The sequence below is a fragment of the Bradyrhizobium sp. 17 genome, assembly GCF_023073515.1.
Taxonomy (GTDB): Bacteria; Pseudomonadota; Alphaproteobacteria; order Rhizobiales; family Xanthobacteraceae; genus Bradyrhizobium; species Bradyrhizobium canariense_D.
Window position 1 is genome coordinate 57,141 of record NZ_JADPJQ010000130.1, and the last position, 413,929, is coordinate 471,069.

Here is a 413,929-nt window from a genome sequence, read left to right on the forward strand (position 1 = left end):
CAGTGCGATGTATGCCAACGCCGTGCCCGGCCTGGTCGATAAGACCAGGATCGCGCTGATCCAGCAGAACCTCAACTATCAGAAGGATCTCACCGAGGTCGCCGGGGTCGTCAACCAGCAGCTGGCAGGCCGCGAAAAGGAGATCGGAGAAGGCATGGCGCAGGTCTATGCCAGCGAGTTCACCGAGCAGGAGCTGAAGGATCTCGTCACCTTCTACAAGTCGCCGCTGGGCAAGAAGCTGATCGAAGCCGAGCCGCGCGCGATCGGGCTGAGCATGGCCTTCATGAACTCCTGGGCTCAGAACTTCTCCGAGACCGTGATGGGTGCCTTCCGCGCCGAGATGCGCAAGCGTGGCAAGGAGATCTGACAGTCCCTATCTGATCGGAATCCGGATCATGTTCTGAAAGAGGTCGGAGTGGACAATGGCTGAATTCGACGTCGACCTCTTTGTCATCGGTGGCGGTTCGGGCGGCGTGCGCGCCGCCCGCATCGCGGCCGGCTACGGCGCCCGCGTCATGATCGCGGAAGAGTACCGCATGGGCGGGACCTGCGTGATCCGCGGCTGTGTGCCGAAGAAGCTGTTCGTCATCGGCTCGCATTTCCGCCATGAGATCGAGGACGCCGCCGGCTTTGGCTGGACCGTTCCGTCTGCGACCTTCGACTGGCCGACGCTGATCGCCAACAAGGACAAGGAGATCGCGCGTCTGGAGGCGGCTTACACCGCCAATGTCGAGAAGTCGGGCGCGCAAATCGTCAAGAGCCGCGCGGTGATCGAGGACAAGCACACCGTCCGCCTGCTCGAGAACGACCGGAAGATCACTGCAAAATACATTTTGATCGCCACCGGCGGCGCGCCCAATCACGGCGCTCCGATTCCCGGCATCGAGCACGTGATCTCCTCCAACGAGGCGTTTCACCTGGCCAAGCTGCCGAAGCGGATCGTGATCCAGGGCGGCGGCTACATCGCGCTGGAGTTCGCCGGCATCTTCGCCGGCTTCGGCTCCGACGTCACAGTCATCTATCGCGGCGACAACATTCTTCGCGGCTTCGACGAGGATGTTCGCGCCCATGTCCGCGCCGAGATGGAGAAGCAGGGCATCACCATCCTGACCGGCTGCACGGTGACGAAGGTCGATCGGCACGGCGAGGAATTCACCACGCATCTGTCGAACGGATCGAGCCTTGCCTCCGACCAGGTGATGTTCGCGATCGGCCGCCATCCCGCGGTCGCCAATCTCGGCCTGGAGAAGGCCGGCGTCGCCATCAACCCGCGGAACGGCGGCATCGCGGTCGACCATTTCTCCAAGAGCTCGGTCGACAGCATCTACGCGATCGGCGACGTCACCCATCGCTTCAACCTGACGCCGGTCGCGATCCGCGAGGGCCATGCTTTCGCCGACAGCGTGTTCGGCAAGCGCGAGGTGCAGGTCGATCACGCCAACATCCCGACCGCCGTGTTCTCGCAGCCGGAGGTCGGCACCGTCGGCCTGACCGAGACGGAAGCCCGCGCGCAATTCAGCCATATCGACATTTACAAGACCACGTTCCGGCCCATCAAGGCGACGATGTCGGGCCGCGATACCCGCGTGCTGATGAAGCTCGTCGTCGATGGTTCAACCGACCGTGTGCTCGGCTGTCACATCGTCGGCGATGCCGCAGCCGAGATCACGCAGGCAGTCGCGATTGCGGTGAAGATGAAGGCGACCAAGGCCGATTTCGACGCGACGATCGCGCTGCATCCGACCGCGTCCGAAGAGCTCGTCACCATGCGCACCCCGACCGCTCGCCACGTCCGCCAAGCGGCGGAGTAACTCCGCTCAGCCGTACAGGTATCCGACCGGCTTGCCCTCGGTGCGCAGCGGACGGATGTCCTTCTGCGTGATGATCTGACCGGCGAGGCCGTCGATCTCGTCGCGTTGCGTCGGCGTCCAGCTGCGGAGGTCGTTCATGCCCTTGAGAAGGCCGAGCCGAAGGATCTGCGTATTCTCACCAACACCGACGAGGCTTGTGGCGTTCTTGCCCGCCGTCACCACATCGCCGGCCGCGAGCTCAAAGGTCTCGCCAGTCTTGTTCCTGAATTCGGCCGTGCCGCGGATCACGCGGTAGATCACGACCTCGCCCTTGGCGAAACATGTGGTGTCCGCCGCTGACGACGTGCTCTTGGACAAGAGCGATTGGCCGCGCGGATCGGTTGCGATGATGTGGCCGGCGACGAGGTGACCGCTCGGAGCCTCGATCCCGATATCGCGCACGTAAACCGGCATGGCCGATTTGATCGGGCTGTCGGTGAGCGGCTTGAACAGCGCATCCAGCCCCAAGGGGTCCTGGAGCCAGAAGCCTGCATCGACCGGGCGATCATGCAGAGAGTGGCTCCATGCCACCCGCGGCGTCTCGGCTTCGTTGATCTGGTCCGGACCGACGATGGTCGGGTTTGGAAACGTCGTCGGGTCAGTGATGAAGGCTTCGAGGAATTTGCCCGAATAGCCCATCGAGATTGGATCCGGCACCACCGTCTGCGGCGTCTTCAGATTCTCTTCGGTCGACAGTCCCGACCAGGTGTAGAACAGCTGTCGGTGCACGATCGCGCTTTGCAGCATCACCGCGCCGGGGCCGACATTATAGAAGCGCCCGTCATAGTCGAACGTGAACGCGCCCGACGTGACCAGCACGAGCTGAAAGCCGCCCGGCGGCAGATGAAGATGGAAGTCGGTAGGGCCGGTGTCGGGCAGATAGATCGGCAGATTGGTCGCGACCTCGTGCAGCAGGAAGGTTTCGTTGTTGGCGTGGAAACCCTCGTTGGCGCGATTGTAGAGGGCCTGCGGCCGGTACGTTGCCTCGAACTTCGCATTCCGGTCGCGATCGATCGCCACGAACTCCTGATCGTTGAGGCGAAGGGGCGCGCCGTCCGGGCGGGTGAGGCCGGTGAATTTGGGATCGCCGGTGGCATGCACGTTCATGGCATTCTCCGATCTGGCCCGCTCACCCTGTCTCGGCGCACGCATCTTGCTGAGAGCAGGGGATCAGGCCTGATGCTGCCTTGCGAATTTTAGGCCAGTCGAGGCGGTGCGCGGCACGCAAGGCTTTGCGACTCGCCGCCACGCGATGAAAATCGAGGTTGCACTTGAGGTTAGATGACACGCTTGACCAGCCTGCATGGCCATGTTCGCCCAGTCTGCAATCCTGGTGACGAGACGTGTCTTGTCTAATTTGGCGGCATTCTGGCGCGGATGCGCAGCTGCGCCGATCAGGAGAAGTCGGCGGCCGGGTGTCTGAAGCCGTTCATTCGAAAGCTCGACGGACGGTCCGCTCGGGCTTGCCGTACGGGCTGTCAGCCCACTTCGCCATGTCCACTGCACGCGCCTCGATGAGCTCGCACCAGAGGCAGCTGAGCTCCGCGCGCCCTTTGGCCGAGAGCATCGGAATGAGGCCATGGCCACAGCCAGCGCAACATTTGACGTGATTCATCGTTCTCTCCGCGACCTTACGCATTCAGGACCGACATTGTTGCTCGCGAAGCTTGCGCGGGCGCTATGAAGGCGCGGGAACGCCTGCGGCGGGGGTGCTCGTGCCCGAGATCGTCGCGTCTGCGATCCAGCGCGACACGGCGGCGATGTCTTCCGCATTGTCGCGGAAGGCGCGAAGCTGGAATTCGGCCGAGCTGCCGCGTTCGACGATGGTGCGACAGTGTTCGACCTCGGCCATGCAGTTCAGCGCGGCGGCGTCTTCGGCGATGTCCTCGATCACACGGGAGAGCAGCTCGGAGATCTCGACCGGCCCGTCCTTGGAGGCAAAGATGCAATCGGTGCCGTAGCGCTGGGCGCGCCATTTGTTTTCCACCGCAATTGCGCGTTCGACCGCGGTGACCTCTTTCGAGAGATGAGGTCGCAGGTAGAGATAGCGGGTCAGGCAGCGATAGAGCGAGGCAATGGCAACGGCGTCGTCGACGAAGGTGCAGGTATCGGGCGCACGCAGCTCGAGGGTCGGGTGCTTCATCGAGGGGCGCATGGCCCACCAGATGTGACTTTCATCGGGGATGACGCCCGAGCGCTGCAACGCGCCGACATATTCGTCGTAATCCTGCCGGCTCTCGAATAATTCGGGCAGGCCAGTGCGCGGCAGCTCGGAATAGGCGGCGAGCCGATAGCCCTTCAGTCCGGTCTTGTGTGAATTCCAGAACGGGGAGGAGGCCGACAGGGCGATGAACAAGGGCAGATGCGGCAGCATCGCTCGCATCACCGCCATGCGCTTTTCGGGATCGGGCAACTGGACGTGCACGTGCATGCCGCACATCAGGTTGCGGTGGCCGATGCTGCGCAGATCCTCAATCATCTCCTCGTAGCGTGGCTTAGGGCTCGGCTGCGACATGCGCCAGACCGCGGTCGGGTGCGTGCCGCAGGCCATGATCACGAAGCCGTATTGTGCCGCGACGTTTGCGACTTCGCGACGCAGGAAGCGAAGCTCTTCGCGCGCGTCGGCGACGTCGACATGCACGTTGGTGGCGACCTCGAGCTGCGACTGTAACATCTCCCGCATCGCCTGGCCGCCTGTCGACCAATTCGCAGATTCGAATAGCTCATTGGGGGTCTGGATCGCGACCTCCAGGCTGCGGCGATCGGCGAGGAAGTATTCCTCCTCGATACCGAACGAATATTCCGCAGCCTTGCCGCGTCCGCCGGCCGAGCGAATGACGAGGTGCTGCCTGTCCTCGGAGGAATCGAGCCGCAGCAGTTTCAAGACGTCTGACGCCAATGTCATCGTGCCACCCGGCCAAGGTATTTACCCGCGGGCGATAATCCTTCTGGCAGGAGCGGGTTCCGCGTCGACCTCACTGGAAATGGCAAGATCGAACGGAACAATTTTCGCGCTCTCGGACGCACGTGCGACCAGCGCGTGATTCGCGGGCACTTCCGTCCAGTCTGTTTCCTTGTCGAACGGCTCGGAGACGACGATGACTTGGCCGCCAGCCTCGCGGAAATAGAGCGTGTTGGCGGCATCGTTGACCGCAACCCGGAAGGCATAGAGATCCCGGCCGTTGGCGAGGGCGCTGGTGAAGCGTAGCCGCTCACGAAGCTCGCCTTCGTTGACGAGGCCGACGAGGGCTCGCAGCACGCGATGCGTTGCGCCGAGCGGATCGGCGTCGAGACCCGCGCCCATCATGGCGAGAAACACGGCTTCCGAATCGGTCGTGCCTGTCCGCGAGGGGTAGTAGGCATCGGGGATCAGCGCCTCGACCTTGCGCCGTAGGCGATTCCAGCTGCCGACGAAACCATTGTGCATGAACATCCACTGGCCGCAGGCAAAGGGATGGCAGTTCTGCCGCGTCACTGCCGTGCCGGTGGCGGCGCGCACATGGGCGAAGAACAGATGCGAGCGCAAATGGCGGCAGAGGTAGCGGAGATTTTCGTCCGACCAAGCGGGGCGTGTTTCACGATAAAGACCAGGCTCCGGATGCTCACCGTACCAGCCGAGACCAAAGCCGTCGCCATTCGAGCCCGCCGTCGACTGGAGCGAGCGGATGCTTTGCGCGATGAGCGAATGCTCGGGCTCGGTGACATAGGGCTCGAAGGACGTGGTCTCGCCCCGGTATGCGATCCAGCGGCACATAGGAATTCCGTCAGGAGATGCTTGCTGAAATGTATCAACGAACCTGACAGGACGATGGTTCCCGACAGCGAGTGTCGGGAACCAAGTGGCTACTAAACCGGAACCGGAATCAATGGCGCAACCTCGCGATCACCAGCGTTCTCGCTCGCTGCGAGACCTTGCGCGACGCCGACACGGTCAGCCTCGGGACGGTTCTGGCTCATCTTGCGCTTGCCTTCGAACCGCACGACGGGAATCCGCACGCCGACGATTCCGCGCAGCTGAGTTGCGATGAAATCTTCGGGGGCATCGGTAACGGCCCACGGCTTTGCACGCGATCCTTCATGCCTATTCGTGAGCCGCGTCACGGCGTCGAGCAGGCGCTCGGGCTCCTGGAAGAATTCGACCGGGCCGTAGGCATGCACCGCGACGTAGTTCCAGGTCGGCACGACCTTTTCGGTTTCCTGCTTGGTCGCGTACCAGGACGGCGTCACATAGGCGTCGGGACCGCTGAAGATCGCCAGCGCATCTCCGATCGGCGGCAGTTTCCATTGCGGGTTGGCTTTCGCCACATGTCCGTACAGCACGCCATGTTCGCCTTCGCTCTCGTCGAGAAGCAGCGGCAGCGGCGTGGCGACGGGGCCTTCGCTGGTGGCCGTGACCAGGCTGGCGAGGCGGGCGCCGCGAATGGTCGCTCGGATGCTCTCGATGTCGTCCTTGAAGGCGGGAGGGATGTACATGTCTATCTCCGGTGTTGCTCTGGAGATAGCCGGAATCTGGCCTGTAAGAAACTGCCAGTTATCGTCTATTTGATCAGTCCAGTTTGGCGACGGCTTGTGCGAGAAGCCTGCAGCCGCGCTCGATCTGTGCCACCTCCAATGCCGAATAGCCCATGACGAGGCCGACCGTCTTCCGCGGTCGGCGAGGTCCGACGAACAGCGCAGAGACGGAATAGATGCCGACGCCCTTTGCATGGGCCGCCTTGATCAACGCGTCCTCTCGCTTCTGCGGCAGGTCGTCGAACCACGCCACGATGTGCAGGCCGGCGGCCGTGCCCTCGATCCGGACGCGGTCCCCGAACCTGCGGCGAAGCGCGTCGAGCAGCGCCCGCTGGCGTTCGGCGTTGCGCCGGCGCACGCGCCTGATGTGGCCGTCATAGGCGCCGCTTTCCAGCATCGACGCGAGAGCGTCCTGTTCGATCAGCGGCGTGTGCCGGTCCATGATCTGCTTGGCGGCGGCGATCAGGGATCGCAGGGCGGAGGGCACCACCAGAAAGCCGATCCGCAAGGTCGGCGAGAGCGTCTTGGAGACGGTGCCGAGATAGATCACATTGCCGCCGCCTTCCAGCGCGTGCAGCGGCGGGATCGGCTTGGTATCGTAGCGATACTCGCTGTCGTAATCGTCCTCGATCACGTAGGCGTCGTTTGCCCTGGCCCAGGCGAGCAATTGGTGCCGGCGGCCGATCGGCATGACGCCGCCGAGCGGATATTGGTGCGACGGCGTGACATAGGCGAGGCGGGCTTCGACGCCATCGAGCCGCGCTGTCTCCAGTCCGTCCACGTCGACGGGAATCGGGATCGCCTCGGCGCCCGTTGCTGCGAAAGTATGCCGCGCCATCTGGTAGCCGGGATCCTCCATCACGAAGCGGTCGCCGGCATCGAGCAGCAGGCGCGCGCAGATGTCGAGGCCCTGCTGCGAGCCGTTCACGACCACGATCTGATCGACCTCGCAGCGGACGCTACGCGACCGCCACAGATAGCCTTGAAGCGCGGTCCGCAGCCGCAGCGCTCCGCAGGGATCGTCATAGGCCAGCCGTTCGGGCTTGCGCGCCATCGCAGCGGTCACGGCCTTTTTCCATGCCAGTACCGGAAATCCGACGGCGCGAGCTCGCCATAGCGGAAGTTCGCGACGAGCCCGCGCGGCGGCTCAGACCAGCGCGGCGGGTCTTGAAGCAACCGGCTCCCGAAGGCCGACAGCCGCACCTTCCGCGCCGACGGCCGCGACACTACGCGCGTGCGTCCTCGCTCGACGACGGCGCGAGCCACACGCGGTCGCGCGCCATGGCGTGTCTCGATGAAGCCTTCGGCGGCGAGCTGTTCGTAGGCGATCGTGACGGTCGAGCGCGCCACGCCCATCTCACCGGCCAGCGCGCGGGAGGACGGCAGCACCCCGTCGATCCCATACACCCTGGCCAGGATCTGATCTCTCAAAGCCTCGTAGATCTGGCGCGCGCCCATGCGGTCGGGATTGGTCTTCATCTGGATCATCCACATTCCGAACCGGCATTCGCCCGGGCGGACGATGTCGGAATGTGGTTCTAATCCCGTTCGCCGAGAGTTTCGACGTAAGCCTTGCCGTAGGGATGAAAATGCTCCCTGCGGCCCTGGTCCCACAGTGCCCTGAGGCCGGGCGCCGCGATGTCCCAATCCGGCCGGCACTTCATGCCGACTGCCCTGAGGTCCTGGCGGAGCTCTTCGACGGTTGGACGGCCGAAGAACCAGTAGCCGTTGTAGATCTTGTGAATGACGACGCCGGGCTCGAGCACGATCACGTGCGGAATCATCGGATTATGGACGGGGTCGGTGTATTCGGCGATGTCGAGATCCTTCTGAACGAGGCGCCGCGAATCCGAGAGAAAGGGCCAGTGCGCTCCGACGCCGCTGCGATATTCGCTGGTCTGGGTGATGTTGTCGGTCGTGATCGTGACCATCCGGCAATAGCCCACCTCCATCTCGCGATGGAGTTGCAGCAAGCCTTCGGCCTGGCGACGATCCTTGGGACAAAATCCGCCGCGGCCGAGCACGAGCACCATTGGATCGCCCGCCTGCAGTTCGGAGAGCTTCCGGTGCTTGCCGGTGTGGTCGCTGAGTTCGTAATCCGGGAAGGTTACTCCCGGCATCATGTCAGGTCGCATTGCGCTCTCCCACTTTTACAGATCAACCACGACGTCGTTTCGGGGTCGTGAGCAGCACATCAGGACATTGCCGTCCGCCGGCGGATCGAGCGGATCCGGCGCATAGTCAACCGTCCCCGCGATCAACCCGCTCTCGCAATTGTGGCAGACGCCGGTCCGGCACGACCAGCGCACGGGGACGTCGCACGCCTCGGCCAATTCCAGCAGGCTGGCATAGGATGGTCCCCAGCGGACATTGAGGCCACTCCGGGCGAACGAAACCATCGGGCCGGGGCCGGGGGCACCGATCGGCGGGTGCGCCCGCTTCTGCGGGGAGGACGCTATGCCGGGCGTCAAGGACGGTCCGGCGCCGAACAATTCGGTGTGAATGCGATCCGGTGCGACGCCCAACGTGGTGAGGCCAGCTTTCAGATCGTTCATGAAACCTGCCGGTCCGCACAGATAGAAATCGCCGTCACGCGGCACGCTCAGGGTCTGGAGCAGGCGTGCGTCGAGATGTCCGGCTGTGTCGAACGCCACATTGAGACGATCGTCCGGGTCAGGCGCGCTGTAGCAGACGTGGCTATGGTGACGAGAGAGCCCACCTAGCAATTCGCGCGCCTCGGCGGCGAACGCATGTTCGCGGCCATTGCGAGCGCCGTGCAGCCACCACACGTCCCGCGTCGTCGCTTCGGCGGCGAGCGCGTGAAGCATTGCGAGCAAAGGGGTGACGCCGATGCCGGCGCTCAACAGGATGACGGGGCGTGCATCTTGCCGGAGCGTGAAACTGCCGCGTGGCGCGCCTAGTTGCACGGCAGCGCCGGCCAGCAGCTCGTCGGCAATGTAACGGCTGGCGGCGCCGTGAACTTCGCGCTTGATGCTGACGCGATAGGACGCGGCATCGGCGCCGCTCGACAGCGAATAGCTGCGTGTCATCGCCTGCGCACCGGAGGGCTCGAGCTTGATGACGACGAATTGACCGGGCAGGGCGGCCGCCACGGGATGTCCGTCGGCGGGTTCGAGGATCAGCGACGTCACGTTGCCCCTTTCGGCGATCTTTCGCGCCACGCGAAAGGAGCGGAATCCGCGCCAGGCCGGAGCTGGGCTCGCCGCCGGCCCAACCCCGGCGTTTCCCGCGGTCTTGTTGTCCTTCTGCTGCTCGAGCAGCGCCTCGAAAGAACGGCGCCAGCCGCGGCTCAGCGCGGGAATCCGCAGCGCGCGCTCCAGGCGCTCGCGCGGATGAGGCGGCAGGTAAAGCAGCGCATTGATCTCGAACACGCTCATGCGCTCGGGTCCCACAGCGATCTGTGTGATCTCGTCACCGGCTTCGACGTCGCCTTCCTCGATCACACGGAAATAGAATCCGGGCCGCCCGTGCCTGACGAGCAGCGCGGCCATGTCCGGCTCGTCCATGCGAATGCCGAGACGGTAGCAGGTGACGCGCGGCTGCGTCACTTCGAACACCGCGGAGCCGATCCTGTAGCGGTCTCCGATGCACACGTTGGTGTCGGCGAGGCCCTCGACCGTAAAGTTCTCGCCGAACTGGCCATGAACGAGGTTCGATCGACCCAGATGCTCCTGCCAGTACCGATAGGATTCATCCTGATAGACGAATACGGCACGATGTTCGCCGCCATGACCGGCCGTATCGCCCTGGCCGTCGCCATCGATGTTGAGCCGGCGCACCCTGCGCGGGCCTGTGACCTGTGCCTTCCAGATGCCGGTGTGGACGGTCCGACCCTGCCAAGCGACGTCGCGCGGCAGGCCGACATTGACCGAAAGCAGACGTGCCATTGCGTGTTCCCGATCTGGCTGCGCGGTTCTGCCGTCATCATTGCATCGGATGGGGTTTTTGGCTCGTTAGTCGTTGTTAGACGTTGCGAGCAAGCCTTGCCACCGGCGGCCCTGAGGCCAATTTGAAATGCGTAACGTAAACGCAGTCGGTACAACGGGAGATCACGATGGATGATCAGGGCAAGCTGGCCGCGCTCCAGCGCCATTGGGATGCTTCGGATGCGAACGATTTCGAGGCCGAGCACGACATCTATCGCGAGGACGCGGTGCTCGACTATCCGCAGTCCGGCGAGCGCATCCGCGGTCGCAGGAAGATTCAAGAGAGCCGGTTCGTGCAGCCGAACAAGAAGCGCTTCACGGTTCGGCGGATCGTCGGCAGTAACGATCTCTGGGTGAGCGAATTCGTGCTGACCTATGACGGGGTGCCGTCTTACGTCGTGAGTATCATGGAATTCCGCGACGACCTCGTGGCGCACGAGACGCAATATTTCGGCGACAGGTTCGAGCCGTCGCCCTCGCGGGCGCATCTTGTCGAGCAGGTGGGGTAGGCTGAGTGCTCCGCACTCCGCTGTCATTCCCCGCGCAGGCGGGGAATCCAGTACGCTGCGGCTTCTCGACAAACTACGGACGTCTCGGAGTACTGGATCGCCCGCCTGCGCGGGCGATGACAGTAAAAGACATGATCGCAGGTGCGGAGCGCGCAGAACTGCTTAGCCAATGTGGAAACACGGAACCCGATGCGGCGGCTGGTCGCAGTCGCGTCGTCTTGATTTCTACAGCCCCATCTTTATGTGTGAAACGAACAAGAATCCGGGCCCCTCTGGCGAGGAAGTCGACGCTGTCGGCAAAACCTCGTGATGTCGGATGACCTGTCCCGCGCGAATGCGATGGATCGGCCGATCGTCGGGCCTTCTTGAGAGTCTCTCCGACCGAATCGTCCCCATCGCAGCTCCGTGCGGTCTTTCGCAAGATAAGGGAGCAACGATGTCCGACGCCAAGCATTCAAATCCGATCGAAATCGAGATCACCGAGCCGTCCAGCCTGAACGAGCAGGCTGCGGTGGCACTGGTGATCGTCGGCGCGCTGGTTGCCGTCGCCGACCGGCAAGTTTCGCCGGTCGAACGCGACGAGGTCGTCCGGTTCATCCGGGATCGCAAGCTGGCGCCGCATATCTCGGACGACCGGCTCTACGCGATGTTCGACGAGCTTGCTGAACGACTCGAGGAGCCGGATTTCGCCAATGTGGTGATCGAGAATTTGCGTCCGGTTTCAGACCTGCCGCTGTCGGCTCATTTGATGGAACTGTCGGAGCGCGTCGCGGCCGCAGACGAGGACGTGCATCCCCACGAAGTGCAGGCTATCAAGCTGTTGCGTCTGCTGACGCTGGTGCTGCCGCGCGCAAAGCAGGTGACGCCGGGTGCAGTGCGCGCCGAACAGCGCATCGCCGCCGAGGAGTAAGCATGAGCGTAGTTTCGGACGAGGATAAGACAGGGACTGCGGGCGCTAGCGGCCAGATGGCTGGCGGCGACCCGCGCCTCGACAAGCTTGTCCGTCGCCTGCCGCCGCGCATGGGCGACACCGTCACCTATCTGCTCAAGCCATCCAGCCGCTGGGTGAGAATCCCTTCGGGTGCGCTGCTGATTGTCGGCGGCGTGCTCTCCTTCCTGCCGGTGCTCGGCGTCTGGATGCTACCGCTCGGCCTCGCTTTGCTCGCGGAAGACGTGCCCGCGCTGCGCTCCGGGCGCGCCAAGGTTCTGGATTGGGTAGAGCGGAAGAAGCCGCACTGGCTCGATCCGTCCGCACTGAAAAATGACCAATCATGACTGAATTCATCACCACCGAAGCGCTGACCGCGCTGCTTCAGGTCGTCCTGATCGACCTCGTGCTCGCCGGCGACAACGCCGTCGTCATCGGCCTTGCCGCAGCCGGCCTCCCGGCCGATCAGCGCCGGCGCGCCATCGTCGTCGGCATCATCGCCGCCACCGCCCTGCGCATCGTCTTTGCCGGCGTCGCGACCCAGCTTCTGCAAGTGATCGGGCTATTGCTCGCCGGCGGCGTGCTGCTGCTCTGGGTGTGCTGGAAGATGTGGCGGGAGCTGCGCGAGCAGTCCGCGCATGCGAACGAGCTCGCGTTCAGCCATGGCGGCAGCAGCGCTGCGCCTGCGTCCCGAAAGACCTTCAGGCAGGCGGCGGTGCAGATCGTCGCCGCCGACGTCTCGATGTCGCTCGACAACGTGCTCGCGGTCGCGGGCGCTGCGCGCGAGCATCCCTACATCCTCGCGTTCGGCCTGCTGTTGTCGGTCGCGCTGATGGGCGTCGCCGCCGATTTGCTCGGCCGCGTGCTCCAGAAGCAGCGCTGGATCGGCTATGTCGGCCTCGCCATCATCGTTTACGTCGCCTTCGAGATGATCTATCGCGGATCGCTCGAGCTCGCGCCTGTGATCGCGAGTCTCTGAGGCAACGCGCCTGTCCATCATCCGGAGTGATCAATGACGTCGGAACCCAAAGCACCTTCGGCGGATTCCGTGCCGGCGCCGCAAATCGGCCCGTTTGCCCAACTCATCTTTGGCTCGCGCTGGCTGCAGGTCCCGCTTTATGTCGGCCTCATCGTCGCGCAGGCCGTCTATGTGCTGCTGTTCCTGAAGGAGCTCTGGCACCTGGTCGTGCACTCGTTCGACGCCAGCGAGCAGCAGATCATGCTGGTCGTGCTCGGGCTGATCGACGTCGTGATGATCTCGAACCTGCTGGTGATGGTGATCGTCGGCGGTTACGAGACCTTCGTCTCGCGCCTGAACCTCAGCGGTCATCCGGACGAGCCGGAATGGCTCAGCCACGTCAATGCCAGCGTGCTCAAGATCAAGCTTGCGATGGCGATCATCGGCATCTCCTCGATCTCGCTGCTCAGGACCTTCATCGAGGCGGGCAATCTCGGCACGACGCGGAGCAATTTCACCGAGAGCGGCGTGATGTGGCAGGTGCTGATCCACCTGACCTTCATCATCTCCGCGATCGGCATCGCCTGGGTCGACCGCCTCGGCGATAGCGGCCAGCGCAAGGGGGTCGGCCACGGCTGAACGTCAGACCGTCGGCGTTTGATCAGGCGATCTGCGGATGCGCCGCGTTTTCCCGCCGCTCGCGCTCGCCCAGTTCGCGCACCAGCTCCTGGAGGAAGGATTCCGTGTAAGCGGGGAGGGTGCGCTCGGCGCGAACGTAGATGCCGAGATCTGACCACACCGGGCTGCCGGCATTGTCGAGCGGCAGGAAGACGAGCCGGCTGTCGCGCGACAGCCTGCTGATGCCGAGCTGGGTCTGGAAGGCGACGCCGACGCCGCGCGCCGCGAGCTCGCGCATGAGGTCGATCGAGTTGGCCTGGATGGCCGGCTCCGGTGTCTCGGAGAGCTGCGCGATCAGCGGCTGGAGCAGATGATAGATCGACAGCTCCGGCAGCGCGTGGATGACGGGAAAGGCGAGACATTGGGGCAGCGTGACCGTCTTGCCGCGCGCCAGTGGATGCTCGCGCGCGACGACCGCGCCCAGGCGAAACCGTTTCAAGGCGACCTGGCGCAGGTCCGGCGGATGCCGCAGCGCCATGGCGATGCCGATGTCGGCCTCGCCGCGGCTCAGGGCCTCCAGCACGTCCGACGATCCCTTCACCTCGGTGGTGAAGCTGACGCGCCGGGCGCGGCCGCGATGGGAGGCTATCAGGTCGGGCAGCACCGACTCCGTGAGCGACTCGATGCAGGCAATGCTGACGGTGCCGTGCCAAGTCCCCGCCAGGGATGCGACGTCCGAGCGGAAGCGGTCGAGGTCCTGGAGCACGTTCATGACGTGCCGGGCCAACATCTCGCCGACCGTCGTCAGCGTCAGGCCGCGCGCATTGCGCTCGAACAAGGGTGACCCAACCTCCTGTTCAAGCTTGAGAATCTGGCGGCTTACGGCCGACGAGGCAACGTTCAGCATGCGCGCAGCGGCCCGGATCGAGCCGGTGCGGCGGACGGCGTGGAAGTACTGGATGGCTGGTGAGTGAAATCGCATGGGACCCCCGGCCGGACTATAGCCGTTGCCGAAACGGCATCAACGTGTACGAAATTCTGTGCTTTTCGAGTGCGCTCCTCCCACCTAGGTTCGCCGCCGGCTTGGCCGGTCCTGTCGGGCCGTCATGCCATGCGCAACGAGGCGCCAGGGGATCCCGGGTGGACGAGAACATTGTTTGCGAGGTCGCGCCGGACACGCGTCTGGTCGATCGCCGTCGCGCGGCGGCCTATGTCGGCGTGACCGCCGGACGCTTCGAGCAGCTGGTGCGCGACAGCGTCGTGCCACCGCCGGTCATGGTGGACAACAAGCGGCGCTGGCCGCTCGCGTTGCTCGACGTTGCGAAGGACGCGGTTGTCGCCAGCAGCATGCCGTGCCTGCCGCAGGTGATGGTCGAGATTGCGCAGGACGCGCGTCCCTGCGAACGGGCCCCCGCACCAGCCTCGCACGAACTGCCGGATAAAAACTGGTTCGAGCAGCGCGCGCGGTTCGTTCAGCGCGTGCGCCGGTCGCTGCTGTCGGGCAACGAGATACGGCTCTTGCGCGAGTTCAAGCTGCTCAGGCAGAACCAGATCAGCATGTTCGGCTATTACGGCAGTTTCGAAGCCCTGATGGTGCGCGGCTACATCGTCGAGCTCGCGCGAAAGCCGCCGTCGAGCCGTCCGCTGGTGACGTACCGGCTGACCGCGCAGGGCGAGCGGGTCATGTCGGCGCTCAAGGGCGAGCCGGCGATCTGACCGGCGCGGAAGGCGATGGCATCCTCCGGCATCATCGCACGGCGTGCATCTCCAGAAACGCCTTCACGCCGGTGACGGTGCCCGTGTCCGACGGCACATAACCGGGCAGGGTGGCGACGGCTGCGCGAAAATCGGCGCTGCGGACGATCTCCAGGATGCGTTGCATCGGCCCGGTGTCCAGGAACGCGCGCTTGCAGACGAAGAAATAATCCTCGGTCAGGAGCCGGATGAAATCGAGGCCGAAATGCCGGGCGGCGGCTTCGACGCCGAAGCTCGCATCAGCCATGCCGCTCGCGACATAGGCTGCGACCGCGGCGTGGGTGAATTCGATCTGCTGCGCGCCGTTGATCCTGCTCTCGTCGATGCCGTTTGCCGCAAGCAGTTGGTCGAACAGAAGCCGCGTGCCGGAATCGTGGTCGCGGTTGACGAAGCGGACTTTGGGTCCGGTGAGATCACCAAGCGAAGCAATGCGCAGCGGATTGCCGCGCGCGACCATCAATCCCATTTCGCGTGTGACGAAGCTGATGATGCGATCCTCGCGCGGATCGAGCAATTCGCGCGCAGCCTTGATGCCCTGGGCGCGCAGCGCGCCGTGCGGCAGATGCAGGCCGGAGAGATCGCAGGCGCCCTGCGCCAGCGAGACCAGCGAATGCTGGTTGCTGACATAGCGCAGATCGACGCCGATGCCGGGCTCGCGGTCGAGGAATTCGCGCAGTTTTGCGACCGCAAAACCGTGGCTGGCATGCACGCGGATCACCGACGGGCGCTGCTCGAGGAACGGCTTGATCTCGCTCGCCAGCTCCTGTGCCAGATTCTCAAGCTGAGGTCCGAGCCGGGCCTGCATGCGCTCGCCCGCCCACACCAGCCGCTCGCCGAACGGCGTGAGTTTCGAGCCCTTGCCGCGCTGGGTTTCCACCAGCGGCGTGCCGAAGAACTCCGACCATTGCTCGATCAGATTCCAGACATGGCGATAGGAGAGGTGCGCATCCTTGGCCGCGCTGGTGATCTTCCCGGTTCTCCTGATCTCGTTGAGGACGCCAAGCATGATGACGGCGGTGCGCGGATTGCCCTCCCGGCGAAACCGCCAGACGGCCTCGATCTCGATCTGAAGCATTGGTCCTCCCTATGAACTACATTTCATATGACCGCGGTCCATTTGCAATCCATATCATATTTACTCCCGTCCACAGGCGCCTAGTCTGGTATACCAGAACTGGAGGAATATGATGTCTGTTGCATATGACTTTGCACACTCGCCGGCCACCGAGTTCATGTCCCGGCCGCAGCATCTGCTGATCGACGGTCGCCGCGTCCCGGCGAGCTCCGGTCGCACATTCAACTCGCTCAATCCGGCCACCGGGCAGGTCATCGCCATCGTCGCCGAAGGCAACGAGGCCGATGTCGATCATGCAGTAGCGGCCGCGCGCCGGGCCTTCGAAGGCCCCTGGCGCACGATGCGGGCGTCCGAGCGCGGCCAGATCCTGCTACGCTGGGCAGACCTGCTCAAGGCTCACGCCGAGGAGATCATCGAACTCGAGTCGATCGATGCGGGCAAGCCGATCGCCGCGACATCGCGGCAGGATTTTCCGGCCGCCGTCGACACGCTGATCTACTACGCCGGTTGGGCCGACAAGATCAGCGGCGACGTCGTGCCCGTGCGCGATGATGCCCTGACCTACACCGTGCGCGAGCCGGTCGGCGTGGTCGCGGCGATCGTGCCCTGGAATTTCCCGCTGATGATCGGGATGTGGAAGCTCGCGCCGGCGCTGGCCTGCGGGTGCACCATCGTGATGAAGCCGGCCGAGCTGACCTCGCTGTCGGCGCTACGCATCGCCGAGCTCGCGCTCGAAGCCGGCCTGCCGGCGGGCGTCTTCAACGTCGTCACTGGCCCCGGCCGCGTCGTCGGCGACGCGCTGGTCAATCACCCTGACGTCGACAAGGTCACCTTCACCGGCTCTCCCGGTGTCGGGCGGGGAATCATGAAGGGCGCCGCAAGCAACTTCAAGCGCATCTCGCTCGAGCTGGGAGGCAAGTCGGCCAACGTCATTTTCGACGATGCCGATCTCGAAGCCGCATCGAAAGCTGCGGCTTCCGGCATCTTCTTCAATGCGGGCCAGGTCTGCTCGGCCGGCTCCCGCGTGCTGGTGCAGGAGAAGGCCTATGACGAGGTCGTCGAGCGGCTGGCGGCGCGCGCAAAGTTGCTCAGGATCGGCGACCCGCTCGACCGCAAGACGGTGCTCGGTCCCGTCATCTCCGAGAAGCAGATGAAGTCGGTCCTCGATTATGTCGACATCGGCCGGAAGGAGGGCGCGACCCTCGTCACCGGTGGCGAGAAGGTCGGCGATCGCGGCTACTTCATCAGCCCCGCGGTGTTCGCGAATGTCGCGCACGAGATGCGGATCTCGCAGGAAGAGATCTTTGGCCCGGTCGTCAGTGTCATCAAGTTCAAGGACGAGGCCGACGCTTTGCGGATTGCCAACGGCACGGCTTACAGTCTCGCCGCCGGCGTCTGGAGCCGCGACATCGGCAAGCTGCAGCGCTTCGCCAAGCGAGCGCGCGCGGGCACAGTCTGGATGAACACCTATGGCTATACCGACGTGCGGCTGCCCTGGGGCGGCGAGCGCGACTCCGGCCTCGGCCGCGAGCACGGCACCGCCGCGCTAGACAATTTCACCGAGCCCAAGGCGGTCTGGATGAATCTGGCCGTTTGATACCTCCCGAGCGGCCAAGCCTGGAGCCCGCCTGACCACCCGTGGAGGCGGGCTCTTTTTCGAGATCGATAAAATTGTCTGCATTCCGCTCAGCTGCGGCAAACCGTGCGGACAAGAACCGCGCGGCCTTAAACCCCGGCTTTGGAACCGGCGTGCATCCTGCCTGCAAAAGGGTGGGGCATCAGCATGTCAGTTCTCAGGGAGGTCGTCGTCGCAATCGCGGGAGTCTACGCACTTCTGTTTGCGTGCGACGCAATGTTCGGGATCGGCGAGGCGCGCTTCGACGACGTTTATTACAGCGCCAGCTTCTATGCGCCGCGGCCGAAGGAGTTTCGTTTCGCCGGCGATACGCCGCCGGCGGTCCGCGTCAGCGAGGCGTTTGCGCAATTCGCGCCGGGCGAAGCCAAGCCGAACAAGCGCTACTCGTCGCTGACCACGATCCTCCGGTAAGCACTGTCTATTCTCCCTGGATCCATTCCGCGACGCCACGCCACAATGTGTCGCGATGTTCGGGGTGGAAGAAGCCGAAATGGCCAATCGCCTTGGCGCCGACGTCGGACGGCTTCACGTTGATTACCTCCGGCTTGATTGCGGTGAATCCGCTCGCAAGCAGCTCGACCGCGGGCCGCGTCGCCCAGGGATCGTCGGAGAAGCAGAGTGTGCGCAACTCGCCCTTGAACCTGGCGAAATTCTCCAGCGCCGGCAGCTTTGAATCGAAGAGATAACGGGGGCTCGAGACCCACTCGGCCCATTGCAGGAAGACGCCCTTGGGCAGATCCTCGCCGATGCCGGCCCAGCCCGGCGCGTAACCGAGCGCGTGGACGAGCGGCACGCCGACAAAATTCATGAAGGCGAAGACGCGGTATTTTTCCGGCGACGTCATCAGCCGCCAGGTCGCCGCCTGCGAGGCCACGAACGCGGCGCGCGAGATGTCCGCGTTGTTCGCGATCAGCCCGAGCGCCTGGCCGCCAAAGGAGTGCCCGACATAGGCCAAGGGCAGAGTGTGGTAGCGCTCGCGCATCCAGTGCACTGCGGCGGTGACATCGAGCGCGGCCCAGTCCGACATCGAGGCCTTGAAGCCGACCAGCGATTTCGGTTGGTTGTAGCCAACCATCGCCGGCAGCCGGGAGTCGCCGATGCCCCGATAGTCGTAGGTCAGGACTGCGCAGCCGCGATGGGCGAGATAGGAGGCAAAGCCGCGATAGATTTTTCGCGGGACGGCAGTCGCCGAATTGACCAACACGGCATGACGTTTGGTGCCGCGGGGCAGGAATAGCGTGCCAGCCAGCGCATACCCGTCGGTCGCCGGGAAGCTGATCTCGTCGATGAAAACGTCGTCCAGTGCCGCGTCCATGGACCGAAGGTATCTGCCAGTTTCCAAGCCGTTTCCCAGCAAATGCGAATTTGGCTTTCCCCGCAAGGCTTTGCAGTGCCAGACGGATTTCAACTGGCGGCCGGTGGCCAGCCTGTGTATAAGGCGACCCTCGCAACCCACAGATCAGGTTGTGCTTTTTGCTTCACGGAGAGATTGCGATGTCCGAGCGGTGGACGCCCGAGTCCTGGCGCAGCAAGCCGGTGCTACAGGTGCCCGATTATCCCGACGCCAAGGCCCTGGCCGACGTCGAGGCGCAGCTTGCGACCTTTCCCCCGCTGGTGTTCGCGGGCGAGGCGCGCAATCTGAAGAAGGCGCTGGCGCGGGTCGCGGCCGGAGAGGCCTTCCTGCTGCAGGGCGGCGACTGCGCCGAGAGCTTTGCCGAGCACGGCGCCAACAACATCCGCGACTTCTTTCGCGTGCTGCTCCAGATGGCGGTGGTACTGACCTATGCCGGCGCCGTCCCGGTGGTGAAGGTCGGGCGCGTCGCCGGCCAGTTCGCAAAGCCGCGCTCCTCGCCGATGGAGAAGATCGACGGGGTCGAGCTGCCGAGCTATCGCGGCGACATCGTCAACGACATCGCCTTCACCAAGCAAGCGCGCGTCCCTGATCCGCAGCGCCAGCTGATGGCCTATCGCCAGTCGGCCGCGACGCTGAACCTGCTGCGTGCGTTCGCGACCGGCGGTTACGCCAATCTCGGCAGCGTGCATCAGTGGATGCTCGGCTTCCTCAAGGACAGTCCGCAGTCCCGTCGCTACAAGGAATTGGCCGACCGCATCTCCGATGCGCTCAACTTCATGCGCGCCTGCGGCCTCGATCTCGAGGCCCATCCCGAGCTGCGCGCCACTGATTTCTACACCAGCCACGAGGCCCTGCTGCTCGGCTACGAGCAGGCCATGACCCGGGTCGATTCCACCACCGGCGACTGGTACGCGACCTCGGGCCACATGATCTGGATCGGCGACCGCACCCGCCAGCTCGACCACGGCCATATCGAATATTTCCGCGGCATCAAGAATCCGATCGGGCTCAAATGCGGCCCGTCGCTCAAGCCCGACGAACTGCTGAAGCTGATCGACGTGCTCAATCCCGACAACGAACCGGGCCGGCTGACGCTGATCGGCCGCTTCGGTTCCGACAAGATCGGCGAGCATCTGCCGAACATGATCCGCGCCGTAAAGCGCGAGGGCAAAGTGGTGGTCTGGTCGTGCGATCCCATGCACGGCAACACCATCACCTCGACGTCGGGTTACAAGACGCGCCCCTTCGACCGCATCCTGTCCGAGGTGAAGTCGTTCTTCGCGATCCACGCCGCGGAAGGCACCCATGCCGGCGGCGTGCATCTGGAGATGACCGGCCAGGACGTCACCGAGTGCCTCGGCGGCGCCCGCGCGATCACTGACGAGGATCTCAACGACCGCTATCACACGGTCTGTGATCCCCGGCTCAATGCCGAGCAATCCATCGATATGGCTTTCCTGGTCGCAGAACTGCTCAAGCAGGAACGCGCCGGCAAGGTCAGGCCGATGCCGGTCGCAGCGGGGCTCTGAGACCTTGCTGCGAATCTGGAAGGCCACGATCAATTCCCGTAACGGTCTGGCCTTTGCGTTCCGCTCGGAGCAGGCCGTCCGCGAGGAAATCGTTGCGCTCCTCTTGTCGCTGCCGCTCGCGTGGTTCGTCGGCGCGACCGCGATGCGGGCGGTCGAGCTGATCTGCGCGGTCGCGTTCGTGCTGGTGGTCGAGCTGCTCAATACGGCGATCGAGAAGCTTGCCGACCGGCTGACCATGGATCACGACAAGCAGATCGGACGGGTCAAGGACATGGGCTCGGCCGCGGTCGGTGTCGCGCTGCTGATGGCCGGCGCGTTCTGGATCATCGCCATCATCGAGCGATTGGGATTTCTTTAAAGCGCGTATCGCGCTTTAAACTGTTTTTTCAGCATGCTCTTTTCGGAAAACCGCTTCACTCTTTTCCGGATCATGCTCTGATCGGAGCGCCATGACCGAACGTCTCAACGCATTCGCGGTCACGCTCGCCCAGCTCAATCCGACCATGGGCGACATCGAGGGCAATGCCGCGAAAGCGCGCGCGGCGCGCGTGCAGGCAGCCGCCGACGGTGCCGATCTCGTGCTGTTTCCGGAATTGTTCATCGCCGGCTACCCGCCGGAAGATCTCGTGCAGAAGCCTTCCTTTCAGGCGGCCTGCCGCGCTTCGATCGAAGCGCTGGCGCGCGAGACCGCCGATGGCGGGCCGGCCATGCTGGTCGGCACGCCCTGGGTCGAGGAGGGCAGGCTCTACAATGCCTGCGCGCTGCTCGATGGCGGCCGTATCGCTGGCCTGCGCTTCAAATGCAATCTGCCGAACTACGGCGTGTTCGACGAGAAGCGGCTGTTTTCGCGCGGCCCTGCCGCGGGCCCCGTCACAGTGCGCGGCGTGCGCATCGGTGTGCCGATCTGCGAGGACATCTGGCTGGAGGAGTCCGAGGACTACGAGAACGTGGTCGAGACGCTGGCCGAGACCGGCGCCGAGATCATCCTTGTGCCGAACGGATCTCCTTACGCCCGCAACAAGGCTGACGTGCGTTTGTCGGTCGCGGTCGCGCGCGTCACCGAGAGCGGTCTGCCGCTGGTCTATCTCAACCAGGTTTGCGGCCAGGACGAGCTGGTGTTCGACGGTGCTTCCTTCGCGCTCAACGGCGACCTTTCGCTCGCAGCGCAATTGCCGGCGTTCGCGGAGAGCATCACCACACTGCACTTCACGAGAAGCGGCGACGATTGGCGCTGCACCGGTCCGATCGCCGCGCAGCCCGAGGGCGACCACGCCGACTACGCGGCCTGCGTGCTGGGTCTGCGCGACTACGTCGCCAAGAATGGCTTTCCTGGTGTGCTGCTCGGCATTTCCGGCGGCATCGACTCCGCGCTGTGCGCGGCGATCGCGGTCGATGCACTCGGTTCCGATCAGGTGCACGGCGTGATGCTGCCTTATCGCTACACCGCGGCAAGCTCGATTGCGGACGCCGGCGAGCTCGCCGGCCATCTCGGCATCCGCTACGAGGTGCTGCCGATCGCGGAGGCGGTGAACGGGTTCGAGACCATCCTGTCCGGCGTCTTCAAGAATCTGCCGCCCGATGTCACCGAGGAGAATCTCCAGGCCCGCACCCGCGGCACGCTGCTGATGGCGATCTCGAACAAGACCGGCCTGATGGTGGTGACCACAGGCAACAAGTCGGAGATGTCGGTCGGCTACGCCACGCTCTATGGCGACATGAACGGCGGCTTCAATCCGATCAAGGACATCTACAAGACACAGGTGTTTCGGCTGGCAAGCTTGCGTAATTCGTGGAAGCCCGAGGGGGCGCTGGGGCCGGCCGGTGAGGTGATCCCGCCCGACATCATCACGCGTCCGCCGACCGCGGAGCTGCGCGAGAACCAGACCGACCAGGATTCGTTGCCGGCTTACGACGCGCTTGATGCCATCTTGGAGCGTCTCATCGAGCGCGAAGAGCCGCTCGATATAATCATCGCCGCGGGCTTTGACCGCGAGACGGTCACCCGCATCGACCATCTCCTCAACGTCGCCGAATACAAGCGCCGCCAGGCCGCCCCCGGCGTCAAGGTCACAGCCAGGAATTTCGGCCGCGACCGCCGCTATCCCATCACCAACCGCTTTCGCGACAAAGGCGAGCAGCTCGCCGCTCCGGATGAGACGCTGGTCTCGCGTGGGAGCAAAGCCTCGATCGACGCGTTTGAGGGGTAGGGGGTGCCAGTTCGGGTAGCTTGGAGATTGCATTCCGCTGTCGTCATCCAATGAGGTGATCCATATCTTCTGGCATCCTGCTTGGGCGATCGAATTCGACCATAGAGCATTCATAGGTGTGCTCCGGAGCTGGTGGTGGGCGAAAGCATGGCAGACGAAATCTCCCTTGACATGGATGATCTCCGAGAGGTTGCAGCCTATGCGGCGGCAAACGCCGCGGACGTGCTGGAAATATTCGAGCGGGCGCATCCAGTGGATTTCCGGCCGCGTGACGCAGTCGAAGCAGCGCGGACCTTCGCGAAGGGAGGCAAGCGGGTAAAGACCCTGCGCGATGCAGCCTGGGCAGCGCTGAAGGCAGCAAACGAATCCAAAGGTGCGGCAGCCAGCCAAGCCGCACGCGCGGCGATGAGTGCCTCATCCGCGGCGTATCTTCATCCCCTGGCTCGATCGACCCAGGTCAGGCACATTCTTGGCGCGGCGGCCCACGCCGCACGGGCCCTCGAACTCGAAACGGCTGCGAATCCCGGTGTCGGTGTAGACTATATTGAGCACGCCGCCCGGCGCGCGACGCCTAGATTTGTTCGTGTCTTGGGGCGCTACCCGACAGCGCCGCTTGGCGGCGGCCGGGTCGGGGAACTCTTGCGCGCAATTGATTGGATGATTCGCGAGGCAAACGGTCTCGCCACCCATTTCGCTGTTATCAGCCGCGAAAGCAGATGATCCAGTACGCTGCGCCGGTCGTCGTGAAAACCAGCTGATGCCAGCGTACAGGATGGCCCCCGCTTTCGCGGGGGCATGACAGCGGAGGACGTGACCTACTTCTGCTGCTGCGGCAAGAAGCTTGGTCCGACCGAACGGATCGGCTTGTTCTCGGACGAGGTCGTAGCGGTGCCGGTATCGGCAGGCGGAGTCGCGACAGGTGCAGCCGCCGTGGTCGGCGTCGCACCCTTCTTGCCATTGGCGGCAGGCGTGCCCTTGTTGAGCTGCCGCTGCTGCATTTTCTTGGCGCTCTCCTCGGTGACGATGATGTCACCTTGCTGTTCGGCCGACGCCTTGTCGTCGGCCGATTTGAGCGCGTCCGCCCAGGTCTGGCCCGCGGCCTTGCAGGAGCAGGACGGGTTGAACTCGCTGCGGAATTTGAACGCGGTCGGCAGCGCCGTGTAGGGCTGGCCGCTGGTGGAGACCGCGGAGTTCATGTCTTCACCGGGATTGCGATGGGTGTAGAGCACGGCCTCGGCGGCCGGGCACAGCGCCTTGCAGGTCTTCTCGTCGTCGGGGAAGCGCGCCGGCACGGTCGCAAACGAGACCGGGAAGTAGGCGCCGTCGCAGGTGCGCACGCACACAGTGCGATAGGTGCCTGATTGCGGGCCGAGATCGGACGGCGGCACGCCTTGCGGATTATTGGGGTTGTTGCCGCCGAACAGATTGCTCAGGAAATTGCCGCCGCCTTGCGACTGCGCCGCATTGGCATATTGCGGGCCGCAATTGTTCTGCGCCAGCGCTGCCAGCACCGAGCGGCGCTGGTTGTCACGCTCGGGGCTGAAGCCGCCGGGGCCGCCGCCGCGCAGGCGTTCGAGATTGCCGGTGATCTGGTCCAGATTGGCGCGCATCTGCTGGATCTGGGTGTTGACCGGACCGCATTGCGCCGACTGGCCGCTGAACAGCGAGAAGAAGCCGGAGGAATCGCAACCCATGCGCTTGGCCTGCATGGTGACACGATCGAGCTCGGCCTGCTGCTTGGTCTGAGATTCCTGATAGCGGCGGATCTGGTCTTCGCGCGCGGGATCACCGCCGCCGCCACGATCGAGACCGGCGAGCTGACCTTCCAGGCGCGCGCACATCGGGTTGGGTCCGAGCCCGTTCTGGCCGGGCTGAGGCGGCGGTCCCGGCGAGCCGGCCTGTGCGAACGCGTTATTGGCGAGCGCAACCGTGCTGAAGAGCACGGCACAGGCAAGGATCGAGCGAGCACGGGAGAGAGACAAAAATTCAGGCATATCCGCCATTCTAGCGAGGTCACGGCCACGCGTGATGTAGGGAGGCCGGAGCGCGCCCTCCCATAGCCGCTTCCTGCGGCATCGTCACGTCGTTTCAGAGGCCAGCGATTGGGCCTAAGGTACGCCAGTTCCGAGCGAATTCAGCGCTGGCAGGTGATTGCGACATATTCGTCGCAATGGCCATGGGAGCAGTTTGCGCCGGATTTGGGGACAGAGCCGGTAATTTCGTCGGGATCGACCCGGCGATAGGCCGAAGCCTGGGCAAAATCGCGTGACTGGCAGTAGGTGCGGGCGACCTGCGCGCCGCATTTGTCGCTCTTGGCCAGGCACTGATCGACGCCGTAGCCGTCCGCCTGGTTTGGGATGATGAAGACGCGGGTCTCCGCGAGAGCGCTGGACGCCGCAAGGATGGAGGCGCAGGACATGAGCGCGAGCAATGATCGCATGAAAACACCGGGGCAAAAAATGTGAACTGCCAGTTCCAGAATGGGCTCAAATGGTTAAGGAGATGAACCATCTGCGCGCGGCGGCTGCGCATTGCGGAGATAAGACGGCGTTTTCGCGGCTCTCTTGACGCGGGGCCGCCTCATAGCCCATATGTTCCGTCATGAACGGTCTCCTCGTCATTTGCGCCATTTGCCGCGAGATTACGAGCTAGCGATTCGCTGGCTGGAGCCGTCTTTTCTCAAAACCATTGAGAGCACTGGACGCCCGGCCAACAGCCGACGGGTATCCTTATGGAATTGCGCCTTTACGATACGCTGAGCCGGGAAAAGCGCACCTTCGTGCCGCTCGATGCCAAGAACGTCCGCATGTATGTCTGCGGACCGACGGTCTATGACTTCGCCCATATCGGCAATGCCCGGCCGGTGATCGTGTTCGACGTGCTGTTTCGGCTGCTGCGCCATCTCTACGGTGAGGCGCACGTCAAATATGTCCGCAACATCACCGACGTGGACGACAAGATCAACGACCGCGCCGCGCGGGATTTCCCCGGCCTGCCGCTGAACGAGGCGATCCGGAAAGTCACCGAGCAAACCGGCAAACAGTTTCACGCTGACGTCGACGCGCTCGGCGCGCTGCGGCCGAGCGTCGAGCCGCGCGCCACCGAGCATATCGGCGAGATGCGCGAGATCATCGAACGGCTGGTTGCCGGCGGCTTTGCCTATGTTGCCGAGGATCACGTGCTGTTCTCGCCGCAGGCGATGAACGCGGCCGATGCCGGGCTGCCGCGCTATGGCGCGCTGTCCAATCGTTCGCTGGACGAGATGGTTGCCGGCGCCCGCGTCGATGTCGCGCCCTACAAGAAAGGCAACACCGACTTCGTGCTGTGGAAGCCGTCCAAGCCCGGCGAGCCGTCATGGCCGTCACCCGCCGGCGTCGCCGCGCAGGGGCGCCCGGGCTGGCATGTCGAGTGCTCGGCCATGGCCTGGAAGCATCTCGGCGAGCACTTCGACATCCATGGCGGCGGCATCGATCTCGTGTTTCCGCATCACGAGAACGAGGTCGCGCAGACCTGCTGCGCCTTCCACCGGGAGCGCATGGCGAACTACTGGATGCATAACGGCTTCCTGCAGGTCGAAAGCGAGAAGATGTCGAAGAGCCTCGGCAACTTCGTCACTATTCACGAACTGCTCGCGGACTGGCCGGGCGAAGTGCTGCGCCTGAATATGCTCAAGACGCATTACCGCTCGCCGATCGACTGGACGATGAAGTCGCTGGAGGAGAGCGCCAGGACGCTCGACGATTGGTATCGGGTTGCGGCTGACGTCGCATCCGGCAAGCCCGCCCCCTCAGTGGTCGAGCCGCTGCTCGACGACCTCAACACGCCGCTGGCGATCGCGGCGCTGCATGGGCTGCGCGGCAGCGATGTTGGTGCCCTCGCGGGTTCGTTGCGTCTGCTCGGCTTTCTCTCCGAGAGTGCCGCGCAGTGGGAAGGACGCAAGCAGCAGGCGAGCGGCGTCGATGCCAAGGAAGTCGAGCGCCTGATCTCGGAGCGGACGGCGGCGCGTGCGCGCAAGGACTTTGCGGAGTCCGATCGTATCCGCGATCTGCTTGCCGCGATGGGCGTTGCGATCAAGGATTCCAAGGAAGGCACGACGTGGGAGGTCGCACGATGAAGCGACCCGATACGCCTTTTCCGCGGCACTGGTTCTATTACATCGCGCTGAAAATCCTGCTGCTCGGCGCTGCCGTGGCGCTGGCGCTGAAACTCTATGGGATGTGGTGAAGACGATGGCACAAGCACTCCCAAAGCCTGGCTTGCGGCCCTTCCTGCCGGAGGACGTGCCGGTTCTCGCCGCGATCTTCACCGCCAGCATCGAAGAGCTGACCGGCGAGGACTATAGCGAGGCCCAACAACAGGCCTGGATGGCGTCGGCGGAAGACGAAGAGTTCGGCAAGGGGCTCGCCTCCGACCTGACGCTGATCGCAACGCTGGAGGGGTCACCGGTGGGTTTTGCCTCACTGCAGGGCAAGGATCATATCCGCATGCTCTATGTGCATCCGGTCGTGGCCGGGCAGGGCCTCGCGACCATGCTCGTCGATGCGCTGGAAAAGCTTGCGGGCGGCCGCGGCGCCGACAAGCTGACGGTCGATGCCAGCGACAACGCGCAGGGCTTTTTCGCCAAGCGCGGCTATGTCGCCATGCAGCGCAACAGCATCACTGTCAACGACGAATGGCTGGCCAACACCACCATGCAGAAGACGCTCGGCAGTGGACCCGCGTCGGGAGCGCTGCAATGAGCAAGGAGCGCCTCTATCTGTTCGACACCACGCTGCGCGACGGCGCGCAGACCAACGGCGTCGATTTCACGCTGACCGACAAGCAAATCATCGCCCAGATGCTCGATGAACTCGGCATCGACTATGTCGAGGGCGGCTATCCCGGCGCCAATCCGACCGACACCGAGTTCTTCGGCACCAAGCCGAAGTTTTCGCATGCGCGCTTCACCGCCTTCGGCATGACGCGACGAGCGGGGCGCTCGGTTTCCAACGATCCCGGTGTGGCCGGGCTGCTGGAGGCCAAGGCCGACGTGATCTGCTTCGTGGCGAAGTCGTCGGCCTATCAGGTGCGCGTTGCCCTGGAGACGACGAAGGAGGAGAACCTCGCCTCGATCCGCGACAGCGTCGCAGCGGCGAAGGCTGCCGGCCGCGAGGTGATGCTCGACTGCGAACACTTCTTCGACGGTTACAAGGAGGATTCCGGTTTCGCGCTCGCCTGCGCGAAAGCTGCTTATGAAGCCGGCGCGCGCTGGGTGGTGCTGTGCGACACCAACGGCGGCACCATGCCCAACGAGGTCGAAGCGATCGTCGCCGAGGTGGCGAAGCACATCCCCGGCGATCATCTCGGCATTCACGCCCATAACGACACCGAGCAGGCGGTGGCGAATTCGCTCGCCGCGGTGCGCGCCGGCGCGCGGCAGATCCAGGGCACGCTGAACGGCCTCGGCGAGCGCTGCGGCAACGCCAATCTCTGCTCGCTGATTCCGACCTTGAAGCTGAAGGCCGAGTTTGCCGACGCCTTCGAGATCGGCGTCACGGCGGAGAAGCTCGCGACCCTGGTCAAGGTGTCGCGCACGCTCGACGACATGCTCAACCGCGTTCCGAACCGGCATGCGGCCTATGTCGGCGAGAGCGCGTTCGTCACCAAGACCGGCATCCATGCCTCTGCCGTGCTGAAGGATCCGCAGACCTACGAGCATGTGTTGCCGGAGCTGGTCGGCAATCACCGCAAGGTGCTGGTGTCCGATCAGGCCGGCCGCTCCAATGTCATCGCCGAGCTCGACCGCGCCGGCATCGCCTACGAGAAGAGCGATCCGAAACTGTCGCGGCTGGTCGAGGAGTTGAAGGAGCGCGAGGCGCAAGGCTACGCCTATGAATCTGCCAACGCCTCGTTCGAGCTGCTGGCGCGGCGCACGCTCGGCAAGGTGCCGCACTATTTCGAGGTCGAGCAGTTCGACGTCAATGTCGAGCAGCGTTACAATTCGCATGGCGAACGCGTCACCGTGGCGCTGGCGGTGGTCAAGGTCGACGTCGCCGGCGAGCATCTGATCTCGGCGGCCGAAGGCAACGGTCCCGTCAACGCGCTCGACGTCGCGCTGCGCAAGGATCTCGGCAAGTACCAGAAATATATCGAAGGCCTGACGCTGATCGACTATCGCGTGCGTATCCTCAACGGCGGCACCGGCGCGGTCACGCGCGTCCTGATCGAGAGCGAGGACGAGAACGGCGACAGCTGGACCACGGTCGGGGTGTCCCCCAACATCATCGACGCCTCGTTCCAGGCGCTGATGGATTCGGTGATCTACAAGCTGGTGAAGTCGGGCGCGCCGGCGTAGGGCGGCGGTGCCACAAACGGGATGACGAGCAGGAGAGGGGGCGCGACCCATGATCGATCACATCTCTGTCGGCGTCAGCGATCTCCAACGCTCGGCGACATTTTACGAGGCAACACTCGCCGCGCTCGGTCTCGCTCGCCTCGTCACGCGGCCGCGGACGATCGGCTTCGGCAAGGCCTATCCCGAATTCTGGATCAATCTGCGCGAGGGCATGCCGCACGTGCCGCCGGAGAGCGGCGTCCATATCTGCCTGCGGGCAAAGACGACCGTCGAGGTCGATGCATTTCACGCCGCAGCGCTGTCGGCCGGCGGCGCATCCGACGGCGCGCCGGGTATCCGCCCGCACGATCGCGTGCGTTATTACGCAGCCTTCGTTGTCGACCCCGATGGTAACCGGATCGAGGCGGTGACGTTTCCTGCGGACTAGAGCTTGCGCGCCATTTCCGGTGCGAGCTGCTTTTCCGCATCTTCGATCTGCGCTGCAGCCGATTTCAGCTTCGGCAAAATCTCTTCGATCCGATCGGCCTTGAGGATGTCGACCGAAAGGCCGGCGCGGATGAACTCGGTCTGGCGCATGTGCGACAGCAGCGAGAACAGCGGCTCCCAGAAATTATCGATGTTGGCCAGCAGCACCGGCTTGGCGTGACGTCCGAGCTGCTTCCAGGTCAATTGCTCGACCAACTCCTCCAGCGTGCCGACGCCGCCCGGCAGCGCCACGAAGGCGTCGGAGCGTTCGAACATCAGTCGCTTGCGCTCGTGCATGTCGGGGGTGACGATCATCTCCTGCACGCGCGTCAGCGCGTTTTCCCGCATCCGCAGGAAATCGGGGATGATGCCGGTGACAGTGCCGCCGTGATCGAGGACGGAGGTCGCCACCGAGCCCATCAGGCCGAGCGAGCCGCCGCCATAGACGAGGCGGATGTTGTTCTCGGCGAGCGCCTTGCCGAACGCCTTGGCGCCTTCGGTGAAACGGGGATTGGTTCCTGGGCCGGAGCCGCAATAGACACAGACGGTTTTGATCGTGCTCATTGGTGCCATGATGCATTGCAGCGAAGAGGCGTCAAGCCCAATCGGTGATTCGGGGCTTCCGGAAATCTACCGGTAAACCACGACGAACAATCCAAGATTCGCCATCTGGCGGGGTGCATGGGCATCGGTAAGGCTCTATATGACAAACGAAAATCCTTAATGGCAACGCAGCCCGCATTCGACGGGCTTTTCAGGCTTCTTGATGGACCAAGCTCAATCGCCCGCCGGCGCCAACGTTCCTGATCCCGCCGGGGGGCCGCTGGAGCGGGCCACGCTGATGGGCACGCTGGCGCATCTGTGGCCCTATATCTGGCCGGGCGACCGTTTCGACCTGAAGATGCGCGTGGTCTGGTCGATGGTGCTGCTGCTCGCCGCCAAGCTGATCACGCTGACGGTTCCTTTCAGCTTCAAATGGGCGACCGACGCGCTGACCGGCGCCAACAGTGCGCCAGTTCAGGCCGACAATTGGCACCTCTGGGTGATCGCCTCGCCGCTGCTGCTGACCGCCAGCTACGGCGTGATGCGCATCGTGATGGCGGTGCTGACGCAATGGCGCGACGGCATTTTCGCGCGCGTTGCCATGCACGCGGTGCGCAAGCTCGCCACCATCACTTTCATCCACATGCACGAGTTGTCACTGCGCTTCCACCTGGAGCGCAAGACCGGCGGCCTGACGCGCGTGCTCGAGCGCGGCCGCGAGGGCATCGAGGTCATCGTGCGCATGGTGATCCTGCAGCTGATCCCGACCATCGTCGAGGTCTCGCTGCTGATGGCCGTGCTGCTGTGGCAGTTCGATTGGCGCTACGTGCTTGCGACCCTCGTCACTGTCGCGGTCTACATGTACTACACCTACATCGCGACCGAGTGGCGGATCGGCATCCGCCGCAAGATGAACGATGCCGACACCGAGGCGAACACCAAGGCGATCGACTCGCTGCTCAACTACGAGACCGTCAAATATTTCAGCGCCGAGGCCCGTGAGTCACAGCGCTACGACCGGTCGGTCGCGCGTTACGAGGAGTCGAGCGTCCAGGCCTATACTTCGCTGGCCGTGCTCAACACCGGGCAGGCCGTGATCTTCACGCTGGGGCTGACCGCGACCATGCTGATGTGCGCGATCGGCGTGCGCAACGGCACCAACACGGTCGGCGATTTCGTGCTGGTCAACGCGATGATGATCCAGCTCTACCAGCCCTTGAACTTCATGGGCATGGTCTATCGCGAGATCAAGCAGGCGATCATCGACATCGAGAAGATGTTCAACGTGCTGGGGCGCGAGGCTGAGATCAAGGATGCGCCGGGCGCGAAGCCACTGGTGGTCTCCGCGGGCAATGTGCGTTTCGAGGATGTGCGCTTTGCCTATGAGCCGTCCCGTCCGATCCTCAAGGGCATCAGCTTCGAGGTGCCGGCCGGCAAGACGGTCGCGATCGTCGGCCCGTCAGGTGCGGGCAAGTCGACCATCTCGCGGCTTCTGTTTCGCCTCTACGACATCTCGGGCGGCAAGATCCTGATCGACGGCCAGGACATTCGCGAAGTCACGCAGGCGAGCTTGCGCGCGTCCATCGGCATGGTGCCGCAGGACACCGTGCTGTTCAACGACACCATCCGCTACAACATCCGCTACGGGCGTTGGGACGCCAGCGATGCCGAGGTCGAGCAGGCAGCGCAGCTGGCGCAGATCGATCATTTCATCCGCATGGCGCCGAAAGGCTACGAGACCCAGGTCGGCGAGCGCGGCCTGAAACTGTCCGGCGGCGAAAAACAACGGGTTGCGATCGCGCGCACCGTGTTGAAGGCGCCGCCGATCCTGGTGCTGGACGAGGCGACCTCCGCGCTTGACACCCACACTGAGCACGAAATCCAGGGTGCGCTCGAGCGCGTGGCGAAGAACCGCACTTCGCTGGTGATCGCCCATCGGCTCTCGACCATCGTCGGCGCCGACGAGATCATCGTGCTGGACCAGGGCCGCATCGCCGAGCGCGGCACCCACGCGAAACTGCTTGGGGAGGGGGGACTTTACGCCAGCATGTGGAACAGGCAGCGCGAGGCCGAGGCGGCGCGCGAGAAACTGGCGAGGATGGCCGATTCCGGCGAGGCGCCCAACCGGGAGCCACCGCCGGTCGCCGATGTCCTGACGGCGCCTGCGGCGGCGGAGTGACCTTGTCTCCGGTCCCAACTCTGGCCTAAACAACACCACCGCGCGGGACGACCTGCGCCATCAACCCCGAGCGGCAGATAGCGATGTCCATTCTCGATTCGATCCAGCGTCAGATCCCGCCGATCCACAAGGAGGGATATCCCTTCATCGGCGGCTTTGCGCTGGCAAGCCTCCTCCTGTTCTGGCTGTGGTCGCCGTTGGGGTGGATCGGCACCATCCTGACCGTATGGTGCGCGCTGTTCTTCCGCGACCCCGTGCGCGTGACCCCCGTGCGCGAGGGGCTCGTGGTGTCGCCCGCCGACGGCCGCGTCTCGATGATCACTATGGCGCTGCCGCCGGCCGAGCTCGGCCTCGGCGATCGGCCGCTGCCGCGCGTCTCGGTGTTCATGAGTGTGTTCAACTGCCATGTGAACCGCAGCCCGATCGCGGGCCGGGTGGACCGTATCGCCTACCGGCCCGGCCTGTTCATCAATGCCGAGCTGGACAAGGCGAGCGAGGACAATGAGCGCAACTCGCTGGTGATCACGACGCCGACGGCGCGGATCGGCGTGATCCAGATCGCGGGTCTGGTCGCCAAGCGCATCGTCTGCTTCGTCAAAGAGGGGCAGGCAATCGGCGCCGGTGAGCGCTTCGGTCTGATCCGATTCGGCTCGCGGCTCGACGTCTATCTGCCGCTGGGCACGAAGGCGCTGGTCTCGGAAGGCCAGACCGCGATTGCCGGCGAGACGATTCTGGCGGATCTTGCCGGAGACGACCCGAGCCGCGCCTACCGTGCCAATTAACCAATAAGTCGGTCCTGAGGGGCCTCCCGCCGCAATGGCGGAGGGGAACGCGGCTTGCTATATCTCGCCCCAAGGTGAGGACGAGCCATGACGCCTTATGACTTCAAAGATCCTGATGTGCGCCGCCGGCGGTTCCGCCCGATCCCGGTGCGCATGCTGGTGCCCAACGTCATCACGCTGCTGGCGATCTGCGCCGGCCTGACCTCGATCCGGCTCTCGATCGAGGGGCGGATGTCGCTCGCGGTCTACGCCATCGTGTTCGCGGCGGCACTCGACGGCATCGACGGCCGCATCGCGCGCATGATCAAGGGGCAGTCCAAGTTCGGCGCCGAGCTCGACAGCCTCGCCGACTTCGTCAATTTCGGCGTGGCGCCCGGCCTGATGCTGTATTTCTGGCAGCTGCACGAGCTCGGCAATGCCGGCTGGATCGCCGCCATGGTGTTTGCGATCTCCGGTGGCCTCCGCCTGGCGCGCTTTAATGCCACCATGGACGATCCCAACAAGCCGGCCTTTGCCGCCAACTTCTTCACCGGCGTGCCGGCGCCGGCCGGCGCGATCACGGTGCTGCTGCCGATCTATGTCGCGTTCCTCGATCTCGGCCGGCTGCCTGCGGCGGTGACGGCTGCGTATACGCTGCTGATCGCCTTCCTGATGGTGTCGCGCCTGCCGGTGTTCTCCGGCAAGACCAAGCGCATGCGCGTGCCGCCCGAGCTGGTGCTGCCGGCGTTCGTCGCGGTGGTCGTGTTCATCGCGATCCTGATCGCCTATCCCTGGCACGTGCTGTCCATCGGAACGGTGCTGTATCTGCTCGCTTTGCCGCTCGGCTACAAATCCTATCGCGACCAGGCGCGCGCGATGGAAGCCACCGCGCCGGCTGGAGGCGAGGTCTCCTCGCCGCCTTCGGCGCCGACGCTGGCAAACCTGTCGGAGCCGCCGCGCGAAGACGACCGGCCCGACCGGCTGCACTGAACGGCAAGCGCCAAGCAGCCAAGGCACTGAACAGCAAGACTTGGATATCTGCCATGAGGCGCCCTGAGTTGGGTTGAGGCCCGATCTCGGCTATATCGCCCGGTGCAGGCGGCACCGCACCAACAGCGGCCGCCAATCTGGGAGAGAACGCTGTGACGAATACTGCGACCGGGCCGCTGCCCGCTTCCGTCCTCGAAGCGCTGGGCCGCTATGACACGCCGACGATCTGCAATGCCATGGAGATCGTGGCGCCCGAGCGCCGGCTGATCGGCTACACCACCAAACCACTGGTCTGCCCATTTCCCGATCTGCCCCCGATCGTCGGCTATGCCCGCACGGTCGCGATCCGCTCGGTGCTGAAAAATTCACTACCGCCGGAAGAGCAGTCCAAGCGCCGCATCGCATATTACGAATATGTCGGTACCGGCCACGGTCCGCGCATCTCGGTGATCCAGGACATCGACGGTCCCGACGTCGGCTACGGTGCGTTTTGGGGCGAGGTGCAGAGCAACGTGCACAAGGCGCTCGGCTGCCTCGGCGTCATCACCGACGGTTCGATCCGCGACATTCCGCAATGGGCGCCGGGCTTCCAGGCGCTGGCCGGCTCGATCGGCCCGTCGCATGCGTGGGTGCATGCCGAGAGCTTTGGCGGCGAAGTGCGCGTCGCCGGCATGACCGTGAAGTCGGACGATCTGATCCATGCCGACCAGCACGGCGCTGTCGTAATTCCGCACGATATTGCCGCAAAGCTGCCCGAGGCCGCCGAACTCTGTGGCCGCCGCGAGACGCCGATCCTCGAGATCGCCCGCAGCCCCGACTTCTCGTTGGAGAAGTTGAAGGCTGCGCTGAAGCGCTCGGCGGAGATTCACTAACGGCGGGACCGCGATGATCTACGGTTGCGACGCCGCTCGCAGGCTGCCCTGTTCCGTCAGGAACAAGGCGGCCTGATCCGGCTCGCCGAGCACCGCGGCAGCGCATCCGATCAAGGTGAAGCCGCCGGCAAAATCCCACAGGGTGATATCTTCCGCATTGTCCGGCATGTGGATCAGGTGCGCTGCGATCCCGGCGAGGGCCGCCTCGGCAAAGAGCAGCACGCTGAACGCCGGCAGGACGAGCCCGGGTTCGAGCATGTGGAGCGCCAGCACTGCGGGAAGCGCGGTGAGAAGACTGAACAGCGTCACCATTGCGATGCCTTCCGCCATGAGGTGCCGGCCGGGTCCAGAATACCAATTGATCGGTCGCCCCCGATGTGGCGCAGGGCCGCAGCCGAAGGGATCGCGTGCACGGGTGACGGGTGCGCGCGACACCGTATGGTTAGCAAAATGTTGAGATCCGTGTCGGCAGTCGGCAAAAGCCGGCGCCTTTCAGCGCGCTGCGGCCGCCAGGCGCGCCGGCTCAACTTAACCTTTACGCGTCTTTAATCGCGGCTCACTAGGGTTTCCGATGCGGTTCGGGGTTGGGCCGCGCCATCGGCCAGGACGGCCGTTGTTGCGTTCGCGTTGGAGTCTCCCATGGATATCATGACGAGCATCGGGCTCGTGGCGGGCATTGTCGTCATCGCGACGATGATGCTGCTGGGCGGCGATCTCCACATGTTCGTTTCCGAGCATGCGATGATCATCATCTTCGGCGGCTCGACGGCCGCGACCATGATCCGCTTTCCGCTCTCGACGCTGATCCACGGCCTACCGCTCGGCGCCAAGTTTGCCTTCACTATGAGCCGTCTGTCGGCGCACGATCTGGTCGACGAACTCGCCCGCATCGCCGAGATCGCCCGCAAGCAAGGGCCCGTGGGTTTGGAAAAGGTCGAGACCGACGAGCCGTTCCTCGCCAAGGGCGTCCGCTACGTCGCCGACGGCTACGACCTGGACTTCATTCGCGACAATCTCGAGCGCGACCGCGATAATTTTTTGATGCATCTGGATGAAGGCAGCAAGATCTACCGCGCCATCGGCGACTGCGCCCCGGCCTTCGGCATGGTCGGCACGCTGATCGGCATGGTGCAGATGTTCGCCAACATGACCGACCCGTCAAAGCTCGGCCCGTTCATGGCGACCGCGCTGCTCGCGACTCTCTACGGCGCGCTGGTCGCCAACCTGTTTTGTACCCCGATCGCCGACAAGCTGCATGGAAAGCTCCTGGACGAAGAGACCAACCGCACGCTGATCATCGACGGCATCCTGATGATCCGCGACTCCAAGAGCCCCACGCTGGTCCGCGAAATGCTGCTGGCCTATCTGCCCGAGAAGCACCGCCACGCTGAAGGCGAGCCGGTGCCGGCCTGAGGCCGCGCGCCGGGATTTGAGATATGGCCAAGAAGAAGCGCGGCGATTCACACGGAGGCGGTCACGGCTGGTTCGTGACCTTCGCCGATCTGATGGGCCTGATGATGAGCTTCTTCGTGATGCTCGTCGCGTTCTCGACCCAGGATGCCAACAAGCTGAAGGTCGTCGCAGGCTCCATGCGCGACGCCTTCGGTGTCCAGACCGAAGCGCGCTATTCCGGCATCGTCGAGTCCGACGGGCTGCCGACCCGCCCTCGGCTGAAGAACGTCGATCACATTCAGCCCGAGGACTCCTCCAACACGCCGACGCCGGACCAGGAGGATCGTGACCGCACGTCGGGCGCCAAGATCAAGGTCGACCGCAATTTTGCGCTGGCGGCGGCCTCGCTGCGCCAAGCGTTGCAGGACATGCCGGAATTGACCGAGATGTCGAAGCACATCATGTTCGAGGAGACCAAGCAGGGCCTCAACCTCGAGATCGTGGACCAGGACGGTCGCTCGATGTTCGCCGACGGCTCCAAAGTCCCCTATGACCGCACCCGCCGCCTGATCGAGAAGCTCGCTGTCCCGCTCAAGGCGACGCCGCTGCGCGTCTCCATCGCCGGCCACACCGCGGCTGGATTCGTGCCGACCCGCAGCGACTACGGCGCCTTCGATCTGTCGGCCGACCGCGCCAATGCCGTGCGTCAGATCCTCGAACGCGAGGGCCTGCCGGCCGCCCATGTCTTCGCCGTCGCCGGCAAGGCGGATACCCAGCCGCTGTTTCCGGACGATCCCTCGCTCGCGGCCAACCGGCGGGTGACCATCACCCTGATGCGCGAAGATCCGCCGCTGCCGCCGAATCTGAAGCCGTAGGGCGCATTCGAGCGAAGTGGACCCTGTTTCGCGCGAAGAAGCGCGACAAAACAAGGATGTAGAGCCAATTCCCCTTCAATCGGGGACTGAAAGGCTCAGGGCTCTTGTGCCACCATCTTACCTGAGGCATGTCGTCGCGTGGGCAACGACCGTTGCTGCGCCGTCACAGCATCTGGCCCGGTGCCTGCTATGGTGATGTGCCGATTGACAGGGGCACCGGAACCGTCAAAAGGCGCCGGATCAATTCTCGGGCAGAAGCGTTCCAGTTTCATATGACGGCGAGCATCACATCGACCGAAGCTCCGGACGGGCCGGTCACCTCGGGTTTCTGGGGCCTGACGCTCGGGAGCATCGGCGTCGTCTTCGGCGACATCGGCACGTCGCCGCTCTACGCATTCCACGAGGCCGTCAGGGGCGCGGCCCATGGCCAGCCGGTCTCGCGGGTCATGGTGCTCGGCGTGCTCTCGCTGATCCTTTGGGCGCTGCTGATCGTCGTCACCGCCAAATACGTGCTGCTGCTGCTGCGCGCCGACAACAACGGGGAGGGCGGCACGCTTTCCCTCATGGCGCTCGGCCAGCGCGCGCTCGGGCGGCGGAGCTGGTTCCTGATGGCGCTCGGCGTCGTCGGCGCCTCCATGTTCATCGGCGATTCCATGATCACGCCGGCGATCTCGGTGTTGTCGGCGGTCGAGGGTCTGAAGCTCGCAACGCCCGCCTTCGAGCACTATGTCGTTCCCCTGACCGTTCTCATCCTGACGCTGCTGTTCGCGGTCCAGAGCAAGGGGACGGCACTGGTCGCCTCAGCCTTCGGGCCGGTGATGGTCGTCTGGTTCACCGTTCTTGCCGTGCTGGGTGCCGTTCACATCGCCGACGATCCGTCGGTGCTGGCAGCGATCAATCCCTATTACGCCCTGCAATTCCTGCTGTCGCACGGCACGATCGGCCTGGTGACACTGGGCGCGGTGTTCCTCGCGGTGACCGGCGGCGAGGCGCTCTACGCAGACCTCGGCCATTTCGGCCGCAAGCCGATCCAGTCGGCCTGGATGTTCTTCGTGCTGCCTGCGCTCCTGATCAACTATTTCGGGCAGGGCGCACTGGTGCTGTCGGATCCCAGCGCGATCGAACACTCCTTCTATCGCATGGTGCCCGAGCATTTCGTGCTGCCGCTGGTCGGACTTGCGACCGCGGCGACCGTGATCGCGAGCCAGGCGGTAATCACGGGGGCCTATTCCCTGGTCTATCAGGCAGTGCAGCTCGGCCTCCTGCCGCGCTTCGAGGTGCGCTTCACCTCGGAAACTCATGCCGGCCAGATCTATCTGCCGCGTGTAAACCGGCTGCTGCTGATCGGTGTGATGCTGCTGGTGCTGTTGTTCCACACCCCCAGCAATCTGGCTTCGGCCTACGGTATTGCGGTCTCCACCACCATGGTTGCTGACGGCATCATGGGCTTCATCGTGATCTGGAAATTGTGGAACTGGCGCGCGGCGACGGCCGCAGCGGTGATCCTGCCCTTCGTCGTGGTCGACATCAGCTTCTTCAGCGCGAATCTTCTGAAGCTGCTCGAAGGCGCCTGGGTGCCGCTGCTGTTCGGCGTGATCATGGCCGGGACAATCTGGACCTGGCGGCGAGGGTCCGGGATCCTGATCCAGAAAACGCGCCGCATCGAGGTGCCGCTGGACGATCTGATCCGGAGCCTGGAAAAGCGGCCGCCGCACATCGTCAAGGGCACCGCGGTGTTCCTGACCAGCGATCCCTCCTTCGTGCCGACCGCGCTGCTGCACAATCTCAAGCACAACAAGGTGCTACACGAGCACAACGTGGTCCTGACCATCGAGACCGCGCATACGCCGCGGGTCGATCTGTCGGAGCGGTTCCGGATGGAGAGGATCAGCGACAAGTTCTTCAAGGTCCGCCTGCGCTTCGGCTACATGGAGCAGCCGAACGTGCCCAAGGCACTCGCGATCGCGCGCAAGCAGGGCTGGCAATTCGACATCATGTCGACCTCATTCTTCGTGTCGCGGCGCTCGCTGAAGGCGTCGGCGCAGTCCGGCATGCCGCTTTGGCAGGACCATTTGTTCATCGCGCTGAGCCGGTCCGCCAACGACGCCACCGACTATTTCCAGATTCCCACCGGACGCGTGGTTGAAGTCGGAACCCAGGTCACCATCTAAACGGCGGCCGGCCAAGCCATGCAAATGTGCATGGCCAAGGTCCAAAATCTGGCTAGGCTATGCCGGCAGCGCAGGCCTATAAGCCCCGCGCCCTTCTGCCGTTGTGCAGTGAAGCATTTTTAGAGGCCACCAGGCTCTCCACCAGGCTCTCCCATGACAAGTGATATCGCGATTCCCGCCCCGGAAACGGCGGCGGCCAATGGGCATGGCGACGCCCACACCACCGCCGGCTTCGGTGCGCTGACACTCGGCAGCATCGGCGTCGTCTACGGTGATATCGGCACCAGCCCGCTCTACGCGTTCCGCGAGGCGGTGATGGCGGCTTCTGGCGCGGAGGGGGTGCCGACGCCGGCGGCCGTGCTCGGCGTGCTGTCCCTGATCCTGTGGGCGCTCATCGTCGTGGTGACGCTCAAATATGTCGTGATCCTGCTCCGTGCCGACAACAACGGCGAGGGCGGCACGTTGGCGCTGATGGCGCTGGCCCAGCGCGCAGTCGGCACCCGCGGAACAACCATCGTCCTGCTCGGCATCATTTCCGGAGCCCTGTTCTACGGCGACGCCGTGATCACGCCGGCGCTCTCGGTGCTGTCGGCGCTCGAAGGCATGAAGGACGTCACCCTGCACTTCGAGCCCTACATCGTGCCGCTGACCGTGATCATCCTGGTCGGTCTGTTTGCCGTGCAGTCCCGTGGCACCGCTCGCGTCGCCGCCTTCTTCGGCCCGATCATGTGCGTCTGGTTCGCGGTGATCGCGATCGCGGCGATCCACCCGATCATCCAGCAACCGCAGGTGCTGTTCGCGCTGAACCCGCTCTACGCCGTGTCCTTCATGATCCACCACGGCATCATCGGCTTCGTGACGCTCGGCGCGGTGTTCCTGGCGGTCACCGGTGCCGAGGCGCTCTATGCCGACCTCGGCCATTTCGGCAAGCGGCCGATCCAGACTGCCTGGCTGTTCATCGTGGTGCCGTCGCTGGCATTGAACTATCTGGGGCAGGGCGCCCTCGTGCTCGGCGACCCCGGCGCGATCGTGAGCCCGTTCTTCCAGCTCTTTCCGCAAGGTTTTTTCCGCGGCTGCATGGTGGTGCTGGCGACCGCCGCAACCGTTATCGCGAGCCAGGCGGTCATCACCGGTGCCTATTCGCTGACGCGTCAGGCGATCCAGCTCGGTCTGTTGCCGCGGTTTGAAATTCGCCATACGTCCGAAGCCCATTCCGGCCAGATCTTCATCCCGCGCATCAACCAGCTCCTGCTCGTCGCAGTGGTCCTGCTGGTGCTCTTATTCCGCTCCTCCAGCGCGCTGGCCTCGGCCTACGGCATCTCCGTCACCGGGACCATGGTGGTTACGGCGATGATGGGCTTCGTGGTGATCTGGAAGGTATGGCGGTGGTCGCCGTTCACGGCTGCCGCCCTGATCGCGCCGTTCTTGTTTCTCGACCTCACCTTCCTGGCCGCCAATCTGCTGAAGGTGTTCGAGGGCGGCTGGGTGCCGCTGGCGCTCGGCGCGCTCATGATCATCCTGATGTACACGTGGCGGCGCGGCAGCCGGCTGCTGTTCGAGAAGTCGCGCAAGCTCGAATTCCCGCTCGCCGACCTGGTGGCCATGCTGGAGAAGCGGCCGCCGCAGCGCGTGCCCGGCACCGCGGTGTTCCTGACCAGCGATCCCCTCAGCGCGCCGACCGCGCTGATGCATAGTCTGAAGCACTACAAGGTGCTGCACGAGAAGAACGTCATTCTCACCATCGAGACCGCGCAGACCCCGCGCATCGATCCGGCCGAGCGGGTGAAGCTGGAACAGATCTCGCCGACCTTCTCCAAGGTCACGCTGAAGTTCGGCTTCATGGAATCGCCCAACGTGCCGAAGGCGCTGGCGATCGCCCGCAAGCTCGGCTGGCAGTTCGACATCATGTCGACCTCGTTCTTCCTGTCGCGGAGGGCGCTCAAGCCGGCCGCCCATTCCGGCATGCCGCGCTGGCAGGACCGGCTGTTCATCTCGCTCAGCCGTTCCGCCAACGACGCCACCGATTATTTCCAGATCCCCTCCGGCCGCGTCGTCGAGGTCGGCACCCAGGTGACGATCTAGCTCCGCAGCTGTCATCGCCCGGCTGGACCGGGCGATCCAGTACCCAGAAACAGTGCGTGGATACGGGCAGGCCGCGGCGTACCGGATTCCCCGCTTTCGCGGGGAATGACACTGAGCTAGCGGTGAGGTGTGAAGCAGGAGCTTCAGGCATCGTGAAGGTCGCGCTTCAAGTCGCTGCGATTTAGCTTTAACTTGCGCAAGGCAGCTCAAGCCTTTGTAGCGCTTGATTTTCGCGGGCCGAGAGGCGAGGTTGCCGGCCGCCGGGATCGCCCCGGCAGCGGCCCGCGACGTTGGAGGATGATGTGGCAAATCAAGTACAGGATCTGACCCCGGACGAGGTCTCCAAGGGTGTTGCGGAAGGGCGCTATCTCCTCGTCGACGTGCGCGAGCCGAACGAGGTCGAGGCCGAGGCTTATCCCTACGGCGTGGTCGTGCCGCTCTCGACCTTCGATCCCAAAGCGATCCCCGATCCGGAGGGTAAGGAGGTCGTGTTCGCCTGCCGCTCGGGCAAGCGTTCGGTGACGGCCTCACTGGCGGCGCAGGCCGCGGGCCTGCCTTACGACAAACATCTGGCCGGCGGCATGCTGGGCTGGAAGGCGGCGGGTCTTCCCAGCAAGGTCGGCGGCTGACCCCGCCGATGTCAAAGAGCTCGTCCCTCAACAAGGTCTTCGCAGACCTTCCTGTCACCATCTTCGAGGCGATGTCGCAGGCCGCGCGCGACAATGCCGCCATCAATCTTGGGCAGGGCTTTCCCGACGATCCCGGGCCCGAGGACATCCGCCGCGCCGCGGCCGAGGCCTCGCTGAACGGCTACAACCAGTACCCGTCGATGATGGGCCTGCCGGAACTCCGTCAGGCGATCGCGACCCATTACGGCCACTGGCACGGCCTCGAGCTCGATCCGATGAGCGAGGTGATGGTGACCTCCGGCGGCACCGAGGCCCTGACCTCGGCCATCCTCGCCGTGGTCCAGCCCGGTGACGAGGTGGTGTGCTTCCAGCCGGTGTACGATTCCTATCTGCCGATTATCCGCCAGGCCGGCGGCATTCCGCGCCTGGTCCGGCTCGAGCCGCCGCATTGGCGGCTGAATGAGGACATGCTGAAAAGTGTCTTCAATTCAAAGACCAAGGCGGTGCTTTTCAACAACCCCCTGAATCCGTCCGCGGTGGTGTTTCCGCGGGAGGACCTCGAGCTGCTGGCGCGCTACTGCCAGGAGTTCGACGTCATCGCGATCTGCGACGAGGTCTGGGAGCACGTCACTTTCGACGAGCACAAGCACATCCCGCTGATCACCATCCCCGGCATGCGCGAGCGCACCATCAAGGTCGGCTCGGCCGGCAAGATCTTCTCGTTGACAGGCTGGAAGATCGGCTTCGTGTGCGCCGCGCCGCCGTTGCTGCGCGTTGCCGCCAAGGTGCACCAGTTCCTGACCTTCACCACCGCGCCGAACCTCCAGGCCGCCGTCGCCTACGGCCTCGGCAAGCCCGACGAGTATTTCCTGTCGATGCGCAAGGACCTGACGCGGAGCAGGGACCGCCTCGCCAAGGGCCTGGAGAGCCTCGGCTTCCCCGTGCTGAAGTCGCAGGGCACCTACTTCCTCACCGTCGACCTGTCCCCGCTCGGGCTGAACGAGAGCGACACCGAGTTCTGCTGGCGGATCGTGAAGGACTACAAGGTCGCGGCTATCCCGGTCTCGGCCTTCTACGAGCAGGACCCTGTGACCTCGGTGGTGCGCTTCTGCTTTGCCAAGAAGGACGAGACGCTCGACACCGCACTGGAGCGACTGTCGGACGCGGTGCGCGGGCGCAAGAGGTAGGGAGATGACCAACGTCAGCCGCTGTGGTTTTGGCCTTGCGATCGCCGCCGCGCTGACGTTGCTCTCCGCTCCTGCCGGGGCCGAGGAGCGGGTCGTCAACTTCTACAATTGGTCGAACTACGTGGCGCCCGACGTTCTCGAGGCCTTCACCAGGGAGACCGGCATCAAGGTGGTCTACGACACGTTTGACGCCAACGAGACGCTGGAGACGCGCCTGATGGCCGGCAAATCCGGCTATGACGTCGTGGTGCCCACCGCCTATTTCCTCCAGCGCCAGATCAAGGCCAACATCTTCCAGAAGCTCGACAAGTCGAAGCTGCCGAACCTGGCCAATGACTGGCCGGTGGTGACCGAACGTCTCGCGATCTACGACCCCGGCAACGTCTACGCCGTCAATTACATGTGGGGCACGACCGGCATCGGCTACAACGTCGCCAAGTTGAAGCAGATTCTCGGAGCGGATGCCAAGATTGACAGCTGGGACATCGTGTTCAAGCCGGAGAACCTCGCGAAATTCAAAGACTGCGGCGTCCACATGCTGGATTCCGCCGACGACATCTTTCCGGCGGCGTTGAACTATCTCGGGCTTGATCCGAACTCGACCAAGCAGGCCGACCTCGAAAAGGCCGCCGATGTCGTCACCAAGGTGCGGCCCTCCGTGCGCAAGTTTCATTCGTCCGAATATCTGAGCGCGCTCGCCACCGGCGAGATCTGCTTCGTGGTCGGCTGGTCCGGCGACATCATGCAGGCCCGCGCCCGCGCTGCCGAAGCCAAAAGCGGCATCGAGATCGGCTACGCCATCCCGAAGGAGGGCGCGCAGATGTTCTTCGATAATCTCGCGATCCCCGCGGATGCCAGGAACGTCAGCGAAGCCTACGAGCTGATCAACTATCTCTACCGTCCGGACGTGGCCGCCAGGAATACGGACTTCCTGTCCTACGCCAATGGCAACCTCGCCAGCCAGAAACTGGTCGATCCGAAAATCTTGAGCGACAAGAACATCTATCCGGACGAGGCGACGCTCGCAAAGCTGTTCGTCATCACGGCGCGTGAGCCCGCGACCCAGCGGGTCATCAATAGGCTTTGGACCAGGGTGAAGACGGGGCGGTAAGCACTACTGTCCGCTACCGCCACCTTCGGTGCAGCCACAGCCACTGCTCCGGATGCTCGCGGACCCAGCCTTCCACCACGCTCGTGATCGCCTGCGTGGTGCCCTGGATGTCGATCTTGCCGTCGGCGTCGCGCACCGGGTGGACCTCTTCGGTGATCTCGGCGGTGAAGCGGCCGCCGGGCAGGCGGATGACGCGGACGCCGTGGATCGGGCATTCGACCTGTCGTAACAGGCGCGCCAGCATCGGATTGGCGGGGGTCTTGCGGCCGAAGAAGGTGACCTCGACTCCGCCGGTCAGATACTGGTCGATCAGCATCGCGACGTGCTTGCCGTCCTTGAGCGCCTGGGCAAGCCGCAGCGGCGCGTCGCGCCCCGCCGGGATCAGCGTGCCCATGTTGACCTGTCGCATCTCCTGGATGATGCGGTCGGCGGAGGCGATATTCGGGCGGCGGTAGAGGATCGCTGCATCGAGCCCGTGTGCGACCGCGGCGAGCGCCGGTAATTCCCAATTGGCCAAATGCGCGGCGAAGATCAACGCCGGCTTGCCGTCGTCGCGGATTTGATCGAACAGCTCGATGCTGCGGCTGGGCAGTTCGATCCGACTGTTTTCTGGATGATCGCGGTCGTAATCCCAGACCTGGTCCATATGGGCGAATTCGGCGCCGACGCGACCGAGATTGTCCCAGACGCCCATCAGGATGGCTTCGATTTCCTCGGGCGACTTGTCCGGAAACGCCGCGGTGAGATTGGCGCGGCCGATGCGGTGCTCGCGCAGGCGCGGGCCGATCAGTTTGGTGACGCGTGCGAAAAAGTCCGAGGTCTTGGCTGGATCGAAATAACGCGTGGTGCGCAACATGCCGACGGTGGCAGCGCCGATCAGCCCTCCACCGATCGACTTTGCCGTCTGCCGCGCGCGGGCCTTCGTCCTCGCCGGAAGCAGCGCCATGCGTCCGGTCAGGCCGGTTCGCGGGTCAGGATCAGCGAGGCGTTCTGGCCGCCGAAGCCGAACGAGTTCGACATCACCGCGGTGACGCGGGCATCGCGTGCCTTGTTGCCGACGACGTCGAACAGGATCGTGGGATCCGGATTGTCGTAGTTGATCGTCGGCGGGATACGCTGATGCTCCAGCGTCAGCAGCGAGAAGATCGCCTCGACCGCGCCCGCGGCCGAGATGGTGTGGCCGACCATCGACTTGTTGGAGGTGACCGGAATCTTCGAGACGAGCTCGCCGAACACGGCCGATGTCGTATTGTACTCCATCTTGTCGTTCTCGGGCGTCGCGGTGCCGTGCGCGTTGATGTGGTCGATCTGGTCGGGCGTCATGCCGGCATCGGCCAGCGTCTTGTTCATGCAGCCGATGATCGGCTTGCCGTCGGGCGAGGAGCGGGTGCGATGGAAGGAATCGGTGAGCTCGCCGCAGCCGGCGATTACGCCGAGTATTTTTGCGCCGCGCGCGGTGGCGGCTTCATAGCTTTCGAGCACCAGCGCACCGGCGCCTTCGGCCATGACAAAACCGTCGCGGTTCTTGGAGAAGGGACGGGAGGCCGCCTGCGGCGGGTCGTTCTGGGTCGAAAGCGCCGAGAGCAGCGAGAAGCGCACCAGCGCCTCCGGATTCACGGTGCCGTCGGTCGCCACGCACAGCGCGGCATCGGTCTCGCCGCGGCGGATCGCCTCGACGCCGAGCTGAATCGAGGTCGCGCCCGAAGCGCAGGCCGTCGACAACGAGATCGGCGAGCCCTTGGTGCCGAAGGTCTCGGCGAGGTAGGCCGCGACCGAACCGAACATGAAGCGGTGGTGATAGGGGCTGTACTTGCCGCCACCGGAGATGCGCAGCAGATCGTCGTAATTGAAGTCGGGTTTGCCGACGGCGCGGCCGAGTTCGCGGCGCTGCGGCCATTCGACTTCGACCGGTGCCACCGCAAGAAAGAGAGGACCCGGGAAATCCGCCTTGGTGCCGATCCCGGCCTGGTCCAGCGCTTCCTGCGTCACCAGTTCGGCCATCCGTTCGGACAGGCCGGTGGAGGAGAACGGATCGACGCTGACGAAATCCACCGTGCCGGCCATCGTGGTTTTGAGGCCGTCGACCGGAAAGCGCGTGATGGTGCGGATGCCGGATTCGCCGGCGACGAGCTTCGCCCAATTGTCGGTCTTGCCGTTGCCGAGCGAGGTCATGATGCCCATGCCGGTGACGACGACGACGGGACGCCCGAGTTTGTCGCGTGGTGCAGTCATGTCGATCCCCGCTTGAGCTGGAGCATGATCCGAAAAAGCGTGACGCGGTTTTCCGAGAAGATCATACCCAAACAATAACCTGCCAAAGCGTAACGCGCTTTAGCTTACTGCCTCGACCAGCGCCATGCCTTCGCCGCGCCAGTGTCCGGCCCCCACCACCACAATCTGGGTGGGCGCTCCCTGCATTTCAATCTCGGTGCCCGTGGAATCGTTCGGCGGAAACAGCGCGCCGCGAGAGATCGACAGCGCGGCGAGCGCGATGCCGAGCGGGAATTGCGTCTCCATGGTGTGGCCGAACATCGTGCCGGTCGAGCGCACCGGGAACTCGGCGTGGCCCTTCAGGAAGGCGCGCTCTTCTGATGTCGCAGGCTCCGCGCCGGTCGCGCCGGATATGATCGCGCCCTTGCCGTCGCGCTTCGGCAACTTTGCCCAAAGCTTCTCCAGCGTCGCGGCCATGTCGCCGGGGGTCTTACGACGGGCAAGGTCGGCAACGACGCTCGACAGCTTTGCGAATGGTTTTGCGCCGCGCGCTTCCGCATGGGCCTTCGATTCCAGCACCAGGAACGCGCCAGCCGAGCCGAGCGCGAAGCCGGCGTGGTCCTTGCGCGCCCACACGGGGGCGAACTTGTCCTTCAGATTGAAGTCGCCGAATTCGTAGAGGACCATCAGGTCCTTGCGCTCGCCATTGTGCGAGCCGCCGATCAGCGCGATGTCGCTCTCGCCGGAGGCGATGCGCGACAATGCAATGCGGGCGGCATCGGCGCCGGCAACCTCTTCACCCATGAAGGTGCGCGAGGTGCCGCCAATGCCGTGCACGATGGCGATGTTGCCGGCGAGCAGGTTGGAGAGCTGGGCCAGGAACAGCGTCGGCCTGAGATCGCTCATCAGCCGCTCATTGAGGAAGCCGGGCGCGTTGGCGCCCTTGGCCTCGGCCGTGAGCACGCCGGTGTCGACGTTGAGATCGCGTTCACCGCCGCCGGCGGCGACCACCATGTCGATCTTCGACAGGATGTCCTTGTTGCCCTTGATCCCGGCGGAGTCGAGCGCAAGCCCGGCCGCATAGGTGCCGATGCGCTGCCAGGCTTCCATCTGGCGCTGGTCGCCCTTCTTGGGGATCTGGCTGTCGAAGGTGACAGGCATCAGGGGGTGCACGATGTAGGGTGCAAAGCCCTTCTCGTCGACATTGATGCGCTTCTCCTGAAGCGCGGCCCAGTTGGCGTCCAGGCCCTCGCCGAGCGAGGTGGCCAGGCCAATGCCGGTGATCCAGACTTCCGTCTGGGCAGGCTTCGAAGCAGTCTCGGTCATGGCAATACGGCCTGTTGCGGAAAGCCGACGCGTTTGGCGACCGCGTCCATGTGGGCGCGCATATCCGCATGGGGAAAGGGAATCTGCGTGAAGGTCAGCGTCGAATTCGCGCGCAGCTTGCCGCCGACCTTGATCTTGGCTTCGGTCACGGCGTAGCCTGAGCCCTGATGGGCCAGGCTCGCCTCGATGCTCATGAGATCGCCGGGGAAGACCGAGCCGCGGACCTTGGCCTCCTTGACGGCAGCCAGGATCGGCATACGCTCGAATTTGAGCACGCCAAGCTGAAGCCAGCCCGAGGCCTGCGCCATCGATTCGATCAGGAGCACGCCGGGCATCAGGGGATAGCCCGGGAAGTGCCCTTCGAAGATGGTGCTCTCCATCGGGACCTGAGCCTCGACAACAATCGTCTTCGCGTCGACGTTGAGGTCGACGACGCGATCTATCATATGGAAGTATTCGAGTTGCATGACCGCGCGCTTAGGCGCTCGCGCCCTTGGCCGCAACCAGTTCGTCGATGCGGGCGCACAGGTTTTTCAGCACGAAATACTGCTCGGTGGTCGCTTTGCCGTCGTTAACCTCCTGAGTCCACTTTTCCAGCGGCAGCTTGATACCGAACTGCTTGTCGATCGCGAACGCGATGTCCAGGAAATCGAGGCTGTCGATGCCGAGGTCATCGATGGCATGGCTATCCGGCGTGATCGTGTCGCGCGGGATGTCGCAGGTTTCAGCGATGATCGTAGCGACCTGATCGAATGTGGAGGACATCACTAAGCCTTTGATATATTGCAGATGTTTGTCAGATTTTCCAGAGTGGAACGATGGGTGAGCATCGCGCCCGATGACGCCCTCAACCCCCCTCTGGCCGGGTCGAAAGCCCGTATATCGGAGCGCCGCCCTGAGTTCAATGGAGCCGGACGGGTGTGGGGACCGGGCTGGGGACGCCCCGGCTGAGCCGTTTCGGCCGAAGGAGCGCCAGCGGGCCTACCAGACGTCTTGCTTACCAGATGTCCTGCCTAGATGTGCGGCGTCGTGATCTTGACGCAGTCGCGGCGGCCCATCAGCACGCAATCCTGGGTCCGGCGCAGGTCGGCGATGCTCACCGCGAGCCAGATCCCGATCGCGGTCAGTGCGATGGTGAAGGCCAGCGCCGCGATATTGGCGAGCATGCGACGGCGGAAATCGTCCGGTTCGGTGCGGGGCTCCTCGTAGCGCGACAGGTCGAGCCGCTCGGGCGCGACGCGCAATTGCTGCACGCTAGCGTTTCCGCGGTGGGCCGTCGGGGAAGGCGAGGTGCGCGGCCTGAACTGGAGCACCCGGTGCTCGTCATCCGAGCTTATGGGCCGCTGGGTTGTCATGGTGCAGGGATCACTCCGAAGCAGCGATTTTTAGATAGCATACGTAGTGAACGCGTTGCAGAAAATTTTCTCAACGCGCACGTGCATTGCGCGTTCGCACTATCCTGCAGGACTGCGAACGAAGGACCGTGGAACCGGGGTCGTTCCGGGCCTGCAGAGGGTGCGATGCAATAATATCCACCGAGCCGAATGCATTTGCCGGCGCGGTGCCCATGACATAGTCCAGGGAACCTGACCACGCAGCTGCAACCATGTTAGGGGCCTTTCGACCATGACCAATACGCGCGAACCGAGAGTGCATCCGGTGTCGATCCTGTCGCTGCGGCCGACGCAGATGACGGTCGGGATGCGCGAGGTCAAGGAGAAGCGCAAGCGCTGGCGCGAGCACGACAAGAAGAAGCAGGCCGATCTGCTCGGCAAGCATATGATCCCCGTCGTGCACGGCCCCGACGAGCGCTATTACGTGATCGACCATCATCATCTCGGTCGCGCGCTGCACGACGAGGGCGTCAAGGAGGTGCTGGTCACCATTGTCGGCGACCTCAGGATGGTGGAGCGCGAAGCGTTCTGGGGCGTGATGGACAACAAGCGCTGGGTTTACCCCTACGACGCCAAGGGCGAACGGCGACCATTCCGCGATTTGCCCAAATCCGTCGTCGACCTCAAGGACGATCCCTTCCGGAGCCTTGCCGGCGAGCTGCGCCGCATGGGCGGCTTCGCCAAGGACACCACGCCGTTCTCCGAATTCCTGTGGGCCGACTATCTGCGTCGAAAGCTGTCGCGCAAGACTGTGGATGCCAATTTCGACAAGGCGCTCGAGAAGGCGATGTCCTCAGCCAAGAGCAAGGATGCGATCTATCTGCCCGGCTGGTGTGGGCCAGCGGAGGATGATTAGGCGCAACGCTCGCAGCAGCAGGCATGCGGCTCCGCAAACTGGATCTGATCACAGCCTCTTGAGTGAAACCATCTCCCGTCCGCGCGAAGCAGTGCTGAAACAAAGCCGTGCCACTTGTTGGAATTGTCGAGCTCACACAGGAGGCCGAAATGCGCTGTCTGGTTTTCGCCGTTGCCCTGCTCGTGGTCGCTTCAGCCGGGATCTCGGCGTCGTTTGCCGCAGTTCACCATGCCAAGACGTTGACTTTTTCCGAGCGCTTTGCCCCGGCGCTCGAGTTGATGGCGCAGCGCTAGGACAGGTTCACGCCAGTTCAACCAGCAGCGTCGCGATCGATTTTGCGCAACCGCACAAAGGCGGCCCAGGCCCGCGGATAATCCTTGTCCGCGGGATCAATCGTAAGTAGCGCGCGGCATGCTTCCTTGATCTCCTCGGGCGAAGGACGCTTGGCCGGAACCCCGGATGATTTGGCCTCCTCCCAGCGAGCCTCGATGCCTTTCGCAAACGCCAGGGCCTCGGCGCTCGTCCGCTTCTGCGCCGATTTCGCCAGCGGATGGTCCGAGGGGAAGTTCGGCCATGCAGCCGGCGGCTGATTGACACGCCACGTCAGTTCATCTGCTTGTCGCGCCTCCACGCCCGAACCTGAATGCTGTGCTGCTGGCGCCCATCCTGCCCCTGCCGAGGCTGGGGAACCCGATGAGCCGGCTGATCTCCGCGGGACCGCCGAACCTGGCGCGACCGCCGCTGTCTGTCCGGCCAGCTGGCCAAGCTGTTGTTCCATCGTTCCGCCGCTGGACTTGGGGATGACTTTTTCGATGGTCTTGATCATCGACAGCGCGCCTGGCGATATCAGCGTGTTCTGGTCGGCAATTTTGTCGTCGGCCGCGCCTGGGCAGGGCTTGTAAGCAGAGCGCTGCGACGTCATCCGGCCGTCGTCGTCGATACGGGCAAAATCGATCGAGACGGTGTAAACGAACGCGGCCTCGACATACTGCCTCTCCTTGTCCATCGCTTTTACGGAGCCGCATACGTATCTTGCCTGGTCTGCATCGATCGTTCGCAGGCCGTTGAAGTGAGCTGAATTCGGCGCAACGAGGACGCGTAAGACGGCAGCCCGCGCCTTGCCGTGCTCCGATTCGAACATGCTCCATATCTCGTTCGCGTTGATGATCTCCGGCTGATAGTTCCATGCGTATCCGGCCGCGAAGAATGTCGTGCCAATACAGGTCGCGATAACAAATGCCCGCACGTTCATGAGAAGCCCCCCAACAGGCACGGCTCATCCGCGTCTCCGGGGACGGAAACTGCGCAAGTTGTGCCAAGGCGTTTGTGCTAGTTGAGGGTGAGATTCTTAATTAAACGTGTGCGATTGCGAAAACACAGAGTTCCCGTCAAGCGGGAACTCATCCGCTGCATTGTGGCGATGCGTTCCTTCCGCGCTCGCGGCGGTCGGTCATTTCTTCGGCAGCCGTCCCATCAGATAGAATTCGTCGTTCGGCCGCATGCCGGTGAAATTCGCCAGCCGGTTCGACAGTGCGAAGAAGGCGGAGATTGCGGCGATGTCCCAGATGTCGTCGTCGCTGAAGCCATGCGGCGCGAGCGCAGTGAAATCGTCCTCGGAAATCCGCTGCGCATCGGCCGAGACCTTCATCGCGAAGTCGAGCATCGCCTTTTGCCGCGGCGTGATGTCGGCCTTGCGGTAGTTCGTGGCGATCTGGTCGGCGATCAGCGGGTTCTTGGCACGGATACGCAGGATCGCGCCATGCGCGATCACGCAATACTGGCACTGATTGGCTGCCGAGGTCGCGACCACGATCATCTCGCGTTCGGCTTTGCTGAGGCCGCCGTCCTTCTCCATCAGTGCGTCGTGGTAGGCGAAGAAGGAGCGGAACTCGTCCGGGCGGTAGGCCAGCGTCAAAAACACGTTCGGCACGAAGCCGCTCTTCTCCTGGACGGCGAGGAGACGCGTGCGGATGTCGTCAGGGAGCGCATCGAGGGCGGGAGCGGCGAAGCGTTGCACAGGCTTTGTCATGGGCATGGATTCCGGCTTGGGGCCGGCAACCTTAGTCGATGCGGGTGCCATGCTCAACGTGACGCCAGGCTCGCAATGCCGGCGCTGGAAAACAAGCGTCGCTTTACCGCAGCGGCTTCTTCAGCAGCGAGAAGCGATCCGGATTCAACCCCATCGACGGTTGCAGCATCGGGACTTCGATGCTGGAGAGCGTCTTCGCGGGCGGCGCCGAGAACACCGGATCGTTCGGCACGTCGCGCTGCGAGGTGGCACCGCGCCAGCGCTCGAGCACGGCGCCGACGAAATGCATGTCGTGACCGGAGGTGACGGAGGGCACGCTGCTGATGGTGGCTTCGCCGCGCGGCAATTGATGCGGCGGCACCTCCTTGAAGCGCAGCCGCGTCGGCAGCGCGACACCTTCGCCGAATGCCAGCACTTCTCGGGTGCCGAGCGAGGGCACGAACGAAAGCAGGTTCGCGGCCGCATCCGACACCGCGGCGCGCAGCAGCGCCTGGTCGCGCTCGTTGGCAAGGCGCATCGTGAACAGCGTGTTGCACTGGGAGATGATGGTGGCGTCGAGCTCGGCCGGACGCTGGGTGATGAGGCCGAGATAGACGCCGTATTTGCGGCCTTCCTTGGCGATGCGCGACACCGCCTTGCGGGTCGGCCCGAAGCCGACATTGCGATCGGCCGAGGCGTAGCGGTGAGCCTCCTCACAGACGAACAGCATCGGCGAAACGCCATCGCTCCACAAGCCGAAGTCGAAGGCCATGCGGCAGAGCACCGAGACGACGGAATCGATGACCTCGGCCGGGAAGCCGGCGAGCTGCATCACCGTCATCGGTTTGCCGTTGGCCGGCAGGCGGAACAGATGACTGATCACCTCGGCCATGGTGTCACCGCCGACATTGGCGTTGTCGAACATGAAGGCGTAGCGCGGGTCGTTGCGGACCGCCTCGATGCGGGAGATCAGCTTGTGATAGATGATGCGCGAGGAGCGGTTCTCGAGCTTGCCCATGCGCTCGTCGATCAGCGACATCAGATCGACCAGGCGATAGGGCACCGGAGTATCGACGGTGTAGCCGATCTGCTTGGGATCGATGCGCTTCAAGCCGATGCGATCGGCGTTCTGGTACTGGGTATAGACGCCCTTGGCGAGCGGGATGACCTCGGCGAGGACGTCGAGCTCCTCAGGCACGCCAGCGCGGCCGCCGAACAGCACGTCGACGATTTCCTCGAAATTGAACAGCCAGAACGGCAGTTTCAGATTGCGCGGGTTGAGCACCAGCGCGCGGTCGCCGAAGCAGCGGCCATATTCGTTGTGCACATCGAGCAGGAAGATGCGCAGGTTCGGGCGTGCCTTGAGGATCTCGTTGAGCAACAGCGACACACCGGTCGATTTGCCGACGCCGGTCGATCCCAGCACTGCAAAGTGCTTGGAGAGCATTTCCTCGATGTCGACATAGGCGACGACGGAGCTGTCCTGCTGAAGGAAGCCGACATTGATCTGGTCGGAACCGGTGGGCGCGTAGATCGTGCGCAGCTCCTGGCTCGTGATCAGGTCGACCGAATCGCCGATGGTCGGATAGTTGGTGACGCCGCGCTGGAATTTGGCCTTGCCGGTCGCGTTGAGGATTTCGCCCAGCAGGTCGACCGAGGCAATGGCGATCAAATTGTCGTTGCTCGAGAGGTTCTCGCAGGACACCTCGGTGATCATGGCGACGATGACCGAGCCGGCGCAGCGGATACTGACGAAGCGGCCGACGGTGGCCCGAACTTCCGAGACCGGCATCCGGCTTTCAGCCAGCAGCCCGACCCGGGCGAGCGATCCGCGAACCGAAATCACGCGTCCAAATGATGTCACAATGAATGAACCTGGCTAGAGCAACGGGTTGTCCGGACTATGCACGGCCGTCGCTGGACAAACGGTTAAGCGGCAGGCGCCGGCGCTTCGTTAAATCCGCGACAATTCAGGTGCGAGGATTGTTCCCAATACATACTCCCTGGCAGTAGCGGCGGAAAATGCTGCTTTTTCCCGGCCGACGGGTCCGAGAGTGCTTAAGAGAGATTTTACCATTCGGGCAGTCGGTCCGCGGTTCCGGGACGGGTTGGTCATCCTGGATGGTCCGTCATCCGTTCCGGGCGGCGATGTTTGATTTGTTGACGGGACCTAATCATTTGTACATTAGTACAAATAAACCGGCGGCCTTGTGCCGCCCACCGGCGCGTGAGTGGATTGCAGCCTGTGCCAGATCGCGGGATCCGGTCCAGCGGATCGCAAGCCACGTCTTGGAGGACACCATGCAGCCCGAACCGATCCTCGATCTCGCTCATCTCGGCCACATGGAGCTGTTGACACCCAAGCCGGACGAGAGCCTGAAATTCTTCGTCGACGTGATGGGCATGACCGTCAGCGGACAAAAGGGCGAGTCGGTCTATTTGCGCGGCTGGGACGATTACGAGCGCTATTCGCTCAAACTGACGGCGTCGAAGACATCGGGCATGGAGCACATGGCGTTACGTGCGCGCAGCCAGCAGGCGCTGGAGCGTCGCGTCGCGGCGCTGAAAGGGTCCGGCTTCGACATCGGCTGGATCGACGGCGACATGGGGCAGGGGCCGACCTTCCGCTGCCGCGATCCCGATGGACACATCGTCGAGCTCTACTACGAGACCGAATGGTATCAGGCGCCGCCCGAGCTGAAGCCCGCACTGAAGAACCAGGCGCAGCGCTTTCCCGCGCGCGGCGTCAATGTCCGCCGCCTCGATCACCTCAATTGCCTCGCCGTGGACATCAAGGCCAACCGGGAGTTCTTCGAGAATTATCTCGGCTGCCGCCTCACCGAGCAGATCGTGCTGAACGACGGCCGCGAAGCGGCGATGTGGCTGACGATGTCGAACAAGAGCTACGATTTCGCCTATTCGCTCGACCATTCCGGCACGGCCGGCCGCTTCCACCATGTCACTTACGCGCTCGACAGCCGCGAAGAGATTCTGCGCGCTGCTGACATCTTCCTGGAGAACGGCATCCACATCGAGACCGGCCCGCACAAGCACGCGATCCAGCAGACCTTCTTCCTCTATGTCTACGAGCCCGGCGGCAACCGCGTCGAAGTCGCCAATGCCGGCGCGCGCCTCATCCTCGCGCCCGACTGGAAGCCGATCGTGTGGACGGAAGACGAACGCAAGAAGGGGCAGGCGTGGGGCCTCAAGACGATCGAGTCGTTTCACACGCACGGCACGCCGCCGGTGCAGCACAAGAAGTAGCGCTCAGTTCGCGGCGGCTCTCACACGCGCAATCGTCTCCTTCACACCGATCCATGCTGGCCTGTCGGGTGCGAACTGCTTGCGCAGGAAGGTGACCAGCTCCTCGACCTGCGCATCGCTCATGCTGTTCTTGAAGGCCGGCATATAGCCGAGATTGCTCGACACCGGCTCGGCGATGCCGTGCAGGATGATTTGCACGAGATTGTCCGATGTGGCGCTGTGCAGGTTGCTGTTGAGGGCGAGCGAGGGGCGGCTGCCGAACAGCGCCAGGCCGCCGACCTCGTGGCAGACGGCGCAGGCGCCCTGATAGAGGCGCGCGCCGGTTGAGGACGCCATCGTGACTTGCGTTGAAGCTTCTAGCTTCAGAGCGATCGCATCCTGCGCTTTCCTATCGGTCGCGGTGTCATAGAACGAGTTGAGATAGACGGCCATGGCGCGGATGTCCTGATCGGGCAAGGCTGTGAGATCCCTGACAACAGGCGCCATCGGTCCGGCGGCGACGCCATGATACCGCGAGTGGCCCGTGCGCAAATAGGCGAACAGCTCGTCCTCGCTCCATGGGATCGGCGCGTGCGAGAGTGAGGTCAGCGGCGGCGCCTCCCAGCCCTCGGCAAAGCCGCCGGCGAGATAGGCGCCGCGCTGCTCGGCGCCGAGCGCGTTGCGCGGCGAATGGCAGGCGCTGCAATGGCCGAGGCCCTCGACCAGATAAGCGCCGCGATTCCAGACTTCGGACTTGGCAGGATCAGGTTTGAACTCGCGCGTCTGATGGAACAGCGCATTCCATCCGGCAAGTAGCGGGCGGAGATTGAACGGGAAGGCGAGCGTATTCGCCGGCTGCGTCGCGCGCACCGCAGGCTGTGCCATTAGATAGGCATAAAGCGCCTGCATGTCGGCATCGCCAGTCTTCGAAAAGTGCGTGTAGGGGAAGGCGGGATAGAGTTGCCGTCCGTCGCGATGCAGCCCGTCGCGCATCGCGCGCTCGAATGCGGGATAGGACCAGGCGCCGATGCCGGTCTCGACGTCGGGCGTGATGTTGGTCGCGTAGATCGTGCCGAACGGCGTCTCCAGCGCGCGGCCACCGGCGTTGAGCGCACCGCCGATCATGGTGTGGCACTCCGCGCAATTGCCGAGTGCGGCCAGTTGTTGCCCGCGCGCGATCGTCGCTGCGGAATAGACCGATGGGTCTGGCCGCGCGATCGGTGCGATGGCGCGGCTGGGCAAAACAGCCGCACCGATGCCAATCGCCGCGGTGCAGACGGCCGCGACCGTCGCGAAGATGCCGGCGCGTTTGGCGAATGGATTCTCCCAGATACGGGATGGTTGTGGCGCAGCGCGAGCGGGCAGCGCCTGCGGCGTGGCCGGCCCGCCGCTGTGCAATCCATTCAGGATGCGCTCGGGCGTGAACGGCGGCTCGCGAAATCGCACGCCGGTGGCATCGAAGATCGCGTTCGCAATCGCAGCCGCACTCGGGACCGAGGCGGATTCGCCGACGCCGAGCGGCGGCTGGTCCGGCCGCGGCAGCAACAACACGTCGATCTTGGGCACGTCAGGGAAGGGGATGATCGGATAGGCGCCCCATTCCCGCGCCGCGACTGCGCCGCGCTCGAACGAGACCTCCTCCATCAGTGCGCGGCTGGTTGACTGGATGACGTTGCCATGGATCTGGTGGCGCACACCGTCCGGGTTGATCATCAATCCGGAGTCCTGCCCAGCAACCACGCGCGTCACGCTGACCTCGCCGGTCGACTTGTTCACGGCAACGTCGGTGACCCAGGCCGACCAAGCCGCGCCATAGCCGGGGAATTTGCTGTGGACGTAGAGCGCATAGGCAAAGCCGCGCCCATGCACGATCTCGCCGTCTTTCTCTTCGCGCACCGGCCGCGGCGTCCAGCCCGCCCGCTCGGCGACCGCATGGACGAGATCGACCGCGCGCTGGTCCTTCAGGTAACGCAGGCGATATTCGATCGGATCGACGCCGGCCTCGGTTGCGGCCTCGTCGATATAGGATTCATGCGCAAAGGTGTTGGGCAGGGCCGAGACGCCGCGAAACCAGGACGCGCGCACGATCGGCGCCATGTCGTGGGCTACGACGCGCATGTGGCCGTAATCGTAAGGCGGGATCGCGGTGCGGTCGCCCATCTGGAGGACGTCCGGCCTCGGCGATATCCGTCCCGTCAGCAACAGCGCCAACGTCGGCGCGGCATTCGACGGATAGCGCGTAGCGAGATCGTAGGCAGCGACGTCGCCCGCCGCATCCAGGCCGCCATTGACGTCGATGAGCTGCGCGGCGCCTTTGGGCTCCCAGGCGTGTTCCTGCTCGCGCGTCAGCTGTACGCGCACGGGCCGGCCGACCGCGCGCGAGAGCAACAAAGCGTCCGCGGTGACATCGTCGGCGCAGTTGCGGCCGTAGCATCCGGCGGCCTCCAACCTGATGACCTCGATCTCGCTCTCGGGACGCTCGATCAGCAGTGACAGGTCTGCGCGCAGCACGTGCGGGTTCTGCGTGCCCGACCAGACACGGATGTTGCCGTCCTGGAAGTCGGCGACCGCGCAGGACGGGCCGATCGAGGCATGCATCTGATATGGCCAGACGTAAGTGCGCCGCATCGGCTTGGCCGCACCGGCAATGGCAGCATCGACGTCGCCCTTGTCGATCAGCGTGCGCGGCGTCGATGGATTGGCGCGCAGCGCGGTCTCGACGTCGGCGAGATCGGTCAGATCCGGCGTCGGTCGCCAGCTCACTGCAAGCTGCTCGGCCGCACGGATCGCGTTCTCCTCGCGCTCCGCGACGATTCCGACGAAATCGCCGATGCGTACGACGGCCATGATGCCGGGAATGTCGCGCACCGAGGATTCATCGACCGAAATCAGGCTGGTGCCGACGAACGGGCCGGCGTCGACGCCGGCATAGGGCGGGCGCACCACGCGGCCGTGCAGCATGCCCGGCACACGGATGTCGTGCACGAAGGTCAGCTCGCCCGTGGCCTTGGCGGGCAGGTCGACGCGTGGCATCGATTGGCCGACAATGGCGTAATCGCCGACCGGCTTGACGGCGACGTCGTCGGCAAGCTCGAGACGAATGGTCTCTCCGCCGATCAACTCGCCATAGCTGACGCTGCGATTGTCGTGCCCGCGCACGAGGCCGTCTTCGATCCTGAGATCGGCTGCCGGCAGCTCCAGGTGCTCGGCCGCACGTGCGATCAGGAAGTGACGCGCCTGCGCGGCGGCTTTGCGCAGGGGAACGGCAGTGATCTGAATGGTCTCGCTTGCGATCGTGGCGCCCTGGTTCGGCACCGTTGCGGTGTCGCCGAGCACCACGACGAGGCGGGCAAAGGAGACGTCGAGCTCTTCAGCCACGATCTGACCAAGCGCCGTGCGGATGCCGGTGCCGAGATCGACATGACCATTGTAGGCTGTGACCGAACCGTCCGCGGTGATGCGGACGAAGGTCTCGGATGTGCACTCGTCCACCGTGCGGACGACGACGAGCGAGCCGGATTGCAGCTCAGCTCCGTTCGGATGCGGGGAGGCCATCAATCACCGGCCTCGGCAAGCTGGCCAGACGCACGCATCACGGCGCGCAGGATTTCGATATGCGTTCCGCAGCGACAGAGATTGTAGCGCAGCGCCGCCAGCGCTTCCTGTTCGGTGGGCCGCGGGTTGATCGCAAGCAGCGCCTTGGTCGTCAGGATCATGCCGTTGAGGCAATAGCCGCATTGCGCCGCCTGCTCGTCGATGAAGGCCTGCTGCACCACATCCGGATTGTCGCGGGTACCGAGCCCTTCGAGCGTCACGATGTCGCGGCCGGCGCAGCCACTGATCGGAATGACGCAGGAGCGCGCCGCCGCGCCATCGATCAGGACAGTGCAGGTGCCGCATTCACCGAGGCCGCATCCGTATTTCGGACCGTTGAGCGCGAGATCGTTGCGCAGCACGTAGAGCAGCGGCGTGTCTCGCGCCGCAGTGATCTCGTGGATTCTGCCGTTCACGGTGATGCGGATCGGTGTCTGCGTCATCCTCGTTCCCAAGTCGAGTCGTTGAGCGCCGCGGCCAAGGCTTCGCGAATTCCAAGTCCGCGCAAAATCTACGTTGCGACGATACCGTTTGTACACAAACGTGCAAGCCGGACATGCCGCAGTGCAGCGCGAGTGCCTTCTTTGTGGACAGGGCGGATAGGCAAATGAGGTTTTATGCGGCAGGCGTATGTTTTGCGCCGCACCGCCGCTTGACAGTCATCGGGAGGGCGCGCAACATCGTTCGTGTACAAATGATAACTGCACTGTCGGCTGGCTTTGACATGGTGACTGAACCTACGAGCGCCGCCATCGACAAGATCCGCTGCGATGCGTGTCCGGTGATGTGCTACATCAAGCCGGGCGCGGCGGGCGCCTGCGACCGCTATGCCAATCACGAAGGCAAGCTCGTCCGCGTCGATCCGCATGTGATCCTGGAGCGCACCGTGTCGCATGGCGGCAAGCTCGTTCCGTTCAGCCGCACCGAAGATTGGGACGGCAAGATCGTCCACGAGCCTTCCACCTTTGTAACGGCGATCGGCGCGGGGACCACCTATCCCGACTACAAGCCGGCGCCGTTCATCGTCTCGGCGGAGGTCGATGGCGTCGACATGGTGACTGTTGTCACCGAGGGCATCTTCTCCTATTGCGGCATCAAGGTGAAGATCGACACCGACCGCTATCTCGGGCCGGAGACGGCGACCGTTCGTGCACAAGGCGAGGCGGTCGGTCATGTCACCACCAGCGAATACGGTTCGCAGATGCTGTCGCTCGGCGGTGTGCACCATCTGACCGGCGGCTCCAAGAAGGAAGGCCGCGTCACCTGTGACACGCTGATGGACCTCGCAAATTGCAAGGCGGTCGAGCTCACCATCGACGGCGGGGCGAGCGTGGTGGTGCAGGCCGGCCAGGCGCCGATCGTCAACGGCATGAAAGAAGAGCGCATGCGCGTCGGCTGCGGCTCGGCGACGATCGGCATGTTCGCCAAACAATGGCACGGCAAGGTCGACGAGGTTGTCGTGGTCGACGACCATATCACCGGCGTGCTCTCGGAGCATCAGGCCGGCAAGCTGCTCGACATCGCCGATACCGGCATCAAGATGAAGGGGCGCCGCTCGACGCCCGGCCGCTATTTCCAGGTCGCCGATCCCGGCACGGGTTGGGGCGGCACCAATATCTCCGATCCGCTCGCAATCCTGGGACCGTTCGACGCGAAGGAGGCCAAGCCTGGCCTCTCGATGCTGATGGTCTCCACGACGGGCGAGCATTCGTCCTATTACGTGCTCGACGAAGCCTTGAAGCCGGTCGAGACCGAGATGCCGGATGACCTCAAGTTTTCGGTCGAGCGCATTCAGGAGAATTGCGAGCCGGCGCTGTGCACGGTGCTGTTCATGGCGGGCGCCGGTGGTTCCTTGCGGGCGGGCGTGACCGACAATCCGGTGCGGCTGACGCGCTCGGTGAAGGAGGCGCTGACGCGCGTCACCAGTGGCGGCGCGCCGGTCTATGTCTGGCCGGGCGGCGGCATCACCTACATGGTCGACGTGACGCAGATGCCGGCGGGGGCATTCGGTTACGTGCCGACGCCCGCGCTGGTGGCGCCGATCGAATTCACGATGAAGCTGTCGGACTATGCGGCGCTCGGCGGGCACATGGATTATGTGAAGCCGCTCGCCGAAGTTCAGGGCGGCGACGATGTCCGCCAATTGCCCTGGCAGAACCCGATCCCGGGCCCCCGGGCATGACAAGGCTCCCGCAAATCGCGTTGCTGTCTGACGGCCGGCGGCTGCATTTGCAGGATGGACCGATTGACCTGATCGTCGAGGCGAGGGGGGCGGCCGACGCAGTGCGCGAGGCCTATAAGGCTGCGGCCGAACGGTTCACCGGGCTTCTCGACGAGCTCTGCGCGGAACTGCCGGAACTGCGGACCGTTGTCGAGGAGCGGACCTCGTTGAGAGGCGTTGTGGCGCATCGCATGCACGCCGCGGTGGCGCCCTATGCCGGTGATGGCTTCATCACGCCGATGGCCGCTGTGGCCGGCAGCGTGGCGGAGGAGGTGTTGGGCGCAATGCTGAACGCTGCGGCGCTCGATCGGGCCTATGTCAACAATGGCGGAGACATTGCCCTGCATCTCGGCGAGGGCGAGCATTTTTCGGTCGGCCTGATGGACCGGCCCGATCGCGACGGCGTGATGCGGACAATCAGGGTGGACGCCGATGATCCCGTGCGTGGCATTGCGACCAGCGGACGGCACGGCCGCAGCTTTTCCCTCGGGATTGCCGATGCGGTGACCGTGCTGGCCGGAACGGCGTCGCAAGCCGACGCGGCCGCGACGATCGTTGCGAACGCCGTCGATCTGCCGGGGCATCCCGCCATCATCCGAAAACCTGCGAACGAACTTCAGCCCGACAGCGATCTTGGCGCGCGGCTCGTGACCCGCAACGTTGGTGGATTGTCGCAGAACGAGATCACCACCGCGCTCGAATCTGGCGCGGAATGTGCACGGCAATTATTCGATCGCGGATTGATCGAGGGTGCCGTGTTGCAGCTTTGTGGTGATATGATTGTCATCGGGACCAAGGATATTGAACGGCAACGATCGCGCCCGCTTGTACAAGAGAACGCGGTCCATGCCTGAACTGGGAAGCGGTTTGAGGAAACAATCATGAGCGCGATCATCCGCAAGATCGTCACCGTCGTCGAAGAGACGCAGATGGAGATGGGCCGCCAGGTCTCACCGCCGACGCGGCGTGCGGCGGCGATCGCCGTGATCGAGAATCCGTTTGCTGGAAAGTATGTCGAGGATCTCTCGCCGCTGATCGCGATTGGCGAGGAGCTCGGCGAGCTGCTCTCGAAGCGCGCGGTGGCGGCGCTCGGCATCGACGGGTCCAAGGCGCAGAGCTATGGCAAAGCCGCGGCCGTCGGCGAGAATGGCGAGCTGGAGCATGCAGCCGCCATCCTTCACCCGAAAATGGGCGCGCCGGTGCGTAAAGTGCTGGGCAAAGGCGCTGCGCTGATCCCGTCGTCGAAGAAGCGCAGTGGACCCGGCACGACGCTGGACGTTCCGCTGGGCCACAAGGATGCAGCCTTCGTGCGCAGTCATTTCGATGGCATGGAAGTGCAGATCAACGACGCGCCGCGCGCCAACGAGATCATGGTCGCGGTCGCCGTCACCGACAGTGGCCGTCCTTTGCCGCGCGTCGGCGGGCTGACCGTTGCGGAGATCAAGGGCGAAGACGGACTGCGTTAATCTTTTCAGAAAGTGGAGGTTGGGATGCGAGCAAAGAACTATTTTGTCGGGGCGGCGTTCGCGCTGTTGGCAAGCGGCATGGCTCATTCGGCCCTTGCGCAGGACATCAAGATCGGCGAGATCAACAGCTACTCGCTGCTGCCGGCGTTCACTGAGCCCTATCGCAAGGGCTGGCAGCTCGCGGTCGAAGAGATCAATGCGGCCGGCGGCATCAACGGCAAGAAGCTCATCGTCGTCTCCAAGGACGATGGTGGCAAGCCGGCAGATGCGCAGACCGCGGCCAACGAGCTGGTGTCGAGCGAGGGCGTGGCGATGCTGACGGGTACGTTCCTGTCGAACATCGGTCTTGCGGTCAGCGACTTCGCCAACCAGAAGAAGGTGTTCTTTCTGGCGGCCGAGCCTCTGACGGACGCCATCACCTGGTCGAAAGGCAACAAGTACACGTTCCGACTGCGTCCTTCGAACTACATGCAGGCCGCGATGCTGGTGGAAGCGGCCAGCAAGCTGCCCGCAAAGCGCTGGGCGACGATCGCGCCGAACTATGAATACGGCCAGTCCGCGGTCGCGGTGTTCAAGAAGCTGATGTCGGAGAAGCGGCCCGACATCCAGTGGGTCGATGAGCAGTGGCCGCCGCAGGGCAAGATCGACGCCGGTCCGGTAGTGCAGGCGGTTGCCGCGGCCAATCCCGAAGCGATCCTCAACGTCACCTTCGGCGCCGATCTCGTCAAGCTCGTGCGCGAAGGCAACACCCGCGGCCTGTTCAAGGGACGCGAGGTCGTCTCCTTCCTCACCGGTGAGCCGGAATATCTCGATCCACTCAAGGAGGAGACACCCGAGGGTTGGATCGTCACCGGCTATCCCTGGTACTCGATCAAGACGCCCGAGCACGACGCGTTCCTGAAGGCCTATCAGGCCAAGTACAACGACTATCCGCGCCTCGGCTCGATCGTTGGCTACCAGACCATCAAGTCGGCGGCGGCGATCCTGGCGAAGGCCAATTCGACCGATCCGGAGAAGCTGATCACTGCGGCGGAAGGACTTTCGATGCCGTCGCCGCTGGGCGAGATCACCTTCCGCAAGATCGATCACCAGTCGACGCTCGGTGCCTATGTCGGCAAGACCGCGCTGAAGGACGGTAAGGGCGTGATGGTGGACTCGTCTTACAAGAAGGGCGCGGACTATCTACCAAGTGATGCCGAAGTCGAGAAGCTGCGTCCGAAGGATTGATCCAAAGTGAGACCGGGGCCTCGTGGTTCGAGACGCGCGGCGCAGCCGCGCTCCTCACCATGAGGGTCCCGACCTCATCCTGAGGAGGCGCGTAGCGCCGCCTCGAAGGATGAAGCCTAATATTGCGACTTACGCTTAACCCGGACCGCAGATGGCCTTTTACGTCGTACAGTTTCTGACCGGTCTCGCCAGCGCAGCGTCGCTTTTCCTGGTGGCGTCGGGCCTGTCGATCATCTTTGGCGTGACGCGGATCGTGAATTTTGCGCATGGCGCCTTTTACATGATCGGCGCCTATGTCGCCTTCACACTGACGGAGCGCCTGTCAGGTGCATTCGGCTTCTGGGGCGGCATCGTGGTGGCGGCGTTCGCGGTGGCGCTGATCGGCGTCATCGTCGAGATGGTGCTGCTCCGGCGCATCTATCACGCGCCCGAGCTGTTCCAGCTGCTTGCGACCTTCGGCCTGACCTTGATGGTCGAGGACCTCGTCGTCCTGATCTGGGGCCCAGACGATCTCGTGGGGCGCCGTGCGCCCGGCTTCAAGGGGGCGATCGACTTCTTCGGCCAGAACATTCCGAGCTATGATCTGTTTCTGATCGTGCTCGGACCGGTCGTGCTCGGCATTCTCTGGCTCTTGTTCCAGCGCACGCGCTGGGGCGTTCTGGTGCGCGCAGCGACGCAGGACCGCGACATGGTCGCGGCGCTGGGCGTCAATCAGAAATGGTTGTTCACGAGCGTGTTTGCGGTCGGCGTTTTCCTCGCCGCTCTCGGCGGTGCGCTCCAGATCCCACGCGATGCCGTGCATCATGCGATGGATTTGCGCATCATCGTCGAGGTCTTCGTCGTCGTGGTGATCGGAGGCCTCGGTAGCATCATCGGCGCTTTCGTCGCGGCTGTGCTGGTCTCCGAGCTCAACGCCTTCGGCATCCTGATCTTTCCAAAAATCTCTATCATCCTGGTCTTCCTGGTGATGGCGGTGGTGCTGATCGTGCGGCCCTGGGGCTTGTTCGGCAGGCCCGAGGCGCCGGCCCGCAAGACGCCCGGTCTCACCGTCAATCCCTGGCGACCGCTGACGTCGAATGAGCGGTTGGCTGCGTTTGCAGCGCTCGTCGTCGCGGCGACACTACCGCTGTTCGCCGGCAATTATGCACTGACCGTCGGCTCGGAGATCGCGATCTCAGTGATCTTCGCCGTCAGCCTGCACTTCCTGATGTCGGTCGGCGGGCTCGCGTCCTTTGGTCACGCCGCCTATTTCGGCCTCGGCGCTTACGGCGTCGCTTTCCTCGCCAAGATGGCCGGACTGCCGATGATCGTCTGCCTGTTGCTCGGTCCGCTGCTCGGCTGCATGGGCGCTGCCGTGTTCGGCTTCTTCGCGGTGCAGCTCTCCGGCGTCTATTTTGCGATGCTGACGCTCGCCTTCGCGCAGATCGTCTGGTCGATCGCGTTCCAGTGGGTGAGCGTCACCGGCGGCGACAACGGCATCCTGGGCGTCTGGCCCTCGAGCTGGGCGGCGAGCCCATCGCATTTCTATTGGCTGTCGCTCGGTGTTGCGGCGCTCGTGACGATCGCTTTGCGGGCCATGGTGTTCTCGCCGTTCGGCTATGCGCTGAGGGCGACGCGCGACTCGCTGCTGCGCAGCGAAGCGGTCGGCATCAACACCAAGCGTATCCAGTGGACCGCCTTCGTGATCGCGGGCACGACCGCGGGCATTGGCGGCGCGCTGTTCGCCTACCTCAAGGGCAGCGTCTTTCCGGACAATCTCGGCATCTCGCTCTCGGTCGACGCCCTTGTCATGGTGCTGCTCGGCGGCGTCGAGACGGTGTCGGGCGCGGTGATCGGCGCCATCGTCTACAAGGCCTTGAACATCTGGCTGGTCAGTCAGACCGACCTGTCAAAACTCGTGCTCGGCGGTTTCATCGTTCTGATCGTCGTCGTCTTCCCCAAGGGCATCGTCGGCATGCTGGAGATGCTAGCGCAGCGCCGCAGGAAGACGTCGCCGCCGGGGTCACCCTTGCTTGCCAAGCCGATCGAGTCCGCCGAATGAGCGTCGCGCCCCCACTTCTCGCGGTCGAAGGACTGACCAAATCCTATGGCGGCGTCCATGCCGTGCGCGGCGTCTCGTTCTCGCTGCGCGCCGGTGAAATCCTGGCGCTGATCGGACCGAACGGCGCGGGCAAGAGCACCTGTTTCGACATGCTCAATGGCCAGAACAAGCCTGATACCGGCCACGTCCGCCTGCTCGGCGAGGACACAACCGGCAGGAAGCCGCGCGAGATCTGGCGGATGGGCGTGGGGCGCACTTTCCAGATCACCGCGACTTTCGCGACCATGACGGTGCGCGAGAACGTGCAGGTCGCGCTGATTTCGCACGGCAAGCAATTGTACAATCTTTGGGGCTCGGCGCCGAACTTCGACCGCGGCGAAGCCGGGCGACTGCTCGAGCTGGTCGGCATGGGCGGCTATGCGGATCGCCCCTGTGGCGAGCTTGCCTACGGCGACCTCAAGCGGCTTGAGCTCGCCGTCGCGCTCGCCAACCAGCCAAAGCTGCTGCTGATGGACGAGCCGACCGCCGGCATGGCGCCGCGCGAGCGCGTCGATTTGATGCGGCTGACCGCGCAGATCGCTCGGGAAAAATCGATCGGCGTTCTCTTCACCGAGCACGACATGGACGTGGTGTTCGAGCACGCCGACCGCATCATCGTGCTCAACCGCGGCACGCTGATCGCCGAGGGCTCGCCGGCCGAGGTCCGGGGCAATCCGCAGGTGCAGGCGGTCTACCTCGGCGAGGGCCTCCTCTACGATGCCGGGCCTCGCGAGGGAGCATCGGCATGAAGCTCACGGTGCAGGACCTCAATAGTCATTACGGCCCGGCCCATATCCTGTTCGACATCGGCTTCGAAGTCGGCGAGGGGGAAGTCGTGGCATTGCTCGGCCGCAATGGCGCCGGCAAGTCGACGACGTTTCGCTCGATCGTCGGGCTCGTCGCGCAGCGCTCAGGACGGATCATGTTCGAAGGCAAGGATGTCTCGGCGCGTCCGACACATGAGATCGTGCGGGATGGGCTTGGTTACGTGCCGGAGGAGCGGCGTATCTTCACCGATTTGACGGTGGAAGAGAATCTCGAGGTCGGCCGCCAGCCGAAGCGCCCGAACGCGCCGCACTGGACTCGCGACAAGCTGTTTTCGCTGTTCCCTAACCTCGGCGAGATGAAAAATCGCCCGGGCGGCCGCATGAGCGGCGGCGAGCAGCAGATGCTCACCATCGCGCGCACGCTGATGGGCAATCCATCGCTGGTGCTGCTGGATGAGCCCTCGGAAGGCCTGTCGCCGAAAATCGTGGAGCAGATGGTCGAGGCCATCCTGACCATGAAGAAGGAGGGCGTCAGCATCGTCGTCTCCGAGCAGAATCTGCATTTTGCGCGGCTGATCTCCGATCGCGCCTATATCATCGAGCGCGGCCGCATCTGCTTCGGCGGCACCATGGCCGAGCTCGACGCGCGTCCGGATATCCGCGACGCGCATCTGTCGTTGTGAAGGCAAAGGGCAAGGGCATCGAGCGGATGGCGAGAAGCGTCGCGGCGAAGAAAAGCGTCAAACCGGCAAAGCCGCCTTATGTGCTCGACGAGCAGGTCGGCTTCATCCTTCGCCAGGTCTGGCAGCGCCACAGCGCGATCTTCTCTCGCGAGATCGGCACCAACATTACGCCGACGCAATGGGCGGCGCTGTCGAAGCTCGCCGAGGCCGGGCCATGCTCGCAGAACCAGCTCGGGCGCCTGACGGCGATGGACGTGGCGACCATCAAGGGCGTGATCGATCGGTTGACGGCGCGCGGCCTCACCGAGACCAGCCAGGATCCGGAGGATGGACGGCGGCTTCTGGTCAGCCTGACGCGCGCGGGCCAGCAATTGGCGGAAAAGGTCGCGCCGAATGCGCTTGCGATCACACGAGAGACGCTGGCGCCGCTCGAGGCAAAGGAGCGCGAGATGCTGATGGCGCTGTTGAACAAGCTGCGGTGAGGCGCGACTAACCTCGGTGAAGGTCTTGTCGAGGTTTTTGACATGAGAGCGGCGACCCGGTTTGCTATGGCTCTGAGCATGAGTGTGATGCTGGCGGGCCAGTCTGCTCCCGCCCTGGCGGCGCAAGCCTATGAGGGGTTCTGGGCGTCAACCAAAAAGGATTGCCGCGACGAGGACAGCGCCAACCGCATGAGCATCGAGGGCGGCAACCGTCTCTATTGGTACGAGACCCGGTGCCGCGCCAGCGAGATCACTGCCGACGGGAAGCTCGCCTGGAAAATGAAGCTCGCCTGCGAAGGCGAGGGTGAGAAGTATCGCTCCAGTCCCCGGGTTTCCATTGCCGCGGACGGCAAGCTGGTGATGGACAACAGCCCGGTCGGGCCGGGCAAGCGCCAGACCTATGTGCGTTGTGAGATAGCGAAACCGCGGTGATCCTGCTACGTCTTCCCCGGCCATTTTGCGCGATAGCGGATTTCGCTGCCATCGGCGAGCCGCCGCCACGTTCCGAACTCCGGCGTATGCGGAGCCGAGGCCGTCAATCCGATCGGGTAGATTCGGCTGGGCTGTCCCTGGATGTTGACGGCGAGTTGCCGGTGCGAGGTTCGGAACGCCAGTTCGACTTCGCCTGCGATGACGGGCTGATCGCCGTCACTATGGAAGCCAGCTGCGTTCAATTCGCCCGGCATGGTGTTGAGGTCCGTCTGCAATTCGATGGTGATATCTTGCGGTGATTTCGGCACTGTTGCGCCGGCCGGAAGGCGAACCTCGAAGACGAGCAGAGGAGTGGCGCCGTTTCGGTTGAGCCAGGGCGTGGCCGTCATGTACGCGACGCCCAGGTAGGTGGCGGCGGCGGCCACGCAAAGCAGGACCACGACACCAAGCGATTTCAGGCTGTTGCGCGCGAGACCGCTATTGCCTGCATCCGTGCCGGAACGCGTCACCAGCCAGCTGGCAAGCACCACGCCAGCGATCGCTCCGATGGGTGAGTAGACGAACAGTGCCAACAGGCCAGACGTGATCGGGTCCGCCCGGTTGCCCAGATCGAGCACTGAAAACAGCACAAAGGTCGCGACATAACCTCCGACCGCACCGGCTACACCGGCGGCAATCCGCGACGAATTCTTCATGTCTCCCTCGGCGTTCCAGCAATGAACTGCCTGCGTTAGACGCAGCAGGCCGACGACTTGTTCAATGCTGTCAAGGGAGCACGGGAGCGGCGAGCCGCTCCGGCTGCGTCACTTCGCCACCACCTCGGGCACCCTGCCGGCCGGCGGGGTGTTGCGGCTGCGCTGGGTGCGCACGATACCGTCAATGATGGTCATGCCGATGCCGGGGAGGTCGCCGAGTTGGACGCTGTCCAAAATGTTCTTGCCGGCCGAGTGCTGCGCCTTGTCCATGATGACGAAATCGGCCGAGCGGCCCACTTCGATCAGGCCGCAATCCAATTCGCGCATCCGCGCCGTGTTGCCGGTGGCCAGGCAAAACGCGACCTCGGCCGGGAGGTCGCCAAGCGAGGACAGCATCGACACCATGCGGAGAATGCCGAGCGGCTGCACGCCCGAGCCGGCCGGCGCATCGGTGCCGAGGATGACGCGGTGCAGATCGCCCATCTCGCGCGCAATGCGCAACGTGAACAGCGCCGAGCGCTCGTTGCCATTGTGAACGAGCTCGAGGCCGCGCTTGCAGCCCTCGCAGATGCAGCGGATCTGGTCGTCGGGAAGCGCGGTGTGACCGCCATTGATGTGGCCAACCACGTCGGTGTCTGCCTCAAGCACCACATCCTTGTCGATCAATCCGGAGCCGGGGATCGAAGGACCGCCGGTGTGGATCGTGCTCTGGATGCCATATTTGCGAGCCCAGCCGACCATTTTTCGCGCCGTGGGGCCGTCCTTGACGCCGCCCAGGCCGACTTCGCCGAGCAGCTTGACGCCGGCTGCGGCCAACTCCTTGAAGTCCTCCTCCACCATCTCGCACTCGATCACAGGCGCGCCGGCGTGAACCTTCACGCCGCCAGGCCGCAGATTCCAGAATGCACGCTGCGCGAAGATGGCCATCGCCTTCAACCCCACGACGTCGCGCGGGCGGCCGGGCATATGCACCTCGCCGGCGGAAATCATCGTGGTGACGCCGCCATGCAAATTGCTGTCGATCCAGCCGATCTGGTTCTGGCGCGGCGTCCAGTCGCCCGCAACAGGATGGACATGGCTGTCGATCAGGCCGGGCGCCACCGTGGTGCCGTTGGCCTCGACGATGGTGGTCGCGCCTTCGGTGTTGAGGTCCTTGAAGCGGCCGATCGCGGTGATCTTGCCGTTCTCGGCGACGATGGTGTCGCCGTCCAGGATCGGCTTTTCCAGCGCGCCGGACAGGATCAGGCCGATATTGCGGATCACGAGCTTCGAGGGTCCGGTGGCCTGGGGTGCGTCATGCGCCATGGAATGGGTCCTTGTCCTTAACTGCAACGCTTCCGATCTTGGGCAGCCTTGACCGCGGGATCAAGCCGGATTATTCATTAGTACACAAATGATCGTATACAAACGACGCATAGCTGCCGCCTTGAAAACCGCCACGACGCGCCACGGAAGGGTGAGATGAGCAATTTCAATCAGGAAGCCGTTTTGAGCGTCCACCACTGGACCGACACGCTGTTCTCCTTCAAGACCACCCGCAGCCCGACCTTCCGCTTCCGCAACGGCGAATTCACCATGATCGGGCTCAAGGTCGGCGAGAAGCCGCTGCTGCGGGCCTACAGCGTCGCCAGCGCCAATTACGAGGACACGCTGGAGTTCTTCTCGATCAAGGTCGCGGACGGCCCGCTCACCTCACGGCTCCAGCATCTAAAGGAAGGCGACGAGATCATCGTCAGCCGCAAGGCCACCGGCACGCTGGTGATCGACAATCTGGAGGACGGCCGCAACCTCTACCTCATCGGCACCGGTACGGGTCTTGCGCCGTTCCTGAGCGTGATCAAGGACCCCGAAACCTACGAGCGGTTCGAGAAGGTCGTGCTGCTGCACGGTTGCCGACACGTGAAGGAGCTCGCCTATGGCGAGATGATCACCGAGACGCTGCCCAAGGACGAGCTGATCGGCGAGTACATCCGCAACCAGCTGATCTACTATCCGACCGTGACGCGCGATCCCTTCCGCAATCGCGGGCGCATCACCGATCTCATCACGTCGGGCAAGCTGTTTTCCGACATCGGCCTGCCGGCACTGGAAGCGGCCCACGATCGCGTCATGATCTGCGGCAGCCCGGCGCTGGTGGCGGATACCCGCGTGCTCCTCGGCGAGCGGGGTCTTGTCGAGGGCAATCACGGCGAGCCGGCCCAATTCGTGGTCGAAAAGGCCTTCGCCGAGCGCTGAGCCCGGAACCCCCGCGCAAGAAGACCGTATTTTCGCCGCCGCGCGCCCGTTGCGGCGTCGATTCGGCACGCGATACACTGTGGGAACGAATCAGCGGAGTTCCCACATGGTTGCGGACAGCGACAGCAATATCGCCTGGCACCGGGTTCAGTTGAAGAAGAACCGCGCCGAGTTGAAGGCGCTCGAAACCGCGCGCTTCACGATGGGCGAGATCGCGTCTTCGAAGCGGAACGGCCAGACCCAGAAGGCGCTCGGGGAACTCAAGCGCAAGATCGTGCAATCCGAGCGCGTGATCGCCGATCACGACAAGCGCACGCGCCGTCCGCTCACCACCGACCTGCGAAGCCTCAGCAACGGCAGCTGGAGCAATTGGGACGCCTACACCAACCAGCAGCAGCGCAAGATCGGCCCGCGTTCGCCGGGGCGGGGGTAGACTCGACTCTCACGCCTGCACCGAAGCCGAAGCGGAGGTTCCGGGTTCCCTTGCGCGGGCGGCGTCGTGCACCATCTTGGTGAGACCCCGTCAACCGCTTCGGTGATCACATGGCACCACGCCTCGATTTCACCAGCGAGGCCTTCTTTCGCGATCTGCCCAAGGCGATCGCAACGTTGCGCATGTCCGGTCCTGTGGTCGCGGCGCGATTTCCTCTCGTCGGCGATGTTTGGATCACCACGACCCATGAGGCCACCGCGCAGGTCCTGAAGGACGGCACCGATTTCACGCTGCGCAAGGAGGATGGGGACGTCGCGGGTTTACGCTGGTGGATGCCGAACTACGTCAGAACCATCGCCAACAACATGCTGACAATGGACGAGCCTGACCACACAAGGCTGCGCAGCATTGTTGACGAGGCCTTCCGCCGCCGCGCGATCGTCGCGATGGAGCCGCGCATCCGCGCCATCGCGGACGGGCTCGCCGACGAGCTGTTCCTGGCAGGAAGCCCGGCCGATCTCGTCCAGCGCTATGCGCGCATCCTGCCGCTCGCGGTGATCTCCGAGCTGCTCGGATTGCCATTGGCCGATCGCCCCCGCTTCATCGCCTGGGCCAATACGATGTCCTCACTTACGAACGTCGCCAGCTTCTTCCGCATGCTGTTCGCGTTCCGCAAGATGCGAGCCTACCTCGAACGGCAGCTGCAGATTGCCCGCGTGCGGGGCGGCGAAGGCCTGATCGCGGAGCTGGTTCAGGTCGAGCGCGAGGGCGGCCAGATCACGCCGGACGAAATGGTGTCGATGGTGTTCCTACTGCTCGCGGCGGGCTCCGAGACCACCACGCATCTCATCAGCGGTTCTGTCTACGAGCTCCTCAGAAATCCCGGCGTCCGCGACTGGCTGGCACAGGACTGGAGCCGCGTCGGGCTTGCGGTGGAGGAATTCCTGCGCTTCGTGTCGCCGGTGCAGTTCTCCAAGCCCCGCTATGTGAGGCGGGATATCGAGCTCGCGGGCGTGCGTCTCAAGAAGGGCGATCGCGTCATGGTGATGCTCGCCGCCGCGAACATGGACCCGGCGATGCATGAGCGCCCCGAGAGCCTCGATCCCGCGCGCAAGCCGAACCGTCACATGTCCTTCGGAACGGGCATCCATTTCTGCCTCGGCCATCAACTCGCGCGCATCGAGGCAGCGTGTGCCCTGGAAGCGTTGTTTGTGCGATGGCCGCGGCTTGGCTTTGCTGTGGACGTGTCTCAGATCCACTGGCGCAAGCGACCGGGCATGCGAGCGATCGCGAACCTCCCTGTCGTGCCCGACGGCCACGCAGCACAGGCGACAGCATCAGCTGGATCGATGTTGGTTCGTTCCCAGCCAGTGGCCTGCTGAGACTTACACCTTGCGGAAAATTTCTCTGCACTCGTCGGTAGGAACGGCATGCCGTTGCTCTAGTTGTTTTTGCGACATCGAAAGCCGCGACGAGTTCCTCCGGTCGATGTCGCAGATCAACAACAGGAGACAGCATCATGACCGGCAAGATGCCACCTGTTCCCGCCGAGAATCAAAGTCCGAAGGGAACCGGCGACAGCAAGCAAGTGTCCTCGACTGCCCCGCGCGGCCAGCAGCGTGCGCAAAATCCGGACCAGCAAGGGCAGCAGGGCAACATCAAGCAGAACACCACCAACCAAGGCTATCAGCAAGATCGCTGAGGAGCGGACCCTCATGTCGACATCCACCAAGACACCGAACAGCAACCGTCAGGGCGGACCAGGCGCATCGCATGAGAATGCGAAGGCACCGCTCGAAGTGAAGAAGCCCGCGGCGGACGACCCGCAGCGCAACCACAGCCGCGTCTCCGGCGGAGGTGGCGAGCACGATTCACACCACAGGCATGACGAGGCCGGAAAAGGCGGAGGCAGGTGAGGCATGACCAACAAGCAACCCAAACTCTACGCACCGACGGAAAAGGATATGCAAAATAACCCCATGATCGGCGGATCGAAGGGCGCAACGATGGCCGGTATCTCGCCTGAGGACCTCGAGGACGCCTTGGGCGAGAACACGATCGAAGGCGACGTCGGGAACGACGTGAACGCCGCTGGCGGCATCGACAAGGACATCGCACGCAGTGGCACGCACCGAAGAGGCCGATAGCTCCGGAGGACGAGCATGCAAGGCAAGAAGACCCACGAGCAACAGGTTCGCATCCTCGAGCGCAAGCCGGATGTTCCAGACGCGCGAGAGCTTGAGCGCGCCCTCGGCCACAATCCGGAGAATACGGCCGTTCACCGGGCGCGACCTGAGGCGCGACAGAGTGAATTCCCGGTGAGCCGAGGCGGCCTCAACCAGGAAAGCGATCACAACAAGCACAATGATTCCGGCCAAAGCGGACACAAGCCGCCGAAACCGACGCCGGCACAGCAGAAGCATTGAGCTGCACGGGCGATCAAAGCAAGAGGAGAAAAAGATGCCAGGTGGTCGTGGCAGCAAGACGCATTTCAGATCGGGCATGCATGGCAAGGGCGACGGCAGCGGCGCCATGACGGACGTGCCCAAGGAGAAGATCGGCGACAACATGGTGCTGTCAAACCGCGACAAGGCGCAGCACTCGGACATTCGCGGCATGGACGGCAAGGCGATCCAGACCGAACAATATCAGGACCACTCGGCCAACCGGCTCGACGAGGAGCCGGGCACCGACGAGACCTGAGAGCGGCGTTCCTTCCCGCTGAACTCGCGGACCGGCTTTCAGCCGGTCTGCTTTTTTGTCGACCCGAGATCACGCTCCCAGCCGAACACGGAACGGCCGTCGAGATCGGGCGAGGCCGCACGCTCTCCGGCGATATAGGATTCGACGGATGGCCCATGCGCGGTGCGCTCCAGCCGCCGCGCCTGGTCGTCGAGGCGCTTGATGGCTTGCATCTCTTCCTCGCGCCCGAGCTTTGCGTTCTGAATCGCCCCCTTCAGCACGCGAATGGTTTCGTCATAGACCTTGAGTGGAACAGGGTAGGGATGCCGGTCCTTGCCGCCGTGGGCAAGCGAGAAGCGCGCGGGATCGTTGAAGCGGTAGGGCGCGCCGTGCACGACTTCGGCGACCATCGCCAGCGAACGAACGGTGCGAGCGCCAACGCCGGGAGTCAGCAGCAGCTCCGGAAAGTCGACCGGGCCGCGCTCGGCCGCAGCAGCGAGTGTGCCGTGCAGGCGGCGCGCAAACACGTCCTTCGGCCGCACGTCGTGATGCCCGGGCATGATCAGGTGCGGCAGCGTCGCCTGTGCGGGCGCGGGCGCAGTTCCGGTGAGCCGCTCGAATTCGGAAAGGATACGATCCGGGCCGAGATCGCTCAGAAGCTCGAGCTGCGCGGTGCGCGAGATCTCGGCGCGATGGTCGGTGAGGTTGACGATCTCGCCTTGCCGCGGCCCGTCGATCGCGCTGTGCGGTGCGTCGACAAAACTCTTCAGCGCCTCGGAATGCCAGTGATAGCGGCGGGCCTGCCGCTTGTCGCCGTTCATGCCTTGCTGCACCACGGTCCATTTGGCGTCGGCGGTGACGAAGAAGCCGTGCAGGTAAAGGTCAAAGCCGTCCTGGACCGCGGCGCTGTCAACCTTCGCCACGAGGCGACTCGCACGCGTGAGCTTTGCGCCGTCGAAGCCGATTCGGTCGCCGAGCTGCATCAGCTCGTCCGGGGTCTTGCGCGAGTGCTGGCCACGCCCGCCGCAGACGTAGATTCCGAGCTCGTCCTGGAGCGGTCCCAGCCCGCGCTTCAGCGCGCCAATCACCGACGTCGTGATGCCGGAGGAGTGCCAATCCATCCCCATGACGGCGCCGAACGACTGGAACCAGAACGGGTGCGAGAGCCGCTGGAGGAATGCATCGCGTCCGTAGTGATGCACGATCGCCTGTGTGACGATCGCGCCGAGCGACGACATGCGGGTCGCCAGCCAGGGTGGAACCCGGCCGGTGTGAAGGGGAAGATCGGCGCTGCCGGTCCGTCGAGTCATGATTGACCACAAATAGCGCAGTTCGGCGATGATTGCACCAGAGGGATGCTGCATTGCACCGAGCGGGGGAGCGAACGACGCTGCAACGCGTTGAACGCAAGCGCGGATGCAATGCGGGGACATTAATGGATTGGCAGACCCTTTTGGCCGACATCGACAGGATGTTCGGGTGGATCCCGTCGTGGTTCGTCGGCCTCACTCTAGTCTTGGGCGCGATCCTGATCGCCCTGTCGATCTATCGCCTTTCGGTTTGGCTGTTCAACCGCGCCTTCGGAACCCGCCTCCCGCTCGTGAGCGTGTTCATCGCCCGCACCGCGGGCCCAACTCAGCTGGCCCTCAGTCTTGCCGCCGTAGCGTTGGTGCTGCCGCTCGCGCCGCTGGACGACGCCTTCCGCACGCCGCTGACGCGCCTGTTCGTCGTCGCCTTCATTGCGCTGATCGGCTGGATCTCGATCCGGATCGTGGATATGAGCGCGGCACGGTATCTCCAGAACTTTCGCGACGTCACCGAGAATTTTGTCGCGCGCAAGCACGTCACCCAGGTCCGCGTCTTCAAGCGCGTCACCGATATCATCATCGTCATCATCACGGTGTCGACCGCGCTGATGACATTCGACTCGGTCAGGCAATACGGCGTCAGCCTGTTCGCCTCCGCCGGTGCCGCCGGTATCATCGTTGGTCTTGCCGCCCGGCCGCTGCTGAGCAATTTGATCGCGGGCATGCAGATCGCAATCACCCAGCCGATCCGCATCGAGGATGCCGTCATCATCGAGAACGAGTGGGGCTGGGTCGAGGACATCGCCGCGACCTATGTGGTGATCCGGCTGTGGGACTGGCGCCGCATGGTGGTGCCGCTGTCTTATTTCATCGAAAAGCCATTCCAGAACTGGACCCGCGACACTGCGTCCCTGATCGGCGTGATTGCGTTTCATGTCGATTATCGTGCCGACGTGCCGCGGATCCGGCGCTGGCTGGAAGAAGCAGTGAAGGAGTCCAAGCTCTGGGACGGCGAGGTGGTCAATCTCCAGGTCGTTGACGCGGATGCTCGCACCATCGAGCTCCGCGCCCTCGTCAGCGCCAGGAACGCGCCGCAGTCCTGGGACCTGCGCTGCGAGATGAGGGAGAAGCTCATCGCCTTCATCCGGGACGAGATGCCGGAAGCGCTGCCGCGCGAGCGCGCGATCCTGATCCCGTCGGGAGGAGGCGACGATGACGCCGATTTCGTGCGGCGTCCCGCGCCGCCGGAGAAGATGCGGGCGAGCGCACGCAATTGACCTACTTGCGCGTCGGCCTTCGTGGCGCCGCACAAGCCTGCCTGGCGCTGGATCGTGTCCAGCGCGCTGGTCCTCATGCGAAGCACCTCACTGCGCGCGGATGTCGGCGGCCTTCAGCACCGGCTCCCATTTGGTCGCCTCGGCATGCATGTAGGCGCCGAAATCCCTCGACGATGAGCCGACCGGGGCCGCGCCGATCTTGCCGAGCGTCGACAGTACGTTTGGGTCCTGCAGCGCCGCCTTCAGATCGCTTTCGAGCTTCGTGACGATCTCCGGCGGCATTTTTGCGGGACCAAGAACGCCCCACCAGACGGAGACGTCGTAACCCGGCACGCCCGACTCGGCGACGGTCGGAACATTGGGCAGCGCCTTGGAGCGTTCGGCCGAGGTCACCGCGAGCGCGCGCACCGCGCCGCCTTCGATCTGGCTGATGGCTTCCGCAAGTGGATTGATGCTGAGCGGAATGTCGCCGGCGATCACGGCGGTCAGCGCGGGGGCGCCGCCCTTGTAGGGGATCGCGACGATCTTGGTGCCGGACATGTATTTCAACAGCTCACCCGCGAGGTGCGCCGAGGTGCCGTTGCCGGACATGCCGTAGGAGAGCTTATCCGGCTCCTTTTTCGCCGCGATGAGGAGATCACTGAGCGTCTTATAGGGGCTGTCCTTGGCCACGACGATCGCGAGCGGGGAGGAGGCGACTTCGCTGATCGCGGTGAAATCCTTGAACGTGTCGTAGGGCACCCTCGGATAGATGAACTGGTTGAGTGGATGGCCGCTCGCGACGAGGATCAGCGTGTAGCCGTCGGGCGCGGCCTGCGTCAGCGCTTGGGACGCGACGATTCCGCCGGCGCCGGGACGATTGTCGATCACCGGCTGCTGGCCCCAAGTCCCGGCCAGCGCCTGAGCCAAGGTGCGCGCGAGCACGTCGACGGCGCCGCCGGCCGCATAAGGCACCAGGATGTGGACCGGCTTGCTCGGATATTTGTCGGCCTGTGCGGCGGTCCCCGCGAGCAGCAGACCGGCGCCCACCATCAGACCGCTGATGGTCTTGTTGAAACCCAGCATTTCCCAGCACTCCTTTGCACCCAGCGGCGGTCTCTCGGCCTTTCCGGGTGTCATCCATGGTTTTTGTTGACGAGACCTGATCTTTTGTACGATAGTACAAATCACATGATCCGCAACCCCGCCAGCAAGGAAACGGCCCGCAAGCCGAACATGCGCGAGGCGATCCTCGCCGCGGCCGAGGAGCTGTTCGCCACCAACGGCTTCAACGCCGTGTCGGTGCGCGATATCGCACAGGCCGCCGGCGCCAATCCCGGCAGCGTCACCTATCATTTCAAGACCAAGGACGGCCTGCTGCTGGAGATCTACCGGCGCCATTGCGGGCCAATGAATTTGCGCCGTTCCGAGCTGCTCGCGGCCGCCAAGCGCGTGCGCGATCTCCAGGATCGGCTCGAAGCGGTGGTGCGGGCCTATGTCGTGCCGGCCTTCACCTCGGGCAGTGATCTTGCCGGGGGCGGGGCGCGGTTCACGCGGCTGCGCGCGGTGATGTCCGCGGAGGGCAATGAAGTCGCGCGAAAGATCATCGCACAGACTTTTGACGACACCAGCCACGCCTTCATCGATGCTGTTCACGAAAGCCTGCCGCACGTTCCGCGCACCGATATCGTCTGGCGCAGCCACTTCCTGCTTGGCGCACTCTATTATTCGCTGGTGACGCCGGATCGCGTCTCGCGCCTGTCGCGCGGCGAGGCCGACGGCAGCGATGCCGCAAGTGCCATCGAGCAATTGGTGCAAGCCACCGTGGCCGCGTTCCAGGCGCCGGCGCTGGATCAGGCGCCAGCACGGCGACGGCCGGTCGTCAGCAGCAAGACTTGAAGACACGATCTGGTTCGGCGGTTTATCTGATGGCAATGATGTACACGCCGACCATTCCGCCGCCCGATCCGGACACGCGCACGCCGAAGTTCAGACTGCCGAACCTGTCTTGCGATGCGCATTGCCACATCTTCGGGCCCGGCGCGAAATACCCTTACGCGCCGGAGCGTTCCTACACGCCGCCGGATGCGCCGCTCGAGGATTTCCGCGCGCTGCATGCCAAGCTCGGCGTTGGACGTGCCGTCATCGTCAATGCGAGTGTGCATGGCACCGACAACACGGTGGCGCTTGACGCCATCGCGCAGAGCAACGGGGCCTATCGCGCGGTTGCCAATATCGACGACACCATCACCGAGCGCGAGCTTCGCGTGCTGCATGAGGGCGGCTTCCGCGGCTGCCGCTTCAATTTCGTCCGCCATCTCGGCGGGGTCCCGGACAAGCAGGTGTTCGACCGCATCGTCGCGCTGGTCGCACCGCTCGGCTGGCATATTGATCTGCATTTCGATGCGATCGACCTGCCTGAACATGCCGACACGCTGATAAGGCTGCCGCTGAGCTACACCATCGACCATATGGGACGGGTGAAGGCGTCCGAAGGGCTCGACCAGCTGCCGTTCAAGATCCTGGTCGAGCTGATGCAGCGCGACGAGAAATGCTGGGTCAAGATCTGCGGCTCGGAGCGGGTGTCATCGGCCGGTCCGCCGTTCACCGGCGCCGTGCCGTTCGCGCGAAAAATTGTCGAGACGGCGCCCGACCGCGTCATCTGGGGCACCGATTGGCCGCATCCCAATGTCAAGGCGATGCCGAACGACGGCGATCTCGTCGACCTAATCCCGCTGTTCGCGCCGGAGCCGGAGTATCAGCAGAAGATCCTCGTCGATAATCCAGCGCGGCTGTTCGAGTTCGGCCAATGACGGCGCTAGCGATCGACAAGCCGCGCGGCCGCGCCTGGTGGAAGGAGCTCTGGATCCAGGTGCTCATCGCCATGGCGGCCGGAATCGCGCTTGGGATCGTCAATCCCGAGGGGGGCGCCAGGATGCAGCCGCTTGGCGACGCCTTCATCAAGGCGATCCGGATGCTGATCGCGCCGATCATCTTCTGCACGGTCGTCAATGGCATCGCGCATATGGCCGATATGGCCCGTGTCGGGCGCGTCGCCGTCAAGGCGATCGTCTATTTCGAGATCATGACCACGATCGCGCTGATCATCGGTCTCATTGCGGTGAACTTGCTCAAGCCCGGCGTCGGCATGAACATCGATCCCGCCAGCATCAATGCCAGCGCGATCGAGCCCTATGTCAAGCAGTCGGGCGTGATCGGCTTTGTGCCGTTCCTGATAAACATTGTGCCCGCGACGTTCGTCGGCGCCTTTGCCGAGGGCAACATCCTCCAGGTGCTCTTCATCGCCGTACTGTGCGGATTTGCGCTGGTGCAGCTCGGCGAGCGCGCCGCGCCGCTGGTCCATCTCATCGACATCGCCGCCAAGATGGTATTCACCATCTTCGGATTCGTGATGTGGGCTGCGCCGATCGGCGCCTTCGGCGCCATCGCCTTCACGGTCGGCAAGTTCGGCGTCGGCTCGCTGGCCTCGCTGGGCAAGCTCCTCGGCGGCTTTTATCTCACCTGCGTGATCTTCATCATCGTGGCGCTCGGCCCGGTCGCGCGTCTGTGTGGCTTCTCGCTGCTCAAGCTGATCCGCTACATCTGGGAAGAGCTCTTGATCTGCATCGCCACGACATCGTCCGAGACGGTGCTGCCGCGGATGCTAACCAAGCTGGAGCAGGCCGGCTGCGAGCGCAGCGTCGTTGGGCTGGTGATCCCGACCGGCTATTCCTTCAATCTCGACGGCACCTGCCTCTACCTTGCCGCCGCCTCGGTGTTCCTGGCACAGGCGACCAACACGCCGTTTGGGCTCGCCGAGCAGATCGAGCTGCTTCTGATCCTGCTCGTGACCTCCAAGGGCGCGGCGGGAATCGCGGGCGCCGCCTTCGTCGTGCTGGCGGCAACGTTGTCCGCCACCGGCAGCATTCCGGTGACGAGCGTGGCGCTCGTGCTCGGCATCCACCGCCTGATGTCGCAGGGGCTGACGCCAACTAATCTGATCGGGAACGCGGTCGCGACGATCGCGATTGCCAAATGGGAAGGCGCACTCGATGCCGACCGCCTGAGGCGCGTGCTCGACGGCGAGGAATCCGCTGTCGCGACTCGATGAACCGATGACGTTGACGAACGATAGAGGGGAGTTTGTCCCATGAAAACAGGTCTCGTGATCACGGCCCATCCGGGCGATTTCGTCTGGCGCGCCGGCGGCGCCATCGCGCTGCATGCGAAGAAGGGCTACCGCATGAAGATCGTCTGCTTGTCTTTCGGCGAGCGCGGCGAGAGCCAGTTCGCCTGGAAGGAGAAGGGTGCGACGCTGGAATCGGTCAAGGCCGGCCGCAAGGACGAGGCGGAGCGGGCGGCCAAGCTGCTCGGCGCCGAGATCGAGTTCTTCGATTGCGGCGACTATCCGCTGAAGCTCGCCGAGGCCCATTTCGACCGCATGGTCGACATCTACCGCGAGCTCAATCCGCGCTTCGTGCTGACGCACGCGCTGGAGGATCCCTATAATTTCGACCATCCGAACGCGGCGCATTTCGCGCAGGAAACCCGCGTGGTCGCGCAGGCGATGGGCCACAAGCCCGGCGCGCAGTACAAATATTCGGCCCCGCCGGTGTTTTTGTTCGAGCCGCACCAGCCGGAGCAATGCAACTACAAGCCGGACCTGCTCCTCAAGATCGACGAGGTCTGGAAGGAGAAGTACGAGGCGTTCCAGATCCTCGCCGCGCAGAAGCACCTGTGGGGATATTACGAGCGCGTCGCGCTCAACCGCGGCATCCAGGGCAGCCGCAACACCGGCGTGTCCATGACCTATGGCGAGGCCTATCAGCGGCTGTTTCCGACGGTTGCGGAGGAGCTGGCATGAAGCCGGTCGTCGTTCGCAACATCAAGCGTGCCGATCCCGCTGGGATGGCGGAGTACGGCGTCTCGACCGTGCACGAGGCCTATGATCGGCTCGGACTGATGAAGCCGTATCTGCGGCCGGTCTGGGCCGGCGCGGCGATCGCCGGCCCCGCCGTCACCGTGCTGGCGCAGCCCGGCGACAACTGGATGATTCATGTCGCGGTCGAGCAGTGCACGAAGGGCGACATCCTCGTCGTGGGCTGCACCACCGACAACACCGACGGCATGTTCGGCGAGCTGCTCGCAACCTCGCTGCAGGCGCGCGGCGTGCAGGGATTGATCATCGATGCCGGCTGCCGCGACATCAGGGCACTGCACGAGATGAACTTTCCGGTGTGGTCGCGCGCGGTCTCGGCCAAGGGCACGGTGAAGGCGACGCTCGGCTCGGTCAATGTCCCCGTGGTCTGCGCCGGCGTCAACGTCGATCCCGGCGACATCATCGTGGCCGATGACGACGGCGTCGTGGCGGTGCCGAAGCGCTACGCGGCCGAGGTCGCCGAGAAGGCGAGGTGGCGCAACGCGGACGAAGGCGGCAAACGCAAGCGGCTGGCTTCGGGCGAGCTGGGCCTCGACATGTACAGCATGCGCGAGGCCTTGGCGAAGGCCGGGCTCGTCTATGTCGACAATCCCGAGGACGTCTAAAACAATCAGCGGAGTGGGCCGATGGATCGTCTCAAGCTGAAGGCCGTGCTCGGCAGTCACCCCCATGTCCAGGCGGTGAAGAGCGGCGAGCTCCGCTCCAACCGCTTCGACCTCGACTTCATCGAATACACGCCGACCAACACTGCGTTCAAACCGATGGTGCGCGAGCAAGCGTTCGACGTCTGCGAGATGGCGATCGTCACCTATCTGATGGCAAAGGCGCAAGGCAAGCCCTTGGTGCTGCTGCCTGCCACAATGCTCGGCCGCTTCCAGCATTCCTACGCGCTCTATAGTCCTGCGCAGGGAACCCTCGGGCCGTCCGATCTCGAAGGCAAGCGCGTCGGCATCCGTTCGTTCACGACTACGACCGGCGCCTGGATCAGGGGCATCCTCGCCAACGACTACGGCGTCAACCTCGACAAGATCCGCTGGGTCACGTTCGAAGACCCGCATGTCGCCGAATATGTCGACACCACCGAGCGCGCGCCGAAGCACAAGAAGATACTTCAGATGCTGCTCGACGGCGAGCTCGACGTCGTCCTTGGTGAGGCCTCGAACGATCCCAAGCTGAGGCCGCTGTTCCCCGATCCGGCCGCGGAAGCCGCCATATGGTACGCGCGCCGCGGCGTCGTGCCGGTCAACCATCTCGTGGTCGTGACCGAGCAGCTAGCGAAATCGCGTCCTGACGTAGTTTCGGGCATTTATGATCTCCTCAAGCAAAATAAGGCGCAGGCGGGGCCTGCGGCAACGCCGGACCTGGTTCCGTTCGGAATCGAAGCGAACAGAAGGTCGCTGGAGTTGATCGTCGACTACGCGTTCCAGCAGGCGCTGATCCCGCGCCGCTATGCGGTTGAGGACCTGTTCGACGCAACAACGCGAGGACTGAACTGATGGCGGGCGATCCCAAGCGATGGCAGGTCGGGCTGGTCGGTTATGGCGAGGTCGGCAGGATTCTGGCCGAGGATTTGCGCCAGCAGGACATCAAGGTCACAGCCTTTGACATCAAGCTCGCGGGCGAGCAGGGTGGTTCGCTGCACGAGCATGCTGAAAAATTCGGTGTGGGGCGCGCAGCCTCGCACGCCGAGCTGACCGCCAAGTCCGATTTCATCATCTCCGCGGTCACCGCGAGCCAGGCCGTGCCGGTGGCAAAGGCCTGCGCGGCCGCGATCAATCAGGGCACCTGGTTCCTGGATTTCAATTCGGCGTCTCCCGCCGCCAAGCAGCGCGCTGCCGCGCTGATTGATGGCGCCGCCGGACGTTATGTCGAGGGCGCGGTTATGACGTCGGTGCCGCCTTATCGCATCAAGGTGCCGCTGCTGCTCGGCGGTCCCGGGGCCAGGGAGCTGGAGCCGCTTTTGAACGCGATGGGTTTTGCGGCCAGGGTTGCGAGCGACAAGCTCGGTGTTTCATCGGCGGTGAAGATGTGTCGCAGCATCATGATCAAGGGGCTGGAGGCCATGGTCATCGAAAGCTTCACCACCGCGCGCGCCCATGGCGTCGAGGATGCGGTGCTGGCTTCACTGGCGGAAACCTTTCCCACGATCGATTGGGAGAAGCAGGGTGCTTATTGCTTCCAGCGTGTGATCGAGCATGGCCGCCGCCGCGCCGAGGAAGTACGCGAGGTCGCCGAGACCGTGCGTGAAGCCGGGCTGACGCCGTGGTCCGCGCAGGGCACCGCCGAGCGGCAGGCCTGGGTGGCGGACCTCGCCGACGAGGGCCTGTTCGGAACGAAGGGTACCAAGGAGTTCGCCCGCAACGCTGACTGGCGCACCGAGGCGGACCGAATCCTGGCGAAGATCAATCGCGAGAAATAGGGCGGCTCTTGCTCAGGATTTTACGGTGCAACAGCCCGTGAGCTCGTCGCGGACGTGTTCGATCAACGCCATTAGGTCTTCGGACTTCCGGGCCAGCCGATCGTTCGCGACTTGGGTCCGGTATTCCGCGCGGATCACCCGAATGCACTTGTCGGCGGTGTCGAGCGTCAGGAGCATGCGCGTCAAGTCATCTTGGGTCCGGATGCTCGCCAGATCGAGGTTTGACAGGACATGCCCGATGCCGTCGAGCCGTATTATAGCGGCATCGCCGGGCGTTCTCGCTCGAATGGCGCGATGGTCGATGCTGCTGAATGCGCTGAACATGTCGATGCTTCCCCGTTGAATGCAGACTTCAGTGCAGGTTCTGCTTTGAACGGCACCGCGGGACTGGCAATACGCTCAGCTATCGGCAATCAGCGCGGATCGACTATCCGGTATTCTACCGGATTCGGAATATGAGAGCGATCGACGGTAACATCTAACGGAAATAACGCGGCAATTCGCCCCGCTTCAATGCAGATATGCGTCCAGAGCGGCTCAGGAGCCGGGGCGGAACACAGTGGGCCGTTGCCGCGCAAAAGTCTGCCGGCCGCTCTTGAAGCCCATTACGACATCCGGCAGCTCGGCGACGGCGAAGCGGCTGTCTTGCGTATCGAGCACGATGAGATCGGCGGGGTTTCCGACCTTGATGCCGTAATCCCCAAGGTTCATCAGCCGCGCCGGCAGCTCGGTCACGAGATCAAGGCAGGTATCGAAGTCGTTCACCGAGGCATGCGCGACGTTGGCGTAGAAATTCGCCATTCGCAGCAGTGAGGCATCGCCGAACGGCGTGAAGGGATTGAGCACGTTGTTGGTCGCGATCGAGCACAGCACGCCGTCGGCGGCGAGCTTGTGGGCGAGCGTCAGCCCGCGTGGCGCGTTGTGGGTCGCTTCCCGCCCCATCAGGTACAGATCGGTTGCCGGCAGCACGGTGACGGCAACGCCAGCCTTGGCCAGCTGCGCGGTGGCGGCCCTCAGCCGCTCCGGTGGCAGTGCGGAGAGTTTCGTGGCGTGGCCGATTGCCACGCGCCCCCCATAGTTGCGCCGCTCGGTCTGCCGGCAGACCTCGTCGAGGTGCCACCAGGAGGGATCGAGATCGAAATCGAGATGGAGATCGACGTCCAGGTCGAACGCCTCGGCGAGGTCGAAGATGCGTGCGAGATGGGCGTTCGGGTCGGTGTCCGTGTAGGGGCAGCCGCCGATCACCTCCCCACCATCGCGCAGCGCCTGGATCAGAAGCTCCTCGCTGCCGGGATCGTTGGTGAGGCCTTCCTGCGGAAAGACACAGAGCGACAGGTCGATCGCCCAGGCATAGTCACGCTTCAGCGCCTTCACCGCCTCGAAGCCGCGCAATCCGATGCGGGGATCGATCTCGACGTGGGTTCGCATGCGCGTGGTGCCGTGGACGATGGCACGTTCGAGTACCCGGGCGCCGCGCGCGTAGACGTCCTCGACCGAGAAACCCTTCTTCATCTCGGAGAGGGCGCGGATCGCTTCGGAGACGCTGCCGTGATCATGCCCGCAGCGGCCGAGCAGGCAGGCCTTGTCGAGATGGATGTGGCTGTCGACGAAGCCGGGCAGGGCGAGGCGTCCGCCGACATCGACTTCGGCGGCCTCGCAAGCGAGCGTCGGTTCGATGGCGGTGATCCGGCCGCGCGTGACGCCGATGTCCATCGGGTCGGCGGCACCACGCAGCAAGGCGTTGCGAAAGATGAGGTCAAAGGCGGATTGGGCGGTCATGGCTCTTGCGGAAGGAATTTAGTGCATTCGGCCGCGTTTGGCGGCTCCAGATTGTCGGCAGTGTAGCGACGGAAATGTTCAAAATATATGCACGTATTCCCCGAGAGCGGCGCTAGTATTCGCAAGCCCTGGAGAATGAGCCATGTCCGCTGCCGCAAAAGCCGAAGCCGGCCCGTCGTCCGACGCCGAGATCGTGGAAGCCTATCTCACGGCGTCGATGATCCCCGATCCGGACGCCGCGGCTGCCTATATGGCGCCGGGCACGGTGATCACCTTTACCGGTGGGCGCGAGTTCGATCATCCGCGCGGCCCGACCGCTTTCAACGCCAAGCGCTACCGCTGGGTCAAGAAGAAGATGGACCGTTTCGACGTCTGCCCCGGCGACGGCGAGACCGTGGTCTATAGCGTCGGCACGCTCTACGGCGAATGGATGGATGGGTCCGCGTTCGAGGGCAACCGCTATGTCGACCGCTTCGTGGTGCGGAATGGCCAGATCACCAAGATGGACGTCTGGAACGACAGCGCCGAGCGGATCCTGGTCCAGCGCGGCATCGACGCGTAAGCGCCATCCTGGCGCTTGAGCGCCCCGACTCCAGGGGGACAAAAGGCCGGTCCACCCTATCGCAAGCCGCGATAGCTGATAGGTGCAAGCTCGTCTGGCGGCTGCCGCGCGCCTGCGCTATCAACGGCGCGATTGCTGCGCCCGGCATGGGGGCGCAAGCCTCCTCAAGGAGTTCCCGATGCGTTTACCCACCGTTGTCCTGGCCCTCACATGCCTTGCAACTGCCGCCTCCGCCGAAGACCTGTCGGGTACGCTTCAGAAGGTCAAAGAGACCAAGAAAATCACGCTGGGCTACCAGGAGGCCTCGGTCCCGTTCAGTTATCTCGACGGCAACCAGAAGCCGGTCGGCTTTGCCATGGATATCTGCCTCAGGATCGTGGATGCCGTGAAGAAGCAGCTCGGTATACCCGACATCGCCGTCGACACCCTCGCCGTGACATCGTCGAACCGGATTCCGCTGATGGTCAACGGGACGCTCGACCTGCATTGCTCGGCGACCACCAACAATGCCGATCGCCAGAAGCAGGTCGCCTTCACCAACACGCACTTCCTCAGCGCCACGCGATTTGCGGCCAAGAAAGCCGCAAAGATCAACACCATCGACGATCTCAAGGGCAAAGCGGTGACGGCGGTGGCCGGCTCGGTCAACCTGACGCAGCTCGCCAAGGTTAACACCGAGCGCAATCTCGGCATCAATGTGATGCCGGCCAAGGACCAGGCCGAAGCTTTCCTGCTGCTGGAAACCGATCGCGCCCAAGCCTACGCGCTCGACGACGTGCAGCTCGCGGTCGCGATCGCGCGCTCGAAAGAACCACAGCTCTTCATGATTAGCGAGGAGACCTTCTCGAAGCCGGAGCCTTACGGGATCATGCTACGGCGGGAGGACGCGCCGTTCAAGGCGCTCGCCGACCGCGCGACTGCAGAGCTGTACGCGAGCCCGGAGATCGAGGCCCTCTACAAGAAGTGGCTGGAATCGCCGACGCCGCCGAACGGCCTCAATTACAACGTCCCGATGTCGGGCGCCTTGCGCAACGCCTTCAAGAAGCCGAGCTCAAGCTTCGATCCCGATGTGTACGTGGTGAATTGAGTGAGGGCGCCACGGCGCTGGTTGTAATCGGGCTGCGTGTCATCCTGCCCTCGCTCCTTGCGGGAGAGGGCAGCTCCGCTGGTTGATGCAGCTCACTGGGGTGAGGGGTTTGTCTCCGCGGAAGCAGACCCCTCATCCGGCGCTTCGCGCCACCTTCTGCCGCAAGGGGAGAAGGAAAGAGAGCGAGCCGCACGGGCGGAATGCTTGCGACGCTAGGCGTTCGAATATTTCTTCAGCTCGAACCGCGCGATCTGGTTCCTGTGGACTTCGTCCGGGCCGTCGGCGAGACGCAGCAAACGCGCGGTCGCATAGGCCTGGGTCAATCCAAAGTCGTTCGACGTGCCGCCGCCGCCATGGGCCTGGATCGCCCAGTCGATGATCTGGCAGGCCATGTTGGGCACGGCGACCTTGATCATCGCGATCTCCGCTGTCGCCACCTTGTTGCCGACGGTGTCCATCGCGTATGCGGCGTTGAGCGTCAGCAGCCGGGCCTGCTCGATCATGATGCGGGCCTCTGCGATGCGCTCCTGCGTCACCGTCTGCTCGGAAACCGGCTTGCCAAAGGCGACGCGGCTGCGCACCCTCCGGCACATCTTCTCCAGCGTGCGTTCGGAAAGCCCGATCAGCCGCATGCAATGGTGGATGCGGCCGGGGCCGAGGCGGCCCTGCGCGATCTCGAAACCGCGGCCTTCGCCCAGCAGCATGTTCTCCTTGGGGACACGCACGTTGGTGAAGACGACCTCGGAGGCACGGTCGGGCACGCCGTAGAAGCCGAACACGGGCAGGGCACGCTTGACCTCGACGCCCGCTGTGTCCATCGGCACCAGGATCATGGATTGCTGCTTGTGGCGGTCCGCATTGTCGGGATCGGTCTTGCCCATGAAGATGCAGATCTTGCAGCGCGGGTCGGTCGCGTTGGTGGTATACCATTTGCGGCCGTTGATGACGTAATGGTCGCCCTCGCGAACGATCGAGCTTTCGATGTTGGTCGCATCGGATGAGGCGACGGCAGGCTCGGTCATGGCGAAGCAGGAGCGGATTTCGCCTGCGAGCAGCGGCTTCAGCCAGCGCTCCTTGTCCTCCTTCGTGCCATAGCGCTCCAGCACCTCCATGTTGCCCGTGTCGGGCGCCGAACAGTTGAAGACTTCGGGTGCGAGATGCGAGCGGCCCATGACCTCGCAGAGCGGGGCATATTCGAGATTGGTCAGGCCGGCACCGTGGCCGGAGTCCGGCAGGAACAGATTCCAGAGGCCTTCGGCGCGCGCCAGCGGCTTCAGCTCCTCGACGACCGGATAGACTTTCCAGGGACCCAGCTCCTCCGCCTCGCGATAAAAGCGCTCCTCATTAGGATAGATGTGCCGATCCATGAAACTGTCGAGCTTGCGCTTGAGCTCGACGACTTTGGGGGACATCGGGTAGAGCATCTTTGGCCTCCTCGATCGATGGGCGGGGCGATGCGCGGTCGGCTCAAGCGACGCGATACTCTCTGAATTTCTCGCGCAGGGCCGATTTGAGCACCTTGCCGGTGCCGGTCATCGGGAATTCGTCCAGAAATTCGACGGCGTCAGGCATCCACCAGCTCGCGATTTTCGGACGCATGTGGTCGAGCAACGTCTTGCCGTCGACGGTCGCGCCCTTTTTGCGGACGACGAGGAGCAGCGGCCGCTCCTGCCATTTCTCATGGTTGATCGCGACCACGGCGGCTTGCAGCACATCGGGGTGAGACAAGGCCACGTCCTCGAGTTGGATCGAGGAGATCCATTCGCCGCCGGACTTGATCACGTCCTTGGAGCGGTCGGTCAGCGTGACGTGGCCCTGGGGGTCGATTACGGCCATGTCGCCGGTGATCAGCCAGCCGTCGCGGTCGAGGCCTTCGTCGAGTTTCATGTAGCCGGACGCAACCCACGGTCCCCGCGCGCGCAGATGGCCGACGCTCTTGCCGTCACGCGGCAGCTCGTTGCCGCCGTCGTCGACGATGCGCAAGGCGGTGCCGAAACAGGCGCGGCCGGACACCTGGCGGCGCTCGAACTTCTCCTTGTCGTCGAGATGCTCGGAGCCTGGCCGCAAGCCCGGCATCGAGCAGCCCAAGGCTTCAGTCATGCCCCAGGCCTGGACGTAGTCGATGTCATATTCGCGCTTGAGCTTCTCGACCATAGCGCGCGGCGGCGCCGAGCCCGACGACAATGTTGCACGAAGTGTCGAGAACCTGTTGCCGGTGCGCCCGAGCCAGTCGAGCAGGATCAGCCAGAAGCTCGGTACGCCCGCCGACAGCGTCACCTTCTCGCCTTCGAGCAGTTCATAAAGCTTGTCGGGCTCGTAATTGCGACCGGGCAGCACCAGCTTCGAGCCGGTATAGGGCGCGGTGAACGGCATGTTCCAGCCGTTACCGTGGAACAGCGGCGCCATCGGCATCATCACCTCGCGCACGCCTTCCAGGTGCCCGGGCAGGAAGTCGAAATTGCAGGAGACCATGGTCTGCAGGATCGCGGCGCGGTGCGAATAGATCACGCCCTTCGGATTGCCCGTCGTGCCGGAGGTGTAGCAGATGGTGGACGCCGATTTTTCGTCGAACTCCGGCCAGGCGAAGCCGGCGTCGTTCTCGTTCTCCAGCAGCTCCTCGTAGCAATGCACGTTGGCAAGCTTGGTCTGCGGCATCCGCTCGCGCGAGCACATCACGACATAGGCTTCGATCGATGTGAGCTGCGGCGCGATCGCCTCCACGATCGGCAGCGTGGCACGGTCGATGAACAGCAGCCGGTCCTCGGCATGATTGACGATGTAGACGAGTTGTTCGGGAAACAGCCGCGGGTTGATGGTGTGCAGCACATATCCCATGCCCGGCGCGGCGTAGAACATCTCGAAATGCCGGTGCGTATTCCAGGCCAGCGTGCCGACGCGGTCACCGGACATCATGCCGAGCCTCTTGAGCGCCAACGCCATGCGCTTGATGCGCGGATGTGCGTCGGCATAGGTATAGCGATGGATGTCGCCTTCGATCTCGCGAGCGACGACCTCAGCCTCGCCGTGATAGTCGGCGGCATACTGGATCAGGCCGCTGATCAGGAGCGGCATATCCATCATCAATCCCTGCATCGTCTCCTCCGGACCGCCATGTCGCTGCATGACGTACGCTTGTGATGTGCGCTTGAGGTTAGCGGAACGCCACGCGACGTTCACGCAAAAAGCGAGAGACGCGATTGCATGCGTCACTTTTTCAGGGCTAACTGATGCGAGCTGCCGGCGAAGCAGTGTCCGCCGGGGGAGGAAACGGATGTCAGCGCAAAGACACAAGACCGGCGCAGCCGGCGAATCTACAATCGACATTGCCGCACTCCGAGCGCGCTATCGCGACGAGCGCGATCGCCGTCTGCGCGCCGAAGGCAAGGCGCAATATGTCGAAGTGACCGGCGAGTTCGGGCGCTATCTCGACGATCCCTGGGCCAATTCCGGATTTGCCCGCGAGGCCGTCAGCGAACAGACCGAGGTGCTGATCGTGGGCGGCGGCTTCGGCGGCCTTCTGTGCGGCGCGCGACTGCGCGAAGCTGGCATCGATGATTTCCGGGTCGTGGAAAAGGCCGCCGATTTCGGCGGCACCTGGTACTGGAATCGCTACCCCGGTGCGGCCTGCGATACCGAGAGCTACATCTACCTGCCGTTGCTGGAAGAGACTGGCTACATGCCGGTGCGCAAATATGCGCGAGCCCCCGAGATCTACGAGCATTCGCGCCGCATCGGCCGTCATTTCGGCCTCTATGAGCGCGCGCTGTTTCAGACCGTCATCACCCACATGGAATGGCGGGAGCAGGAGGCACGCTGGCTGGTCGAGACAGATCGCGGTGATTGCATCCGCGCGCGCTTCGTCATCCTTGCTGGCGGCCCGCTGAGCCGTCCGAAGCTGCCGGGCATTCCCGGTATCGAAAGCTTCAAGGGACACAGCTTCCACACCAGCCGCTGGGATTACGCCTACACCGGCGGCACGGCCGAAGGTGATCTTAGTGGTCTTGGCGACAAACGCGTCGGTATCATCGGCACCGGGGCCACCGCCGTGCAATGTGTGCCGCATCTCGGCCGCTCGGCCAAGGAGCTCTACGTCTTCCAGCGTACGCCGTCGGCGATCGGCGTGCGCGACGACCGCCCGACGGATCAGAGCTGGGCGCAGGGGCTCAGGCCCGGCTGGCAGCGCGAACGCATGGACAATTTCACCGCCGTGATCTCGGGCGAGCCATTCGAACAGGATCTGGTGCAGGACGGCTGGACCGGCCTGCTCGGCGAGATCCTGCTGGCGCCGCGCCGCCAGCCGCAGCCGGTGACTTCGATCGAGGAGGCGCTCAAGGTCATCGAGCAGGCCGATTATCGCAAGATGGAAGAGATCCGAGCGCGCGTCGATGCGATCGTCAAGGATGAGGCGACGGCTTCGGCGTTGAAACCCTGGTACAAGGCATTCTGCAAACGGCCGTGTTTCCACGACGAATATCTCGACACCTTCAATCGTCCCAACGTGCATCTCGTCGACACCAGGGGACAGGGCGTCGAGCGCATCACCGAGAACGCGGTCGTGGTCGACGGCAGGGCTTATGAGCTCGACTGCCTGATCTATGCCAGCGGCTTCGAGGTCGGCACCGACTACGCCCGCCGCATGGGCTTTGAGGTCTACGGCCGTGACGGCGTGAGCCTGTCGGCGCGCTGGCGCGATGGCGTCAAGACGCTGCACGGCTTCTACAGTCGCGGCTTCCCGAATTGCTTCCTGATCGTCATGGTGCAGGCCGGCCAGAGCGCCAACTTCCCGCACATCATCGACGAGCAGTCGCAGCACATCGCCTATGTGATAGCCGAGGCGCGCAAGCGCAAAGCCCGGACGCTGGAGCCGACGCTCGATGCCGAGAACGCCTGGGTCGAGGAGGTGGTCAAAGCTGCGCTCGGCCGCCAGACCTATCTCGCCGAATGCACGCCCGGCTATTACAACAATGAAGGCGTGTTCGATCCGATCGCGGCGAGAAACAGCCAGTATTGGCGCGGGCCGGTGGCATTCCTGCGGCTGCTGGACAAGTGGCGCCAGGAGGGCAATTTGGATGGACTGGAACTGTCGTATGATCACGCCATGGAGTCGGCGCCTTCGTCCGGGTAAGCTCGGGCATTGGATCACCCAGGGAGAGGACGTCGGACATGATCAGGGGCAGAACTGTAGCTGCGGCGGTTTTTGGGGCGATGACGCTGCTCGGCTGCCTGGCGCCCGCCGCCCACGCCGCGCAATGCGGCAGTTCGTCGGCCGGCTTCGAGGCCTGGAAGAGCGAGTTCAGCGCGGAGGCGCAGGGCAAGGGCGTCGGCCAGACTGCGCTCTCGGCGCTGATGCAGACCAATTACGCCAGTGCCACCATCGCGGCCGACCGTGGCCAGCGCAGCTTCTCGCTGACGCTCGACCAGTTCCTCGCCAAGCGCGGCGCCACCACCATCGTTGCCAAGGGTCGCCAGCTCAAGCAGTCGCAAGCCGCCTTGTTCACCTCGATCCAGCAGCGCTATGGCGTCCCGCCGGGGCCGCTGATCGCGATCTGGGGCATGGAGACCGGGTTCGGCAGCCAGCGCGGCAACCAGAACATGCTCTCTTCGATCGCGACGCTCGCCTATGACTGCCGCCGTCCCGAATTCTTCACTGAGCAGCTCTATGCGGCGCTGAAGCTGATCGATCGGGGCACGCTGTCGGGGGCAACCCGCGGCTCGATGCACGGCGAAGTCGGTCAGACCCAGTTCATGCCCAAGAACATCCTGGCCTACGGCACCGGCAATCTCGAAGTTGCCGCCAATGCGCTGAACTCGACGGCGAATTTCCTCAAGGCCCATGGCTGGCGTGCAGGAGCGGGTTACCAGCCGGGCGAGCCGAATTTCGCTGCCATCGAAGCCTGGAATGCCGCCGGCGTTTATCAGAAAGCGATCGCCCTGATGGGACGGCAGATCGACGAGGGCGGAGGTACGGCCGCCTCGCGCTGACCAGAGCCGCGTTTCGAAGGGGCTCAAGCTTCTTGGTTTTGGCGCGTTTGCTTTATGCGAACTGGCATCCACTTCGCTTGAGAACGCTCCTGCTCAGCAAGGCGTGATGCGCCGGCAAGAGAAAGTTGTTGCCAACTGGAACCGACGGCACGAGGTTTGCTTTGATCGAACAGGGCTGGGCATGAGGAGACTCAACATGGCAACCCAGATCGTGATGGACCAGACTGGCGACACGCGCCACGAGTTTGATCCTGGCAATGCCGAAGCGCTGGCGCGAGCCGAGCGGCGCTTTCGGGAGCTGACCGGAGCGGGCTTCACCGCCGCGCTGCGAACCGGACCTGGCGAAGTCACCCGGATCCGATCGTTTGACCCGACCGCGCAGGAAACGCTGTTCTATCCCCGCCTGGTTGGCGGTTGATCTGAGCTGCTCATGATCGCGGCAGTTTGGCTCCGTGGGCCGGCGCGTGCGCGTCTGCATGCGCTCCGCGAACTCTATCGGCGCTTCTTCGGCGAGAACACGCCGGATGCTCGCGGTCGCCGGCTCCTGGCCGAATGGCTGTCACCGGCGCAGCGCGCCCAATTCGAGCAGCACCGGTATTTCGATGTCGTCGGCGGCGATACCGGCAAGACCTATCGCATCCATTATGGCACCGCCGCCAACGTCCATGAGATCGACGAGGCCGGAAATGCGACGATGGGGTGGTGCTTCGTCCCGTCAGGCTTTCTCGTTCCCGGCGACGTGATGCTCGCACAGAAGATCGCGCTCGAAACCGACGAAAGGGGAGCTCTCGCGCTCGCCAACAGGTTTCCGCCAGCGACGCATTCGGAGCACTTCTACCGGCGGCCGTTCTAGGGCGTGGGCTATCAGTAATGGGTGGAGCGATAGGCATCCACCGCGTGCGCTGCAAAGACGCCGACGCTGCAAAGCGCGAGCAAGGCCGAGATCAGCTCGATCATAGTTCGTCCTCCTGCGGCGGCAGGGCGACGAGGTGCTGACAGCAGGAATAATCCCAGATCAGGTTGAGGAAGAATTGCATGGTGGCCGTCCCTGTATGCTTTTGACAACGAGATAACCGACCATCTGTTTCAGGCGTGTTTCGTCGCATCTGGAAACGGGTTTCTTGGGGAACCCCGGGCTGGTTTGTGCGCTGCGGAGCCGCTACATCCCGCTCTTGCTCAATCCCATTAGCCGCGAGGCGGCGCATCACATTGCGAGGCGAAATCATGGCGCAGGTCGAGTGGTTCGACGATCTCACCATTGGAATGCAGTTCAAATCCCCCGAAGTTCACGTCACCGAGGCCGACATCAAGCGGTTCGCGGCCGAGTTCGATCCGCAGCCGATGCATCTCGACCACGAAGCCGCCAAGCAGACCCTGTTCAGGGGTCTCGCTGCCTCGGGATGGCACACCGCCGCGATTGCCATGAGCCTCGCGATCCAGACCCGTCCGTTCGGCCCGCATCCGCTGATCGGTGCCGGCGTCGACGGGCTGCGCTGGACCATCCCGGTGCGGCCCGGCGACCGCCTGCATCTGGTCGGGGAGGTCATGAGCCTGACGCCATCGAAGTCGAAGCCGCAGGGCATCGCACTGGTGAAATGGACGATGTTCAATCAGAACGGCGAGGAGGTTTACACCTTCACCCCGATCGCGATCGTGCCGCGGCGAACCGCCTGAAGCCCTTGCGGGTCACCAGCAGAGGTGGTCATCTCTGTCCGGGGAACACGCTGGAGGCTGACATGAAACGATATCTTCTCGCCGCCGGGCTCCTGGCAGGCGCCTTGAGCGCAGTCGCTTTGACCGCAAGACCGGTGCAGGCGCAACAATCCAAGGTCGGCGACTGGACCATCGAAAAGCGTATGCAGGACGCGCATTGCAATGCGAGCCGCGGCTACAAGGACAAGGAAGACGAGAACCGGGACTACGTCATCGTCATCACCTATTCCGAGAAGGCGATCGTGATCGTGATGATCTATGACGGTTGGGAGTGGGACAAGGTCGGCGAGATCCTCCGGGCCGATGTCGGCACCGACGACGCCGATATCATGAAGAAGGCGAAGTGGGAGGTCATGGACAAAACTACCGTGCGCGGCATCTTCGAATACGAGCAGTCCATGATGGACCGGCTGTCCAAGGCCAAGCGTCTCTCGCTCGATTTCGAGGACGATGACGACGACAGCATCGAGATGCAGGTGCCGCGTGCCGGTGAAGCGCTGGCGGCATTGAAATTCTGCGAGGAGAATCGCAAGTAAACTGCCGGAGCCGAATGCGAGGCCGGCGGGATCGGTGGCGACAGGGTTCTGCGGTGCGCGCGCTGCCTGACGCATCGCACGCGTGACTCATCGCACACAGTCCGCGCGCTGTTCGCATTTATCCTAGTCTTTGGCGAAAACGTCCAAGCCGCATCCTGCGGTTGACGTTACGCAAGGACGATGTTCGATATTCCAGCATTTCGTTGCAACGTTTTCTCCCAGTCGAAGGCGGCCATTGAACGGCCCGTCTCCTTCGCCAGTCCCCGGATCGCGATCTTTCTCGCACGCCCGAGCCATACGCAGATTGCGTCGTCCGGCCGATGACAATCCTCCACGCAAATCGATTCTCGTCCCTTGTCGGCGAGATCTACGACGCCGCGGTCGATCCCGCGCTGCGCAGCGGGGTGCTGGAACAGGTTTCGCATTTCGTCGGCGGATGTGCCGCGACCATCCTGTCCAGGGACAGAGCCAGGCTCTCGATCGAGATCCACGAGCATTTTGGCACCGAATCCCGCTTCCGCCAGCTTTATCGCGACCGATATGTGGAGCTGGACCCTCTGCTCGATCGCCATTTTACGCTCGTGGCGGAGCAGACGATCGGCGTAGCCGACATCATGCCTCAGGCGGATTTCCTGGCAACGAGCTTCTATCGCGAGTGGGTGGAACCGCAAGGAGCGATAGACTTTGCAACCGTTGCACTCGAGAAGTCGGACACGCGCACCACAATCCTGCAGGTGTTGCGCCACCGGTCGCGCGGAATGGTTGACGAGCCGATGCGTGAGCGCATGCGGCTGCTGGCTCCGCACCTTCAGCGCTCCAGGATCATGGGCCGACAGATCAGGGCACGCTCGCATACCGTGGACGACCTTGCCGAGGTCTTGGATGGGCTGAGCACGGCGATCTGCCTGCTCGACGCAGATGGCCGCGTCGTGCATGCCAACGCAGCATGCCGCGGGCTGTTCGCCGATGCCAGCCTGCTCGCAATGGTCGGCGACCGGATCGTGGCCCGCAACACCCAGACCGACAAAATATTCCGCGGCCTGAGCGAAATCGATGCAGGCAACGAAACTCGTTCCGCCGCCCGCCGTCAGATCGAGCTTGCGACATCAGTCGATGGACAGCATTATCTGCTCCACGCCTTTCCCTTGAAGCGCTATCGCACTCCATCGCGAGATGCTGCAGCCACGGTGCTGTTCGTTCAGAAGGCATCGGCGGCGACATGGCTCGCGGCTGATGCGATTGCGGCGGCCTTCAGGCTGACACCGTCCGAACTGCGTGTTTTAATGGCCATTATCGAGATTGGCGGTGTCCCCGACATTGCGGCAAAGCTCGGCATCGCCGAGACGACGGTGAAGACGCATCTCGGGCGCCTGTTCGAGAAGACCGGCGCCGGCAGGCAGGCCGACTTAGTCAAGATCGCCACCGGCTTTGCCGTTCCATTCGCGCATCGAACGAATGGCGGTGACGACGCCGTGTGATCCATTTCACAAGGCTCGCCGATACGTGCCGCGATCTCAATGCATTGTGATGAGCCCAGCTCCCGTGTCCTCCGAATGCAGGACGCGAGTCATTTGATACTTTCGTATATCGCGATCCAGAAAAGTGAAGAGCAGCAAGCGCCACGAAGAGATGCGACGACGGCGTCAAACGCGAGTGTGAGGAAACGACAGCGCACGGCCGGACCTGCTCGTCGGTTGGAGGATTGCAGTGAGCCAGTTTGATTTTTCCATTATTAATGTTTCGACGAACGAAATTCCCGAAAACGAGCGTATCCCGCTGCTTCGCGATTTCTACTGCCGCGGGGTGTTGAAGGCGGAGGTCGAGGCGAGAGAAGGAAAGCCGGCTACGGCGAGCTTCACGTCCCACGTCTTGCCGGAAGCCCAATTGCTGATCGGAGGATTGTGCGGAGCGCGCGTCAGTCGCACCAAACACCTGGTTGCCGATGGCGACGACAGCCTGGCCCTGATCGTGAATCGATCTGGCGTACTTGGAATATCCGAGCGGGGACACGATCTGAGCCTTCGTGCAGGGGAGGCGGTCCTGACCAGCGCGGAGGACGTCACGACGTTCGAGCGATTGTCGCTGGGTAGCTGCTTCTCCCTACGCGTGCCGAGACGCGTGCTGGCGCCGATGATCGTGGATGTCGATGACGCCGTAATGCGTGTCATGCCGGAGAGCTCGACAGGACTTCGATTGCTGGTCAACTATGCGGAGACACTGGTGCGGGAGAAGGCGTTCGCGACGCCAAATTTGCGCCAGCTCGGGGTCGGGCATCTGCACGATCTTCTGGCAATCGTTCTCGGTGCCACCAACGAGCCCCGGGAGCTGGCCGGGCGGCGCGGCGTGAAGGCGGCACGGCTGCAGAAGGCCAAAGTCTCCATCGCCAACAATTGCTGGCGGCAGGACCTGTCGGTGGCCACAGTCGCCCAGGAGCTCGGCGTGACGCCGCGTTATCTCCAGCGCCTGTTCGAGGCCGACGGCAAGACGTTCTCGTCCTTCGTGATCGAACAACGCGTCAAGCGCGCCCATCGCATGTTGCGGGAACCCGGATACGCCGAGCGGACGGTCAGCTCGATCGCCTACGATGTCGGCTTCGGCGATCTCTCCTATTTTAACCGCTGCTTCCGTCGAACTTATGGCGCCACGCCCAGTGACGTCAGGAGCGGCGAAATGTCGTGACCGCGCACGACTGAGTTTCAAGTCAAATGCCGCTTGGAGACGGCAGGGGCGGGCGTGCGCCGCCCCCAGTTGGAGTGTTGCATGCGCCGTTTTTTCTTTGATCTTATGATCGGCAATATCGTGAAGATCGATCCGGGCGGCATGGTGTTCGAATGCCCCGAAGCGACATTCGTGGTGGCCAACGAGATGGCAAGCCACCTGTTCGTCTGGCGCGACGATTTGCGCGACCGCGATGCCTGCATCCGGGTCAGAAACGCCGACGGGCGCGAGATCTATCGCGCCGCGGTCTGGTCGGAGAATCTGGAGAAGGTCGGCTGGGACGAGATGTGAGCATCCCGGTGCGGTATCGCGACTCTGCATCAGTAGCACCCGAAACGAATATCCGCTCGTTACCGGCCGACGCCTCATCCGATCGGAGGATGCCGCATGCTGTGGTTGTGGTATGCTTGGTGATATTGATCACCCAGGCCATTTATAGCCATGCACGGACCACGGAAACTGCCCGACCTGGTCGAGGCCATCTACGATGCCGGGCTCGATCCCTCGCTGTGGAATAACGTCGTCACCGGCATCCGCGACTTCGTCGGCGGCCAGGCCTGCGGGCTGTTTTCCAAGGACTCGATCAGCAAATTCGGCGTCACGCACTATTATTGCGGGGCGGACCCGCACTACATCCGGCTCTATTCCGAGACGCATTCGAAGTTCGATCCGCTGACGGTCCTGCCGCCGCATGGCCAGATCGTCAGCATCCCGGATCTCGTCAATTTCGATGAATATCGGCGAGGACGCTTTTACCAGGAATGGATGCGGCCGCAGGGTTGCAGCGATGCGGCTAACGTCGTGCTCGAGAATTCGAATGCGAGCTGCCCCGTGATGATGACGGTGCTGTCGGGCCGCCGGATGGTGGATCCGGTGATGAAGCAGCGCCTCTCGCTGATCTTGCCGCACGCCAGCCGAGCGTTGCTGATCAACCGCGCCATGACCTCGCAACTGACGCTGGCGACGGCGTTGGCGGAGGTCCTGGACAATTTGGCCTGTGGCATCTTCCTGCTCGATGGCTTCTGCCGGGTGGTGCACGCGAATTCCGCAGGGCACGCCTTGCTTGCGGCCGACGATCTGGTTCGGTCCGTTGCCGGGCAATTGGTGACCAGCAGTGCGGAGGCCAATCAGACACTGTGGGAAGCGTTCGCGACCCGCCATGAAATTGCGCTGCTTGCCGCAAAGGGGCACGCGTTTTCGCTGCTTTCGCCTTCGGGCGAGCGCTACGTCGCGCACATCCTGCCGCTGTCGTCCGTCCTGCGGGACGGCAGCGAGCGGGTGGTCGATGCCGTCGGTGCGCTGCTGCTGCGTAAGGTATCGCTCGGCGGACAGTCCTATGGCGAATTGATCGCGCGGACATTCGACCTTACGCCGGCCGAGCTGCGCGTGTTCCTGTCGATCGTCGAGGTTGGCGGCGTCCCGGAGACGGCGGTCGCGCTTGGTATCGCGGAAACGACGGCGAAGACGCATCTGCATCGCGTGTTCGCCAAGACGGGCGTTTCGCGTCAGGCCGATCTCGTTAAGCTCGCGGCAGGATTCTCCAATCCGCTTGTGAATTAGACTGTTGAATTTTGCCTTCACGATTGAACCTTTCGCTCCCGCGAAAGACTCACGGAAGCCGCCAGGCATGAAGAACATTTCGCCATCTCCATGTGTCACCATTGGCTCTTCCGATGCCCCGATCTCCAAAACCGTCCGAGTTGATCGAGACTATCTATGACGCGGGTCTCCACCCGGAGTTGTGGAGCGAGGTCGTTGTCAAACTCAATGCCTTCATTGGCAGCCAAGCCTGTGGTCTGATTTCGAAGGACCCGGTCAGCAAATCAGGCGCGACGCATTATTATTGCGGGGTCGATCCGTACTACATTCAGCTCTATGCGGAGACCTACTCCCGATACGACCCGCTTGCTCGGCTTCCGCGCTATGGCGAGGTGCGCAATATCCCTGATCTCGTGGATTTCGACGAATACCGCCGCGGCCGCTTCTACCAGGAATGGCTGCGCCCCCAGGGCTGCGTCGACGTCGCCAACGTGGTGCTGGAGCAGTCGAAGTCGCCATGTCCGATGCTAATGACCGTGATCCCGGGCAGGGAGATGCTCGGCGCGGAACAGCGGGCGCGAATGCAGTTCCTGGCTCCGCATGCGAGCCGGGCGCTGTTGATCAACCGGGCGATCGAGCGGAAGCAGCAGCGCGCGGTCGCGCTTGCCGACGTCGTGGACCGACTGAATGCCGGTGTCATCCTGCTCGATTCGACCTGTCATATCATCCACAGCAATCCGGCCGCGGCGATGATCCTAGACGTCGACGATGTCCTGCGGTCTGTCTCGGGCAGGTTGGTGGCAAGATCTTCCGCTGCTAATTCAGCCTTGCGCGATATTTTCCGTGACACCAGCGAGGTCGCGTTGGCGGCATCTTCGGGACGGAAAATTCCGTTGATGTCGCATGACGGTTCCTACTACGTCGCGCAAATCATCGCGCTGCCATCATTGCTGCGCGACGGGGTGGCCGAGCGCAGTTCGGCAGTGGGAGCCCTGTTCATCTGGAAAGCGGAACTCGACGGCCGCTCGTGTGCCGGGCTCATTGACCGCACCTTCGAGCTCACGCCTGCCGAACTGAGGGTCTTGCAGTCAATCGTCGATGTCGGCGGCGTGCCGGAGACGGCGGTTGCGCTCGGTATCGCCGAGACGACGGTGAAGACGCATCTGCATCGCGTGTTCGCCAAGACCGGCGTTTCTCGTCAGGCCGATCTCGTCAAGCTCGCAGCTGGATTTTCCAATCCGCTCGTGCACTGAGACGCGTTCAAAAACGCAGGCGAGTCGCCGTAGCTCGCAATAGGTTCAATCACAAGCATCATTAGAAAGTTATCGCACGTCGTTCGATCGAATGACGCGATTTTCCGCGTTGTCTTCTACTAGACGTCACACGATCTGTTGTTCGACCTACCAGACATTTTTGTGAAGCAACTCACTGCGAGCGGAAACGAATTCCGTCAATCTCTCGTGCAGGTTGAGAGGAGATTGTCATGCGGACGGCGTCACCAGTTCTGACAGGAAGATTCCGCGATATCGTCGCCCGCATGGGCGCGGTACTCCGCGCGCAGCGGGAAATCGACGCGGAGCGCGTGTTGCGGCGCTATCGCCACCTGCTGGACCAGCCGCACGAAGCGCCGTCTTTGAATGAAATTATTCCCGTTTCCCGTGAAGAGGATATCTTTGAAAATGCCAACGGAGTTGATCCGCGCGAGCGCACGAGCGACCACCCCAAATTCGAACGTGCGTAACGCCAGCATCGTCGCAATCGCGCTGACGGCAGCGCTCGTCGCTCTCCAACTGGTCGGCCTCGCGATGCTGGAGCGATCTCATGCTTACGCGCAGCCGTCGGTTCCACTCGTGCCGGCCGTTTGCACCGAGAGCGCCGATGTCCCCGTCTCGCAAATTCCCTACGATTGATCGGAGGGCAAATTGTGCCTGATGTCACGACTCTGATGCTGCTCAGCGTTGCCGTGTTCGCCGGCGCCTTTGTCTCCGGACTCTCGGGATTTGCCTTTTCCGCGGTAGCGGGCGCCATCCTGCTCCGGGTGTTTCAGCCGCTCGAAGCCGTACCGCTGATGATGGCGTGCAGCATCGGCGTGCAGGCCACCAATCTGTGGTCGCTTCGGCGCAATATCCGCTGGGAAGGCAGTCTGCTGCTGATCGTCGGCGGCTTGATCGGCGTTCCCATCGCGGTGTCGCTGCTCCAGAGCACCGATACGCATCTGCTCCGGCGCGGCTTCGGCATTATCGTTGCGCTCTATGCGGCCTACATGCTGCTGCGGCCGACGCTGGTGACGGCCGGCGAGGCGGTCGGGCGGCACTGGGTCGCGTTGATCGGGTTCGGTGGAGGACTGGTCGGCGGACTGACCGCGATGCCGGGCGCGATCCCGACGATCTGGTGCGACATGCGCGGCATGCCCAAGAGCGAGCAGCGCGGCCTGGTGCAGCCGTTCATCGCCGCGATGCAGCTGTTCGCGATCGCGCTGCTGTTCGGACATCTGGATCTGTCGTCAAAGGTCTTGGTCGATCTCGCGGTTAGCCTGCCGGCGCTGTTCGCAGGCTCCGCGCTGGGCGTGATCGCGTTCCACAGGGTCAACGAGACGGTCTTTCGCAAGACCGTGCTCGTTTTGTTGTTGCTGTCGGGGATTTCCCTGATCTAGTGCCCGACGGGTTGCACCGGCGCCGCGCTGGTGTCGCTGCCGTGATGCGTCAGCGGCTTCATGCCAGTGACGGTCCGCAGCAGCACATAGAACACCGGCGTCAGGAACAGGCCGAATACGGTGACGCCGATCATGCCGGAGAACACGGCGACGCCCATGGCGCGCCGCATCTCCGAGCCGGCCCCGGTCGAGAGCACCAGCGGCAGCACGCCCATGATGAACGCCATCGACGTCATCAGGATCGGGCGCAACCGCAGCCGGCTCGCCTCGATTGCGGCCCGGATCGGGGTGCGGCCTGCGAATTCGAGCTCGCGCGCGAATTCGACGATCAGGATCGCGTTCTTGGCCGAGAGTCCCACCAGCACGATCAAGCCGATCTGGGTGAAGACGTTGTTATCGCCCTTGGAGATCCAGACACCGAACATAGCAGCCAGCAGACCCATCGGCACGATCATGATGATCGAGAGCGGCAAGGTCAGGCTCTCATAGAGCGCGGCCAGCACCAGGAACACCAGGAGGATCGCCAGCGGAAACACCCACAGTCCGGAATTGCCGGCGATGAACTCCTGATAGGTCAGGTCGGTCCATTCGAAGGCAAAGCCGGGCGGCAGCGTCTCCGCCGCGATCCGCGTCGCGACCTCCTGCGCCTGTCCGGAGGAGAAGCCGGGAGCAGCCGCCGCGTTGATATCGGAGGACAGGAAGCCGTTGTAGCGGATCGCCCGCTCGGGTCCCGCGCTCTGGCGAACGCTCAAGAGCGCCGAGAGCGGCACCATGTCGCCCGAGGACGAGCGCACCTTCAACTGCCGGATGTCGTCGGCGCGGGCGCGGAACGGCGCGTCGGCCTGCACCCGGACCGAATAGGTGCGGCCAAACTTGTTGAAGTCGTTGACGTAGTAGGAGCCCAGGTAAATCTGCAGCGTGTTGAACACCTCCGTCACGGGCACGCCCAATTGGAGCGCCTTCGTGCGGTCGATGTCGGCGAACAGCTGGGGCACGTTGACCTGGAAGCTCGAGAACACGCCGGCGATCTCCGGCGCCTTCTGCATCGCCGCCATGAACGCCTTGGTCGCCTCGTTCAGCGCCTCATAGCCGAGACCGGCACGGTCCTCGATCTGCAGCTTGAAGCCGCCGATGGTGCCAAGGCCGTTGACCGGCGGCGGCGGGAACATGGCGATGAAGGCTTCCTGGATGCCGGCATATTTCTTGTTCAGCTCGGCCGCCAGCGCGGGGCCGCTGAGCGAAGGATCCTTGCGCTCGTCGAACGGCTTGAGCGTGGAGAACACGATGCCGGCATTGGAGGAGTTGGTGAAGCCGGCGATCGACAGGCCCGGAAAGGCGACCGAACTCTCGACACCTGGCTGGGTCAGCGCGATGTCGCTCATCTTGCGGATCACCTCTTCAGTGCGATCGAGCGCTGCGCCGTCGGGCAGCCGCGAGAAACCGACCAGATACTGTTTGTCCTGGCCCGGCACGAAGCCGCTCGGCACCTGCTGGAACAGAAGCGCGGTCACGCCGACCAACACCACATACAGTCCCATCACTGCGGCCTTGCCTGATATCACCTTGGTGACGGTGCCGCTGTAATTCTCCGACGAGCGTGTGAACACCTTGTTGAAGCCACGGAAGAACCAGCCAAGGCCCTTTTCCATGATGATCGTCAGCCGGTCCTTCGGCTGATTGTGTCCCTTGAGCAGCAGCGCCGACAACGCAGGCGACAGCGTCAGCGAATTGATGGCGGAGATCACGGTCGAGATCGCGATCGTCAGCGCGAACTGCTTGTAGAACTGCCCGGTGAGGCCGGAGATGAAGGCGAGCGGCACGAACACCGCGATCAGCACCATCGCAATCGCGATGATCGGCCCCGACACTTCGCGCATCGCCTGGTAGGTGGCGTCGCGCGGCGACAGCCCTCCCTCGATGTTGCGTTCGACGTTCTCGACTACGACGATGGCGTCGTCGACGACGATGCCGATTGCGAGCACGAGCCCGAACAGGCTGAGCGCGTTGATCGAGAAGCCGAACACGTGCATGACCGCGAATGTACCGACGATCGACACGGGCACCGCCAGCAGCGGAATGATCGAGGCGCGCCAGGTCTGCAGGAACAGGATCACCACCAGCACCACCAGCGCGATCGCCTCCAGCAGCGTGTGAATGACGGCCTCGATCGAGGAGCGCACGAACTGAGTGGGATCGTAAACGATCTGGTAGGACACGCCTTCCGGCATATTCTTCTTGATCTCGGCCATGGTGGCACGGACATGATCGGAGATCTCCAGCGCGTTGGAGCCGGGCGCCTGGAAGATCGGAATCGCCACTGCCTGCTTGTTGTCGAGTAGCGAGCGCAGGCCGTATTCGGACGCGCCGAGCTCGATGCGGGCGACGTCGCGCAAGCGCACGACTTCGCCACGCGTACCGGTCTTGACCACGATGTCGCCGAATTGCTCTTCGTTCGCAAGCCGCCCTTCCGCGTTGACGGACAGCTGCAGGTCGATGCCCTTGACATTCGGGGAGGAGCCGACCACGCCGGCAGCGGCCTCGACGTTCTGCGCCTGGATCGCCTTGACGATGTCGCTTGCGGTGAGCCCGTGTTCGGCAGCCTTCTGCGGATCGACCCAGACCCGCATCGAATAGTCGCCGGCGCCATAGAGCTGGACGTCGCCGACGCCGTCGATCCGTGCAAGACGGTCCTTGACATTGAGCACGGCGTAATTGCGCAAATACGTCATGTCGTAGCGGCCGGTGGGCGACAACAGATGCACGACCATGGTGAGGTCGGGCGACGACTTCTTGGTGATGATGCCGAGCTGCCGCACCACGGCGGGCAGGCGCGGCTCGGCCTGCTGCACACGGTTCTGCACCAGCTGCGTCGCCTTGTCAGGATCGGTGCCGAGCCGGAATGTCACCGTCAGCGTCATCGCGCCATCGGTGGTCGCCTGGCTTGACATGTACAGCATGCCTTCGACGCCGTTGATCTGCTCTTCGATGGGAGTCGCCACCGTCTCGGCGATCACCTTGGGATTGGCCCCGGGATAGGTCGCGCGCACGAGGACGGAGGGCGGCACGACATCGGGATATTCCGAGATCGGCATCGCGAACAGCGAGATCAGGCCGGCGAGGAAGATCAGGACCGAGAGCACACCGGCAAAAATCGGACGATCGATGAAGAACTTCGAGAGATTCATGGCTTTGCCCCTGCGCGAGAGACGACCCTCCCGCCATTCCCGGGCGCGGGAAAAGCCCGCAAATCCGGAAATCCAGAAGTGATGTCTTGGTAGTTCAACAAATTCGACATTCCGGCTCGCGCTGCCCGCGCGCTCCGGAAGCGGAGAATGCTAGCGTTGCACCACCTCCTGTTTGCTGTGGTTGGAGGCCTGCTGCGGCCCGCGCGCGCCCATCGACGCGATCTCCGTCTTGAGCAGGGCGCCGGGACGCACGCGCTGGATGCCGTTGACGATAATGCGATCGCCGGTCTTCAGTCCCGCCGTCACGATACGCAACCCGTCGACCGAGCCGCCGAGGGTGATCGGCCGGTAGACCGCGCGGCTGTCGTCGCCGACCGCCATCACGAACTTCTTGTCCTGGTCGGTACCGATCGCGCGCTCGTCGATCATGACCAGCGATTGCTGCTTGGGCTGGCCCATGCGCACGCGGGCGAACTGGCCGGGGATGAGACGCCCGTCCTCGTTTCTGAACACCGCGCGGACACGGATGGTGCCGCTCTGGCCGTTGACCTGGTTGTCGATGAGCTGGATGTGGCCCTTGGCCGAGAGGCCGCCTGAGGTCGTCATCTCCACCGGGATCTGGTCCAAATTGCCGCGCTTGCCGGAGACATCTGCGATCGAGTTCAGCGCCCGCAGCACCACCTCCTCATCCGCATCGAACGACGCGTAGATCGGATTGACCGAGACCAGCGAGGTCAGCACGGGGGAGGCGGTGCCGGCGGCGACGAGATTGCCGACGGTGATTTCGATCTTGCCGACGCGGCCGTCCACGGGTGCACGTACCTCGGTGTAGTCGAGATTAAGCTTTGCGGTCTGGAGCGTCGCCTCGGCTGCCTTCACGTTGGCGATGGCCTCGCGGTTGGCGTTGTCGCGCTGGTCGTAGTCGCGCCGCGTCACCACGGCGTTGCCGACCAGCTGCGCGCCGCGCTCAAGTTCATTCTGCGTGAACACGACGCGCGCTTTCGCAGCTTCGAGCTGGGCCGCGGCCTTGTCGACCTCGGCTGCGTAGGGCGCCGGGTCGATCTTGAACAGGATGTCACCAGCCTTCACCAGCGCGCCTTCGATGAAGTTGGCCGACAGGATCGCGCCGGCCACGCGCGGGCGAAGCTCGACGCGTTGAATGGCCTCGAGCCGACCGGAGAAATCGTCCCACAGCACGGTCTGCTTTGGTTCGATCAGCGCGACCGTGACAGGGACGGCTTGCTCGGCCGCGGCGGTCGCGGTCGCCTGCGCGGCACGAAAGTAATGGCCGGTCGCGATCGAGCCGGCTACGGCGAGAGCGCCCACGATGGCGACGCCGCCCAGAAGGCGGCGGACATGGCCGGGGCGAGAGGTATTTTGGGAGGGGGGCATTTGCGCTCCAGATATGTAGTGTTCACTACAGATGTGGAGCTGGATACCGCAGCGCAAGATACTTATGTACCATTCGCTAAGAAAATTGTAGCGGTTTACCGCAAGAATTGGCAAGTGGAAGAGAAAATAAAGCGAGAACAAAGAGATAGGGTCCGGCGTTAGGGTCAGGGACGACGCCGATTTCGAGGAGAACAGGCAAATGGGCATGGGACGCCCCCGCGAATTCGACGCCGAAACGGCGTTGGACCAGGCGATGGAAGTGTTTTGGCGCCATGGCTATGAGGGTGCCACGATCGCTCAGTTGACCGAAGCCATGGGGATCAATCCGCCCAGCCTCTATGCCTGTTTCGGCAACAAGGAAGGGCTGCTGAAGGCCGCGCTCGACCGCTATACCAAACTGCGCACCGTCTGGATGGACGAGGTCGTGGCGGCACCCACCGCCCGCGACGTCGCCGAACGGATGCTGATGGGCATCGCCGACAAGCAGACCGATCCCGCCAACCCGCCCGGTTGCCTGCTCGTGCAGGGCGGCATTGCATGCGGCACCGGATCAGAAAGCGTCCCCTTCGAACTCGCCGCCCGGCGCGCCCAGAACGAGGACCAGCTTCGCGATCGTTTTGTTCGCGCCAAGGCCGAAGGCGATCTCAAGCCGACCTCGGATCCCGCGGCACTCGCGCGCTACGTTTCGGCCGTCTCGGTCGGCATGGGCGTGATGGCGTCCTCAGGCTCCGACCGCGAGGCATTGCAGCAGGTCGCGAGCGTGGCGGTGCAGGCGGTCGAGGCGCAGTCGACTGCAAGAACATGACGAGCGTTGTCGTCTTCGCCTCTATCATCTCACCGATTGCGTGGCAGACAGCGACGGCGGCGGGACGAAGCCGCCGAACGCGCGTTCGATCAGTCCGGCGAGCGCAATCGGTGTGCGGTCCTCGAGATAAGGCCCGATGATCTGGACGCCGATCGGCAGGCCCGATGGCGTGCGCTCGATCGGAACGGCCGTTGCAGGCAGTCCGCAGGTCGAAGCGGGGTCTGCCCAGATGAAGCACGCATCGGCATAGGGATAGAGCTGTCCATCGATATCGAGTTGCCGCGCGTCGAACGGCTCGGACTGGTCCTGGGGAAAGGCCGGTACGGCGGCGGCCGGGTAGATTACTGCGTCGAACTCGCGGAACAGCTCCTGCCATCGTTGTTGCAGCCGCAGGCGCGCCGCGTCGGTCGCCAGCCATTCGCGATGGACCATCGCCCAGCCGCGCGCGCGCTCGGCCTGCAGGCTGCGGTCGTCGGGCGAGAGTTCTGCGGCAACTCCTTGCGCCTCTGCGAGGGCGGCCGGTGTCAGGCGTGGACTTCGCGCTGCGTTCAACAGCTTCATGTAAAGGCGGGCGGATTCGGCGAGATCGGGCAGAGACGCACTCGAGCGCGCGACGCGTGCGCCTGATCGTTCGAGCCGTTCCGACAACCGCCCGATGGCGGAACGCACGGCATCGCCTGTCGGCATCAACGGATGCGTATCGATCACGAGAATCCTGAAACCCCTGAGCTGGTCGTGTCGTGAGGCCGGCAACGCAAGACGATAGCCGATCCCGTCGCGCGTCTCGTCGGGGCCGGCGATCACGTCGAGCGCGAGTGCGAGATCCGAGGCAGTGCGCGTCATTGGTCCAACGACGGCGAGATCACCCTGGCCGGCAACGGGCGGTGCCGGCGGAAGGCTGTATCCGCGCAGCGGGACGAGGCCGAGGCTCGGCTTGTGTCCGAACACACCGCAGAAATGCGCGGGCACCCGGATCGAGCCGCCAATATCCGAGCCGATCGACGGCGGTCCGAATCCCGAAGCCAGCGCCGCGCCTGATCCGCCTGAAGAGCCGCCGGGCGATCGGCCGAGATCCCACGGATTGTTCGTCGTACCGTAGATGTCATTGTAGCTCTGGAAATCTCTGAGGCCGATCGGGATATTGGTCTTGCCGATGATGACAGCACCCGCCGCCTTCAACCGCGAGACGACAAGGGCGTCCTCCGCGGGTTGGAAATCTTTGAAATGCGGAAAGCCCCACGTCGTCGGCAGGCCGGCGACGTTGAACGGTTCTTTCAACGTCACGGGGATGCCGAGCAATGGCTGCCGCTCGCCGCGACCAAGTGCGGTATCGGCGGCGCGCGCGGCGTCTCGTGCGCGATCGAAATCGCGAACGATGACGGCATTGATCTGCCCGTCCAGCGCCTCGATGCGCGCGATCGTATGCTCGATCAACTCGGACGCAGAAAGCTTGCGCGCGTGCAGGGCGCTCAGCAATGTGCTGATCGAGCCGTAGTCCCAGTCAGTGGCGGTCAATCCGGGCGGCATCACGATCTCCATTGTCTTGCATCGCCGCGTCGATGTCGCTCGGCTGCAAATCGATCCGAGTATCGAGCATGCAATTTGGCGGATGGTATGAGGAGGCCACGCAACGGGAACCAGATCTGTCCGCCGGTCGGGGGCCGGAGGCGGCGCCTGGCCATCAGATCGCGGGATACCCACTGCTTGCCGCGGTCTATGCGCGATCGAGGGCTCTGTACGGGCTGCTGCTCACGTGGCATTGGGGGCGGCGAAGCCTGGATACTGACGACCATGTTCGCCCTGACATTCCTTGGGACCTCCGCCAGCGTTCCGTCGGCGGAGCGCAACCATCCGGCTCTCCTGGTGGAGGCCACGGGCAAGCGCGTCCTCATCGATTGCGGCGAGGGCACGCAGCGCCAGTTGCTGCGCAGCGGCGCGGGCTTTCGACGGCTTGACCGCATTCTGCTGACGCATGCCCATCTCGATCACGTGCTCGGTATCCCCGGTCTCTTCTCGACGCTGGGGTTGCGTCAGCAATCGGACGCGATGACCGTCTATGGAGGCCAGGGCACGCTCGACATCGTCATCCGCATGCTTGCCGGCCTGTGGGGCGCGGGCAGGGCGCCGATCCCGGTGGAGTTCGCACCGCTGACCGAAGGACAGGTTATCGACGCCGGCGACTTCACCATCGATTGCTTTCCGGTCCGTCACCGCGACACCGACAGCTTTGGTTTTTGCTTCCAGAGTCCGGCACGCCGCCATCTTGAGCGGGAGCGCCTCGCCGAGCTCGGTGTTCCCGATGGGCCGCTGCGCGGAGAACTGGCCGCGGCACGACCAGTCGTGATCGCCGGCCGCACGATCTATCCCGAAGACGTCATGGGGCCGCCGAGCGGCGGCAGGAAGCTTGTGGTCATCGGCGACACCGAAACCACTGACGGGCTGTCCAGGCATGTCGCCGACGCCGATCTGCTGGTGATCGAGGCGACCTTCCTCGATCGCGACGCCGCGACCGCCCGGGACTATGGTCATCTCACCGCGCGCGAGGCGGCTTCATTTGCCGCCGCGAACAACGTCAGGCAACTCGTGCTGAATCACATGTCGGGGCGTTATCGCGACGAAGAGATTCTGGCCGAAGCGACAGCGATTTTTCCAAACACGCGGATCGCCGCCGACTTCGATCGCGTCGTGATTTAGCGGCACCGCTCAAAGAGAGCGCAACCTCTGACGGTCTGTTTGTGAGCTGCTTAACCTGCGGTGGCTGGGGAACTAGGATTCGAACCTAGACAAACAGAGTCAGAGTCTTCTATGGGGCGTTGATAATGTTGATTAAAATGGGCCGATGTTGCGCCTTTGTTGCGCCTCATGTACACTCAAGCGCAATCGAACAATGGAGGGGGCGGATGTCAGTCCGAAAGCGCACATGGACGACTTCGTCCGGCGAGGCGCGCGAAGCTTACGTCGTGCAGTACAGCGTTCCCGAGTTGGATGCCCGCGGCAAGCGCAAGCGGATCATCAAGACGTTCGATCGCAAGAAGGATGCGGACGCGTTCCAGGCTCAGGTCCGCGTCGACCTCGGCAAAGGCACGCATGTCCCGGCTTCCAAGAGCCCTACCGTCGCGGAAGCCGGCCGCAACTGGATCGACGCTTGCGCGGATCTCGAACGCACCACGCGAGACGGCTATGAGCAGCATTTGCGCGACCACATCAATCCCTACCTCGGGGGCTTGAAGCTCTCCGCCTTGACGATCGGCGTCGTGAGAGATTGGCAAGACCGCCTCCGGAAAGGAACCCCGGCCCCTGGCCAACCTGAAACCTCGCCGCGGTCTGCGGACATGGTGAAGCGGGTCACCGGGTCGCTCGGCTCGCTGCTCGCCGATGCCCAAGAGCGTGGGCACGTCGGCCAAAACGTAGTGCGTAGCCTCAAAGCAAACAGGAAGCGCGGCAAAGAGCGCCGAGCCGAACGTCGGGCCAAGGGTAAGCTGAAGATCGGTGCCGACATTCCCAACCCTGCGGAGATCGAAGCGGTGTTGGGGGTTGCAGAAAGTCGGTGGCGGCCTTTTCTGCTCGTGGCGATCCGGTGTGGTTTGCGCGCCTCCGAACTACGTGGCCTTCGTTGGCAAGACGTCGACTTGAAGAAAGGCGAGTTGCACGTGCACCAGCGGGCCGACGCCTACAACGAGATCGGCCGGCCCAAGTCCGAAGCCGGCGAGCGCTCCGTTCCCATTCCGCCCACCACCCTGAAGGCGCTGAAAGAATGGAAATTGAAATGTCCGCGTGCCGGCGATGGAGCGCAGCATTTCGTGTTTCCCAACGGGTCGGGCAAGGTCGAATCGCATGCCAACATCATCACGCGCGGCCTGATCCCCACAATGGTCTCGGCCGGCGTGACTGCGGCGGCCTTGGATAAAGACGGAAAACCGATGCGCGGCGAGGATGGCAAGCCGATGCTCACCGCAAAATATACAGGCCTTCATGCGCTCCGCCATTTCTTCGCAAGCTGGTGCATAAATCGCAAGGTCGACGGCGGCTTAGAGCTGCCGCTTAAGGTCGTGAGTGAACGGCTGGGGCACTCCAATATCGCCATCACGGCCGATCTGTACGGTCACTTGTTTCCCCGAGCGGACGACTCCGTTGAATTGGCGGCTGCCGAGGGCAAATCTGGCTAGGTAACTTTTGATTAAGCTTTGGCATGCATCATTTGACTAGATAGAGTTTAGTTCGAGACAAGTAGTCTCCGTGTCGGCACCGGGATGGTGCCGTGGGGCGAGAAGCCCTGGCCGGAACAGCGAACGTCGAGCGGCAAGCGTGACGCGCGCCGAGAACAGCACAAGCCAATGTGCTCGTCTCAGGCGCTTTTTCTTTGCCCTGTTGCGAGCCTCTGCGGAGCCTCGCTGTGAAAATCGGAACCCCCAAACCAATCGCAAACCCCGACGAGTTCGTCTGGGGCGCCGCTGATATCGGCAAATACCTCGGACGCTCCAAAGAAGCGACTTGGTTCATGCTCGAACAAGACCGCGTGCCTGGCGCGAAGAAGATCGCCGGCCGATGGGGCATGCACGTTCCTAACTTCCTCGCCAGTTTCCAACCCACCACAACGCCGCGCGAAAGCGTCGCTGCGTAAATTGCAGGTCATACCCAAAATGAACGAACGCTATTTTGCTACCATCGACCCGAACTCAGGAGGACTTCACGCCAGCCTATTGGGACGACATCAACAGTTGGTTCGAGAACGGCGGCAACGAGGCCGTGGCGCACTACCTGGCCAATCTGAACCTTGTCGCATTCAATGCAAAGGCACCCCCACCGAAGACGGCTGCATGGCACATGGTCGTCGCGGCCGGCGTGGCCCCCGAAAGCGGCGACCTGACCGACGTGATCGAAAGCATGGGCAAGCCCCGAGCGCTGACGCTTCAGATGGTGAAGGCCCGCACACCCGGTGACAGTCAACTGCGGTTGCTGTTTGAAGACGCCAAGCTTCGCCGGGCGATCCCGAAGCGGCTGGCGGAATGCGGCTATGTGGCCGTCACGAACCCCGAGGCGCGCGATAGCGGCGGGCGCTGGCGCATGCCTGGTTGCAAAACAACGATCTATGCGCGGCAGGAATTAACCGAGGACGGGCGCTTGGCTGCTGCTCGGTTGCTCAGTGCGACTGCAGAAGTCCCGCCGCCGATGCCGCTGAGACAATAAGGCTGGGCGGGTTGGGCGCGGTGGGCACGGTTTTTTATGTTGTCAGAATCTGAGTTCACTAATGTGTAGACAGGGAAGAAAGATAGAAAATAGAGCACAAGAGAAACCGTGCCCACCGCGCCCAACTGCCCGGGGTACGGCGACGGTGGTAAATGGTAAGGGCGGGGCTATAACGCGACAAACAGAAAGAAATCGCTGCGCCGCCGACGTAGGCTTCACAATCGTTATCGCCGGGGCCAGCCTACCAAGAAGCCAGTGGCCTTGTTTCTGAAGGCGGAAAGGGTAGGAGCAGCGAGCACACCCCGAAGCGGATCCATAATCGCGATGTAGTCGGTATTGTCCCGCTGAATCCCATAAGCGACGACTACATGAGCTGGGTTTTTCCCTTCCATTACTATGTAGAGATGGTTCCCGGACGTCCCCACCAGAGGAAACATCTTTTCGTATACATAGTCGAACGTGAGGTCGGCTCTGTCGATTTCCTCGTAATCCATGTTGATCGAGAGGCTGTTTGCAATCTCACCGAAGTACGCAAGATCGAGCGCATTTCCATTGCAGTACATCTGAAACATTTGGATGATTGAGCTATATGACCAACTGACGCCGCGAGTGGCTTCAAGCCAGGAGCTAAGGGCGCAAGCCCAACATACGGGCAGTGAAACTTCGTCGTCGCCAGTTCCTACCGATGGTTGCTTCACAATTCGGGGTTTCGATAGACGATACGTGACCATCTGATACCCCTCGTTTCGGACAGCATGATCAAAGCCCGTAATAGTGTGTCTTCATTGTTGCCGCTAAGTTCAAGCGCCCGCAAGAATTGTATTGCGGCCAACCGAAGCCGTTCTTCAATGGCGTAGTGAACCTCAATTCGCGCCGCATCTTCAACCTTGTCGCACGTGCTTCGCTCGTATCGGTCGTAAGAATTTGCGATTAACGGATTTTATATCTTCTACTCGCATCTTAAGGCGCTGAAATAACTACATTCTCCATATCATGATGCGCCTATGTTGCGCGTTCGGCCGGTGATGCGGGTCGATGGCGCAATTCGCGGTGCCAAATCGCAGGTGAGTTCAGTCATGGGCAAGACCGGCCCAACGTGTTCAATTTGCAAGCACAAATCCCGACATCAGATCGAGATTGGCCTTGCGCATGGCATCGCGCACAACGCGCTCGCTCGCCGCTTCAACGTTAGCGCCGACGCCGTAGGCCGCCACGCTGCAAACCACGTCAGCCCCGCCATGCGCGCGGCGATCCTGACCGCGCAGAAGCCCACCGAGATCGACCTTGAGGCGTTGCAGGCCAGCGAGCAGGAAGGCTTGCTGTCGCAATTGGTGCACCAGCGTGCCCGCCTGCAACAGCACGTGGCCACCGCCATAGACTTCGCCGACATCAAAGCCGCGATCGGTGCGGAGGGTGCCATTACGGCAAACCTGGCCTTGGTGGGCAAGCTGCTTGGCATGATCGTGCAGCGGCACGACGTGCGGTCGACGTCGCTCCTGATCAGTGCCGACTACCTCGCGGTGCGCCAGGCGATCGTCAACGCCCTGCGGCCGTTCCCTGAGGCAGCGCGGGCCGTCGGCGCGGCCCTGCATCGATTGGAAAGCGACGCTGCCCACGACATCACGCGGCGCGCCGGCAAGCCAGCACCCGTCCTTATCGACGTCACGCCAGCGACGCCCCCGCCATGTCCAGTCCCGGCGCCGCCATGCTGATGGCCACGGACTTCGCTCGCGCCTTGGATCCTGCGTTGCTGGCACGGGACGCGGATATTGATCTGGACCAGTGGCAGGCCGACTTTGTGCGCTCCAATGCGCCTCAGGTAGCTATGCTCATCCCCCGGCAGCACGGCAAAACCGAGGCGGCCGTGATGAAGGCGCTTTCGGTGGCCACGGCAGAGCCGGACAGCTTGGTGCTGATCGTATCGCCTGCGCAGCGGCTGTCCGACGAGTTCGTGCGCCGCGCGCGCTCCGCTTACGGCCGCGTCGAAAATGCCCCGAAGCTGATCGGCGACGCCGCGCGCCGGATCGAACTCGAGAACAAAAGCCGCATTCTGGCGCTGCCTGGCGACAATGACGGCGATACGCTGCGCGGCCTGGCGAACGTGCGCCTCGCGATCATCGACGAAACGTCCCGTTGCTCGGATGCTTTGATCACCGCCGTGCGGCCGATGCTCGCCACGAACACCCGCGGCCATCTGGAGCGCTTGCCGCTAGGCATGCCGTATCCGCAGCAAATCGAGCACGTGGCGAACCTGCTCGGACGTGAACCGCTGGTCGGCGCGACGTTCGCGCTCGACTTCACCGGCTGCGGCCGACCTGTCGCAGATCAATTCGAGCGGGCGGGACTGCGTCCGCAAAAGGTTCTGATCACCTCGGGAAACGAAGCGACCTTGCACGATGGCAATACGCACCATGTGCCCAAGGGATTTCTTGTCTCTGGGCTGGAGGCGCGGATGCACAGTGGTGAACTCAAGATCGCCGCTGATCTGATGGAGTCGACGGCGCTCAAAGAGGAACTGCGCGACTTCGGTCGCAAGGTCTCAGAAAGCGGACGCGTGACCTACAACGCGCGATCGGGCGCGCATGACGACTTGATCTTGGCAATCTGCATTGCGCTGTTCATTGCGACGAACAGGCCGACGACGATACGTCAAGCGTTGGTGATTTAAGCTTCAGCATCGCCATAAAGCTGATTCGTTCGAATTGCAGCCAGTTGTTTGCGCACCGTTTTGTCTAACACGACCTTAAAGACCTTGCCCTCATCTGTGAAAATAATTGCCGATAGAAAGCGTCCCATAATTCGGCTCCAAATCGAGCTGCCAACAAAATGTTGTCGACTGTATTGCCGAAACGTCTCAAGGTCCGACAAAAAGAAACGGTCAGACGTCCGCGGCTTAATTTCGATCGGATACTTCCTTTGTGGTGCCCACTCATCACCGGCTGCAATATCCAGAGGTAAAACTTCGTATAGTTGCCGCTGGAAAGGCACTTTCCAGTGAAAAAACCCGGCGCCAATGTGCACAGGCATGACACCCAAATTACGGATGGAGATCACTAGATATCTAGGCAACTCAGTGCCCTTGATTGAATCGTGATAGACAACGTTGATCGATGCCCAGGCGTGTAGGTTGGTGCGAGATGCCCTAGCTGTCATGTACGAGTTAACCAGAGCTACGGTGACGGCAGCGAAGGTGCCCAGAACGCCTAGAGCAGCTATCGTGAACTGGTGTGCCTTTAATATTTCTTCCAAAGACATTTGAATGTTTCCGTGCGCGGATCAACGTTTGACCTTTACGAGGGCCGACCCTAGGCACCCAAATGCTTGTCGAACTGGACCAGCCAACGCACGAAGCCCGCTCCTGCGCTGACTATCTCAATGGCCAAGTCCAACGGAGGTTGCGAGGGTTCTTCGACGCCGTGCTCGTGACGATAGTTGTGGCAAGCATCGACCCAATCGGCGAAAGAACCGACCATCTTGCTGGCGGCTCGCTGGGCAACTGCATCGGATGCGTACAGGGATTGCGATGCGGATCCGAGGTTCTTGATGATGTCGGCGGACGTTAACTTCACCGCCTTGGGGAACATCAGCTTAAAGATGCTTTCAGCGGCGCCAAAAACTCCCCTTATCGCTTCCTTTCCGTCTGGATTGCCAGCCGAAATTGCGGCCATTCCTTCTCGAATTCTGTTCGTGCGTTCGCGTAGCGTGGACCTGCGATTGCAGCGATCGATGCGTTGTTGCTCGCGGCGAATTCCGGGTCCACTTGGAAATGAACTCCGCCGTGTTCATCGATGGCGTATGACAAAGCCTCTTCCGCAAAGATGCGTCGAGACACGTGTAAAAATGTTTCCCCCGCATTTGGGTCGCGCATTCCTCGCGGGCTTCGGCGCAGTTGATTGAAATAACGGTATGTCAGAGTGATGGTATCTAGAAAGTCTACTTTGCTGAATTTGCGCAGCGTTTCTGCCCAGAGGACGCCGGTCACACCGTAGGCGACGTCGATCCCCATCTCACCAACTAAAAAAGCGCCGAGTTCTTCGGTGTCCTTAAGGGGGTCGAGCCAAGCCGCGATACGTCGTCGCGCGCGCGGACTATCTTGCAGCAGCTCCTCGCGCCGCAAGTAAACGTGCGAGAACCGCTGGCCCGTGGGGACTTCTGACATGCAATGGCTCCTGCACTGACGAATCAACGGTCGATAGTGACACGGACGCAGCGCACGCAACGCGTCCTCATCGTGCTATCCGACCTATTCACTGCGTGTCGCGCCCTCTGTCGCGCCGAGCCGCCTTGAGTGCACTTGAGTACTTGAATTTGCACATTATTTTGGTGCAACAGGCGCAACACAAAAGCAGCCGAAACCGAAGCGATCTCAGGCCAGATTATCCAATAATATCAGTAATTTACGTAATGGCTGGGGAGCTAGGATTCGAACCTAGACAAACAGAGTCAGAGTCTGTTGTGCTACCGTTACACCATTCCCCAACGGAATAGCCGAACAAATTCAATGGCTTGTTGATTTGTCCGGCTGTGGCCGATGGCACTTATCGCGCAAATCACGGCTCAGGCGTGGAGGGTTTCTACCCGCTCGGCTGTGGGCTGGCAAGCGCTGCGACGCAGGGATGTTTTGCGGTCCACATGGGACGTGCGGGCCGTGGCATCGTGGGCTCCGGCGGAGCGCCGCGGCGGCGCGCGACCGTTTGCCTCATCCGAAAATCACGGTTCCTGGTCGGATCGTCACGCACCGCATCGTCCTTCGGACACACAACCCAAGGAGATCCGTGATGCCCTATGTCGATGGTTTCGTGCTGGCCGTGCCGAAGGACAACATCGAGGCTTACAAGGCGCTGGCGCAAACGGCCTGCGCGATTTGGATGGAGCACGGTGCGCTCGATTATGTCGAATGCATCGGCGACGACGTGCCCTACGGCGAGCTGACTTCGTTTCCGCGCGCGGTGATGGCGAAGGAGGACGAGATCGTGGTGTTCGCCTGGATCGTCTATCGCGACCGGGAGACCCGCGACACCGTCAACAAGAAGGTGATGGCGGACCCGCGGCTGAAGTTGGATGGTATGCCGTTCGACGGCAAGCGCATGATCTACGGCGGTTTCACGACGCTGCTGCGGGCGAGCGACGTGATGGGGTAAGGGCGCTGACCCGGCCCACACGTCGGTGCTTGTCCATGCAGCGTCGTGGCAAGCCGTTTTACTTGCCGGTACGGGGCCAGCATGCCATCCTCTCATCGCCAGGCATAAACAACCGGAAGCGGGCGCTTAGCCGAGCTTCCAAAAAAACTGGTTGGGGAAACCCTTGGGAGGTTTGATTTCATGAGATTGAAGCACGTCACCGGGCTGCTTTGCGCGGCCGCGATGTCCCTTGCGCTCGCTTCAGCCGCGCAGGCCCAGGACAAGGTCGTCAAGATCGGCGCGATCCTGCCGATGTCCGGCGGCACCGCCTCGATCGGGGCGCACGCCAAGGCGGCGCTCGAGGTCGCAATGGACATCATCAACAACGCTCATCCCGAGCTCGGCACTCTGCCGCTTGCCAAGAACGCAGGCCTTGCGGGCCTCGGCGGCGCCAAGATCGAGATCGTGTTCGCCGACAACCAGGGCAACCCGGCGACAGGCCAGAACCAGGCGCTGCGCCTGATCACGGAAGACAAGGTAGCCGCCGTGTTCGGCTCGTATCAGTCCGGCGTCACGCTGACCTCGAGCGCCATCGCCGAAAAATACGGCATTCCCTTTCTGAACTCCGAGTCGGTCGCCGCCAATCTCACCGAGCGCGGCTTCAAATGGTTCTTCCGCACCACGCCGATCGCCACCGACTTCGCCAAGGCCTATGTCGATTTCCTCGCCGACATCAAGGCGCAGGGCGCCAAGACCGATGCAATCGCGCTGGTTCACGACAACACCGAATATGGCACCTCGGTCGCCAACACGATCAGCGCCGCCTTCAAGGAGAAGGGCCAAGCCATCGCAGTTGACGTCGCCTATCCCGTCAATGCGACCGACGTTCAGGGCCAGGTGCTCCAGCTCAAGGAGAAGAAGCCCGACGTGATCATCATGATCAGCTACACGTCGGATGCGATCCTGTTCGCCAAGACCATGCAGTCGCTTGACTACAAGCCGGCGGTTCTTTTGGCCGATGACGCCGGCTATTCCGATCCCTCCTTCATCAAGGCGGTCGGCAAGATATCGCAAGGCGTCTTCAACCGTTCGTCATGGTCGGTGGGGCCGGCCGGCTCACCATCGGCCATCATCGCCGACATGTACAAGAAGAAGAGCGGCGAGGAGATGGACGACACCGTCGGCCGTCAGATGCAGGGCTTCTTCGTGCTGGCCGACGCGATCGACCGCGCCGGCTCGACCGACCCGGCAAAGATTCAGGCCGCGTTGAAGACGACCGATCTGAAGCCCGAGCAATTGATGATGGGTTACAAGGGCGTGAAGTTTGACGACAAGGGCCAGAATATCCTCGCCTCCGGGCTCATCATCCAGCTCCAGGATGGCGAGAACTACACCGCGGTATGGCCGAAGGCCAACGCCGCGAAGGCGCCGGTGCTGCCCTACAAGGGCTGGTGAGATTTGAAGGCGGGGCTGCGCGCCCCGCCATTTTCGAAATGATTTGATCAGAGCAACGCTGGCTCATGTCCTTTGTACTCGTGCAGGTGATCGTCGGCGGACTTCTGCTTGGCGCTGTCTATGCCCTGTTTTCCTCAGGCCTCACGCTGGTGTGGGGCATGATGAACATCGTCAATTTCGCGCATGGCGATTTTGTCATGCTCGGCATGTACGTCGCCTATGTCGTCTACACGCTGTTGGGAGGAGGGCCGATCCTCGGCGCGCCGCTGGCAACCCTGGTGCTCGCGACCGTCGGCGTCGTCGTCTATTTCGCCCTGATCCGCGATATCATGAAGGGACCGATGCTGGCGCAGATCCTCGGCACTTTCGGGCTTGCGCTATTGCTGCGTTATTCCGTGTTCTGGTGGTTCGGGGCCAACTTCCTGTCGATGCCTCCGGACATCGTGGGCGGCACTTATGCGTTCGCGGGCCTGCGCATCGAGGCCTCGCGGCTGCTTGCCGGCGTGGTCGCGCTGCTGGTCACGCTCGGGCTGCATCTGCTGCTCACGCGGACCTCGCTCGGCTCGAAAATGCTGGCGGTGGCGGAGGATCAAACAGCGGCCCAGCTCATGGGCATCCGTCCCGATACCATGCAGGCGATCGCCTGGGCGATTGCGGCCGGTGCCACCGGGCTTGCCGGCGCGCTGATTGCGAACTTCTTCTACATCGTGCCGACCGTCGGCGAGACGCTTGGCATCGTCGCCTTCGTCACGGTGTCGCTCGGCGGTTTTGGCAGTGTGCCGGGCGCCCTTGTCGCAGGCCTGCTGATCGGCATGATCGAATCACTGTCGGGCTATCTGATCGGCGCGATCTACAAGGACATCGTCGTCTATGTCCTGTTCCTGCTCTTCCTCTGGTTCCGGCCGCAAGGCCTGATGGGCAAGACCTGATGGGAAGGCTGTGATGCGGCGCTTGATCTGGCTCTCGGTCGTCGCAGCGTTCGCGATCTGCTATCCGCTGCTGCTGTCCTCGCCGTTCCAGCAGCGTCTGGGCGCGCTGGTGCTGCTTTATGCGATTGCAGCGTCCGCGTGGAATATCGTCGGCGGCTATGCCGGCCAGGTCTCGGTCGGCCACGTCGTCTTTTTCGGCTGCGGTGCTTATGCCGCGATGGGATCCTACGCAAAGTTCGGCCTGTCGCCCCTGTTCGGCATCCCCGGCGGGATCGTGCTCGCCGTGGGCTTGGCCGCGATCATCGGCGTGCCGACGCTGCGTCTGTCGGGCCATTATTTCAGTATGGCGACCATCGCGGTCGCCGAGACGATGCGGCTGATCGTGACCAACACCGAATGGCTCGGTGCGGCCGTCGGGCTCTCAGGGCCGACCGTGCCGCGCAACATCTTCGATCTCTCGTTCCTGTCGTCGCTGCCGTATTATTATCTCTTCCTCGCAATCCTCGTGATCACGCTGTTGATCACCTGGTGGATGACCAACAGCCGCATGGGATTTTACCTGCGCGCGATCAAGGACTCCGAGCGCGCGGCGCGCTCGCTCGGCGCACCCGCCAGTCGCACCAAGCTCTACGCCTACATGCTGAGCGCGGCGCTGACGAGCGTCGCCGGCGCGCTCTATGCCATGATGTTCGGCTTCGTCGACCCCGAGTCCGGGTTCGGGATCCTGATTTCGGTGAAAATCCTGATCATGGCGGCGCTGGGCGGGGCAGGGCTGTTGTTCGGGCCCCTGGTCGGTGCCGCGATCCTGGTGCCGCTGGAGGAGATCTCGAACAGCTGGCTCGGCGGCAAGGGCGCCGGGCTCACCTTCGTGCTCTATGGCGCGATCATCGTGGTGATCGCGCGCTTCCAGCCCGGCGGTCTGCTCAGCCTGTTCACTCGGCGCAGCAAGCCGACGAAGGACACGGGAGCTGGCCATGCTCCTTGAGGCACGCGAAATTACGAAGGCGTTCGGAAGCTTCAAGGCGGTGGACGATGCCTCCGTGACCTTGGAGCAAGGCGACATCCTCGGCCTGATCGGCCCGAATGGCGCGGGCAAGTCCACCTTCTTCAATTGCCTGACTGGCGATCTCAAGACCACTTCGGGCTGCGTCCTGTTCGAGGGCCGTGACATCACGGACTTCGCGCCGGAGCTGCGCGCCGGGCTTGGGCTCGCTCGTACCTTCCAGGTGCCGCAGACATTTGAGGGCATGACGGTGCTGGAGAACGTCATGATCGGCGCGTTCCTGCGCACCTCGCATCGCAAGGACGCCGAGACCAGGGCGCGCGCGGTGCTCGAGCGCGTCGGCATGATCAGGCTTGCGGATGCGCCGGCGCGCTCGCTCGGCACCCCCGGTCGCAAGCGGCTGGAGATCGCGCGGGCGCTGGCAACCGAACCGAAGGTGCTTCTGCTCGACGAAGCCATGGCCGGCCTCAACGCCCATGAGGTGAGGCTCGCCATCGACCTCGTGCGCGACATCCATCGTTCCGGCATCACCCTTGTGATCGTCGAGCACATCATGGAAGTGATCATGTCACTCGCCAGCCGCGTGATGGTGTTCCACCAGGGCAAGGAGATCGCCCGCGGATCGCCGCGCGAGGTCACATCCAACCCGGCGGTGATCGAGGCCTATCTCGGCAAGCGTGCAGCCAAGGCAGCGGCCGGCCACACGCCGGTCGAACTGATGGGCGGGCCCGACCTATGAGCGGGCCGTTGCTGCGGATCGAGCACCTCGAGGTGCGCTACGGCGATCTCATCGGCGTGTCCGACGTCTCGCTGGAGGTTCCTGAAGGCAGCGTCGTGGCGCTACTCGGCTCCAATGGCGGCGGCAAGACCACGACGCTGAACGCGATCGCCGGCCTTATTCCCGTGCATTCCGGATCGATCCGCTTTCGCGGCGAGGATATCGCCGGCGAAAGAGCCTTTGCGATCGTGCGCAAGGGGCTGGCGCTGTCGCCAGAAGGCTGGCGGCTGTTCGTGCAGCAGAGCGTCGAGAACAATTTGATGCTTGGCGCAACGCCGCTGCGCGACAAGTCGCGCCAGGCCACGCTGCTCGAACGTGTCTACGAGATCTTTCCGCGCCTCAAGGAACGCCGCAACCAGCGTGCCGGCACCATGTCCGGTGGCGAACGGCAGATGCTCGCGGTCGGGCGCGCGCTGATGAGCGAGCCGAAGCTGTTGATGCTGGATGAACCTTCGCTCGGTCTCGCGCCGGCGGTGGTCGAGTCCATGTACGAGACCTTCGGCCGCCTGCATCGCGAGGGCCTGACCATTCTGCTCGCCGAGCAGTCGATCGAGCTCGCACTGGAGGTCTCGGATTTCGCCACGGTGCTCCAGGTCGGCAAGAGCGTGCTATCAGGCACGGCGGCGGCGCTCGCGGAGGATCCGCAGGTGCAGAAGGCTTATCTGGGCGTGGACTGACCGATTTCCGCCTGGAGGCGCCCGGTATCGGGGGCGTTGGGCTGCAATATGGATATGCAACAGTAACGGCGAGGCGTCGCTACTTGATCTTGTCGTAGGCCGCCGCGAAATCGCCGAGCGGCATCGGGATCGCGATCGTTTCCTTCGCCATGTTCTGGAAGGAGACCTTGAGCTGCTTGCCCGACCGCAAAGTCGCAAGCAGGTCCGGCGCGATCGGCGAGGAGGCGTAGCAGCCGCGGTTCTCGCAGGTCTGGATCTGGAGATCGACCGTCTTGCCCTCGTCAACCTGGAGCTTGGCGCCGATGGGAAGGTTGAGGCCAAGCGGCAATTGCAGCAGCGCCACCGGTGTGCGGGTGTCGGGCGCGATGCGGATGTTGATCAGAACGATGGTCTGGCCGGTCTTGGTCAGCACCGCGTTCTGCTCCATCGCGCATTCGAGCGGTGCGTCGCGGCTGACGCTGGTGCAGCGCACGACCCAGCCGGGCTGCTGCGCCGCAGCGCCGTCAGCCTGCGGCTGCGTCGGAGCCGGTGCGGGCTGTGCCGCCGGGGCAGACGGAGCTGCGTTCTTCTTGGCGCCTTGCTGGGCATGCGCGGCACCCGCCGACACCAGGAGAGCGGCTGCTAAGGCGACAAGTCTGGATTGCAAGGGCATGGCAAGACCGCGTTGACGTGAACCGAAGGCCTCGCTGTAACGTCGTGAGGCGCGCGGTGCAAGCTGCTACTCGGCAGCTTCCTTAACGGTGCCGTGCTCGACCGTCTCGTCGCCTTCGCCGCCACCCTTGCGGCCCCAGCCCGAGAACCAGTTGTTGAGCTCGTCGAGATAGAGATAGACGACCGGGGTGGTGAACAGCGTCAGCGCCTGGCTGACGATCAGACCGCCGACCATGGCGTAGCCGAGCGGCTGGCGAATCTCGGCGCCGGTGCCGTGGCCGAGCATCAGCGGCACGCCGCCGAGCAGGGCAGCCATCGTCGTCATCATGATCGGACGGAAGCGCAACAGCGCTGCCTGCCGGATCGATTCCGCCGGCGTCTTGTGCTCGTCGCGCTCCGCGGCGATGGCGAAGTCCACCATCATGATGCCGTTCTTCTTCACGATGCCGATCAGCAGAATGACTCCAATCAAAGCAATGAGGCTGAACTCGAAGCCCGCCGCCATCAGGATCGCGAGCGCGCCGACGCCGGCCGAGGGCAGAGTCGACAGAATCGTGATCGGATGGATGTAGCTCTCGTAGAGGATGCCGAGGATCAGATAGACCACGACCAGCGCGGCGAGGATGAGGAGCGGCACGGTGCCGAGCGACTGCTGGAACGCCTGTGCCGTGCCCTGGAAGCTCGAATTGAGCGTCGGCGGCGCGCCGAGGTCCGCCATCGCCTTCTGCACGGCCTCCGTAGCCTGGCCGAGCGCGACGCCCTGGGCGAGGTTGAAGCTGATCGTGATCGCCGGGAACTGGCCCTGGTGGCTGATCGAGAGCGGGCGAACCGGATCGGTGCTCCAGGTCGCGAAGGTCGACAGCGGCACCTGGTCGCCGGTTAGCGGAGACTTCAGGTAGAGCTTGTTCAGGCTCTCGAGGCTGCCCTGCATCTCCGGCAGGATCTCGAGAATCACCTTGTAGGTGTTGAGCTGGGTGAAATACTGCGTGACTTGGCGCTGTCCGAAGGCGTCGTACAGCGTGTCGTCGATCAGCTGCGGCTGGATGCCGTAACGCGCAGCCGTATCGCGGTTGATCTTGAGCTGAACCGTGGTGCCCTGGGTCTGCTGGTCGGTCGCGACGTCGCGCAGTTGCGGCAAGGTCTGCATCTTGGCGAGAATCTTCGGCGCCCAGTCATTGAGCTCGGCGAGATCGGCGTCCTGCAGGGTGAACTCGAACTGCGTACGCGTCGGCCGGCCGCCGAGCCGGACGTCCTGGGCCGCCTGCATGTAGAGGCGGGCGCCGGACACCTTCTCGAGCTTGGGACGCAGCCGCGCGATGATCTGCTGCGCCGAGGCATTGCGGACGCTGAGCGGCTTCAGCGTGATGAACATGTTGCCGTTGTTGCCGGCGCGGCCACTGCCGCCGATGTTCATCGCGATCGTTGCGACGTCGGGGTCGTCCATTACGATTTTGCCGAGCTCGACCTGGCGGCGCTGCATCTCCGCGAACGAGATGTCCTGGGAGGCTTCCGAGGTCGCCGTGATCAGGCCGACGTCCTGTTGCGGGAAGAAGCCTTTCGGGATCAGCACGAACAGATAGACCGACAGGGCAAGGGTGGCGAAGAAGATCGTGAGCGTGGTGCGGCGCCAGCTCAGGGCATGGTCGAGCACCCATTCGTAGCCGCGCAACATTGCATCGAAGCCGCGCTCGCTCCATTGGTAGAACTTGCCGTGGGTGACCTCGCCATGGGCGCGCAGGAAGCGCGAGGCCATCATCGGCGTCAGGGTCAGCGACACGAACATCGAGACGAAGATTGTCATCGCCAGCACGACGGCGAATTCGCGGAACAGGCGTCCGATGATGCCGCCCATCAGCAGCAGTGGAATCAGCACTGCGACCAGCGAGATGCTGATCGACACGATGGTGAAGCCGATTTCCTTGGAGCCCTTGAAGGCCGCCGCCATCGGCGATTCGCCTTCTTCGATGTAGCGCGTAATGTTCTCGAGCATCACGATAGCGTCGTCGACGACGAATCCGACCGCGATGGTGAGCGCCATCAGCGATAGATTGTCGAGCGAATAGCCGACGACCCACATCAAGGCGCACGCGCCCAGCAGCGCCAGCGGCACTGTGATTGTGGGAATGACAGTCGCCCAAAAACTGCGCAGGAAAATGAAGATGACCATGACCACCAGCGCTATGGTCAGCAGCAGCGTGAACTGGACGTCCTCGACCGCGGCGCGGATCGTCGTGGTGCGGTCGCTGATGAGCTCGATCTTGATCGCGGGCGGGATCGCGGCGACGAGGCGAGGCAGGGTGGCCTTGATCCGGTCGACGGTTTCGATAACGTTGGCGCCCGGCTGCTTGAAGATCACCAGGAACACGCCGCGCTTGCCGTTGGCCCAGGCCGCCTGCTTGGCGTCCTCGGCGCCGCTGACCGCTTGGCCGACATCGCGGATTCGCAAGGGACCGCCATTGCGATAAGCGATGATGACGTCGTTCCAGTCCTTGGCCTGCGTGAGCTGGTCGTTGGCGTAGATCGTGTAGGCGCGCTTCGGGCCGTCGATGTTGCCCTTGGGGCTGTCGACCGTGGTGATCGCGATCTGGCTGCGCACGTCCTCCATCGACAGGCCCTTGGCGACGAGTTTGGCCGGGTCGATCTGGATGCGGATAGACGGTTTCTGCTGGCCCCCGATGAAGACCTGCGCGACGCCGGAGAGCTGGCTGATCTGCTGGGCGAGCTGGGCGTCGACCGCGTCGCTGACGCTGGTCAGCGGCAATGTGTCTGAGGTTGCCGACAGCAGCAGGATCGGCGCGTCGGCCGGGTTGACCTTGCGGTAGGTCGGCGGCGACGGCAGGTTCTTCGGCAGCTGACCGCTCGCGGCGTTGATGGCGCCCTGCACGTCGTTGGCGGCGCCGTCGATGCTGCGGTTGAGGTCGAACTGGATGGTGATCGACGCGGTGCCCAGATAGCTCGTCGAGGTCATCTGGGCGATGCCCGGGATCTGGGCGAATTGCCGTTCGAGCGGCTGGGCCACCGACGAAGCCATGGTCTCTGGGCTGCCGCCCGGCAGATTGGCTGTGATCTGGATGGTCGGGAAGTCTACCTGCGGCAGTGGCGCGACCGGCAGCAGGGGATAGGCGACGAGACCGACGAAGAGAATGCCGGCCATCAGCAGCGAGGTGCCGATGGGATAACGGATGAAAGGTGCCGAAATCCCGCCCGCGTTCATTCCTGTCGGACCTTGTTCTGGGCCGGATCCGTACTCGCCACGGCCGTGGAGACGAGGCTCCCGGGCTGGACCTTGAATTGGCCGCCGGTGATCACTTGCTGCCCGGGCGTCAGCCCTTCGTCGACGACGGAACGTCCGTCGATGCTGTAGCTGACCTTGATCTTGTGCACCTCGGCCTTGTTGTCCTGATTGACAGAATAGGCGTAGAGGCCGTTGGTGGAGTGCTGGACCGCATCATCCGGGACAACGGTCGCATCCTTGAGGGTGCGCACCAGCAGGCGCGTTGACACCGACTGCCCGGGCCACAGCGCGTGGTCCTTGTTGTCGAACACCGCCTTGAGCCGGATCGTGCCGCTGCTGGTGTCGACCTGGTTGTTGATGACCGCGAGTTTGCCCTCGGCCAGCGTCTTCTTGCCGTCGGTGGTGAAGGCGATCACCCTGAGCGCGCCGGCCTTCTGGCCCTCGCTGATATAGGGCAGCTGATCCTCTGGCGCGGTGAAGATCACCGAGATCGGCTCGACCTGCGAGATCGTGACGATGCCGGTCTGCGTCGAGGCGTTGACGATGTTGCCGATGTCGACCTGGCGCAGGCCCGCGACGCCGGTGATCGGCGCCTTGACCTGGGTGTAGTCGAGCTGGGTCTGCGCGTTGGAGATCGCAGCATCATCGGCGGCGATCTGTGCGGTGAGCTGGGCGACCGTGGAGCGCTGGGTGTCGACCCGCTGGGCGGTGGCGAATTCGCCGAGCTTCATGGCGCGCTGGAGCTCGAGATTGGCGTTGGCCAGATTTGCCTCGTCCTGGGCCTTCTTGGCCTTGGCCTGGTCGAGCGTGGCTTGATAGGGACGGGGATCGATCGAGGCGAGAAGCTGGCCCTCCTTGACGATCTGGCCTTCGGTGAAGGCGATCTTGTCGATCTGGCCATCCACCCTGGTCCGGACTTGGACGGTGTTGAAGCCCGCAACCGTGCCCAGACCGGTCAGGTAAACCGGAAAGTCCACCTTCTGAACTGGCGAAACGCTCACGGGGACGGCGGACGGGCGCTGCGGCCCCTTTTGTGCGGTCTGGGTTTTTCCGGCGTCGGGCGAGCCGAATTTCTGCCAACCATAGTAACCTGCGGAGGCCACGGCCGCGATGATCAGAATCCAGAGGATCGGCCGGGACTTTTTCATATCGTCTCGTGTCGGCTCTTATGCCCTAAGCTACGAATTATGAGGCAATCATAGGGTTCCAGGAGGCTTGTATAATACACGCCAAGTTCCAGTGTAAACAGCACTATCGGTTGAGAATCCTAAACAATTGGAAAGCTTTGCACGGGTTAGGCAGCTCCGTGTCACTACGGTGTGCCGTGCTGCATTCCCCCCTCAGGAACGATCAGCGTGCAAAGTTTGTGCAATGCTCGAAAGCGGTGTGCTCTGGACTGAGCGGCGCCGCGCCTAGGCCGCAAGGCGACGGCTGGCAGGAACGGTTCTAATCGTGCAGTTTCGGTTGTCAGGGAAATCGGCATCGGTCATATCGACGCGCCACAACGGGAGCGCAGCATGGACGAACTGAACGGCAAGCTGATCGCGTGTCAGATCCTGATCACGGGACTGATCGCACGCGTCGCCAACGAGCAGCGTGATCCCTTGCGCTTTCTCACCGAGTTCCGCGACGAGATCAGAGCCGTCGTCAACGGCGTCAACATCGCAGGCATGGACAACAGCGACCGCGTGCGCGCGGTGGCGCGGAAGACCGTCGATGAATTGTTCTCGTTGATGAAGCCGCCAAGCAGCGATTGACCATGCGCCCGCGACCGCCGATTTAGCAGCATTTTCACGCGCTCTTTAGAACGACTCCAATCTCGATTTAGAACGATTTCAAACGGCAGTTTAGAATCGCTTTGATCTGGACTTATTCAAGCGTTCTCGCGGCTTACTCGCATTGACCCGCAATTTTGCGGCCGATACCAACACTCCAATCGCTCATCGAAGTGAATGGGCGAACTGGAATATGGGGCGTGTTTGGTAATGGGGCAGGTGGTCGCACCGAAGTCGTTGCGTTCGGTCGCAGCATTCGATGAAAAGTTCACGAGCGTTTCCGGCAAGAAGGTCTCCGCTGTCGCGGGCCTGATCGCAGCAGCATCGGTGTCGAGCGGCGCGGAGGCGCAGCAGTCGAACCTGCCGCCGGTGACGGTCGATGCGCCGGTCGCGCGTCCGCGCCCGGTGGCTTCGAAGCCGACGGCGGATCAGGTCCGCGCGCGCAATGCGCTTCGCCGCGCCGCGCAGCGGCAGCAGGCGGCGCAGCAGACCGCTCCCACCACGCCGTCCGGCGAGGTTGACCGCAATCCGTATTCGGATCCGGCGGCGCCATACAAGGTCGACCACGTCCAGGCCTCCGGCAAGTTTCCCGAGCCGATGCTGAACACGCCGAAGACCATCACCGTGCTCAGCAAGGAAGTTCTCGAGGACAAGAACGCCACGACGCTGAAGGAGATCGGGCGGTCGACCGCCGGCGTGACGCTGGGTTCGGGGGAGGGGGGCAACGCGTTCGGCGACCGCTTCTTCATCCGCGGCTTCGATGCGCGCAACGACGTCTTCATCGACGGTATCCGCGATCCCGCGGTCTCAATCCGCGAAAACTTCTTCACCGAGCAGATCGAGATCCTGCGGGGCCCCGCCTCGTCCTACGCCGGCCGCGGCACCGCTGGCGGTGCCATCAACATCGTCACCAAGCAGGCGGGCGACGTCAATTTCAAGCGGATGGATACCGAGTTCGGCACCGACAGAACCAAGCGCGTCACGCTCGACGTCAACCAGGTCGTCGATCCGACCTTCTCCGTGCGCGTGGGCGGCCTGTTCCAGGACGCCAACGTCGCCGGCCGCAACTATATCACCGACGATCGCTGGGGTTCTTTCATCTCGACCAAGTACACCCCGACCAACGACATCAAGATCACGACGAACTATGTCCACACCGATCTCAGCGGCTACCCGGATTTCGGCGTGCCCTTCTACAGGCAGGGCAATGTCCCCGTGACGTCGGCGGGCATTCCGCGCGGAAACTGGTACGGCTTTCTCAACCGCGACTTCCAGACGGCGCGGCAGGATTTCGGCACCGGCACGATCGAGTACAAGGTCAACGATGCCATCACGCTGACCAGCAAGGTGCGCGGCGAGCACTCGCTGCTGAATTATATCGGCACGCTTCCGCAGAACCCGATCACGACCAGCCCCAATCCGCTGCTCTGGACCACGACGGCCAGTGCGCAGAGCCGCTACCAGAACGTGGATGTATGGGCCAACCAGAACGAGGCCACATTCAAGCTCAACACCGGCGGGGTCAAGCACACCGCAGTGTTCGGCGTCGAATATGCCAACGAAAACATCTCGATCGACCGTTACACCGGCCTCTCGTCCGAACTGTTCGGCGGCGGCTCGACCAGCAACGGAGCGGTCACGGGGGTCAATCTCTACTCGCCGCAGTACACCTACATTCCCTTCAGCAACACGCCGTCGCTGGTTGGAAATCCGACGCGCTACGGTGTCAACACCAGCAGCGTCTACGTCATGGACACCGCGAACTGGCAGGACACCATCATTGTGAACGGCGGCGTGCGCTACGACGGCTACAGCCAGAGTTCGTCGACCAACGCGGCCTATTTGAAGCAGAATGCCGATCTCGTGAATTACAACGTCGGCGCGGTCTACAAGCCGATGTCGATCGGCAGCCTGTATGCAGCCTATGCGACCTCGGCCAATCCGTTCGGGTCGGAACTTGATGCGACCGCGACCGATTACGGTGGTGTTCCGCCCAACACGGCCGTTTTGCTCGGACCCGAGCGTAACAAGGCGATCGAACTCGGCACCAAATGGGAGCTCGCCGACCGTCACCTGTTGGTAACCGGTGCGCTGTTCCAGACGACCAAGGACAACGCGCGCGAGACCGTCAACAATCTGCTGACCTCGGGCGCTGCCTACAGGATCCAAGGCATCGACATCGAGGCCGAGGGCAAGCTCACCGACCGCTGGAGCATTTTTGGCGGTCTGGTGCTGATGCAGTCGAAGGTCACGCAGAGCGGCGTTGCCTCCAACATCGGTCTGCAGCTCGCCAACATTGCCCACCAGTCGTTCAGCATGCTGACCAAGTACAAGTTCGACGGCGGCTGGGAACTCGGCGGCCAGGCGGTGTACCGCTCGAAGGTCTATGGCGGCACGTTCGCGGCCAACACCAACGAGTTGCCGAGCTACTGGCGTTTCGACGCATTCCTCGAGAAGAAGATCGACCAGAACTGGACCATGAAGTTCTACGCCCAGAACCTGACGAACAAGCTCTATTACGACTCGTTCTATCGCAGTGCCGTGCCCTTCGTGGCGGTCGCGCCAGGGCGGGCATTCTACCTCGTGACGACAGCGAAGTTCTGATCATGCTGACGTGCCTTCCTGGCGTTCTGAGCAAGGATGATGTGGCGGATTTCCGCCGCATCATGGACGTCAGCGAATGGGAGGACGGGCGCTCCACCGCCGGCTCGCAGTCGGCGATGGTCAAGCGCAACGAGCAATTGGCGCCGGACAGCGAGGTCGCGCGCAAGCTCGGCAACCGCATCATTTCGGCGCTGACGTCGAACCCGCGCTTTATCGCGGCCGCGATCCCCCTCCAGATATTCCCGCCGCTGTTCAACCGCTATGCGGCCAGCAGCGGCCACCATTTCGGCCTGCACGTCGACAATGCGATCCGCGGCGACCGCCTGACCGGCCTTCGCATCCGCACAGACCTCTCGGTCACGCTGTTCCTGGCCGAGCCGGAGGAGTACGACGGTGGCGAACTTGTGATCGAGGACAGCTACGGCTCGCACGAAGTCAAGTTGCAAGCCGGGGACTGCGTGCTCTATCCCTCGACCAGCCTCCATCTCGTGACGCCGGTGACCAGGGGAACGCGGGTTGCGTCTTTCTTCTGGCTTCAGAGCATGATACGGGACGATCAAGCCCGGAGCATGATCTTTGACCTCGACACCGCGATACAGGCGCTGGTGGAACGGCTCGGGCGTGACGATCCCGAAACGGTCAAATTGACGGGTATCTATCACAACCTCATTCGCTACTGGGCCGAAGTATGAAGATCATGTCCTTCCAAGCAAGCCTTGCCGCAGCTCTGGTGCTGGCGGCCGCCTGGCTTGCATCCCCCGTTTCTGCCCAGACACAGGCCGCCCCCGCGGCACCCGTCCAGTCGACGGCTCAGCCGTCCGCGGTCAGTCCAGCCCCGGTTGTTGCTCCGCCTATGACGCCCCAAGCTGCCGCGCCCGCGGCTGCAAAGTCCGATACGGCAGCCGGCATCGCGCCCGCCATGAAGGAACTGTCGCCCTGGGTGATGTTCATGTCGGCGGACATCATCGTGAAGGCGGTGATGATCGGGCTCGCCTTTGCATCGCTGATGACCTGGACGGTGCTGATCGCCAAGTCGATCGAATTGTCGATCGCCGCGACCAAGCTTCGCTCGGCGCTGAAGAAGATCGCAGAGGCGCGCTCGCTCGCGGAAGCGCAGATGGCGCTCGGGGCCAAGGAGGGCATCCTGCCGTCCTTCCTGGCGGCGGCGCTGCGGGAGGCGCGGATGTCGGCCGGCCTCTCCAGCGACACCGGCATCAAGGAGCGGGCGGCTTCGAGCTTCTCCGAGATCATGCGTGCGGAGGCGCGGCGCATCCGCGTCGGCATGGGCGTGCTCGCGACCATCGGCTCGACCTCGCCCTTCGTCGGCCTGTTCGGCACGGTGTGGGGCATCATGAACAGCTTCATCGGCATCTCGAAGTCGCAAACCACGAACCTCGCCGTCGTCGCGCCCGGCATCGCCGAGGCGCTGCTCGCCACCGCGATCGGCCTGGTCGCCGCCATTCCCGCGGTCATCATCTACAACTACTTCTCGCGCGTGACGAAGAGCTATCTCGAACTCGTCAGCCGTGCCTCGGGCGCTGCGGGGCGGTTACTCTCGCGCGATCTCGACCGCAGCCACGGCAGCGTGCATTCGCGCGCGGCGGAGTGACCCATGGGCGTCTCGCTCGCAGACAATGATGACGATGACGATTTCGGCGAAACGCATGAAATCAACGTCACGCCGTTCATCGACGTCATCCTGGTGCTGCTGATCATCTTCATGGTGGCAGCGCCGCTGTCGACCGTCGACCTGCCGATCGATCTGCCGACGTCGAGCGCGACACCGCAGAAGAAGCCGGACAAGCCGACCTATCTCAGCATCCAGCCCGATTTGACGCTTGCCATCGGAGAGAACCCGGTCCACCGCGCCGAGTTGATCGGCACCCTCGACGGGCTGTCCGACATGAGCAAGGACAAGTACGTGTTCCTGCGCGCCGATCGCTCGGTGCCGTATGGCGAGTTGATGGGCGTCATGGAGCTGTTGCGCTCAGGCGGCTATTCGCGGGTGAAGCTGGTTGCGCTGGAAGGCGCTCCGGGGGCGCCCGCGGCAGGCGCCGCTCAGCCTTAGAGGCCCGCTATGTCGGACGAGTCCAGACCAGCCCGGACGCTTTGGATTTTGGCAGCGATGGCGGCGCTCGCGCTCCATCTGGGCGGGGCCGCGCTCGCGTTGGCGCACCTGTGGGCCGATGACGCCGATGACGGCCTCGGCGCGGCCGGCGCGGAGTTCGCTGTCGAGATGGCCTCGCCGAAGGCGCCTGACACCGACCTTCCGCCGGGACCGGATAGTGAAGCGATGCAGGAGCAGCAGGCGCTTCCCGAGCAAAAGGCCGAGACCAAGGAAACCGAGCTTCCAAAGGATCAGTCGCAACAGGTCGACGATCCCGATCGGGTCGTCACCGAGAACATTTCGAAGAAGCCGCAGGACGAGGATCCGAAGATTGCGGCGGTCGAAACGCCCGCTGCGGAGGCCTCGCCGAAGTCCGTTGCGACGGCGCGGCAGACGCTCGACGAGGACGCGCGCGAGGCCGAGAAGGCACTGGCGCCCGTGCTGGGCATCGGCAAGGACATTCTAAAGCTCACGGCAGACTGGAATCGCAAGATTAGCGCGCACCTTACGGCCCACAAGGTCAATCCGGAAGGCAAGGAGCCCAACAATCAGAAAGTCAAGGTCAGCTTCGCGATCAACCGACGGGGCAACGTGCTTTCAGTCGACGTTGTCGAGTCGTCCGGGGATGCAGCTTACGATGCGGCCGCGATCTCGATTGTCCGCAAATCCGATCCCATCCCGCAGCCGCCTGCCAGCCTGACCGACGACCGGTTCGAGCGCACCGTCGACATCATCTTCACGCCGCCGGACGCAAGGAAAAAGAAGAAGACGGCTCAGCGCCAGTAGAGCCTGATCCCGACATAGACCACGACCAGGCAGGCGAAGATCAGGGCCACCGGGAGCGGCCGCTTCTGGGTTGCGCCCGCGGTCGCTGCCCGGAAGAAACTGGCCTTCTTCGGCTTCGGTTCGGGGCGGCGGAAAGCGGTAACATTGTCCGCCGCCGGTTCAGCCGCCCGGGGGCGGACGTCAGGTGGAGTTCCCGCGCCGCCCATCTCGGCATAGTAGGCCTTGTAGATGGCGCCGATGGTGGCCTCGGTAGCCTCACCCTCGTTCATCTGCGCCCGCAGGTTCTTGTAGCTCAGGAGGAACTCCTGCGCCTCCGGAGGCAGCGCGGACGACCCGTTGAGCTTGGCCATCATCTTCCAGGTGGCAAAATCGGCGCGAGCGCGGGTATCAGCGCGTCGCGCGATCAGCATATCGGCAGCTTTGACCAAGTCGGCCTCGAGCCCTTCGGCTTGTGTTCGGGTGTGCTGTTCAACTACGTATTGCCGGTCAGAATGAGAACAGCCTGAATCACATAACCGGTCAACGTTCGCAGTATTGCTGAAATAACATCAAGATTTAGACCGAACTGCGAGCCTGCCAGCGGTAGCAGGATCAGCAAGCCGATCAGAATCAGCATCCCGAACGGCTCGAGCCGCGCCAGCGGGAGGGCGAGCGGCCGGGGCAGCAGCCCTACCGCGACGCGCCCGCCGTCGAGCGGCGGGATCGGCATCATGTTGAACACCGCCAGCACCGCGTTGATCAGCAGTGCGTTCTTGAGATTGTCAAAGATCCATTGCGCCGAGTTCGCTGGGGCCCAGGGCAGGGCGTGCAGGGCAAGAGCTGCGGACAGCGCCAGCAGGATGTTGGTGGCGGGCCCGGCCAGCGCCACCCAGACCATGCCGAGTCTGGGGTCGTTGAGCTTGCGGAAATTCACCGGCACAGGCTTGGCATAGCCGAACAGGAATGGCGAATGCGCGAACAGCAGCATCGCCGGCAATATCAGCGTGCCGAACGGGTCGATGTGGCGGAGCGGGTTGAAGCTGACACGGCCGAGCTGCCATGCGGTATCATCACCGAGACGATGTGCGACGAAGGCGTGGGCAGCCTCGTGGAAGGTGATGGCGAGCACCAGCGGCAGCACCCACACCGAGAGGTCATACAAGGAAATGTTCACGGCTCGTCCGTCCCGGTTTGCCTGCGGTCTTGCAGCCGACCCAGCCAACCGGTGGTGCAGCAACGCGTCACCCCAACATAGGGTGGGCGGTCCCGAAATGCCACGCCGCAAATGATCGGCGAGACCAGCGGCCGTGACGTGGAGCCTTGGCGCCGGATGAGCTACGTCGGGATCGTCCCGTCATATCGGATCATGCCGTCCTCGATCGTCACCCAGCCCATCTTTTCGCTGACCCAGATGTGCTCGGTGGGCACAAACGCGTTGCGATCGTCGAAGGTCGCCAGCGCAACGCCAGCCAGCGTGCCGTTGCGCCGCCAGGCGAACAGGCGCGTGCCGCAGCGCTTACAGAACACGCGGTCGATGTTCTCGGACGACGCATAGCGCTCGGTGTCGCCCTCGACAGTCAGTGCGCGCTGGTCGAATTGCGCGCGGGCGAAGTAGGGCGAGCCCATCGCCTTCTGACAGATGCGACAATGGCAGATGCGGACGTTGAGCGGCTCGCCCTCCGCCTTGAACCGCACCGCGCCGCACAGACATCCGCCTTCTCGGATCATGGCTGCCTCAATAGGTTGCCCGCCCACCCGAGATGTCGAACACGGCGCCGGTCGAGAACGCGCAGTCCTCGGATGCGAGCCAGCTCACCATCGCGGCTAGCTCTTCCACCAGCACAAAGCGCGCTTTCGGGATTTTCGACAGCATGAAGTCGATATGCTGCTGCGTCATCTGGTCGAAGATCGCCGTCTTCGCAGCCGCGGGAGTCACCGCATTGACGAGAATGTCGTGTGCGGCCAATTCCTTGCCGAGCGACTTGGTCAGCGCGATCAGGCCGGCCTTGGACGCCGAATAATGCGAGGCGTTGGGATTGCCTTCCTTGCCGGCGATCGAGGCGATGTTGACGATGCGCCCGTACTTCTGCTTGAGCATCCAAGGCACGATCGCCTTGCAGACGATGAAAGGGCCGTCGAGGTTGATGCGCAGAACTTTCCGCCATTCCTCGAGATCGGTCTCCCAGACCGGCTTGTTGACGCCGGCGATGCCGGCATTGTTGACGAGGATGTCGATCTTGCCGAAGGCGGCCAGCGTCGCGTCGCGGGCCTGCTCGACGGCCGCGGTATCGGTGACGTCGACCTTGAAGACGCAGGTGTTATCGCCGATTTCCTTTGCCGTCTTCTCGGCCAGGGCTGCATCAAAATCCCAGATCGCGACCTTGGCGCCGGAGGCGACGAAGCGCTGAACAATGGCGCGGCCAAAGCCCTGCGCGCCGCCGGTGACGATGGCGACACGGCCGTTGAGATCGATCTTGTTCATGCCGGGCCTCTGGCGTCAGAGCATGTAGCCGCCGTCGACCACGAGGTCGACACCGGTGGTGAAGGCGCTCTCGTCGCTGCCGAGATAGACCGCCATGGATGCGATCTCGTCGGCGGTGCCGAGCCGGCCCATCTTCTGGCGGGAGACGAACATCTCCTTGCCCTGCGGCCCTTGCGCTGCGGCACGGTCGAGCATCGAAGGCGTCTCGACGGTGCCCGGGCAGATGCTGTTGCAGCGGATGCCCTTGGTGATGAAGTCGAGCGCGACCGCGCGCGTCAGCAGCGACACCGCTGCCTTCGAAGCGCTGTAGACGTAACGGTTGGCCGGCGGCCGCAGCGCCGCGCAGGAGGAGATGTTGACGATGCTGCCGCCGCCGCCCGCGAGCATGTCCGGCAGGAAGGCCCTGATGGTCCGGTGCATCGACTTGACGTTGAGGTCGAACGAGAAATCAAAATCCTCTTCCGAACACTCCAGGATGGTGCCGTGGTGCACGAAGCCCGCCGCGTTGAGCAGGATGTCGACCTTGCCGACGCGCTTGGCGAAGGCGTTAACGTCGGCGGTGCTGCGCACGTCGAGCTTCGCAGTCTCGGCAATACCTTCCTTAGCCAGGCTCGCGATGCCGCTCTCATTGATGTCGGTGGCGATGACGGTTGCGCCTTCACGCGCGAATGCAATGGCGCATGCGCGCCCGATGCCTGCCGCTGCGGCCGTGATGACGGCGCGCTTTCCCTTGAGGCGGTCTGCCATTGTATTCTCCTCGATTTTCTCAGTGCCGTAGCCCGGATGAGCGCGCGAGCGCGATATCTGGGAGCGGATGTCCCGGGTGTCGCTCCGCTCACCCGGGCTACGTGTTCCTAACTCAGTGATTATCCCGCGCTACGCCAAATGTGCCGGCGACGTTCTGATAGCGCGTAGCGAGCTCCATGCAGGCACCGGTCGACTGCTGGCCGACGGTGTTGCGATAAAGCTCCTGCCACGGCGTCTGGTTCGGCGGATGCTTGAAGCCGCCATTCGCCGCCAGCTCGGCGTGGCGCTTCTTCACCTCGTCGTCGGAGATGAGAATGTTGGCACTGCCCTTGTTCAGATCGACGCGTACCTTGTCGCCGTTTCTGAGGATCGCGAGCCCGCCATTGGCGGCGGCTTCCGGCGAAGCATTGAGGATCGAAGGGGAGCCCGAGGTGCCCGACTGGCGGCCGTCGCCGATGCAGGGCAGGGACATGATGCCGCGCTTGATCAGCGCCGCAGGGGGCTGCATGTTCACGACCTCGGCGCCGCCGGGATAGCCGATCGGGCCGGTGCCGCGGATGAACAGCACGCAGCGCTCGTCGATCTCGAGTGAGGGATCGTCGATCCGCTCGTGATAGTCCTCGGGACCCTCGAACACGATGGCGCGGCCCTCGAATGCATTGAGATCGGTCGGGTTGCTGAGGTAGCGATCGCGGAACTCCTTGGAGATCACGCTGGTCTTCATGATCGCGGAATCGAACAGATTGCCCTTCAGCACCAGGAAGCCGGCGTCCTTCACCAGCGGCTTGTCGTAAGACCAGATCACGTCGTTGTCGGGTTTTGGCGCATTGGCGCAGTTCTCGCCGATGCCGCGGCCGTTGACCGTGACCGCGTCCTCGTGGATGCGCTTGTGCTTCATCAGTTCGCGCACCACGGCCGGCACGCCGCCGGCGCGGTGGAATTCCTCGCCGAGATAGAAGCCGGCCGGCTGCATGTTCACCAGCAGCGGCACGTCGTGGCCGACCTTCTGCCAGTCGTCGATGGAGAGCTCGACGCCGATGTGGCGCGCCAGCGCGTTAATGTGGATCGGTGCGTTGGTCGAGCCGCCGATCGCCGAATTGATCACGATGCAGTTCTCGAACGCCTTGCGGGTCAGGATGTCCGAAGGCTTGAGGTCTTCCCAGACCATGTCGACGATGCGTTTTCCCGTCTCGTAGGCGATCTGGCCGCGCTCGCGATAGGGGGCGGGGATCGCCGCACAGCCCGGCAGCGAGAAGCCGAGCGCTTCCGCGAGCCCGTTCATGGTCGAAGCGGTGCCCATGGTGTTGCAATGGCCGACCGAGGGCGCCGATGACGCCACGATCTCCATGAATTCTTCATAGTCAATCTCGCCGGCGGCGAGGCGCTCGCGCGATTTCCAGACGATGGTGCCGGAGCCGGTGCGCTCGCCATTGTGCCAGCCGTTCAGCATCGGCCCGCCCGACAGCACGATCGCGGGCAGGTTGACGGTCGCCGCCGCCATCATGCAGGCCGGCGTGGTCTTGTCGCAGCCCGTGGTCAGCACCACGCCGTCGAGCGGATAGCCGTAGAGGATTTCGACGAGGCCGAGATAAGCGAGGTTGCGGTCGAGCGCCGCGGTCGGGCGCTTGCCGGTCTCCTGGATCGGATGGGTCGGGAATTCCATCGCAATGCCGCCGGCCTCGCGGATGCCTTCGCGGACGCGATGGGCAAGCTCGATATGGTGGCGGTTGCAGGGGGAGAGGTCGTTGCCGGTCTGCGCGATGCCGATGATCGGTTTGCCGGACTGGAGCTCGGCGCGGGTGAGACCGTAGTTCAAATAGCGCTCCATATAGAGCGCGGTCATGCCCGGATTATGCGGATTGTTGAACCATTCCTGCGAGCGGAGGTGGCGGCGAGCGCCCTTGCCGGCGGGGGCATGCCCATTGGTTGGTTTTTTTGTCATTGGTTTCTCCTGCAATGCAAACGCACTGGCGTCCGTTTTATGGTTTCGGCTTGTGCGATGCCCAACGGCGCGAGCGACGATTTGCCTGCCCGCTGGCGGGTCGTTTCCTCACAAATCCGATACTAGTCATGGCCACTTGGTAACGCTACCATTTTGTTCGCGACGCCCCCGCCTGAAACGGCTGGCCGGTTGTCGGAACGCCGGGCCGACGAGCTTTGCCGCTCGATCACCTTGAAGCCGAGATCGAGCACCGGGTGCTCCGGGCGCCGTCCGTCGATCGCCTCGATCAACATGCTGGCGGCCGTGTTGCCCATCTCGTAGCGGTTGGTGCGCACGCTCGTCAAAGTCGGGACGGCGGAGGCCATGAATTCGAGATCGTTGAAGCCTACGATCGCGATCTGTTCGGGGATCGCGATCTCGCGGCGCCTGCATTCGAACAGCACACCCAGCGCGAGGTCGTCATTGGCGCAGAACACCGCGTCCATGCCGGGCTCCCGCGCCAGGAGATCGGTGAACAGGGCGCCTCCGAGCGTTACCGAGGTCGGAGTCGCCGTGGTGACGACGAGGCGTTGGTCGAACAGTCCGGCGTCTTTCATGGCCGAGACGTATCCGTCGAGCCGGCGCTGCACCCGCGGATCCATCCGTGCGCCGACGAAACCGATCTTGCGGTGACCTTGCGCGAACAGATGCGCAACCGCCGCACGGGCTGCGTCATAGTGCGAAAAGCCGATCATCATGTCGATCGGATTGGGTCCGATCTCCATGATCTGCACGATCGGGCAGTCGGCGGCATCGAGCATTGCGCGCGATTCCGTGGTCTGGTCGATGCCGGTGACGATCAGCCCGGCCGGCTTCTGCGCAAGAAACAGCCGCAGCAGCTTCTCCTCCTGGAGAATACTGTAGCGTGTGTTGGACAACTGGATCGAGTAACGGCTGTTTTCGGAGGCGTCGTAGATGCCGCGTAGCACGTCGGAGAACACGTTATTGGTCAGCGACGGAATCAAGACACCGATCACCTCGGTGCGCTGCGAGGCCAACGCGCGCGCCGCCAGGTTCGGCACATAGCCAAGCTCCCTGGCCGCGCTTTCGACCCGGGTCCGTTTGGCCACCGACAGCGCCTCGGGATTGCGGAAGAAGCGGGACGCTGTGATCGGGCTTACGCCGGCGAGCTCGGCGACTTCCGCCAGCCGGATTTTGCCTGACTTGGTGCGGTTTCGACCCATTTGCTGCTCTTAACACACTCACTGTCGCAAACAAAGGAACGTTGACAGCGCTACCAGCACGGACTAACCAAAGACAAATTGCCAAAACCGCGCAAACTGCCGACAATGTCGCCCGCTAAGGTTGGGCTTCGTTCGGTGAAGTCTGAAAAAACAAGACGGTCGCGGCGCGAGATGCGTCGTGGACTTTCGAGGAGGGAGCTAGATGTCGTCTGTGCAAATCCGCGACGTGCGGAAATCGTTCGGCAATTTTGAAGTCCTGCACGGCGTTTCGATTCCGATCGAGGACGGCCAGTTCGTTGTCCTGGTTGGCCCCTCCGGCTGCGGCAAGTCGACGCTTCTGCGCATGCTCGCCGGTCTCGAGAACATCACCTCAGGCACGATCTCGATCGGCGACCGCGTCGTCAACAATGTCCAGCCCAAGGAGCGGGACATTGCGATGGTGTTCCAGAACTACGCGCTCTATCCGCACATGACGGTCGGCGAGAACATGGGCTTCTCGATGAAGCTGCGGGGCGAGAGCACCGAGGAGATCAACAAGCGCGTCAAGCGCGCCGCCGAGATCCTGGCACTGTCGCCGCTGCTCGAACGCTATCCGCGCCAGCTCTCCGGCGGCCAGCGCCAGCGCGTCGCCATGGGCCGCGCCATCGTGCGCGATCCGCAGGTGTTCCTGTTCGACGAGCCCTTGTCGAACCTCGACGCCAAGCTGCGCGTCGCGATGCGCACCGAGATCAAGGAGCTGCACCAGCGGCTGAAGACCACGACGGTCTACGTCACCCACGATCAGATCGAGGCCATGACCATGGCCGATAAAATCGTGGTCATGCATGACGGCATCGTCGAGCAGATGGGTACGCCGCTCGAGCTCTACGACAAGCCCGAGAACCAGTTCGTCGCCGGCTTTATCGGCTCGCCGTCCATGAACTTCCTGAAGGGTCATGTGCGGGTCAACGGCGTTGCGACCTTCGAGGGGCCGAATGGCGTCAAGCTGCCGCTCAGGAACGCGCCGGCGGCGTCCGACGGGCGTCCTGTCGTTTACGGCGTGCGTCCCGAGCATTTCACCATCGCTGACGACGGCGCCGATGCCGAGATCGTCGTGGTCGAGCCGACCGGCTCGGAAACGCAGGTGTTTGCGAAGCTCGGTGGTGAGCAGGTCGTCGCGGTCTTCCGCGAACGTCACCAGTTCAACCCGGGTGACAAGGTCAAGCTGAAGCCCGATCCCTCCGTGATTCATCTGTTCGACGAGGCGACGGGCAAACGCGTATAGCGACGCCAAAGAACTGCCAAGCAGAACTGCCCCAATACAAGACGACCCAATACAAATATAAAATTTAGGGAGAGAACGATGAGCGATTTCGACAGGCGAAGTGTGCTTAAAGTCGGTCTGGGCGGCGCGGCGCTGCTGGCCGGCCCGGGCATTGTCCCGGTACGCGCGGCGGAGTGGACCAACACGCCCGAGCCGAACGCTTCCATCCGCGTCTTGCGCTGGAAGCAGTTCATTCAGGCCGAGTTCGACAAATTCGCCGAGCAGACCAAGGCGTTCTCCGAGAAGACCGGCGTCAAGATCAAACTCGAGGCCGAGAGCTGGGAGGACATCCGCCCCAAAGCCGCGGTCGCCGCCAATGTCGGCGCCGGTCCCGACCTGATCATCGGAACGCTCGATGATCCCCACAAATTCCCGGAAAAGCTGATCGACATGACTGACGTCGCCGACTATCTCGGCGCGCAGTATGGCGGCTGGTACCCGGTTGCCGAACGCTACGGCAAGAAGGGCAACAGCTGGATCGCCATTCCGCAGGGCGCGACCGGCGGCTGCCTGAACTATCGCGTTAGCCACGTGAAGGCCGCCGGCTTCGATGAATTTCCCAAGGACACTGCCGGCTTCCTCAAGCTCTGCCAGGCGCTGAAGAAGAACAACACGCCGGCCGGCTTCGCGCTCGGCCACGCCACGGGTGACGCCAACGGCTGGTGCCAGTGGGCGCTGTGGGCCTTCGGCGGCAAAGTCGTCAATGAAAAGAACGAGGTCGTGATCGACTCGCCGGAGACGATCGCCGCGCTCGAATACGTCAAGCAGCTCTACGAGACCTTCATCCCCGGCGTGCTGTCGTGGAACGACTCGAACAACAACAAGGCGTTCCTCAACGGCGAGCTCAGCCTGACGCTGAACGGCATCTCGATCTGGACCGTCGGAAAGAACTCGACCGATCCGAAGCAGCAGGAGATCGCCAAGGACATGAACCACGCGCCGATGCCGATCGGTCCGGTCGGCGTGTCGACCGAGCAGCAGAACGTGCTGGTTTATTACGGCTACAAGCACTCGAAGTATCCGAAGGCGGTCAAGGAATACATCAAGTTCATGATGGACAAGGCGAACTACGACGCCTGGGAGGTCTCCTCCAACGGCTACGTCTCACCGCCGCTTCCGGCCTACAACGACAACCCGGTGTGGACGTCGGATCCGAAGATCACGCCGTATCGCGACTGCCTGAAGCGCTGCCGCGACAACGGCTATGCCGGCGATCTCGGCTATGCCTCGGCCGCGGTGATGGGCGACTTCGTCGTCGTCGACATGTTCGCCGAGGCGGCGTCGGGCTCGGTGACGCCGAAGGCGGCAGCCGCACGCGCAGCCGAGCGCGCCAAGCGCTACTATCAGGTCTGATCAGCTCCAATCTACGCGGCGTCCGGTTCGCCGGACGCCGCGACTTTTCGTCGAGGGGAATCCGACATGGCAGTTATGGCCGAGTCCACTGTCGCGCAGGCCAAGCGCAGCAGCTTGTGGACCAGAGCATTCGAGAGCCGGCATTTCCTCGGCGCGATGTTCATGGTGCCGGCAATCGCCATCCTCATCCTGTTTCTGGCTTACCCGCTGGCGCTGGGCTTCTGGCTCGGCATGACCGACACCAAGATCGGCGGCGCCGGGCGCTACATCGGCTTCCAGAATTTCGTCTCGCTGGCGAAGGACTCAGTGTTCTGGCTTTCGGTGTTCAACACCATCTTCTACACGGTCGCCGCCAGCGCGGTGAAATTCGCCATCGGCCTTTACCTGGCGCTGCTGCTCAACGAGCGGCTGCCGATGAAGTCGATGATCCGGGCGATCGTGCTGTTGCCCTTCGTCGTGCCCACGGTGCTCTCTGCGATCGCGTTCTGGTGGATTTATGACAGCCAGTTCTCGATCATCTCCTGGGTGTTGATCAAGGCCGGCCTGATCACGCGCTATATCGATTTCCTTGGCGATCCCTGGAATGCGCGCTGGTCGGTCGTCGCCGCCAATATCTGGCGCGGCGTTCCTTTCGTGGCGATCACGCTGCTGGCGGGATTACAGACCATCTCGCCCTCGCTCTATGAGGCCGCCAATCTCGACGGCGCCACCAATCTGCAGCGCTTCCGCCACATCACGCTGCCGATGCTGTCGCCGATCATCGCGGTCGTGATGACGTTCTCGGTGCTGATGACCTTCACCGACTTTCAGCTCATCTACACCATCACGCGGGGTGGACCGATCAACTCCACCCATCTGATGGCGACGCTGTCGTTCCAGCGCGCCATCACCGGCGGCAATCTCGGCGAGGGGGCGGCGATCTCGAACGCGATGATTCCGTTCCTGGTCGCGGCGATCCTGCTCAGCTTTTTCGGGCTTCAGCGTTCCCGCTGGCAGCAGGGCGGGAGGGACTGACCATGACCACGGCAGACGACCAAAGCGTCGGAATGGACTATCTCGAGAGCTTCCCGCGGAAGTTTTTTCGGGTCTACCTTCCGCTCGGCCTGATCATCTTCTTCCTGCTGTTCCCGTTCTACTGGATGGCGGTCGCGACGTTCAAGCCGGACGCGGAGATGTACGACTACGAAAAGTACAATCCGTTCTGGATCGTGCATCCGACGCTTGAGCACATCAAGAAGCTGTTCTTCGATACCGACTATCCGCTCTGGATGTGGAACACCGTGATCGTCTCGGTGTCCTCGACCTTCATCTCGCTGTTCGCCAGCGTCTGCGCCGCGTACGCCATCGAGCGCCTGCGCTACAAGGGCTCGCGCTATGTCGGCCTTGCGATCTTCCTCGGCTATCTGGTGCCGCCATCGATCCTGTTCATTCCGCTGGCGGCGATCGTGTTTCAGCTCGGGCTGTTCGACGGCAATTTGGCGCTGATCCTGACCTATCCGACCTTCCTGATCCCGTTCTGCACCTGGCTCCTGATGGGCTATTTCCGCACCATCCCCTATGAGCTGGAGGAGTGTGCGCTGATCGATGGGGCGACGCGGCTGCAGATTCTGATGAAGATCACGCTGCCGCTTTCGCTGCCGGGCGTGATCTCGGCGGGCATCTTCGCCTTCACGTTGTCCTGGAACGAGTTCATCTACGCGCTGACCTTCATCTCCTCGTCCGAAAACAAGACGATCCCCGTCGGCGCGATCACTGAGCTCGTCAATGGCGACGTCTATCATTGGGGTGCGCTGATGGCGGCGGCTCTGACCGGCTCGGTTCCCGTAGTTATCCTTTATTCCTTCTTCGTGGAGTATTATGTGTCGGCGATGACCGGCGCCGTGAAGGAATGATCGCGGGGCCTGCCTCGAGAGCGCGCCGGGACGAATCGCCGAAATCGGCGCGTTCCGGCCAATAAAAAGGAGTAGGCTCTTGCACATTCTGGTTCTGGGCGCCGCCGGCATGGTCGGCCGCAAATTGTGCGAACGGTTGTCGCGCGACGGCCGGCTCGGCAAGAGCGACATCACCAAGCTGACCATGCATGACGTGGTCGAGCCGAAGGCGCCCGAAAGAGCCGGTTTTGCCGTCGAGACCGTGTCGAGCGATTTCGCCGTGCCGGGTGCGGCCGAAAAGCTGATCGCCGGCCGTCCGGACGTGATCTTTCATCTCGCCGCGATCGTCTCGGGCGAAGCCGAGCTCGATTTCGACAAGGGCTACCGCATCAATCTCGACGGCACGCGAATGCTGCTCGATGCCGTCAGGCTTGCAGGCGGCGGCTACAAGCCGCGCGTGGTCTTCACGTCCTCGATCGCGGTGTTCGGCGCGCCGTTCCCCGATGCGATCGGCGACGAGTTCTTCCACACGCCGCTTCTGAGCTACGGTACGCAGAAGGCGATCGGCGAATTACTGCTGGCCGACTATTCCCGCCGCGGCTTCTTCGATGGCATCGGCATCCGCCTGCCGACCATCTGCATCAGGCCCGGCCTGCCCAACAAGGCGGCATCGGGCTTCTTCTCCAACATCCTGCGCGAGCCGCTGGCCGGCAAGGAAGCGGTTCTTCCCGTGTCCGAGGACGTCCGCCACTGGCATGCCACGCCGCGCTCCGCCGTCGGCTTCCTGCTGCATGCCGGCACCATGGACCTCGCCGCGGTGGGGCCGCGCCGTAATTTGACCATGCCGGGTCTGTCGGCGACGGTTGGCGAGCAGATCGCTGCGCTGAAGCGCGTCGCCGGCGACAAGGTCGCCGCCCGCATCAAGCGGGAGCCCGATCCCTTTATCGTCAGCATCGTCGGCGGCTGGCCGCGCAACTTCAATGCAAAGCGGTCGCTCGAGCTCGGCTTCACCACTGCCGAGAAGACTTTCGACGACATCATCCGCATTCACATCGAAGACGAGCTCGGCGGCAATTTCGTCGCCTGATCTCTGACTGAGCGGGTAAAGTGATGGCGAGCGTTGCTTGCATCGGCGAATGCATGGTCGAGCTCCGGCAGGCCCAGGGTGGACAATCCGCCGGACCTTCCAGCGGGCAGGGCGGGGGCCTCTACTCGCGTGGATTCGGCGGCGACACCCTCAACACGGCCGTTTACCTCGCGCGGCTCGAGGTCAAGGTCGATTATTTCACCGCGCTTGGCGACGATGCCCTGAGCGATGAGATGATCGCGGCCTGGACTGCGGAGGGCGTCGGCACGAGGCGCGTCGCGCGGCTGCCGGGCAAGCTGCCCGGCCTCTACATGATCCAGCTGGATGCGAAGGGAGAGCGCCAGTTCTTCCACTGGCGCGACAGTGCGGCGGCGCGCCAGCTGATGAACCTGCCGGAGACGGACGATCTCCTCAACTCGCTGATGAGCTACGACATCGTCTATCTCTCTGCGATCACGCTCTCGATCTACGACGCGGCCGGGCGCGAGCGCCTGTTCGCGGCGATCAAGCGCGCGCGTCTGCTTGGCACCCGCTTCGTGTTCGACACCAATTTTCGCGCGCGGGGATGGCCGGATCGTGAGGTCGCGCGCGAGGTGTTTTCATCGGCCTTCGCGGCAGCCGACATCGTGCTGACCTCGACCGAGGATCTGCTCGCTCTCTATCCCGGCGAAAGCCACGAGCAGTTGATGGCGCGCATCCCAAGCCCCGAGCTGGTGTTCCGGCTCGCCGAGCCGGTCAGCCTGCTGCGCTTTCCCGGGGGGCCCTACGAGGTCCGCGCAGAGCCCATGACCAAGCCCGTGGTCGACACCACCGCGGCCGGCGACAGCTTTGCGGCGGCCTATATCGCGGCACGGCTCGCCGGTTCCGACCCGGTCGAGGCCGCGCAGGCCGGGCACCGCCTCGCCAGCCTCGTCATCTGCTATTCCGGCGCCATCATTCCGGGTTATGCCATGCCGCCGAAGAAACGGCATCGGCCGGCGACCACGCGTCAAGCGACCAAGTGAAACGAAAGCCAAGATGACCACGACTGCCCAACAGAACCACCTCGCCGCGCTGTTCAAGGCCGCGACTGTCATTCCCGTCCTCACCATCGAGCGTATCCAGGATGCGGTGCCGCTGGCGCGTGCGCTGGTGGCCGGCGGCGTCCGCACGCTGGAGGTGACCATGCGTACCCCTGTTGCGATCGAGGCGGCGAGGGCGATGATGGCCGAGGTGCCCGAGGCGGTGGTCGGCATCGGCACGATTCTCAATCCGGCCGACTTTACCCGTGTCGAGAAGCTCGGCGTTGCGTTCGGCATCAGCCCGGGCTTGACCCCGGACCTCTTGAAGGCCGCCACCCATAGCTCCTTGCCGTTTGCGCCGGGTATCGCCACGGCCTCCGAGCTGATGATGGCGCTGTCCTACGGCTTCGACATTGCAAAATTTTTCCCGGCCGAGCAGGCCGGCGGCATCAAGGGGCTGCGCTCGCTGGGTGGGCCGTTCCCGAACGTGCGGTTCTGCCCGACCGGCGGGGTCGGCGAGGCCAATGCGGCAACCTGGCTCGCGGAGCCCAATGTGGTCGCGGTCGGCGGTTCCTGGCTGTGCCCGACGGCGGAGATCAGGGCCGGGAACTGGGCCGGCATAACTGCCATCTGCCAGCGCACCCTCGAGGCCCTTAAACCCGCGTGAAGTCTTGCCATCCCTGAGCTAAGACTTAGGTCAGCAAGAGAGCGCCAGGGAGAATGACCATGACCGCCAGCATCGTCGGATGGGCGCATACGCCGTTCGGCAAGTTCGACACCGAGACCGTGGAAAGCCTTGTGGTGAAGGTAGCCAATGAGGCGCTGGCGGATGCCGGCATTTCGGCCGGCGATGTCGACGAGATCGTGCTCGGCCATTTCAACGCCGGCTTCTCGCCCCAGGATTTTACCGCCTCGCTGGTGCTCCAGGCCGACCCGAAGCTGCGCTTCAAGCCGGCGACCCGGGTCGAGAACGCCTGCGCCACCGGCTCCGCCGCCGTCCATCAGGGCGTGCGCGCGATCGCGGCCGGCGCGGCCAGGATTGTCCTCGTTGTCGGGGTCGAACAGATGACGCGCACGCCGGGCCCGGAGATCGGCAAGAACCTGCTCAAGGCGTCCTATCTGCCCGAGGACGGCGACACTGTCGGCGGCTTCGCCGGCGTGTTCGGCAAGATCGCCAGCTCCTATTTCCAGAAATACGGCGACCAGTCCGATGCACTGGCGCTGATCGCGGCCAAGAACCATAAGAACGGCGTCGCCAATCCCTTCGCCCAGATGCGCAAGGACTTTGGCTTCGACTTCTGCCGCGCCGAGAGCGAGAAGAACCCCTACGTCGCCGGCCCCCTGAAGCGCACCGACTGCTCGCTGGTCTCGGACGGTGCCGCTGCCCTGGTGCTGGCCGACGCGGAAACCGCCAAGGGCATGAGCAAGTCGATCGGCTTCCGCGCCACCGCGCACGCCCAGGATTTCCTGCCGATGTCCAAGCGCGACATCCTCCAGTTCGAGGGCTGCACGGTCGCTTGGCAGCGCGCACTGGAGAAGGCGGGCGTTACACTTTCCGATCTCTCCTTCGTCGAGACCCATGACTGCTTCACCGTCGCCGAGCTGATCGAGTACGAAGCGATGGGCTTGACGCCGCGGGGGCAGGGTGCCCGTGCCATCAAGGAAGGCTGGACGCTCAAGGACGGCAAGCTGCCGGTCAATCCGTCCGGTGGCCTGAAAGCCAAGGGCCATCCGATCGGCGCCACCGGCGTCTCCATGCACGTGATGACCGCGATGCAGCTCGCCGGCCAAGCGCCCGAGGGCATGCAGCTCAAGAATGCAAAGCTCGGCGGCATTTTCAACATGGGCGGTGCGGCGGTTGCCAACTACGTCTCCGTGCTGGAGCCGCTGAAGTAAGGCTGCTGCACGGTAGGCAAGGCGTGAAGCGCCGTGCCCACCTTCTTATCTTGCGCTAGATCATGGTGGGCCCGCTGGGGGCCCTTAAAGCTCTTGATCGATTTGCAGGGGATGCATCATGAGCAATGACTACGAAGATTCGCTGTCGATGGACGCACTCAACGATCGCATCGCGATTCTCGAGGACAATATCCGCCAGCTCATCGAGCAGGCCGCGGCCGCCTCGGGTGAGCAGAACGAGTCGCGGATCGCTGACCGCATCAACCAGCAGAATGATGAGCTCGACCGCCTCCTCAAGATTCGCGATTCCCGTCAGAAGAAATAGCCGCCTTTCGCCGCCGGCGCATGCGGCCATACGCCGGCGGCTCTTGCGCATGCGCCGCCACTGCCGTTAGCTGGACCGAAATCGCAGGCCTCACTTGAGGCCGCGCAATCGGGAGCGAACGATGGGGCCGCTGAAGGGCATCAAGGTCGTCGACATGACCACCGTGCTGATGGGCCCCTATGCGACCCAGATGCTCGGCGATTACGGCGCAGACGTCATCAAGGTGGAGTCTCTGGACGGCGACGTCACCCGCCTGATCGGCCCGATGCGGCACGCAGGCATGGGCCCGGTGTTTCTCAACACCAACCGTAGCAAGCGCTCGATCTGCCTTGACCTGAAGAAGCCCGCCGGCCGCGAGGCCGTGCTCCGCTTGCTGAAAGACGCCGACGTTCTCGTCTACAACGTCCGCCCGCAGGCGATGGCGCGGCTTCAACTCGGCTATGACGTTGTTTCCAAAATCAATCCGCGGCTGGTCTATGCCGGCGTGTTCGGCTTCGGCCAGGACGGGCCCTATGCTGCAAAACCGGCCTATGACGATCTGATCCAGGGCGCCACCGCGCTGCCCGCCTTGATGGCGCAGACCGGTGACGGTGTGCCGCGCTATGTGCCGAACGCACTGGTCGATCGCATCGTAGGCTTGACTGCCGTGGGCGCGATCTGCGCCAGCCTCGTGCACCGCGACCGCACCGGCCGCGGCCAGCGCGTCGACATCCCGATGTTCGAGACCATGGCCGGCTTCGTCATGGGCGACCACATGGGCGGATTGACCTATGAGCCCCCGCTCGACAAGGGCGGTTACGCCCGCCACCTCTCGCGCGACCGCCGGCCCTACAAGACATCGGACGGTTATCTCAGCGTCATCGTCTACAACGACAAGCAGTGGGAGAACTTCTTTAAGGCGACGGGACGCGACGACCTGCGCGCCGACGCGATGTTCGCGACATTCGCCGGCCGCGCCGCCAATATCGACGTCGTCTATGCCGAGCTCGCGCGCATCTTCGAGACGCGCAGCACCGCGGAATGGATCGACCTGCTCACCAAGGCCGACGTGCCGGTGATGCCCATGCACGACCTCGCGTCGATGCTGCACGATGAGCATCTGGAGGCGACCGGCTTTTTCCCAGTGGTGAACCATCCAACTGAAGGGCCGATCCGGAGCATGAGGGTGACGGCCACCTGGTCCGAAACCGAAGCCGAACCGGTGCGGCTCGCGCCGCAGCTCAACGAGCACGGCGCGGAAATCCTGCGCGAGATCGGCTATTCCGCCGACGAGATCGACGCCATGGTCCGCGATGGCGTCACCCGTTCGCCGCCCCGGAATGACGATGCACTGGTGCGCCCATGAGCTTCATCACCGGCGTCGGTCTCACGCCTTTCGGCAAGCACGAAGACTCGTCCTCGCTGGAGCTGATGAGCAAGGCCGCGCAGGCTGCGCTCGACGATGCCGGGCTCAAGCGTGCCGAGATCGACGGCATCCTCTGCGGCTACTCCACCGTCTCGCCGCACATCATGTTGGCGACCGTTTTTGCCGAGCATTTTGGCATCCGCCCCAGTTACGCCCATGCCGTCCAGGTCGGTGGCGCGACCGGGCTCGCGATGACCATGCTCGCCCATCATCTCGTCGAAGCGGGCGTCGCCCGCAATGTGCTCGTCGTGGCCGGCGAGAACCGCCTCACTGGACAGAGCCGCGACGCCTCGATCCAAGCGCTGGCGCAGGTCGGCCATCCCGACTACGAACTGCCGCTCGGCCCGACCATCCCCGCCTATTACGGCCTCGTCGCTAACAGATACATGCACGAGTACGGCGTGACGGAAGAAGACCTCGCCGAATTCGCGGTGCTGATGCGCACCCACGCCTGCACTCATCCTGGTGCGCAATTCCAGGATCCCATCGAGGTCGCCGACGTCATGGGCTCTAAGCCGGTGGCGATGCCGCTGAAGCTGCTCGATTGCTGCCCGGTGTCCGACGGCGGTGCCGCCTTCGTCGTCAGCCGCGAGCGGACGGGAGAGGCCGGCGTGCGCATTCGCGGGTGTGCCCAGGCTCATACCCATCAGCACGTCACTGCAGCGCCCGCCCTGAGCGAACTCGGCGCCGAGATCTCCGTCGCCCGCGCCAGGGAGGCCACCGGCCTCGCGATTTCCGACGTGCGCTACGCGGCGATCTACGACAGCTTTACGATCACGCTCGCGATGCTGCTGGAAGATCTTGGCCTTGCTGGCCGGGGCGAGGCAGCCGCACGCGTGCGCGCCGGCCATTTCAGCCGCGACGGCGCGATGCCGCTGAACACCCATGGCGGCCTGCTCAGCTACGGTCATTGCGGCGTCGGTGGCGCCATGGCGCATCTGGTGGAAACGCATCTGCAGATGACGGGGCGAGCGGCGAATCGTCAGGTGCGCGACGCCTCGATCGCGCTGCTGCACGGCGATGGCGGCGTGCTGTCGTCCCACGTCAGCATGTTCCTGGAGCGGGTGCGATGAGCAAGCGTCTTGGCGACTGGACCAATGGCGAACAGGCCGTCACCTATCAGACCTGCACCGCATGCGGCCATGTGCAGTATTTTCGTCGCGCCTTCTGCGTGGCCTGCGGCGCGTCCGATCTGCGGGAGCAGCGCGCCAGCGGCAAAGGCAGGGTCTATGCGACGTCGCTGGTCTGCCGCGCCGCCACGCCTGAGACAGGGTCGCACGTGCCCTACAACATCGTGCTGGTCGATTGCGCCGAGGGTTTTCGCATGATGGCGCATGGTGAGAATGATCTCGCCATCGGCGATGAGGTCAATGCGAGCTTCAAGCCATTCGCCGGCAAGCTGGTGCCGTTCTTCGCCAAAGACAGATAGTGAAATTTAGTTGCTCGATGCAGCCCGGATGGAGCGGACCGAAATCCGGGGTTTTCGCCTCACCGATAGACTTTCCCGGCTCGCGCTTCGCTCCATCCGGGCTCCTGCAGCAAAGCGAGCGGTGGGATCCGTCATTCGGGGGCGGTCCTGAGAGACCGAGCCTGGAACGGGAATTCTGGGCCTGGCCTGTGCGAGGGCCACCCCGGAATGACGAAAGCTCTCACCCGACTCTTAACTAGCGCCCGTAGAACAGGATGCTGGCGATGACGAGCATCGCCATCACCGCTAGCATATGCGCGAACGCTTCCGAGGCCGCCCCCTTGGTGGCTTCCTTCATTCCATTTTCTCCCTAGACTTGGGCGTGACTCATCGATGCGCGGTTAGCGCCCAACGGCCAATTGTTTTTACTCGGAACACCCCTTGCGAGTATCCGCCGCGATCAAGTCCCCACGCGGCGAATATCGACTGTCCCAAGGTCGTTCAGCAATGCGGCGGCATTTTGACTCGATGTTGTTGCTCCTGCGGACGCGCAAGAATACAGTTTCGTGGAAATTTCGCCGCTAACGACAAAAAGCATCAAAGGCTTAGGGAAAAACTTCAGGAAAATCATGGCCCGCATCAACTACAGCGACCCGTCCAAGGCATCCGACCGCACCCGGGAGATCCTCGACAAGAACCGCAATGCCAACATCTTCCGGATGATGTCGCATTCGCCGAGCTATTTCGAGCAGTACTGCCGGCTCGGCGGCGCCATCCGCCACAAGGGCGAGCTCGATCCGATCGTGCGCGAACTCGCGATCACCCGCACCGGCATTTTGTGCGAGGCGCCGTATGAGATCGTCGCGCACAAGCGCATCGGCAAGAATGTCGGCGTCACCGACGAGCAGAACGAGGCGCTCGAGAACTGGCAGGCCGCGAACTGTTTCAATGAAGTGCAGCGCGCCGCGCTAGCCTTCACCGACGAGATCGTCAAGCTGAACAAGCCGACGGATGCGACCTTCAAGGCGATCTCATCGAAGCTGACGCCGGCCGCACTGGTTGAACTGCAGCTCTCGGTGGGATTCTACATCATGACGTCAAAGTTTCTGGAGACCTTCGAGATCGACCTTCAGCCGGTCACCGAAGTGGTCGGCTGATCGAGCAATTGCTGTGAGGGATGCTCATGACGATCGATGAATATGCCGCCTGGGCTGCAACGATTGCGAAAGTCGATGAGCGTCCGTCGAACGAACGGCTGTCCTATCTCGGGCTCGGCCTCGCCGGCGAGTCCGGCGAAGTCGCCGACCATATCAAGAAGCTGCTCCGCGATGACTGGCTCGACCAGGCGGGCCTCGTCGAAGAGCTCGGCGATGTCATCTATTACTGGGCCTGCCTCTGCGTGGCGACCGGCCAGCAGCCATCGGAGCTGCTCAAGACCAGTGCCGCCAAGATCAAGCGGCGGATCAGCGAGGCGGCGAGCCGCTAGGCCGCTCAGGTGGAGGTCAAGATATCCACTTTGGCGTTGGCGACGATCAGGCGCTCGGCCAGAAGCTGCGCAAGATTGCGCATGATGCGTTCGCTGGCGTGCGGGTGCTGCTTGCGGAAGCGCTCGAACGCTTTCAGAGGCGCCTCGAACGCGGTCGCAGCCATATCCGCGAACACGTCCGCGGAGCGGGTGGTCTCGATCAGGGCCATCTCGCCGAACGCCATGCCGGCGGTGAGTGTTGCGAGCCGCACTCCGTCGGGCAGGGTGACATGCACCGCGCCGCTGCGCAGGAAGAACAGGGAATCGGCTGCGGCGCCAGTGGTGAGGATTTTCGCGCCAGACTGATAGATCCGGATCGTGCAGATCGAGGCGAGGTCGGTCAGCTCTTCCGCGCTGAGGCCTGCGAGCAGCGGCTGCTCGGAAAGCTCGGTGGTCTCGTGAAAATCGATCGAGCCGCCATAGCGGTAGACGATCTGGTCTTCGGCCCATTCGATCGCGGTGTCGAGCACATAGAAGTCGCGGACGTTCTTCAGCTCCGCGGTCCACTCCCGCAGGCTGTCCCATTCTTTGGAGGCGCGCCTGACGCCTGACAGGACGACGGTCACATTCAGCGCCGCCAGCTCCTCGAACGCTTCAGCCACCAGCCGCGCCCCGGCGCGTGTGGTGGAGGTGACGCGGTGGAGATCGAAAATCACGAATTGCGGCCGCGGCCGGCCCGCAAGCCGGCGTGAGACATAGTCGACCGCCGACAGCGACAGCGTGCCGACCAGCTCGATGATCCGCACCTCCTGCTCGTGGGCTGCGAGAATATCGCGCTCCTGCGGGCGGCGCACGCGCCGCGACGGGCTCTTGCCGATGTCGTAATCGGCGATGACGGCGTTGCGTGCGTCGTCGCTGCGGTTGAGCATATGCAGATCGTAATGCGAGGACAGCGCCTCGCAGACCTTGATGCCGCGCACGCTGTTGCCGTGCTTGTCGAGCCTTGGCGAATAGCTGCCGAGCCCGAGGCGGGCGGGGAGTGCGGCGAGAATTCCGCCGCCGACGCCACTCTTGGCGGGGATGCCGATCCGGTAGATCCATTCGCCGGCATAGTCGTACATGCCCGACGACGTCATCACCGACAGCGTGCGCGAGATCGCGTAAGGCGTCAGCACCTGCTCGCCGGTAACCGGGTTGACGCCACGGTTGGCGAGCGTTGCCGCCATCACGGCGATGTCGCGCGCGGTGACCAGCACCGCGCATTGCCGGAAATAGACGTCGAGTACGGCCGCGACATTGTCCGAGATCACCGCATTGGTCTTGAGGAGATAGCCGATGGCGCGGTTGCGGTCGCCGGTCTGGCTTTCGGAAGCGTAGACGGCCTCCTCGACGGCGAGGTCGCGGCCGGCAAAACGACTGAGCGCGAGGCGAATTTGCTCGAAGGCGTCCGGACCCTTGCTGTCGTGGATCAGCCCGGTGCAGGCGATCGCGCCGGCATTGACCATCGGGTTGAATGGATGATTCTCCGAGTTGAGCCGGATCGAGTTGAAAGGATCGCCGGAGGGCTCGACGCCGATTGCGCTCTCCACCCTGTTTGCGCCGAGCAGGTCCAGCGCCAGCGCGAACACGAACGGCTTTGACATCGACTGGATGGTGAAGGGCGCCCTGGAGTCGCCGACCTCGTAGACATGACCGTCCAGGGTCGCGAGGCTGATTCCGAAACAGGCAGGATCGGCCTTGCCGAGCTCGGGAATGTAGTCGGCGACCGCGCCCGAGGTCTCTGCCGAGAATTCGTTGAGGCAATTGTCCAGAAACCGCAGCAAAGGCGGCTTCGAGCGGGTCCAGGCGGTAGCGAGAGGCGAAAGCGGTTTCATTGCCTCTCTTTGTGCAACGCAATCAGGGCACGCGCAACCCGTCCGGCACCACGGTCTGCCGCCGGACCAGCAGCAGGGCGAGCAAAATCGTGGGGATCAGGATGGCGAGGCCGAGCAGCGTCACCTGCATCTGCGACAGCGGCATGATGCCGCCGCCGGGGGTGGCCACCACGAAACCGCCGATCACCAGCAGCACGCGGATGGGCCACTCCAGCGCACCGGCGCCGCGGAGATCGCCGACGAAGGGCTGGTAGCCCTGGATGCCGCCGCAGATGAACAGCGTGCCGAACGCCGCGAGCGCCATCAAGCCGAGACCGGCCAGATAGGGGCTCGGCCCCTGCAGCACCAGCGCGGGATTGAGCACGAAGAAGAACGGGATGAAATAGATGATGCTGCCGACCCACATCGATTCCCAGCCCGTCTTCATCGCCGGCGAGCCGGCAATACCTGCCGCTGCGAATGATGCAATCGCGACCGGCGGGGTGATCGACGACAGCATGCCCCAGTAGAAAATGAACATGTGCACGGCCATCTTGTTCAGCCCGAGCTTCTCCAGCGCGGGTGCGACCAGGATGGCGAGGAAGATGTAGCAGGCCGTCGTGGTCAGGCCGAGCCCGAGAATCAGGCTGGTCAGGGCGCACATGCCGAGCAGCAGGAACGGATTGTCGCCGGCGATATGCAGCAGGTCGTTGGCGAGGCTCGACACCACGCCGGTCATCGAGAAGGCGCCGATCAGCAGGCCGCACCCGGCGAGGATGCCGACAAGCTCGACGAAGGTGCGGCCGTTGACCTCGAGGAATTTGCCGATGGTCGCGACAGTCCAGCGCGTGTCCTTCGAGAACAGCTGGTTGAGCACAAGAAGCAATGCGGTGGCGTAGAATGGCGCATGGCTCTCGCGCTTGAAGTAGAGCAGCATCACGATCAGAAGGGCGATGACGAAGACGTAGTACCAGCCATCCTTGATCGTATCCATGACCCGCGGCAGCTCCGCGCGCGGAATGCCCTTCAGCCCGTGTCGTGCGGCGTAGGAATCGACCTGCATGAACAGGCCGATATAATAGAGCGCGGCGGGAATGACGGCCGCGATCGCGACATCGGCGTAGCTGACATTGAGGAACTGCGCGATTACGAAGGCGGTCGCGCCCATCACCGGCGGCGCCAGCACCGCGCCGGTCGAGGCACAAGCCTCGATCGCGCCCGCATAGGAGGCGCGAAAGCCGCTCTTCTTCATCACCGGAATGGTCATGGTGCCGGCGGTCAGCACGTTGGAGATGATCGAGCCTGACATCATGCCGAGCAGGCCGCTGGCGAAGATGCACACCTTGGCCGCGCCGCCGCGGAACGTGCCACACAGCGCGAAGGCGAGATTGATGAAGAACTTTCCGGCGCCGGTCATCATCAACGCGGTGCCGAACACCAGGAAGCCGATCACGGTGTCGGCAAACGCCTGGATGGGAATGCCGAGCAGGCTCTCGCCCGACAGCACGTGATAGGCGGTCGCCTGCTCCAGCGTCGACTGCGTGCCGCGGAACGGCCCGAGCCAGCTGGATTCCGCGAACAGCGGATAGACGGTGAAGGGAAGCACGCTCAGTAGCAGGCTCCAGCCGCCGGTGCGGCGCAGCGCCTCCATCAACATCACCCACATCACGAGACCGGCTGCGATCACGCTGTTCGGCGCGCCGCCGAATTCCCAGCCGGCCTCGGCGGCCTTGCGGACGTTCGACATCAACAGCAGCGCGGCGGCAAAGGTCACGACGAAGCAGAGAAGGTCATACCAGGGAATGCGATCGAGCGGCGCGCGCGGGGTCCCCGGGAAGATCAGGAACGTGAACGGCAGCATCAGGGCGATCAGGAGGTAGAAGTATTCCGTGTTGAGCTGGGTGTAGCCGACGAAGAAGCGCAGCGAGAATTGCTGGTTGATGCAGAGCAGGATGGTCGCGGCGGTCGCGAGGACGAGTAGCCAGCGCCAGGCGCCACGCAAGCTTCGCACGCGCGTAACTTCCGCTTCCTGCATGTTGGCGGCGGCGCCATGCGGATCGTCGAACACGATCCGCTTGGCCTCGTCCTGGGAGGGGGTGGAGACTGAAGCAGACGACATGATCGACCCCGGGCGTGGACAATTAACGCTGTGAACTAATCCTCGAACCCGTTCGGCATGTCGGCCTTCGCAAGCGCCGCGGCACGCGCCTTCATCCAGGCGTCGAGGAACGCCTTATCATCCGCAGGCGGATTGGATTTTCCGTAGTCGGTCCACGCGGCGCCAAGCACCTCTTGCCGCTTGATCAGTCCGTTGTTGTGCGCCTCCTGTGCGTCGTTCCATTGCCCGGCCTCCTTCAAAGCCTTCACCGCGCCGGGATGCACCGGCACCACCCAGTTCTTGGTCTGGCGATCGGCCGCAAGCCCGCCGGCGCCGGGCGCGGAGTCCTTGTAGGAATCGTAGTTCACGATCATCGCCTTGGTGATCGCATAGACCTGCTCGGGGGCTTGCGAGGCGTAGGCGACGAAGATCGGATAGGGATAGTTGCCGAGCTCGATCGGCTTGTCCGGCGAGATACCGGCGCCGCAGGTCGCGGTCTGCGGGAAGAAGAACGAGCCGACCTTCTGCATCCGTGCCCAACCTTCCTTGTCCTTGGCGGGCAGCGGCGGCCAGACCAGCCCGCGCGGCGAAGTCTCGGCTTCCTTGGCGGGACCGGTGATGGTGGTGCCGAAGGCCGCATCGGTGTCGTTGTTGATCAAGCCCTTCCACATCGCGCCGTAGCTTGCGAACTCGACGATCTTGACGTCCTTCTGCGTCAGGCCGGCGAAGGCGAGCACCGCGAGCGAGTTCTGGTTCAGTGCCGGCGAGCCGACGACGAAGCCGACGCGCTTTCCCTTGAGGTCCTTCAGCTCCTTCACCCCCGTATCCGCGGCCACGCCGAGCGAACCGCAATTGCAATCAACGCTCGAGAGCAGGATCTGGAGCGGCTGCGGGCCCCATTCCCTGGAGCCAAACTCGAACACGCCCTCCTGCGCGAAATATGTCCCCGATCCCATCGCCGCGGAGACCGCGCGCTTGGCGCGCAGCGGCGCCAGACGCGCGACATCGTTGCCTGCGGGGAGCACGCGCACGTCGGTCGAGTATTTGTCCTTCATCATCTTGCCGACGCCGACCGCGATGTTGAAGCCGGCGGTACCGGTGTCATAGGCGGTGAACGTCAATGTTGCCGGCAGCTTGATGTCGTCGGCGAATGCATAGCGTGTAGACACAAAAGAAAGGCCTGCCACCACGGCAGGCGCGAGCATGATCAGCCCACGACGCATGTTTCCCTCCAATGATCCTCGCGTTTGCCGCGACGATTTCTTTCTTTGTTTGAAACAGGTTTTGTTTGAGAGATCATGTCATCGCGGTCAGGCGATGGCAACGCCGTACCGCGAACGCAGCAATGAGGCTGACAGAATGTCGCGGAAAACGACGGAGAATGCAGTCAGCTTGCGACGATTGCGATCGCCTGTCCTTCGGTAACGACGTCGTCGAGCTTCACCAGAAGCGATGTGATCTCGCCGCTCACAGGCGAAAGCACCGGTATCTCCATCTTCATCGCTTCGACCACCACAATCTCATCGCCATCTGCAACGGTTCCTCCAACTTGCACGGGAGTTGCGCAGACGCGTCCGGCGATCTCCGTGACGATCTTAATTTCTGGCATGCCATCGCCTTTTTGTTGTGGTCGCAAAATGCCTGAGGTAGTTTCTTCTGCAAGCGGAATTTAATTCCGCACAGCGGAACAAGCGGTAGGGATCATGGGACGACGTTCGGAGCGGTTGAGTAGACAAGGTGCGCTCGCTGGCGAAGCCGGTGAGGGTGATGTCATCCAGGTGGTGTCGCGCGCGTTCGACGTGTTGCGGTGCTTCGAAGGCCACGAGGCCAGGCTTGGCAATCTCGAAATTTCAAATCGCTGCGGCCTGCCGCGCTCCACGGTGTCGCGGTTGACGCACACGCTGACGCGGATGGGGCAACTGGTTTATCTGCCGCGCGATCAGAAATATCGCATCGGGCCGAGCGCGGTGGCGATGAGCGCCTCGATGATGAAGGGCGCGCAGCTGCGCAGCATGATCCGCCAGCGGCTCCAGGAAGTCGCCGAGCAACTGCCGGGCACCGTCGGCTTCGTGGTCCCCGATCGCTTCCATCTGGTCTATCTCCAGTTCGCGCGTTCGGCCTCGGCACTCGGGCTGCACGAGGGCACCGGCAGCCGCATCTCGATGGCCTCGACCGCTGCAGGCGCAGCCTACACCGCGGCATTGGCGCCCGAGGTCGGCGATGCCTTCATCGCGGACATGGAGCGGGAAGCTCCCGAGGCTGCGAAAATCCTGCGGCCCCGCATCGAGGCCAACCGGCAGTCGCTGCATGAGCGCGGCTATGTCGTGGCCTGCGGCCTGTGGAGCCCGCATATCAACGGGCTCGCGGTGCCGATCTGGTCGCCGCAATACCAGACCTTCGTCGTCATCACGATCGGTCTTCTGTCGGCGATGTACGACGAAGAGCGCCTGCATGCCGAAGTCGCGCCGCTGATGCTCGCGCTCGGCCGTTCGCTCGGCAGCCTGATGGAGGGCGCGGAAGGCGACGTCTTCAACGCCCGCATCCCGCGTAAACCGGTCGCCATGGCCGTGCACAACAATAACAAGCCGATCAATTCGGAGGGAGTGAATGAACTGGAAGCCGGAACTCGACGAGCTCGCCCGGCGCGAAGCCTTCGCGCGGGAGATGGGCGGCGTTGACAAGGTCAAGCGTCAGCATGACCAGGGCCGACTGACTGTTCGGGAGCGTATCGACAGACTGACCGACAAGGGCAGCTTTCACGAGATCGGCGCCGTCTCCGGCGTCGGTGAATACGATTCCAACGGCGAGTTGCAGAAATTGACGCCGGCGAACTGCGTGTTCGGCCGCGCGCGCATCGAAGGCCGCACCGTCGTCGTGGTCGGCGACGATTTCACCGTGCGCGGCGGCTCGGCGGACGCGTCCATCTCCGCAAAACCGCTGATGGCGGAGGAGATGGCGCATGATCTCCGCCTGCCCATCGTCCGCATCATCGAAGGCTCCGGCGGCGGCGGCTCGGTCAAGACTATCGAGACCAAGGGCGCGGCGAACTTGCCGGGCGGCATCGGCGGCACACGCTGGTATCGCTTCACCACCGACAATTTGTCGCGCGTGCCCGTGGTCGCGCTCGGCCTCGGCTCGGTCGCAGGGCTCGGTGCCGCGCGTCTTGCCGCCAGCCACTATTCCATCATGACCCGGAAGTCCGCGATGTTCGTCGCAGGTCCGCCGGTGGTGAAGGCGCTGGGGCAGGACCTCTCGAAGGAAGAGCTCGGAGGCGCCGACATCCAGACCCGCGCCGGCGCGGTCGATCATGCCGTCGACACGGAGGAGGACGCCTTCGCCTGTGCGCGGCGATTCCTGTCCTATCTGCCGTCGTCGGTTTACGAGCTGCCGCCGACCTTGCCCTGCACCGACAATCCGGAGCGTACCGAAGAGACGCTGATGAGCGCGGTGCCACGCAACCGCAAGCAGGTCTACAAGATACGGCCGATCGTCGAACAGGTCGTGGACAAGGGCTCGTTCTTCGAGGTCGCCAAGAATTTCGGCAAGCCGATCATTGTCGGCCTCGCGCGGCTCGAGGGCAGGGCGGTGATGGTGCTCGCCAGCGACAGCTTTCACTATGGCGGCTCCTGGACGGCGGATGCCTGCCAGAAGGTCGTGCGCTGGGTCGACTTCGCCGAGACCTTCCATCTGCCGATCGTCTATCTCATGGACTGCCCCGGCTTCATGATCGGGCTCGATGCGGAGAAGGCGGGCACCATCCGCCATGGCGTTCGCGCTATGGCCGCGGTCAACCAGGCCACGGTGCCCTGGTGCACGGTGATCCTGCGCAACGCCTTCGGCGTCGCCGGCGTGGTGCATCAGCCCGCCGACCGCTTCTCGATCCGCTACGCCTGGCCGTCGGCCTATTGGGGCTCGCTCCCGCTCGAAGGCGGCATCGAAGCCGCCTACCGCGCGGACATCGACGCGGCCGAGGACAAGGCGGAGAAACTGAAAGAGATCGAGGACCGCCTCAACAAGCTGCGCTCGCCGTTCCGCTCCGCCGAAAAATTCTGGGTGGAGGAGATCATCGATCCCAGGAAGACGCGGTCGCTGCTGTGCGAGTTCGCGCGGCTGTCGGAGCCATTGCGAAAGCCAGGGCCGCCGGGGAATTTTTCGATCAGGCCGTAGCTTCAGCCGTCACTGCGAGCAGCTGTTGCCGATCTCAGCCTAATTGCAGTTCGGCAAAATTGATCTATCGCAACACGTCGCGTCCGATTGTCTGCAAGCGTCTCGTTTGAAACGAGGGAGAGACGTCATGACAAATGCGGGTAACGCGCTGCTTTGGACGGCCATATTTTTCTGCCTGTCGTTCGCTTCGATTTTTGTAGTCTGGTTTGCCGAGCGGTTGCGCGCGGGCTTCGTGAGGAAGCCGTAAAGCCTCCTCGGTTCGCTCCCTCGTCACCTGCTGACCGGACGGCGGATGCCAGCCGCCGGGCGGTGCCCTTGGCGTCGACGGCCTTGTGCTCGCGCTTTGCGCGGCAGCGATGACGTGACCTCAAAACAATAACGCGCTACGCTTCCCGGGCAAGAACAAGAGGAAGCGCCAATCGTGTATGACTTCATTATCGTGGGCGGCGGCTCGGCGGGGTCCGTGCTGGCCCACCGGCTCTCCGCGAGGAGCGCCAACAAGGTCCTGCTCTGCGAGGCCGGACAGGACACACCGCCCGGAGACGAGCCGGCCGAGATCAAGGACAGCTATCCGGGTACGGCCTATTTCGATCCGCGCTTCCACTGGACCGAGCTCAAGGTCACGACCCAGATCGTCAGCCACAACAATCCGGATGAAGGGCGCGCACCCCTGCGCAAATACGAGCAGGCTCGCGTGCTCGGCGGCGGCTCCTCGATCAACGGCCAGATGGCCAACCGCGGCGCGCCGACCGATTACGACGAATGGGAAGCGCGCGGCGCTGCGGGGTGGAGCTGGAATGATGTGCTGCCCTTCTTCAAGAAGGTCGAGCGCGACCTCGATTTCGACGGTCCCTACCACGGCAAGGACGGCCGCATCCCGGTCCGCCGAATCCCCAGGGAGCACTGGACGCGGCATTCGCAGGCGTTCGCGCAGGCCTTCCAGCAGGCCGGACATCAGTTCCTGCCGGACCAGAATGGCGAGTTCGTCGACGGGTTTTTCCCGGTGACGCACTCGAACCAGGCCGAGCAACGCGTCTCGGCTGCCATGGGCTATCTCGATCGCGACACGCGCAAGCGCGCCAACCTCACGATCTCCACCAACACGCAAGTCAGGGAATTGCTGTTCGAAGGCACGCGGTGCGTCGGGGTGAAGGCGGTGGTCGACGGGCGGGAGCAGGAATTCCGCGCCCGCGAGATCATTCTCTCCAGCGGCGCCATCCATTCGCCGGCGCATCTGTTGCGCGCCGGCATCGGCCCGGTCGGTCACCTCAGGGATATGGGCATTCCCGTGTTGATGGGGCTGCAGGGCGTCGGCCAACGCCTGATGGATCATCCCTCGATCTCGCTGTCGTCCTTTGTCCGCCGCGGCGCGCGGATGAACGAGCACACCAGGCGCCACATGCAGCTTGGCCTGCGTTACTCGTCCGGGCTCGAAGGCGTACCGAAAGGCGACATGTTCGTCGTGCTGCTCAGCAAATCGGCCTGGCACGCCGTCGGTGAGCAAATCGGATCGCTCCTGACATTCGTCAACAAGACCTATTCGGAGACCGGACAGGTCAAGCTTGCCTCGCGCGACCCGGCAGTCGAGCCGATCGTCGAATTCAACCTGTTGTCCGACCGGCGCGACCTTGATCGCCTGATGAGCGGTTTCCGCAAGATGGCGGCCGTGCAGATGAGCGACGTGGTCAGGGCCGTGACGGACAAGCCGTTCCCGGCCTCCTATACCGACCGTGTGCGCAAGATCGGCGTGGTCAACACCAAGAATCGGATTCTGACCAAGATCGCCGCGGCCCTGATGGACGGGCCGGCGGCGCTGCGCCACTACATGATCGACAATTTCGTGGTCGAGGGCTTCACCTTCGACGACGTCATCAACGATGACGAGGCGCTGGAAGCCTTCGTGCGCAAGGCCACGATCGGCGTGTGGCACGCCTCCTGCTCGTGCCGCATGGGCCGGACCGATGATCCGATGGCGGTCGTCGATCCAGAGGGGCGCGTCAAGGGCGTGCAGGGCCTGCGCGTCGTCGATGCCTCGATCTTCCCGGTGGTGCCGTGCGCCAACACCAATTTTCCGGTCCTGATGTCGGCGGAGAAGATCGCGGCCGCGATGATGCAGTGAGCCGGCGCGGCTTTTCGGGCTGGCGAACCGCCTTGTCGACGCTGACCGTCCAGGACCGCTAGTGATACCGCAAAAGCTGAAATGGTGGGCGAGAACGGTTCCGCGGCCGACGGTCTGGCGGACATGCGTGCTTAGGCGGAACTTGGAACCCGGCTTCGGCGTTCTTTGCCAGATTTCGCCTTACGACTGAGACGGGCCGCTGACCGCGCGTCCCATCTCGGGGCCGGAGCGCACTGTCGGCGATGGAGCTTCACGGGGGTTCAATGATCAATTCATCAAGCCGGGCGCAAACCAGCGATCCCGGAGAGTTGCCTAGGATTTCGACCGGCAGTGACGGTCTCGACGATATCCTCTACGGCGGGCTCGATCCCAATCGCATGTACCTCTACGAGGGCCGGCCCGGCTCGGGCAAGACCACGATGGCGCTGCAATTCCTTCTCGAGGGCGCCCGTTGCGGTGAACGCGTGCTCTATATCTCCTTGTCGGAGACCAAGCGTGAGCTGACGCTGGTTGCACAGCGGCACGGCTGGTCGCTGGAAGGGGTCGACATCTTCGAACTGGTGCCGCCCGAGACGACGCTCGATCCGGAGCGCGAGCTCACCGTCTTTCACCCCGCCGAAATGGAGCTGAGCGAAACCACGGGCCTGATATTCAAGGAGGTCGAACGGATCAATCCCGCGCGCGTGGTGCTGGACAGCCTGTCCGAGCTCCGCCTCCTTGCGCAGAACCCGCTGCGGTACCGGCGCCAGGTTCTGGCCCTGAAGCACTTTTTCACCAACCGCAACTGCACGGTCATCCTCCTCGACGATCTCTCGTCCTCCCAGGACGACCTGCAACTCCATTCGATCGCGCATGGCGTCGTGATGCTCGAACAGCTCGCCATTGATTATGGGGCAGAGCGCCGGCGGCTTCGCGTGATTAAGATGCGCGGCATTCGATTTCGCGGCGGTTTCCACGATTTCACGATCGAAGCGGGAGGGGTGCGGATATTCCCCCGTCTGGTGGCGGCGGAACATCACACCTCGTTTATCGGTGAATTGACGCCCAGCGGCAATGCACAACTCGACCAGCTCCTGGGAGGAGGGCTCGAGCGCGGCACCAGTGCGCTGCTCTTGGGCGCCGCCGGTGTCGGCAAGTCGTCTCTCGCGCTGACCTATGCGATCGCGGCGGCAGATCGCGGTGAGCATGCGGTGTTCTTTGCCTTCGATGAAGGTCGCGGTACAGTGGAGGCCCGGGCTCGAACGCTGGGCCTGCCGCTTGAAAGCCATCTGCAATCGGGACTCATCCGATTTAAACAGATCGATCCCGCCGAAATGTCCCCCGGCGAATTCGCCGCCAATGTGCGCAACAGCGTCGAAAAGGACAACGCCCGAATTGTTGTCATCGACAGTCTGAACGGCTACCTCAACGCAATGCCGGATGAGCGATTTCTCATCCTCCAGATGCACGAGCTCCTGAGCTATCTCGGGCAGAAAGGCGTGCTGACCGTCCTGATCCTCGCTCAGCACGGGCTGGTCGGTCCGATGGAAACGGCTCTCGATATCAGCTATTTGAGCGATGCCGTGCTCATGCTGCGCTATTTCGAGGTCGGCGGAACGGTGCGGCGCGCCCTCTCGGTCGTGAAGAAGCGCAGCGGCAATCATGAAAATTCCATCCGCGAGTTTCGTCTTGGCAGTGCCGGCATTACGGTCGGTCCTCCGCTGACCGGATTCAGCGGCATCTTTTCCGGGAATCCGCGTTACTCGGGCACGGAGATACCGGAGGGGCTGTCGGAATGAGCGCCGACCGCGATCATTGCGTCCTCGTGTTTGCTCCGATTGGCCGCGATGGACCGGCATCGGTCGAGCTTCTCCGCAGTTCGAATCTCGTGGCAATCAATTGTCGAGGTCTGCCTGAACTGGTCAACGAGATGTCGGCTGGCGTGGGCGCGGTGCTTCTCGCCGAGGAGGGCTTGTTCGGAAAGGATACCCAGCCGCTGGCACATTGGATCGAGCGGCAGCCGCCCTGGTCCGACCTGCCCTTTGTCATTCTTACCAGCCACCGGGAGCAGCCGGCGGTGGTTGCCTGGCGCCGCAGCATCGTCGATACACTCCGCAACGTTTCGCTGCTCGAGCGCCCGGTTCAGCCGATCACGCTGACGAGCGCAATTCAATCCGCAATGCGGGCCCGCCGGCGGCAATATGAGATTCGGACCTTGCTGCAGGCGCGCGAGCGGACGGCCCAGGAGCTCGAGAAGCTCGTGGTCGAGCGCACCCGTGCCCTCGAGGAGGCCAACAAGCATCTGCGGGCCGAAATGGAAGAGCGCGCCCGCGTCGAGGAGACCCTTCGTCAGGCCCAGAAGATCGAGGCCATTGGGCAATTGACCGGCGGAGTAGCTCACGATTTCAATAATCTGCTGATGGTGATCTCCGGTGGATTGGACATGCTCGACCGACAGACCGATCCTGATCGGCGGCGTCGGCTGTTGGAAGGAATGGTTCAGGCGGCGCAGCGTGGTGCGGGCCTGACCAGGCAGCTTCTGGCTTTTTCACGGCGGCAGAAGCTCCGGCCCGAGGCCGTCGACATCCCCGCGCAGATCGGCGGCATGCGCGAATTGCTCGATCGGAGCCTGAGAGGCGACGTTCACGTCGAGTTCGATTTTCCGGAGGGGCTTTGGCCGGTTGAGGTCGATCCGGGAGAGCTCGAACTGGTCATTCTCAATCTGGCGGTCAACGCCCGCGATGCGATGCCGAACGGCGGTACGATCGTTGTCCGTGGCGAGAACCTGGCCGGCCTGAACGAGAACGAGATCGCGGGCGATTACGTTCGCCTATCCGTGGTCGACAGGGGTGTTGGAATGAGCCCCGAGATCCTGGCGCGGGTCTTCGAACCGTTCTTCACGACCAAGGATGTGGGGAAAGGCTCGGGCCTGGGGCTTGCTCAGGTCCACGGATTTGCGACGCAATCACGCGGGATGGTTCGAATAAAATCGATCGTCGACGAGGGCACCAGCATCGAGCTCTATTTGCCGCGATCCAGGAATATCCCTTCGGGTGAACGGCACCTCATCGACCTGAACAGGGCTCGGCCCAAGAAGGCCAATCAGGGCCGAATCCTCCTCGTCGAAGACGACGACGAGGTCGCCGCGCTCGTCAGCGAGATGCTTGCGCAACTCGGTTACCAGGTCACGCGCGCGGCCAGCGCTGCGGCGGCTCTCGGTGCCCTAGCGGACGGCCGCTCCGTCGATCTGGTGTTTTCCGATATCATGATGCCGGGCGGCATGAACGGTGTCGAACTCGCGCGCGAGATCAGAAGAAGGCGAAGCGACATTCCGGTCCTGCTGACGAGCGGATACGCCGAAGCCGCGGTTCACGACGCCGAGCAGGCTGGGATCCGGATCCTGTCGAAACCCTACCACATCGACGAGCTCGCCGCAGCGCTCGGCGCTGCAAAATCGGACTTTGCGATAGCCACAGGAGCGGGGTTGGCGACGACTCGGGGCTGACCAAGCGCGCAACAATCACTGCCCGGGTTTATGGCTCGAGGGGCACCCTGCGCAATTGCGCGCTCGGGCCGGTCGACGCCCGTCGCTGAGCGGCGCGTGCACATGCGATCGCATTTCGGTTGCGACGACACGCGTTCGTTCTCTGCGAATATCTATCTCCGCCGCTACGTCTGGGCTATGAGGACTGCAGAAATCGGCCCGCTAATGAAGCCACTTTTGGCCGTTCTTTTAGCCGATTTCAGCCAAACTGTTATTGGTTTCTCATGCCGGGGCAGGGATCTTCAATTTGGAGCCCTGCAATGTTCAAGGCGGTTCTTTCTGCGTGTCTCTTGGTTGCCCTCAGCTCCGTCGCTTCCGAAGCACGGACTTATCGCATTCATCAAGTACCTGAATGCAACGTCACGATGCCCTGCGACTTCTCATATGCGCAACCGCGCCGTGAGCGGACTTCCCGGTCCCCACTGAATCCCAGGTCCTCGCTACAAGCCTATCGCGCGACGCAATTGACAGTGACCGACGCGGGCGGCGCCCCGACGACGAGCATCTCCAGCGCCCGCATCGTCGGCAGTCGTCCGGCAGGGTGTCCTTCCTCCTTCTGCGGCTGCGGCGCGGCTCTGCGCGTGTTCGGCCGTATCGTGCCGGAATTGAATCTTGCGGCCAATTGGCTGCGCTTCCCGCGGACATCACCCGCACCGGGAATGGTCGCAGCGCGACGTGGACATGTATTCGTCCTCGAGCAGCATTTGGAAGGGGACACCTGGATGGCGTACGACGCCAACTCGGGCGGACACGCGACGCGAATGCATGCGCGTTCATTGCGTGGCTATACGATCGTCAACCCGCGCGGGGGGTCCCTCGCCTGAGCGGCCAGCCGACATAATTGCGACGCATGAACATCCGCAAGGCGTCTGTTGACGGTTACGGCAGGTTCGCCTTGCTGATTTTCGATCTGCGACGGCTGGTCGCGCTTTATTTCAGGTACGTCTTCCGCAATCGAGCGGCACCCCGAACCCGGACGACCCGCCTCGTGTCGGGCGGATCGGTGACGCCGCATTTTACGGCGTCACCGGCACCATCAGATACTAAGCCATCGCCGCTTGCGGCTTCGGCTTCGGTTGTCGCGACAGCGTCAGCACGATCAGCGAGGCGAACACGCAGAGCGCGCCGGCGATGAAGAAGGCGGGCAGGTAGCTCTGATAGACCGTCCGCGAGAGACCGGCGCCGAAGGCAGCGGTGCCCGCGCCGAGCTGGTGGCCTGCAAAGATCCAGCCGAACACCAGATTGGCGCGCTCAGGTCCGAATTTCTGCGCGGTCAGGCGCACCGTGGGCGGCACAGTTGCAATCCAGTCGAGCCCGTAGAACATCGCGAAGATCGAGAGCCCATAGAACGAGAAATCGCTGAAGGGGAGGAAGATCAGCGAGAGCCCGCGCAGGCCGTAATACCAGAACAGCAAATAGCGGTTGTCGTAGCGGTCCGAAAGCCATCCCGACATGATGGTGCCGAAGAAGTCGAAGATGCCCATTGCAGCCAGCAAGCCCGCGGCCTGCACCTGCGGGATGCCGAAATCGAGGCACATCGGAATCAGATGCACCTGCACGAGGCCGTTTGTGGATGCGCCGCAGACGAAGAACGTCGCAAACAGGACCCAGAACGCGCTGCTCTTCGAGGCCTCGCGCAGCGTGCCGAGTGCGACGCCGGTGATCGAGCCATGGCTGATGGGCGGCGCTGGCAGGGGTGTGGTGCCTTCGTCGCCGAACGGGCGCAGGCCCAAATCGCTCGGACGGTCGCGCATCGCGAGCAGGACCGCGAGGGCGGAAACACCAAGTGCGATGCAGACGAAGCCGAGCGCAAGCCGCCAGCCGAAGCGTTCGGTGAGGCTTGCCAGCAGCGGCAGGAACACGAGCTGACCGGTGGCGACGCTCGCGGTCATGATGCCGACGACGAGGCCGCGCCGCGCCGCGAACCAGCGCGTCGCGATGGTAGCGCCCAGCACCAGCGCGGTCATGCCGGTGCCGATCCCGATCACGACGCCCCACAGCGCGACGAGCTGCCAGACCTCCGTCATGCCGAGCGAGAGCACCAGCGCCGAGACCACGATGAGCTGCGCGGTCAGCGTGACATTTCGCAGGCCGTAGCGGTTGAGCAGGGCCGCCGCGAACGGCGCCATCAGCCCGAACAGGATGAAGCGAATCGACAACGCCGACGAGATCTCCGCCGTGCTCCAGCCGAATTCCTTCTGAAGCGGAACAATGAAAACGCCGGGCGCGCCGACCGTGCCGGCGCTGATCAGCGCGGTGAGGAAGGTCACGCCGACCATCACCCAGCCGTAGTGGATATTGCGGCGGCCGAGTGTTGCCGCGAGCCAGTTCGAGATCATTGGGCCTCAATCTTGATGGGCAGGCGAGAGCCTGCGCAAGTTTTCAGAATGGCACGGGACGCGTCTGTCGGAAATGACGGAGTTCCCTCATTTCCGGACGTTCTCGTCAGTGCGTCAGGCGCTCTACCGCGATCGCAGTAGCTTCGCCGCCGCCGATGCAGAGCGCGGCGACGCCACGCTTGAGGTTTCGCGCCTCGAGCGCATGCAGCAGCGTCACGATCAGCCGTGCGCCGGTGGCGCCGATGGGATGGCCGAGCGCGCAGGCGCCGCCGTTGATGTTGAGCTTGTCGCGGGGAATGCCGAGATCGCGCTGGGCCGCCATCGCCACCACGGCGAAGGCTTCGTTGATCTCGAACAGATCGACATCGCCGGCATTCCAGCCGACTTTGTCCAAGAGCTTGCGGATCGCCGGGATCGGGGCCGTAGTGAACCATTGCGGCTCCTGGCTGTGGGTGGTGTGGCCTTTGATCACGGCGAGAGCCGGCAGGCCGCTGCGATCGGCGAGCGAGCGCTTCGTCAGAACCAGCGCAGCGGCGCCGTCGGCGTTGGCGGAGGAGGCCGCCGGCGTGATGGTGCCGTTGGCGCGGAACGCCGGCTTCAGCCCGGGGATCTTTGCGGGATCGACCTTGAGCGGATGTTCGTCATTGGCGACGATGCGGGGGCCGGCCTTCTCACTCAGCGTGATCGGCGCGATCTCGGCCTTGAACGCACCGCCCTCGACCGCCTTGCGTGCGCGGCTGAGCGTTTCCATCGCAAAGGCGTCCTGGTCCTTGCGGGTGAACTGATAGGCTTCTGCGGTGGCCTCGCCGAAATCGCCCATGGAGCGGCCGGTCTCGTAGGCGTCTTCGAGGCCGTCCATCATCATATGGTCGATGATGCGATCATGGCCGGCGCGATAGCCGCCACGCGCCTTGGCGAGCAGATACGGCGCGTTGCTCATGCTTTCCATGCCGCCGGAGACGACGATCTCGGCCGAGCCGGCGCAAATGATGTCGTGCGCCAGCATGGTCGCTTTCATGCCGGAGCCGCAGACCTTGTTGACAGTAGTCGCGCCGGTGGCATCGGGTAGGCCGGCGGCCCGCGCCGCCTGGCGCGCGGGGGCCTGGCCCTGGCCGGCGGGAAGGACGCAGCCCATGAAAACCTCGTCGATTTTCTCCGGCGCAAGCTTGGCACGCTCCAGTGCCGCGCCGATCACGTGCGATCCGAGCTTGTGCGCGGCCAGCGGCGAAAGCTCGCCCATGAAGCGGCCGAGCGGTGTCCGGACGGCGGAGACGATGACGACGGGATCGGCGGCTTCGGCCATGGGTGAGACTCCGTGAGAGCCAACTATGTAAGATTACGGTCATCATATGATGCGGCGCAAAAAATGCAACTGCGCGGGGCATGAGAAATTGTCGTAGGTCGGATGAGATTTGCTCGTTCGATCGGACGAGGTGGAGAGCGCCTACCGCTTCCGATTCACAAACGCGCCCATCAGCCGCGTCGGCTCGTCCGTCAGGAACGACTCGCCGAAGACTTTGACGCTCAAATTTACCGACTCGGTCAGCGGCAGCTCCTCCCATTGCCGCAGCAATGCCTTCTGCGACCGCAGCGCCTCGGGGCCGCATTCGAGCAGGGCCTTCACGAGGTGCTCGACCTCGGCATCGAGCCCACCCTCCGGCGCGACCTTGTCGACCAACCCCCAGGCCAGCGCCGTCGGCGCGTCGATGTTCTCAGCGGTCATCACCAGCCAGCGCGCGCGGGCCCACCCGATCAGGCGCGGCAGCAGCGCGGCATGGATCACCGAGGGAATGCCGACCCGCACCTCCGGCATGCCGAAATGCGCATCACGGGCGGCGATCCGGAAATCGCAGGCCGCGGCGACTTCGAGCCCGCCGCCGAGGCACCAGCCGGGCATGCGCGCGATCATAGGGGCCGGGAAGGCGCGCACGGCCTCGCAGAGGTCGCGCAGGCGGCTGATGAAGGCCTCGGCGGACTTCTGGTCGAGCTTGGCCATCTCCTTGATGTCGGCGCCGCCGATCATGCTCTTCTCGCTCTGGCCGCGCAGCACCACGACCCGGATGCTGCGGTCGGACGAGAGCTGCTGCAGGCCTTCGCGCACCGCATCGGTGACGGGCGAGCTCAAAATGTTCAGCGAGCCGGCATTGCAGATCGCGACATGAACGACGCCGCGCGCATCGCGCGTCACCCCGCAGTGGTTGTTGAGCATTTCCATGAGAGGATCTCTGAGCTTCGTAGACGTGCGAATACGCCGGTCAGGTCACACTTCCGGGCCGAAACGCATTGCTTGTCAAGCCGGCGGGGAGGGAGTTGCCAGCGCTAAGTCCGCAGCATAGTATGATGAAAATCATACAAAAGAGGCCGCGATGACCGACATCGATCAACTCGACCTGTTTTCGCCTGCGGGCCGGCGCGAGCGGGTGGTTGAATGGCAGGTGCCTGCGCCGGTTGCGAAAGTGGCGATGGGCCTGTCAGGCATGGATGCGATGCTGGGCATCCGCGACGGAAGGCTGCCGCCGCCACCCTTTGCCAAGCTGATCGGCTTCATCATGGCCGTGGTCGAGCCGGGCCGGATCGTCATGGAACTCGAGCCGCGCGAGGATCTCGAAAACACCATAGGCCTCCTGCACGGGGCCACAGCCGCCGCGCTGCTCGACACCGCCATGGGGTGTGCGATCTCGACCCGGCTGGAGCCCGGGCAGGGCTCCGTCACCCTCGATCTGAAAATGACCTTCCTGCGTCCGCTCTCGGTCCGGTCCGGGTTGATCTCCGCCGAAGGCAAGGTGATCAAGCTGGGACGCCAGACCAGCTACGCCGAGGGATTTGTCCGCGACGGTAAGGGGGCGCTTGCGGTGCACGCAACGGCGACCTTTTCCATGATCGGCAACAATTTTACCGGGAATTAATGCGCCGTCCGGCCGATATCCGTGTTATTAGATGACCCCCGACATCCAATGAGATCCGCATGCGCTATTCCCGGGAACACAAGCAGGAAACCCACGACCGCATCGTGAAGAAGGCTTCCGTGCGGCTGCGCGAAAAGGGCGCCCACGGCATCGGTGTCGCCGACCTCATGAAGGAAGCGGGCCTGACCCATGGCGGCTTCTACGCCCATTTCGATTCCCGCGAGGCGCTGGTGATCGAGGCGTTTGGCTACGCTATGGATCGCTCGATGGAGCACTGGCGCAAGCAATCCGATCAGGTCACGCCGGAGAAGCAGCTCAGTCAGATCGTTGAGACCTATCTCTCCGCGGTGCATCGCGACAACCCCGGTCACGGCTGCTCGATCCCCGCGCTCGGCGCCGAGATCGCCCGAGAGAGCCCGAAGACGCGAAAGGCCTTTGCCGGCAAGCTCGACGAGATGATCGAGATGATCACGGACTTCATCCCGAATCTGCCGCGCAAGGCCGCGCGCAAGCAGGCGATCGCGACGCTGGCGACCATGGCCGGCACCATGTTGCTCGCGCGCATTGCCGGCTCGAGCGAGCTGTCGGATGAGGTGCTGAAGACGGGCAAGGACAGCGCGCTGGACGGCGCGCGGCGTGAGCCGAAGGCTGCGGCGGCGAAAAAGGCGAAGCAGAGCTAGGCTTCAGAGCCCCGCAAACAACGCCCGCTCGCGCTCCACAATCTCGGAAATATAATCCGCCACCGCGCGGATGCGTGCGAGGTCCTTGCTGTCAGCGTGCATCAGCATCCAGAAGGTGCGGGTGATCGAGACCTCTTCCGCCAGCACCGCAATCAGCTGCGGATAGTCGGCCGCCATGAAGTGTGGCAGCACGGCGATACCGAAGCCGGCGAGCGTGGCGTTGAGTTGCGCGATCAGATTGGCGCTGCGCAAGCGTGCGGAGATCTTCGGCGACACCTGCGGCAGATAGTCGAGCTCGGGCGTGAACAAGAGCTCCTCGATATAGCCGACAAAGCGATGCTGCGGCAGCACCTCGCGCGAGGTGATTTTCGGGAAGCGTTCGAGATAGGCGGGCGCGGCATAAAGTCCGAGGCGGTAGTCGAGCAGTTTGCGGCCGACGATGCGGCCTTCCTTCGGCATGGTCAGGCTGATGGCGATATCGGCCTCGCGCTTGGAGAGGCTGAACAGCCGCGCGGTGGCCACCAGTTGCAGGTCGAGATCGGGATACCGGTCGGCGAACTGAGCGAGCCGGGGCGCCAGGAAGGCGGTGCCAAATCCGTCTGGCGCGCCGATCCGCACCGTGCCGGTCAGCCGCGCCACGGAGCCACCGACCTGCTCCTGGTTGGCGACGATGGTCGATTCCATCGCTTCCGCGCTGTCGGCGACGCGCTGGCCGGCCTCTGTCAGCAGGTAGCCGGTCTTGCGCCGGTCAAACAGCTTGGCCGAGAGGTGCTTCTCCAGCCGGTCGACGCGGCGGATCACGGTGGCATGGTCGACGCCGAGCTGTTTTGCCGCAGCCGAAACCGAGCCGCCCCGCACGATGGACAGCACGAAGCGGAAGTCGTCCCAGTCGATAGCGCCTTGATCCAGCATTTTCGCACATCTATGGTGCATTATCTCAGACTTGAATCCTATAAAATGCAGGTCGATAGGATTTGTCAAAGCGTTCAAGCTCGCCTCAAGGAGACCATTCCATGCGTTCAGTCGGACATTTCATTGGTGGCAAGGAGGTCAAGGGCACCTCGGGCCGCACCGCCGACGTTTTCGAGCCGATGACCGGTGACGTTCAGGCCAAGGTGGCGCTGGCGTCCAAGGCCGAGGTTCGCGCCGCCGTGGAAAACGCCCGCGCCGCGCAGCCGGAATGGGCCGCGACCAACCCGCAGCGCCGCGCTCGCGTCATGATGAAGTTCGTCGAGCTGGTGCAGCGCGACTACGACAAGCTGGCCGAACTGCTTGCCCGCGAGCATGGCAAGACCGTTCCTGACGCCAAGGGTGACATCCAGCGCGGCCTCGAGGTCGCGGAGTTCGCCTGCGGCATTCCGCATCTGATGAAGGGCGAGTACACCGAAGGCGCCGGCCCCGGCATCGACATCTATTCGATGCGCCAGGCGCTCGGCGTCGTCGCCGGCATCACGCCGTTCAATTTCCCGGCGATGATTCCGATGTGGAAGTTCGCTCCTGCGATTGCCTGCGGCAACGCCTTCATCCTGAAGCCGTCGGAGCGCGATCCCGGCGTGCCGATGATGCTTGCCGAACTGATGATCGAGGCGGGCCTGCCGCCCGGCATCCTCAATGTCGTCAACGGCGACAAGGAAGCGGTCGACGCCATCCTCGACGATCCCGACATCAAGGCCGTCGGCTTCGTCGGCTCCACCCCGATCGCGCAATACATCTACGAGCGCGCCGCCCAGACCGGCAAGCGCTGCCAATGTTTTGGCGGCGCCAAGAACCACGCCATCATCATGCCGGATGCCGACATGGACCAGGCAGTCGACGCACTGATCGGCGCCGGCTACGGTTCGGCCGGCGAACGCTGCATGGCCGTGTCAGTCGCGGTTCCGGTCGGCAAGGCCACTGCCGACCGCCTGATGGAAAAGCTGGTCCCGCGCGTCGAGAGTCTCAAGATCGGCACCTCGATCGATCCCTCCGCCGATTACGGTCCGCTGGTGACGCGCGAGGCGGTCGAGAAGGTCAAGGGCTATATCGACATCGGCATCAAGGAAGGCGCGACGCTCGCCGTCGACGGCCGCGGCTTCAAGATGCAGGGCTACGAGAACGGCTTCTATCTCGGCGGTTCGCTGTTCGACAACGTCACCAAGGACATGCGGATCTACAAGGAAGAGATTTTTGGCCCCGTGCTCTCGGTCGTGCGCGCGCACGATTACAAGGAAGCGCTGGCGCTGCCGTCGGAGCATGATTACGGCAACGGCGTTGCGATCTTCACCCGCGACGGCGACGCCGCGCGCGACTTCGCGGCCAAGGTCAACGTCGGCATGGTCGGGATCAACGTGCCGATCCCGGTGCCGATTGCGTATTACACCTTCGGCGGCTGGAAGAAGTCGGGCTTCGGCGATCTCAACCAGCACGGCCCGGATTCGGTCCGCTTCTACACCAAGACCAAGACGGTGACCTCGCGCTGGCCGTCCGGCGTCAAGGAAGGCGCGGAGTTCTCGATCCCGCTGATGAAGTAACCGTCGTTGGAGCGAAGCTAACAGATGCAGTTCGCTCTGAACGAGGATCAGATCGCGGTTCGCGACATGGCGTTGGCGTTTGCGGCGGAAAAGATCGCGCCGCACGCGCTGCGCTGGGACGAGGAGAAGCATTTTCCCGTCGAGGTGATGCGCGAGGCCGCCACGCTCGGCATGGGCGGCATCTACATCCGCGAGGATGTGGGTGGCTCCGCCATGACACGGTTCGACGCGGCGCTGATCTTCGAAGCGCTGGCGACGGGCTGTCCGACCACCTCGGCCTTCATCTCCATCCACAATATGGCGTCGTGGATGATCGATGCCTACGGCAGCGACACCCAGCGCCACAAATGGCTGCCCAAGCTCTGCACCATGGAGCTGATCGCGAGCTACTGCCTGACCGAGCCCGGCGCCGGCTCGGACGCGGCAGTGCTCCGCACCCGTGCCGTGCGCGACGGCGATCATTACGTTCTCAACGGCCAGAAGCAGTTCATCTCCGGCGCCGGCGGGACCGATCTCCTGGTCGCGATGGTGCGCACCGGCGGCGATGGCCCCGGCGGCATCTCGACGCTGGTCATCGACGGCAACACGCCGGGCGTCTCGTTCGGCGCCAACGAGCGCAAGATGGGCTGGAACGCGCAGCCGACCCGCGCCGTGATCTTCGAGAACGCCCGCGTGCCGGTCGCCAACCGGCTGAGCGAGGAGGGCGTCGGTTTCAAGATCGCGATGGCAGGCCTCGACGGCGGGCGTCTCAACATCACAGCGTGCTCACTAGGCGGCGCGCAGACCGCGCTCGACAAGGCGCGTTCCTACATGAAAGAGCGCAAGGCTTTTGGAAAACGCCTCGACGAATTCCAGGCATTGCAGTTCCGTCTCGCCGACATGGCGATCGAGCTCGAGGCCGCGCGTACGTTCCTGTGGCGCGCAGCGGCGGCGCTAGACCGCAAGGATCCCGACGCCACGATGCTCTGCGCGATGGCCAAACGCTTTGGCACCGATGCCGGCTTCGAGGTCGCCAACCAGGCGCTTCAGCTGCACGGCGGCTACGGCTATCTCAGCGAATACGGCATCGAGAAGATCGTGCGCGATTTGCGCGTGCACCAGATTCTCGAAGGCACCAACGAAATCATGCGGCTGATCGTGGCGCGCAAATTGATCGAGGGCGCCCGATGAGTGGAGCGGAGGAGGGCGATCTGGTCGCATGGGTCGAAGGCTCGGCCGGATTTATCAGGCTCAACCGCCCCAAGGCGATCAATGCCGTGACGCTGGAGATGTTTCGCGACATCGACAAGGCGCTCGACCGTTTTGAGGCCGATCCCGCCGTTGCCGTGATCGTGCTGGAAGGTGCCGGCGAGCGTGGCTTGTGTGCCGGCGGCGACATCCGTGCGCTCTGGGAAAGTTCGAAGGTCAATGGTGACCTCGGCAAGATCCTGTGGCGGGAAGAGTACATCCTCAACGCCCGGATCAAGAAATTCCCGAAACCTTATGTCGCCTTCATGGACGGCATTGTGATGGGCGGCGGCGTCGGACTCTCGGCGCATGCGAGCCATCGAATCGTGACTGACCGTACGAGGCTTGCGATGCCCGAGGTCGGGCTCGGTTTCTTTCCCGACGTCGGCGGCACTTGGCTGTTGTCACGCTCGCCGGGCGAGATCGGCACTTATTTCGGCCTGACCGGCCAGACCATGAACGGCCCCGATGCGATCCATGCCAGGTTTGCCGACGCGGTGGTATCGGCGGCCAAATGGCCCGAGTTGCGCGACGCGCTGACCAAAGTTCGCCAGGGCGTCACCGCGGCCGATGTCAGCAAGCTCATCAACGGTTTTGCGACCAGGGAGATCGCGGGGCCGGTCGCCGCAAAGGAGCCGGCGATCGACGCACTGTTCGGCTTCGACCGCATGCAAGACATTTTTGCCGCGCTCAAGCGCGACGGTTCCGAGTTCGCGCTGGCGACGTTGAAGACGCTCAACGAAAAATCGCCGCGCGGCATGGTGGTGACGCTCAAGCTGCTGCGGCTCGCGCGCACCGCGTCGAGCCTGGAAGAATGCCTGGTGCGCGAATATCGGGCTGCGCTGGAAGTCTTCCGCAGCGACGACTTTCGCGAAGGCGTGCGCGCCGCCGTGATCGACAAGGACCGCAATCCGACCTGGTCGCCGTCGCGAATCGAGGACGTCACGCCGGACATGCTTGCGCACTATCTCGCCGAGATCGGCGCCGACGAATTGAAGTTCAACTAACAACGTCTTTCAAGCGGAGGAAACCAAGATGGCCACGATCGCATTCATCGGTCTCGGCAACATGGGCGGCCCCATGGCCGCCAATCTGGTCAAGGCCGGCCACAAGGTCGTCGCTTTCGACCTCGCCGAGGCCTCCCGCAACCAGGCCAAGGCCGACGGTGCCGGCATCGCAGAGAGCGCTGCGGGCGCCGTGAAAGGTGCCGATGTGGTCGTCACCATGCTGCCGGCCGGCAAGCATGTGCTCGGCGTGTGGGGCGAGGTCGTTCCCGCGATGACCAAGGGCGCGTTGATCATCGACTCCTCCACCATAGACGTCGAGAGCGCGCGGCAGGCGCATGCGCTCGCGGCCAAGCACGGCGTGCTTTCGGTCGACGCGCCGGTGTCCGGCGGCACCGGCGGAGCCAAGGGTGCGACGCTCACCTTCATGTGCGGCGGCGAGGACAACGCGTTTGCAGCGGCAAAGCCCGTGCTGGAGAACATGGGCAAGAAGATCGTGCATTGCGGCGGTGCCGGCGCGGGCCAGGCGGCAAAAATCTGCAACAACATGATCCTCGGCATTTCCATGATCGCCGTGAGTGAGGCGTTCGCGCTGGCCGAGAAGCTCGGGCTCTCGCACCAGGCGCTGTTCGACGTCGCCTCGACCTCGTCGGGCCAGTGCTGGTCGCTGACGACCTATTGTCCGGTGCCCGGGCCGGTGCCGACCTCGCCCGCCAACAACGACTACAAGCCGGGCTTTGCCTCGGCACTGATGGTGAAGGATCTGACACTGGCGCAGGACGCCGCCAAGGCCGCCGGCGCGGCGACGCCGCTCGGCAAGCATGCGCAGGAAATCTATCAGGCCTTTGACGCAGCCGGCCAGGGCGGGGTGGATTTTTCCGGAATTATCGAGCACGTTAGGGGGCTGGCCGGGAAAGCCTAATGACGATATTTCAGGAAGCGCGCGCGTTTCTGCTTCACAACCGCACGGACTATGAGACAGCGGTCAAGGGCTTCCGCTGGCCGGATCCGATTCCCTTCAACTGGGCGCTCGACTGGTTCGATGCCGAGCTAGCGGCGAATGCGGACAGCAAGGATCGTCCTGCGCTCTGGATCGTCGATGCCGCGCAGGATCGGCAGACCAAGCTCTCGTTCGGGGCGTTGTCGCGCCGCTCCAACCAGGTCGCCAACTTCCTCCGCGCGCAAGGCTTGAAGCGCGGCGATCATCTCCTGCTGCTGCTCGGCAATGTCGTTCCGCTGTGGGAGACGATGCTGGCCGCGATCAAGCTCGGCGTCGTCGTGATTCCCGCGACGACGCTGCTCACCGCCGACGAGCTGCGCGACCGGCTCGATCGCGGCAAGGCAAAGGCGGTGGTGGCCGCGCAGGACCAGGTTGCGAAGTTCGCAAGTCTTGGCGCTGATAATATCGTCCGCATCGTCGTGGGCGAGGCCTCCGATGGCTGGCTTTCCTATGATGACGCCGCAAGGGCGTCGGAGAGCTTTGCAGCCGACGGCCCGACCAACGCTGACGACCCGATGCTGCTCTATTTCACCTCGGGCACCACGGCAAAGCCGAAGCTGGTGCGGCACAGCCAGCGCAGTTATCCCGTCGGCCATCTCTCGACCATGTATTGGATCGGGTTGAAGCCCGGCGACGTCCATCTCAACATCTCCTCGCCCGGTTGGGCCAAGCACGCCTGGAGCTGTTTCTTTGCGCCGTGGAATGCGGGCGCGACCGTCTTTGTGGTCAACCAGCCGCGCTTCGACGCCAAGGGGCTGCTTGCCACCATTGGCCGCTGCGGCGTCACCACGCTGTGCGCGCCGCCGACGGTGTGGCGGCTGTTCATCCAGGAGAATCTTGCGTCGTTCAAGGTGGCCTTGCGCGAGGTCTGCGGCGCCGGCGAGCCCCTCAATCCTGAAGTGATCGAGCAGGTGCAGGCCGCCTGGGGCCTCACCATCCGCGACGGGTACGGCCAGACCGAAACCACGGCGCTGGCCGGCAACTCGCCGGGGCAAAAGATCAAGGTCGGCTCGATGGGCCGGCCGCTGCCGGGCTATCGCGTGCAGGTCAGCGACGCCGATGGTCATCCGGCCAAAGAGGGCGAGGTGGCTCTAGTGCTCGGCGAAAACCGCCCCGCCGGCCTGATGCAGGGCTATCAGGGCGACGACGGTGGGCTGTCCGGCGCCGAAGGCGAGCTTTATCGCAGCGGTGACGTCGTGTTCGAGGATGACGATGGCTATCTCACTTTCGTCGGCCGCTCCGACGACGTATTCAAATCCTCCGACTATCGCATCAGCCCGTTCGAACTCGAGAGCGTGTTGCTCGAGCACGAGCTCGTCGCGGAAGCTGCCGTGGTGCCGAGCCCGGACCCGATCCGGCTCGCGATCCCCAAGGCCTATGTGCTGCTGACATCCGGTGCGGAGCGTTCGCCGGAGACGGCGCTCTCCATCTTCAGGCATCTGCACACGCGCCTTGCACCGTTCAAGCGCATCCGGCGCCTCGAGATCGTCACGGAGCTGCCGAAGACGATCTCGGGAAAGATCCGCCGCGTTCAGCTGAGACGGCTGGAGCGTGACGACGACCGCAATGATGCCCTGCGCGGCCGGGAATTCCGCGAAGAGGACTTTCCGGAGCTGCCGAAAACACGGAGTGAGACCTAAGTGAACGAAGTCTGGAAGAAGCCGCCGATTTCCTTGGACGCCTATCAGGCCATGGTTGGCAAGGAGATCGGCGTGTCGTCGTGGCACCTGGTCGATCAGCCCCGCATCGACACCTATGCCGACGTGATCGAGGATCACCAGTTCATTCACGTCGACCCGGAGCGTGCGAAGAACGAGACGGCGTTCGGCACCACCATCGCGCACGGCTTCCTGACGATGTCGCTGCTGTCGATTATGTCCTACGAGGTGATGCCCGTCATCGCGGGCACCACGATGGGGGTCAATTACGGTTTTGACAAGCTGCGTTTCATCTCGCCGGTGCGCTCGGGCAAGCGCGTTCGGGGCCGTTTCGTGCTGGCGGAAGCCAAGCTGCGCAAGCCGAATGAATTGCAGTCGCGCACCAACGTCACCGTGGAAATCGAAGGCGAGGACAAGCCCGCGCTGGTCGCGGACTGGCTCGGGTTGATCTATTTCGCCTGAGTGGGCCGTCGCTGCCGGGCTTGACCCGGCAGCCCATCGCTGCTCAAAAGTTGTCCAAATCGGTGCGCTCGAACCCTCTCCCTCGCGAGAGAGGGTGGCGAAATCGAGCGGAGCGAGATGAAGCCGGGTGAGGGGTATCTCTCCACACGCTCATCTGCCGAGACAGATCCCTCATCCGGCGCTTCGCGCCACCTTCTCCCACAAGGGGAGAAAGTCAATTCCATACAGCTCCACACAGCTCCACGCAACTCCGCTAACCGATTGTGATTGCTGATCTTATCTCTATTGCGCTACAATGGGCTCCATACTCCTGCACCCCCATTTTGGGGACATTTCGAGGGACACCATGGCCCGCCGCATCCGCTCTTCATTTCTGGAGAACCGTACTGCGCGCTTGAAACTCGCGACACGTAAGAAGCCATACACCGCGCTGATCGCGCCCGGCATCTTTCTCGCATATCGTCGCAACACTGGTCCCGGCACGTGGTCGGTGAAGTGCCATGGCTGGCTCAAGCGGTTCGGTCTCGCCGATGACCACGAAGACGCCAACGGCGAAAGCGTCATGTCATATTGGCAAGCGCTGGAGCACGCCAAGATGTTGGCGCGAGCCGGCGAAGGCAACACCGAGCAGCCGATCAGTGTCGCCGAGACCATCAATGCATATGAAGCCGATCTCGAAACTCGCGGCGGGCGCAAATACAACGCCACCCAGCTCCGCCTGCATCTGACCGACGCCTTGAAGAGCAAGGCGGTCGCACTGCTGACCGAGCGGGAGCTGCGCGACTGGCGCGCCGGCCTGGTCAAGGCCGGCCTGAAGCCCTCATCCGCCGATCGCATCGGGCGTTCGCTGAAAGCCGCGCTGGCGCTGGCTGCCAGGAACGACAAGCGCGTCACCAATGCCGCCGCATGGAAGAATGGGCTCAGGAAGCTGCCCGACAGCGAGATCGCTCGCAACGCGATCCTGCCCGATCAAACCGTCGCCGCGCTGGTTACCGGGTCGTATGATGAGGATCGTGGCTTCGGCTTGCTGATCGACGTTCTGGCCGAGACCGGCGCTCGTGAAAGTCAGGTGTTCAAGCTGACCCCGGCCGATTTGCAAGACCATCTGACCGCGCCGCGCTTGATGGTGCCAACCAGCAGGAAGGGCAAGAACCGCAAGATCGAATATCGGCCTTTGCCGATCTCTCCGCGATTGGCAAAGGCTCTTCGGACGCAGGCTGAAGGCCGGTCTCCGCATGCAGCGCTGTTCGACAAGATGTGGAACCTTGCCACGCTGTTCAGCCCGGTAGTCGAACGTCTCGAACTCGGAACCGAGGTGACGCCGTATGCGCTGAGGCATTCATCGATCGTTCGGCAGTTGCTCAAGGGCGTGCCCACCCGCGTGGTCGCCGCTCATCATGACACGTCGGTTGCGATGATCGAGAAAAACTATAGCCGGCACATCATCGGCGATCCGAGCGAGGCGCTGACGCGGGCGACGCTGCTCGACTTCGCGGCGCCGACAAGCTCGGCAGATGTCGTTCCACTCGAACGGTGGGCGTCGTGAAGTTCGCCGCCTGAGCAACACAGAAAAAATAGTTCTCGAATAGCCGGTGGACGATAAGCGATCCAAATCAAGCATTTGCCGAGCCAAATGCAACCAGCATAGGCGGGAACTATTTCCTCTAGTTTTAGTGGGCTAGACTCCGCTCTCGTCTTAAGCATTCTCAGACAGCCGCTCCAGCACCTGACGCCCAAATTCCCCTGTCAGAACCAAAAGGATTTCGGCGCATGTCAAAAATGAAGGCCCCGCCATCTGGCGTGGTTGCTGACCTCGCTGCGAGGCCGGGGGAGTTCGAACGCTGGTCCACCAAGGCGATCGCTGCCGTCAGAGAACGATTAGCCCGCGCCGACTATAACTTCGGGGCCAAGCCAGCCCGGAACTTCGGGGCCAAGCCAGCCCGGCAGACGCAACAAACGCGAATTCGGGACCTGCTGCCCATCGCGTTTCCGCCGGATGGTCGTCCGCCGAGCGACCTCAGTCTTAAGGCCATCAAAGCCGCTCTGAAGCCGGTATTTGAAAAGAACGGATTGAAAGAACCATCAACCGACAGCATTGCACGCGCGCTCGGCCGTCGGAGCAGTTGAAGACAACACGCAAATACGCATGCGTGTTTGCGTGCTGGCCTAGAACTGCACCCCGCTCCACAGTCCTCCTCATCGCTTATCAAACAGGGAGGACATCATGGCAGCGATTGCCATTGGCAACACGGAGCCGGTCTCGCGCGCAGCTTATTCAATCCCGGAATTTTGCAAGGCGCACCGCATCTGCGAAGCCTTTTACTACAAGCTCCGCAACGCCGGTCTCGGCCCGCGCGAGATGCGGGCCTTTCGCAGGGTGACCATCAGCATCGAAGCGGCGACCGATTGGCGCCGGGCGCGCGAGCATGCGCCCCAGGCGACCGAAAACTCGCCGGCCTAGCCATAGAAAAGCGGCCCGCCACAGGCCGCCTCCCCATCATCCTCTCACGGATTTTTGGAATGTACCTCACTGATACAACGGCGCCCGCGTGTGCGCAAGCCAGCAGCACGAACCCGAAGGCCATCGGCCCGATCGACTTCCTCAAGGCATTCTTCGCCTACGCGGTCGAGCCGATTTACATCTGCTCATTTTCGAATGAGCGGAACGACGAGACGCAACCCGGCGAGCGCCACGTCAGCACGCGTGCGCCGGCGCGTATCAAGTCGTTCATCGACAATTGGGACAAACCGGCTCGCGGCGGGTTCTTCTGTGTCGGCACGGTGAAGGCCGGCACCAAGCGCAACAAGACCAACGTTGTCGAGACAATCGGCCTGCACGCCGACATCGACTTCAAGAATGTCGATCTGCTCGGCGCCGACCCGCTCAGTGATGTGCTGCGCCACCTTGCGCGACTGCGCATCCTGCCGAGCATCACCGTGTCGTCGGGTAACGGCGTTCACGCCTACTGGTTGCTGACGGAGCCGGTGGATACGCAACAGCATATCGAGCGTATCGAGGCCGTGCTGCGCCAGCTCGCGGACATCGTTGCCGGCGATCTCACGGTGTGTGAGGTCTCGCGCGTGATGCGCCTCCCGGGATCCCACAACACCAAGGAAAGAGCCTGGAAGGAAGTTCAAGTCAAAGACTTCCATCCCGATCGCCGCTACGAATTCGATGACATTGAGGAGTGGCTGAGTGAGCAGTCGCCGGTCATGCTGCGCCGTAGCCGCGAGCACGCAAAGCCGGCTGACGAGTATATGGCTGCCCAGGAGCCCTCGCCGGCCCGCGAACTCGATTTTTTTGCTGAGTATGCCAAGCGCGTCGGTTTCAAGCCGCGTGTCGATGTCGAGCAGCGTCTGCGTGCCATGATGTACATGGCTGGTGGCGAGAATGCGATCCACACCACGCAGCTCTCGGTCACGGCATCGCTCCTGAATGCCGGCGTGCCGATCGAGGAGGTTGTCTAGCGTGTGCTGATCGCCACGCGGGCCGGGGCGGGCGAATACGGCGCGCGCTGGAACTGGCGTCGTGAGGAGCGCAAGGTTCGTAGCATGTGCACGACTTGGCTGAAGAAGCATCCACGGCGCAACCGCAAGCCGGAGGCGCGCTGATGAGCAGCACAACCGACAAAGGCAACGTCGTGGAGTTCCCGCGCGCTGTTGGCGTCCCCAAGGGCGAGCTTCACGCCTTCGTGGGAAATGCCGTACTCGACTATATGCACTCGCAGGGCGAGACCTTGATCAACGGAAAGGACGGCGCATGGCTCTATTCGCGCGGTGTTTGGGAGCTGCGTACCGACATCGACGCATGGCTCGGCATGCGCGTCGAAAAGGTGTGTGAAGGCTTAGATATCACCAACACGAACAAGTTGACCGGAGAGGTTCGCAATCGGATTTTGCGTAGCCCCGAGCTGTGGCGTGAGGGCAAGATGCCGTGGGACCAGCACGGCAAAATCCCGACGCGCTCCGGCCTGATCGATCCCAAGACCGGCGAACTGGAGCCGGCGCGCCCGGATCACTTCTGTACGTGGCGCGTCGAGGTCGACTACCAGCCCGGCGAGAAGTGTCCGTGGTGGGAGAGGATGATCGCCGATATGTTCGGCGACCGCGATGAGACCGAGCAGCGCGCGCTTGTTGGCGTCGTGCAGGAGTGCATGGGCGCCGCCCTGATCGACAAGAAGCCGCGCGCTCTCTCGAAGGCGTGCGTGTTTTGGGGCATCCAGAACCGGGCCAAGTCCGGCTTGCTCGATGTCGTGACGGGCTTATTCGGCGGCAATCCCATCAGCGCAGGCATCGGCACCATCGAGGGCACGCACGGCCTGATGCCGTTCCAACGCCGGGCGCCGTGGATTCTGCACGAGGCATTCGGCGGCCAGTGGCATTTCTCGTCAATGGTCAAAGCGATCATCACCCAGGAGCCGGTGACTATCAACGTGAAGAACGGTCCGGTGTTGAGCCGGATCGTGCGCGCGCCGATCTTCTGGGCGACCAACTTCCAGCCGCAGTTCAAGGAGTCGACCAGGGCGATCGTCGACCGCATGATCGTCATCGAGGTCACTCGGGCGTTCGTCGAGAGCCAACCCATCGGCGCCGCCGCCGAAGCCATCAAGCGTGGCTTCAGCAAGCCCGGCGAGTTCGTCATCGCGACCGAGCTGCCGGGCGTGTTGAACTGGGCCATGGCAGGCCTGCGGAGGGCGCTGGAGCGGGGTTCGATCGAGCTGACTTCCGGCATCAAGAAGACCGCTGACGCGATCCATCGCGACAGCAACCTCGTCGCCGGCTTCTTGGATGAGTGCATCGGCTATGACCGGAACGCCCGAATTCGGACGACCGACTTCTGTTTGGCCCACTCGGCCTGGTTCCTGGAGATGAAGGGCGAAGACCGTCGTCTCCCGAGCAATGACAGCATCGGCAAGGCCCTGAGAGCCATTGGCGATCCTCGTATCGGCATGGATGTCGAGGAGATGCGGGACAACACCAGCCGGTTCTACTGCGGCATCGCGCTGAACAAGGCCGGGCTCCAGTATCACCTCACGGCGTTCGAGAGCCGGCTGTTTGAGGGGAAGGTCGCCACCGCCACGGCGCCGGATCGCGAGGTCAACTCGCTGATCCCGCCGTCCTGGAACGTCAAGAAGAGCGTCATCGGGATGCGTGAACATCATCGCGACAGTGACGCGAAGGAAGAGATCGATGACGAGTGAATTCAAATCGGTGAAATGCAGCTCCACGTGTCACGACGACGTGTCACTTTACGCTGCCGTGTCACTCGACCGCGATGACACGTGACACGAGAGGACGATCGCAGAGGTCGAGTGTCACGAGGCGTGTCACGACCGAAGCGACTTAAGACGTTGGAGTTTTCGCGATCAGTGACACTAGTGACACTAGGAGGATCAATAGAAGGGAGAGCTGTGAAGAGGTCGGAAACAGGTGGGTTACAAGCAATCTGGAGGGAAAGAGAATTTCCGGTGTCACTCGCGTCACGTGTCACTGGCGTGGTCGGAGAAGCGGCTGCGGCCAGCGTCGAGGCGTCGGCCGTCGGCGGCACGCGGCAAAAGGTTCTTCCTGGATGCCGGCGCCATGCGGGTCGCGCGGCCGCGCCCGGGTTGGCTTGGTGAGATCGCCGATGAACTCGAACAGACGCCCAAGGAGCTGGACGCGAAACGCGAGCTGATCGAGGTGCAGCCCACGCTTGACGCCAAGCAACCGTATTCGCGGACTGCCTTTGAACGGCTGCGTGATCTGTACGGCCTCGCGCGGGGCGCAGCGGAACGAAAGCCGGTGACACCGGGGGGTATGTTCAAACATGGCCCAGCAAGGCCCCAGAACCGCACCGGCTGGGGCGCTTGCACTGGGACCAAATTCCTAAACGGGGGTTCCATCTGGCACGGCATTTTAGAGCACCCACAGGTTCAAAAGTGAGAACCAAGCCGAACACTCGTGCACCTACGGCAGCCGCCCAGCGCATGCGGGAACACCGCTCACGCCAGGCGATCGGTGCCGTGCGCATCGCGATCGATCTCGACGGGAACGACGTGGATTGGCTTCGCAGCCAGGGCGGGCTGCTGGAATGGGATGAGGGAGATCGGAATGAACTCTCAAAAGCTTTGAAGCGAGCACTGCAGAAACTGCACCGCAAGTTACAGCGTAACGAAGGTTGAGGTCGCGATCTGCTATTTGAAGGTCGACTTCGAAATAATGAGGAGACGACAATGGTCGTCAAGTTATCAGCGACGGACCTAGAAACTGGCCGCCGTTTGGCTGCCCGCAAGAGGGGTCGTTCGGTGGTTCGCATTTTGCCGGAAGCCGATGATTTGGTTGCCATCAATCGGATAACCAAGCAAATCCGCGAACTGCTCTGGCGCCGCGATAATCCTGGCACCATGCGCGCGTGTCGCACGCTGGTCCGCGAGCAAGCTCGGCTGTCGCTTGCGTATGAGCGACGCCATGGGAAGGCCCCCAACATCAAGCACGTGTAAATGACGAACGTCCCAACTCTCGAAGAGCGCCGTGCGATCGAAGCGCAGGTTTCGCCCCAGCGGCGAGCCGAGATCGAAGGCCTCGTCAAATCGCTGGCACCAGTGATCGGCGATTTCGTGCTGAAAGCAACCGCGCCGTTGAAAAACCGGATCAAGGAACTCGAGTCGCGCGCGACGCTGCGCTACTTGGGCATTTGGGATGCATCGCGGACATATCCGCCGGGGTCCTTCGTCACACATGCGGGCTCGATTTGGCATACCGACGCGCAAAACTCCGGCATTCGGCCGGGTGAAGGCGGAAATTTTTGGCGACTGGCTGTGAAGCGCGGAGGCTCGAAATGACGTTCGAAGAGGCACAGCAATTGTTTATCGATCGTCGGAACGAGGCATTGGTCAAGCATGGAAATTACCTGCTGCTCGACAAAGGCATGAGCGTTGATGATGCGGCATTTCGCAAATCGATGCTGCGCTATGCCGGTGATCTCGAAGAGTGGCGCATGTGGGCAACGCAGGAGGTCGCCATCCGCGCGTTCGGTGCGACGACGGCGCAATCGACGGAACGACACTAGATGCATCCCTCGCACGTCTTCAGGAACGGCAGCAAAAGCAACCGAATGGATGGCGACAGTGGCGGCGGCGTCATCGGTTGTTGCGGCGGCTCTGACTCAGTGGCTTGTCCGGATAGCCAAATGGGATCGGGCTTTTGCTTGCTGTTCGCGGAAAGCAACGGCGAAAACACGCAGCCCTGGCACGGAAAGTTGGTTGTTTTCGTCTACAAAGCCACGGCGTCGAAGACCCTCAACAACCACCGGATCATCGTATCGCGTTGAGCCGCCGCCGAACAACTTGATCAGCAGCCTTTGTTCAAACCTATCCAAGTCGTCCCAGTTCGCATCGGCCATAGTAGTCCGCCCTGTCTGTTGGGCTATCCACGCTGCGCGCGAGTCAATGCTTAGTAACGGGACGTGATTCGGGCGGCTTGGTGGCGGGGGCATCGTTTGTCCATTGGTCAACGACGCACCGACCGCATGGGGAGGCCCGTATAGAGATCAAAAAACCGAAAAAGTGGCATCGATGTAGGTGTCGCCTTGTCCCGCGTGCGGTCCTGGCGGTCGGCGTTAGCGATTGATGCAATCTGCGGTACTTTCTTAACCTGGATCAATGGGCTCGCGCTTAACTAACCAAAGCGACTGAAGTCGCAGGACCGGTTTCATTCCTGATAAGTTATTGTCTATGCCCGGCAGATACCATTGGGCGCCGGCGCTGAGAGTTCAAGCGACTCCCGCCTATCAGGCCGGAGTGGCTGTCGTCATTCAGGTCGCATGAGGGTGATCCGATGCCGGCAAATCTTGCGTCAGCGCTCATTACGAAACTCGCTGTATCGAACCACCTGGATGGCGAAGACATCCGCGCCATTCAGAGCCTGCGGATTCGTGAGCGGCATCTTGGCGCCCGTGAAATCATCGTGGCGGACGGCAGTCGTCCCGGCGAGTGCTGTCTGATCGTTGAGGGATTTGCCTCGCGGTCGAAAACCACGGCCGACGGAGAGCGACAGGTCCTGTCCTTGCATATTCCCGGCGACATACCTGACCTTCAAAGCCTTCACCTCGGGATCATGGACCATGATCTGGTCAGCCTCTCGCCTTGCACGCTTGGGTTCATTTCGCATGCCGAACTGACGGAGGTGACGGCACGACAGCCGAAGCTGGCCGCTGCCTTGTGGCGAGAGACCTTGATCGATGGTTCTATCTTCCGCGAATGGATCGTGAATGTGGGGCGGCGAGCCGCGCTGCAGAGAATGGCTCACCTGTTGATCGAAGTGCACGAGCGACTTGAAGCAATCGGACGCACTCGCGGCGGGGAGTTTAGCTTGCCCATCACTCAAATTGATCTTGGCGATTGTTTGGGACTTTCAGTGGTCCATACGAACCGTACCCTTCAAGCTCTGCGTGGTGAACGGTTGGTGGAAACGGACAAGTCCGGCTTCAACTTGCTCGACCAGGAACGCTTGAAAGAGCTGGCAGGATTCGATCGGACCTATCTACATCTGACGCCAAGCAGTTAAAAATCAAAGCCTGCGGATAAGTTCCGGGTAGATCGAGAAGCGCATATCTTTTGATACAACTTGGTGGTTGGTGGTCGGCTAGGCTCGCGCCCATGTGCCAACATTCACTTTGCACGGAAACCCCAAATTGCCCATCCTGCGATGTCGCAATGCGATGGTTCAGGTCCGAACTGGTTCGTTACCCGACAGGATCGGTAATGGTCCACGAGTTTATATGCGCGAGTTGCGGCCACGCGGAATACGCCGACCGCTACCTTCTCACCAGGCGTGGCGCCCTCGGCCGTCTTAGCAAGCCGCCCAAGATCAGTTGACGCTATGCCCCTGCGGCTTAGTTTCAGGCGCGGAACTTATGTGCACTTGGGAGCAGTAGTGCGGTCGGAGGCAAGGGTAAGTGGAAAATACTCTATTGCTGATCCTTGTGGTTGAGGACGAGCGATTGATTCAAGAGTTGGTTGAAGCCGCCCTTACGGAAGGTGGATTTGAAACGGAGATTGTTGGCTCCGGCGAGGAAGCGATCACGCTGCTTCAAGACGATGCGGCGAACTATCGCGCGCTGCTTACCGACATTCACTTGAAAGGCACGCTCACCGGCTGGGAAGTTGCCAAGCGAGCCAGAGAGATCAATCCAGAGATGCCCGTGGTCTACATGACTGGGGCTGCAGCTGATCAGTGGCCGTCTCACGGCGTACCGAACAGCGTTCTCTTGAACAAGCCGTTCGCGCCCGCGCAGGTGGTTACGGCAGTGTCTCAACTGCTCAACCAAATCCCGCCTTCGCACTCATAGCGGACCTGGAAAGCCCCCGCGCCCCTGAAGGGAGTGGACCGTTAGGTCCGGTGGCCCATCGCTATCGTTGGGGCGGTGCCGCTACATGTCGGCTCAGAGCGGTAGACCGGAAGTTTGCAGTTGAGCACTAGACCGACGCTTTTGACCCACAGCAGTCGCTTGCGGTGCTCATTCACTTGGGATTTCAGCTCTTCGCCCATGCGGACACCCGCGCCCTTGTTCGGTCGGCTGCAATCGCAGCGTCTAAACCTTCGTATGTAGTTCTTTAGTCGGATTTGACGTGCACTGAGAAATCCAAATCGGTAAGCATGCGCTCGGGACATGTGGGCGGGTGTGGATGATCAGGGCAGCACGGCAAAGCTCTGAAGAGTGCCGCAAACTCGCGGCTGAATATCGAGCACTCGCCAACATTGAAGGTACGACAAAGCGGGTCGCCAACCTGCTTTTAAACGTGTCCCGAACCTACGCTGGCCTTGCCACTACCCTCGATTTGCTTGAACAGGTCCAGAACGAGGAGGCACAACGGCTCTCGCACCAGCGTAGGTCAGAGCCACCGGAACCATAGGTGTGCTTTGTTCCGCATCAGCCGGTAAGCCGCGTGGCCGCTCCGTCTATTCCAGCACATCCGCCCTCGGCCTAGGATGCACCCGCGCATCGACCAAGACCTCAGTGATAGCATCTCGGAGGCTGTCGCGATCGAGGATGCGGAGCAGCCGGTCGACGGTGGTCCCGGCATCGCAGTCGCGCGTGAGATAGTCGGCCAGCGCGATCATGGCGTCGTCATAGCTCTGCTCGATCTTCTCGGCGGGGGTCAGGCACGCCATGCTCAAGCAACTCCACGTAGTGGAAGCGCCAGTTGGACCGCAAAGGGCCGGCTAGCATTCGCTTCGATGAAGGCCCTCTGTGAGGGCCATCCTTGATGCGACCTCAGCTTGTCGCAAATAGTATTCCGCTGACGGCACGCCGCTATCTCCCAGGCCCGAATGCGGAATGACTCGCGAGAGCGGTATCCGTTCCGTATTTTGTGCAAAAAGGCACACAGCGGGTTGGTTCCGCGCAGCAGAAGCCGAACTGGGCACGGCCACTTTTTGCAGCAAACCGTGAGGCAACGAATATCCGCTCGCCTCGTTGGAGGTGATCCAGATAGGAGATCACTATGCGCAAACTCGCCGCAGCCGCCTTGGCCTCGATCTTGTTGGCTCCGCCATTCGCCTATGCTGATCAGCCTGGGCCAGATTGGATGCCGATGGACCAGGTCATGGCGAAAGTTAAGCAATCTGGCTATTCGCAGGTCACGAAGCTGGAAGCCGATGATGGCCGATGGGAGGGTGAAGGCATCAAGGACGGCAAGAAGATGGATTTCCATGCCGATCCAAGGACTGGTCAGATCACCTCAGAGAAACAGGACGATTGACGCCGTGACAGGCCGCCAACTCACGGGGCCTTACTCTCTTCGTGCGGGCAGCACGCCAGCGGCTACGGTGGGCTCGCTTCCGGGCCTGACGGCGCCGCGCTTGCCCGCATGCCTTGCAGACGAAGCGCGGCTCAAGATCGCAGAGCCTGACTTCGTCTGGCCACTGGCCAGACCGTTCGCAGCGTAAGTCCGCTTGCGCCGGCCTTTGCGCATAGGCATCGCGAATTAGGGCGGCGGAAATCAGTTCGGAACGGCGCCGAGCTACTGCTGGTCCTGGGTGTGGACAGAGGCCGCCAACTGAGGCGGCCTTAATTCATCTTGTGGCGGAGTTTCTGCTGTAGCCCTTCGCATATTCCTCAGCGACTAGCCGAGCTTCGGCCGTGCGTCCGATTTGCTCAGCGCTTCGCGCGAGGTCGTCGTAGTTCTTGGCAACACTGCGAAGCGCATCTCGCGTTTCGGGGTACTCGCAGTTGTCTGCCTTGGCGCGAAACTCCTCCGCGCGAGCCCGCCAGTATTTCGCCGAGTGCATGCGCTCGATGCCCATGGCCAATCCCCTGATATGGTCCTTCCTTGGGTAACGGGTTGTAGCGGTCCCGGCCCACTGATGCGGTCTTACTACTCGATGCGGTTTCGATCCCAGACGTCCCTGATCTCATAGACGACAATCATCAAGGTCGTGAGCACCACGACAGGCGCGGCTAACGTTGCCATGATCGTAAGCATCTCTGCAGGTTCCCCAGCAACAATGCTCGAAACACGCAGACCGTCCTTTTGTTCCAAAAATGAAACCCGGTCCCTGCGATCAACCGGCCTGCTAGTTCGGAAACAGGCCAGCCGCCCCGTGCCATGAGAACGGAAGCCGAATTGGGCACGAAGGGTCTCCGCCAAGGGCGACAATTCTCCGGGGCGGCACTGAGCCCACAGCAGTCGGATTTGCGCGCAACCGAACCTTACTTGCGCAGCGCCAAGCAAGTGTAGAGACGCGATCACTTGTTCTGACCGGCTGGCCCGAACGCGCCTCCTTGCAGAAGATCAAAACTAGGGTCGATGACTATGCCTCGACTGGATATTGTAGCCGAACGACCTTCTGTCGGGCTGCTGAGGTTATGAGGCTTGCGGCGGCATGTCCGTCGGGGCCTCACCCAAGCTGCGAGCGGATCGGCTCCGCTCCTATTCCCGTGCGCAGACAACTTACGTTTCTCGCGGTCTAGCGGCGGCTCGCGCCGACATAGTGACGCGGCGCTCAGGCTTGTGCGCGAGATCAGCCGCGCGTTTGGCGCGTAGGCCGGCATTGCATCGCGGAAGCGCTCGCCCGCTTGTTCTCCAACCTTGCGGGCGTGGTCACCGCCGGACTGCGGTCTCCACAAACTCCTGCACAGAACTTGGCACGTCATCGTACTCGACAAAACGGCGACGCAGCTCGTCGGCAATATCTACCGTCACGTCGCGCGACCAGCCCTCGGCGGTATTGAACGCGACGATCCGCACCGGATGACTATATTGGTCTTCCAAAAGGCGGCGGAGAAGCGATGCGCGGTCACTGTCTTTTTCGTCAGCCTCGCACCAGGCGCGCCCGAAGCTGCCAAAATCGTTCAGCACAAGATAGGTGTCGTGATCGACATGCGGCACGATGGAGGGGGAGCGAGGCATACACAGCAACTCCTGTTGGAGCGAAGAGGAACTTTACCGTGTTCCGGCCTTCCTGCGTAGGGGCGCACTCGGAAATTTAGAGGTATATCAAGCGGATAAGCCCCGACAGGCCCAAGCTGCTGCTTGGCGGTAATATCTTCCGGAACAAGTGTTCACTTTGTAACTTAAGCTAAGGGTTTCAGGGGAAGTTAGGTGTGAAAGAGTTGCTGCCGGTCGTTCTCGTCGTCGAAGACGAGCACGCTGTTCAAGGGTTCATCGAGGACGCACTCAGCGAGGCCGGCTTTGGCGCCGTATCCTTGTCATCAGGCGAAGAGGCGCTGACGATACTCAGCGCCGACAAAGACAAGTTTCGCGCTCTGCTGACGGATGTCAATCTGGCGGGTCGATTGAGCGGTTGGAAGGTCGGCAAGCGCGTGCGCGAGATCAAGCCCGACATGCCGGTGATCTACATGACTGGTGTCTCGGGCGACGAGTGGCCTTCTCACGGCGTGCCGGGCAGCATCCTTCTCACCAAACCGTTCGCACCAGTTCAGGTCGTCACCGCCGTCGCTCAGCTTCTGAACGCTGCCTCGACAAAACCATAGGCCCGTATTCCCGCCTATTGGCGAGAAGCAATTGTTCGAAATCGTCGTCGTCGTCGTTCATTCTGGTTTGTCATCAGCGCGAGCGCTAGCAATTAGTTCCTTGGGTTCCGTCAAATCCAAGGTAACGGTTGGGGCTACTAGAGCCAGTCCCGCTTGATACGTCTTTACAAGCTGCTTCCTCTCTTTGTCGAACGAGATAGAGCCAATCAGAACCGCGTCGGCAACTTTGGGCTGGCGTTCAACCAAGGCAAGGTAGTTCTTGCGCGCAAAAGAGATGACGACTCGCCGCAATGGATATGCACGGCCATCCTGCCTGACGATGATTGCGGGTAACGCGCGTAGGTCTGAGCCAGCCTTGCCATTTCATCCCCGAGGCCGAAGCATCGATTTCGCACGGCGGAGGGAACCACGCGCAAGGGACACCATGCGGACGCCGCTCTTGGTTTCCCTCGTGCGATCAAATAGTTAGCTAAGGGCTCGTTCTCCCACAAGGGGAGAAGGGAAGACAGCACAAGGAAGCACAATGGCAATCAGGTTCGACGGACGCGTCGCCATCGTCACCGGCGCGGGCAATGGTTTGGGGCGCGCGCATGCGCTGGGATTGGCAAGCCGCGGCGCGAAAGTCGTGGTCAACGATTTCGGCGGCGCGCGCGACGGCAGCGGCGGCTCGCTGTCGCCGGCGGAGACCGTTGTCGAGGAGATCCGCAAAGCGGGCGGCACCGCCATGGCCGACGGCGCCGACGTCTCGAATTTCGAGCAGGTCACCGCGATGGTCGAGCGCGCCACCAAGGAGTGGGGCAGCGTGGACCTCTTGTGTGCCAATGCCGGCATTTTGCGCGACAAGTCGTTCGGCAAGATGGAAGCGGCCGATTTCCAGAAGGTGCTCGACGTGCACCTCGTCGGCACCTTCTATTGCTGCAAGGCGGCCTGGGCCGGCATGCGCGATCGCAACTATGGCCGCATCGTCCTGACGACGTCGTCCTCCGGCCTCTACGGCAATTTCGGCCAGGCCAATTACGGAGCGGCCAAGTCCGGCATGGTCGGCCTGATGAACGTGCTGGCGGAAGAAGGCCGCAAGAGCGACATCCGCGTCAACATCATCTCGCCGACGGCAGCGACCCGCATGACGGAAGAGCTGCTGCCGCCGCAGGCGCTGCAGTTGATGAAGCCGAACGCGATCACGCCCGCGGTCGAGTACATGCTGAGCGAGGACGCGCCGACCCGCACCATCATGGGCGCCGGCGCCGGCTCGTTCGCGGTGATCAAGATCGTCGAGAGCGAAGGCATCAACCTGCCGGAGTCCGAGTGGACCCCGGATGCGGTCGCGGCGCATTTCGCCGAGATCAGCGACATGTCAAAAGCGAAGGCGCTGCAGGGAGCTTTCGAGCAGACGCAGAAATACGTGGCGCAAGCCGCTGCGCGCGCCGGGGTAAAACTCTGACAGCGGTCGCCGTCATCGGCGCCGGCCCTGCCGGTCTGATGGCGGCCGAAGTGCTCGTGCAGGGTGGTGCTCGCGTCACCGTCTACGATTCGATGCCGTCCGCTGGCCGCAAATTCCTGATGGCCGGCCGCGGCGGGCTCAATCTCACCCACAGCGAACCGCTGCCTCAGTTCATCACGCGCTACCGCGAGGCGGCGCAGAGGTTGCAGGCTGCGATCGAAGCGTTTCCGCCTGACGCGCTGCGCGCCTGGAGCGAGGCGCTGGGCGAGCCGACTTTTGTCGGCTCCAGCGGGCGTGTGTTTCCGAAGGCCTTCAAGGCCTCGCCCTTGCTGCGGGCCTGGCTGCGACGCCTCGATGCCGCCGGCGTGCACTTTGCGTTTCGCCAGCGCTGGATGGGCTGGGACGGGGACGGACGACTGGTCTTTGACCCACCCGGCGGCGGAGACGGCATCGCCGCGGACGCGATAGTGCTGGCACTCGGCGGCGCCAGCTGGCCGCGACTGGGCTGCGATGGCGGCTGGACGACGATCCTGGCCGACAAAGGCGTTGCGATCTCGCCGCTGCGGCCGGCGAACTCCGGCTTCACCGTCGCATGGTCCGAAATCTTCCGCACGCGCTTCGAGGGCCAGCCGCTCAAGGGCATCACGCTCTCCTTCGGCCCACACCGCGCCCGCGGCGAGGCCATGATCACAAGCGGCGGGATCGAGGGCGGGACGATCTATGCGTTGTCGGCCGAGCTGCGCGAGGCGATCGCAGCGAACGGCGCAGCGGTCCTGCACGTCGCGTTGCGGCCGGATGTCGATCATGGCGAACTCGTCAAGCGCCTGTCCGCCTCGCGCGGCAAGCAATCCTTCTCCAACTTCCTGCGCAAGGCTGCGCAGCTGTCGCCGGTCGCGGTCGGGCTGCTGCAGGAGGCCACCATCGGTGCTGGCCAGTCGTTGTCGGCAATATCGGCCGAGCGATTGGCGGAGCTCATCAACGCCGTGCCGGTCAAGCTCACACGCGTCGCGCCGATCGCGCGCGCGATCTCCAGCGCCGGCGGGATTTCCTTCGATGAACTCGACTCGGACTTCATGATCCGCAAACTGCCGGGCGTGTTCGCGGCCGGTGAGATGCTGGACTGGGAGGCGCCGACCGGTGGCTATTTGCTCCAGGCCTCGTTCGCGACGGGAGCTGCGGCGGGCAGGGGTGTGTTGCGACGGCTCGTCCAACTGTCGTCCTGACCATCCGCATCATGACGTCCCGGTCCGGGTTGCGAGATCCGTGAGGAGGCCGAGCACGCCGAAGCTTGCCGCCACCGCGCAGACCATCGTCCAGCCGCCAAAACTCCAGGCCAGCGATGCCGCCGCCGCGCCGATGCCACCGCCAACGAAGAACAGCGCGACGAACAGGCCGTTCATGCGACCGCGGGCCTCGGGGCGCAACAGGTTGATGGCGCGGCGGCCCAGCGTCTGATCGGTGGTGATGCCGACGTCGAGCAGGATCGTGCCGAGGCTGAGTACCAGCAGACCGGTGATCTGGGATTCAAGCACGCTCGCCCAGGCACAGAGCGCAAGCGAGCCGATGATGAGCAGATGGGCGGCAAAGAACATCGGGCGCGCCCGGCCCTTGTCGCCCCAGCGTCCCGCGATCGGTGTCGCCGCGGCGCCCGCCACACCGATCAGCGCGAAAGCCGCAATTCCCTTGGCGTCGAGGTCGAACGGCGCATCCGGCAGCCGCAGCGCGACCGCCGACCAGAACGCCGTGAAGGAGGCCATGACAAGCGAGGCGGTCCAGGCCCGCACGCGCAGCACCGGCTCTTCGCGCAGCAGTCTTGGAAAGGACAGCAGTAAATCGGCGTAACTCGCGCGTGCCGACGGTCGAAGGGTTGGAAGGTAACGGGCGAGTGCGCCGGCAAGCAGGGCCATCAGAGCGGCCGAAACGACATAGTAGGCGCGCCAGCTCCAGAGATCGGCGATCATGCTCGCCGCAGGTCGTGACAAGAGGATGCCGATCATCAATCCGCCCATCACCTCGCCGATGGCCTGACCGCGGCGATCCGGCGCCACCATAGATGCGACCAGCGGAACCATCATCTGGATCGCCGCGCAACAGGCGCCAAGGATGAAGGTGGCGAGCAGCAGGAGCGAGGGCGTCGGCGCGAGCGCCGTCGCGAGAGCGGCGAGGATCGCGCAGCCGAGTGTGCGGAGGATGACAAGCCGGTTCTCGACCAGATCGACCAGAGGTACGAGCAGCAGCAGGCCGAGTGCGTAGCCCAGCAAGGTCAGCGTGCTGATCAGCCCCGCCTGCCACGCCGGCATGGACATTGACCGGCCGATCAGGCCGAGCAGGATCTGCGGCGCGAACAGATTGGTGACGACGACACCGGCGGTGATCGCGCCGAGCCAGATCAGGGGCCGCTCGGCGAGCTGGTTTCGGGACGCGGGCCTGGCGGTTTCGGAGATAGTCATGGGACCTCGCAGCTGTGGCGCGGGACCCTTTAAGCGGAGCGAGCAATATGCTACAATTCAAATAAGCCGATAAAGAATATGCGGGTTTGTTATGAATACCCATGACCTCGTCGCTTTCGTCGCCGTAGTCGAGACCGGATCGATTGTCGCAGCTTCGGCGCGTCTCAATCTCACCCAGCCTGGCGTGACCCGACGCATCCAGAATCTCGAGGAGATGTTGGGGGCGCAGCTTCTGGATCGGCTCTCGAAGCCCCTGAAGCCGACGGCAGCGGGGCATGAGGCCTACGAGCAGGGCAGGCGCCTGCTCAGGATGCTGGACGACCTCAAGTCGGGCGTTGCCAGCGACGGAATGGTCCGCGGCGAGTTCAGGCTCGGCCTGACGCCGTTTCTCTCGGAAGCGGGCTTGACCGCACCACTCGATGCGGTGCGCGCCGAATTTCCCGCGCTGGCGGTGCGGGTGGTCTCCGGTTGGTCGCCGAACCAGCTCGAGCGTGTCTGCCGCAACGAGCTCGATGCAGCCGCGATTTGTCTCCCCGACGGTGCAGTGCCGCCCGCCGATCTGGCGGCCGACGATCTCGGCGCGCAGCCCGTCGTCTTCGTCGTCGCACGCGAGATGAAGATCCCGCGCACCGTCGACCTGGAACGGCTGTCCCAACTGTCGTGGGTGATCAACCAGGACGGCTGTGGATTTCGCGATACGCTGAAGCGAAAATTCGATGCCTCGCATCTTCCGTTCAACATCGCCGTCGAGGCGCTGGACAGTGAGCTCCGCCTGTCGCTGGTGTCGCGCGGCCTCGGCGTCGGGCTGGTCACCCCGATCGCCCTCAAGCGTAGCCCATTTCGCGACAGGCTCAAGCCGGTCGCTGCGCGCGACTTCAAACCCGCCGTGCGCGCATGGGTGGTGCATCGCGCCCCCGCCGGTCGGCTGGAGCGGCCGATCAAACTCTTTCGCGATGGATTGGTCCGGGAACTCGAGGCACTGATCGGGGGCTAGCTATCGCAGCTTCCCCCGTGCCGCCACCGGCAGCGTGCCGATGATCTCCTCGCCGCGCACCATCACCACTTCGTCCATCATGTTGACGACGACGCAGACATGATTTGGCACGACCCGCACGACGTCGCCGACGTTAGGCCGGGTGTTGCTGCGGGAGAGGTCGAGGAAGCCGTGCTCCTCGGCGAAGCGTGCGATCTTCGCTTCGGGGTGCTCCAGGATGAGGCCGTGGCCGTCGAGGCCGCCGGTATCCGTCGTCAGAGTCTTTGAGCCGGCGTCCAGAATCCCGCGCTCAGGCGCGGCGCGGCTGACCACGGTCGAATAGATGTGCAGCGCGCAGTCGTCCCAGGTGGCGACGCCGGCCGCGACCTGCATGCGGTCGTTATAGATGTAGGTGCCGAAGCGATGCTCGGTGCCGCCCTTGAGCTTGCCGAGGTTCTTCAGGTTCGGCGTGCCGCCGGTCGAGACGATTTTTGCATCCAGCCCGTGTGCGCGCACGCCGGCCAGAGCTTCGTCATAGAATTTTTGGGTGTCCGCCCAACCAGTCTCGGTCGGATACAGCATGAAGCCGGCGAATTGCAGGCCCTTGGATGCGGCAATCTCCTGCGCCAGTGCAATCGCCTCGGCGGGCGTCTCGACGCCGGCGCGCTGGCGGCCGGTATCGCATTCGACCACGACCGATAGCGGTCGACCTGAGGCTGCGGCGGCCTTGGGCAGGCCGGCGACGACGGTCGAATTGTCAGCGGCGACCGTCATGTTGGCCTTCGCCTGCAGCGCCCCTAACCGCGCCATCTTCTCTTCGCCGAGCAGGTTGTAGCTGATCAGGATATCGTCGATGCCGGCATTGGCCATGATCTCGGCTTCACCGAGCTTCTGGCACGTGATGCCCTTGGCACCGGCCGCGATCTGCATCTTCGCGATGGTGGGGTTCTTGTGCGTCTTGACGTGGGGACGGTTGGCGATCCCGGCGTCGTCGCAAGCCTTCTGAATCCGCGCGATGTTGCGCTCTACCTTGTCCATGTCGATAACGGCGCAGGGCGTGCCGTATTCGCGGGCGATCTTGGCGGCAAGGGTCGTTGTCATGGAAGTCTCTGAGTTGGCGCGCATCCCGTTTGCAAAAGCGGTGCCCACTTTTGCGGAATGCACGCTAGGCCTGTTCAATCTCTTCGCGCCGCACTTCGAGCTCCAGCCATTTGTCCTCGGCCTCGGCCAGTTCCTTTTGCGCCTTCGTCAGAGCGTCGGAGGCCTGGTCGAAGCGCTTGCGATCCTTGCGAAAGAGATCGCGGTCGTCAAGGAAGCGCTGCTGCTTGGCGATCTCGGCCTGCAGCTTGGCGATGGTCTTGGGCAGCGTCTCCAGCGCGTGTTGCTCGTTGAAGGTCAAGCGTCGTCTCGCGACGCCGGACGGCACGGCTGATCGCTGCTCTCTCGTCTCTTCGACGGCCTTCGCGGTCGCGCGCTTCACGTCGGCGCCGCGCTGGGCCAGCATGTCGGTATAGCCGCCGGCATATTCGAGCCAGCGTCCGTTGCCCTCGGGCACGATCACGGACGTCACCACGCGGTCGAGAAAATCGCGATCGTGGCTGATCAGAATCACGGTGCCCTCGTAATCGCTGAGCATCTCCTCGAGGACGTCGAGGGTCTCCAGGTCGAGGTCGTTGGTCGGCTCGTCCAGCACCAGGAGGTTGGAGGGTTTTGCCAGCGCGCGTGCCAGCATCAGCCGGCCGCGCTCACCGCCCGACAGCACCTCCAGCGGCGTGCGCATCTGTTCCTGGGCGAACAGGAAGTCCTTCATGTAACTGACGACATGCTTCGGCTTGCCGCCAACCATGACATGGTCGCCGCGGCCGCCGGTCAGCGCCTCGGCCAGCGTCGTCTTCGGATCGAGACTTTCACGATGCTGGTCGAGCGTCGCCATCTCGATGTTGGCGCCGAGCCGTATGCTGCCGCTGTCCGGTGCGCTGCCGCCGGTCAGCATCTCGATCAGCGTGGTCTTGCCGGCGCCGTTCGGGCCGACGATGCCGATGCGATCGCCGCGCTGGACGCGGATCGAGAAGCCGTCGACGATCTTTCGCTCGCCATAGGACCGGCTGATATTCTTGGCCTCGATGACGAGCTTGCCGGACTTGTCGGCCTCGGCAGCCGCGAGGTTGGCGTTGCCCGTCGCGCCGCGATGGGTGCGGCGCTGGTCGCGCAGCGCGTGGAGATTGCCGAGTCGCTTGACGTTGCGCTTGCGGCGGCCCGAGACGCCGTAACGCAGCCAGTGCTCCTCGTTGACGATCTTGCGGTCGAGCTTGTGCTGGTCGCGCTCTTCCTCCGCGAGCACCTCGTCGCGCCAAGCCTCGAAGGCACTGAAGCCGCGGTCGATCTGCCGGATCTGGCCGCGGTCGAGCCAGGCGGTGCTGCGCGAGAGATTGCCGAGGAAGCGCCGATCGTGGCTGATGATCACCAGCGCGCAGCGGCGGCTCTCCAGTTCACTCTCCAGCCATTCGATGGTCGGAAGATCCAGATGGTTGGTCGGCTCATCCAGCAGCAGGATGTCGGGCGAGGGCGCCAGCACGCGTGCCAGCGCGGCGCGGCGCGCTTCGCCGCCGGAGACATGCGCCGGATCTTCTTCGCCGCTGAGACCGAGCTGCTCGACCAGATAGCGCGCCTGATAGTGGTCGTCGCCAGCATTGAGGCCGGCCTCGACATAAGCGAGCGTGGTGGAGAAACCGGAAAAATCCGGCTCCTGCGGCAGGTAGCGAATGGTGGCGCCGGGCTGCACGAAACGGCTGCCGCCATCCGGTTCGACCAGGCCGGCGGCGATCTTGAGCAGCGTCGATTTGCCGGAACCGTTGCGGCCGATCAGGCAGACGCGCTCGCCGGTCGAAACCGACAGTTCGACGCCCGCCAGGAGCGGCGTGCCGCCAAAGGTCAGCTTGATATCGCGCAGTTGAATCAGCGGTGGCGCCATGCGGTGTCTCAGTCCTGTCTTGTTGCGGCCTGGTCGGCGCGGCGGCGCTGAATGCGGCGGATGGTCTGGTCGAGCGTCGACAGAAACGTCGAGCGGTCGCGCGGTGAATACGATTTCGGACCGCCGGTGACTTCGCCGGCCGAGCGCAAATCGGTCATCAGGTTGCGGACCGCGAGCGTCATCCCGATCGATTCCTCGGTGAACGCCTTGCCGTTGGACGCGATCACATCGGCGCCGGCCTTCACGCAGCGGCTTGCGAGCGGAATATCCGAGGTAATGACGATGTCGCCGGGCCCGGCGCGTTCCGCGATCCAGTCATCGGCTGCGTCCATGCTGGCACCAGCGGCGATCCGCTCGATGAGTGGATCCTGGGGCACGCGGATGAAATTGCCCGCGACCACGCTCACGGGCAGGCCGTGCCTGCCGGCGACGCGATAGATCTCGTCCTTCACCGGACAGGCGTCGGCGTCGACATAGATACGGGTGGTGTTTTGAGGGTTCGTCATGGTCCGTAGATGGGGCTTGCGAAGCGGTTCCGCAGCAGCCGCGTGGTACCCCATTCGGGCCGCAAAGGCGAGGGGATTGACCCCGGTTCCTCAGGGCCTACGATCGGGCCGAAACAACAAGAAATTGGGGAAAGCCAAGCCATGCCGAACCGGCTCGAAACCTATCGCGTCCAGGCCTACAACACGGCCAAGCAATCCGAAAACAAGATGCATGACGATGCAGTGGCGCGCCGTTTCGGGTTTTCCGGTGGGCTGGTCCCCGGCGTCGACGTCTTCGCCTACATGATGCATGTGCCGGTGGCGCGCTGGGGCCGCGATTTCCTGTCGCGCGGGCTGATCGAGGCGCGTTTCATCAAGCCGGTCTATGACGGCGAGACCGCCGACGTCGATGCGACCGAGCACAACGGCCTGCTCACCATCGAGGTGTTCAGCCGCACCGAGCTGTGTGCCACCGGCACGGCGTCGCTGCCGGCGATTGCGACTGCGGTATGGTTGAGCGACTATGTCGAGGTCCCCGCGATTGCCGAGCGCAAACCGGTCAGCCCGGCAACATTCGAGACCGGCAAATGGCTGGGCACGACACCGCGCCGCTGGGCCGGGCAGGATGCCGCCGACTATCTCGCCGACATCCGTGAAACCGATCCGATCTTCGCGGGCGGGGGGCTCGGCCATCCCGGCCTGATTCAGCGCGTCATGAACCGCGTGCTGGTGGACAACACGATCCTCGGCCCCTGGATCCATGTCGGCAGCCGCATGCAATTGCTGTCAGCCGCGCGCGCCGGCGACGAGATCACCGCGCGGGCAAAAGTCACCGCGAACTACGAGAAGAAGGGCCACCGCTTCGTCGAGCTCGACGCGCTGGTGGTCGCCAACGGCACGACGCCGCTGGCGCACTGCCAGCACATCGCGATCTACCAGCCGCGCGAGCAGGCGGCGGCTTAGGCGGCATGTAAGGGGCGCAGCGCGTCCTCACCCTCGCTGTCATTCCCCGCGAAGGCGGGGAATCCAGTACGCCGCAGCCTATCGGTCAATCGCTTCCGTCTCGGAGTACTGGATCGCCCGGTCGAGCCGGGCGATGACAGTCTGCTTGTGGAGGCAGAAGGGCAGCCCTACGCCGCTTTCCCCTTCGCATCCTGGATCGCGCGCCACACGCGTTCCGGCGTCAGCGGCATGTCGATGTGCTTGATGCCGTAGTCGGAGAGCGCGTCGATCACCGCGTTCACGACCGTCGACAGGCTGCCGGCGCAGCCGGCTTCGCCGCAGCCTTTGCTGCCGAGCGGATTGGCCGTGGCCGCCACCGGGTGGTCGCCGACCGTCATGTTCGGAACGTCCTCGGCGCGCGGCAGAGCGTAGTCCATCAGCGAGCCCGTGATCGGCTGGCCGCTCTCGTCGTAGCGGACGTGCTCCATGAGAGCTTGGCCAATGCCCTGGACGACGCCGCCATGGAGCTGGCCTGCGACCAGCAGCGGGTTGATCACCGTGCCGAAATCGTTGACCGCGCTGTAGCGCACGATCTGCACGACGCCGGTCTCAGGGTCGATCTCGACCTCGGCGACATGGCAGCCGTTCGGGAAGGCTGACGGCACCGGTTCGCTGGTGTGATCGACGTCGAGGCTGTCGGGCACGCCCTCCGGCATCTTGCCGTCGTGCAGGCGCTTGGCGAGCTCCATGATGTCGATGCTGCGGTCGGTGCCGGCGATCGTAAAACTGCCGCCTTCGAATTCGATGTCGGCTTCGGATGCCTCCAGCATGTGCGCGGCGGCGCGCTTGCCCTTTTCGATCACGAGCTTGGCGGCGCCCACGATCGCCATGCCGGTCGCGGTGATCGAGCGCGAGCCACCGGTGCCGTTGCCGGTGTGGACGATGTCGCTGTCGCCCTGCACCAGCTTGACGCTGTCGAAGGGAACGCCGAGCTGCTGGCAGAGGACCTGCGCGAATGCGGATGCGTGGCCCTGACCGTAATCGAGCGTCCCGGTGATGAGCTGCACCGAGCCATCGGGATCGAACACGATCTTGCCGAGCTCGACGCCGGGAGGTGCGGTCACCTCCAGATAGGAGCCGACGGCGATGCCACGCAGCTTGCCGGACTTCTTGCTCTCCTTCTTGCGCTTGGCAAAATTCTCGTGGTCGGAGATTTCGAGGGCCTTGTTGAAGACGGCCTGGAAGTCGCCGCTGTCATAGGTGACGCCGGAGGACGCGGCGAACGGCATCTGGTTCTGCTTGATGAAGTTGCGCTTCCGCAGGGTCAGCCGGTTGATGCCCATCTCGTCCGCGGCGCGGTCGATTAGCCGCTCCATGTAGTAGTTGGCCTCGGGCCGGCCGGCGCCGCGATAGGCGCCCATCAACGTGGTGTTGGTCAGCACCGTCTTGATGTCGACGGCCATCAGCGGCGTGCGATAGACGCTGGAAAAGTTCTTGCTGGTGTTGAGCGAGAGCGGGCTGGGCGCAACGCCGGTGATGTAGGCACCGAGATTGCCGTAGCCCGAGAGCTTGGCGGCGAGGAAATGCCCCTCGGCATCCAGCGCGAGTTCGGCGTGAATTTTCTGCGCACGGCCGTGGCTGTCGGACAAGAAGCTGGTCGAGCGTTCGTCCAGCCATTTCACCGGCCGTCCCAGCGTCTTTGCCGCGTACAGGATGCACATGTATTCGGGGTAATTGATGTTCTTCATGCCGAAGGAGCCGCCGACATTGGCGGTGAGAATGCGCACATTTTCGTTCGGCACTTTCAGGTTCTTGGCGAGATTGGCACGGTTGCCTGCCACCCCCTGCGTGGGCACCTGAAGAGTGTAGCGCTCGGTCTTCTTGTCATAGGAGGCAAGGCCAACGCGTGGCTCCATCGAGACCACGGCGACGCGGGTGTTCTCGATGTCGACCTTGGTCACGTGAGCAGCACTGGCGAAGGCCGCGTTGACCTTGTCGGTGTCGCCATAGTGGTAGTCGAGCGCGACATTGTTCGGGATGTGGTCGTAGAGCTGCGGCGCGCCGGGTTTTGCGGCTTCCTCGGGATCGGTCACCGCCGGCAGCGGCTCGATGTCGAGTTCGACCGCCTCGGCCGCGTCGCGCGCCTGGGCCAGCGTCTCCGCCACCACGAAGGCGACGGGATCGCCGACGAAGCGGACCTTGTCGGTTGCGAGCGGCTGGCGGTTGGTCTGGAGCAGGGGCGAGCCGTCACGGCTCTTCAGCGGCAGGCCGCAGGTGAAGGGGCCGTAGCCGGCCGCATCGAGGTCTTTGCCGGTCCACACCCCGAGCACGCCCGGCATTGCTCTGGCTGCATCGATGTTGATGCCGCGAATGACGCCATGGGCATGGGTCGAGCGAACGATCACGGCATGGGCCTGGCCGGGCAGGTTGAAATCGTCGGTGTAGCGGCCCTTGCCGCGCACCAGGGTATCGTCCTCCTTGCGGCGGACCGGCTGCCCGACGCCATATTTTTGCAGTGCAATAGCGTTTTCGAGCGTGGAGGATTTGGTGTGTTCTTGCATGGAATTGACCTGAAAAGCCGGCAAATGCGCGGTTTGGGGGGCGCCTGGGGTCCGGACCCCTCAAAAATAACCCACCGGCCCGCTCACGACAACGCACGAATGGGCATGGTCCCATGTGATGCGTTGTTGCGCAGGATTGGTGCGCTGCTAATGTTTCAGGCGAAAAAGCAATTCCAGATCGGCCTAACCGGCCGCGGAAAGACAGTTTGTATGAATGACCACACGCGGCTCCGCGACGGCCTTGCGCCGCACGGTGAGCTGGGGTCGATGGCGGCGGCGTTCGCCACTGAACCGGCCGTCGGCGCGCAAGCGCCGGGAACCGGCGTCTACGCGGCGCTCGACCTCGGCACCAACAATTGCAGGCTCCTGATCGCCTGTCCGACCCACGACGGCTTTCGCGTGGTCGATTCCTTCTCGCGCATCATCCGGCTCGGCGAGGGCGTCTCGGCAACCGGGTGCATCAGCGAGGCCGCGATCGAACGCGCCATCGTGGCGCTTGGCATCTGCCGCGACAAGATCAACCTGCGCAAAGCGCGGCGGCTGCGGCTGATCGCCACCGAAGCGTGCCGCGCCGCCTCGAATGCCGAAGGCTTTCGCAGCCGCGTCGCTGCCGAGACCGGGATCGAGCTCGAGGTAATCGACCGCGAGACCGAGGCGGCGCTTGCCGTGCTCGGCTGCTCGCCGCTGGTCGATCCCAGGGGGCGCGGCGCAATCCTGTTCGACATCGGCGGCGGCTCGACTGAGCTGGTACGGATCGAGCGCGACGCCGCAAATCCGGAGCCGCGCATCAAAGCCTGGATGTCGATCCCGTTCGGTGTGGTCACGCTTGCCGAGCAGTTCGGGGGCCGCGACGTGACGCCCGAGATCTACGCCGCGATGGAGCGCGAGGTCGCCCATCACATCGCGCCGTTCGCCGAACAGCATGGCGGCGATCTCACTGATATGCATCTGCTCGGCACGTCAGGCACTGTGACGACGCTCGCCGGCATCCATCTCAACCTCGCGCGCTACGACCGCCGCCGCATCGACAGCGTCTGGATGAACGATACCGACGTCACCGCGACCATTAACAAGCTGCTTGGCATGAGCTACGAGGAGCGCGCCGCGAACAGCTGCATTAGCGTTGAGCGCGCCGATCTCGTCCTGGCCGGCTGCGCCATCCTCGACGCGATCCGCCGCGCCTTTCCGCTGCCACGCCTGCGCGTCGCCGACCGGGGCTTGCGCGAAGGCATGCTGGTCGAGATGATGCGCGAAGACGGCGCGCTCAGGAGCTGGTGAGATGGTCAAGGACACCACCGGCCGTTTGCACGTCCAGGTCAAGACCCACGGCAAGCGCAAATTGTCGTCGAAGCTCTGGCTGGAGCGGCAGCTCAACGATCCCTATGTGGTGAAGGCGAAGGCGCTGGGCTATCGCTCGCGCGCCGCGTTCAAGCTGCTCGAGATCGATGACAAATACCGGCTGCTGAAGCACGGCATGGCTGTGGTCGATCTCGGCGCCGCGCCGGGCGGCTGGAGCCAGATTGCCGCCAAGCGCGTCGGCTCGGTCGACGGCAAGGGCAAGGTCATCGCGATCGACCTGCTCGAAATCCCCGAGATTGCCGGCGTCGAGTTCGCGCAGCTCGACTTCATGGACAATGACGCGCCGGACAAGCTCAAGGCCATGCTCGACGGCGGCGCCGACATTGTCATGTCCGACATGGCTGCCAACACCACCGGTCATCGCAAGACCGACCAGCTTCGCATCGTCGGCCTGATCGAGACCGCTGCCGCGTTCGCCTGCGATGTGCTGAGGCCGGGCGGGACCTTCCTGGCGAAGGCGTTCCAGAGTGGCGCCGACGCCGAACTGCTCGCCCAGCTCAAGCGCGATTTCGCCACGGTGCGTCACGTCAAGCCGGCCGCAAGCCGTGCGGATTCCTCGGAGCGCTACGTTCTCGCGACGGGATTTCGGGGGGCTCGCAACGACGAGGTGGAGCACTAGCCCAGCCGCTGATCCCGCACATCCTGCGTATCCTCGGTCGCCGCCTTGACGGCCGCCTTGGCCGCGCCCTTGCCGGCACCTTTGCGGCTCGCGATCTCCACCGCTTTGCGGCCGGAAACTTCGTGGCCGGCATCGGCGGGCATCTGCCAGAAGAACCAGCTCGACGCCGCCGAAGTCAGGGCGATCACGAGAAAGGCCGGCGCAAACACGGTGGCGTCGAGCTCGCTGACGTGGCTGAACCACATTGTCGTCTCCACGGAGGCGGCGCCGACCGCGACGCCGGCCGAGACCGCGAGCTGCTGGTTGACGCTGACGAGCGTGGTGGCGCGGCTCATCTGCGCCTGCTCGACCTCGGCATAGGCCACCGTGTTGATCGCGGTGAACTCGAGCGAACGGAAGAAGCCGCCGACCACCAGGATGATCATGATGATCAGCAGGGGCGTCGTCACGGTGAAGAGGGCACAGGCGGCCAGGAAAACCGCACTGATGATCGCGTTCACCGTCATCAGGTTGCGGAAGCCGAAGGCGCGGATGATGCGCGCGGCCAGCGCCTTCATGCCCATGGCGCCGAGCGAGGAGCCAAACGTGACGAGGCCGGACTTGAACGGCGAGAGGCCGAATCCGATCTGCATCAGCAGTGGCAGCAGGAACGGTAGCGCGCCGATGCCGAGCCGAAACATGAAGCCGCCGAGAACGGCCGCGCGCAGTGTCGGCAGCCTCAGCAGCGTAAAGTCCAGCACCGGCGACCCCGTTCGCCGCGCGTGAAGGACATACAGCGACATCGAGATCGATCCGCCGACGACCAGGGCAGCAACCGTGCTCCATGGCAGCAGATTGAGTCCGGCGACCGACAGCCCGAAGGCGATGCCGGCGAGCCCGAGGCCCGCGAGCACCATGCCGTAGAGGTCGAACGGCTCTCGTTCCTCGCTTTTGATGGGATCGATGAAGCGCAAGGCCATGAAGATGCCGAGCAGCCCGATCGGGATGTTGATCAGGAAGATCCAGTGCCATGACGCGTAGGTGGTGATGAAGCCGCCGAGCGGCGGCCCGATCACGGGGCCGATCAGGGCAGGGACCGTCACCCACGCCATCGCGTTGACCAGCGCGCTCTTGTCGACCGACCGCAGCAGCACGAGGCGCCCGACCGGCGTCATCATTGCCCCGCCCATGCCTTGGAGGATGCGCGCGAACACGAAATCGGTGACCGATGTCGAGAGCGCGCAGCCGACCGAGCCGACCATGAACACGCCGACGGCAATCGCAAACACCAGGCGCGCGCCGAACCGGTCGGCGGTCCAGCCGCTCGCCGGGATGAAGACCGCAAGCGACAGCAGATAGGAAGTGATCGCGAGCTTGAGCGTCAGTGGGCTGGTGCCGATGTCGGCCGCAATCGCGGGCAGCGACGTGGCGATCACCGTCGAGTCCATGTTCTCCATGAAGAGAGCAGTGGCTACGATCAGCGGAATGATGCGTTGCTTGTCGACCATGACGGATTGGTAATGGACATCGGGAACGAAGGGCGAGAATTGCGGCTTATCACCGCCACTGGGCCGCGACCATTGCGGATCGACGCATAGCACCTAAATCCCGCGTGACCCCAAGCGGGTGCGCCCTGCGCCGGAGATCGATGATCTGCCGTTCGCCAGTACGTGCCGCCGCGAAGGCTATCCGCCGCCGAACTTGCCCAAAAAAGCCTGTGCATGGCTGGCCGGCGGTCCGAATTGCTTTGATTCGTCGCCCGCCCGTGCTATCGACCCGCGTCAACCCCACCGATGGGCTCCGATTCTCCGGCGTTGCCGCAAGGTACGCCGAGGGCGGCGCTCATCCATAGCTATTTGCGGCAGGGCCGCGGAAGGAGTTGGCACATGGCCACGGTGCAACAAGGCATTCGCGAAGCCCTCACGTTCGACGACGTGCTGCTGAAGCCGGGCCTGTCGGACGTCATGCCGGGCGAGGTCGACATCCGCTCCCGCGTCACCCGCGCCATTCCGCTCAACATCCCGATCATGGCCTCCGCCATGGACACGGTCACCGAAGCCCGCATGGCGATCGCCATGGCGCAGGCCGGCGGCATCGGCGTCATCCATCGCAATTTCGATCCCGAAGGGCAGGCTGCCCAGGTGCGGCAGGTCAAGCGCTACGAGTCGGGCATGGTGGTGAACCCGCTCACGATCAGCCCGGACGCCACGCTGGACGACGCGCTCAAGCTGATGAGCGATCACGGCATCTCCGGCATTCCCGTCGTCACCGGTGCGGGCAAGTCCACGCCGGGCAAGCTGGTCGGCATTCTCACCAACCGCGACGTCCGCTTCGCCACCGACCGCCAGCAAAAAATCTCCGAGCTGATGACCCATGAAGGTCTCGTCACGGTGCGCGAGAATGTCAGCCAGGACGAGGCGCGGCGGATGCTGCATCAGCATCGCATCGAGAAGCTGCTTGTGGTCGACGAGCAGTATCGCTGCGTCGGCCTGGTCACCGTGAAGGACATGGAGAAGGCGGTCGCCCATCCGCTGGCCTGCAAGGACGCGCAGGGCCGCCTCCGCGTCGCCGCCGCCACCACGGTCGGCGATAGCGGCTTCGAGCGCACCGAGCGGCTGATCGATGCCGGCGTCGATCTCGTCGTGGTCGACACCGCGCACGGCCATTCCCGTCACGTGCTCCATGCGGTCAACCGCATCAAGCGCCTGTCCAATTCCGTGCAGGTCGTTGCCGGCAACGTCGCGACCTCGGAGGGTGCGCAGGCGCTGATCGATGCGGGCGCGGACTGCATCAAGGTCGGCATCGGCCCGGGCTCGATCTGCACCACTCGCATCGTCGCCGGCGTCGGCGTTCCCCAGCTCACCGCGATCATGGATGCGGTCGAGGCGGCGAAGAAGTCGGACATCCCCGTCATTGCCGACGGCGGCATCAAGTTTTCCGGAGACCTTGCCAAAGCGCTCGCTGCCGGTGCCGACATCGCGATGGTCGGCTCGCTGCTCGCCGGCACCGACGAGACGCCCGGTGAAGTGTTCTTGTGGCAGGGCCGCTCCTACAAGGCCTATCGCGGCATGGGCTCGGTCGGCGCGATGGCGCGCGGCTCGGCCGACCGCTACTTCCAGCAGGACATCAAGGACACGCTCAAGCTCGTGCCCGAAGGCATCGAGGGCCAGGTGCCCTACAAGGGCCCGGTCGGCAACGTCATGCACCAGCTCGCCGGCGGCCTGCGCGCCGCGATGGGCTATGTCGGTGCAAAGGACATGAAGGACCTGCACGACAAGGCCCAGTTCGTCCGCATCACCGGCGCGGGCCTGCGCGAAAGCCACGTCCACGACGTCACCATCACGCGCGAGGCGCCGAACTATCCGGGCGGGGGTTAGGCTCGCGGCTGCGCGTTGGAATTGCCCAAATGACGGTGTCATGCCCCGCGAAGGCGGGGCATCCACTACGCCGCGGCCTTTCGGCTCTACCACGACCCTCTCGGATTACTGGATCGCCCGCGGGCGATGACAGCGAGAGTGTGCTTTTGTGTTGACGTGCTCCGCTCCCTCCGCTTCCGTTCGCGCCGAAGCATAATCAGGAGGAAGCCATCATGTCCCAAGGCAAACGCATCGTTCTCGCCGCGCGTCCCGTCGGGGAGCCAAAGCCGTCCGATTTCCGCATCGAGGAATTCGCGGTTCCTACGCCTGCCGCAGGCGAAGTCCTGCTGCGCACGATCTGGCTCTCGCTCGATCCCTATATGCGCGGGCGCATGAGCGACGGTCCGTCCTACGCGACGCCGGTGCCCGTCGGTGGTGTGATGGAAGCCGGTACGGTCTGCGAGGTCGCAGCCTCCAACAATCCAAACTTTGCCAAGGGTGACATCGTGCTCTCGCGCGCGGGCTGGCAGACGCACGCGATCTCCGACGGCAAGGGGCTGAACAAGATCGACCCGAAGCTCGCGCCGATCTCGACGGCCGTCGGCGTGCTGGGCATGCCCGGCATGACCGCCTACACGGGCCTGCTCGATATCGGCAAGCCGCAGCAAGGCGAGACCGTCGTCGTCGCCGGCGCCTCCGGCGCGGTCGGCTCGGCCGTGGGACAGATCGCGAAGATCAAGGGCGCACGCGCGGTTGGAATCGCCGGCGGCAAGGACAAATGCGATTACGTCGTGAAGGAGCTCGGCTTCGATGCCTGCATCGATCACCGCGATCCCGATCTGGCCGCGAAGCTGAAGGACGCCTGCCCGAAGGGCATCGACGTCTATTTCGAGAATGTCGGCGGCGCCGTGTTCGAGGCGGTGTTCCCGCTGCTCAATGCGTTTGCGCGCGTACCCGTCTGCGGCCTCATCGCCCACTACAATGACACTGAAGCGAAGCCGCCGAAATGGGCCGCCAGCATGATGCGCGCGACCCTGACCAAGCGGCTGACCTTCCGCGGCTTCATCGTCTCCGACTTCGCCTCCCGCCATGGCGACTTCCTGCGCGACATGTCCGGCTGGGTCCGCGAGGGCAAGGTCAAGTACAAGGAGTTCGTCACCGAGGGCCTGGAGAGCGCGCCCGAAGCCTTCATGGGGCTTCTCAAGGGGGCCAATTTCGGCAAGCAGCTGGTGCGGGTCGGGCCGGACAAAGCTTGATCGGCCGCTCTCGCCCCCTCGGGGGCCGGGTATGGTTAACAAAGAGTGACTGATCGGCCACACCCGCCCGTAAAAGCCGCAGGTGTGACCGTCGGTTCATTGACGGGCTCGCGAAGGCATTGAATCATTGCGCATATTTCAGGTGCGATGATGTTAGAGCTTGTTGTTTTCTGCGTAATCCTGCTGGCTGCCGGTTATTGGGCGACCATGTTTGTCATGGGCCGTCGCGACGACGTCATCCATGGCAAGTTCGTCCATACCGAGGACGTGTTCGCGCAATCCGCGATGCCCACACCCACGCCGCCATTCCCCAAGCGCCCGGTCAATGCCGCGCGGCCTGCCAATGTTCTGCCCGCCAATACCGGGGCCAAACCGGTGAACAGCGACGCGCTGCAGTCCTTGCTTGCCGCGATCCAGCAGGATCTCAAAAGCGTCGCTTGAGCCGCGACTGGCGGCGCTAATGCGCACCGCCCATCTGGGCGAGCAGCTCCTCGATATCGATATCGACCTGGCCCGCGGCCCTGACGTGGCGAACCTCGAAGCCGTCGGGCTGGAAGCGGTACTCCACGAGCCCGACCTCCTTGATCGCGATCCGGTCCTGGCGCGCATCGTTGATCTTGAAGCCGGCCGACGGCGCCCAGACGTGGCGGGTGTGGCGCCAGGTAAAGTCGCGCCGCTGGTGCACGTGACCGCTGGCGATGAGGCGCAGGTCGACATGTGCAAACATCTCGATCAGCCGCGCGCGGGCCGGCTGCGGCACATAGCGGATCGACGTCTCCGGCGTCTCGGGGTCGTCGGGCCCGTTGAGAAATACCGGCTTGTGTACGAACAGCGCGACCGGCTTGCCGTTCGTGCGCGAAACTTCCGAAGCAAGCCAATCGAACTGCTCGGCCTCGAAGGCGAGCCCTGAGTTCATCACCAGCGAGTTGAGGCCGAGGAAGCACCAGCCCGCGGCCTCGAACGACCAATGGTCCTCGCCGATGATCTCGCGGAATTGCTGACGATGCGCTTCCGCGACCGGCGGCTTCGGCGCAGGGCCGATCGCGGTCGGATTGTCGCCAATGTCGTGATTGCCGGGGATGTAGCGGCAGGCGACGGGCAGGGCATCGTGCAGGCCCTTGGCGAATTCGACATCGTCGCGGCTGGTCGGCCCGTCGAACGAGACGTCGCCGGTGTTGACAACGAGATCGGGCCTATCGGTGTCGATATGCTCGCTGAGCGCCTGGAAGTTGGCGATCAGGCCAGGGAAGCGCCGGCCAAGATGGGCGTCGGAGATCTGTGTCAGGCGAAATTCGGACATGGATCGATCATAGGCCACGCCCGACGTCGGAACGATGACGGCGCGTCCGCGGTCAGCGATCGAACAAAGTTTAAAGCACGCGATAGCGGATTGTGTAGGCGTCCTGCGGCGCGACCGGGCTTGCCAGCGGCGAGGCGATGCGGTCGGCGAGGTGCCAAGGGCCGAACTGAGGGCCGAACTGAGGGCCGAACTGAGCGCCGGACTGTTCGGAGCGATGCGGCTCGGCCGGCAGGCGGAGGCGGAATTCGAAGGTGCCCTTGCCGGGCAGGTTCACGACCAGCACGCGGTCCGCAGTGCGGTGGTTGAGCGGTACCGCGCCACGCAGCACGGAGCGGCCATCACCGAGCTCCCGCACGCCCTCGACCAGTGCCAGCGTCTGGTTGCGCTCGGTATGCAGCTCGATCTGGGTGTCGGACACCGCCGCCAAGGTCTCCTTGGGCATGCGGATCTCGAACTCGACCGCGGGTTTCGAGGGATTGAGGCCGAGATAGGCCAGCGCGGCATGGCGCATGTCGTAGGCGGCAAACGCAAACAGAGCGAGGAGGGCGAGCGCAGCGAGGCCATGCCTGAGGACATCGCGCCAGGTCCGATAGCTCATTCGGAAGTAGACCGTCATCGCCAGCGCCACCGCAAGCGCGGTCGCGATGCCTGCCAGCGCCGACATCAGGATGCCGAACTGCCCGTCGGCTGACTCGGTCAAAGTGCCGGTCAGGCTGCCGATCTGGCTGAAGAGGGTGTTCATGGCGGTATCTCGCCTTGCGCCCCGAGGGGCCAAAATCGCTTTAACTGTCGACAGTTGGTCGCCTCATCGGGAACGCCGGTTCAACTCGTTGATTGTCAGGACCAGCGGTGACCGCTAATGGACGCTAGCTGTGCCTTCCGCCGGATGGGAAAATCCCGAGAAATTTCGATGTCCATTCAAATGGTTTTGCTGCCGGTCTTCGTGCAGGTCGGTCTCACCTTCGCGCTCCTGATCGCCATGGCGCTGGGACGCCGGCGCGCGCTCGTCTCCGGCGAGACCAAGAGCCGTGACATTGCGCTCGGCGAGCCCAACTGGCCCAAGGGCGCCACACAAATCGCCAATTGCTACCGCAACCAGTTCGAATTGCCGGTGCTGTTCTACGCCCTGATCGCGCTGGCGCTCCCGTTGCGCCATGCCGATCTCTTCATCGTGCTGATGTCCTGGGTGTTCGTGGTGACGCGCTTCGTCCATGCCGGAATCTTCGTCTCCTCCAACAATCTCGGGCGCCGCTCCACGATCTGGCTCGCCGGCGTGCTCGTGCTGCTCGCGATGTGGATCTACTTCGCACTGAAGATGCTCTTGTTGATCTGACGGTTAGCCGTCGGATTTGATCTGAAAGATTCAAATGACTCCCGCTGCCCGGCTGTCCGCAGCCATCGAACTGATCGACACCATCGAGAAAGACCGCGTGCCCGCGGCCAAGGCGCTGAAAGAATGGGGCACCGCGCACCGCTTCGCCGGATCCGGCGACCGCGCCGCCATTGCCGGCCTCGTCTGGGACGTGCTGCGCCGCTATGCTTCGAGCGCCTACCTGATGGATTCGGACACCGCGCGTGCTCGGCTGATCGGCATGCTCCGCCTCGAGCGCAACATGGACGCGGCGACCATGGCCGCGCTGTTCGACGGCAGCCGCTTTGCCCCCGCGCCGTTGACCGAGGCCGAGCAGGCCGCGCTCGCCTCGCGGTCGCTTGAAGGTGCCCCGGCCGCGATCGCCGGTGACTATCCGGAATGGCTGGATCCGTATTTGGCAAAAGCGTTCGGCGACGAACGCGTCGCGGAGGCGGCCGCGATGGCGAGCCGGGCGCCGCTCGACCTGCGCGTCAACACGTTAAAATCCAATCGCGACAAGACGCTGGGGGCGCTTGCTCACCTTCATGCGAAACCGACGCGTTGGTCCGCAACCGGCCTGCGCATCGAGCTTTCGGCCGATGCGCGCAACCCCGGCATCCAGGCCGAAGAGGATTTCATCAAGGGCGCCATTGAAGTGCAGGATGAGGGGTCACAGCTTGCGGCTGCCTTGACCGCGGCAAAACCCGGCGAGCAGGTGATCGATCTCTGTGCGGGGGCCGGCGGCAAGACGCTGGCGCTCGCCGCGATGATGCAGGGCAAGGGCCGGCTGATCGCGACCGACAGCGACAAGCGGCAACTTGCGCCCATTCACGAACGCCTGTCGCGCGCCGGCGTCCACAATGCCGATGTGCGCACGCCCAAGGGCGAGGCCGATCCGCTGGCGGAGATCAGCGCGACCGCCGACCTCGTCGTGATCGACGCGCCCTGCACGGGAACCGGAACCTGGCGCCGCAATCCGGATGCCAAATGGCGCATGCGTCCGGGCGCGCTGGAGATTCGCTTGCGGGACCAGACCGCGGTGCTCGATCGCGCGGTTCCGCTGCTCAAGGCCGGCGGCCGCATCGCCTACATCACCTGCTCGGTGCTCTCAGAGGAGAACGGCGAACAGGTGAGGGCGTTCACCGCCCGCCATCCCGAGTTCGCTGTGGTGCCGCCCGAGCAGACCGCGAGCGTGCTCTGGGACAAGGCCGAGGAGTTTGCGCAAGCCGCGCTGCAATCGCCGGAAGGCTGGCTGATGACGCCGCGGCGGACGGGGACGGACGGGTTCTTCGTCTCGGTCTTGAAGAAGGCATAGCCCACCCCACGACATCGCGGATGACGCGACGCCTGTCTCACCAAACAAGAACCCCGCGAACCGGAACCCGGTCGCGGGGTTTTCTAACTCGACGTTCTGCCGGTACGTCCGTGGTCAGAACGGTGCGCGGGCTTTAGCCGACGCGGAGATTGTCAGCCGAGGACTTGCCGCTGCGACGATCGGCGACGATGTCGAACGAGACCTTCTGACCTTCGTTGAGGGTCGAGAGGCCAGCGCGCTCGACGGCGCTGATGTGCACGAACACGTCCTTGTCGCCGTCATCCGGCTGAATGAAACCAAAACCCTTTTGATTGTTGAACCACTTCACGGTGCCCATAGCCATGGGAATTTCCTTTGCTTAAGAAGTTAACACGCGGACCGGTACGCACTATTGCGCCCATAGTCCTGATCAGTCGATGTTGGAGAAATCATCTGAAGCGTGCGCGCCCGTCAGCAACGAAGCGAAGCGGCCCAGTCGTTCGGCCAAGTATCGATGATCACAATATAGCGAGATTTTGGGGCCACTTCAAGGCACCACCCGCCGCTCGGGATGTCGCCGAATTTTGCTATTTTGCGGTGCAAATTAACCCTTCCGGGGCGCCTCAATCGACGATAAACAGCGTCGCCCCCGTCGTCGTCGAGGATCGGTGCGCTGCATCGCCGAAATCCGAGACCTGGTAGCTCATCCCCGCCGTGAGCTTGAACTTGCGGCCGTCGCGCAGCTCGCTGTCGAGCTCGCCCTGCAGCACGTACAGCACGTGGCCGCGGTCGCACCAATGGTCGGCGAGATAGCCCGGCGAATATTCGACCATCCGCACCCGGAGATCGCCGATGTCGAGCGTACGCCACTTGGCTTGCCCGGTCTCGCCGGGATGGACGGTCGGCTCGACCTTGCTCCAGTCGGTGACGGTGAAAGGGGAGGTGGGGAGCTTCATGATGGTGATCCTGAGGCGGCGACGGCAGTGCCGTTACTATCGGATGCTTTCGCGGTAGTCCTCATTTTTACAGTTCTTATTGTTTTCGGCCCTTATTTTTGCCCATGCATCAGCGCGCAATCTGCCGTCACCGGCATCCTGCTTGCGATGATGACCCAGACCAGCAGCGCGGCGGCACTGATTCCCGCGCCGAGCACGCAGACGCCGGACCAGCCGGCCATCGCGTACACCATCGTCGACGCGATCGCGCCAATCGCGCTTCCGACCGAGTAGAACACCATGTAACCGCCCACCAGTCGGCTCGCCGCATCGGGCCGCACGGCGATGATCAGGCTCTGGCTCGTCACGTGCACGGCCTGGAGTCCCAGATCCAGCACGATCACGCCGGCGACGACCAGCCAGAGCGAGCTTTGCAGGCAGGCGATCGGAGCCCAGGCAGCCAGCATCAGCAGCAGTGACAGCCCGGTGGTCCGCTGGGCCCATCCGAGATCGGCAAGCCGCCCGGCATTGCGCGCCGCGAGCGCTCCGGCGAACCCGGCGACGCCGAGCAATCCGATGGTGGTATGCGACAGCGCGAAGGGAGGCGCCGAGAGCGGCAGCACGATCGACGTCCAGAACACGTTGAGATTGGCGAAGATCAGAAACGCAAACAACGCGCGCTCGCGCAGTATCGGCTCCTCGACAAACAGCGAGGCGGTTGAGCGCAACAGCGACAGATAAGAGGATCGGGCCAGCGCCGGCTGCCGGCCGCGCGGCAGCACGCGCAGGAGCAGCGCCGCCATGGCCAGCATGAGGCCGGCCGAGACCAGGTAGACCATTCGCCAGCCGCCGAAATCGGCCAGCGCGCCCGAGGCGAACCGCGCCAGCAGGATGCCGGCGACGATGCCGCTCGTGACGGTGCCGATCGCGCGGCCGCGCCCGTCCGGTCTGGCCAGCGTCGCGGCAAAGGCGACGAGGACCTGGACGACGACGGCGAGCATGCCGACTAGCGCCATTCCCACAAGCAGCACGGCGGCATGCGCCGCCGTGCCGACGATGACGAGGCCGATCGCCGACAGCACGGTCTGGCCGACGATCAGGCGGCGGCGATCCCAGAGGTCGCCGAGCGGCACGATCAGGATCAGGCCGAACGCGTAGCCGATTTGGGTGAAGGTCACCACCATCCCGATCGCGGCGGGGTCGATGCCGAGATCGCGCGCCATGGCATCGAGCAGCGGCTGCGCGAAGTAGATATTGGCGACGCTCAGGCCGCAGGTCAGCGCCAGCAGCATCGCCATCCCGCGCGAGAGCCCGCGCCCGGCGGTGTCGTCGGCCTTTTCGTCGGCGTTGGTCGGTCCGGCTGTGGCGGCATCGTGGATTGTCATTGTCGTCTCCGGCACGTTCTATCTAGTCTTAAAATAAGACCAGTTGCACACCGCGCTGTCCAGTCCTATTTTAAGACCAATTTGGAGGCGGCGAATGAAGCGGACCGGTTTTGCCGAGGCTGACTGCCCGGTGGCGCGTGCACTGGACGCAGTTGGGGACATTTGGTCGCTTCTGATCGTGCGCGATGCCTTCGACGGGCTGCGTCGATTTGGCGATTTCCAGAAGAACCTCGGCATCGCCAAGGGCATGCTCACTGCGCGGCTGCACAGGCTGGTGGAGCTTGGCGTGCTCGAACTGATTCCGGCCTCCGACGGCAGCGCCTATCGGGAATATGCGCTGACCAAGAGGGGGCGCGAGCTGTTTCCAGTCGTGGTCAGCTTGCGCCAATGGGGCGAAGCGAATCTCTACGCGCGCGGCGAAGTCCATTCGGACCTGGTGGACGAGACGGGCCAGCCGGTCGGGAAGCTCGTGCTTCCGTCGCGGGCCGGCCGTCCACTGGCATGGTCCGATACCAGGGTGAGAAAGGCCGGTCTGCGCAAGCGCTGATTCGCGTCGGCCTTGGTGCGTCCTCGAGCTAGAAGCGCGACTCAGGGCACCGGATGATTCGCCGATCCCTGCACGATCTTTCCGGCCGCGTTCACCCGCAGATATTCGCAGATCCGCTTTCCCCGCTCGTTCTCGTAGAACACCACCACGCTATCAGGGCTGACGAACAATTCGATCAGCGAGAAATGCAGATTCGGCAACAGGGCGAGCGCCTTGCCCCAATAGGCGCGCAACGCATCCTTTCCGCGCACGGTGCCGCTTTCATCGAATCCCATCGCGGGGATGCGGTCCGAGGTCATCACGGTTTCCTCGTCATAGAGCGTGAGCACGCGTTCGAGCTCGCGCGCGTTCCAGGCCTCGACCCAGGTGCGGCCGAGCTCTGCAAGCGATGACGGCTGATGATGGTTTGGCATGGCGTTCTCCCTGATCGGCCCTTGGTGAGTGGCGGGCCATATAGGTCAATAATACTTACCTATATCAATTTGTCCATACCCCAAAGAAGAATGTGGGCGCGCGGCCCGCGCGGTTGCGGGAAAAGCCCCCGTCGCGTATCTGCTTGCCATGACAGCAGCACAGACCGACCGCTCCGCGTCGACGCCCTCGGTGGCCTCGGCGCATGACAAGATTCTCATCGTCGACTTCGGCAGCCAGGTGACGCAGCTCATTGCGCGTCGCGTGCGCGAGGACGGCGTCTATTGCGAAATCGTCCCGTTCAACAAGGCCGAACAAGCCTTCAACGAGATGAAGCCGAAGGCGGTGGTTCTCTCCGGCGGCCCTGAATCGGTACATGAGGCGGGATCGCCCCGGGCGCCGCAAGCGATCTTCGATTCCGGCGTGCCGGTAATGGGCATCTGCTACGGCCAGATGGCCATGGCGGAGCAGCTCGGCGGCACCGTCGAGGGCGGCCATCACCGCGAATTCGGCCGCGCCGATGTGGAGGTGAAGGCGCCGAGCAAGCTGTTCGAGGACGTCTGGTCGGCAGGCGGCAAGAACCAGGTCTGGATGAGCCATGGCGACCGCATCACCAAGATGCCGCCGGGCTTCTCGGTCGCCGGCACCTCGCCGAACGCGCCGTTCGCGATCATACAGGACGAGACGCGCAAATATTACGGCCTGATGTTCCACCCGGAAGTGGTGCACACGCCCGACGGCGCCAAACTGATCCGAAATTTCGTCCGCAAGATCGCAGGCCTTTCCGGCGACTGGACCATGCGCGCCTTCCGCGAGGAGGAGATCGCGAAGATCCGCGCCCAGGTCGGCACGGGCAGGGTGCTCTGCGGCCTGTCCGGCGGAGTCGATTCCGCGGTCGCGGCCGTGCTGATCCACGAAGCGATCGGCGAGCAGCTCACCTGCGTTTTCGTCGATCACGGCATGCTGCGCCTTGACGAAGCGAAGACGGTCGTCGACCTGTTCCGCCACCACTACAACATCCCGCTCGTGCACGTGGATGCCTCGAAGCAGTTTTTGGGCGAGCTCGAAGGCGTCACCGACCCGGAAGTGAAGCGCAAGACCATCGGTCGCCTCTTCATCGAGGTGTTCGAGGCGGAGGCCAAGAAGATCGGCGGCGCTGACTTCCTGGCGCAAGGCACGCTCTATCCTGACGTGATCGAGAGCGTCTCCTTCACCGGCGGCCCGTCGGTGACGATCAAGTCGCACCACAATGTCGGCGGGCTCCCCGAGCGCATGAACATGAAGCTGGTCGAGCCCCTGCGCGAGCTGTTCAAGGACGAGGTGCGCAAGCTCGGCCGCGAGCTCGGCCTGCCCGAAATCTTCGTCGGCCGCCACCCGTTCCCGGGCCCCGGCCTCGCCATCCGCTGCCCCGGCGAGATCACCCGCGACAAGCTCGAGATCCTGCGCAAGGCGGACGCGGTCTACATCGACCAGATCAGGAAGCACGGTCTCTACGACGACATCTGGCAGGCCTTTGCCGTGCTGCTTCCTGTGAAGACCGTGGGCGTCATGGGCGACGGCCGCACCTACGACTTCGTCGTCGGCCTGCGCGCCGTCACCTCCACCGACGGCATGACCGCGGACTTCTACCAGTTCGACATGAAGTTCTTGGGCGAGACCGCGACGCGCATCATCAACGAGGTGAAGGGCGTGAACCGGGTGGTGTATGACGTGACCAGCAAGCCGCCTGGGACGATTGAGTGGGAGTAGTTTTTAGAGACCGAGGCATGCTGATGCGCGCCGCGTTGAAAGTGGTGATGGCCGCAATATTTGCCATGCCGGCTGCGGTGGCTCTGGCGAAGTCTCCGGACTGCGCGAGTTGGCCCAATAACATGGCCCTCGTGCACCTCAAGAACGCCGGCCTGATTGATATCCCATCAGTGATCGAGGCGCAGACCAAGGCCGTTCGTCTCGCATCCGAAAAGATCGGCAAAGACCTCTACCAGCAGGTTTACGACATCACGTTTCACACCAAGGATGGCAAGACGATCGAGGTCATCACGAAAAGCCAAGCATCAAGCGAGGAATGCTCGATGAGCGGCGTCGACATCTACGTGGTCTCGAACAAAATCGGGGGGTCGGCGGAGCTGCCATCTGACGGCAGGACTAAAAAGTGATCCGGTTGCATCGAAAGCTCAAGAACCGAAATTGACCTGCAGCGGATGCGTAGGGCGGATTAGCCGCAAATCCGGCCTCTCTCGCCGAGTCGCGCGCAAGATGGCAGATTACGCTTCGCTAATCCGCCCTACGATCTCTGTCACGGCTTCACGAACCGATACACGAAGCGATCGGTTTTGCCCTTGATGGCGGGATCGAACACCTTGATCGTGTGCGGATCGTCCTTGTTCGCGAGCAGGGTGCTTTCCGCGTCCAGCACGAAGCCGGCCGCCTCCACCTCCTTGCGAACGGATGCAGGCTCAATCCGATGCAGCGATTGGGCCTCGCTCGTGCCCGCCCCGAGCGCGGCGGCGTGGTCGACGATGACGTAGCACCCGCCGGGCTTCAGCCGCTCGTAGACGGCGCGATTGAAGTCGGCCGCCGTCGCGCCCCTGGCCTGGATCAGCGCGGTGTGGAGGTCGTGATAGAACAGGTGCAGCCACAGGACATCCGCTGGTCGCGTGACCTGCGGCATCGCCACGAGGTCCGCTGACACGGCTTCGACGTTGTCTCGGCCCGGCTCCTTCGCAAGCCTCCGCATAAGGCCGAGCGGATCGTTCTTGAAGTGCGCGACTTCGGCCGGCACGAAGCTGTCAACCCGTCCTTCGGGTCCCACGATCTCGGAGAAGACACGGGTCCAGTCGCCGTCGCCTGGGTAAACGTCGATCACGGTGGCGCCCGCATCGATACGTGCGAACCGGATCAACTCGGACAGCTTGGATTGGTCGTACATCTGGATTTCCTTTAGGCTTGGGCATTCGACACGCGCGCGGCTCGTGCCAGTGCCTGCGTGTCGACGTACTCCCGGATGTTCGTCAGTTTGCCGTTGCGAACGGCGATGGCGAAGACCCAGTCGTCCCTAAACGTCTTGTTCGTGGCTTTGATCTTTCCCTTTGCGAATCCGACGACCAGGACCCGGTCTCCTTGCGCCACGAACTCGCGGGGTTCGGTGGACGTTTCGATCGACTTGGATGCCGTCTCGAGCAAATCCGCCACCCCGTCGTGCCCGCGATGCGTTCCGGCCAGCGGCCAGTCCTCGCCGGGGATGATCCACTCGATGTCCTCGCTGACCAGCGCCAGCAGAGCCTCGCTGTCGCCGCGGCCGATCGCGGCGAAGAAGTCCTTCACGGTCTGGATGTTCTTGTCGGTGCTCATAGTCATTTCTCCATGTCACTCGGATCGGATCGCGCGCGATCCGATCCCGTGTGTCGTATCCCCCAGGGTGGGAACCTCGTGTTCGTCAGTCGAACTTGACCAGATCCTTGAAGATCAGTTGACCCCAGCTGTTTCCACGCGCCTGCAGGAGCAGTCCGCCTTCCGAAAGCCCGCCAAGCTTGATCGGCGCGAAGCCGAGAGTTTCCGCAAGCGTGCCAATCTCCACTGTGGCGTCGTGATCGTCGCTCGCCAGGAACACGACTCTCCTGCCACCATGGAGGGCCGGATCCTGGGCAAGGACGGCAGCACCCAAATGGTTGAAGCCCTTGACCAGTCGACCGCCGGTGAAGGCTTGCGCGAGGGCCTTGGACGAAGGTTGTCCCCCCAGTCTCTCAGGCGGCACGCCGTAGGCGTTGGTCACATCGACGATCGTCTTGCCCTGCCAGGTGGGCAGCGCTTTCGCGACATCCTGGTGCGACTCGAAACGGACCGCCAAAAAGACGATGTCCGCCTTGACGGCGTCCGCCAGCTTTTTGGGAATGATCGAGGGTCCGATCACGGCCGCGGCGGATGTAAAGCTTTCCGGGTCGCGCGTGGTTGCAACGGAGACTTCGATGCCGTTGCGGGCAAACGCGCTGGCCAGGGCTTGGCCGATAGGGCCGAAGCCGATGATTGCGTAGCTCATGATGTTTCTCCGAATTTGTGTCGATGGCGCGGTCAGACCTGGGCCATGCCGCCATCGACGGCGAGATCCACGCCGGTGATGTAAGAACTTTCATCGGAGGCGAGGAACGTGACGGCAGCCGCGATTTCCTCCGGCTTGCCCCTGCGACCCATCGGGACCTGTGAAGCAAATTGGCTGGCCGCTTGCTCGGCTTGCTCGCGGGTCAAGCCCGTCGTCGTCTCCAGGGCGGGAGTCTCCGTTGGCCCGGGGCTCATCGTATTGACGCGGATTTTGCGGTCCTTCAGCTCCAGCGTCCAAGCGCGCGAGAAGCTGCGCACCGCCGCCTTGCTCGCGGCGTAGACGCTGAACCCCGGCAACCCCTTCACGTTCGACACCGAAGAGTTCAGGATGATCGAACCGCCGTCCTTAAAGAGGGGGAGGGCTTTCTGCACCGTAAAGAACAGGCCTTTCACGTTCACATCGAAGGTCTGGTCGAAATGGGCCTTGGTCGCTAGCGCGAGCGGCGCGATTGTCCCCGCGCCTGCGTTCGCGAAGAGAATGTCGATGTGACCATGTTTCTCCTTCACGACGGCATAGAGCCGGTCCAGATCTTCCAGGCGCGACACGTCGCTCACGACCGTCGTCACGTTTCTCTCGATGAAGGCTGCGGCCTCCTTCAGCTCTTTCTCGCGTCGCCCGGTGATCACCACGTGCGCACCTTCGTCCACGAAGCGCTTGGCCGTGGCCAATCCAATGCCGCTGCTGCCGCCGGTGATGACGGCGATCTTGCCTTCTAGTTTTTTCATGATGTTTATCTTTCATTGTGTGTGGGCCAGGCGCGGGACCGCGCCGGGATCAGAGTTGCGCCAGGCCGCCGTCGACGGCGACTTCGCTGGCGGTCATGAAGCTGCTGTCCGAGGAGGCGAGAAAGGCAGCCACCGCCCCGATCTCCGCCGGATCGGCCATGCGCTGCAGCGGAGTCATCGCGGCGAACACCTTCTGTCCCTCTTCGCCCAGCGCTTCCTTCGCGAGTTCGGTCGCGGTCGCTCCGGGCGACAGCACGTTGACCCGGATGCCGCTGCCTTTCAGGTCCTCCGCCCAGGTCCGCGCGAGGTTTCGCACGGCCGCCTTGCTCGCGCTGTAGGCGCTCATGGCCGGGGCGCCCGTCGTGCCGGCGCTCGATCCCGTCAGGATGATCGAACCGCCCCGGCGCATCAGCGGCAGCGCCTTCTGCACCGTGAAAATCGTACCCTTCACATTGGTGTCGAAGGCCTCATCGATGTGCGCGGCGGTGATCTTGCCGAGCGCAAGCTGACTTCCCGCGCCGGCATTGGCGAAGACGATGTCGAGGGTTCCGCGCTCGGCCTTCACCGCCGCGTAGAGGCGGTCGAGGTCGGCTTCATCCGAGACCGAGCCCTTCACCGCGCGGGCATTGGGCCCGAGGGCGGCGACAGCAGCGTCGAGGGCTTGCTGTCGGCGGCCGAAGATGAAGACGAAAGCGCCATCCTCGATGAAGCGCTTTGCCGCGGCGCGGCCGATGCCGGTCGCGCCACCCGTGATGACTGCAACCTTGCCGTCAAGCTTTCCCATAATGTCTCCTGTCGTGGTGTCGGGGCAGCATCTGCCCCCGAGGACCCCGACATAGGTCCGCCGGCCCTAAGCGTTGAGTGCGGAAGCGCGCACATCGGTGGTGCGAAATCGATCCGGCCGGACGACTAACGCCGACGGCGACGATCGGTGTCCGTCGCTCAGAAAGGGCCCTGCTGGCCGGAACCGGCTATGATCACTGCCCATACTGCTGTAGGAGGCATCAGATACGGCTTGAAAGGCGCACCGCGCGGTGCGGGATTGCACCATGATCGACTGGGACGATGTTCGCTATTTTCTAGCCGTCGCGCGGGGAGGCTCGGTGCGGGCGGCCGCCGAGCACCTCGGCGTGAACCACGCGACCGTGCTGCGACGCATCGCCCAGCTCGAGGAACGCCTTGGGGTCCAGATGTTCGAAAAGCTGCCTTCGGGCTACCGGCTGACGGCTGCGGGCGAGGAGGTCCTCGAATTCGCCGACCAGATGGAAGCCTCGTCACACCAGCTGGAGACGCGCGTGTTCGGGCGCGATCAGAGCGTGCGCGGGCGTCTGCGGGTGACGCTGGCGCCGCCGATGGCGACACATTTGCTGATGCCTGATTTCGCCGATTTCGCGCGTCTGCATCCCGATATCGAGATGGATGTCCTGTCGTTCGGCGAACTGGCAAATCTGACCAACCGTGAGGCCGACGTCGCGATCCGCGTCGTCTACGAGCGCAAAACCCTGCCGCAAAATCTTCATGGCATGAAGGGACCGGAGCTGTTCGGCGCCGTCTACATGTCCAGGGATCGACTGGCCGCGTGGCGTGCGGGCGCGCCGGATCCCTTCCGCTGGATCGTCATCAGCATGCACGGCATCCCGGATTGGGCCAGCGCGGGCGAGGTTCGCACCACGGACGTTCCATTCAGGACCAGTGACGCCGGAGCGCAGATCGCTGCTGTCCGGCAAGGGCTGGGGATCACGACACTGCCGTGCTTCGTCGGCGATGCCGACCCGCTGCTGGTGCGGGTGCCGGGGACCGACCTGCACATGTACGGAACGGTCTGGCTCCTCACGCAGGGAGAGACGCGCAAGACCAAGCGCGTGCGGCTGTTCACGGAGTTCGTATCACGCAGGCTCGCCGCGTACGCGCCGCTGCTGGCGGGGCTGTCGGTGGCGCGCGAGTGACGCGGGGCGGGTCGTGGGCGGAAAGCTTGGCCTCGACAGATCAAGGCGTTATCGTGCTTCCGAAACAATCGAGTGGGAGTAGGGTTGTGACTGCTATTGATCCAGCATCGCTGGGTGTTGTTTCCTGGAGAGGCAGCGCCGCTTAGGTCATGGGGTTTGGGGTATTCATCCATCGATTGGACTCGATCTACGACGACAGCCCCGCTGAGCAGTACCAATTTCCCAGTCAATATCTTCATCGCGTTGAAGCCTGCATCGGCGATTGGATAGTATATTACGAACCGAGCAAGGTTGCTGAAACGCGCGGTTACTTTGCAATTGCTCGGGTTCAGCAGGTTCTTCCCGATCCCGGTACTTCCGGGATGTATCTCGCTTTAATGGAACCGGGAAGCTATCTCGATTTTGCCAATTCAGTCCCATTCAACGGACCGACGGGTCCAGTAGAGCGCGGTGTTCTTAACGAACAGGGGCGGATTTCAGGACGCGCTCAGTCCGCAGTCCGCCCAATCTCTCCCGACGATTTCAATAGAATATGCGAGCTTGGTTTCGCGGAGAACGCGCCGCTGCTGCCGCGGCGCGACGGCGACCTTCCATCGCTCGATCTTAATGACCAGCCGCAGGTGCCATTCGCGGTTGAGCAGCAGCGCGACCGTGTTAGCGTAACGATCTCGAAAGTCCTGCGTGATCGAGTTTTCCGCCGCATCGTGCTGCGTGCCTATGAAGAGCGTTGCGCCATCACCGGCCTCAAGCTCATCAATGGAATGGGGCGCGCGGAGGTCGCGGCGGCTCACATACGCTCCGTCGAGGCAAACGGGCCGGACATCATCAGCAATGGCGTTGCTCTTTCGGGCACCGCACATTGGATGTTTGATCGTGGTCTCATCAGCTTCGCGGACGATCTGGAGATATTGATCTCGCGCCAGACAAACGATCTGGAGGGAGTGCAATCGATCATCAACAAGACGGAGCGCGCTCTTGCGCCGCGTCGTGCGTCAGATCGGCCACATCCGCACTTCTTAAAGTGGCACCGCGAGCATTGTTTCAAGCAATAAGCAAAACCATACGGCTCATGCGTTCGTACCCGCCCGCCGCTGAGCCGCAATCAGCATCTCCACAAACGCGGTCACCTTCGGCGGGCGGAAGCGGGCTGCGGGGTAGACCGTGTGGATGCCGCCGGATGGCAGTTGCCATTGCGGCAGGATGTGGATGAGGCGGCCCGCCGCGAGATCGTCGGCCACCAGGAAATCCGGCAGCACCGAAAGGCCGCCGCCGGCGAGCACCGCTGCGAGCACCCCCGGCGTCGTGTCGATGGCGATGCTCGCCTGCAGGCGCACGGCGCATCGATCGAGATCACCGCGCGAGAACTGCCACAGCAACGGCTCGCGCAGCGCCATGTTGGCGATGAACGGTAGCGTCACCAATTCGTCGGGATCGCGCGCGGCGGCGATCCGATCCGCGAATGCGGGAGCGCCGACCAGACATTGCCGGAACGATCCGATCTTGCGCGCCTGCAGGCTGGAATCGACCAGCCACCCCACACGGATCGCCATGTCGATGTGGCCTGAGGCGAGGTCGACCGTCTGATCTTCGAGCGTCAACTCCACGCGGCAGTGGGGATAGCGTGCCGCGTAGGCCGTGACGACGGCGATGACGACGGCGGTGCCGTAGTCGTTGGGCGCCGTGATCCGCAAGGTGCCGGTCGGCGCGGCGGCTGCCTGAGCGAGCTCGTCGAAGGCATCCTCCGCTTCGCGCAGGATCATGACGCAGCGCGAATGAAACATGCGGCCCGCCTCGGTCGGATGAACCCGGCGCGTCGTGCGCACGAGCAGGCTGGTGCCGAGATCGCGCTCCAGCTGCGCCACCTGCTGACTCACCACGGCCTTGGTGATGCCGAGCCGCTCGGCGGCCCGGGTGAAGGATCCGGTGTCCACGACGGCTGCGAAATAGGCGAGGCGGTTCAGGTTCATGGGCTCAGTCGGGTGCTATCCAACTGTCAGCCTATCACATACATTCTGTATGTTTTGTTGATATTTTTCTATCAATATGCCCGTGCCACATTGCTGTCCAAGGAGATCGCCATGTCCGCGCCCATTCAAATCACCTACCTGTTCGATCCGCTCTGCGGCTGGTGCTACGGCGCCTCAACGCTGCTCGAACAGCTCGTCGCCCGAACGGATTTCGCTGTCGAACTCGCGCCGACAGGCCTGTTCGCCGGCGAGGGCGCCCGTCCGATGGACGATGGTTTTGCGGCCTACGCCTGGAGCAACGACCAGCGGATCTCGCGCTTGAGCGGCCAGCCCTTCAGCGAAGCCTATCGCCGCGACGTGCTGGGCGACCGCACGCGCCTGTTCGATTCCGGCCCGGCAACATTGGCGCTCACGGCCGTTGCGCTCATGGCGCCTGATCGGGAGTTCGCGGCACTGAAAGCCTTGCAGCTCGTCCGCTATGTCGAGGGACGCGACAGCACGGACATCGCCGTTCTCTCGGATGTGCTGCGCGCGATGAATTTGCCGGAGGTCGCCGCGCGTCTGGCGAGCCCGGACGTCGCACTGATCACCGCATACCGCGCGCGCCTCGAGGCTGCGCGTGCCGAGATGCGCCGATTCGGCGCCAACGGCGTCCCGGCCCTGATCGTCGGGACGGGCCATGATCGCCGCCTCGTGCAAGCAAGCGCCCTGTTCGGCAGCCTGGACGTCCTCGTCGACGGACTGAAGGCGGCCTGAGCGCAGCGATCAACAGAGGCCGGACCATCCAGCTTTCATTTCGCAATCGTAGACAAGCACCAGGAGACCAACATGCCGACAAGGAGAACCATCATGAAAACCACTCTCGCCGCGGGCGCCGCCGCCGTCTTCGCACCCGCAGGCCTCGGCCATGCCGCGGGCGGGCTCGCCTGGAAGCATTTTCCGGCCGGACAGAACGGCTTCTTCCGGGCGCCCGTTCTGGTGTCCGGGCCAAGCGAAGCCGTGCTGATCGATGGCGGCTTCACGCTGTCCGATGGCAAGGCGGTCGCCGACGCCATCAAGGCCACCGGCAAGAAGCTCACCACCATCTATATCAGCCAGTCGGACCCGGATTATTATTTCAGCCTCGGCGCGATCAAGGCTGTCTTCCCCGAGGCCCGCGTGCTCGCGTCGCCAGCGACATTGGCGGCCATTCACGCCAGCGTCGAAAAGAAGCTTGCCGTCTGGGGGCCGCAACTCAAGGCGAACGGCCCGCAGGTGCTGGCCGATGTGGTCATCCCCGAAGCGTTCGACGGCAAGACGCTCAGCGTCGACGGCGAGACCATCGAGATCGTCAGCGCCGACGGCCTGGCCAACCGGCGCTATCTGTTCGTACCCTCGCTCAACGCGGTGTTCGGCGGCGTGCTGATCTTCTCCGGCGTCCATGTCTGGACCGCCGACACGCCGACCAGGGAGCAGCGCGCCGCCTGGATCGCCAATCTCGAAAAGATCGCGGCGCGCAAGCCGGCGATCGTCGTGCCCGGCCATTTGTCGGCGGATGCGAAGACCGACCTGTCCGGTGTCGAGCACACCATCGCCTACCTCAAGGCGTTCGACGAAGAGTTGGCCAAAACCAAGGATTCGGCGGCGCTCAAGGCGGCGATGGAAGCGCGCTTCCCCGGCCTCGGCATGGGCGTTGCGCTCGACATCGGCGCCAAGGTCGCCACCGGCGAGATGAAGTGGGGTTGAGATGGGGGCGAACCTCGACCTGATCCGCGCCACCTATGAGGGATCATCGTCGGAAGAGAACGGCCGCAACTTGCTGGCCGCTCTCGCTCCCGATGCCGCATGGACCGAAGCGGAAGGGTTTCCATACGCGGGCACCTATGTCGGGGCCGAGGCGATCATATCAGGCGTGTTCCGGCGTCTCGCCATCGAATGGACCGGCTACCGCGCCGATGTTCACACCTATCTCGAAGACGGCGACCGCGTCGCCGCCTTCGGCGTCTACTCCGGGACCTACAAGGCGACGGGCAAGTCCATGCGCGCCAATTTCGCGCATCTCTATCTGGTGAAGGACGGCAAGATCGCCAGCATGACCCAATATGTCGACACCGCGATGGTGCAAAAGGCATTGGAGCCTGCCGGCCGGTAACAGCCGCATCACGTCGGAATGCAGGAGGGGGAGCCCGCGACATGCGGGCTCCCCTTTTTCGTTCCGGCGTCTGCTAGATCTTGATGGAATTGTGCCTGGCCGAGGAAGTCCACCGCGCGCCAGAACGTGGTCATGGATATGACCGCCGGCCCCGTCTATACCGAGGTCCCACGACAGGCCAGAGCGGCGATCGTATGCTCGCAGTCATGGTGTTGAAGATATGACTGCCGACGACCTTGGATTTTTGACGTGAGGAGCCATGGCGGTTTCGGAAGACAACAAATCTCTCGCCCGCTATCTGAGAGATGTTACGCAGGGTTCACCGACGGTTACGAAATATTGGGATGACGCCCACGTCAGTGACGTCGACATCATGATCATCAAGGACGTGCCGGCAGGAGGCGTTTCCACTTATGCCAGCCTCGCGCTCTCTGACGCAAAAACCGGCCTGACGTCTGGCGGCAAGGCCCTGGGCGTCGAGATTCTGCTGGCTCTGGCGACGGCCGAGGGCGCCAACATGATCGCGACTTGCGCTTTCAGCATCAAGAAGGGCGAGATCACACCCTTGCCCGGCGTCGTCATTCCGCGAGCCCTGGAACTGTATGGCGAAGGGCGCGAGATGAAGCACGCCATGCTCATCTCTCCGTTCGTGTGGGACCTGGAAACACAGTCCTTCTCGGCCAAGTCCGTCGCCTGGCTGCAGGTACTGCCTATTTCCGACGCCGAGCGGGACTACGCGCTGGCGAACGGGCCCGAAGCGCTGGAGGATCTGCTCCAGGACCGACAGATCGACGTGTTTGACATCGATCGTCCCAGCGCTCTTTGATACCCTGACCGCCGCTATCTTCGTGGACGCCTGCGCTTCGCCTGGAGGATGCTGATGGCATTCGGCCCGATGGGTATCGCTTCGCGTCTCCCTACCGCGGCGCCAGCCCCGCACCGTTTTGAAATGCCAACAGCCCAATGCAGAAAATCGCTGCGCCAACCCACAGCACCACCGGGACCAGGTACGGCGACGAAATGACTTCGAGCACCGGGAACGCTTTGTCTGAAACAAACCTTCTGTGTGCCACCCATGCGGTTGCGACGAGGGGTGTAAAGGTGACAACGAAGTAGAGCGCCCCCAAAACCCAGCCAAAGGCGGTCAAATCCCTGGATCGCGTGACCTCTCCCGCGAAGCCAAGCGCGGCAATTGATACGAACGCGCCCAACGCGCTGATGAGGAGCTCGGCAGCCAGGACGACGATGGATAGAGTTGCAGTCATGCTTGGATTCCGTTTGCGAATGAGATTTCCCTGAAGCCGCAGCCCGATGGCCGGTGACCGCATCAGCCACGATTGAAGTCCTCGAGATCGCGGATGAAGCGTTCGAAGTCGGGCGCCAGTTCGTGCAGAGGAAGGCAGTTCATCCGTACTGACATCTTGAAGGGGAACGCCCACTTTGTGGGTGAAGGGGGGCCGACAGTCTAACGCGTAGAGGAAGGTGCTTGCAATCGGTGTGGTCTTCCCTGAGGAAACCAGTTGCCGGACGTAGCTCCATCCGGGCTAGCGATCCGTGCCAAACCGCAAGATCGGTCGAGCGTGTCATGGCCGTCAGCGACTAGATGGCGCCGCCACGGAGGAGGGACGATGAAGGCGGCGCTGCAAAACTATCAGGACCGCATGCGACGGGTGCTGGACCATATCGACCGGCATCTCGACGGAGATCTGGACCTGGACGGCTTAAGCGCTGTTGCCGCCTTCTCGAAATTTCATTTCCACCGGCAGTTCTCGGCAACCTTCGGATTATCTGTGCATCGCTATGTCCAGCTGGCCCGCATGAAGCGCGCTTCGCACCAGCTGGCCTATATGGACGCCCTTGATGTCACGGATGTTGCGATGGATGCCGGTTACGACGCACCGGATGCCTTCGCCCGCGCCTTTCGGCAACGGTTCGGGCAATCTCCGTCGTCGTTCCGGAAGTCTCCCGACTGGGAGCCGTGGCTTGCGGCCTTAGGGCCTCTCGACAATGCGAGGAGCAAGCTCATGCAGAAGACCCTTACCACTGACGACGTGACGATCCGCGATGTGCCCCCGACACCGGTGGCGATCATGGAGCATCGCGGCGACCCGGCGACGCTTCCCGCCACAATCCAGCGCTTCATCGCGTGGCGCAAGGCGGCTCACCTGCACCCCAGCACAAGTCCGACCTTCAATGTCTGGCGTTCCGAGCGGCGGCTTGCATCACCCGCCGATTACAGCGTGGACCTTTGCGTCGGGACCGCACAAGCGATCGTGGCGAACGGCGAAGAAATCAAGGCCAGCGAGATCCCCGGCGGACGCTGCGCGGTGCTGCGCGTCGTCGGCTACACCGACAATCTCGAGCCGGCCGCGCTCTTCCTTTATCGCGACTGGCTTCCCGCCAGCGGCGAAGAAGCGCGCGACTTCCCGATCTATTGCCAGCGGCTGAGCCTGTTCCCGGAGGTGCCGGAGCACGAGACGGTCGCGGACGTTTTCTTGCCGCTGAAGTAGCGTCTGCTGACGGCGGCCTGTCACTCCGATCGCGGAGACCGGCAGGCCGCCATTCGCGGATCAATACCGCCACGATGTGATCCCGCGTTCAACTCGGGAAACGGGTGGCAGCTCGCCGGTGCCTGATGTCTTGTTCGGCTCCTTTTTGACATCAGGAGAGTCTCGCGGTGGAACTGGCAAACAAGACGATCATCGTAACCGGCGCCAGCAGCGGTATCGGTGCTGCCGCAGCATCGTTGTTCGCGTCCGAAGGCGCCGATGTGGTGCTCGGGGCGCGTCGCGGCCCCGAGCTGCAGGCCGTTGTTGCAAGCATCAAGAGCGCCGGAGGGCGCGCGACGTTTCTCGCCGGGGATGTTCGGGACACCGGCTATGCAGCCCGCCTTGTCGAGCACGCCGTCAAGACTTTCGGAAAGCTCGACGGCGCTTTCAACAATGCCGGCATTGTCGGCGAGATGACGCCAGTCCCCGAGATGAGCGTCGAAAACTGGACCGATGTGCTTGCGGTGAATCTCACCTCGGCGTTCCTCAGCGCGAAGGCGCAGATCCCGGCACTGCGCAAGCAGGGCGGCGGTTCGATCGTTTTCACCTCGTCCTTCGTTGGCTTCAGCAACGGGGGCCTGCCGGGAATGGCGGCGTACGCAGCCTCAAAGGCAGGACTGATCGGCCTGGCTCAATCGCTGGGCGCCGAGCATGCGGCCGAAGGCATTCGCGTCAACGCGCTTCTGCCTGGAGGGACCATCACCCCGGCGGCGGGCGAGGGAAATCCCGACGCCCTGAATTTCATCGCCGGGCTCCACCCGATGAAGCGGATGGCCAGTCCCAAGGAGATCGCGCAGGCGGCGGTTTTTCTCCTGAGCGACCGGGCATCGTTCATGACGGGCAGCCCCATGACGGTTGACGGCGGCATGTCGGTCCGCCTGACCTGACCACGAATCCGCTCGGGCCCGATCGACGGGGCTCTGCGCCGTCGATCGAGCCAATTGATAGCGGGGCGCGCAGTGCGCGAAGGCCTGCTTCACCCGTGCGCCTCCTGCCAGTGCGGATAGGTGACATAGGCGGTGACGGCGCCTTGCTCATGCGAGCGAATGGTGACCTGCGTGCCCTTGGGCATGTGGACGGTCTCGCCCGGACCGGCGGTCATGGTGCCGGCGTTGCTCGACACCGAGAGCTTCCCTTCGAGCACGATCATGACGTCGTCGACAGCGATTGTCTCGTCGAGGATCTGGTTCGGCGCGTAGCGGCCGTAGCCGATGGTGATCGGCGCGCCGTGACGCTGGTCGATCACGTTGCCGACGAATATGTCGCCATCCTGGCCGGGCGAACGCTCGAGCGTTGCGTCCGAGATGGCAAACTTGCGAACTTGCATGAGATGTCTTCCGTCTTTTCAAAGTGGGCGGGTTGAGGACGATAGAAGCCTCAGGCAAGTGTTTTGTTCAGCGCGCCTTGCGGGACCGTTTGACGCAGATTGCGCGACGATGGCTGGCGCGCAGGAGACGATTGGTGCCCAGCCCACGGCGACGGTCGCCTCGGCGCAAACACTGGATGTTCGCCACGCATCTCCATGATACGAAACCCCCGTCGTTCGCTTCCGGAGCCAATGTTCATGTCTGCCACCGCGCCGAGTCAGTCGCCCGCAACCGCCGCCGAAACTGATCCCGAAACACTCGGCTGGATGAAAGGCTTCCCGCCGTCTCCGGACCGCACCATCAGCTTCCAGGATGGTTCGTTCCGCAGCTTCCCCGAGCTACGCTGGGCATGGAGCAACATCCGCCAGCTGGTGCCGACCGTGAATGTCTGGCGCGGCGCGGGGCCTGCATCGGTGTTGCCGCGGGAAGGCCACGACATCGATGCGTCGGCCTCGACCACCATGGACAGGCGGCCCATGACGTTCGCGAAGATGCTCGAGGAAACCTACACCGACGGCATCGCCGTGCTGCATCGGGGCAAGCTGATCTATGAGCGCTATTTCGGTGCGTTGAAGCCGCACAAGCCGCATATCGCGATGTCGGTGACGAAGTCGTTCACCGGCGTGCTCGCCGGCATTCTGGTCGCCGAGGGCAAGATCGATCCGCAGGCGCCCGTCACGGACTATGTGCCGGAGCTGAAGGCGAGCGCGTTCGGCGACGCGCGCGTGCACGAGGTCATGGATATGACCACCGGGCTCGAATACACCGAAGTCTACACCGACAAGAACTCGCATGTGTGGGGACTGCGGCGCGCCAACGGCATGGCGCCGATTCCACCCGACTATGACGGTGCGACCACCATCTTCGATTTCCTGGTCGGGCAAAAGAAGCAGGGCGAGCACGGCAAGGTCTTTGCCTACAAGACCGTCAACACAGACGTGCTGGCCTGGATCATCCGGCGCGTCAGCGGCATGACGTTGTCCGATCTGCTCTCCGAGCGCATCTGGCAGCCGATGGGCGCGGAGGAAGACGCGCATTACCACGTCGATCGCATCGGCACCGAAAGCGGCGGCGGCGGCCTGTCGACCTGCTTGCGCGATCTCGCCCGATTCGGCGAGACCATGCGCAATCACGGCCGCTCCACCGGCCGGCAGATCGTGCCTTCATCTGTCGTCGAGGACATCGCGCGCGGTGGCGATCCCGAGAAATTCAAGCCCGCCGGTTACACCACGCTACCCGGCGCCTCCTATCGCAATCAATGGTGGGTCACGCACAATGCCCACGGCGCATATATGGCGCGTGGCGTTCACGGCCAGGGCATCTATATCGATCCCAAGGCCGAGATGGTGATCGCGCGCTACGCCTCGCACCCCGCAGCGGGCAACGCCGCCAACGACCCCGTGACGCTGCCGGCCTACATGGCGCTGGCGAAGGAGCTGATGGCGGGCGAGTGAGGTCCGCCTACGGCAGCTCCCGCCAGCGCATCGGCAAAATGCCGTCCTGCCTGAAACTGGCGAGGAAGCGGAAGCGGGCGGCTTGCGGATTGGGGCGGGCTTCGATCGGCGTGCCCAGGATCTGCACAACGTCCGTCTCGTCATAGGCGGGCCAGGGTGGCAGACCCGATCCGTTCGGGTCCCCGTGCGCAGCGAAATTCACCCAATAGCTCATCATGATCCGCGCCAGAGCGCGGTCCTGTTCGGCCGGCGGTGCTGAGCTGCCGATCACCTGTTGCGGTGTCAGTGTGCCGAACACGAACGGAATTTCAGTGACGTGCGAGGCGATCGGCGTGTAGTGCGAGGTATAGCTGAAGTGATAGCCGTAGACTGGCGCGCGTCCCCCGCGCCAATGCAATCGCAGCCACTGCCAGCATTGCTCGCCGACCACGATGTCGCCCGTGAGCGCCGCCGCAGAAGTCCTGGCCTCCGCATCGGTCGCCGCGGGATAGACCTTCAGGAAATCGGCCATGCGCTCCTTGCCGAACATCGCCTCGGCCGCGGCGAGAAAGGCTTGCGCTGATTCGTCGGGGAGTGACTGCGAACGGAAAGGAAATTCCTCGGCCGCATTCCAGCCCGCCAGCAGCGGGATGTACATCTGTTCGCCGCGCCGGAAGCGCCGCGCGGGCACATCAGGAACGACAAGACCATCGATACTCGGCGAGAAGGCCGTCACGACCGGGCTGGTCCTGAAACTCCACGGCGCGGCTGCATTCAACGAATCGGCCGGCATGCTGCGCAAAGCTGCGATCGACGCGTTGTCCTGCTGCCGGGCAAAAGCGAGACCACGCGCGCGGGCTTCTTCAAAGCCCTGAAGCGGGCCGTGTTTGCCATCCCAGAACGCGCCGCTCTGTCCTATGGCCTTGTGAAACAGTCCGTGCGCGAGCGGCGAGGCGATCAGGATTCCGACGGCCATGGCGCCGGCGGATTCGCCGAACACGGTGACGTTCTCGGGGTCGCCTCCGAAGCCGGCGATGTTGGCCTTGACCCAGCGCAGCGCCGCCAGTTGATCCTGCAGGCCGTAATTGCCTGAAGGCGCCTCCGCGTCGAGATCGGGGTGGGCGAAGAAGCCTAAGATGCCGAGGCGGTAGTTGAAGCTGACGACGACGACACCTTTCGCTGCTAGCGCGTTGCCATCGGTTGCGGGATTCGCCGAGGAGCCGAACTGAAAGCCGCCGCCGTGAATCCAGACCATCACGGGCCGCTTCTCATCCGCGTGCTTCGCCGCGGTCCAGATGTTGAGATAGAGGCAATCCTCGTCGCGCGGTCCCGGCCGCGGGTCGTTTTCGAGCGCCGATAGACACCCCGCGCCGAACACAAGCGCATCGCGCACGCCATCCCAGGACTCCGGGGGCTGCGGAGCGCACCAACGCAGAGGCCCGACCGGCGGTGCTGCGTAGGGAATGCCTTTGAACGCGATCACGCCGCTTGCATCGCGCGGGCCGCCACGCACGGCCCCCGCTTGCGTGCGGACCACGCGTTGCAGCCCGGCTGCTGTCGTACTCGTGAAACCATGCATGGCCGTTTCTTTCGATAGCGTGGGCGGCGCCCGGACGCCCCCGGGCAGGTTCAGGCGGCACCCTATCGACATTCCTCTTCGCTCGATTTAGATGTTCTACCAATCAATTTCTAAAAACCGGCAACATGCGGCAGCCGCTCCGTTTTCCATGGCCTGATCTTGATGTGGATGATGTCTCCGCGCCCGTTATCGCCGTGCGCGTCGACGTGATCGGGACCAAGGACGAGGTGCCCGATCACAGGCACCGCAAGGGGCAACTTGTCTTTGCGCTGGGCGGCGCCGTGACGTGCCGCGTTCCCACCGGTCTGTGGATGGTGCCGCCGCATTGCGCGGTGTGGATTCCAGGAGGCATGCAGCACAGCAACCTCGCGACGGAAAACGCCCGGCTGGTTTTCGTCTACATCGAGCCTGAGGTCGTGGACCTGCCGGATCGGTGCTGCACGCTTTCGATCTCCCCACTGCTGCGTGAAGTGATCGTCGAGCTGGCCAATCAGATCGCGGATGACGAGGCGAGGGTGGAGCTTCTGGCGAGCGTCCTGCTGCGCGAGCTTCCCCGCATGCCGGTTCAGCAGCTGCATCTGCCGCTCTCGCCCGAGCCGCGGTTGAAGAAGATTGCCGCGGCGCTGGCGAAAAACCTTCCGATCGCAGGACGCTGGCCGAATGGGCCGATCGCGTCGCGCTGAGCGAGAGCAGCCTCGCGCGTCTCGTGGTCAGGGAGACGGGCTTAAGCTTCGGGCGGTGGCGCCAGCAATTGCACCTGATCGTCGCCTTGCGGGAGCTGACGTCCGGCGCGAGCGTGCAGCAGGTGTCCGCCGATCTCGGCTACGACTCCGTCGCGGCCTTCATCACCATGTTCAAGAAGGCGCTCGGGAAACCACCAGGGAAATATCTGAGCGGTATTTTCCCTGAATATAAGAATTGACTTATATTAGCGTCGACCGATATTAATCCTGGCACGAAACGACAAGGAGGAGCGCCATGGAGATCGACGTCGTCAGGGTATTAGGGCTGGTTACGCGTTCGGTGAGGAATTTCGAGAAGGACGGGAAGGCAGCCAGTGCGGTGACACTGACGCGGCTTTACGAGACCAGCGTCGACGATCTCTGGGACGCAGTGACCAGCGAGCAACGCATTCCGCGCTGGTTCTTTCCGGTCGGGGGAGATCTCCGGCTCGGCGGAAAATACCAGCTCAAGGGGAATGCAGGCGGGACCATCACGGCATGTACGCCGCCGACCCATTTTGCGGCGACCTGGGAATTCGGCGGCGCGATGAGCTGGATCGACGTCAAGCTGACCGCAGAACGAAGCCAGGCGCGGCTGACGCTCGAGCACACCGCGATGATCGAGGATCATTGGAATCAGTTCGGTCCAGGGGCAGTCGGGATCGGCTGGGATCTCGCCATTGCCGGGCTGGAGCGATATGTTGCGACCGGGGCATCGGTCGACCATGAGACGGCCGAGGCATGGATGGGCTCTCCCGCGGGCAAGGAATTCATGACGAGCAGCGGCGAGTATTGGCGCGCAGCGCATGTCGCAAGCGGCGTGGATCCTGCGTCCGCGAAACAGCGGTCGGACCGTACCATCGCTTTCTATCGCGGCGAGACGCCGCCCGACGTGGCGCATCCGGGCACAGGAAGCTGATGCAAATCTTCGAGGTCCTTGCCGACCCCGTCCGCCGTCGCATCCTCGAGCTGCTTGCGCCCGGCGAGATGGCGTCCGGCGAGGTCGTCGAAGTGATCGGAGCGGAGTTCGGGATCACGCAGGCCGCCGTGTCGCAGCACCTCAAGGTGCTGCGCGAGAGCGGCTTCGCGACGGTTCGGGCGGAGGCGCAAAGACGGCTCTATTCGGTCGATGCTGCGGGCCTCCAAGCGGTGGATGCATGGATCGGTCAGTTCCGCAATTTCTGGGAGCCGAAGCTGGATGCGCTGGCGACGGAAATCGCGCGCGGCAAACGCGAGCGTCGTAACGCGCCAATGAGCAAGCGGAGCGGGAAGCGGGCGTGAAGGCATCGCGGCCACGCCTCATGGAGACGTTTCCGTTCTTTGCCCGGCGGGGGATGGGCTTGAGCGGCGGCATCTCGGTGTCGCCCGGGCTGGCGGCCCATCTGAGGCCGTACTGCAGGTTCGCGGCCTGCGCGGCGGCGACGAGCTGTACAAAGCCCCAGACGATTGCGGCGGGCAGCATCGATAGCTCGAAGCTCATCGCCATTGGCTGTCCCCCAATCTGCAAGAAATCAGCGCGATCCCGGGTGCCATCCGGGAGTTTGGGAATCTCGGGATCGAGGTGATCCCAGGCATATCCGCGCGAGCAGAACAGCACGACGGACGGTTTGAACGTGCTGGCATCGTCCAGCGTGCCGACATAGATGCCGGTTAAGTCCGGCTTCTCGTCCGGCTTGTTGTAGATAGGCGAGCCGCAGTTCGGACAGAACCCTTTGCGCTTGACCGCGCCGCTGACGGCAGTGCGCTCGATTTCGCGCACCTCGCCTGTCACCGCGACTGCGCTGCGCGCGAACACGAAGATGGAGCTGTGGCCGCTGCCGGTATCGCGCTGACAGTCGCTGCACTGGCATTGGAAGCCGCGGATCGGCGCGGACGCAATGGTGTAACAAACCGCGCCGCAGGCACAACGACCTGAATATGTCATTCGTCTCCCTCCCAACGGGCCGGCGCGATTTCACACAAGCCGGATATTTGCCGGCCCGCTCACTCGCGCGACATCTTCTCGAACCTCTTCACCAGCCGCTCCCGCTTCAGCCGCGACAGGCGCTGGATCCAGAACATGCCGTCGAGCTGGTCGATCTCGTGCTGGTGGCAGACAGCACGCAAGGCTTCCGACTCCTCTTTGTGCATGCTGCCGTCGAGATCCCGATAGCTGATCCGCACGCGGGCGTGGCGCTGGACCTCGTCGTTGACGCCGGGCATCGAGACGCTGCCTTCGCGATGCAGGATCATCTCGGGTGAGGCCCATTCGATCTCCGGATTGACATAGGTCTGTGCACCGTCCCTGGCGTCGAGCTCGAGCACGACGACGCGCAAGGGCACGCCGACATGCGGCGCCGTGATGCCGATGCCGGGCGCGGCGCGCATGGTCTCGAGCAGATCATTTGCAAGCTCGCGGAGCGCATCGTCGAACGCGGTGACGGGGTGAGCCGGCATCGCGAGCCGGCGGTCGGGATAGCGGACGATCGGGCGAATGGTCATGCAAGCTCCTAGCACTCACGGATGGTTGAAGCATCCCGTTCTTGACGCCCTACCAACTGGAAGGTAGCTAGGGACCATGACCAACGTTTCCTCGACAGCCGACGACATCCTGGCCTGCGCGCGCAGCTTGATCATCGCGGGCGGCTACAATGGTTTCAGCTACGCCGACGTGGCCGAGGTGGTCGGTATTCGCAAGCCGAGCATCCACCATCATTTCGCCAGCAAGGTCGATCTGGTCCGCACGCTCGTGTCGCGCTACCGCGCCGAAGCCGAGGCGGGACTGTCCGCGCTCGAGCGCAATGTCCCTGATCCGCGCGACCAGCTCGAAAACTATGTCGCGTACTGGAAGGCGTGCATCAATGATGCGACAGCGCCGTTCTGCGTGTGCGCGCTGCTGGCCAGCGAGCTTCCGATCCTGCCGGAGGAGGTTGCGCTCGAAGTCCGTGCGCACTTCCGCTCCTTGGCTTCCTGGCTGACGGCCGTCATGGAGCGTGGCAAGCGGAAAGGGCAACTCAAACTCTCCGGCACAGCCCGCGTCGAGGCCGAAGGATTCATGGCGACCATTCACGGCGCCATGCTGTCGGCGCGTGCCTATGGCGATCCAAAGATGTTCGGTGTGATTACCACCCCGCTGCTGGACCGGCTGTCCAACAAGCACTGAGAGACATCGGCGAGACGATGACGATAGCCAGCAAGTGGGCTGGATCGAAGACGGTTTCGTTGTGTGTAAGAAAACTACCAACTAGTAGGTATAGGAGAGACTGCGATGGCGCGATATCAATTGAATCCGGTTCATTGCGACCGCGAGCGATGGCTGAAGCAATATTACTTCGTGCGAGCGGCGTTCTCGGTTGCCTGGGTCGCTGCTGCGTTTGCCGCCGGGGCTTCTTCTCCAGTGATCGCCGGCGCCTTGCTCGTCCTCTATCCCGCATGGGACGCCGCTGCCAACTTCGCGGACGCGGTTCGCAGCGGCGGACTCGCTCAAAGCCGCCCGCAGGCTCTGAACGTTGTGGTCAGCCTGGCGACCACCGTCGCGGTGCTTGTGACCTTGCAGATGAGCATGAACCGGGTGCTCGGAATCTTCGGGGCATGGGCGATCCTGTCGGGATTGCTCCAACTCGGAACGGCCATCCAGCGCTGGCGGAGTTTTGGCGCGCAATGGGCCATGGTGCTCAGCGGGGGCCAGTCGGCTCTCGCAGGCGGCTTCTTCATCTTTCAGGCCACGATGCCCGCGATTCCCTCGATCGCGAATGTCGCGGGCTATGCTGCAGTCGGTGCGCTCTACTTCCTGGTCTCGGCGGTCTGGCTCACGGTCGGCGAGTGGCGGCGTAGCGCGGCTGTTTGAAGCCTTGCCATTCAAGCCTTGTCGCGGACGCTCACCCGTCCGGATAGGGCGTGCCGTCCCTGTGCACGAATCGGCCGTCGGAGTTGGCGCTCATCATGTCGATGTCGGAGCAAATCGTGAGATCGTCGGGCGAGCGAGAGCCGACTTCGAGATAGAGGGCGATGGCGCTCGAACGGTTGATCAAGTGATGGCCGTTGCCGCTGTTTTTCGCGAAGGCGGCGCAGTCACCGGCGCGGAGCACGATCTCGCATTTGTCCTCGATCAGCGTCACTTCGCCTTCGAGGACATAGACGAATTCGTCCTCATGCGAGTGCCAATGCCGCTGGCTCGACCAGTTGCCGGGCGGCAAGCGCATCAGGTTGACGCCGAAATCGGACAAGCCTCCGGCATTGCCGAGCCGCTGCCGGACCCGATCGGCGCAAGGTGCATCGAAGGGCGCGGGGTAGCCGGCGCCCTTGCGGGCGGGTACGGCAGCGATGTCGATTTTCGGCATAAGCATTTCCCTGCAGTTCTCTAGCGTTGCGTGGCCTGGCACATCGCGGAGCGCCAGGCGCGTCGTCGAACCCGGTCACGGATTTCGCCGCATCCGCACGGCCAGTTCCGCACGGCAAGGCCGGATGGCGCGCGAGGAGGCGGACGATCGCGTTTGCGACGGGACGAATTCAATAGCGGCGGGATGATGCCATCATGCAGGTGTTTTGCCCGACGAGTCAAACGGCGGGTCTTCCTTCGCACTGCAAAGAGCTGCGCTGTAAGTCCTTGATCCGACAGCGCCCCGCTACTGTGCATGGGGTTGTTTTCGCGTTTTTTGTTTGGCAGGTCACAAAAGCGTGCCGCAAAAACTTGCGTCGGCCTGTCGGCCCACCATGTTCCCATTCGTCTTCCACCCAGACAGATCTGACGGGAGACCAAAATGAACGCTTCCTCCTATCGCTGGGTGATCGTCGCCGCGGGCGGCTTGCTCGGCTGCGTCGCCATCGGCGGCATGTTTTCGCTGCCGGTATTCCTGCAGCCGATCGCAAAGGACACCGGCTGGTCCGTGACCGGCATCTCCAGCGCCATGACGATCGGCTTTCTGGCAATGGCCTGCACCAGCATGGTCTGGGGCACGTTGACGGACCGGTTCGGGCCGCGGCTGGTGGTGCTGACGGGATCGACGGTGCTGACCGTGAGCCTGTTCGCGGCGAGTCACGCCACCTCGCTGCTGGCGTTTCAGTTCGTCTTCGGGCTTCTGGTCGGAGCGTCCTGTGCGGCGATCTTCGCGCCGATGATGGCGACCGTGACCGGCTGGTTCGACACCCATCGCAGCCTCGCGGTCTCGCTGGTGTCGGCCGGCATGGGCATGGCGCCGATGACGATGGCGCCGCTCGCGGCCTGGCTCGTCTCCGGCCATGACTGGCGCACCTCGATGCAGATCGTGGCGCTGGTGGTCGGCGCCATCATGATCCCGGTCTCGTTCCTGGTGCGCCGCCCGCCGGCGCTCGCGCACGCCGTGGCCGCGCCTGCGGGCGAGGGCGCCGTGCAAGGTGAGATGTCGATGGGAGAGGCGCTGCGCTCGCCGCAATTCCTGATCCTGCTCGCGACCAATTTCTTCTGCTGCGCCACCCATTCCGGCCCGATCATCCACACCGTCTCCTATGCCGTGAGCTGCGGCATCCCGCTGGTCGCGGCGGTGACGATCTACAGCATCGAAGGCTCTGCCGGCCTTGGCGGACGCATTGCCTTCGGCCTGATGGGTGACCGCTTCGGCGCCAAGCGCGTGCTCGTCTCGGGCCTGCTGTTGCAGGCGTTCGGCGCACTCGCCTATGTCTTCGCGCACCAGCTTGCGACGTTCTACGCCGTCGGGGCCGTCTTCGGCTTCATTTATGCCGGCACCATGCCGCTCTACGCGGTGCTGATCCGCGAAAATTTCCCGCTCAAGATGATGGGCACGGTGATCGGCGGCACCGCCATGGCCGGCAGTCTCGGCATGGCCACGGGCCCGCTCGCCGGCGGCCTGATCTACGATGCGTTCTCGAGCTACGCTTGGCTCTATATCGCCTCCTGGGCGATGGGCCTCGGCGCCTTCCTGATGGCGATGAATTTCAAGCCGTTCCCGAAGCCGCGCGCGGATTTGGCGCCGGCGGCAGCGTAAGCAAGTTCATCGAGGCACAGCGCTAGAGCTGCGCCTCGATCGCGGGCTTGTCGATGATGGACCACACGTGCCGTATTTTTCCGTCGTGAAATTGATAGAACACGTTTTCACAGAAGGACATGCGCCTGCCGTTCACATCCAGCCCCAGAAACGTTCCAGCCGGTGTGCAATCGAACTTCAGCCGGGCGGCGATATGGGGCGGATCGCAGACCAGCAGCTCGATGTTGAAATGCAGATCCGGAATTGTGCGAAAATCCTGCTCCAGCATGGCACGATAGCCGGACAGTCCGAACGGTCGCGCATTGTGGGCGACATCATCGTGGACGAACTGTCCGAGGGCGGGCCAATCCTGCCGGTTCAGGCAGGCGATGTAGTCGCGGTAGATGTCGGCGAGGTCGGACCTGGTCATGGCGTGCTCCTGCGGCTCCGGCCCTAACGCGGCAACGAGAGAAAAGGCGCAGGCGCTCACAGACGTTTTTCGAAGAACAGGTCCGGGTAGGGATCGTCATTGAAGCGGGGGATCTCGCTCCAGCCGCTTCGTCGGTAGAGCTGGCCGGCTTCCGCCAAGGCGCTGTTGGTGTCGAGCCGCAATAGCTTGATGCCGAGCCCGCGCGCGGCGTTCTCGGTCATGTCCATCAGGCGCCGGCCGAGCCGCAATCCGCGCGCCGCCGGTGCGACCCACAGCCGCTTGATCTCGGCATAGCCGTGATCGGTGCCCTTGAGCCCGACGCAGCCGACCGGTAGCGTGTCCGACATCGCGACGATGAACGTGCCGCGCGGGCGGCGCATATCCTTGGCGTCGGGATCGCGCGACAGCGAGACGTCGAACCCCTGCTTGAAGCGGCGGCCGAGCTCGCCATAATATTCGCCGAGGCAATAGCGCGCCTGTTCGCTCCGCGGGTCCATCTCGTCCAGCGTGACGCGCTCGCGCGTCAGCGCGGAAGCAACCAAATCCATCGCCGCCAGCAGCGCCTCGCGTTGCGCATGTTGGGCGAGGAAGCCCTCGGCCTGCGTATTCGACAGCGCCTCGTAGGCCGCGAACTCGCGCCGGCCCGCACGCGTCAACGTCGCGACGCGACGGCGCGCATCGTCCTCATGCGCATTGGTCTCGACCAGCCCTTCGTCCTCGAGGCAGCGGAGGAGGCGGCTCATCAGGCCGGAATCGAGGCCGAGATAGTCGCGAATCTCGGCCACGTCCGAACGTCCATGCCCGATCGCGTTGAGCACGCGCGCCGCCCCCAGTGGCCGCCCGCGTCCCAGGAATGACGTGTCGAGCGCGCCGACAGCGGACGTGACGGCACGATTGAAGCGGCGGACGCGGGAAACAGGGTCGAGCATGATATATCTGACTTTAGTCAGACATATCATCGAAGTCAATCAGTGCACGTTTTCGCTTCACCAGCGAACTGCGCTTCAATCCAGGCCCAGGACCTTGCGGGATTTCCGCGTGAGTTTCGCCGCGATCAGCGCGTGCGCCTGCGCCAGATAGGCCGTGAGCTCGGCGTCCGGCAGCGCGTTGTTGCCGACGAGTTGCACCCATTTGGCGCGCGCCAGATAGGGCGCCGGCCGCGCAAGGCCGTGCTCGATCAGCATGGCATAGGCCATGTTCGAGACCTTGAACATGTAGCCGCCGGAGCGCGCGGCAAAGCCGCCGCCGAGTGCGAACATCTTGCCGCCGACCTTGAACACGGAGGTACCCTCCCACTGCACCACCTTGGTGACGGCGGGCAGGCGCAGGCAGCGGGTTTCGAAAGTTTTGGGAGTCATCGCCTAAGCGATAGCACAGCGTACGCGGCTTGCAACGCCGCAACGATGGAGCGCCTCTGCGTGCCGCACCGCGTCCGCGATACGAGAGGAACGACCCCACTTGTATCGTGCCGTCCGATCCCCCACACTCCACATCACTCAATCAGTCACAGGAATAAGGTCATGGCTCGCATTCGCTGTATCACCGAGATGGGGATGGGCGTCGACGTGCACGGCAGGGACGCCACCAAGGCGGCGAAGCGTGCCGTTTCTGATGCCATCAGGCATTCGAGCCTCGGCTTCTTCCGGATGATCGACAAGACTGCGAACGACATGTTCGTCGACGTCACGATCGCGGTGCCGAATCCCGAAGCCGTCGACAAGGACGCGGTCGCGAAGGAACTGCCTTACGGCACCGTCACCGTCAACGCGGTGAAGGGCGGGCTGGAGATTCCCTCGGCTGCGGAGCAGGGCAACGACCCCATCCTCATCGCCAATGCCGCCGTCATCGTCAGCTTCGATAAGGACTAGGCCGGTGTCCGACGGTGACGTGACCCTACTGGATCGCCCGATCTGGAGCGCGCTGACGACCAGCCACAAACATCTGGCCGAGGGTGGCCCGGGAGCGCTGCGCTATCCGGTGGACGTGACGCCTTTTGCCGACATGGTCGACATGTCCGAGACGAGCTTTGCCGAGCTCGGCAATCTCCTGTCGGGCTCGCAGGTCGCCGCGCTGTTCACACCCGAGGCCGTCGACGTTCCCGCCGGTTTCAAGGTCGTGCTGGCCGGACCCTGCGAGCAGATGATCGGCTCCCCGGCCGATAGCCCGCTTCGCGATGCCGAGATCGTCCGGCTGGGTGCAGCCGACGTTCCCGCCATGATGGCATTGACGGAGTTGACGAAGCCCGGTCCATTCGCGCGGCGCACGCACGAACTCGGGACGTTTCTTGGCATCCGCGCCGGCGGCGAATTGGTCGCGATGGCCGGCGAGCGCATGAAGCCGGGCAATTTCGTCGAGATGACGGCCGTCTGCGTCCACCCTGATCATCGGGGGCGGGGCTACGCGCAGGCGCTGCTGGCGGCGGTCGCGCGGCAGATCGAGGCGCGCAGCGAAATTCCGTTCCTGCACGTGTTCTCGAGCAACTCGTCGGCCATCGCGCTGTACCAGCGGCAGGGGATGCGGACTCGGCGCCGCCTGCACGTGACTGCGTTCATGAAGCAGAGATGAGCCGCGCCGTCCGGTCAGGCTTCATATCTGGCGAATTCACGCTATATCGATCCCAACCATCATTGGGGAAACACATGGACGCCAGAACACCTGATTTTTCCGCCATGCGGACAGCAATGCAGAGTTACGTCGATCAGGAGATCATTCCGGGTGCATCCTGGGCGGTGCTGCGGGGCCGCGAGGTCGTCGATCAGCAGTGCGTCGGTTTCGCCGATCGCGAGACCAGCACCGCGCTGCGGCCCGATCACATTTTTCGCGCCTTCTCCAATACCAAGATCTTCGTCACCTGCGCGATCATGCTGTTGGCCGAGGAAGGCCGCATCGGGCTCGATGACGTTGTCGAGAAATTCCTGCCGCAACTCGGCAATCGCAAGGTTCTGAAGCCGGGCGCTTTGAGCCTTGCCGACGTCGAACCGGCGAAGAGCCCGATCACGATCCGGCAGCTTCTGACCCATACCTCCGGCCTCAGCTACGGCATCTTCGATCCCGGCACGGTGCTGTTCAAAAGCTATAACGAGGCACGCGTTCTCAATCCGTTGACGCCGCTGACTGACATGATCGACCGGCTCGCCGATCTGCCGCTGTCCTTTCATCCCGGCGCGTCCTGGGAATATTCGGTTGCGACCGACGTCCTCGGGCGCGTCGTGGAGGTCGTCTCCGGCAAGCCGCTCGACGCCGTGCTCAAGGCGCGCATTTTCGAGCCGCTCGGCATGACCGACACCGGCTTCCACGTGCCGGACGCGCAGCAGGGCAGGCTGGTCGCGCTCTACAACGGCACGGATGCCCTCGATCCCATGAAGCCCGGCCTCACCCGGGCCGACGACCTGCCTTATCCGCAGGCCTATCGGCGGCAGTTCCCGCGGCTGTCGGGCGGCGGCGGACTGGTCTCGACCTTGCCCGACATGCTCGCTTTGATACAGGCGCTGCTTCCCGGCTCGGATGCTCTGCTGAAGCCGGAGACGCTGCGGCAGATGACGACGAACCAGCTGCCCGCCGGCGAGAACATTCGCTTCGCCAATCTCGGCCCGATCCCCGGCAAGGGCTTTGGCCTCGGCGGCGCGGTCACCTTCGCGCCGATGCCGTTCGATCCCCCGAATTCGACCGGCGAATTCCAGTGGGGCGGCCTCGCCGGCACCCATTGGTGGATCTGCCCGCAGGCCAATACCGCCGGTGTGCTGATGACGCAGCGCTACATGGGCTTCTGGAATCCGTTCTTCTTCGAGTTCAAGCGTCTGGCCTATCAGGCCGTCGGAGGCTGATCGCGAAAAAAATTGCAGGTTGCCGCGAATCCTTTCCGGTCGTCGCGCCCTCTCTTGACGGTCGAGGCATTTTGCTTCGGCTTATCTCGGAGAATGTGATGGCATTTTACAGAAAGAACATCGGCGGCCTGCATCAGGCCGTGCGGATCGCCTTTGGCGTCGCGGTGGCGGTCGCGGCGGTCGTGTATCTCACCGGCGCTGCGGCGTGGCTGGTTGCACTTGGCGGTGCCGGCTTCGCGCTGACCGGCCTCGTCGGCTATTGTCCGATGTGCGCGATGGCCGGCATCGGAAGAGGAGGCGCGTCGTGAGCGCGGCTGGGATCTCGCCGGACCTGTTCGAGGCCGCGCGCCTCGGCGATCCCCAGGCGATCGCGTCTCTGCTCGAGACGGCGCAACCGAACATCCGCCGCTACGCCCGCGCCACCTGTCGCAGCTCGGCGGACGCCGAGGATGCGACGCAGGAGGCGCTGTGGATCCTGTTTCGCCATGTCGGCACGATCCGCTCGTGGCTGGCGTTTTCGGCCTGGCTGTTCAGTGTGGTCCGCCGCGAATGCCTGCGGCTTGCCCGCAAGGCAGGCCTCGCGCCGGCGATCGACGACGGAGAGGCGGAGGCGCTGCTGCTGTCGCGTCCTGAGGCCGATTTGCGGATCGACATCGCGGCGGCCTTCGAGGCGCTGCCGCCGCACTACCGCGACGTCGCGCTGATGCGCGACGTCAAGGAAATGACCATCGATGAGATCGCCGTCGCGCTCGGCGCGACCCGGCAGACCGTGAAGGCACGTCTGCATCGCGCCCGCGCCCTGATGCGCGAATATCTGACGAGATGAGCCATGACCGATTATCAAAGACGTGACGACCTGAAATCTATCCCGGCCTTCGTGGCGCTCGCGCCGGTCGAGGCCAACGCGTTCCTTGCGTTCAACCACGCGGTCGAGCGCAAGGACGGATTGATTCCGCCAAAATATCGCGAGCTGATCTCGCTCGCGGTCGCGCTCACCACGCAATGCGCCTATTGCCTCGACGTGCACACTGCGCAGGCGGCGAAGGCCGGTGCAACGCGAGAAGAAGTCGCGGAAGCCGCGTTGATTGCGGCCGCGGTTCGCGCCGGCGGCACGCTCGGCCATGCGTTGTTGGCGCAGCGCCTGTTCGAGCGACATCGGGGCGAGGAACTGGGATAGAGGAGCGGGCGGATGTCCCGCAGAGATCAGGAACTTGCCAAACTATCTCGGCCTCGACGGATTTCGCTTCGGCTGGGTCGTCGCCTGGATCGACCAGCGCGGCGATCACGGCTTTGATTATTCGCCGGGTCTTGCGCGGCTGCTCGCGCTGCCGCATGCCGGGGCGATGATCGACATGCCGATCGGATTGAAATGGAGTGGTTATCGCATCTGCGATTTGCGCGCACGCGAGCTGGTCGGTCCCGCCGTGTTTCTCGGCGCCCGCCGCGATCTCTGGACGTTCGCCGATATGGCGGCAGCCAATCGCCACTACTGGGAGCGCGAGGGCAAGGGCAGGGGCGTATCGGCGCAGCTCTGGAACATCAGGGACAAGATCAGGGACGTCGACGCGATCATGACGCCGGCGCGGCAGGCGACCATCGGCGAAGCGCATCCGGAATTGATTTTTTGGAATTTGGCTGGGCGGGTCCGGCTTGCAAAGAAGACATCGGCGGAGGGCCGCGGGCAGCGCATCGCACTCCTGCAGCAGCGCGGCTTCGGGCGCTTGCCGACATGGCTGACTCAACGACATGGCACCGGCATCGGCGGTGACGATCTGATCGACGCCTGTGCCTGCGCGATCGCGGCACGCGACAGCACGCAGCGGTTCGGCGGGGAGGAGACCGATCCGCGGGGCTTGCGGATGGAGATCAATTATTGAGGCCGTCGGGGTGCGAGGAGCCGGGAAAAAGCTGCAATTTATTTGAAGCTTGCAGGAACAGACGACGGCTGGCCCGCGTTCCTCGTGCGAACCGAACACGGAGAAGCTCGTCCGATGAGGGATGTCAGTCAGTTCGCGACCGCGATGCTTGCGCTCGTCTTCACCGGAGCACTGCTCGTCACCGGCCAGCTCTTCATCGAGCAACGCGCACAGCGCGATGTGATGCACGCCACCAACCATTTGCTGCGGCCATTGTGACCTGTACGGGAAAATGACCTGACTACTCGACCTTGCGTCGTTCGTCCGCTCGCCTAGACTAGGCGGCATCTCATGAACGAAGCCGGGGTCCTGATGTCCGATCTGTCCGCCTTTCCCATCACCAAGCGCTGGCCGGCCAAGCACCCGGAGCTGCTCCAGCTTTATTCGCTACCGACGCCGAACGGCGTCAAGGTCTCGATCATGCTGGAAGAGATCGGGCTTCCCTACGAAGTCCATCTCGTCGATTTCGGCAAGGATGACCAGAAGACGCCGGAATTCCTCTCGCTCAATCCGAACGGCAAGATCCCGGCGATCCTCGATCCCGATGGTCCCGGCGGCAGGCCGCTGCCGCTGTTCGAGTCCGGGGCGATCCTGCAATACCTCGCGGAGAAGACCGGCAAGCTGCTGCCGCAGGACGCCGCGCGCCGTTATCAGACCATCCAGTGGCTGCATTTCCAGATGGGCGGCATCGGGCCGATGTTCGGCCAGGTCGGCTTTTTCCACAAATTCGCCGGCAAGGACTTCGAGGACAAGCGGCCGCTCGAGCGCTACGTGGGCGAAGCCAAGCGGCTGCTCGGGGTGATGGAGATGCATCTTGCCGGCCGGCAATGGTTCATGGACGACGATTACACCATCGCGGACATCTCCATGCTCGGCTGGGTGCGCAACCTCATCGGGTTCTACGGCGCCCGCGATCTCGTCGAGTTCAGCCAGTTCAAATCCGTCGCCGCCTGGCTCGACCGCGGGCTGGCGCGTCCGGCGGTCGAGCGCGGGCTGAACATTCCGAAGCGGCCGTGAGATCAGGTTAGCGCCTTTTGGGTCATGTAGAGCGCCATCAGCAAGATGAGGGCGATCAAGACCCGGCGCAGCACCGATTTGCTGACGCCATTAGCCGCGCGTGCGCCGAGATCGGTGCCGACCCAGAGGCCGGCAAGGATGCCGATGATGGCAGGCCAGCCGACCATGAGGCCCTTGCTCCAGTAGATCCAGGCCGCCGGAATATTGGTCGGGATGACCGAGAAGACGAGGCTGACGAGCTGGGCCTGATGCTGCGGCACCCGCAGGCCCGCCGCGAGCCCGACGGTGATCGCGAGCCCACCGCCGATGCCCATGAAGCCGGAGGAAAATCCGGCAAGCATGCCGATGAGGAGCAGCGGCAGCCAAGGCAGCTTGTCTCGGTCGCAGGTCTCATTGCTTTTCTCCTCGCGGTCGCTGCGCAGGATCAGGAGAGCGATCAGCGCGACGAGATAGACGACGTAGGTCCATTGCAACACCGAGTCGGAGACTGCGGCCGCAGCGTAGCCGCCGCCGGCACCGCCGAAGAGAAACCCGATGCCGATCCAGACGATCCACAGCAACGGGCTGCGATTGCCGCTCTGCCAGTAGCGGCGAACGCCCGCGAGTCCCGTCGGTGGAACCTGCGTGATCAGCGATGTCCCCTGGGCGACGTGTTGCTCGGCGCCCAGTAGCAGTACGCTGAAAATCACGAGGCCGCCTCCGGGACTCGTGCCCATGAAGCCCGATGTCAGCCCGCCGATGAGGCCGACCCCAATGCCTGCGAGCAGGTCATGGACCCACGACATCGCTCAGCTCCTGGTCCGTCGCTTGACGTCGGCCTTTGTGGTGCGAAATCCATCGATCACGCTGGTCACGGCCGCCATGCAGGCCTCGATGTCAAAATCCTGGCCCCAGCATTTTTGCAGCACAAAACCCTGGAAGATCGCGATCAGCACGCGCGCGATCGCTTCCGCACCGAGATCGCGTTTGATGAGGCCGCCATGCTGGCCCCGCTCGACCAGGGCGACGATCAGGGCGCGGGGTATGTCGATGCCTTCCACGACGCTGGTGCGGACGCGGCGGTTGCGTAGGGCTTCGGCCCAGCCATGGATGCCGACACGGCGGCGCGCTTCGCCGGCGGAGTCGGTGAGCCATTGCGCGTAGACGCCGACCAGCGCGTGAAGTCCTTCGATCGGATCGCCGGATCCTTGCGCGACCGAATTGAGCACGGCCTCGCGCCGATGCCGGTCGTCGGCGAGTGCCTCGATCAGATCGTCCTTGCTCTGGAAGTAGAGATAGACCGCACCGTGGCTCAGCCCCGACCGTTTGACGATGTCGGCCATCCCGGTCTGGTGAAAACCGTCCTCGGCGAAGCAGGCAAGGGCGGCTTCGAGAATCTGCTGCCGCCGGCCTTCACGTTGCTTGTCGCTGATTTTCGGCATTCGGCCATCCACAAAAAACTGACAGATCAATCGTTTAGTCGTTCTGCAGGACAAGCGGTTCCGTAGCACTGGATAAAATAAAAAACGATCAGTCAGTCATTTTTGGCTCAAAGAGTATCGTGGTCAAGCCCGAGGAACCGGGGGCCGGGAACGAGGAGGTGAACCTTAAAGGGCGCCCCCGGCGGCCAGGAACCGCCCCTTGAGCGCGCGGTGCTAGAACAGCCGTCCGCCGTTCGGCACGGGCTTGCTCGGCTGCACCAGCACGACCTTGCCGTCGGCATCGGGGAAACCGAGGGTCAGCACCTCCGAGACAACGGGGCCGATCTGGCGCGGCGGGAAATTCACGACCGCAGCCACCTGTTGGCCCACTAGCGTTTCAAGCGGATGATTTTCGGTGATCTGCGCCGAGCTCTTGCGCACGCCGATCGCGGGACCGAAGTCGATCCACAGCCGCCAGGCCGGCTTGCGCGCCTCGGGGAACGGCCTTGCATCGACGATGGTGCCGACGCGGATATCGACCGCGAGAAAAGTGTCGAAGTCGATGGTCGGCGATGCGGTCGCGGCTGGATCGTGGGTGACGTGCATGGAGTGTCCGTTCGAAGAGCTGGCATCGTTTTCGCAATATTGTCGCGCGAACCGGAGTTGCGTACAACGCCTTGGGATCACGATACGACGCATGCGCGAGGAACGCTTTGCCCAACATCATCTACGGCATCAAGAACTGCGACACCATGAAGAAGGCGCGCGCCTGGCTCGACAGCCATGGCGTCGCCTACGCGTTTCACGACTACAAGACGGCGGGCGTGGAGAAGGACAAGCTCAAGCAGTGGAGCGAGAAGGTCGGTTGGGAGACGCTGCTCAACCGCGCCGGCACGACTTTCAAGAAGCTGCCCGATGCCGACAAGGAAGGCCTCTCCGAGAAAAAGGCGCTGGCGTTGATGCTAGCGCAACCATCGATGATCAAGCGGCCGGTGCTTGAAGTCGGCGGCAAGCTGCTGGTCGGCTTCAAGCCGGAGATCTATGCCAAGGAAGTCACGACCAAGGAAGCCGCCGCCAAATCGCGCTGACCGCTAGTTCAGCTCGATGATCTCGGTGGGAACACCTGAGCCCTGCTGGTCCGCGAACTCGACCAGTTCGGCCGGCGCGATGCGGCCCGGGGTGCGATGGAACAGGTCGTGGTCGATCACCGCGCGCAATCTCGGGCGCGGCAGCGCGTCATTTCCGCGCATCAGATTCTTGATCTCGAAGCCGCCGTCCTCGCAGAAGGTCTTGAGCGACGCGATGATGTGACAGACCTTGCCGTCGCTCTGGAACGGCAGCAGCAGGCGCTCATAGGCGACGATACGGCCGTAGATGTCATCGACGTCGGCAACGCTGTAGACAGGCAGCCCACGCGCCACGCATTCATGATAGACCGGCATCACCAGGGGCGCGAGACGCGGCCCGATATAGTCGTCGAGCAGAACGCCCTTGCCGGTGTGTCCATAGGCGCGCGAGATGCGCGTGCCTTCGCTCTGGATGGTCAGACGCGGTGTCGGCATCGACGCATCCACCGTATAATAGATCAGATCGGAGAGCTCTTCCTCGAGCCGCGCAGGCTGGTACTCCCAGATCGCCGGGGCCGTCTGCTCGCGCGCATAGAGCCGCAGCCACGTGTTCAGGAGATCACGCTGCCTGATCGACTTGACCACGGAAGGAGCCGCGCTTGCAAAATCCAAGACAATATTCCCGGCGAATAGAAATTCCGGACGCATGAAACGCGCGCATGATCCTCGCTGCGGGAAAATTTTCTATGAAGGCTGGCGCATGGAACGAAAGACCGTTAACGACGGCTTGATGACCGGCGCTTTGCGAACCGGGAAGCCGGGCAGGCGCGACATCAAAACATGTCCGACTAAGGGAGCATAAGTCTCCCGGCCGGAGGCCTGACCTGCTCAGCTTTCCGCCTTGCCTAACCCCCGTCACCTCCGGCATATTCCGCGCCCGGAGGCGGCGTTCCGGATGGGCTCCAGGGAGTGGCTCCAAGGGCCTCCGGAAAGCCGAAGCAACAAGGATAGCCACGCGCGTTGTGCGGGCAGGGGGAAAACTGTTTGGCCGATGAGTTCATTCTCGAAACGGAAGGCTTGACCAAGGAGTTCGCGGGCTTCTTCGCCGTCCGCGACGTTGCGCTCAAGGTTCGCCGTGGGAGCATTCACGCGTTGATCGGCCCGAACGGCGCCGGCAAGACGACGTGCTTCAATCTTTTGACCAAGTTCCTCAAACCGTCTGCCGGAAAAATCCTGTACAAGGGGCAGGACATCACCGCGATGGCGCCCGCCGACGTGGCTCGCCTGGGGCTGGTTCGCTCGTTCCAGATCTCGGCGGTATTTCCCCATCTCACCGCGCTCGAAAACGTGCGCGTCGCGCTTCAGCGCCAGCACGGCAGCTCCTTCGATTTCTGGCGCTCCAAGTCCGTCCTCAACCAATTCAACGATCGCGCGCGCGAGCTGTTGAACGATGTCGGCCTCAGCGAGTTTTCCAATACGCCCGCGGTCGAGATGCCCTACGGGCGCAAGCGCGCACTGGAGATCGCAACCACGCTCGCGCTCGACCCGGAGATGATGCTGCTGGACGAGCCGATGGCCGGCATGGGCCACGAGGACATCGACAAGATCGCGGCGTTGATCAAGCGCATCTCCGCGAAATACACCATCCTGATGGTCGAGCATAATCTGAGCGTCGTTGCCAATCTCTCCGACATCATCACCGTGTTGACGCGCGGCCAGGTGCTGGCGCAAGGCCATTACAGCGAGCTCACCAAGGACGAACGCGTCAAGGAAGCCTATTTGGGAGCCGGTCATGGCTGAGACTGCAACGGCGGAAGCTCCCGCAAAGGCCGCGAGCGGCGGCAACCTCCTCCAGGTCCGCAACCTCGAAGCTTGGTACGGCGAGTCCCACATCCTGCACGGGATCAACTTCGACGTGAACGCGGGCGAGGTCGTCACCCTGCTCGGGCGCAACGGCGCCGGCAAGACCACCACGCTGAAGTCGATCATGGGCATCATCGGCAAGCGCACCGGCTCGGTGAAGTTCAATAACCAGGACATCATCCGCACGACCTCGGACAAGATCGCGCGGATGGGAATCGCGTTCTGCCCGGAAGAGCGGGGAATTTTCGCCAGCCTCGATGTCCGCGAGAACCTGCTGCTGCCACCGGTGGTGCGTCCCGGCGGATTGCCGCTCGAGCAGATCTTCGATCTGTTTCCGAACCTGAAGGAACGGCTCAACAGCCAGGGAACCAAACTCTCCGGCGGCGAGCAGCAGATGCTCGCGATCGCGCGCATCCTGCGCACCGGCGCGAACTTCCTGATGCTGGACGAGCCGACGGAGGGTCTCGCGCCCGTCATCATCCAGCAGATCGGCCACACCATTGCGCGGCTCAAGAAGGAGGGTTTTACGATCCTCCTGGTCGAGCAGAACTTCCGGTTCGCATCCACTGTCGCTGACCGCTATTACGTGGTCGAGCACGGCAAGATCATTGACGGATTTTCCAATGCGGAGCTCGCCGCCAACATGGACAAGCTCCACACCTATCTCGGTGTCTAGAACTGCCAACAAGAAGATTCATAGGGAAGTAGCATGATGACAAAGTCGATTGCGTCGTTTCTGCTCGGCACGGCGCTGGCCGTGACCACCGCGGGCGTAGCCTTCGCGCAGGACAAGACCGTCAAGATCGGCGCGTTGTCCGATCAGTCCGGGCTCTATGCCGATCTTGGCGGGCCGGGCTCGACGCTCGCCGCGCAGATGGCCATTGAAGATTCCGGTCTGGCTGCGAAGGGCTGGAAGATCGACATCATCTCGGGTGATCACCAGAACAAGCCCGACATCGGCACCGCGATCGCGCGGCAATGGTTCGACGTCGACAAGGTCGACCTCATCGTCGACGTGCCGAATTCCGGCGTGGCGCTCGCGGTCAACAACGTCATCAAGGAAAAGAACGGCGTCTATATCAACTCGGGCGCGGCGACCTCGGATTTGACCAACGCGCAGTGCTCGCCCAACACGGTGCACTGGACCTACGACACCTACATGCTTGCCCACACCACCGGCCAGGCGCTGGTGAAGGCCGGCGGCGACACGTGGTTCTTCCTGACCGCGGACTACGCCTTTGGCGCGGCGCTGGAGCGCGACACCACCGCTGTCGTTACCGCAAATGGCGGCAAGGTGGTCGGCGGCGTCAAGCACCCGCTGAACACGCCGGACTTCTCGTCCTTCCTGCTGCAGGCGCAGGCTTCCAAGGCCAAGATCATCGGCCTTGCCAATGCCGGCGGCGATACCACCAACACGATCAAGCAGGCGGCCGAGTTCGGCATCGTCAAGGGCGGCCAGAAGCTCGCGGCGCTGCTGCTGTTCCTCACCGACGTCAAGGCGATCGGGCTCGAGACCGCACAGGGCCTCAACTTCACCGAGACCTTCTACTGGGACATGAACGACCAGACCCGGGCGTTCTCGAAGCGCTTCGCCGAGAAGATGAAGAACAACGCGCCGCCGACCATGGTGCAGGCCGGCGTCTATGCGGGCGTGCGTCACTATTTCAAGGCACTGGAAGCGCTCGGCGGCAACCCGCATGACGGCGTCAAGGTCGTCGAGAAGATGAAGTCGATGCCGACGGAAGACGATCTGTTCGGCAAGGGCGAGATCCAGCCCAACGGCCGCACCATCCACAATGCCTATCTGTTCGAGGTGAAGAAGCCCTCCGAGTCCAAGGGACCGTGGGACTTCTACAAGCTGGTCGGCACGGTGCCGGGCGACCAGGCCTTCACGCCGCTGTCCGAGAGCAAGTGCGCGCTCTTGAAGAAGTAAGCTAACCGCCCGCAGGCCATCAGGCCTGCGGGCGACTTTCAGGGAACGCCGAAGGGACCAGGTGCGGGATCGATGCAGGCTCTTTACGCTCAGCTACTGGTAGGACTGATCAACGGCTCGTTCTACGCGCTGCTCAGTCTCGGGCTTGCCGTGATCTTCGGCATGCTCAACATCATCAATTTCGCCCATGGCGCGCTCTACATGATGGGCGCGTTCGTCGCCTACTTCCTGCTGAACCTCGGCGGCATCAACTACTGGTGGGCGTTGCTGCTTGCGCCTGTTATCGTCGGCATCTTCGGCATGATCCTGGAACGGACCATGCTGCAATGGCTGACCGGGCTGGATCATCTCTACGGCCTGCTGCTGACCTTCGGCATTGCGCTAATCGTGCAGGGCGTGTTTCAGAACTACTTCGGCTCCTCCGGCCTGCCTTACGCCATTCCGGACCAGCTCAAGGGCGGCATGAATCTCGGCTTCATGTTCCTGCCGGTCTATCGCGGCTGGGTCGTCATCTTCTCGCTGGTGGTCTGCATCGCGACCTGGTTCCTGATCGAGAAGACGCGGCTCGGCGCCTATTTGCGCGCCGCCACCGAAAACCCGACGCTCGTGCGCGCCTTCGGCGTCAACGTGCCGCGCATGATCACGCTGACCTACGGCCTCGGTGTCGGCCTTGCAGCACTCGCCGGCGTGCTGTCGGCGCCGATCAACCAGGTGCGGCCGTTGATGGGCGCCGACCTCATCATCGTGGTGTTCGCGGTGGTCGTGATCGGCGGCATGGGATCGATCATGGGCTCCATCATCACCGGCTTCGCGCTCGGTGTGATCGAAGGCCTGACCAAATATTTCTACCCCGAGGCCTCCAACACCGTCGTGTTCGTGCTGATGGTGCTGGTGCTCTTGGTGAAGCCAACGGGATTGACGGGAAGGGCGGCCTGATATGACAGCCTTGACGGACGACACGCTGCCGGTAACCCCGCGCGCGATCCGCGACGAGATGATCGTGTTCGTGGTGATGGCGCTGCTGCTGGCTTCGGTGCCATTCACGGGGGTCTACCCGTTCTTCGTGATGCAGGCGCTGTGCTTCGCGCTGCTCGCCTGCGCCTTCAACCTGCTGATCGGCTACGGCGGTTTACTGTCCTTCGGCCATGCGATGTTCCTGGGCACGGCCGGCTATTGCAGCGCGCATGCGCTGAAAGTATGGGCGCTGCCGCCGGAACTCGGCATCCTCGTCGGGGTCGCCGGTGCCTTCGTGCTCTCGCTCATCACGGGCTATATCTCGATCCGCCGCCAGGGCATCTATTTCTCGATGATCACGCTGGCGCTGTCGCAGCTCTTGTACTTCATCTACCTCCAGGCGCCGTTCACCCATGGCGAAGACGGTATCCAGGGCATTCCGCAGGGACGCATGTTCGGCGTCTTCGATCTGACCAAGCCCACCGTGCTCTACTACGTGGTGCTGGTCGGTTTCCTCGCCGGCTTCCTGCTGATCTTCCGCATCATCAACTCGCCGTTCGGCGAAGTCCTCAAGGCGATCCGCGAGAACGAGCCGCGCGCGATCTCGCTGGGTTACCGCACCGATCAGTACAAGTTCCTGGCTTTCGTCCTGTCGGGCACGCTGGCCGGCTTTGCCGGTGCGCTGAAAGTCTTCGTGGCGCAGAATGCCTCGCTCACCGACGTGCACTGGTCGATGTCGGGCGAAGTCGTGCTGATGACGCTGGTCGGCGGACTCGGAACCGTCTTCGGTCCCGTGGTCGGTGCCTTCGTGATCATCGCCATGCAGCAATATCTGGCGGGGTTCGGCCAATGGGTGACCGTGATCCAGGGCTCGATCTTCGTGATCTGCGTGCTCACCTTCCGCCGTGGCGTCATCGGCGAAATCGCGCATTACTTCCGGCGGTCGCTGTAAGTCGTTGATATAATAGAAGATGTGTTGACGCGCGAAAGCGGTGGATGATCCGGCTCCACGGGCGTGAGGTGGCACGCGCGTGGATCGAAAATAGTCTATGACAGTTTCATGACGGCCCGCTTGGGCCAGGCCATCATCCAACCGGTAGTCTCTCTCCCATGATGCGATTGTTTCGCGCTTTCCTGCCGAAGGAAGAACGGTTCTTCGACCTGTTCGACCGCCACGCCCAGACCGTGATCCAGGGCTCGATCGCGCTCCAGAGCATGCTCAACGGGGGCGAGGAGACGCCGGTCTATTGCCAGCGCGTCAACCAGTTCGAGAACGATGCCGACAACATCACCCGTGAGGTGCTGACCGCGGTGCGCCGCACCTTCATCACCCCGTTCGACCGCGGCGACATCAAGAACCTGATCACCTCGATGGACGACGCCATCGACCAGATGCAGCAGACCGCAAAGGCCGTGATGCTGTTCGAGGTCCGCAGCTTCGAGCCGCCGATGCGGGAGATCGGCGGGCTTCTGATCGAATGCGCCAATCTGGTCGGCCGCGCGCTGCCGCTGATGCAGAAGATCGGTCAGAACGTGGCCATGCTGACCGCGATCACGGAAGAGCTTGGCAAGCTGGAAGGCCGCGTCGACGATCTCCATGATATCGGGCTGAAGGAACTGTTCCTCAAGCATCGCGGCGGCAACGCGATGGATTTCATCGTCGGCGCAGAGATCTACGACCATCTCGAGAAAGTCGCCGACCGCTTCGACGACGTCGCGAACGAGATCAACAGCATCGTCATCGAGCAAGTTTAGGGCAGGGGCCACGCCGTGGATGTTGCGTTGGGTCTTCCCGTCCTTGTCGGATTGATCGCCGTCGCGCTGCTGTTCGACTTCCTGAACGGCCTGCACGACGCCGCCAATTCGATCGCGACCATCGTCTCGACCCGCGTGCTGCGGCCGCAATACGCGGTGTTCTGGGCCGCGTTCTTCAACTTCGTCGCCTTCATGGTGTTCGGGCTGCACGTTGCCCAGACTATCGGCACCGGCATCATCGATCCCGCGATCGTGGATGCTCAGGTGATCTTCGCCGCGCTGGTCGGCGCCATCGTCTGGAACCTGGTGACATGGGCGCTCGGCATCCCATCGTCCTCGTCTCATGCATTGATCGGCGGCTTGTTTGGTGCCGGCGTGGCCAAAGCCGGCCTTTCAGCGGCGGTCTGGAGCGGGTTGTCCAAGACGGTGATCGCCATCGTGCTGTCTCCGCTGGTCGGCTTCCTGCTCGCGATGGTGCTGGTCGCGATCGTCTCCTGGGCCTCGGTGCGCTCCACGCCCTTTGCCGTGGATCGCGCCTTCCGCATCCTGCAATTCGCCTCCGCCTCGCTCTATTCGCTCGGCCATGGTGGTAACGACGCTCAGAAGACCATGGGCATCATCGCCGTGCTGCTCTATTCGCAGGGCCAGCTCGGCGGCGAATTCTTCGTACCCTTCTGGGTGGTGCTCTCGTGCCAGGCCGCGATGGCGATGGGGACGCTGATGGGCGGCTGGCGCATCGTCCGCACCATGGGCCTGCGCATCACCAGGCTGACCCCGATGCAGGGCTTTTGCGCCGAGACCGGCGGTGCCGCGACCCTGTTCATGGCGACCTTTCTCGGTGTTCCGGTCTCGACCACCCACACCATCACCGGCGCCATCGTCGGCGTCGGCGCGGCCCGCCGCCTCTCGGCGGTGCGCTGGAACGTCGCCAGCTCGATCGTCTATGCCTGGGTGATCACGATGCCGGCCTCGGCCATCGTCGCCGCGCTGAGCTGGTGGGCGGTCAAGATCTTCGTCAGGTAACCAGCTTCAGTCCGACAATGCCGGCGACGATCAGCCCGATGCTGGCGAGGCGGAACGCGGTGGCCGGCTCGCCGAACAGGACGATGCCGAGCGTCGCGGTGCCGACCGCACCGATGCCGGTCCAGACCGCATAAGCGGTTCCAATCGGCAGCGATTTGAGAGCGAGCCCGAGCAGGATGATGCTGCCGGCCATGGCGCCGAGCGTGAGGATTGACGGAACGAGCCTGGTGAACCCCTCGGTATATTTGAGGCCGATGGCCCAGGAGATCTCCAGCAGACCGGCGACGAACAGGATGCTCCAGGCCATGACGACCCTCCATTCAAGGCAGGGTCGTCCCCGCGACTGGTGTGCTGATAGCAAGGGAAGGCCGTCCCTCCCAACCCAAGCCCGATATGGGGCTGGCCGGAAGCCTCCGCAATCACCAGATCAGGCTTGATCAGGCTCATTTTCCCTGCCAAACGCTGCCGCAATGTCCGACATCGCCACCACAGCCGAATCGACGGCCCGTTCCTCGCTTGCCGCTGAAGTGTCGCGGCGGCGTACCTTTGCGATCATCTCGCATCCGGACGCCGGCAAGACCACGCTGACCGAAAAGCTGCTGCTGTTCGGTGGCGCCATCAATCTGGCCGGCCAGGTCAAGGCCAAGGGCGAGCGGCGCAACACGCGTTCGGACTGGATGAAGATCGAGCGCGAGCGCGGCATCTCGGTCGTGACCTCGGTCATGACCTTCGAGTTCGAGGGCCTCGTGTTCAACCTGCTGGACACGCCGGGCCACGAGGACTTTTCGGAAGACACCTATCGCACGCTCACGGCGGTCGATTCCGCCGTCATGGTGATCGACGCCGCCAAGGGCATCGAGGCGCGCACCCGAAAGCTGTTCGAGGTGTGTCGTCTTCGGGATATCCCGATCATCACCTTCATCAACAAGATGGACCGCGAGAGCCGCGACGTCTTCGAGCTTCTCGACGAGATCGAGAAGACGCTGGCGCTCGATACCACGCCGATGACCTGGCCTGTCGGCCGCGGCCGCGAGTTCCTCGGCACCTATGACGTCGTCAATGGCGGCGTGCGCCTGCTCGAAGGCGGTGGCGCCAAAACTGGCGCGGCGCAGCAGATCGAGATCGCCGAGCTCGCCAAGCTCAATGCCAATCTCGACGTGTCGGCGGTCAAGGACGAGCTCGAACTCGTCACCGCGGCTTCAAAACCGTTCGAGCTCGAAGCGTTTCGCGAGGGTCATCTGACGCCGGTTTATTTCGGCAGCGCGCTGCGCAATTTCGGCGTCGGTGACCTGCTGCAAGGACTCGGCAAGTTCGCGCCCGAGCCGCGCGCGCAGGAGAGCGACCAGCGCAAGGTCGAAGCCACCGACCCGCGCATGAGCGCCTTCGTGTTCAAGATCCAGGCCAACATGGATCCCAACCACCGCGACCGCATCGCTTTCGCCCGCCTCTGCTCCGGCAAGCTGAGCCGCGGCATGAAGGCGAAGCTCGTGCGCACCGGCAAGAGCATGCCGCTGTCCAGCCCGCAATTCTTCTTCGCGCAGGACCGTTCGGTTGCGGACGAGGCTTATGCCGGCGACGTCGTCGGCATTCCCAATCACGGCACGCTGCGCATCGGCGACACGCTGACCGACGGTGAGGATTTCAACTTCGTGGGCGTGCCGAGCTTTGCGCCGGAAATCGTCCGCCGCGTGCGTCTCACCGATGCCATGAAAGCGAAGAAGCTGAAGGAAGCGCTTCAGCAGATGTCGGAAGAGGGCGTGGTGCAGGTATTCCGCCCGCGCGACGGCGCACCGGCGTTGGTTGGCGTCGTTGGCGCACTCCAGCTCGACGTGCTGAAGGCCCGGCTGGATGCGGAATATTCCCTCCCAGTCGAATTCGAGGTCAGCGAGTTCCAGCTCGCGCGCTGGGTCTCTTCGGACGACCGCAAGAAGCTCGATACCTTCATCGCTGCCAACACCTCCAGCATCGCCGACGATGTCGACGGGGATCCCGTCTATCTGGCGCGGAACGAGTTCTATCTCGGCTACACAAGGGAACGTGCCGAGGGCATCGAGTTCACCAACGTCAAGGACGTCAAGAAGAAGGGCTAGGGCGTAGCTCCGTCCGCTCCTCACCCTCCGCTGTCATGCCCCGGCTTGACCGGGGCATCCAGTACGCCGCGGCTTCCCGGCTCAATCACAGACGTCCCGGAGTACTGGGTCGCCCGGTCAAGCCGGGCGACGACACCGAGGTTGAACGCGAGCACGTGAACGCCGGCGATCTTGACGTTGTCGGAGGTAATGCCACGTTTTACTCTTGCGGTATTGTGAGATCGCATGATGTGGCGCGGCATCCTTGTTTTTCTCCTGCTGGCGATCTCGATCGTTGCCGCCGACGCGCGGCCGCGACAGATCAACCCAATTCCGTTTTCGCACGAGCCATGCAGTGTGCTCGACGGCCGGCCCTGCACGCCGTCCTATTGCAGCCCGCTTGAGCCTGGTCCCTGTATTCCCGAGATCGACTATCCCTATGGGCAGAACCTCCAGCTCACGATCCAAAGCGTGCCAGCGGACGCCGATCGCGCCAAATATCAGAAGCCCGATCACGATCTCGATACGATCGGCGATCTCTTCGCCGAGCTGCGCACCTGCTGGTCACCGCCATCGGACAATGCGCGCGCGGGCATGCAGATCGCCGTGCGTTTCAGCTTCAACAAATCGGGCGGCCTGATCGGCCCGCCGCGCCTGACCTATGCGACCGCAGGCGTCCCCGCCGAGACGAGAACCTCCTACCTCAATGCGATCAATTCATCGTTGAACGCCTGCCTGCCGCTGAAATTCACCGGCGGCCTTGGCGGTGCCATCGCCGGGCGGCCGATCGCGATCCGGTATGTCGACAATCGCGAGATCGGCAAGTAGCGCATCAGTTGCGACCGGCGGCCAATCGATGATACGCCATGGGCTGAGGCGCTGGTTGAGGGGAGAATCTCGTGGGTCTGCTGGTTATGATCCTGGGGCTTGCGCTGTTTTTTGCGGCGCATGTGTTCACGACGAAACGCGATGCACGCGCGCAGGCCATCGCGAGACTGGGCGAGGGGACCTACAAGATCCTCTATTCGCTTGCCTCGCTTGCGGGGCTCGCACTGATCATCTGGGGCTTCGCGCATTATCGCGCGACGGGCTGGATCGACGTCTGGTATCCGCCGAAAGCGCTGAAGCACATCACGCTCGCACTGATGCTGCCCGCGGTCATCCTGGTGGTTGCGTCCTATCTGCGCGGCCGCATTTACGCGACACTGAAGCATCCGATGCTGGCCGGCATCAAGCTGTGGGCGGCGGCGCATCTTCTGGCCAATGGCGATCTCGGCTCCATCATCCTGTTCGGGTCCTTTCTGGGCTGGGCGGTGTATGACCGCATCACGCTGAAGCGTCGCACCGATGGCGGCGGTCCGCCGATTCCGGTCGGCGGCGTCACCAACGATCTGATCGCGGTCGTGGTTGGAATCGTCGCTTATCTGGCGCTGGCTTTTGCGTTCCATCCCGTCGTCATCGGCGTTCCCGTGATGGGCGGCTAGCCGATCAGCACAAGACAGGACCGCATGCCCGTGCGCGGAAGGTAACGAAAGTAACAAGCCAAGGGCAATCCGATGGACTGGTCGCATTCTCAGATCCCGCCAATGCGGTTCGAGGCGCGCTTCGGCGATCGGGTGGTACCGGCATTTTGCGATCGGCCGTCGAGCCTGTGGGCGATGATTGCGGACGCCTGCGCCCGCAATCCCGACGGCGAAGCGCTGATCTCAGGCGATGTCCGGCTGAGCTGGCGGCAGGCCGTTGAGCAGGCTGCGCGGATCGCGGCGGGATTTCGCAAGCTCGGATTGCAGCGCGGCGATCGTGTCGCGATCCTGCTCGGCAACCGCGTCGAATTCCCGCTGCTGCTGTTTGCTGCCGCGCATGAGGGGCTTGTCACGGTGCTGCTCAGCACGCGGCAGCAGAAGCCGGAAATCGCCTATGTGCTCGCCGACTGCGGCGCCAAGATCCTGATCCACGAGGCGGCACTTGCGGAGCGGCTGCCGGACGCACTGGACGTGCCCGATGTGATCGACCGCATCGCCATCGACCACGATCCGGCTCTGTCGGATTTCGCGGTGCTCGTCGACAACGCCCCGGCCGCGGCGCCGGTCGAGACGAGCGAGGAGGACACCGCGATGATCCTCTACACCTCGGGCACGACAGGCAAGCCGAAGGGCGCGATGCTGGCCCATTGCAACATCGTCCATTCCTCGATGATCTTCATGTCCTGCCTGCAATTGACGGCGGCCGACCGTTCGATCGCGGCAGTGCCGCTCGGCCATGTCACCGGCGTGGTCGCCAACATCACGACGATGATCTGCTGCGGTGGCGCGTTGATCATCATGCCGGAGTTCAAAGCCGGCGAATATCTCAAGCTCGCCGCGCGCGAGCGCGTCACCTACACGGTGATGGTGCCGGCGATGTACAATCTGTGCCTGCTCCAGCCCGATATCGAGAGCTACGATCTGTCGAGCTGGCGCATCGGCGGCTTTGGCGGCGCACCGATGCCGGTTGCCACCATCGAGAAGCTCAAGGCGATCATTCCCGGCCTCGCGCTGGCGAATTGCTACGGTGCGACCGAGACCACGTCGCCGTCCACGATCATGCCGGGCGAGTTGACGGAAAGCCATATCGACAGCGTCGGACTGCCGTGTCCGGGTGCACGCATCCTGGCGATGGACGCGGACGGGCGTGAGCTGCCGCCTGGGGAAATCGGCGAGCTCTGGATCCAGAGTGCCTCCGTCATCAAGGGCTATTGGAACAATCCGAAAGCCACGGCCGAAAGCTTCACCAGCGGGTTCTGGCATTCCGGCGATCTCGGCTCGGTCGACGCGGAGGGATTTGTCCGGGTGTTCGACCGGCAGAAGGACATGATCAACCGCGGCGGCCTGAAGATCTATTCGGCCGAGGTCGAGTCCGTGCTGGCCGGCCACCCGGCCGTGGTTGAGAGCGCGATCGTCGCCAAGACGTGCCCGGTGCTGGGCGAACGCGTCCACGCCGTGGTGGTGGCGCGTGCGCCGGTGGACAGCGAGGCCTTGCGCGCCTGGTGCGCGGAGCGGCTGTCGGACTACAAGGTCCCGGAAACCATGGTGATCACCACGGAGCCCTTGCCGCGCAATGCCAATGGCAAGGTGCTGAAGCGGCAGCTGCGGGAGCTGTTGGGAACCTGACCCGGGGAGGCGTCTCTCCGGGCTGTCCCGGGTGGTTAACGCCTTGATCGGGCTCGCTTTGCCTTGCCACCGCCATATCGTTAGGGTACCCCGCCGCCACGTGGGGACGGGATTCCTGACGCGAACGCTTTGGCGCGCGCACCCGGACGGGCATGGGATTAGCATAAGTGTCTGAATTATTTGACGAAGTCGATGAGGAAGTACGTCGCGAACAGCTCAAGAAGCTGTGGGATAAGTATTCGATTTTGTTCATCGCCCTGATGGTGCTGATCGTCGCCGCCGTGGGTGGCTGGCGCGGTTACCAATATCTTGAAGCCAAGAAGGCTGCCGAGGCCGGTGCTGCCTTCGAGAAGGCCGCTGAGCTGTCCGAGCAGGACAAGCATGCGGAGGCCGAGGCGGCCTTCACCGAGCTCGCAGCCAAGGCTCCATCGGGCTATCGCACCCTGGCGCGGCTGCGTGCTGCGGCCGAGGCGGCGTCCCGCGATCCGAAGGCAGGCGCCAAGTTGTATGACGACATTGCCGCCGACCGCAGCGTAGGCGGCGAGTGGCAGGATCTGGCGAAGATCCGCGCCGCCGGTCTCCTGCTCGACAGCGCCGGCTATGCCGACATGCAGCAGCGGCTGGAAGCCTCCACCGCGCCTAAATCGACCTTCCGTCACACCGCCCGCGAAATGCTGGCGCTGTCGGCCTGGCGCAACAACGATGTGACTGCCGCCCGCAAATGGCTCGACGCGATTGCCGAGGACGGCGAAACGCCGCCCGGCCTGCGCTCACGCGCCGAGGCGCTGCAGGCCCTGCTGCCGCCCGTAGCGAAGAGCTGAGCCGAGAGCTGAGACGAGATACCGACATGCGCCGCACGCCACGCTTGATCGCAACCGCCGTCCTGATCGCCTTCACGGGCGTGCTGGGCGGTTGCTCCAGCTTCGATCCGAGCGACATGCTCGACTTCCTCGACACCAAGAAGAAGCTGCCGGGCGACCGCAAGCCGGTGTTCCCGGAAGGCGTGCCCGGCCTCGAGCAAGGCGTTCCGAAGGATATGTACAAGGGCGCCCAGCAACAGCCCGATCCGAACGGACCCGCCGTTGCGGCTCTGCCCACCGAGCCTGCGCCCGAGCCGAAGCCGGCGAAGGGTGCCAAAGCGAAAAAGACCAGGCAGCCGGCCACCGCAGCCGTCGCGCCGGCTGAGGCGCCCGCCGGCGAAGTCGACGGCGAGGCCGCGCCGCCCGCGGCCACGCCGCCGCCCAGGCAGAAGATCGTGCGCAAGCGCACCACCGCGCCGCCGCCCGATCAATCCGTCCAGCAGGCGCAACCGACCCAGACCACCCAGCAGCAAACGCAGGGCGCCTTCCCGGCGCCCATGCCGAGCGGCAGCTTCTCGCGCTGATTTTTTCATTTCATTGACAGGCGCGGCTCCGGCAGCGCACGAATGACGCATGTCCTTTAAGATTGCCATTATCGGCCGACCCAATGTCGGCAAGTCGACGCTGTTCAACCGTCTGGTCGGGCAGAAGCTCGCGCTTGTCGATGACCTCCCCGGCGTCACCCGCGACCGCCGCGAGGGCGAGGCCAGGCTCGGCGATCTCGACTTCACGATCATCGACACCGCCGGCCTCGATGAGGGTGCCAAGGGCTCGCTGACCGCCCGCATGCAGGAGCAGACGGAGGCCGCGATCGCACAGGCCGACGCGCTGTTCTTCGTGATTGATGCCCGCATGGGCCTCACGCCCAACGATCGCGCCTTCGCCGATTTCGCCCGCAAGGCCAACAAGCCGGTGATGCTCGTCGCCAACAAGAGCGAAGGCAAGCACGGCGATGCCGGCGCGATGGAGGCTTTCGCGCTCGGCCTCGGCGATCCCATCCAGATCTCGGCCGAGCATGGCGAGGGCCTGGGTGAGCTCTATGACGCCTTGAGAGAGCTGATGCCGGAGCCCGTCGAGGAGGAAGAGGTCGAGGACGACGAGCCGCTGACGGAGGAAGAGGCGGCCACGCGTCCGATCCGGGTCGCGATCGTCGGCCGGCCCAACGCCGGCAAGTCGACGATGATCAATCATCTGCTCGGCGAGGAGCGCCTGCTGACGAGCCCGGAGGCGGGTACCACGCGCGATTCCATCGCGGTCGAGATCAACTGGAAGGGGCGCGAGTTTCGGGTGTTCGACACCGCAGGTCTGCGCCGGCGCTCGCGGATCGAGGAGAAGCTCGAGAAGCTCTCGGTCGCCGACGCACTGCGCGCGGTGCGCTTTGCCGAAGTCGTCGTGATGATGATGGATGCGCAGAACCGCTTCGAGGAGCAGGATCTTCGCATCGCTGACCTGATCGAGCGCGAGGGTCGCGCCGTCGTGCTCGCTGTCAACAAATGGGACCTGATGGAGAGCAAGGGCGGCGGCGCGATCTCGAACCTGCGCCGCGATGCCGATCACTTGCTGCCGCAGATCAAGGGCGTGCCGATCGTCGCCGTCTCCGGCTTGATGGGCGAGGGCATCGATCGATTGATGCAGGCGATCCAGGATGCCTATGCGCTTTGGAACAGGCGTGTGTCGACCGCGGCGCTGAACCGCTGGTTCGAGGAGGCGGTCCAAGCCAATCCGCCGCCGGCCGTGTCCGGACGACGACTCAAGCTGAACTACATCACGCAGACCAAGGCCCGCCCGCCAAGCTTCGTGTTGTTCTGCTCGCGTGCGGACGCGGTACCGCAGTCGTATCTGCGATATCTCACCAATTCGCTGCGTGAGGCCTTCGAGCTGCCGGGCACGCCGGTGCGCATCACCTTGCGCGAGAAGGCCAATCCGTTCGCCCACAAGCGCAAGCGGCCGTCGTGAGCAACGACGCCGGCGAGGCGATGGCGCAGGGCGCAGCGCCAGTCCGGCGCGGTGCGGTCGCCTTCATCTTCGTCACCATCCTGCTCGACATGCTCGCGCTCGGCGTGATCATGCCGATCCTGCCAAAACTGATCGAGAGCTTCGTCGACAACGACACGGCCCATGCGGCCCGCATCTTCGGCCTGTTCGGCACCGCCTGGGCGCTGATGCAGTTCGTATTCTCGCCGGTGCTCGGCGCGCTGTCGGACCGCTTCGGGCGGCGGCCGGTGGTGCTGCTGTCGAATTTCGGGCTCGCGGCAGACTATGTGCTGATGGCGCTGGCGCCGTCGCTGGTCTGGCTGTTCGTCGGCCGCGTCATCTCGGGCATCACCTCGGCCAGCATCTCGACCGCCTTTGCCTATATCGCCGACATCACGCCGCCGGAGCGGCGCGCAGCGGTGTTCGGCAGGATTGGCGCTGCATTCGGCGCCGGCTTCGTGCTGGGCCCGGCGCTGGGCGGCCTGCTCGGCGATATCGATCCGCGCCTGCCGTTCTGGGCCTCGGCGGCCTTGAGCTTCGCCAATGCGCTCTATGGGCTCTTCGTCCTGCCGGAATCGTTGGCGCCGGACAAGCGCGCGCCGTTCCGCTGGAGGAGCGCCAATCCGCTCGGAGCGCTCCGCCTGCTGCGTTCCAACGCGGTGCTCGCCGCGCTGTCCGTCGTCAATTTCATCGCGCAGGTCGCGCATGTCGTGTTGCCCTCGACCTTCGTGCTCTACGCCACTTATCGCTACGGCTGGGATTCGAAAACCGTGGGGCTGACGCTGGCGATGGTCGGCATCTGCGCGATGGTGGTGCAGGGGCTCGCGATCGGCCCGATCGTGCGTGTGCTCGGCGAGCGGAACGCCTTGTTGCTCGGCCTGTGCTGTGGCGCGATTGGCTTCGTGATCTTCGGCGCGGCGCCGACCGGGCCGCTGTTCTGGATCGGCATTCCCGTGATGTCGCTGTGGGGCATTTCGGGCGCCGCCATGCAATCGCTGATGACGCGGCTGGTCGCGCCCGATCAGCAGGGCCAGTTGCAGGGCGCGACCGCGAGCGTGCAGAGCGTGTCGCAGCTCGTCGGCCCGTTCCTGTTCACGCTGACCTTTTCATATTTCATCGGCGCCAGCGCGCCGTGGCAGCTGCCCGGCGCGCCGTTCCTGCTCGCGGCGGTGCTGATGGTGGTGTGCGTGGCGATCGCGGTGCGGGCGCTGGCTGTCGCCAAGGCGCCTTGAAGAGGGCCGTCATGGCCGGGCTTGTCCCGGCCATCCACGTTCTTCGTCCGGTCCAGAACGTAGATGCCCGGGACAAGCCCGGGCATGACGTCGTGGAGGCAGTTGCGCAAGCTACGCCCTTACTTCTTCACCAGCGGGCACTCGCTGTCCTTGAGCGGCTTGGCGGCGTCTTCCGCCGCGATCGTGGCGATCTGCTTGTAGTAATCCCACGGTCCCTTCGATTCTTCGGGCTTCTTCACCTCGAACAGATAGGCCGGGATGAGACGACGCCCGTCCTCGCGCAGCGGGCCCTTGCCGAACAGCGGATCGTCGGTCGGAAGCTCCTTCATCTTGGCGACGACCTTGGCGCCGTCATGCGGATTGCTGCCGAGCGCGTCCATCGCCTTGAGATAATGCAGCACCATCGCGTAATTGCCGGCCTGCGTCATGGAGGGCATCGCATTCTTGTTGGCCAGCGCCGAGAATCGCTTCGACCAGGCGCGGGTCTGCTCGTTCATGTCCCAGTAGAAAGATTCCGTGAAGGTCAGGCCCTGGGCGGTCTTCAGACCTAGTGAATGCACGTCGTTGATGAACAGCAGCAGCGCCGCGAGCTTCTGCCCGCCCTGCACAATGCCGAACTCGGCGGCCTGCTTGATCGAGTTCGTGGTGTCGCCGCCGGCATTGGCAAGGCCCACCACCTTGGCCTTGGACGATTGCGCCTGCAGCAGGAAGGACGAGAAGTCCGCGGTATTGATCGGATGCTTGACGCTGCCGAGCACCTTGCCGCCGTTCGCAGTCACGACCGCGGTGGTGTCGCGTTCGAGCGCATGGCCGAAGGCATAATCTGCGGTCAGGAAAAACCAGCTGTCGCCGCCGGCCTTGGTCAGCGCCTTGCCGGTGCCGTTGGCCAACATGTAGGTGTCGTAGGTATAGGAGACCGTGTTCGGCGTGCAGGCCTTGCCGGTCAGGTCGGCGGAGGCCGCGCCGGAATTGAGCAGCACCGAGTTCTTTTCCTTGACCAGGTTGCTGACCGCCAGGGCGACACCGGAATTCGGCGTGTCGGCGATCGCATCGACCTTGTCGTTGTCGATCCATTGCCGGGCAATGTTGACGCCGACGTCAGGCTTGTTCTGATGGTCGCCGCTGATGACGTCGATCTTCCAGCCCTTCTTGAGCAGGCCGGAATCCTCGACCGCCATCTTGATCGCGACCACGGAGTTCGGGCCACCGATGTCGGCATAGAGGCTCGACATGTCGTTGAGCACGCCGATCTTGACAGTCTTGTCCTGAGCGAAGGCGGATGTGGCAAAACCGAAGGCGGCACAGGCCAGAAGGGCCGCAGAGCGGCGCGCTAACGTCGTCGTCATAAAAGGTTTCCTCCATTGTCAAACATGCGGACGGCTCTCTTGAACGGAGCCTTGTTCCGGCTGATGGCTCTACCGTGTCCCACGGCCGGCGGCAATGCGCCTAAAGCCGGATGACGCTGCGTCGCAGCGTCATCCCTCCGTTAACTTTTGGGCAAAATGCGTCGAGAGGCTATTTCAGCGCGTCCGATGTCAGCTTGAATTTCTGGATCCGCTTTCCGGTGTCGACCTCGGCGGTATAGACGTTACCCTTGGCGTCGATCGCCATGGCATGCACCCAGTGGAATTGTCCGGCATTGCGGCCATTGTGCCCGAAGCTGCCGACCACGCTGCCGTCCTCGCGCCTGATCACCCTGATCTCGTTGTTCTCACCGTCGGCGCTGAGCAGCCAGGTCTGCTTCGGATCGGGCCAGATCGCGATGTCCCACACCGCGCCGTTGCCGAGCGTGTTCTTCTCGAAGAAGAACTCCTTCACGAAGGTGCCGTCCGTCTTGAAGACCTGGATGCGGTTGTTGATGCGGTCGCAGACGTAGACAAGCCCGTCATTGGCGAGCTTCACGCAGTGGACCGGATTGCCGAATTGCTGCGCAACCGGCGCCTTGGGATCGTAAGGAGCCTGCTTGGTATCGTCGGGCTTGTTGCCGTAGGCGCCCCAGTGCCGCTTGTAGGCGAGCGTGGTCGCGTCGAACACGATGACGCGGCGATTGCCGTAGCCGTCGGCGACGTAGATTTCGTTGGCGGCCTTGTCGATCGCGGTCTCGGCGGGCTTGCCGAGCTGGGTCGTGTCGTTGCTGCCGAGGCTCGGCGCGATCTTGCCGATCTGCGCGACGAACTTGCCGTCGAGCGTGAATTTCAGGATCGCGTTGTCATTGTCGGCATTGCCGCCGACCCAGACGAAGCCGCGCTCGTCGACTTCGATGCCGTGCTCGCGGCCAACCCATTCATAGCCTTCGCCCGCGCCGCCCCACGATCGCAGCAGATTGCCATCCGTGTCGAATTCGAGCACGGGCGGCGCCGAGACGCAGCATTTCGAGCGCGGCGGAGTGAGGCTCGCGCCTTTCTCGTCGTCGGTGAGCGAGCGGGGACGATGGATCACCCAGATGTGGCCCTGCCAGTCGACGGTAATGCCGCCGACCTGGCCGAGGATCCAGTTGTTCGGCAACGGCTTTGGCCAGGAAGCATCGACCGCGAAGGTCGGGACATCGCCGGCGGTCGCCGCGCCCGGAAGCGCAAACGCGACGGCCACGATCAGAACGGAGAGGACGCGAGAGACATTTGCGAGCGCACGCTTAAAGCCTGCGCGATTCCGCCATGGCGCCATGGCAACCTCCCTTTATTGGCTTGCGGCTTGCTGCCGCTTGAGCGCGGGCAGTCAATCGCGGGGAGGCCGTCAAGTCAATCAGGCCGGCGAGCGGAAGCTCATCAGGCTGCGGGTCTTGTAGTCGTAGAACTTGCCGGTCTCGGTCCAATCAGGCGCGCACATCGGCACGATGAATTCGGCGACCTGCTCGGCTGTATCGAGCGTCGTTGGGTCTTCGCCCGGCATCAGCGTCGCGCGCATCCGGGTGCGGACGGGGCCCGGATTGAACAGATTGACGCGCAGCTTGGTGTTCGCGGTCTCCTGCGCCCAGGCGCGCGCCAGCGTTTCCAGCGCCGCCTTGGAGGCGGCGTAGGGGCTGACATAGCCGGTCGCCTTGTTGGCCGCGCCGGAAGTGACGAACACCGCGCGGCCGGCGTCCGACTGCTTGAGCAGCGGCTCCATGCAGCGGATCAACTGGAAATTCGCGGAGACATTGACCGCCATCACGTCGGTGAAGGCCTTCAGCTCGATATGGCCGATCGGCGAGGAGGGGCCGAGCACGCCGGCATTGCCGACCAGGATGTCGAGCTTGCCGTAGCGTTCGTGCAGGCCGGCGCCGAGCCGCGCGATGCCGTCGGAATCGGTGAGGTTGAGCGGCACCAGCGTGGCGCTGCCGCCGTCCTTGCGGATCTCGTCGTCGAGCTCTTCCAGCCCGCCCTGCGTGCGCGCGACCGCAACGATATGCGCGCCGGCCCTGGCCAGCGCTTTTGCCGTGGCGAAGCCGATGCCGCGCGAGGCGCCGGTGACGAGAGCGATGCGGTTGGCGAGGGGATTTGTCATTGAAAGGTTCTATCCAGCGTCGTCCTGGCGAAAGCCAGGACCCATACGCCGTGACGTTTATGGCTAGGGAAGATGATTGTCACACCTTCTTCGAACCAGAAAGGCCTGTGGTAATGGGTCCTGGCTTTCGCCAGGACGACGAGCCTAGCTCGCCTCCGCCAGCAACGACAATTGCCGCGGCTGCTGCTCGGTCTGGGTCTGGTCGGTGAGGTGGGTCGGATAAGCCCCGGTGAAGCAATGATCCGAGAATTTCGGATTGGCGGGGTCACGGCCGGGCTCGCCCATGGCGCGGTACATGCCGTCGATCGACAGGAAGGCGAGCGAGTCGGCGCCGATGATCTCGCGCATCTCTTCCAGCGAATGTGTCGCCGCAAGAAGACCACCACGGTCCGGCAGATCGATACCGTAATAGTCGGGATAGAGGATCGGCGGCGAGGCGAGGCGGAAATGCACTTCCTTGGCGCCGGCATCGCGCATCATGCGGACGATCTTCTTCGAGGTGGTGCCGCGTACCAGCGAATCGTCGATCAGGATGATGCGCTTGCCTTCGATCGCGGCGCGGTTGGCCGAATGCTTCATGCGCACACCGGATTCGCGGATCGCCTGCGTCGGCTGGATGAAGGTGCGGCCGACATAGTGGTTGCGGATGATGCCGAGTTCGAACGGGATGCCGGAATGCTGGCTGTAGCCAACCGCCGCGGGCACGCCGGAATCCGGCACCGGCACCACGACATCGACCGGCACGTGGCTCTCGCGCGCAAGCTGGGCACCAAAGGCCTTGCGCACCTCGTAGACCGAGCGGCCGTGGACGATGGAATCCGGACGGGAGAAGTAGATGTACTCGAAGATGCAGGGACGCGGCGCGATCGGCGGGAACGGCTTGTGGATGTCCTGCCCGTTCTCGTCGAACACGATGACCTCGCCGGGCTCGATGTCGCGGACGAAGCGTGCGCCGATGATGTCGAGTGCGCAGGTCTCGGAGGTCAGGATCGGACAACCATCGAGTTCGCCGAGCACCAGCGGACGGATGCCGCGCGGATCGCGCGCGCCGACCAGCTTCTTGTTGGTCAGCGACACCAGCGCATAGGCGCCCTCGATCTCGCGCAGCGCGTCGATATAGCGCTCGATGAAGCGGCTGCGCCTGGAGCGCGCGACCAGGTGCAGGATCACCTCGGTGTCGGTGGTCGACTGCATCATCGCGCCGTTCCTCACGAGCTCGCGGCGCAGCGTCAGGCCGTTGGTGAGATTGCCGTTGTGGGCGACCGCAAGGCCGCCGGCATTCAGTTCGGCGAACAGCGGTTGCACGTTGCGCAGGATGGTCGCGCCGGTGGTGGAATAGCGGACATGGCCGACTGCCATTGTGCCGGGCAGGCGGTCGATCACCTCTCGGCGGGAGAAGGTGTCGCCGACGAGGCCGAGGCGGCGTTCGGAATGAAAGCGGCCGCCGTCATAGGAGACGATGCCGGCTGCTTCCTGGCCGCGGTGCTGAAGGGCATGGAGGCCGAGCGCCGTGATGGCGGCGGCATCGGGGTGGCCGTAGATGCCGAAGACGCCGCATTCCTCGCGCAGCGTATCCCCCTCCAGATCGTCTTGAAGTTCCAGCGCGGCCGGGCCGAGATCAAGTAGGGCGTCCTGGTCAGGATTTCGCATCTCGTCCGAGCCTCTCGTTAGGGCTTAATCAACGCGCCGCGGGTTTCTCGATCAGCTTTTTAAGGCTGTCACGAGCCGGTTTGCTGTATCCGTCGCCACTGCCCGAAGGCTGCTGCTCGGAATCAGTTTGCTCTTCATCTGGTTTGTTTTTCTTGAATCTCTTCAAGATGGTGTTCTCGGGGTCGTCAGGCAAGAGGGCCATCAGCCAATCCCCGGTTCCCTGCAGCACCACGCGGGATTTGGCCCCCGTGACCCAATCCGGGCGCTGCTTGTCCGGCACGAGCCAGGTGAAGAACAGGAAGGCGACCACGACGATCAAAAGTCCGCGCGCCAGCCCGAACAGAAAGCCGAGGGTGCGGTCCAGTGCGCCGATGCGCGAATCCAGGATCATGTCGGAGATCCGGACCGTGATCACGGAAACCACGACCAAAGTGCCCACGAACACGCCGGCAACCACGACCACGCTCGCGACGGTATCGTTGTTGAAATAGGTCTTTGCGGTCGGCAGCAGCTTCGAGAATGAATAAAGCGTGACAATCGCCGCCGTGCCCCAGGCCGCGATCGACAGGATCTCGCGCATGAAGCCGCGAACCATGGCGAGCAGGCCCGAAATCAGCATCACACCGAGCAGGATCAGGTCGAGGATGGTTACTGGCATCGGCTGGTCTGGTCCGCTCGTACTTCAAGGTGCTCAGCGAATCGGTGCTTGGCCGCCGCCCTAAGTGAGGGCCAGACGACGTTCCCGGCAAGGCCGCAACCACGCAATCCCATGCTGCTTTTGTGACGGCTGTATAGCGGCGAGGGCGGGGGACGTCACCACCGGCTAACCCTCTCCACGGCGGAATCTTGCTGGTGTGGCATTTTTCTCTGCCGGTGCGCTCGAGTCGCCCCGCCGGGAGCCGCGTGCGGCGATCTCGGCGACCAATGTCGTCAGGCTGTTGATCGCGTTCAGCGACAAGCCGGCATCGCCGCCGGCTTCGCCCCGGGCCGATTCGGGCAGAACGGCACGCTGGAAGCCGAGTTTTGCCGCTTCTTTCAGCCGGGCCGGGGTCTGCGCTACCGGGCGCACCACGCCGGACAGCGAGATCTCGCCGAAATAGACCGCATCGGAGGGCAACTGCGCATTAACCAGCGAGGACACCAGCGCCGCCGCGGCGGCCAGATCAGCCGCGGGCTCGTGGATGCGCAGGCCGCCCGCGACGTTCAGATAGACGTCGTGGCCGGACAGCTTCACCCCGCAATGGGCTTCCAGCACCGCCAGCACCATCGATAGCCGGCTCGGATCCCAGCCCACCACGGCCCGGCGCGGGGTGCCGAGCGAGGTCGGCGCCACCAGTGCCTGCAATTCGACCAGAACGGGTCTTGTACCCTCGATACCCGCGAAGACTGCGGTGCCGGGCGTGCCGAGATCGCGCTCCGACAAAAACAGCTCGGAAGGATTGGTGACTTCGCGCAGGCCAAGCCCGGTCATCTCGAACACGCCGATCTCGTCGGTCGGCCCGAAACGATTCTTCACGGCGCGCAGGATGCGGAATTGCTGCGAGCCTTCGCCCTCGAACGACAGCACCGCATCGACCATGTGCTCGACCACGCGAGGGCCGGCGATCTGTCCGTCCTTGGTTACATGGCCGACCAGGATGATGGCCGCGCCGGTCCTTTTGGCAAAACGGATCAGGGCCTGCGCCGAGGCGCGCACCTGCGTCACCGTGCCGGGTGCCGATTCCACCGTGTCGGTCCACATGGTCTGAATCGAATCGATCACGATCAGCCGCGGCACCGCGCCCTCAGACAGCGTCGAGACAATGTCCTCGACCGACGTTTCGGCGGCGAGCTGCACCGGCGCATCCGACAGCCCGAGCCGTTCGGCGCGCAACCGCACCTGCGCGACCGCCTCTTCGCCCGAGATGTAGACGACGCGGTGTCCGGCGCGCGCGAGCAGGCTTGTGGCCTGCGTCAGCAGCGTCGACTTGCCGATGCCGGGATCGCCGCCGACCAGCAGCACCGAGCCGCGGACAAAGCCGCCGCCGGTCACGCGATCGAGCTCCGTCATGCCGGAGGACAGGCGCGGGGCGTCCTGGGTTTTTCCGGACAGGCTCTCGAGCGCGAAGGTCCGCCCCTTGCGCTTGGAGCGGATCGACACCGGCACGCTGCCGGTCGTGTCCTCCTCCGCGAGCGTATTCCACTCGCCACAGGACTCGCATTTGCCCTGCCAGCGGTTATAGGCCGCGCCGCAGTTCTGGCAGACGAAGGAAAGTGTGTTCTTGGCCATGGGGACAGCGAGTCCGGGGACAGCGAGTCGGGGGTTTCAGGTTTGCTGATAGCACGGAATGACGGGTCGAGAGAGTGAGCCCCGGCGCCCCCCCGAAGCCCGGCTACGGCTGCGCCGCGTTCCAGAGCATGGAGAGGCCGGCCGCGATCATGATTGCGTCCATCACCAAGCGGAACATCTCCGGCTTCAAGCGCAGCACGAAGCGTTTGGCGATGAAGGCGCCGGCCATCAACGACGATCCTGCGACCAGGCCTTTGACGAACACATCGCCAGTCAGCGCGCCGAAACGTTCGAAAGTCACGGATTTCGCAACATAGAGCCCGAGCGAAGATGCCGCTTCGGTGGCGAGGAAAGCGCCGCGGGACAAGCCGTAGAACAGGAATAGCGGCACGCTGAGCGGGCCGGTGGAGACGACGATGCCGGTGAGATAGCCGATGACGGCCCCGCCGATCGCCAGATGCCAGAGATTGGCCTTGAGATCGTGCCGCGCCAACCAGTGCCGAACCGGCACCATCGCGATCAGGAAGACGCCGATGGCGAGATCGACGGCGTGCGAGGGCAGGGCCAGCAGCGTCCGCGCGCCGAGCACGGCGGCTGGAATGCCTGTCACCGAATAAGCCGTGCAGGCCCGCCAGTCGACCTCGCGCCACCAGGCCAGGATTCGTGACAAGTTGGCCATGACGGCGGCCAATGCCATGATCGGCACCGCCTCCTTTGGCCCATAGGCATAGACCAGCACCGGCATCAGCATGATCGACGAGCCCGTGCCGACGATGCCGGAAATGGTGCCTGCGACGAGGCCGACGATCAGGACGAACAAGAAAGCCAAACCAGTCTCCACGAATCGGGAGAGTTTAGCCGCGGCCAGCGGCGCGGGCGATCCGCGAGGCGAGAGAACCTTATCTTGCCGAGAGCCCGGCGTTAACCATCGCCGACGGTTCCAGTCTGAGCGAAATCGCTTCGAAGTTTCTTAAATCTTACTGGGTACCTCTCTTGGGCATAGTGACCTGGGGGAAGAAGAGTATGGGTAAGCGAGCCAAACGCGGAAAGGCGCAGACGTTCGCAATCCCGATGGCCGCGAGAGTTGCAGTTGGCGCCGTCGCCGTCGCAGCGTTGGGGTACGGCTTGCTGTCCCGACCGGCGAACGTGCAACCGGCACGAAAGCCGTCCGCGCACGAAGCCCAAGCGTCATCAACTCCGGTTTACGTCTCAACGCCTGTTCATGCATCAGCTCCGACGCCGGCTTCGGCTCCGCTTACGGCCCCGGCGCCTCTGGTCGAACCGCCCAAAGCGGCTGACGTTCCCGGAGCATTCGTGCGGCAGGTGGTTGACTACGCCAGCCGCCAGACGCCGGGCACCGTGATCATCGATACCAAGAACACATTCCTCTATCTCGTTCTGAACGACGCGCAGGCACTGCGCTACGGCATCGGTGTTGGCCGCGAAGGTTTCACATGGTCCGGTGAGCAGACTGTGGCTCGTAAGGCAGAATGGCCGGATTGGCATCCGCCTGCGGAGATGGTCTCGCGTCAGCCTTATCTGCCGCGGTTCATGGCAGGAGGTCCTGGCAACCCGCTCGGCGCTCGGGCGATGTATCTGGGCGACACCGAATATCGAATTCACGGCACCAACAAGCCCGATACGATCGGGAAGCGGGTCTCGTCCGGCTGTATCCGACTGACCAATGAGGACGTCGTTGACCTCTATGATCGCGTGAAAGTCGGCGCGAAAGTGATCGTGCTTCCGACGACCGTTGCCCGCCGAGCACCCCAGGGAGCGCCAGCCGACGCCGCTTTCCGATTACCGGACCCGGCATCACCGCCGAACCGGCCCTCGGCAACTCACGCGCAGATGCCGTCATCTGGAGCGAAGATCGCCGAGGCGCAGTAATTCGTCCTCCGTCCTCATCCTGCAACGGAGGACAAGGAGGCAATTCAAGTCGCCTACGAGGTCATCCGGTCGGAAGCTTGTGACAGGCACAAACAATTTATGGCTTGTAGGGCGGAGGACAGACCACCACCTCGCCCGAAGAACTTCTCCGGCACGGCTCAGTCACCCCGATTGCGGTATGAGTATAAGCGTAGCTCAGAGCTGCGCCGGTTAGAGCAGCACCAAGGATTGCAATTTGCCATCGCAATTTCATGCCGTCGACGTCCCCGAAGAGGGGCGTCGACGGGCTGCCCCTTCATATCGAAGCCCGAGCTGTCTCCCGTAGGCCCTTCGCATCGCATGACGCGCTGCTGCGATGAAGTCCACGCTCCACCGTGTCGACGACCGCTTCTGAAAACATCCCGCCAGTGTTTGCCCGACGCGTCAAATCAGTGTTTCGGAGCATGCGTAACCCATTGATTTGCCAGCCATCGGCTACTGTGCATGGGGTTGTTTTTCATGTTTTTGTTGAGTTGGCGCGGCAAGTCGGTGCTCGCAGCACATGGGGCAAGTCCGGCTGCGCGCTGCTGACAGCATGTTGGCAGCAGGGTCCGGCTACGACCATCTCCTGACAAAACAAAGAGTGGGTCATGCGGGTCGAGGGAAGCTGTCATTGCGGTGAGACGGTGTTCGAGGTGACGGAGGCGCCCGCGAGCGTCACCCGTTGCACCTGTTCGCTCTGCGCCAAGCGCGGCGCGTTGTGGGCCTATTACACGCCGGCGCAGTTTCGGCTGCTGTCGCCCGCGGAGAACCTCGCGACCTATCTCTGGGGCAGCCGAACGGTCAAACACCATTTCTGCGCAAGCTGCGGCTGCGGTACCTATTCGGAGTCGCCGGACTGGTCGACCGGCAAGCCCGATTTCGACAATCCGAGGGTCGCCGTCAACGCGCGCCTGTTCGACGAGTTCGATCTCGAGACCGTGCCGGTGACCATGATCGATGGCAAGAATTTATGGTGAGCATGCGCTCTCGCGCATGTCTGCTGCTCGTCCGTGCTCTTGAGGCCCTCTTGAAAAGCTGATCTGTTTCCGGCCCGACAGAAAAAGGGGAGGAAGCCGATGATGCGTCTTTTCGCGCGAGTGATGCTCGCGATGTGTCTGGCCGTTGTAGCCGGCTTCAATGCGCAGGCGCAGACCAGGCCCAAGGTCACGACATCAGGACCGGATTTCCCCAAGGCCGCGCTGTTCGTCGGCAACAGCTTCTTCTATTACAACAACGGCATGCCCGGGCATCTCTCCTTCATGGAGCGGGCTGCGGACCCTGAAAACAAGACGGCCTATCGCAACACCATGGCGACGATCGGCGGTTCCGGCCTCGATTGGCATGACATGGACAACCTGCTGCGGCCGGGTGGCCTCGGCGCCTATTCGTTCGACGAGCAGAACAACGTCGTCTTCAACAAGCCGGGCAGGCAGTACGACGCCGTCGTGATGATGGATTGCAGCCAGTGCCCCATCCATCCGCAATTGAAGGACGCGTTCACGACCTTCGTAAAGAAGGACAGCGAGATCGTCCGCGCCAACGGCATGCGGCCGGTCTTGTTCATGTCCTGGGCTTACGCCGACAAGCCTGAGATGACGGAAGCGTTGGCCGAGGCCTACACAATCGCAGGCAATGCCAATGATGCGCTGGTGATCCCCGCAGGTTTTGCCTTCGCGCGCGTGCGCAAGCTGCAGCCCGAGCTCAATCTGTATGCGCCGGACAAGCGGCACCCGAGCCCCGCAGGCACATATCTGGCGACCTGCGTGACGTTCGCCGCGCTGACCGGCCGCTCGCCGGTCGGCAATTCCTACACGATGGGACTGGACGGCCCGACGGTGGAGCTGCTGCAGAAAGCAGCGTGGGACACGGTGCAGGAGTATTACGGGCGTTGACCTAGCGCAGCACGACCCACGCCGGTGCGTGGTCGCTCGCGCCTTCTTCGCCGCGAACCTTCTTGTCCACGCCGGCTTTTGCCAGGCGTGAGACGAGGGCAGGGCTGAGCAGGAGATGGTCGAGCCGCAGGCCCGCATCTCGCGGCCAGCGGTTTCGCTTGTAATCCCAGAAGGTGTAGATGCGCTGCTCGGGGTGCAGTTCGCGGATCGCGTCACACCAGCCTTGTGCCAGCAGCGAGGCAAAGGCCGCACGGCTCTTCGGTTGGATCAAGGCATCCTTGTCCCACGAGCGCGTCGGATAGATGTCGAGCTCATCAGGTGCAACGTTGTAGTCGCCGGCGAGCACCACGGGCAGCTCCTGCTTGAGCAAGGTTCTGGCATGGCGCTTGAGCCGCGCGAACCAGTCGAGCTTGTAGTCGAATTTCGGTCCCGGCTGCGGATTGCCGTTCGGCAGGTAGATGCTGGTGACGATGACACCGCGTACCGCGGCCTCGATGTAGCGGGCTTCGTGATCGGCAGGTTTTCCCGGCAAGCGATCGCGGGTGAGAATGGGCTCGGCATTGCGGGCCAGGATGGCGACGCCGTTCCAGGTCTTCTGTCCACACCACACTGCGCCGTAACCGGCCTTTTCGATCGCGGTCGCCGGAAATTCGCCATCACTTGCCTTCAACTCCTGAAGTGCGACGACATCTGGCTTCGCCGTTCGCATCCATGCCAACAGATTGGGCAGGCGGCGATTGATGTTGTTGATGTTGAATGTCGCGATCTTCATGTAGAGCTACCGGCTCCTGCCTTCCGCTACCGGAGAAACAATGTCCAAGTTGAGCTTTGCCGTCATCGCCGTCGCCGTTGCGTTCTCCGGGGTTGCCTCGGCACAATCATCCGATCCGCGCGGCGCGTGCAAGGCCGACTACGACAAATTCTGCGCCGGCATTGCGCCGGGCGGCGGCATCCTCGCCTGCCTCAACGCCAAGCGCGACAAGCTCAGCGCAACCTGCAAGACGGCGCTGGACAGCAGGAAAAAGAAGTAGGCGGCAAGTCGCTCAGCCCGGCAGCGGCGGCGCGCTTGCGGGCTGTTCGATCGATGGCGGAGCGGGCGTCTGCTGCTCGACCGCCTGCGCGGAAGCAGGCTTGGCCAGCGGCTCCACCACATTTCCGCCCTTGTAGATGCGGGCGTAGCGGCGGCCGAGGCTGGTCAGCACCTCGTAGCCGATCGTTCCGAAATGATGCGCGAGCTCGTCGACGGTGATGCCCTCGCCGAGCAGCGTCACCATGTGGCCGCGCCGCGCCGCATTCGGCGGCAGATCGGTGATATCGATCGCGATCAGGTCCATCGAAACGCGGCCGGCGACCGGACAGCGCTTGCCGGCGACGATGACCTCGGCGCCGCGGGTGCCGTCATTGGAGCTTGCGGCGCGGAAATAGCCGTCGGCATAACCGACCGCGATGATCGCGAGTTTCGTCGGTCGCCGTGCCGTCCAGGTGCCGCCATAGCCGACGCTCTCGCCGCGCTCGACATTGCGGATCTGCACAATGCGGGCCTTGAGATCGACCACCGGCTGCATCGGATTGTCAGCCTCCGGCGTCGGGTTGACGCCGTAAAGCGCGGCGCCCGGCCGCACCATGTCGAACTGGAAGGGCGCGCCGAGGAAGACGCCGGACGAATTGGCGAGCGCCGCCGGCACGCCGGAGAATTCGCTGGCGATGCCGCGGAAGGCCGCGAGTTGCTTGGCATTCACCGGGTTGTTGAGCTGCTCGGCCGAAACCAGATGGCTCATCACCAGCGTAATGCCGTGATCGCCGGCGTTGATGCGGGGGATAATGGCCTGCGCTTCCGCGAGCGTCAGGCCGAGCCGATTCATGCCGGTGTCGATGTGGATGGCGGCGCCACCGGTCCAGCCGGTGCGGCGGCAGAACACGTCCCATTCGGCGAGCTCGTTGAGATCGCCGATCACGGGGCGGCAGTTGATCTGGGCGTAGTGCTCGCCGGTGTTCTGGAAATAGCCGCCGAGCACGTAGATCGCAGGCTCCGGCACCGCCGCGCGCACCTTGCGCGCTTCCCCGATGGTGGCGACGAAGAAGGTCTTGCAGCCGGCCTTGTTCAGGGCACGCGCGACTTGCTCGGCGCCGCAGCCATAGGCGTCTGCCTTGATCACCGCCGAGCATTCGGCCGGCACCGCCGTCTTCTCGAGCTTGCGCCAATTGGCGATGATGGCATCGAGATCGACGGTGAGCACGCCGCCGAAGGTCGCGAGCGCGGCAGCCTGATTGGCCTCCGCGGAGAGAAGGCCGGATTGCGGGATCATTTTCGGGTCGGACGCCATTGTCATGGCGCCGTTTTACGCAAGAGGCCGGTCAGGTTCAACCCAGGGAACTCAGTAGTCGCCGCCGCCGCGGTCCGGCACCTGGCTGTCCGGCGCAAGGTCGCCGAACCGGGTGACCGACGCTTCGAAGGCCAGATCGACGGTGCCGGTCGGGCCGTGGCGCTGCTTGCCGATGATGACTTCGGCCTTGCCGTGCGCAAGATCCATGTCCAGGCGCCATTTTTCGTGCTCGGGTGTGCCCGGGCGCGGCTCCTTGTTTCCGAGGTAATATTCCTCGCGATAGACGAACAGCACGACGTCGGCGTCCTGCTCGATCGAGCCGGATTCGCGCAAATCCGAGAGCTGTGGCCGCTTGTCGTCGCGCGATTCGACCTGGCGCGAGAGCTGCGAAAGCGCAATCACGGGCACGCTGAGTTCCTTGGCGAGCGCCTTCAGACTGGTCGTGATCTCGGTGATTTCCTGCACGCGGTTTTCGCTGCGCTTGCCCGAACCCGACAAGAGCTGGATGTAGTCGATGACGATGAGGTCGAGGCCCTTCTGCCGCTTCAGCCGGCGGGCGCGCGCCATGAGCTGCGCAATCGAGAGACCGCCGGTCTCGTCGACATAGAAGGGCAGCGACTGCAGCTCGATCGAGACCTCGCGGATCTTCTCGAAATCGGCCTCCGAGATGCCGCCGCGGCGGATCGAGGAGGAAGGGATGCCGGTGCGCTCGGCCACAATACGCGTGGCGAGCTGGTCGGCCGACATTTCGCAGGAGAAGAAGCCGATGACGCCGCCATGGGCAGCCTTCATGGTGCCGTCGGCCTGGAGTTCTGGAACATAGGCCCGGGCGACGTTGTAGGCGATGTTGGTCGCTAGCGACGTCTTGCCCATGCCGGGGCGGCCGGCGACGATGATGAGGTCGGAGTGCTGCAACCCGCCCATTTTGGTGTCGAGGTCGCGCAGGCCCGTCGAGATGCCCGACAGCTTTCCGTCGCGCTGGAACGCTTTCGCGGCCAGATCGACCGCAAGCGTCAGCGCCTGCGAGAATTTCTGGAAGCCTCCGTCATAGCGGCCGGATTCGGCGAGTTCGTAGAGGCGGCGCTCGGCGTCCTCGATCTGCGCCCGCGGTGCGAAGTCGACCGGGGCGTCATAGGCGACATTGACCATGTCCTCGCCGATGCCGATCAGGTCGCGTCGCAATGCCAGATCGTAGATGGTGCGCCCATAATCCTGCGCATTGATGATGGTCGTCGCTTCGGCGGCGAGGCGCGCCAGATATTGCCCGATGGTCATGCCGCCGATGTCGGTGTCGGCGGGCAGGAAGGTCTTCAGGGTGACGGGCGTCGCGATCTTGCCCATCCGGATCAGGCTGCTGGCGGTCTCGAAGATGGTCTGGTGCAGCGGCTCGAAATAATGCTTCGGCTCCAGAAAATCGGAGACGCGGTAAAACGCGTCGTTGTTGACCAGGATCGCGCCCAGAAGGCTCTGTTCCGCCTCGATGTTATGCGGCGCGCTCCGATAGGCCGGGGTTCCGGCTTCGGGCGCGAGTTTGAGAACGTTCGAATCAGTCAGGGCCATGGTCGAGCGATAGCAATTTTCTGGGGCGGATGCGGGGCCGGGATAAAGCGCCGCCTCAGCCCAAAGCGGAAGCAAAAGCTCGCCGCTATCAACCGATCATTAAAATGGTGGATGATTGACCGCCGCAGCACGCGCCGCGCTTGACGGATTTCGTGGAACCAGGTCGCGGCCTAGATGCGGTCGTTACGCACCCCGGAAAACGCCGGATGAAGTGAACCTGATGGGGTGCCGGGCAGACACATCGAGACGCGCGGGAATGACCCACGGCCAGGCGCTTTTGGCTCGGTTCAGACCAGCAGGAGGTAGACCAGTGCAACCAGGGCCGCCCCGACGCCGGTAGCGATCAGGGCGTAATCGGTGCGGAGGTCGTCCTGCACGTCGAATGAGGTTTTGGTCTCGTTGCTCATGGCGACGGTCTAAGCCAGGGCTGACGAGACTTATGTGAAGCAGATCACATCTCCCCGGATTCTTTCGGGGGTACAGCCGGAACAGGTTAGCGGGCGGGGGGTTGTCTCCTGATCTGCCACCAGGGAACGAGGCAAGCGATGCGGCCAGAACGGCAGCCCCGGAATTGGCGAAGCGAAGCAGGCAGCCGACTTTGGCTGTCGGGGCTGATCGCGGCCATGGAGCACGCTGAGCGGCCGGAAGTGCGTCGGGAACCGGTCGCCCCTGAAATCCTGAAAGCGCTGCGGATGCAATTGGCCTTAACGGCCGGTTCCACGTCCGCTCCGGTTTCGACCCTGCGCCACTAGGACTCATTCACCAGCCAGCTTCAGCCTCGGCGTGGCGCCGGCTTCGACGGCCCGCAGTCGGGCTTCTTCACGCGCGATGTAGTTGCGCGTCATCGGCACGACGCCCTGACGGCGGGTGAGTTGAATCTGGAAGTTCATCATATGCTGCTTGCGGAACGTCATCTCGCTGGCTGCTAGATAAAATTCCCACATCAGCGCGAAGCGCTCGTCATACAGCTGCACGGCTTCTTCGCGTCGCGCCATGAAGCGCTCGCGCCATGCCTTCAGGGTTTCGGCGTAATGAAGGCGCAAAATCTCGATGTCGCAGACCAGCAAGCCCGCCCGCTCGATCGCCGGCAGCACCTCCGAGAGGGCGGGGATGTAGCCGCCGGGAAAGATGTATTTGGCGATCCAGGGATTGGTGGAGTCCGGGCCCTGCGAACGGCCGATCGAGTGCAGCAACATGACGCCGTCCTTATCCAGCAGCTCGGCGCAGCGCCGGAAGTAGGTGTCGTAGAAGCGGGCGCCGACATGCTCCAGCATGCCGACTGAGACGATGCGGTCGAACGGACCGGCGATGTCGCGATAGTCCTGAAGCAGGAATTTGGCCGATCCGGTCAGGCCCTTTTCGGCTGCGCGCGCATTGGCGATCTGCAACTGCTCGGTCGACAACGTTATGCCGGTGACGTCAGCACCTGCGATCTCGGCGAGATAGAGCCCAAGTCCGCCCCAGCCCGAACCGATGTCGAGGACGCGCTGGCCGCTCTTGACGAGCAGCTTTGCGGCGACGTGCCGTTTCTTGGCAAGCTGTGCATCGTCGAGTGTGCTCTCCGGCGTCTCGAAATAGGCGCAGCTATATTGCTTGTCGGCGTCGAGGAAGAGCGAATAGAGCCTCGCATCGAGATCGTAATGATGTGCGACGTTGCGGCGGGATCGCGGGCGCGGATTGAACTGCTTCAGGTGCCGCACCAGATAGCGCAGGTGCCACCAGGGTTTTGCCCAGTGCGGCAACAGGTCGGGTTGACCGAGCAGGATCGCGAGAGCATCAGCTATGGTGCCATGCTCGACAATGAACTCGCCGTCCATATAGGCCTCGCCAAGCCCGAGCTCGGGATTGACGAGGATCTTCCGCTCTGCGTCCGCGGTGACGAAGCGGACTGCGACCGGTTCGCCCGAGCCGTCGCCGACGGTGAACTTCGAGCCCTTCGCCGTGGTCACCGTCATCGACCCGCGGCGGATGAATTGAGACAGGAATTGACGCAACAATCGGTCCATCGGCACCCATCCTCTCGAGCGAACCTGAAGAGATGCGACTAACCCGGCCTTTCACACCCTACGCCCGGGCATCTCAGCGGTTCCTATGCGCTTGCATCTAGATCTAGGGAGGTGTCCCGGGCCCGCTATTGCGCTGTGCTCAAAGCGGATATTCCAAAACCGCTTAATCACATCCTTGCGCGCGGTGCCTGCTTCCATTCGCGGCTCAATCGGATAAAAGGTGACCCGCCGCGGCGCCGCCTGCCGGCTGCACCTCTCGGAATTCAATGGAGATGATGGGAATGTCGAGCCGAGCGCTCAGCCTCGCGACGATCTTGCTTCTGATCGGCTTCGGCGCGACCGATACCGTTTTCGCGCAGGCGACGAACCTCGAGGCCGGCAAGGCCCCATCCCAGCTTTTCGCGCAGACCTGTAATGCATGTCACAAGAGCCCGCGCGGCCTTTTGAAAACAGTGGCGCCGGGCTCCTTGCCGGCCTTCCTGCGCCAGCATTACACGACCAGCCCCGACATGGCCGGCGTGCTTGCCTCCTACCTCGTCTCCAACGGGGCCACCGACACCCGCTTCCAGGCGAAGGACGGCCATAAGGACGGCAAGGACAAGAAGGACGGCGCCAAGGATAAGGACAAGGAAGCCAATACCAATCCCGCGCAGTCTCCTGAACATCAGGGCCGCCGGCAACGTTCCCAGGAGTCCGCCAAGCCGGAAGGCGAGGGTGCCGCTCCCGCGGCCGAGGGCGCGCGTCAGAAGCGCGCCGCGCGGCCGGCCGAAGAAGGAACGAAGGAAGGTGCGAAGCCAGAGGGCCAGGCTGTCCCCGAAGGGCGCAAGGCCAAGCGTCTCGGCAAGCGCGGCAAGCCGGGAAGTGATGAGGCGCCGAAGGTCGATGCCGCGGCGCCGACGGCAGACGACAAGAAGAGCGAGCCGAAGGTCGAGTCCAAGCCTGAGACAAAGCCCGAGACTGCGAAGGTGGATTCCGGCGAAGCTAAATCCGAAGGCAGCAAACCCGAAGGCAGCAAACCCGAAGGCAGCAAGCCGTCCGACAAGCCCGCCGAGGCCAAGCCGGAAAGCGCCAAGGTGGAGCCGCGCGGCAGCGAAGCTCCGGCGTTGCGGCCCGATCCGGTGCCGCAGGTGACGCCGGCCGCACCGTCCGCCGCGAAGCCTCCCGAGCCAGCTGCGCCCAAGGCGGCGGAAGAGGCTGCTCCCAAGCCCGCCGCGAGCGCCGAACCGCCAGCGAAGTCGCAGGAACCGGCGCCGCCCGCGACCGCTGCGACTCCACCGGCGCCAGCCGAATCGTCCGGTCCGCCGACGCCGCCGATTTCGCGATAGGCGACCACATTTTTAGACATGCGAAGGCCGCGCTCTCGCGCGGCCTTCGTCGTTTCGGCTACAAGCTCAATCTGTTGTCGCCCGCGGTCGGCGAGAAGCGGATCTGCCGGGCGAGGGTGATCAAGTCGGGCCGTCAGGTCTCCGTCGCCGCAGCCGGCGTTTTCTGCGTCAGCGCCGGGGTCGAGACCATACGGCGACGGCGCTCGCGTCGATCGCGATGCTGAGCGAGGATTGTGCCGCCACAACGAAAAACCCGGCCGCCTGAGGCGACCGGGCTTCGAAAGCCTGCGCGAACGCGAGGCTTACTTCTCGGTCTCTTCCGCGGCCGGCGCCGGCTCGGCGTCGTCCTGCAGGGCTTCCGGGTCGAAGAACTCGCCGGCGGCTGCGATCGCTTCGGCCGCAGCATCCCGGTCTTCGTTCCGGCTCGAGATGTCCTCGCCGCGGTTGATGCGCTCGGCCTCGTCCTGGCTGCGCGCCACGGTGACACTGATCTCGACCTCGACCTCGGGGTGGATGGCGACCGTGATGGTGTGCTTGCCGATGGTCTTGATCGGCGCATCGAGCTGAACCTGCGGGCGGGACAGCGAAACCCCGTCGGCTTCGAACGCCACGACGATGTCGCGCACGTTGACCGAGCCGAACAGTTGACCGGCTTCCGAAGCTTGACGGATCACGATGATGTTCTTGCCCTGGATCTTCTCGGCGACCTTGGACGCCTCGCCCTTGGACTCAAGGTTGCGAGCCTCGAGCTCGGCCTTCATGCCGTCGTACTTGGCACGGTTGTCGGCGGTGGCGCGCAGCGCCTTGCCGCGCTTGAGCAGGAAATTGCGGGCATAGCCGTCGCGAACCTTCACGACTTCGCCCATGTGACCGAGCTTGTTGACGCGTTCCAGCAAAATGACTTCCATATTAGTTCTCCTTTGATGTGTTGAGTGAGGTGGAATTTCGAACTTGAACTTTCGGACTTGAACTCAAGAGGTCGGCAGCGGCGGTGGCTGGCGCGTGCGAAGGAAGCGTTCGCGGAGGCCGAACACGGCATCGGCGAGGCCGAGGATCACCATCGCGATGACGGGCCATCCGAACACGACGACGACGGCGTAGGTCGAGCCGAGCCAGAAGGTGCGGCTCTTCAGCGCCAGCGTCAGCGTATGCAGCACGGCAAAGCCGGTCAGCGCGTACCCCATCATCAGCGCAGCCGTCGCGATTTGCGCCGCGATCGCAAGCAGTCCGCCGGTGAAGCAGAAGGCGAGCGCGACGCAGAGCGCCACGAGCGTCATCGGCGGCAGCTCCGCGGTCATCAGGTCCGGCCAGGGGCGCCGCAACCGGCCCGACGTCGCCGTCACCTTGGTGCTGAGCCAGAGGTTGAGGGTCAGCGTCATCATCGCAACGATGGTGGCACCCGCCGGCAAGATACGCACCAGTGCGCCGACGAATTGGTCGGTCTCGCCGGAGCTCTGCGGGTCGGCGGCGCGGAGGAGGCGCATCAAGCCACGGCGCAGCGTGCCGGTGATGGTCTCCGCGTCGGTGCCGATCGTGAGCAGCGCGGCGATCGTGGTCAGTGTGGCGAAGCCCGCGATCCACAGCAGGATACGGCCGACCGGATACCACTCCAGCGCAGGCTCGGTGGGCGGCTCGGCGGCGGGCTCCGGCGCGGCGGCTCCGACCGGCCGGCTGAGCAGGACGAGATGGCCGAGCCACCAGGCCGGCAATGCGACGGTGAGGGCGAAGGCGATGCAATAGGGCAGGCCGAACAGGGCGCCGAGGCCAAGCGCGGCGGCGATGCCGCCCAGGCTCGCGCAAAGCGGTCCCCAGCCGATCGAAGCGACCATCAGCGGCAGCGGTGCGAGATAGAACAGGACGAGCGAGATCAGCGCGCCCGAAATGATCGAGGCGAACATCAGGGCCGACGCAGCGCCGGCGATCAGGGCTATCAGTCCAAAGGCCATCATCAGCTGTCCCGCTCCCTTCGAGCGGTTAGAGGCATCTCGCCCCAACCATCGGCGACCGGACGACCCGGAAGCCTTATGAGAAACTAGGTCGTACGGCCGGCGGCGATGTCGCCGCCGGCCGAATTCGTTTTAGCGAATGACGTAGGGCAACAGGCCCAGGAACCGCGCGCGCTTGATGGCGCGGGCAAGCTCACGCTGCTTCTTCGCGGAAACCGCGGTGATGCGGCTCGGCACGATCTTGCCGCGCTCGGAGACGTAACGCATCAGCAGCTTGGAGTCCTTGTAGTCGATCTTCGGAGCATTCGCGCCCGTGAACGGGCAGCTCTTGCGGCGACGGAAAAACGGGCGGCGTGCACCAGCTTCAGCCATTGTTCTTACTCCCCATCCGTCGTGGTGGTGGTGGTGGTTTCAGCGTCTTCACGCGGACGGCGCGGACCGCGGTCACCGCGGAAGCCGCCGCCTTCACGATCGCCACCACGGAAGCCACCGCCTTCGCGATCGCCACGGAAGCCGCCGCCACGGTCGTCACGCTCGCGGTCACGGTCGGCCTTGCGCATCATCGCGGACGGGCCTTCCTCGAGCTCCTCGACGCGGACGCTGAGATAGCGGATCACGTCTTCGCTGATGCGCTCCTGGCGCTCGATCTCGGCGATCGCCGCGGACGGCGCGTCGATGTTGAGCAGCACGAAATGCGCCTTGCGGTTCTTGTTCATGCGGTAGGTGAGGGAGCGTACGCCCCAATTCTCGGTCTTGGTGACCTTGCCGCCGAGACCTTCGACGATGCCGGTCATCTGCGCAGTCAGCTCTTCGACCTGCTGCGTGCTCGCGTCTTGGCGCGCGAGAAAAACATGCTCATAGAGAGCCATGGAAGTCCTTTCCTCATGTTGGCGCATCGCCCGGCGTCAAGCCCTTAAGAGGCCTTCGGAAAGGACTCTGGGATTAAGCTCAGAAGGCGGAAACACGGGACGACGGGCCGACTGGCCCTGCCACACCAAAATCACAAATGATTTGCTGAGACCGTCCGTTCAGCTCCCGGCCGGGGTCTGCGGATGGGCGCCTTATACGGATTTCGGCTGACTTGGCAAGGTTGCAGGCGCCGTTTCGGCGCGGGGATCGCAATGCGGGCGGCCGGATCCGCCGCCGACCATCATACCGGCTTGATTTGTTTGTTTGTATATCATACAAATAAATCAACCGGAGCGAACTCCAATGGCAGATAAGCCGGCCCACGAGCCCCTCAAGGAGGCAGGCGATCCCAAACACGCCGCCCGCGCCACGCGGTCGGCCGGCCGCAAAATGCGCTCGCTGCTGCTTGATGCCGCGAGCCCGCTGTTTCGGGAGCGGGGGCTGTCGGGTACGGCGATCACCGACATCGCGGCCGCTGCGAACGCGTTCCCGAGCCAGATCACCTATTATTTCCGTACCAAGGAGGCGCTGTTCGTCGAATGCGCCTGCCGCGAGCTGCTGTATCTGGCGCGGGCGACCGAGCAGGCGGCGCTGAAGGCGCGCGCGCCGCGGGATTATACCCACGCGCTGGCCGAGACCGTGACGACGAGCGATTCGGTGGCCTTCTTCGCCGAGGCGCTGACGCTGACGCGGCGGCGCCAGGATCTCGCGCCGCTGGTCGAGCGCACCATCGAGCGCCTGCACAGTGAAGGTGCGCGGGCCTATGCGAGCCAGGTCGCGCGGCACGGCTGGCGCTCCCTGCGCGCGCCCGACGAGAGTTCGCGGCGGTTCTGGGCCGTCGCCATCGGCGTCATCCTTGAGGGCTACGCCATGGGCCGTTCGCCCGAGGCGCTGTGCGCCGAGATGCTGCGCGTGCTGGGCGAACAGGCGAAATCCTCTGATGACACTGCGCGGCTGCGCCTCGTCGACGCGCGCGACGCATCGAGCAATTCGAATGAGGAGGATTAGGCCATGACTGCGCTTCGCATGCGTGCCCGCGATTTCCTGACCGACGAGCAACTTGCCGACGTGCGCCGGCGCGTGACCTGGAAAGGCGTCGCGCTGATCGCGCACGCCTGGGCGCTCATCATCGCGGCAATCGCCTTGGTCGCGTGGTGGCCCAATCCGATCACTTATGTGCTCGCCCTTGCCATCATCGGCTCGCGCCAGCTCGGGCTCGCGATCCTCATGCATGACGGCGCGCATGGCTGCCTGTCCCCCGACGAGAAGACCAATCTGACCCTAAGCCAGTGGTTCTGCGCCTATCCTCTGTTTGCGGAGACGCGCAGCTATCGGCGCTATCACCTTCAGCACCATGCGCGCACCCAGCAGGAGGACGATCCCGATCTCGTGCTATCGGCGCCGTTTCCGATCACGAAGCTGAGCTATCGCCGCAAGTTCATTCGCGACCTCACCGGGCAGACCGGCTACCAGCAGCGCAAGGCGCAATTGCTCAACGCGCTCGGGCCGAAGGACTGGCCATCGCGGCAGCGCGCGGCGCATTTGTGGGAGAAGCTTGGCCCGCAATGTCTGGTCAATGGCGCGATGTTCGCAGCGCTCACGGCGGCCGGCGTGTGGTGGGCCTATCCGCTGCTATGGCTGGTGCCGCTCCTGACCTGGATGATGGTCATCACCCGCATCCGCAACATCGCAGAGCACGCGGTCGTACCTGACAGCAACGATCCCCTGCGCAATACCCGCACCACCTATGCCAATTTCCTCGAGCGCTTGTTCATCGCGCCGTACTACGTGAACTACCACCTCGAACATCATCTCTTGTTCTACGTGCCCTGCTACAATCTGCCGAAGGTGCACCGCTTGCTGAGTGAGAGCCGGCATGCGGGCCGGATGGAGGTGCAACCGAGTTATGCCGCCGTGCTGCGGCTTGCGACCGCGAAGCCGAACCGCGATGACCGGCCGGGGCAATTGGTCAACAGCGCGCGCCGTGCGCAGGCGGGGTCCGAGGTCGATGCCAACCAGACGGCTGGCGGATTTTAGGAACCCGTCACTCCGGTTGAAGGCTGCCAGTCGAAGGCTGATCGAAGTTCCCATCTTGGCTTGACATTCCGGCCCCGGACAGTGTCTACGGCCCCCTTTGGAGCTTGATCCGGAACCATGGCCTAAGGCCGCGCGTCATCGGCTGCCGGTTCTCGCAGGGATCACGCCCGACAAGCAGGGAGCGCCGATGACGGCAGCATTCACATTTCCGGGGCAGGGTTCCCAGGCGGTCGGCATGGGCAAGGCCCTGGCCGATGCCTTTCCGGTGGCGCGCGCCGTGTTCGACGAGGTCGATGCCGCGCTGGGGGAGAAGCTGACGGCGACCATCTGGGATGGTCCGGCTGAAACCCTCCAGCTCACCCAAAACGCCCAGCCGGCCCTGATGGCGGTGTCTATCGCCACCCTGCGGGTGCTGGAGGCCGAAGCCGGGTTTTCCGTGCGGCGGGATGCGGCCTTCGTCGCCGGCCACTCGCTCGGCGAATATTCGGCGCTGGCCGCGGCCGACAGCCTGACGATTTCCGACACGGCGCGGCTGCTTCGCATCCGCGGTCTCGCAATGCAAAAAGCTGTGCCGGTCGGCGTCGGTGCGATGGCCGCTCTGCTCGGCCTCGACTACGAGGCCGCCGTGGCGGTGGCGGAGGAGGCCGCTCAGGGAGAGGTCTGCCAAGCCGCCAACGACAATGGCGGCGGGCAAGTGGTCGTCTCCGGCGACAAGGCTGCGGTCGATCGCGCCGTCGAGATCGCCAAAACCAAGGGCGCTAAGCGAGCAATGCTGCTGCCGGTGTCCGCACCGTTCCATTGCAAACTGATGCAGCCGGCTGCCGACGCAATGGCGGAGGCGCTGGCCGGGGTCACGATCAAGGCGCCGGCCGCCCCGCTGGTGTCGAATGTGCTGGCGAGCGCGATCACCGATCCCGACGAGATCCGCCGGCGCCTGGTCGAGCAGGTCACCGGCACTGTGCGGTGGCGCGAGTCGGTTGCCTATATGGCGGGGCAGGGCGTCACCCGTTTCTTTGAGATCGGTGCCGGCAAGGTGCTGACGGGCCTGGTCAAGCGTATCGCAGACGGTGCCGTCGGCGTTGCGGTCGGTGGTCCCAACGACATTGCTGCTGCCAAAGATGCATTGGCTGCTGCCAAGCAGGCCTGAAGCGCGATAATTCGTCGTCGCGCGCGAGTTCTACAGTTGACGCACGACCCTTTCGGAAAACCGCTGCGCGCGTTTCCGGATCGTGCCTTGGAGGAGTTATCGATGTTCGATCTGACTGGCAAAAAGGCGCTCGTCACCGGCGCAACTGGCGGCATCGGCGGCGCGATCGCGCAGGCGCTGCACGCGCAGGGCGCCACCGTCGCGATATCGGGGACGCGCAAGGAAGTGCTGGATGAGCTTGCAGGCAAGCTCGGCGAGCGCAACCATGTGCTGCCCTGCAATCTCTCCAAAGTCGAGGAGGTCGAAGGGCTGGTGCCCGCTGCGGAGGCGGCGATGGGACAGGTCGACATCCTCGTCGCCAATGCCGGCATCACGCGCGACAATCTCTTCGTGCAGCTCCGTGACGAGGACTGGGAGGAGGTCATCAACATCAATTTGACCTCGACCTTCCGCCTTGCCCGCGCCGCAACCAAATTGATGATGCGCAAGCGCTTCGGCCGCATCATCGCCATCACTTCGGTGGTCGGCGTCACCGGCAACCCGGGGCAGGGCAATTATACTGCGTCGAAGGCAGGCCTGATCGGGATGATCAAGACGCTGGGTGCCGAATACGCCAAGCGCGGCGTCACCGCGAACTGCATCGCTCCCGGCTTCATCAAGACCCCGATGACCGATGCGCTCAACGACAAGCAGCGCGAAACGATTCTGACCAAGGTTCCGGCCAATCGCCTGGGGACGCCAGAGGACATCGCGGCGGCCGCCGTCTACCTGAGTTCGAACGAAGCGGCCTATGTCACCGGCCAAACCATCCACGTCAACGGCGGCATGGCCATGATCTGACGCCTCATGCCGCACCGCCCCTTGGGCAGCCGAATGCGGCAAACGGCCGTTTCCGGAGCGAAATGAGGCTTGTAGTCAACGCAATTGAAGTATGATAACCGGACCTTCAACGGATGGGCAAAGAACGCCATTGCAGGTTTTTGAAACCCTGTATATTGGCGATGCGGAGCCTTGGCCGTCATTCGCCGGGCCTGCATCGGTTAGGATGGGGCCAGATCAAAGTTCGTAAGCGAAGGCAGTCAACGACCACGACGGCTCGTATCGTCCCGGGGGGTCGGGTCTACAGGGAACAACACGAGGTTATGCAATGAGTGAGATTGGCGAGCGGGTTAAGAAGATCGTGGTCGAACACCTTGGTGTTGAACCCGAGAAGGTTGTCGACGCTGCGAGCTTCATCGACGACCTCGGCGCCGACAGTCTGGACACCGTCGAGCTGGTGATGGCGTTCGAAGAGGAATTCGGTTGCGAGATTCCGGACGATGCCGCGGAAACGATTCTCACCGTCGGCGACGCCACCAAGTTTCTCGAGAAGAACGCGAAGAGCTAACGCTCTTCATTTCGCGGGGACAACATTGAAACCGGACGGACCGCCCAACAGCGGTCAGCCGGTTTCTTGTTATTGGCCGTGAATCTTTCGATGCGGAGTTTTCGGACATGAGGCGGGTTGTCGTTACGGGTCTTGGCATGGTTTCGCCACTCGGCTGCGGAGTCGAGCCGACCTGGAAGCGCATCCTCGACGGCGAAAGCGGCGCACGCAAAATCGAGAGCTTCGATGTCTCCGATCTTCAGACCAAGATCGGCTGCACGGTCGTGCGCGGCGACGGCACCAACGACACTTTCAATCCCGACATCTGGATGGAGCCGAAGGACCAGCGCAAGGTCGACGACTTCATCATCTTCGGCATGGCCGCAGCCGGCCAGGCGCTCGACGATGCCAACTGGCATCCCGAGACCGAAGAGGATAAATGCGCCACCGGCACCATGATTGGATCCGGCATCGGCGGCCTCAACGGTATCGCCGAGACTGCGGTCCTGCTGAAGGAACGCGGGCCGCGCCGGGTCTCGCCGTTCTTCATTCCGGGCCGCCTGATCAATCTCGCCTCCGGTTATGTCTCGATCAAGCATGGGCTGAAGGGGCCGAACCATTCGGTGGTCACGGCCTGCTCGACCGGCGCTCACGCGGTCGGCGATGCCGCCCGCCTGATCGCGCTCGGCGATGCCGACGTCATGGTTGCGGGCGGCGCGGAATCGCCGATCGGCCGCATCGGCATTGCCGGCTTCAACGCCGCGCGTGCGCTCTCGACAGCCTTCAACGAAACGCCTGAGAAGGCCTCGCGTCCTTACGACAAGGACCGGGACGGCTTCGTGATGGGCGAGGGCGCCGGCGTTCTGGTCCTGGAAGAGCTCGAACACGCCGAGCGCCGCGGCGCGAAGATCTATGCCGAGGTGATCGGCTACGGTCTCTCGGGCGATGCCTACCACATCACCTCGCCGTCACCCGACGGCGACGGTGGCTTCCGCAGCATGACGGCAGCGCTCAAGCGCGCCGGCCTCACCGCGTCCGATCTCGACTACATCAATGCGCACGGCACCTCGACACCGCTCGGTGACGAGATCGAGCTCGGTGCGGTCGAACGTCTGCTCGGCAATGCCGCTTCCAAGGTCGCGATGTCCTCGACCAAATCGTCGACCGGTCACCTTCTGGGTGCGGCTGGCGCGATCGAGGCGATCTTCGCCATTCTCGCGATTCGCGATAATGTCGTGCCACCGACCATCAACTTGGACAATCCATCGGTCGAGACTGCGATCGATCTCGTGCCGCACAAGGCGAAGAAGCGCGAGGTCAACGTCGCGTTGTCGAATTCTTTCGGTTTTGGCGGTACCAACGCGTCGGTGATCTTCCGGCGTCCGGTCCAATAGTTTGTGTTTGCGACGAATCCACCGTTTTGCCGTATTCGGCGATAGTCATACAAGTGGGCGCGTGTACTTGGCCAGACAAGCGATTGTCGGGTCGCATTTGAACCGGCAGGATTCAGGTTGCTTCGATGAGTGAAAGGCCGCCCATTTCGCCCCGGAGCCCGCGGGCAGCGCTCGAGCCCGAGCAGGTCCCGCCGCCGCCGAAGCGATCGGACCGCGCGCGCAATCCGTTCGTGATCGTCGGCAACGCCATCATCACCCTGCTGCTGATTGCAATGATCGGTGCGGGCGGCGTGTACTATTACGGCCGGCAGGTGCTCGAGGCGCCGGGACCGCTGAAGGAAGACAAGATCGTCAATATCCCGCAGCGCGCCGGCAAGCGCGACATCGCCGAGACGCTGAACCGGGAACGCGTGACCGACGTCAATCCGTGGGCGTTCATTGCCAGCGTCGCTGCGTTGAAGGCGAGCTCGGACCTCAAGCCCGGTGAATACTCGTTCCAGAAGAACGCGTCCTTGCGCGACGTCATTGCCACAATCGTCGAGGGCAAGGTGGTGCAGCATGCCGTGACGATTCCGGAGGGCCTCACCTCCGAGCAGATCGTGGCGCGCCTGTCCGACAACGACATCTTCACCGGCAGCGTGCGTGAGCTGCCGCGCGAAGGCACGCTGCTGCCCGAGACCTACAAGTTCCCGCGCGGCACCCCGCGCGATCAGGTGATCCAGCGCATGCAGCAGGCGCACAAGCGCGTGCTGACCGAGATCTGGGAGCGCCGCAATCAGGACATTCCGGTCAAGAGTCCGGAGCAACTGGTGACGCTGGCCTCGATCGTCGAGAAAGAGACCGGCAAGCCTGACGAGCGCAGCCGTGTCGCCGCGGTGTTCGTCAATCGCCTGAAGCAGAGGATCAAGCTGCAGTCCGATCCCACGATCATCTATGGCCTCGTCGGCGGCAAGGGCACGCTCGGCCGTCCGATCAAGCGCAGCGAGATCACGCAGCCTTCGCCCTACAACACCTATGTCATCGAGGGCCTGCCGCCGGGCCCGATCTCCAACCCCGGCCGCGCCTCGCTCGAGGCTGCCGCCAACCCGGCCCGTACCCGCGACCTCTATTTCGTCGCGGATGGTACCGGCGGGCATTCCTTTACCGAGACCTACGACGCGCACCAGAAGAACGTCGCCAAGCTGCGCGCCATGGAAAAGCAGATCCAGAACGACACGGTCGAGCCGGCCGAGGACGCGCAGCCGCCGGCCGGCGCCGCGCCCGGCGCCGCCGATACGCCGACGGCGACGACGCCGGCACGCCCCAGCCAGCAGAAGAAGCCGCCGGCCGCTCGCCCCGCGGGTCCGCCGCCGGCCCGACAAGGCGCGGTGCAGGCCTCGCCCCCGGTGGTGCAGCGCTAGGCCTGCGCGTAGACCTGCCCCGCGGGACTTTGCGGATTACATTTTCCTGCAAAATAGTCTTAAGATTCGCGTGGCTTGATGGCCGCGCGAATCCCGTGCTTCTGGAGAAATTGACCTGATGGCGTTGTCGTCCATGACCGGCTTTGCCCGAAGCCACGGCGCGAGTGGGCCGTATACGTTCGAATGGGAATTGAAGTCGGTCAATGCCAAGGGCTTTGACTTGCGGGTGCGGCTGCCGCAGGGGTTCGACGAGCTTGAGGCTCATGCCAAGAAGCGCGCCGCCGAGCTGCTCTCACGAGGCACCGTCTACGCCAATCTGACCGTCAAGCGGGCCAATGCAGCCACCAGCGTCCGCGTCAACGAGGACGTGCTCAACGCCGTCCTCAAGGCCGCCGCCGTGATCGCCGGCAAGGTCGATGCGGTCGCGCCGAGCGTCGACGGGCTTTTGGCCATCAAGGGGGTCATTGAGGTCGCCGAGCCCGAGGGCGACGAGGAGGAGGACAAGGCCGCGCGCGCCGCCGCCGCGGATGCCTTCGACAAGGCGCTCGCCGAACTCGTCGAGATGCGCAAGCGTGAGGGGACCTCGCTCGGGCAGATCCTGATCCAGCGCGTCGACGAGGTCGAGCAGCTGGCGAAGAAGGCGGAGGCCGCGCCCGGTCGCAAGCCCGAGGCGGTCAAGGCCAGGCTCGCCGAGCAGATCGCGAGCCTCCTCGACACCTCCGACCGTTTTGATTCCGACCGCCTGATGCAGGAAGCGATCCTGATTGCGACCAGGGCCGACATCCGCGAGGAGCTCGATCGGATCGCCTCGCACATCGCGCAGGCGCGCGAGCTGATCGGCAAGGGCGGCCCGGTCGGGCGCAAGCTCGACTTCCTGGCGCAGGAGTTTCACCGCGAAGTCAACACCTGCTGCTCGAAGTCGAACGACATCGAGCTGACCAATACGGGGCTCGCCATGAAGAACGTGGTCGAGCAGTTCCGCGAGCAGGTCCAGAATCTGGAGTGATCGATGACGATTGGCGGTCACGGAACTGATGGTGTCGAGCGGCGCGGATTGATGTTCGTGCTGTCCTCGCCGTCGGGCGCGGGCAAGACGACGCTGTCGCGCATGTTGATCGACCGTATGCCCGGCCTTCGAATGTCGGTGTCGGCGACCACGCGGGCGATGCGGCCGGGCGAGGTCGACGGCAGGGATTATTCGTTCGTCGACAAGGCTACCTTCGGCGCGATGGTGAAAGCCGACCAGCTGCTGGAATGGGCGACCGTGTTCGACAACAGTTACGGCACGCCGCGTGCGCCGGTCGAGGCGGCGCTGTCAGCCGGGCAGGACGTGCTGTTCGACATCGACTGGCAGGGCACGCAGCAGCTCCGAGAGAAGGCGCGCGCCGACGTCGTCAGCGTGTTCATCCTGCCGCCCTCGGCTGCCGATCTCGAGAAGCGGCTGCATTCGCGCGCGCAGGATTCCGACGAGGTGATCCGCAAGCGCATGAGCCGCGCCAGCCACGAGATGAGCCACTGGGCCGAGTACGACTACATCGTCATCAACCACGACGTTGACGAGGCCTTCGCCGAGGTGCAGTCGATCCTGAAGGCCGAACGCCTCAAGCGCGAGCGGCAGACCGGCCTCGTGGGCTTCGTGCGAGGTCTGCAAGGTCAACTTCAAGGCTAGTAGGCTGCGTCAGCCGCGGCCCGTCCTTCGCCAACCGTTCCAGCATCGTCGTGATCACGTCGATGTCGATGGCGTTCTCGACTCCCGCGTCGTCATGGCCGGCCGGCTCTTCGTCATTCACGTCGTTGGCCGCGAGCTGCGGTGCGGCCTCGATCTGGAATTCTCCGTTGAAGATATCGGCCTCGTCGAGCTCTGCGGCCTCGACGTGGACTTGGTCTTGCGCTTGCGGGGCGAGCTCGTCGATCACATCGATCTCGCGATCGATCGCGGCGAGCTGCGCGGTCTTGAGCTGGGTTGACTGCGGACGCAGGGCATCGAAATCCACCGGGCGGGGCTGCCGAGCGTGCGGCGCGCCGGCGGGCGCAGCGTTGAGCCAGGGTGCACGGCCATCGTCGTGATCGTGCGGCTCAAAATTGTCCCAGTTGACGCGGCGCTGGTCGGCGGCCTGGACGCGCATGCGTCCACCGGCGAAGCGGTAGATGACGCTGGCGAGGATGCCGGCAAGCGCCAGCGCGCCGCCGATCACGAGCAGCAGCATCTGGAGCGAGCCGGTCTGCTTGTCGGCGGTGCTGTCTGCCGCGGCCAGAGCCATCGGAGCAGGGGACTTCGCCGGCTTCGCGGTCGGCTGCGCGGCGGCCGCGACAGGTGCAGGCGACGGCTGCTCTGTGGGCGCGGCGGACGCCGTGGAGGCGTCGGGCCAGCGCCCGGCGACGGCGGGCTGCTGTGCGTTGGCGTCAGCGGAGGGGTTCGCAGCTTGCTGCGTCGGCGCCGGTCCCGCCTGTGCAGGCGTCTTCACGGCGGCGATGCTCTGCGGCGTCAGATATTCGGCGCGCGCGTCCTCGACCGAGTGCTGCTGCGGCACGGCTGAATCCGCTGCAGGCGTATCGGGCGCAGTCTGTGCGGTTTGGGTGGCCTTGCCGCCTTCGGCGCGCAGATACCAGCACTGCCGCTTGGTCGCGCGCTCGAGGCGATAATGCCAATGCTGGCCCTGCGGCGCGGCGCCCTTTGGCGAGCCAAGGCAGTCGCTCGCGGCATTTGCCGTGCTCGGTGGCGTCGATGCATTCTGCGACACGGCGGCAAGTGGCGCGCCGGCAATGATGCTGCCTACGAGGGCAGATAAGAATTTTGCGGTGCGGTTGCCCATCCTGGTCTCCCGATTACGCATGACGCAACTCGTTACCTTCCCTTTGTCGTCAAAGACTTGGGTGGCAATGAGCCGCAAATCCGGAGAGGATGTGGCCTGAATCGGGCTTGCGCGGCGTTCGTTCCCCCGCGAAACCAGACTTTTTCGCTGCTATTGCTTGGTCGAAGTCCAGGTTCCGCCGCAGCCGTCCGAGCGGCGGAAGGAACCGGAGCCGCTGCGGGCAGCGAGGCGGCCCGAGCCGGTAAAGGTCACGCCATCACCTTGACCGAACGTGCTGACCGCGCCGCTCGCGCTGACGGTACCCGTGACGCCTTGGCCTATGACCTTGCCCGAGGAGACCACGACCGCGCCGGACGTGGTGCCGCCGCAGCCGACGCTGACGACCATCCAGGCGCCGTCGAAACTCCCGCCACCGCCTCCACCACCGCGTCGCGAGGAGCTGCGCGGCTCCTCGGCGGGCTTGCTGCGACGCGCCGAGGGGGCCGGCTCGGCGGAACGATCCGACCGCGAGCCGGACAGCGATTTCTCGTCATTGCCGATCGAGCCGCCGGCGCTGCCGGACTGCGCAACGGCGGACGGTGGAGCGCCGACGGCGGACAGGAAGACGGTCAGGGCAATCGCAGGGATGATGGCGCGCATGAGTAAAAATCCAGAATGAAAAATCGTATCAGCGGCCGGAGCCGTCGGCACAGACGGAACCGATAATGCGGCAAGCTTTGCCAGCCTTGCCGCATTCGTCAAGCGCGGCATCTTTCGCGCGCTGCACGCTGTCGCGCTGGACCAGCGACCAGGATTTGTCGGAGATCGCGAACGCGCCGCAGCGGTTGCCATAGAAAGACAGCTCGATCGGACATTTGGCGCCGGCGCAATTGCCGCGCGCATCCGCCACCGCCGCGCGCCGCGAGGCGTGGTTCCAGGAGATGCCCCATTTGCTGCCGTCGGGGCCGTAGACGATCGAGCCCCATGGCTTCAGGTCCTCCATCTTGCGCATCCGCAACAGCAGGCCTTCGGTGGCTTCGCCCGTCGGCGCCATGGAAATCCGCTGCTGGAGTTTCGTGATCGCGCGGGTCAGTCCATCAGGGCTGTCAGGATCGAAATTGAGCTCGTAGAGCCGCTCGCTGAGTTCGCTCAGCAGGGCGGCATCGCGCAAGGGGACGCGGTCCGGATCGGCGCGCAGCCGATCCGCCGGCGGCGGATCGGGCTGCATCGCTGCGACCTGCGGCGGCGCGGTTTGCGTGGGGGCGACGAAATAGAAGGTGCCGTCGATCGGCGAGGACGACACCCAGGGCTGCTGCGCGCCGGACGTGGCGCGCTTCACCGCGAGGCCGACCTGGTTGAAGGTCTGGAACACGTCGAGGCCCGCGGTCCGGACCGTCGCGGCCAAGGCCTTGGTGTAGGGGCTGTGGCCGTCGCTGCCGTCCTGGGCGACGTTGCCGGGTTGGGTTGCGTAGGAGATCAGCGTGCCCTCGGGCGCGCGCATCTGCGCGAGGCCGCCATCGGAGGCGCGCAGGCCGCGTGAGCCGAAGGGGTTGTTGCGGCAGGCGTCCAGGATCACGAGGTTGAGGCGCGTGCCCGATCCCTGCATCTGGCGCAGCACGAGGTTGACATCGGTCATCTGGAAGTCGACGTCGGCCTCGCGGGTCGGATTGGCGCCGACCGGCACGAGATAGTTGGCGCCCGAGACCTGCACGCCGTGGCCGGCATAATAGAACAGCGCGACGTCGGCGCCCTGCACCTGCCGGCCAAAGCTCTGCACCGCCAGATCCATCGCGCCCTTGTCAAGATCGAGCTGGGCGCGGCCTCCGACCAGCGTAAAGCCGAGCAGGCCAAGCGTGTCCGCCATCAGGCTCGCGTCCTTGGATGGATTGTCGAGCGGCGTGATGTTCTTGTAGGCGGAGTTGCCGACCACGAGCGCGATGCGCTTCTCGGCCGATGCCGGGTGCGTTGCGACGACGAGCAGGGCTGCGACCAGCATCGCCAGCCCCGGGACGCGATTGAAAATCCTCGCGCGCATCAAAATTCCCCAAACAATATCGCCATTCTACCAGCTCGAGGCGCGGGCGAAAAGCGGTGCGACAGTGTGTACAGCGTTGGCCGGTCGCGCCGGGGAGGGCGCACGCTTGCGCGTTCCCGCGGCAGATTCTGCCCGAACCTTGCTGCCGTTCATCGCCCAACTGGAGGCCAAAGGGCGCAGGGAAGGTCGGGCGCCGGCGGCACCCGTTGGTCCGTGCGCTACAGGAATGCACACGGGGTGGACCGATAGGGTGGCCGATCGCCCGGCCTTCCCTGCGCGGATGGTTTTAACGGTGTCCTTCGTGCTCTCCCCGGGGAGCGATGCACTATTGCCCCCGTCGCCTGGCCGATCGATGATGCGCGCGCCCGGTCGGGCCGCCACATCACCGCGAGGCTTGACGCACAGACCCCGGGCGTCAGGACCACACGACTTCTCCATCCGCGGACGGTCCGGCCGAAATCATCGAGGGCTTGCGTGTGCTCACCCCCGATGACCGACAAGCCCGCTCTCCAGCGCCGTGTCGTACGCGTCGCGCGAGGACTCACGGTTGCCCGCCCTGTCGTCACGCCGCCCGCGCCGTCGCTGCCGCGTCCACCGCCACCCGGCCCGCATGTCGTGACGGTCGCGAACGCCCCTTTGGCAGGGCCAGGATGACGGGCGTATGCCACAAATCCGAAATTCGGAAAAGCGAAATATTTTTGCGCGGAGGCCTTGACGGGGGTGTTTTGCCCGACGCGTCAGCGCCGGTGGCGAACGACCCAAATCGGGCTTGGAGCCACCTGAAACGCTTGTCATCCGCTGGCAAGAACAATGTCGAAATGCGCGATCAACGCATGCCTCTCAAGGCGTGATGGCGAATTTTGCAGAGTAACGATTAACCTTTCCGGATGCGGGGCCGCATTGAGCCAGCGGTCGGTCACGTTTTCTTCTTCGCCAGCGAAATACAACTGGGTCACCAGGCAATCGAACCGCCCCTCAACGGTGAGATGAATGTGCGGCGGCCTGACCTCGCCCTCTGCTGTCGGATAGCGGCCCGGTTTGACGGTACGAAAGCTGTAGTGCCCGGCCGCATCCGTTGTGAGACGCGCGAAGCCTTTGAAATTGGGATCGAGCGGCGCCGGATTGATATCACTCGGATGACGATATTTCCCCGCCGCGTTGGCTTGCCAGATGTCAATGCGTGCATGCGGCACCGGCGCTCCCGAACGCGTGAGCACGCGTCCGCTGAGATGGATGAGCTGGCCCAGCGCCTCAGCGGTGCTGCCGCTTGGACGCGCCAGATCGGTTGCCAGATCGGGGTGCTCCGAGACCGGGTAGAACGGGCCGACAATCTGCGGCGGCGTGATCGCCAATGCTGCTGCATCGCGGCCACTCGTCTGGGCTTTGGATGGGGTCTGGCTCATCAAGGCAGCTTGATATCCGCATCCTTGACGACCTTGGCCCAGTGGGCGATGTCACTCCGGATTCCCTCACCAAATTCTGCGGCGGTGCCACCCACGGCTACGGCTCCTATCTTGTCGAGGGAAGCGCGGATCTTCGGCTCGAGAAGTACCTTGTTAATTGCCTTGTTGAGCTGCGACGTTACTTCCGCAGCCGTTCCACGCTTCGCTGCAAAGCCGATCCAATCGGCTGTCACCAGATCGGGAAAGCCTGCCTCGATCACAGTGGGAATGTCTCCCAGGGCAGCAATCCTGGTGGGGGCGGTGACGGCAAGCGCTCGCAACTTGCCGGTCGCAATGAGGTCAATAACCGGAAGCGTGGTGACAAACATGTATTGGACGTTGCCGCTGATCAGATCGGTGATTGCTTGGGAAAACTGCTGGTAGGGCACGTGGGTGGCGCGCACGCCCGCCTGCAATGCAAACATTTCGCCGATCAGGTGCGAGGGGGTGCCGAAGCCCGCGGAAGAGAAGTTGAGCTTCCCTGGCTTGCTCTTGAGCAACGCCACCAGACCGGCTAACGAGTCGACCGGCAAGGAAGGCGTTGTAACGAGCACGGTGTAGGATTTCGATATCTTGATCACCGGATCGAAATCCACATCCGCCCGTGTCTCCGCCTTCGGAAGCAGGGCCGGGGTGACCGTCATCGGAAGGCTCATGGTCAGCAGTGTATAGCCGTCCGCCGGACGACCGCTCACGTCGTTCATGGCAATGGTCTGCAGCGCACCGGGGCGATCTTCCACCACAAGTCGCCAGCCTTCATTGGCGGCGAGCTCGTCGGCGATCATGCGGCTGATGATGTCGGGCGGTGTCCCCGCGCCGGCAGGGACGACAACACGTATGAGATTGGACGGATAAGGCTGCGCGGCGACCTTGCCGGGCAGCAACAATCCCGCGAGGCTTCCGAGCAGGAAGGTGCGACGGGGTACGTGAATGTTCGACATGGCTGCTCCAATCCTTGGCGGTGGAGGGTAACGCGAATTGCAGCTTGTCCCGCGGACCTATATAAGAAAAGTTCTATTTCTCGATAGTTCTATTCCATTTCGGAAAGGGTCGCATGCTCGATGCATCCCAGATCAGCCGTCGGATCAAGCTGCGGCAACTGAACGTGTTTATCGCCGTCGTGGAATACGGGAGCATGGCGAAGGCGGCCGAGCACCTAGCAATTTCTCAGCCTGTCATATCCAAGATGATCGCAAGCCTGGAGCAAACGATCGGCCTTCCGCTTCTGGAGCGCAGCCGGCTCGGCGTTGAGCCCACGCTTTACGGCAAGGCCTTGCTCAAGCGCAGCATTGCTTTGTGCAACGATTTGCGGAGTGGCGTCGACGAGCTGCAATCGCTCGCTGATCCCGCGGTGGGTGAATTGCGCATTGGCAGCACCGAGCCCGTGATGGCCGGACTACTGCCGGCCATCATTGACCGGCTATCCCGGCAATATCCGAGGCTCGCGCTTCACATCATCGAGGGCGAACCGCCGGAGCTTCAGGATCGTCATCTGCGCAATCACGACATCGACCTCATGATAGGGCGCCTGCCGAGCCCGACACCGGCTGCCGATACTGATGTCGAAGTGCTGTTGCACGAAAGCGGTGTCGTTGTCGCAGGCTTGCACAGTCCGTGGGTGGGGCGGCGCAAGATCCGCCTCGACGAGCTGGTCAACGAGCGTTGGTGCCTGCCGCCGCGCGAAAGCTTTCCGGGCGGCTGGATTGCCAACGCATTTCACGCCTCCGGGCTGGAGGTGCCACGTGCCAGCGTAACCGTGTATTCGATCCTTATGCAGTCGGCGTTGCTCTCGTCGGAACGATTCCTGAGTTTCCTTCCGGCATCGATGTTGCACTTCAGCGCGAAGCGGCTGTCGATGAAGGTTTTACCGGTGGAAATGCCTATTCAGATGTGGCCGATCGGGATCATTGCGATGAAGGGCAGAACGCCAAACCCTGCTCAGCGGCTGCTCGTCGAGTGCGCCCGGGAGGTCGCAAAGCCGCTCGCAGGTAAGCGAAACGCGCGTCGTTCCGCTCCTGCGCGGCCATCGTCGGCTACCCCGGGGTAAGGCGCTGGCCGGGCGAGCGCAGGAGCATTCCGGAGTGCTGCCGCGGAACGATTTCTGGAAGGCTTGTCTTCGCCGGAAATGACGCCGAGGAGATGGCGGTCCAACCGGATCACCTCGGGAAACTTATGCTTCCGGCCGTCGTTTAATTGCGGCTGAGGAGACGCCATGCCGATCAAGGACCAGATCAAAAATCTCGCCAAGAAGTTCGTTGAGGATCACCCCGACGCGGCAACGCTGCGGGCGCTCGTGCGGGCTCGGAAGCCGACAGCCATCCGTTTCCAGGACGATGGCATCGTGCCGAATAACCCGCATTTTCCCGTCTTGCTCTATCGCGGCGCGGTGAACCTGAAGACCCGGCGTTTTGCTCCAGAGGTCATCATCGACACGCTGTTCGATCGTCACGGCTGGGGCCGCTCTTGGCGCGATACGGTTTATGACTTTGTCCACTATCATTCGCAGATCCACGAAGTGATGGGCGTGGCACGCGGCACGGCCAGGATCGAGTGCGGCGGGATCAAGGGGCGAATCCTGAGCGTGAAGGCCGGAGATGTTCTGGTCCTTCCCGCAGGCACCGGACACCGACTGATCGAGTCCAGCCGGGACTTCCTGGTCGTCGGAGCGTATCCGCAGGAGGGGACGTATGACGAGTGCACCGACACGCGAGAGCGTCCTGACGCCAGCAAACGCGTCGCCAAGGTCCGCAAGCCGAAGACCGATCCCGTGCTGGGTGCCGGCGGCCCGTTGCTCAAATCATGGCGGATAAAGCCATCGCGATCGTGAGGCGGGGGATCGCTTTTGCTGTGCCGGTTCGAATGTCGTTCGTTGGGACGCCGCCCGTCTTTGTCAGGTCAGATAATCCGGCGTGAAATCCGCGAGCGCGCGGAGCTCGTCGGGTTGCAACAGCTCGATCTCGCTTCCCTCCCAGGCAATCAATCGGCGCCCTCTCAGCTCCTGGATGGTGCGATTGACGTGGACGATCGACAGTCCGCAGGCATCGGCGACGTGCCGCTGCGTCATCGGCATCTGGAAGCGGCCGTTCTTGACGAGGCCCACGACCTCCAGCCTTGCGGCGAGCTCGCAGATCAGATGGGCCACCTTCGGCAGTGCCGCCTGTGCGCCGAGGCGCGCGATCCATTGTCGCGAGATCGCCGCATCGATCAGCGTCTCGCGCCAGAACGCGCGGGTCAGGTGAATGGAGCCGTCGAGCAGCTGCTTGAGTTGGCTGTGTGCGACGTAGCCGACGAGGGAAGGGCCAAGACCGACGAGGTCCGCATCCATCGGCGAGACCAGCAGCGTGTGGAGGCACGGCATGTCGCCGGGAACGTGGAAGGCGAGGATCTGGCTGCGATCGCCGACGATGCGCGCCTGATAGAGGAAGCCGCTGACGACGAAAACGCAGCGAGAGGTATCTTCACCCTGGCGCAGCAGGGTCTCGCCGTCGGAGACCTGGCGCAGCGTGGACGGCAGAGCCGCGATCTGGCGGCGTTCGTCGTCGGAGAGGCCTTCAATCGCCTGGAGATGTGCGATGAACTTGGGGTGCGGCATGGAGAGGAGGAGGTGTTTCAGTCGTCACCCGGCATCGCCGGCTCGAGCAGGCATCGTGAGAGTTTCGCGATGGTCCAATCGGACACGGGAACCGCCTGGAACTCGCGGATGGTGCGCGCAAGCTCCTGATCCGACATCGGCCGCGCCGGCTCCTTCAGCGTGCCTCGCTGGAAGGCAGCGCTGATACTGTCCAGGTGCTCGCCCGACTCCGATGCGAACAGGTGGCGAATGCGCTTCAGGATCGTCGTAGAGCTCATGCGAATGGCGGGCGCAGTCAGCGATCGAGGGACGGTGGGCTGCGACCAAGTAATGTCGCAGACCGGTAGCAACCTGTGCTTCCGACCCGCGTTCTAGTCCGCTGGATACGGGCCAGATGTATCATTTGATCGAACCGGCAGGATTTTTGGCGGGACCTATGGAAAAAGCGCATGACGTGCTGATCCGGAATTTGGGCGAGCACACCGCACTCGCCCAGGAGGATGTCGCCGAAATTCGCGGGCTGACCTTTGTGCAGCGCGAGTTCGCGCCGAACGAGGATTTCATCCGTCAGGGCGACGAACCCGAGCATTCGGCGCTGGTCGTCTCCGGCATGATCGCGCGCTACCATTTGCTCGACAGCGGCCGGCGGCAATACCTCGCGTTCCATCTGTCCGGCGACCTGCCGGACTCCCAGGGCTTGTTCATCGACCAGATGGACCATGGCCTCTGCGCCCTCGGGCCTGCCTCGGTGGCCTTCATCCCGCATCGCGAATTGTTCATTGCCTTCCGGCGACGACCGACCTTCGCGCTGTCGGTTTGGCGCGAGACCCTGCTCGATGCCGCGATCTTTCGCGAGGCCATCACCAACAACAGCGCCCGGCCGATGCACGCGCGCATGGCACACCTGTTCTGCGAGCTGTTCTACCGCGCCCGCGCAGCGCAGCTCGTCCGCGGCAATCGCTGCCGCCTGCCGCTCAGCCTGGCGCAGCTCGGCGAGACCTTGGGTATGGCGATCGCGACGGTGAACCGGACGCTCGCCGACCTCAGGCGGAGCGGGACCATGGACATGCACGACGGCGAGCTCATCGTCATGAAATGGCGCGAATTGCAGCGGCTCGGAGGCTTCAGTCCGACCTATCTGCACTTGAAGCGCCAATCGCCGCCGCATGCGTGAGACCTAAAGCTAACCGTCCGCGGCCGTGCGTCCCATCACCTCGTCAAAGTGCTTCTTCACCCAGTCGTTGCAGGAGCAGGCTCTGGCTTCGAGCGCCGGCGCATCTAGGATCAGGATGGCGCCGCGGCGTGTCGCGAGGATCCGCCTGGCCTTGAACATCTGGATGACGCGGCTGGCATAGCTGCGGGACACGCCGAGCATGCCGGCCAGCTGCTCATGGGTGAGGGGGATCTCGGGGCCGCCGACGTGCTCCTGCGCGGAGATGATCCACTTGGCGGCGCGCTGCTCGATCGAATGCGCGGCATTGCAGGCCGCGGTCTGGAGCAGCTGCGCGAACTGGCAGTCGGCGTAGCGAGAGAAGATTTGCAGAAGCGTGGCCGACCTCTGTTGGGCCTGCTCGAGCACGCGCGGCGGCAGCCGCAGCAGGGTGCCGCCCAGCTTCACGACGATGCGCGAATAGGCCAGCGAGGCGCTGCGGCCGGCGGCAATGCCCACCGCGCCCTCGCGCCCGACCAGCAGGCTTTCGACCTCGCGATCGTCCTCGACCGGCACGGCGAACGACACGAGCGTGGAACGGCAGGGAAAATGGACCGCCGCCACCTCGTCGCCGGCATGATAAAGGATGTGGCTCGCCTCGAGTTCGACCGGCTGGAGGTGCGGCGCGAGCAGTTCGAAATCCGGGCGGCTGAGCTGCTGGAGAAGATCGTTCTGGGGCCGACCGGTCACATGTCTTGCTCTGGCCGGGAATCGGCACCGGCCAGAACCCTACGTTTCCGTGACGGAGCCGACGGTTCCAAAGTGCACACAAGGCGTTTTTCAGCCGTTGAAAAATGGCCTCCGGCTTGCGGAATTCCAGAAAGTTTTGGCGAAGCATGGGACGAGGCAATGGCGCAGCCGAACCCAGCGGCCTTCAACATTGCGAGCTCTGTGCAGGAGTGCACACAGCAGGGCGCGGCTCCAGCGTAGCGCGCTCGTCGCGGAGCGCCGCAGCCCGTGCGCTCTGCCCGACGGACCGCCGGCCTATACCTCAACGCCGCCGGGCCGGCGGGCCCGAGGGCGGCCGGGATGTTCATCACCCGAAGTTCGTCACCCGAAGCGTGCTTCGCAATCGTGCGCGGGCCGGCCTTTTTCCGCGTGGGCGCGATAGGCATCGATCGCCCTGTTGGCGAGCATCAGTTGCCGGCGCTCGCCGGTCCTGAGCTGGGCCTCAATGGCGTCGAGCAGGACGTTCGCCGTCTCGTCCGGGGAGCCGAGCTCTCCGCTCCGCTCCAGGAAACTCCAGGCGATGAAGAATGCGTTCTCGACGGTGCAGCGAATGGACATGGCTGCCAACGCGGCGCGGCCGTTGCCGTTCCGCGGGACAGACGAATGCTTTGAATTGGCGCGCGTGCCCGCTACTTCAGCGAGCTGCCGATCGAGGTGAACTTCTTGTTCAGCGTCGCGCCGAGATTGTTGACGACGGCGATGATCGCAAGCGCAATGCCGGCGGCGATCAGGCCGTACTCGATCGCTGTGGCGCCGGACTCGTCGGCGAGGAAGCGGCGGATCGTCTGCATGGTTGCCAGAAATCCAAAAAGAGAGCTGGCGGGGACCGTATCTGCAGAGAGCGGGTTCCCCAATTTGGAACACGGGTCTGCGTCAGTTTCTAGTTCTTGAGCACGATGCGGCCGACGACCTTGCCGGCGCGAAGCTCGTCGATCCATGTTTGGACGTCGGCCATCGGCTCCTCGCGCATCGGCGTCGGCTTGATCTTGCCGGCGCGGGCGAGCGCCATCAGCTCGTGAGCCTCGGTGAGTGTGCCGACCATGAAGCCCTCGATGGTCATGCGCTTGTAGACCCATTGCACCATCGGCAACGTGAACTGGCCCCCCATCAGGCCGGAGACCACGATCTTGCCGCCGCGCGCGGCGACGGCGACCGCGAAAGCCATGGACTTCTCGTTGCCCGCGAAGTCGACGATCTCGTCGAAGCCGCCATCGGTTTCCTTGAGGATGCGCTTGACCACGTCGGGCTCGGCCGGATCGTAGGCCACCGCCGCGCCGTTCTTCAGCGCGGTTTCGCGCGCGGCACCGCTGAGGTCGGCGACCGTGATCGGCTGCTTGAACATGGCCGCCGCGAAGGAAAGGCCCATCATGCCGACACCGCCGAGGCCGATCAGCAGGAGGTTGCGCTGGCGCGGCCGGTCGACCAGGCGCTTGAGCGCGCCGTAGGCGGTGACGCCGGAGCACATCAGCGTCGCGGCCTGGTTGACGGGCAGGGGATCGTAGTCGAGCAGATATTTCGCGTCGGGCACCAGCACGTGGGTGGCGAAGCCGCCGTCGATGGAGACGCCGAGAAAGCGCTGTCTGGCGCAGAGATTCTCGTCGCCATTGGCGCAGTCGCGACACTGGCCGCAACCGATCCACGGAAACACCGCCTTCTTGCTGCCGACGAGACCGGCGAATACCTCGGGGCCGACTTCGTCGACCACGCCCGCGATCTCGTGGCCGAGCGTGAAGGGCAGCGTCATGCCGCGCGTGGTGTCGAGCTTCTTGCCGCCGCCGAGATCGGCGTAGCCGTCCTGGATGTGCAGATCGGAGTGGCAGAGGCCGCAACGCTCGATCCGCACCAGCACCTCTCGACCTTGCGGCTTCGGCGTCTCGACGATGGTCTCGCACAGCGGCGCATCGAACTTGACGAGGGACTGCCGACGCATCAACGCCATATTTCTTCCTCCGAAATTATCTCTCTGTTTCGCTGCGTATATTGGCCAATTCACGGGCCATGGCAACAAAGCCGGAAATCGGAACGGTCTCCGCGCGCCGCGTCGCATCCACGCCGGCAGCTGCGGCGAGCCGCGCGGGATCGGCGCCGAGCGCCTTCAGGCTTTGCCGCAGCATCTTGCGGCGCTGGCCGAAGGCGGCGGCCGCGACCTGTTCGAGCAGCTTGCGATCGCAGGCGAGAGGCGTTTCGCGCGGGATCAGTCGCACAACGGAAGACGTAACCTTCGGCGGCGGCACGAAGGCGGACGGCGCGATGTCGAACAGGATCTTGGTCTCGCAGCGCCAATTGGCGAGCACGCCGAGTCGGCCGAAGGCCTCTTCGTCCTCGCGCGCCACGATGCGCTCGCCGACCTCGCGCTGGAACATCAGGACCATCATTTCGTACCAGGGCGGCCAGGGTTCGGTGGTGAGCCAGCCGACGAGGAGGTGGGTCGCGATGTTGTAGGGCAGGTTGGCGACGATTTTTGCTCTTTCGCCTGATAGCAGCGGGCGCGGGTCGAAGGTCATGGCGTCGCCATGGACGATCTCGAGTCGGCCGGGATAGCGCGCAGCAATATCCTGCAAGGCAGGGATCGCGCGCTCGTCATGCTCGATGGCGATGACGCGTCTGGCGCCGAGCGCGAGCAGGGCGCGCGTCAGCCCGCCCGGGCCGGGGCCGATCTCGATGATGGTGGAATCCTCGAGTGGAGCCGCCGCACGCGCGATGCGCGCGGTGAGATTGAGGTCGAGGAGGAAGTTCTGGCCGAGCGATTTGCGCGCCGACAAGGCGTGCTGGCGAATGACCTCGCTAAGCGGCGGGAGGTCATCGATCGTGCTCATCGGGTTTTCGCAGCCGCCATCCGGCTCGCAAGCCTCAACGCAGCGATCAGGCTTGCCGGATTGGCCTTGCCGGTGCCGGCGATGTCGAAGGCGGTGCCGTGGTCGGGCGAGGTGCGGATGAAGGGCAGTCCGAGCGTGACGTTGACCGCGTCATCGAAGGCCACAGTCTTGATCGGGATCAGCGCCTGGTCGTGGTACATGCAGACGGCGCAGTCATAGCTGTTTCGCGCGGCTTCGTGGAACATGGTGTCGGCGGGGAGCGGTCCCTTCGCCTCGATACCGTCGCCCCGCAACGTCTTGATCGCCGGCGCGATCACGGTCTGCTCCTCGTGGCCGAGCGAGCCGTCCTCGCCCGCGTGCGGATTGAGGCCGGAAATCGCGATGCGCGGATTCGCGATGTCGAAGCGGGATTTGAGTTCGGTCGCGACGATGCGCACGGTCGAGATGATCAGCTCGCTGGTGAGCTGGGCCAGTGCATCGCGCAAGGAGACGTGGATGGTCACGGGCACTACGGCGAGCCGCGGCGACCACAGCATCATCACCGGCTGCGGCGTGGGGCCGTCTTCCGCGGCGAGCTCTGCGAGGAATTCGGTATGGCCGGGATGGCGGAAGCCGGCACTATAGAGCACGCTCTTGGCAATCGGATTGGTGACAACGGCGCCGGCGCGGCCCTCGCGGACATCCGTGACCGCCTGGCGGATCGAGGCGAGCGCGGCCGGCGCGCTCGATGCGTCGGGCTTGCCGGGCGCGGCGCTCGCGGGCTCGCCGGACGCAACCACGGGCAGGGCCTCGGGGAAGGCGGCCTCGGCCTCGCCGGTGGTCACCGAAGCGATCCTGACGGCAGCGCCGAGCGCCTTGGCGCGGCGGGCGATCAGCGCCTCGTCGCCGAGCAGATAGAAGGCGGGCAGGTCCAGTTCGCGGCGCTTGAGCCAGGCTGCGATGGTGATGTCGGGGCCGATGCCGGCAGGCTCTCCCAGCGTCAGGGCGAGGGGCTTGGCAGGCTGCTTGGCCATCAGCGGTTGCGATACTCGATCATCGCCGCCTTGCGGAGCTCCTCGAGATAGGTCTTCTGGGTCTTCTCGTACTTCTCCTGATACATCTTCTCGCGGACCTCGCGCTTCTTCGGCGTGTCGATCATGGTCGGCTTGCGCGAGCACAGCACCACCATCTCGATGCCTGCCTTGGTCGTCTCGGGCGCGGTCAGGTGGCCGATCGGCGTGTCGTCGAGCACCTTACGCAGCGCCTCGGGTAATTCAGCGGTGGTCTTGGTGACGACGTCGCGGATGGTGGCGTTCGGCGTGGAGCGGAACAGCGAATTGGCTTCTTCGCAGCTTCCGACGCGCGAGCGATACTGCTCGGCTTCCTTATGCCGCGTCTCCAGGAACGCCGGCGACGAGCCCCGTGGCACGATCAGCACGATCGGCTGCATCTTGTATTCGGTGCCCTCGATCTGCAGCTTGTCGCCGGTCTGGGCCTGCACGGCCTGCGCGACGTCCTTCTCGCCGACCAGCAGCTTCTCCTTGAAGCGGCCGCGCACGAGGCTGGTCCAGACCATCTCGGCCTTCATGCGGCTCTTCAGGGTTTCGGGGCGGACGCCCTTGACCTCGAGCGACTTGGTGAGCTGGTCCGGCGAGATGCGCATGCGCTGCGCCATGCCCTCGTAGGACTGGTTGATGTCGGAGACGCCGGGGTCGACACCATATTTCTTGCCTTCCTTCATCTTCACCCGGTCGTCGATCAGCTCGTTGATGACGTCCTGGCGGGCCGGTGTCTTCTGCGTCGTCAGCTGGTCGAGCTTGGAGCGCTGCTCGATGTCGAAGTCGGTGATGGGATCGCCGTTGACCATCAAGACGATGTTCTGCGCACGCAACGGCGCGCCGGCCAGCAGCAGGGCGGCGAGGATGAGGAAGAGGCGGAAGACAGGCAATGGGATCGTCATATTTGTCGCTCGCATGTCAGCCGAGGTGAACCTGCGATCGGGAACACGCGGCCGGCACCTTCAAACCGTTCACTGGAGTCCGCCGCCGGAACTGCTGGTGGTCGCTGTGTTCGCCAGCGTGCGCAGGCCGATCTGGAACATGATCGCGTGGTTCAGCACGGGCGGGGTCGAGCCTGCGGAATAGCTATACGCCGTTACATAGTTCAAGCCGAGCACAAAACAATCGTCGACGTAGCCGGCACCGAGCACATACTGGTTGATCTTGTTGGCCTCAAGGTCCCAGCGCGCCGAGCCCGTGACCACCCAATTGGCCGCGAGCTTGATCGAGCCTGACGTCAGGATGCCCTCGCGGCGGGTTAGATAGCCGAGTTCCGGCTGCGCCGCGTAATTGCCGTACAGCATGCTGACTGACCAGCGGTTGAAGTTGGCGCGGCCTTCCGCCTCGAAGCGCTGCACGTTCCAGGTCTGCTCGTCCATGCGCGAGCGAACGCTGAACGTATAGGTGCTGTTGGGCGAATAGGCGGCGCTCGCCACATAGTCGGAGCGCGGCCTTTGCAGGCCGGAATCCACGCCGGTATTGATGGAGTCCTGGACCGCGAAGGAGTTCATGCCGAACAGCTGGTAGGACTGGCCGAACAGCGTCTTGATGGCTCCGCCCCTGTCGAACTGCGTGGTGGACTGCACGCCGACATTGGCGCGGCCGCCGCCCTCGACACGGTCGTAGCCGGAGAACTTGTCGACGCTGAACAGGTTCGAGGCGTCGAACACCATGCTCTGCGCGTCCTCGTTGGGGAGCTTGCCGGCATAGGTCTCGTTCGGCCGGATGATGATCTGCGCGATCGGCTCGATGGTGGTCGAACCCCAGGGCTGAACGTTGATGAAGGGGTAGCGGTATTCGAGGCCCACGGTCGGCATCAGGCGGAGCGCCTGGGTGTCGCCAACGGGCAAATAATTCGACACGCCCGGCTGGTTGGAGACCGAGGAGTTGATCGCGTCGGCGCGGAGAATGGCGAACGGCGTCCAGATTTCACCGAACGGATCGGTGAAGGACTTGCGCCACTGCGCTTCCGCCGTTAGGCGGGTGTAGGTACCCGGGAAGCCGCGCAGCAGGCACTGCGACGGCGTCCGCGCGAGCGGATCGGCCGACACCGTCGTGCACAGGCTGTTGGTGTTGGCGAGCGTCGTGATCGGATCGAACACCGCGGTGTCACGCGACAGGTTCACGAAATTGGTCTTGTAGCTGAACTCGCCGCCGAAGACCGGATAGTTCAGCACGTTCGAGTAGTCGATCACGGGGTAGACGACCGGCACCTGGTTCTGGTTGCCCGAGTAACTCAGCCAGTACATCGTGCGCGCGTCGAAGAAGCTGCGATTGCCGACACCGGTCAGGTAAAGCTGCGAGAGTGCATCCGTCGGCAGATACAGGAACGAGCCCAGCGGATCGCGATATTGCGACAACCGATAGTCCGAGAAGAAATAATAGTCGGACATCAGGACACCGTCCCAACCCCAGACCCATTTGTCGTTCAGCGCGAACTGACCCTTGGTGTCGACGGCGCCGCGGAACTGCTTGTCGCCGGGCTGGCCCGCGAGCGCGCTCCGATCGAGCTGGTCGATGCCGTAGACGCGGATCTGATAGGCGCCGTCCATCAGGCGCTGGCGGAATTCGGCCTGGAACAGCACGCCCTGCCTGGACGTGATGCGCGGGTTGAAGGTGGCGTCCATGTCGGGCGCGATCGCCCAGTAGAACGGAACCTCGACGCCGTAGCCGAACGGCGTATTCGACGTGAAGCCCGGCATCAGGAAGCCGGTCTTGCGCTTCACGGTCGGGTCGGGCGTCGAGAAATAGGGCATATAGGCGATCGGCACGCCGAAGAATTCGAGCTGCGCCGTCTCGAAATACAGCATCTTCTCCTGCTGGTCGTGGATGATGCGCGCACCCTTGACCTGCCAGAGCGGCGGCTTCTTCGGATCGTCCTTGCACGGCGCGCAGGCCGTGTAGACGCCGTTCTCGAACACCGTGTAGTTGCCGCTGGAGCGATCGGAGCGGCTCGCCGCCATGCGGGTCTGGTCGGCCGTATCAACGCGCAGCGAATCGACGAAGCCGTCACGGTAGTCGTCGGACAGGTCCAGGATCTCGGCATAGGTGATCTTGCCGTCGGCATCCGTCATACGGATGTTGCCTTCGGCATGGAGCCGCTTGGTCTTCTGGTCGTAGATGACCTTGTCGGCCTCGACGCTGGTGCCGTTGTAGAACAGCTGGACGTTACCGACCGCGGAGACGCGCGAATTGTTGTAGTCGTAATCGACCTCGGTCGCCTGAACCAGCATCTGGTTGTCGTTGACGGCCTTCGGCGGCTTCGCACGCGGCGGCAGCGGATTGTAGGTGAAGCTCTGGGCGGAGGCCGGCGTCACGGCGGCAACGTCCATCACGCCACCGAGCGATGCCACGGCGGCGACAGCAAGCAGGAATCTGCGAATGGACAAGCCACACCCGTTCGCGCGCACCAATGTGCGCCGCGTCAAACGAGACACGGGCCCTCGGTGGACGGCCGTCACTATCCGTCCTCCTGATACAGCAAGGCCAAAAAGCCGGTGAGGCCGCCCACCACCACGGGCAACCACGCCGCAGCGATCGGATGCATCAACTCAGCCTTGCTCAAATCTTCAGTCACTTTCGACAGAACGTAGAGCAGAAAGCCTGCGCCCACGCCACTCAAAACCATCTTCTGCACGCCGCCCATCCGGAAGAAGCGCAACGACACGGAGGCCGCGAGCATCACCATGGCTGCAAGCAAAAACGGCTGTGCCAGAAGCTTCTGATACTGGAGTCGGTATCCGGCTGTCGCGAAGCCCGAGCTTTCGGATGAGCGGATGTAGCTCGGTAGTTGCCAAAAGGACACAGTCTCGGGTGTGGAAAAGCTGTTGCGGACCTGGGCCTCGGTCAGCGTGGTCGGAATCTCCAGGCTGGCCTGATCGACCGGCGGCGAATCCAGCGAGAAGCGGCGGACGCCCTTGAACAGCCAACGGCCGGCCTCGAGCGTCGCCTCGCGCGCCTCGACCCGTTCCTTGAAGTGCTGCTCTGTGTCAAACCGGAACAGCGTGAGTCCGGTGAGCCGGATACCCTGCTGCTCGCTGCGCGCCGCATTGATGATCGTCTCGCCGTCGCTGGTCTTCTGGTTGAGCCAGAAGCCGGAGGCGTCCTGAATGCCGCCGCCGGGCGCCGAGCCGAACAGCTCGGCTTCCATGCGCTTGGACAGCTCGCGCAGATTGGCCGACATCGGATTGTAGGCGACGGTGGCGATCACGCCGATCAGGAGCGCGCTGCCGAGCGCCGGCGAGATGAATTGCCATGCGGAGACGCCGGCGGCGCGCGCGACGACGAGCTCGAGCCGGCGGGAGAGGGCGAGATAGCAGGTCATGGCGCCGATCAGCATGCAGAACGGCGTCAGCTTCTCCAAAAGCTGCGGCACGCGGAACAGCGAGGTCTCGGCCACCATGACTGCGGAGGCGGATGCGAGCCCTGAGGTCTTGCGCACCATCTCGATGTAATCGACCAGCACCAGCAGCAGGAAAATGCCGGCGAACACGCCGAGCGCCGCGACCACGAAACGGCCGGCGAAATAGCGCCCGAGTGTGTTGGTGAGCATGCTCATGCGGTGGCCGGCCGTCCGAACAGCCGCGCGATGCGCGCGTTCGACCTGTTGATGGCCTCCATGAGGCGCGGCGGCGGTTCGACCACAAGGCCGCCAATGATGATCGCCAGCCCGACGCCGATGGCACCAATGACCATGGCATATTGGACCAGCACCGCGCCCGGCGATTTCACCGCCATCACCGAGCAGGCGAAGCCGGCCATGCGCAGGCCGAACACGGCAAGGATCGAGGAGCCGATCGAGAAATTGCGGCTCTGGCGCGTGGTGCGAGGCGCACCCAGAAACGCAAAGGTCAGCACGGCAAAGGCGAAGGGATAGATCGGCGCCAGCAGGCTGTCATGCAGGGCCGAGCGGAACTGGCCGGGAATCTGCTTGTAGACGGGATCGTCCTCGGACGGCGAGAGCAACTCCCAGAGATAACGCTCGCGGATGCCGAGGGTGACGTCGCGGCCCTGGCCCGAGAACTTGGACATGTCGAAGCCGTAGCGGCCGAACGCCACCAGCGCGGGATCGCGCTTGCCGGCCTCGAAACGCTGGAGATTGCCGGTCTCCAGCACCAGGAACGATCCGGTCTCGTTCTTCACGACTTCGCCGTGCTCGGCGACGATCGAGACCCGCTCGTTCGGATCGCGGCGGTCGTCGATGAAGATGCCGGCGAGGATGCCGCCGGGCTGGCGTTCGCGAATCCGGATCGTCAGGTTCTTGTCGAGCTGGGCGAAGCGGCCGGGCTGCAGGATGTTGGTGAGCACGTCGGCGGTGATCTCGGCGTCCCACTGCTTGATCCGCCGCATGCCGTCGGGAGCGAGATAGGCCGCGATGAAGGCGACCAGCAGCGCCACCACGCAGGTGGCGTAGAAGAACGGATAGAACAGCCGGAATGGCGAGAAGCCGGCGGCATTCATCACGATGATCTCGGAATCGGTCGCGAGCTTGTTCAGCGTATGCGAGATCGCGATCATCAGCGCGATCGGCGAGATGATCAGGACCAGCGCGGGCACGACGAGGCTGGTGATCCCGAGGAAGGTCAGGATGGTCTGACCCTGGCTCGTCATCAGGTCGATGCCGCGCAACGCTTGCGTAATCCAGATCACGCCCGTGAGGCTGACCAGGACCAGCGCAAACGACGCGAGCGTCGTGCGGAAGATATACCTATCGATTGACCCCATGCGCTACCGCACGAATCCCACCAAGTCCCCAATGCCGGCCGGAATTCCGGCTGTCCAACCAATCCCCGCAAGGGGATCCCCAAGGTCGGCCAACCATCTCATCCGCCGGCTTACTCTCTCAGTACCATCCCTTTGATCCGTCAACAAAATGGCTGCCCCGTGGCACCCTCAATATATGGTTAATATTTCCCTCGTTGTGGCCCCTCGGCCACGGGGGGTGCTTGGCATCTGCCGGGCCGGTGGCCCATAGTGCGGGACGCTCAGTGAATCGCCGTTCAGCTCCGGCCCGTGGCCGGGACCGCCGATCGGTAAAAAGCGCAATGTTTTTGAGGAGTTACTCATGTCCGATGCCATTAAGGTCGGCTTCGTTCCATTGTCTGCCGCCGCCCGTGGCATCATGGTCGTGTTCTGCGACGACAGCCTGAAGCTCGGCCCGGCGACCGCCAAGGCGCTCGGCGGGGCCACCGAACTCGTGAAGCGGGCGGCCACCGCCGCCGCCTTCAAGGGCAAAAGCGGCGCGGCGCTCGACATCCTTGCGCCCGAAGGCGTGAAGGCCACCCGCCTGATCGTGATCGGCGCCGGCCAGGCGACCGGTCTGAAGGCGAACGACTTCCTCAAATTCGGCGGCGTGGCGGCGAGCAAGCTTCCGGCCGGGGCGGCGGCCATGACTATCATGGCGGAACTTCCAAACGGCGCCATGACCAGCGAGCAGGCGGTCGCGATCGCCTCGGGCCTGCGGCTGCGCACCTACAACTTCGACCGTTACAAGACCAGGAAGAAGGATGGCGAGGAGGGCGGCACGCGCGCCGACGTCTCGTTTGCGGTCGGCGACGTGGTCGCCGCGAAGAAGGCGTTTACATCGGCGGCTGCGATCGTGGACGGCGTGATCATTGCGCGCGACCTCGTCAACGAGCCGCCGAACGTGCTTTTTCCCGAGGAGTTCGCGCGCCGCGCAGGCCTGCTCCGCAAGCTCGGCGTCAAGATCGAGGTCCTCGACGTCAAGGCCATGGACAAGCTCGGCATGGGCGCTCTGCTCGGCGTCGGCCAGGGCTCGGCGCGGCCGAGCCGCACCGTGATCATGCGTTGGGACGGCGGCAAGAAAGGTGAGGCGCCGGTTGCCTTCGTCGGCAAGGGCGTCTGCTTCGACACCGGCGGCATTTCGATCAAGCCGGCCGGCAGCATGGAGGACATGAAGGGCGACATGGGAGGCGCTGCCTGCGTCGTCGGCCTGATGCATGCGCTCGCGGCCCGCAAGGCCAAGGTCAACGTCGTCGGCGCCATCGGCCTGGTCGAGAACATGCCGGACGGCAACGCGCAGCGCCCAGGCGACATCGTCACCTCGATGTCGGGCCAGACCATCGAGATCATCAACACCGACGCGGAAGGCCGCCTGGTGCTTGCCGATGTGCTCTGGTACGTCGCCAAGAAAACCAAGCCGAAATTCATGGTGGATCTGGCGACGTTGACCGGCGCCATCGTGGTCGCGCTCGGCACCGAGCATGCCGGCATGTTCTCCAACAATGACGAGCTTGCCGAGCGGCTGCTGGCGGCCGGCATCGAGAGCGGCGAGAAGGTCTGGCGCCTGCCGCTTGGCCCTGAATACGACAAGCTGATCGATTCCCAGTTCGCCGACATGAAGAACACCGGCGGCCGCCATGGCGGCTCGATCACCGCGGCGCAGTTCCTCCAGCGCTTCGTGGATGGCACGCCCTGGGCGCATCTCGACATCGCTGGGACCGCCATGGGCGCGCCGAAGACCGACATCAACCAGAGCTGGGGAAGCGGCTATGGCGTTCGCTTGCTCGACCGTCTGGTCGCAGATCACTACGAGCGCAAATGACCCGAGATGACTGAAGTCCTCTTCTACCATCTGCAAAACATGACGGTGGAGAACGTGTTGCCGCCGCTTCTCGAGAAATCGCTCGAGCGCGGCTGGCGCGTCGTTGTGCAGTCGAATTCGCCGGAGCGCGCCGATGCGCTCGACGCCCATTTGTGGACCTATCGCGACGATTCCTTCCTGCCGCACGCGACATGGCGGGTGAGCGACGCTGCCGATCAGCCGATCGTGCTGGCGGTCGAGGAGGACAATCCGAACGGTGCCAATGTCCGCTTCCTCGTCGACAACGCCGCGCTGCCGCAGGACGCGCAGGCCTATGAGCGCATGGTGCTGCTGTTCGACGGCGACGATCCGGACGCGCTTGCGTTCGCCCGCAGCGCCTGGACGGATTGCAAGGCGCGGGGATTTGATGTCACTTATTGGCAGGCTGACGAGCGGGGCCGGTGGCAGAAGCGGAATTAGCGGTCGCTCGCAATTAATGATAATTTGCACTTTTCGGGTGATGATGGCTTTTGTCACCTTCGTGCCGCAAAGTGATGTTGCTACAATTGCTTAGGGCCGATCCTTCACTCGGGGATTTTAGTTTATCGTGCGACATCAAAAGCTTCCCAGCTCGCTCATAATTGCGTTGGCGGCCGTAGCCCCGCTGGTTGCGGGCTGTTCGGGCGGGACCGATCTGTTGTCCAGGGATGCCCAGTGGTTCAACACGCCCAGCCGCCTGTTCATCAAAAGCATCTCGATTGAGTCGCCGCCGCTGACCCCCGACAAGCCGGTTGGGGCCGAGGATCTGGTCAGCGCCGACGGGGCTTGTGCCGGCATGGCGCCGCCGCCCGGGCCGGCTGATGCGAATGCGTCGACGACCGCGCCGGCTCCCATGGGCGGCACCGTCGCGCTCGGCCACACCGAATGCGATGTGGTGCGCGGCATCGGCGCGCCCTCGAGCGTCAACCTCTCCGGTGATGCCGCCGGCAGGCGCGTTGCGGTCGTGACCTGGACGACCGGTCCGCGCGCTGGCATCTATACCTTCACGGCCGGTCGCCTGTCCTCGATCGAGGGCACGCCGGAGGCGCCGGTCATGCCGAAGGCGACCAAGCCGAAGCCGAAGAAGAAGTCGGCGTAACACGGGTCGACCTTTTGGCCTGAAGCTGGTTGCGGCTGTCGATGCGATCAGCCGCGCACTCCTATCCCCATCATCAAGCGGCTTTGCATTCCTTGATCGCGGTGGCCGAGGCGTGAACCGTGATCTCTCCCGTTCGCGCTCGCCGGCGATCTTGTTCGCGAGTTTCGACATCGCGGATGCCGACCTTCGCCCAAAGTGCCTTCATTGCCTCGAGCTGCGTTCTTCCGCGCGCGTTGAAAATCACGGGGGCGTTACGCGTGATCCGTGATCAGGCGGTTCGTGATGAGCAAGCCTTCGCATCCGCTGTCGGAAACTGCCCCGAAGCAAAACTGGAGGAAATCTCCAGAATAATCACGCGCGTCTCAAGCAACGGTTCAAGAATGTCATGTGCGCGAATGCTACGCGTCGAAGGGAGGGGCTAGGTCGGAAGGATCATTTGGATGTCCATTACCTCTGTGTTTTCCCCGGTTACGGGGCAACTCATCATTTTCGCCGACAGCGCGAATAACGGCCTCGTGATAAGTCGCGACAAGTCGGGCCGCATCCTGGTTGATAACGGGCACGTGAAAACGGTTGGTGGCGAACCCACGGTCGACAACACCACCGCGATCGACATCTTCGGTCAAGGCGGTGACGACACGATCACCGTCGACGAATGCCACGGACCGATGCCGGCGGTGCACATCTTCGGCGGCGACGGCAATGACAGGATCACGGGCGGCTCGGGAGCCGACCTCCTGTTTGGTCAGGCCGGCAACGATTTGATCAAGGGCGGCGGCGGCAACGATCTGCTGTTCGGCGGAGCGGGTAACGACGTCCTGGACGGCGGCAGCGGCGACAACCAGCTGTTCGGCGAGGCCGGCGACGACGTCATGATCTGGAATCCCGGCGGCGGCACCAACCTGTTCGAAGGTGGTGAGGGCAACGATACGGCTCAGGTCAACGGAAACAACGCCGCCGAGACGTTCACAATCACGGCGAACGGCACCCGCGTGCGGCTCGACGGGACGGGCGCGGCGCCGTTTTCGCTCGACATCGGCACGACTGAAAATCTCGTCTTGCACAGCGGCGGCGGCGACGATGTCATCACCGCGGGCAATGGGCTCGGCAGCCTGATCTCGCTGACGCTCGATGGCGGCGCCGGCAACGACCGGATCATCGGCGGCGACGGCAACGACCTCATCATCGGCGGCAGCGGCGACGACATCGTCAATGGCGGACGCGGCAACGACGTCGCCCAGCTCGGGAGTGGCGACGACACTTTCATCTGGAATCCCGGTGACGGCAGCGACACGGTCGAGGGCGGCTCGGGCAGCGACAAGCTGCTTTTCAATGGCGCTAACATCAACGAGACCATCAACATCTCGGCCAATGGCGGCCGGGTGCGCTTCACCCGCGATGTCGCCAACATCACGATGGATCTCAACAGCGTCGAGCAGATCGAATTCGATGCGCGTGGCGGCGCCGACAACATCACCGTCGGCGACCTCACCCGGACCGGCGTCAAGCAGGTGCTGGTTGATCTCGGAGCCGTTCCGGGAGGGACGCAAGGCGACGGCGCTGCTGATACGGTGACCGTCAACGGCAGCAACGGCAATCAGCACATCGAGGTCACAGCCGCGGGCACAACGGTCACGGTCACGGGGCTGCCGGAGGTCGTGACGATCGCAAATGCAGAGGCCGGCAACGACCGGCTGGTCGTGCAGGCGCTCGGCGGCAACGACGTGATCGATGCATCCACGCTCGGCGCGGCGATCGGGCTGACCATCGACGGCGGTGCGGGCAACGACACCATCACCGGCAGCCAGGGAGCCGACACCCTGATCGGCGGCGACGGCAACGACAAGGTCATCGGCGGCCGCGGCAATGACGTCGCGCTTCTCGGCGCAGGCGACGACATCTTCACGTGGAATCCCGGTGACGGCAGCGACACTGTCGAAGGCGGCACGGGAACCGATACGCTGGTGTTCAACGGCGCCAATGTGGCCGAGACCATGTCGATCTCGGCGAACGGAAGCCGTGCGCTACTCACCCGTGACGTCGGTGCTATCGTCATGGACCTCGCCGGCGTCGAGCACGTGCAGATCGCGGCGGCAGGCGGCGCCGACAACATCACCGTCAACGATCTGACCGGGACAGGAATCACGCAGGTTGCCATCGACCTCAGTGCCGGCCCCGGCAGCCAGAGCGGCGATGCCGCGGCGGACCGCGTGACCGCGAACGGCACGACCGGTGACGACAACATATCGGTCGTGACCGCCGGCGGATCGATCGTGGTCAACGGCCTCGCTGCGCAGGTGACGATTGCGCATGCGGACGCCGGTGATGTGCTCGGCATCAACGGCGGCCAAGGCAATGATGTCATCGATGCGTCTTCCATCAAGGCGGGACAGTTGTTCAGCCTCAACATCAATGGCGGCGACGGCAACGACACCATCACAGGCAGTGCCGGCAATGACATTGTGAACGGCGGACGCGGCAACGATTTCGCCAATCTCGGTGCGGGCGACGACACCTTCGTCTGGAACCCCGGCGACGGCAGCGATACCGTCGAAGGCGGGAAGGGCACCGACACTCTGGCATTCAACGGCGCCAATATCAGCGAGAACATCAACATCTCGGCCAATGGCGGCCGGGTGCTGTTCACGCGAGATGTTGCCGCCATTGCGGTGGACCTGAACGGGGTCGAACATGTCGACTTCAATGCTCTCGGCGGTGCCGACAACATTACGGTCGGTGACCTCTCCGGCACCGGCGTCAGCCAGGTCGACCTCGATCTCGGCGCCAATGACGGCGCCGCGGATACCGTGACCATCAACGCAACCGGCGGCAACGACGTCATCACGGTGACCGAGCACGACGGCATCATCACGGTGTCGGGGCTTGGCCAGGACATCAACATTACCGATGCCGGCGCGGGCGACAGGATCGTCATCAACGGTCTCGATGGCGACGACGTCATCACGGCCTCCGGTCTGCACGGCGGCATCCAGCTCGTTGCCAATGGCGGCAACGGCGACGACGTGCTGATCGGCAGCCCCGGCAACGACACGCTGGCAGGTGGTGCCGGTGATGACGTGCTGATCGGCGGCGGGGGCCTCGACGTCCTCGACGGCGGCACCGGCAACAACGTCGTCATCCAGGGCGGTGCGTTCGCGGCCGCGATGCTGCTCAACCAGGCCATGGCGGCCAGCTTCGTCCCGGCAGGTGAGGGGAACGGCGAGATGCCGCTGCCCGATCCGCACGCGATGCAGAACCAGGTGCTCGCACCGCCGCAGCACGCCTGAAGCCGACTGCATCGGCCCGGAGAACGCTCATGACGACGAACGCGGTCTCCACCGATACGGGGCTCGATGCATTGCTGACACTGCTGCATCTGCAAGGTGTTGCGGCCGATCGCGAGCAGCTCAGGCACCGGCTGGGCGCGGCAAGCTTCGGCGCAGCGGATATCGTCCGCTGCGCCAGGTCTCTCGGACTTAAAGCGCGAACCTATCGAACGCAGTGGAGCCGTCTGTCGGACACCCCGCTGCCTGCGATCGCAATGCTGCGGGACGGCGGCTTCATGGTCATCGCAAAGGCCTCCGCCGATAAGGTGCTGGTGCAGTCCCCGGAGGCGCCGCGTCCGGTACTGATGGATCGCGACGAGCTGTGCGCGATCTGGGACGGCGGCTTGATCCTGATGGTTCGGCGCGCCGGCCTGTCCGACCTCGGGCGGCACTTCGATATCACCTGGTTCATCGGCGCGATCGGCAAATACCGGCGGCTGCTGGGCGAGGTGCTGGCGGCTTCGTTCTTCCTCCAGCTTTTTGCGCTGGTCTCGCCGTTGTTCTTCCAGGTCGTGATCGACAAGGTGCTGGTGCACCGCTCGCTGTCCACGCTCGACGTCCTCGTCATTGGCCTCGTCGTCGTCTCCCTGTTCGACACCGTGCTCGGGATCCTGCGCAATTACCTGTTTGCGCACACCACCAACCGCATTGACGTCGAGCTCGGGGCACGCCTGTTCCACCACCTGCTGGCGCTGCCGATGGCGTGGTTTCAGGCCAGGCGCGTCGGAGATTCCGTGGCCCGGGTCCGTGAGCTCGAGAACATCCGCAATTTCATCACCAGCTCGTCGCTGACGCTTCTCATCGACCTGGTCTTCACCTCGGTGTTCTTGGCGGTGATGTTCGCCTATTCGGCGCAGATGAGCTTCATCGTGCTGGCATCGTTCCCGTTCTACATCGCGATCTCGGCCGTGGCGACGCCGCTGTTTCGCCGCAGGCTGGACGAGAAATTCCGCCGCGGCGCCGAGAACCAGGCCTTCCTGGTCGAGAGCGTCAGCGGCATCGAAACGCTGAAGGCGATGGCGGTCGAGCCGCAGATGCAGCGCCGCTGGGAAGAGCAGCTCGCAGGCTATGTCTCCGCGAGCTTCGGTGTCACCAGCCTCGGCAACACGGCTAGCCAGCTGGTGCAGCTCGTCAGCAAGGTCGTCACCGCCGCCATTCTCTATGTCGGCGCCAGACTGGTGATCGGTGACGCATTGACCGTCGGCGAGCTCGTTGCCTTCAACATCTTCGCAGGGCGGGTGTCGGCCCCGGTGCTGCGGCTCGCGCAGGTCTGGCAGGATTTTCATCAGGCGCGACTGTCGATCGCCCGGCTCGGCGACATCCTCAACAGCGCGGCGGAGCCTGCTTACTCCGCGGCCCGCGCGGGGCTGCCGCCGATCCGGGGCAACATCCGCTTCGAGCACGTCTCTTTCCGCTACCGGCCCGATGGGCCGGAGATCCTGCACGATGTCTCATTCGACATTCCAGCCGGACAAACCGTCGGCATCGTCGGATCGTCCGGTTCGGGCAAAAGCACCTTCGCCAAGCTGGTGCAGCGTCTCTATGTACCGCAAGGCGGCCGCGTGCTGGTCGACGGAATGGATCTGATGACGACCGACCCGGCCGGACTCCGTCGGCAGATCGGAATCGTGCTCCAGGACAACATGCTGTTCAACCGGTCGGTGCGCGACAACATCGCGCTGGCCGATCCAAGCCTGCCGATGGATCGCATCATCGATGCGGCGAAGCTGGCGGGCGCGCATGATTTCATTCTGGAGCTCCCCGAGGGCTACGATACGGTGGTCGGCGAGCGCGGCTCGACGCTCTCAGGCGGGCAGCGCCAGCGCATCGCGATTGCCCGCGCACTGGTGGGCAATCCCCGGATCCTGATCTTCGACGAAGCCACCAGCGCGCTCGACTATGAAAGCGAGCGGATCATCCATGACAACATGAAGGAGATCGCGAAAGGCCGCACCGTCCTGATCATCGCGCACCGTCTGTCCACCGTCCGCGGCGCCGATCGCATCTTCACCCTGGAACGCGGCCGTCTGGTCGAGGACGGCACGCATGATGCGCTGATCAAGACCGGCGGCCGCTATGCCGCCCTGCATCGTCTCCAGGGAGGCATTTATGAGGTCGGCTAACACTGTGCCGGCCGCTCGTCCGGAGCAGACCGTGATCCCGTTCCGGAATGGAAAGGGCCGGCGCGCCGAGGAAGTCGCCTTCCTGCCGGCGGCGCTGGAAATCACGGAAACACCGCCATCGCCGATCGGCCGCGCCATCGCCCTGGCCCTCATGCTGCTTGTCTGCGCGGCGCTGGCCTGGTCGGCTTGGGGCACGATCGACATCGTGGCCTCCGCAACCGGCAAGGTCGTGTCGAGCGGGCGAAGCAAGGTGGTCCAGCCGTTCGAGACCGGCGTGGTGCGCGCCATTCACGTGCAGGACGGGCAATCGGTCAAGGCGGGCGACCTGCTGATCGAGCTCGATCCGACGGTGAACGCCGCAGAGCGCGATCGTCTGCATGACGATCTCATGGCCGAGCGGCTCAACGTCGCGCGCCTCCGCGCCGCATTGGCGGGCGGCGAAGGGGTATCCGCTGATCTCGTCGTACCAGAGGATGCCGATCCCATGCTGGTTGCGACGCAACGGCAGCTCCTCGCCAATCAGGTCAGCGAGAACAGGGCCAAGCTCGCGGCGCTGGCACGTCAGGAAGCGCAGAAGGAGGCCGAACATCAGACGATTGCGGCGACGATTCACAAGCTTGATGCGTTGCTGCCGATCACCCAGCAGCGTGTCGAGATCCGCAAGACGCTGATGGAGAAGGAGATCGGCTCGAAGCTGACCTACTATGAGACCCTCCAGCTCCAGATCGAGCAGCAGGAGGAGCTTCGCGTCCAGAGCAGCCGCTTGAAGGAGGCCGAGGCGGCCGTCGCCGCGATCGGGGAGACCCGCATCCAGGCCCTGGCCGAGTACAGGAAGAGTCTCTCCGACGAGCTGGCTAAGAGCGAACAGAAAGCCAATGGCGTCGCACGCGATCTGATCAAGGCGCAGCAGAGGACGAGGCTTCAGCAACTGACGTCGCCGGTCGACGGCGTCGTGCAGCAGCTTGCGGTCCACACCGTGGGCGGCGTGGTCACGCCCGCGCAGTCGCTGCTGGTAATCGTGCCGACCGATACGCGGCTCGAGATCGAGGCGATGATCTCCAATCGCGATATCGGATTTGTCGAGGCCGGGCAGGGTGCTGCCATCAAAATCGACACTTTCAATTTCACCCGCTACGGGCTTCTCGCAGGCCAGGTCGTGAGCGTCTCGCAGGACGCCATCATCCGCGACCGGCCGCAGGAGCGCGGGAGCGACCGTCCGCTCGCGACACAACGCGACAGCAGCGAGCCCAGCGGGCAGGAGTTGAGCTACAGCGCCCGCATCTCGCTAGATCGCACCCAGATGCAGGTGGACGACCGCCTCGTCAGCCTGTCGCCGGGAATGGCGGTGACCGTCGAGATCAGGACCGGTTCGCGCACCATCCTGAGCTACCTGCTATCGCCGCTGCAGCGCTACCGGCACGAGATCATGCGCGAGCGCTAGTTCCCGCATGATGCCGACGAAGCTTCGCGAGACGCGCTGAGAACCAATCGGGCTTTTCGGCAGCTACACCATGCCGCGGGCGCGCCACTCCTGATGAAGTCATTTTGGTGTGGCCCCGCAGCCCGGAATGCGTACATAGGAGCAAGCAAAAAAATTTGGAGGAAAGCATGCGGCTCATTGCCCTCGTATCGGCTCTGGTCCTGCCGTTTGGCGCGGCGCTCGCCCAGGACTATCCGATCAGGCCCGTCACCATGCTGGTGCCGTTCGCCGCCGGCGGACCTACGGACACGATTGCTCGCCTGACCGCGGCCGGCATGGCGAAATCGCTTGGCCAACAGGTCGTCGTCGAGAACGCGCCCGGCGCCGGTGGTACCATCGCCACGACCCGCGCCTCGCGAGCCCAGCCCGACGGATACACGCTGCTGATCCATCATGTCGGCCTCTCGACGGCCGCCACACTGTACCGCAACCTCAGCTATGACACGAAGACGGCCTTTGCGCCGATCGGGCTTGTGACCAATGCGCCGATGACCATCATCGCGCGTCCGGATTTTCCGGCCGACACGCTGAAGGAATTGATCGCCTACGCCCAACAGCAGGGCGACAAGCTGACCTATGCCAATGCCGGACTCGGCGCGGCGTCGCATCTCTGCGGCATGCTGTTCATGACAGCGATCCAGAAGCAGCTCACCGCGGTGCCCTACAAGGGCAACGGCCCCATCATGAACGACCTTCTCGGCCGGCAGATCGATCTTACCTGCGACCAGGCGACGAATACCACCGGCCCGATCATGTCGAAGCAGGTCAAGGCCTATGCGATCACCACCAAGGAGCGGCTGAAGAGCCTGCCCGATCTGCCGACCGCCGACGAGGCCGGCCTCAAAGGGTTCGAACTTGGTGTCTGGCACGGCATCTATGCCCCCAAGGGAACACCACCGGCGGTCGTTCAGAAGCTGACCGCGGCGCTCCAGTCCGCCCTTAGGGATTCCACGCTGATCGCCCGGTTCAACGACATCAACACGGAGCCGGTCCCGCAGGAGAAGGCGACGCCGGAGGCGCTGGCCGCGATGCTCGCGAGCGAAGTCGACCGTTGGGCTCCGATGATCAAGGCAGCGGGCCAATTCGCGGACTGAGCCATTCCTGCTCAATTCGTGCCGACATCGCTGCGTGAGCGGGCTAAGTCACCACGGTAAAAAACAGTCCATTCAACAGCCAATCACCGGGTAGCAAAATACCGGTACTGTGCATGGGGTTGTTTTTGCGATTTTAATGTCGGGCCGGTCGCGGAGGCGTCAGCCCGCCGCCTCGTCGAACTGCGTGCTCGCCTCGAGCCACTGCTCCTCGGCGCGCGCCAGCGCGTCGGCCGCATTGGCGCGCGCTTTCGACAGTTGCGCGGCCTGCTTGGGATCGCGGGTGAAGATGTCGGGCAGGGCCAGCGCAGTGTCGATCTTGCTGATGATCGCGCTGACGCGGGCGATCTCGGTCTCAGCTTCCGCGATACGTTTCTTCAGCGAGCCGCGATTGTCCGATCTCGGACGCTGCGGCTTCTCGCTCGGCGCGTTGCGCTCGCGCGGGGCGGGCTCGCCATTGCGCGCGGACAGCACCAGGCGGCGATATTCGTCGAGGTCGCCGTCGTAATTAGTCACGGTGCGGTCGGCGACGATCCAGAGTTGATCGGCGCAGGACTCGATCAGATAGCGATCATGCGAAACCATGATGACGGCGCCGGGGAATTCGTTGATGGCTTCCGCAAGCGCGGCGCGGCTGTCGATGTCGAGATGGTTGGTCGGCTCGTCCAGGATGATCATGTTGGGGCCGAAGAAGGTCGCCAGTCCCAGCAGGAGCCGCGCCTTCTCGCCGCCCGACAATTTTCCGACCTTGGTATCGGCCGCCTTGCCGGAAAAGCCGATCGCACCGGCGCGGGCGCGTACTTTGGCTTCCGGCGCCTCGCCCATCAGCTTGCGGACGTGGTCGTAGGTCGAGGCATCCTCGTTCAATTCGTCGAGCTGGTGCTGGGCGAAATAGGCAATCGAGAGCTTGTCGGCGCGGGTCACCTTGCCCGAGAACGGCGCGAGGCGGCCGGCGAGCAGCTTCACGAGAGTCGACTTGCCGTTGCCATTTGAGCCGAGCAGCGCGATGCGGTCGTCATTATCGACGCGCAAGGTGACGCGGTTCAGCACCGGCGTGGTCGGATCGTAGCCGACCACGACGTTGTCGGCGGCGATGATCGGCGGCGACAGGATTTTCTCGGGCGCGGGAAAGCTGATCTCGCGTACGTCCTGGGTGACCAGCGCCGTGATCGGCTTCAGCCGCTCCAGCATTTTCACACGGGACTGCGCCTGGCGGGCTTTCGAGGCCTTGGCCTTGAAACGGTCGACGAAGGCTTGCAGGCGGGCGCGTTCGGCTTCCTGGCGCTTGACCGCTTTGGCATCGAGCATCTCGCGCATGGCGCGCTGCTCCTCGAAGGAGGAGTAGGTGCCCTTGTAAAGGGTGAGCTTGCTGCGATCCAGATGCAGGATCTGGTCGACCGAGCTTTCCAGCAGGTCGCGATCATGGCTGATCACGATAACGGTGCGCGGATAATGCGCGAGGTGATCCTCGAGCCACAGCGTGCCTTCGAGGTCGAGATAGTTGGTGGGCTCGTCGAGCAGCAACAGGTCGGGAGCCGCAAACAGCGTTGCGGCGAGCGCAACGCGCATGCGCCAGCCGCCGGAGAATTCGGCGCAGGGGCGGAGCTGGTCGGCGGCGGAGAAGCCGAGACCGGAAAGGATGGCTGCGGCGCGGCTCGGCGCCGAATGCGCGTCGATGTCGACCAGCCGGGTCTGGATCTCGGCGATCTGGTGCGGGTCGGTCGCGCTCTCGGCCTCGGTGAGCAGTGCGTCGCGTTCGAGGTCGGCCTTGAGCACGACCGAGATCAGGCTCTCGGGGCCGTTCGGCGCTTCCTGCGCCAGGCTGCCGACGCGCCAGCGGGGCGGCAGGCTCACCGTGCCGTGCTCGGCGGCGAGCTCGCCGCGGATCACCTTGAACAGGGTCGATTTGCCGGTGCCGTTGCGACCGACCATGCCCACGCGGGATCCGGGCGTGATCTGCACGGAACTCTGGTCAATCAGAAGGCGTCCGGCGAGGCGGATGGAGAGGTCGGTGATGGAGAACATGCGGCCTTGTCACCGCACCCGCGATCAAACGCAACCCGTTTTTCTGTGTTTGCAAGCCGGTGCTTGTCAACTCAGTGCGAATCGCGCTCGCGCTGCTTCAGCTCATTGAGGAGTTGCTCGAGGTGCGTCGGCAGCCTGGCTTCGGGCCGCAGGCTCTGCTGGAGCCGTTCGCCCACCGCATCGCGGATCGAGCGGCTGGTGCGCCGGTCGATTTGCTCGCTATCGTCGGCGAAAAGGCTAACCATCGCAGAGTTCCGTGTTCTCAAAGAAGCGACACGGTACCAAGTCCTTGGCCCCCAAATGGTTTCGCCACTCGCGGCGATTGCGCGGCATTCTAGCAAAAATTGTGTGAAGCCGCGCAATATCCTCCGAATACAAAGCCCCGGCGCTCGGGGACGCCGGGGAAGGTACCTTGGGGGCTCAGGTATCTTTGGAAAGGTGCTGTCGGGCTCAGTAGCAGCGGTTGATCATCCGCCAGCGGGGTCCCCAGGGAGTCGGGACCAGCCGGCGCACATAGCAGCCGCCATAGCCGTAGGAGACGGGAGCATAGAAGCGCGGTCCACCCCAGCCGTGGCCGTTGTGCCAGCCACCGCCGCCGTGCCAGCCGCCGCCGCCACCATGCCAGTGCGCGGAGGCGGAGGTCGGCGCCAGCGCGGCACCAAGCGCAACCGCGGCGACGGCGGCGAGGGAAAGTTTCCTCAACATGGTGATCTCCTCAAATCTGTTGGCGCGGGGCTATCGCGTCGATGGAAAGGCCGCCGAAACGGTCTGCCTCTGAAAGAGGCTTTGGTTTCGATGGCCCGAGGTTATCCGAGCGAGGCTGAACCAAACCCTGACGAGGCCTTCAGAATGGGTTCATCTGGGTGAAATCATTGTAATCCACGTTGGACTTCCAACCCTGAAAGGGGGACCCACCACGCGTCCGCAATGGATGGGAAGGAGACCACGGAAGCTAAGCTTCGCGTCTGCCTTGAGTGCTACGGTCATATAGAGTCTGCCATGGTCGATCCTCAGTCACACCAGGAAGGGGCCTTCGCGTGATCACCGTTTGGGGCGGACAGACCTCGCGATCGATCCGGGTCGTATGGGTGCTGGAGGAGATGGGCCTTCCCTACCGCGTGCGGCAGGTGGACATGCTGGCCGCCAAGCAGGACCCCGAGTTCCTGGCGGTCAACCCCGCTGACTACATCCCGGCGATCCAGGACGGCGACGTCGTCATGGTGGAGTCGATCGCGATCATGGAGTACCTGATGGCCCGCTACGGGCCGACGCCGCTGGCGCCCGCGCCGCAGGATCCCACGTTCCCCGCCTACCAGCAATTTCTGCATCTGGGCGAAGCCGGTCTCGCGACCCTGATGATGCCCGTCGTCGTCAGCCGCTTCATCGCGCCCGATGCCGAACGGGAGAACTGGGGCGCGACCTGGTGCCTGCAGTCGTTCCAGAAGCGGCTAAAGCTTGTCAGCCAACGGCTTGCCGACTCGTCCTACCTTGCCGGCGAGGCTTTCACAGCAGCCGACATCTCGGTGACCTACGCCCTGAACCTGGGCCAACGGAACTGCGGGATCACCCTCGGCGACGCCGAACAGGCCTATCTCGCCCGCACCACCGGCCGCGACGCCTACAAGCGTGCCATGGAGCGTTCGCACGAAGGGGTGAACACCTGATTCCCGTTTCGTCCGCGAATCGAGACACGAGAGGTCAGCACTCAACGTCATGGGGTCGAAAGCGGCCCTAAGCCCGACGCCGACGTTCGGACGCCCAGATCGCCGCCATCTACAAGTATCGGTTCAGGTGAACACTCGCCCTCGGCCTGCGGCGAAGCGCCCGCGAGCCCGTTTGGGCGGTCGCTTGCCGTATCGCGAAGGCGCCGATATAAGCCCGGCAACTCCGAACCACTGTTTTCTCTTCAAGGACAACATCATGGCCATCGAACGCACCTTCTCGATCATCAAGCCCGACGCCACCGCGCGCAATCTCACCGGTGCGGTTAACGCCGTGATCGAGAAGGCGGGCCTGCGCATCGTCGCGCAGAAGCGTATCCGCATGACCAAGGAACAGGCCGAGACCTTCTATGCGGTCCACAAGGCGCGCCCCTTCTTCGGTGAGCTCGTGGAGTTCATGACGTCGGGCCCCGTGGTCGTCCAGGTGCTGGAAGGCGAGGGTGCCGTCGCCAAGTATCGCGACGTGATGGGCGCGACCGATCCGTCCAAGGCGGCTGACGGCACCATCCGCAAGCTCTACGCAAAGTCGATCGGCGAGAACTCCGCGCACGGCTCGGATGCGCCGGAGACCGCCGCGATCGAGATCGCGCAGTTCTTCTCGGGCAACGAGATCGTCGGCTGATCCGTCAGCCGATAAGGTAACGAGACGCGGCGAAAGGACGTAGTGTGAACTGGCTCTGGCAGATCTTCGATCCCGCTACGATCGGGGCATTCTTCACCCAGTTCCGCGTTGAGATGGCCGAACCGACCTTTTGGGTCGCGGTCGGCAAGATCATCTGGATCAACATCCTCTTGTCCGGCGACAATGCGCTGGTGATCGCGCTTGCCTGTCGCGGCCTCAAGCCGCGGCATCGGCTGTGGGGCATGATCCTCGGTGCGGGCGCCGCGGTGCTGCTGCGGATCATCTTCACGGGGATCGTCGCGAGCCTGATGGAGTTGCCGTACCTCAAGCTGGTGGGCGGCCTCGCGCTGATCGTGATTGCGGCCAAGCTGCTGGTGCCGGAGCAAGAGGACGAGGACGGCGTCGAGTCGGCGTCGCATCTGTGGCAGGCCGTGCAGATCGTCGTCGTTGCCGACATCGTCATGAGCCTGGACAACGTCATTGCGGTGGCCGCGGCCGCCAATGGCAGCGTGCCCTTGCTGGTGCTCGGTCTTGCCATCAGCGTGCCCTTGATCGTCGCCGGCGCGGCGCTGATCATGGCGCTGCTCGCAAAGCTGCCGGTTCTGGTGTGGGCCGGCGCGGCGCTGCTCGGCTGGATCGCGGGCGAAGTGATCGCGACCGATCCCGGCATCGCGCCGAGGCTGCATGCGCTGTTCGACGGTCCGTTCGGCGCTTCGCTCGACAACATGCTCGGCGCCTTGCGCATCCCGCCGCAATTCGCCCATGGCGGCGGAGGCGGCGAATATCTCTGCGCAGCTCTCGGCGTCGTTGTCGTGCTGGTCGTCGGCTCCATCTGGCGCCGCCGCAGCATGAGCGCGGCCGCGCTGGAGTCCTCCGAACGCCACGTCAAGGCCTCGGCGGAGTAGATCTATCTTTTGAGCATGATCTCTTGGGAAAAGCGCTAGCGTCGGACGATCGAGCCGGCGCGGTTGATCAGGCGGGCGAGCGCGCGGAAGCGGCTGCCGACTCGATCCGCGACGAGATCGCCGAGGCGGTGCTCGAACACCAGCAACAGCTTGCGGCCCATGCTGCGGAAATGCGTCGCGGGCAAGACGCCCGGACGCGCCGCCGAGATCAGATGTGCGACGCGGAAGGCCGCGCCCAGCAGGCGGGCGCGTTCGAGCTGCGCCGGCGTCAGCAGCTCCTGCATGGCGACCGGCGGCTGGTTCTCCTCGCTGAGGCCCGCATAGCGATAGAACACGGACAACCCGACGAAGGCGCGCTCGGTGTGGGTGATCGCGCCGAAATTACCGTTGACGACGAGGCTCAGCGTCTGCTCGCCGCGATGGTCGGGATGCACGCGCCACCCGATGTCGGACAGCAGGCACGCGGCGTGGCGCAGGCGGCGGTCTTCTTCGGTCTCGCGCAGCTTCACCACGCGCGCGAGGCGGTCGGTCCAGGCGATCAGCTCGCGGGCGTGCTTTGCCGAACGCGACAGCAGCTGGTTCAGCTCCTCGGCCGCGCAGATCAGTCCGTCCTTGTTGCGCTCGGACTCCGGCAGCTTCTCGTGCAGCAGGCCCTCGCGCACGCCGAAGGTCGAGAACACGATGGTCTTCGGCTTCGCCACCCGGATGATGTGCTCGAGCACCAGCGCCGCATAGGTGAGGAGCGGACGCCGGGCATCGGCGACGATCTCGATGTCGGCGAGCATGCCGGCGGCCGCAAGCCGGCGGAGACGACGCGAGAAATCGAGCGCCTCGGCCGCCGAAATCGAATAGCCGTGCATCACCTGCAGCGGATAGCCGCTCTGGATGATGTGGATGCGCGCAAGCGCGCGCCAGGTGCCGCCGACCGCGTAGAAGCTGCGGCTGCTCCCCGCCTTGAGCTGCGGCACCCCATCGAGCGCTTCGCGCACGATGCGGTCGGCGCGTTTCAGGGATTTATGCGCGAGGTCCTGCAGCGCGAGGCCGCCGAGCGGCAGCGTCACGCCGCTGCGCACGGTGTTTTTGCGCACGTCGATCAGTTCGAGCGAGCCGCCGCCGAGGTCGCCGACGATGCCGTCAGGATGATGGATGCCGGAGATCACGCCAAGCGCCGACAGCCGCGCCTCGCGCGGGCCCGACAGGATCTCGATCTTCACCGCGCAGATGCGCTCGGCTTTCGCGATGAAGTCGGCGCCGTTGGAGGCATCACGGCAGGCGGCGGTCGCAATCGCAAACACCCGCCCGACCTGCATGACCCGGCACAGCGCATGGAAGCGCTTGAGCGAGGTCAGCGCCTTGTCGACGGCGTCGGGCGCAAGCAGTCCCGTGCTCTGCACTTCGCGCCCGAGGCCGCACAGCGTCTTCTCGTTGAAGATGGGAATGAGGCTCCGCGTCAGTCCCTCGTAGACGACGAGACGGACCGAGTTGGAGCCGATGTCGATGACCGCGACGCTCGAGCCGCGCTTGCGCGGCCGCTTCACGTCGACGATCCCGGATCAGGATTGATGACGTTCATTACGGCGCGTGAGGCGGCGCGGCGAGGATTCCTTGAGCGACTTACCACGGCCAGACAGACTCGGATTTGTCATGAAGTAGTTGTGGACGTTGAAAGGCTCCTCGCCCTTCGCGGTCTTCATACGCGTTGAGGACCCGTCCGGCAACAATTGCCAGCTCTGTTCATTGTCCTTGAGATTCGCGACCATGATCTGTTCGAGAACCTGCTGATGCACCGTGGGATTCTGCAGCGGACACAGCACCTCGACGCGGCGGTCGAGGTTGCGCGGCATCATGTCGGCTGAGGAGATATACACAGCCGCTTTCGCGCTCGGCAGGCCCTGGCCCATGCCGAAGCAGTAAATTCGGCCGTGTTCGAGGAATCGTCCGATGATCGACTTGACGCGGATGTTCTCCGACAAGCCGGGAATGCCGGGACGCAGGCAGCAGATACCGCGCACCACGAGTTCGACCTGCACGCCGGCCTGTGAGGCCTCGTAGAGCGCGTCGATGATGTCGGGGTCGACCAGCGCGTTCATTTTCATCCAGATCGCAGCAGGCCGGCCGTGCCGCGCATGCGCGGTCTCGCCCTGGATGTGCTCGATGATGCGCTTGCGCAGGGTCAGCGGAGACACCGCCATCTTTTCCAGATCGCTCGGCGCAGCGTAGCCGGTGATGAAGTTGAACACGCGCGCGGCGTCGCGGCCGATGGTCGGCTCCGAGGTGAAGTAGGAGAGGTCGGTGTAGATGCGCGCGGTCACCGGGTGGTAATTGCCGGTGCCGGTGTGGACGTAGGTCGTGAGGCTGCCGCCCTCGCGCCGCACCACCATCGAGAGTTTCGCGTGGGTCTTCAGTTCGAGGAAGCCGTAGACGACCTGCACGCCGGCGCGTTCGAGGTCGCGCGCCCAGCGGATGTTGGCCTCCTCGTCGAAGCGGGCCTTCAGCTCGATCAGCGCGGTGACGGATTTGCCGGCTTCGGCGGCTTCCACGAGCGCGCGCACGATCGGCGAGTTGCTGGAGGTGCGGTAGAGCGTCTGCTTGATGGCGACGACGTCGGGGTCGCGCGTCGCCTGCTGGAGAAACTGCACCACGACGTCGAAGGATTCGTAGGGGTGATGGACGACGAGGTCCTTCTGCCGGATCGCAGCGAAGATGTCGCCGCCTTGCTCGCGCACGCGCTCGGGATGGCGCGGCACGTAAGGGGTGAATTCGAGATCGGGCCGGTCAAGGCGGGTGAGCTGCGAGAGCTCGTTCATGGCGAGCACGCCATCGACCAGGAACACCTCGTCGTCGGCGGTCGACAGCGCGTGCTGCACGAAACTGCGCAGCTGCTCCGGCATCTTGGCGTCGATCTCGAGTCGGATCACCGAACCGCGGCGGCGGCGCTTCAGCGCGGTCTCGAACAGGCGGACGAGATCCTCGGCCTCTTCCTCGATTTCGAGTTCGGAGTCGCGGAGGACGCGGAAGGCGCCCTGGCCGTGAAGATTGTAGCCGGGGAACAGGCGGTTGATGAACAGCGCGGTGGCCTGCTCCAGCGAGATCAGCCGGACGACCTTGCCGTCAGCCGGCAGACGGATGAAGCGGTCGATCTTGCCGGGCATGCGGATCAGCGCGTTCATCTGCTTGCCGTCGGCGGCGCGCGTGAGCTGGAGCGCGATGGTGAAGCCGAGGCTCGGAATGAACGGGAAGGGGTGGGCCGGGTCGATCGCGAGCGGCGTCAGCAGCGGGAACACGTTGCTGAGGAAGTAGTCCTCGACCCAGGTTCGTTCCGCCTTGGTGACCTCCTTGCCCTCGACCAGCACGATACCCTCGTCGGCGAGCGTGCCGCGCAGGTCGCGCCAGATTGCCTGCTGGTCGGAGGCAAGCTGCGAGACGGTCCGGTTGATGAGCGCGAGCTGCTCGGACGGGGTCAGACCGTCGGGGCTGCGCTCAGCAATACCCTCGCGCACCTGGGCCTTGATGCCGGCGACGCGGACCATGAAGAACTCGTCGAGGTTATTCGCTGAAATCGACAGGAATCGCACCCTCTCCAGCATGGGGTGGCTGGGATTGACCGATTCCTCCAGGACGCGGCGGTTGAAGTGCAGCCAGGAAAGCTCGCGATTGATGAACCGCTCGGGGCTCGATGCGATCGCCGGCGGGCCTTCGGCTTCCGGGGCTTTTTCTTTAACTTCAACAGCTTGCGCAGAATCCATCAGAAGTCGGTCCATCCAGTTCGCCCCAATTTGCGACTTACGCGCAAAACCCGCGGGAGCATGTGTTAGAGCGATGACGTTTCGATGACATTGATGTTCCGCCGCCCGGCCGCGTCAACCCGCCTTGGTCAGACATCCCGGAGCAGCTCGGCCGCCAGGGCCCGGGTGACGGGGCGGCCGAGGCGCAAGGCCTCGCTGTCCAGCAGGTCCACAGCCCGTCGGGCGGCGGCCGAGGACCGCTCCAGGCGAGTGGCGAGGTAGCTGACCACGCTCTCGTCCACCGCGAGCTGGCGGTCGGCGCAGAACTTGACGATCAGGCCGCGGAAGAGCTGGTCGTCGGGCGGCAGCAGCGAGACAACGGGGACGGCGCGGAGCCGCGAGCGCAGGTCGGCGAGCTCGATCTCGAGAGACGCGGGCACCTCGCGTCCGGTGAAGAGGACGTAGGCGCCGTCCTCGCGGGCCAGATTCATCAGATGGAACAGGGCGCGCTCGTCGAATTCCCTGGCTTTGGGATCCTCGACCACCAGCGCGCCGGTGGCGAGCGCAGCCGGGACGGCCTCGGCGGTCAGCCCATTGGCCGTGGTCGAGCGGGCGCCTGAAGCCTCGGCCCAGATCGCGGCGAGATGGCTCTTGCCGCTTCCTTCCGGGCCGGCCAGCCACATGATTCGGTTCGGCCATTCCGGCCAGGCGTCGATGAGGGCAAGACCGGCGGCGTTGACGGGGCCTTCGAGGAAATTGTCCCGGCTCAGGCTCTCCGCATGCGGAAGCGAAAACGCCAACTGTCGGGGATGAACGCGGCCTGGCACGCTTGCTTTGCTCCGTGCCGGCGTGCCGGCTTCGTTTGACGAGATGCGACCTAATCGAGCGGGAGTTGGCCTTTTACGGGGCCGCTCCCAACTCACTTGGCCTCGATCGTGCTCATGTGCCGCAACCATTCGACAAGATAGAGCGACACGGAGGAGAGCGTGAAGACCGTGACGAGGCCCATCAGGATTATATCATAAGGACCGGGTTTGAAGCCGAAGGCGAGGGCGGCCAGCACCAGCGCCGCGAACGCCACCTGGGCCACAGTGTTGAGCTTGGATACCTTTGAGGGCTTCATCTCCACAGGTCGGTCGAACAGCCACGATATGATCACGGCGGCGACGATCATGATGTCGCGCGAGACCACCAGGATGACGATCCAGCGCGGAATCGCGCCCCAGATGCCGAGCGCCATGTAGATCGAGACCAGCAGCGCCTTGTCGGCGAGCGGGTCGAGCAAGGCGCCGAGCTCGCTCGTCATGTTGAAGCGCTTGGCAAGGAAGCCGTCGACCGCGTCGCTGATACCGGCGATCAGGAATACGGCGAACGCCACCTCCATTTGGCTCGACACGATGGCCCAGACGATGATCGGGACCAGCATGATGCGGCCCAAAGTAATGATGTTCGGTATACTCACACGGCGCTTCCCGGCACCCGGCCTGACCTCGAATTCGGCCCTTTGGAGGCTGAACCGGTTGATATCTCTACATAGTATACGGCGGCGCGCCATGCGAGCCATTGCGCGTCCCCGGAATTCGACGTAACCAGCCGCAAACCCACTGGAAATCGGGCATGACCGACCGCAAAAACGGCCTCACTTACGCCGATTCAGGCGTCGATATCGATGCGGGCAACCGCTTGGTCGACCTGATCAAGCCGATGGTGCGCGCCACCGCACGGCCCGGCGCCGACGCCGAAATCGGCGGATTCGGCGGCCTGTTCGATCTCAAGGCGGCCGGTTTCAAGGATCCCATCCTGGTGGCCGCGACCGATGGCGTCGGCACCAAGGTCAAGATCGCGATCGAGACCGGCCTGCATGGCGGGATCGGCATCGACCTCGTCGCCATGAGTGTCAACGACCTCGTGGTGCAGGGCGCCGAGCCGCTGTTCTTCCTCGACTATTTTGCCTGCGGGAAGCTCGATCCGGAGGCGACCGCGTCGATCGTCGCCGGTGTCGCCGAAGGCTGCCGCGAATCCGGCTGCGCCCTGATCGGTGGCGAGACGGCCGAGATGCCCGGCCTCTACAAAGACGGCGACTACGACCTCGGCGGCTTTGCCGTCGGCGCCGCGGAGCGGGGCACGCTCTTGCCGCGCAAGGACATCGCCGCCGGCGATGCCGTGATCGGGCTCGCTTCGTCGGGCGTGCACTCCAACGGTTTCTCGCTGGTGCGCAAGATCGTGGAACAATCCGGCCTCGGCTTCGGGGCGCAGGCGCCGTTTGCGCCCGTCATGACGCTCGGCGGCGCGTTGCTGACGCCGACGCGTCTCTACGTCAAATCCTGCCTGCGCGCGATCCGCGAGACCGGCGCGGTGAAGGGGCTTGCCCACATCACCGGCGGCGGCTTCACCGACAACATTCCGCGCGTGCTGCCGAAGCATCTCGGCGTCGGTATCGATCTGGCGCGCCTGCCAGTGCTGCCGGTGTTCAAATGGCTGGCCGCGCAGGCCGGCATCGCCGAGCTCGAAATGCTGCGGACCTTCAATTGTGGGATCGGCATGATCGCGATTGTCGAGCCGGACAAGGTCGAAGAGGTCGTGGAGATCTTCACTGACGCCGGTGAGACCGTGGCACAGCTCGGCAGCGTGATCCCGGCCGAGGGCGAGCACCGCGTCGTCTATAACGGCCATCTCGACCTGGCGCTGTAATGACCGGCGCTGTAATGAAACGCCGCGTCGCCATCCTGATTTCCGGCCGTGGCTCCAACATGGCTGCGCTGATCAAGGGCGCGGCCGCGCCGGATTTTCCGGCGGAGATTTCGCTCGTCATCTCGAACAAGGCCGATGCGCTGGGGCTGGAAAGGGCCAAAGCGAGCGGCGTGAAGACGCTGGTGATCGAAAGCAAGCCGTTCGGCAAGGACCGCGCCGGCTTCGAGAAGGTGCTGCAAGCAGCACTCGATCAGCACGGCATCGAGCTGATTTGCCTCGGCGGCTTCATGCGCCTGTTCACGGCCGAATTCACCAAGGCGTGGTACGGGCGGATGCTCAACATTCATCCCTCGCTGCTGCCGTCCTTCCCCGGTCTCGACCCGCACGGCCAGGCCTTGCGCGCCGGCGTCAAGCTGTCCGGCGCGACGGTGCACTTCGTGATCCCCGAGACCGACGCCGGCCCAATCGTGATGCAGGGCGCGGTTCCCGTCAGCGACGACGACACGGCGGACACGCTGTCGGAGCGTATCCTTGAAGTCGAGCACCGCATCTATCCCGCAGCACTGAGCCTGCTCGCGACCGGCAAGGTCCAGATCGAGGGCGATGTGTGCAAGACCGCGGGCAGCGGGCCGTCGGAGAATTTTCTGGTTTCGCCGTTGGTGCGGTGAAGCGCCGTCGCACTCGGAATACTTCTCATTCCACAAAAACCCCCGGCAGAGCCGGGGGCAACGTCATGATCTCTTGCGCAGACCGCGAGAGAAATCAGGAAACCTTGAGGTTCTCCGCGGATGCCTTGCCGCGGTTCTCCACGAGATCGTATTCAACCACCTGATTTTCATTGAGGGTCGAGAGTCCGGCGCGCTCGACGGCGGAGATGTGGACGAAGACGTCCTTGTCACTGCCGTTCGGCTTGATGAACCCATAGCCCTTGGTCGGGTTGAACCATTTGACGGTGCCCTTTTGCGGCATCCTCAGTCTCCTCCGCTAGATACAAAAACGACGCGGCCGCTTTTCGCGTGCCACGCCACAAACGGGCTTCCGGTAGTCTGTTCGAGTCTTGAGTCTCAAAGTCGCGAAACGCACAGTCGAGCGGCCAATTCCGATTGTGTCCGATATTGCAACATGAAAATCGCCCGTTAGCAAGCCGCGCGCGAATTTCAAGACTTCGACCCGAGTGCCCGTCCGCAATTTGCGACCTGTGGCCGCGGAACCACAATCGGAAGCAATGCCTTTGCCGGGACGCGCCAGCCGGTTGACCCTCAGTAACAGTTCGGAACAAATCGCGGCACGCGTGCGCCGCTCCTGTTGCTTTTTTGCGCGCCGCCCTTTGCTTCAGGATTTGTCGCCATGTGCTGCATTTCGCAGCCCTCAGAGACACGGCAGGCGATCAGGCTGAACCGCGTCCGCTGGATCGCGGCTGCCGTGGCGTTTGCTCTCATCATGGTACTGTCGACGACATCAGGCTTTGCGCAGAGTCCCACGCCCACGCCGACCCCGACACCCACGCCGTCACCGACGCCGATTCCGATGCCAATTCCGATGCCGACCGCGACCAATTACGACCAGTCGGCCGGCAACAGCTCGCTCAATCTCGGCTCGAATTTCCTGGAGCGGCTCGGAAACCAGGCATCTGGCGGCGTCAACCGGGCGTTTCGGACCAATCCCGGCGGCGGCGGCGCGTCGGCGAGCACGGAAGACCCGCGCTACCGCACCTGGTTCGAGGGTTATGGCATCTCGGTCCGGACGGATGCGCAAGGAGACTTTGTCGGCGACAAGCGCAAGACGTTTGGCGGTGTCGCAGGCTTTGGCGCGCGGCTCGCGCCGGGTGTCAATCTCGGCTTCTCCGTCGACCAGAGCCACACCGATATCGACGTGCCGCTCGCACTTCAGTCCGCCACGCTGGATCTGACGCAACTCGGCTTCAGCGGCTCGGTCGACAAGGGCCCCTGGACCTGGGCCTTCGCGGTGGTGCACGGCTTCGGCAAGGTCCGCTCCAGCCGGGATACTGGCCTGGGACTTGCGACCGCGGGTTATCGCGCCGCAATCGACGGCGCGCTGACCGAGATCAGCTATTACTGGACCAAGGACCACATGCGCATCGTGCCCAAGGGCGCACTGGAATATGTCCGCGCCACCAGCGTCGCGTTCCAGGAGGTTGGCGGCCTCGATCCACTCAATGTCGGCTCGACGGCGCTCTCGCGCGCGCGCGTCATGATCGGAGCCGAGATCGGGCGCTACTTCATCTTCGACCAGAAGATCCTGGACCTGTCCGCCTACGGCAAGTTCGTCGACAATTTCTATCAGAACCTGGGATCGGTGCAGGTCAGCCTCGGGACCCAGAGCATCGTCGTGCCCGGCATCGGCGAGAGCCGCTACGGTACGGATGCAGGCGCCTCGGCCTCGCTCAGCCTGACCAACACGGCGCGGCTCTACGTCAACTACGACGGCAAGTTCCGCAACGAGCTGACGTCGCACCAGGGCACGGTCGGCTTCGAATATCGGTGGTGAAGCGAAGCCTGCCCGCGTCGGCCCAGAGGAGGATCCCGGAAAACTGCGAAGCGGTTTTACGAAAGCATCATGCTCGAGCTTTAAGTCGGCATTGCCGCGACATAACCCGTCAATCCAAAGGCCGCGCGCGCGGCCGTCATCATCGGCGCCAGCGCGTTCGGGTGGATGAACTCGTCGCGGAAACAGGGATGGATCTTGGGATCGAAGATTTTCTTCAGCCAATCGACCACGATCTTGTGGCGCTCGGAGGCGCGGAACTCCTTATGATAGGTGAGCCAGAGATCGGCGTGGTGGCTGACGCCGAGATCGACGGCAACCAGCGGGGCGCCGAGCGCGATCGAAACCGTCGGCAGGAATCCGATGCCGGCGCCGCGCTCCACCGCATAGAGCACGCCGACCGAGGAGTTGGTCTTGATCCCGACGATGCCCTCGAGCGACTTCAGTCCGAGCACGCGGGCGTAGGCGCCGTCGTCGACCTGCGGGGCGCTCTGCTTGATGATGCGGTGGTTCTTCAGCTCGGCCAGGGTCGCGGGCACGCCGTAGAGGTTTTCGTACTCCTTGGAGACGAAGGGATAGATGTGCAGGCGGCCGAGCTTGGCGACGATCAGATCGGGATTGGTCGGCGGCTCGAGCTGGATCGCGATATCGGATTCGAGCCGCGCGACGTCGGCCTGTTCCATCGCGCAGCGCAGGTCGACGGTGATCTTGCGATAGGTTTTCTGGAAATCGATCAGTCGCGGCAGAATCCAGAAATTGCCGGGGCCTTCCGTCACCGCGACGCGCACGGTGCCTGACATATCGTTCGACGATCGCGAAGCACGCCGGAACACATTGAAGGCATGACGCTCCATGTGCGCGACGTCGGCGATCATCGCGCTGCCTTCGTCGCTGAGCGTGAGCCCGCTCTGGTCGCGCAGGAACAGCTTGCAGTCGATGCTCTCTTCGAGCCGGTCGATCCTGCGCATCAGGGTGGTGGAGGTGAGCCCGAGCTCCTCGGCGGCGTTGCGGAAGCTTTTATATTTTGCGCAAGCTAAAAACAGTTTCAAATCGTCCCAGGACATGTCCAGGGTTTCTTCACGGTGCTGCATCACCGCAGCACCCCGGTGCAATAACTGCTGCATACGCCTGATCCCCAGCCGCTAAGCTCATCGCCATAGCGGGGCACGAAAGCCGCGAACGATAGAGGGGCGACATGAGTATGGAAAGGGGCTCGTTTGCCGCAAGGCATGATTTCGACGCGCTGCCGCTCAGTCCGGATGTCGACGTCCGTCGCGCCAAATTTTCCGAAATCGCCGCGCTTTCGCAGTTGGCGCACCGGCTGGTGCCGGGCGTTCGGATCGGGGCGACTGAGCTTGCAAAATATTTCGCCTTCGATCCCGAGAGCATCCTGACTTTCAGCCGGAAGGGCAACCTTGTCGGCGGCATGGCCTTCCTGTTTCTCAACGATCGCGGGCATGATGCGTTGCTGCTCGACGAGATCTGCCTCACCGCGCCGGAGACGCGCTATCTCGCGTCCGCGAAGGAAGACGTTTCCGCTATCTACATCTGGGCGATCGCGGCGACGGGGCGCGGCGTCGCCGGTCTCGGCAAGGCCGCGGCTCATCTTAGACAGCTAAGGTTTCGCAACGCGGATTGCTATGCGCAGCCGTCAACCGTGGCCGGCCGCGACATCATGAAAGCGACAGGCTTCGAGCCTGTTCCAAGCTTCCAACCCGACCTCTGGTGCTACGAGCGGCCCTGGCATCGGCAGCCGATGCGCATGCCGAGCGCGATCATCCAAGCAAGGAGTTTTGCAGATGCACGGTACTAGGATTCCTCTCGCCAAGCCCGATTCCCGCGCCATCACCATTCGCCTCGCGCGCGATCTCACCGATCTCATGCTGGTCACCTCGATCCGCTCAGCCGTCTATCTCGCCGAGCAGGATTGCCCGTTCGATGAAGAGTTCGACGGCAACGACATGGTTGCCGCGCATTTCATCGGCTATGTCGGCAACGAGCCTGCGGGCTGTCTGCGGGTGCGGTTCTTCGGCGATTTCGCCAAGGTGGAACGGCTTGCGGTGCGGCACCAATACCGGCGGTCGCGCGTCTCGTTCAAGCTGGTACAGGCGAGCGTCGACTATGTGAAGCGCAAGGGCTTTCGCAAGATCTACGGCCAGGCGCAGGACCGGCTGGTCGATTTCTGGGCCCATTTCGGCGCCAAGCCGCTTGGTCACAATCGCAAGATCACATTTTCCGGCTTCTCCTACACAGAAATGCTGCTGGAGATCGAACCGGGTCCGGATGCCATTACGCTGGACAGCGATCCTTACGTGATCATCCGCCCCGAGGGCGATTGGGACCGGCCGGGCGTGCTCGACGCCTCGGCAGGACGGGCTGTGACGTCGCCGCTGCGGGACGTCGCGCTCGCTGGTCGTTGAAACTGGTGCAGCTGCGCGCAAAACCATGCTGGTTTCCATCACAGACGATCCGCCGATCCTGGTCTGCACGGATCTCCAGGTCGAATATCTGACCCCCGGACGTCGCCACGTCATCCTCGACGGCGATGCCGCAACGGCGCGCTGCGTGGAACTGCTGACGTTCTGGCGCGACAATCTCTGGCCGGTGATGCATCTGAAGCGCATCGCGCAGGCGGCCTGGTTCAATCCGGCATCCAAGCTGACCGATTGGATCGCGGAGGCGAAGCCGCGGCCGGGAGAAATGACCTTCGAGCACCCGCTGCCGTCGGCCTACAGTTCGGCGCGGTTTGTGGACTACATGTCCAATATCCGCAATGTCCGTTGCGTGCTCGCGGGCTTTTCCCTGGACGAAACCGTCCTGGCCACCGCTATTGACGGGTTTCACCGCAGTCACCGCTTCCAGGTGGTGGCCGACGCGGTGGCCTGCCGGCAGCCGGGGACTGGCGATGCTGCCGCCTACAAGCATGCGGTAGTGAATGTGATCGGGAATTTTGCTACAATCCAGTCCAGCGCCGAACTGATCAGAACCAGCGGCGCCGTTGCGGTGTAGGCGGCCGCGATCGACGGATGGAGTGGGACATTGTCACGGGGAGATCAGCTCGAGGAGCTGGCAAGCGACCTGTCGCGTGCCGCCGAGGCGGCACGCCGTCTTGGTCTGCCAACGACGGTGTATCTGCTCTCGATGGCGCTGGTGGAGGTGCGGGAGGCCGCTGCCGCCGATAGCGATGGGAATGACGACGGTGCGGCGTGACAGCTGCCCGATGTGCGGCTTTGTGCAACGCAGCTGAGCGCTTCCTGCCGACGAATTGACGTTGCAAGTTTTGCGCGGTGGCAATAGCCAAGGAGCTGGATCATCGAGTGATGACGCTGGCCGCGCCGGCGACGTGACGCTTTCAAGGATTCCTGCAAATGTCCATGCTGCCCAATTCGCAAGAGGCCCGGGATGTGGCCTACCAGCTCCATCCCTACACCAACGCGCGCGCCCATCAGCAGGCCGGTCCCCTGGTGATCGAACGCGGCGAGGGGCCTTACGTGTTCGATGCGTCAGGCAAGCGCTATTTCGAGGCGATGGCAGGCCTGTGGAGCGTCGGACTCGGCTTCAACGAGAAGCGGCTGGTCGACGCCGCGCACAAGCAGATGCTGGCGCTGCCGTTCTATCACACGTTCTCCGCCAAATCGCACGGGCCCTCGATCGATCTCGCCGAGAAGCTGGTCGCGCTCGCGCCTGTTACGATGAGCAAGGTGTTCTTCACCAATTCCGGCTCGGAGGCCAACGACACTGTTCTGAAGTTGATTGCCTATCGTTCCAATGCGCTCGGCCAGCCACAGCGCAAGAAGGTGATCAGCCGGATGCGCGCCTATCACGGCGTCACCATCGCGTCCGCCAGCCTCACCGGGCTGCCGAACAACCACCGCTCTTTCGACTTGCCGCTCCCGAACATCCTGCACACGGGCTCGCCGCATTTCTACAAGGATGGCGCGCCCGGGGAGAGCGAGGAAGCGTTCGCGACGCGGCGGGCCGAGGAACTCGATGCGCTGATCCAGAAGGAAGGCCCGGACACGATCGCTGCGTTCTTCGGCGAGCCGGTGATGGGCGCGGGCGGCGTCATCGTGCCGCCGGCGACCTATTGGGACAAGATCCAGAAGGTGCTGAACAAGTACGACATCCTGTTGGTCGCCGACGAGGTCATCTGCGGCTTCGGCCGCACCGGCAAGATGTTCGGCTGCGAAACCTACGGCATCAAGCCCGACGCCATCGTGGTCTCCAAGCAGATCACCTCGAGCTATTTCCCGCTGTCGGCCATCATGATGAACGATCGCATGTTCGAACCGATCGCCGACGAGAGCAACAAGATCGGCGTGCTCGGCCACGGCTTCACCGCGGGCGGCCATCCGGTCGGCTCGGCGATTGCGCTCGAGAATTTGAAGATCATCGAGGAGCGGGGCCTGGTTGCGCACGCCGCCGAGCTCGGTGGCTACATGCAAGGCAAGCTGCGTGAACTCACCAGCCATCCACTGGTGGGCGAGGTCCGCGGTGTCGGCATGATCGCTGCGATCGAACTGGTGCTGGACAAGGCGCGCAAGACCGCAGCGGCAACGCCGGGCGCCGTCGGCGGCATGGCCAGCCGCATGCTGCAGGAGCGCGGCGTTATCTCGCGCAACATGCTCGATGCCATTGCCATCTGCCCGCCGCTGATCGTCACCAAGACTCAGATCGACGAGCTGGTCGCGGCGATTTCAGGTGTGCTGGACGACATGAAGCCGGAAGTGGCGAAGCTGACGCCGGCGTAGGGACGGCGCTTCACGCGTGAGCGTAGCGCTCTATCACACCCCCGGTGTCGTCCTGGCCTAGTGCGCAATTGCGCACTAGGCCAGGACGACATCGGGAGGCATCGGGGCTATTCCGCTCGCTGAACCCCGATCACGCGGCCTTTCTCGACCGCCAGCGCCAGCTCGCCGCGCTTCAGTTTCAGGGCGGCCTCGCCGAACAGCTCGCGGCGCCAGCCGCGTAGCGCCGGCACGTCGGCCTCGTCGTCGGCCGCAATCTCCTCGAGATCGTCGACGGTCGCAATCACCTTGCTGGCGACCGCATGGCGCTCCGCGGTCATGCGCAGCAACACCTTCAACAGTTCGACGATCGCGGCGCCATTGTTATTGTTGCGCGGCTTTTCCAGCTTCGGCAGCGTGGCGTGATCGCGCGCCAGCCCGCGCTCGACAGCGGCGACGATGTCGGCGCCCCATTTGGATTTCTCAAAACCCTTCGGCACGGAGCGCAGGTTTGCGAGCTTCTCGATCGTGTTCGGCGCATGGGTCGCGATGTCGCTGACGGCCTCGTCGCGCAGCACGCGGCCTCGCGGCACGTCGCGGCTCTGCGCCTCCTGCTCGCGCCAGGCGGCGACCTCCATTAGGACCGCAAGGTCCTTGGGCTTGCGCACCCGCGTCTTGAGCCGTTCCCAGGCGCGCTCGGGATGGAAGTCGTAGGTCTTGGGCGAGGTCAGGACTTCCATCTCGATCGAGACCCATTCGCTGCGCCGGCGCTTTTTAAGGTCGGCATCGAGCGCTGCGAACACGTCGCGCAGATGCGTGACGTCGGACACGGCGTAGTGCATCTGCTCCTTGGTCAGCGGCCGGCGCGACCAGTCGGTGAAGCGGTGGGTCTTGTCCGGGCGGTGTCCGGTGACCTTCTCGACCAGGGCGTCGTAGGCGATGCTGTCGCCGTAGCCGAGCACCATGGCCGCGACCTGGGTATCGAACACCGGGTGCGGGATGATACCCGCCTGGTGCCAGATGATCTCGATGTCCTGGCGGGCGGCGTGGAACACCTTCAACACGCCCTCGTTGCCCATCAGCTCGAAGAACGGCTTGAGGTCGATGCCCTCGGCCAGGGTGTCGATGACGATTGCTTCCTCGGCGCTGGCCATCTGCACCACGCACAGCAGCGGGTAATAGGTGGTCTCGCGCAGGAACTCGGTATCGACGGTAATGACGGGGTGCTTGGCCAGCCGGCTGCAGGCAGCCGCAAGGTCAGCGGTGGTGGTAATCAAATCCATGAACGGCCCATGACAAGTCCATCAGCCGTTCTGCCGAAAGCGCTGTGATGTCAAGGGGCTCGAAGCGAATTCGAGCCTTGCATTTGGACCGGAATCGCATTTTCCGACGAAAATCCTATTCGTAGCGGACCCGCCGGGAGGGTTTGCGCGCGCAGGGCAGTGCCACCACGACCACGCACATGGCGACCAGCGCCAGCCCCAGGAACTCGAAAACCAACAGATCCACGGCAAAATCCCCCAGCAACATTGCTAAACTTGTCGGGGGCGAATTGAGGGTCTGTTAATTCTCGTGGTTACCGGCGGCGGGTCGGGCCGGATGGTGGACGGGGGGTTAACGGCCGCGGCATGCTATGCAGGCGTCACGGCATCAGGCGTCAGGTCATGAGCTTCGGCAGGGCGGCCGCCAAGGCGTCCACGGCGGCGCGAACTTTCGGCGGCATCCGGGGCGAGCGTGGCCAGAGCGCGTGGCAGTCGTAGAGAAATCCCGGCTGACCGCTCAACAGAGTGACGAGTGTACCGGCGCGTAGGCGTTCGCGGACTAGCCAGTATGGCAGCCAGGCCAGTCCCATCCCCTGTGACGCGGCGTCCGCGATCGCGTCGAGATCGTCGAGCCTGAGCCTTCCCGCCGGCACGATTTCGCTCGGAGGCTGGCCCTCGCGGGGAAACAGCCACGGCCGGACGCGTCCGGAGCGGCGATAGATGATCGCCTGATGCTGGGCAAGATCGTCGAGCGATTTCGGCTTGCCGTTGGCGCGCAAGTACGAGCGCGTGCCGCACACCACCATGCGCTGGCTTGCGATGCGCCGCGTCATCAGGCCGGATTGATCGTGTAGATCGCCGGTCCGGATCGCAAGATCGTAGCGGCCCTCGATGATGTCAGCGATCGGGTCGCCGAACGAGAGATCGAGCTCCAGATGGGGATATCGTCGCGCGAGCTTCATCAGCAAGGGGGCGATGCAGTGCCGGCCCAGCAGGGCAGGCATGGTCACGCGGAGCCGGCCACGCGGCTCGGACAATTCGTCGGAAGCGACGGCGTCGGCGGCCACGGCTTCAGCGAGCACAGTGCGGCAGCGCTCGTAGTAGGCTTGGCCTGTCTCGGTCAGGCTCTGGCGCCGTGTGGTGCGGTTGAGGAGGCGGACGCCGAGGCGCTCCTCGAGGAAACGAACGTGCTTGCCGACCATTGGCGCCGACATTTCGAGCGCATCGGCGGCAGCGGCGAACGAGCCTACATCAACCGCCTTGACGAAGACGGCCATGCTGGTCAGGCGGTCCATGATTGCAAACTCCTGGTTTCGACTGTTCACCCCTCTGCACGCTTTATCCGGCGCCGCCCGGTTGGCATAGCTCCATTGAATTCAATTGTTTTGGATGTGTTCATGGCGCGCGTCGTTCGCTTCCACAGACATGGTGGCCCCGAGGTGCTGCGCATCGAGACCGTCGACGTCGCGCCGCCAGGGAGGCGCGAGGTGCAGATCAGGGTCAAGGCGCTCGGGCTCAATCGCGCGGAAGCGCTCTTGCGGAAGGGGACCTATATCGAGACCGCGACCTTTCCGTCCGGCCTCGGTCTCGAGGCCGCCGGCATCGTCGAGGCGATCGGCGAAGGCGTGAGCGGCTTCTCGCCGGGCGAGGTCGTCAGCATCGTGCCGCCCGTGTCGATGGTGCGATGGCCGGCTTATGGCGAGCTCGTCACGTTTCCGGCGGAGTTCGTCGTGAAGCACCCGCCCGAGCTCGGCTTCGACGCCGCGGCCGCGGTATGGATGCAATATCTGACGGCGTTCGGCGCTCTGGTCGATATTGCTGGGCTGGAGCGAGGGGAGTCCGTAGTCATCACCGCGGCGTCGAGTAGCGTCGGGCTTGCAGCGATTCAGATCGCGAACCGGATCGGTGCGATCCCGATTGCAGTGACGCGAACCTCGATCAAGCTGCAGGCCCTGCGCGATGCTGGCGCCGCCGACGTTATCGCCTCCGTGGAAGAGGACATCCGGTCACGGCTGCAGGACATTGTTGGCTCAAACGGCGTTCGCGTGGTGTTCGACGCGGTCGGCGGTCCCATATTTGGGCCGCTCACCGCCGCGATGTCGCCGGGTGGCGTTCTCATCGAATATGGCGGCCTGAGCCCAGAGCCAACGCCGTTTCCGCTGGTCAACGTACTGACCAAGAGCCTGACGCTGCGCGGCTATCTCGTGCACGAGATCATCCGCGACCCCGCGCGGCTTGCTAAGGCGAAGACCTTCATCCTCGACGGGCTGCGGGACGGCGCATTGCAACCGATCATCGCCAAAACGTTTCAGTTTGAGGAGATCGGCGAAGCGCATCGCTTTCTGGAGTCAAACGAGCAGTTCGGCAAGATCGTGGTAACGATCTGAGCGAATGATCGTCTTGAACAAACGATTTCGGCACCCCCGCATCTGGATTAGGCCTTCGGCTCGTCCACGTGCGCACCGAGCTTGCCTCACGTCCCGCAGAACGTCTGCAGCACCCGCTGCTCCGGCAGCGGCGGATCGGCGTAGGCTGCATAGTCCGGCTGGCCCTCGAACGGTTTAGCCAGCACCTTCACGAATTCCTCAAACGGCGTGTAGTCGTCATCGTTGACCGCGGCCTGGATCACGGCCTCGACGCGGTGGTTGCGCGGGATGAACATCGGGTTGACGGCGTGCATGGCGGCTTGCCGTTCGGCTGCGGTTTGCGGCTCCAGCGCCGTGCGCTCGTGCCAGCGCCTGGCCCACTCGTCGAACGCCGCGGGGTCCATGAATTGCGCGCGTGCATCGTCAGCAGCCGGATCGCCAGCGGCGTCGCCGAGTTTGCGGAAGGTGAGGGTGAAGTCGGCCTGGTTCTTGGCCATGGCGTCCAGCAGGTCCTGGATCAGCGCGTCGTCGCCGTCGCGCTCCGTGAACAGGCCGATTTTCTTGCGCAGGCCCGCCTGATAGGCGTCGCTGAACGTGTCGGAGAAGGCGCCAAGAATGTCCTGGGCCTCGGCGACCGCCTTTTCCTGATCCTCGGAAAACAGCGGCAGCAGGCATTCGGCAAGCCGGGTCAGATTCCACAGCGCGATGCGCGGCTGGTTGGCATAGGCGTAACGGCCCATCTCGTCGATCGAGGAAAACACTTGCGACGGATTGTAGGCGTCCATGAAGGCGCACGGACCGTAATCGATGGTCTCGCCTGATATCGATGAGTTGTCGGTGTTCATCACGCCGTGGATGAAGCCGACCAGCAGCCAGCGTGCGACCAGATCGGCCTGGCGTGCGACGACGCCACCGAGCAGCGCGTGATAGGGCCGCTCGGCGCCGAGCAGCTCCGGATAGTGCCTGGCGATGACGTGGTCGGCGAGCCGGCGAATGGCATCGGTGTCGCGGCGGACGGCGAAGAACTGGAAGGTGCCGACGCGGATATGGCTCGAGGCGACGCGGGTGAGCACCGCGCCGGGCAGCGCGGTCTCGCGGATGACGTGCTCGCCGGTGACGACGGTAGCGAGTGAGCGCGTGGTGGGAATGCCCAATGCGAACATCGCCTCGCTGACGATGTATTCGCGCAGCACCGGCCCGAGCGCGGCACGGCCGTCGCCGCGGCGGGAGAATGGGGTGGGACCGGAGCCCTTGAGCTGGATGTCGCGGCGGATGCCGTCCTTGTCGATGACCTCGCCGAGCAGGACCGCCCGTCCGTCGCCCAGCTGCGGAACGAATTGCCCGAACTGGTGGCCGGCATAGGCCATGGCGATCGGATCGGCGCCGGCGGGAACCGTCTTGCCGGCCAGGATTTCGGCGCCCTCAGGGGTTTCCAGCACATCAGGATCCAGCCCGAGCTGGACCGCCAGCGGCCGGTTCAGCTTGATCAGCCGGGGCGCTGCCACCGGCGTCGGTGCGACCCGGGCGAAAAAGCTGTCCGGCAGCGCCGAATAGGAGTTCTGGAACGGGAAATGGACTGTCATGGCCTCAAGATAGGCGTGGAACGCCTGATGGCAAAGGCTTGAGCCGAGATTGGGCAAAAATGGCCACTTCCAGCCGAAAACGGGCCGTTCCCTTGGTTGCCGCCCCCGTCCTGCCGAGGTAAACCCTGCCGCAACTTTGAACCTGCCGTTTCGGCGGTTCGATTCGATCCTCCGACATTGAATTTGGGACGACCATGCATCGCTACCGGTCACATACATGCGGCGCGCTCCGCGAGAGCAACATCGGGGAGACGGTCCGCCTTTCAGGCTGGGTCCATCGCGTTCGCGACCATGGCGGCGTGCTGTTCATCGACCTGCGCGACCATTACGGCCTGACCCAGTGCGTAGTCGATCCGGACTCGCCGGCGTTCTCGCAGGCCGAAAAGCTGCGTTCGGAATTCGTGGTGCGGATGGACGGTAAGGCCCGTCGCCGCCCCGAAGGCACCGACAATGACGATCTGCCGACTGGCAAGATCGAGATCTATGTCAGCGAGATCGAGGTGCTGGGCCCGGCCGGCGACCTGCCGCTGCCGGTGTTCGGCGACCAGGAATATCCTGAAGACATCCGCCTGAAGTACCGCTTCCTCGATCTGCGTCGCGAGAAGCTGCACCAGAACATCATGACGCGCGTCGAAATCATCAAGTCGATGCGTCGGCGCATGGAGGGGCAGGGCTTCTTCGAGTTCAACACGCCGATCCTGACCGCGTCCTCGCCGGAGGGCGCGCGCGACTTCCTGGTGCCGTCGCGCATTCATCCCGGCAAGTTCTATGCCCTGCCGCAGGCGCCGCAGCAGTACAAGCAGCTCTTGATGATGTCGGGCTTCGATCGCTACTTCCAGATCGCGCCCTGCTTCCGCGACGAGGATCCACGCGCGGATCGTCTGCCGGGCGAGTTCTACCAGCTCGACGTCGAGATGAGCTTTGTCACGCAGGACGATGTCTTCGCCGCGATGGAGCCTGTCATCACGGGTGTGTTCGAGGAGTTTGCCAAGGGCAAGCCGGTGACCAAGGGCTGGCGCCGGATTCCGTTCGCGGAAGCCTTGCGCAAATACGGCAGCGACAAGCCGGACCTGCGCAACCCGATCGAGATGCAGGACGTCTCCGAACACTTCCGCGGCTCCGGCTTCAAGGTGTTCGCGCGCATGTTGGAGGACCCCAAGAACCAGGTCTGGGCGATCCCGGCGCCGGGTGGCGGCTCGCGCGCCTTCTGCGACCGCATGAACTCCTGGGCGCAGGGCGAAGGTCAGCCCGGCCTCGGCTACATCATGTGGCGCGAGGGCGGCGAAGGTGCCGGTCCGCTTGCCAACAACATCGGTGCTGAGCGCACCGCCGCGATCCGCGCGCAGATCGGCGTGAAGGAAGGCGACGCCGCCTTCTTCGTCGCCGGCGATCCCGACAAGTTCTGGAAATTTTCAGGGTTGGCCCGCAACAAGGTCGGCGAGGAGTTGAACCTCACCGACAAGGAGCGGTTCGAGCTGGCCTGGATCGTCGACTTCCCGATGTACGAGTACAACGACGAGGACAAGAAGGTCGACTTCTCGCACAACCCGTTCTCGATGCCGCAGGGCGGTCTCGATACCTTGAAGGGCCAGGACCCGCTGACCATCAAGGCGTTCCAGTACGACATCACCTGCAACGGCTACGAGATCGCCTCGGGTGGCATCCGCAACCACGTGCCGGAAGCGATGGTGAAGGCGTTCGAGATCGCGGGCTATGGCGAGCAGGAAGTCGTCGATCGCTTCGGCGGCATGTACCGCGCCTTCCAGTACGGCGCCCCGCCGCATGGCGGCATGGCCGCCGGTGTCGACCGCATCGTCATGCTCTTGTGCGGCACCAACAATCTGCGCGAGGTCTCGCTGTTCCCGATGAACCAGCAGGCCATGGACCTCCTGATGGGCGCACCGTCGGAGCCCAGCCCCAAGCAGCTCCGCGAGCTGCACGTGAAGGTGAGCCTGCCGCAGAAGTGAGGCTGTCTCCACCGCGTCATTGCGAGCGAAGCGAAGCAATCCAGAATCTTTCCGCGGAGTGACTCTGGATTGCTTCGCTTCGCTCGCAATGACGGGGAGGGATTTTCGCCGGTCCAACTGCCATCCCCGCGCGCAGCGTCGTTCCCTACAGCCCCGTCGACGCCTCGATCCTGAACTGCGCAAGCGCGCTCTGTGGGTCGGTTTGCAAGAGCTGCATCAATTGCATCAGCGGTGCCTTGGCGCGCGGGGACAGCTTGATGGAAAGCGTCTGGCCCGGCGTCTCGACGAAGCGGGCGATCGCGTCCACGGCCGCGTTCGCATCCGGATTGGCGGAAGCAACTTGCTCGCGTTTAGCCTTGATGCTCTCGACGAGCGCCTGGCGTGCGGTATCACGGCTGACATTCTGCATGCGCGCGAACTGCGCCGCGACGAGATCGATGACGCCGCTGTCGCGCAATGAGAATTCGAGCGTGCCCGCCTCGATCCGGGCCGCCTGGCCCATGAGCTGGGCCGGATCGGCCGAAAACACCTCGCGTGGTACGTTGCCGAGCGCCATACGCAGTTGCGCTCTTGCGATGCCTCCGATGTCGAGGGTCGCGGGCGTCAGAGCGAAGCTGTTGGACTGTTCGGTCCAGGCAGCGCCGAGATCGAGGTCGATAGCGAGCTTGTCGATCCCGCTGGCAATCAATGGAAGCTGTTTTGGACCGGATGGATCGGCTGGCGTGACAAATTTGGCAACCACATGCGCCTTGCTCGGGATCGAGCCGACCAGCTGCCCCCAGTCCAGGCTCAGTGTGTCGATCATGACCAGCTTATTGGTGGTCTTGAACGGCGCCGTCACGCCCTTGATCTCCGCGCCTGCGAGCACGCCGAACAGCCCGAGCATCTGATCCGGCGAGGGCGCCCGCCCGGCAGTGGTGAGGCTTGCTGCCCAGCGCATCAAACTCGCCGTGCTGAAGGACTTCAGCGCAAAGCGCTCCATCTTGAACTGTCCCTGCGGAGACGGCGCGTCGACGCCTTCGACCGCGAACTCGCCGTCGCGAAATCAGATGGCACCAACCGTGGCCGTTCCTTGCGTGCCGACCGACATCTTGCCGATTTCGGCCTTACCGATGCGAAGACCCTCATAAACTCCGGCGAGCTTCTCCAGCAGCTCGCGTGCCTGCGCCGGAGTCGGCGGGGCCGATTGATCCCGTGGCAGCGCGGCAAATATCTCGGCCAGCCGGAATTTCGACGGCTGGACGGCGATGTCTTCCATGGTGAACCCGTCGACATCCACTCGCATCCCCTGTGCCGATTTGAGCGCATAGGGGCCGTCGAGACCTGCCGATAGACCCGGCGATAGCTGTCGTCGCTGGCCGTCTGCGGATCGAGCGCGGCGATGATCGCGGTCGCGTCGAAATCGTTGACGATGATGTTCGACGATTCACCCGTCAGCTTGTCCGTCTTGCCGGGTTGCTTCACGTCGACCGAGATCACGGCGCGGTCCGACTTCATCCCGTCGATCTTGCCGTGCTTTAGGTTCTGGATCGCCAGTTCGGAATAGGTGACCTCGCCGCTGCCGGCGGCGCGGGAATCGAAGCTGATCGTGAGGGTCGGAGCCGTGAGCGACGATGCAGCGACACTCGCATATTGGCCGAGCACGTAGCGGTACATATCGACCAGCGAGCTGTCCGCCGGCACCTGACCCGCCTGAACAGGACCGGCATAGTCGCGCATGACCAGGTGCGGGATCTTGTACGCGACCTTCAGCTTGGCAGCGCCGATCTGGTCCAGCGTAACCTCGAGCCCGGTGATGTCGACGGCGTCGGCCGAGATCCTTGTTTCGTCGATCTGGCGAACGCCCGTGCCCTTGATGGCGGCGATCCTGATCTGCGCCTGCGGTGCCTTGCCCGGCGTAACCGCGATGTCCTCGATCGTGAGGGTGCGCGTGGGCAGATCGAAGGCGATCTTGCCGTAGCTAGCCTTGCCGCCTTGCTTGCGGATTTGCTCGAACGCGGTCTCAACCTCGGCGGTGACGCGATGTTTTGCGTAGAAGCTGAAGCCCAACCATCCGCCCGCGCCCACCACGGCCACGACGATGAAGCCGATCAGGATTCACTTCATTCCCAGCTCCAGTTGCTCGCGTTGCAGCACGCAACCTGCCATATTCGCAAAGCAACGCGCGGTCCAGGGAAAGCGAGCGCTATCAGATATTTGACCGCGCGCCCTGTTGATGGGGCCGCAATCGGATGTTGCCACCGGGCCGCCCGACGTGCTTCATCCCGTTTCCATGACCCGGAAATACCACCCGAAGGCGGGCCGGTCAGGACAACGTAGTTTGAGGCCGGTAACGCGAGGCAAGACACCGCATGTCGTCCTATTCTGATGATCTCCACCAGGCGGCGCTGGCCTATCATCGGCTGCCGCGCCCCGGAAAGCTCGAGATCCAGGCGAGCAAGCCGCTCGCCAACCAGCGCGACCTCGCGCTGGCCTATTCCCCCGGCGTCGCCGCCGCCTGCATGGAGATCGCCAAGAACCCCGCGGAAGCGGCGACGCTGACGATACGCTCCAACCTGGTTGCCGTGGTTTCGAACGGCACCGCCGTGCTCGGCCTCGGCAATATCGGCCCGCTGGCCTCGAAGCCGGTGATGGAGGGCAAGGCGGTCCTGTTCAAGAAATTCGCCGGCATTGACGTGTTCGACATCGAGATCGCGGCCGACACCATCGAACGCGTGGTCGAGACCGTGGCCGCGCTCGAGCCGACCTTCGGCGGCATCAATCTCGAGGACATCCGCGGACCGGAATGCTTCGAGATCGAGGCGCAGCTCAAGGAGCGCATGAAGATCCCGGTCTTTCACGACGACCAGCACGGCACCGCGATCATCGTCGCCGCCGCGATCACCAACGGTCTGCGCCTGAACGGCAAGAACCTGTCGGACGTCAAGATCGTGGCATCGGGGGCAGGGGCCGCAGCGCTTGCGACACTGAACCTGCTGGTGTCGATGGGGGCGCAGCGCAAGAACATCTGGGTCTGCGACATCGACGGCCTTGTTCACGAAGGCCGCAACACCACGATGGACCGCTGGAAGGCGGTCTATGCGCAGAAGACCGACAAGCGCACGCTCGCCGACGTCATCGGCGGCGCCGACATCTTTATCGGCCTCTCCGCACCGGGCGTGCTCAAGCCCGAGATGGCCAAGGCGATGGGCGACAAGCCGCTCATCATGGCGCTCGCGAATCCGACGCCGGAGATCATGCCGGAGGAGGCGCGCAAAGCCCGTCCCGACGCCATGATCTGCACTGGCCGCTCCGACTATCCGAACCAGGTCAACAACGTCCTGTGCTTTCCCTTCATCTTCCGTGGCGCGCTCGATGTCGGCGCCACCGCGATCAACGAGGAGATGAAGCACGCCGCCGTCGAGGCCATCGCGCAGCTCGCGCGCGAGGCGCCGTCCGATGCGGTCGCGCAAGGCTTCGATACCGGCGAGACGCAAGGGTTTGGCCCGGGCTCGCTGATCCCGAGTCCCTTTGATCCGAGATTGATCCTGCGCATCGCGCCGGCGGTGGCGAAGGCCGCGATGGAATCGGGCGTTGCGACCCGGCCCATCACCAATTTCGACGAGTACACCGCGTTGCTCGAGCGCTTCGCCTTCCGCTCCGGCCTCGTCATGAAGCCGATGTTCGCCAAGGCCAAGACCCAACCGGTGCGCGTGATCTACGCCGAAGGCGAGGATGAGCGCGTGCTGCGCGCCACCCAGGTGGTGCTGGAAGAGAAGCTGGCGATGCCGATCCTGGTCGGACGTCCGTCGGTGGTCGAGGCCCGCATCGAGCGCTTCGGCCTGTCTATCAAGGCCGGCAGGGACTTCGACCTGGTCAATCCCGAGGACGATCCGCGCTACCGCTCCTACGTGCAGTCCTATGGCGAGGTCGCCGGCCGCCGCGGCGTGACGCCGGATGCGGCGCGCACGGTGGTGCGCACCAACAACACCGTCATCGCGGCGCTCGCGGTGGTGCGCGGAGAGGCGGACGCCATGCTCTGCGGCGTCGAGGGCCGCTACATGAGCCATCTGCGCCATGTTCGCGAGATCGTCGGGTTCACCCCGGGAATCAGCGACTATGCGGCGCTGGCGCTGCTGATCACGAGCAAGGGCGCCTTCTTCATCGCCGACACCCAGGTGCGGCCCAATCCGAGCGCCGAAGAGCTCGCCGAGATCGCCTCGCTCGCGGCGGTCCACGTCCAACGCTTCAACATCAAGCCGAAGATCGCCTTCGTCTCGCATTCGGATTTCGGCAGCTACGACACGGAATCCTCGCGCAAGATGCGCCGGGCAACCCAGCTCCTGAAGGAGAAGCATCCGGAACTCGAGGCCGACGGCGAGATGCAAGGCGACACCGCGCTCTCGGCCGCCGCGCGCAAGATGGTGCTGCCGCACTCCAAGCTCGAGGGCGAAGCCAACATCATGATCATGCCAAGCCTCGACACCGCCAACGTCGCCTATCAGATGATCAAGTCGCTGGCGGACGCGCTCCCCGTCGGGCCGATCCTGATCGGCCCGGCGCGCCCGGCTCACATCCTCACCCCGTCGGTAACGGCGCGCGGCATCCTCAACATGACCGCAGTGGCTGTGGTGGAAGCGCAGGAGCGCGCGTCGCGGCAGCAGCCGACGTTGTTTACGTAGGGCGTGCGTGGCCTTCCCCTCTCCCCTTGTGAGAGAGGGTGGCTCGCCGCGGAGCGGCGAGACGGGTGAGGGGTTGCTTCCGCGCGCACATTTCTCACGGTTGAATTTGCAGAGCGAGACCCCTCATCCGGCACTGCACCTTCTCCCACAAGGTAAGAAGGTGCAGTGCCGGGCCACCAACTTTGAATTGCTCGCAGTTAGCCATTTCCCCGTTTGTAAACCGGCGAATGTATCTTCATAATCGCGAAGTGCTTTCGCGAGAATTCAAAAGCCTGAGCAAAGAGGCCGATCATGCCAGCGTTCGTGACTTTCGGGCGGATCCTGTTCGCCGTGCTGTTCATCTACACGGGTGCGGCAAGACTGTTTGCCATGCAGGCGACCGTTGATTTCATCGCCGCCAAGGTCGTGATGCCCGACATGATCGCGCCTTACGCCAAGCAGATCGAGACGGCGACGGCCATGACCACGCCGCAACTGCTGGCGATCGCAGTCGGCGTGCTCGAGATCATCGCAGGCGTGATGATCGCGCTGAATTTCGGCGCGCGCTTCTTCGCGATGCTGATGATTATCTATGTCGCGGTCGCGACCTTCCTGTTCTACGACTTCTGGAACCAGGTGCCGCCTGACAACGGCAAGATGCTGGTCGACGCGCTCAAGAACCTGTCGATCATCGGCGCCCTGTTCATGATCATGGGCTACGGGCGCGCCACGCGTCCGGCCGAGGCGGCCTACGGGGACGTATAAAGGTTAAGCCACTACGTCCTGCGCCATGGCGTCACCGTCACGTCATGCGCGGCGTCGAGCAGATACGGCGCGCCCGGCTTCATCCCGTGTGAGGCCAGCACCTCCTGAGGCGTGCGCCCCGGTACTTCGACAAAACAGCCCTCGCCGCCGGGCAGCCGAAGGTGCGGGGCTTCCGACAGCCAGAACGTATCGTAGCGATCCATGAACATGTCGAACACGACGGGGCCGCCGATGATTGCGATGGTGCCGGAAGCGACATCGGCGAACGCACAGGCGTCCTCAAAGCTGGCGTGAGCCGGATTCCACAAGGTCGCGTTCGGCATCTCGGGATCGACGGTCAGAGTCTGGATCTTGCGGGTCAGGATCAGGCGCTTGCGCTTGGGTGAATTCGGCTGCTGCTCATGCGAGTGACGGCCGTGCACGATCAGCGCGGCGCGATCGAGCGCCTGCTCGAAGAACAGCTTGTCGCCTTCGAACTTCAGGCTGTCGGGCATGACATGCTCCGCGTCGGCGAGCATGCCGTCCGCGGAGACGATGACGTAGCCTTCGATGCGAAAGGACAAGGGCGCGGCTATTCGGAGACCGTCGTCACGACGCTGTTGACTGGCCGGTTGCTCACCGTCGGCAGCTTGACGTCCTTGAGCAGATCCTGGTCGTATTCCGGCAGCGTCGAGGCCGGGAACTTGGCGCGCATCGCCACCACCTTGTAACCGCCAGCCTTCAGGCGCTTGAGCAATTCGGGAAGGGCTTCCGCAGTGTGCTTCTGGAAGTCGTGCATCAGGATGATGCCCTTGCCCTTGCTGTCGAGCTTCTTCATGACGGTCTCGACCACCTTCTCGGGCTTCGAGGCCTTGAAGTCGAAGGAGTCGATGTCGCAGGAGAAAATCGCCGTGTTGCGGTTGCCGAGATAGGTGACCATCTCCGGCGGATGCTGGAGCGCCGGGAAGCGGAAGAAAGGCGAGGGCGAAATGCCGCCGAGCGCCCATTTCACCGCGGAAAGACCCTTCTCGATCTCTTCCTTGCGCTGCGCTTCCGTGAGCTTCTTGTTGTTGAGGTTGGCGTGCGACCAGGTGTGGGTGCCCACGGTATGGCCGGCCGCGTAGACCTGCTTCAGGATCTCCGGCTCGTAGGTCGCGTGCTTGCCGATCGAGAAGAAGATGCCGGTGGTGCACTCGTCGGCGAGCGCCTTCAGCACCGCGGGCGTGTTCTTGGGCCAGGGGCCGTCGTCGAAGGTCAGCACTACCTCGTGGTCGCGCAGGAAATCGAGCTCCTTGAAATGCTCGAAGCCGAAGCCAGGACCGCCCGTGGTGTCGATCTCGACGGTGCGGGCGACCCCAAGCGCGCCCGGCGTGTTGCAGGCTGCGCGGGCGGGCTGCGGCGCCTGCTTAGGCGGCGGAGGATTGACGAAGCCCGCCGGCGCGGCGGCTGCTGCAGGAGCGGGTGCGGGAGCTGCAGCGGGCGCAGCCGCAGCCGGTGTTGCCGCCGGTGCGGCCTGCGTCGCGGCGGCGGGCTTTGCAGCCGGGGTCTGCGACCATGCCGCGCCCGTCATCGCCAGAGACATCGCGCTTGCCAATATCAGTCCTGCCGCCACACGCATGGTGTTGTCCTCGAGATTGATCCCGTTGTTCCGCCGCGGCTTTTCGCCTTCGGCAAAACCATCCTGCCCATAACAATCCTAGCCTAGATGGTGGGCCCTCGCCATTGCAACGGCTGTTTGGCGCGCCAGCCCAATTGTGCCCAACCGGGTTGGGGACGCGTGGCGTCAAGTGTCGGCCAGCGCCTTGGCGATCGCCGTCTTGATCCGCGTGTCGGCCGGTTCGACCGCGGATGCAAAGACATCGGCGATATAGCCGTCCCGGCCGATCAGATATTTGTGGAAGTTCCAGCGCGGAACTTCTCGCGGGCGCGCCTCTGCCGCCCATTTGTAGAATGGATGCGCCTTTGCACCGACCACGACGGCCTTGGCCGCGATGGGGAAGGTCACGCCGTATTGGTGGTGGGCGGTTTCCGAGATCTCACTGGTGCCGCCGGGCTCCTGTCCGCCGAAATCGTTGGAGGGCACGCCAATGACGGTGAGGCCGCGTTCGCGAAACTCGCCCCAGATGTCTTGCAGGCCGGCATATTGCGGCGTGTAACCGCAGAGCGAAGCGGTGTTCACCACCAGCAGCGGCCTGCCAGTGAAGGCCGCAAGGCGGATGTCGTCGCCTGACAATGCCGGGAAAGAGAAGGCGTAGGCGGAAATTCGGCTCATGCCGCCATCCGCCAGTGCACGCGTCGCCGGCGCCAGCGTGCCTGCAAAGGCGGCGATGAGTATGGTCCTGCGGTTCATCATAACGGCGTCCCCCGAAATGATCCGGGGCGCATGTTACCCCGTCGGTGCGAGCGGCGTCGTCAACACGGCGTTATCTGCCGCGATGAGGCGCGTTAGTACAGGCGGACGATGAAATCGGTGCCTTCGCCAGTCTCGCCCTGGTTGATGCCCTGGTCGGAGACGATGATCGAGCCGCCCGATGTCAGCATTTCGTTGATCCTCGCGATCGTGTCGGCCGGGATCGAGACGCGGTCCAGGGCCTCGGCTGGACTGTCCGGCGGGACCACAGGCTTTACGGCGACGGGAATCACCGCCGCGCCACGTTGGCGGCCTGTCACGCGGCCGTCATCTTCGCGCGCGGCAGAACGGACCGACACTGGCAAGGACACCACCGACCAATGCAGCGCATTGGAATCGGCCTTGTCGATTTCGGCGGTAAAGACATGCGTGCCGAGCGGCCGATCACTCGCGGCGATTGTGACAGGCACCTCGAACAGCGGCGCAAAGTTCTGCCGCACGTAGAGCTTGGAATCCTTGCGGCTGATGAAGACCGCGATCTGGCCCGCTCGCTTGGGCGCTTCAGGTTTTGCCACGGGCGCCGGATCGGCAACGCGGGTTTCGCCCTTCTTGACGTCGGTCGTGGCCGCCTGCGCTGGCGCCGCGGCCGGTGCATCGGATGTCTTCGCGAGTTCGGACTTCGGCGTCTCCGCGGCGTCGACAGGCTTCGCTTCAGTGTTCGCGGGCTGCGCGGCGTCTCCGGCCTCTGGCTTGGCCGCGTCCGCCGCCTCAGCGGGCTTGGTCTCGGGCTTTGCCGTTGTCTCGGTGTTGTCGGCCGATGCCGGGGCCTCCTCGCGGGCTGGGGCATATCCGGTGGTCACGTCCGACATCACGGTGTGGCCGACCGACGAGCGCAGCTCGGGCACGCCGTCGGCGCTGGCGGTTTTCGTTTCAACCGGCTTTGCTTCGGTGGCCGCGGTATTGGCCGTGCCCTTGTCGGCCTTGTCGCCGGCATTGGTCTGCGGCTCGAGGCTGGCCGCGGGTTGCGGTGGCACGCGCAGCGAGGCAAGCAGCGGATGTGAGAACTTCTGCGGCGACATCTGACCGGGCGAAACGATCACGCGCGCGCCCATCCTGGTCCAGTTCCACATCTTCACCGCGAACGCCATCGGCATGCGGATGCAGCCGTGCGAGGCCGGATAGCCCGGCAGCACGCCGGCATGCATGGCAACGCCCGACCAGGTGATCCGCTGCATGTACGGCATCGGCGCGCCGCTATAGATGTTGGAGTGGTGGAATTTGTGCTTCTGGATGACGCTGAACACACCCATCGGCGTCGAATGGCCCTTCATGCCCGTCGAAACCGGGGATTCCGCGAACACGCCTTTGCTGTCGTAGACCGTGACCTTCTGCCGGTCGATCGAGACGACGATGACGAGAGGACCTTGCGGTTTGGTGCCGGCTTCTTTTTCGGCAACAAGGTCTTTTTTGCCGACCGCACCGCGCTTCTGCGGTTTCTGGCGCGGGACGTCGAGATGGCGCTCCTGGCGCCCGTAGGACCCGTCGGAATAGTCCGTCCAGTAATAAAACGCTGCGTCCGCCTGGCTTGCCGTGCCGATCGCACCCGCCGCCGCCAAAATGGCGACCTGCCAAAGCCGCGTCGGCTTGGCAGAAAAACCGGCCCCGTTCACGCTGTTCATCCTCGAATCCATAATCCAAATCAGATGTTAGTCTCTCAGAGGGGATACGCGTTCACCAGCATGGCGGTTCTGCCATCAGCTACATTTGTCCAAAGCGTAGCAAAAAAGCCTCACGGAGCGGTAAACGGCGGCCGTGTCGGCTTGCCGGTCGTCTTCCTGATCGGTCGCCTCATCCCTACATTGCTGGAAGTTGTTACCGGAGAGGTTCATGTCATCTCGTTTCCCCAGTCTTTCCAGCATCCGCTTGAAAGGCCTCGCTTTATTCCTCATGGCGTTGACCGTGCCGGCAGCGTCCGCCTTCGCCGCCGACGAGCCGGATCTGATCTTTCGCCGCTCGACCGTGTTCAAATGGATGAGCCCGAACGACAAGCTTGCGACCTACGGCCTCGACGATCCTGAAGTCGAGGGCGTGGCCTGTCATTTTACGGTGCCGGAGAAGGGCGGCTTCAAGGGCTGGCTGGGCCTTGCCGAGGAAGTCTCGGACATTTCGCTCGCCTGCCGTCAGGTCGGCCCGATCAAGTTCAAGAACAAGATGGAGCAGGGCGACGACATGTTCCGCCAGCGCCGCTCGCTGTTCTTCAAGAAGATGCAGATCGTGCGCGGCTGTGACGCGAAGCGCAACGTGCTGGTCTACATGGTCTATTCGGACAGGCTGATCGAGGGTTCGCCGAAGAACTCGACCTCGACCGTGCCGGTCATGCCGTGGGGACCGGCGGACGCCAACGTCCAGAAGTGCGGAGAGTTCTTCACTCAGTGACGCTCTTGCGTTCACTCAGTGACGCTCTCGCGTGCACTCAGTGAGGGGTTTGCGTTCACTCGATGATGTCAGCGCGGATGGCGCGCGGTTTTGCAAGATGCGAGCCGGTCAGCCGCACGAATGACTGCGGCGTGGCCTCAAAGCCCCGGCTCGATTGCAGCGCCATTTCGCCAGGCGAATGGGCACTGCTGTGAACAGGTCGTTGCTCCCGGCGGTCCGTTCGTTGGTCCGCATCGCGCGTCGTTGCGCGATTCTGCGCGGTCATGATGGCTGTTCCTCACATGAACGCGCTCGGCGATGCTCGGGCGTCCTCGGTCTCGATAGCTTGGGTCGCAGTCGAAGCGCCCCCGGTTCGACAGGACCCAGCCTTCGTTCGGCTTCTCTTCAGCAGAAAAACGTAAAACGCATGTGAAGGGTGTGAGGCGGGATCATGACGGCGCCGGCGTTCCGCGGCGCATCCGAGCTCGCCGGAACCTGCCAGGCTACATTGGGTGACCGCACGACCCATCTGAAAAGATTGAGATTTTCATGGAATATGTCGTCGCCTCGAGCGGGACGAAACAATTCTCACGGAGACGAAACCATTTTCCGGCTTTGGCGCATCACGCGCGAAACCGCCCATGGTTATCAATCTCACAACGACGACGACGCACGCCGGCCACCGAATTCGGAGAGAACTTCATGCGCACGCTCAGCCTCATCCTTGCTTTCGGTTTCGTGCTCGCCGGCTCCTCGTTCGCAGGCTCGCCGGACGGCAATGTCCCGGGTATCGGTACTTTCCAGTACAGCGGCTCGCCGATCATGACCCCGGCACCGCAGCCGATCGTGGTTGCCGCGCGCTTCTGATCGCCAACAAGAAAAATCAGCCAATAAAGGCCATCATGCTTGCTCGTTCCTGCGCCGCGGCGTTCATATCCCTTCTGACGATCAGTGCCGTTCAGGCGCAAGTGCGCTCTCCCTCCAGATTACCCGATCCCCGTACCGAGTTCGTGAGGCAATGCGCGCCGCGCATGCTCGGGCGATGGGAGCATCCGGAAGAGGTCTGCGGCTGCCTGCACGATCATGCTGCCGCCGTCGTCGAGGATCGAGATCTTCGCGAGGCCCTGCTGCGCGGCATCAGCGAGACCGGGGTGCCGACGATCGAGACCGACTGGGTGCCGGCCGCAAAGCAGACCGAAATCGGCCCGACCTTCACCAAGATCGCCAAGCCGACCCTGCAATGTATGTTCGATCCGGCGAAGTAGCGCTCATCGCTTTGATTTCGGACCAAACCGCGACACGCAGGTGCTCGTCCGTGCGACGCCCTTGTCGGTCATCTTGGCGCCGCGCACTTCCTTGACCTGTCCGGCGGGGCAGGTTCCGTCGTCCACTTGCACGCGCTGGCCGAGCTTGAGATCGACGATGTCCTGCTCGCGTCCGACCGTGCCTGCGCGCGCGGTCGCGGCGAGTGCGATGAAGATCAGGAGCGAGAGGCAAGTCGCGCGGCGTAGCGGCATGGTGTGAGCTCCCGGCATCGATGCCGCAATGTAGGGAGCGGCAGCCGATTCTCATAGTGAACGTTCATCATGCCCGCCGGGCCGGCGTGCGCCTCGCTCGCAAGGCCACTCGCGATTCCCGCGCGAGTCGTTCGGCGGAGGCCACGAGCTTCGAAACCGCGTGGCCGGAAAATCCCAGCACGAAACCGGGCTGTGGGCGCGCGCGTGAATAGGTGTCGGCCAACAGCCAGCCTTCGGCGCCCGCGGCCTGCTTGGCTTTCGCCGCCACGAGCGGATCGACCGAGGGATCGAACCGGGCGACTAGATGCAGACCCTGTGATGGGACCGGCACCGACAGCACGCCATCGGATGCGGCTTCGAGCCTCCCGGCCAGCGCGTCGCGCGCCTCGCGGTAAAGCTTGCGCACGCGCTTCAGGTTCGCCGCGAACGCGCCGGAATTGAGCATGTCGGCCACCGCACCCTCCATCAGCGTGCCGGGAAAGCGGTCGAGCGCAGCCCGCGCCGCGGTCACATCCGCAATCAAGCGCTCGGGCAGGGCGCAATAGCCGATGCGCAGGCCCGGAAACAACGTCTTGGCGAACGTACCCATGTAAATCACGCGCTGGAGATGATCGATGCCGGCCAGCGACATCAGCGGCGCGCCGTCGTAACGGAATTCGCTGTCGTAATCGTCTTCCAGCACGAAGGCGCCGGCCTGCCTGGCCCAGTCCAGCAGCTCGAGCCGCCGCGGCATCGACATCTGCACACCCAGCGGAAACTGGTGCGACGGCGTCACATAGGCTGCGCGCGCGGACGGCGCCGCTGCGCGGCCTTTGGCGACCCGCATGCCGTGCGCGTCGACGGGAACGGAGACGGCACGATAGCCGCAATGCGCGATAGTCTTGCGCGCGGCGGGGTAACCCGGGTCCTCGCACCAGACCTGGTCGTTGGGCTTCAGGATTGCGCTCAGCACGATGCGCAGCGCGTGCAGCGTGCCTGACGTCAGCATGATCTGATCGGGATCGCAGCGCAGGCCCCGCGCCGACAACAGATGATCGGCGATCGCCGCACGCAGTTCGCGGCTGCCACGGGGATCGCCATAGTGCAGATGCTCCGCGCCGAAGGCGCGCATGCGACGGCCGACAAAGGCCCGGAAATGCTGCACGGCACGCGCGTCGATATGGGTGCAGCCGAGTGAAAACGCGCCTTGCCCCGGCGTTTCGACGCTGATCTTGGGCCGCTTCGGCTCGGCCGCGCGCGCGGGGATGCGCGCGGCCACGAAGGTGCCGGAGCCGACGGTTGCGTCGGCAAAGCCGTCGGCGATCAGCCGCTCATAGGCGGTGACGACGGCATTGCGCCGAAAGCCGGTCTGTTTGGCCAGCGTGCGCGACGGCGGCAGCGGCTCGCCGGGTTTCACCAGACCTCCGACGATCATCTCGCACAGCGCCTGATACAGCCGGTGCGCCGACGAGGCGCCAGCCGTGATGTGCGGGCCTGCGAGGTCGAGCGGCAGCTCGGCCTTGGCGGGCGACGGGACGGAATTGGTCGGAATTTTTCGCATGGAATTGGCACTATCGCAGACCAAATCCGCGCCTACAACTGTTCTGGCATTGTTCAAATCCGACAGGAGCGGCCGTGAGCCAGACCGAGAACCAGAATTCCTATCCGATATCCACGCGCAACCAGGTGAAGCGCCGTCATGACCGCGGCTTCTACGATCACGACACCGTTCATCGCATCCTGGATTCCTCGATGCTCTGCCACGTCTCCTACGCGATCGACGGCCAGCCCTATTGCACGCCGACCTTCTTCTGGCGCGAAGGGACGAAGCTGTACTGGCACGGCTCAAGCGCCAGCCGCATGCTGCGCAACCAGACCAGGGGCGAGCGTGTGTGCCTGACGGTCGCCCATCTCGACAGCCTGGTGCTGGCGCGCTGCGGATTCAATCACTCGGCCGACTACCGCGCCGTGATGGCATTCGGCACCGCCTATCTCGTCACCGATCCCGACGAGAAAGAGCGCGCGGTCATCGCGATGGTCGACCGCTTCTTCCCCGATCGCACCGCGAGCCTGCGGGCGAGCAACACCCAGGAGATCAAGGCGACCTCCTTTATCGCGATGGAGATCGAGGAGGCCTCCGCGAAAATCCGGGCCAAGGGTGTCGCCGACGACGACGAGGACTATGAATTGCCGATCTATGCCGAGCGCATCCCGGTGCGCACGGTGCTCGGCGCGCCGGAGCCTTGCCCGCGGCTGCTCGACGGCGTGCGCCGGCCGGCGACACTGAATGGCTATTCGGAGGGCCGGCTGCTCGAAGATGCATTGCGGGATGCCTATTTTGCAGAGTACCGGAACGGCTGAAATCGGTTAGCTTGCGCTCCATCGATGATCTCAATGCCCGATTGGAGTTGCCGGATGAATGCCGAAACGCAGCAGAGGATTCTTGACGCCGTCGATGCCGGCTTCGAAGCCCAGCTCGCGACCACACGCGATTTCGTCGCGATCCCCTCGACGCGCGGTGCGGAGGGGCCATGCCAGGACATGATCGGCGACCTCCTGCGCGCGCGCGGATACGAGGTCGACGACTGGCACATCAATGTCGACGACCTCAAGGATCTGCGCGGCTTCGGGCCCATCGAGCACGATTTTTCGAAGGCCCGCACTGTGGTCGGCACGTACCGGCCCAAAACCGAGGCGGGCAAATCGCTGATCCTCCAGGGCCATTGCGACGTGGTGCCCGCGGGGCCGCTGGAATTGTGGGACACCCCGCCGTTCTCGCCCGTCATCAAGGACGGCAAGATGTTCGGTCGCGGTGCCTGCGACATGAAGTCGGGCACCATCGCAGCGCTCTCCGCGCTCGATGCGATCAGGGCCGCCGGCCTGAGGCCGACGGCGCGGATTCACTTCCAGTCTGTGATCGAGGAGGAGAGCACCGGCGTCGGGGCGCTCTCGACGCTTCAACGAGGCTATCGTGCGGATGCCTGCTTCATTCCTGAGCCGACCGGCGGCAAGATGGTGCGCTCGCAGGTGGGCGTGATCTGGTTCCGCCTGCGCGTGAAGGGCCATCCGACCCATGTCGCCTTCGCCGGCTCCGGCGCGAATGCAATCATGGCGGCCTATCATTTGATCCAGGCGCTGCAAAAACTCGAGATCGAGTGGAACGAGCGCGCGAAAGCCGATCGTCACTTCAAGACGCTGAACCATCCCATCAACTTCAACCCCGGCATCATCAAGGGCGGCGACTGGGCCTCCAGCGTGCCGGCCTGGTGCGACGTCGATTGCCGGATTGCCGTGTTGCCGGGCTGGTCGATCGCCGATCACCAGAAGGAGATTCTTGCGCGTGTCGCCGCCGCCGCACGCAACCACCGCTTCCTCGCCAACAATCCGCCGGAGATCGAATGGTCGGGCTTTTTGTCGGAAGGCTATGAGCTGACCAATGCCACCGCGCCTGAGGCGGCGTTCGGCAAGGCCTTCAGCACCGTCTATGGCGGCCAAATCGAAGACCTCGTCTTCACCGCGCTTACCGACACCCGCTTCTACGGCCTCAATCACGGCATCCCGAGCCTGTGCTTCGGCGCGAGTGGCGGCGAGATGCACGGCTTCAATGAATATGTCGATCTGGACTCGCTGAAAAAGACGACCAAGGCAATGGCGCTGTTCATCGCGGATTGGTGCGGGGTGGAGCAGGGGTAGCCCTCGTGTCCCGGACAGAGCCAGGACCCACGTCACCGCACATTTGGACCGCGGTTCAGCAGCGCATCGTTTCACGCTGCGCTGCGCCCTGGGGAACGAACCATCTTCCGGCTGCCCAATCCCCCGGCGCCCAAATCCTTTAAGCTTAAAGAAAGACTAGGATGCCGCCCGCGCTGGTGGCAGACTGGCGCCTGGTCCACAAGGCCTTGAGTCCGTCGAGGAAGCACGATGCGCGATTGGGATGACGCCTACGCCAATTCGGCCCATATCCCGGGCTCGGACAAGATACCGGCGCTGTGGGCGGAGCGGGCGGCGGCTTATCGCGCCGGGCTGAAGGAGTTTCGCGCTGACATCGCCTATGGCCCCGGTGAGCGCCAGCGCCTCGATCTGATCTTGCCCGACGGCGACAGCAAGGGCCTCGTCGTGTTCGTCCACGGCGGCTACTGGATGCGCTTCGACAAGTCGACATGGACTGATCTCGCCGAAGGCGCGCGCCATCACGGCTGGACGGTGGCACTGCCAAGCTACACGCTGACGCCGGCCGCGCGCATCTCCGACATTACGGCGGAAATCACCACAGCGATTGCCAAGGCGGCCTCGCTGGTCGCGGGCCCGATCCGGCTCGCCGGCCATTCCGCCGGCGGGCATCTCGTTACGCGTATGCTGTGCGACGACAGCCGGCTGGAGCCCGCCGTCTACAACCGCGTCGCCGGCACGCTGTCCATCAGCGGCCTGCATGATCTGCGTCCGCTGCTCAAGACCAGGATGAACGACACCCTGCGCATGACGATGGAGGAGGCGACGCTGGAAAGCGCGGCGCTGCATCTGCCGCGCGGGCCTTCGCCGGTGACCGCCTGGGTCGGTGGCAACGAGCGGCCCGAATTCATCCGCCAGTCCGATCTGATGGCCAATGTCTGGACTGGTTTCGATGTGCCGACGCGTCTTGTCGTCGATCCCGGGCTGAACCATTTCACCGTGATCGACGCCCTCAAGGACCCGTCGTCGCCCATCACCGCGCGCCTGATCGGCCTCGACTGACGAGGCCTTGAAGATCGATCGAAAGGGCCTGCCATGACGTCCAGCCAATACGATCCCGCAAGCGAAGGCGCTGAGACCGATTTCGCCCGGCGCATGTCCTATGGACACTATCTGGCGCTGGACGCGATCCTCGGCGCGCAGCATCCCCTGTCGGAAGCCCATGACGAGATGCTGTTCATCATCCAGCATCAGACCACCGAGCTGTGGATGCGGCTCGCCATCCACGAGCTCAGCTCCGCACGCCGTTCGATCGCGAAGGATGAGGTGCAGCCTGCAATGAAGATGCTGGCACGGATGTCGCGCATCTTCGAGCAGCTCAACGGCGCCTGGGACGTGCTGCGCACCATGACGCCCAGCGAGTATACGCGCTTCCGCTCGCAGCTTGGCCAGTCCTCAGGCTTCCAGTCGCGGCAATACCGGCAGATCGAATTCCTGCTCGGCAACCGCAACCACGCCATGCTCAAGCCGCACGCGCACGATCTGGAAACAACGCAGCTGCTCGAAGCCGAGCTCGCAACGCCAAGCCTCTATGACGAGGTGCTGCGGCTCGCCGACCGCAACGGGCTCAAGATGCCTGCGGCCGTGCTGGCGCGCGATGTTCGCGAGACTCATAGCTTCAATGAAGGTGTGCTGCAGGCTTGGCGTATCGTCTACGAGGCGCCGGAAACGCACTGGATGCTCTACGAGCTCGCCGAGAAGCTGGTCGATTTCGAGGACTATTTCCGGCGCTGGCGCTTCAACCATGTGACGACGGTCGAGCGCGTCATCGGCTTCAAGCGCGGCACCGGTGGCACCGGCGGCGTCAGCTACCTCAAGCGCATGCTGGAGGTCGAGCTGTTTCCGGAACTCTGGCGCGTGCGCACGATCCTGTAGAGAATTCCATGACCAAGCTTCGCGTCTACGACGACACCAAAGCGCTGTTCCATATGCCGGACGGTGTGATCTATCTCGACGGCAATTCGCTCGGCGCGTTGCCGCTTGGCGTTGCCGAGCGCGTCAGCCGCGTCATCACCGCCGAGTGGGGCGATGACTTGATCCGCGCCTGGAATACGGCTGGCTGGTATGCCCAGCCGCGCCATGTCGGCGATCGCATCGCGCGCCTGATCGGTGCGGAAGCCGGCTCCGTCATGGTCGGAGATACGCTGTCGCTCAAGGTCTATCAGGCGCTCGCCGCCGCGCTCGACATGAACGCGTCGCGCAAGGTCGTTCTATCGGACACCGGCAACTTTCCGACCGACCTCTACATGGCCGAAGGCCTGATCGCGACCCTTGACCGTGGCCATCAATTGCGCCTGGTGGCGCCGGAGGAGATCGAGGCTTCGTTGTCGGAGGAGATCGCGGTGCTCTACATCACCGAGGTCGATTACCGCACCGGACGGTGCCACGACATGGCGAAGCTGACTGCAAGAGCGCATGGGCTCGGCATCGTCACGGTCTGGGACCTCGCGCATTCGGCCGGCGCGCTGCCGGTTGACCTTGCAGGCACCGGCGCGGATTTCGCCGCTGGATGCACCTACAAATACATCAACGCCGGCCCCGGCGCGCCGGCCTTCCTCTACGTTGCGCCGCGCCACGCCGACAGCGTGCGCGCCGCTTTGTCGGGGTGGATGGGACACGCAAAGCCGTTCGCGTTCGAGCTTGCCTATGCGGCCGCAGGTGGCGTTGAGCGCATGCGCGTGGGAACGCCGCCGGTGCTGGCAATGGCGGCATTGGAAGCTTCGCTCGACATCTGGGACCGCGTCGATATCGCCGAGGTCCGGGCCCGCTCGCTGGCCCTCGGCGATCTCCTGATTGCCGAGGTCGAACGCCGCTGTCCGTCCTTGAAGCTTGTTACGCCGCGCACGCATGAGCGCCGCGGCTCTCAGGTCTCCTTCGCCTTCGACGGCGGCTATGCCGCGATGCAAGCCCTCATCGCCGGTGGCGTGATCGGCGATTTCCGCGCGCCTGACATCATGAGGTTTGGCATCACGCCGCTGTATATCGGCGAGGGCGAGATCGTGCGGGCAGCCGAGTTCATCGAGGAGGTGATCGCGGGCGAAATTTGGCGGCGGCCGGAGTATCAGGTGGTGAATGCGGTGACGTGAGGTACGAACGCTGTCTCCCCGTCATTGCGAGCGCAGCGAAGCAATCCAGAAATGTATCCGCAGAAAAATTCTGGATTGCTTCGCTGCGCTCGCAATGACGACCTCGGACGTCATTGCTTTGCCGCGAAGAGCAATTCACCCTGTGAGCAGAATGATTTGGGAGGAGATCCGATGACGCCGCTCGAGAAAATTAAAGCAATGAAGATGCCGTTTGCCGAACTCAAGGGCGTCGAGTTCGTCGAGGCCGGGAAAGATCGCGTGGTGGCGCGGATGACGGTCAGGCCTGATCTCTGCACGCTTCATCACACCATCCACGGTGGCGCCGTGATGGCGCTGGCAGATTCCGTCGGCGCAGCGGCCACCGTGATCAATCTGCCGGAGGACGCCAAGGGCACAACCACGCTCGAGAGCAAGACCAATTTCATCGGCGGGGCCAAGGAGGGAACAACGGTGATCGCGACCGCCACCCCAGTCCACAGAGGCCGGCGGACCCAGGTCTGGACCACCCGGCTGGAGACCGAGGACGGCAAGCTGGTTGCCGTGGTGACGCAGACCCAGCTGGTCCTCGTGTGAATACGGGGGCTTGATTCCATTAACGAATTAGTCGCCCCCGTGCCCGAAACTTGGGCAGGTTCCGGTCTTGAAAAGTTTGTTGCGATGCACAATATTGGAGGCCTAGGGATTCGAACGCCTCCTCGAGGGACACCAAGAGGAGTTTTGACTTGTCACTCGCAGCAGATTTTGGACTTGAAGTAACCAACCGCCCGAAGTCCGTTCAGGGCTACGTGCGGACCTTGAGCCAGCAGGAAGAATTGCCGCTTTTGCGCGATCACCTGCTGAGGCTCGATGCCGAAAGCCGGCACGACCGCTTCAACGGTTTTCTCGACGACGGTTTTATCGAGCGTTACGCCGCCCGCTGTGCCGAGGACGGCACCGTTATTGTCGCCTATATCGTCGATGGCGTGGTCCGCGGTGCGGCCGAGCTGCATCCGCCCGAGGGCGATTCGCTGCCCGAGGTCGCCTTCAGCGTGGAAGCTTCGGCGCGGCGCCAGAACGTCGGCACCGTGCTGTTCAGCCGCCTGATCGCGGAAGCGCGCTGGAAAGGCTACAAGTGCCTGCGCATCACCACCGGCGCCGAGAATCACCCGATGCGCGCGCTCGCCAGGAAGTTCGGGGCGCATCTGCAATTCCGTCATGGCGAATCGACCGGCACGATCGATCTCGCCAAGGCGCCTGAGGACGAACTCGCTGATCTCGCGGCCTCGCCATTCACGGCCGGCCGCGCTCTTCTCAGCTTCAACTCGACCTGCTGGAAGATCATCTCCAGCATCTACGGCAATCGCGCCGCCTGACCTGAAAAGCCGACTGGAATCAAAAAAAGCGGACCGGTAAAACCGGTCCGCTTTGTACTGGATATAGGGGAACTAAGCGCTCAGGTGCCGGTGCGCTTGTCGTTGCCGAAGCGGCGCACGACACGGCGTTCGACCACCACCGAGCGCTGCGCACCCTGTTCGCCGGCGATCACGCGGGTCGAGGTGATGCGGCTGTTGGTGCGAACCTGTTTCTTGACCTCGGCCTGGACGACATCGAGCGGCATGCCCATCAGGGCTGCGGCGATCTCGGCCTGCTGCTCCTGATCATCGGTGATGCCGACGGCGGCGAAGATCGCCTCGTCTAAGGTCGGCGGATCGTGGCGCACGCGCCGCGTGCCATATTTGGTATTCCAGTCTGCGTTCATAACGGCCTCGTTTCGATGCCGGGATACCTAGTGCCGTCTATGTTGCATTGCAATATGAAATCGGTGTGGCATCTCAGCTATGCACCGGTTGGGTGTCAGGGTGGTGACGGGAGACCGGCAACATCCGCAACCCGCTGTTGTGGCCAGCGTTTCAGCGCCGCCTGGCCAGCTTCCGTCAGCCCGTAGATTCCCCGCTCGGTGCGTTCGAACCAGCCATACACATTGTTAAGCATGATCTTGCCGGCATCGGGACAGCGCCGGCGCAATTCGCTCACCCGCCGCGGGCCTGCCGCGAGCTCCGAGGCGCAGGCCAGTGCCTGCTGCCGATAGGCCGTCATGATCGGCGCGCGCGTGCTGCCGCCCAGCGCCGGATCGCCCTGGCGGCGCTGATGCTCTGCGACCAGGCGCGAACGGACCTTCGGCTCCCGGCGTGGGGCTGCCGTCGGCGGCTTCACCAGCACCTCGACCTGACCGCGGTCGGTCACCCCGAGCATGCCGAAGCCGAGGCGGCGACAGAGATTGCGATAGCGTGCGTCGGTCTCGCGTCCCTTGCCGCGCGCTGACATCTTTGCGGCAATCCAGACCTCGTCGCCGGCCGGTGCACGATCGACCGCCTGAAGGATCAGCTCGAGATTGAAGGTCAGCTTGAGCTCGCCGATCACCACCACCGGAGGATCGCCGGCGCTGAGGCCCACGAGATCGCAGCCGCCGATCTCGCCCTTGACCGTGAAGCCGAGCTCTTCGAGGAAGCGTTTGACAGGCAGATAGAGCGTGGTTTCCAAAGGAAGCTTCCGAATGTCACGTTCGATCGGAGAATCAGTCTGCGTCAGTTTAGCCCCGGAATGGACTTAGAGCTCTGCGCCATTTGATCGGGAACAGATGATCCGGCTATCCTGCGGGTGGGACAATCGGGCGCTTCACGAAGATGACCATCAGGAATGGGCTCTATCATATCCGCATCGAAATGCTGGATGCCGTCCAGGGCGGCAACCAAGGCGTCATGGTGATGCGCGACGGCACCATGCGGGGCGGGGACTCATTCTTCTTCGCCTACGGCAGCTACACCTCGGCCAACGGCAAGTGGAAGGGCGAGCTGACCAACGAGGAGCATTCCCCCTCGTTCGACGAGCGCCCGGTGTGGGGCCGCAAGGTCGTGACCATCGGCTTCAGTGGCACTTACAATGGCGAGACCGCGTACGGCGAGGGCATCGCGCTCGCCGGCAAGCAGAGCATCCGTTTCAGAGGCAATCTCCGGCTCTTGGTGCCGGATTGATTACACCCGCCCGCCAACCGGGATCAGCGCGCCGGTGACGCCGCTGGCGGCATCGCTGGCGAGGAACAGAATGACTTCGGCGAGTTCCTGCGGTGTCACCCATTTGGCGAAGTCGGCCTTCGGCATGTCGGCGCGGTTGGCCTTGGTGTCGATGATCGAGGGCAGCACCGCGTTCACGGTCACCTTGCCTTTCCACTCGCTCGCCAGCGCCTCGGTGAGCCGGTGGACGCCGGCTTTCGACGCCGCATAGGGGCCCATGCCGGAGCCGGCCTGAAGCGCGCCCATGGCCCCGATATTGACGATGCGGCCGGCCTTGGACGCGGCCAGATGCGGCAGGGCCGCCTGCGAGGCGTTGAGTGCCGTCAGCACGTTGAGCGCATGCATGCGCTGCCATGTCTTGACGTCGCCGTCGCCGACGGTCTCGAAGGCGAAGCCACCGGCGATGTTGACCAACGCGTCGAGCCCGCCAAAGTGTCTCGCCGCTGCCTCGACCGCCGTCTTTGCTTGTGCTGCGTCGGACAGATCGACGCCGCCGATCTCGATGCGCTCAGGCATCGCGGAGATTTGCGATGGCGCATGGTCGATGCCGGCCACGCGCGCGCCGCGTGCCAGCGCGGTCTCGGCGACCACCTTGCCGAGCGCGCCGAGTGCGCCGGTCACGATCAGAACCTTGCCTTGCATCATTGTTCTCCCGGCACGGCCGCTTAAGATTTACGGCCGCCTACGATTGCAGATAGCGCGCCTTCAGTGCGATCCGCTCCGGTGTGCCGAGCTCGAGACCGTCGCGCAAGTAGGTTTCGAGATCGCCATACTCGCTACCGACGGCCTCGAAAGCAGCCGCAAGATACGAGGCCTCGACGTTGCCGATCGCGTCGAGAACATCGGCGGGAAGATCGGAGACGTTTGATGCGTCGCGCTTGTAGTGCTGGTTGGTCAGCAGATAATCTTCGGCAATGACGTCATCAGATACGCCGAGCGCATGCAGGATCAGCGCGCTGGCAAAGCCGGTGCGGTCCTTGCCGGCGGTGCAGTGGATCACGAGCGGCGCGCGGTCCTCCAGGAGATGCCCGAACAGGTTGCGGAAACTGGCCGTGTTGTGGCGTACATAGTTGCGATAGGATTCGCGCATGAGTTCGAGCGCGACCGGCGCGGTCAACCTGCCCCTGCCGAGCTCGGCGCGCAGCGCAGCCACGACTGTCGGCTCGATCGGCAGCGAATGCACGGCGATCTCGTTGACCACGCAGACACCCGCCGCGCGTTCCTCGACGCCGCGAAAATCGAAGGCGCTGCGCACGCCCAACGCGCGGACGATCTCGATATCGGCAGCAGTGAGCTGGCCGAGATGGTTGGAGCGGAAGATCTGCCGCCATCGCGTGATACGGCCATCTGCGGTCGGATAGCCGCCGAGGTCGCGAAAATTGCTGGCGCCTTGCAGGGCGAGATGGCGGGTAGGGGAGTCTTTCATGGAGGTGTCTTGTCACGCATCTGAAGCGGTCGGTGAACGCCTGTGCGACCATATGATCCCGCAATCAGGTCCGGAATCAAAAAGGGCCGAAACACCGTTGTTTCGACCCTTTTTCGAACTGACGCCGGGCATCGAGAGACCGCGGCGGTATTGAACCGAACGCAGGCATCAGCGATCCCATTTCGGCTTGGCTTCATCGACTGCTTCCTGATGGTACCAGCTGCCGCTGCAAATCGTCTCGTTCACGGGGAGCGAGGCGTGGTTGGCGGGAAGGCGGGTCTCACCGTTGCGGCGCCCCCCGAGAGCCGAGCGGCCCCCGACAGGGAATTGGTAGATCTGTGCAGATCCGTGACTCAGTCCATTGTTCATCATTGCGGTATCTCCCGAGATCGCAGCGCTGGCCTCCATGGTGCGCCCGACTCGTTGGCTTGTGGTTACTGGAATCCCCATATCGGCCGTGCATTCCGAAATGCAAAGTGCTGAAAAGGAAATCACCCTTGGCCTATTTTGTAGGCAGACTGCATTCTGCTTCCTCTAAGGCAGCGCTCGGGTGGCTAACGCGTGGGCCGTTGCGAAGGTTGCGGGCGACGGTCGCAGTCTTGGCGAATATTGCCCGACGTTGATGCGCGTTTAGCCGGCAACCTTAGACCCGGGCCGGCCTGCTTCAAAATCGGGCGATTTCCGCGGGATTTTTGCGATGCAGCTTCACGCAAAGGTGCGCCGCTATGACGCACGGCGCACTGGCCGATCCGCCGGGAGGGAAGAGGGGGCCGGCGGCGGTGGAAAACCTCCCGCGCTGCGGCCTTTTGGCACGTTAAATGCTTGGAAAGGGTCGGCCGATGTTGGCCGGGTAAACAATCGTGCGGGGGCCTGCGGCCCCCACCTTTCGCATCATCTACAGAGAGGCTCAATGACCAAGTATAAGCTCGAGTACATCTGGCTCGACGGATATACGCCGACTCCGAACTTGCGCGGCAAAACTCAGATCAAGGAATTCGCGTCGTTCCCGACGCTCGAGCAGCTTCCGCTCTGGGGCTTCGATGGCTCCTCCACCCTGCAGGCTGAAGGCCACAGCTCCGATTGCGTGCTGAAGCCGGTCGCGGTGTTCCCGGATGGCGCCCGCACCAACGGCGTGCTCGTGATGTGCGAAGTCATGATGCCCGACGGCAAGACCCCGCACCCGACCAACAAGCGCGCCACCATCCTTGACGATTCCGGCGCCTGGTTCGGTTTCGAGCAGGAATACTTCTTCTATAAGGACGGCCGTCCGCTCGGCTTCCCGGCCTCGGGGTATCCGGCGCCCCAAGGTCCGTACTACACCGGCGTCGGCTTCTCGAACGTCGGCGACGTCGCCCGCAAGATCGTCGAAGAGCATCTCGACCTCTGCCTGGCTGCCGGCATCAACCATGAAGGCATCAACGCGGAAGTCGCGAAGGGCCAGTGGGAATTCCAGATCTTCGGCAAAGGCTCCAAGAAGGCCGCTGACGAAATGTGGATGGCCCGCTACCTGATGCTGCGCCTGACCGAGAAGTACGGCATCGACATCGAGTTCCACTGCAAGCCGCTCGGCGACACCGACTGGAACGGCTCCGGCATGCACGCCAACTTCTCGACCGAGTACATGCGTACGGTCGGCGGCAAGGAGTACTTCGAGGCGCTGATGGCGGCCTTCGACAAGAACCTGATGGACCACATCGCCGTCTACGGCCCGGACAACGACAAGCGTCTGACCGGCAAGCACGAGACCGCGCCCTGGAACAAGTTCAGCTACGGCATTGCCGATCGCGGTGCTTCGATCCGCGTGCCGCACTCCTTCGTCAACAATGGTTACAAGGGCTATCTGGAAGACCGTCGTCCGAATTCGCAGGGCGACCCATACCAGATCGCTTCGCAGATCCTGAAGACGATCGCCTCCGTGCCGGCCGACAAGAAGGCCGCCGCCTAAGATCCTCCCGGCCCGGGCTGGGGGGCTGGCCCGGGTTGGACTTCGATCCGCCGAAGCCGAAAGGCTTCGGCGGATTTTTCATTTTGCTGACAGCCGTTGCGGAGACTCATCGGACCTCATGGCCGGAAACTTGTCCATCGCCGCCGAAAGCGGGATAGAGTGCGTCTGGGTGCGCGCAGGGCCGGGGACGGCTGGTGTTTGAAGGCTTCTACAAGGTGAGATTTCAGCTCGGCGACCGGGTCGGCCGGAGCGTGATGCATGCCGGCAACGGCAAGATGCTCGGCGGCAATTCGGCCTTCGCCCATATCGGCACCTACGTGAAGACCGAAGCCGGCGTCGACGTCGTGATCAACACCGTCCGCCACAACCCCGATCCGAACTATCGCGCCATGGCGGGCACGGACGATGCGACGTTGCTTGCCAAGGGCTGGGCCGACGGCGATCTCTATCGCTTCAAGGGCGAGCTCAAGGAGCTGCCCGGCGTACCCTTTCAGTCGTTGATGACACCGATCACCGAAGACGAGATGCCGATCGCCGGCGGTGTCGGCGAGGCCGGTATCGCCGACGGGCTCTACTCGGTGCATCTGCGCATGCTCGATGGCGTCGACGGCGGTCTCACCGGCGTGATGCTGCTCAACAAGGGCCGCATCCTCGGCGGCGATGCATCGTTCTATTATCTCGGCAGCTACACCGCCGCCAACGGGCGCTGGAAGGGCCAGATCCTCAATCAGGAGCACACGCCGGCCAAGGACGATCCGATCTTCGGCGGCCACGAGGTCGGCATCGGCTTCTCCGGCACCTATGATGCCGAAGAGGCGGTGGTGGAGGCAACGGCGCTCGCCGGCAAGCGCAGCCTGCGCCTGACCGCCGCGCTCAAGCTGATGCACCGCGCCTGATCGTCACGGGAATCGCTGATGGAAACAATTCGCATGCTCTCGACGCTCGGCCTGATGGGCGCGATGCGCAGCCTCTCCTCCGCGTACGAGACCGCGACCGGCGTCCACATCGATGCCGATTTCGCGCCGACGCTGGCGCTGCTCAAACGGTTGCGCGACGGCGAGGCCGCCGATCTCGTCATCGTCACCCGCGAAGGGCTCGACGAGATGATCGGCGAGGGCCGTGTGATCGCCGAGAGCGCTGCCGATCTCGCGCGCTCCTTCGTCGGCATCGCGGTGCGGGCAGGGCAGGCACATCCCGACATCGCCACGGCATCCGCACTGCGCAACACGCTGCTCGCGGCGCGGTCGGTGGCCTATTCGCGACTGGGGGCGAGCGGGGTCTATTTCGCCCGGTTGATCGCGCAGATGGGGATCGCGGAAGAGATCAACGCCAAGGCCACCATCGTCGAGCAGGGCTTTACCGCGGAGCGGCTCGTGAGCGGCGAGGCCGACCTCGCGGTGCAGCAGATCAGCGAGCTGAAGCAGGTCGAAGGCATCGAGGTGGTCGGCCCGATCCCGCACGATCTGCAAACGCCGGCCGTGTTCTCCGCCGGTCGGATGACAAACGCCGAGAACGCCGACGCCGCTGACCGGCTACTGCGCTATCTGGCATCGCCCGAGGTGGTCCCCGTGCTGCGCCAATCGGGACTCGAGCCTTGAATTTGCCGAGACTGCGACGCAACCTGGCGTCCATGCGGACTTTCCTCGTTGCCATCCTTCTCACGCTTGCGGTGCCGTTGTCGGCGCATGGGCAATCGGCCGACCTCGTGCTGTGCGACCGGGTCGCGGCCGATCCCAGCGATCCCGACAAGCCGGCCGACGTCAGGGGCGCGACCGAGATTGCGGCCTCCGACGTTGCGACCGCCATCAAGTTCTGCAAGCAGGCCGCGTCGTCGTCGCGGCGCGCGATGTTCGCGCTCGGCCGCGCCTATGCGGCCAACCGGCAACCGGCGGACGCGATGGCAGCCTGGCGCAAAGCTGCCGACAAGGGATCGAGTGCGGCGATGGTCGAGCTCGGCGTGGCCTACGGTACCGGCTCCGGCGTCGCCAGGGACGAAGCGCAGGCGCGGAAATTGTTCGAGAAGGCGGCGCAGGCCGGCAATCCCCGCGGCATCAGCAATCTCGCCGCGCTCGGCGGCAGCGGCGGTGCCGCGCCGGCCGATCCCGCACAGGCGCGCGCATTGCTGGGCAAGGCCGCCGAGACCAACGCGGAGGCGCAGTACCAGCTCGGCATGATGCTCTCCGAAGGCACGGGCGGGGCGAAGGACGACGCCGCGGCGCGCGCGCTGTTCGAAAAGGCTGCCGGGCAAAACCATCCCGGCGCGCTGGAGCGGATGGGCGCCTTCGCGCAGGAGGGCCGCGGCGGGCCAAAGGACAAGGACGCCGCGAAATCCTACTACGAGCGCGCCGCAGCGCTCGGCGACGAGGATGCCAAGCAGGCGCTGGAGCGGCTGCGCTGTCCCTATGCGATCAAGGACAAGCAGGGCAAGCTCGTCACCACGCTGTGCTTCTAAAGCCCGATGAACGCGCTGTAGATTTATTTGTGAGCATGATCTTTTCGGGAAACCGCTGCGCATTTTTCCGGATCATGCCGTAGCGCCTCGGCCGGCGGGTTCGAAGCCGGCTTTGGTGAGTGCGCAAGGACCGTTCGCGACCGGCCAAACAAAAAAACTCGAAAAACAACCCCATGCACAGTAGCCAAGTGGTTGAAATCACAGGCCTGCAAATGGTGTGAAATCGCCATATGCGGAATTGCCGAAATTGCTTGCGCCGTCGGGCAAAACAGGCGCATGATGGCATCATGGCAGGCGTGGCTTCGCGAATGGCCCTGCGCGAAAAAGCCCGATGGTCTTGATGCGATGGCAGTGCTAGGTAGCGCGTGCTTTCCTTATGATTTTGCGGGTCACTTGCGTTGCTGGACGGGCTCTACAAGGTTGAATACGGCGTCAACGATGCCTTCGGCCGCAGCATCATGTGCATGCATGATGGCAAGCTGCTGGGCGGAAATTCGGCCTTCGCGCATCTCGGAAGCTATTTCGAGCGCGACGGCGAGATCATCGCCGAAGTCATCACCGAACGGCACAACGACGATCCCAACTACAAGCCGCTGATGGGGGCTGATGTCGCCGCGATCGGCGCGCGCGGCCGACTCGTCGGCAACCAGATCCGTCTCGCGGGCAGCGCGGACACGATGCCGGGCGCCGGTTTCTGGGCCAATCTCACGCGGCTCGATGACGAGGGGTTGCCGCCGCAGGGGACGATCGGTCCAGGCGGGGTGGTGAACGGGCTCTATGCGATCCATCTGCGCGCGCTCGACGGCGTCGATGCCGGGCTCTCCGGCGTCATGCTGCTGATGGACGGCCGCATCCTCGGCGGAGATGCGTTCTTCTACTATCTCGGCTCCTATTCCTCGGCTGACGGCCGCTGGAAGGGCGAGATCCTCAACCAGGAGCATACGCCGGCAAAAGGCGAGAACCCCGTGTTCGGCGGCTATGAGGTCGGGATCGGCTTCTCCGGAACCTGCACGGCGGACAGCGGCGAACTCGAAGGCATCGCGCTCGCCGGCAAGCGCAGCCTGCGGCTCGCGGCCTCGCTCAAGCTGATGCGGCGGGCGTAGGGCGGTTACTCAAAGATTTGGGATCTCCGCTCGAGAGGCTGAACAGGCCTGACGTCCGAGCCGCGGCAATGTCGGCAAGTGACCCCCAAGCGGACATATCGAAATCAGGACAGATCGAAACGGCCGAGACGAGAAGCACTGCGGCTCAGCTAGGGAAGTCCTTTTGTCATCGTAAAGGGATTGAACCCACGTTCCGCAAGGGCAGCCCACGAAGCTGCGCCAAGATGTGACAATCGGAAATAGTTTCGCGGCTTGGTCGGGTCGGTGTCCAACACGAACCCCGTCGGTAACGCGCGGACAGTCGTGGCATAGAACCCACCATCGGGCGACCTCTGGGATTCGATGACAGCGATCAGCGATTCTGCCCTCTTCGTCTTGCCGAGCAATTTCATCAAGAGAGCCATTTGGCTCGTACCTTCGGTCCACACACCGTCTCGGTCTTCACCGTAAGAAAAGCCTCCGCCGACACTCATTCGCTGTTCGGCGGTCGTCATTGCCGATGCAAATTTCCCGGCCGCTCCGTGAAGCGCTGTTAAAGGCCAGATCTGGGCATCCAGAGCCAAAATCGGATTATGCGTGACACCGTCTTCAGCGGTTCCTGCGGCGAAACAGACGCACCCCGGATCCCACATCGTATTTACAAAGTACTCGGCAACCGTTGCCTTATCGCGCCAGCGCGAATCGCCTGTGCGGATCGCAAGAAGGCCAAACGCGGCGGCGAGGTCAGTATTATGTTCAGTCGATTTCCACGTCCGCACTTCCGGCGTCGGTTCGTGCCCAAACGTACCTCCCGTGAAACCGCCAGTACCGCGCGTATCGGCCCATTGCGCGACCCAAGCGCCAAGCCGCGCTGCACCATCGTGAAACGGGGAGCCGGTGTTCACATCATCAATCGACAGCAACGCCAACATGGCCCATGCCATGTTACCAACATCGCTTCCCACCTGATATCGATCCTCCAACCATTCGTTCCGATTATTGTCCCACCAACCCGGAAGTTTGGCGGAGCCATTCGCCACCACACCCGCGGCGTAAGCGTTTCGGAGCCGTCCATCATGCCAGGTCCGGTCATTATCGACGGCCCAGAGGATCGCCGCGCCCATCCGACTTGCTTTGTCTCGCTCACCGCAACCGACCAACGCGATGACGGCCACCGCATTGTCATAGAGGTATGCGGCGCCATGGAGAGGCCCCGATTCCACGGTCGGATAGCTGGGCAAAAACAACGGCCCTGGCTGCGCCTTATCAATTTGACTAGCGAGGTACCCGCATGCAGACGCTTCCGGTGTTGCCAAAGCCCGTAGTGGAGCGGTGGCTAAAATGATTATGAAGGTCGTTACGATCCATACGAAGGTTTCTATTCGGGCCACTTCGCCGTTCTCCAGGGTGGACGATGATTCTATATACCCATCGGCGAAGTCTGGAAGTGGCCCCATCGCAATCGCGCTTGCGGTGCCCGCTCATGTCCGAAGTTGAGGGTAGACCGCCCGCCCTGACTGCCCACGGCTATTGACCCACCGCGGAGTCCGACGCATCGAGCTCCCCCCGAGGGAGTGGACGGTCGGGTTCCGATACTCGGAACTCATCGGGATCGCAACGGGATTCACATGCCTTAATGAAGCCGCGCACGACCGCTGCTTCGCGGTCCGGTAGCGAATTTGAGTAATGGGGGCGATCATGCAGGACTTTCAAGCTGAGCTGGCCTCTCGGCTCAACGACCTCTATTGCCGGCTCTCAGAACTGGAAAATCTTCGACTTCAGATCGAAGATGCGGAGCGATGCCATCGGGCTGTGATTGCACCGCCGCCCCTCGCAACTATTTCGCCGTCAAGCTCGAAAAGAGCCTGCACTTCGCTGAGGGAGCGGACGCGCTTTTGACCACCCGTGGCGGACATCGCTGTGTTGAGCTATAAGCGCAGGAGCGAACGTCCTTTTGGCATCATCTGATGGAGCAGCAAGGTCAGTGGCAGGTCGCTGGTAGTGCGCCCGAAGTGTACGAACGGGAGTTGGTCCCGGCTGTGTTTGGCCCATGGGCCCCCGTCCTGATAGACCTCGCTCGGCCGAAGCTGGGCGAACGCGTAGTCGATATTGCTTGCGGCACTGGAATAGTGGCGCGCCTCGCGGCGGTGAAGGTGGGCCCTACCGGGATCGTGACGGGCATCGATCTCAATCCTGGCATGTTGAACGTGGCACGATCGCTCGGGATGGCCGATGACGCTGCCTCGGTTCAATGGCAGGAGGCCAGTGCAGACAAACTGCCGTCCGCTGACAGCGCGTTTGATATTGCGTACTGCCAACTCGGCCTCCAGTTCTTCGCCGACAGACCAGCTGCTTTGCGCGAAATGCGCAGAGTTCTATCTTCAAGGGGAAGGCTCGCCCTCATGGTGTGGTGCGGCATCGATCAAAGTCCCGGGTTTTAATCTTTAGCCAAAATACTGGAGCGCCACATCGGTCCAGCGGCGGCCACAATCATGCGAGCTCCATTTGGACTCGCCGATGCCGATGAGCTGAGCCGACTTGTCGCTGCTGCGAACTTTCAGGATATCACGGTTCAACGGAGGGTCGGTGCCATCGAGTTTCCATCCGTCGAACGATTTGTACCTAGCTATGTTGCGGGTTCGCCACTGGCCAGTCATGTATCGCAAGCAAGCGAGGTGGCTCGCGAACACCTGGCCGAAGATACCAAGTTGGAGTTGGGAAAATACGTGGGTAGTAGCGGGTTATCGTTCCCGATAGCGGCTCACCTACTCACCGCAACTGCTTGATACGTCCGCTGACGGCATGGCCCTTAGCGGACCGCTGGCCTAGCCGCGCGGCCCCCGAGGGAGTGGATGATCCGCCGGTTTGCACGGGACTTTTGAGCACTTTTGCACTTATCAGTCCTGCCGCGATGGTCGCGCTAATCAAGCGCTCCATCGAACTCCTCCAAGCATCAGCTCCTAAAGTTCAAAGCCGAATGCCATCCGGTCGTCGACCTCCGAGCGATGCACCGTCCTGAGGGGAGTGAACTTCATCCATCCTTGCACGATGAGGCTTGAGCGGGGGGCTCATTTGGCGATGCCCGCTTCTGGCCCGTGGCTGACCTCAGCCCAGAGCGCGGCGATGTCCGCTTCGTGCAAGTGACCCGACCAAGGTTATGCTGGCTGAAGAGGGCAGCCTTTGACCCCTGGCAGACCTCGGCTGGGCGCTTGCTCGAGCTGGTCAGACGATCATGAGACATCGGCTGCAGTATGCCGTACATCAGTGTCCGCCATAACCATTCGACCGGGCCGTACCTGTACCGGTCTAACCACCAACCGCTGACAAATACCTGGCAGACGTAGACGAAAAGCCCGATAGCAGTGCTTCGGCCGCCCCGAGCTGCCCAAATAGCCCGAGGCCGTATCCGTAGAAAATCCAGCCAAAGATCATGGACTGAGCGAGGTAATTCGTGAATGCCATGCGCCCTAGCGGCGCAGCCCAGCCCAGCAATCGCTTGCCGTTCGCCAGATCGGCGACGGCGATGATCATTGCACCGTAGCCGAAAGCCAGCAGGATCGTGCCGGTGGGAGTGGCCAGTGCGCGGAGACCGACGCCCGCTACGACGCCGCTTACTCTTAGGAGGATCAAGACTGCGCCTAGCCCAGTACAGCTGATTGCTGTCAAGAACAGGAGTGGACGATCTCGCTTCCTCAAGGCATTGCTGCGCCAGACGAGGGCACCAATCGAAAATAGCCCTATCGTCCGCGGGAATACGTAGATGTGGAGAGGAACGATCACGGGGATTTCGCTGACCCGGAACGCCAGCACCTGCCCGAAGCTGCCCCCTGCATAGACCTGATTGGCTTCAAGCACATGGCGTTGCAACGAAGCCAAGCTGGGAAACAATCCAGGAGGGGACCACACCTGCATGGCCAAATACAGCGCCAGGAATGTCGCCGCGCCGCATGAAAGCAGCCAGCGGGGGCCAAACAGGAATGGTAGGACGACTAACCCTGCGATCGCATATTCGGTAAGAATGTCACCATTCCAGATCAGGAAAAGGTGAATCAGTCCAAACGTCAGCAAGGCGATCAGACGGCGAAACAACAGAAGCGCGCGATGCGGGTTCGTCGAGAGGTGCTCATATTGAATGGCAAGTCCAACTCCGAATAACAGTGAGTACAGGGCAAATGCCTTCATATCGACCGCGAGCATCAAGACTGTCTCGACCGCGCGGTCAAACGGAGGTGCCGGTCGCCCGGCGGGTAAGAACTGCTCGAAGATTGAGACGCGGAATTCAGTGACGACGTTAATAGCAAGGACGCCGAGCAACGCCAGGCCGCGAAGCACATCGATAGTTTCGATTGGGTTTACAGGGCCGGAGCGGCTCTCACAGCTTATGGCGACCATTGCACGAGCACTATAGGTTGGGGCAGGAGATTGGGCCAGTTCAGTTCTGGTATTGGCCTGCAGCGGACTTCGGTGCATCGGTACTAGAGAGCCTATGGTCGTGGATTCCGGGAGGAGAGCTTGAAGAACATTCAGATTATAGATCGCGCGGTCAACCCGACGTTCAGCTTGTTTCAAGCGACCGATGATGAGTTCGCTGCTATCTTTCCCGGCCCGGGCCAAGACATGGAGTTGATTGAGGACTTTACCGAACGCGCTGGGGAAGAGCAGGCTTTGCGAATATTGTCGCCCGTATGGGAGCGCCCCATTTTGAAGCGCGATGCGCAAGGTGTCCACGGGACGCTGTACTTCGAGTATGCCGACCGGAGGCAATCTCTTCCGGAATCTAAGAGAGAGGTCGATTGGCCCGATTCTTACGTTAATCTTGCGCAGCGCAAGCTGTTTGCCAGCAAACGTTAGGGCCTGTATCTGGCCCTGCGACTCGCGGCGATGTCGGCTTGTAACCCGTTGCAGACGTTCGGACGACCAGCCAGATTATAATTGTGAACAACGTCACAGAGCCGAAGCTTGCCTTTTGGCAAGCTCTACCTACGCTGCGCACATGTTGTTCGGGGCTGCGATGGGCGCGTTTCCCTGCGTTTTATTGGTCTTTTCATCTTGCTTGCTTGCGGCTCAGCGGGAGGCGGACCGACGTGCAAGCTGCGCGAGGCTGGTAGCGGCAGTCAATGCGGCACAGTTCGGCCAAGTTTGATCCGAGAGTTCGCTGGCGAATGGGGGCACTGATGGCCAAACTGTATTGGATCTGTGCTGCCGTACTCGGCTGCTTGATGTCGCCTGTGCAAGCTGCCGGTGTTCAGCTTCTGGATACCGATCCAAATCTGGCTGGCGCTATATGGTACCCTTGCGCAGCAGCGGCGCAACGAGTGCCCCTCGGCAAACTCACTGTCCAATTCATTGAATCGATTGAAGGTACGAAGGACTGTCCCGTCACAGGAACGAACTTGCCACTCGTGATCGTCTCGCACGGACGCGGCGGTTGGTTCGGACAACACGATGACACGGTGCAGGCCCTGGCAAACGCTGGATTTGTCGTCGCCTCGATCAACCTTCCGGGTGACAATGGAAACGATTCCTCGCAACGAGACAGCCTTTCCATTCTGGCAACCCGGCCCGCCAGCATTATCCGATTGCTTGATTTCATCTTGAATGACTGGAAAGACCGGGCTGCGATTGATTCCTCCAGGATCGGCTTCTTTGGGTTTTCGCTCGGCGCCTATACCGGATTGGTGTTGGCGGGCGGCAATCCCGATCTCCGGAGATTTGCGCTCTACTGCTCGGACGCGAACCGAACGCGGGCATGCGAGCAACTCCGTAGCGGCGACATACCAAGCAGCTTGCCTCACGAACCTCGTATCCGAGCCGCAGTGCTCGCCGATACGGCAATTAACTTTGCCTTTCCCGCCGACCGCTTGGCAGACATCACAATCCCGCTGCTGATCTGGCGATCAGAGTTTGGCGGCGCAGGCGTAGACCCGAAAAACTCAGCGCTCGTTGCTCAGTCGCTGCCCGGCAAAAAGGAAGTGCGCGTGGTGCCTGCCGGTCATTTTGCTTTCCTGTCGCCATGCACAGCAGAGTTCGCGGAGAAGCTTCCTCGCTTCTGTACTGACCCGCCGGGTTTCGACAGGACGGCATTCCATCGCGAGTTCAACGCCAGCATCATCAATTTCTTTCGAGAGACTCTCGTTCGCCAGGGCGAGAGCCGTTAGCAGCCGATCTATGCGCGATGGACGGCCGCATCCTGGGCGGCGATGCGTTCTTCTACTATCTCGCGGCGAGCTCGAAGGCATCGCACTCGCTGGGAAGCGCAGCCTGCGATTGGCGGCATCGCTCAAGCTGATGAGGCGGGCCCAGAACGGTTACTCAGAGATCTCGGATGTCTGCCGAGAGGGTAACGCAGGCCTGACGTGCGACCGCGGCGAGGTCGGCAAGTGAGCCCAAGCTGACGTCTGGCCCAATATCATCACGTTTGACGAGATCATTAGTTTATGCTTATCATTAGTTATGGCTAATGATAGATCCGCTACCGTAACGGCAACCCTTCGGCGAAGCATGGCGAAAGACAGCGTGCAACTGGCCGCTCTGGGCGATTCGACCCGCAGACGAATATTCGCATTGCTGGGCGCGCGGCCGCGCACTGTCGTTGAACTCACCCGTGAACTGACTGTCTCCCAGTCAGCCGTCTCTCAGCATCTGAAGGTGCTGCGCGAATCTCATTTGGTTCGTGCCGAGTCGAAGGGAGCCAGCAACATTTATCACATCGATCCAGCGGGGCTCAGCCAGATGCGCGCCTGGCTTGACCGGTTCTGGAGCAGCACACTGGCTGCGTACAAAGTGGCCGTAGAAAAATCAGTGGAGGACCAGAAATGAGCATCCGTGTATCGGCGGCACCCATCAAACAATCGATCGTGGTTGAGGCGCCTATCGAGCGCGCGTTTAAGGTCTTTACGGAAGACTTCGGCAGCTTCAAACCACGCGAGCACAATCTGCTCTCCGTGCCCATCGCAGAGACCGTGTTCGAGCCCCGGGTCGGCGGTCACATCTATGATCGAGGTGTCGACGGCAGCGAATGCCGCTGGGCGCGTGTGTTGGCTTTTGAGCCGCCGAATCGCGTGCTTCTAAGCTGGGACATCAGCCCGCGCTGGCAAATCGAAACCGATCCAGACAAGACCAGTGAATGGGAGGTGCGGTTCATTGCCGAGACGCCAAGCCGGACTCGATTGGAACTTGAGCACCGTCACCTCGAACGTCATGGCCAAGGTTGGGAAGGCGTGAGCGAAGGCGTTGAAGGCGATCAGGGTTGGCCGCTCTACCTGAAACGGTTCGCCGAGCGGATAGCCCGCGAGACATGATATCCGCGTAACCTATGCGACGTGATCGCATTTGCGGAGGTCCTTATGACAGCCTACTGGCTTAGCATTGTCGGGGTGCTTGCCCTTTGCCTCCTGTCAATTTTGCTGGCGGTCTATTCAGGATTCTCCAAAGGCAGGGCCGGGGCACTCTCCGGACCTGTCTTGCCGTTGGATGACGATAACCTGCTGTACCGGATCGATCGCGTCCACATGAACGCAGTGGAGGCGCTGCCGCCTTTTGTCGTCCCGACAGTCCTGGCTACGTTGGTAGGGGTAAGACCCGTCACGCTTGCAACGCTTGTATGGGTCTATGTCGCAATTCGTCTGATCCACGTTGCGGTCTATTTGCGCGGCGGTAACGCGGCCAAAGGCGGCAGCGTCAGAACCATTCTCTATGTTTCAGGTGCCCTCGTAACGGTCATCCTCATTGTCGTAACCGCCCTGGCAGCCATCCACTAGGGTATCAACGCTGGCCGCCTGACGACAGCGGCTTTTGGCCCGAAGCGAGTGATCTGTGCAATTCGCAAGTTGTGGCCCTGCAGACGTGGGCTGCAGCGTGAAATTCAGCATGATCTGATGAAGCTGCTGAACTGGAAATTCTGTACCGATTGCCACGGCGTCGCGTGCTTATGACGCCGATGATCCGTCAATGTGAAGCCGGCGCCGAGCAGTGCGGTGATGCTGTCAGCGGTGTGACGTGTCACGGGCAAGCCGCTGCATTTCTCCGGACCATCGATTGCGAATGTGCCGATGATGACATGACCGCCAATTTTTACGGTTCTTCGGACGCACGCGACATAAGCCGCTTGTTCTTCCGGCGCGGTGAGAAAATGGAACGCTGCACGGTCGTGCCAGATGTCATGATGGCGCGCTGGCTGCCATGTCGTCACATCGGCGACGATCCAATGCACGGCGTCGCCAGCGGCACCGAGCCGTGCACGCGAGGCCGCGAGCGCCGCGTCGGACAGATCAAGGACGGTCAGATCTGCATATCCAGCCGCCAGCAGCGCATCGACCAGCCGAGCCGCCCCACCGCCGATGTCAACAATCGGTGAGGTAAGCTCTGCGGCGGCCAGTGCGATCAATTCGAGCGAAGGCGACGGGCTCTCCTGGAACCAGCTTAACTCGCGTTCGCCCTTGCTCTCGTATACGTTCTCCCAATGGGCCGCCCGGCCTGAAATCGTCATGAAACCCGATCCCTTCCATGCTGACCCCGCCAATACTCGACCGCAAGCATTACTCCATCCCTTCAGTGTTCTCGCCCTCGGCGCTCCTGCGTGAAGCGCGGCGACAGCGCGGCCTGCCACGGCAGGATGTCCGGAGGTCTGCATTCTAGACCCGGACGGCGATCTCGTCAGGTGACCAAGGCGGACCATGACCTGCAAATTCCGAGCTGGCGATCACTTCTAAGATTGCTTCGTTGAGCCGGTTTCCCACGCTACCGGCCCAAGTTGATTAAGAAGTGGCCCAAATTCGTTCCTGTATCTGGAACTGAGTATCTGGTTTAGAGTCTCGTGATCGCCGCCCGGTCCTTGGCTTTTATCGGTGACAGAGAGTCCTGCACGCTCCCGCCTTTGACAATCGCGGTGAGCTAGGTGTGAGAAATGTGACGAGATCGACCAGCGCATTGCGCGGTACAAGTACATAGCATCACGTATCACCGACCGAATTACGCTCGATGGCATAACCGAATTAATCGAAGCTGCGCCTGCCAAGAAGGCCGCTTTCCATTGCAAACCCGAGCAACAGTGAGGCCGCGTTGAACCTAAACGCCGGCGGTCCGACCAATGTCTACTGGAGGATTGCGGTTTCCAGTTCCAACGTGGCGCCACTGAGCATTATTGGGCTTGGTGGCGTTTTCGTTTAGGGGGAATTTCGAAACTCAGAGCGGCCTATTTCGACCTCGATAGGGGCGCTGGCCTGTTTCCCACCTCAGTGGCCCGGTTTGATTTTAGCCCCGTCCTGCCTTTCTTTGTCGCAATCGCTCAGCTTGTCCAAGGCATCAGTGGCTTAACCCACATATAGGGCGTAGACTCAGCCGATCACCGCCCCGCCATCGGCATGTATCGGTGACTGAGAGTATCGCGCTCCCGCCTCCTACCCGGAGAGCACTATGCGCACCAAAGCCGTACAACCCACATTGTCGTTGCAGAATAGGCTTATGCTCGAGGCTAACCGCCTCGAAGGCGATGCAAACAGGCTGCCCCCATGGCCCCCTTCGGGAAGCCATGATCCGCGCAGCGGGACTAACCGAAAGTGCGCATCGAATCGAGAATTGGCTGTCCTCGGCAACGTTTACGAGCGCCAACGTGACCAACGATCGCTGTCGTATTCATCTTCCTGCATCTCAGCGAGGTCCGAGACGAGCCAGAAAGGGAAGGGCATCCAGGGCGGCCCTGCGGCTTCAGCCGTTATCGCAGCCTGCCGAGCCACAGCGCGGCGAGGGACTGGCGACTGCGCACGGCGAACTTGGCGTAGATCGACTTGACGTGGAAATGCGTGGTGTTCGGACTTTGCTCGAGCTTCTGCGCGATCTGCCTTTCCGTGTCCCCGGCGAGCAGTCCGAGCAACACGCGGCGTTCAGCGGGTGTGAGGGGCGCGTTGGCGATGAGCAGTCCGTGGCTGAGCAATTGTTGACGGTGAAACCATCTCAAGGCGCGCATCACGAAGCCCAGACGCTGGCCGTCCTGTGCCGTAAAGCGGGGTTGCTGCGCATCACGAAATACGAACAGGCGAATCCTCAAATCGTCATTGAGCGCAATGCGCACGGAGATGCTGTCGGCGAAGCCGACGTCCAGATAGTGGCGCCGATAGTGCTTGCCCTTGAACCATTCCGGCGGCAGCGTTTCGAACAGCAGGCGGACGCGGAACGGCTCGTCGCCCAACATTGACAAGATCTGGGACAGGTCGACGTCGTCGGACCAGAGCGTATCGTACTGCTTCTGCACGGATGCCGCCACCGCCGGTATCGGGTCCAGCACCCTGACGAGACGCGGACGCCAGCCGAGCAGGGGATCGGTCCGCTTCGGCGAAGGCAATCGCACGACCACGCCCCACAGCACATTGCGTGCCGACAACATGGTGCGCAGTGCGGACAGCAGGTGGGTCAGCGCGGCGTCACTGTCGGCGACCGAGAAGTCGGCCAGCTGATCCCAGAGCGCATAGACGTCTTGATTTAGCGGATCGATGGGATCCGTGGAGAGATGCATGTCATTTCCAGATTGTGCCGGTCGCCGAGCTCAGAGGCGACCCCAGAGGCCTTCGATCTCCGCGAGCATACATAAAGTACAGCGAACCACCTTTCCAGGTAGTTCTCAGATGCACCAAATGGCGCGATATCGGCACGGTTACCGGGAATACAGATTCTCTCAGCGTAACGACATTGGGAGATCGACGATGCGTACGACGACGGGCGCGCGCCGGCCTCAAAGGCCTGGCGAAGGCCGGACGGAGAGGCGATGGCGGCGCGGTTTTTTCCTCGCCCTGTCATCCGCGGTGCTGATTACACTCTCAGCCTTTGCGCAGCAGCCACCGGCAAGGGTGTCGATCCGCCCCGGGCGTTAGCGTTCCCTGATCAAGCCGCTTTTGCACGCGTTTCCGTCGCTCTCGGAAGTTGATTGGCATGGAAATCTCATGATCCGGCCAGCCTGCCGGGTTTCTGATCGGCTCGTCGAGCCAGAAGAGCACGGCATCGTCGCTTTCATCATCTCGGCACTGCATGCGTCGCGGCGCCGCCTGGCGAGCCGCGTCATACGCCAATGTGAGCATTTGCTCGGAAACGAAGCCCAAAAAACGTCCGGAGAACAAGAATGGTGACGAGCAGAGTGACGCAAACAAGATTGGCGGCCCGATCCCATGCCCACAATGAAACGGGCTGGCTGCTGGCAGTCGCCGCCGCATTCCTCATCGTGCACGCCGCCGCCTGGATCATCTGCGGACATGTTTCGAGCAACGAGGGCGCGCATTCCCAACCTGAGCCGATATGCCTGTCGTGCGATTGACGGCGCTCCTGGATTGCAAACCGATCCGCGGAGTCGATGCGCCGGCGCTCATAAATCGCAGCGAACCAACTTTCTAGGTAGTTCTCAGACCCCTCGTGTGACGCGATATTCGGCGCGGTGACTGGGAAGACGGAATCTCTCTGCGTAACGACATAGTTGAGCGGGCCTCCGCAGAACTTAAGCGCGTGCAGAACACGTTGCCGATATACACCCCGCCTCGCAATCGTCGCGCCGTGACGATTGTTTGCCGTTTTCAAGGATCCAGCCATGCAACGCTTTTCTGTTTCGTGCTCCGGTCGCGAGACATTCCCGGTCGTCGACACGGCAAACAAGAGCGTTTCTGGAGTTACGTCATGAAGGTCAAGCTCGGTTCGACGACGCGGCTGCAAAACAGCAGCAGCATTCACAACAAGATGTCAGGTGGGGCAATGTCGGGCTTTGGACGGTTTTCGAACGGACGGGCCGCGCTGCTGGCTTTGGCATCAACCGGATTGGTCGGGATCGCGGTCCCGGCGTTGGGACAGGATGCGACCTGGCTGGCCAACCCTGGCACTGCCGACTACAACACCGCCGCAAACTGGGCCCCGGCGACGGTGCCAGTCGGCACCGCATTGTTTGGCAGCTCGAACACGACCGCGCTGACGCTCTCGGCCGACACCACGGTCGGCGGTTGGACCTTCAGTCCAGGCGCCTCGAACTATGTTCTCGACAACCACAACTTCCTTCAAACTCTCACTTTCAGCGGTGCCGGCATTAGCGTTCAGGGCGGCAGCGCCACGATCACCAACAGCGGCTTCCGGAGCTCCATCGCTTTCAACGGCAGCAGCTCGGCGGGCGGCGCCACCATCACTAACACTGCAAACGGCATCACGATCGGTTTCAACGACAGCAGCACGGCCGGCAGCGCCACCATCACCAACAGCTTCAGCAGCACCATCAGTTTCGCTAACAGCAGCACGGCCGGCAGCGCCACGATCATCAACCGCAATGGCTCGCTCGTTTTCAGCGACGGCAGCTCGGCAGGCAGCGCCGCCATCACCAGCATCGTCGGCGGCTCCGTTGCCTTCAACGGCACCAGCTCGGCGGGCAGCGCCACCATCAACGGGGCAGCCGGTAGCGTCGTCATTTTCCGCAACAGCAGCACGGCCGGCAGCGCAGCCATCAGCGCTAGCGGGGTACTGCAATTCCGCGACAGCAGCACGGCCGGCAGCGCCGGCATCACCAATAGCAATCTACTGCAATTCCGCGACACCAGCACCGCCGGCAGCGCCATCATCGCCAGCAGCAACGGCCTTACATTTGCCATGAGCAGCACGGCGGGCAACGCAACTATCGCTATCAGTGCCGGGTCGTTGGTGTTCTCGAACACCAGCACGGCCGGCAGCGCCGCCATTACCAACGGTGGCGGGTTCGACTTCCTGGACGCCAGCACCGCCGGCAGCGCCACCATCATCAACAACAACGGGCTGCAATTCGCTGACACCAGCACAGGCGGCAGCGCCACCATCATCAACAACGGCAGCCTGGAATTCGCTAACTTCGCGACGGGCGGCAACGCCGCCATCACCAACGGCGCTTCGAGCGTTACGGATTTCAGCGACTCGACAGGGCCCAACAATGATCACAAGCTCAGCGCCGGCTCGATCAATGGCGCCGGGCTCTTCAGCCTTGGTCAGAACGAATTGACGGTCGGCGGCAACAACCTCTCCACCAACGTCACCGGTGTCATTGCCGACGGTGGCGCTGTCGGCGGCACCGGCGCCTCACTCGTCAAGGTTGGTACCGGCACGATGACGCTGTCCGCTATCAACACATACACCGGCGCGACCACCGTGAACGGCGGCACGCTGGCGGTCAACGGCGATATCACCTCGGCAAGCGGCGTCACCGTGAATCCCGGCGGCACGCTCGGCGGCAGCGGCATCGTCGGCAACACCAACGTCAACGGCGGCACGCTGGCGCCGGGCAATTCGATCGGCACGCTGACGGTGAGCGGCAGCCTGACATTGACGGCGGCATCGACCTATCTGGTGCAGATATCGGGCGCATCGAGCGACATGACGGTTGTGACCGGCACCGCCAACCTTGCGGGCAAGGTCACGGTCGATCCGCTGGCGCGCATCAGCGCAACCACCACCTACACCATCATGATCGCGGGCACCGTCAACGGCACCTTCGACACGGCGGGCGTTCTCGCCGGCAACAGTTTCGCCCGCAATGCGCGGGTGAGTTATGTCGGCAACGAGGTATTACTGACGGTCGATCCCGGCCTGCTGTCGCCGAACCTGCCCGCCAATGCCAATATCAACCAGAAGAACGTCGCGGCCGGAATCGACAATGCGCTCCTGGCCGGCGCCAACATGCCGGCGGGCTTCAACGCGCTGTTCGCTCTGACCGGCTCCGGTCTCGCCACCGCCCTGACGCAGGTCTCCGGCGAAACCGCGACCGGGTCGCAGCAGTCCACCTTCAATGCGATGAACCAGTTCATGGGGGTGATGACCGATCCGTTCGTCGCCGGACGCGGTGACGGTGCAACCGCCGGCGGCAACGCAACCGGTTACGCCGACGAGCAAGCGCTCGCCTATGCCGCGAGGAAGCGCAGCCCGAACGACGCGCTGGCGGCGATCTATACCAAGGCACCAGCTGCGGTGCCGTTCCAGCAGCGCTGGAGCGTGTGGGCGGCCGGCTTCGGCGGCTCGCAGAAAACCGACGGCAACTCGATCGCCGGCTCGAACAACACCAGCAGCAGCCTCTATGGCACCGCTGTCGGCGCCGACTATCGCATCTCGCGCGACACGCTGGTCGGCTTTGCACTTGCCGGCGGCGGCACCAATTTCAGCGTCGTCAACGGTGGCGGCGGACGCTCCGACCTGTTCCAGGCCGGTGCCTTCGTGCGCCATACGGTGGGAGCCGCTTATCTCTCCGGCGCGCTCGCCTATGGCTGGCAGGACGTCACCACCGATCGCACCGTGACGATTGCCGGCATCGATCGCCTGCGCGCGCAGTTCAATGCCAATGCCTGGTCCGGCCGTGTCGAGAGCGGCTACCGCTTCGTGGTGCCCGTGATCGGCGGGATTGGCTTCACGCCGTATGCGGCAGGCCAGTTCACCACCTTCGACCTGCCGGCCTATGCGGAAGGTGTCGTCTCGGGCGCCAACACCTTTGCACTCGCTTATAATGCGAAGAGCGTGACCGACACCCGCAGCGAACTCGGTCTGCGCGCCGACAAATCCTTTGCCATGCAGAGCGCGATGCTGACGCTGCGCGGCCGCGTGGCCTGGGCGCATGATTTCAATCCCGAGCGCGGCATTGGTGCGACGTTCCAGACGCTGCCGGGCGCCAGCTTCTTCGTCAACGGCGCGGCGCAGGCTTCCGAGTCCGCGCTGGTCACGGCATCCGCCGAAACCAGATGGATGAACGGCTGGTCGACCGCCGCGACATTCGAAGGCGAGTTCTCCAGCGTGACGCGCAGCTACGCCGGCAAGGGCGTGGTGCGATATGCGTGGTGAACCCCTCGGGGGCAGCGGTGCCGTCGGAGATGGTCAAGCAGCGCCATGACATGATGACGCTCGGCATGAACTACAAATTCGACTGAACTCCGTTCGCGGAACGGACCGCTTCGACGTCGTCACCGCGCCGGACACGCCGCTCCGGTCTTCACCCAGGCCTCCACCAGCGCGCCGGCCTGCTGTTGCGTGCCCGGCACGGGCGAGCGGCCGAAGCCGGGCTTCCAGGCCCAGCCGACGAGGGTGTCCTTGCCGATATGGTCGATCAGGTCTTCCACCTTGCGCCCGCCATTGCGCGCCGGATCCCTGATCTGCTCGCAGATCTCGCCGACGGTCTTGCCCTCCCAGGCCATCTCGCGCGGGGCGAGATGCCATTCGGGATGGCCGGGCATGCGGCCAGGCTCGAAATTGGCCTTCTGGTGGCAGGTGTTGCAGCGCATCCCCTCGAGCCCATGGCCGTCTGCGCCGCGCGTCACCGGCGGCTGATGCAAGCGGACATTGTCGCCCTGGTGCGGCCTGTCGCCGGCCGGATGGCAATTGGTGCAACGCGGATGCGTCAGCACCTTGCCGAGCTCGGTGAGGATTGCGGCCGAGCGCTTCTCTGTGTCGCCGATCGAGGCAAAGCTCTCGGGCGAGGCGAGGGCGTGACCTGCCGTCTCCGACGCCGCGTAGCCCGCACCGAAACTGCCGGCGAGGGCGGCGACCACGGCAATCATCTTGAACCGCACGTCGGAGATCATGATGCGCGTCACTTGGTGGCCATGAGGTAGCGCTTCGAGTCGGCGAGGATCACGTCGCGCACCGCCTCGTGATATTTGACGTAGCCGGTGCAGCGACAGAGATGACCGTCGAGCGCATCCGCGATGGTCTGCTCCAGCGCCTCGCGCGCGACCGGTGTCCGCGACAGGCGCTCCAGCAGGACCTGGCTCTCATTGAGGAAGCCGGCGGTGCAATAGCCGCACTGAAAGGCGAAATGCTCGATGAAGGCCTTTTGCAGGGTCGAGAGCTCGCCGTCCCGCGCGTGCCCCTCGACGGTGCGGATCGACTTGCCGTCGAAATTCACGGCCGGCGCGACGCAGGTCGGGCTGGTGGTGCTGGTGCCGTCGGGCGCATCGATGATGACGGCGCAGCTCAGGCATTGCGCGGCGCCGCAGCCGAACTTGGTGCCGGTCATGCCCAGCATCTCGCGCAGAAAATCGTTCATCGAGAGATCGTCGCGGACGTCCATCGGGCCGTGCTTCTGGCCGTTGATGGTGAGGCTGAGGGTCGTCACGCGAGCACTCCCTTCAATAGGCTTGCGGTGACCGGCAGCGCACGGAAGCGATGGCCGGTGGCGTCGTGGATGGCGTTGATCAGCGCCGGCACGATCGGGATCATCACGACCTCCGCCATGCCCTTCGGCGCTTCGTCTGGTACTAGCGGCTTCAGCATCTCGATCTCGAGATCGCGGAGCGGCAGGTCGGAGCCGCGTGCGACCAGATAGCGCCCGAGATTCCATTCGCCGTTGCCGGGGCCGCCCTCGAACGGTGGGAGGGTTTCGAGCAGCGCGTAGCCGACGCCCATGGCGAAGCCGCCCTGGGCCTGGCCCATCACGACCTCGGGCACGAGCGCGGTGCCGCATTCGAACACACTGTAGGCCTTGGCGATGCGCAAGCTCCCGGTTGCGCGCTCGATCTCGACGCGGACGACCGTGCCGCACATCGAGGTGTAGGCGGTGCCAATCCGGTTGTTGTCGGTCGGCGGAAACTTGACGCTGGTGCGGTTGATCCGCTCGAACTTGCCGTTGCCTTTGCGGATCGCCAGCGCATCGATCTCGGCGCGGTATTGCTCGCCGGACACCGGGAAGCGTGCCCGCGACCACGCCCAGCGCGAGAAGCTGTGCGCAACCGCACCGGTGACGAAGCCGCGCGCGTGAGCTGTTGCGGCCAGTACCGGCAGCGCCAGCGGTTCGAGGCCGGGCATGGTGAGCTGGCCGTTCTGCCAGCTTGCGGCGTCCCATTGCCCCGCGCGCCGATCGGTCTTTGCGACGCGCCACAGCTCAAGCGCTGCGGGCCACAGGCCGAAGCGGAAAATCACGCGGGCGGCTTCCGCGGCCGAATGCGTGCCGACATGCGCGCCGATCGAGGAGCTCGTCGGCGAGCTGATCGCGGGCACCCAGCGCGGGTTTTTCTCCGCGGCATCCTGGGTCTTCTGGTCCATGGTTGAGGGATCGCCTGACGTGACCAGCCCGAGCACGTCATAGCTGTCGACGCGGGCGACCGAGACCTCGTCGGCGATGGCGCCGAGATGGCCGGCGACCCGGTTGGCCAGCGCCGTCCCGATGCCGTTGCCCATCTCGACATGATCGCAATAGATAACGATCCTGCCGTCAGGGGCGAGCTCGACACGGCCGAGCGAGCCGTCCGCGCCGGAGCCATAGTCTTTCGTCACGCAGGCGACGCCTGTGCCGACCAGTCGATCCGACGAGGTCTGCTTGAACTGTGCCCGCTGCTGCCAGATCGGGTGCTTCTCGAGTTTGTCGAGGATTTCGGGTGTGCGCACCGAGACGATGTAGGGATTGCCCGTCATGGTCCGACCGTTCTGCGGCAGAGCGTTACGCCGCCGGAATTCAATCGGATCGCGCTTGAGCTCGGAGGCGGCTTCGTCGATCAGGACCTCCAGCGCCGTCATGGCTTGCAGGATGCCGTAGCCGCGCATCGAGCCCGCGCTCACGCCACGCGAGTGCACCGCGACGGTTCTGACGTCGACCTTCGGAATGTCGTAGATGCCGATCGCGCCGGTGGCCGCGACGACGGCGACGCTGGCCGAGAAATGGGCGAGCCCGCCGCCGTCGAGCACGTGATCGGCGGCGAACCCCTTGATCTTGCCGGTCGCGCGATCGATGCCGATGCGCGAGCGCATCTTGATCGCGTGGCGCTTGATGCCGGCCTGAAATTGCTGGTAGCGGTCATGCGCCAGCCGCACCGGCTTGCCGGGAAAGCAGACCGCCGCGAGCGCAACATAGAGAATGAAAGGCGTGTGATCGCGGCCACCAAAGCCGCCGCCGACATGGGCGAACTGCGCGTTGATGTGTGCCGGCTTGTAGGGCGCGCGGGCCTTGCCGAAGAGATGCGCGATCGACTCCGCCGCTTCGTAGGGCGACTGGACGCCGAGCAGCAGTTCGAGATTGCCGCCCTTGCCGTCGTACCAGGCGAGCCCGCATTCCGGCTCCAGGAACATCGGGTCGACCGATTGCGTCTCGAACTCGCGGTCGAGCACCAGCATGGATGGGTCATCCGCTGCAAGCTCGGCGCGGATCTGCTCGCCATATTTCGCCGCCTTGGCGTAATCCGCCGGCGTGTCCTTCGCGAGCGGCGACCACACCGGCAGCGCCGCGCTCTGCACCTTCTTGGGCGAGACCCAGCCGGCTTGGAGCGGCGAATAGACGTCCGGTTGGTCAGGCGAGGGACCTGCCACGCGGGTGAAGCGGAAGGCCCCGTAATCGGGCACCACGACAGGCCCGGTCTCCTCGCCGAATTGGACGAACGTGCCGTCGCGCAGCGCGAGACGCGCCTGGTCGAAGGCATCGAACTTTTCGAAGATCAAAAGCGCGACCGGCTGCCCGAGATAAAGCGGCGTCTTGCCGATCGGACAGAACAGGTCGCCCGCATAGAATTCCGGCACCTGCGTCCCGATCCGATCGAGATCGGCGGCTGTCACCACCACCGACGGCTTGAGCGCGCCGCCGAGGCGGCCGAGGTCCAGCCCGGTATAGACATGCGTGGCGTCATTGGCGCGGACCAGGATGGCGTGCGAGGTGGCTTGCGGCCAGCCCGGCAGGTCGTTGGCGCGGAAGTCGGACGCGTAAAGCTTCGCACCGGTGACCTTGGCGACGCCGTCGACACGGCCGGCGCCCGTTGTCGCGGGATTGAACTTGCCGCGTCCAGGCAGCGTTTCGTGCGCTGCGAAGGGAACGCCCGCCGCGAACGCCAGATGTGACAGGCTGACCGAGATGCCTCCCGCCGATAACCACTTCACGAACTCACGTCGCGAAGGCGTCATGATCAGATCCTTGGACAGAGTTTCGAGAACATCGGGATGCTGGCAGCATTCGATGTACGCAGGCCACGGACCAGCGCGAGCGCCGAATCCGTTACGATTCATTGACGATAGAACGGGCGAGGAGGTTTACAACCAATGAATGTGATACGCTTACGGCTCGAATTGCGGTTTCGAGCTTGCTTTAAAATCGAATCGAACGGAAGACCGTCAGGCAACAGGGGGCGAAACGCAAATGCAGCACGATTCGAACGGTGCAGCTTCAGAAACCAGCGTGACAGGGACTAGGACATTGTCGCGCCGCCAGTTGCTCGATTGCGGTCTCAAAGCCGGCGCGTTGTCGCTGTTCGCAGGTGCCGCGAACGCCCAGCACGCCGTGCACGACCATGCTGGCATGTCCCACACCGCGGACATGTCGCCGACCATGGGGATGGTCGCTGAAACGCCCGTTCCTGCCATGGACCAGGCGCTGGTCGAGCCCGAGGTGCGGCGGTCCGTCAATGGCGTGCTGAGCACGACGTTGCGGGTCGGCTACGCCTATCGCCAGATCGGCGGCGTCCGGCTCTATGTCAGATCCTATGACGGCGGCAGCCCCGGCCCGACCTTGCGCATGAAGCCCGGCGAAACCCTGCGCATCAAGATGATCAACGATCTGCCGCCGAACCGCGACGGATTGCCGGCCGACATCAGCCATCCGCACCAGTTCAACAACACCAATTTTCATTTCCACGGCGCGCATACCAGCCCGAGCGGGATTTCCGACAACGTCATGCGCTCGATGGCGCCGGGCCGCAGCTACAACATCGAAATCGCCCTGCCGGCCGACCACACCAGGGGCACCTACTGGTATCACCCGCATCACCACGGCAGCGCCGACATCCAGATGTCCTCCGGCATGGTCGGCGCCATCGTCATCGAGGGCGATTTCGCCGACGTCCCCGAGATCGCGACAGCCCGCGAACGCCTCATGGTGCTGACCCAGGTGGTCTACGATGCCAACGGCATGGTCGAAAATTTCGAGACGCTGTTTCCCGAGACTGCGACGCGCTTTCTCGCCATCAACGGCCAGCGCCGGCCAATGATCGAGATGCGGCCCGGCGAGGTGCAGCGTTGGCGCATCCTCAACGCCGCCTATCAGGACGACATGCTGCTCGACCTCGAAAAGCACGATCTGCATGCGATCGCCTATGACGGCATCCAGCTCGGTGCCATGCAGCCGCTCAAGCAGGTCCTGATCGCGCCGGGGCAGCGCGCCGATATTCTGGTGAAAGCAGGCAGCCCCGGCACCTACGCCTTCAACGCGGCGCCCTACGACCAGGGGCATCCTTCGCCGGTGGGGCCTCTGGCGCGGGTCGTGGTGTCAGGCGCGCCGATGGACATGCAGCTGCCGCGCGCCCTGCCACCAGCGCCGCTCGCGACCATCAAGGACTCCGAGATCACCAACCGCCGCAAGGTGGTGCTGTCGGCCACCGCGCCGGAGGCCGATGCCGCCGGCCATTGGCAGGAATTCGAGTTCTTCGTCGACGGCAAGAAGTTCGACCCCGGCCGCATCGATCAGCGGGTCAAGCTGGGCGCGGTCGAGGAGTGGACCATCGTCAATACGCATGAGCATGACGACCACGTCTTCCACATCCACACCAACCCGTTCCAGGTGATCTCGGCCAACGGCAAGGCGCTGGCGGTGCCGGAATGGCGGGATTCCGTGATCGTGGAGCGCAAGGGCGGCGTGGTCGTGTTCCGCTCGCGCTTTATCGATTTCACCGGTGTCTACATGCTCCACTGCCACATGATGAACCACGAGGAGATGGGCATGATGCAGACGGTCGAGGTCTATAAGCCGTAAGCTTCTGGGAGGACGCCTCTCACCAGGCGTATCTGACCACGCCCTTGCCGGCGTAGGAGCGCGTGACGTCGGAGAACTCGCCCTCGAAGGTGCCGGCCGCAGACCAGCCGTTCATCCATTTCATTTCGAGGGACGCCGTCGTCAGCGCGGACTCGCTGGCCTGTCTTGCACCGTTGACAGTGAAGCTGGCGCCGGGCAGCGCCTGGAAGGCGGAGTTGATGGCGTGGTCCGGGTTGAAGTCGTGCGCCCAGGCCGCACGGCCGCGCAGCGTGAGGCTCGCGTTCGGCATCGCCCAGGATTTGTCGGCGCGGATGCCGAGTTCGCTCCTGCTGTCCGTGACGCTCTTGGAGCCATAGGCCAGCGCAAAGGTGTTGGTGCCGGAGACGACGGACTCGGCATAGGCAGGCAGGTCGAACGTTGTGAACTGCCCGGCCGCATAGGGCGTGAGGCCGATGCCGCCGATCCACGGCGTCACGATGCGATAGCCGCCTTCGAGGCGACCGGAATAGGCGTTCGCATTGAACTGCGCGCGCAAGCGATCGACGCCGGCAATCGTCACGGTGCGGTCGGTGGTGACGTCCTGCCAGCCATAGGCCAGCGCGCCGGAGACATAGGCAGCGCCAACATTGTGGCGCACGAAGGCGCCGGCCTGGAACAGGTCGGAGCGACCGCTGCCGCCATTGACGACGTTGAAACTGCTGCCGCCACCGGCGAGCGCAAAGCCTGCGACGGTGTTGGGTGAAAGGATATAGTCGGCACCGGCCGCCATGCCGAAGATGCGGCTGGTGCTGGTGTTGGAGCCTGCCGCGAGGTTGCCATCGGTGGTTTGCGCGCCGCCGAAGCCGGCCGCCCACACGCTCCAGCGCGGATCGTAATTGCTCCGCAGCGGCGCCTTGCTGTAGATCGCGGCATAAGCGTCGCGCTCGTTCTTGCTGCGCGGCTTGCCTGACGAGGCGTAGGCGTTGGCGGCAACATTATCCTCGGCATAGGCCGGCGCATGGACGCCGTCGCCGCGTCCGGGCGTGAACGGATCGGTCATGATGCTCATGAACTGGGTCATGGCGTTGAAAGTGGTCTGCTGCGACCCCGTCGCGGTCTCGCCCGAGGCCTGGGTCAGGCCGGCCGGTGTCAGCCCGCTATAGACCAGCGGAATGCCGCCATTGGTGTTGAAGTAGCCGACGATGGCATTGCCGACGCCGTTCTGGTTGCCTCTCAATCCGCCGCCTGGCGGGACAAAGTTCAGGACCAGGTTCAGATAGGCGTGGGTGGGATCATAGCTCAGCGTCGTATGGAAGTTCGTGGGCAGGTTGGTGTCGACCACCGATCCGAAGGTGCCGCTGACGCTGCCTGCTGTCACGATCGTGTACTGCTTGGCGACGTAGCTGCCATTCGCGTAGATCGCCTTGACGGTTGTTCCGCCCAGCGTGGCCGTTCCCGTCACCTCGGTGAAGCTCGACGTTGCGGGGTTGATCTGCACCATGTAGATGGCGCCGGATTGAAAGGCGAGACTGCCGGTTACGTTCAGCGACGTACCTGCGAAGCCGTCACCCGCCGCCAGCGTGCCGCCGCTGTTGATAACCGTATTGCCGGCGGTGCCGATTCCCGACAGCGTGGCGCCGCTGCTGACGGCGGTCAGCACCGACGATGCGATCGAGCCGTTCACCACAAGCACGCCTGCGTTGACAGTCGTGCCGCCGGTGTAGGTGTTTGTGCCCGACAGCGTCAGCGTGCCGGTGCCCTGCTTGGAGACCAATCCGCTGCCGCCGATGGCGTTGCCAAAGGTGACCGCATCCGAGCGGTTGAAAATTAGCGCCGCGTTGTTGGTGATGTTGCCGAGGACCGAGCCGGTGGTGCCGCCATCGCCGATCTGCAAGGTTCCTGCGGAAATCGTGGTGCCGCCAGCGTAGGTGTTTGTGCCCGACAGCGTCAGCATGCCGGTGCCGGTCTTGACCAGCGCACCGCCGATTCCTTCGATCGTACCAGCAACTGTGGTCGACTGGTTGTTGCCGCCAACCGTGATCGTTTTCGTGCCAAAGTTGAACGTGCCCGTGCCACTGATCGAGCCGGCAGTCGTCCCCGCGGATGTTAGGGTCGAGAAATCAACGACACCGCCCGCAAAAGTCCTCAGAGTTGCATTGCCGCCACTGCTCGTGTCGAAAAACTGGACCAATTGCAGGGTGACATCGGCGCTGCTGGCTGTGCTGTTATTGAAGAATTGCAGAACGCCACTGCCGTTGAATGCTGCGCTGCCGGCGCTGCTCGCGTTGCTGAACGTGGCGGTGCTGTTCACCAAGATCCTTGCAGTGCCGGCTGAGCTGGTGTCCTTGAACACCACAGCGGGGCTGCCGCTGAAGGCGTTGATTTGCGCGTTCCCGGCCGTGCTAGAATTGTTGAAATAGATCCTGTTGGCAGCGCCACCGCCGCCTAAGCTAATGCGGGAATTACCGGCCGTGCTGGTGTCGTAAAAGTTGACGCTGCCGCCGTTCTGGATGTCAAATTGAGTTGCAGGAGCAGCTCCTGCGCCGGCCGTGCTGCTGTTGTAGAAATTCAGAGCATTTGTGTCGTTGCGTATAAAGGCTTGGCCGCCCTGGGCATTGATACCAGCGTCGATGAAGGAAAGAGACCGGCTATTGGTGAAGTGGTAAGTCGACGCGCCGCTGTTGAAGGTCCAGCCGCCGAAGCTGGCGTCGGCCGAGAATGAAACTGCCGTCGTGCTGGAGGTGCCAAAGAACGCGGTGCCAGTTGGCACCACGGCCGGGCTCCAATTGGCGGCGGTGTTGAAGTCGCCCGTGCCTGGGCTGGTCGACCAGGTCGAATCTGCGGCCTGCGCCGCCGCCGTACCGGCCAGCGTCGCCGCCAAGGCAGTCGAAGCCAGCCACGCTGCCCGCTTGGTTGAAATCCGCCGAAATCCCGACACTTGCCCACCTGACGTCTTGTTGACTGCCAGGCCATTGGCGGCACGACATGGCGACGCTATCGGAGTGGAACCCCTGGAACAATGAACCGTTGTTCGCAGCCGAGGCCATTGCTGGCGGCGTGCGTCATTTCAGCCACAGGCAGCAACTTCGGCGTGCGGCCAAGGTCTCTCCGAGCAGACAACACGGGCTCGGCCGGGCTTCCCCTGGCGGCCTGCATGGCCTATGACGCTGCAACGCAACAATCCCCCAAAAAGACCTCATGATCCGCCTCGACAACGTCAGCAAGCAAGCCGGCCACCAGATCCTGTTCATCGAAGCGTCCGCCGCCCTCAACAAGGGCGAGAAGATCGGGCTCGTCGGCCCGAACGGCGCGGGCAAGACCACGCTGTTCCGGATGATCGCCGGCGAGGAACTGCCCGATGAGGGGCAGGTCTCGACCGATCGCGGCATCACCATCGGCTATTTCAACCAGGATGTCGGCGAGATGGCCGGCCGCAGCGCCGTGGCCGAGGTCATGGACGGGGCGGGACCGGTGAGTGCGGTGGCCGCCGAGCTGCGCGAGCTCGAGACCGCGATGGCCGATCCCGACAAGGCCGACCAGATGGACGAGATCATCGCGCGGTACGGCGAGGTGCAGCACGCGTTCGAGGAGCTCGACGGCTACGCGCTCGACGGCCGTGCGCGCGAGGCGCTATCCGGCCTCGGCTTCAGCCAGGAGATGATGGACGGCGACGTCGGAAAACTCTCCGGCGGCTGGAAGATGCGCGTGGCGCTGGCGCGTATTCTCTTGATGCGTCCCGACGTCATGCTGCTCGACGAACCCAGCAACCATCTCGATCTAGAAAGCCTGATCTGGCTGGAGAAGTTCTTGCACGATTACGAAGGCACCCTGCTGATGACCTCGCACGATCGCGAGTTCATCAACCGCGTGATCTCGAAAGTGGTCGAGATCGATTCCGGCTCGCTTACGACCTACGCCGGCAATTACGAATTCTACGAGCAGCAGCGGGCGTTGAGCGAGAAGCAGCAACAGGCGCAGTTCGAGCGCCAGCAGGCCATGCTCGCCAAGGAGATCAAATTCATCGAGCGGTTCAAGGCGCGCGCATCTCATGCGGCGCAGGTTCAGAGCCGGGTGAAGAAGCTCGACAAGATCGAGCGGGTGGAGCCGCCGCGCCGCCGCCAGACGGTGGCGTTCGACTTCCCACCGGCGCCGCGCTCGGGCGAGGACGTCGTTGCGCTCAAAAAGGTCTTCAAGGGCTACGGCAGCAAGCGGATCTATGACGGGCTCGATTTCATGATCCGCCGCAGGGAGCGCTGGTGCGTGATGGGCGTCAACGGCGCCGGCAAATCGACGCTACTCAAGCTCGTCGCCGGTGCGAGCGAGCCGGACGAGGGCACCGTTGCAGTCGGCGGCAGCGTCAAAATGGGCTATTTCGCGCAGCACGCGATGGATTTGCTCGACGGCGAGCAGACGGTGTTCGAGTCACTCGAATATGCGTTTCCGACCGCGGGGCAGGGCTCCCTGCGCGCGCTCGCCGGCTGCTTCGGCTTCTCCGGCGACGACGTCGAGAAGCGCTGCCGCGTGCTCTCGGGCGGCGAGAAGGCGCGCCTGGTGATGGCCAAGATGCTGTTCGATCCCCCGAACTTCCTGGTGCTGGACGAGCCGACCAACCATCTCGACCTCGCCACCAAGGAGATGCTGATTACGGCGCTGTCGGATTTCGAGGGCACCATGCTGTTCGTCTCGCATGACCGGCATTTTCTCAGCGTCCTGTCGAACCGCGTGCTGGAGCTGACGCCCGAAGGCATCCACCAGTTCGGCGGCGGCTACACCGAATATGTCGCGCGCACGGGGCAGGAAGCGCCGGGGTTGCGGTCGTAGTGATCGGCGGTAGCCCGGATGGAGCGAAGCGTAATCCGGGTTTCGTGCCGCGTGGCTAGTCGTGCGCTGCGGATGGTCCGGCCCCGGATGTCGCTTCGCTCATCCGGGCGACAGGAGTCCGTGGAAATCTCGTAGCCCGGATGGAGCGTAAGCGTAATCCGGGTCAGTCTTCGCGTTCGCCGAAGCTACCAACTATCTCTCCAGCTCCTCCCCAATCGGGCGGAAGCACGCCTTCGCGGACGTAGCGGTGAAGCGATGAATGCGGCCAGTCTGCCGGCGAAGAGACATACCCGTGCTTGGCCGGGTTAAAGTGGATGTAGTCGGCGCAGCGTTCGAAATCGGCGTCGTCACGAATCGTGTGCTCCCAAAACCGCCTTTGCCACAGAGAGAACTCCCCCCGACGATTGCGGGAGATGGGGGCACCTGAAACAGCCAGTTGATGCGTGAAGGAGCTCTTGATCCGCCGCCATCGGCCGGAAAAATCAGCGTCATTGTCCGGCAGCGTCATGATGACGTGCAGATGATCAGGGAGGACCACGATTGCTTCGATCGTGAATGGCCTTTCAGCGCGCGCCACCCGGAATGCGTGGCGCAGCTTGTCCACATGATCGACCAACACGGATGATCTTCGATCATCCAGCGTCACGGTGAAAAAGAAGGTCCCACCAGGGAGAAGATTGCGCCGATAGCGAACCACGCGAGCACCTTCCCGGATTACGCTTCGCTCCATCCGGGCTACAACCAGATCGAGAGATTTGCAATCCATTCGCTTGCTTGCACGTTTCAGGGGCTCTCGCTACGCTGTTTCAAAAAAGCGGAGCGAAATAGCCATGAAGCAACTCCGGATCGGCGACATCACCATCGATGCGGTGATCGAGCGGGAGGGGCCGTGGCGGCGGCCGCAGGATTTTTTCCCGGCTTATGACGAGGGTGTGTTCAGGCACCATCTGCCGACCATGGAGCCGGAGGTGTTCGATGCCGCGCGCGGCATGATGGTCATCACCTATCAGACCTTCGTGGTGCGCACGCCGCGCTATACCATCCTGGTCGACACCTGCACCGGCGAGGACAAGGGCCATCCGCCGCCGTTCGATTTTCCCGGCAAGGAACGCTGGCGCAACGAGCTGTTCGCGCTCGGCATCGGCTTCGAGCAGATCGACTACGTGTTCTGCACGCATCTTCATATCGACCACACCGGCTGGAACACGACCTTGCGCGATGGCCGTTGGGTGCCGACGTTTCCGAATGCGAAATACGTCTTCCACAAGGGTGAATATGCGGCCTGGGAGGCCGAGCATGCCAAGGGCCGCAACCCGCCCGGCACCGTGTTTCGCGACAATTGCCTGCCGATCGTCGAGGCAGGCCAAGCGCTGCTGGTCGATGACGATTACGCGCTCGACGACACCGTCACGCTAACGCCGACGCCGGGGCATTCGCCCTGCCATTGCTGCGTGAACATCTTTTCGAAGGGGCGCCGCGCGGTGGTCGCCGGCGACCTCATGCATCATCAGATCCAGTGCCGCGAGCCGGACTGGTCGGCCAAGCCGGATTGGGATGCGAAGCAGTCCGCGGTGTCGCGGCGAAAGTTTTTTGCTTCCGTCGCCGACACCGACACGCTGATCCTGCCGATTCATTTCCCGGCGCCGACGGTCGGGCTGATCAAGCCGTTCGGCGCCGCCTTTGATTATCGTTTCAAGCGGGATTGACCACTGGGTCGCCGTCATGGCCGGGCTTGTCCCGGCCATCC

General features: G+C 63.7%; 418 protein-coding genes, 1 tRNA gene and 7 pseudogenes (1 of these 426 running past the window's edge). 260 read left to right on the forward strand and 166 right to left on the reverse strand.

All coding sequences use genetic code 11. The features are described 5' to 3' along the window. Positions 1 to 367 carry the 3' portion of a DUF2059 domain-containing protein gene (locus tag IVB13_RS36375; RefSeq protein WP_085352730.1) on the forward strand. It extends 152 nt beyond the left edge of the window, so 367 of the gene's 519 nt are visible here — the last part of the coding sequence; its start codon lies beyond the left edge, outside the window; its stop codon occupies positions 365 to 367. Between the two features lie 55 nt (positions 368 to 422). Further along, on the forward strand, positions 423 to 1,811 hold the full coding sequence (gene gor / locus IVB13_RS36380; RefSeq protein WP_018459374.1) for a glutathione-disulfide reductase: 1,389 nt from the start codon (positions 423 to 425) through the stop codon (positions 1,809 to 1,811). A 6-nt stretch (positions 1,812 to 1,817) separates the two neighbouring features. On the opposite strand, the gene IVB13_RS36385 is transcribed toward gor, so the two are convergent. The 7 genes and pseudogenes from IVB13_RS36385 to IVB13_RS36415 all read right to left on the reverse strand — a co-directional run bounded on the left by IVB13_RS36385 (position 1,818) and on the right by IVB13_RS36415 (position 10,270). After that, a complete protein-coding gene (locus IVB13_RS36385) occupies positions 1,818 to 2,957 on the reverse strand; it encodes a glucuronate isomerase (protein ID WP_247492408.1) in 1,140 nt (379 codons plus the stop codon). 571 nt (positions 2,958 to 3,528) lie between these two features. After that, positions 3,529 to 4,755 (reverse strand): carboxylate-amine ligase, encoded by a 1,227-nt coding sequence (locus tag IVB13_RS36390; RefSeq protein ID WP_026233789.1) that lies wholly within the window; start codon positions 4,753 to 4,755, stop codon positions 3,529 to 3,531. A 21-nt stretch (positions 4,756 to 4,776) separates the two neighbouring features. After that, positions 4,777 to 5,604: a class II glutamine amidotransferase gene (locus tag IVB13_RS36395; RefSeq protein ID WP_085352733.1), complete on the reverse strand. Its 828-nt coding sequence runs from the start codon at positions 5,602 to 5,604 to the stop codon at positions 4,777 to 4,779. A 92-nt stretch (positions 5,605 to 5,696) separates the two neighbouring features. Beyond that, a complete protein-coding gene (locus tag IVB13_RS36400; protein ID WP_018459369.1) occupies positions 5,697 to 6,323 on the reverse strand; it encodes an FMN-binding negative transcriptional regulator in 627 nt (208 codons plus the stop codon). A gap of 73 nt (positions 6,324 to 6,396) precedes the next feature. Beyond that, a pseudogene (locus tag IVB13_RS36405) lies at positions 6,397 to 7,850 on the reverse strand (PLP-dependent aminotransferase family protein). Positions 7,851 to 7,900: 50 nt separating this feature from the next. Beyond that, entirely contained in the window at positions 7,901 to 8,497 is a 597-nt protein-coding gene (locus IVB13_RS36410) for a redoxin domain-containing protein (RefSeq protein WP_247406577.1), read from the reverse strand. Between the two features lie 15 nt (positions 8,498 to 8,512). Beyond that, positions 8,513 to 10,270 carry an MOSC and FAD-binding oxidoreductase domain-containing protein gene (locus tag IVB13_RS36415; RefSeq protein WP_247492410.1) on the reverse strand — a complete coding sequence of 586 codons (1,758 nt, stop codon included), beginning with the start codon at positions 10,268 to 10,270 and terminating at the stop codon, positions 8,513 to 8,515. A gap of 167 nt (positions 10,271 to 10,437) precedes the next feature. On the opposite strand from IVB13_RS36415, the gene IVB13_RS36420 reads away from it, so the two are divergent. The 5 genes from IVB13_RS36420 to IVB13_RS36440 all read left to right on the forward strand — a co-directional run bounded on the left by IVB13_RS36420 (position 10,438) and on the right by IVB13_RS36440 (position 13,343). Beyond that, a complete protein-coding gene (locus tag IVB13_RS36420; protein WP_204510894.1) occupies positions 10,438 to 10,818 on the forward strand; it encodes a nuclear transport factor 2 family protein in 381 nt (126 codons plus the stop codon). A 436-nt stretch (positions 10,819 to 11,254) separates the two neighbouring features. Continuing rightward, positions 11,255 to 11,728 (forward strand): tellurite resistance TerB family protein, encoded by a 474-nt coding sequence (locus IVB13_RS36425; RefSeq protein ID WP_247406567.1) that lies wholly within the window; start codon positions 11,255 to 11,257, stop codon positions 11,726 to 11,728. Between the two features lie 2 nt (positions 11,729 to 11,730). Continuing rightward, complete coding sequence (locus IVB13_RS36430; protein WP_247492412.1) at positions 11,731 to 12,093, forward strand: hypothetical protein; 363 nt, start codon at positions 11,731 to 11,733, stop codon at positions 12,091 to 12,093. Beyond that, a complete protein-coding gene (locus tag IVB13_RS36435; RefSeq protein ID WP_018459362.1) occupies positions 12,090 to 12,725 on the forward strand; it encodes a TerC family protein in 636 nt (211 codons plus the stop codon). Before IVB13_RS36430 ends, IVB13_RS36435 begins: the two co-directional genes overlap by 4 nt. A gap of 33 nt (positions 12,726 to 12,758) precedes the next feature. Next, complete coding sequence (locus IVB13_RS36440; RefSeq protein WP_085352737.1) at positions 12,759 to 13,343, forward strand: TIGR00645 family protein; 585 nt, start codon at positions 12,759 to 12,761, stop codon at positions 13,341 to 13,343. Between the two features lie 22 nt (positions 13,344 to 13,365). Here IVB13_RS36440 and IVB13_RS36445 read toward each other — a convergent pair whose 3' ends face one another. Next, on the reverse strand, positions 13,366 to 14,304 hold the full coding sequence (locus IVB13_RS36445) for a LysR family transcriptional regulator (protein WP_085362156.1): 939 nt from the start codon (positions 14,302 to 14,304) through the stop codon (positions 13,366 to 13,368). 158 nt (positions 14,305 to 14,462) lie between these two features. On the opposite strand from IVB13_RS36445, the gene IVB13_RS36450 reads away from it, so the two are divergent. Beyond that, the gene (locus IVB13_RS36450) at positions 14,463 to 15,038 is read left to right on the forward strand and encodes a hypothetical protein (protein WP_247398332.1); all 576 of its coding nucleotides are present in this window, start codon (positions 14,463 to 14,465) and stop codon (positions 15,036 to 15,038) included. A 31-nt stretch (positions 15,039 to 15,069) separates the two neighbouring features. On the opposite strand, the gene IVB13_RS36455 is transcribed toward IVB13_RS36450, so the two are convergent. Next, positions 15,070 to 16,152, reverse strand: coding sequence for a substrate-binding domain-containing protein (locus IVB13_RS36455; RefSeq protein ID WP_247492414.1), 1,083 nt, complete (start codon positions 16,150 to 16,152; stop codon positions 15,070 to 15,072). A 112-nt stretch (positions 16,153 to 16,264) separates the two neighbouring features. Between IVB13_RS36455 and IVB13_RS36460 the strand changes: the two genes are divergently transcribed. Both IVB13_RS36460 and IVB13_RS36465 read left to right on the forward strand, forming a co-directional pair. After that, positions 16,265 to 17,749 carry an aldehyde dehydrogenase family protein gene (locus IVB13_RS36460; protein ID WP_247492417.1) on the forward strand — a complete coding sequence of 495 codons (1,485 nt, stop codon included), beginning with the start codon at positions 16,265 to 16,267 and terminating at the stop codon, positions 17,747 to 17,749. Between the two features lie 186 nt (positions 17,750 to 17,935). Then, positions 17,936 to 18,199, forward strand: a complete 264-nt coding sequence (locus IVB13_RS36465; protein ID WP_085352740.1) for a hypothetical protein — start codon at positions 17,936 to 17,938, stop codon at positions 18,197 to 18,199. A 7-nt stretch (positions 18,200 to 18,206) separates the two neighbouring features. Here the strand turns inward: IVB13_RS36465 and IVB13_RS36470 are convergent, their stop codons facing one another. After that, positions 18,207 to 19,103, reverse strand: a complete 897-nt coding sequence (locus IVB13_RS36470) for an alpha/beta fold hydrolase (protein ID WP_247492419.1) — start codon at positions 19,101 to 19,103, stop codon at positions 18,207 to 18,209. 179 nt (positions 19,104 to 19,282) lie between these two features. On the opposite strand from IVB13_RS36470, the gene IVB13_RS36475 reads away from it, so the two are divergent. The 4 genes from IVB13_RS36475 (at position 19,283) to IVB13_RS36490 (ending at position 23,598) form a co-directional block, all read left to right on the forward strand. Continuing rightward, positions 19,283 to 20,671 (forward strand): 3-deoxy-7-phosphoheptulonate synthase class II, encoded by a 1,389-nt coding sequence (locus tag IVB13_RS36475; RefSeq protein WP_085395858.1) that lies wholly within the window; start codon positions 19,283 to 19,285, stop codon positions 20,669 to 20,671. Positions 20,672 to 20,675: 4 nt separating this feature from the next. Next, complete coding sequence (locus IVB13_RS36480; RefSeq protein WP_018459355.1) at positions 20,676 to 21,029, forward strand: diacylglycerol kinase; 354 nt, start codon at positions 20,676 to 20,678, stop codon at positions 21,027 to 21,029. Between the two features lie 91 nt (positions 21,030 to 21,120). Continuing rightward, positions 21,121 to 22,878, forward strand: coding sequence for an NAD+ synthase (locus tag IVB13_RS36485; protein ID WP_247406553.1), 1,758 nt, complete (start codon positions 21,121 to 21,123; stop codon positions 22,876 to 22,878). Positions 22,879 to 23,025: 147 nt separating this feature from the next. Further along, entirely contained in the window at positions 23,026 to 23,598 is a 573-nt protein-coding gene (locus tag IVB13_RS36490; protein WP_204510900.1) for a putative immunity protein, read from the forward strand. Positions 23,599 to 23,693: 95 nt separating this feature from the next. Here IVB13_RS36490 and IVB13_RS36495 read toward each other — a convergent pair whose 3' ends face one another. Both IVB13_RS36495 and IVB13_RS36500 read right to left on the reverse strand, forming a co-directional pair. Then, on the reverse strand, positions 23,694 to 24,881 hold the full coding sequence (locus IVB13_RS36495) for a DUF2865 domain-containing protein (RefSeq protein ID WP_247406550.1): 1,188 nt from the start codon (positions 24,879 to 24,881) through the stop codon (positions 23,694 to 23,696). A gap of 131 nt (positions 24,882 to 25,012) precedes the next feature. After that, positions 25,013 to 25,318, reverse strand: coding sequence for a hypothetical protein (locus IVB13_RS36500; RefSeq protein ID WP_026233782.1), 306 nt, complete (start codon positions 25,316 to 25,318; stop codon positions 25,013 to 25,015). A 291-nt stretch (positions 25,319 to 25,609) separates the two neighbouring features. Here IVB13_RS36500 and cysS point away from each other — a divergent pair, with 291 nt between their 5' ends. The 4 genes from cysS to IVB13_RS36520 all read left to right on the forward strand — a co-directional run bounded on the left by cysS (position 25,610) and on the right by IVB13_RS36520 (position 29,639). After that, a complete protein-coding gene (gene cysS / locus IVB13_RS36505; RefSeq protein WP_018459351.1) occupies positions 25,610 to 26,992 on the forward strand; it encodes a cysteine--tRNA ligase in 1,383 nt (460 codons plus the stop codon). A 115-nt stretch (positions 26,993 to 27,107) separates the two neighbouring features. Further along, positions 27,108 to 27,617, forward strand: a complete 510-nt coding sequence (locus tag IVB13_RS36510; protein WP_247492421.1) for a GNAT family N-acetyltransferase — start codon at positions 27,108 to 27,110, stop codon at positions 27,615 to 27,617. Then, entirely contained in the window at positions 27,614 to 29,212 is a 1,599-nt protein-coding gene (gene cimA / locus IVB13_RS36515) for a citramalate synthase (protein ID WP_085395863.1), read from the forward strand. The genes IVB13_RS36510 and cimA overlap by 4 nt, the downstream gene beginning before the upstream one ends. Before the next feature lie 49 nt (positions 29,213 to 29,261). Next, positions 29,262 to 29,639: a VOC family protein gene (locus IVB13_RS36520; RefSeq protein ID WP_018459348.1), complete on the forward strand. Its 378-nt coding sequence runs from the start codon at positions 29,262 to 29,264 to the stop codon at positions 29,637 to 29,639. Here the strand turns inward: IVB13_RS36520 and IVB13_RS36525 are convergent. After that, positions 29,636 to 30,241 carry a TIGR00730 family Rossman fold protein gene (locus tag IVB13_RS36525; protein ID WP_018459347.1) on the reverse strand — a complete coding sequence of 202 codons (606 nt, stop codon included), beginning with the start codon at positions 30,239 to 30,241 and terminating at the stop codon, positions 29,636 to 29,638. The two genes, IVB13_RS36520 and IVB13_RS36525, sit on opposite strands and share 4 nt — an antisense overlap. A gap of 202 nt (positions 30,242 to 30,443) precedes the next feature. Between IVB13_RS36525 and IVB13_RS36530 the strand changes: the two genes are divergently transcribed. The 4 genes from IVB13_RS36530 (at position 30,444) to IVB13_RS36545 (ending at position 35,022) form a co-directional block, all read left to right on the forward strand. Then, positions 30,444 to 32,399: an ABC transporter ATP-binding protein/permease gene (locus tag IVB13_RS36530; RefSeq protein WP_018459346.1), complete on the forward strand. Its 1,956-nt coding sequence runs from the start codon at positions 30,444 to 30,446 to the stop codon at positions 32,397 to 32,399. Positions 32,400 to 32,476: 77 nt separating this feature from the next. Beyond that, a complete protein-coding gene (locus IVB13_RS36535) occupies positions 32,477 to 33,181 on the forward strand; it encodes a phosphatidylserine decarboxylase (RefSeq protein ID WP_256374445.1) in 705 nt (234 codons plus the stop codon). 87 nt (positions 33,182 to 33,268) lie between these two features. Continuing rightward, positions 33,269 to 34,150, forward strand: coding sequence for a phosphatidylcholine/phosphatidylserine synthase (locus IVB13_RS36540; RefSeq protein ID WP_018459344.1), 882 nt, complete (start codon positions 33,269 to 33,271; stop codon positions 34,148 to 34,150). Between the two features lie 152 nt (positions 34,151 to 34,302). Beyond that, the gene (locus IVB13_RS36545; protein ID WP_018459343.1) at positions 34,303 to 35,022 is read left to right on the forward strand and encodes an RraA family protein; all 720 of its coding nucleotides are present in this window, start codon (positions 34,303 to 34,305) and stop codon (positions 35,020 to 35,022) included. A gap of 18 nt (positions 35,023 to 35,040) precedes the next feature. On the opposite strand, the gene IVB13_RS36550 is transcribed toward IVB13_RS36545, so the two are convergent. Continuing rightward, positions 35,041 to 35,334 (reverse strand): hypothetical protein, encoded by a 294-nt coding sequence (locus IVB13_RS36550; RefSeq protein WP_085353034.1) that lies wholly within the window; start codon positions 35,332 to 35,334, stop codon positions 35,041 to 35,043. 327 nt (positions 35,335 to 35,661) lie between these two features. Here IVB13_RS36550 and IVB13_RS36555 point away from each other — a divergent pair, with 327 nt between their 5' ends. The 7 genes from IVB13_RS36555 to IVB13_RS36585 all read left to right on the forward strand — a co-directional run bounded on the left by IVB13_RS36555 (position 35,662) and on the right by IVB13_RS36585 (position 44,469). Further along, the gene (locus IVB13_RS36555; RefSeq protein ID WP_247492423.1) at positions 35,662 to 36,435 is read left to right on the forward strand and encodes a MotA/TolQ/ExbB proton channel family protein; all 774 of its coding nucleotides are present in this window, start codon (positions 35,662 to 35,664) and stop codon (positions 36,433 to 36,435) included. 23 nt (positions 36,436 to 36,458) lie between these two features. Then, positions 36,459 to 37,289, forward strand: coding sequence for a flagellar motor protein MotB (locus tag IVB13_RS36560; protein WP_007592497.1), 831 nt, complete (start codon positions 36,459 to 36,461; stop codon positions 37,287 to 37,289). 272 nt (positions 37,290 to 37,561) lie between these two features. After that, positions 37,562 to 39,460: a potassium transporter Kup gene (locus IVB13_RS36565; protein WP_085385797.1), complete on the forward strand. Its 1,899-nt coding sequence runs from the start codon at positions 37,562 to 37,564 to the stop codon at positions 39,458 to 39,460. A gap of 153 nt (positions 39,461 to 39,613) precedes the next feature. Then, positions 39,614 to 41,542 (forward strand): potassium transporter Kup, encoded by a 1,929-nt coding sequence (locus tag IVB13_RS36570; RefSeq protein ID WP_085352750.1) that lies wholly within the window; start codon positions 39,614 to 39,616, stop codon positions 41,540 to 41,542. Between the two features lie 302 nt (positions 41,543 to 41,844). Beyond that, positions 41,845 to 42,171 (forward strand): rhodanese-like domain-containing protein, encoded by a 327-nt coding sequence (locus IVB13_RS36575; protein WP_063996571.1) that lies wholly within the window; start codon positions 41,845 to 41,847, stop codon positions 42,169 to 42,171. Between the two features lie 8 nt (positions 42,172 to 42,179). Continuing rightward, positions 42,180 to 43,358 (forward strand): aminotransferase, encoded by a 1,179-nt coding sequence (locus tag IVB13_RS36580; RefSeq protein WP_247492425.1) that lies wholly within the window; start codon positions 42,180 to 42,182, stop codon positions 43,356 to 43,358. 4 nt (positions 43,359 to 43,362) lie between these two features. Then, positions 43,363 to 44,469, forward strand: coding sequence for a polyamine ABC transporter substrate-binding protein (locus IVB13_RS36585; RefSeq protein ID WP_247391227.1), 1,107 nt, complete (start codon positions 43,363 to 43,365; stop codon positions 44,467 to 44,469). A gap of 13 nt (positions 44,470 to 44,482) precedes the next feature. On the opposite strand, the gene IVB13_RS36590 is transcribed toward IVB13_RS36585, so the two are convergent. The 6 genes from IVB13_RS36590 to IVB13_RS36615 form a co-directional block, all read right to left on the reverse strand. Beyond that, positions 44,483 to 45,415 (reverse strand): lipid A biosynthesis lauroyl acyltransferase, encoded by a 933-nt coding sequence (locus IVB13_RS36590; RefSeq protein ID WP_247492427.1) that lies wholly within the window; start codon positions 45,413 to 45,415, stop codon positions 44,483 to 44,485. A gap of 8 nt (positions 45,416 to 45,423) precedes the next feature. Next, positions 45,424 to 46,701 carry a beta-ketoacyl-ACP synthase gene (locus IVB13_RS36595; protein ID WP_247492429.1) on the reverse strand — a complete coding sequence of 426 codons (1,278 nt, stop codon included), beginning with the start codon at positions 46,699 to 46,701 and terminating at the stop codon, positions 45,424 to 45,426. Between the two features lie 99 nt (positions 46,702 to 46,800). Then, positions 46,801 to 48,006, reverse strand: coding sequence for a beta-ketoacyl-ACP synthase (locus IVB13_RS36600; RefSeq protein WP_018459332.1), 1,206 nt, complete (start codon positions 48,004 to 48,006; stop codon positions 46,801 to 46,803). Beyond that, entirely contained in the window at positions 48,003 to 48,473 is a 471-nt protein-coding gene (locus IVB13_RS36605) for a 3-hydroxyacyl-ACP dehydratase FabZ family protein (protein WP_085352753.1), read from the reverse strand. Before IVB13_RS36605 ends, IVB13_RS36600 begins: the two co-directional genes overlap by 4 nt. A 10-nt stretch (positions 48,474 to 48,483) precedes the next feature. Next, on the reverse strand, positions 48,484 to 48,771 hold the full coding sequence (locus IVB13_RS36610; RefSeq protein ID WP_007592476.1) for an acyl carrier protein: 288 nt from the start codon (positions 48,769 to 48,771) through the stop codon (positions 48,484 to 48,486). A gap of 248 nt (positions 48,772 to 49,019) precedes the next feature. Further along, on the reverse strand, positions 49,020 to 49,361 hold the full coding sequence (locus tag IVB13_RS36615) for a hypothetical protein (RefSeq protein ID WP_085352754.1): 342 nt from the start codon (positions 49,359 to 49,361) through the stop codon (positions 49,020 to 49,022). A gap of 271 nt (positions 49,362 to 49,632) precedes the next feature. Here IVB13_RS36615 and IVB13_RS36620 point away from each other — a divergent pair, with 271 nt between their 5' ends. Together IVB13_RS36620 and IVB13_RS36625 are read left to right on the forward strand one after the other, a co-directional pair. Beyond that, positions 49,633 to 50,256, forward strand: a complete 624-nt coding sequence (locus IVB13_RS36620) for a ParB-like protein (RefSeq protein ID WP_018459329.1) — start codon at positions 49,633 to 49,635, stop codon at positions 50,254 to 50,256. 149 nt (positions 50,257 to 50,405) lie between these two features. After that, the gene (locus IVB13_RS36625; protein WP_247398308.1) at positions 50,406 to 50,549 is read left to right on the forward strand and encodes a hypothetical protein; all 144 of its coding nucleotides are present in this window, start codon (positions 50,406 to 50,408) and stop codon (positions 50,547 to 50,549) included. A gap of 17 nt (positions 50,550 to 50,566) precedes the next feature. On the opposite strand, the gene IVB13_RS36630 is transcribed toward IVB13_RS36625, so the two are convergent. The 3 genes from IVB13_RS36630 to IVB13_RS36640 all read right to left on the reverse strand — a co-directional run bounded on the left by IVB13_RS36630 (position 50,567) and on the right by IVB13_RS36640 (position 54,128). Further along, the gene (locus IVB13_RS36630) at positions 50,567 to 51,508 is read right to left on the reverse strand and encodes a hypothetical protein (protein WP_247398305.1); all 942 of its coding nucleotides are present in this window, start codon (positions 51,506 to 51,508) and stop codon (positions 50,567 to 50,569) included. 198 nt (positions 51,509 to 51,706) lie between these two features. Beyond that, the gene (locus IVB13_RS36635) at positions 51,707 to 52,285 is read right to left on the reverse strand and encodes a peroxidase-related enzyme (protein ID WP_247492431.1); all 579 of its coding nucleotides are present in this window, start codon (positions 52,283 to 52,285) and stop codon (positions 51,707 to 51,709) included. Between the two features lie 103 nt (positions 52,286 to 52,388). After that, positions 52,389 to 54,128, reverse strand: a complete 1,740-nt coding sequence (locus IVB13_RS36640; protein WP_247492433.1) for an ATP-binding protein — start codon at positions 54,126 to 54,128, stop codon at positions 52,389 to 52,391. A 437-nt stretch (positions 54,129 to 54,565) separates the two neighbouring features. Between IVB13_RS36640 and IVB13_RS36645 the strand changes: the two genes are divergently transcribed. Beyond that, positions 54,566 to 55,528, forward strand: coding sequence for a catechol 2,3-dioxygenase (locus IVB13_RS36645; protein ID WP_085353038.1), 963 nt, complete (start codon positions 54,566 to 54,568; stop codon positions 55,526 to 55,528). A gap of 3 nt (positions 55,529 to 55,531) precedes the next feature. Here the strand turns inward: IVB13_RS36645 and IVB13_RS36650 are convergent, their stop codons facing one another. Both IVB13_RS36650 and IVB13_RS36655 read right to left on the reverse strand, forming a co-directional pair. Beyond that, positions 55,532 to 59,062 (reverse strand): molybdopterin cofactor-binding domain-containing protein, encoded by a 3,531-nt coding sequence (locus IVB13_RS36650; RefSeq protein ID WP_247492434.1) that lies wholly within the window; start codon positions 59,060 to 59,062, stop codon positions 55,532 to 55,534. Beyond that, on the reverse strand, positions 59,062 to 59,544 hold the full coding sequence (locus IVB13_RS36655; RefSeq protein WP_018459322.1) for a (2Fe-2S)-binding protein: 483 nt from the start codon (positions 59,542 to 59,544) through the stop codon (positions 59,062 to 59,064). Before IVB13_RS36655 ends, IVB13_RS36650 begins: the two co-directional genes overlap by 1 nt. A gap of 281 nt (positions 59,545 to 59,825) precedes the next feature. Between IVB13_RS36655 and IVB13_RS36660 the strand changes: the two genes are divergently transcribed. From IVB13_RS36660 to IVB13_RS36700, 9 genes are all read left to right on the forward strand, one after another. Further along, positions 59,826 to 61,283: a 6-hydroxynicotinate reductase gene (locus IVB13_RS36660; protein ID WP_247369168.1), complete on the forward strand. Its 1,458-nt coding sequence runs from the start codon at positions 59,826 to 59,828 to the stop codon at positions 61,281 to 61,283. Beyond that, positions 61,280 to 62,176, forward strand: a complete 897-nt coding sequence (locus tag IVB13_RS36665; RefSeq protein ID WP_018459320.1) for a UPF0280 family protein — start codon at positions 61,280 to 61,282, stop codon at positions 62,174 to 62,176. The genes IVB13_RS36660 and IVB13_RS36665 overlap by 4 nt, the downstream gene beginning before the upstream one ends. Before the next feature lie 27 nt (positions 62,177 to 62,203). Next, complete coding sequence (locus IVB13_RS36670; protein WP_085352760.1) at positions 62,204 to 62,788, forward strand: amino acid synthesis family protein; 585 nt, start codon at positions 62,204 to 62,206, stop codon at positions 62,786 to 62,788. A 24-nt stretch (positions 62,789 to 62,812) separates the two neighbouring features. Next, the gene (locus tag IVB13_RS36675; RefSeq protein ID WP_018459318.1) at positions 62,813 to 64,015 is read left to right on the forward strand and encodes an ABC transporter substrate-binding protein; all 1,203 of its coding nucleotides are present in this window, start codon (positions 62,813 to 62,815) and stop codon (positions 64,013 to 64,015) included. Between the two features lie 151 nt (positions 64,016 to 64,166). Beyond that, entirely contained in the window at positions 64,167 to 66,056 is a 1,890-nt protein-coding gene (locus IVB13_RS36680; RefSeq protein WP_085352762.1) for an ABC transporter permease, read from the forward strand. Next, positions 66,053 to 66,844, forward strand: coding sequence for an ABC transporter ATP-binding protein (locus IVB13_RS36685; RefSeq protein WP_085352763.1), 792 nt, complete (start codon positions 66,053 to 66,055; stop codon positions 66,842 to 66,844). The genes IVB13_RS36680 and IVB13_RS36685 overlap by 4 nt, the downstream gene beginning before the upstream one ends. Beyond that, positions 66,841 to 67,545 carry an ABC transporter ATP-binding protein gene (locus IVB13_RS36690; RefSeq protein WP_007592446.1) on the forward strand — a complete coding sequence of 235 codons (705 nt, stop codon included), beginning with the start codon at positions 66,841 to 66,843 and terminating at the stop codon, positions 67,543 to 67,545. Before IVB13_RS36685 ends, IVB13_RS36690 begins: the two co-directional genes overlap by 4 nt. A 26-nt stretch (positions 67,546 to 67,571) precedes the next feature. Then, on the forward strand, positions 67,572 to 68,027 hold the full coding sequence (locus IVB13_RS36695; RefSeq protein ID WP_007592445.1) for a MarR family transcriptional regulator: 456 nt from the start codon (positions 67,572 to 67,574) through the stop codon (positions 68,025 to 68,027). A gap of 42 nt (positions 68,028 to 68,069) precedes the next feature. Beyond that, positions 68,070 to 68,459 carry a hypothetical protein gene (locus IVB13_RS36700; RefSeq protein ID WP_018459313.1) on the forward strand — a complete coding sequence of 130 codons (390 nt, stop codon included), beginning with the start codon at positions 68,070 to 68,072 and terminating at the stop codon, positions 68,457 to 68,459. Positions 68,460 to 68,464: 5 nt separating this feature from the next. On the opposite strand, the gene IVB13_RS36705 is transcribed toward IVB13_RS36700, so the two are convergent. Beyond that, positions 68,465 to 69,154 (reverse strand): hypothetical protein, encoded by a 690-nt coding sequence (locus IVB13_RS36705; RefSeq protein ID WP_085352764.1) that lies wholly within the window; start codon positions 69,152 to 69,154, stop codon positions 68,465 to 68,467. A gap of 108 nt (positions 69,155 to 69,262) precedes the next feature. Beyond that, complete coding sequence (locus IVB13_RS36710) at positions 69,263 to 70,459, reverse strand: amidohydrolase family protein (RefSeq protein WP_018459312.1); 1,197 nt, start codon at positions 70,457 to 70,459, stop codon at positions 69,263 to 69,265. 156 nt (positions 70,460 to 70,615) lie between these two features. On the opposite strand from IVB13_RS36710, the gene IVB13_RS36715 reads away from it, so the two are divergent. The 8 genes from IVB13_RS36715 (at position 70,616) to IVB13_RS36750 (ending at position 74,525) form a co-directional block, all read left to right on the forward strand. Then, a complete protein-coding gene (locus tag IVB13_RS36715; protein ID WP_018459311.1) occupies positions 70,616 to 71,389 on the forward strand; it encodes a ferredoxin--NADP reductase in 774 nt (257 codons plus the stop codon). A gap of 106 nt (positions 71,390 to 71,495) precedes the next feature. Continuing rightward, the gene (locus IVB13_RS36720) at positions 71,496 to 71,822 is read left to right on the forward strand and encodes a hypothetical protein (protein WP_018459310.1); all 327 of its coding nucleotides are present in this window, start codon (positions 71,496 to 71,498) and stop codon (positions 71,820 to 71,822) included. A gap of 110 nt (positions 71,823 to 71,932) precedes the next feature. After that, positions 71,933 to 73,204, forward strand: a complete 1,272-nt coding sequence (locus IVB13_RS36725) for a cytochrome P450 (RefSeq protein WP_018459309.1) — start codon at positions 71,933 to 71,935, stop codon at positions 73,202 to 73,204. A 137-nt stretch (positions 73,205 to 73,341) separates the two neighbouring features. Next, positions 73,342 to 73,524: a hypothetical protein gene (locus IVB13_RS36730; RefSeq protein ID WP_018459308.1), complete on the forward strand. Its 183-nt coding sequence runs from the start codon at positions 73,342 to 73,344 to the stop codon at positions 73,522 to 73,524. A gap of 13 nt (positions 73,525 to 73,537) precedes the next feature. Next, the gene (locus IVB13_RS36735) at positions 73,538 to 73,738 is read left to right on the forward strand and encodes a hypothetical protein (protein ID WP_018459307.1); all 201 of its coding nucleotides are present in this window, start codon (positions 73,538 to 73,540) and stop codon (positions 73,736 to 73,738) included. A 3-nt stretch (positions 73,739 to 73,741) separates the two neighbouring features. Beyond that, positions 73,742 to 73,969, forward strand: coding sequence for a hypothetical protein (locus IVB13_RS36740; RefSeq protein WP_247492437.1), 228 nt, complete (start codon positions 73,742 to 73,744; stop codon positions 73,967 to 73,969). A gap of 15 nt (positions 73,970 to 73,984) precedes the next feature. Continuing rightward, positions 73,985 to 74,248 (forward strand): hypothetical protein, encoded by a 264-nt coding sequence (locus tag IVB13_RS36745; RefSeq protein WP_018459305.1) that lies wholly within the window; start codon positions 73,985 to 73,987, stop codon positions 74,246 to 74,248. A gap of 34 nt (positions 74,249 to 74,282) precedes the next feature. After that, entirely contained in the window at positions 74,283 to 74,525 is a 243-nt protein-coding gene (locus IVB13_RS36750; RefSeq protein WP_026233777.1) for a hypothetical protein, read from the forward strand. Positions 74,526 to 74,563: 38 nt separating this feature from the next. Here IVB13_RS36750 and IVB13_RS36755 read toward each other — a convergent pair whose 3' ends face one another. Further along, positions 74,564 to 75,814 carry a DUF763 domain-containing protein gene (locus IVB13_RS36755; protein ID WP_026233776.1) on the reverse strand — a complete coding sequence of 417 codons (1,251 nt, stop codon included), beginning with the start codon at positions 75,812 to 75,814 and terminating at the stop codon, positions 74,564 to 74,566. A gap of 125 nt (positions 75,815 to 75,939) precedes the next feature. On the opposite strand from IVB13_RS36755, the gene IVB13_RS36760 reads away from it, so the two are divergent. Then, positions 75,940 to 77,088, forward strand: coding sequence for a mechanosensitive ion channel domain-containing protein (locus IVB13_RS36760; protein WP_018459302.1), 1,149 nt, complete (start codon positions 75,940 to 75,942; stop codon positions 77,086 to 77,088). 87 nt (positions 77,089 to 77,175) lie between these two features. Here the strand turns inward: IVB13_RS36760 and IVB13_RS36765 are convergent, their stop codons facing one another. Further along, on the reverse strand, positions 77,176 to 78,153 hold the full coding sequence (locus IVB13_RS36765) for a tripartite tricarboxylate transporter substrate binding protein (protein ID WP_085353040.1): 978 nt from the start codon (positions 78,151 to 78,153) through the stop codon (positions 77,176 to 77,178). A gap of 105 nt (positions 78,154 to 78,258) precedes the next feature. Between IVB13_RS36765 and IVB13_RS36770 the strand changes: the two genes are divergently transcribed. From IVB13_RS36770 to IVB13_RS36800, 7 genes are read left to right on the forward strand one after another with little or no spacing between them, the layout of a single operon-like run. Beyond that, the gene (locus tag IVB13_RS36770) at positions 78,259 to 78,966 is read left to right on the forward strand and encodes a TetR family transcriptional regulator (protein WP_085385611.1); all 708 of its coding nucleotides are present in this window, start codon (positions 78,259 to 78,261) and stop codon (positions 78,964 to 78,966) included. 29 nt (positions 78,967 to 78,995) lie between these two features. Beyond that, a complete protein-coding gene (locus IVB13_RS36775) occupies positions 78,996 to 79,880 on the forward strand; it encodes an amidohydrolase family protein (RefSeq protein WP_247492761.1) in 885 nt (294 codons plus the stop codon). Continuing rightward, complete coding sequence (gene dctA, locus IVB13_RS36780) at positions 79,877 to 81,178, forward strand: C4-dicarboxylate transporter DctA (protein WP_247492440.1); 1,302 nt, start codon at positions 79,877 to 79,879, stop codon at positions 81,176 to 81,178. The genes IVB13_RS36775 and dctA overlap by 4 nt, the downstream gene beginning before the upstream one ends. 39 nt (positions 81,179 to 81,217) lie before the next feature. Then, on the forward strand, positions 81,218 to 81,931 hold the full coding sequence (locus tag IVB13_RS36785; protein ID WP_018459297.1) for a PIG-L deacetylase family protein: 714 nt from the start codon (positions 81,218 to 81,220) through the stop codon (positions 81,929 to 81,931). Further along, positions 81,928 to 82,611 (forward strand): 4-carboxy-4-hydroxy-2-oxoadipate aldolase/oxaloacetate decarboxylase, encoded by a 684-nt coding sequence (locus tag IVB13_RS36790; protein ID WP_247492442.1) that lies wholly within the window; start codon positions 81,928 to 81,930, stop codon positions 82,609 to 82,611. Before IVB13_RS36785 ends, IVB13_RS36790 begins: the two co-directional genes overlap by 4 nt. 21 nt (positions 82,612 to 82,632) lie before the next feature. Continuing rightward, positions 82,633 to 83,502, forward strand: a complete 870-nt coding sequence (locus IVB13_RS36795; protein ID WP_018459295.1) for an ABC transporter substrate-binding protein — start codon at positions 82,633 to 82,635, stop codon at positions 83,500 to 83,502. Beyond that, positions 83,502 to 84,425: an NAD(P)-dependent oxidoreductase gene (locus IVB13_RS36800; RefSeq protein ID WP_018459294.1), complete on the forward strand. Its 924-nt coding sequence runs from the start codon at positions 83,502 to 83,504 to the stop codon at positions 84,423 to 84,425. The genes IVB13_RS36795 and IVB13_RS36800 overlap by 1 nt, the downstream gene beginning before the upstream one ends. A 12-nt stretch (positions 84,426 to 84,437) precedes the next feature. On the opposite strand, the gene IVB13_RS36805 is transcribed toward IVB13_RS36800, so the two are convergent. Together IVB13_RS36805 and IVB13_RS36810 are read right to left on the reverse strand one after the other, a co-directional pair. Further along, complete coding sequence (locus tag IVB13_RS36805; RefSeq protein ID WP_018459293.1) at positions 84,438 to 84,749, reverse strand: hypothetical protein; 312 nt, start codon at positions 84,747 to 84,749, stop codon at positions 84,438 to 84,440. Positions 84,750 to 84,962: 213 nt separating this feature from the next. After that, entirely contained in the window at positions 84,963 to 86,204 is a 1,242-nt protein-coding gene (locus IVB13_RS36810; RefSeq protein ID WP_018459292.1) for an amidohydrolase family protein, read from the reverse strand. Positions 86,205 to 86,346: 142 nt separating this feature from the next. Between IVB13_RS36810 and IVB13_RS36815 the strand changes: the two genes are divergently transcribed. Both IVB13_RS36815 and IVB13_RS36820 read left to right on the forward strand, forming a co-directional pair. After that, on the forward strand, positions 86,347 to 86,766 hold the full coding sequence (locus tag IVB13_RS36815) for a nuclear transport factor 2 family protein (RefSeq protein WP_018459291.1): 420 nt from the start codon (positions 86,347 to 86,349) through the stop codon (positions 86,764 to 86,766). Positions 86,767 to 86,944: 178 nt separating this feature from the next. Continuing rightward, positions 86,945 to 87,853 (forward strand): amino acid ABC transporter substrate-binding protein, encoded by a 909-nt coding sequence (locus IVB13_RS36820; RefSeq protein WP_247398259.1) that lies wholly within the window; start codon positions 86,945 to 86,947, stop codon positions 87,851 to 87,853. 212 nt (positions 87,854 to 88,065) lie between these two features. On the opposite strand, the gene IVB13_RS36825 is transcribed toward IVB13_RS36820, so the two are convergent. Both IVB13_RS36825 and IVB13_RS36830 read right to left on the reverse strand, forming a co-directional pair. After that, positions 88,066 to 89,277 (reverse strand): acyl-CoA dehydrogenase family protein, encoded by a 1,212-nt coding sequence (locus IVB13_RS36825; protein WP_018459289.1) that lies wholly within the window; start codon positions 89,275 to 89,277, stop codon positions 88,066 to 88,068. Between the two features lie 43 nt (positions 89,278 to 89,320). Next, entirely contained in the window at positions 89,321 to 90,946 is a 1,626-nt protein-coding gene (locus IVB13_RS36830) for a long-chain fatty acid--CoA ligase (RefSeq protein ID WP_026233773.1), read from the reverse strand. A gap of 178 nt (positions 90,947 to 91,124) precedes the next feature. Between IVB13_RS36830 and IVB13_RS36835 the strand changes: the two genes are divergently transcribed. From IVB13_RS36835 to IVB13_RS36900, 14 genes are all read left to right on the forward strand, one after another. After that, positions 91,125 to 92,978 carry an NAD(P)/FAD-dependent oxidoreductase gene (locus IVB13_RS36835; RefSeq protein ID WP_018459287.1) on the forward strand — a complete coding sequence of 618 codons (1,854 nt, stop codon included), beginning with the start codon at positions 91,125 to 91,127 and terminating at the stop codon, positions 92,976 to 92,978. A 38-nt stretch (positions 92,979 to 93,016) separates the two neighbouring features. After that, the gene (locus tag IVB13_RS36840; protein WP_026233772.1) at positions 93,017 to 93,835 is read left to right on the forward strand and encodes a lytic murein transglycosylase; all 819 of its coding nucleotides are present in this window, start codon (positions 93,017 to 93,019) and stop codon (positions 93,833 to 93,835) included. Between the two features lie 196 nt (positions 93,836 to 94,031). After that, a complete protein-coding gene (locus tag IVB13_RS36845) occupies positions 94,032 to 94,253 on the forward strand; it encodes a hypothetical protein (protein WP_007592399.1) in 222 nt (73 codons plus the stop codon). A 12-nt stretch (positions 94,254 to 94,265) separates the two neighbouring features. Further along, on the forward strand, positions 94,266 to 94,688 hold the full coding sequence (locus IVB13_RS36850; protein WP_018459285.1) for a hypothetical protein: 423 nt from the start codon (positions 94,266 to 94,268) through the stop codon (positions 94,686 to 94,688). Between the two features lie 371 nt (positions 94,689 to 95,059). Then, positions 95,060 to 95,509: a MaoC family dehydratase gene (locus tag IVB13_RS36855; protein ID WP_018459282.1), complete on the forward strand. Its 450-nt coding sequence runs from the start codon at positions 95,060 to 95,062 to the stop codon at positions 95,507 to 95,509. Positions 95,510 to 95,571: 62 nt separating this feature from the next. Then, entirely contained in the window at positions 95,572 to 96,084 is a 513-nt protein-coding gene (locus IVB13_RS36860; RefSeq protein ID WP_018459281.1) for a hypothetical protein, read from the forward strand. 320 nt (positions 96,085 to 96,404) lie between these two features. Further along, positions 96,405 to 97,562 (forward strand): LuxR C-terminal-related transcriptional regulator, encoded by a 1,158-nt coding sequence (locus IVB13_RS36865; RefSeq protein ID WP_018459280.1) that lies wholly within the window; start codon positions 96,405 to 96,407, stop codon positions 97,560 to 97,562. Positions 97,563 to 97,791: 229 nt separating this feature from the next. Then, positions 97,792 to 98,763: an AraC family transcriptional regulator gene (locus IVB13_RS36870; protein ID WP_018459279.1), complete on the forward strand. Its 972-nt coding sequence runs from the start codon at positions 97,792 to 97,794 to the stop codon at positions 98,761 to 98,763. An 81-nt stretch (positions 98,764 to 98,844) separates the two neighbouring features. Beyond that, on the forward strand, positions 98,845 to 99,093 hold the full coding sequence (locus tag IVB13_RS36875; protein WP_204510928.1) for a hypothetical protein: 249 nt from the start codon (positions 98,845 to 98,847) through the stop codon (positions 99,091 to 99,093). A gap of 150 nt (positions 99,094 to 99,243) precedes the next feature. Further along, positions 99,244 to 100,362 carry a helix-turn-helix transcriptional regulator gene (locus IVB13_RS36880; RefSeq protein WP_018459277.1) on the forward strand — a complete coding sequence of 373 codons (1,119 nt, stop codon included), beginning with the start codon at positions 99,244 to 99,246 and terminating at the stop codon, positions 100,360 to 100,362. A 113-nt stretch (positions 100,363 to 100,475) separates the two neighbouring features. After that, positions 100,476 to 101,594 carry a helix-turn-helix transcriptional regulator gene (locus IVB13_RS36885; protein WP_247492444.1) on the forward strand — a complete coding sequence of 373 codons (1,119 nt, stop codon included), beginning with the start codon at positions 100,476 to 100,478 and terminating at the stop codon, positions 101,592 to 101,594. 230 nt (positions 101,595 to 101,824) lie between these two features. Beyond that, complete coding sequence (locus IVB13_RS36890) at positions 101,825 to 102,082, forward strand: hypothetical protein (protein WP_026233769.1); 258 nt, start codon at positions 101,825 to 101,827, stop codon at positions 102,080 to 102,082. Then, positions 102,075 to 102,251, forward strand: coding sequence for a hypothetical protein (locus tag IVB13_RS36895; RefSeq protein WP_018459274.1), 177 nt, complete (start codon positions 102,075 to 102,077; stop codon positions 102,249 to 102,251). The genes IVB13_RS36890 and IVB13_RS36895 overlap by 8 nt, the downstream gene beginning before the upstream one ends. Positions 102,252 to 102,265: 14 nt before the next feature. Next, the gene (locus IVB13_RS36900; protein WP_026233767.1) at positions 102,266 to 102,994 is read left to right on the forward strand and encodes a sulfite exporter TauE/SafE family protein; all 729 of its coding nucleotides are present in this window, start codon (positions 102,266 to 102,268) and stop codon (positions 102,992 to 102,994) included. Here the strand turns inward: IVB13_RS36900 and IVB13_RS36905 are convergent. Both IVB13_RS36905 and IVB13_RS36910 read right to left on the reverse strand, forming a co-directional pair. Beyond that, positions 102,991 to 106,179 (reverse strand): multidrug efflux RND transporter permease subunit, encoded by a 3,189-nt coding sequence (locus IVB13_RS36905; protein WP_247492446.1) that lies wholly within the window; start codon positions 106,177 to 106,179, stop codon positions 102,991 to 102,993. The two genes, IVB13_RS36900 and IVB13_RS36905, sit on opposite strands and share 4 nt — an antisense overlap. 150 nt (positions 106,180 to 106,329) lie before the next feature. After that, a complete protein-coding gene (locus tag IVB13_RS36910; protein ID WP_026233766.1) occupies positions 106,330 to 107,571 on the reverse strand; it encodes an efflux RND transporter periplasmic adaptor subunit in 1,242 nt (413 codons plus the stop codon). A gap of 199 nt (positions 107,572 to 107,770) precedes the next feature. Between IVB13_RS36910 and IVB13_RS36915 the strand changes: the two genes are divergently transcribed. Continuing rightward, positions 107,771 to 108,376 (forward strand): TetR/AcrR family transcriptional regulator, encoded by a 606-nt coding sequence (locus tag IVB13_RS36915; protein WP_018459270.1) that lies wholly within the window; start codon positions 107,771 to 107,773, stop codon positions 108,374 to 108,376. Positions 108,377 to 108,400: 24 nt separating this feature from the next. On the opposite strand, the gene IVB13_RS36920 is transcribed toward IVB13_RS36915, so the two are convergent. After that, on the reverse strand, positions 108,401 to 109,903 hold the full coding sequence (locus tag IVB13_RS36920) for an amidase (RefSeq protein WP_247492448.1): 1,503 nt from the start codon (positions 109,901 to 109,903) through the stop codon (positions 108,401 to 108,403). A gap of 264 nt (positions 109,904 to 110,167) precedes the next feature. Here IVB13_RS36920 and rnz point away from each other — a divergent pair, with 264 nt between their 5' ends. From rnz to IVB13_RS36940, 4 genes are all read left to right on the forward strand, one after another. Then, entirely contained in the window at positions 110,168 to 111,070 is a 903-nt protein-coding gene (gene rnz / locus IVB13_RS36925) for a ribonuclease Z (RefSeq protein ID WP_018459268.1), read from the forward strand. Between the two features lie 206 nt (positions 111,071 to 111,276). After that, entirely contained in the window at positions 111,277 to 112,542 is a 1,266-nt protein-coding gene (locus tag IVB13_RS36930) for a site-specific integrase (RefSeq protein WP_247492451.1), read from the forward strand. A 227-nt stretch (positions 112,543 to 112,769) separates the two neighbouring features. Beyond that, complete coding sequence (locus IVB13_RS36935) at positions 112,770 to 112,997, forward strand: hypothetical protein (RefSeq protein ID WP_247492453.1); 228 nt, start codon at positions 112,770 to 112,772, stop codon at positions 112,995 to 112,997. A gap of 35 nt (positions 112,998 to 113,032) precedes the next feature. Continuing rightward, a complete protein-coding gene (locus IVB13_RS36940; RefSeq protein ID WP_247492457.1) occupies positions 113,033 to 113,563 on the forward strand; it encodes a hypothetical protein in 531 nt (176 codons plus the stop codon). Positions 113,564 to 113,787: 224 nt separating this feature from the next. Here IVB13_RS36940 and IVB13_RS36945 read toward each other — a convergent pair whose 3' ends face one another. Then, entirely contained in the window at positions 113,788 to 114,294 is a 507-nt protein-coding gene (locus IVB13_RS36945) for a hypothetical protein (protein WP_247492459.1), read from the reverse strand. A gap of 345 nt (positions 114,295 to 114,639) precedes the next feature. Here IVB13_RS36945 and IVB13_RS36950 point away from each other — a divergent pair, with 345 nt between their 5' ends. Both IVB13_RS36950 and IVB13_RS36955 read left to right on the forward strand, forming a co-directional pair. Next, on the forward strand, positions 114,640 to 115,275 hold the full coding sequence (locus IVB13_RS36950; RefSeq protein ID WP_247492461.1) for a hypothetical protein: 636 nt from the start codon (positions 114,640 to 114,642) through the stop codon (positions 115,273 to 115,275). Then, on the forward strand, positions 115,248 to 116,231 hold the full coding sequence (locus IVB13_RS36955; protein WP_247492463.1) for a hypothetical protein: 984 nt from the start codon (positions 115,248 to 115,250) through the stop codon (positions 116,229 to 116,231). The genes IVB13_RS36950 and IVB13_RS36955 overlap by 28 nt, the downstream gene beginning before the upstream one ends. Here IVB13_RS36955 and IVB13_RS36960 read toward each other — a convergent pair. The 4 genes from IVB13_RS36960 to IVB13_RS36975 all read right to left on the reverse strand — a co-directional run bounded on the left by IVB13_RS36960 (position 116,228) and on the right by IVB13_RS36975 (position 118,042). Beyond that, entirely contained in the window at positions 116,228 to 116,818 is a 591-nt protein-coding gene (locus tag IVB13_RS36960; protein ID WP_247492472.1) for a hypothetical protein, read from the reverse strand. The genes IVB13_RS36955 and IVB13_RS36960 overlap by 4 nt on opposite strands. 50 nt (positions 116,819 to 116,868) lie before the next feature. Further along, a complete protein-coding gene (locus IVB13_RS36965; protein ID WP_247492483.1) occupies positions 116,869 to 117,231 on the reverse strand; it encodes a hypothetical protein in 363 nt (120 codons plus the stop codon). Continuing rightward, on the reverse strand, positions 117,186 to 117,722 hold the full coding sequence (locus IVB13_RS36970; protein WP_247492485.1) for a hypothetical protein: 537 nt from the start codon (positions 117,720 to 117,722) through the stop codon (positions 117,186 to 117,188). The genes IVB13_RS36965 and IVB13_RS36970 overlap by 46 nt, the downstream gene beginning before the upstream one ends. Before the next feature lie 246 nt (positions 117,723 to 117,968). After that, a tRNA-Gln gene (locus IVB13_RS36975) sits at positions 117,969 to 118,042 on the reverse strand. A gap of 299 nt (positions 118,043 to 118,341) precedes the next feature. On the opposite strand from IVB13_RS36975, the gene IVB13_RS36980 reads away from it, so the two are divergent. From IVB13_RS36980 to IVB13_RS37005, 6 genes are all read left to right on the forward strand, one after another. Then, positions 118,342 to 118,704, forward strand: a complete 363-nt coding sequence (locus IVB13_RS36980) for a DUF1428 family protein (RefSeq protein WP_018459267.1) — start codon at positions 118,342 to 118,344, stop codon at positions 118,702 to 118,704. A gap of 180 nt (positions 118,705 to 118,884) precedes the next feature. After that, positions 118,885 to 120,138, forward strand: coding sequence for an ABC transporter substrate-binding protein (locus IVB13_RS36985; protein ID WP_018459266.1), 1,254 nt, complete (start codon positions 118,885 to 118,887; stop codon positions 120,136 to 120,138). A gap of 65 nt (positions 120,139 to 120,203) precedes the next feature. After that, positions 120,204 to 121,067, forward strand: coding sequence for a branched-chain amino acid ABC transporter permease (locus IVB13_RS36990; RefSeq protein ID WP_018459265.1), 864 nt, complete (start codon positions 120,204 to 120,206; stop codon positions 121,065 to 121,067). Positions 121,068 to 121,080: 13 nt separating this feature from the next. Next, a complete protein-coding gene (locus IVB13_RS36995; protein ID WP_018459264.1) occupies positions 121,081 to 122,052 on the forward strand; it encodes a branched-chain amino acid ABC transporter permease in 972 nt (323 codons plus the stop codon). After that, entirely contained in the window at positions 122,042 to 122,809 is a 768-nt protein-coding gene (locus IVB13_RS37000) for an ABC transporter ATP-binding protein (RefSeq protein WP_018459263.1), read from the forward strand. The genes IVB13_RS36995 and IVB13_RS37000 overlap by 11 nt, the downstream gene beginning before the upstream one ends. Beyond that, positions 122,806 to 123,525: an ATP-binding cassette domain-containing protein gene (locus IVB13_RS37005; protein ID WP_018459262.1), complete on the forward strand. Its 720-nt coding sequence runs from the start codon at positions 122,806 to 122,808 to the stop codon at positions 123,523 to 123,525. The genes IVB13_RS37000 and IVB13_RS37005 overlap by 4 nt, the downstream gene beginning before the upstream one ends. A gap of 79 nt (positions 123,526 to 123,604) precedes the next feature. Here the strand turns inward: IVB13_RS37005 and IVB13_RS37010 are convergent, their stop codons facing one another. The 3 genes from IVB13_RS37010 to IVB13_RS37020 all read right to left on the reverse strand — a co-directional run bounded on the left by IVB13_RS37010 (position 123,605) and on the right by IVB13_RS37020 (position 128,559). Then, on the reverse strand, positions 123,605 to 124,177 hold the full coding sequence (locus tag IVB13_RS37010; protein ID WP_085385622.1) for an invasion associated locus B family protein: 573 nt from the start codon (positions 124,175 to 124,177) through the stop codon (positions 123,605 to 123,607). A gap of 66 nt (positions 124,178 to 124,243) precedes the next feature. Further along, positions 124,244 to 127,390: an efflux RND transporter permease subunit gene (locus IVB13_RS37015; RefSeq protein ID WP_018459260.1), complete on the reverse strand. Its 3,147-nt coding sequence runs from the start codon at positions 127,388 to 127,390 to the stop codon at positions 124,244 to 124,246. Further along, positions 127,387 to 128,559 carry an efflux RND transporter periplasmic adaptor subunit gene (locus tag IVB13_RS37020; protein WP_018459259.1) on the reverse strand — a complete coding sequence of 391 codons (1,173 nt, stop codon included), beginning with the start codon at positions 128,557 to 128,559 and terminating at the stop codon, positions 127,387 to 127,389. Before IVB13_RS37020 ends, IVB13_RS37015 begins: the two co-directional genes overlap by 4 nt. Positions 128,560 to 128,928: 369 nt before the next feature. Between IVB13_RS37020 and IVB13_RS37025 the strand changes: the two genes are divergently transcribed. The 6 genes from IVB13_RS37025 to IVB13_RS37050 all read left to right on the forward strand — a co-directional run bounded on the left by IVB13_RS37025 (position 128,929) and on the right by IVB13_RS37050 (position 134,683). Then, positions 128,929 to 129,168, forward strand: a complete 240-nt coding sequence (locus IVB13_RS37025) for a hypothetical protein (protein ID WP_085352792.1) — start codon at positions 128,929 to 128,931, stop codon at positions 129,166 to 129,168. Positions 129,169 to 129,396: 228 nt separating this feature from the next. After that, positions 129,397 to 131,790, forward strand: coding sequence for a TonB-dependent receptor (locus tag IVB13_RS37030; protein WP_085362163.1), 2,394 nt, complete (start codon positions 129,397 to 129,399; stop codon positions 131,788 to 131,790). A 2-nt stretch (positions 131,791 to 131,792) separates the two neighbouring features. Further along, positions 131,793 to 132,482: a Fe2+-dependent dioxygenase gene (locus IVB13_RS37035; protein WP_085352794.1), complete on the forward strand. Its 690-nt coding sequence runs from the start codon at positions 131,793 to 131,795 to the stop codon at positions 132,480 to 132,482. Beyond that, positions 132,479 to 133,399, forward strand: coding sequence for a tonB-system energizer ExbB (gene exbB / locus IVB13_RS37040; protein ID WP_085352795.1), 921 nt, complete (start codon positions 132,479 to 132,481; stop codon positions 133,397 to 133,399). Before IVB13_RS37035 ends, exbB begins: the two co-directional genes overlap by 4 nt. Before the next feature lie 3 nt (positions 133,400 to 133,402). After that, entirely contained in the window at positions 133,403 to 133,858 is a 456-nt protein-coding gene (gene exbD / locus IVB13_RS37045) for a TonB system transport protein ExbD (RefSeq protein WP_247455837.1), read from the forward strand. A 9-nt stretch (positions 133,859 to 133,867) separates the two neighbouring features. After that, positions 133,868 to 134,683: a TonB family protein gene (locus tag IVB13_RS37050; RefSeq protein ID WP_247492496.1), complete on the forward strand. Its 816-nt coding sequence runs from the start codon at positions 133,868 to 133,870 to the stop codon at positions 134,681 to 134,683. On the opposite strand, the gene IVB13_RS37055 is transcribed toward IVB13_RS37050, so the two are convergent. The 7 genes from IVB13_RS37055 to IVB13_RS37085 all read right to left on the reverse strand — a co-directional run bounded on the left by IVB13_RS37055 (position 134,671) and on the right by IVB13_RS37085 (position 141,056). Then, positions 134,671 to 135,093 (reverse strand): hypothetical protein, encoded by a 423-nt coding sequence (locus IVB13_RS37055; RefSeq protein WP_085352797.1) that lies wholly within the window; start codon positions 135,091 to 135,093, stop codon positions 134,671 to 134,673. The genes IVB13_RS37050 and IVB13_RS37055 overlap by 13 nt on opposite strands. 62 nt (positions 135,094 to 135,155) lie before the next feature. Then, positions 135,156 to 135,836, reverse strand: coding sequence for a site-2 protease family protein (locus IVB13_RS37060; RefSeq protein ID WP_026233763.1), 681 nt, complete (start codon positions 135,834 to 135,836; stop codon positions 135,156 to 135,158). Between the two features lie 161 nt (positions 135,837 to 135,997). Then, positions 135,998 to 136,390, reverse strand: coding sequence for a GFA family protein (locus IVB13_RS37065; RefSeq protein WP_085362164.1), 393 nt, complete (start codon positions 136,388 to 136,390; stop codon positions 135,998 to 136,000). Positions 136,391 to 136,397: 7 nt separating this feature from the next. Next, complete coding sequence (locus IVB13_RS37070; RefSeq protein WP_018459249.1) at positions 136,398 to 137,144, reverse strand: SDR family NAD(P)-dependent oxidoreductase; 747 nt, start codon at positions 137,142 to 137,144, stop codon at positions 136,398 to 136,400. Positions 137,145 to 137,159: 15 nt separating this feature from the next. Next, positions 137,160 to 137,891, reverse strand: a complete 732-nt coding sequence (locus tag IVB13_RS37075; protein ID WP_018459248.1) for an SDR family oxidoreductase — start codon at positions 137,889 to 137,891, stop codon at positions 137,160 to 137,162. A 112-nt stretch (positions 137,892 to 138,003) separates the two neighbouring features. Further along, positions 138,004 to 139,833 (reverse strand): IlvD/Edd family dehydratase, encoded by a 1,830-nt coding sequence (locus IVB13_RS37080; protein WP_247369212.1) that lies wholly within the window; start codon positions 139,831 to 139,833, stop codon positions 138,004 to 138,006. Between the two features lie 122 nt (positions 139,834 to 139,955). Beyond that, entirely contained in the window at positions 139,956 to 141,056 is a 1,101-nt protein-coding gene (locus tag IVB13_RS37085; protein ID WP_247297558.1) for a LacI family DNA-binding transcriptional regulator, read from the reverse strand. Positions 141,057 to 141,258: 202 nt separating this feature from the next. Here IVB13_RS37085 and ugpC point away from each other — a divergent pair, with 202 nt between their 5' ends. The 12 genes from ugpC (at position 141,259) to IVB13_RS37145 (ending at position 152,726) form a co-directional block, all read left to right on the forward strand. Then, positions 141,259 to 142,320: a sn-glycerol-3-phosphate ABC transporter ATP-binding protein UgpC gene (gene ugpC, locus IVB13_RS37090; RefSeq protein ID WP_007592328.1), complete on the forward strand. Its 1,062-nt coding sequence runs from the start codon at positions 141,259 to 141,261 to the stop codon at positions 142,318 to 142,320. Between the two features lie 78 nt (positions 142,321 to 142,398). Next, positions 142,399 to 143,712 (forward strand): ABC transporter substrate-binding protein, encoded by a 1,314-nt coding sequence (locus IVB13_RS37095; RefSeq protein WP_018459245.1) that lies wholly within the window; start codon positions 142,399 to 142,401, stop codon positions 143,710 to 143,712. A 66-nt stretch (positions 143,713 to 143,778) separates the two neighbouring features. Then, positions 143,779 to 144,726 carry a sugar ABC transporter permease gene (locus IVB13_RS37100; protein WP_007592324.1) on the forward strand — a complete coding sequence of 316 codons (948 nt, stop codon included), beginning with the start codon at positions 143,779 to 143,781 and terminating at the stop codon, positions 144,724 to 144,726. A 2-nt stretch (positions 144,727 to 144,728) separates the two neighbouring features. After that, entirely contained in the window at positions 144,729 to 145,604 is an 876-nt protein-coding gene (locus IVB13_RS37105; RefSeq protein WP_007592322.1) for a carbohydrate ABC transporter permease, read from the forward strand. Between the two features lie 79 nt (positions 145,605 to 145,683). Then, positions 145,684 to 146,670 (forward strand): D-erythronate dehydrogenase, encoded by a 987-nt coding sequence (gene denD / locus IVB13_RS37110; protein ID WP_247492509.1) that lies wholly within the window; start codon positions 145,684 to 145,686, stop codon positions 146,668 to 146,670. Between the two features lie 23 nt (positions 146,671 to 146,693). Beyond that, positions 146,694 to 147,674 carry a sugar kinase gene (locus IVB13_RS37115; RefSeq protein WP_247369216.1) on the forward strand — a complete coding sequence of 327 codons (981 nt, stop codon included), beginning with the start codon at positions 146,694 to 146,696 and terminating at the stop codon, positions 147,672 to 147,674. Between the two features lie 13 nt (positions 147,675 to 147,687). Further along, positions 147,688 to 148,338 (forward strand): bifunctional 4-hydroxy-2-oxoglutarate aldolase/2-dehydro-3-deoxy-phosphogluconate aldolase, encoded by a 651-nt coding sequence (gene eda / locus IVB13_RS37120; RefSeq protein WP_018459241.1) that lies wholly within the window; start codon positions 147,688 to 147,690, stop codon positions 148,336 to 148,338. Between the two features lie 59 nt (positions 148,339 to 148,397). Next, complete coding sequence (locus IVB13_RS37125; RefSeq protein ID WP_007609038.1) at positions 148,398 to 149,567, forward strand: acetyl-CoA acetyltransferase; 1,170 nt, start codon at positions 148,398 to 148,400, stop codon at positions 149,565 to 149,567. A gap of 118 nt (positions 149,568 to 149,685) precedes the next feature. Further along, positions 149,686 to 149,892 (forward strand): hypothetical protein, encoded by a 207-nt coding sequence (locus IVB13_RS37130; protein WP_018459240.1) that lies wholly within the window; start codon positions 149,686 to 149,688, stop codon positions 149,890 to 149,892. A gap of 121 nt (positions 149,893 to 150,013) precedes the next feature. Further along, entirely contained in the window at positions 150,014 to 151,237 is a 1,224-nt protein-coding gene (locus IVB13_RS37135) for a CoA transferase (protein WP_247297549.1), read from the forward strand. Then, positions 151,234 to 152,370, forward strand: a complete 1,137-nt coding sequence (locus tag IVB13_RS37140; protein WP_247455841.1) for a thiolase family protein — start codon at positions 151,234 to 151,236, stop codon at positions 152,368 to 152,370. The genes IVB13_RS37135 and IVB13_RS37140 overlap by 4 nt, the downstream gene beginning before the upstream one ends. Beyond that, positions 152,367 to 152,726, forward strand: coding sequence for an OB-fold domain-containing protein (locus tag IVB13_RS37145; protein WP_085395909.1), 360 nt, complete (start codon positions 152,367 to 152,369; stop codon positions 152,724 to 152,726). The genes IVB13_RS37140 and IVB13_RS37145 overlap by 4 nt, the downstream gene beginning before the upstream one ends. Positions 152,727 to 153,165: 439 nt before the next feature. Here the strand turns inward: IVB13_RS37145 and IVB13_RS37150 are convergent, their stop codons facing one another. Beyond that, complete coding sequence (locus IVB13_RS37150; RefSeq protein ID WP_158091581.1) at positions 153,166 to 153,336, reverse strand: hypothetical protein; 171 nt, start codon at positions 153,334 to 153,336, stop codon at positions 153,166 to 153,168. Here IVB13_RS37150 and IVB13_RS37155 point away from each other — a divergent pair. Both IVB13_RS37155 and IVB13_RS37160 read left to right on the forward strand, forming a co-directional pair. Continuing rightward, entirely contained in the window at positions 153,335 to 153,862 is a 528-nt protein-coding gene (locus tag IVB13_RS37155) for a carboxymuconolactone decarboxylase family protein (RefSeq protein ID WP_085352807.1), read from the forward strand. The genes IVB13_RS37150 and IVB13_RS37155 overlap by 2 nt on opposite strands. 26 nt (positions 153,863 to 153,888) lie before the next feature. Further along, the gene (locus tag IVB13_RS37160; RefSeq protein WP_026233761.1) at positions 153,889 to 154,191 is read left to right on the forward strand and encodes a nucleoside triphosphate pyrophosphohydrolase family protein; all 303 of its coding nucleotides are present in this window, start codon (positions 153,889 to 153,891) and stop codon (positions 154,189 to 154,191) included. 5 nt (positions 154,192 to 154,196) lie between these two features. On the opposite strand, the gene glsA is transcribed toward IVB13_RS37160, so the two are convergent. From glsA to IVB13_RS37180, 4 genes are all read right to left on the reverse strand, one after another. After that, positions 154,197 to 156,044, reverse strand: coding sequence for a glutaminase A (gene glsA / locus IVB13_RS37165; RefSeq protein ID WP_247369223.1), 1,848 nt, complete (start codon positions 156,042 to 156,044; stop codon positions 154,197 to 154,199). 22 nt (positions 156,045 to 156,066) lie between these two features. Continuing rightward, positions 156,067 to 158,142, reverse strand: coding sequence for a TRAP transporter permease (locus IVB13_RS37170; RefSeq protein WP_085352809.1), 2,076 nt, complete (start codon positions 158,140 to 158,142; stop codon positions 156,067 to 156,069). Between the two features lie 35 nt (positions 158,143 to 158,177). Then, complete coding sequence (locus IVB13_RS37175; protein WP_018459232.1) at positions 158,178 to 159,344, reverse strand: TAXI family TRAP transporter solute-binding subunit; 1,167 nt, start codon at positions 159,342 to 159,344, stop codon at positions 158,178 to 158,180. A gap of 164 nt (positions 159,345 to 159,508) precedes the next feature. Further along, positions 159,509 to 159,730 (reverse strand): acetyl-CoA carboxylase biotin carboxyl carrier protein subunit, encoded by a 222-nt coding sequence (locus tag IVB13_RS37180; RefSeq protein ID WP_018459231.1) that lies wholly within the window; start codon positions 159,728 to 159,730, stop codon positions 159,509 to 159,511. A 94-nt stretch (positions 159,731 to 159,824) separates the two neighbouring features. On the opposite strand from IVB13_RS37180, the gene IVB13_RS37185 reads away from it, so the two are divergent. The 6 genes from IVB13_RS37185 to IVB13_RS37210 all read left to right on the forward strand — a co-directional run bounded on the left by IVB13_RS37185 (position 159,825) and on the right by IVB13_RS37210 (position 168,754). After that, the gene (locus tag IVB13_RS37185; RefSeq protein WP_085352811.1) at positions 159,825 to 160,799 is read left to right on the forward strand and encodes a helix-turn-helix domain-containing protein; all 975 of its coding nucleotides are present in this window, start codon (positions 159,825 to 159,827) and stop codon (positions 160,797 to 160,799) included. Then, a complete protein-coding gene (locus IVB13_RS37190) occupies positions 160,729 to 162,288 on the forward strand; it encodes a carboxyl transferase domain-containing protein (RefSeq protein WP_085352812.1) in 1,560 nt (519 codons plus the stop codon). The genes IVB13_RS37185 and IVB13_RS37190 overlap by 71 nt, the downstream gene beginning before the upstream one ends. A 421-nt stretch (positions 162,289 to 162,709) precedes the next feature. Continuing rightward, positions 162,710 to 164,407: a GMC oxidoreductase gene (locus tag IVB13_RS37195; protein ID WP_247455844.1), complete on the forward strand. Its 1,698-nt coding sequence runs from the start codon at positions 162,710 to 162,712 to the stop codon at positions 164,405 to 164,407. A 263-nt stretch (positions 164,408 to 164,670) separates the two neighbouring features. Continuing rightward, positions 164,671 to 166,185 (forward strand): ATPase domain-containing protein, encoded by a 1,515-nt coding sequence (locus IVB13_RS37200; protein ID WP_085352814.1) that lies wholly within the window; start codon positions 164,671 to 164,673, stop codon positions 166,183 to 166,185. Beyond that, positions 166,182 to 167,891, forward strand: a complete 1,710-nt coding sequence (locus IVB13_RS37205; RefSeq protein WP_085352815.1) for a response regulator — start codon at positions 166,182 to 166,184, stop codon at positions 167,889 to 167,891. The genes IVB13_RS37200 and IVB13_RS37205 overlap by 4 nt, the downstream gene beginning before the upstream one ends. A gap of 299 nt (positions 167,892 to 168,190) precedes the next feature. Then, a complete protein-coding gene (locus IVB13_RS37210; protein ID WP_162847295.1) occupies positions 168,191 to 168,754 on the forward strand; it encodes a hypothetical protein in 564 nt (187 codons plus the stop codon). Positions 168,755 to 168,973: 219 nt separating this feature from the next. On the opposite strand, the gene IVB13_RS37215 is transcribed toward IVB13_RS37210, so the two are convergent. From IVB13_RS37215 to IVB13_RS37225, 3 genes are all read right to left on the reverse strand, one after another. Then, the gene (locus IVB13_RS37215; RefSeq protein ID WP_085352817.1) at positions 168,974 to 170,269 is read right to left on the reverse strand and encodes an MFS transporter; all 1,296 of its coding nucleotides are present in this window, start codon (positions 170,267 to 170,269) and stop codon (positions 168,974 to 168,976) included. Positions 170,270 to 170,375: 106 nt separating this feature from the next. Continuing rightward, positions 170,376 to 171,572: an acetyl-CoA C-acyltransferase gene (locus IVB13_RS37220; RefSeq protein WP_085352818.1), complete on the reverse strand. Its 1,197-nt coding sequence runs from the start codon at positions 171,570 to 171,572 to the stop codon at positions 170,376 to 170,378. 141 nt (positions 171,573 to 171,713) lie between these two features. Next, positions 171,714 to 172,484: an enoyl-CoA hydratase gene (locus tag IVB13_RS37225; RefSeq protein WP_018459221.1), complete on the reverse strand. Its 771-nt coding sequence runs from the start codon at positions 172,482 to 172,484 to the stop codon at positions 171,714 to 171,716. A 151-nt stretch (positions 172,485 to 172,635) separates the two neighbouring features. Here IVB13_RS37225 and IVB13_RS37230 point away from each other — a divergent pair, with 151 nt between their 5' ends. After that, positions 172,636 to 173,175: a PaaI family thioesterase gene (locus IVB13_RS37230; protein ID WP_018459220.1), complete on the forward strand. Its 540-nt coding sequence runs from the start codon at positions 172,636 to 172,638 to the stop codon at positions 173,173 to 173,175. Between the two features lie 59 nt (positions 173,176 to 173,234). After that, positions 173,235 to 173,855 (forward strand): TetR/AcrR family transcriptional regulator, encoded by a 621-nt coding sequence (locus IVB13_RS37235; protein WP_018459219.1) that lies wholly within the window; start codon positions 173,235 to 173,237, stop codon positions 173,853 to 173,855. 3 nt (positions 173,856 to 173,858) lie between these two features. Here the strand turns inward: IVB13_RS37235 and IVB13_RS37240 are convergent, their stop codons facing one another. Continuing rightward, positions 173,859 to 174,767, reverse strand: a complete 909-nt coding sequence (locus IVB13_RS37240; RefSeq protein ID WP_085352820.1) for a LysR family transcriptional regulator — start codon at positions 174,765 to 174,767, stop codon at positions 173,859 to 173,861. A 101-nt stretch (positions 174,768 to 174,868) separates the two neighbouring features. Between IVB13_RS37240 and IVB13_RS37245 the strand changes: the two genes are divergently transcribed. The 17 genes and pseudogenes from IVB13_RS37245 (at position 174,869) to IVB13_RS37325 (ending at position 188,764) form a co-directional block, all read left to right on the forward strand. Next, positions 174,869 to 176,365 (forward strand): CoA-acylating methylmalonate-semialdehyde dehydrogenase, encoded by a 1,497-nt coding sequence (locus IVB13_RS37245; protein ID WP_085395918.1) that lies wholly within the window; start codon positions 174,869 to 174,871, stop codon positions 176,363 to 176,365. A gap of 24 nt (positions 176,366 to 176,389) precedes the next feature. Then, positions 176,390 to 177,535, forward strand: a complete 1,146-nt coding sequence (locus IVB13_RS37250; protein WP_247492511.1) for an isobutyryl-CoA dehydrogenase — start codon at positions 176,390 to 176,392, stop codon at positions 177,533 to 177,535. Next, complete coding sequence (locus IVB13_RS37255) at positions 177,532 to 178,599, forward strand: enoyl-CoA hydratase/isomerase family protein (protein ID WP_247369230.1); 1,068 nt, start codon at positions 177,532 to 177,534, stop codon at positions 178,597 to 178,599. The genes IVB13_RS37250 and IVB13_RS37255 overlap by 4 nt, the downstream gene beginning before the upstream one ends. Before the next feature lie 13 nt (positions 178,600 to 178,612). Beyond that, positions 178,613 to 179,518: pseudogene (mmsB, locus tag IVB13_RS37260) on the forward strand (3-hydroxyisobutyrate dehydrogenase); the annotation flags it as partial. Then, complete coding sequence (locus tag IVB13_RS37265; RefSeq protein WP_247369233.1) at positions 179,518 to 181,236, forward strand: AMP-binding protein; 1,719 nt, start codon at positions 179,518 to 179,520, stop codon at positions 181,234 to 181,236. The pseudogene mmsB and the gene IVB13_RS37265, both read left to right, overlap by 1 nt. Further along, complete coding sequence (locus IVB13_RS37270; RefSeq protein ID WP_018459212.1) at positions 181,237 to 181,716, forward strand: MaoC family dehydratase; 480 nt, start codon at positions 181,237 to 181,239, stop codon at positions 181,714 to 181,716. It begins immediately after the preceding gene. 346 nt (positions 181,717 to 182,062) lie between these two features. Beyond that, entirely contained in the window at positions 182,063 to 183,262 is a 1,200-nt protein-coding gene (locus IVB13_RS37275) for a site-specific integrase (protein ID WP_247455971.1), read from the forward strand. 224 nt (positions 183,263 to 183,486) lie between these two features. Next, positions 183,487 to 183,843 (forward strand): hypothetical protein, encoded by a 357-nt coding sequence (locus tag IVB13_RS37280; RefSeq protein ID WP_247492519.1) that lies wholly within the window; start codon positions 183,487 to 183,489, stop codon positions 183,841 to 183,843. Positions 183,844 to 183,940: 97 nt separating this feature from the next. Continuing rightward, complete coding sequence (locus IVB13_RS37285; protein WP_247492521.1) at positions 183,941 to 184,177, forward strand: hypothetical protein; 237 nt, start codon at positions 183,941 to 183,943, stop codon at positions 184,175 to 184,177. Next, positions 184,123 to 185,184, forward strand: coding sequence for a DNA-primase RepB domain-containing protein (locus tag IVB13_RS37290; RefSeq protein WP_247492523.1), 1,062 nt, complete (start codon positions 184,123 to 184,125; stop codon positions 185,182 to 185,184). Before IVB13_RS37285 ends, IVB13_RS37290 begins: the two co-directional genes overlap by 55 nt. 3 nt (positions 185,185 to 185,187) lie before the next feature. Then, positions 185,188 to 185,328 carry a hypothetical protein gene (locus tag IVB13_RS37295; RefSeq protein ID WP_247492533.1) on the forward strand — a complete coding sequence of 47 codons (141 nt, stop codon included), beginning with the start codon at positions 185,188 to 185,190 and terminating at the stop codon, positions 185,326 to 185,328. After that, on the forward strand, positions 185,328 to 186,917 hold the full coding sequence (locus IVB13_RS37300; RefSeq protein WP_247492535.1) for a hypothetical protein: 1,590 nt from the start codon (positions 185,328 to 185,330) through the stop codon (positions 186,915 to 186,917). The genes IVB13_RS37295 and IVB13_RS37300 overlap by 1 nt, the downstream gene beginning before the upstream one ends. Positions 186,918 to 187,296: 379 nt before the next feature. Then, positions 187,297 to 187,638, forward strand: coding sequence for a hypothetical protein (locus tag IVB13_RS37305; RefSeq protein ID WP_247492545.1), 342 nt, complete (start codon positions 187,297 to 187,299; stop codon positions 187,636 to 187,638). Positions 187,639 to 187,718: 80 nt separating this feature from the next. Beyond that, positions 187,719 to 187,877 carry a hypothetical protein gene (locus IVB13_RS37310; RefSeq protein WP_247492547.1) on the forward strand — a complete coding sequence of 53 codons (159 nt, stop codon included), beginning with the start codon at positions 187,719 to 187,721 and terminating at the stop codon, positions 187,875 to 187,877. A gap of 51 nt (positions 187,878 to 187,928) precedes the next feature. Further along, positions 187,929 to 188,195, forward strand: a complete 267-nt coding sequence (locus tag IVB13_RS37315) for a hypothetical protein (protein ID WP_247455973.1) — start codon at positions 187,929 to 187,931, stop codon at positions 188,193 to 188,195. Further along, on the forward strand, positions 188,196 to 188,537 hold the full coding sequence (locus IVB13_RS37320) for a hypothetical protein (protein WP_247455974.1): 342 nt from the start codon (positions 188,196 to 188,198) through the stop codon (positions 188,535 to 188,537). Then, entirely contained in the window at positions 188,534 to 188,764 is a 231-nt protein-coding gene (locus IVB13_RS37325) for a hypothetical protein (RefSeq protein WP_219683869.1), read from the forward strand. Before IVB13_RS37320 ends, IVB13_RS37325 begins: the two co-directional genes overlap by 4 nt. Positions 188,765 to 188,860: 96 nt before the next feature. On the opposite strand, the gene IVB13_RS37330 is transcribed toward IVB13_RS37325, so the two are convergent. Then, on the reverse strand, positions 188,861 to 189,097 hold the full coding sequence (locus IVB13_RS37330) for a hypothetical protein (RefSeq protein ID WP_247455975.1): 237 nt from the start codon (positions 189,095 to 189,097) through the stop codon (positions 188,861 to 188,863). A 434-nt stretch (positions 189,098 to 189,531) separates the two neighbouring features. Between IVB13_RS37330 and IVB13_RS37335 the strand changes: the two genes are divergently transcribed. Together IVB13_RS37335 and IVB13_RS37340 are read left to right on the forward strand one after the other, a co-directional pair. Then, positions 189,532 to 190,260, forward strand: coding sequence for a Crp/Fnr family transcriptional regulator (locus IVB13_RS37335; protein WP_247455976.1), 729 nt, complete (start codon positions 189,532 to 189,534; stop codon positions 190,258 to 190,260). A 391-nt stretch (positions 190,261 to 190,651) separates the two neighbouring features. Further along, positions 190,652 to 191,044, forward strand: coding sequence for a response regulator (locus tag IVB13_RS37340; protein WP_247455977.1), 393 nt, complete (start codon positions 190,652 to 190,654; stop codon positions 191,042 to 191,044). A 611-nt stretch (positions 191,045 to 191,655) separates the two neighbouring features. Here IVB13_RS37340 and IVB13_RS37345 read toward each other — a convergent pair. Next, complete coding sequence (locus IVB13_RS37345) at positions 191,656 to 191,868, reverse strand: hypothetical protein (protein ID WP_247492549.1); 213 nt, start codon at positions 191,866 to 191,868, stop codon at positions 191,656 to 191,658. A 332-nt stretch (positions 191,869 to 192,200) separates the two neighbouring features. Between IVB13_RS37345 and IVB13_RS37350 the strand changes: the two genes are divergently transcribed. Then, a complete protein-coding gene (locus tag IVB13_RS37350) occupies positions 192,201 to 192,458 on the forward strand; it encodes a PepSY domain-containing protein (RefSeq protein ID WP_247294906.1) in 258 nt (85 codons plus the stop codon). Positions 192,459 to 192,771: 313 nt separating this feature from the next. Here IVB13_RS37350 and IVB13_RS37355 read toward each other — a convergent pair whose 3' ends face one another. Together IVB13_RS37355 and IVB13_RS37360 are read right to left on the reverse strand one after the other, a co-directional pair. Further along, a complete protein-coding gene (locus IVB13_RS37355) occupies positions 192,772 to 193,002 on the reverse strand; it encodes a hypothetical protein (RefSeq protein ID WP_247455815.1) in 231 nt (76 codons plus the stop codon). A gap of 797 nt (positions 193,003 to 193,799) precedes the next feature. Then, on the reverse strand, positions 193,800 to 194,108 hold the full coding sequence (locus tag IVB13_RS37360) for a hypothetical protein (protein ID WP_247455814.1): 309 nt from the start codon (positions 194,106 to 194,108) through the stop codon (positions 193,800 to 193,802). A gap of 194 nt (positions 194,109 to 194,302) precedes the next feature. Between IVB13_RS37360 and IVB13_RS37365 the strand changes: the two genes are divergently transcribed. The 3 genes from IVB13_RS37365 to IVB13_RS37375 all read left to right on the forward strand — a co-directional run bounded on the left by IVB13_RS37365 (position 194,303) and on the right by IVB13_RS37375 (position 197,356). Then, positions 194,303 to 194,692, forward strand: a complete 390-nt coding sequence (locus IVB13_RS37365; RefSeq protein ID WP_247455813.1) for a response regulator — start codon at positions 194,303 to 194,305, stop codon at positions 194,690 to 194,692. Between the two features lie 523 nt (positions 194,693 to 195,215). Then, positions 195,216 to 196,133 carry an SDR family NAD(P)-dependent oxidoreductase gene (locus IVB13_RS37370; protein ID WP_018459211.1) on the forward strand — a complete coding sequence of 306 codons (918 nt, stop codon included), beginning with the start codon at positions 195,216 to 195,218 and terminating at the stop codon, positions 196,131 to 196,133. After that, complete coding sequence (locus IVB13_RS37375) at positions 196,130 to 197,356, forward strand: TIGR03862 family flavoprotein (RefSeq protein WP_256465007.1); 1,227 nt, start codon at positions 196,130 to 196,132, stop codon at positions 197,354 to 197,356. Before IVB13_RS37370 ends, IVB13_RS37375 begins: the two co-directional genes overlap by 4 nt. Before the next feature lie 9 nt (positions 197,357 to 197,365). On the opposite strand, the gene IVB13_RS37380 is transcribed toward IVB13_RS37375, so the two are convergent. Continuing rightward, positions 197,366 to 198,583, reverse strand: a complete 1,218-nt coding sequence (locus IVB13_RS37380; RefSeq protein WP_247369237.1) for an MFS transporter — start codon at positions 198,581 to 198,583, stop codon at positions 197,366 to 197,368. A gap of 91 nt (positions 198,584 to 198,674) precedes the next feature. On the opposite strand from IVB13_RS37380, the gene IVB13_RS37385 reads away from it, so the two are divergent. Next, positions 198,675 to 199,577: a LysR family transcriptional regulator gene (locus IVB13_RS37385; protein WP_247369239.1), complete on the forward strand. Its 903-nt coding sequence runs from the start codon at positions 198,675 to 198,677 to the stop codon at positions 199,575 to 199,577. Here the strand turns inward: IVB13_RS37385 and IVB13_RS37390 are convergent, their stop codons facing one another. From IVB13_RS37390 to IVB13_RS37400, 3 genes are all read right to left on the reverse strand, one after another. Continuing rightward, complete coding sequence (locus IVB13_RS37390) at positions 199,578 to 200,657, reverse strand: alanine racemase (protein ID WP_247492551.1); 1,080 nt, start codon at positions 200,655 to 200,657, stop codon at positions 199,578 to 199,580. It abuts the gene before it with no gap. Between the two features lie 64 nt (positions 200,658 to 200,721). Further along, the gene (locus IVB13_RS37395; protein WP_247369245.1) at positions 200,722 to 202,527 is read right to left on the reverse strand and encodes an ATP-binding cassette domain-containing protein; all 1,806 of its coding nucleotides are present in this window, start codon (positions 202,525 to 202,527) and stop codon (positions 200,722 to 200,724) included. 8 nt (positions 202,528 to 202,535) lie between these two features. After that, a complete protein-coding gene (locus IVB13_RS37400; RefSeq protein WP_018459205.1) occupies positions 202,536 to 203,033 on the reverse strand; it encodes a YaiI/YqxD family protein in 498 nt (165 codons plus the stop codon). A 141-nt stretch (positions 203,034 to 203,174) separates the two neighbouring features. Between IVB13_RS37400 and IVB13_RS37405 the strand changes: the two genes are divergently transcribed. Beyond that, positions 203,175 to 203,975, forward strand: a complete 801-nt coding sequence (locus tag IVB13_RS37405) for a hypothetical protein (RefSeq protein ID WP_247492553.1) — start codon at positions 203,175 to 203,177, stop codon at positions 203,973 to 203,975. Between the two features lie 167 nt (positions 203,976 to 204,142). Here IVB13_RS37405 and IVB13_RS37410 read toward each other — a convergent pair whose 3' ends face one another. After that, complete coding sequence (locus tag IVB13_RS37410; RefSeq protein ID WP_247492555.1) at positions 204,143 to 206,515, reverse strand: xanthine dehydrogenase family protein molybdopterin-binding subunit; 2,373 nt, start codon at positions 206,513 to 206,515, stop codon at positions 204,143 to 204,145. 210 nt (positions 206,516 to 206,725) lie between these two features. Between IVB13_RS37410 and IVB13_RS37415 the strand changes: the two genes are divergently transcribed. Together IVB13_RS37415 and IVB13_RS37420 are read left to right on the forward strand one after the other, a co-directional pair. Further along, a complete protein-coding gene (locus tag IVB13_RS37415) occupies positions 206,726 to 207,793 on the forward strand; it encodes a Ppx/GppA phosphatase family protein (protein WP_026233757.1) in 1,068 nt (355 codons plus the stop codon). 1 nt (position 207,794) lies between these two features. Further along, positions 207,795 to 208,493 carry an RlmE family RNA methyltransferase gene (locus IVB13_RS37420; protein WP_018459201.1) on the forward strand — a complete coding sequence of 233 codons (699 nt, stop codon included), beginning with the start codon at positions 207,795 to 207,797 and terminating at the stop codon, positions 208,491 to 208,493. Here the strand turns inward: IVB13_RS37420 and IVB13_RS37425 are convergent. After that, entirely contained in the window at positions 208,490 to 209,980 is a 1,491-nt protein-coding gene (locus tag IVB13_RS37425; protein ID WP_085362189.1) for an MFS transporter, read from the reverse strand. The genes IVB13_RS37420 and IVB13_RS37425 overlap by 4 nt on opposite strands. Positions 209,981 to 210,358: 378 nt before the next feature. On the opposite strand from IVB13_RS37425, the gene guaB reads away from it, so the two are divergent. The 3 genes from guaB to IVB13_RS37440 all read left to right on the forward strand — a co-directional run bounded on the left by guaB (position 210,359) and on the right by IVB13_RS37440 (position 213,525). Continuing rightward, entirely contained in the window at positions 210,359 to 211,849 is a 1,491-nt protein-coding gene (gene guaB, locus IVB13_RS37430) for an IMP dehydrogenase (protein WP_007609139.1), read from the forward strand. A gap of 212 nt (positions 211,850 to 212,061) precedes the next feature. After that, positions 212,062 to 213,084: an NADP-dependent oxidoreductase gene (locus tag IVB13_RS37435; protein ID WP_085352852.1), complete on the forward strand. Its 1,023-nt coding sequence runs from the start codon at positions 212,062 to 212,064 to the stop codon at positions 213,082 to 213,084. Positions 213,085 to 213,234: 150 nt separating this feature from the next. Next, the gene (locus IVB13_RS37440; protein ID WP_026233756.1) at positions 213,235 to 213,525 is read left to right on the forward strand and encodes a hypothetical protein; all 291 of its coding nucleotides are present in this window, start codon (positions 213,235 to 213,237) and stop codon (positions 213,523 to 213,525) included. A gap of 16 nt (positions 213,526 to 213,541) precedes the next feature. On the opposite strand, the gene IVB13_RS37445 is transcribed toward IVB13_RS37440, so the two are convergent. Further along, positions 213,542 to 214,384 carry a metallophosphoesterase gene (locus IVB13_RS37445; protein ID WP_085352853.1) on the reverse strand — a complete coding sequence of 281 codons (843 nt, stop codon included), beginning with the start codon at positions 214,382 to 214,384 and terminating at the stop codon, positions 213,542 to 213,544. A 70-nt stretch (positions 214,385 to 214,454) separates the two neighbouring features. Continuing rightward, positions 214,455 to 215,126, reverse strand: coding sequence for an acriflavin resistance protein (locus IVB13_RS37450; protein ID WP_085352854.1), 672 nt, complete (start codon positions 215,124 to 215,126; stop codon positions 214,455 to 214,457). Positions 215,127 to 215,294: 168 nt separating this feature from the next. Here IVB13_RS37450 and IVB13_RS37455 point away from each other — a divergent pair, with 168 nt between their 5' ends. Together IVB13_RS37455 and IVB13_RS37460 are read left to right on the forward strand one after the other, a co-directional pair. Beyond that, the gene (locus IVB13_RS37455) at positions 215,295 to 215,717 is read left to right on the forward strand and encodes an MAPEG family protein (RefSeq protein ID WP_026233755.1); all 423 of its coding nucleotides are present in this window, start codon (positions 215,295 to 215,297) and stop codon (positions 215,715 to 215,717) included. A 34-nt stretch (positions 215,718 to 215,751) separates the two neighbouring features. After that, a complete protein-coding gene (locus IVB13_RS37460) occupies positions 215,752 to 217,050 on the forward strand; it encodes an RsmB/NOP family class I SAM-dependent RNA methyltransferase (protein ID WP_247406367.1) in 1,299 nt (432 codons plus the stop codon). A 133-nt stretch (positions 217,051 to 217,183) separates the two neighbouring features. Here the strand turns inward: IVB13_RS37460 and IVB13_RS37465 are convergent, their stop codons facing one another. The 3 genes from IVB13_RS37465 to IVB13_RS37475 all read right to left on the reverse strand — a co-directional run bounded on the left by IVB13_RS37465 (position 217,184) and on the right by IVB13_RS37475 (position 219,262). Continuing rightward, positions 217,184 to 217,393, reverse strand: coding sequence for a cold-shock protein (locus IVB13_RS37465; protein WP_007592195.1), 210 nt, complete (start codon positions 217,391 to 217,393; stop codon positions 217,184 to 217,186). 259 nt (positions 217,394 to 217,652) lie between these two features. Beyond that, positions 217,653 to 217,985, reverse strand: a complete 333-nt coding sequence (locus IVB13_RS37470; RefSeq protein ID WP_085362172.1) for a DHCW motif cupin fold protein — start codon at positions 217,983 to 217,985, stop codon at positions 217,653 to 217,655. A 92-nt stretch (positions 217,986 to 218,077) separates the two neighbouring features. Next, on the reverse strand, positions 218,078 to 219,262 hold the full coding sequence (locus IVB13_RS37475; RefSeq protein ID WP_247492762.1) for an MFS transporter: 1,185 nt from the start codon (positions 219,260 to 219,262) through the stop codon (positions 218,078 to 218,080). Between the two features lie 181 nt (positions 219,263 to 219,443). On the opposite strand from IVB13_RS37475, the gene IVB13_RS37480 reads away from it, so the two are divergent. After that, a complete protein-coding gene (locus tag IVB13_RS37480; RefSeq protein WP_018459192.1) occupies positions 219,444 to 219,896 on the forward strand; it encodes a helix-turn-helix domain-containing protein in 453 nt (150 codons plus the stop codon). Positions 219,897 to 219,937: 41 nt separating this feature from the next. Here IVB13_RS37480 and IVB13_RS37485 read toward each other — a convergent pair whose 3' ends face one another. Next, on the reverse strand, positions 219,938 to 220,309 hold the full coding sequence (locus tag IVB13_RS37485) for a nuclear transport factor 2 family protein (RefSeq protein WP_085352858.1): 372 nt from the start codon (positions 220,307 to 220,309) through the stop codon (positions 219,938 to 219,940). Positions 220,310 to 220,457: 148 nt separating this feature from the next. Between IVB13_RS37485 and guaA the strand changes: the two genes are divergently transcribed. Together guaA and IVB13_RS37495 are read left to right on the forward strand one after the other, a co-directional pair. Beyond that, positions 220,458 to 222,056 carry a glutamine-hydrolyzing GMP synthase gene (guaA, locus tag IVB13_RS37490; protein ID WP_247492563.1) on the forward strand — a complete coding sequence of 533 codons (1,599 nt, stop codon included), beginning with the start codon at positions 220,458 to 220,460 and terminating at the stop codon, positions 222,054 to 222,056. 17 nt (positions 222,057 to 222,073) lie between these two features. Then, a complete protein-coding gene (locus IVB13_RS37495) occupies positions 222,074 to 222,463 on the forward strand; it encodes a hypothetical protein (RefSeq protein WP_018459189.1) in 390 nt (129 codons plus the stop codon). A gap of 140 nt (positions 222,464 to 222,603) precedes the next feature. Here IVB13_RS37495 and IVB13_RS37500 read toward each other — a convergent pair whose 3' ends face one another. From IVB13_RS37500 to IVB13_RS37520, 5 genes are all read right to left on the reverse strand, one after another. After that, positions 222,604 to 223,236 (reverse strand): class I SAM-dependent methyltransferase, encoded by a 633-nt coding sequence (locus IVB13_RS37500; RefSeq protein ID WP_085352860.1) that lies wholly within the window; start codon positions 223,234 to 223,236, stop codon positions 222,604 to 222,606. Between the two features lie 11 nt (positions 223,237 to 223,247). Further along, positions 223,248 to 223,658, reverse strand: a complete 411-nt coding sequence (locus IVB13_RS37505) for a nuclear transport factor 2 family protein (protein ID WP_085352861.1) — start codon at positions 223,656 to 223,658, stop codon at positions 223,248 to 223,250. 85 nt (positions 223,659 to 223,743) lie between these two features. After that, the gene (locus IVB13_RS37510) at positions 223,744 to 224,343 is read right to left on the reverse strand and encodes an NADPH-dependent F420 reductase (RefSeq protein WP_085352862.1); all 600 of its coding nucleotides are present in this window, start codon (positions 224,341 to 224,343) and stop codon (positions 223,744 to 223,746) included. Positions 224,344 to 224,375: 32 nt separating this feature from the next. Continuing rightward, on the reverse strand, positions 224,376 to 225,128 hold the full coding sequence (locus IVB13_RS37515; RefSeq protein WP_247455685.1) for a glucose 1-dehydrogenase: 753 nt from the start codon (positions 225,126 to 225,128) through the stop codon (positions 224,376 to 224,378). A gap of 49 nt (positions 225,129 to 225,177) precedes the next feature. Next, entirely contained in the window at positions 225,178 to 225,912 is a 735-nt protein-coding gene (locus tag IVB13_RS37520) for an SDR family oxidoreductase (RefSeq protein ID WP_085352864.1), read from the reverse strand. A gap of 265 nt (positions 225,913 to 226,177) precedes the next feature. Here IVB13_RS37520 and IVB13_RS37525 point away from each other — a divergent pair, with 265 nt between their 5' ends. Continuing rightward, positions 226,178 to 227,074, forward strand: a complete 897-nt coding sequence (locus tag IVB13_RS37525) for a LysR family transcriptional regulator (protein WP_018459184.1) — start codon at positions 226,178 to 226,180, stop codon at positions 227,072 to 227,074. Positions 227,075 to 227,223: 149 nt separating this feature from the next. Further along, positions 227,224 to 228,126: an HNH endonuclease gene (locus tag IVB13_RS37530; protein ID WP_085352865.1), complete on the forward strand. Its 903-nt coding sequence runs from the start codon at positions 227,224 to 227,226 to the stop codon at positions 228,124 to 228,126. A gap of 15 nt (positions 228,127 to 228,141) precedes the next feature. Here the strand turns inward: IVB13_RS37530 and IVB13_RS37535 are convergent, their stop codons facing one another. Beyond that, positions 228,142 to 229,041, reverse strand: a complete 900-nt coding sequence (locus IVB13_RS37535) for a LysR family transcriptional regulator (protein WP_085352866.1) — start codon at positions 229,039 to 229,041, stop codon at positions 228,142 to 228,144. A gap of 111 nt (positions 229,042 to 229,152) precedes the next feature. On the opposite strand from IVB13_RS37535, the gene IVB13_RS37540 reads away from it, so the two are divergent. From IVB13_RS37540 to IVB13_RS37555, 4 genes are all read left to right on the forward strand, one after another. Continuing rightward, positions 229,153 to 229,797, forward strand: a complete 645-nt coding sequence (locus IVB13_RS37540) for a DsbA family protein (RefSeq protein WP_085353049.1) — start codon at positions 229,153 to 229,155, stop codon at positions 229,795 to 229,797. A gap of 72 nt (positions 229,798 to 229,869) precedes the next feature. After that, entirely contained in the window at positions 229,870 to 230,766 is an 897-nt protein-coding gene (locus IVB13_RS37545; RefSeq protein WP_026233752.1) for an MBL fold metallo-hydrolase, read from the forward strand. A gap of 1 nt (position 230,767) precedes the next feature. Beyond that, a complete protein-coding gene (locus IVB13_RS37550; RefSeq protein ID WP_204510960.1) occupies positions 230,768 to 231,172 on the forward strand; it encodes a nuclear transport factor 2 family protein in 405 nt (134 codons plus the stop codon). Positions 231,173 to 231,431: 259 nt separating this feature from the next. After that, the gene (locus tag IVB13_RS37555; protein ID WP_085352868.1) at positions 231,432 to 231,998 is read left to right on the forward strand and encodes a suppressor of fused domain protein; all 567 of its coding nucleotides are present in this window, start codon (positions 231,432 to 231,434) and stop codon (positions 231,996 to 231,998) included. A 91-nt stretch (positions 231,999 to 232,089) separates the two neighbouring features. On the opposite strand, the gene IVB13_RS37560 is transcribed toward IVB13_RS37555, so the two are convergent. Next, positions 232,090 to 232,437: a hypothetical protein gene (locus IVB13_RS37560; protein WP_085352869.1), complete on the reverse strand. Its 348-nt coding sequence runs from the start codon at positions 232,435 to 232,437 to the stop codon at positions 232,090 to 232,092. Between the two features lie 363 nt (positions 232,438 to 232,800). Here IVB13_RS37560 and IVB13_RS37565 point away from each other — a divergent pair, with 363 nt between their 5' ends. Beyond that, positions 232,801 to 233,682, forward strand: a complete 882-nt coding sequence (locus tag IVB13_RS37565) for an AraC family transcriptional regulator (protein WP_247455688.1) — start codon at positions 232,801 to 232,803, stop codon at positions 233,680 to 233,682. Positions 233,683 to 233,849: 167 nt separating this feature from the next. Beyond that, positions 233,850 to 234,608: an SDR family oxidoreductase gene (locus tag IVB13_RS37570; protein ID WP_085395942.1), complete on the forward strand. Its 759-nt coding sequence runs from the start codon at positions 233,850 to 233,852 to the stop codon at positions 234,606 to 234,608. Positions 234,609 to 234,697: 89 nt separating this feature from the next. Here the strand turns inward: IVB13_RS37570 and IVB13_RS37575 are convergent, their stop codons facing one another. Next, complete coding sequence (locus tag IVB13_RS37575) at positions 234,698 to 235,048, reverse strand: ethanolamine utilization protein (RefSeq protein WP_247338078.1); 351 nt, start codon at positions 235,046 to 235,048, stop codon at positions 234,698 to 234,700. 237 nt (positions 235,049 to 235,285) lie between these two features. Here IVB13_RS37575 and IVB13_RS37580 point away from each other — a divergent pair, with 237 nt between their 5' ends. Continuing rightward, positions 235,286 to 236,542 carry a serine hydrolase gene (locus tag IVB13_RS37580; protein WP_247492565.1) on the forward strand — a complete coding sequence of 419 codons (1,257 nt, stop codon included), beginning with the start codon at positions 235,286 to 235,288 and terminating at the stop codon, positions 236,540 to 236,542. 7 nt (positions 236,543 to 236,549) lie between these two features. On the opposite strand, the gene IVB13_RS37585 is transcribed toward IVB13_RS37580, so the two are convergent. Beyond that, a complete protein-coding gene (locus IVB13_RS37585; RefSeq protein WP_247368805.1) occupies positions 236,550 to 238,100 on the reverse strand; it encodes a carboxylesterase family protein in 1,551 nt (516 codons plus the stop codon). A gap of 125 nt (positions 238,101 to 238,225) precedes the next feature. Here IVB13_RS37585 and IVB13_RS37590 point away from each other — a divergent pair. The 3 genes and pseudogenes from IVB13_RS37590 to IVB13_RS37600 all read left to right on the forward strand — a co-directional run bounded on the left by IVB13_RS37590 (position 238,226) and on the right by IVB13_RS37600 (position 240,103). Beyond that, positions 238,226 to 239,022: pseudogene (locus tag IVB13_RS37590) on the forward strand (helix-turn-helix transcriptional regulator). Positions 239,023 to 239,078: 56 nt separating this feature from the next. Beyond that, positions 239,079 to 239,741 (forward strand): SRPBCC family protein, encoded by a 663-nt coding sequence (locus tag IVB13_RS37595; protein ID WP_247368455.1) that lies wholly within the window; start codon positions 239,079 to 239,081, stop codon positions 239,739 to 239,741. Continuing rightward, positions 239,741 to 240,103, forward strand: a complete 363-nt coding sequence (locus tag IVB13_RS37600; protein ID WP_018459176.1) for a metalloregulator ArsR/SmtB family transcription factor — start codon at positions 239,741 to 239,743, stop codon at positions 240,101 to 240,103. The genes IVB13_RS37595 and IVB13_RS37600 overlap by 1 nt, the downstream gene beginning before the upstream one ends. Positions 240,104 to 240,464: 361 nt before the next feature. On the opposite strand, the pseudogene IVB13_RS37605 reads toward IVB13_RS37600, so the two are convergent. Both IVB13_RS37605 and IVB13_RS37610 read right to left on the reverse strand, forming a co-directional pair. After that, positions 240,465 to 240,746 (reverse strand): annotated as a pseudogene (locus tag IVB13_RS37605) (GFA family protein); the annotation flags it as partial. A gap of 59 nt (positions 240,747 to 240,805) precedes the next feature. After that, a complete protein-coding gene (locus IVB13_RS37610) occupies positions 240,806 to 241,303 on the reverse strand; it encodes a peptide deformylase (protein ID WP_085395946.1) in 498 nt (165 codons plus the stop codon). 76 nt (positions 241,304 to 241,379) lie between these two features. Between IVB13_RS37610 and IVB13_RS37615 the strand changes: the two genes are divergently transcribed. Beyond that, entirely contained in the window at positions 241,380 to 241,964 is a 585-nt protein-coding gene (locus IVB13_RS37615) for a TetR/AcrR family transcriptional regulator (protein WP_247297494.1), read from the forward strand. Between the two features lie 105 nt (positions 241,965 to 242,069). Next, positions 242,070 to 242,648, forward strand: coding sequence for a membrane protein (locus tag IVB13_RS37620; protein ID WP_018459172.1), 579 nt, complete (start codon positions 242,070 to 242,072; stop codon positions 242,646 to 242,648). A gap of 31 nt (positions 242,649 to 242,679) precedes the next feature. On the opposite strand, the gene IVB13_RS37625 is transcribed toward IVB13_RS37620, so the two are convergent. Next, positions 242,680 to 243,141: a cupin domain-containing protein gene (locus tag IVB13_RS37625; protein ID WP_247492566.1), complete on the reverse strand. Its 462-nt coding sequence runs from the start codon at positions 243,139 to 243,141 to the stop codon at positions 242,680 to 242,682. 420 nt (positions 243,142 to 243,561) lie between these two features. On the opposite strand from IVB13_RS37625, the gene IVB13_RS37630 reads away from it, so the two are divergent. After that, the gene (locus IVB13_RS37630) at positions 243,562 to 244,782 is read left to right on the forward strand and encodes an MFS transporter (RefSeq protein WP_247403135.1); all 1,221 of its coding nucleotides are present in this window, start codon (positions 243,562 to 243,564) and stop codon (positions 244,780 to 244,782) included. 22 nt (positions 244,783 to 244,804) lie between these two features. On the opposite strand, the gene IVB13_RS37635 is transcribed toward IVB13_RS37630, so the two are convergent. The 3 genes from IVB13_RS37635 to IVB13_RS37645 form a co-directional block, all read right to left on the reverse strand. Continuing rightward, a complete protein-coding gene (locus IVB13_RS37635) occupies positions 244,805 to 245,191 on the reverse strand; it encodes an ester cyclase (protein ID WP_247297491.1) in 387 nt (128 codons plus the stop codon). 56 nt (positions 245,192 to 245,247) lie between these two features. After that, a complete protein-coding gene (locus IVB13_RS37640; protein ID WP_204510969.1) occupies positions 245,248 to 246,120 on the reverse strand; it encodes a bifunctional helix-turn-helix transcriptional regulator/GNAT family N-acetyltransferase in 873 nt (290 codons plus the stop codon). A 75-nt stretch (positions 246,121 to 246,195) separates the two neighbouring features. Then, the gene (locus IVB13_RS37645; protein WP_085352880.1) at positions 246,196 to 246,549 is read right to left on the reverse strand and encodes an MmcQ/YjbR family DNA-binding protein; all 354 of its coding nucleotides are present in this window, start codon (positions 246,547 to 246,549) and stop codon (positions 246,196 to 246,198) included. 162 nt (positions 246,550 to 246,711) lie between these two features. Here IVB13_RS37645 and IVB13_RS37650 point away from each other — a divergent pair, with 162 nt between their 5' ends. The 9 genes from IVB13_RS37650 to IVB13_RS37690 all read left to right on the forward strand — a co-directional run bounded on the left by IVB13_RS37650 (position 246,712) and on the right by IVB13_RS37690 (position 251,948). Next, positions 246,712 to 247,059, forward strand: coding sequence for a Lin0512 family protein (locus IVB13_RS37650; protein ID WP_026233749.1), 348 nt, complete (start codon positions 246,712 to 246,714; stop codon positions 247,057 to 247,059). A gap of 4 nt (positions 247,060 to 247,063) precedes the next feature. Further along, positions 247,064 to 247,756, forward strand: coding sequence for a GNAT family N-acetyltransferase (locus IVB13_RS37655; RefSeq protein ID WP_085384875.1), 693 nt, complete (start codon positions 247,064 to 247,066; stop codon positions 247,754 to 247,756). 74 nt (positions 247,757 to 247,830) lie between these two features. Then, positions 247,831 to 249,015 (forward strand): serine hydrolase domain-containing protein, encoded by a 1,185-nt coding sequence (locus tag IVB13_RS37660; protein ID WP_247403132.1) that lies wholly within the window; start codon positions 247,831 to 247,833, stop codon positions 249,013 to 249,015. 98 nt (positions 249,016 to 249,113) lie between these two features. After that, complete coding sequence (locus IVB13_RS37665; RefSeq protein WP_247368788.1) at positions 249,114 to 249,323, forward strand: DUF2892 domain-containing protein; 210 nt, start codon at positions 249,114 to 249,116, stop codon at positions 249,321 to 249,323. Beyond that, positions 249,320 to 249,841: a sigma-70 family RNA polymerase sigma factor gene (locus tag IVB13_RS37670; RefSeq protein WP_085352883.1), complete on the forward strand. Its 522-nt coding sequence runs from the start codon at positions 249,320 to 249,322 to the stop codon at positions 249,839 to 249,841. The genes IVB13_RS37665 and IVB13_RS37670 overlap by 4 nt, the downstream gene beginning before the upstream one ends. A gap of 3 nt (positions 249,842 to 249,844) precedes the next feature. Beyond that, positions 249,845 to 250,192 (forward strand): carboxymuconolactone decarboxylase family protein, encoded by a 348-nt coding sequence (locus IVB13_RS37675; RefSeq protein WP_247368785.1) that lies wholly within the window; start codon positions 249,845 to 249,847, stop codon positions 250,190 to 250,192. A 34-nt stretch (positions 250,193 to 250,226) separates the two neighbouring features. Beyond that, positions 250,227 to 250,892, forward strand: a complete 666-nt coding sequence (locus IVB13_RS37680) for a DUF429 domain-containing protein (RefSeq protein WP_247368782.1) — start codon at positions 250,227 to 250,229, stop codon at positions 250,890 to 250,892. Between the two features lie 114 nt (positions 250,893 to 251,006). Further along, positions 251,007 to 251,150: a hypothetical protein gene (locus IVB13_RS37685; protein WP_162847292.1), complete on the forward strand. Its 144-nt coding sequence runs from the start codon at positions 251,007 to 251,009 to the stop codon at positions 251,148 to 251,150. Between the two features lie 93 nt (positions 251,151 to 251,243). Beyond that, entirely contained in the window at positions 251,244 to 251,948 is a 705-nt protein-coding gene (locus IVB13_RS37690; RefSeq protein ID WP_247297681.1) for a glutathione S-transferase N-terminal domain-containing protein, read from the forward strand. Between the two features lie 2 nt (positions 251,949 to 251,950). On the opposite strand, the gene IVB13_RS37695 is transcribed toward IVB13_RS37690, so the two are convergent. The 3 genes from IVB13_RS37695 to IVB13_RS37705 form a co-directional block, all read right to left on the reverse strand. Next, positions 251,951 to 252,733, reverse strand: a complete 783-nt coding sequence (locus IVB13_RS37695; RefSeq protein WP_247403129.1) for a sulfite exporter TauE/SafE family protein — start codon at positions 252,731 to 252,733, stop codon at positions 251,951 to 251,953. Positions 252,734 to 252,736: 3 nt separating this feature from the next. Continuing rightward, positions 252,737 to 253,369, reverse strand: coding sequence for a TetR/AcrR family transcriptional regulator (locus IVB13_RS37700; RefSeq protein ID WP_018459157.1), 633 nt, complete (start codon positions 253,367 to 253,369; stop codon positions 252,737 to 252,739). Positions 253,370 to 253,582: 213 nt separating this feature from the next. Next, complete coding sequence (locus IVB13_RS37705; protein ID WP_247492568.1) at positions 253,583 to 253,954, reverse strand: tRNA-binding protein; 372 nt, start codon at positions 253,952 to 253,954, stop codon at positions 253,583 to 253,585. A 107-nt stretch (positions 253,955 to 254,061) separates the two neighbouring features. Here IVB13_RS37705 and IVB13_RS37710 point away from each other — a divergent pair, with 107 nt between their 5' ends. Next, a complete protein-coding gene (locus IVB13_RS37710) occupies positions 254,062 to 254,436 on the forward strand; it encodes an ArsC family reductase (protein ID WP_018459155.1) in 375 nt (124 codons plus the stop codon). A 3-nt stretch (positions 254,437 to 254,439) separates the two neighbouring features. On the opposite strand, the gene IVB13_RS37715 is transcribed toward IVB13_RS37710, so the two are convergent. Further along, positions 254,440 to 255,123, reverse strand: a complete 684-nt coding sequence (locus IVB13_RS37715) for a PAS domain-containing protein (protein WP_018459154.1) — start codon at positions 255,121 to 255,123, stop codon at positions 254,440 to 254,442. A 336-nt stretch (positions 255,124 to 255,459) separates the two neighbouring features. Between IVB13_RS37715 and IVB13_RS37720 the strand changes: the two genes are divergently transcribed. The 7 genes from IVB13_RS37720 to IVB13_RS37750 all read left to right on the forward strand — a co-directional run bounded on the left by IVB13_RS37720 (position 255,460) and on the right by IVB13_RS37750 (position 261,943). Next, complete coding sequence (locus tag IVB13_RS37720) at positions 255,460 to 256,215, forward strand: ABC transporter ATP-binding protein (protein WP_018459153.1); 756 nt, start codon at positions 255,460 to 255,462, stop codon at positions 256,213 to 256,215. Then, positions 256,208 to 256,954 (forward strand): ABC transporter ATP-binding protein, encoded by a 747-nt coding sequence (locus IVB13_RS37725; protein WP_007609233.1) that lies wholly within the window; start codon positions 256,208 to 256,210, stop codon positions 256,952 to 256,954. The genes IVB13_RS37720 and IVB13_RS37725 overlap by 8 nt, the downstream gene beginning before the upstream one ends. Before the next feature lie 33 nt (positions 256,955 to 256,987). Beyond that, entirely contained in the window at positions 256,988 to 258,211 is a 1,224-nt protein-coding gene (locus IVB13_RS37730; protein WP_018459152.1) for an ABC transporter substrate-binding protein, read from the forward strand. Between the two features lie 72 nt (positions 258,212 to 258,283). Continuing rightward, positions 258,284 to 259,147, forward strand: a complete 864-nt coding sequence (locus tag IVB13_RS37735) for a branched-chain amino acid ABC transporter permease (protein ID WP_018459151.1) — start codon at positions 258,284 to 258,286, stop codon at positions 259,145 to 259,147. 1 nt (position 259,148) lies between these two features. Beyond that, entirely contained in the window at positions 259,149 to 260,117 is a 969-nt protein-coding gene (locus IVB13_RS37740; RefSeq protein WP_007592084.1) for a branched-chain amino acid ABC transporter permease, read from the forward strand. 158 nt (positions 260,118 to 260,275) lie between these two features. Then, a complete protein-coding gene (locus IVB13_RS37745) occupies positions 260,276 to 260,920 on the forward strand; it encodes a DUF47 domain-containing protein (protein ID WP_018459150.1) in 645 nt (214 codons plus the stop codon). 15 nt (positions 260,921 to 260,935) lie between these two features. Then, positions 260,936 to 261,943 carry an inorganic phosphate transporter gene (locus tag IVB13_RS37750; RefSeq protein WP_026233745.1) on the forward strand — a complete coding sequence of 336 codons (1,008 nt, stop codon included), beginning with the start codon at positions 260,936 to 260,938 and terminating at the stop codon, positions 261,941 to 261,943. On the opposite strand, the gene sugE is transcribed toward IVB13_RS37750, so the two are convergent. Beyond that, entirely contained in the window at positions 261,936 to 262,250 is a 315-nt protein-coding gene (sugE, locus tag IVB13_RS37755; protein ID WP_018459148.1) for a quaternary ammonium compound efflux SMR transporter SugE, read from the reverse strand. The two genes, IVB13_RS37750 and sugE, sit on opposite strands and share 8 nt — an antisense overlap. Positions 262,251 to 262,413: 163 nt before the next feature. Between sugE and IVB13_RS37760 the strand changes: the two genes are divergently transcribed. Continuing rightward, the gene (locus IVB13_RS37760; protein WP_085352891.1) at positions 262,414 to 264,033 is read left to right on the forward strand and encodes a peptide chain release factor 3; all 1,620 of its coding nucleotides are present in this window, start codon (positions 262,414 to 262,416) and stop codon (positions 264,031 to 264,033) included. Positions 264,034 to 264,053: 20 nt separating this feature from the next. On the opposite strand, the gene IVB13_RS37765 is transcribed toward IVB13_RS37760, so the two are convergent. After that, positions 264,054 to 264,275 carry a hypothetical protein gene (locus IVB13_RS37765; RefSeq protein ID WP_157643098.1) on the reverse strand — a complete coding sequence of 74 codons (222 nt, stop codon included), beginning with the start codon at positions 264,273 to 264,275 and terminating at the stop codon, positions 264,054 to 264,056. Between IVB13_RS37765 and IVB13_RS37770 the strand changes: the two genes are divergently transcribed. From IVB13_RS37770 to IVB13_RS37800, 7 genes are all read left to right on the forward strand, one after another. Further along, positions 264,262 to 264,840, forward strand: a complete 579-nt coding sequence (locus tag IVB13_RS37770) for a hypothetical protein (RefSeq protein ID WP_026233744.1) — start codon at positions 264,262 to 264,264, stop codon at positions 264,838 to 264,840. The two genes, IVB13_RS37765 and IVB13_RS37770, sit on opposite strands and share 14 nt — an antisense overlap. Before the next feature lie 71 nt (positions 264,841 to 264,911). Beyond that, the gene (locus IVB13_RS37775; protein ID WP_247368777.1) at positions 264,912 to 265,496 is read left to right on the forward strand and encodes an NnrU family protein; all 585 of its coding nucleotides are present in this window, start codon (positions 264,912 to 264,914) and stop codon (positions 265,494 to 265,496) included. Between the two features lie 72 nt (positions 265,497 to 265,568). Next, complete coding sequence (locus IVB13_RS37780; RefSeq protein WP_247368776.1) at positions 265,569 to 267,161, forward strand: class I adenylate-forming enzyme family protein; 1,593 nt, start codon at positions 265,569 to 265,571, stop codon at positions 267,159 to 267,161. A gap of 167 nt (positions 267,162 to 267,328) precedes the next feature. After that, the gene (locus tag IVB13_RS37785) at positions 267,329 to 267,982 is read left to right on the forward strand and encodes a tetratricopeptide repeat protein (protein WP_085395965.1); all 654 of its coding nucleotides are present in this window, start codon (positions 267,329 to 267,331) and stop codon (positions 267,980 to 267,982) included. Between the two features lie 26 nt (positions 267,983 to 268,008). Continuing rightward, positions 268,009 to 268,545, forward strand: coding sequence for a hypothetical protein (locus IVB13_RS37790; RefSeq protein WP_247368774.1), 537 nt, complete (start codon positions 268,009 to 268,011; stop codon positions 268,543 to 268,545). 49 nt (positions 268,546 to 268,594) lie between these two features. After that, positions 268,595 to 269,977 (forward strand): ribosome biogenesis GTPase Der, encoded by a 1,383-nt coding sequence (der, locus tag IVB13_RS37795; protein ID WP_247368773.1) that lies wholly within the window; start codon positions 268,595 to 268,597, stop codon positions 269,975 to 269,977. Then, on the forward strand, positions 269,974 to 271,227 hold the full coding sequence (locus tag IVB13_RS37800) for a TCR/Tet family MFS transporter (RefSeq protein ID WP_247338069.1): 1,254 nt from the start codon (positions 269,974 to 269,976) through the stop codon (positions 271,225 to 271,227). The genes der and IVB13_RS37800 overlap by 4 nt, the downstream gene beginning before the upstream one ends. 119 nt (positions 271,228 to 271,346) lie before the next feature. Here IVB13_RS37800 and IVB13_RS37805 read toward each other — a convergent pair whose 3' ends face one another. From IVB13_RS37805 to IVB13_RS37835, 7 genes are all read right to left on the reverse strand, one after another. Then, positions 271,347 to 272,573: an ABC transporter substrate-binding protein gene (locus IVB13_RS37805; protein WP_247368771.1), complete on the reverse strand. Its 1,227-nt coding sequence runs from the start codon at positions 272,571 to 272,573 to the stop codon at positions 271,347 to 271,349. Between the two features lie 169 nt (positions 272,574 to 272,742). After that, positions 272,743 to 273,891: a hypothetical protein gene (locus IVB13_RS37810; protein ID WP_085352898.1), complete on the reverse strand. Its 1,149-nt coding sequence runs from the start codon at positions 273,889 to 273,891 to the stop codon at positions 272,743 to 272,745. 78 nt (positions 273,892 to 273,969) lie between these two features. Continuing rightward, positions 273,970 to 274,710 (reverse strand): SDR family NAD(P)-dependent oxidoreductase, encoded by a 741-nt coding sequence (locus IVB13_RS37815; RefSeq protein WP_085352899.1) that lies wholly within the window; start codon positions 274,708 to 274,710, stop codon positions 273,970 to 273,972. A 144-nt stretch (positions 274,711 to 274,854) separates the two neighbouring features. Then, positions 274,855 to 276,360, reverse strand: coding sequence for an amidophosphoribosyltransferase (gene purF / locus IVB13_RS37820; RefSeq protein WP_018459135.1), 1,506 nt, complete (start codon positions 276,358 to 276,360; stop codon positions 274,855 to 274,857). A 28-nt stretch (positions 276,361 to 276,388) separates the two neighbouring features. Further along, a complete protein-coding gene (locus IVB13_RS37825) occupies positions 276,389 to 277,018 on the reverse strand; it encodes a CvpA family protein (RefSeq protein ID WP_007592055.1) in 630 nt (209 codons plus the stop codon). Positions 277,019 to 277,183: 165 nt separating this feature from the next. After that, the gene (gene radA / locus IVB13_RS37830) at positions 277,184 to 278,629 is read right to left on the reverse strand and encodes a DNA repair protein RadA (RefSeq protein WP_018459134.1); all 1,446 of its coding nucleotides are present in this window, start codon (positions 278,627 to 278,629) and stop codon (positions 277,184 to 277,186) included. Positions 278,630 to 278,732: 103 nt separating this feature from the next. After that, positions 278,733 to 279,458, reverse strand: coding sequence for a sulfite exporter TauE/SafE family protein (locus IVB13_RS37835; protein WP_018459133.1), 726 nt, complete (start codon positions 279,456 to 279,458; stop codon positions 278,733 to 278,735). Positions 279,459 to 279,652: 194 nt separating this feature from the next. Between IVB13_RS37835 and IVB13_RS37840 the strand changes: the two genes are divergently transcribed. The 3 genes from IVB13_RS37840 to IVB13_RS37850 all read left to right on the forward strand — a co-directional run bounded on the left by IVB13_RS37840 (position 279,653) and on the right by IVB13_RS37850 (position 282,432). Then, positions 279,653 to 280,519: a L,D-transpeptidase gene (locus IVB13_RS37840; RefSeq protein ID WP_085352901.1), complete on the forward strand. Its 867-nt coding sequence runs from the start codon at positions 279,653 to 279,655 to the stop codon at positions 280,517 to 280,519. 629 nt (positions 280,520 to 281,148) lie between these two features. Beyond that, the gene (locus tag IVB13_RS37845; RefSeq protein WP_018459131.1) at positions 281,149 to 281,517 is read left to right on the forward strand and encodes a GFA family protein; all 369 of its coding nucleotides are present in this window, start codon (positions 281,149 to 281,151) and stop codon (positions 281,515 to 281,517) included. Between the two features lie 99 nt (positions 281,518 to 281,616). Beyond that, on the forward strand, positions 281,617 to 282,432 hold the full coding sequence (locus tag IVB13_RS37850; protein ID WP_018459130.1) for a hypothetical protein: 816 nt from the start codon (positions 281,617 to 281,619) through the stop codon (positions 282,430 to 282,432). Position 282,433: 1 nt separating this feature from the next. Here the strand turns inward: IVB13_RS37850 and IVB13_RS37855 are convergent, their stop codons facing one another. Further along, on the reverse strand, positions 282,434 to 283,204 hold the full coding sequence (locus IVB13_RS37855) for an exodeoxyribonuclease III (protein WP_204510983.1): 771 nt from the start codon (positions 283,202 to 283,204) through the stop codon (positions 282,434 to 282,436). A gap of 40 nt (positions 283,205 to 283,244) precedes the next feature. Between IVB13_RS37855 and IVB13_RS37860 the strand changes: the two genes are divergently transcribed. Continuing rightward, positions 283,245 to 283,463, forward strand: coding sequence for a cysteine rich repeat-containing protein (locus IVB13_RS37860; protein WP_247368767.1), 219 nt, complete (start codon positions 283,245 to 283,247; stop codon positions 283,461 to 283,463). Positions 283,464 to 283,475: 12 nt separating this feature from the next. Here the strand turns inward: IVB13_RS37860 and alr are convergent, their stop codons facing one another. The 3 genes from alr to IVB13_RS37875 form a co-directional block, all read right to left on the reverse strand. Then, positions 283,476 to 284,756 carry an alanine racemase gene (gene alr / locus IVB13_RS37865; RefSeq protein WP_018459127.1) on the reverse strand — a complete coding sequence of 427 codons (1,281 nt, stop codon included), beginning with the start codon at positions 284,754 to 284,756 and terminating at the stop codon, positions 283,476 to 283,478. Positions 284,757 to 284,807: 51 nt separating this feature from the next. Next, positions 284,808 to 286,316, reverse strand: coding sequence for a replicative DNA helicase (locus tag IVB13_RS37870; protein WP_018459126.1), 1,509 nt, complete (start codon positions 286,314 to 286,316; stop codon positions 284,808 to 284,810). A 755-nt stretch (positions 286,317 to 287,071) separates the two neighbouring features. Beyond that, entirely contained in the window at positions 287,072 to 288,322 is a 1,251-nt protein-coding gene (locus IVB13_RS37875; protein WP_018459125.1) for a cyclopropane-fatty-acyl-phospholipid synthase family protein, read from the reverse strand. Positions 288,323 to 288,603: 281 nt separating this feature from the next. On the opposite strand from IVB13_RS37875, the gene IVB13_RS37880 reads away from it, so the two are divergent. Together IVB13_RS37880 and IVB13_RS37885 are read left to right on the forward strand one after the other, a co-directional pair. Beyond that, on the forward strand, positions 288,604 to 289,647 hold the full coding sequence (locus IVB13_RS37880; RefSeq protein ID WP_247492571.1) for a hypothetical protein: 1,044 nt from the start codon (positions 288,604 to 288,606) through the stop codon (positions 289,645 to 289,647). 59 nt (positions 289,648 to 289,706) lie between these two features. Further along, positions 289,707 to 289,912 (forward strand): annotated as a pseudogene (locus IVB13_RS37885) (PaaI family thioesterase); the annotation flags it as partial. 37 nt (positions 289,913 to 289,949) lie between these two features. Here the strand turns inward: IVB13_RS37885 and rplI are convergent. The 4 genes from rplI to rpsF all read right to left on the reverse strand — a co-directional run bounded on the left by rplI (position 289,950) and on the right by rpsF (position 292,462). Then, positions 289,950 to 290,555 carry a 50S ribosomal protein L9 gene (gene rplI / locus IVB13_RS37890; protein WP_007609316.1) on the reverse strand — a complete coding sequence of 202 codons (606 nt, stop codon included), beginning with the start codon at positions 290,553 to 290,555 and terminating at the stop codon, positions 289,950 to 289,952. A 63-nt stretch (positions 290,556 to 290,618) separates the two neighbouring features. Beyond that, on the reverse strand, positions 290,619 to 291,596 hold the full coding sequence (locus tag IVB13_RS37895; RefSeq protein ID WP_204510986.1) for a hypothetical protein: 978 nt from the start codon (positions 291,594 to 291,596) through the stop codon (positions 290,619 to 290,621). A gap of 129 nt (positions 291,597 to 291,725) precedes the next feature. Continuing rightward, entirely contained in the window at positions 291,726 to 291,965 is a 240-nt protein-coding gene (gene rpsR, locus IVB13_RS37900) for a 30S ribosomal protein S18 (protein WP_007592020.1), read from the reverse strand. Between the two features lie 5 nt (positions 291,966 to 291,970). Next, on the reverse strand, positions 291,971 to 292,462 hold the full coding sequence (gene rpsF, locus IVB13_RS37905) for a 30S ribosomal protein S6 (protein WP_247368761.1): 492 nt from the start codon (positions 292,460 to 292,462) through the stop codon (positions 291,971 to 291,973). 343 nt (positions 292,463 to 292,805) lie between these two features. Between rpsF and IVB13_RS37910 the strand changes: the two genes are divergently transcribed. The 9 genes from IVB13_RS37910 (at position 292,806) to gmk (ending at position 301,515) form a co-directional block, all read left to right on the forward strand. After that, a complete protein-coding gene (locus IVB13_RS37910) occupies positions 292,806 to 293,510 on the forward strand; it encodes a TetR/AcrR family transcriptional regulator C-terminal domain-containing protein (RefSeq protein ID WP_247368759.1) in 705 nt (234 codons plus the stop codon). Positions 293,511 to 293,513: 3 nt separating this feature from the next. After that, positions 293,514 to 294,539: a fatty acid desaturase family protein gene (locus IVB13_RS37915; RefSeq protein WP_247368756.1), complete on the forward strand. Its 1,026-nt coding sequence runs from the start codon at positions 293,514 to 293,516 to the stop codon at positions 294,537 to 294,539. A 187-nt stretch (positions 294,540 to 294,726) separates the two neighbouring features. After that, positions 294,727 to 295,686, forward strand: a complete 960-nt coding sequence (fabD, locus tag IVB13_RS37920; protein WP_026233738.1) for an ACP S-malonyltransferase — start codon at positions 294,727 to 294,729, stop codon at positions 295,684 to 295,686. A gap of 102 nt (positions 295,687 to 295,788) precedes the next feature. Next, positions 295,789 to 296,526 (forward strand): 3-oxoacyl-[acyl-carrier-protein] reductase, encoded by a 738-nt coding sequence (gene fabG, locus IVB13_RS37925; RefSeq protein WP_247368753.1) that lies wholly within the window; start codon positions 295,789 to 295,791, stop codon positions 296,524 to 296,526. Between the two features lie 307 nt (positions 296,527 to 296,833). After that, positions 296,834 to 297,073, forward strand: a complete 240-nt coding sequence (locus IVB13_RS37930) for an acyl carrier protein (protein WP_006020277.1) — start codon at positions 296,834 to 296,836, stop codon at positions 297,071 to 297,073. A gap of 107 nt (positions 297,074 to 297,180) precedes the next feature. Beyond that, positions 297,181 to 298,446 carry a beta-ketoacyl-ACP synthase II gene (gene fabF / locus IVB13_RS37935; RefSeq protein ID WP_247368751.1) on the forward strand — a complete coding sequence of 422 codons (1,266 nt, stop codon included), beginning with the start codon at positions 297,181 to 297,183 and terminating at the stop codon, positions 298,444 to 298,446. A gap of 125 nt (positions 298,447 to 298,571) precedes the next feature. After that, positions 298,572 to 299,846: an endolytic transglycosylase MltG gene (gene mltG / locus IVB13_RS37940; protein ID WP_247492573.1), complete on the forward strand. Its 1,275-nt coding sequence runs from the start codon at positions 298,572 to 298,574 to the stop codon at positions 299,844 to 299,846. A 118-nt stretch (positions 299,847 to 299,964) separates the two neighbouring features. Continuing rightward, the gene (locus tag IVB13_RS37945) at positions 299,965 to 300,852 is read left to right on the forward strand and encodes a YicC/YloC family endoribonuclease (protein WP_018459114.1); all 888 of its coding nucleotides are present in this window, start codon (positions 299,965 to 299,967) and stop codon (positions 300,850 to 300,852) included. A 3-nt stretch (positions 300,853 to 300,855) separates the two neighbouring features. Further along, the gene (gmk, locus tag IVB13_RS37950; RefSeq protein WP_018459113.1) at positions 300,856 to 301,515 is read left to right on the forward strand and encodes a guanylate kinase; all 660 of its coding nucleotides are present in this window, start codon (positions 300,856 to 300,858) and stop codon (positions 301,513 to 301,515) included. Here gmk and IVB13_RS37955 read toward each other — a convergent pair. The 5 genes from IVB13_RS37955 to IVB13_RS37975 all read right to left on the reverse strand — a co-directional run bounded on the left by IVB13_RS37955 (position 301,448) and on the right by IVB13_RS37975 (position 307,056). Further along, the gene (locus IVB13_RS37955; RefSeq protein WP_018459112.1) at positions 301,448 to 302,659 is read right to left on the reverse strand and encodes a hypothetical protein; all 1,212 of its coding nucleotides are present in this window, start codon (positions 302,657 to 302,659) and stop codon (positions 301,448 to 301,450) included. The two genes, gmk and IVB13_RS37955, sit on opposite strands and share 68 nt — an antisense overlap. Before the next feature lie 150 nt (positions 302,660 to 302,809). After that, positions 302,810 to 303,298, reverse strand: coding sequence for a hypothetical protein (locus IVB13_RS37960; protein ID WP_204510992.1), 489 nt, complete (start codon positions 303,296 to 303,298; stop codon positions 302,810 to 302,812). 28 nt (positions 303,299 to 303,326) lie between these two features. Next, positions 303,327 to 304,673 (reverse strand): caspase family protein, encoded by a 1,347-nt coding sequence (locus tag IVB13_RS37965; protein ID WP_247368749.1) that lies wholly within the window; start codon positions 304,671 to 304,673, stop codon positions 303,327 to 303,329. A 791-nt stretch (positions 304,674 to 305,464) separates the two neighbouring features. Continuing rightward, positions 305,465 to 306,076: a protocatechuate 3,4-dioxygenase gene (locus IVB13_RS37970; RefSeq protein WP_026233735.1), complete on the reverse strand. Its 612-nt coding sequence runs from the start codon at positions 306,074 to 306,076 to the stop codon at positions 305,465 to 305,467. Next, a complete protein-coding gene (locus tag IVB13_RS37975; RefSeq protein WP_085395982.1) occupies positions 306,076 to 307,056 on the reverse strand; it encodes a tripartite tricarboxylate transporter substrate-binding protein in 981 nt (326 codons plus the stop codon). The genes IVB13_RS37970 and IVB13_RS37975 overlap by 1 nt, the downstream gene beginning before the upstream one ends. Positions 307,057 to 307,169: 113 nt before the next feature. On the opposite strand from IVB13_RS37975, the gene IVB13_RS37980 reads away from it, so the two are divergent. Then, the gene (locus IVB13_RS37980) at positions 307,170 to 308,162 is read left to right on the forward strand and encodes a LysR family transcriptional regulator (RefSeq protein ID WP_018459107.1); all 993 of its coding nucleotides are present in this window, start codon (positions 307,170 to 307,172) and stop codon (positions 308,160 to 308,162) included. A gap of 165 nt (positions 308,163 to 308,327) precedes the next feature. After that, positions 308,328 to 308,942, forward strand: coding sequence for a hypothetical protein (locus IVB13_RS37985; protein ID WP_018459106.1), 615 nt, complete (start codon positions 308,328 to 308,330; stop codon positions 308,940 to 308,942). Positions 308,943 to 309,005: 63 nt separating this feature from the next. Here IVB13_RS37985 and IVB13_RS37990 read toward each other — a convergent pair whose 3' ends face one another. Further along, a complete protein-coding gene (locus IVB13_RS37990) occupies positions 309,006 to 309,707 on the reverse strand; it encodes a Crp/Fnr family transcriptional regulator (protein ID WP_018459105.1) in 702 nt (233 codons plus the stop codon). Positions 309,708 to 309,724: 17 nt separating this feature from the next. Next, positions 309,725 to 309,964 (reverse strand): hypothetical protein, encoded by a 240-nt coding sequence (locus tag IVB13_RS37995; protein WP_247492583.1) that lies wholly within the window; start codon positions 309,962 to 309,964, stop codon positions 309,725 to 309,727. A 158-nt stretch (positions 309,965 to 310,122) separates the two neighbouring features. Here IVB13_RS37995 and IVB13_RS38000 point away from each other — a divergent pair, with 158 nt between their 5' ends. After that, entirely contained in the window at positions 310,123 to 310,860 is a 738-nt protein-coding gene (locus IVB13_RS38000; RefSeq protein ID WP_018459103.1) for a Crp/Fnr family transcriptional regulator, read from the forward strand. Between the two features lie 9 nt (positions 310,861 to 310,869). Here the strand turns inward: IVB13_RS38000 and IVB13_RS38005 are convergent, their stop codons facing one another. The 10 genes from IVB13_RS38005 to lptF all read right to left on the reverse strand — a co-directional run bounded on the left by IVB13_RS38005 (position 310,870) and on the right by lptF (position 321,202). Next, entirely contained in the window at positions 310,870 to 311,586 is a 717-nt protein-coding gene (locus IVB13_RS38005) for a Crp/Fnr family transcriptional regulator (RefSeq protein ID WP_085352920.1), read from the reverse strand. A gap of 360 nt (positions 311,587 to 311,946) precedes the next feature. Next, positions 311,947 to 312,183 (reverse strand): hypothetical protein, encoded by a 237-nt coding sequence (locus tag IVB13_RS38010; RefSeq protein ID WP_247368743.1) that lies wholly within the window; start codon positions 312,181 to 312,183, stop codon positions 311,947 to 311,949. 71 nt (positions 312,184 to 312,254) lie between these two features. After that, the gene (locus IVB13_RS38015; protein ID WP_018459100.1) at positions 312,255 to 312,416 is read right to left on the reverse strand and encodes a Flp family type IVb pilin; all 162 of its coding nucleotides are present in this window, start codon (positions 312,414 to 312,416) and stop codon (positions 312,255 to 312,257) included. Positions 312,417 to 312,505: 89 nt separating this feature from the next. Next, on the reverse strand, positions 312,506 to 313,564 hold the full coding sequence (locus tag IVB13_RS38020) for an alcohol dehydrogenase (RefSeq protein WP_018459099.1): 1,059 nt from the start codon (positions 313,562 to 313,564) through the stop codon (positions 312,506 to 312,508). Positions 313,565 to 313,580: 16 nt separating this feature from the next. Further along, positions 313,581 to 314,441: a 16S rRNA (adenine(1518)-N(6)/adenine(1519)-N(6))-dimethyltransferase RsmA gene (gene rsmA / locus IVB13_RS38025; protein WP_247368741.1), complete on the reverse strand. Its 861-nt coding sequence runs from the start codon at positions 314,439 to 314,441 to the stop codon at positions 313,581 to 313,583. Continuing rightward, positions 314,438 to 315,454: a 4-hydroxythreonine-4-phosphate dehydrogenase PdxA gene (pdxA, locus tag IVB13_RS38030; RefSeq protein ID WP_247368737.1), complete on the reverse strand. Its 1,017-nt coding sequence runs from the start codon at positions 315,452 to 315,454 to the stop codon at positions 314,438 to 314,440. Before pdxA ends, rsmA begins: the two co-directional genes overlap by 4 nt. Then, complete coding sequence (locus tag IVB13_RS38035) at positions 315,454 to 316,380, reverse strand: SurA N- domain family protein (protein ID WP_026233734.1); 927 nt, start codon at positions 316,378 to 316,380, stop codon at positions 315,454 to 315,456. The genes pdxA and IVB13_RS38035 overlap by 1 nt, the downstream gene beginning before the upstream one ends. 69 nt (positions 316,381 to 316,449) lie before the next feature. After that, positions 316,450 to 318,939 (reverse strand): LPS-assembly protein LptD, encoded by a 2,490-nt coding sequence (locus IVB13_RS38040; RefSeq protein WP_026233733.1) that lies wholly within the window; start codon positions 318,937 to 318,939, stop codon positions 316,450 to 316,452. Beyond that, complete coding sequence (gene lptG, locus IVB13_RS38045; RefSeq protein WP_018459094.1) at positions 318,939 to 320,036, reverse strand: LPS export ABC transporter permease LptG; 1,098 nt, start codon at positions 320,034 to 320,036, stop codon at positions 318,939 to 318,941. The genes IVB13_RS38040 and lptG overlap by 1 nt, the downstream gene beginning before the upstream one ends. Then, positions 320,033 to 321,202, reverse strand: a complete 1,170-nt coding sequence (lptF, locus tag IVB13_RS38050; RefSeq protein ID WP_018459093.1) for an LPS export ABC transporter permease LptF — start codon at positions 321,200 to 321,202, stop codon at positions 320,033 to 320,035. The genes lptG and lptF overlap by 4 nt, the downstream gene beginning before the upstream one ends. Before the next feature lie 340 nt (positions 321,203 to 321,542). On the opposite strand from lptF, the gene IVB13_RS38055 reads away from it, so the two are divergent. The 7 genes from IVB13_RS38055 (at position 321,543) to IVB13_RS38085 (ending at position 332,182) form a co-directional block, all read left to right on the forward strand. Further along, on the forward strand, positions 321,543 to 323,042 hold the full coding sequence (locus tag IVB13_RS38055) for a leucyl aminopeptidase (protein WP_247492586.1): 1,500 nt from the start codon (positions 321,543 to 321,545) through the stop codon (positions 323,040 to 323,042). 6 nt (positions 323,043 to 323,048) lie between these two features. Beyond that, positions 323,049 to 323,501 (forward strand): DNA polymerase III subunit chi, encoded by a 453-nt coding sequence (locus tag IVB13_RS38060; protein WP_204510997.1) that lies wholly within the window; start codon positions 323,049 to 323,051, stop codon positions 323,499 to 323,501. Positions 323,502 to 323,667: 166 nt separating this feature from the next. Continuing rightward, positions 323,668 to 324,159 carry a hypothetical protein gene (locus tag IVB13_RS38065; protein ID WP_018459090.1) on the forward strand — a complete coding sequence of 164 codons (492 nt, stop codon included), beginning with the start codon at positions 323,668 to 323,670 and terminating at the stop codon, positions 324,157 to 324,159. A 440-nt stretch (positions 324,160 to 324,599) separates the two neighbouring features. Next, positions 324,600 to 327,446 carry a calcium-binding protein gene (locus IVB13_RS38070; RefSeq protein WP_247453846.1) on the forward strand — a complete coding sequence of 949 codons (2,847 nt, stop codon included), beginning with the start codon at positions 324,600 to 324,602 and terminating at the stop codon, positions 327,444 to 327,446. Positions 327,447 to 327,475: 29 nt separating this feature from the next. Then, positions 327,476 to 329,608, forward strand: a complete 2,133-nt coding sequence (locus tag IVB13_RS38075; RefSeq protein WP_247368731.1) for a type I secretion system permease/ATPase — start codon at positions 327,476 to 327,478, stop codon at positions 329,606 to 329,608. Beyond that, complete coding sequence (locus IVB13_RS38080; RefSeq protein ID WP_247368728.1) at positions 329,595 to 331,049, forward strand: HlyD family type I secretion periplasmic adaptor subunit; 1,455 nt, start codon at positions 329,595 to 329,597, stop codon at positions 331,047 to 331,049. The genes IVB13_RS38075 and IVB13_RS38080 overlap by 14 nt, the downstream gene beginning before the upstream one ends. 167 nt (positions 331,050 to 331,216) lie before the next feature. Then, positions 331,217 to 332,182: a tripartite tricarboxylate transporter substrate-binding protein gene (locus IVB13_RS38085; RefSeq protein WP_204511001.1), complete on the forward strand. Its 966-nt coding sequence runs from the start codon at positions 331,217 to 331,219 to the stop codon at positions 332,180 to 332,182. Between the two features lie 159 nt (positions 332,183 to 332,341). Here IVB13_RS38085 and IVB13_RS38090 read toward each other — a convergent pair whose 3' ends face one another. The 3 genes from IVB13_RS38090 to IVB13_RS38100 all read right to left on the reverse strand — a co-directional run bounded on the left by IVB13_RS38090 (position 332,342) and on the right by IVB13_RS38100 (position 334,909). Continuing rightward, on the reverse strand, positions 332,342 to 334,204 hold the full coding sequence (locus IVB13_RS38090) for an ABC-F family ATP-binding cassette domain-containing protein (protein WP_247492588.1): 1,863 nt from the start codon (positions 334,202 to 334,204) through the stop codon (positions 332,342 to 332,344). Between the two features lie 71 nt (positions 334,205 to 334,275). Then, positions 334,276 to 334,449 carry a hypothetical protein gene (locus IVB13_RS38095; protein WP_007609361.1) on the reverse strand — a complete coding sequence of 58 codons (174 nt, stop codon included), beginning with the start codon at positions 334,447 to 334,449 and terminating at the stop codon, positions 334,276 to 334,278. A gap of 205 nt (positions 334,450 to 334,654) precedes the next feature. Continuing rightward, positions 334,655 to 334,909, reverse strand: a complete 255-nt coding sequence (locus IVB13_RS38100) for a sulfur globule protein precursor (protein ID WP_247368370.1) — start codon at positions 334,907 to 334,909, stop codon at positions 334,655 to 334,657. A 332-nt stretch (positions 334,910 to 335,241) separates the two neighbouring features. Between IVB13_RS38100 and IVB13_RS38105 the strand changes: the two genes are divergently transcribed. The 3 genes from IVB13_RS38105 (at position 335,242) to IVB13_RS38115 (ending at position 337,452) form a co-directional block, all read left to right on the forward strand. Next, positions 335,242 to 335,868, forward strand: a complete 627-nt coding sequence (locus IVB13_RS38105; protein ID WP_085352938.1) for a glutathione S-transferase family protein — start codon at positions 335,242 to 335,244, stop codon at positions 335,866 to 335,868. Positions 335,869 to 336,124: 256 nt separating this feature from the next. Beyond that, positions 336,125 to 336,547, forward strand: coding sequence for a nucleoside-diphosphate kinase (gene ndk / locus IVB13_RS38110; protein ID WP_018456271.1), 423 nt, complete (start codon positions 336,125 to 336,127; stop codon positions 336,545 to 336,547). Between the two features lie 44 nt (positions 336,548 to 336,591). Next, positions 336,592 to 337,452: a TerC family protein gene (locus tag IVB13_RS38115; protein WP_085352939.1), complete on the forward strand. Its 861-nt coding sequence runs from the start codon at positions 336,592 to 336,594 to the stop codon at positions 337,450 to 337,452. A gap of 35 nt (positions 337,453 to 337,487) precedes the next feature. Here the strand turns inward: IVB13_RS38115 and ppx are convergent, their stop codons facing one another. The 4 genes from ppx to IVB13_RS38135 form a co-directional block, all read right to left on the reverse strand. Continuing rightward, on the reverse strand, positions 337,488 to 338,990 hold the full coding sequence (gene ppx / locus IVB13_RS38120) for an exopolyphosphatase (protein ID WP_018456273.1): 1,503 nt from the start codon (positions 338,988 to 338,990) through the stop codon (positions 337,488 to 337,490). Between the two features lie 15 nt (positions 338,991 to 339,005). Beyond that, positions 339,006 to 341,198, reverse strand: coding sequence for an RNA degradosome polyphosphate kinase (locus tag IVB13_RS38125; protein ID WP_026233127.1), 2,193 nt, complete (start codon positions 341,196 to 341,198; stop codon positions 339,006 to 339,008). A gap of 128 nt (positions 341,199 to 341,326) precedes the next feature. Beyond that, a complete protein-coding gene (locus tag IVB13_RS38130; RefSeq protein WP_085352943.1) occupies positions 341,327 to 342,004 on the reverse strand; it encodes a DnaA/Hda family protein in 678 nt (225 codons plus the stop codon). A gap of 92 nt (positions 342,005 to 342,096) precedes the next feature. Further along, on the reverse strand, positions 342,097 to 342,639 hold the full coding sequence (locus tag IVB13_RS38135; protein ID WP_026233129.1) for a CDP-alcohol phosphatidyltransferase family protein: 543 nt from the start codon (positions 342,637 to 342,639) through the stop codon (positions 342,097 to 342,099). Positions 342,640 to 342,794: 155 nt separating this feature from the next. On the opposite strand from IVB13_RS38135, the gene purM reads away from it, so the two are divergent. After that, positions 342,795 to 343,868 (forward strand): phosphoribosylformylglycinamidine cyclo-ligase, encoded by a 1,074-nt coding sequence (gene purM, locus IVB13_RS38140; RefSeq protein WP_085352944.1) that lies wholly within the window; start codon positions 342,795 to 342,797, stop codon positions 343,866 to 343,868. Positions 343,869 to 343,882: 14 nt separating this feature from the next. Beyond that, positions 343,883 to 344,536, forward strand: coding sequence for a phosphoribosylglycinamide formyltransferase (purN, locus tag IVB13_RS38145; RefSeq protein ID WP_085352946.1), 654 nt, complete (start codon positions 343,883 to 343,885; stop codon positions 344,534 to 344,536). 94 nt (positions 344,537 to 344,630) lie between these two features. On the opposite strand, the gene IVB13_RS38150 is transcribed toward purN, so the two are convergent. Then, entirely contained in the window at positions 344,631 to 344,837 is a 207-nt protein-coding gene (locus tag IVB13_RS38150) for a cold-shock protein (protein ID WP_007591938.1), read from the reverse strand. A gap of 378 nt (positions 344,838 to 345,215) precedes the next feature. On the opposite strand from IVB13_RS38150, the gene IVB13_RS38155 reads away from it, so the two are divergent. Then, positions 345,216 to 346,376 carry an autotransporter outer membrane beta-barrel domain-containing protein gene (locus tag IVB13_RS38155; RefSeq protein WP_085352948.1) on the forward strand — a complete coding sequence of 387 codons (1,161 nt, stop codon included), beginning with the start codon at positions 345,216 to 345,218 and terminating at the stop codon, positions 346,374 to 346,376. Between the two features lie 80 nt (positions 346,377 to 346,456). Here IVB13_RS38155 and IVB13_RS38160 read toward each other — a convergent pair whose 3' ends face one another. Beyond that, a complete protein-coding gene (locus tag IVB13_RS38160) occupies positions 346,457 to 347,497 on the reverse strand; it encodes a LysR family transcriptional regulator (RefSeq protein WP_018456281.1) in 1,041 nt (346 codons plus the stop codon). 71 nt (positions 347,498 to 347,568) lie between these two features. Between IVB13_RS38160 and IVB13_RS38165 the strand changes: the two genes are divergently transcribed. The 5 genes from IVB13_RS38165 to IVB13_RS38185 all read left to right on the forward strand — a co-directional run bounded on the left by IVB13_RS38165 (position 347,569) and on the right by IVB13_RS38185 (position 351,124). Further along, positions 347,569 to 348,186: a hypothetical protein gene (locus IVB13_RS38165; protein WP_026233132.1), complete on the forward strand. Its 618-nt coding sequence runs from the start codon at positions 347,569 to 347,571 to the stop codon at positions 348,184 to 348,186. Then, positions 348,173 to 348,793 carry a GNAT family N-acetyltransferase gene (locus IVB13_RS38170; protein WP_247492591.1) on the forward strand — a complete coding sequence of 207 codons (621 nt, stop codon included), beginning with the start codon at positions 348,173 to 348,175 and terminating at the stop codon, positions 348,791 to 348,793. The genes IVB13_RS38165 and IVB13_RS38170 overlap by 14 nt, the downstream gene beginning before the upstream one ends. Before the next feature lie 25 nt (positions 348,794 to 348,818). Next, positions 348,819 to 349,382, forward strand: coding sequence for an isochorismatase family protein (locus IVB13_RS38175; RefSeq protein WP_085352950.1), 564 nt, complete (start codon positions 348,819 to 348,821; stop codon positions 349,380 to 349,382). Between the two features lie 30 nt (positions 349,383 to 349,412). Continuing rightward, positions 349,413 to 349,583 carry a hypothetical protein gene (locus IVB13_RS38180; protein WP_007609402.1) on the forward strand — a complete coding sequence of 57 codons (171 nt, stop codon included), beginning with the start codon at positions 349,413 to 349,415 and terminating at the stop codon, positions 349,581 to 349,583. A gap of 158 nt (positions 349,584 to 349,741) precedes the next feature. Further along, positions 349,742 to 351,124 carry an aspartate aminotransferase family protein gene (locus IVB13_RS38185; protein ID WP_018456285.1) on the forward strand — a complete coding sequence of 461 codons (1,383 nt, stop codon included), beginning with the start codon at positions 349,742 to 349,744 and terminating at the stop codon, positions 351,122 to 351,124. A 107-nt stretch (positions 351,125 to 351,231) separates the two neighbouring features. On the opposite strand, the gene rnd is transcribed toward IVB13_RS38185, so the two are convergent. Together rnd and IVB13_RS38195 are read right to left on the reverse strand one after the other, a co-directional pair. Further along, positions 351,232 to 352,383, reverse strand: coding sequence for a ribonuclease D (gene rnd / locus IVB13_RS38190; protein ID WP_018456286.1), 1,152 nt, complete (start codon positions 352,381 to 352,383; stop codon positions 351,232 to 351,234). Between the two features lie 374 nt (positions 352,384 to 352,757). Beyond that, the gene (locus IVB13_RS38195; RefSeq protein WP_085352952.1) at positions 352,758 to 353,657 is read right to left on the reverse strand and encodes a LysR family transcriptional regulator; all 900 of its coding nucleotides are present in this window, start codon (positions 353,655 to 353,657) and stop codon (positions 352,758 to 352,760) included. Between the two features lie 102 nt (positions 353,658 to 353,759). Here IVB13_RS38195 and IVB13_RS38200 point away from each other — a divergent pair, with 102 nt between their 5' ends. Beyond that, positions 353,760 to 354,749: a zinc-dependent alcohol dehydrogenase family protein gene (locus tag IVB13_RS38200; RefSeq protein ID WP_247368347.1), complete on the forward strand. Its 990-nt coding sequence runs from the start codon at positions 353,760 to 353,762 to the stop codon at positions 354,747 to 354,749. Between the two features lie 86 nt (positions 354,750 to 354,835). Here the strand turns inward: IVB13_RS38200 and IVB13_RS38205 are convergent, their stop codons facing one another. After that, positions 354,836 to 356,311, reverse strand: a complete 1,476-nt coding sequence (locus tag IVB13_RS38205) for a protein adenylyltransferase SelO (RefSeq protein ID WP_247368344.1) — start codon at positions 356,309 to 356,311, stop codon at positions 354,836 to 354,838. A 194-nt stretch (positions 356,312 to 356,505) separates the two neighbouring features. Here IVB13_RS38205 and aspS point away from each other — a divergent pair, with 194 nt between their 5' ends. Then, positions 356,506 to 358,278 (forward strand): aspartate--tRNA ligase, encoded by a 1,773-nt coding sequence (gene aspS, locus IVB13_RS38210; RefSeq protein ID WP_247368723.1) that lies wholly within the window; start codon positions 356,506 to 356,508, stop codon positions 358,276 to 358,278. Between the two features lie 145 nt (positions 358,279 to 358,423). On the opposite strand, the gene IVB13_RS40550 is transcribed toward aspS, so the two are convergent. Both IVB13_RS40550 and IVB13_RS40555 read right to left on the reverse strand, forming a co-directional pair. Then, positions 358,424 to 359,119 (reverse strand): hypothetical protein, encoded by a 696-nt coding sequence (locus IVB13_RS40550; RefSeq protein ID WP_345956930.1) that lies wholly within the window; start codon positions 359,117 to 359,119, stop codon positions 358,424 to 358,426. A 122-nt stretch (positions 359,120 to 359,241) separates the two neighbouring features. Further along, the gene (locus IVB13_RS40555; protein WP_346731726.1) at positions 359,242 to 360,354 is read right to left on the reverse strand and encodes a hypothetical protein; all 1,113 of its coding nucleotides are present in this window, start codon (positions 360,352 to 360,354) and stop codon (positions 359,242 to 359,244) included. A gap of 275 nt (positions 360,355 to 360,629) precedes the next feature. On the opposite strand from IVB13_RS40555, the gene IVB13_RS38220 reads away from it, so the two are divergent. Next, positions 360,630 to 362,939 (forward strand): NADP-dependent malic enzyme, encoded by a 2,310-nt coding sequence (locus IVB13_RS38220; protein WP_018456292.1) that lies wholly within the window; start codon positions 360,630 to 360,632, stop codon positions 362,937 to 362,939. A 291-nt stretch (positions 362,940 to 363,230) separates the two neighbouring features. After that, positions 363,231 to 363,683: a DoxX family membrane protein gene (locus IVB13_RS38225; RefSeq protein WP_018456294.1), complete on the forward strand. Its 453-nt coding sequence runs from the start codon at positions 363,231 to 363,233 to the stop codon at positions 363,681 to 363,683. An 11-nt stretch (positions 363,684 to 363,694) separates the two neighbouring features. Here the strand turns inward: IVB13_RS38225 and IVB13_RS38230 are convergent, their stop codons facing one another. The 4 genes from IVB13_RS38230 to IVB13_RS38245 all read right to left on the reverse strand — a co-directional run bounded on the left by IVB13_RS38230 (position 363,695) and on the right by IVB13_RS38245 (position 367,691). Further along, positions 363,695 to 364,246, reverse strand: a complete 552-nt coding sequence (locus IVB13_RS38230) for a dihydrofolate reductase (protein ID WP_247396261.1) — start codon at positions 364,244 to 364,246, stop codon at positions 363,695 to 363,697. 8 nt (positions 364,247 to 364,254) lie between these two features. Further along, complete coding sequence (locus IVB13_RS38235; RefSeq protein WP_247453836.1) at positions 364,255 to 365,280, reverse strand: polysaccharide deacetylase family protein; 1,026 nt, start codon at positions 365,278 to 365,280, stop codon at positions 364,255 to 364,257. 165 nt (positions 365,281 to 365,445) lie between these two features. Continuing rightward, on the reverse strand, positions 365,446 to 366,015 hold the full coding sequence (locus tag IVB13_RS38240; RefSeq protein ID WP_247368717.1) for a glutathione peroxidase: 570 nt from the start codon (positions 366,013 to 366,015) through the stop codon (positions 365,446 to 365,448). A 92-nt stretch (positions 366,016 to 366,107) separates the two neighbouring features. Further along, positions 366,108 to 367,691, reverse strand: coding sequence for a L,D-transpeptidase (locus tag IVB13_RS38245; RefSeq protein ID WP_247492603.1), 1,584 nt, complete (start codon positions 367,689 to 367,691; stop codon positions 366,108 to 366,110). Between the two features lie 208 nt (positions 367,692 to 367,899). Here IVB13_RS38245 and IVB13_RS38250 point away from each other — a divergent pair, with 208 nt between their 5' ends. Then, positions 367,900 to 368,448, forward strand: a complete 549-nt coding sequence (locus IVB13_RS38250; RefSeq protein WP_085352963.1) for a CreA family protein — start codon at positions 367,900 to 367,902, stop codon at positions 368,446 to 368,448. Between the two features lie 55 nt (positions 368,449 to 368,503). On the opposite strand, the gene IVB13_RS38255 is transcribed toward IVB13_RS38250, so the two are convergent. After that, a complete protein-coding gene (locus IVB13_RS38255) occupies positions 368,504 to 368,713 on the reverse strand; it encodes a hypothetical protein (RefSeq protein WP_204511014.1) in 210 nt (69 codons plus the stop codon). 416 nt (positions 368,714 to 369,129) lie between these two features. On the opposite strand from IVB13_RS38255, the gene IVB13_RS38260 reads away from it, so the two are divergent. Both IVB13_RS38260 and IVB13_RS38265 read left to right on the forward strand, forming a co-directional pair. After that, on the forward strand, positions 369,130 to 369,294 hold the full coding sequence (locus IVB13_RS38260) for a hypothetical protein (RefSeq protein ID WP_167552240.1): 165 nt from the start codon (positions 369,130 to 369,132) through the stop codon (positions 369,292 to 369,294). A 35-nt stretch (positions 369,295 to 369,329) separates the two neighbouring features. Further along, positions 369,330 to 369,692: a hypothetical protein gene (locus tag IVB13_RS38265; protein WP_085352965.1), complete on the forward strand. Its 363-nt coding sequence runs from the start codon at positions 369,330 to 369,332 to the stop codon at positions 369,690 to 369,692. A 3-nt stretch (positions 369,693 to 369,695) separates the two neighbouring features. Here the strand turns inward: IVB13_RS38265 and IVB13_RS38270 are convergent, their stop codons facing one another. Together IVB13_RS38270 and IVB13_RS38275 are read right to left on the reverse strand one after the other, a co-directional pair. Then, complete coding sequence (locus IVB13_RS38270) at positions 369,696 to 369,944, reverse strand: DUF6719 family protein (protein WP_247368715.1); 249 nt, start codon at positions 369,942 to 369,944, stop codon at positions 369,696 to 369,698. 67 nt (positions 369,945 to 370,011) lie between these two features. Continuing rightward, on the reverse strand, positions 370,012 to 371,484 hold the full coding sequence (locus IVB13_RS38275; protein WP_247368712.1) for a PLP-dependent aminotransferase family protein: 1,473 nt from the start codon (positions 371,482 to 371,484) through the stop codon (positions 370,012 to 370,014). A 74-nt stretch (positions 371,485 to 371,558) separates the two neighbouring features. Here IVB13_RS38275 and IVB13_RS38280 point away from each other — a divergent pair, with 74 nt between their 5' ends. The 7 genes from IVB13_RS38280 (at position 371,559) to IVB13_RS38310 (ending at position 378,090) form a co-directional block, all read left to right on the forward strand. Beyond that, entirely contained in the window at positions 371,559 to 372,284 is a 726-nt protein-coding gene (locus IVB13_RS38280; protein WP_247368329.1) for a pyridoxamine 5'-phosphate oxidase family protein, read from the forward strand. Between the two features lie 54 nt (positions 372,285 to 372,338). Then, a complete protein-coding gene (locus IVB13_RS38285) occupies positions 372,339 to 373,616 on the forward strand; it encodes an ArgE/DapE family deacylase (RefSeq protein ID WP_247368709.1) in 1,278 nt (425 codons plus the stop codon). Positions 373,617 to 373,844: 228 nt separating this feature from the next. Continuing rightward, on the forward strand, positions 373,845 to 374,654 hold the full coding sequence (locus IVB13_RS38290; protein ID WP_247368708.1) for an alpha/beta hydrolase: 810 nt from the start codon (positions 373,845 to 373,847) through the stop codon (positions 374,652 to 374,654). 33 nt (positions 374,655 to 374,687) lie between these two features. Further along, the gene (kynA, locus tag IVB13_RS38295; protein WP_247368706.1) at positions 374,688 to 375,527 is read left to right on the forward strand and encodes a tryptophan 2,3-dioxygenase; all 840 of its coding nucleotides are present in this window, start codon (positions 374,688 to 374,690) and stop codon (positions 375,525 to 375,527) included. An 8-nt stretch (positions 375,528 to 375,535) separates the two neighbouring features. Beyond that, complete coding sequence (gene kynU / locus IVB13_RS38300) at positions 375,536 to 376,738, forward strand: kynureninase (protein ID WP_247368703.1); 1,203 nt, start codon at positions 375,536 to 375,538, stop codon at positions 376,736 to 376,738. A gap of 171 nt (positions 376,739 to 376,909) precedes the next feature. Beyond that, positions 376,910 to 377,311, forward strand: coding sequence for a PaaI family thioesterase (locus tag IVB13_RS38305; RefSeq protein ID WP_085352975.1), 402 nt, complete (start codon positions 376,910 to 376,912; stop codon positions 377,309 to 377,311). Positions 377,312 to 377,460: 149 nt separating this feature from the next. Next, positions 377,461 to 378,090, forward strand: coding sequence for a GNAT family N-acetyltransferase (locus IVB13_RS38310; protein WP_247368702.1), 630 nt, complete (start codon positions 377,461 to 377,463; stop codon positions 378,088 to 378,090). Positions 378,091 to 378,170: 80 nt separating this feature from the next. On the opposite strand, the gene IVB13_RS38315 is transcribed toward IVB13_RS38310, so the two are convergent. Beyond that, on the reverse strand, positions 378,171 to 378,476 hold the full coding sequence (locus IVB13_RS38315) for a hypothetical protein (protein WP_007591844.1): 306 nt from the start codon (positions 378,474 to 378,476) through the stop codon (positions 378,171 to 378,173). Positions 378,477 to 378,571: 95 nt separating this feature from the next. Then, the gene (locus tag IVB13_RS38320) at positions 378,572 to 379,258 is read right to left on the reverse strand and encodes a DUF2161 family putative PD-(D/E)XK-type phosphodiesterase (RefSeq protein ID WP_247368700.1); all 687 of its coding nucleotides are present in this window, start codon (positions 379,256 to 379,258) and stop codon (positions 378,572 to 378,574) included. Between the two features lie 143 nt (positions 379,259 to 379,401). Between IVB13_RS38320 and IVB13_RS38325 the strand changes: the two genes are divergently transcribed. Then, positions 379,402 to 379,749 carry a GrlR family regulatory protein gene (locus tag IVB13_RS38325; protein WP_018456317.1) on the forward strand — a complete coding sequence of 116 codons (348 nt, stop codon included), beginning with the start codon at positions 379,402 to 379,404 and terminating at the stop codon, positions 379,747 to 379,749. Here the strand turns inward: IVB13_RS38325 and IVB13_RS38330 are convergent, their stop codons facing one another. The 3 genes from IVB13_RS38330 to IVB13_RS38340 form a co-directional block, all read right to left on the reverse strand. Next, positions 379,750 to 380,430: an SDR family oxidoreductase gene (locus IVB13_RS38330; RefSeq protein ID WP_085353066.1), complete on the reverse strand. Its 681-nt coding sequence runs from the start codon at positions 380,428 to 380,430 to the stop codon at positions 379,750 to 379,752. It abuts the gene before it with no gap. Positions 380,431 to 380,470: 40 nt separating this feature from the next. Then, the gene (locus IVB13_RS38335) at positions 380,471 to 381,214 is read right to left on the reverse strand and encodes a tyrosine-protein phosphatase (RefSeq protein ID WP_085352978.1); all 744 of its coding nucleotides are present in this window, start codon (positions 381,212 to 381,214) and stop codon (positions 380,471 to 380,473) included. Positions 381,215 to 381,382: 168 nt separating this feature from the next. After that, positions 381,383 to 381,586, reverse strand: coding sequence for a DUF2735 domain-containing protein (locus IVB13_RS38340; protein ID WP_007591835.1), 204 nt, complete (start codon positions 381,584 to 381,586; stop codon positions 381,383 to 381,385). 538 nt (positions 381,587 to 382,124) lie between these two features. On the opposite strand from IVB13_RS38340, the gene IVB13_RS38345 reads away from it, so the two are divergent. The 5 genes from IVB13_RS38345 (at position 382,125) to IVB13_RS38365 (ending at position 386,714) form a co-directional block, all read left to right on the forward strand. Next, entirely contained in the window at positions 382,125 to 383,159 is a 1,035-nt protein-coding gene (locus tag IVB13_RS38345) for a glutamine synthetase beta-grasp domain-containing protein (RefSeq protein WP_247368695.1), read from the forward strand. A 194-nt stretch (positions 383,160 to 383,353) separates the two neighbouring features. Beyond that, positions 383,354 to 384,055: a GrlR family regulatory protein gene (locus tag IVB13_RS38350; RefSeq protein WP_085352980.1), complete on the forward strand. Its 702-nt coding sequence runs from the start codon at positions 383,354 to 383,356 to the stop codon at positions 384,053 to 384,055. 18 nt (positions 384,056 to 384,073) lie between these two features. Then, positions 384,074 to 384,757: a substrate-binding domain-containing protein gene (locus IVB13_RS38355; RefSeq protein ID WP_247368692.1), complete on the forward strand. Its 684-nt coding sequence runs from the start codon at positions 384,074 to 384,076 to the stop codon at positions 384,755 to 384,757. A 32-nt stretch (positions 384,758 to 384,789) separates the two neighbouring features. Further along, entirely contained in the window at positions 384,790 to 385,611 is an 822-nt protein-coding gene (locus tag IVB13_RS38360) for a tetratricopeptide repeat protein (protein ID WP_247368689.1), read from the forward strand. Between the two features lie 398 nt (positions 385,612 to 386,009). Next, positions 386,010 to 386,714, forward strand: coding sequence for a GrlR family regulatory protein (locus IVB13_RS38365; protein WP_018456325.1), 705 nt, complete (start codon positions 386,010 to 386,012; stop codon positions 386,712 to 386,714). A 149-nt stretch (positions 386,715 to 386,863) separates the two neighbouring features. On the opposite strand, the gene IVB13_RS38370 is transcribed toward IVB13_RS38365, so the two are convergent. Beyond that, positions 386,864 to 388,150, reverse strand: a complete 1,287-nt coding sequence (locus tag IVB13_RS38370) for a hypothetical protein (RefSeq protein WP_247492605.1) — start codon at positions 388,148 to 388,150, stop codon at positions 386,864 to 386,866. Between the two features lie 510 nt (positions 388,151 to 388,660). On the opposite strand from IVB13_RS38370, the gene IVB13_RS38375 reads away from it, so the two are divergent. Further along, entirely contained in the window at positions 388,661 to 389,134 is a 474-nt protein-coding gene (locus IVB13_RS38375; RefSeq protein WP_247492607.1) for a methyltransferase domain-containing protein, read from the forward strand. Positions 389,135 to 389,724: 590 nt separating this feature from the next. On the opposite strand, the gene IVB13_RS38380 is transcribed toward IVB13_RS38375, so the two are convergent. Together IVB13_RS38380 and IVB13_RS38385 are read right to left on the reverse strand one after the other, a co-directional pair. After that, positions 389,725 to 390,114 carry a DUF418 domain-containing protein gene (locus IVB13_RS38380; RefSeq protein ID WP_249804230.1) on the reverse strand — a complete coding sequence of 130 codons (390 nt, stop codon included), beginning with the start codon at positions 390,112 to 390,114 and terminating at the stop codon, positions 389,725 to 389,727. Further along, the gene (locus IVB13_RS38385; RefSeq protein WP_247492764.1) at positions 390,000 to 390,890 is read right to left on the reverse strand and encodes a DUF418 domain-containing protein; all 891 of its coding nucleotides are present in this window, start codon (positions 390,888 to 390,890) and stop codon (positions 390,000 to 390,002) included. Before IVB13_RS38385 ends, IVB13_RS38380 begins: the two co-directional genes overlap by 115 nt. Before the next feature lie 315 nt (positions 390,891 to 391,205). On the opposite strand from IVB13_RS38385, the gene IVB13_RS38390 reads away from it, so the two are divergent. The 6 genes and pseudogenes from IVB13_RS38390 (at position 391,206) to IVB13_RS38410 (ending at position 394,453) form a co-directional block, all read left to right on the forward strand. Continuing rightward, positions 391,206 to 391,544 carry a hypothetical protein gene (locus IVB13_RS38390; RefSeq protein WP_247492608.1) on the forward strand — a complete coding sequence of 113 codons (339 nt, stop codon included), beginning with the start codon at positions 391,206 to 391,208 and terminating at the stop codon, positions 391,542 to 391,544. A 323-nt stretch (positions 391,545 to 391,867) separates the two neighbouring features. Further along, positions 391,868 to 392,851 (forward strand): dienelactone hydrolase family protein, encoded by a 984-nt coding sequence (locus tag IVB13_RS38395; RefSeq protein WP_026233144.1) that lies wholly within the window; start codon positions 391,868 to 391,870, stop codon positions 392,849 to 392,851. 17 nt (positions 392,852 to 392,868) lie between these two features. Continuing rightward, a pseudogene (locus tag IVB13_RS40560) lies at positions 392,869 to 392,993 on the forward strand (GrlR family regulatory protein); the annotation flags it as partial. 201 nt (positions 392,994 to 393,194) lie between these two features. Beyond that, complete coding sequence (locus tag IVB13_RS38400) at positions 393,195 to 393,512, forward strand: metalloregulator ArsR/SmtB family transcription factor (protein WP_247492611.1); 318 nt, start codon at positions 393,195 to 393,197, stop codon at positions 393,510 to 393,512. Further along, entirely contained in the window at positions 393,509 to 393,994 is a 486-nt protein-coding gene (locus IVB13_RS38405) for an SRPBCC family protein (RefSeq protein ID WP_247368678.1), read from the forward strand. The genes IVB13_RS38400 and IVB13_RS38405 overlap by 4 nt, the downstream gene beginning before the upstream one ends. 45 nt (positions 393,995 to 394,039) lie before the next feature. Beyond that, positions 394,040 to 394,453, forward strand: a complete 414-nt coding sequence (locus IVB13_RS38410; RefSeq protein ID WP_247368676.1) for an MAPEG family protein — start codon at positions 394,040 to 394,042, stop codon at positions 394,451 to 394,453. Positions 394,454 to 394,557: 104 nt separating this feature from the next. On the opposite strand, the gene IVB13_RS38415 is transcribed toward IVB13_RS38410, so the two are convergent. After that, the gene (locus IVB13_RS38415) at positions 394,558 to 395,181 is read right to left on the reverse strand and encodes a class I SAM-dependent methyltransferase (protein WP_018456335.1); all 624 of its coding nucleotides are present in this window, start codon (positions 395,179 to 395,181) and stop codon (positions 394,558 to 394,560) included. A gap of 17 nt (positions 395,182 to 395,198) precedes the next feature. Between IVB13_RS38415 and IVB13_RS38420 the strand changes: the two are divergent. Beyond that, a pseudogene (locus IVB13_RS38420) lies at positions 395,199 to 395,353 on the forward strand (uridine phosphorylase); the annotation flags it as partial. Positions 395,354 to 396,405: 1,052 nt separating this feature from the next. Here the strand turns inward: IVB13_RS38420 and IVB13_RS38425 are convergent. Further along, positions 396,406 to 397,203, reverse strand: a complete 798-nt coding sequence (locus tag IVB13_RS38425; protein WP_247368673.1) for a helix-turn-helix transcriptional regulator — start codon at positions 397,201 to 397,203, stop codon at positions 396,406 to 396,408. 424 nt (positions 397,204 to 397,627) lie between these two features. Between IVB13_RS38425 and IVB13_RS38430 the strand changes: the two genes are divergently transcribed. Next, positions 397,628 to 397,810: a hypothetical protein gene (locus tag IVB13_RS38430; RefSeq protein WP_247368670.1), complete on the forward strand. Its 183-nt coding sequence runs from the start codon at positions 397,628 to 397,630 to the stop codon at positions 397,808 to 397,810. 945 nt (positions 397,811 to 398,755) lie between these two features. On the opposite strand, the gene IVB13_RS38435 is transcribed toward IVB13_RS38430, so the two are convergent. Continuing rightward, positions 398,756 to 399,370 (reverse strand): hypothetical protein, encoded by a 615-nt coding sequence (locus tag IVB13_RS38435; RefSeq protein WP_157642964.1) that lies wholly within the window; start codon positions 399,368 to 399,370, stop codon positions 398,756 to 398,758. Between IVB13_RS38435 and IVB13_RS38440 the strand changes: the two genes are divergently transcribed. After that, positions 399,351 to 401,504 carry an autotransporter domain-containing protein gene (locus IVB13_RS38440; RefSeq protein WP_247368669.1) on the forward strand — a complete coding sequence of 718 codons (2,154 nt, stop codon included), beginning with the start codon at positions 399,351 to 399,353 and terminating at the stop codon, positions 401,502 to 401,504. The genes IVB13_RS38435 and IVB13_RS38440 overlap by 20 nt on opposite strands. 119 nt (positions 401,505 to 401,623) lie before the next feature. Here the strand turns inward: IVB13_RS38440 and IVB13_RS38445 are convergent, their stop codons facing one another. The 3 genes from IVB13_RS38445 to IVB13_RS38455 are packed head-to-tail and all read right to left on the reverse strand — an operon-like array spanning position 401,624 to position 405,542. Continuing rightward, the gene (locus tag IVB13_RS38445) at positions 401,624 to 402,241 is read right to left on the reverse strand and encodes an Isoquinoline 1-oxidoreductase subunit (RefSeq protein WP_247338114.1); all 618 of its coding nucleotides are present in this window, start codon (positions 402,239 to 402,241) and stop codon (positions 401,624 to 401,626) included. Positions 402,242 to 402,249: 8 nt separating this feature from the next. Beyond that, positions 402,250 to 402,774: a (2Fe-2S)-binding protein gene (locus IVB13_RS38450; protein ID WP_247368667.1), complete on the reverse strand. Its 525-nt coding sequence runs from the start codon at positions 402,772 to 402,774 to the stop codon at positions 402,250 to 402,252. After that, on the reverse strand, positions 402,771 to 405,542 hold the full coding sequence (locus IVB13_RS38455; protein ID WP_247368666.1) for a molybdopterin cofactor-binding domain-containing protein: 2,772 nt from the start codon (positions 405,540 to 405,542) through the stop codon (positions 402,771 to 402,773). Before IVB13_RS38455 ends, IVB13_RS38450 begins: the two co-directional genes overlap by 4 nt. Positions 405,543 to 405,813: 271 nt before the next feature. Between IVB13_RS38455 and IVB13_RS38460 the strand changes: the two genes are divergently transcribed. Beyond that, complete coding sequence (locus IVB13_RS38460) at positions 405,814 to 407,382, forward strand: multicopper oxidase family protein (RefSeq protein WP_247368665.1); 1,569 nt, start codon at positions 405,814 to 405,816, stop codon at positions 407,380 to 407,382. A gap of 19 nt (positions 407,383 to 407,401) precedes the next feature. On the opposite strand, the gene IVB13_RS38465 is transcribed toward IVB13_RS38460, so the two are convergent. Next, the gene (locus tag IVB13_RS38465; RefSeq protein WP_247492614.1) at positions 407,402 to 409,315 is read right to left on the reverse strand and encodes an autotransporter outer membrane beta-barrel domain-containing protein; all 1,914 of its coding nucleotides are present in this window, start codon (positions 409,313 to 409,315) and stop codon (positions 407,402 to 407,404) included. Between the two features lie 13 nt (positions 409,316 to 409,328). Between IVB13_RS38465 and IVB13_RS38470 the strand changes: the two genes are divergently transcribed. The 3 genes from IVB13_RS38470 (at position 409,329) to IVB13_RS38480 (ending at position 412,182) form a co-directional block, all read left to right on the forward strand. Further along, complete coding sequence (locus IVB13_RS38470) at positions 409,329 to 409,781, forward strand: hypothetical protein (protein ID WP_247492615.1); 453 nt, start codon at positions 409,329 to 409,331, stop codon at positions 409,779 to 409,781. 261 nt (positions 409,782 to 410,042) lie between these two features. Further along, positions 410,043 to 410,384 carry a hypothetical protein gene (locus IVB13_RS38475; protein WP_157642967.1) on the forward strand — a complete coding sequence of 114 codons (342 nt, stop codon included), beginning with the start codon at positions 410,043 to 410,045 and terminating at the stop codon, positions 410,382 to 410,384. A 175-nt stretch (positions 410,385 to 410,559) separates the two neighbouring features. Further along, positions 410,560 to 412,182, forward strand: coding sequence for an ABC-F family ATP-binding cassette domain-containing protein (locus IVB13_RS38480; RefSeq protein ID WP_204511036.1), 1,623 nt, complete (start codon positions 410,560 to 410,562; stop codon positions 412,180 to 412,182). Between the two features lie 163 nt (positions 412,183 to 412,345). Here IVB13_RS38480 and IVB13_RS38485 read toward each other — a convergent pair whose 3' ends face one another. Continuing rightward, complete coding sequence (locus tag IVB13_RS38485) at positions 412,346 to 412,879, reverse strand: transposase (RefSeq protein ID WP_026233149.1); 534 nt, start codon at positions 412,877 to 412,879, stop codon at positions 412,346 to 412,348. 133 nt (positions 412,880 to 413,012) lie between these two features. On the opposite strand from IVB13_RS38485, the gene IVB13_RS38490 reads away from it, so the two are divergent. Further along, positions 413,013 to 413,888 (forward strand): MBL fold metallo-hydrolase, encoded by an 876-nt coding sequence (locus tag IVB13_RS38490; protein WP_247368659.1) that lies wholly within the window; start codon positions 413,013 to 413,015, stop codon positions 413,886 to 413,888. Positions 413,889 to 413,929: the final 41 nt, after the last annotated feature.

Bases quoted from the DNA above. Each gene is read 5' to 3' on its own strand.
- gor (WP_018459374.1), top strand. From the start codon at position 423: ATGGCTGAATTCGACGTCGACCTCTTTGTCATCGGTGGCGGTTCGGGC.
- IVB13_RS36385 (WP_247492408.1), bottom strand. From the start codon at position 2,957: ATGAACGTGCATGCCACCGGCGATCCCAAATTCACCGGCCTCACCCGC.
- IVB13_RS36390 (WP_026233789.1), bottom strand. From the start codon at position 4,755: ATGACATTGGCGTCAGACGTCTTGAAACTGCTGCGGCTCGATTCCTCC.
- IVB13_RS36395 (WP_085352733.1), bottom strand. From the start codon at position 5,604: ATGTGCCGCTGGATCGCATACCGGGGCGAGACCACGTCCTTCGAGCCC.
- IVB13_RS36400 (WP_018459369.1), bottom strand. From the start codon at position 6,323: ATGTACATCCCTCCCGCCTTCAAGGACGACATCGAGAGCATCCGAGCG.
- IVB13_RS36410 (WP_247406577.1), bottom strand. From the start codon at position 8,497: ATGCGACCTGACATGATGCCGGGAGTAACCTTCCCGGATTACGAACTC.
- IVB13_RS36415 (WP_247492410.1), bottom strand. From the start codon at position 10,270: ATGGCACGTCTGCTTTCGGTCAATGTCGGCCTGCCGCGCGACGTCGCT.
- IVB13_RS36420 (WP_204510894.1), top strand. From the start codon at position 10,438: ATGGATGATCAGGGCAAGCTGGCCGCGCTCCAGCGCCATTGGGATGCT.
- IVB13_RS36425 (WP_247406567.1), top strand. From the start codon at position 11,255: ATGTCCGACGCCAAGCATTCAAATCCGATCGAAATCGAGATCACCGAG.
- IVB13_RS36430 (WP_247492412.1), top strand. From the start codon at position 11,731: ATGAGCGTAGTTTCGGACGAGGATAAGACAGGGACTGCGGGCGCTAGC.
- IVB13_RS36435 (WP_018459362.1), top strand. From the start codon at position 12,090: ATGACTGAATTCATCACCACCGAAGCGCTGACCGCGCTGCTTCAGGTC.
- IVB13_RS36440 (WP_085352737.1), top strand. From the start codon at position 12,759: ATGACGTCGGAACCCAAAGCACCTTCGGCGGATTCCGTGCCGGCGCCG.
- IVB13_RS36445 (WP_085362156.1), bottom strand. From the start codon at position 14,304: ATGCGATTTCACTCACCAGCCATCCAGTACTTCCACGCCGTCCGCCGC.
- IVB13_RS36455 (WP_247492414.1), bottom strand. From the start codon at position 16,152: ATGCTTCAGATCGAGATCGAGGCCGTCTGGCGGTTTCGCCGGGAGGGC.
- IVB13_RS36460 (WP_247492417.1), top strand. From the start codon at position 16,265: ATGTCTGTTGCATATGACTTTGCACACTCGCCGGCCACCGAGTTCATG.
- IVB13_RS36465 (WP_085352740.1), top strand. From the start codon at position 17,936: ATGTCAGTTCTCAGGGAGGTCGTCGTCGCAATCGCGGGAGTCTACGCA.
- IVB13_RS36470 (WP_247492419.1), bottom strand. From the start codon at position 19,103: ATGGACGCGGCACTGGACGACGTTTTCATCGACGAGATCAGCTTCCCG.
- IVB13_RS36475 (WP_085395858.1), top strand. From the start codon at position 19,283: ATGTCCGAGCGGTGGACGCCCGAGTCCTGGCGCAGCAAGCCGGTGCTA.
- IVB13_RS36485 (WP_247406553.1), top strand. From the start codon at position 21,121: ATGACCGAACGTCTCAACGCATTCGCGGTCACGCTCGCCCAGCTCAAT.
- IVB13_RS36490 (WP_204510900.1), top strand. From the start codon at position 23,026: ATGGCAGACGAAATCTCCCTTGACATGGATGATCTCCGAGAGGTTGCA.
- IVB13_RS36495 (WP_247406550.1), bottom strand. From the start codon at position 24,881: ATGGCGGATATGCCTGAATTTTTGTCTCTCTCCCGTGCTCGCTCGATC.
- IVB13_RS36500 (WP_026233782.1), bottom strand. From the start codon at position 25,318: ATGCGATCATTGCTCGCGCTCATGTCCTGCGCCTCCATCCTTGCGGCG.
- cysS (WP_018459351.1), top strand. From the start codon at position 25,610: ATGGAATTGCGCCTTTACGATACGCTGAGCCGGGAAAAGCGCACCTTC.
- IVB13_RS36510 (WP_247492421.1), top strand. From the start codon at position 27,108: ATGGCACAAGCACTCCCAAAGCCTGGCTTGCGGCCCTTCCTGCCGGAG.
- cimA (WP_085395863.1), top strand. From the start codon at position 27,614: ATGAGCAAGGAGCGCCTCTATCTGTTCGACACCACGCTGCGCGACGGC.
- IVB13_RS36520 (WP_018459348.1), top strand. From the start codon at position 29,262: ATGATCGATCACATCTCTGTCGGCGTCAGCGATCTCCAACGCTCGGCG.
- IVB13_RS36525 (WP_018459347.1), bottom strand. From the start codon at position 30,241: ATGAGCACGATCAAAACCGTCTGTGTCTATTGCGGCTCCGGCCCAGGA.
- IVB13_RS36530 (WP_018459346.1), top strand. From the start codon at position 30,444: ATGGACCAAGCTCAATCGCCCGCCGGCGCCAACGTTCCTGATCCCGCC.
- IVB13_RS36540 (WP_018459344.1), top strand. From the start codon at position 33,269: ATGACGCCTTATGACTTCAAAGATCCTGATGTGCGCCGCCGGCGGTTC.
- IVB13_RS36550 (WP_085353034.1), bottom strand. From the start codon at position 35,334: ATGGTGACGCTGTTCAGTCTTCTCACCGCGCTTCCCGCAGTGCTGGCG.
- IVB13_RS36555 (WP_247492423.1), top strand. From the start codon at position 35,662: ATGGATATCATGACGAGCATCGGGCTCGTGGCGGGCATTGTCGTCATC.
- IVB13_RS36560 (WP_007592497.1), top strand. From the start codon at position 36,459: ATGGCCAAGAAGAAGCGCGGCGATTCACACGGAGGCGGTCACGGCTGG.
- IVB13_RS36565 (WP_085385797.1), top strand. From the start codon at position 37,562: ATGACGGCGAGCATCACATCGACCGAAGCTCCGGACGGGCCGGTCACC.
- IVB13_RS36570 (WP_085352750.1), top strand. From the start codon at position 39,614: ATGACAAGTGATATCGCGATTCCCGCCCCGGAAACGGCGGCGGCCAAT.
- IVB13_RS36580 (WP_247492425.1), top strand. From the start codon at position 42,180: ATGTCAAAGAGCTCGTCCCTCAACAAGGTCTTCGCAGACCTTCCTGTC.
- IVB13_RS36585 (WP_247391227.1), top strand. From the start codon at position 43,363: ATGACCAACGTCAGCCGCTGTGGTTTTGGCCTTGCGATCGCCGCCGCG.
- IVB13_RS36590 (WP_247492427.1), bottom strand. From the start codon at position 45,415: ATGGCGCTGCTTCCGGCGAGGACGAAGGCCCGCGCGCGGCAGACGGCA.
- IVB13_RS36595 (WP_247492429.1), bottom strand. From the start codon at position 46,701: ATGACTGCACCACGCGACAAACTCGGGCGTCCCGTCGTCGTCGTCACC.
- IVB13_RS36600 (WP_018459332.1), bottom strand. From the start codon at position 48,006: ATGACCGAGACTGCTTCGAAGCCTGCCCAGACGGAAGTCTGGATCACC.
- IVB13_RS36605 (WP_085352753.1), bottom strand. From the start codon at position 48,473: ATGCAACTCGAATACTTCCATATGATAGATCGCGTCGTCGACCTCAAC.
- IVB13_RS36610 (WP_007592476.1), bottom strand. From the start codon at position 48,771: ATGTCCTCCACATTCGATCAGGTCGCTACGATCATCGCTGAAACCTGC.
- IVB13_RS36615 (WP_085352754.1), bottom strand. From the start codon at position 49,361: ATGACAACCCAGCGGCCCATAAGCTCGGATGACGAGCACCGGGTGCTC.
- IVB13_RS36620 (WP_018459329.1), top strand. From the start codon at position 49,633: ATGACCAATACGCGCGAACCGAGAGTGCATCCGGTGTCGATCCTGTCG.
- IVB13_RS36625 (WP_247398308.1), top strand. From the start codon at position 50,406: ATGCGCTGTCTGGTTTTCGCCGTTGCCCTGCTCGTGGTCGCTTCAGCC.
- IVB13_RS36630 (WP_247398305.1), bottom strand. From the start codon at position 51,508: ATGAACGTGCGGGCATTTGTTATCGCGACCTGTATTGGCACGACATTC.
- IVB13_RS36635 (WP_247492431.1), bottom strand. From the start codon at position 52,285: ATGACAAAGCCTGTGCAACGCTTCGCCGCTCCCGCCCTCGATGCGCTC.
- IVB13_RS36645 (WP_085353038.1), top strand. From the start codon at position 54,566: ATGCAGCCCGAACCGATCCTCGATCTCGCTCATCTCGGCCACATGGAG.
- IVB13_RS36650 (WP_247492434.1), bottom strand. From the start codon at position 59,062: ATGGCCTCCCCGCATCCGAACGGAGCTGAGCTGCAATCCGGCTCGCTC.
- IVB13_RS36655 (WP_018459322.1), bottom strand. From the start codon at position 59,544: ATGACGCAGACACCGATCCGCATCACCGTGAACGGCAGAATCCACGAG.
- IVB13_RS36660 (WP_247369168.1), top strand. From the start codon at position 59,826: ATGGTGACTGAACCTACGAGCGCCGCCATCGACAAGATCCGCTGCGAT.
- IVB13_RS36665 (WP_018459320.1), top strand. From the start codon at position 61,280: ATGACAAGGCTCCCGCAAATCGCGTTGCTGTCTGACGGCCGGCGGCTG.
- IVB13_RS36670 (WP_085352760.1), top strand. From the start codon at position 62,204: ATGAGCGCGATCATCCGCAAGATCGTCACCGTCGTCGAAGAGACGCAG.
- IVB13_RS36675 (WP_018459318.1), top strand. From the start codon at position 62,813: ATGCGAGCAAAGAACTATTTTGTCGGGGCGGCGTTCGCGCTGTTGGCA.
- IVB13_RS36680 (WP_085352762.1), top strand. From the start codon at position 64,167: ATGGCCTTTTACGTCGTACAGTTTCTGACCGGTCTCGCCAGCGCAGCG.
- IVB13_RS36685 (WP_085352763.1), top strand. From the start codon at position 66,053: ATGAGCGTCGCGCCCCCACTTCTCGCGGTCGAAGGACTGACCAAATCC.
- IVB13_RS36690 (WP_007592446.1), top strand. From the start codon at position 66,841: ATGAAGCTCACGGTGCAGGACCTCAATAGTCATTACGGCCCGGCCCAT.
- IVB13_RS36695 (WP_007592445.1), top strand. From the start codon at position 67,572: ATGGCGAGAAGCGTCGCGGCGAAGAAAAGCGTCAAACCGGCAAAGCCG.
- IVB13_RS36700 (WP_018459313.1), top strand. From the start codon at position 68,070: ATGAGAGCGGCGACCCGGTTTGCTATGGCTCTGAGCATGAGTGTGATG.
- IVB13_RS36705 (WP_085352764.1), bottom strand. From the start codon at position 69,154: ATGAAGAATTCGTCGCGGATTGCCGCCGGTGTAGCCGGTGCGGTCGGA.
- IVB13_RS36710 (WP_018459312.1), bottom strand. From the start codon at position 70,459: ATGGCGCATGACGCACCCCAGGCCACCGGACCCTCGAAGCTCGTGATC.
- IVB13_RS36715 (WP_018459311.1), top strand. From the start codon at position 70,616: ATGAGCAATTTCAATCAGGAAGCCGTTTTGAGCGTCCACCACTGGACC.
- IVB13_RS36720 (WP_018459310.1), top strand. From the start codon at position 71,496: ATGGTTGCGGACAGCGACAGCAATATCGCCTGGCACCGGGTTCAGTTG.
- IVB13_RS36725 (WP_018459309.1), top strand. From the start codon at position 71,933: ATGGCACCACGCCTCGATTTCACCAGCGAGGCCTTCTTTCGCGATCTG.
- IVB13_RS36730 (WP_018459308.1), top strand. From the start codon at position 73,342: ATGACCGGCAAGATGCCACCTGTTCCCGCCGAGAATCAAAGTCCGAAG.
- IVB13_RS36735 (WP_018459307.1), top strand. From the start codon at position 73,538: ATGTCGACATCCACCAAGACACCGAACAGCAACCGTCAGGGCGGACCA.
- IVB13_RS36740 (WP_247492437.1), top strand. From the start codon at position 73,742: ATGACCAACAAGCAACCCAAACTCTACGCACCGACGGAAAAGGATATG.
- IVB13_RS36745 (WP_018459305.1), top strand. From the start codon at position 73,985: ATGCAAGGCAAGAAGACCCACGAGCAACAGGTTCGCATCCTCGAGCGC.
- IVB13_RS36750 (WP_026233777.1), top strand. From the start codon at position 74,283: ATGCCAGGTGGTCGTGGCAGCAAGACGCATTTCAGATCGGGCATGCAT.
- IVB13_RS36755 (WP_026233776.1), bottom strand. From the start codon at position 75,814: ATGACTCGACGGACCGGCAGCGCCGATCTTCCCCTTCACACCGGCCGG.
- IVB13_RS36760 (WP_018459302.1), top strand. From the start codon at position 75,940: ATGGATTGGCAGACCCTTTTGGCCGACATCGACAGGATGTTCGGGTGG.
- IVB13_RS36765 (WP_085353040.1), bottom strand. From the start codon at position 78,153: ATGCTGGGTTTCAACAAGACCATCAGCGGTCTGATGGTGGGCGCCGGT.
- IVB13_RS36770 (WP_085385611.1), top strand. From the start codon at position 78,259: ATGATCCGCAACCCCGCCAGCAAGGAAACGGCCCGCAAGCCGAACATG.
- IVB13_RS36775 (WP_247492761.1), top strand. From the start codon at position 78,996: ATGGCAATGATGTACACGCCGACCATTCCGCCGCCCGATCCGGACACG.
- dctA (WP_247492440.1), top strand. From the start codon at position 79,877: ATGACGGCGCTAGCGATCGACAAGCCGCGCGGCCGCGCCTGGTGGAAG.
- IVB13_RS36785 (WP_018459297.1), top strand. From the start codon at position 81,218: ATGAAAACAGGTCTCGTGATCACGGCCCATCCGGGCGATTTCGTCTGG.
- IVB13_RS36790 (WP_247492442.1), top strand. From the start codon at position 81,928: ATGAAGCCGGTCGTCGTTCGCAACATCAAGCGTGCCGATCCCGCTGGG.
- IVB13_RS36795 (WP_018459295.1), top strand. From the start codon at position 82,633: ATGGATCGTCTCAAGCTGAAGGCCGTGCTCGGCAGTCACCCCCATGTC.
- IVB13_RS36800 (WP_018459294.1), top strand. From the start codon at position 83,502: ATGGCGGGCGATCCCAAGCGATGGCAGGTCGGGCTGGTCGGTTATGGC.
- IVB13_RS36805 (WP_018459293.1), bottom strand. From the start codon at position 84,749: ATGTTCAGCGCATTCAGCAGCATCGACCATCGCGCCATTCGAGCGAGA.
- IVB13_RS36810 (WP_018459292.1), bottom strand. From the start codon at position 86,204: ATGACCGCCCAATCCGCCTTTGACCTCATCTTTCGCAACGCCTTGCTG.
- IVB13_RS36815 (WP_018459291.1), top strand. From the start codon at position 86,347: ATGTCCGCTGCCGCAAAAGCCGAAGCCGGCCCGTCGTCCGACGCCGAG.
- IVB13_RS36820 (WP_247398259.1), top strand. From the start codon at position 86,945: ATGCGTTTACCCACCGTTGTCCTGGCCCTCACATGCCTTGCAACTGCC.
- IVB13_RS36825 (WP_018459289.1), bottom strand. From the start codon at position 89,277: ATGCTCTACCCGATGTCCCCCAAAGTCGTCGAGCTCAAGCGCAAGCTC.
- IVB13_RS36830 (WP_026233773.1), bottom strand. From the start codon at position 90,946: ATGCAGGGATTGATGATGGATATGCCGCTCCTGATCAGCGGCCTGATC.
- IVB13_RS36835 (WP_018459287.1), top strand. From the start codon at position 91,125: ATGTCAGCGCAAAGACACAAGACCGGCGCAGCCGGCGAATCTACAATC.
- IVB13_RS36840 (WP_026233772.1), top strand. From the start codon at position 93,017: ATGATCAGGGGCAGAACTGTAGCTGCGGCGGTTTTTGGGGCGATGACG.
- IVB13_RS36845 (WP_007592399.1), top strand. From the start codon at position 94,032: ATGGCAACCCAGATCGTGATGGACCAGACTGGCGACACGCGCCACGAG.
- IVB13_RS36850 (WP_018459285.1), top strand. From the start codon at position 94,266: ATGATCGCGGCAGTTTGGCTCCGTGGGCCGGCGCGTGCGCGTCTGCAT.
- IVB13_RS36855 (WP_018459282.1), top strand. From the start codon at position 95,060: ATGGCGCAGGTCGAGTGGTTCGACGATCTCACCATTGGAATGCAGTTC.
- IVB13_RS36860 (WP_018459281.1), top strand. From the start codon at position 95,572: ATGAAACGATATCTTCTCGCCGCCGGGCTCCTGGCAGGCGCCTTGAGC.
- IVB13_RS36865 (WP_018459280.1), top strand. From the start codon at position 96,405: ATGACAATCCTCCACGCAAATCGATTCTCGTCCCTTGTCGGCGAGATC.
- IVB13_RS36875 (WP_204510928.1), top strand. From the start codon at position 98,845: ATGCGCCGTTTTTTCTTTGATCTTATGATCGGCAATATCGTGAAGATC.
- IVB13_RS36880 (WP_018459277.1), top strand. From the start codon at position 99,244: ATGCACGGACCACGGAAACTGCCCGACCTGGTCGAGGCCATCTACGAT.
- IVB13_RS36885 (WP_247492444.1), top strand. From the start codon at position 100,476: ATGCCCCGATCTCCAAAACCGTCCGAGTTGATCGAGACTATCTATGAC.
- IVB13_RS36890 (WP_026233769.1), top strand. From the start codon at position 101,825: ATGCGGACGGCGTCACCAGTTCTGACAGGAAGATTCCGCGATATCGTC.
- IVB13_RS36905 (WP_247492446.1), bottom strand. From the start codon at position 106,179: ATGAATCTCTCGAAGTTCTTCATCGATCGTCCGATTTTTGCCGGTGTG.
- IVB13_RS36910 (WP_026233766.1), bottom strand. From the start codon at position 107,571: ATGCCCCCCTCCCAAAATACCTCTCGCCCCGGCCATGTCCGCCGCCTT.
- IVB13_RS36915 (WP_018459270.1), top strand. From the start codon at position 107,771: ATGGGCATGGGACGCCCCCGCGAATTCGACGCCGAAACGGCGTTGGAC.
- IVB13_RS36920 (WP_247492448.1), bottom strand. From the start codon at position 109,903: ATGCCGCCCGGATTGACCGCCACTGACTGGGACTACGGCTCGATCAGC.
- rnz (WP_018459268.1), top strand. From the start codon at position 110,168: ATGTTCGCCCTGACATTCCTTGGGACCTCCGCCAGCGTTCCGTCGGCG.
- IVB13_RS36930 (WP_247492451.1), top strand. From the start codon at position 111,277: ATGTCAGTCCGAAAGCGCACATGGACGACTTCGTCCGGCGAGGCGCGC.
- IVB13_RS36945 (WP_247492459.1), bottom strand. From the start codon at position 114,294: ATGGTCACGTATCGTCTATCGAAACCCCGAATTGTGAAGCAACCATCG.
- IVB13_RS36950 (WP_247492461.1), top strand. From the start codon at position 114,640: ATGGGCAAGACCGGCCCAACGTGTTCAATTTGCAAGCACAAATCCCGA.
- IVB13_RS36955 (WP_247492463.1), top strand. From the start codon at position 115,248: ATGTCCAGTCCCGGCGCCGCCATGCTGATGGCCACGGACTTCGCTCGC.
- IVB13_RS36960 (WP_247492472.1), bottom strand. From the start codon at position 116,818: ATGTCTTTGGAAGAAATATTAAAGGCACACCAGTTCACGATAGCTGCT.
- IVB13_RS36965 (WP_247492483.1), bottom strand. From the start codon at position 117,231: ATGGCCGCAATTTCGGCTGGCAATCCAGACGGAAAGGAAGCGATAAGG.
- IVB13_RS36970 (WP_247492485.1), bottom strand. From the start codon at position 117,722: ATGTCAGAAGTCCCCACGGGCCAGCGGTTCTCGCACGTTTACTTGCGG.
- IVB13_RS36980 (WP_018459267.1), top strand. From the start codon at position 118,342: ATGCCCTATGTCGATGGTTTCGTGCTGGCCGTGCCGAAGGACAACATC.
- IVB13_RS36985 (WP_018459266.1), top strand. From the start codon at position 118,885: ATGAGATTGAAGCACGTCACCGGGCTGCTTTGCGCGGCCGCGATGTCC.
- IVB13_RS36990 (WP_018459265.1), top strand. From the start codon at position 120,204: ATGTCCTTTGTACTCGTGCAGGTGATCGTCGGCGGACTTCTGCTTGGC.
- IVB13_RS36995 (WP_018459264.1), top strand. From the start codon at position 121,081: ATGCGGCGCTTGATCTGGCTCTCGGTCGTCGCAGCGTTCGCGATCTGC.
- IVB13_RS37000 (WP_018459263.1), top strand. From the start codon at position 122,042: ATGCTCCTTGAGGCACGCGAAATTACGAAGGCGTTCGGAAGCTTCAAG.
- IVB13_RS37005 (WP_018459262.1), top strand. From the start codon at position 122,806: ATGAGCGGGCCGTTGCTGCGGATCGAGCACCTCGAGGTGCGCTACGGC.
- IVB13_RS37010 (WP_085385622.1), bottom strand. From the start codon at position 124,177: ATGCCCTTGCAATCCAGACTTGTCGCCTTAGCAGCCGCTCTCCTGGTG.
- IVB13_RS37015 (WP_018459260.1), bottom strand. From the start codon at position 127,390: ATGAACGCGGGCGGGATTTCGGCACCTTTCATCCGTTATCCCATCGGC.
- IVB13_RS37020 (WP_018459259.1), bottom strand. From the start codon at position 128,559: ATGAAAAAGTCCCGGCCGATCCTCTGGATTCTGATCATCGCGGCCGTG.
- IVB13_RS37025 (WP_085352792.1), top strand. From the start codon at position 128,929: ATGGACGAACTGAACGGCAAGCTGATCGCGTGTCAGATCCTGATCACG.
- IVB13_RS37030 (WP_085362163.1), top strand. From the start codon at position 129,397: ATGGGGCAGGTGGTCGCACCGAAGTCGTTGCGTTCGGTCGCAGCATTC.
- IVB13_RS37035 (WP_085352794.1), top strand. From the start codon at position 131,793: ATGCTGACGTGCCTTCCTGGCGTTCTGAGCAAGGATGATGTGGCGGAT.
- exbB (WP_085352795.1), top strand. From the start codon at position 132,479: ATGAAGATCATGTCCTTCCAAGCAAGCCTTGCCGCAGCTCTGGTGCTG.
- exbD (WP_247455837.1), top strand. From the start codon at position 133,403: ATGGGCGTCTCGCTCGCAGACAATGATGACGATGACGATTTCGGCGAA.
- IVB13_RS37050 (WP_247492496.1), top strand. From the start codon at position 133,868: ATGTCGGACGAGTCCAGACCAGCCCGGACGCTTTGGATTTTGGCAGCG.
- IVB13_RS37055 (WP_085352797.1), bottom strand. From the start codon at position 135,093: ATGCTGATCGCGCGACGCGCTGATACCCGCGCTCGCGCCGATTTTGCC.
- IVB13_RS37065 (WP_085362164.1), bottom strand. From the start codon at position 136,390: ATGATCCGAGAAGGCGGATGTCTGTGCGGCGCGGTGCGGTTCAAGGCG.
- IVB13_RS37070 (WP_018459249.1), bottom strand. From the start codon at position 137,144: ATGAACAAGATCGATCTCAACGGCCGTGTCGCCATCGTCACCGGCGGC.
- IVB13_RS37075 (WP_018459248.1), bottom strand. From the start codon at position 137,891: ATGGCAGACCGCCTCAAGGGAAAGCGCGCCGTCATCACGGCCGCAGCG.
- IVB13_RS37080 (WP_247369212.1), bottom strand. From the start codon at position 139,833: ATGACAAAAAAACCAACCAATGGGCATGCCCCCGCCGGCAAGGGCGCT.
- IVB13_RS37085 (WP_247297558.1), bottom strand. From the start codon at position 141,056: ATGGGTCGAAACCGCACCAAGTCAGGCAAAATCCGGCTGGCGGAAGTC.
- ugpC (WP_007592328.1), top strand. From the start codon at position 141,259: ATGTCGTCTGTGCAAATCCGCGACGTGCGGAAATCGTTCGGCAATTTT.
- IVB13_RS37095 (WP_018459245.1), top strand. From the start codon at position 142,399: ATGAGCGATTTCGACAGGCGAAGTGTGCTTAAAGTCGGTCTGGGCGGC.
- IVB13_RS37100 (WP_007592324.1), top strand. From the start codon at position 143,779: ATGGCAGTTATGGCCGAGTCCACTGTCGCGCAGGCCAAGCGCAGCAGC.
- IVB13_RS37105 (WP_007592322.1), top strand. From the start codon at position 144,729: ATGACCACGGCAGACGACCAAAGCGTCGGAATGGACTATCTCGAGAGC.
- IVB13_RS37115 (WP_247369216.1), top strand. From the start codon at position 146,694: ATGGCGAGCGTTGCTTGCATCGGCGAATGCATGGTCGAGCTCCGGCAG.
- eda (WP_018459241.1), top strand. From the start codon at position 147,688: ATGACCACGACTGCCCAACAGAACCACCTCGCCGCGCTGTTCAAGGCC.
- IVB13_RS37125 (WP_007609038.1), top strand. From the start codon at position 148,398: ATGACCGCCAGCATCGTCGGATGGGCGCATACGCCGTTCGGCAAGTTC.
- IVB13_RS37130 (WP_018459240.1), top strand. From the start codon at position 149,686: ATGAGCAATGACTACGAAGATTCGCTGTCGATGGACGCACTCAACGAT.
- IVB13_RS37135 (WP_247297549.1), top strand. From the start codon at position 150,014: ATGGGGCCGCTGAAGGGCATCAAGGTCGTCGACATGACCACCGTGCTG.
- IVB13_RS37140 (WP_247455841.1), top strand. From the start codon at position 151,234: ATGAGCTTCATCACCGGCGTCGGTCTCACGCCTTTCGGCAAGCACGAA.
- IVB13_RS37145 (WP_085395909.1), top strand. From the start codon at position 152,367: ATGAGCAAGCGTCTTGGCGACTGGACCAATGGCGAACAGGCCGTCACC.
- IVB13_RS37155 (WP_085352807.1), top strand. From the start codon at position 153,335: ATGGCCCGCATCAACTACAGCGACCCGTCCAAGGCATCCGACCGCACC.
- IVB13_RS37150 (WP_158091581.1), bottom strand. From the start codon at position 153,336: ATGATTTTCCTGAAGTTTTTCCCTAAGCCTTTGATGCTTTTTGTCGTT.
- IVB13_RS37160 (WP_026233761.1), top strand. From the start codon at position 153,889: ATGACGATCGATGAATATGCCGCCTGGGCTGCAACGATTGCGAAAGTC.
- glsA (WP_247369223.1), bottom strand. From the start codon at position 156,044: ATGAAACCGCTTTCGCCTCTCGCTACCGCCTGGACCCGCTCGAAGCCG.
- IVB13_RS37170 (WP_085352809.1), bottom strand. From the start codon at position 158,142: ATGTCGTCTGCTTCAGTCTCCACCCCCTCCCAGGACGAGGCCAAGCGG.
- IVB13_RS37175 (WP_018459232.1), bottom strand. From the start codon at position 159,344: ATGCGTCGTGGGCTGATCATGCTCGCGCCTGCCGTGGTGGCAGGCCTT.
- IVB13_RS37180 (WP_018459231.1), bottom strand. From the start codon at position 159,730: ATGCCAGAAATTAAGATCGTCACGGAGATCGCCGGACGCGTCTGCGCA.
- IVB13_RS37185 (WP_085352811.1), top strand. From the start codon at position 159,825: ATGGGACGACGTTCGGAGCGGTTGAGTAGACAAGGTGCGCTCGCTGGC.
- IVB13_RS37190 (WP_085352812.1), top strand. From the start codon at position 160,729: ATGAACTGGAAGCCGGAACTCGACGAGCTCGCCCGGCGCGAAGCCTTC.
- IVB13_RS37200 (WP_085352814.1), top strand. From the start codon at position 164,671: ATGATCAATTCATCAAGCCGGGCGCAAACCAGCGATCCCGGAGAGTTG.
- IVB13_RS37205 (WP_085352815.1), top strand. From the start codon at position 166,182: ATGAGCGCCGACCGCGATCATTGCGTCCTCGTGTTTGCTCCGATTGGC.
- IVB13_RS37210 (WP_162847295.1), top strand. From the start codon at position 168,191: ATGTTCAAGGCGGTTCTTTCTGCGTGTCTCTTGGTTGCCCTCAGCTCC.
- IVB13_RS37215 (WP_085352817.1), bottom strand. From the start codon at position 170,269: ATGATCTCGAACTGGCTCGCGGCAACACTCGGCCGCCGCAATATCCAC.
- IVB13_RS37220 (WP_085352818.1), bottom strand. From the start codon at position 171,572: ATGGCCGAAGCCGCCGATCCCGTCGTCATCGTCTCCGCCGTCCGGACA.
- IVB13_RS37225 (WP_018459221.1), bottom strand. From the start codon at position 172,484: ATGGAAATGCTCAACAACCACTGCGGGGTGACGCGCGATGCGCGCGGC.
- IVB13_RS37230 (WP_018459220.1), top strand. From the start codon at position 172,636: ATGACCGACATCGATCAACTCGACCTGTTTTCGCCTGCGGGCCGGCGC.
- IVB13_RS37235 (WP_018459219.1), top strand. From the start codon at position 173,235: ATGCGCTATTCCCGGGAACACAAGCAGGAAACCCACGACCGCATCGTG.
- IVB13_RS37240 (WP_085352820.1), bottom strand. From the start codon at position 174,767: ATGCTGGATCAAGGCGCTATCGACTGGGACGACTTCCGCTTCGTGCTG.
- IVB13_RS37245 (WP_085395918.1), top strand. From the start codon at position 174,869: ATGCGTTCAGTCGGACATTTCATTGGTGGCAAGGAGGTCAAGGGCACC.
- IVB13_RS37250 (WP_247492511.1), top strand. From the start codon at position 176,390: ATGCAGTTCGCTCTGAACGAGGATCAGATCGCGGTTCGCGACATGGCG.
- IVB13_RS37255 (WP_247369230.1), top strand. From the start codon at position 177,532: ATGAGTGGAGCGGAGGAGGGCGATCTGGTCGCATGGGTCGAAGGCTCG.
- IVB13_RS37265 (WP_247369233.1), top strand. From the start codon at position 179,518: ATGACGATATTTCAGGAAGCGCGCGCGTTTCTGCTTCACAACCGCACG.
- IVB13_RS37275 (WP_247455971.1), top strand. From the start codon at position 182,063: ATGGCCCGCCGCATCCGCTCTTCATTTCTGGAGAACCGTACTGCGCGC.
- IVB13_RS37280 (WP_247492519.1), top strand. From the start codon at position 183,487: ATGTCAAAAATGAAGGCCCCGCCATCTGGCGTGGTTGCTGACCTCGCT.
- IVB13_RS37285 (WP_247492521.1), top strand. From the start codon at position 183,941: ATGGCAGCGATTGCCATTGGCAACACGGAGCCGGTCTCGCGCGCAGCT.
- IVB13_RS37300 (WP_247492535.1), top strand. From the start codon at position 185,328: ATGAGCAGCACAACCGACAAAGGCAACGTCGTGGAGTTCCCGCGCGCT.
- IVB13_RS37305 (WP_247492545.1), top strand. From the start codon at position 187,297: ATGCGGGTCGCGCGGCCGCGCCCGGGTTGGCTTGGTGAGATCGCCGAT.
- IVB13_RS37315 (WP_247455973.1), top strand. From the start codon at position 187,929: ATGGTCGTCAAGTTATCAGCGACGGACCTAGAAACTGGCCGCCGTTTG.
- IVB13_RS37320 (WP_247455974.1), top strand. From the start codon at position 188,196: ATGACGAACGTCCCAACTCTCGAAGAGCGCCGTGCGATCGAAGCGCAG.
- IVB13_RS37325 (WP_219683869.1), top strand. From the start codon at position 188,534: ATGACGTTCGAAGAGGCACAGCAATTGTTTATCGATCGTCGGAACGAG.
- IVB13_RS37330 (WP_247455975.1), bottom strand. From the start codon at position 189,097: ATGGCCGATGCGAACTGGGACGACTTGGATAGGTTTGAACAAAGGCTG.
- IVB13_RS37335 (WP_247455976.1), top strand. From the start codon at position 189,532: ATGCCGGCAAATCTTGCGTCAGCGCTCATTACGAAACTCGCTGTATCG.
- IVB13_RS37345 (WP_247492549.1), bottom strand. From the start codon at position 191,868: ATGGCGTGCCTGACCCCCGCCGAGAAGATCGAGCAGAGCTATGACGAC.
- IVB13_RS37350 (WP_247294906.1), top strand. From the start codon at position 192,201: ATGCGCAAACTCGCCGCAGCCGCCTTGGCCTCGATCTTGTTGGCTCCG.
- IVB13_RS37355 (WP_247455815.1), bottom strand. From the start codon at position 193,002: ATGGGCATCGAGCGCATGCACTCGGCGAAATACTGGCGGGCTCGCGCG.
- IVB13_RS37360 (WP_247455814.1), bottom strand. From the start codon at position 194,108: ATGCCTCGCTCCCCCTCCATCGTGCCGCATGTCGATCACGACACCTAT.
- IVB13_RS37370 (WP_018459211.1), top strand. From the start codon at position 195,216: ATGGCAATCAGGTTCGACGGACGCGTCGCCATCGTCACCGGCGCGGGC.
- IVB13_RS37380 (WP_247369237.1), bottom strand. From the start codon at position 198,583: ATGACTATCTCCGAAACCGCCAGGCCCGCGTCCCGAAACCAGCTCGCC.
- IVB13_RS37385 (WP_247369239.1), top strand. From the start codon at position 198,675: ATGAATACCCATGACCTCGTCGCTTTCGTCGCCGTAGTCGAGACCGGA.
- IVB13_RS37390 (WP_247492551.1), bottom strand. From the start codon at position 200,657: ATGACAACGACCCTTGCCGCCAAGATCGCCCGCGAATACGGCACGCCC.
- IVB13_RS37395 (WP_247369245.1), bottom strand. From the start codon at position 202,527: ATGGCGCCACCGCTGATTCAACTGCGCGATATCAAGCTGACCTTTGGC.
- IVB13_RS37400 (WP_018459205.1), bottom strand. From the start codon at position 203,033: ATGACGAACCCTCAAAACACCACCCGTATCTATGTCGACGCCGACGCC.
- IVB13_RS37405 (WP_247492553.1), top strand. From the start codon at position 203,175: ATGCCGAACCGGCTCGAAACCTATCGCGTCCAGGCCTACAACACGGCC.
- IVB13_RS37410 (WP_247492555.1), bottom strand. From the start codon at position 206,515: ATGCAAGAACACACCAAATCCTCCACGCTCGAAAACGCTATTGCACTG.
- IVB13_RS37415 (WP_026233757.1), top strand. From the start codon at position 206,726: ATGAATGACCACACGCGGCTCCGCGACGGCCTTGCGCCGCACGGTGAG.
- IVB13_RS37420 (WP_018459201.1), top strand. From the start codon at position 207,795: ATGGTCAAGGACACCACCGGCCGTTTGCACGTCCAGGTCAAGACCCAC.
- IVB13_RS37425 (WP_085362189.1), bottom strand. From the start codon at position 209,980: ATGGTCGACAAGCAACGCATCATTCCGCTGATCGTAGCCACTGCTCTC.
- guaB (WP_007609139.1), top strand. From the start codon at position 210,359: ATGGCCACGGTGCAACAAGGCATTCGCGAAGCCCTCACGTTCGACGAC.
- IVB13_RS37435 (WP_085352852.1), top strand. From the start codon at position 212,062: ATGTCCCAAGGCAAACGCATCGTTCTCGCCGCGCGTCCCGTCGGGGAG.
- IVB13_RS37440 (WP_026233756.1), top strand. From the start codon at position 213,235: ATGTTAGAGCTTGTTGTTTTCTGCGTAATCCTGCTGGCTGCCGGTTAT.
- IVB13_RS37445 (WP_085352853.1), bottom strand. From the start codon at position 214,384: ATGTCCGAATTTCGCCTGACACAGATCTCCGACGCCCATCTTGGCCGG.
- IVB13_RS37450 (WP_085352854.1), bottom strand. From the start codon at position 215,126: ATGAACACCCTCTTCAGCCAGATCGGCAGCCTGACCGGCACTTTGACC.
- IVB13_RS37455 (WP_026233755.1), top strand. From the start codon at position 215,295: ATGTCCATTCAAATGGTTTTGCTGCCGGTCTTCGTGCAGGTCGGTCTC.
- IVB13_RS37460 (WP_247406367.1), top strand. From the start codon at position 215,752: ATGACTCCCGCTGCCCGGCTGTCCGCAGCCATCGAACTGATCGACACC.
- IVB13_RS37465 (WP_007592195.1), bottom strand. From the start codon at position 217,393: ATGGCTATGGGCACCGTGAAGTGGTTCAACAATCAAAAGGGTTTTGGT.
- IVB13_RS37470 (WP_085362172.1), bottom strand. From the start codon at position 217,985: ATGAAGCTCCCCACCTCCCCTTTCACCGTCACCGACTGGAGCAAGGTC.
- IVB13_RS37475 (WP_247492762.1), bottom strand. From the start codon at position 219,262: ATGGCGATGCTGCTGGCGCTGACCTGCGGCCTGAGCGTCGCCAATATC.
- IVB13_RS37480 (WP_018459192.1), top strand. From the start codon at position 219,444: ATGAAGCGGACCGGTTTTGCCGAGGCTGACTGCCCGGTGGCGCGTGCA.
- IVB13_RS37485 (WP_085352858.1), bottom strand. From the start codon at position 220,309: ATGCCAAACCATCATCAGCCGTCATCGCTTGCAGAGCTCGGCCGCACC.
- guaA (WP_247492563.1), top strand. From the start codon at position 220,458: ATGACAGCAGCACAGACCGACCGCTCCGCGTCGACGCCCTCGGTGGCC.
- IVB13_RS37495 (WP_018459189.1), top strand. From the start codon at position 222,074: ATGCTGATGCGCGCCGCGTTGAAAGTGGTGATGGCCGCAATATTTGCC.
- IVB13_RS37500 (WP_085352860.1), bottom strand. From the start codon at position 223,236: ATGTACGACCAATCCAAGCTGTCCGAGTTGATCCGGTTCGCACGTATC.
- IVB13_RS37505 (WP_085352861.1), bottom strand. From the start codon at position 223,658: ATGAGCACCGACAAGAACATCCAGACCGTGAAGGACTTCTTCGCCGCG.
- IVB13_RS37510 (WP_085352862.1), bottom strand. From the start codon at position 224,343: ATGAGCTACGCAATCATCGGCTTCGGCCCTATCGGCCAAGCCCTGGCC.
- IVB13_RS37515 (WP_247455685.1), bottom strand. From the start codon at position 225,128: ATGAAAAAACTAGAAGGCAAGATCGCCGTCATCACCGGCGGCAGCAGC.
- IVB13_RS37520 (WP_085352864.1), bottom strand. From the start codon at position 225,912: ATGGGAAAGCTTGACGGCAAGGTTGCAGTCATCACGGGTGGCGCGACC.
- IVB13_RS37525 (WP_018459184.1), top strand. From the start codon at position 226,178: ATGATCGACTGGGACGATGTTCGCTATTTTCTAGCCGTCGCGCGGGGA.
- IVB13_RS37530 (WP_085352865.1), top strand. From the start codon at position 227,224: ATGGGGTTTGGGGTATTCATCCATCGATTGGACTCGATCTACGACGAC.
- IVB13_RS37535 (WP_085352866.1), bottom strand. From the start codon at position 229,041: ATGAACCTGAACCGCCTCGCCTATTTCGCAGCCGTCGTGGACACCGGA.
- IVB13_RS37540 (WP_085353049.1), top strand. From the start codon at position 229,153: ATGTCCGCGCCCATTCAAATCACCTACCTGTTCGATCCGCTCTGCGGC.
- IVB13_RS37545 (WP_026233752.1), top strand. From the start codon at position 229,870: ATGCCGACAAGGAGAACCATCATGAAAACCACTCTCGCCGCGGGCGCC.
- IVB13_RS37550 (WP_204510960.1), top strand. From the start codon at position 230,768: ATGGGGGCGAACCTCGACCTGATCCGCGCCACCTATGAGGGATCATCG.
- IVB13_RS37555 (WP_085352868.1), top strand. From the start codon at position 231,432: ATGGCGGTTTCGGAAGACAACAAATCTCTCGCCCGCTATCTGAGAGAT.
- IVB13_RS37560 (WP_085352869.1), bottom strand. From the start codon at position 232,437: ATGACTGCAACTCTATCCATCGTCGTCCTGGCTGCCGAGCTCCTCATC.
- IVB13_RS37565 (WP_247455688.1), top strand. From the start codon at position 232,801: ATGAAGGCGGCGCTGCAAAACTATCAGGACCGCATGCGACGGGTGCTG.
- IVB13_RS37575 (WP_247338078.1), bottom strand. From the start codon at position 235,048: ATGCAAGTTCGCAAGTTTGCCATCTCGGACGCAACGCTCGAGCGTTCG.
- IVB13_RS37580 (WP_247492565.1), top strand. From the start codon at position 235,286: ATGTCTGCCACCGCGCCGAGTCAGTCGCCCGCAACCGCCGCCGAAACT.
- IVB13_RS37585 (WP_247368805.1), bottom strand. From the start codon at position 238,100: ATGCATGGTTTCACGAGTACGACAGCAGCCGGGCTGCAACGCGTGGTC.
- IVB13_RS37595 (WP_247368455.1), top strand. From the start codon at position 239,079: ATGGAGATCGACGTCGTCAGGGTATTAGGGCTGGTTACGCGTTCGGTG.
- IVB13_RS37600 (WP_018459176.1), top strand. From the start codon at position 239,741: ATGCAAATCTTCGAGGTCCTTGCCGACCCCGTCCGCCGTCGCATCCTC.
- IVB13_RS37610 (WP_085395946.1), bottom strand. From the start codon at position 241,303: ATGACCATTCGCCCGATCGTCCGCTATCCCGACCGCCGGCTCGCGATG.
- IVB13_RS37615 (WP_247297494.1), top strand. From the start codon at position 241,380: ATGACCAACGTTTCCTCGACAGCCGACGACATCCTGGCCTGCGCGCGC.
- IVB13_RS37620 (WP_018459172.1), top strand. From the start codon at position 242,070: ATGGCGCGATATCAATTGAATCCGGTTCATTGCGACCGCGAGCGATGG.
- IVB13_RS37625 (WP_247492566.1), bottom strand. From the start codon at position 243,141: ATGCCGAAAATCGACATCGCTGCCGTACCCGCCCGCAAGGGCGCCGGC.
- IVB13_RS37630 (WP_247403135.1), top strand. From the start codon at position 243,562: ATGAACGCTTCCTCCTATCGCTGGGTGATCGTCGCCGCGGGCGGCTTG.
- IVB13_RS37635 (WP_247297491.1), bottom strand. From the start codon at position 245,191: ATGACCAGGTCCGACCTCGCCGACATCTACCGCGACTACATCGCCTGC.
- IVB13_RS37640 (WP_204510969.1), bottom strand. From the start codon at position 246,120: ATGCTCGACCCTGTTTCCCGCGTCCGCCGCTTCAATCGTGCCGTCACG.
- IVB13_RS37645 (WP_085352880.1), bottom strand. From the start codon at position 246,549: ATGACTCCCAAAACTTTCGAAACCCGCTGCCTGCGCCTGCCCGCCGTC.
- IVB13_RS37650 (WP_026233749.1), top strand. From the start codon at position 246,712: ATGGCTCGCATTCGCTGTATCACCGAGATGGGGATGGGCGTCGACGTG.
- IVB13_RS37660 (WP_247403132.1), top strand. From the start codon at position 247,831: ATGGACGCCAGAACACCTGATTTTTCCGCCATGCGGACAGCAATGCAG.
- IVB13_RS37665 (WP_247368788.1), top strand. From the start codon at position 249,114: ATGGCATTTTACAGAAAGAACATCGGCGGCCTGCATCAGGCCGTGCGG.
- IVB13_RS37675 (WP_247368785.1), top strand. From the start codon at position 249,845: ATGACCGATTATCAAAGACGTGACGACCTGAAATCTATCCCGGCCTTC.
- IVB13_RS37685 (WP_162847292.1), top strand. From the start codon at position 251,007: ATGAGGGATGTCAGTCAGTTCGCGACCGCGATGCTTGCGCTCGTCTTC.
- IVB13_RS37690 (WP_247297681.1), top strand. From the start codon at position 251,244: ATGTCCGATCTGTCCGCCTTTCCCATCACCAAGCGCTGGCCGGCCAAG.
- IVB13_RS37695 (WP_247403129.1), bottom strand. From the start codon at position 252,733: ATGTCGTGGGTCCATGACCTGCTCGCAGGCATTGGGGTCGGCCTCATC.
- IVB13_RS37700 (WP_018459157.1), bottom strand. From the start codon at position 253,369: ATGCCGAAAATCAGCGACAAGCAACGTGAAGGCCGGCGGCAGCAGATT.
- IVB13_RS37705 (WP_247492568.1), bottom strand. From the start codon at position 253,954: ATGCACGTCACCCACGATCCAGCCGCGACCGCATCGCCGACCATCGAC.
- IVB13_RS37715 (WP_018459154.1), bottom strand. From the start codon at position 255,123: ATGCGTCCGGAATTTCTATTCGCCGGGAATATTGTCTTGGATTTTGCA.
- IVB13_RS37725 (WP_007609233.1), top strand. From the start codon at position 256,208: ATGGCTGAGACTGCAACGGCGGAAGCTCCCGCAAAGGCCGCGAGCGGC.
- IVB13_RS37730 (WP_018459152.1), top strand. From the start codon at position 256,988: ATGATGACAAAGTCGATTGCGTCGTTTCTGCTCGGCACGGCGCTGGCC.
- IVB13_RS37735 (WP_018459151.1), top strand. From the start codon at position 258,284: ATGCAGGCTCTTTACGCTCAGCTACTGGTAGGACTGATCAACGGCTCG.
- IVB13_RS37740 (WP_007592084.1), top strand. From the start codon at position 259,149: ATGACAGCCTTGACGGACGACACGCTGCCGGTAACCCCGCGCGCGATC.
- IVB13_RS37745 (WP_018459150.1), top strand. From the start codon at position 260,276: ATGATGCGATTGTTTCGCGCTTTCCTGCCGAAGGAAGAACGGTTCTTC.
- sugE (WP_018459148.1), bottom strand. From the start codon at position 262,250: ATGGCCTGGAGCATCCTGTTCGTCGCCGGTCTGCTGGAGATCTCCTGG.
- IVB13_RS37760 (WP_085352891.1), top strand. From the start codon at position 262,414: ATGTCCGACATCGCCACCACAGCCGAATCGACGGCCCGTTCCTCGCTT.
- IVB13_RS37770 (WP_026233744.1), top strand. From the start codon at position 264,262: ATGTGGCGCGGCATCCTTGTTTTTCTCCTGCTGGCGATCTCGATCGTT.
- IVB13_RS37765 (WP_157643098.1), bottom strand. From the start codon at position 264,275: ATGCCGCGCCACATCATGCGATCTCACAATACCGCAAGAGTAAAACGT.
- IVB13_RS37780 (WP_247368776.1), top strand. From the start codon at position 265,569: ATGGACTGGTCGCATTCTCAGATCCCGCCAATGCGGTTCGAGGCGCGC.
- IVB13_RS37790 (WP_247368774.1), top strand. From the start codon at position 268,009: ATGCGCCGCACGCCACGCTTGATCGCAACCGCCGTCCTGATCGCCTTC.
- der (WP_247368773.1), top strand. From the start codon at position 268,595: ATGTCCTTTAAGATTGCCATTATCGGCCGACCCAATGTCGGCAAGTCG.
- IVB13_RS37805 (WP_247368771.1), bottom strand. From the start codon at position 272,573: ATGACGACGACGTTAGCGCGCCGCTCTGCGGCCCTTCTGGCCTGTGCC.
- IVB13_RS37810 (WP_085352898.1), bottom strand. From the start codon at position 273,891: ATGGCGCCATGGCGGAATCGCGCAGGCTTTAAGCGTGCGCTCGCAAAT.
- IVB13_RS37815 (WP_085352899.1), bottom strand. From the start codon at position 274,710: ATGACAAATCCCCTCGCCAACCGCATCGCTCTCGTCACCGGCGCCTCG.
- purF (WP_018459135.1), bottom strand. From the start codon at position 276,360: ATGCGAAATCCTGACCAGGACGCCCTACTTGATCTCGGCCCGGCCGCG.
- IVB13_RS37825 (WP_007592055.1), bottom strand. From the start codon at position 277,018: ATGCCAGTAACCATCCTCGACCTGATCCTGCTCGGTGTGATGCTGATT.
- radA (WP_018459134.1), bottom strand. From the start codon at position 278,629: ATGGCCAAGAACACACTTTCCTTCGTCTGCCAGAACTGCGGCGCGGCC.
- IVB13_RS37840 (WP_085352901.1), top strand. From the start codon at position 279,653: ATGGGTAAGCGAGCCAAACGCGGAAAGGCGCAGACGTTCGCAATCCCG.
- IVB13_RS37845 (WP_018459131.1), top strand. From the start codon at position 281,149: ATGCGGGTCGAGGGAAGCTGTCATTGCGGTGAGACGGTGTTCGAGGTG.
- IVB13_RS37850 (WP_018459130.1), top strand. From the start codon at position 281,617: ATGATGCGTCTTTTCGCGCGAGTGATGCTCGCGATGTGTCTGGCCGTT.
- IVB13_RS37855 (WP_204510983.1), bottom strand. From the start codon at position 283,204: ATGAAGATCGCGACATTCAACATCAACAACATCAATCGCCGCCTGCCC.
- IVB13_RS37860 (WP_247368767.1), top strand. From the start codon at position 283,245: ATGTCCAAGTTGAGCTTTGCCGTCATCGCCGTCGCCGTTGCGTTCTCC.
- alr (WP_018459127.1), bottom strand. From the start codon at position 284,756: ATGGCGTCCGACCCGAAAATGATCCCGCAATCCGGCCTTCTCTCCGCG.
- IVB13_RS37870 (WP_018459126.1), bottom strand. From the start codon at position 286,316: ATGGCCCTGACTGATTCGAACGTTCTCAAACTCGCGCCCGAAGCCGGA.
- IVB13_RS37875 (WP_018459125.1), bottom strand. From the start codon at position 288,322: ATGGACCGATTGTTGCGTCAATTCCTGTCTCAATTCATCCGCCGCGGG.
- IVB13_RS37880 (WP_247492571.1), top strand. From the start codon at position 288,604: ATGTCGAGCCGAGCGCTCAGCCTCGCGACGATCTTGCTTCTGATCGGC.
- rplI (WP_007609316.1), bottom strand. From the start codon at position 290,555: ATGGAAGTCATTTTGCTGGAACGCGTCAACAAGCTCGGTCACATGGGC.
- IVB13_RS37895 (WP_204510986.1), bottom strand. From the start codon at position 291,596: ATGATGGCCTTTGGACTGATAGCCCTGATCGCCGGCGCTGCGTCGGCC.
- rpsR (WP_007592020.1), bottom strand. From the start codon at position 291,965: ATGGCTGAAGCTGGTGCACGCCGCCCGTTTTTCCGTCGCCGCAAGAGC.
- rpsF (WP_247368761.1), bottom strand. From the start codon at position 292,462: ATGGCTCTCTATGAGCATGTTTTTCTCGCGCGCCAAGACGCGAGCACG.
- IVB13_RS37910 (WP_247368759.1), top strand. From the start codon at position 292,806: ATGGCAGATAAGCCGGCCCACGAGCCCCTCAAGGAGGCAGGCGATCCC.
- IVB13_RS37915 (WP_247368756.1), top strand. From the start codon at position 293,514: ATGACTGCGCTTCGCATGCGTGCCCGCGATTTCCTGACCGACGAGCAA.
- fabD (WP_026233738.1), top strand. From the start codon at position 294,727: ATGACGGCAGCATTCACATTTCCGGGGCAGGGTTCCCAGGCGGTCGGC.
- fabG (WP_247368753.1), top strand. From the start codon at position 295,789: ATGTTCGATCTGACTGGCAAAAAGGCGCTCGTCACCGGCGCAACTGGC.
- IVB13_RS37930 (WP_006020277.1), top strand. From the start codon at position 296,834: ATGAGTGAGATTGGCGAGCGGGTTAAGAAGATCGTGGTCGAACACCTT.
- fabF (WP_247368751.1), top strand. From the start codon at position 297,181: ATGAGGCGGGTTGTCGTTACGGGTCTTGGCATGGTTTCGCCACTCGGC.
- mltG (WP_247492573.1), top strand. From the start codon at position 298,572: ATGAGTGAAAGGCCGCCCATTTCGCCCCGGAGCCCGCGGGCAGCGCTC.
- IVB13_RS37945 (WP_018459114.1), top strand. From the start codon at position 299,965: ATGGCGTTGTCGTCCATGACCGGCTTTGCCCGAAGCCACGGCGCGAGT.
- gmk (WP_018459113.1), top strand. From the start codon at position 300,856: ATGACGATTGGCGGTCACGGAACTGATGGTGTCGAGCGGCGCGGATTG.
- IVB13_RS37955 (WP_018459112.1), bottom strand. From the start codon at position 302,659: ATGGGCAACCGCACCGCAAAATTCTTATCTGCCCTCGTAGGCAGCATC.
- IVB13_RS37960 (WP_204510992.1), bottom strand. From the start codon at position 303,298: ATGCGCGCCATCATCCCTGCGATTGCCCTGACCGTCTTCCTGTCCGCC.
- IVB13_RS37965 (WP_247368749.1), bottom strand. From the start codon at position 304,673: ATGCGCGCGAGGATTTTCAATCGCGTCCCGGGGCTGGCGATGCTGGTC.
- IVB13_RS37970 (WP_026233735.1), bottom strand. From the start codon at position 306,076: ATGAGCCAGACCCCATCCAAAGCCCAGACGAGTGGCCGCGATGCAGCA.
- IVB13_RS37975 (WP_085395982.1), bottom strand. From the start codon at position 307,056: ATGTCGAACATTCACGTACCCCGTCGCACCTTCCTGCTCGGAAGCCTC.
- IVB13_RS37980 (WP_018459107.1), top strand. From the start codon at position 307,170: ATGCTCGATGCATCCCAGATCAGCCGTCGGATCAAGCTGCGGCAACTG.
- IVB13_RS37985 (WP_018459106.1), top strand. From the start codon at position 308,328: ATGCCGATCAAGGACCAGATCAAAAATCTCGCCAAGAAGTTCGTTGAG.
- IVB13_RS37990 (WP_018459105.1), bottom strand. From the start codon at position 309,707: ATGCCGCACCCCAAGTTCATCGCACATCTCCAGGCGATTGAAGGCCTC.
- IVB13_RS37995 (WP_247492583.1), bottom strand. From the start codon at position 309,964: ATGAGCTCTACGACGATCCTGAAGCGCATTCGCCACCTGTTCGCATCG.
- IVB13_RS38000 (WP_018459103.1), top strand. From the start codon at position 310,123: ATGGAAAAAGCGCATGACGTGCTGATCCGGAATTTGGGCGAGCACACC.
- IVB13_RS38010 (WP_247368743.1), bottom strand. From the start codon at position 312,183: ATGTCCATTCGCTGCACCGTCGAGAACGCATTCTTCATCGCCTGGAGT.
- IVB13_RS38015 (WP_018459100.1), bottom strand. From the start codon at position 312,416: ATGCAGACGATCCGCCGCTTCCTCGCCGACGAGTCCGGCGCCACAGCG.
- IVB13_RS38020 (WP_018459099.1), bottom strand. From the start codon at position 313,564: ATGGCGTTGATGCGTCGGCAGTCCCTCGTCAAGTTCGATGCGCCGCTG.
- rsmA (WP_247368741.1), bottom strand. From the start codon at position 314,441: ATGAGCACGATCGATGACCTCCCGCCGCTTAGCGAGGTCATTCGCCAG.
- pdxA (WP_247368737.1), bottom strand. From the start codon at position 315,454: ATGGCCAAGCAGCCTGCCAAGCCCCTCGCCCTGACGCTGGGAGAGCCT.
- IVB13_RS38035 (WP_026233734.1), bottom strand. From the start codon at position 316,380: ATGACGATCCCATTGCCTGTCTTCCGCCTCTTCCTCATCCTCGCCGCC.
- lptG (WP_018459094.1), bottom strand. From the start codon at position 320,036: ATGAGCATGCTCACCAACACACTCGGGCGCTATTTCGCCGGCCGTTTC.
- lptF (WP_018459093.1), bottom strand. From the start codon at position 321,202: ATGGGGTCAATCGATAGGTATATCTTCCGCACGACGCTCGCGTCGTTT.
- IVB13_RS38055 (WP_247492586.1), top strand. From the start codon at position 321,543: ATGTCCGATGCCATTAAGGTCGGCTTCGTTCCATTGTCTGCCGCCGCC.
- IVB13_RS38060 (WP_204510997.1), top strand. From the start codon at position 323,049: ATGACTGAAGTCCTCTTCTACCATCTGCAAAACATGACGGTGGAGAAC.
- IVB13_RS38070 (WP_247453846.1), top strand. From the start codon at position 324,600: ATGTCCATTACCTCTGTGTTTTCCCCGGTTACGGGGCAACTCATCATT.
- IVB13_RS38075 (WP_247368731.1), top strand. From the start codon at position 327,476: ATGACGACGAACGCGGTCTCCACCGATACGGGGCTCGATGCATTGCTG.
- IVB13_RS38080 (WP_247368728.1), top strand. From the start codon at position 329,595: ATGAGGTCGGCTAACACTGTGCCGGCCGCTCGTCCGGAGCAGACCGTG.
- IVB13_RS38085 (WP_204511001.1), top strand. From the start codon at position 331,217: ATGCGGCTCATTGCCCTCGTATCGGCTCTGGTCCTGCCGTTTGGCGCG.
- IVB13_RS38090 (WP_247492588.1), bottom strand. From the start codon at position 334,204: ATGTTCTCCATCACCGACCTCTCCATCCGCCTCGCCGGACGCCTTCTG.
- IVB13_RS38095 (WP_007609361.1), bottom strand. From the start codon at position 334,449: ATGGTTAGCCTTTTCGCCGACGATAGCGAGCAAATCGACCGGCGCACC.
- IVB13_RS38100 (WP_247368370.1), bottom strand. From the start codon at position 334,909: ATGTTGAGGAAACTTTCCCTCGCCGCCGTCGCCGCGGTTGCGCTTGGT.
- ndk (WP_018456271.1), top strand. From the start codon at position 336,125: ATGGCCATCGAACGCACCTTCTCGATCATCAAGCCCGACGCCACCGCG.
- IVB13_RS38125 (WP_026233127.1), bottom strand. From the start codon at position 341,198: ATGGATTCTGCGCAAGCTGTTGAAGTTAAAGAAAAAGCCCCGGAAGCC.
- purM (WP_085352944.1), top strand. From the start codon at position 342,795: ATGACCGACCGCAAAAACGGCCTCACTTACGCCGATTCAGGCGTCGAT.
- purN (WP_085352946.1), top strand. From the start codon at position 343,883: ATGAAACGCCGCGTCGCCATCCTGATTTCCGGCCGTGGCTCCAACATG.
- IVB13_RS38150 (WP_007591938.1), bottom strand. From the start codon at position 344,837: ATGCCGCAAAAGGGCACCGTCAAATGGTTCAACCCGACCAAGGGCTAT.
- IVB13_RS38155 (WP_085352948.1), top strand. From the start codon at position 345,216: ATGTGCTGCATTTCGCAGCCCTCAGAGACACGGCAGGCGATCAGGCTG.
- IVB13_RS38160 (WP_018456281.1), bottom strand. From the start codon at position 347,497: ATGCAGCAGTTATTGCACCGGGGTGCTGCGGTGATGCAGCACCGTGAA.
- IVB13_RS38165 (WP_026233132.1), top strand. From the start codon at position 347,569: ATGAGTATGGAAAGGGGCTCGTTTGCCGCAAGGCATGATTTCGACGCG.
- IVB13_RS38170 (WP_247492591.1), top strand. From the start codon at position 348,173: ATGCACGGTACTAGGATTCCTCTCGCCAAGCCCGATTCCCGCGCCATC.
- IVB13_RS38175 (WP_085352950.1), top strand. From the start codon at position 348,819: ATGCTGGTTTCCATCACAGACGATCCGCCGATCCTGGTCTGCACGGAT.
- IVB13_RS38185 (WP_018456285.1), top strand. From the start codon at position 349,742: ATGTCCATGCTGCCCAATTCGCAAGAGGCCCGGGATGTGGCCTACCAG.
- rnd (WP_018456286.1), bottom strand. From the start codon at position 352,383: ATGGATTTGATTACCACCACCGCTGACCTTGCGGCTGCCTGCAGCCGG.
- IVB13_RS38195 (WP_085352952.1), bottom strand. From the start codon at position 353,657: ATGGACCGCCTGACCAGCATGGCCGTCTTCGTCAAGGCGGTTGATGTA.
- IVB13_RS38200 (WP_247368347.1), top strand. From the start codon at position 353,760: ATGGCGCGCGTCGTTCGCTTCCACAGACATGGTGGCCCCGAGGTGCTG.
- IVB13_RS38205 (WP_247368344.1), bottom strand. From the start codon at position 356,311: ATGACAGTCCATTTCCCGTTCCAGAACTCCTATTCGGCGCTGCCGGAC.
- aspS (WP_247368723.1), top strand. From the start codon at position 356,506: ATGCATCGCTACCGGTCACATACATGCGGCGCGCTCCGCGAGAGCAAC.
- IVB13_RS38220 (WP_018456292.1), top strand. From the start codon at position 360,630: ATGTCGTCCTATTCTGATGATCTCCACCAGGCGGCGCTGGCCTATCAT.
- IVB13_RS38225 (WP_018456294.1), top strand. From the start codon at position 363,231: ATGCCAGCGTTCGTGACTTTCGGGCGGATCCTGTTCGCCGTGCTGTTC.
- IVB13_RS38235 (WP_247453836.1), bottom strand. From the start codon at position 365,280: ATGCGTGTGGCGGCAGGACTGATATTGGCAAGCGCGATGTCTCTGGCG.
- IVB13_RS38240 (WP_247368717.1), bottom strand. From the start codon at position 366,015: ATGATGAACCGCAGGACCATACTCATCGCCGCCTTTGCAGGCACGCTG.
- IVB13_RS38245 (WP_247492603.1), bottom strand. From the start codon at position 367,691: ATGAACAGCGTGAACGGGGCCGGTTTTTCTGCCAAGCCGACGCGGCTT.
- IVB13_RS38250 (WP_085352963.1), top strand. From the start codon at position 367,900: ATGTCATCTCGTTTCCCCAGTCTTTCCAGCATCCGCTTGAAAGGCCTC.
- IVB13_RS38255 (WP_204511014.1), bottom strand. From the start codon at position 368,713: ATGACCGCGCAGAATCGCGCAACGACGCGCGATGCGGACCAACGAACG.
- IVB13_RS38260 (WP_167552240.1), top strand. From the start codon at position 369,130: ATGCGCACGCTCAGCCTCATCCTTGCTTTCGGTTTCGTGCTCGCCGGC.
- IVB13_RS38265 (WP_085352965.1), top strand. From the start codon at position 369,330: ATGCTTGCTCGTTCCTGCGCCGCGGCGTTCATATCCCTTCTGACGATC.
- IVB13_RS38270 (WP_247368715.1), bottom strand. From the start codon at position 369,944: ATGCCGCTACGCCGCGCGACTTGCCTCTCGCTCCTGATCTTCATCGCA.
- IVB13_RS38275 (WP_247368712.1), bottom strand. From the start codon at position 371,484: ATGCGAAAAATTCCGACCAATTCCGTCCCGTCGCCCGCCAAGGCCGAG.
- IVB13_RS38285 (WP_247368709.1), top strand. From the start codon at position 372,339: ATGAATGCCGAAACGCAGCAGAGGATTCTTGACGCCGTCGATGCCGGC.
- IVB13_RS38290 (WP_247368708.1), top strand. From the start codon at position 373,845: ATGCGCGATTGGGATGACGCCTACGCCAATTCGGCCCATATCCCGGGC.
- kynA (WP_247368706.1), top strand. From the start codon at position 374,688: ATGACGTCCAGCCAATACGATCCCGCAAGCGAAGGCGCTGAGACCGAT.
- kynU (WP_247368703.1), top strand. From the start codon at position 375,536: ATGACCAAGCTTCGCGTCTACGACGACACCAAAGCGCTGTTCCATATG.
- IVB13_RS38305 (WP_085352975.1), top strand. From the start codon at position 376,910: ATGACGCCGCTCGAGAAAATTAAAGCAATGAAGATGCCGTTTGCCGAA.
- IVB13_RS38315 (WP_007591844.1), bottom strand. From the start codon at position 378,476: ATGAACGCAGACTGGAATACCAAATATGGCACGCGGCGCGTGCGCCAC.
- IVB13_RS38325 (WP_018456317.1), top strand. From the start codon at position 379,402: ATGACCATCAGGAATGGGCTCTATCATATCCGCATCGAAATGCTGGAT.
- IVB13_RS38330 (WP_085353066.1), bottom strand. From the start codon at position 380,430: ATGCAAGGCAAGGTTCTGATCGTGACCGGCGCACTCGGCGCGCTCGGC.
- IVB13_RS38335 (WP_085352978.1), bottom strand. From the start codon at position 381,214: ATGAAAGACTCCCCTACCCGCCATCTCGCCCTGCAAGGCGCCAGCAAT.
- IVB13_RS38340 (WP_007591835.1), bottom strand. From the start codon at position 381,586: ATGATGAACAATGGACTGAGTCACGGATCTGCACAGATCTACCAATTC.
- IVB13_RS38345 (WP_247368695.1), top strand. From the start codon at position 382,125: ATGACCAAGTATAAGCTCGAGTACATCTGGCTCGACGGATATACGCCG.
- IVB13_RS38355 (WP_247368692.1), top strand. From the start codon at position 384,074: ATGGAAACAATTCGCATGCTCTCGACGCTCGGCCTGATGGGCGCGATG.
- IVB13_RS38360 (WP_247368689.1), top strand. From the start codon at position 384,790: ATGCGGACTTTCCTCGTTGCCATCCTTCTCACGCTTGCGGTGCCGTTG.
- IVB13_RS38370 (WP_247492605.1), bottom strand. From the start codon at position 388,150: ATGGGGCCACTTCCAGACTTCGCCGATGGGTATATAGAATCATCGTCC.
- IVB13_RS38375 (WP_247492607.1), top strand. From the start codon at position 388,661: ATGGAGCAGCAAGGTCAGTGGCAGGTCGCTGGTAGTGCGCCCGAAGTG.
- IVB13_RS38385 (WP_247492764.1), bottom strand. From the start codon at position 390,890: ATGCTCGCGGTCGATATGAAGGCATTTGCCCTGTACTCACTGTTATTC.
- IVB13_RS38395 (WP_026233144.1), top strand. From the start codon at position 391,868: ATGGCCAAACTGTATTGGATCTGTGCTGCCGTACTCGGCTGCTTGATG.
- IVB13_RS38400 (WP_247492611.1), top strand. From the start codon at position 393,195: ATGGCGAAAGACAGCGTGCAACTGGCCGCTCTGGGCGATTCGACCCGC.
- IVB13_RS38405 (WP_247368678.1), top strand. From the start codon at position 393,509: ATGAGCATCCGTGTATCGGCGGCACCCATCAAACAATCGATCGTGGTT.
- IVB13_RS38410 (WP_247368676.1), top strand. From the start codon at position 394,040: ATGACAGCCTACTGGCTTAGCATTGTCGGGGTGCTTGCCCTTTGCCTC.
- IVB13_RS38415 (WP_018456335.1), bottom strand. From the start codon at position 395,181: ATGACGATTTCAGGCCGGGCGGCCCATTGGGAGAACGTATACGAGAGC.
- IVB13_RS38425 (WP_247368673.1), bottom strand. From the start codon at position 397,203: ATGCATCTCTCCACGGATCCCATCGATCCGCTAAATCAAGACGTCTAT.
- IVB13_RS38430 (WP_247368670.1), top strand. From the start codon at position 397,628: ATGATCCGGCCAGCCTGCCGGGTTTCTGATCGGCTCGTCGAGCCAGAA.
- IVB13_RS38445 (WP_247338114.1), bottom strand. From the start codon at position 402,241: ATGATCTCCGACGTGCGGTTCAAGATGATTGCCGTGGTCGCCGCCCTC.
- IVB13_RS38455 (WP_247368666.1), bottom strand. From the start codon at position 405,542: ATGACGCCTTCGCGACGTGAGTTCGTGAAGTGGTTATCGGCGGGAGGC.
- IVB13_RS38465 (WP_247492614.1), bottom strand. From the start codon at position 409,315: ATGCTGACGCTGTCGGGCACAAACACCTACGCTGGCGGCACCACGATT.
- IVB13_RS38480 (WP_204511036.1), top strand. From the start codon at position 410,560: ATGATCCGCCTCGACAACGTCAGCAAGCAAGCCGGCCACCAGATCCTG.
- IVB13_RS38490 (WP_247368659.1), top strand. From the start codon at position 413,013: ATGAAGCAACTCCGGATCGGCGACATCACCATCGATGCGGTGATCGAG.